This window comes from Niallia tiangongensis, assembly GCF_044704065.1.
Classification (GTDB): Bacteria; Bacillota; Bacilli; order Bacillales; family Cytobacillaceae; genus Niallia; species Niallia tiangongensis.
The window spans coordinates 4,089,826-4,551,198 of sequence record NZ_CP162613.1; the positions used below are offsets into that span (position 1 = coordinate 4,089,826).

Below are 461,373 nucleotides of genomic sequence, written 5' to 3' on the forward strand. Positions count from 1 at the left end.
ATATGTTTATGGTATGTATCAACAGAATCCTTCTCGGTTAAATCAAAGCCTTTTGCAATATTTAGTGCCATTAACGCCACTAAGCCTTGCCCGTTTGGTGGAATTTCCCAAACATCATAACCTTTATAAGAAACAGAAATTGGGTCTACCCATTCTGGATAAAAGCGAGCTAAATCCTCTTTACGAAGATATCCTCCATGCTCCTCCATAAACTGAGTTATTTTGTCTGCCAAATCTCCACGGTAAAAGCTTTCTGCATTCGTTTCTGCAATCGAGCGCAAAGTAGCTGCATGGCCTTCTGAAGACCAAATCTCACCAATTTCTGGTGCTTTTCCCTTTGGTGCAAATGTATCAAACCAAGGCTTATACTCTTCTCCTTGAAAAATCTCTTTAAAACGATTATACGCAAGGTTCCAATACTTTCCTAAAATCGGACTAATTGGATACCCCTCTTCTGCAAGACGAATAGCGGGTGCCAATGTTTCTTTTAATGGTAATTTCCCAAATTTCGCAGAAAGAGCTGCCCAAGCAGATGGAACTCCTGGTACAGTAACTGGGATGACACCATGGGTTGGCATCTTCTCCAAGCCTTTCTCTTTTAATTCATCAATGGAAATAGAGCTTGGTGCAGGACCACTTGCGTTTAATCCATGAAGTTTGTCTTTTACCCATACAAGAGCAAACGCATCTCCACCGATTCCATTAGAAGTGGGTTCTACTACCGTTAATGCCGCTGCTGTAGCAATCGCTGCATCAATGGCATTTCCCCCCTTTTGCAAAATCTCCAGTCCAGCTTGAGCCGCTAAAGGCTGAGAAGTAGCTACCATTCCTTTCTTGGCGAAAACAGTATTGCGCTGAGATGGATAAGGATTATATAAGTAATCTAATTTCATATTAATTCAATTCCTTTCCGACATAATGACAGGCGACAAAATGATTCGGCTCTGCTTCTTTCCACTCTGGTTTCGATTGTTTACATAAGTCAGTTGCAATCGGACAGCGTGTGTGGAATGGACAGCCAGAGGGCGGGTTCGCAGGATTCGGAATCTCCCCCTGTAAGCGAATGCGTTCACCCTTTGCACCAATTTTAGGGCGTGGAATCGAAGATAACAACGCTTTTGTATAAGGATGAAGTGGATTTTCATATAATTTTTCCGAGGAAGCTAGCTCCATCGTATTCCCTAAGTACATAACCAATACTCGATCGCAGAAATAGCGAACTACACCTAAATCATGGGAGATAAATAAATAGGTTAATTGATACTTATCTTTTAAGCCCTTCATTAATTTTAAAACCTGTGCCTGAACCGATACATCTAAAGCAGATACTGCTTCATCACAAATAATAAGGGAAGGATTAAGGGCAATCGCACGAGCAATCCCGATACGCTGACGCTGTCCACCACTAAATTCATGGGGATAGCGATCATAATGTTCTTCCTTTAGCCCTACTTCTTGTAAAAGCTCTATTACTCTTCGCTTTCTTTCTTCTTTTGATAGATTCGTGTGAATAACAAATGCTTCTTCTAATGCATTGCCAATTTTTTGACGAGGATTTAGTGAAGCATAAGGATCCTGGAAAATCATCTGCATATCTTTTTTAATCGCTTTTCTTTCTTTACTGGAAAGCTCCTGTGTATCTTGGCTTTGGAAATACACCTTTCCATCGGTTATTTCCTCTAAACCAAGGACGGTTCGGCCGAGCGTGGATTTTCCACACCCAGATTCACCTACTACTCCAACACTTTCTCCTTCAAAAACTTCTAAACTAACATTCTCGACAGCTTTCACATGACCTTGAACCCTTTGTAACAAACCGCCTTTAATAGGAAAGTACTTTTTAACCCCTTCTAATTTAAGAAGGGATTGTTTCTCGATCGTCTGCATGTATTTCCACCTCCTCCTGCAACCAGCATTTTACGCGATGAGCGGAATGAACCTCATATTCCTTGGGTGATTCTGCTTTGCATCTATCTGTAGCAAATGGACAGCGCGGATGAAAACGACATCCACTGATTTCTTCATTTAAATTAGGCAATGAACCTGGGATTGCTTCCAGTTCAAAGGACGGATCATCAATATTTGGTACAGAATGGAGAAGACCTCTTGTATACGGATGCTGCGGATTCGTAAATATGCTCTCCACATCGCCTTCTTCTACCTTCTCCCCAGCGTACATAACCATTACTCGATCAGCAATTTCAGCTACTACTCCCATATCGTGGGTAACCATAATCACTCCCATGCCGAGCTGGTTCTTTAAATCGTCCATCAAATCTAATATTTGTGCCTGAATCGTTACATCTAAAGCAGTGGTTGGTTCATCTGCAATCAATAATTGTGGACGGCATGATAACGCAATCGCAATCATGACACGTTGTCTCATTCCACCACTTAATTCATGTGGATATTGCTTCATTCTTTTTTCAGGGTATGGAATTCCTACCTGTTTTAAAAGTTCTATTCCTTTAGTATGAGCCTTTTGCTTTGATAATTGTTGATGAAGCATCAGCGGTTCTCTAAGTTGATATCCTATTGTTAAAACTGGATTTAAAGCAGTCATTGGCTCCTGGAAAATCATTGAAATATCTCGTCCTCTAATAGAACGCAGTTGTTCTTTAGAGAGCTTGGATAGATCTGTTCCATTAAAATCAATCGAAGACTCTTTATTAATATAACCATTACTCGGAAGAAGCCCCATGAGAGAAAGGGAGGTAATACTTTTCCCACAACCGGATTCTCCGACAATGCATAATGTTTCTCCCTTATCTAAATCAAAAGAAATTCCTCGTACAGCTGATAGATCTCCATCAGCTGTACGAAAATTTGTCCGTAAGTCTTTTACAGATAATAGCTTCTTTTCCATATTAATCCCTACTCTCTGTAAACTTTATATAGTGACCAAGTTCCTGTTGGATCAATGTCTAATCCTTTAACGGATTTATCGTATGCTAGTGTTACTACTCCATGATTCATAACAATGGCTGGTGCGTCTTTTACAAGAAACTCATTTGCTTCTTTCAGTTTTGCTTTACGCTCATCTTGGTCTACACTTTCACGACTTTCTTCTACTAATTTATCAAACGTTTCATTGCTGTATCTCACCATATTAGAAGAGCCAACATTATCGGAATGGAAATTAGGATATAGTAATTCACTTCCATCAGCTGTTGAGTTAGACCAGCTTAAGAAGTTCATTTCATAGTCGCCATTACGACTTGCATCTAAGAATGCCCCCCACTCCATTGTTTCAATTTTGATTTTGAAGCCTGCCTCTTGTAATTGAGATTGGCTGATTTCTGCCATTTTCATATAGTTCGCTCTGTTTGCCACAAGTAATGTATACTCTTTGTCGCCAAAGCCATTTTTCTCAACTAATTCTTTTGCTTTTTCTAAGTTAAAATCATAGCCAGCATCATTGCTTGCTTCATCATAGCCGAATACTTTTGGTCCGATAATGCTATTACCAGCTACCCCTAAGCCATTAAGTTGTTTAACATAAGCATCTCGATTTAATGCATATGCTACTGCTTGACGGAATTCAAGATTGTTCATCGGTTCCTTTTCCATATTAAATCCGTACCAATAAACAGGTGTACCTTCTTTTTTCTGTACTTCTACATTTTTAAGACCTTCTACACGAGATAATTGCTCGGTTGGAATTCCATCAATAAATTGAACATCTCCTGCTTGTAGCATTGAAATTGCAGTTGTTACTTCAGGTACTACTTTAAAAGTAATTTTGTCTAGTTTTGCCTCACCTTGCCAATAATCTGGATATTTTTCCAATACAACTGATTCACCTGGTGTCCAGCTTACAAATTTAAATGGACCAGTACCGACAGGATTTTTCATTAGATCTCCATTTTGATCAGCTTCTGGACTAACAATAGCAGCATTAGAATGAGAAAGTGCTGCAAGTAATGCACCGTATGCATACTTAGTTTTAATCTCTACTGTATATTCATCTTGTACATTGATCGATTCAATTGGTTCAAGCAGTGAAGCACGTGGGGCTGCAGTTGCTGGATCACGGAATTTATCAAAGGTATACTTTACTGCTTCTGCATTAAAGTCTGTCCCATCTTGGAACTTAATTCCTTCTTTTAACTTGATTATCCATGTTAATTCATCTGGATTTTCATAGGATTCTGCTAAAAGTGGTTCGATTTCCATTGTTTCTGAATTACGTGTAAACAATGTTTCATACACTTGCTCATTGACGGAAGAAGAAACGGAATCATTGGTTAAAATTGGGGATAATCCTACCACATCAGAAGTTGTCGCGTACGTTATTTCCTGTGCTACACTTCCCCCATCTGAGCTTGATCCTCCACTAGAACTATTCGAACAACCTGCTGCAACTAGCAGCAATAATGCCATCATGGCAAAAATAATCTTTTTCATAACTAACTCCCCTTTATCTATTTTATTGTTATTGATTGACTTTCATATTCGGATCGAGTGCATCTCTCAATCCATCTCCTACTACATTAAAAGCAAATACAGTTAGCATAATGGCAATCCCAGGAATAATTGTCATGTGTGGAGATGTCCACATATATGCCTGTCCTTGCGAAATCATTGCTCCCCATTCAGGTGTTGGCGGCTGAGCACCTAATCCTAAATAACTAAGTGAGGCAGTAGATAAAATAGCAGTTGCCATACGCATGGTCGCAAATACAATGATAGGTGCTGTACAGTTTGGCAAAATATGCTTAAACATAATGCGTAAATCGCTTGCTCCTAGTGATTTCATTGCCAAGACATATTCTTGCTTTTTCACGGATAAAACAGAACCTCTGACAATCCTCGCACAAGAAGGAATGGACCAGATACTGATTGCAATCGCCACATTTACTAAACTAGTTCCAAGTACTGCAATAATAAGCATTGCAAGTAAAATACCTGGGAAAGAAAATAATAAATCTACGATTCTCATGATTATTCCATCTAATTTACGGTAATAGCCTGCCAGTAAACCTAATGTAATGCCGCCTACTAATCCAAGAGTCACAGCAATACTACCTACTACAAGAGAAATTCTTGCTCCATAAGCAATTCTGCTCCACATATCACGCCCATAATTATCTGTACCGAGCCAATGCCCTTCAGTGAACATCGGTAATTCCGTTGCCTCTAAGTTTTGGCGAGCAGGATCATAACTAGTTATAAGAGGTGCTGCAATTGCGATTGCCACCTGTAAAAAAATGATGATCAGCCCAATAACTGCTAAGCGATTTCTTATCAATTTTTTCCAAGTAGATAAGAGAAAGGAATCTTTTTTCATCTTCTTGACAACTGATGACACTTGAGGGTTTGTTACAGTTTCCATAGGTTTCCTCCTTTCCTAATTGTCATAGCTAATTCTCGGATCTATAAACACATAAATTATGTCGACGATTAAATTGACTAAAACAAAGAGAGAAGCTACCAATAATACAGAACCCTGAACCATTGGAAAATCTCTTGAAGCAATCGCATCAATCATCAATCTTCCAACTCCGTTTATCGCAAAAACTTGTTCCGTAATAATCGTTCCCCCTAATAATGCTCCAAAGTTAACGCCGATTACGGTAATGACTGGAATCATTGCATTTTTTAATGCGTGGACACCAATAATGGAACTTTCTTTTACCCCTTTTGCTCTTGCTGTTCGTACATAATCAGCTTGAATGACTTCTAGCATCGAAGATCGACTCATCCTTGCAATCATTGCGGCTGATCCTGTTCCTAATGTAATAGCAGGCAGAATTAACTGCTGCATTCCTTCTATCGTCCAAAACGGAGCATCTAATCCTCCGACCGGAAATATTTGCAAATTCACTGCAAAGACTAGGATTAAGATGGAGCCTAGCCAAAAGTTAGGAATCGATATCCCACCTAAAGAAAATACAGTGCTAAATACATCCAGCCATGAATTTTGTTTAAGTGCGGAAATAATACCAGCAACCAACCCAATGACAATTGCTACAATGATACTTGCTATCGCTAAATTCAAAGTATTCGGAAATCTAATAGCGATAGCTTCTGATACGGATTGTTTAGTCTGATAAGAATAACCTAGGTCACCCTGTAAGACATTTTTCAAATAATCCCAATACTGTACGAGAAAAGGTTTGTTCAATCCTAAGCTTTCTTTAATCGCATCGATATCAGAAGAAGATGCTGTTGGTCCTGCTATGATAGATGCTGGATCACCTGGCGCCAAATGCATACTAGCAAAAACCAAGAAAGATATTCCAATTAATAAAAGTACAAGTTGAAATAGTCTTCTAATTATCATCGAAATCAACCGTCTCACCTTCCTCTCTTTGTAAAAATAACCAATTTTAGCTTTCAAAAGTAAATTAAATCTCTTTATTTAATTAACAAACGAAAGCAAATATTTAATATTCATGATTATAAGACAGTTATTGTAAGAATTCTAGTGATTTTTCAAAAAAATTTAACAATTTTATTTATTCTATATTTATAGAATTCTTGTAAACCTTTTCGCTTCTCTAGTATTTAGTTTTTCGAAATAATAATATATTTTTCACAAGAGAAAGCTAATGAAGTGGAAAAGTAAGAATTGGAGAACCAACCTTCTAATTTTCATACAAAAATGGGTATTTTTATACATTTATTAAGTGAAGGGAGGATTACCTTTTAAAAGAAATGCTCTTTTGATTTGGAATAAAGAAGGGAATTACTATTCCAAAAAAACAAAAAATTCCATCATTTGGATTTTGATTTTCTTGAAAAAATTTGTAGAATTTTGCAAAGAAATAACTGGTTATAGGATGATATTTCCTTTTTTTATAATATACTCAACTTTCGCAGACCAAATTAGGCAGGTAAGCGCTGATGTAGCTCGGTAAACCTGCAATCCAATGTGATAGTTGATTTTTGAGTAATTGTTGTGTTTGTTTGTTCGTCTTCTTCAAGACATCTTGAAGAAGCTCGATTAATTGCTGTAATGCGACAGCCCAATCAAGTTCATTCACTTCGTCACACAGGTCGTAAAATAAACCACCTAATGTACGTTCATCTGTGTGGCAACGATTTTGCCACGAGAGAACAATGTATCTAGTAAAGACGATCGTTGTATGGCTGATGAGTAAGTCATACGAGCGTCCTTGAAACTCTTTTTGTAAACGAAGAAGTGACTTCGTCGTTTTAAAAAACACTTCAATATCCCAACGTATGCCGTAAATACGGACAATTTCTTGTTCAGATAGTGTGCAATCGGTGCTTAAAATGGCAAGCCACTCACTCTTCTTATTACGGTTTTGAACGAACACGACTTTAACGGGTACGCCATTTGCCATCGTCGTCGTGATTGAACGAAGTAGCCCTTTCTTTCCTTGAAGTGGCGTCGCAGATCGATAGAGTTGTTTTAAGGAAAGCATTTGTCCATTCACGTTGTAGCGTTGCTTGGCGTTCTTCACCATCCCAATCACATCAAGCCCTTGTTCAACGATAGCTTTAATAAGAGGTTGTTGAGTGAACCATGTGTCCATTAATACGTAAGACGCTTCAATTCCCTTGGATAACGCTCGTTCAATCATCGCCGGAATTTGGTCAGGTGCAGACTGTAACGCTTCTGTACGGCGTTTATAACCAGAACATCGCTTATCAACTTCTTCATTGATTCCGTTAATGGAAGATGTTTTTGAGCTTAGTAAAGAGAAGTCAATTGGCATGAAAGTATGCCCGTCTGACCAGCCTAATGTAAGCATTCGAAATCCTTTATAAAATCGCATTTTCAAAGAAGCATGATCAAAACAACGGGCAAGTAATTCAACATTTTTACTGCGATTACGATCAAACGTAGAGTCGTCAATAATGAGCACTTTTGGACGGTCCTTTGATGTAAGTACACTGACTTTTTGAATGGTAGCCGCACTAAAGTGTAAAAGAAATTTCCTCCAAGCAAACTTGGAGTGATTTAAAAATCGATAGACGGTATCTTTGCCTGGAAAACAATCATTCTTTTTGGATGTGACAAGGGCAAACCAATTTTTTTGATGGAAAATCAGACAAAAAACAAGCTGAAACAAATAGGCACATGAAAACCCAAAGCTTTTTCGAATACCTGCGCGACGCAGGTGTTTTGACACTTGCAATTCAGAGAATACAGCAGAAAGTTCATTTGGTAGTTGCTCACTCAAGTGTTTTTCCTTTATCATGGAGAAGGCACCTCTTCTTTGTGGTAATGGTTTCTAGTCAATTCCACTATACCAAAGAAGCAGGTGCTTTTTCTGTTTAAAAGCACTCGTCAAGTAACATAATTAATAGTTCTTAAAGCTTTGATAGACTTACTCAAATGTCAATTTTCAAGGTGCGAAAGTTGAGTAATATACTATAAAAACTTCTGAATACGTTCTGTACAAAATTCTATTAAAAAATAAAAAAAAATCAAACCGAATTGATTTGATTTTCTTTGTTATGTATCAAATTTTTAAGCCATTTCTACTTTTAAATCTTCTTAGAAGGATATGGCTTTCTACTCGTGTAATGCCTTCTAAGGAATATAGTTCATTGTTTGTGAAGCTTTCTAATGCTTCAAAGTCTTCCACTAGGACGTGCATATGCAAGGTACTTGGCCCTGTCATTTGATAGCAGCTTGCTACCATTGGATTTTCCGCCAATGTTTGCGCTACTTGAATAAGGGAAGCTGGCTCACAGTCAACTTCAAAAAAGGCAGAAACCGTCTTGCCTACTTTTTCGGAATTGATGACAGCACTAAATTTTTCAATGATTCCATTTTCGATTAATTGGCTGACTCTTTCTCGGATTGCCACTCGTGATAAATTTAATTCTTTTCCAATCTCTACATAGGACAGCCTGCCATTTGCTGTCAGCAATTCTAATATCCTTTTATCTGTTTCATCTACTTTCATTTAACCACCACGCATCTTCTGTTTTAAATTATGTCTCATTATAGCCTTTACTTTAGAAATTAGGAAGTATTTTTTAGAATTTTCAAACTTTCTGGTGTGGATTACAAATTTGTTTGGTGAGTTTGTATATTGACTTATTTTGGTTTTAGTAGGAGGTAATGAAAAATACCTAGTTTAGAATTTAATTTGCTGTTTGTTTTCCGAGGCTGCGCCTGCAGGGTCATGTCTTTCTCGGTAATCCCATAATAGGAGTCGAGTGGTCGCCTCTCCAAACTAATGAAATATTGGCTTTCAAATCTCTTAAAAACCTATTTTCATTGAAACATTTTATTTACCTCTATAAACCTAAATTATTCACACTATTTCTTAAATAGGCAAATGACGCCTATGTAATCAGCCTTATCGTTGAAATTACATGCATGAAATAAATGAAAAAAGAATCCATTTCTGATATGGTTAAAGCAACTACGAAATAACCATCAGAAAGGATTCTTATAATGCCTACTTTACTGCAAATAACACTTGAGTTCAATCGGGAAATTAAATTATCCAACGACGGCGGAGAACTTTCGTCCGATACGGGAGAATTCCTCTTTAGAGAATTTGATGAAAAAATGGGTTTCTTTAAAACGTTAGCTCAACATTTAAAGCTGCAAGACACTAGGCGATACTCTATTCATTCAAATGAAAACTTACTTCGTCAAAAGATTTATCAAATCATTGCTGGTTATACGGAAGATGATGCAGCTGACCGATTGACGAAAAATCCTGTGTTTACCCAAATTATTGATACACATGCGTTAGCTTCTCAGCCGAGTTTATCTCGTTTTTTTAGACGTTTTGATAACCAATCGATGGAAGCGTTAAATCAGGCCAACCAAGAGCTTCTTGACAAAGTACATCAATACAGAGATTCAAAGGCGCTTATCTTTGATTTAGATTCTACCCATTCAGATACCTATGGAGACCAAGAAGCTGCAGCTTTCAACACCCATTATGGTACGGTCAGTTTTTTTATCCATTAGTAGCCTTTGATGGCGTAACAGGTGATTTCCTTAAAGCAAAGCTACGACCTGGAAATGTGTATACTTCAAATGGTGTAGTCGATTTTATTGAACCACTCATTGAGCATTACCACGAAAAGTTTCCAGAGACAACACCATTTCTTCGTGGGGATAGTGGATTTGCAGTCCCAGCTTTGTATGAGTTGTGCGAAAAAGAAAGCGTCTATTACGTAATTCGGCCTGAAATCAAATGCGAATTTACAACGAATCGCGGATGAACTCCATCTTTCGACTATCATTTCCGATGTTTCAAAGATGGAAATGTATTACGAAGAAACCATCTATCAAGCAAATTCTTGGTCGAAGCCTAGAAAAGTGATTATCAAGTCAGTACGTCCAGCTGGTGAACTACTGTTTACTCACTCCTTCTTTGTGACAAATTTAGTGGATGCCTTTTCGCCTAAAGCGATCGTTCTTAGTTATCAAAAAAGAGGAACGATGGAGAATTACATCAAAGAGGCTAAGAATGGATTCGGTTTTGATAAAATGAATAGCCATTCCTACCAAGTAAACGAAGTAAAAATGATGTTGAGTTTATTGGCGTATAACTTAACGAATTGGCTACGTACGCTTTGTTTTCCAAAAGAACAAAAGACGATGCAAATGGAAACGATACGGAAACGAATTATTAAAGTTGCCAGTAAATTAGTAAAGTCAGGACGATCCTTATACTTTAAACTCGCTTCCAGTTTCGTATACCAAGAATTCTTTTGGAAAGTACTTCAGCAAGTTCAAAGACTGAAATTAGAGTGAAAATTAGCTAGTAACCAATTTTTTAAACGCTGGATACCAGACCAAGGGAGTAGTCTGCCTAAAAACGGGACATATTCAAGAAATACTTTTAAAATCACATCTGAATGAAATCAAATTACTATGATTTCATTTTAAAGGGTGCGACTTTCATGATTTTGGCTTTAGCTATGTCTTAACTTCGAAGTATCAATAATTCAGGATAAAGTATGTTTATCGTTATTTTTATATTTCACTATATCTTCCTTTCAACTTTTTATGTAGAGTAGAGAACTGAATTCTAGAAGATAGCTGTCGGCTATCTTCTTTACTTTTGTAAAGAAAGTGACGAGGAGGGTATCCCCAGTGCCGTTAACTACTTTCCTTACATGTCGCTCTCCATACCCCGAGGGATTCTTCGGTGCTGTTCTTTCAAGTTCTTCACACCTTCCATGGTTTTCGCCCATCATCACGGGGCTCAACTTCCCTATTATCCTCTATGAGGGTTGTAATTGACGAGACGGCAAGATTCACTTTATGTTACAACCTATTAGTTTGCTAGCACTCTTTAGAAGAGTAACATTGTCACAGGGCTTCAACCTTAGGATTTCTCCACCAGTTGCCTGTCAGCTACTGAGCTTTTTGGCACTTACTCATATTGGACCTTCACCAATTAGCAATTAACGGCTTGCTGGGCACGCTAATGAATAAAACCTGCAGCTTTTCACTGCAGGTTTGTCTATTATTGTGCTTCGATCAATCCGTATTTTCCGTCTTTTCGTTTGTAGACGATGTTGGTGTTGTTTGTTTCAGCGTCTGTGTAGATGAAGAAATTATGGCCTAATAAATCCATTTGTAGGATTGCTTCTTCGCTGTCCATTGGTTTTAGATTAAAGCGTTTTTGGCGGACAATCTCTAGATCCTGCTCTTCTTCCTCAGCGTTTGCTGCGTTTTCGTAAGAACCGAATAGTTCATTTAGATTTCCTTTTTCTCTTTGCTTACGATTTACTTTTGTTTTATGTTTTCTTATTTGTCTTTCTAATTTATCAGAGATTAAATCAATTGCTGCATACATGTCCATATGGTCTTCTTCTGCACGTAACAGCAGCTGAGACATTGGAATCGTAACCTCGACCTTAGAAGTTTTGTCATTATACGTTTTTAAATTTACATTTACTTTTGCATCAGGTGTTTCAGAAAAATATCTTTCTAATTTGGATATTTTCTTTTCGACATACTCTCTAATTGCTGGAGTTACCTCAATGTTTTCTCCTCTAATGTTGAAGTTCATAAGTTACTCCTCCTTTATAATTTCCAGTGCAAGTCTTATTTTCCCCTAATGGTAAATAGAAATATACCAATAAGGAATCATTTTGACTATACTATATATTTCTAGCATCCCTTCTCAAAATCCTGCTAAAACGATAAGAAATTTCGACAAAATTGTGAACTTTTTTTAAAATATAATCTACTTTTTATTATTCCTTGGAAAATATTTCAACAAATTTTTCATGTCAGAAAATGTTTCAAATGAATGAGGAGAGGATATATATACAGCATAATTAAAACCTATAGTTCCATATGAAAACAAAGTGGCCGATTCCCTACTAAAAGAACTAGTTCTTTGAAAAAATCGGATAGGCAAAGGGTAAGCAAAACTAGCATTTTTTCTATCAAAAGTTAATCTTATTATTTTTAAACATCTATACATTTACTTACTCTATTTAAAAACATTTCGACATAATCTATGAGAAGCAGCCTATATTCCTAACAATAGATGGAATTGTGAGTGCCACTTGTCAGCTTTGTGTCGAGATTTATCGAAATTAATCTAAATATTTTTACAATTTGCTGTTTTATATTTGCTACAATGAACACATTAAGAAATTAACTTGGAGGTAAAAGAATGAGTGAAAAGATTTTACAAAATCAGCATGAATTAGAATTAAAAGAATTAGAAGAGGAAGAGTACTTTTATAAGCTATGGGAAGACGATCGTTTATAACCGAAATAGATCTCTACTTATTGATAGAAACGTGAGGAACATTTGCTTTTTAAGAGATGTTCTTAAAATTTGAAAACAACATGGAAAAATAAGTAATATCTTGCTTTCTCTTGAATTTCTAACAAATGAACTTTGACAACGTATACTGGAGGAATCTATTTTGAATAAAAAATGTATTGCAATGCTTTTAGCTGGTGGAAGAGGGACAAGACTAAAAAAACTAACAGAAGAATTAGCGAAACCAGCGGTACCATTTGGAGGAAAATATCGTATCGTTGATTTCACTTTAAGCAATTGCCGTAATTCAGGAATAGATACTGTTGGTGTATTAACACAATACCAGCCGCATGTACTGCAAAATTACATTAAAGACGGGAAAGATTGGGATTTGGACAGCAGAGATGGTGGACTTAGCATCCTCCCTCCATACCAATGTGGTACAGAAGAGCGCTGGTATGATGGTACAGCCCATGCTATCTATCAAAATATATCCTATATCGACCAGTATAACCCGGAATACGTTCTCGTTATTTCTGGTGACCATATTTATAAAATGGATTACAATTTGATGTTACAACAGCATATAAAAACTGGTGCAGATGCAACGATTTCTGTTACGGAGGTTCCTTGGGAGGAAGCAAGCCGCTTCGGCATCATGAATACAGATGCCACTAACAACCGCATTATTGATTTCGAAGAGAAGCCTGCTAACCCGCAGTCTAACCTTGCTTCAATGGGTGTTTATATTTTCAAATGGAAAACGCTTAAAAACTATTTACAAAAAGAAGAAAAAAATGAATTATCATCAAAAGATTTCGGGAAAGATATTATTCCTGCTATGCTTTTAGATAATCGCAAACTACACGCTTATACGTTTAAGGGTTACTGGAAGGACGTAGGGACAATCGACAGCTTCTGGGAAGCAAATATGGATTTATTATCGAAGGAAAGCAATATCTTTCTTAATGACAAAGACTGGACCGTATTTACCCACGAACAGTGCTTTGCCCCATCCTATATTGAATCTTCCGCTACCGTAAATCGCTCCATTATAAGTGAAGGCTGCGAAATTTATGGAACAGTAGAAAACTCCGTCATTTTCAATGATGTCATTATCGGAAAAGGATCAATCGTTAAAGATTCTGTACTCCTTCCTGGAACCGTTATCGGTGAAAATGTGGTAATCGAAAAAAGTGTTACTGCTTGTAAGGTGACTGTTGAAGATCACAGTATCATTGCTCCTGAGGATGCAGATTCGGAGATTGTGTTGATTGGGGAGAGTATTGAGAATAAACATACACGGGTTGGGTTGTCGAGAGTGATTTAACTGGTGGGACAGTGGGGTCAGGTTCCTTGTCCCAGTTCTCAGTGGGACAACGGGGTCAGGTTCCTTGTCCCAGTCTAACTTTAAATGGAAAAGGGAGCAAATATCCACATTATTGGATATTCGCTCCCTTTCTTCTGTTTTCATCTCCTTCTTCTTACTTTGCACGCTGAACAACGCTTTTGGATATGCCAGTAATTCTTGCGATTTGTCTAATTGTTACTCCTTCTATTTCTTTCAGCTTCTTTAAAAATTTATCTCTATCTTTTTTATTCATTTGCTGTAGGGTAGAATTATTTGGTATTCCTAAACTTCTCATTATCTTTAAAACTTCTTCATCGGCAATTTTAACAGAGTTATTCGCCTCTAAACAGTTATCTTCATTAATCTCACAAGAATATGCTTTAAATAATTCTAATGCTTTCTTTTCATCGTGTGAGAAGAGTTGAAGAGCCAGCTCTGTATCAACCAAATTAGGTTTATCAAGATACTCGCTTATGCTAGTCCATTTACAATTCAGAACATTCTTTGATACACCAGCTTTTAGTGGATTTTGATGAATATATCGAAGCACCGTTAAAAAATATCTCACATCTTCAACGTTCTCACTTTTAAATCGACCTTCAAACAAATGGCCGCTTCTTTCATATTTGGTATTATACCAATGGACATAGCTAGAGCTAATTCTCTTCACTACATCTGAAATCGATTCATCCGTTTCCTTGCATAAAAGATGGATATGATTATCCATTAAACAATAACCATATAACTTATACTTACAAATCTCCTTATATCTTTTTAATGTTTTTAAGTATTGGAAATTTGTCTTCGTTATCCTCAAAAATAATTTGTCTATTAATACCTCTTATAATAATGTGATAAATGCCATTAATACTCTTTTTCCTTGGATTTCTTGTCAATAAGCACCACCTCTAATAAATATTTACTTTGGAGAAAATTTAGTTCGTTTTAAAGGAAATGGATTGAGGAAAGATTAAACATATGAAAAGGAAGAATAAACAGAGGAGTTTCTAACTTAAGGAGGAAAAGATAATATAAATGACAATGTGGGACAAGGAACCTGACCCCTTGTCCCACTATTTCCGTTTATCGTAAAACATGCCATCTGTAGAAAGATTTCCACCGTATGGATCATTATATTGATTAATTCTTTTCTTTCTCACTTGTTGCTTTTTTAAGTCTGCTTTTACGTTATCTTGCAGAGAAACTAGCTTTTCCTTGAGGAGTTTCTCTGCAGATATCATTTCTTTTTTATCCACTTCACTAATACTAGGCCATGAGGGAAGCTGATCTAATAGTTTTTGTCTCTTCTCTAGTAAATCATTTACTTCACCAATAATTACTTCTCGATTATCTATCGCTGCATCCTGTATTGTAAGAAGTTCCAGCAATTTTTTCGTACAGTTTTTGTAGTCAATGAACAGACTCATTATACTAATCCATTAGATGGTCCATTATCTTTTTTCGCTAATTTCATAACTTCTTTCCAAGTATCACGAAATTCCATAACGTAACCTTCTACTTCATTTAAAATATTTATATCATTTTTAGTATTTGCTTCAACTAATCTTCTATATATATAATCATACATTTGTAGCATATATTTAGAAATTTCAACATCTAAATTAAGTGTAATCATCAATTCATTAATGATATTCTGTGCTTTACCAAGATTTTCATTTCGTTTTTCAATATTTTTATCCTCAATAGCTCTTTTAGCTAAAGTGATAAATTTCAAACAACCATTATACAGCATGAGAGTCAAATCCCCTGGAGATGACGTATTTACTGCGTTTTGTTTATAGGTTTGATATGGTTGATTAATCGCCATCTATTTATTCACCTCTTATTAATTATGAATTTTGCGCAAAGTAGCTAGATAATTGAGAAGATTGGTTATTTAAATTCTGAATAGCTTTCTCCATTGCGTTATATTGTGCCCAATAACGATCCTCTATTTGCTTTAATCGATATTCAAGTGATTCAATATCATCATCAATTCTTAGCATATCTTTTCCAATAGTATAGTTATATTGGGTTTTAAACGTATTACCCGCTTTTTCTTCAATCTGTTTCATTGTATCCGATACATTAGTTCTTAACCTTCTTGCTAACCCTTGTTGATCAGATGTCGGACCATCTGCCATAAATAATTGGTATACAGCCTCTGGATTATCCTCGATTGCCGCCTTTAATTTGTCTTCATCAATTTCTAACTTGCCTCGTTCTAGGTAGTCTCTCGAAGTAGTAATCCCAATTTCAGCTAATTGATTATATTTTTCAATCGTTTTTGTCGTATCGTTTACTGTTACAGACGCATATAAGGAGTTTCTCATTTTATCTAAACCAGTTGTTAAAATGGAATCTCGTTTAAGTAAACCACTCTTTGCTTTCTCTTCCCACTGTTCGATTTCTTTTTCACTCATAGAAGCTTTCTGTTCATCTGTAAGTGGCTGAAAACCCGAAAAACGTTCAGCAGTTAATTCTGTATTAACAGCACCGATTGTTTCGTTATATTTATCGACAAAAGATTTTATCGTATCAAAAATACTGTTTGTGTCCGTTTGAATATTTACATTCACACTTTCACCCACAGTCGTATTTTTATTTAGGTTGAAGGTAACATCATTCATGGTAAATGTGTTGGATTTTCTAGATGTTTTTAAACCATTGATTGTGAATTCCGCATCTGTACCTGCAGTTTTTACTGATAACTTTAATGCATCAGTAAAAAAGTTCGCATCAGTCCCAGAAAATTCTATTTCATCGCCATTATTTAAATTCCCTGTAGCTGTTCGTTGTGCGACTACTTTATCAGTACCAGTATCATAAAACATACTGACACCAACATTCGAACTATTAATTTTACTAAACATCGTATTCAATGAAGAGGAGCCATCAATTTTAAAACTTTGCTTGTTATTTGTGCCGTCTTCGTTTGTTGTTTGAATATCGAATTCGATGTAACTGTTTTTCTTAAGATTTTCTACAGTTACAGTAGTATTTTCAGCAAGACTTTCGCTAAACGTCATTTTACCCGTAGCAGGATTTACATATACTGTTGGTGTTACTTTGTCTCTATTTGCTTCGTCAGGAGCATCTCCTTCTATTATCTGAACTTTAAATGTTTTATTAGTTCCACCTGTTACAGTAATTTCATCAGGAAATCCAGACAATGAAGTCGCGTTGAGAGTAATTTCATCTCCCTTTCCTATTAAAGTCTGAGAAAAATCTTCCCCTTTCCAGCTAATTCCTGTTTGATCACTAAGTTTACTTTGCTGTGAAAGTAAACTCTTTGTAGGATCAATGGTACTATTACTAATTTTATCAGCACTTTGTATTTTAGCAGCAGTTGCCATCGTAACACCGGATATATTATAAGAAACGGTACCAGCATTCGCATTTGCACTTACCGATACTATGTCCTTATTGGAAGAAACTGCTGTTCTTTTCATCATATTTGCTTGTTTAGAAATGCCCTCAAATATGAAAGTGTCAAACTCTTTTAATTTAGCATTCATCGTCCGATAATTATCACGTTGCCATTCTAAAATTTGCTTTTTTTGATTAAGTTTATTAAGGGGCAAACGCTGCACGGACATTAATGAATCTACAATCGATTGTGTGTCAAGTCCACTGGCAAGTCCAGTAAACTTTATGGAATTTACACTCATATTAACCTCCTAATATTTAAAATTTTTTATCTATAAATATTCCGATAAATTCTGTCATCTTTGCATATATATCTAAAAGTTCTTTGGAAGGAATTTCTCTAATTACTTTTTCCGTATCTTTATCAACGACTTCAATATAGTATCGGTCTGTTTCATCGTGCACCTTAAAACTTATAGAAGTATAATGTGGCTTTAAAAATTCGTTGATGCTTGTTACTAATTCCTCCGCCTTCTCTTTTGGAAGAATATTAGCTGATTGTTCCTCAGAAAACCTATCCAATAATTTTGTATCTCCATTGGAAATATTGCTTATTTCATTGTCCATTCTGGTTGAGTTCACTAAGTTAGATATAGTCGATTGTTGTTGATTCATCTCCAATTTCATCCAATTAACAGCCCCTCTATCAGATCCTTTAATTTTTATATCGGACACTATCCGTATTTATTAATAAAAAGGGGAAATTCGATTATCCTTTTTTTGAAAAATAATCTATTACTTTCTCTACAGCTGTAATTACAGATTGGACATCATCTTCTGTCATTTTTGGAAATAAAGGAAGTGTAAGAGCTTCTTCATAATATGTTTCAGCATTAGGGCAAATGCCTTTCATATAACCGAGACTCTGATAATAAGATAGCGTATGGACTGGTATGTAATGGACATGAACGCCTATATTTTCAGCACGTAACGCTTCAAAAACTTTCTTCCTATCTACACTTAAGTTTTCTAATCGCAATCGAAGCATGTATAAATGCCAGCTAGATTCACCATCTGGATCTTGGAAAGGTACCACTACATTAGGAATGTTATTAAAAGCATTTGTATATTGATTAGAAATTTCTCTACGCCTTTTCACAAAACTATCCAGTCTTTTTAGTTGGGAACAACCTAGGCTTGCCTGAATATCCGTCATTCTGTAGTTCATTCCTAGGTCAATCATTTCATAATACCATGGTCCCTCATCTCCTGTTAGAGTTTCCTTTGTGATGCCATGTGAGCGAAATAATCGAAGTTTTTTTGCATATTCTTCAGAATTGGTTGTAATAATTCCACCTTCTCCTGTTGTTATATGCTTAACAGGGTGAAAACTAAACATCGTCATATCTGCTTGTGAACCAACTTTTTCCCCTTTATATGAGGCACCAATCGAATGCGCACCATCTTCTATAAAAACTAAATTATGCTTTTTACACAACAATTTAATTTCATCCAGATTTGCAGGTTGCCCTGTATAGTCGACAGCAATAACAGCCTTCGTTTTAGATGTAATTAGTTTCTCTATACTTTTGGGATCAATATTATACGTTTTATTATCAATATCTGCAAAAACAGGTTTTCCTCCCATGTAAAGAACACAGTTGGCAGACGCCGCAAATGTCATTGGAGTTGTAATAACTTCATCCCCTTTACCTATACCTGCAGCATAACAAGCTCCATGCAATGCAGCCGTTCCATTTATAAAAGCAACAGCATATTTTGCGCCGACATATTCTGCTATGGCTTGTTCAAATTGATCAATCTTCGGTCCTTGTGTCAAATAAGGACTTTGCAGCGTTTCAACGACTGCCTGAATATCTTCTTCCGTAATCCATTGTTGGCCATATGACAGAAAATTCTTTCTTACTGGTTGATTTCCATATAATGCTAATGTCATTTTTATTTCCTCCTTCGGAAAAAAGCCACCTTAGATCAGGTGACTTTTAATCCATTCTTCCGTTTCTTTTAAACCTTCTTCTAATGTATACTTCGGACTCCAGTTTAATAAATTTTTCGCTTTATCATAATTGCATAAAAGCTTTTGAATCTCACTTTGTGGATGAATATGTTCAATATGATTAATGCGGGCTGAATCTTCAACAATTTTAAGTGCTAGTTCATTAACGGAAACATCTCTCCCTAAACCAGCATTCACAATTTCGCCATTTACAGCATCCGAATACCCTGCTTGTACAACGAATTCCGCACAATCCTCTACATATAATAAATCTCTTGTTTGTGTTCCCTCACCATAAATATGAAGAGTCTCTCCAGCTAATTTTTTCTTCAAAAATATAGCCACAACGCCTCCTTCGCCTCCTGTTTTTTGAAAAGGTCCATATGTATTAAACGGACGGATTACGACAGTTGGCAAACCATAAGCATGATAATAGGACAATACCATATTTTCCGCAGCAATTTTACTTCCTGCATACGGAGATGCTGGTTTAATAGGATGTTGTTCAGTTATCCCTGTTTCATCTGTACATTGATCATATACCATACAGGTACTCATAAATACAACCTTCGTGTTGGTTTTTCTGCACTGTTCCAGTACATAGAAAGTGCCAATAGTGTCATTATTAAAAGTAGTTCTTGGATCATCAATCGAATCCTGAACATTAATAGATGCTCCTAAATGATAACAAATATCAAAGGAAGTTTTCGTAAACAGTTTCGCTAGCAATCCTTCATCTTTAATATCTCCAATAATGAATTCCTCAAGTTCGCCTTTAAATTCCTCAATATTTTCTGCACTGCCATTAGATAAATCATCTAATATCCAGACTTTATGTCCATCTGCAAGCAACTTCTTAGCCACAGCTCTTCCAATAAAGCCTGCTCCACCTGTTAATAGAATATTCTTCAAGTCTAATCCTCCTACTGAATTGCTCTTATACCATGATGGATATCAATACTTTCTACTATTTTCGATGCTCTATTAATCCATGTATGATTTTGATTGGTTTGTTCCAATCCGTTATTCGCTATATTCTGTAATAATTCTTCATTCTCTAAATAACCTTTTATTTTTTCAGATAGCAATGGATCATTATGCTGATAATAGATAATGTCATTGTTATGGGTATACCTTTTACTTACATAGCTATTTTCATCTGTTAAACAGGCTGCTCCCATCATCATACAATCAAAAATTCTTTCATGCGTTCCATTTGGAAAGTTAGGAAAAATATTAAGTGCTATCTTCGTTTCCTTTAATAACTCCTTCATCGTGGTAGCATCTACTGATGAGTATACTTTCGCCTGTATATTTTTCTGATGCAACAAAAAATCCCATCCACTTCCATAAATTGAAATTGGACAATCAAGCAATCCCTCTATAAGCTTTCTTCTTCGATAAAAGCGAGTGTATCGGTCAATTTCGTATAATATTTTTCCAACACTGTTCGAATAAATCGTATCAATCTTTATATCCATTTGTTCTAATGTTTCAAAGAAAGCTGTCTGAAGATTTTTGTTCGTACCATTTAACAATTTTTCCGATGTATCCATCATTACTTTTCGCATACCAGAAGGAAGATGTGTCCACCCATTTAAAACTTGATCTGGATTCACTCCACTTCCTGTAAAGAGTATATCAATTTTTCTTTCAGAAATAGGCTTACGTATTTCATTTGTATGATCTGTACCATGTGGAATAAAGACTTTAGTTGCCACACTTCCCACAAAGTAATTTATATCTTCTAGATGACTCTTATCTACAAAAGAAACAACAAGATTTTTTATCGTAAGTTTTAATCTATCTATATGATATAAAGGATGATCGACAAAAAAGGCAAATAACGGGATATTAATTACATCATAAATGGAATTCTCTCCCGACTTAATATCAGCTCCCCAACCATTCATCCCAAAGAAAAAGGAAACATTACCTGCTTTAATAGTAGTTTCTAATTTAGTAACCCAGTCCTTTTCTAATAAATCAATTATTATTACTTGAAAGCCTAATTTTACAAACGCTAGGCCAATTTCTTCTGACATATTACGCATCGAATTATATTGACTATGACCTAAAAAAATTACAATAGTCTTATTAACTGTTTCCAATCCATCAGCACCTTATTATTTTATTTAAAACAATCCCAGGATAATGGTGTACCCTTTTTAAAAGACTTCTGAAATTTCATCCCTATTGCCTGATCAAAATATTTAGGCGACAATCCTTTACCTGGACGGATAGATCGAACGTTTTCAGTTGTTAGTATCTCTCCTTCTTCTACATCTTTTACGATATAAAGGGAGCGTCTATGTTCTAAGGATGCAGCTTCATCCTTGGTCGTTCCATAAGTAATTTTACCAAGACTTTGCCATGCTCGCTTACTATCTTCCACCAATATTTTCATTTCTGATGGCTCCATTGAAAACGCCGAATCCACTCCGCCATCAGAACGTAATGTAGTAAAATGCTTTTCAATAACGGTAGCTCCTAAAGCAACACTTGCTACAGAGACACCAACACCTAATGTATGGTCTGACAAACCAACCTCACATTGAAAAAGCTCTTTCATATGTGGAATAGTCCTAATATTGGTGTTTTCTGGTGAAGAAGGATAAGTACTAGTACACTTCAATAGTATTAAATCCTCACACCCTGCCTCTCTTGCTGCGCGAACTGCCTCATCAATTTCAGCAATACTAGCCATACCAGTAGAGATAATAACTGGTTTGCCTGTTGATGCTACTTTCTGAATAAGGGGAATGTCCACATTTTCAAAAGACGCAATTTTATATGCAGGAACATTCAATGTTTCTAAGAAATCAACCGCACTTTCGTCAAAAGGAGAACTAAAGGCCAATATTCCTAATTCCTCACATCTCTTAAAGATTTGTTCATGCCATTCCCAGGGAGTATACGCTTCTTTATATAATTTATAGAGCGAACTTCCCTTCCATAAATTATTGTCGTTCTCAATAAAAAATTCGCCTTCATCAATATCCAATGTCATTGTATCTGCTGTGTATGTTTGCAGCTTAATGGCATCGACGCCTGATTCAGCAGCTTTTTCGACAATTTGCAACGCTCTTTCTAATGATTGATTATGATTACCAGACATCTCCGCAATAATAAAGGGAGGATGGTTTTCTCCAATTAATCGGTTTCCAATACTTATCTCTTTCATTTGTACCCTCTTTTATAATTTTATTATAGATTGCTTTCTATGCTGTATTCCCCATAGACTTTGGTTATACTTAGCTTTTACTTAATAAATGCCCATGACCATTTAATCTATATCTTACTGGTTAACATTTTATCATTATTGCCGGGAATCCTACCTAAATTATTCATTTTTCTTAGTAAATTTCATTTCAGTTATGAATAGGACTAATTAACAAATCGATCACTAGCAAAACGGATCATTTTTAATCCTGCTTTTGCTGGAACAAAAGCATAATCGTTAATGTTTATTCCCTTAGACTCTAATAAAAACCAACGGAAACTGTCTAATCCCGCATTTACACTTAGCGTACTAGCTCCGCCAAACCTAGCATTGCACTCTATTATGTGATAATTTTCTTTCGCATCCTTAATAACCTGCAAAACCACATGTCCATATAAGCCCAATTTTTCGACTAATACTTTTGCTAACTCTTCTAGCTGATGATCTTTAATGGTTATTGTTATTTGAGATTCCCCATTTACTACCAAGTCACGGGTTCTACATATGACACCTTTAGCTTTCCCTTTTTTATCCACATATAAATCTACGCTTATTTCTTTACCTTCAATAAACGGTTGATAGATTGGCTCTATTAGTTTTCTAGCATGACTTTGAGCGTCCTCTTGGTTTAATTTTAATCCAATATTTTGCGAGCCTGCACCAAATCTTTCTTTCACTACATAAGAACTCGCGGTAATTTGGTCAATCGACAAGGAAGTTGGAATTCCAGGTAAACCTAAGGACTCTAACTCTGTAGCAAAAGTTAATTTATCTAAAGAAGCAGCGATTCCCTTTTCATCCGATACCATAATAGTAATGCCAGCTTTCGCTAATCGTTCTTTATTTCTGGCAAACCAAAGTAATTCTCCATCACGTGTAGGAATAATATATTTAATAGTATTTTCCTTACAATAGTCTAACAGCCTCTCGACAGTTAAATCGGACAGTAGAGGCATATGCCAGAAATCATCTGTAAAAGATGCTGCAATACTGTTTTCATTAACATCAGCACCTATTATTTTGCTATCCCATCCTAACTTTTGAACAGCTTTCCGAACCGATTCTATTAAAGGAACTTTTTTTGAGGCACTTGTAATTAAAATATTTCCAAATGTTTCAGCCTCTTCTACCTGTTTCTTTGCTTGTTTCTTTTCAAAGTCAATTAATTCAGGAATCATATCTTCTACTTGTTTTTCTGGAATCCATCCAGTATACTTTTGCAGCTTTGTTAAGTCTGCTTGGGATGCTTCAAAAAGAATATCACTTTCTTCTTCCGTATGATTCATATCAGGAAAATGCTGTTTTAAAACAGACACTACTTCTGACACTCTTCGTGCTTTTCCATTACCAAGATTCACTATACCATTTGCATCGCTAACAGCAAGCCTTAAAAGTCCTTCTGCCACTTCTCCTGCATAAATATAATCAAACATGCCTTCTTTACGATATACTTTAATTGGCTCCCTATTTAATAAAGCTCTTATCCATCGCGATATAATATCACGGGAGTTCTTTCCATAAACCCGGTAAATTCGAGCATTGACAGAACTAAAAGAAACCTGTTTGAATCCTTCTAAAAAGCGCAATTCAATTTCATGCATTAATTTAGCCACACCTGTCAGGTTCCGTGGATAGATGGGGTCACTTTCTTTCAATGATGTTGCCACAGTTGCCGGCTGGCTGAATTGATACAGGTCTGGATTATAAATAAGGTAACTTGAAGCAAAAACTACTCTTTTTAGATTAGGATTATCTTTCAAACAATCCATTAAATGATGTCCTAATTTTACATTATGCTGATCATTCTCACTCCAAAATTCATATGTTTCCACAGATCTTTCAAACGTTGCCGCCAAATGAAAAAAATACTCCGGATCAAAAGCTTCCAATTCTTTTTTTGTTATGTAATTTAAATCTCCTTGCCAATATCTAATCTGTTGCGACCATCCTGCTGGCTTGGATTTTAAATCCCCTACCAAAATTTCAGCACCTAACTCGTGAAGCTTAGAAACTAATTCTCTTCCGATAACTCCTGCACCGCCGCTAACAAAAACGCGCTTGCCTTTAAGCATGATTAACACTCCTTAATAAACATCCATGTAGTAATGAATCTACAAATTCATTTTTAATAACAACATGTTCCTTCATTCTTCCCTCATATTCAAATCCATTTGCCTCTAAAATTCCGACATGAAATGGCCGTATATCATACGTCTCTGTGAATAAACGATTAAATTTCAATTGTGTTTTCGCTATTCTTTTTAAAAAGGCTAAGAAATGCTGAAAATCTTTTTCGTAAAGTAGATTGTTTTTTACCCGGCTTGGATCAACTAAGAAGGATACTTCCGCTCGTTTAGCTTCCCAGTCGATATTCGTCAATCCTCCATACCCGATAAATTCTTGTTTATAAAAATAACTAAAAAGCAATTGTTTAGGTTCTTCTTCTTTAAAAAGAGGTATGACTACTTTTTGGTAATACAATATCTGTCCTTCATCTGTTAATGGCTGTTTTTGCCTTAGTACATCCATTTGTTTATTCCTATATTCTTTTATCTTCAACATATCTTCTTGTCTTAGTGGCTCTATATGATAGTTATTCTCCTCTAAAATATTTTCATTTAAACACTTATATTGATACGATTTCTTTACCATGCTGTCCAACCACCATCTACACTTAGATTGTGCCCTGTTACAAACGAAGAAGCATCGGATGCAAGATAAGCAATTGCACCTTTTAATTCTTCTGGCCTTCCTACTCTTCCTAATGGGTTCTTACATGCTAGCTGATTTATAAATTCACCATTCTCCAGTACCTCTGGTTTCGGAAAGGGACCAGGAGAAAGGCAATTAGCCCTTATTCCTTCCTTGCCATAATGGCAAGCTATATATTTAGTAAATTGGATAATAGCTGCTTTGCCAACACCATAGTTAGGCGGATTATTTTGCCCGCTATCCCCATAAATTTCAGGATTTGGAGAAACTACCCCATACATAGACGAAATATTAATAATATTTCCAGATCCTTGTGTGACCATATAGGGCAATATACTATTCGTCAGGCGAAAGGTCTGATTAATCGTTCCATCGATTCCTATCTCCCAATCCTTATCTGACATCGATTCAATCTTCCCTGTTGATCCGTATGAAGCATTATTAATCAGGATATCAACTTTTTCAAATTCCTTCAAAGCTAGTTCGACACAGTTAGTAATAGAGTCTCTACTTGAAATATCTAAATAGACAGGTAGGCAAATAACGCCAAATTGATTCGCTAATTTTTCCGCTAGCCGCTTATTATTTTCTTGGTTTCTACCAGCTAATACTACATTCGCTCCACATTCTGCAAGGCTTTCGGAAATTGCTGATCCCAAATGTCCGCTGGCACCAGATATAAAAGCAACTTTATTTTCCAAGGAGAATAATTCCTGCAACGATTTCAATACTAATCCCTCCATTTTGATGGATTTATTATTTTTTCGGGAATATCTCTAAAGGATATATTCATTTCATCCATAATTGAAGAGGAGAGTTTAGGCAATTCATTCATGCGTATGTTTTCTTTCAATTGTTCCAAAGATTCACATCCAACAATCATTTTATCTACATAAAAATTATCTCGGATAAAGAGAAAAGCTAGCTCACTAATCGTCAATTTCTCCCTTGCCGCAATTTCTTTTAATCTTTTTAAATATGGCAAAGCTTCTATTAATGACGGAAGGAGATCTCTTTCCTCTAAAAATAAAAGTCCTTGTAAGTACACACTTCTAACATGGATTTCTATTTTAGCACTATTTAGGTCTTTAAGAAGCCCATTGTTTATTAAACGAGCATCAAAAACATTCATTGGCACTTGAATGATATCAAAAATCCCTAATTCTAAAACTCTTTTTACATGTTCAGGTGAATAAACGGAGATACCCATTTTATTAACGCGATACTTCGCTTTCAGCCTGTCAATCCATTCACTATCTTCTTTCGTTAATTTGTCCAAAACACTTGCATCATGAAATAACACACCGTATAGCTTTTCTATCCCTAATTTTTTTTGTGATGCTCTAATGGAGTTCTCTATGTCCTCTATATTATTTTCTTGCATGGATGGGATTTTAGTAATAATGTTTAAGGATTCAACCATTTCTTGTTTTAAAAAGGATCCTATTACTTCCTCACTTTGCCCATATCCGGGGGCAGTATCAAATGTTGTAACTCCATTTTCCACAGCATACTTTAAGATTTCTGCTGCTTTTTGCTTATCAGGTTGACCAATTCGGTTTGCAATACCATATGCCTGCCCTAGCTGAACCGTCCCTAAGGCTAATTTCTTTTGCGTGCTATTCATTTATTTCACCTTTTTTTGTTCAATATGTTCATTTATACTCGTTAATCCTTTATTTTCTTCTAAATAATTGAGAATAGCGGGTGTAGATATTATTTTATTTTCTGCAAAATGATTTGCAATAAGAGATAAGAGTTGATAATCCTCTTGTGTATCTAATGTTAATCTTACATCTTTGTCTAATACATACTCGGTGGTCTCCACGTTTACCGATTGAAATAATTCTCTATTTTCATAAGCATAGTAGGTAACATGCTCTCGATGATAATCTTCCATTCCATGGCTGTAGATATAAGATAGTGCTGATGAAGAAATAATTTCAACTCCTAATCCCAATGGAATAGGCTCACTGTATATAGCAATATCGCCTTGCACTCTAGTTGTATGCTCAATAACTGCATCAGCTAGTTCATAATGAAAGAATGGACAGTCGCCTAGTGCCCTTATCACATAGTCAGCTTTATATTGTTTTGCACATTCGAAATATCTAGATAGCACATCTTCTTCCGAACCTTGAAATACCTCAATACCATTTCTATTACACCATTCTACAATTTGGCTATCTGCTTCTTTCTCAGAAGTTGCCACAATCACTTGGTCAATTCCTTTTGCCGCCTGGCATCTTGAAACGGCATAATCTAACACGTTCGTACGTCCAAATGGTAATAACACCTTGCCAGGCAATCTTGTCGAACCCATACGTGCTTGGAGTATAGCGATAACTTTCATGCTTTCACCTGTTTCTTATCTTATTTCCATTAATGAATAAATCTTTTTATCTGCTTCATATCCTTGATCAAGGTTTGTCTGCATATGATCTCCAATTTCTCTTACGATACGGATCGTATGGAGACCTAGTTTTTTTGCCGTAATGAAATCCTTGTTTGGATTATCCCCTATATATACGCAATCTTCCATATTCACTTTTAAACAATCGCTCATCCTTTGAAAAGCGAGGGGATGAGGCTTCCAAAACTCGGATCCACCTAGATCATCTGTAACAATAATGCAGGAGATTTGCTTATCTAATCCTAACGCTCTTAATTTATTCCATTGCATGCTCGAATTTCCGTCTGTAATAATACCAATAGGGATATTAGCTTCCATTAGTCCCTTTAGGCAAAAAACAGCATCCTCATATAAATGTATAGAAGGTTCATGATTTCGATATACGTTTACTAATTGCTTTATGTCAGTTTGGATTCCAAACTTGTTACAAACATGATTAAAGACTTTTCCCCTTCCATAATGTTCCCACGCCTCTATGAATTGGCGCGTTAATTCTTCCACATGTAGAAAAGAATACGTTTTTGCTAGAAAAGATGCAACACTGTAAAATCCTGATTTTACATAATCATGCTCACAATACAAAGTATCATCCAAATCAAATATATAGGCTTTATGATTAAACATTTTATAACTTCCTTTTTACCGTTCTGTTATCACTATTATTATCGGAAAACTTTAGGGTTTATTAAACAAAAAAAGACTTGAATATTCAAGTCTTTTTATTCACAACTTAATTTATCTCTGAATACTTTTAAAGCTTTTGCAACAACGGCATCCATATCATAATATGTGTATTCAGCTAATCTTCCTAGAAAATAAACATTTTCATACAAAGAACCTTCTTTTTTATATTGCTTATATATTAAATGATTTTCTTCTTTGGGTATCGGATAATAAGGTATATTTTGACCTTCTACTTCTTTATCATAGCTAACTGGATACTCACGGACAATGGTTGTATGTGGATGATTTTGCCCAGTTAATTTTTTGAACTCCGTTATTCTTGTAAAATCATAATCATTCGGATAATTTAAAGTACCAACCTTTTGATAACGTTCCTCTTGAATGGTATCAAATTGAAATTGTAAAGATCGATAAGGTAACTCACCATATTTATATTGAAAGAATTCATCAATCTTTCCAGTAAAAATAACTTTCCCAGTATACTCCTTTTCACCGAAATATATCTTCTTTTCTTCCATATTTATATTTATTAATTCTTTATAATCTGTATTTAACATCAATTTGATATTCGGATGACTTAATAAGCTTTCAAATAATTTGGTATAGCCATATTTAGGTACTCCTTGAAAAGGATCTTGAAAGTAACGATCATCCCTTGAAATGTATACAGGCACTCTACCTGTAACATATGGATCAATTTCATCTGGTTTCATTCCCCATTGCTTCATTGTATAGTTTAAAAATACCTTTTCGTAAATATAATTAGCCAAAAATTGAAGATCTTCATCCTGTGTATCTTTTAATTTTAGAATAGGCACCTTTACATTAAAACCGAAGTTTTCTATTAATTTTTTCTCTAACCTTTTCGCCATGTCACTTGGAAATAATTGATCTAGAGAATCTAAATTAAATGGAATAGGAACTTCTTTTCCATCTATTTTCCCTAATACCTTATGGTGATAAAGATACCATTCTGTATGTTCAGACAAATACTCCCATACCTCTTTCAACTTAGTATGAAAGATGTGTGGGCCATATTGATGAACTAATACGCCAGAATGATCATAAGTATCATAGGCATTTCCGCCGATATGGTTTCTCTTTTCAATTACAAGTACCTTTTTATTATTTATTCTTGCTATTCTTTCCGCTATTACAGTTCCTGCAAAACCTGCTCCAATTACAATATAATCAAACAATATTCTCACAACCTCAACTATTCTTCTCTAATCTTTTCAAAATAAGTGGCAATATAAGTGTCAATGGGATGGATAATACTATCGTTACAATAGATGAAAGAAACATCCAAAATCCATGGAAAATAGATTTAAGAATTAACTTCGATTTATTTATTTTTACAATATTTGAAACTAAATTACACATATAAATTTGTTTTGCTTTAATTTTCAAACTAAATAACATGACATTGAAGAAACCAGCTCCTGTTAAATTAGCAACAGGAACAATAACAATATCAAAAGACATACTATCTAATTCATTCCATTTGATACGTGGAGAAAATTTAGCCTTAAAAGGATAAACCATAATGTTATCCAATGTATTATATTTTTCAGCCAACTTAATACCGTGTTCATGTGTTAAAAGTGTTATTTCATGGTCTGGAAATTCTTTTATTATTTCTGGCAGATTATTATCTAGCTGCTGGATTGGAACAGAGCGAATAATCAATAATTTTTTCATCTTAAATCCTTTCTATCGATAAAAAGTAAAGGCTAAATCTAAAGAAGCTCGCATTTTTTGTACTATTTCCTTTTTAATTGGATTCCGTTTATCTTTTATTTGATTAATGCCAAAAATTGCAGATAGAAAAGCTTTCAGGTAAATAGTCGTTGATTGCTCAAGTGAATAATAAATACACTTCTGCAAGAAAAACAACGTTTCTCGAATAGCAATTTCTATTGGGTAGTTTTTCCACATAATCCAAAAGGCATTTCTTGTATAATAAAATGGTGCTCTCCACGAACTACGATTTACTGGTGAATATTTATGATAAGAAACAATATCTGAAAAAGATTGGATTTTATATCCATTATTCCAAATTCGATAAGCAACATCTAACTCATTATGATAGAGAAAGAATTCTTCTGGATAATAGCCAGCTTGTTTAAAAACTGATTTTCTTACACCAGCCCCAGCACCATTAAAGCTCATTATGTAATGATTTCCCTCTATTTTATCTGTAGACCCTACAGTATTTTCTGTTTCATCATATTGATAAAAGTTCCGGACATCAAAAGCTACCACTCCAAGTTCGGAGTCCTCATTGAAGCGGTCTACCATTCGTTGTATGGAATTTTGCTCAGGAAAAGAGTCATCATCAATAATGACGATAAACTCTCCGTTTGCATTTTCAAAACCAATATTATATGCTTCTATTCCTACATTTTTATACATTCTCAGTAGATGAACATGAGGAAAATCTATCTCTAGCATTTTCTGTGTACCATCTGTGGAAGCATTATCGACTACAATAACTTCTAAGGAATCATAATTAATTTCCTGAATTCTAGTTAAGCTTTCTCTCACATCGTCTTTTCTATTCCAAGAGAGCATGACTATTGATACTAGTGGGTTCATTTGTTAACCATACCTTTTAATTGTAACGAATGGTTAACTCTCCAATCTTTGAAGCGCTGTAATAATACTGGTTTATATATGGATTTCATGATTTCTGTATATTTATTATATTCTTTTTCGATTGAATAAATTTCAAATTCGGAAATTACATGTTGATATCGATCAATATATAAATTTGACGACTTCTTCTTATCTATTTCCAATATATGGCTAACCAAAGATATTTGAAATAATGCTAAATCTTCGACATCAATTAATTTTATTTTTGGATATTCCTTTTTTATACTCTTTGCCAGTTTATCCTGAGAATACATATTTACTTCTATATCACAACTAATCGATTTTATTTTTTCTAAAATAGATCTTAAAAGATTCATTTCGCCATTAGATTTAATAATAATCTTGTGCTTATCTTGTAAGTGTGACACAAGTTTATCTTTTCTTAACTCTCTTTCAACAATCCTACCGTTTGGAGCTCTCCCTCTTTTCTTACTAATTGCATCTTCCAAAGCAAATAAAATAGTTCTGCCAATACTAGGCTGTTCATTTAAATTACTCATAAACACAGCTTGACTGATTTCTTTTATTAAATGGTCTGTAAATAATATTAATTTATTATCATCAATAGTTCTTAAGAAAAAGTTTATTCTATTTCTCCAAAAATAGTATATTGCAAACGTATTTACAATTTCACTTGCACCCGCTTTATGCCATACTTTAGATTTAGAATTACAAACTACTTTATATTCTTTTCTTTGTATTCGAAAAAACCATTCAATATCATCCCAATATATAAAACAACTTTCATCCATAACTCCTATGTCTTGAATAACTTTCGTCCTGATCATTGCGAAACAAGCAGGTACATAATCGCATTCACTTATATCCCTTCCATAAACACCTACGTTTTTATTCTCCCTATTAGGCAAAATATCTATATCATATTTCATCCAATCTATGATTGATCCAAATTCAAATACTTTGTTTGGATTTTTTTGCAAATAAATTTCAGCACCAACTGCACCAATCTCTTCATGTTTTTCCATAACTAGATAGGCTTCATTGATAGCTTCTTTATCAATAATTACATCATTATCTAGTAATTGTATATACTTATATCCTCTCTGTAATACATGTTTTATTCCTGTATTAAATCCACCTGAACCTCCCAAATTTCCATCATTTACTATTATATTTACTCGATTTGAATACTCTTCTTCAATTGCTTGAACAGAACCATCCGTTGAGGCGTTATCAACTACATATAAATCATAATCTTGATAGGAAGAGTTGAGTACCGATTCAATACAAAGCAAAACATCATCCTTTTTATTCCAATTACAAATCACAATTGCTATTGCTTTACTCAAAATATTTCTCCTTTTTATTTTATTTTATTTTGCAAAATTTTAGCCCTTTATCTGCTTGTCCCATAATATTAACTTGATACAAGATCTTACTTATAATATATCGATTGTATATATATCTGCGCCTCTAAAATTCTCACTTATCCGTTGCTTTATTTCATCTACAAATACAAATGATGCTATTATTATTGATTGGCATTTAATTTCCTTTGCATCTTCAATAGATATAATTTTAACATCATCTATAACGTCGCCCCATAAAAGTTCATTTTTATCAATAAAAGCAAGCACACTAATATTAAAGAATCTCAAAGACTCAATCAATCTATGACCTACTTCCCCAGCCCCATAAATAATTACCTCTTTTATATTTTGAAAATCTAATTTTTTTGCAACCTCCAAGGTTTCTAATGTATATGGAGGTACATGACTACTTTTTAGCACCGTGTTAACAAATAATTTATTAGGATATTTTAGTGTTACTATTGCCTCTGGCCAAGGTATATGCTTAAATCTTCTACTATTTAGAAATCCTTCAATACCCAATAAGTCTAATTGTTGCAGTAATTCTTCATTATATAAGGTACTTACACGCTTTGACCCATAATTGTCGTCATGATGTAAGTTCATTAAATTGAATGCTTCTTCATGAGTAGGTAAATTATATATCCTTGATATTAATTGCCCTATTTGTTCTCTTTTCTCTAATAATCTTTGTTTTAGATGTTTCTTAGAATATAATAATTCTAAGAAACATTTATTAAATTCTAAAACTCCATTTTGACACATTTTTTTCTTCTTTATTTCATCCATTGGGATACGGTTATTATCAAGAACAGGAACAATTTTCTCATTTTGTGTCTCATAATATAATGTTGAACCAGTTTCATTCATATGCAATTGTTCTATTATACTAGGTTCTCTTAATATTGGCTTTACGTAACTTAAATTATATCCAGCATTTGCAATAAATCCCCTAATGTCAATTCCATTTTGAAGTTTATATTTAACCTCTTCAGAACCCATAGCAATCAGATGTATACTTTGGTGTTTTGTCTTATTTCCCACCAACATAGTCTCTATATTTTCTTGGATTGTACCTCTGAAACCCAAGTCAACTGTTATAAAAGGTTTAGATAAATCAATTTCTTGCTCTAAATATTTACCAAAATTCTCTTTTCTTCTTTGCAAATCAGAAGAAATTTTTGCTGATTCTTTATCTGTTAATAACAGTATTAGCTCTTCTTTTAAGTTTAGTTTATTTTTCTTAATCTTTTCTGTTTCATGCAATTCTATTTCCATATATTCTTTATATTCATCTTCCCAGTTTCCAAGATTAAACTTTTCTAAAAAATCCTTAACAGTAATCCCTCTTCTATTGTTATCAAAGAAACTATCTACATATTCCTTCTCTATATCATAAGTTTTTGGAAAAGTCGTTGCTTCTCTTGAGACAAATAAACAAGAAATATCTACTTTTAACTCTCTTTTAAATGCCGCTTGTTTCAACACTTTTTCTAACAAGATTCCCTCTCTCATAAAAGGTCTAATTTGTTGAATATTTTCTCTCTCTGCTATATCTAGAATCCACTCTGCAAATAAACTTAGAAACGGGCCCAGAACACCCGTTCCTAATTTATACCAAAACTTTTCATTTTCATTGATATCTATTTTTAAATTATTGATAACTTTCCTTAAACTGAAAATTTCCGGTAAAATGTTCCCATACATTATCTTTTCATATTGAAATAAACCATTTCTTATTTTTGAGTTGTAAATATATCCCCTAATTCCCAACTTTTTAGGCTGTTTAACATCAGCGATTTCATTATCTCCAATATGTATCCATTTATCGTATGACAAATATTGTTCTGAGCTGATTATTTTAAATAAAGCTCCTTCGTGTTTAGTTACCAAATATTCTGATGAAACATAAATCTTATTTATTTTTTTTATATCAAAATTATTAAATAAGAGGATGTCCTGTATTTGATTATGTGATAAATACATATCAGATATTAAATAGATTTTTTTATTTTTTTCTACGCAATAATTTACAAAACTATTAATTACAGGATTTACATAACATACCTGCTTTTCCAATTCAATCTCTAATCTTTTTATATCATCTTTAATAAACATATTATCTGGTATTAACTCATATATATCATCAATAGAAACTTCTTCTGCATCTTTAGAATTATTTCGTTTCTTCTTTCGTGCTAGCTGTTCAGATAATATTCGAATCTGTTGAAATTCAAATTCTGTTGTATCCTTCTTAAAATATCCCTTTTCTTTTGATATTTTCCCTAGTTCTATAAATAAATCAGTAGGATCAGATACAGTTCTTAAGAGCAATGTATCGAATATATCAAATGAAACAGCATCAGCATCCTTTAATACATGTTCTAATTTACTTAAACTTTCATCTTTTCTCCATAAATCTTTAATCACTTTTCATCCTTTCTGTAAAAAATAATACATTTTTATTGTATTTGAATCAATTTCATAAATTTAACGCTTAGAGTCTCAAGGTCTCAGAGACACAAAAAAAGGAGTACCTCCCCAAAATGTCGAATTTAGTAAGCACTACACAAACTAATAAGACTGGAGGAAGACTCCCTATGACTATTATACGACAAGGAAGCCTATTTGACCTACAAGAATTATATCATTTAGAACCTACCCAACGGTTTGAAGCTGTTTTTTCTACCATTGACATCGAACCGATCTTCGCTGTGGTAACGAAGAAATCGCGTTTTGGAAGGCCTGTTGGGCTAAACTATGCAGCGATGATTTATTCGCTCATCGCTAGAATTACGGAGCGAATTCCGTTTATTAAGGATTTAGTGAAACGGTTAAAATATGACATGATCTTTCGTCTCGACTGTGGGTTTTTAGTTTCAGACTCTATCCCCTCAGAAGCAGCTTATTCTAGAATGATTACTGTTCTTTGTGAATCCGATGTTCTTGAAAATGTGCAAGGAACACTGCTCCATCAAGCCATTTCAGAGGGCTTTGTGGAGGATGACACGGTTGCCATTGATGCCACTCATGTTCTAGCCAAAGATGCAGCACCTCCAAAGGAAGAACAGCCAAAATCGGAACCGAAAAAACGTGGACGTAAATCAAAAGAAGAGCGTGAACAATGGCTTATCGAAAAAGCAGAACAGGAAGCCAACCTTCCACTTTATGACAAGAAAATAGAAGAACAACTAGATATTCCTCTGGATGAACTTCGAGCTGAAATTCCTCAAGATCCTCAATGGGGAATCAAGAAAAACAGCCAAGGAAAAAATGTTTTTTGGTATGGCTACAAAGCTCATTTAGCTGTAGGGACAAAGAGTCAGTATATCTTTCAATCTCTTCTATCTTCCGCTAATTTAAATGATGGAAAAGCTGCAATCCCTTTATTAAAAGGACTTCACGAACACGTTTTGTTTCCTTCCATGCGTTATCAAACAATGGATGCAGGTTATGATTTTGAAGCGATTTATACCCAAATTCATCGAATGGGGCATCAATCTGTGATTGCTTATAATAAGCGGAATGAACCCGAACCTATTGGATTTGATAAGCACTTCGCCCCTACATGTGTTCGAGAGCATTCTTACCGTTACGATAGCTTTGATCATCAGTATGAAACATTAAAATATACACGTCCAAAAGAGTGTAAAGACTGTCCGTTAGCGAATGATGGTCTTGCCAGAAAGTATACAAAGTAAAAATCACAACCGATCTTAGAAGATATACCGCACCAGCCCGTGGATCAAAAACTTGGAAAACCATCTTTAAACGACGTACAGCGGTTGAGCGAGTAAATGCCTATCTTAAAGGTTATTTCCAGCTCAATAATGTTCGTTATCGTACTGGGAAAAGAGCGAAAGTCCATTTTGATCTCGTAACGCTTGTTTACAATGCTTCCAAGTTAGGAGCAGATAGGATTAACCGTAAGTTAAGTAAGCAACAAGCAGCTTAAAAATTTTATAGGAGATAAAATTCTGTAAGTCTGTGTTTCTTTAAAAGCTCGAATTATGAAATTAACTCATTTATTAAATCATTATCTTTTTAAATAAAATCCTCAATTAATAATGTTTTAATTTTTTTATGATTGGTCTGAATATATGACTTTAACAAATATCTATTATTAGACTGAACTGTCATAATTACAATATCAACAGGTTTCCTATTTAATTCATCTATTCTATAAACTGAATATCCATCTATCTCTGTTATACTGCTTTCCAAATTATTATCGATTAAATAGGAAATATTTAAATTTAATCTTTGCAATCTGTATAAAAGAATATAAGCACTTCGTAATGTTCCAAAAATAGCTACTGATTTATTTTTTAATAGTTTCAAAATAACTTCATCTGGTATTAACTTAACTTCCTCATCTAACAGATGTTTATATTTAAATTCCTCCCAAGCATTCCAGACCTTGTTTCCTTGATAGGAAAAGTGATTACATAGTTCAAAGAATCTTCTAGCAACTAATTTTGAAAAAATATTTATTTCATTAAATTTACTCTCTTCATTTGCAATGATTAATTTCTCAGCCCAATTTCTGATTTCAATAAAGGGTAAATCTGGGTATCGTTCCACACTAGTATAATCACATAATGTAAAATGAATTATTTTTTCAAATTGTGAAGGAACTATCCCCGTATTAACAATCATATTTTCTCTAATTTTATCAACAAATTTTGATTGAGTATTTTGAACTCCCTCTTGAGTCATTTGATTAGTATGTCTACGGTACAAATAAAGCACTTTTTGTATATTAGTGAATCTAATTTCTTTAGGCATCTTGCTGAACCATTCGGAATCTACTGCCGCTTGATAACTTTCATCATGATATAATAATCCTAAACTCTCGATTTTCTTTTTTCTGAACATCGAGGCTGGGGCTTGTTCATTCCAGAAAAGCCTCATACTTTTTATATACTCGTTTTCATCTGAAAACGCCCATTTCTGTAAGTATTTCAATTCAGAAAAATGCTGATAATGACACCCTACTATATCTATATCTTCATGATTATCTAAATAATTCACTTGTTCTTCAAACTTCATCGGCAAGTTAATATCATCTGAATCAGAAATAACTATATATTCCCCTTTTGAAGCTTTATAACCTATATTCCTTGTAGTTGCTACTCCTCGATTCATTTCATTCTTTATTAATATGATTCTTTTATCATTATAGTTTTCGATTAATTCTATGGTATTATCCGTAGATCCATCATCTACAATTATAAGTTCAAAATTTTTAAATGTCTGACTTAATACACTGTCAATTGCTTCAGTAATATATAAAGCACAATTATATGAGGGCATTATAACACTGACCTTTGGAGTATTCATATCACACTTCCTTTTTAATTCACATTAATAAAAGATAAAAAATGGTATCCTAAAAACTTAACTACAAGAATAGAAAACTGAATTAATATAGAATAGTTCTAAATTAATGTGTAAATTGTAGAAATATCCATAATAAAATCTATATTATTTTCAAATCCCATTTCTATAAGTTGCTCGCTTATATCATCAGAAAAATGACTAGCAATAATAATTATCCTATTATTTTCATTCGGTTTATCGACAATAGTGAAAGGTGGTAAAATATGTTTCCCTAAAAACAACTGTTCCCACTTCTTCTCATCATTATCAAGATAAAAAGAAACCTCAAGCTCAAATTTTTCAAGTAAGTTAGTAGTTACTTTTGACTTTTCACCTGTGCCAAAAATAACTATTTCTTTTGAAAGGAAAGAATCTAATTCAGGATACTTTACATATGGAAAAGCACTCTTGTCTAGATAGTAAAAATACTCCTTTTTAAAAGGGTGATTATTTAAATAGTGCCACGGTTTTGAAGCAGTTGTAAAATGAAGAATAGCAGGATTTTTTATTATTTGTTCAAATACTCTTTTGTTATCAAACCCAGCAGTTTTATAATCTAAAGAAAATAACTGTGTTCTTAAATTCCATTTATAATTAATTTGAAACCATTTATCATATAGAAGAAAATTCAATATACTCTGATCATGTGCTATTAATTTTTCTGGATAATTCTTTATATATTCAAATGATTTTCTAGTAATTTGTTCTTTTCTCCATTTATCTAAATTTATAACTAATACACCAGCATTAAAATAAGGTGCACCTTTCGGAATATCAATTTTATCGTAGCCATCATACTCATTAAATTTTATTGCCCCAACAACAAAATCTCCGATGTTTGTATTCCATAATTCCGTAATGTCATTTCGAACAAGAATATCACAGTCTAAATATATAACCTTTTTTATATCCTCAGAAAATAATTCTGGAATCATTAATCTATAATAGGTTGCTTCCGAAATATGACCTTCGAGGTTTGCACCATTAAACTCGTTTCTATTGATTTTTTTAAAAGAAATTACTCCGTTATATTTTTCTACTATTTCAGTAATAAGTTTCTTCTTAGTTTCCTCTATTCCACCATCAATTACAACAATATTTAGTCTAGATGACTCTACATTATTTACTAACAATGAAGTTAAAGCTGCTGCAAAATGCTGACTATACTGATTATCTACCGAAAAGACTAGATTTATTTTATCCATCATTTGATATTTTTCAATCTATTGATCTTTGGAAAGAGATTCACTTCGTAAGAGTATACTTCATTAGGATCTTCACTAAAAGAAAATAACGGCTTATATTTTTCTGGTATATAGATACCACAATAATTATTATCAACAGAATATAAATTACTATGATACTGTTTAGGTAATACATCTAAGATTGCTTCTACAGTAGTCTCTACAATTTTATTCCTGTTTGTTCGGAAATCATGCCAAACAACTAATGTGTCTTCATAACCCGTGAATTCAAAAATTTTCTTCGTATCTATATAAACACCTTGGTATGAATGATCTCCGTCAATAAAAACTAGATCCACTTTCTTTTTGATATTATCGGAATAATTAAAAATAGCAGAGTCTCCTTCAAAGTGAGTAACATTGTTTATATTTTTTGAAAAAAAACGGCTAAAGTTATTCTTATTACAGTATTTATCAAAGACATTAATCAATCTCTCATCATTATCAGGTAATGAGACACTATAGCAGTGCTCCGCAATTTCAGAGATTGCCGATATACTTTCCCCTGTCCAGGTTCCTATCTCTAAATAAACATTTAAGTCTAATCTCAACATCAGTGCTTTTAAAAAAAAGTAATCTAGCAGAGTTGATCCTCCCGACAAAAAGGATAGGTCTTTAATAGTTATAGGTTGATTAATTGATTCAATAAACTTACCCAAATTAACTTTTGGAAATTTATCAGATAATAATCTACTGTTTTTTAAATTAGTGTTTTCCACTACTGGATTAAAAATCCAATAATTTTTAATTCCCATTGCTCTTAACTGTTCACTAATTTGTTTAACATAATAACTTGTAATTATAGTTTGAACATCTTTAAATTCTAATAACTTATCTGGAGAAAAAACAGGCAAAGATTCAAATACTCTTCCCCATTTTGATTTATCATTATCAACAAAACCAATGATTTGGTATTTAGATTTTAAAAAATAGTATGCACTTTGTCCGAGTTGAGAAGCACCAAATAATATTAACTTTTCCATTAAATCCATTCCTTCTTATTTACTATCGTATATTCGTTATAATCAGAATCACCGATTTTGTATTGTTTAAACATTACTATTTCTAAACCATTTAAATGACACAATTCGTATAATTCATTCATTTCAATACTATTATCAATAATTTGAAGCTCTTCTGGTGATTTTATTCTTAAGTAATCAAGAAACACTGGATCTGGAATAGAAATAAAGATCGTGCCATTATCTTTCAAGTGTTTTTTTGCACTTTTAAATAAATTATTATACTTAGAACGAGGTATATGTTCCATAACATCAAAAAGAGTTATTAAATCAAATTTTGCTCCCAAATTAATTTCAGTTATATCTCCTACTCGAAAATCAAGTTTTTCATATTTTTCTTTAGCACTTTGTATCATCTTATCGGATAAATCAATACCTATTACATTAGTAGCCCCTAATTTACTAATATAATCTGTTGTAATCCCATTTCCACAACCTAAATCCAAAACTCCAAAACCCGGTTTCACTAAATAATTTAATCTCTTTTTTATATAATCAAGTCTTTGGTTTCCCATAATATGATACTGATTCACATAGTCTGACATTAAATCATAATATTCTTTAATATCATTATCCTCTTTCTCCGATAAGTTTTTCATCGACTTAGCATTAATTGCTTTTATATTCTTTGAAACAGTATAATTAAAAATTTGAAAATTATAAATTTCCATAACGATTAATTGGTCACTTATTTCATTATGGTAAGTGCTACTAATAATAATCTCATCAAAAGAGAGACTTCTTAATTGATCTGGACTAATAATTTCTATATCATCTATATAAGTTTGATGTAAACTTTGATTATTGTCACAGAAATAAATAACTTCATACTGGCTACTTAATAACTCTTTTGCTATTTGACCTAATTTGGAAGCACCAAAAAGTATCACTTTTTTTTTCATTTCTTTAAACCCCTTTTTATAAATTAACTTAATAATAGATTAAATGGCTTTATTTACTACCTATTTATTAACGGTCTAAACCCATTAGTTGGATAATTGAAATTTTGATACTTCTCAATATTCGCTAGATCAAATGCATTACCATTTTCGCCGACCCACTTATTATTTCTCTTAAATCTTCCTCTAGTAATATACTCTGAATCATGACTAGAAAGACTTTTACTACATACCGTTACTAAGCCATCTATTATATTCCAATTATGCTCACTACTTTTATCACAATTACCTATATATTTTACCCATTCACTATTTATATCTTTTTCATAAGTTCCTCCAGTCACTAATCTTACAGAACCATTAAAGGAAGTTGTTAACAAATTATTATCACTCAAAGAATTAACAAGCTCAGACCATGAAATACTATGTTGCACATTCCGATCAGCAATCAACTTTTTCTTGCCATCTATTTCATCCACCATAATAAAATAAAAATCACCATCCGGATATGCAGAGGCTTCTGGCGGAAGGAATAATCCTGTTTCTTCGCCTAATCCCTCAAATAGCCCTACCTTGTTATATTTAGCAGCATAATGACAGCGAATTCTTTCACCAATTTTTATTGTATTTATATCAGTAACTTCATTAATATGAAATAATCTTCCTGTTCGCTCTATCTCCACCCCAGTAAAATAAAAGTGATTACCTTCAATCACTTTTATAGCCACATGGTGTTCTTTATTTTCCAAATTTGATTCTTGGAAAAGCATTTCATTTATTTTCTTTACATAAAGATTATCGTTATTACTTATGCTAGATGAGAACTTTTTAATATTTCCATCTATTGTTATTTCAATATTTTTTGAACCGAGTTTACCTTTTGATCCAAAAACCTTAAATGTTGTTCCTGTAAACTTAAATTCTATGAGAGAATTCCCTTTAGATACCATTTGTTTCACAGGATAATCAATTGTAGTGCTCGGTGCATAATTTTCCTTTTTCCAATCTCCTTGAAAATGAAAGACACCACAATCACTTGCATAAAACTTATAATCTTGCTGTTTTGCACTTGTTTCAAGTAGTAAATGTACATTATAGATACTTCCAATAATTTGATTGATTATTTGTTTACATTGCATAACATACGGAAGAAATGCATTTATCACTAATTTAGCCTTCTGATAAATATCCCCCGTTTTTCTAATTTCAGTAGCTCTTATAATCAATGCTTGATATTGTGTTCTATTTATAGGAAGAATATATACATTATAAAAATCATTATTAGTTAATTTTTGCATGTTACTATTCAATTGATTAATAGCTTTATCTAGCTTTCTTACTTGCTTTTTCTCAGCTAACTCTTCGATTTCCGAGAAATTTTTTATAACCCTTTCCTGTAATTTCAAATATTGTACTATCGAATCTTCCATTTTGCCTAGCCTATAAAGGTTTTTATCCATTTTATCTTCAGTAACTAATTGTTTCTTATGCCAGTCTTCTGGTACTACTTCTTTCATCAATCTTTCTTGCATAATTGCGCTTAATGACTGATATATAGTTCCATCGATAGCTGCTCCACCATTTGTAGTATTTATTACTTCAATATTTCTATAAGAAGATATATATTGCTCTAAATAAGTCTTCATATTAATAAATCCTTTAGTAGACTTTATTAAGTTGCCATGTACATCTTTTACCATTACAAAGTTTTCATGATTCTCTTCGTTTTTTTCCTTTTCATTCTCAATTTCACTAGAATAACGTTGTTCCCCTTTTAATGCTAAATTTTGCCCAACCAAAAGGACAGGATTGCATTCTAATTCGCAAGCAAGTTGCAATGTAACTGCAGCAATAGTTGGTGCATCGTTAATTTGCTTTAAGTATTGAGCTGAATCTCCCATATAATATGGTGTAACAGTATCTTGAGACGTTATCATATGAAGCTTAGGACCCGGATAATGCTTAAGCGTTTCAAAACCTACACTCGTCCCATAAATCATCGGGACATTAATCACATCATTTTCAAGCATTTTTGTAAATACCGAATAGTTTATGTCTTGAGGATCATATGTACAAACAGCATCGGGAATAATACCATTTGCAATGAGTGCTTTATTGGCTGATCCTACTGCAAAAATAAATGCTGTCTTTTGTTCTTTTATTGCCCTTAAATTTTCGTATTCCTCTTCTAATGAAGGTCCAGCAGAAACAATAATTAGTGGTTTATCCTTGAATACCGATTCAAAGCCACTTAAGATATTGGGGCTAGTTAAGGTAACTGGCAAATTTAGCAAGCTGTTCAACGTCCATCGAGCACTAAATTTATTGTCAATATAATTACTTTCATACTTTGCTGTGACAGCAGCTTTAAAATCTTCCGTAAACTTTTTATACTTTTGTTCAAAAATTCTCTCATAGCTTGGTAATGCTATGAGCATGATTCTCTCTTGCATGTTTCCTGTTATATTTATTAAAAAATCTTTCGCATCATCTTGTTCGGTATCAATATAGACATTTTTCAAACGACTTAAATCCAAAGTATCTAATCTATTTGATTCAAGAAAATGTTTAAATACGTTAGGTGCTGGTTCAAACAGGGAATAATTCATATTAGGATATCTCTTTACTAATGTTTCTACATGATATCCTAGTCCTACACCATAAAATAGAACATGATCATACTTATCCAATTCATCCCTATAACGATCTATTAGAACTTCTGCTTCTTTATTAGGATCGTATTTACTGTGAAGATAGTATGATCGATTTTCCATCGTTACAGATAGTGTAGGTGCATTTTCAATTTTTGATTTTAGAATTTCGATTTTATTTTCATCCGTCTCATTTTTCAAAGCACTTAAGGAACTGTGCAAATAAGGAAACATATTCATGAGGACAGCTAGTTTATCTCCTGTCATATGAGTCCCTCCAATCAATTCTTATATTAAAGTAGATTTTCTTCTAGTATCCATGTTTTTAATATTTCCTTTGGTATCACTGCTTCTTCATGTGGATGCACTTTTTGGTATGTAGGAGTCATTAGGTTAGGATATTCTTCTCCTGTCGCACCGTATGAAGGTCTGATTATATACATGTCATCTGTTTCTAATGCCATTCGTCCTTCATCTTCGGTCATTAATTCCTCGTACATCTTTTCACCAGGACGCAATCCAATCTCTTTAATATCCACTTTATTATTGGAGCTATTTTGGTTCTCCATTTCTTCCACAATGATTTCCACTAAATCTTGCAAGCGTATGACCGGCATTTTCAAAACAAAAACTTCACCGCCGTATGCGATAGCATTCGCTTTTAGCATTAATGATATTGCTTGCGTTGGTGTCATCATATAACGAAGCATCTCTTTATTTGTGACAGTCACATACCCTTTTTCCATAATTTGTTTTTTAAATAATGGGATAACAGATCCTCTCGACCCCATGACATTCCCAAATCGAACGGAACTAAAAATAGTGTTTTTTGGTCCTTTTTGATAATTCGCAGCGGAAATTAGTCGTTCTGCTGTTAGTTTCGTTGCACCGTAAGCATTGGTAGGAGCTATTGCTTTATCTGTACTTGTAAACAAGACTCTTTCCACACCAGCATCTAATGCTGCTTGAATGACATTCTGTGTCCCAATGACATTTGTCTTCACTGCTTCAAATGGATTATATTCACAAGCAGGAACGTGTTTCATAGCAGCCAAATGAAAAACAAAATCAATATCTTCCATTGCCATTAATAATCTCTGCTGATCTCTTACATCACCAATTAAGTATCTAATGTTCGATAGATTCCCCATCTCTTGTTGCAGTTCAAATTGTTTATATTCATCTCTGCTAAATATCCGAACAACTTCCGGTTCACATTTTAGTAACTCCATCATAAGCTGTTTGCCTATTGTTCCTGTTCCGCCAATAATCAAAATCTTTTTATTAAAGTATAGATTATTATCCATTTTATTAACTCTTTTCTATTTATTTATAAATTGAAATGTCTTTTCCGTAATCGATACAATTGCTTCAAATTGTGGAAGAATTTCATAGGAAATAATATCCCCAATTAAGATAAAATCATTACTCTCCATTGCATCTAGCAAGTTTGGCAATTCTACTTCTAAATGATTTGCTATTATCAAAAGATTTTCTTTATACTCATCTAATTCCATATTACACATACTTTTTATCGTACTATACACCCAGTTTAACCCTTCTAATAAATCTTGAAGCATTCCCCATGATTCTTCCGTTGGAGATTGATAAAATTGCTCTGTAAGCTGTTTAATACTAGGAATGGCACGTATACTGTATTCGTTTAGTGAAACTGTTAGGTCGTTAATAAATTCATTAATTGTTTTTGTTACCAATTCTATCTTTTCAATCGTATTGATTTGTTCCATAAGCTTATCTTCAAAATCACTATAAGCATCTTTTCCATTAATAATTAAATGACTAAAAAATAATTTATTGTTTTCTAAGTCCTCGTTAATTTTTTGGATAAGTATATCTATATTTTCGACACTATTTTCATAGATAAGTATTTCATTGGATAAATGCAATTCCATTTAGTAGACCTCCCAAAAGCATATTCTATATACTATATCGGTATTATTGCAAAAAATTGAATAACAAAAAGAAGATAAATACTGGAAGAATATATATAGAGGAATAATCAGAGCAAAAAAATGACTACCGAAAACTCGGTAGTCATTTATCATTATTAACCTAATAATTGTAATACTGATTGTGGACGTTGGTTAGCTTGAGCAAGCATAGATTGAGATGCTTGAGAAAGGATGTTAGACTTCGTCATTTCCATCATTTCTTTCGCCATATCTACGTCACGTACACGAGATTCAGCAGATTGTAGGTTCTCAGCAGAGTTACCTAAGTTACTGATTGTATGCTCTAAACGGTTTTGGAATGCACCAAGCTTAGAACGTTCAGCAGAAACTTGGCTGATTGCCGCATCAATTACAGAGATTGATGCTGTTGCTGTTTTATGTGAACGAATATCTAATGCATATGTTTGTGATGCATCTTTGTTACCAACATCTGTTAGTTTATTTTGGCTACCAGAAGCAAAGATAGCATTTTCTGATTTATTTACTAATTCAGCAGAGATAACTGTTCCATTATCTGTTTTAATGCTTGGTCCTGTAGTACTAGCACCACTAGCATTGAAGAATGTTTCGCTAGAATTTGCTGTAGCAACAGTTTTGAAACTTGATGTACCACTTAGTTTAGCAGCAGTTTTTTCAGTACCTGCTACTCCAAGAGCTTCTGCACGCATATCAAAAATGTCGATAGTGAAGTTTTGAAGTGAGTTAGCACCAATTTGTAGCTTAATACCACCACCACTGAAATTACCAGCAGCAGAAGTATATTTACCATCTGCAGCTCCAGCACCAGAAAGTTCTTGTGAACCATTCAATAATTTCTTTTGGTTGAACTCAGTGTTGTTACCAATACGGTTGATTTCAGAAGTTAATTGGTTTAATTCTTTTTGTAACTCTTGACGGTCTTGATCTGTATTTGTATCGTTTGATGCTTGTGTAGCAAGTTCACGCATACGTTGTAGAATAGAATGAGTTTCGTTTAAAGCACCTTCAGCTGTTTGGATCATTGAGATACCATCTTGAGCATTACGTTGTGCTTGGTTTAAACCGCTGATTTGTCCGCGCATTTTCTCAGAAATTGCTAGACCTGCAGCATCGTCTCCTGCACGGTTAATACGTAGACCAGAAGATAATTTCTCCATAGATTTAGCAGCATTTGCTTGGTTTGTACCCATTTGGCGATAAGTATTCATCGCTGATAAGTTATGATTGATAATCATTGTTAGTTTTCCTCCCTGAATATAAATAGTTCCACATCCATGTGGTTAGCCGGTAATTTCAAAAAGTCGGCCGCCTTCTTGAAATGCCGTTCTATTAAATATATCGTCAAGGAATCATTTATGTTTAGTATATTAACAATAAAACTCTAAATATTTTTGCCTAATTGATTTGTAAGATTTTTTATTATTTCTACCGAAGAATCTCCAGCTTCATTATTTTCATTTTGAATAGCAACATAGACTTCTTTTCTATGTATTTCAATATGTTTTGGCGCTTCGATTCCAATTTTTATTTGTTCTCCTTCGATTGCAAGTACAGTAATTTCAATATTACTTGCTATTTTAATCGATTGATTTACTTTCCGTTTTAGTACAAGCATTATTTAGAACCCTCCTTTTGTTCCTTGAAAAGAAGTAGTTCATGTTTCGTTTTATAATCCGAATCTACTAAGATAACTTGTTTTCCTTTTTTCAACCTATCATTTATAACTATTGGACCTTGGAGATTAGCTGTAACACTTTTCAATTCTTCTTTAATTGTTAATAGAGAAAAGATAACTACTTCATTCGTTTCTTGAATTTTTAATAGTTCTTTTACATCGTCAGAAATTTCTACTGCATATTCTTTAAAATATAAAAATGGATCGATCATTACAAAGGCTAGTATGGGGGTTTCAACAGATTGGAGAACGAAAAAATCAGCTCCCTCTTCTAAAAGCAAAATATAAAATTCTTTCTCCTCTTCAAAACCAGGTAATCCTTGTTCAAAGCGAACAATTTTATCACTATCTATTTCCACATTTCCATGAAATTTTGTATTTATTTCCACTATATAACCACCATTCTACTTTATATTATTGTTCACAACTTAGAGTCAAAAAATTCTATTATTTATTTTATTATAAACGAAATAAGCTATCCAATCGGACAGCTTATCTTAAAAAGTCTAACAATGATTTTTGAATAATTTGTGCCCCCACTTGAAGCGCAGCATTATGCACCATTTGTTGAGTCAAGTATTTTGTTACCGCTTCTTCAAAATCAATATCTTCATTTTCAGAAAGTGTTTTATTTGCAACAACTTCTTGCTGCATTAATCTACTTTCTACCATTTCAGCACGGTTCATTTGTGCTCCTAATTGGGAGCGGGTCGAAACAACACTATTTATATATCCATCAATTGAATCTAATGTTTTTGTAATTTCTTTACCTGTTGCATCTGGATCAGAAATCATTTTCTTTATTGCTTCAATACCACCAAACATATCTAATGAAAAAGCTTCACTAGAAACTACATTAACAGGAATAGATACTCCTTTTGAAACTTCTAATAATACACGATTAGAATTTGTAGAAACGGCAGATGTATTTGAAATAACAATACTGCCACTATCTAATTTTTTTTGGGCGGCAACTGTTTCCCCATCTTTATACGCTAATTCTTCTTGATAGGTATATGTTATTTCACCGGTGCTTGTGTCGATTTCAATGGAAGAACCATTATTATCCTTAAATAGGTTATCAGTACTATCATAGGTATATTTATTTCCTTGATAATTAACTACATATTCAGAAGGATTAATAGATCCATCTGATAAACCCATTTGAAATGCACTAAATTCCATATCTATTTGATTAAGGTTTATAGGAGACGAAGCTGTATTAGTACCATTAAAAATGTATTTTTCTCCCACTTTTGTTTCTGCTAAAGTAACTAACTGTTCTTGTAATGTTGTCATTTCATTAACAATATTTTTTCGTGAGATTGGATCATACGTATCATTTGATGCCTGAACAGTTAATTCTCTTATTTTTTGTAAAATTTGATTCGCACTATCTAGTGTAGTATCAGCATTTTCCATCCAATTATATCCTTCATTTAGGTTTCGCTGATATTGCTCAATTTCTGCTACTTGTGTACGATATCGCATCCCTTTCATGGCAACAACTGGGTCATCTGAAGGCTTTGTGATTTTTTTTCCAGTTGTAATTTGATCAGAAAGTTTTTGTAAATCTGAATAGCTGTTACTAATGTATTTTAAATTATTATTCGTAAGCATAGATTGTGTTACTCTCATTTTCCAATTACACTCCTATTTCTATTTAGTTATTTTTATAGAAATGTTATCTTCCGCCTACACCCATTCCGTTAATAACCTTATCAAGCATCTCATCTACAATCGTAATCATTCTTGCCGCAGAATTATATGCCTGCTGATATTTAATTAAGTCGATCATTTCTTCATCAATGGATACACTGCTTACAGACATTCGTGTTTGCTCGACAGAATCTTTTAATATACCTGAAGTTCGTTCCATACGATTTGCTTCAGATGCTTGTTCCCCTAGTTTTCCAATAATCCCTTGATAAAAGGATTGTACATTTGTCTTATTACCGCCGTAATCTAGAATAGAATCTTTTACTTTAGCAAGATTTAACGCATTTGTTCCATTTCCAGTGGAAGGTTCTGTAGCAGCTGCAATATTTTCTACATCTTCCAAAATTTCTTGAGACAATGCGATACTTGCTGCTGCTCCTTTAGGATTACCAGCTGTTACGCTACTATCTGTAAAAGAAAAGAAATCAATATCTCTTGCTACTCCATCTTGTATTTCATTTAAACTATATCCACTTCGGTGAACTTCATTGAAGGCAATTGCAAAGGTATATACCATTTCATCTAAATCTGCAAACATAGTATTATAAATACCTTTTAATTCTCCCCCTTCCATATATCCGTAGCCTTCGATTACTCCTTTTAGCTTACCTTGAGTATTTAAAGCTTTAAAATCACTTAAAGTATATAGTCCATTTGCAGCATCCGCATCTGAATCTGTAGATAGTCCTTCAAATTTAGTCGGGGCTGTAGGATCATCATTTAGTTTAAAAAATTTAATAGAAGTAACTGGACTATCTAATTCATCCCTGCTATCAAATTGAATATGAATTCCATTTGCTGTTTTTGTTGATGCATCTATTAGTTTAATAGGTTGTCCATTCGAGTCTGTTAATATATCCCCCTCAGGTGTCGCCATATATATATCATATATTCCTTCGGCACTAGCTCGTGCTAATCCTCCACTAGACTTTGTTTCTACTTTAATATTCATCATGGTAGAAAGGGAATCAAGCAGTCTATCTCGTTCATCATATAAATCATTTGGTAAATAACCATTAGGCTCTACTGCACCAATCTGCTTATTCAATTGATTTATTTGTTTTAAAATGCTATTAATATTATCCTCTGTATTTTCTAGTTCATTTCTATTATCTTTTTGGATTGCTTTTAAAGAAGAATACATATAATTAAACGTATCAACTAAAGCGGACCCACGTTCTCTAACCACTCTTCTTGCCCCTTCATTTTCTGGTTCGGTTCCCAAATCCTGCAAGGAATTCCAAAATTGATCCAAACTGTTAGAAATTCCTGTACCAGATAATTCATCCATAACGTTTTCCATTTGGGATAGCATTTGTGCCTTAGAATCCCAATAACCCAATTTACTGGATTCTTTACGATATTGCATATCAACAAAACTATCTCTAATACGCTCAATTTGATCAGCTTTTACACCTGTCCCCAATTGCCCTGGCATCATCGGACTATTCTGTCCTACTGCAGGGTATGCTTCTGTTGGAGCTATGCTCACCCTTTGTCTTGTATAACCTAAAGTATTCGCATTAGCAATATTATGTCCAGTTGTAGCAATAGCTGTTTGTTGAGTGGTTAAAGCGCGCTTAGCAGTTTCTAAGCTATGAAAGGTTGAAACCATTGGTTCTCCTCCTAAATCTTTGATTCAAATATGGAATATCCTTCTTTTTCATAAGGATTTTTCGATTCTGAACGATTGTAATTATATGAGTCTATATCCGGATTTAATAAATCAATCGAAATCTCTATAAATTGTAAGGACTGTTTAATAAGTTGTTGGTTAGTATCATTTTGTGTTCTTATTAAACTCAGGACTTCTTCCAGCTGCTGTTTTATTTCGATTAATACATCTTTCGTTTGATCATCAACCTTATTTATAACATCATTTAATGTTTGCTTTTGTTCACTACCCAAAAAGCCATTACAATTTAATTGCAACTCATGATCTTTTTTTTGAATGGCTTTAATTAGCTTTTGTTCTTTCCCTGTTATTGTTCGTAATTGATCTGTATCCCCTTTTATTAGCACTTCTTTTTTTTCAAAAGAAAGTTTCAACAGATTTTCATGGAAGGAAAGTAAGTCACTTAATGAAGCATTAATCATTTCGATCTGCATGAGAATTTCCTCCTGCCTTCATTTAGGCCTTTTTCCAAAAAGATAAGATTTTTTCTGCCACTTCTTTTGAATCGACTTGATATGTTCCATTACTAATTTGTTTTTTTAGTTCTTGAATTTTTTCCAATCTTACGTCATCTTGAGTACCTTGAAGTTCTAAAGCTGCTTTTGAAATTTCTACTTTATCTTCTTTTCTAATATTTTGTGTAGCTTCATTCTTTTCAATTTGTTTTTTATAAGGGTTCATATTTACTGGATTAAAATTGTTAATTTTCATATTTACACACCTCTACTAAAAATTTAACCTTCCGTTTCATATATTAAAATTTGCTATAATCCTCTTTCAGTTCGTATTCTCTATCTTCTATATCGGTCAAAATTTTTCCTTTTTAAGACCAAAACTTGTTTTTATAAAAATTAGCCTGATATTCCTATTAACAGTCTAACCATCCTACCCATTTTTCATGTTTTATTTAGATGAATTTCCCATTATAATAAAATAGCAACATAGAATCCATAGAATTCATATGTTGCCATAGTCTTATATCCTCATGTTTAGGTATAAATGTTTATTAAAAGACCTTGAATTTCACCAACTGATTGTAAAATATCTAAACCGTTTTTTTCTTTATCCAATAATGTATTGGTTAATTCCAACAACTTTTTATCAACTTCTTTTACTATTTTATAAATTTTCGTTCTTCCTCTGCGGTTAAAGCCACTTTGTTCCTCTATTTTAAGAGCATTGTTTACCGCTTCATCCATAAAGTCTTTTACCATTTTCTTATATTTCCGCAAATCATCTACCGTACGATGTTCAGATAACTTTTTTCCTTGTCCTTCAATTTCTTCAACCATTTTTGATAATTTTTCATAAACAGCTTGTTGACGATTTTTGGAAATAACTTCTTGAAAGGAAATGCTTTCTGTTGGAGAACTATCTTTATTTTTTATTTTATCAGTATTTGTTCTCGACACTCTTTGAACTTCCAAAAGTATACCTCCCTTTTAATGAAATATTTGGTTTGCCAGAGAATATTGGTAATTATATTTATTTTTATTATCTAAAATAGGCATACAATCTATCCATCTATATTATCATAAAATAAAAAGAAAACAGCTAGTCCATCTTTTCCCAGGACTAGCTTGTATTTCATATTACGATTGTAGAAGCTGTAGCACTCCATTTGGTAATTGATTTGCTTGAGCCAACATCGCTTGTGCAGATTGATTCAAGATATTATTTTTTGTAAACTCGGTCATTTCTTGAGCCATATCTGTATCACGGATACGAGATTCTGCAGAAGTTAAGTTTTCATTTGTTACTTGTAGGTTGCTAATGGTGTGCTCTAGACGGTTTTGTGTCGCACCTAATTTTGCACGAGTTGCAGAAATTTGATTGATTGCATTATCGATATTGAAGATAGCAGTACTTGCACTTTCATTAGAAAGTACATTAACCCCATCAATTCCAAGTTTTACTGTACTCAATTGCGGTACATCAATTTGGACATTTTGATTTGTATTTGCACCAATTTGGAAAGTAAGTGCTTTATTCGTTAAGTCAAATTCAGACTCACCAGGTCTTGCATTAGCACCAAATTCTAGTTCTAAGCCACCATGTGTAATTTTACCGTTTCTAGTAGACAACTCTTTTGAATAAGTAATAGGAGTTGTTGAACCATCCTCATTAACTTTAGATACAGAAACTTCCATTTTACTTTCGATTTGAACTTTTGCAGTTCCGGCTTGTGTGATTTTACTTGTATCAACAAGGATACTTTTTCCAGTATCTGTACCAATTGATTTTATAGCCCCATCAGTACCAATCTCTGATGCGAGTTTACCTATTGAAAAACCATTTGGATCAAAAATTTCAATTGTAGCACTTTGAACTCCAGAAGAGTCTACTTGAATATCTGAAGCTACTAAAGAATATTCACCTAATTGTAAATCACTTGCCGTTACATCAAAATTACTCGTTCCCACACTAACTGCTGCAGGATCAAAGTCGAATTCAAAACCAGCAATATTAATTTTTCCATCTGTTGATTCTATATCAGTTTGTGTACCTAAATCAGTGTATGTGCCATCTTCATTTTTCTTTGCAACAGTCATATCCTTATACGTTGCAGTAGTTGGGGGTGTAGCAGCTGGATCTATTACTTCAGTTCTCTCCTCAACCGTTACCTGATATGAACCATTTTCAGTTTTTAAAAGTGGATCTGTTACAATAGGTGCCGCACCGATATTATTTCCACCAGCTTCTAACTTTCCAACAATTCCAATTTCCAAAACACCAGCTTCACTTATGCCAGCACCTGGCTGGTTTAATTTATATGTTAACTCTGGATTTGACTCTATGCCTATTTGATATCTTCCCGTCGCAATAGTTGGATCAACTACCGTTGGAACTTTTTTTATATTGGTTTTTTCACTTTCACCAATTATATATTGTGTGTCAACTGCACTAGAACCATCTAATAGTTTACGAGTATTAAACTCCGTTTTAGCTGCAACACTATCAATCTCTTTTAATAATTGATCAATTTCCAATTGAATCGATTCACGATCAGAGTCTGTATTTGTATCATTTGCAGCTTGAACAGATAATTCACGCATACGTTGAAGCATGGAATGTACTTCGTTCATTGCCCCTTCTGCTACTTGCATTAAAGATACACCGTCTAGTGAGTTTCGTTCTGCCATTGACAAACCTTTAATTTGTGAACGCATTTTTTCAGAAATTGCTAGTCCTGCTGCATCATCAGCTGCACGGTTAATTCTTAAACCAGATGACAATCTTTCTAAGTTTTTGGAAGTATTGAATTGGTTTTGATATAGATTACGATAAGCATTTTGCGCCTGAATATTATGATTAATTTTCATTTTTTATATGCTCCTTTTATTTTAATTACCGTCATACGTCATGATATTTTTTTCGTATGCCAGTGTTTTTTGACGAAGACCAGTATTAATTTGTTGTATTTTTTGTTTCATGCTTACAGTCCAAGCTGAGAGTAATTCTTCGATTATCGATTTAACTTCTTGGATAATAGATATATCTTTTTTTAAATTGGCATCAATAAGTTTTCCTGCTATATAGTTATATAACATGTCTAATTGATCGGCGATAATTCCTGCTTCATAATTAATTCCAGCACCAAGTCTCCAGACAATGTCATTTGCTTTTTTTAATTTTACATTAGCTAGGATATAATCCTTGTTTGCTATATTTTCAATTGCTTCATCTAAGTTATTGAGACATGCTTCATACAATAACGCCGTAATTTCTTGTGGAGATTTTTGATAGATTGCTTCTTCAGAAATAAGGTTAGCCATGATTTTCCCACCCCCAAATGCTCCTGTTTTTTTTATCGGAACATCTCCTAATATCTTTAATATTTTTTATCCATTTCTTCAATTAAAAGAAGGATTTCTGCTATTACCGAATATAATTGGGGAGGTATACTATCCCCTAAATCCATATCTAATAAGTTTGCTACAAGTGAGGAGTCTTCTTGCATATGAATATTATTTTTTTGAGCTAATTCCATTATCTGTTGAGCAACCGCTCCCTTTCCTTGGGCAACAACTGTAGGAGCAGTACTTTTATCATCATATTTTAAAACTGCAGCAACGGAACCATTTCTTTCAAAGCGATTTTTTTGATTATAATATCTTGTCATGCTCATATTTGTAAGTTTACTCCTTTCTCTTGTAAAAAGTTATTAATATTAGCAATTTTTTCATTGTCTGTCTTCTTTATTCTTTCAGAAGAAGGACTTATCAGATGAGTAAATTGGATATTTTGAACTTGATAACCAATCTCCTGTAAACGATCTACAGCAATTTTAGAAAGGGGTGACATTTTCGTTTCAAAGTCTGCAGTATCATTTTTTACTGTGATTGATAGATTCCGATCGGTTGCATTTAATAAAATCCCAACATCCCCCAATTTTTTTGTCTCTAAAAGAAAATACAGATTACAATTCTCCCAATCTACTTGCTCTCCTTTTGATTTTGAATTAATAAACACTTGTATATTCTCGTTTTTCTCTCCTAATAACATTGGCAAATTAAAGAACATACTTTGCAATTGACTAGCTGAATCTTGCTTATTCAGTAATTGCTGACCAGAAATATTGTTTAATGCTTGTTCCGCCTGCCTAATAAGTTTTTCATCCCCTAGATTTTCAGAGCTTAACAATTTCAATAATGTAGACTTTAAATTCTCTTCCTGCTCTTTGTTCGGTACATGTGCTGACACAAGACTGTTTGCCACATCGCTTTCTCGATTTAAACCAAGCGATCGTATTTTTTCATACATATGTCGTGAAGAAGGCTGTTCGCCTTCTAATATATAGTTTCTACCAATATCTTCAGCTTGTTTTACTAAGCTTTTTAATGGAGAAACTTCTTCTAATAACGCACTATTTTTTGCAACATAATGAACAATTTTTTGTTCAGATGGTTTGTATTGAATACTATCAACCATCTTTTTTACCTCTGAAACAATTTCTGTTGCTTTTGCAGTATTTCCATTTGCTAGCTGTTTTTTCGCCTCTGCTAATTGAGAGCTCGCTTGAAGCAATCGCTTTTCTGTACGCATGTCTGCATATAACATTAAATCACTTTTTAAAATGGTTTGATCTAACTTATTGATTGTGCTTTCAATCATTTTGGATACTTGTGGGATACTTGCATCTTTATATTTTTCCATTAATTTTTGAGCATTATCTAAATTTCGATAAATCTCTCTCTTTATATCTCTAAATTCATGTGTTGCCTCTGCTAATTTTTGAGATATTTTTGTTACCATTATATCCTTTGAAGCTATTCCCATAGCTTGCAACTGACTATCCCATCGTTTCTCATCCATCTCTACTTGTTTTTGAGATCCATCTTCTACATAATCTGTATTTTCCTGTTGAATTGCAGTTTCTACTTCCTTTAAAGCATCAGCAATGGATTGTCTAGATGCCATTTCTCTTCCTTTGCTATTTAGCTCTAATGATGTATTAATTGCTTTTTCAATTTTTTCTTTTTTATCTGGACTAAGGTGTTCATTTTTAACAATCTCTGTTTTTAATTCATTTAGTGCTTTTTCTAAAATTGGTTCTTTTTGTATTTGTTTGGTAGCTTTTTTAATGCTATCCATCTGTAATTGTGTTGTTGCGTTCGACTTTGCTATTTCCTTATTATTTTCCACTTGCTTCAATTGACTATTATCTTTGGAAGTTGTTTGGCTATCCATATCTCTGGATTGATTAAGAGCTGTTTTTAAACGCTCTTTTGATGCTCCATTTAGTTGTTCTGCTTGGCTAATAACCTGCTCTAACTGTTTAACATTCTGTGGGCTAATAGTTTTATTATTTGCTACCAATTCTTTTACTTCGTTTAGGACATTGGTTATAGAGGAATTATTTTTAATATTATTTATTAATTGTCCTATTTCTTCTTTTGTTTGTTGAGATGGTAGTAAATCATTATTATTGGTAGATTCACTGGCTTGTTGTAAAACGTGATTTATTTTATTTAAACCAAGCTGTTCTTTTCCCATCATTTTTAAAATACTAGCTTCCTTGATAGCCTGTTCTACTTGTTTTACTACTTCTTGCGGCATTTTCGGGTTGTTGACGATTGTTTCTTTTACCGTTTGGATAGCTTTTTGTAGATTCGGCTCTTGGTTTACTCGGTCTTTTGTTTGCGCTAATTGGTCTTGGACCGCTTTTCCTTGATCCTGAGATGAGACTGGTTTCAACTGCGTTTCTACCGTTTTTTCCGCCTGCGTTATGGCTTGCACTAGTTTCTCTCGGCCTGCACTTTCTTGGCCTAAACGCTGGTTTATCGTCGCTTCTCTTATTGCCTGTTCTACTTGTTTTACTACTTCTTGCGGCATTTTTGGGTTGTTGACGATTGTTTCTTTTACCGTTTGGATAGCTTTTTGTAGATTCGGCTCTTGGTTTACTCGGTCTTTTGTTTGCGCTAATTGGTCTTGGACCGCTTTTCCTTGATCCTGAGATGAGACTGGTTTCAACTGCGTTTCTACCGTTTTTTCCGCCTGCGTTATGGCTTGCACTAGTTTCTCTCGGCCTGCACTTTCTTGGCCTAAACGCTGGTTTATCGTCGCTTCTCTTATTGCCTGTTCTACTTGTTTTACTACTTCTTGCGGCATTTTTGGGTTGTTGACGATTGTTTCTTTTACCGTTTGGATAGCTTTTTGTAGATTCGGCTCTTGGTTTACTCGGTCTTTTGTTTGCGCTAATTGGTCTTGAACCGCTTTTCCTTGATCCTGAGATGGGACTGGTTTCAACTGCGTTTCTACCTTTTTTTCCGCCTGCGTTATGGCTTGCACTAGTTTCTCCCGGCCTGCACTTTCTTGGCCTAAACGCTGGTTTATCGTCGCTTCTCTTATTGCCTGTTCTACTTGTTTTACTACTTCTTGCGGCATTTTTGGGTTGTTGACGATTGTTTCTTTTACCGTTTGGATAGCTTTTTGTAGATTCGGCTCTTGGTTTACTCGGTCTTTTGTTTGTGCTAATTGGTCTTGAACCGCTTTTCCTTGATCCTGAGATGGGACTGGTTTAAACTGCGTTTCTACCTTTTTTTCCGCCTGCGTTATGGCTTGCACTAGTTTCTCCCGGCCTGCACTTTCTTGACCCAATCGCTCGTTTATCGTTGCTTCTCTTATTGCCTGTTCTACTTGTTTTACTACTTCTTGCGGCATTTTCGGGTTGTTGACGATTGTTTCTTTTACCGTTTGGATAGCTTTTTGTAGATTCGGCTCTTGGTTTACTCGGTCTTTTGTTTGCGCTAATTGGTCTTGGACCGCTTTTCCTTGATCCTGAGATGAGACTGGTTTCAACTGCGTTTCTACCGTTTTTTCCGCCTGCGTTATGGCTTGCACTAGTTTCTCTCGGCCTGCACTTTCTTGGCCTAAACGCTGGTTTATCGTCGCTTCTCTTATTGCCTGTTCTACTTGTTTTACTACTTCTTGCGGCATTTTTGGGTTGTTGACGATTGTTTCTTTTACCGTTTGGATAGCTTTTTGTAGATTCGGCTCTTGGTTTACTCGGTCTTTTGTTTGCGCTAATTGGTCTTGAACCGCTTTTCCTTGATCCTGAGATGGGACTGGTTTCAACTGCGTTTCTACCTTTTTTTCCGCCTGCGTTATGGCTTGCACTAGTTTCTCCCGGCCTGCACTTTCTTGGCCTAAACGCTGGTTTATCGTCGCTTCTCTTATTGCCTGTTCTACTTGTTTTACTACTTCTTGCGGCATTTTTGGGTTGTTGACGATTGTTTCTTTTACCGTTTGGATAGCTTTTTGTAGATTCGGCTCTTGGTTTACTCGGTCTTTTGTTTGTGCTAATTGGTCTTGAACCGCTTTTCCTTGATCCTGAGATGGGACTGGTTTAAACTGCGTTTCTACCTTTTTTTCCGCCTGCGTTATGGCTTGCACTAGTTTCTCCCGGCCTGCACTTTCTTGACCCAATCGCTCGTTTATCGTTGCTTCTCTTATTGCCTGTTCTACTTGTTTTACTACTTCTTGCGGCATTTTTGGGTTGTTGACGATTGTTTCTTTTACCGTTTGGATAGCTTTTTGTAGATTCGGCTCTTGGTTTACTCGGTCTTTTGTTTGCGCTAATTGGTCTTGAACCGCTTTTCCTTGATCCTGAGATGGGACTGGTTTCAACTGCGTTTCTACCTTTTTTTCCGCCTGCGTTATGGCTTGTACTAGTTTCTCCCGGCCTGCACTTTCTTGACCCAATCGCTCGTTTATCGTTGCTTCTCTTATTGCCTGTTCTACTTGTTTTACTACTTCTTGCGGCATTCTTGGGTTGTTGACGATTGTTTCTTTTACCGTTTGGATAGCTTTTTGTAGATTCGGCTCTTGGTTTACTCGGTCTTTTGTTTGCGCTAATTGGTCTTGAACCGCTTTTCCTTGATCCTGAGATGGGACTGGTTTCAACTGCGTTTCTACCTTTTTTTCCGCCTGCGTTATGGCTTGTACTAGTTTCTCCCGGCCTGCACTTTCTTGACCCAATCGCTCGTTTATCGTTGCTTCTCTTATTGCCTGTTCTACTTGTTTTACTACTTCTTGCGGCATTCTTGGGTTGTTGACGATTGTTTCTTTTACCGTTTGAATTGCTTTTTGTAGATTCGGCTCTTGGTTTACTCGGTCTTTTGTTTGTGCTAATTGGTCTTGAACCGCTTTTCCTTGATCCTGAGATGGGACTGGTTTCAACTGCGTTTCTACCTTTTTTTCCGCCTGCGTTATGGCTTGCACTAGTTTCTCTCGGCCTGCACTTTCTTGACCCAATCGCTCGTTTATCGTCGCTTCTCTTATTGCCTGTTCTACTTGTTTTACTACTTCTTGCGGCATTTTCGGGTTGTTGATGATTGTTTCTTTTACCGTTTGAATTGCTTTTTGTAGATTCGGCTCTTGGTTTACTTGGTCTTTTGTTTGCGCTAATTGGTCTTGGACCGCTTTTCCTTGATCCTGAGATGGGACTGGTTTAAACTGCGTTTCTACCGTTTTTTCTGCCTGCGTTATGGCTTGTACTAGTTTCTCCCGGCCTGCACTTTCTTGGCCTAAACGCTGGTTTATCGTTGCTTCTCTTATTGCCTGTTCTACTTGTTTTACTACTTCTTGCGGCATTTTCGGATTATTGACGATTGTTTCTTTTACCGTTTGGATAGCTTTTTGTAGATTCGGCTCTTGGTTTACCTGGTCTTTCGTTTGGGCTAATTGGTCTTGGACCGCTTTTCCTTGATCTGTGGGTACGGGCTTTATTTGTTGATTCGTTACTTCTTTTTCCGCCTGCGTTATGGCTTGTACTAGTTTCTCCCGGCCTGCACTTTCTTGGCCCAATCGCTCGTTTATCGTCGCTTCTCTTATTGCCTGTTCTACTTGTTTTACTACTTCTTGCGGCATTTTCGGGTTGTTGACGATTGTTTCTTTTACCGTTTGGATGGCTTTTTGTAGATTCGGCTCTTGGTTTACCTGGTCTTTCGTTTGGGCTAATTGGTCTTGAACCGCTTTTCCTTGCTCTGTGGGTACGGGCTTTATTTGTTGATTCGTTACTTCTTTTTCTGCCTGCGTTATGGCTTGTACTAGTTTCTCTCGGCCTGCACTTTCTTGGCCTAAACGCTGGTTTATCGTCGCTTCTCTTATTGCCTGTTCTACTTGTTTTACTACTTCTTGCGGCATTTTCGGGTTATTGACGATTGTTTCTTTTACCGTTTGGATAGCTTTTTGTAGATTCGGCTCTTGGTTTACTCGGTCTTTTGTTTGCGCTAATTGGTCTTGAACCGCTTTTCCTTGATCCTGAGATGGGACTGGTTTCAACTGCGTTTCTACCTTTTTTTCCGCCTGCGTTATGGCTTGTACTAGGTTCTCCCGGCCTGCACTTTCTTGACCCAATCGCTCGTTTATCGTTGCTTCTCTTATTGCCTGTTCTACTTGTTTTACTACTTCTTGCGGCATTTTTGGGTTATTGACGATTGTTTCTTTTACCGTTTGGATAGCTTTTTGTAGATTCGGCTCTTGGTTTACTCGGTCTTTCGTTTGGGCTAATTGGTCTTGAACCGCTTTTCCTTGCTCTGTGGGTACGGGCTTTATTTGTTGATTCGTTACTTCTTTTTCTGCCTGCGTTATGGCTTGTACTAGTTTCTCCCGGCCTGCACTTTCTTGACCCAATCGCTGGTTTACCGTTGCTTCTCTTATTGCCTGTTCTACTTGTTTTACTACTTCTTGCGGCATTTTTGGGTTGTTGACGATTGTTTCTTTTACCGTTTGGATAGCTTTTTGTAGATTCGGCTCTTGGTTTACTCGGTCTTTTGTTTGGGCTAATTGGTCTTGAACCGCTTTTCCTTGATCCTGAGATGGGACTGGTTTCAACTGCGTTTCTACCTTTTTTTCCGCCTGCGTTATGGCTTGTACTAGTTTCTCCCGGCCAGCACTTTCTTGGCCTAAACGCTGGTTTATCGTCGCTTCTCTTATTGCCTGTTCTACTTGGTTTACTACTTCTTGCGGCATTTTCGGGTTGTTGACGATTGTTTCTTTTACCGTTTGGATAGCTTTTTGTAGATTCGGCTCTTGGTTTACTTGGTCTTTTATTTTATCTATTTCAATAGTAAGTTCTTGTAAATCATCTGTTTTTATGACATTTAACACATCAATTATTCTTGTTTTAGCTATTGTTTGTAGCTTTTCAGTATCTTGTATTGCCTGTGTAATATTTTTTATATTTTCTTTCGATATTTGTGCATTACCATTTAATTTCGAACGTATTAATTCTATTCCTTTTTGGATATCATTCTCCATTTCAAGAATGGAACTAAATTCGCTAATTAATTTATTTGAAATACTTTTTTGGTCTTGGGAAATAACTTCATTTTTTTGATTATAAATTGAAGAATTAATTTCTGTCTCTTTTTTCGATACATTATTTTGAAAATTAGGATCGATTGCATTTGCTATTTTTGAAACAACATTATCCAAGGATTCGCCATTGATTGCTGCATGAATAGACCGTAAATTAGAGTATGATACCTCAAGATTTTTATTTGCAAGTGCACGTAATGAAACCAATTTTTCTTCTATTGTCCCAGTTTCATTTTCAAAAAATGAATTTAATTTGACCAAAGTATCTCTATTAATTGAAGTCTTTTTTCCTACGATAGTTGTAGCCATTCTTAATTCATTTTTATTTTTTTCTGATAGATTCATATCTTCTATCATCTTTTCTGTTGCATTTGAATTTGATGATGAATCAGTACTAGAAGTAGAAATAGTTTTGACCTTAATTCTACTTCCATCTATGTCACTAATTTGCACAGAAACTCTATTTTCTTTTGGAACAGCATCCTCAAATTTAACATTAAAATCTTTCCCTTTAATTTGAATAACTGCTTCGCTTTCTGACATACGAGATTTTATTTGTGCGTTATATGTTTCATTTTTCGAAAGTTCTAATTGCTTTTCATTGGTTGTTACATTGGATAGTTGGGTTTTATTAAATATTTGCATAATAACACTCCCGTTAAATACATTCTTCTTACTATATCGGCCCAATGCTTCCTAACTTTATTTATTCGAAGGAAATGGTAAAAATTAATTAAAAAAGTTTAATAGAATGCCCATTCTATTAAACTTTTTAATTTTCCTACCTTTTATCTAATACACGATAGGCTGATTTATTTCTTTCTTCAATTTCCCTTTTACTTTTTCCCTCTTTTTCAACTAACTTCAAATCATTCTGTATTCCTGTTAAACAAGACTGACAAAGCTTTCCTTCACGAATAATCGTTCCACACTTTGCACATGGATAACCAAGATTAGGAAATTGCACAAGCTTAATTCTACCTTTTTTGATAAATTTATAAATCAACGTTCTCTCTACGCCCGTTGCTTCCACTACTTCATCCATTTGCGCTGTTCGATTCTGCTTTTTCCGAATAAATTGATAAACCTTTTCGAAATCTGCTTCCTCTTGCTTATAGCATTTCAGACACACATCGCGAATATTATTTAACACATAAATATCTCCACATTGTGGACAATTCCCTAGTTCTGCCATCCATGTTTCCTCCTCATCTAGCAATCGTAAAGGAAGTGATGGACTTTGCTCCCGCTTCCTTTAATACTTTCGCCGCATTTCGTAACGTCGAACCTGTAGTATATATATCGTCAACGAGGAGAATATCTTGAGCCATTATGTGCTCTTTCTGTTCTAGTTTAAAAATATTGTCTATCTGCAATCGCTCTTTTCTTGTTTTTTTCGATTGTTTCTCACTATGTAACCGAACAAGACCATTTACATAAGCTATTTTGGCATAGAAAAGAACAGCCTCCACTTGATTAAATCCTCTCTCATACAATCGTTCCTCACTTAATGGAATAGGAACCACCACCTTGTTTTTTGCAAAATCTTTCGGTAAAAAGGAGACAAAGGATGCTGCAATTCGAAAATCCCCTCGGTACTTAAATCGAGCGATTGTTTCTTTCAAAAAATCATTATATAAAAATAACGACTGGTTAGATTCCAAAATTCCTTTCCACTCTGCTGATTCCCCCCATCTTCTGCAATCATGGCATACTCCTCCTTCTACATGAACGGCATCAAGCAAATCAAGGGGACGACCACAAATCTGGCATGTTTCTCCCCTAATTACTTTAAGCTTTTCCTTACATCCCATGCATAAATAACATTCTGGCTCATTTGATAAAAGATATGTCCAGTTAAATTCAGGGGTAACTGGTGCCAAGCAAATCACACAAATCATTATAGAAGCATCCCCCTTTCCCTTGCCTCCTTATTACTTCTCATTATTTGCTTTCGCGCGGAAACCATATTATTTGTTTTTCCATAGTGAAAAAAAGTAATCGTTCCATCAGGAAATTCTTTTTTCCTCCCTACCCTTCCCGCAATTTGCACAAGAGCACTTTCTGTGAAAATTTGATTTTCTGCTCCTAACACAGCAACATCTACATTTGGAAACGTAACACCTCTTTCTAAAATCGTTGTCGTGATAAGCAAGTCCACTTTTTTATCACGCATTTTTTGCACCTTTTCTTTTCTCTCTGGATCTTCTGCATGAACCGTTTCCAAACTGCCTACTATTGATTGCAGAAGCATTTTTACTTTTTCCATATAATGAATTTTCGGGACAAATAAAAGCATTGGCTTATTCAGCAGAATACGGTCCTGAATCCACTTAACAACTGGCGCAGGGAGCTTATCCTTTTTCAATGTCTTTTCCCAATTACCACACCACTGAAAGTTTGGTACAGGCAAGGGAAATTGATGAAAACGCGCCGGAATCGTCACATAGTCAATCTTGTTTTGTCTGCATTTTTCTTGCCAGTTTTTATCGGGCGTTGCCGTTAAGTAGATGAGCGTGGAATGTTCTTTTCTCGCTTTTTGCACAGCATACTGAAGCGATTTGTCGACAGAATAAGGAAAGGCGTCCATCTCATCCAAAATAACAAGATCAAATGCCTGTTGGAAACGAAAGAGCTGGTGGGTCGTGCTTATTGTTAAGGGACTATAATGATGGCGATCTTCACTGCCTCCATAGACAGGAAGAACCTTTATTTTTGGAAAAACCTCTTGTAATCGAGGGGCTAATTCGAGGACAACGTCAGTGCGAGGAGTTGCAATGCAAACACGTTGATTTTTTTGCAATGCTTTTTCGATTCCTTTGAAAAGTATCTCGGTTTTCCCTGCTCCACATACTGCCCAAATTAAGAGTTCGGATTGTTTTTCAATTATGTTTTCCATTTTATCTGATGCCTCTTGCTGTCCAGCTGAAAGTGTTCCGCTCCATTGTAAAGTAATTTCTGAGGTGTCTTGATTTAGCTGCGGCCCACTCCAAGTAATTAACGGGGTGCATTCACTAATTCTTCCCATCATGATGCAGTTTCGACAATATGTGCATTTCTCTTTACATCTTGCACAGGGAAAACTTGCAAACAGCTGCTGATTCTCATTGCCACATCGCTTGCAAATATATTTATTGCGAGCATTTTTATCAATCCCCTTCAGATAGGAACAATATCCATTTTCATAATGTGCTTGGATTTCTTCTTGGGAAAAGGAAAGTTCATAAAGTAGCAATGCCTTGCCTTGAAGTGAAGATTGAAGATGTGGGTTGAATGGATCATTTTCTTTGAGAGGTGGCTTATGGATTTGAGTCAGTGAAATATCTGATATTCGGTAAGAGTGTTTGGGATTAGTTTTAGTGGGGATTAGCAGATTGTCTTTTAAATAAAACCGCATTAGTTTCCTCCTATTTCTGATTTAAAAAGGTTTAAGGATAAATGATGGACAGTCTTTTTACCCGTTCCAGTCACTTTCAGGTTTAATTTTGCTAGTATTCTTGATGATGTGTATATAGATTCTATTTGTAGAAATTCCCTAAGTTGAGAATTGGTAATTTGTTCCCCGAAAAGAAAGTAGTAGTCTTTTAAATTAGGTATCAATAATTGACTTTCCTTGTGTTTACACCCGGTACAATACCAGTGTTGCATATGTTTTTTCATCAAAAATTGATTGCAGCCTTCACATTTTATACCAGTAATAATATCTTTTTTATCAACCTGATATTTATGCAAAATCTCAGTATCTAAAGGAGTATGCTTTCTTTTTAACGATTTGATCAATTTCTTTCATCTGTTGGAAGGAATGTCGTTTTGTAAGAAGCAGTAAGTTTAGGAATTAATTCTGGTAAATATTCTTTATGAATTAAAGTATTTTTAAAGGTTTGAGTTTGAGTCGGAGATAGGCGCAAAATCGACTTGGTATTACTAAACACAACGAGGGGATAAATCGGAATGTCGGGGAATTGATTGACCGCTAACCAGCTCTTAAGTTGTCTCTTAAGCCTATTAACTTGAAGTATAGGATCAGGGAAGGCCTCTTTCTCTTCTCCTTTTATTCGTATCATTTGGTGCAAATCGGTATCAAAGTATAGTTCACCGATTATGTTTTTCACTTCGATGATTAACGCATATTTTGCATGGAGGATTAATACATCAATTTGGAAAAAATGCTTTCCATCTCAAAGCCGTAAATCATGAAGTATAAAGTATTCCTCATCTGGTAAAAAGCTAAGTGGGAAGTCTACAGCTTTCTCTCCTCTGTATCCCGCCAATTTCCATTGATAATCTTGATTAATCAAAGAAATATTAGGATGATTTACTTTAATCCTAGAGAGTAAAGACTCTAATTGAAGCACTCGATATGGATATTCAATTGGTTTTACAATCAATTAATCACTTCCTTTCATTTTTATAACAACATTATTCTAGAACTTAGTTAAAATACCTGCTTATTTTGGAAAATTATTGCGTCTATTTAAGCATTATTTATTTTGTGTTCATCTATGATTAGAATGAAAGTGGTTTTAGTTGCAACTTTCTTTTAGTTGCAACTTTCATTTACTTGCGACTTTCTCACCTTTACTTGCAGCTTCTCCACTTTTACTTGCGGCTCCTTCCCCCTTACTTGCGACTTCCTCTCTTTTACTTGCAACTCTTCACCTTACTTGCAGCTTCTCCACTCTTACTTGCGACTCCTTTCCCCTTACTTGCGACTTTCTCACCTTTACTTGCAACGCTTCACCTTACTTGCAACTTCTCACTTCTACTTGCGACTCTCCCTCTTTTACTTGCAACGCTTCAGCTTACTTGCAACTTCCCCACTTTTACTTGCGACTTTCCCTCCCTTACTTGCAACTTCCCCTCCTTTACTTGCGACTCCCCCTCCCTTCCTTGCGACTCCCCCTCCCTTCCTTGCGACTCCTCTCCACACCCCGATCCACCAACACCAATCGAGTAGGAGGCACGTTACCGTGCCGACCTCTCACACCACCGTACGTACCGTTCGGTATACGGCGGTTCGAAAGTTTATGAAATCACCTTCATTAAGGATTTTAAACCTCGCTCTTGCCAATATTGATTATTTAGGGCAAGATGTAAGATAGGATTGTATGATAGGCGCCAATATCCCTTTCGGGAGTTGGCGTTTCTTCTTGCTTCATCGATGGATATTCCAAGCTTTCTCAGGTTTTTGTATTTCGTTTTGACCTTTTTCCACTCTTTCCATCTACAAGCTCTTAATCTTCTCCTAATATGACTGTCTGTTTCACGGGCATATTTCTTGATGTCCGCAATTTTAAAGTAGTTTCCCCAGCCTTGTATTAGTTGGTTTATTTTCGCGATACGTAATTCCATACTTACTCCCCAGTTTCGGTTCGTTAGTTTCTTTAGTTTTTCTTCAAACCTTTTCTTTCTCTCTTTTGGCACGAATACTCTAGTCTTGCTTCTATTCTGGTAAAAACTTACCCCTAAAAATATCCGTGCTATCGGCTTTCCCACAGCGCTTTTCTCCTCATTCACCTTCAGTTTTAATTTTCTTTCGATGAATTGAGTAATACCTTCTTTTACTCGTTCTCCTGATTTCATACTTTTGACAAAGATGTTGCAGTCATCTGCGTATCTCACGAATTTGTGTCCTCGCTTTTCCAGTTCTTTATCTAGTTCATTAAGCATGATATTGCTTAGTAACGGACTTAGCGGGCCTCCTTGAGGTGTCCCTTCTGTATTCGGTTTAACTAGTCCGTTCTCCATAACTCCTGCTTGAAGATATCTTCTGATTAATTTCAAGGTAGGTTTGTCTGTTATGGTCTTAGCTATTAGAGACATGAGTTTATCATGGTTAACTCGGTCGAAAAATTTCTCTAGGTCTATGTCTACTACGAAGTTGTATCCATCTTCGATAAATTGCCTTGCTTGTTCTATCGCTTGATGAGCACTTTTATTTGGTCTAAATCCGTAACTATAAGGACTAAACTGTCTTTCAAAAATAGGGGTAAGCTTCTGTACAAGGGCTTGTTGGATTACTCTGTCTGTCACTGTAGGGATTCCTAGCTTCCGTTTCCCTCCATTTGGTTTGGGAATATCAACCCTTCTTACTGCTTGCGGTTTATATTTTCCTTCCTTCATAAGTCCGATAATCTTTTGACCTTCTTCTTTCAAGTGAAGGTGAGTAGCTTCTACATCTTTCGCATCGACTCCTGCTGCTCCTTTGTTACTTTTGACCTTCTTGAAAGCTTTATTTAGATTATCTAGTTCTACTATTTTTTCCATTAAACTTATATCTGAATTTGATTTCATATTGTTTCCGTGTTTTGGAGATTGCATAAGGATAACTACACTCTATATGGAACTCACCAGCTTTCCGAGCCTTCTTTCCCATATAGTCATTATGTTGGCTGTTTCCTTGTTTCCTTATAAATAACTCTAACACGGTCTCTCCTTTCGTTCCGTCCTTCTCAAATTCGAAAATTTGATACTATGACTTCTGCTGACTTCTCTTGATTCAGCTATCTATCGCTAGATAGGTTCCTAGTAGGGTTTTCAAGAGATCTCCCGGGGTAAGTTCACTCGCTTTCTCCTCATATATCTGCCACATTTATTCCCATTTCATCTGTGGATATTTTGGACTTTGTTTTGTTTTGCAAACTCATCCTGAAATGGAAACCTCAAATGTGATTCGTGTACCTCAGACCGAGGATTTGTCTAGGGCTTCCTTCAGATTCCGCGTCACCACGGACACCCTTGCCTTCGACTAATGGTTCGCATATCCCAACGCCCATAGTGGACTTTCACCACCAAGCTAGTGAACATGCCCGGCACACAAAAACCCCGATTCTCACCAAGAACCGGGATCACACACAACTCTATTATCTTTTCTTCATCCAGCCAAGCCCCATAGATCCTTCACCTAAGTGTGTTCCAATTACAGCACCAAAGTAGCTTAAAGAGAATTCAATATTTGGGAATTCTTGCTCTAACTCCGCTTTCCATTCTTTTGCTTCTTCTTGCCGATTAGCATGGATAATGACTGCGTAGTAACTGTCGCCATTTGTCGCTTCTCGCAAAAGCTCTACAATGCGCTTCATTGCTCTTTTTTTTGTGCGGATTTTTTCAAATGGGACGATTAGTTTATCTTCGAAATGAAGCAACGGTTTTACTTGAAGGAGGCTACCTATTATTGCTTGGGCGCTTGATAGGCGTCCGCCTCGTTGAAGATTAGACAAATCGTCTACCATAAAGTAAGCATGGCTTGTTTCTTTCAATTCATCTAGAATTGGGATTATTTCTGCTGCTGATTTCCCTTGCTGGACCAACTTTGCTGCTTCAATTGCATAAAAGCCTTGAACCATACAACTCACTTCTGTATCAAAACCAAATACTTCAATTCCTTCCACCATGTCTCCAGCAGAAATTGCGCCTTGGTAAGTACCGCTTATGCCACTTGATAAGTGTATGCTGATTACTTCATCATAAGTTTCGGCTAGCTGTTCAAATAGCTCCACAAACTTTCCAATTGGTGGTTGAGAGGTAGTTGGCAGCTCCTTCGTTTTAATTTCTTCATAAAAATCGGCAGCTGTTAAATCTCTTTCTTCCTCATACACTTCTGTACCGAGAATGACCGTCAACGGAATCATATGTATATCATACTTTTCCCTCATTTCTTGAGGAATATAAGCCGTACTATCTGTAACAATAGCTGTTTTCATCCAATTAATTACCTTCCTTATCTATTCGTTTGTCTATCATTTTAACTAAAAAAGAGTTTATTTGCATTATTAATTAACTCTATTATAATGCACAAAAAGAGGAATTAATATCGAATTTTAAAAGGCAGGGTAAATATAACAATAGATTTCATTTTTGAGAGGAAGGAGGAACTGGAATATTTCTTCTTTTTAGTTCAGCAAGGAGGATCATGATGAACTCTTCCGCTAGCTCTAATTTTACAGCGTCTGTATATGCTTTTAATAGGATTGGATCCGAAATTTTGTTTATTCCATTCATTAGGAATTCTCCTATCAACTAAGGTATTTATACATATTTTATCAAGAATCACTACAAAATATAGGTAAAAACACCTAGTTCCAACAGATTTTTATGACAAATCCCTAACAAATTACTGGATAAACATGGAACAATAAGGAAATTTTCTCCATTTGGTCTCCATATAAAAATAAAAAGGAGCTCCTCAAACCATCTAGTGATTCAGGTAACTCCTTTCTTATTAATGAACTTCTACCCAACCGTTTTTAATAGCAAAAACAACTGCTTGTGTACGGTCATTTACATTCATTTTTTGTAAAATATTACTTACATGGTTTTTAACTGTTTTTTCACTAATAAATAGCGCCTCTCCGATTCCTCTGTTACTTTTTCCATCTGCAAGAAGCTGTAAGACTTCACATTCACGTCTTGTTAATAAATGTAACGGTCTTCTAATTTCCACCACTGGTACATGATGTTCATCAGAATTGGCATTTTCTAATGCTAAACGACGATATTCATTTACTAGATTGTGGGTTACTTTCGGATGTAAATAGGAACCGCCATCTGCTACTACTTTAACAGCTTCAATTAGTGCATCTGCATCCATTTCTTTTAACAGATAACCGCTTGCTCCTGTTTTTAATGCATGGGTTACGTAGTTTTCATCATCATGAATAGATAGAATAATTACCTTTGTTTCAGGAAATTTCTCTAACAATTGTCTTGTTGCCTCTACTCCATTAATAGTAGGCATGTTTATATCCATAATGGTTACGTCTGGTTGGTATTCTTCAATTAGCTGAATGGCTTGTGTACCATCATCCCCTTCAGCTACAATCTCGAAACTCGATTCGAAATCGAGAATTCTTTTTACCCCTTCTCTAAACAATTGGTGATCGTCAATAATAACTATCTTTGTAGTCAACTGCTCCGCCTCCCTTTTTTCTTTAGGCTCTTTTCGAAACAATGTTATTTTTTGCTTATAGATGAAGTCCGTTGATTTCCGCTCCAGCCACTTGCTTTCTACGGGGAGGGATGACGCTCCTCGGCTGAGCCTGTGGGGTTTTCCACTTCCCTCACTTCCCGTAGGAGTCAAGTGTCCTCCACTCCAATCAACTTTTGAATGTTAAACCTCATTTGTGTTAAAACAACAAACTTCACGAAAACAGTCTTTCTTATCATCTAATAGGAACGTTAATCATAATAATCGTTCCAACCCCGAGTTTTGAATCAATGGTTAATTCCCCATCAAGGAGTTGGACTCTTTCTCTCATCCCAATTAAGCCAAAGGATTCTTCCTTCTTCTGATTCTTATCGAATCCTTTTCCATTATCCTTAACTAAGACGATAATTTGATTTCTTCGTAATTCTACTTTTACCGTAATATTAGATGCTTCTGCGTGCTTTAAAGCATTTTGTATGGATTCTTGAACTAACCGAAAAAGTGCAACCTCGTATTTACTAGGAAGTCTTATTTCTTTCCCCATTGTGGCAAACTCAATTTTTGTCGATTCATGATACTCCTCTATTGTTTTCAGATATTTTTTCAACGTTGGAATAAGACCTAGATCATCTAAAGCCATTGGACGAAGATCATAAATAATTCGCCTTACCTCATATAAGGCACTTCGTACCATGGCTTTTAAATTTCTGATTTCTTCAAAAGCATCTGTCGCACCACGTTCTTTATATATTCTTTCCACTAAATCAGAACGCATCATTACATTTGCCATCATTTGTGCAGGACCATCGTGAATCTCCCGAGAAAGTCTCTTTTTCTCTTCTTCCTGAGCACCGATAATTTTCAGTCCAAAATCCTGCTTTTGCTTGGCGTCTTCTATTACTTCGCCAACCTGTTTTAAATCACTAACTAAGTAATTCATTACGACAGAAATTTGCGTCACCAGATGCTCTGCACGCTCAATTGTCTCGTCGAGTCCTAACAACCGGCGCTCCAGATCATCTCTTCGCTCTCGATATTGCTTTTCTAGGTGACGATTCATGCTTAAATCAATTTGCAGCGTATGTGCTCTTTCATAAGCTTCCCGTACTTCCGCCTCTGAGTATTCATTAAAATGCTTACTCACTTCTGATAAACGTTTACGAGCAAATCGAGACTGTATTTCTAGCTTGTCTCCTTTTTCTATCGTATCTAACACGAGTACTTTTATTTCTTTTAATTCTTCGGTAAGGGTTTCATAATCTTGTCGACATTGTTCTCCAATACGAAAAATTTCGTCTTTGCTAGAACCAACGGTCTGAATCATTTGCTCCACAATATAATCTAACGGTTTTGTGTCAAATTTCCTTATTAACATATATAATTCCTCCAAAAAAGCTAAAACCCTTTCAACATCCATTCTTATTTTAGCTTGAAAGTTAATAATATGTATAATTCATCCTAAAATAAATGAAAATCGTTATTTAGACACATATTCCCCCTATTCAAAACCATGTCCCAAGACCTATTAATATCAAGGATTGCTGTGAAAAAGTATGTATAAATTCGCTTATATAATTTTATCCTATTCTAAACAAAAATCAAAGTAAAAGAAAATACATATAAGAAAGAACCTGTAAACAAAAGACTCGTAAGCCTCTCCATGAAGAATAGCCCATACCATATGTAGCGGGTCTTTTCGAGCATGGAGTTTTACTTATTATATCACGCTTGCAAAATCGCTATATTAAGATTTGATTACAAAGAGAACAATAATTGAAGAATAGACAATGTCGAATTATAATGAAATAAGACTAATTATCGAATTTCTTCTTATTTTTCAAAAATAGAGTAATCGATACGCACTTAATAACGAACAAAAAACTATGGCAGACAAAACAATGAACGATCATTAAAGACACAATGAAAGGAGCTCTATATTATGCTTCCTTCCTATCTTACTGTGCCTAGCTACGGAGAATACGAGCTAATTATTCAAAAATCACGTTTCATAGCACATATTGCTCGAACAGAAACAGAAGAAGCTGCACAGGCTTTCATAGGAGAAATGAAGAAAAAACATAAAGACGCAACACATAATTGTTCTGCTTACTTAATTGGAGAGCATGATCAAATTCAAAAGGCAAATGATGACGGAGAACCAAGTGGAACAGCAGGGGTACCAATCCTTGAAGTGCTCAAGAAAAAAGGCCTAAAGGATACTACCGTTGTTGTAACAAGGTATTTTGGAGGTATTAAACTTGGTGCTGGAGGACTAATTCGCGCTTACGGAAAATCGACCTCTGAAGGATTAGCAAGCATCGGTATCATCGAAAGAAAGTTAAAGCAAATACTCAGCGTATCCATCGAGTATCCTTTACTTGGAAAAATGGAAAATGAATTGCGTTCCTCAAACTATCAAATCAAAGACATTCACTATTTAGAGAATGTCGAAATCGAAGTCTTTGTAGATTCCGATGACGTCGAGACCTATAAAGCTTGGATAACAGACTTAACGAATGGACAAGGTATTATTACAGAAAAAGAATCTCTGTATGCAGAGTCATTTATTTGAATTTTTTACTACAATTACAAAAATATACCTCTAATAGAAATAAAGAGTTAATTTACGAAATCGATATTTAACGGTAATATAAGTACTATGCTTTTTTACGTTATTTTTTTTTTACAAAGGAGAAACATATGGCAAAAAATACAAGAGAAACTTATATAAAAGAAACTAGGAATAAGAAACGAAAGAAGATAAAACTTTTTATTTTCGTTCCCTTGCTTGTCATTATTTTAGCAGGCATCGGTTATGGAGCAACCCTCTATTCAAAAGCAAAGTCAGTTGCAGATGATTCTTACGAGCCAATTGATCGTGATTCAAAAAGAGAAGCAAGAGTAGATCCAAATATTGATGATGTTTCTATTCTATTTATTGGAGTAGATGACAGTGAAAAAAGATCAAGTAAATCTGGAACAACTCGTTCTCGTTCCGATGCCTTAATGGTTGCTACTTTAAACGAGAAAGAAAAATCCGTTAAATTACTAAGCATTCCACGTGATTCTTATGTATATATTCCTGAACGCGGCTATAACGATAAAATTACCCATGCTCATTATTTTGGCGGTGTTACTTCTACTTTAGATACTGTAGAAAATTTACTTGAGATTCCGATTGATTATTATGTAAAAATGAATTTTGATGCCTTTATGGATGTGGTTGATGCTTTAGGTGGTATTGATGTCGATGTTCCGGTTACTTTTACAGAACAAAATTCGAAAGATAAAGCAGGTGCCATCCATCTTGAAGAAGGATATCAAGAATTGGACGGAGAAGAAGCACTTGCCCTTGCAAGAACAAGAAAAATTGATAACGACATTGAGCGTGGGAAAAGACAACAGTTAATCATGCAAGCAATCATGCAAAAAGCTATATCAGTTGAAGGAATTACAAAATATTCAAAAGTAATGGAAGCTGTAGGAAGCAATATGACAACCGATCTGTCATTCAGCGATATGCAATCCTTAATTGCCTATGCAACAGCAGACAATGGTTTACAAATTGAGACACTTACATTAGCTGGTTATGACGGCCGAGTTGATGGAAAATATATTTATCAATTAGATGAAACAGCCTTAGCTGAAACAAAATCCATTCTTCAGCAGCATTTAGGTGTAAGCAGCAATCTTTTTTCTGACTCTGACAGTTCAACTGAAACACCAACAGAAACAGATACAACAACAGATTCTTCCACTTTAAACTAATCATATATACCAGACATGCACCTTTTTCCATTCGTGCATGTCTTTTTTTTTTCAAAAATTTTTATTAGTTTCTTCTCTAATTGTTTCATTCTAGACAGACAAAAGTCTTTTCAAAATACCAGTATTAACCCCGAATTAATAGTATAAAAGTATGATAGAATCATACTAATAAAAGAATAATAGTCTTTCTATCCCCTTCCTATAAAAAATGTTCCAAATAATTACCTTTTAAATAGGACAATTAAATAAAGGAGAAACGAGAATGAAAAAAACACTATCATTTTTGTTGTCATTATTATTAGTTATTTCAATCCTACCAGTTTATGAACAGCGTGCATATGCAAGTGCCAGCGAACCACTAGTACATGTTATGCTAAAAAATTATCTAGGGAATAAAACGCAAATTTCTATCACACCATCTGGAACATATAAAACCGAAGATGGAAAAATCACCTTAAATAATACAACTACCTATACCCTTAAGTTAGAACAATCTAAACTTAAATTATATAAAGGAAGTACAACTATTTTGGAATCAGGTTCTTTTACTTTAACACCATCCAATCCTGATGATTATTTAATGATTAATGATAGAAAATACAAAGGATCCTTTGAATTTATTATAGAAACGATAAATGGTTCAAGCTATATCCGCCCGATAAATACGATTGGTATGGAAGAGTACCTTAAAGGGGTCGTACCTAGTGAAATGCCAGCATCTTGGAATATCGAAGCCTTAAAGGCACAAGCGATTGCTGCACGTACCTATTCATGGAATTATGGCGGTAAGACGATTACAGATACAATCAGCCATCAAGTTTATGGCGGACTAAGTGGTTCCCATCCTAACTCTGATAAGGCAGTCGAAACTACAACTGGACAAGTTCTAAAATATAACAATACATTAATCGACGCCGTTTACTCAGCAAGTAATGGAGGTTTAATGGAATCCGCTAAAAATGTGTGGGGCAATGACTTTGCCTATCTAAAAAATGCAACAGATTCCTATGATACAAGCTACACTTGGAGCTTCGATGTCCAAAAAACGCAAATAGATATGGAAGATAAAAATCTGGAAAATCCAGATACATGGTGGAACAATGTTTCGGAAAAGGATAGCGCCATTGTTACTAATCTAAAAACATGGTTAAAGGATAATGGATATAAAGACAAAGATATTAAAATTGTCTCTATCCCTGTTTTAGCTTTTAATAATCCTTCTACAACACAAAGAGTCAGCACGGGCTCAATCTCTATTCAGTTTTATGTGAAAGATAGCAAAGACACAAATGGCAAACTATTATTACAAGAAATAAACCAAACAAATGTTGCTGCATCAAAAGTTAGAGGCATGATTGGTCTGAATTATGTAAAAAGCTATCTTGTGACAAAAAGCGCTTCGAGTACTACTACACATAGTATTGCAGGAAGAGGCTATGGACATGGAGTTGGTCTAAGTCAATATGGGGCTAATAACCGTGCTAATGCAGGACAAAAGTACACAACCATTTTGGCGTTTTATTACCCTGGTACGCAACTAGTAACGGAATATAATGTAGCAATTACAGCTCCAGAAATAAAAGATACGAAAGCTTCTTTTGCGAATTCAAACAATGCGGTTAACTTGTCATTTACCCTTACAAAAGCAGCTAGTACTATCGTCAGAATAAAAGATAATACAGGTATAATCAAAACAACGCTTTTAAATAATGGATTGTTGAACGCTGGCAGCTACACTTACACTGCCAATGCATCAACTTGGGCTGACGGTAATTATATTGCTGAAATCATCGCAACAGACAGTAATAGCAATAAAGCAACAAGCACAGCAACTGTAAAAATTGCCAAACTAGATGCACCATCGATAAGTTCCATTAAAACAACTTTTGATACAAATACAAATACTGTTCAAGCATCCTTCTCTGTTAATCAACCGACAAAAGCGTCAGTGACAATTTCAGATAGTAAAAATAAAGTCGTGAAGACATTAGCAAGCAGCAAATCTTTATCTGCAGGCTCTTCCTCTTTTAATTGGGATGTAGGAAATGTTAACGACGGAACATATACGCTAAATATTAATGCTATTAATAGTATCGGCAAAGAAAAAACAGTTAAACATAGATTCACAATCAAAAAAGTATCTGCACCAACTATTAAAGATGTGAAAACTAGCTATGATGCTGCTGGCAACAAAATAAAAGCGAGCTTTCATGTCAATCAATCAGCAAAAACAACGGTAAAAATCATCGACAGCAAAAATAAAGTGGTGAAGACACTTGCTTCCAATCAATCTCTAAAGGCAGGAACTCATTCCTATACTTGGAGTGTAGGTAACTCAAGTGATGGAAGCTACACTATATCTGTCGAAAGTGTAAATACAAATAATTTAAAGAAAACAGTTAAACAAAAATTCACCTTAAAAAAAGTTTCCGCTCCAACCATTAAAGATGTGAAAACTAGCTATGATACCACTAGCAACAAAATAAAGGTGAGTTTTCATGTCAATCAATCAACAAAAGCTACTGTAAAGATAATGAACAGCAAAAATAAAGTCGTGAAAACACTTGCTTCCAACAAGTCAATAAAGGCAGGGACTCATTCCTACACTTGGAGTGTTGGAAAAACAAGCGATGGCAGCTATAAAGCATATGTTGAAACTGTAAATACGAGTAAATTAAAGAAAACATCTTCTAAAAATTTCCCTTTATATAAAGTGAAAGCAGGAACCGTAAAAGCAACAAAGCTTAATATTAGACAGAAGCCAACCACTTCATCAAAAATAGTCGGATCCGTTCCTAATAAGAAGAAAGTTAAGATTTATGCAAAAAGCGGTTCATGGTATAAAATCAAGTATGGGAAAGTAACAGGCTATGTCTCAGCAAAATATGTGAAGAATGTGAAATAAACTAAATACAGATGTATGAGGCTGGGCCAAAACTAAATAGCCAATCTGAAAAGACGAACAATTTCTAATTTAACTCTTAATTTAAAGGCTACTTTTTCATACTGATTATTTATATATAGTCAAGTGTAAAAACTAATTCGTTCCATTGCGCTACAGACACTCCATTCGCCGGGATGGCACTGAAAAAGTATATGTAATCAAATTTAAGTATGATTAAGTTCATTGAAAGAGACTAATAAGTTTGTTCGGAGAGACGACCGCTCGACTCCTATGGGCGCTGCGAGAAAGTCCAAGACCCTGAAGCGACTCGACGCTCGCACCATGGAAAGCGAAGTTCATTCAGGCTGCGGGCAATAACACCAACTTTACTGAAATAACCTTTTATAAAACTAATAAAAAACCCGAACAACTATACTCTCGTATGGTTGTTCGGGTTTTTCTATGGCTGGAATACTTATGTCCCACCCTCTTTTTAACGATTCTTTTTCTATAACACATACACCTTTCCAAAAAAAGGAATTGGGGTAAATTACAATAAATATATTTAAAATGAAGGATTTCTTAATAAATTTCATTTACTTTGACAATACTAAACATAAAAAAAGAAATACGATATAATGAGGTGTTATAAATGTTAAAAAAGATGCTAACATTCTTAAATGCTGCTATCGAAAAACCATTTTTTACTGATCATGAACCTAGCATTTGGAATGAATTTGAAGATGATTTTTATGAAGAAGAGTTAGATGAGAAGCATAGGCTTTTGTAATAGGATCTAATTTCATTTTAAAGTAGCTTTTTCCATCCTATTATTTCACATACTAAAAAGCCCTTCATAAAGAGGGCTTTTTTTTATCGATTTTTATCAGTCGAATATCTTATATCATTAATAAACTTTAATATCGGCTTATAATTTTTCCCAACCAATCCAATTTTTTCAACAATTAATTCTATGATGAACAAGACTGTTACGATAAGGAGAATGGCTCCCCATACTTTTGCCATGGAAAAAATCACAGCAACAAGTCCAAAAAATGAGGCCATTGCATAGATAATAATAACCGTTTGTCTGTGGGTAAAACCTATATTTAACAAACAATGGTGTAAGTGAGACTTATCTGGTGCCATTAATGGCTGTTTATTCACTAAGCGACGAATAATGGCAAAGAATGTATCAGAAATAGGAACTCCTAAAATAATAACTGGAATAACAAAAGAGATTAACGTTACATTTTTAAATCCTAATAATGACATAACTGCAATGATATAGCCGAGGAATAATGCTCCTGTATCCCCAAGGAAAATCTTTGCCGGATAAAAGTTAAACAATAAAAATCCAAGGGTACTTGCTAACACAATGGAAGAAATCGCAATTACATATCCATTCCCCATAATCATTGCCATACCAGTAATCGTAAATAAAGCAATACAGGAAACCCCTGAGGCAAGACCATCCAATCCATCAATTAAATTAATGGCATTCGTGATGCCCACAATCCAAAGAATTGTTATTGGTATATCCAAAAATCCAAACTCTAATTGTCCACCAAATGGCAAGTTGATAAATTCAACTTGTACGCCACCCCAAACCACTACAATGACCGCAGCAATTGTTTGAGCAACAAACTTAATCTTTGCATTGAGATTATAAATATCATCTAACATTCCCGTTGCAATTATAATAACACTACCAATCAGTATCGGATAATGATAGTCTTGACCTGGATTGATCGCTAATGCACCGATAACAAAACTGATATATATAGCTAAACCGCCCATACGCGGCATGATTTTATGATGTACTTTTCGTTTTTCTGGTTTATCCATTGCTCCAACTTTAAATGCAAGCTTCTTCACTAATGGAGTCAGTAAGATAGAAGCAATAAAACATACCACGAGCATTATATAAATCATGGAGATCCTCCCTAATGCCTTTAATAACGTACATTTTTAGGCATCTGTCTATTCTTGCATATAATCGAAATTTATTATAACACAATCACAACTGGCTTGGCTTAACAAATTACATCCTTATTTTACATTTGTATTACAAATTTTTAATCTTTTCTATAAATAACTTGATTATTATTATATATGACGTGTACTAATTTGGAAAGTTTCATCATAAAGCAAATAAAGTTTTTCTTACTTCCCTACTCCATTAGAAATAAAACCGCTCTAATTATAGAACGGTTCTTTCAAAGTAAAAAAATAGACATGTGCTTCTCGCGTTAGACCTTACCGACAAACGCAGGATCACTTCTTCTTTTTAACCCCGCCTCTTGAAATTCCTTTTTCTCTCTTGGAGTCATTTTTTTATATGCTGCTAAAAATTTCTCATATGCCGGCATTACTTCTTCAATACTTCCGGTCATCTTCACTTCTCCATGTTCTAGCCAGATGCCTTTTTCGCAAAATTGTTTCATCTGTCCAATCGAGTGGCTGACAAAGAACATCGTTTTTCCTCGTTTTTTAAATTCATTCATTTTTTCCAAGCATTTTTCAGCAAATGCTTTATCTCCTACTGACAATGCCTCATCAATAATCAATACATCGGGATCGGTATTAACAGAAATAGCAAAACCAAGACGAGACTTCATACCACTGGAATAAGATTTCACTGGTTGATCTATAAATTTCCCCAGCTCTGAAAACTCGATAATTTCCGGTTCTAGTTCTTTTATTTGTTGTTTAGTAAATCCGAGCATTAAACACTTTAGTTCAATATTCTCTCTCCCAGTTAATTCCCCATTTACCCCAGCAGATACTGCAATAAGCGATGCTTGTCCATCTATTTTCACTTCTCCAGACGTTTGTGGAACAATCCCCGCAATAATATTGGAAAGGGTTGATTTACCAGATCCATTCACACCAACAAATCCAATGACATCCCCTTTTTCCGCTTCAAAACTAACATTTTTCAGGGCGAAAAAAGGTTCTCCATAATTATTTGGCAGAAATATATCTTTTAGTTTCTCCGAATTATTTTTATATAATTTATATCTCTTCGTTAAATTTCTAACTATCACAGACTTTTCCATACGAAGCCTCCATTATAAAAAGTCAATAAAATGTCTTCTGAATTTCACATGCATATATGATCCTACACATAATAGGAGGAGGACCAATCCCCAAAAATAAATTGTGATGGTAGGATGGGCAGTTATAAACCAGCCCTCTCCTAACAGGGCATAACGATAGCCTTCAACTAAATAATAGAAAGGGTTTAATAGCATGACATAATCAAAAAACTTACCAAACGTACCAGAATCACTGAATCTTCCCGCAGGCCATAAGATTGGTGTTATATACAAAAGCACACGCATTAACGATTGCAATAACATCTGAAAATCTCGCACAATAGTAGAGATTGTTGTTGTAATTAGTGATAACGCAAATAAAAATATAATAGCCGCAAATAAAAAATAAGGTATTTGCAAGTAATAGATCGAAATAGGATATCCAATAAATTGAAATATAATCATTATAATTCCCATTAATAATAATTGGGGATATAATAAGGATAATATTACATAAGATGGGATTGCGCTCAAAGGAAAGTTCATTCTTGAGACCATTCGGAGTCTAGAATATATGGATTTAGATCCTTGCGTAATGGCTGGATAAACAAAAAACCAAATTAATATTCCAGAAAGCATCCAAACAAAAAATGGAATATCTCCATGTTGTCCTGGAACTGTATCCCTATCCTGTACAAAGCCAAAAACAAACCAATAGATTGCAATTTGAATAGCTGGGTTGATAAACTCCCAAAGAATCCCTAAATAATTATTTCTATTCGAACTTTTCAACTCATACATGGACAGCCTTTTTATTAAATGAAAGTTATCTATTTGTTCTTTTATTACTTTAAGCATTGAATTCATCATATTGTTTGCCCTTCTATAATTTATCTGTCTCAAATAAGACAAGACAGAATCTCTAATTATTCATTATTTCTTCTATAATTTACTTTAAAAATACTTCATTTACAACTCTGCTTGATGCATGGCCGTCCTCTAAATAACAAAACTTATTATAAAAATCATTAAATTTTTGACTAGACACGCTATCCTTTAATTCATGTACAGATGCGATTACCTCTTCTGTTGTTTTGACTAAAGGCCCAGGTGCTGTTTTCTCAAAATCAAAGTAAAAGCCGCGCAATTTATCACGATAAGATTCAATATCATAAACGAAAAAAATCATCGGACGTTTTAAATTTCCATAATCAAAGAAAACGGAAGAATAATCCGTAATAAGTATTTCAGAGATTAAATACAACTCCCTAATATCTTCATAATTAGAAAAATCATATGCAAACCCTTTATATGGGGAAAGATCAAAGTTTTCTGCCACTAAATAATGCATTCTTAAAATGACAACAAACTCATCTTCCAATTCTTTTCTTAATTTATGTAAATCTAATTCCAAATCAAATTTGTATTTTCCTTTTTTATAAAATTGATCATCTCTCCATGTCGGTGCATATAGTAACACTTTTTTATCCAAAGGAATGGAAAACTTCTCCTTCATCTTATCTATTTCTTCCTTCGAGTGATTTTTATGCAAAATATCATTTCTTGGATATCCCGATTCAATCATTTTTTTATTAAATTGAAATGCACTTTTAAAAATCTCCGAGGAATACGCATTAGGAGAAATTAAATAATCCCAATTTTTCGCTTCATATAAAAAGTTATTTTTATACATTTTAGTATTTGTCTCAGGCATATGCACTTCATCCATATCTGCTGCTAATTTCTTAAGTGGTGTCCCATGCCATGTTTGCAAATACGTTGTATGCTTTGGTTTAGGAATCCAAAGTGGCAATCTGCTATTGCTCACCCAAAAATCTGCCCTTGCCATGATAAACAGCCATTTTATTGAAAATCTAGGTACAACATTTAGATGTTTCCCCTCGAAATTTTTTAAGTATCTAGGATTTACACTCCAATATGTTTTAAACTCTGAATGGTTATTTTGAATGTACTCATAGATTGCTCTCGGATTACAGCTATATTGCTTTCCTAAGTAACTTTCAAAAACAATCGTGTACTTCTTAGCAGGAAAATATCCTACTACCTTAAATAATACTTTATATAGGAATAAAAGCTTGTTCGCATTTTTCCACTTTTTCAATAGCTTGCTAGTACTCTCGTACAATTGTTGTTTATAATAATAAGGCGAAACAGAAATGGATAAATATTTGTTTACTGATTTTGGTCTTACTTTGACTCTTTTTTTTGATTGTGAGATTGTGCATATTTTTTTCTGCTTATATTTTTCCCCATTTGGTGGTAAATAAGCTAATTTATTACTTTTTAAATCTATACGTTTCTCTTCTTCATCACGATAACTAATTTCAATATGAAATGAATAATGAATATTTTTTATACTAGAAATTTCCTTTGTTAAATCAATATTTGTTTCAAACCTTCTATACGAAGAAAAACGATTTTTAGAATTATCCATTGCCTTTTCTTCTAATGAAAAAGGAGTAAGCTGATTATCTATATCGTTTTCCATTATGAGTGCTCCATTTATTTCGGAAGGCTCATTTTTATGCCATTCAGGATAGTCATAATAACCAGTAAAAAAAACAGATCCATCTTTTCTTATGATAGCCTTATCAATCGCTGCAAATAAAAAAGGTTCAGATGCTTTAAACGCAAGCTCTCCCCTTTTTGTTGTATACGGGAAGAATACAAGGTTGTCTTTTCCATAATAGTAGTATAGTAATCCTGTTACCCTTTCACTACTAAGCAACCTTTTTTTGGGATTATCAGCTGACTGAACGTATATTTCCCATTTCACCTTTTGAGAGAACTCCCAGCTGTATGCCTCTATATCAACCACTGTTTCAAACAAGCCAAGTCCATCTAAAGAGGAGATTTGTGCAAGCGAAAAGTGAATACACTGATCTGTATCCTTTGAATAGAAAAGAAGTGACCACTGCTCAACTGAAAGCAAAGTCTCATCGAAATAAAACTGGATATATAACTTATTCTCCTTTATCTCTATCTCCTTTACTTTATGATTACTAACTTCCAATTCACTCATTATGTTTTCTCCCCTTATATTCTATGAAAAGTGATTAACGAATTATTATTTCAATAAAATGGACTTTTTTAATCTAACAAACATTATATCGGTTAGAGGGTGGGATTTCAAACCAAAAAAAAGGAATATAAATAGGATAAAACAGGGTTACCAATTATTTTGGCAACCCTTTACTTGTACTACTCTACTATTATAATCTTTCAACTAATTCTTTTAAGTATACTTTTAAATCATCTTTAATATCTTTTCTTTTTAAAGCCAATTCAATAGTGGTCTGTATAAAACCAAGTTGCTCTCCGACATCATACCGAGTTCCTTCAAACTCATATGCAAAAACTCTCTGAATTTGATTTAATTTTTCGATTGCATCTGTCAGCTGTATTTCTCCACCAGCACCAATCCGTTGTTCTTCCAGAAATCGAAAAATTTCTGGTGTGAAAATGTATCGACCAATAATCGCTAACTTAGACGGTGCCGTTCCTTGTTTTGGTTTCTCAACAAATCTTTTTACTTGATGTCTCCTTCCGTCTCCTTTTATTGGATCAATGATTCCATATCGGTGTGTTTCCGAATCAAGTACGGTTTGAACTCCAATAACAGACGAAAGGATTTTATTGTATTCCTTTATTAATTGACCAAGGCATGGTTCTTCACTGTCTACAATATCATCTCCTAGTAAGACAGCAAATGGCTCATTTCCGATAAAATTCCGAGCACACCAGACAGCATGTCCTAATCCTTTCGGTTCCTTTTGCCTAATATAATGGATTTCTACATTTGAAGATTCTTTCACTTTTTCTAACAAATCAAATTTTTCTTTTGAAATCAAATTTTCCTCTAATTCCAAAGCGTTATCAAAATGATCTTCAATAGCTCTCTTTCCTTTTCCAGTAACAATAATTATATCTTCAATTCCAGATGCAATAGCTTCTTCGACTATATATTGAATTGTTGGTTTATCCACTATAGGAAGCATTTCTTTCGGCATTGCTTTAGTAGCTGGAAGAAATCTTGTTCCAAGACCAGCAGCTGGTATTATCGCCTTTTTTACTTTAACCATATGAATCCTCCCAATAGTTCTCTCTAATAATTTTATTTCATTTTTTATTATTAACTCAACTTTCGCAGACCAAATTAGGCAGGTAAGCGCTGATGTAGCTCGGTAAACCTGCAATCCAATGTGATAGTTGATTTTTGAGTAATTGTTGTGTTTGTTTGTTCGTCTTCTTCAAGACATCTTGAAGAAGCTCGATTAATTGCTGTAATGCGACAGCCCAATCAAGTTCATTCACTTCGTCACACAGGTCGTAAAATAAACCACCTAATGTACGTTCATCTGTGTGGCAACGATTTTGCCACGAGAGAACAATGTATCTAGTAAAGACGATCGTTGTATGGCTGATGAGTAAGTCATACGAGCGTCCTTGAAACTCTTTTTGTAAACGAAGAAGTGACTTCGTCGTTTTAAAAAACACTTCAATATCCCAACGTATGCCGTAAATACGGACAATTTCTTGTTCAGATAGTGTGCAATCGGTGCTTAAAATGGCAAGCCACTCACTCTTCTTATTACGGTTTTGAACGAACACGACTTTAACGGGTACGCCATTTGCCATCGTCGTCGTGATTGAACGAAGTAGCCCTTTCTTTCCTTGAAGTGGCGTCGCAGATCGATAGAGTTGTTTTAAGGAAAGCATTTGTCCATTCACGTTGTAGCGTTGCTTGGCGTTCTTCACCATCCCAATCACATCAAGCCCTTGTTCAACGATAGCTTTAATAAGAGGTTGTTGAGTGAACCATGTGTCCATTAATACGTAAGACGCTTCAATTCCCTTGGATAACGCTCGTTCAATCATCGCCGGAATTTGGTCAGGTGCAGACTGTAACGCTTCTGTACGGCGTTTATAACCAGAACATCGCTTATCAACTTCTTCATTGATTCCGTTAATGGAAGATGTTTTTGAGCTTAGTAAAGAGAAGTCAATTGGCATGAAAGTATGCCCGTCTGACCAGCCTAATGTAAGCATTCGAAATCCTTTATAAAATCGCATTTTCAAAGAAGCATGATCAAAACAACGGGCAAGTAATTCAACATTTTTACTGCGATTACGATCAAACGTAGAGTCGTCAATAATGAGCACTTTTGGACGGTCCTTTGATGTAAGTACACTGACTTTTTGAATGGTAGCCGCACTAAAGTGTAAAAGAAATTTCCTCCAAGCAAACTTGGAGTGATTTAAAAATCGATAGACGGTATCTTTGCCTGGAAAACAATCATTCTTTTTGGATGTGACAAGGGCAAACCATTTTTTTTGATGGAAAATCAGACAAAAAACAAGCTGAAACAAATAGGCACATGAAAACCCAAAGCTTTTTCGAATACCTGCGCGACGCAGGTGTTTTGACACTTGCAATTCAGAGAATACAGCAGAAAGTTCATTTGGTAGTTGCTCACTCAAGTGTTTTTCCTTTATCATGGAGAAGGCACCTCTTCTTTGTGGTAATGGTTTCTAGTCAATTCCACTATACCAAAGAAGCAGGTGCTTTTTCTGTTTAAAAGCACTCGTCAAGTAACATAATTAATAGTTCTTAAAGCTTTGATAGACTTACTCAAATGTCAATTTTCAAGGTGCGAAAGTTGAGTTATTAATAATTAACACAAAACTACATAATTAACTTATAGTAACTATTATACCCAATCAACTTGTTATTTAGAAATAAAAGCCTTAAAATAACAGTATTGTATTGAAATATGTTTCCATGTATTTCATTTCATTTAATTCAGACAATAATATTAAGACAATAGTATTGCTAGCTATATGAAATATAATTTTTATTATTATACATGATATCCTTTTAGGAGGAAAAAAATGAAGAAAGTAATCACATATGGTACCTTTGATTTACTTCATTGGGGCCATGTCAATTTATTAAAGCGTGCTAAAGAATTGGGAGATCATTTAACCGTAGCCATTTCAACAGATGAATTTAATAAACAAAAAAACAAAGAAGCTTATCACAGTTTTGAAAATAGAAAAGCCATTTTAGAATCAATACGCTATGTAGATAAAGTCATTCCAGAAAACAGTTGGGAACAAAAGGTACAGGATGTAATTGACCATGAAATCGATATTTTTGTTATGGGAGACGATTGGAGAGGTCAGTTTGATTTTTTATATGAGTACTGCCAGGTTATATATCTTCCTAGGACAGTCGGAATATCAACGACAAAGATTAAAAAGGACCTATTTAGAGTTAATAATGGTTAGAGAATTTGCTATTAACTTATATCTAGCGTTTTTCTCCTTTTTCTTTAATATTTTTAAATTTTTTCCTGTACAAAAAAAAATTATTTTTTGCATCTCTTTTGTAGAAAATGCAGAGTTTATTTATAGAGAGTTAATGAAAAAAAAACCACATGCACATGTCATATTAGTTAACGATAACAATGCTTGTTTTTCTTATTTTAGTAAGAATAGCAAAAATGGTACAATCCTGTTATTAAAACCCAAGAAATTATTTTCATTCCTTATGTCCATTTATCATCTTGCAACTTCTAAAGTTATTATAATGGATAATTACTTTGGCTTTCTCTCTGCAATTACATTCAGAAAAGAAGTGAAAAAAGTTCAGATATGGCATGCTGCAGGAGCAATAAAAAAATTCGGCTTAAAGGACCCATCTATAAAGCATCGAAGCAATAGAGCAAATCAACGTTTTCAGCTTGTTTACAACCAATTTGACAATATTATAGTAGGTTCAAAAAAAATGGAGTACGTCTTTATGAAGGCATTTGGGGTTACAGCTTCCCAATTTATTTATTCTGGAATCCCAAGAACCGATATTTTTTTCGATGAAGAAAAGAAATGCAAAATTATCAAAAATTTTTCTATAACTTATCCTTCAATTAAAGAGAAAAAAATTATCTTATATGCTCCTACTTTTCGAGATGACCAACTCGATAATTATCAGTTACCTATCGATATTCCTCTAATGAAAGAGAAACTAGGTAAAGATTACTTATTGATTTTAAAATTACATCCAGCGATTAGAAACAACATAGATATAGAAACACATAAAGATTTTGTATTAAACTTATCAAACTATCAAAAAGTTAATGATCTACTATTTATTACAGATTATTTAATCACTGACTACTCTTCTATTCCATTTGAATTCTCTTTTCTACAGAAACCTATGATATTTTTCCCTTATGATTTGGAAGAATACACTAAAAAACGAGGCATGTGGGAACCGTATGAAAGTATGGTACCTGGACCAGTTGTGTTTTCAACAGAAGAGATAGTGAATACTATAATAAGTAACACGTTTAAAGAAAATGAAATCCAAGCATTTCATCAAGATTGGAACACATTTTCTGTCGGTAAATCTAGTTCCAATCTAGCAGATCTTATGATCGAATGGATTGATAAAAAATAGGGTATAGGCATAAAAAGACAGTACCAGAATATTAAACAATAGGTACTGTCTTTTTATGTTTACTTTTTAATTTGTTCCATTTTTAATACTTGTTGAGTGATGCTATTATATAAATCATTATAATACTCTCTTGTCATATGATATGGCGCATTACCAAACATATGTTCAGGATCCCCAAAGTACATTTTTTTAGACATCTCTATAACAGTTATATCAGAGTAGTTTCCTTCTATATGTTTGTAAATACTTAGATATTCCTTGTTATTTTCTAGTACCTCTCTTTGTGTTTCCTCGTCGTAACTAAGTGGATATTTTTCAGGACCAATATATCCATAGGCTTCTACAAACCCGTTAATCAAAATTTTTGTATTAGGAAGTTCCTCCTTAAGAATATGATAGAATTTGTCAAATGATTTATAAAAAAATTCATAGAACCTATTATTTTTATGGACATTATACGTTTTACCGTATTTTTTCTCTTTGAAAAATCTGGTATGTCTAAATCCATTGGGATTATTAGTCAAATAATAATTTTCTGAGCTGTTAAGTTTAACATACCCATATCTAATATCTGCAAAAAAATCGATAATAATAAAATCCGGCTCTGACTCTAGTAATTCCTTAAAATGCTTCTTCTTTATATCTCTTTTTAAAGTGTTCAATCTATGTTTAGAAAGTTCTTTTGATAACTCCATGTCTTCGTCTGTTAATTTTACTTTTTTTGAAACTAGACTTGGTATAGAAGTTTGCCAAACTGTTGAAACAACTTCGTATAAATCCTTATAATCAGGAATAATATTACTATTAAATACATCCCTACTTACACAACTCCCAATAACCGCAATTTTATATGGCATATTTATTCTCCCTAACAGGTATTTTCTATTACTTCATTAAAAAATCAACTAATTTCGAATGATATCTGAATAACCTGTAATATCTTTATTGGTTACAGGTTATTCCATTTTATTATAGCCTGATATGCACGAATTCTTAAATCACACTTTCAAAATTCGAGTTAATTCAAGAGTCTTCTGCGTACGTAATTTTTTAGTTTCATTGCTAATTTATTTATTCTTGAATATTTATTACCTTTACTCCAAAAGTAAGACACCATTTTATTTTTTCGTATTTTTTCATATCTTAATTTCTTCCTTTTACTTTCACCTTCAAATAATACCTTACTACTAACTATTTCATTATAAACTCGTTCACTATTGTGATTATCAATATACTTGAAGTATCTTTCTCTTTGAGACGCGTAAATATCTTTTTCCTTAAAGTTCTGCTGCACATAATCAGTAATTGTATTTATTAAATCATCAGAATTAAATACTCGATCTCCAAATAAACCTTCATTCATATCTATATAACTTCCTGTTAATCGCTCATATTCATCTAGATCAAACTGGAAGAAAATAACTGGTTTTTTCAAATAATACACTTCCCAAGCAACACTAGAATAATCAGTAATTAATAATGATGTTCTCATCAATAATTCGTTAACTTTTTCTTCTCCAAATGAAATAATACGAATATATGGACTTTCAGATGAAAATTTACTGATATATTGTTTGAATTTTGGATGAATAAAAAAATTCAACTTTAAGTTTTTTCTTTCTAGTAAAGAATGTAGCTTATCTGAATTTAAAAAGGCCATATAATTTTCAAAATATGGTGTATTGACAAAGTCATCCTCTGGAACCTCATCTAACCAACCTCGCCAAGTTGGCATTAAAAATATTTCTTTCGGCGTCGTTTGATGGGATTTATCAACCAAATAATCCCATCTAGTAAAGCCTGTAACAATAATTTCTTTAGGATCATACCCTAAACCATTACTAATAATATCTCTCTCATAATCAGATGTAACTACATATAAATTTACTGCACTATCAGAGTCTCTCCTTAAAACATTATCATTCAATTTAAATGCTGTAACTCCGTGTTGAAGAAAAACGAATTTCTTCTTATTTAGGATATCTTTGATTTTACCTTTTTGATGTCTCCATAAATATAAGTGCCCTCTTGTTTCCGAAGCAACAAGTAATTTAGCAGCGCACATATATATCAAATGCTTAATACTCATAAAGTAAATTACTCTATCTTCCATCCCCTTCAAATTAACCCTATCAGCTGCATTCCTTTTAATAACGTAATATATATTCTTATCGTGATGATTTTCGTAACAATATTTAAAGAAATAATAAGAGTTATCCTGTGCAGTTTCTGAATTTTTTTCATATACTAACCAGATATTTTTTTTGTGTAAGAAAGGCTTAGCCAGCTTATATAGCGGATAAGCAATTAACTCATTTATTACATCATTGCTCGATTCGTTACTATCCATTTGTCTATAAGCTAGATAAAAAACATTTTTGGGAGTAATGTATGGATACACGATACTATGATTATCTGTCAAATATCTGTTAGAAAGAATAGAATGATTTACTTTCCTTTGTAATTTCTTTGATGCATTTTCTAATCGTTTAAATACCTTTTCCCCATTTATAGAAAGCGTTAAGAATATCTCATAGTAGAATTGCTTAAGTTCTGTCTTTTCTATATTTAACCAGAAATCTACTTGTATTGTGGAGGCTCCTATTTTTTTCGAAGAAAATTCTATTAAATGTTCTTCAACTTCAATTTTGGACCTTAATTTTAGGACTAATTCGTTCACTTCCATATTCAATTTAAAAGGAACAGAAACAGTAAATCTACCAGTTAAATATTTCCCCTTCAATTTTATTTTTTGTATAAAGGTTTCAATATTATATTTTTCAGGGTAAAAGAATTTTATATCTTTAACTACTATAGATACTTCATCCTTAATGGTTAAATACGAGGCAACAACGAAATTGTCAATCACAGACAAATTTTCAAAATACTTTTGGTATTTGCCTTTCAATTGAGTATCATAATCACCCACTCGACACTCCTCAATACAGTCATCAAAAATTACTTCCGCAAACATATTCCATCTTGAATATTTCTCCGCAAATTCATTTGCAAAAGTGCTAAAGTCTAATTCAACATATTTATCATCTTGAATTTTCTGATTCTCAAAATAATACTTTTGTTTGTCTTTTCTATTTACAAGATAAAATGTTATTTTACCTGGCACCCTATCTGAAAGAAATCCATCACTAATAGTGAAGTTAAATTTATTTTCTTGAATCGATATATTTTTTATATTTAATTTACCTTTAGTTATTTTATTAGGTATTCTTTTTTGATTAATTGCTTCTTCCTTGTCAATAGATAATCCTAGTTTGTTCTCATCATTTAGAAACGGTATAATATCATAGTCTATTCTGTATGATAAACGCTCAAAATATTTTTTATACTTTGGAATAATGGTACCGTTATTTAAAATCAAGTTATTTAATTCTATATATGAATTTCTATGGACTACTGAGTAAATTTCCCATTCACTATTTTTTTTAGAAAAATACTCTAAATCATTTCTAAAGTCGATCTCTATTTGGGAATCATTTATAACTACATCATTTATTTTGTATCTCTCATTTGTAGTTAAGTTTATTGCAAGAAACTCGAGATTATTTTTATTCTCTTCTTCTCCTTTTAATATAGAAAATATTAATTTATTCTCTTTAACCTTTAGATTTTTTATTTCTATTGTATTTTTTATTATAGGCTGTGTTAAAGTATTATAAATATCGCTATTATTCATAGTAATAATCTGTAAATATCCCTCTGGATTAATATATTTAACAGCATACCAATTACTAACTATCTGCTTTAAATTAGAATAATCATTTTTATTCAGTGCCTCTTGTTGTAGAAAATATTCCACTTTAAAATCAGATAACGAAACTTGTAAAGAGATATTCCACTTTATAGATTCTATATTATTACTAATTTCATCTATATTAGATAGCGATACGACAAGTTCACTTTTTTCGTTAAGATTAAAGTCACTTCTTATTTCGTATTCTTTGCAATGAAGTGATATATATATATCCTTAATAGCACCTTCTTTTTGCAGTTTTTCCACTTCAATGAGAATTTTATCGTTTAATTTAATATGTACATTCTCATCTATAATTCTCACATCATTAACCTCAAGCTTGCTGTCCAGTAAGATTATATGCTCATTTCTATCGAATGCGATAAAATTCAATTCATTGTTATCTTTGTTTAAAATTATTTTTCTATTTTCTTCACTATAAACTACCTTAGAGTATAGTATTGTCTCCTTATGCGGTTGTCTAACTCTTAAGCGAACAATATTTTTGTCAAGCTTCCCCTCGAAAACTAATTGATAACTAATATTCTGTTCTAATTGAATACCTAATAAATTCAAATCTACAGATTGAGTATCTGAATGAAAATATTCTACTAAAACTTTATCTTTTCCATCTTTGGTTTCTAGATAAAAGTCATATTCATCATAGTCATCTAAATTTAAATCTTGGAAATAAACAGCTACACACTCTTCTTTAATATCTAATTTTTCATATTTCACAAACCCATCATATATATCGCAATAAGAAAGCCATAGTTTTTTTCTATGCCCAACCAAAATCGAAAGTTCACTTTTAAGTGTAAGATAAGGAATACCAGCCAACTCATCCACAACATTAAATATTGGCTCAAAATATCTTGTTTGTTTATTATTAACTATATAATTATTGGCTGTAAGTTTAAGCTTCTTATCACCGAAAGATAGGTATAAATCCAATATATTATTATTTAATCCATCCATTAAGTAATCGATGTTTATTAATTTAAAAATTGATTTCACGTTAACAATTATTATCTTTTCTTCTATCAATTTATTTCGATTAAATTCAATATCATATATATCTGCTTTTCCCCTTAAAACCACTTTTAGCCCCATGTTATTTTCATAGAGATAATTTGCTATCTCTCTTTCGAACAAAATAGCAATATTATCCCCGTTCCAATTAATATCTTTAAAATATACCTTATTCATATTTTTAATTTTTTCTGATATAATCTCTGTCATTGATTAATCACCTATTAATTTATTTTTTATATTCAATGCTATTTTATATGTCCAAGCGTTTTTCTTAGCTACATCCCAACACAGTCTTAAAAAGTCGGAATTTCTATAGCTTTGCTTCTTTTTCTTTCTCTTGTTAAGAACTTGTTTATGCTTCATTATTTCATCAAAAATACGTTTTGAATTATTGTTATCCGTATAACTTAATAGATTCTTTCTCATTTCAGCATATTTTTCTTCTTCTTGGAAATTATTCATTATATACTTTTGGATGCTGTTTTCTAATTCTTCTAAAGTAAATGCACGATCTCCAAACAACTCATTATCCATATCTATATAACTTCCTTGATATTTAAGATAATTTTCAAGATCAAACTGATAAAAAAGGATTGGCTTTTTTTGAAAATACATATCCCAAGCAACACTAGAATAATCTGTTATGAGTATTTTTGAATTCATTAATAATTCATTTACTTTGATTTCTCCATATTGATTGATTTTTACTCGATTATTAGAACTTTCAAATCGATCAATATACTCTTTAAATTTTGGATGGATGTAAAATTGGAGATACAAATCATTGTTTTCCATCATTTCGAGTAGGGAATTTGAACTCATTAATGATGTATAATTTTTATAATATTCCGTTTCGATAAATTTTTCTTCTGGTATATCATCCATCCATGATCTCCATGTGGGCATTAACATTATATTTCTTTCATTATTTTTTCCCGATTTATCTTTTAGGACATCCCATCTACTTAAACCGGTAACAATTACTTCATCCTTTTGATACCCAAAATTATTTACAATTATCTCCTTTTCTTGTTCGGATGATACAACAAATAAATCTGCAGCATTTCTACTATTTTTTTTATAAATAGAATCCACTCTTTTAAGAGCAATGACCCCATGCTGAAGAAATACATATCTTTTTTGTTCTAAACTGTCTTTTAATCTTCCTCTTAATGCTCTTATGTCATAAGCATGTCCTTTTGCTTCTGATGAGATTAAAAGCTTGGCTGCAAACAAATAGACCATATATTTAAAGCTCATATAATGAATAACTTTGTCATTCATTGCTTTTAGATTGCTATAGTCCGGTGAATCTTGCTTTATAATATAGTAAAGATTCTTTTTCTTACTATTTTCATAACTATATTTGAAGAAATAATATCCGTTATCTTGAGCACCGTCAGAAAACTTTTCAAAGACTAACCAAATATTTTTTTTGTTAAAATACCATTTAAAAAGCACCGAAACAATCCATGCAATTTTTTCTTTCCATTGATTGTTATTTGTTTCATGAAGTTCCTTTTCTTTGTATACTAATGCAATTGTATTAGCTAACGTTAAATAAGGATAAACCCAATTGCCATCGCCATATTCATAGGACTGCCGAGATTTAATTTTCCCTAATCCTTTTTTTATTCTTCCGGAAGGGTTATTGATCCTTGCCAAGAATCTCTCTTCTTTATATACAATCTCTAAAAAGAAATCCCAATAATACTTTTCTAATTTTAAATTAGAAATATCTAATTCAATTGTTAATATTACAGTATTCCCCTTTAACACATTAGATTTAATTGGGAAGCTATACTCAACATTTTCCACCTTACTTCTATACTTTAAAATAAATGACTGAAATAAAAAGTTTCCTTTAGTTTTTGGGCAGTTTATTTTTATTTTAAAGTACAGCCTATTTTTTTCCATGACAAAAGAAGAGATTCTAAACTTTAAGTTAGATTTTTCCGTTGCTAAATAATTGGGTTGAGTAATTACAATAGAAAGACCATTATTAATGGTTATATAGGGTGTTACTACATTTACATCCAATGTAGTAATGGATTGAAAATATCGATTGAATTTTTCATCCAATTTATCAGAAAAACGAAGTCGATACCTTTTTATATGATTATCTTCTACAATCTCTAAATATAAATCCCATCTGGAGATTTGATTATAATATGTATTTATAAATTCTTTAAGTTCAATCGAAACTCGTCCTAAATGATAATCAAGGTACTCATTTGGACACCATTCAAAACCATTTTTTCTTTCAACAAATACTATATTACTTATATTTCCAAACTTTACTTGTGGTACAGTAAAGGAAAGTAACTTTCTACCATCATCAATATGAATATTTTCAATTATCATTGATTCTTTTGATTTACGCGTATTAATCTCTTTTACATCCCTTTCTTATTTAAGAATAATATAATATAGTACTATATACCCGCATTCACCTAACAAAGTAATTAAACGTTTACTTATTTACTCAACTTTCGGACATAGAAAAACTCAATGAACCCTTGATGTAACTTGGCAGGGATTCAAACCAATGTGTTAATTGACCCGTTAAAGTTTCCGTGCTTAAAGAAACAGTACCTTTTGACATTGTTTCGAAAAGTTCTAGTAACTGTTGTAAAGCCGTAAGCATATCCAAATCTTTTACATCTTCGCACATTAAGAAAAAGAGTATTCCGATTGTTTTTGGGTCTTGTTCATTTCTTCTGCTCCATTCAAGCAGAGTATAGCGTGTGAAAACTAAGGTTGTATGGCTGATCATGGAATCATACGATCTACCTTGAAATTCCTTTGCGAGCTTTAACATTGACTTTGTGCATTTAAAGAATGTTTCAATGTCCCAACGCATACCATAAATCCTTACAATTTCTTCATCTGAAAGGGCAGTATACGTGCTTAAAATGGCTAACCATTCACTCTTCTTATTGCGATTTCTAACAAAAACAATTTTGACAGACGTCTGTTTATCCGTTTGAAGGCATACTTGAATAGAGCCCAAGACACCTTTTTTTTGAAGGTTGGGCTTAACTACCTTAAACAACTCATCTAGTTTCAATAGTTTGTCGTTATAAAGGTAGCGTTGCTTCATTTGTTTGACCATGCCAATCACGAATAAGCCTTTTTCTGTAATCGATTCGATTAAAGGCGCATGTGTAAACCAAGTATCCATCAACACATAATCCGCCACTATGCCTTTATCTAAGCAGTTTTGGATAAGAGTAGCGGCCATTTCAGGTTTAGGTTGTATAGCTTCCAGACGACGCTTATATCCAGAAGTTCGCTTATCAATAGTAGAATCTATTTCACAATAACGGTTCTCCTTTTTAGTTGAACTGAGGAGCGCAAAGTCAACTGGTACAAACGAAAATCCGTCAGACCAACCGAGTGTTAACATGGAGAACCCCTTAACAAATTTATGTGTCACATGGTCATGAACACGTGCTAACAGCTCTACTTTTTTACTACGGTTACGTGAAAAAACTGAGTCATCCAAAATAAAAACGGAAATCCTCTTTGATGAAGTTAACCTTTCAAAACGCTGTGTAACTTCAAATGAAAGGGATAATAAAAACTTGCGCCAGTTAAATGTAGGCACCTTTAAGAAGTCATAAATGACATCCTTACCTGGAAGAACGGTTGCTTTTTTACTCAAACAAGCTTGATACCAGGTACGATGTTCAAATACTAAAAGAAACAAAAGTTGAAAAATGGTGAGGCATGAAAATCCAAGTTTTTTGGTAATACCCGCATTCCGTAAATGCCTTCCCACATTTAACTCCGAAAAGCTGTGTTTCATAGCTTGCGAGAGATGGACAAAAGACGAATTTTTCGATAACATAATGGTAGACACCTTTCTTTGTGTAATTGGTTTAGTCACCGTTATTTTACCAAAGAAACAGGTGTCTTTTCTTTTTATCTTCACAAAAGACAAAGAAAAGCAAATGGATATTAAATGGGGTCTACCCTATCAATCGTAAGGCTTTAAAAGTTAAATTCAACTCCGAAAGTTGAGTTATTTAATATATCCTTAGTTAACAGAACATATTATACACTTAATTTCAAGGTTCGACATCGATTATTTTCTATATTTATTCACTGTTATTATAAATTTCTGCAACTTTTCAACAAAATATTCGTCTATATATTTAGTCCCTTCTTCCTAAAGAAATTTATTTAAAATTAATTTCAAAAATTGCAGGGAAGAATATATTTTTATTTTTTTAGAAAACTAATTAATAATAGCTTTAAAGTCATTAAAATTTACTCGTATTTCGGGAAAATAATGATATTAAATCCCCTCTTTTTCTGCTATTCTTTAAATTAGCTTTATCAATTTTTGTCAAGATATGGAGGTTTTACTTTAGTATGAGATCTGATAAACCAAAACGTAAAAAGAATAAATGGTTACGTATAACGGGCCTTGTTTTATTAATTTTAATTATTGCCATTCTAGTGTATGTATTCACTGTATATAAATCCTTAACAAATGCAGTAGATACAATGCATGTCCCAGTTGATCGAGTGACCGAGAAGAGAACTGATCTCTTAGATTTAAATAAAAAAGAACCATTTTCTGTTTTAATGCTGGGAGTAGATGAACGAGAAGGAGACAGAGGTCGCTCCGATACAATGATTGTTCTGACTGTAAACCCGCAAAAAAAATCAGTTAAAATGCTTAGCATCCCAAGAGATACTCGCACAGAAATTGTTGGTCATGGCACAACAGATAAAATTAACCACGCATATGCATTTGGTGGGGTTGCCATGTCAATGGATACGGTTGAAAATTTCTTAGATATACCAATTGATTATTATATGCAAATTAATATGGAAGGCTTTAAAGATATTGTCGATGCAGTTGGTGGAGTGACTGTCAATAATGATTTAGACTTTACTTATAGTGGAGTACATTTCCCAGAAGGTAAAATTACGTTAGATGGAGAAGATGCCCTTAAATTTTCACGAATGAGAAAAGAAGATCCTCGTGGAGACTTTGGTAGACAGCTTCGCCAAAGATTAATTATTCAAGCTGTTATTAAAGAAGGTGCAAGTCTGAATTCTTTAACCAATTTTAATGACATTTTTGACGCTCTTGGTAAAAATGTAAAGACGAATATTACCTTTGATGAAATGGTTGATATTCAAAAGAACTATAAGAATGCTGCAGGTGATATTGAACAGTTCAGCATTGAAGGTTCTGGACAAACCATTAATAAAGTTTGGTATTTAATAGTAAGCGATGCAGAGAAAACAAAAATTCAAAATAAACTTAAAGAGCATTTAGATTTATAAAAAGGTGTTGGGCATATTTGCCCTTCACCTCTATTTTTTTAGTAGATAATATAATTCCAAAATCTTCATTCTTTTTTTCGAAATGTACTAGTTCAAATCACCTAAATTTTTTCTCTTTTAAGGTGCTTGAATTTCAATTATTCTGCTTTCAATAACCTAACTATTACGTTTCCTTTAAATCATAGGCTATTTGTTGAAATGACTCGAAAAGAAGTGTATATTTAGTTTGATTTATGTAAATTATTGATTACAAAAAATATAAAAAGTTAGAAGTATTAAGTACGTAAAAGGAGTATTAAATTATGATATATGCTGAAATACTTGCTGGTGGTAAAGGAACTAGAATGGGAAATGTAAGTATGCCAAAACAATTCCTTCCATTAAATGAGAAACCTATCATTATTCATACAATCGAAAAGTTTTTATTAAATAATCAATTTGAAAAAATTATTATTGCTTCACCGAGAGAATGGATTAATTACACGAATGATATTATTAATAAATATATTGATAATCGTGACCGTTTAGTAGTAATAGAAGGTGGAGAAGATAGAAATGGAACCATTATGAATGGTATTAAATATGTAGAGGATACATTTGGCTTATTCCATGATGATATCATCGTAACCCATGATTCCGTTCGACCTTTTATTACACATCGTATTATAGAGGAAAATATTCAATATGGTCTTGAATTTGGTGCTGTTGATACCGTTATTTCCGCTATTGATACAATTGTCGAATCAGAGGATGGCGAATCTATTTCTAATATCCCTGTTCGTGATTTTATGTACCAAGGACAAACACCACAAACATTTAATATGAAAATGCTGAAAGAGCATTATTATTCCCTGTCTTCCGAGCAAAAGGCGATTCTTTCTGATGCATGTAAAATTTGTGTCTTAAAAGGAGAAAAAGTGAAGCTCGTTACTGGTGAAGTATTTAATATTAAAATTACTACACCATATGATTTAAAAGTAGCCAATGCTATTATTCAGGAGCGAATTAACCATGATTAATCAAGTCTATCGTCTTGTTTCTCCAAGACAATTTGAAGTAACGTACCAAGATTTCTCCTTAAAATCCGATATGATTGTCGTTCGACCAACCCATCTTTCTATATGTAATGCTGATCAGCGTTATTATACTGGGTCACGAGGCAAAGAAGCGATGGCAAAAAAACTGCCAATGGCGCTAATTCATGAAGGAATCGGAAAGGTCGTTTATGATCCTAAAGGTGAATTCGTTAATGGAACAAAAGTAGTAATGGTTCCTAATGACCCTACTGCGGAAGATTCATTTATTGCTGAAAACTACTTACGTTCAAGTAGATTTCGTTCTAGTGGCTACGATGGATTTATGCAAGACTATGTCTTTTTAAAAAGAGATCGTTTAGTCGAAATCCCTGAAGAGATGAATCCGTATGTTGCAGCTTTTACAGAACTTATCACAATTGCTATGCATTCTATCACAAGATTTGAATCAAGATCACATAAACGTCGTAATACGTTTGGTGTATGGGGTGATGGTAATTTAGGATTTATCATGTCATTGATATTAAAGAAAAAATATCCGGAAAGTAAAGTGATTTCGTTTGGAAAAACACAGTATAAATTAGATCGCTTTTCTTTTGTGGATGAAACTTATTTAATTGATAATATTCCAGAGTCAGTAGAAATAGATCATGCCTTTGAATGTGTAGGTGGATTAGGGAGCCAATATGCCATTAACCAGAGCATTGACTTAATCGTACCCGAGGGCTCTATTTCCATACTTGGCGTTTCTGAATATCCAGTGGAAATTAACACAAGAATGATTTTAGAAAAAGGCATAATTCTGATTGGTAGCAGTAGAAGCGGACGTATTGATTTCCAGAATACTGTAGATTTATATAAAGAATACCCAGACATCGTAGATTACTTTTCTACCCTCATTGGAGAAGTCCAAACAGTCACATCAATTCAATCCATTATTGAGGCTTTTGAAAAGGATTTAACATCTTCTTGGGGGAAAACAATTATGGAATGGAAAATATAAAGTGAATGAATTTATTTTAAATAAGTTAGAAAGGTAGATTGATTTGAGAAAAATAAAATTACTACCTACTGTATTAACCAAAGTAATGATCAAAATTGCCTATTTCTTTTTTTCTATCATATTTAAAGTGAATTCGAAAAAAATAACTTTTGCTTCGACACGGTCAAATGAAATAAATGGTAATTTAAAGTACATTTATCAAGAAATAGAAAATAGGAATACAGATTATAAATTAATTAAATCTTTTTTTAAACTGAATAACTCGCTTCTGAGTAAGCTACGTTATTTTTCCCATATAATGAGGGAATGTTATCACTTAGCAACTTCCAAATACTTTATTATTGATGATTATCATTACTTGATTTATCTTATAAAACCTCGTAAAAATACAGAAATCATTCAACTTTGGCATGCTTGCGGAGCATTTAAAAAATTTGGGATGAGTCTAGTTGGAAAACGCTATGGTCCGAGTAAAGACTATATAAAAACGATTAAAATACATTCTAACTATTCAAGAGTGTATGTTAGTTCTTCCGAGGTTATTCCTTACTATTCAGAAGCTTTTAATATGAGTGAAACAAAAATTTTTCCACTAGGTGTTCCTAGAACAGATTATTTTTTTGAACAAAATAGAAAAGATAAAGTACTTGATAAATTTAGAAGTAAATTTGGACCAATTGAAGATAAGCAATTGATTTTATATGCTCCAACCTTTCGAGGAAAGAGCTATCAGCAAGGACCATTTGTTAGCCCGATCAGCTTTAGATTACTTAAAGATCAGCTAGAGAAAGATTCACTAGTGTTAGTACATTTACATCCATACATGTCTTCCAACTTTCAAGTTGATGAAGATTTAAATGATTTTGTCGTTCATATTGCGGATGGCTTTACAATCGAGGAATTACTTTTGATTACAAATGTCCTTATTACTGATTATTCTTCTATTATTTTTGACTATAGTTTATTAAACAAATCTGCAGCATTCTTTGCTCACGATTTAGAAGAGTACATGCTAGAAAGAGATTTTTATTATGACTATGTTTCACTCGTACCAGGACCCATTTTCTCAACTACAGAGAGTCTTGTTAATTGGATAAATTACGGAAACTTTGATGAGGAAAAAATGACTGCCTTTAAAAATAGATTTTTTGATTATTCCGATGGGCAGGCTTCTAAAAGAATTGTTTCCCATCTACTCTCCCCTTCAAAAAGTGGATAATTCCCACCTATAGAATGGAGAGCGAAGAAATTCTATTTACTACCTTGTCAGTAAAATTCCATTCAACTGACAAGGTTTCATTTTATGAAGTTAAGGAGATTTAAGCATGTTAAGAAAGATTGTTCGAAAGTTAAGAAGAAGAAAAGCTTCTTCTGATTCATCCGGATCGATTGTCCGTGATGATTTAGAATTTAGCATTGATAAGCCCGTTCAAATTACGGAAGATCGCATCATCATTCAAAAAGAAAAAATAAGTGAATCCCTTCCTGTGCTTAACGAAATTGCTGGTAAAATAGAAGAACATATTCCACATCGTAAAATAACACAATTAAACTGGAATGGACCAATTATGGAAATCGAAGGCTATTTTTACTTAGAGAACGTTCCGATGACAAATGAAGATTTAGTAAAAAAGCGTTTGATATTATTAAGTACTAGTGGCTTAAAGGTTTCCATTCCTTTACAAGATGTTCTTGTGAAAGACATAAAAACAAAAGATTCAATTGATAATAAATATAGTTGGGCAGGCTTTCGTTCAAAGGTTAACTTTGCAACGATTACTTCCCATAATAGACCACTTCCCGAGGAAGACTATCGACTATTCTTAGAACTAGACGTACATGTACTAGGCGATAAAGTATATAAAAAGTCCTTTCCTTTAGGAAATATTGAACATTTTCTAGATAATGGCTTCCATTCAGCTAAAATGGAGTATTTCACAGCAAAGAAGGAAATGAAGTACAATCTTTTAGCTACATATGATTTACCATTAAAAACATTAAAAATTACATCATCCAAACTAAAGGATTTAGATCCTTCTTTAATGGGATTAGATGCGGATTTAAAGCAACGCGGAATAGTTTATCGCATTGTTTATAAATGGTGTTTCTCTCTAACCTACAAATTTTGCAAGTTATTACCTTTACAAACAAGAAAGATTATTTTTGCATCTGATAGCAGAAGTGAAATGAGCGGAAACTTCCAATTTGTATATGATGAATTACTTAGAAGAGATTTAAATTATGACTACCATCTCCTACTAAAAAAAGGAGTGGATGAAAAAAAGAATTATCGAGAAATATTCAGCTTAGCCTATCATTTGGCAACAGCAAAGTTTATTATTCTTGATGATTTTTACCCAATGATCTATCCGCTGACCATTAGAAAAAATGCAGAATTAATCCAATTATGGCATGCTGTTGGTGCTTTTAAAACGTTTGGCTTTAGCCGCTTAGGCCGACCTGGTGGTCCTTCGCCAAAATCGAAAAACCATCGAAATTATACAAAAGCAATTGTTAGCTCCCAAAATGTTGCCAAGCATTATGCAGAAGGTTTTGGAATTGATTTAGAAAATGTAATTCCAACAGGTATTCCAAGAACAGATGTCTTTTTCGATAAAGCCTATCAAGAAGAAGTAAGAAATAACTTAAATGAAGAATTTCCATTTTTAAAAGGAAAAAAGGTAATTACGTTTGCACCTACTTTCCGTGGAAATGGACAAATGTCTGCCCACTATCCAATGGAAGTATTAAATTTAGAAAAGCTATATAACGAATTGAAGGATGAGTATGTATTTCTATTTAAAATTCATCCATTTGTTAAAAATGAATTTAGTATTCCATATCAATTTAGTGATTTCTTTTATGATTTTTCTTCTTACCGGGAAATCAATGATTTATTATTCATTACGGATATCTTAATTACTGATTATTCATCTGTATGTTTTGAATATGCCCTTTTAAATAAACCGATGATATTCTTTGCATACGATGTAGAAGAGTATGTGCGCACACGTGACTTCTACTATGACTATCATTCCTTTATTCCAGGTCCACTTGCAAAAACAACGGAAAGAATGATTGATATTATTCAAAAAGAAGATTTCAAAATGGAAAAAATCGAGCCTTTCGTGAAATATTTCTTTGATGACATAGATGGTAAATCATCGGAACGTGTAGTTGAACAACTTATCATTAATAATTTTAATGAGTTAAATTAAGTAGAAGCCCCCTTAGCAATTCATGCTAAGAGGGCTCCTTTTTTATCTCCCGACATTTCTCGGGAAATACTTGTCAACATTTGTTGATAATTTTGGTGTTTTCAATGAAATTAAACGCGGTATATATATACTACAAGATAAAAAATAGTAGAAAGGATGATACATATGAAAATAAAAGCTGGAAGCTGGAGATTACTAAGTTCTCAAGATAAGCAATTTATTTTACAAACTGTTTGTACCCTTTCTCAATATAAGGGAAAAGCTCATGCTAATTAAGCCTCATATAATTCAATCGGCAACCCATCTGGATCTGCAAAAAAAGTAAACTTTTTGGCTGTAATTGGATCGATCCGGACTTCTTCCACTGTAATATTATTCGATTGTAAATACTGTACAGTTTCTTCTACGTCATTCACTTCAAATGCAATATGACGTAAGCCAGCTGCCTCAGGATAACTCGGTCTTTTCTTTGGATTTGGAAAGGAAAAAAGTTCAATTTGATAGCTATCATTTACTAAAAGATCAAGCTTATAGGAATCTCTTCCTTCTCGATATACTTCTTTTAATGGTGTAAAGCCTAATAGATTAACATAAAACTGTTTAGAAACTTCGTAATTGCTGCAGATAATAGCGATATGATGAATGCGATTTACCTTAAACATTTATGTACTCCTTTTGTTTAATAGATAACCAAGCTTATGTAGGAAAATAATACCGTATAAACCTTTGCTCTAGAAAAAAGCGAAGAAATTTTATCGATTCCTTCGCCATTTATATTATTTATTATGCCAGTTCCAAGCACTTTGAATAATTGTTTCTAAGCCTCTTTCTGCTTTCCAGCCAAGCTCATGGTAGATTTTATCTGAAGAAGCTACTAATCTTGCCGGATCTCCAGCTCTTCTATCACTAAGAATTACATTTGCTTTTCGGCCAGTTACCTTTTCACACATTTCAATTACTTGCTTAACAGAATAGCCTACACCATTGCCAAGATTATACGTTTCAGCAGATTTCGTTTCCTTTAACAAAGCTTCTAGTGCTGCTATATGGGCATTTGCTAGGTCTGTTACATGAATATAATCTCGGATACATGTTCCATCTTCTGTAGGATAATCTGTCCCAAAGACGGAAATAGACTCTCGCTCTCCTAATAATTGTTGAAGGATAATAGGGATTAAATGTGTTTCTGGATCATGATTTTCCCCAATTTCACCAGATACATGTGCACCCGCTGCATTGAAATAGCGTAAGACAACATAATGAAGTCCATAAGCTGTGTGGAAATCAGCTAAAATCTGTTCTACCATTAGCTTCGATCTGCCATAAGGATTAATTGGCGATGTTTCCGAACTTTCTAGAATAATCTCCTCTTTTGGAATTCCATATGTAGCTGCAGTAGAAGAGAAAATAAAGTTTTTCACATTATGCTTTAACATAACATTTAATAATGTTAATGTATTAGCAACGTTGTTCTCATAATATTTATACGGATCTTGAACAGATTCACCAACTAAACTATATGCCGCAAAATGCATGACTGCCTTAATTGGATAGTTAGAAAAAATCGATTCTAAATCTTCAACATTCCCTAAATCACCTTTCACAAAAACCGCGCGGGAATCAATAGATTCCTCATGACCGGTAGCAAGATTATCTAATACTATTACTTCTTCCTTTTCCACTAATTCTTTTACTAGATGGCTACCAATATAGCCAGCTCCACCAACTACTAAAATCATATAAATAACTCTCCTTTAATCAGCGTATTTATGTATTTATGCTCCCCCCTATTTTATCACATTTTTTGTAAATATTATTTAACAGTATGTTAATATCATTTTTAATGTTCAAAAGAAGAAGCTGCAGCCAATTACAAGTAAAAAGTGTCTGATAAGGAAGAACTTTTCCATACTAGGTACTTTTCATCTTATCTTATCTTTCTTTGCTTATAAATAGAGTAGAAGAAGGAAAAATGACCAACTACATTTCGTTTCCACAGTCTTCTTGGTTCTTTCCCCATTCGATATAGCCATTCTAGGCGAAGGTTGCGAAAGACTTTAGGAGCTCTTGCCACATCTCCAGAGGAGAAATCTATAAAAGCGCCTACAGCAATCGTAATGGTACTCTCTAGCTTCGAACGATGTTCATTAATCCATTGTTCTTGTAGCGGCATTCCAAATCCTACTAAAAGGATATCGGTTTTACTGTTATTAATCTGTTCAATAACCTTCTTTGTGTTCTCTTTCGGAAAATATCCATCCTGATTACCTATAAATAAGATATTCTTATATTTTTTTTGGAGACGATCCTGTGCCTTTTGTGCGACACCTGGTTTGGCACCTAATAGAAACACACGATATCGTTTATCTGTTTCTTCGTTTAAAGATTGAAATAACGCTGGAATAAAATCCGTACCATTTAAATTCTCCTTAAATGAAAATCCAAAAAGCTTCGCTCCTATTTCAATACCAATACCATCATTTAACAATAAATCAGCCTGATTTAACATATCACGATATGCTGCATCCTTTTGCGCAATATTATATCCATGATCATTCAGAAAAAAAATATCGGATAATACTCGTTTCTCTAGTTTTTCTTTTATATGAGTAATAGCTTCTTTTGAGCTTAAAACATTTACCTTTATATTTCCTAACCATTTCTTATCCATCATGTATCCCCTAATGAGAAATTTTTAAAAGCCCCTTTCCATTATATAAAAATTGTCTTCTAGAAACAATTCAAGCTAGTGTTGATTTACTCTCAATCATTACTGTATAAAGTAAAACTACGAACAATAGGGGTTTTATGGGCAGTTTTCTCCCTAAATTTCTCCTTTATTTTCAGTTAGAGATAAGTAATCAATATATGTATGTTGGATTATGTCGAAACATTGTATATAAAAAAGTTGTTATATTTTTCATATTAGTGATAAAATTCTAATTGTACAATTATCTAGATAAAGGCAAACCATCTGAAAGGGTGGGACGCAAAGCTTCAGGTCTAAGGTAGATTTATTTATACTATGATGGCTGGGCCACCTTATATACTATAAGGAGGTTAATTATCATGATTAATTTGTTTCCCACCGAAGTATTGACTAAATGCAATTTGGACAGTGAATGGATAACGCTCATAATGGAGGCAAAAAAACAAGGTTTTACTCAAGATGAAGTTCGTGCCTTGTTAACCATACTAGAAGATAGCGATTGAAAATTATCAGAATATTGCATAATGATAACGTTTTAGAAGCTGGAACAAAACTAAATAGCCAATCTGTAAAGACGAACAATCTCTAATTTTGCTTTTAAATAAAGCTACCTTCTCATACGGGGTATCAAAGTTTTTAAAAATAGTCCATTGCAAAAACTAAGTCGTTCCATTGCGCTACAGACGCTCGATGCGCCGGGGAGGAAGCTGAGCCTCCTGATATGAACGAAACTGTCAAGGTTCCCACTACACCATTCGTTTTTAGGTATTTTAAGGCAACTTTAAGTAAAGAAGCTAATTTTCGAGCTTCTTTTTTTGTATGGGTTTTAGCCAAATTTGGCTAAATAGTCTCCTTCTTTAGCTTACCAACCTAACTTCCTAACTTAGAATTGCGGTCAAGTGCTTTCCTTGACGGTAATTCTAAGTTAGGAGACACTGCTAAAAGCTAAGGAAGGAATAATCCATTAACTGACACCTCCTATAAAGGTTATTTGAATAGATAGTAAGAACACGGCACGAAGGCAAAAATCTAATGACTGCGGTTTAGCATTCTGATATTCGTGGATTTACACATTTTATTTTTCCGTATAAAGGCCTAGCCACTAACTCGCGGCGTGCGTTCACCTATTTCGGCTAGCACAGAGGAGGCACGTGGATTATCCTTCCCGGTATTTTTTTGCCTCCGAGCCCTGTTCTCAAGTATCTAGTATTTTTCTTCCCGTCCTACCTATCCGACTATATTTTTCAAAAACTAACCCTAACTAAAGTTCTATACTTCTTGTACTTCTTGTCCAATTGCCCAAATAAAACCTGCTAATTCTCTTGCTACCGCGACAATCGCTTTATTCTTTTCTTTTCCTTTAGAAACTAATCGAAAGTACTTTTTATGAAGACGGTTCTGCGCTTCCCAAGAAATAGAGTGAATCGTTGGCGGTAAGTGTTCTAAACGCTTTTTTAATTCTCCCCTGACTGCTGGTTGATACAAATAACTCCAGGCGGCTTCTATTAACAATCTGCGGACATGACGATTCCCTGTTTTCGTAATGGCCCCCTGCCGCCTTTTTTCCCCACTTGAGTATTCACTTGGAATTAAACCGACGTATCCCATCAGTCCTTTAGGAGTAGAAAAGCGTCTAAAAAAACCAATTTCTGCGGCAATACTGGTCGCGGTGACAAGGGCACTCCCTCGCAGCCCTTGTAAAGCTTGAACGATAGGCGCATGAACTCCTTCTTGGGCATGCATGTTCATTTCCATTTCATATCTTTTTACTCGTTGTTCTAATTCTTTCAATTGATGATAGTATTCTTGAAAGACTAATCGTAAAGTGGAACTTTCAAACTTCAACGTATTTAACCATTCACGATATTTTTTTGTCCATTTATTAACACCTTTAGGTGGGTGGATATCATTACGCAATAAAAACTTACTTAACCGATGCTTCGCTCTTAGCTCATCCTCCTTGGCATCTTCCCTTGCTCTTACTAAATCTCGAAGTGCTTCATCATCTGGAGTGGGAACATAAATCGAAGATAATTCATTTGCGCGATAGAGCTGGGCGAGACGAATGGAGTCTCTTCGATCTGTTTTAATTCGATCTCCAGGTCTTGTCGGAATTAAAGTAGGGGCAATCACTTCACAATGAACATGTAAGGAAGATAATAACCGATATAAAGGGTATCCAGTGGGACCTGCTTCATAACACATTCTAATAGTTTCAGGTTGTCCAAGTTTTTTTACTAGTTTTCTAATCGCTTCTGGTGTATGAGGAATGACCCCATAGTATCTTGGTTCTTCTCTTCCTTCCTCCGCAATTGCCACTGCAATTTTTTCTTTTGATACGTCTAAACCTACATATTTTGTGGTATTCTTCATAATATAACTAGCTCCTTCCGTAATGTAGCTCTGATTTGGTTTTTGTTTTGGTTCACTAAACAATATTCCCAAATTAACCTACGAATTTACGTGTAAGGGGCTAGTTTCGTTCATTATAACTCGCTGCGCTGCGGGGTCTAAAGCGTCTCTATTTCCCGCAGGAGTCGAGCGTCCTCCGCTCCATTTTACTTCGTTTTTAAAGTTTTTTCTAAAATTTTTTATGAAAAAAACTAATTATTTGGAAGAACTGAGCAGTCTGAATACACGTAGACTCCCTCCTATGGGAGCTGCGAGAAAGTCCGAGACCCCCGCAGGAACGCAGTGAGGGCACTGAAAAAGTCCATGAAATGAGAAAAAGAAGTTAATCCCCTACTATATATAGGTGGGTAACTTCTTCATATTGTATATATATTGATGAAATCCACATTACTTTCTCAGATTAATCACTTTTTCAGTGGCCTAAACGCAGTGACGAGGAGGCTTGGCGCTCGCCCCATGGAAAGCGAAGTGTATTCAGGCTGCGGATAATAACACCATCTTTACGGAAACAGCCTTTTATTAACCAATATAAACCCGAACAATCAAATGGAACTATCGCATGGTTGTTCGGGTTTATCTATGGCTGGAATACTTATGTCCCAGCCTCTGTTTCTTTTTTTGCTGGTTTTTCATTTGAAAATTTATTGGAAACTCCTCTTATAGATAATCTTAGGTAAATGCTTATTTTGCAAAATGAATAGGAATATTAAATATAGTGATGCATTGGAAATTCAAATGAGACCCTTCCTCTGTTACCTTTTCCTCTTACTTGTAACCCGAACGAGCATGGAGAACCTTTCTCTGTTACGTTATCATTCATGCTTACTCCAGCTTCACCCTAAGCGATCAGTTGTTCACAAAAAAAGCGCCTCATTGGGCACTTTCAAAAGGAAGAAATTAATCGGAGTGTGTATTGATTTTTTCTAATAAGGATTGATTGTTTCAAAGAGAATTTTGAAACGGAAAGTTAATTGGTGTGAGTAGTGTATAGGGTGAAAGTCTTAAGATGTTGGGGAAGTACGAGAGATGTTTTCCATGTGAATAATATGTTCTAATTGTTTTATTCTTACATTACATTGTTCTAATTTTTCATTTGTCTTTGCTTGCATTTTTATTAATGTAACCATTAGATCTGGTACATTATTCACGAAGCTTTCCTCCTTTAAGGAATAGTATGTTCTACTTTTTTATTACTTAAAAACCGAACGGATTCTGCTATAACTTCTGTTACATAAATCCTTTTACTATCCTGATTTTCATAGTTTCTTGTATGGATGCGACCAACAATTCCTACTAACGAGCCCTTATGACAATACTGTGCCGTATTCTCTGCTACCTTATTCCAAAACGTACACTGTACAAAATCAGCATCATAATCGCCTGCTTGATTTTTATAGTTTCTATTTACTGCGACAGTAACAGTCACTATAGAGGTTCCCTCTTGTGTGACTCTTAGCTCTGGATCCTTCGTTAGCCTTCCTACTAAAGTAACCTGATTAATCATCCTCTCCCTCCTTTCTGTCTTAAATTAGTTAAATCATACTATTAATGAGGGAGATTGCAAAATGTCGAAATTTCAAGTTTTGTCATAAATCCGCCATAAAATACCCAATTTTCGCCTAGGCCATTTTTAAGAATTTGCACATAAAAGGGCTCAAAATTTCAAATTTTGCATTTTTTCAAAAGCACAAAAAAATCTCCTCTTAAGGTGCGTTATAAGCATCTTAAGAGGAGATTCGATTATTAAAATTAGTTCCTTTTAGTTATTACTCTACGCAATTTAGCTATTACTTATTATATCCATCGATTACAGCGTTCACTTGCTCCATTACGCCTGCCTTCAATGCTTCGAGCTTACTTGTGCTTTCTTCCAAAGAAGAACTATTTACGCTAAAATAGAACTTCGCTTTTGGCTCTGTTCCAGAAGGGCGTAAGCAGAACCATGAACCATCTTCTAGATAATATTTGATTACATTGGACTTTGGTAAATCAATCAATGTTTCTGTTAAGCCTTCATGACGTTGACTTGTTAAATAGTCTTCTACTGAAACAACATTTAAGCCATTAACTTCTTTGATTGGAGCTTTACGGAAAGTGTCCATAATATAAGCAATTTGTTCTGCTCCATCTTTCCCTTTCAATGTTAAGGACTCTAATCCTTCTTGATAGAAGCCGTACTTTTCAAAGATTTCTAGTAAACCTTCGTAAAGCGTTAAGCCTTTTGCTTTATAGTATGCAGCAACTTCTGCAGCAAAAATGGCAGATTGAACAGCATCTTTATCACGAACAAAATCACCAACTAAATAGCCATAGCTTTCTTCATATCCAAAAAGGAATGTATGCTCATGTGTTTGTTCGAATTCTTTAATTTTTTCACCAATAAATTTAAATCCTGTTAATGTATCGATTGTAGGAATTCCATAGGCTTTGGCAACTGTACGGCCAATTTCAGATGTTACAATCGTTTTAATAATCACACCATTTTCAGGAAGAATACCTTTCTCTTTCTTCTCTGATAATAGATATTCAATCATCAATGCACCTAATTGATTTCCAGTAAGAACCGTGTATTCTCCACTTAAATCTTTAACCGCAACTCCTAATCTGTCTGCATCCGGATCTGTTGCTAGAAGAATATCCGCATCGATTTCTTTTCCATAACGAATCGCAATTTCAAAAGCGGCATGCTCTTCTGGATTTGGCGATTTTACTGTTGAAAAGTTTGCATCAGGCAATTCCTGTTCTTTCACGATTGTTACATTTTCAAATCCAAATGCTTCTAATCCTTCACGAACTGGCTTGTTTCCTGTACCATGTAATGGAGTATAAACAATTTTTAAATCTTTTGCTTCTGGCAAACGATTTAATTGGATTGTCTTTAATTGTTCTACATAGGCAACATCCACATCTGCCCCAATATATGTTAATAACCCTTGTTCTAATAATTCTTTTTCTTCTAGAACTTCAATTGTAAGTTCATCTTCTACTGCATTTACATATTTAATAATTGTATCTGCAGCCTCAGGAGGAAGTTGTCCACCATCTTCTCCATATGCCTTAAATCCATTATACTCAGGAGGATTGTGACTTGCGGTAATCACTACTCCAGCAAATGTATTTAGATAGCGTACAGCAAAAGATAATGCTGGTGTAGGACGAAGCTCTTCAAATACATAAGATTTAACTCCAAGCTTACCCACTACTTTCGCAACCTCTAAAGCAAATTCTGGAGACTGATGACGGGAATCATAAGCAACAGCTACCCCGCGTTTCATCGCTTCCTCGCCTTGTTCTACTATGTATTTCCCTAATCCTTCTGCTGCTTTACGAACAGTATAAATATTCATGCGGTTAATACCAGGTCCTAATTCTCCACGCATACCACCAGTACCGAATTCCAAATGCTTATAAAAACTGTCCTCCAGCAACTTATCAGATGTTTGTAAATCTGTTAGTTGTGCTTTTAAGTTAGCTTCTAATCCTGCAAAACTTGTCCACTTTTCTACGATATCTTTATATACCATTGTCGCTGATCTCCCACCTTTAAATTAATGTGACTATCTAACTTAACATTACCTAAAATATGTATATAAGTAAAGATTTTTTAAAAAGCATTATCACGGAACCCTTCCCCCATTTCAGGACTATTCACCTAAATGAAAAAAGGGTTCCAATTAGACTTATCATTGTAATTATTTTCTTCTCCACATTTTCGCAAGAGGACCACTTTCCCCATAAACTGGATCAGCTACAGGGAAAACTGCATTTTCTATCTCCTCCAGTACACCTTTTAAGTCCTCCTCCACGTCTTTTTTCACATTATATGCCTCTCCATTAGGATATGCACCGATCACTTCAAAATCTGGTGAAGCTGATAATTTTTTATGACCTGTTCCAGCTGGAAGCAATAAGATATCTCCATTCTTTACAATAAGCTTCGATCCTCCTTCCCCACCTATTTGTAATAGAGCGGATCCTTTTTTAATACCAAGTACTTCATGTGTATTGCTATGATAATGATGGTATGGAAAAACTCCATTGGTCCAACTATTTTTCCAATTATTAAAATGAAAAACTTTTTCTATATTTTCCTCCTTATTCTCCATTGCCCTTTTATAATGTAATGCAGGCAGATAAGGATGATTAGGTATATATCTATTTTGTTCGAAATAATACATTGTAATATCCGGATTAGCCATGGATGCACACCTCTTTATCTATTGATATTACTGTATACCCGTCATTTTCTTAAATCATTCCTTTAGTTAGCATCACTAAACACCCTTGATTCTTTTGAATTATTACCGCTTTTCTTTCAATTCCGACTTTTGTTTTTCTACTAAAAATAAGGTAATTCACGTCGATACAAATCGAAGTACATTATGTTGCTAGATTCTTATGAATTCCTTATTAAACCATTTCAACTTATGCGTCAACAAAGAAAGGAGAATAAAATGAGAAAATCAATTAAGCATAAATTATTAGCAAGTTTTCTGATTGTTTCTATTTTATTTATGATTCTGTCCTATTATTCTTATAGAAGTACAAAGGAAACTACAGAAACATATGATTATATAATCGAAACAGTTACAGAATTACGCTCTATATCAGAACAAATCAACACAAATGCAGCTAGACAAATTTCCAACGTAAGGGGCTATTTTGTCTATGGAACCTCCGATTACAAAAGCAGGGTAAATGGAGCAAGCAGTAATATCGATACTTTCGTTAACAACGGTATTGAAATCTCTACTGATGCAGAAATAGAAAAGCGATTAAATGAATTAAAGACTTTAAACAAAGAACTTACACATAAGGCAAACGCACTGATGAATAGCAATAACCCTTCTCAAGCTACTTTAGATGAGATAACTACATTATCAGACAGCTTATCTGAACAGGCTGAGACTTTAAATATTCTGCTGACAAATGATATTCTGAATCCAGAAATTGAAAGTGCTCAAACACAATCTGAGCAAAAAATGATGTTAGTTGTGATTTTTAGTGTTTTAGTCACTGCTATTTCTTTAGCTATTGGTTTCCTTCAATCTTCTCTTATTACTAAGCCGATTCAAAATTTAAAAACAAATATGCAGAAAGTTGCTAAGGGGAACTTACATACAGATACATTTCCAATTAAAGCAAAAGATGAAATTTATCAATTAAACGAAGCTTTTGAGCAAATGAAAAACAATTTATCGCTCATGATTTCCAATATGACGGAGAGCTCTAATCTTGTAGCAGCCTCCGCAGAACAATTAAATGCAAGTGCAGAACAATCCAGTAGTGCATCTAGTGCAATCGCATCCTCTATTCAGTCGATTGCCGAGAGCAATGAGCATACGATTGCTAAAATATCTGATAACACACTTGCACTAGATTCGATTCTTGACGGAGTGGAGACAATTAAGAAACGTTCCTTGCATGTGTCTGCATTATCACAAGCTGCTTTTACAAGTGCAGAAAAAGAAACGAAACAAATTCATGATAATTTAAATCAAATGGAGTTCATCTATGACTCTGTTCAACGTTCCAATTCAATAATTGCTGCCTTGGCCGAACGATCAAATGAAATTGGAAAAATGATTGAATTAATAAGCAATATCGCTGACCAAACAAATCTATTAGCGTTAAATGCTGCCATTGAGGCTGCTAGAGCAGGGGAAAATGGCAAAGGATTCGCAGTCGTTGCCGATGAAGTCCGTAAATTAGCGGAACAATCACAAGCTTCTGCACAAGATATTTCACAGTCCTTGCACGGAATTCAACAGGATACATCAGAAGCAGTCACCATGTTGAATGAGACATTGGATCGAGCGAAGATAGGAGTAAACATATCAACAAATACCGTTGAATCCTTCTCCACTATTGTATCAAACACGCAAAAGGTAGCTCCAGAAATAGAAGAGGTTGCCCAAACAGTGGCTATGATTACAACACAAATTAAAGATGTGGTAGAGGTTGCTAACGAGATTGCCCTTCTTTCTAAAGAAAATGGGAGTGGTACAGAAGAGGTTGCTGCTTCTACAGAGGAACAAATGGCATCCATGGAAGAGATTAAAGCTTCCGCTGAATCCTTATCTGGTATGGCCGATGAATTAATGGATATTGTATCGCAGTTTAATCATAAAGAAGATATTTGAAATTAGATGTGAAAGAGAGGCTGGGACAAAACTAAATAGCCATAGATAAACCCGAACAACCATAAGATAGTTCCAAATGATTGTTCGGGTTTATATTGGTTTATAAAAGGCTGTTTCAGTAAAGATGGTGTTATTATCCGCAGCCTGAATACACTTCGCTTTCCATGGGGCGAGCGCCGAGCCGCTTCGTCACTTAAGTTCCTGCAGGGTCTCGGACTTTCTCGCAGCTCCCATAGGAGTCTACGTGTATTCAGGCTGCTCCGTCTTTCCAATTAATTATTTATTTCTATTTCCATAATAGTTTATAGAAAACAATCTTTAAAAATGAATTAGTTTTTATACTGACTATATATAAACTCATAAATAATTAGCATGAAAAAGCAGCCTTTTTTAGAGCTAAATTAAGGATTGTTCTTCTTTACAGGTTGGCTATTTAGTTTTGTCCCAGCCTCTTTTTGTGGGGATTTAGCTTGCTTGGGTTTGGCTCATTTATCTTTCTTTTGGATCATATCCCAATGCTTTTGCTAAGAATATTTATTTTCGAAGCAAAATTTACAAGAATCAGCTTTACAAAAGTCTTTATGAAAACTCTCTTTCCTCCTGGCCTTTTCTTCGCACAAGGGTATAGACAAAATAGATACCAATCAACACTAAAAGGACAAACAAAAGCAGAAATAAATAACGAAACCCTAGCATTACTGCCTCGAATTCTGAGCGCCTTGTATCATTCATCCAATCTGTTATTGTACCATCTAGCCATGTATTCATAAAAGTGATTGCAAGTGCTGTTCCGATAACCATTCCTATATTTCTTAACAGAGCAATGGTACTGCTCATCATTCCTAAAAATTGCAGGGGAACATAAAGCATCATAATGCTGTAATTAGGTGAGGTTAAAATCCCCATTGAAAAACCTAATAGACTAAACAAAATGATTAATGTAGCTAAAGATGTTCCTGGTGATAAAAAACTGAGACCGAGCATTGTCATACATAATAGTCCTAACCCAATTACTACAACCTTTCCCCCGCCAAACTGGTCAGATAGTGATCCACTAATTGGACCTAGCACTGCAAGAAATAATGGATAACACATTAATAAAAACCCTGATTGATCTGCCGAGAATCCTAATACTCCTCGTAAATAAAACGGCATAATGACAGTAGAAGCAAACGCTGCACAATAGCTCGCCATTAAAATCAGTCCACCTGCTTTAACGATTTGGGAAGAAAAAATCGATGGCTGTATAAAGGGATTCTCTTCCTTCTTGCTATGGAAAAAAAAGAATAGAAAACATGCAACACTAACACATGCTATTCCTAATAAATATATCTTATAAACACCCTCCCCTATAGAGTTTAGTACAAAAACAAACGAAACAATCCCTACCCCAAAATAGATACTCCCTTTATAATCAAAACGAGAGTCCTGAAAGCTTTTATCTGCCGGAACAAATTTTTGTGCTAAAAAATAGGCTCCGATGCTTATTGGCACAACGGTCCAAAATAACATATGCCAAGAAAAGGCTTCGATAAAGAACCCACCAACGGAAGGACCTAATAACGCCCCAATTCCAACAGACGTACTGATTATGCCAAGTGCCTTTCCACGATGTTTTTCAGGATAGGCATCTGTTACAATTGCCATATTAACTGCCTGTAACATGGCAGCGCCACTACCTTGGATAACTCTGGCCATAATTAAAATAGGGATACTTGGTGATAGTGCAGAACCACATGCCCCTGCCGCAAAAACAAGATAGCCAAGATTATGTATACGTTTCTTTCCAAACTGATCAGCCAGTTTCCCCATTAACGGTAAAAACAACATTATCGATAAGAGGTAGCCATTGACAATCCATTGTGTAATAGATAGCTTTGCAGAAAAGTCAATCGAAATATCGGTTAAGGCAATATTGACAAAACCCGCAGAAAAATGGGATAAGAATGCACCTGTACATACAGATGTCAATAGAAGTATCGATTGGTACTTTTTGTCCTCAGCTTCCGTTCTATCCCTTGCCCCCAAATAACTTATCTTGTGTTTGGTCATTCGAATCATCCTTTATGGTGTTGAACTCTGCATATATTTTTAATAAAGTGAAACTTCCATCAGTGGGGGTACCTTCATCCCCCATTGATGGTTAGTTGAACCAATCAGACCTATACGGACAGTTGATCTCCCACCTATCCCTCGAATTCTCCTAGTAAGAGGCGAGAGTCTCACTGTCCGTTTAGAGTGGGATAAACGGACATAAATGGGAGAGTGCCGCTTCATTCATTCTCTCCTATAAAAGTTCCATTCCTTTCTAAATCAATCAAAGATTCACTTGCAACGAATTAATTCATTCACTCCCTACTGGTAAAGCTTGAATAGACTGAATTACTTCTTTACTAGTAGCAACTGTACCAAAAAACTGATTGATTGTTTGCAAGGTCATATCGTGTGCCTCTCTTGAGAAAGCTGCTGTACAATCAGATAAGAAAATTACATCATAATCAAGCATAAATCCATCTCTTGCCGTTGATTCCACACATATATTTGTACTAACCCCTGCCATTAAAAGTGTCTCGATCTTCAAGGCTCTAAGTACCGAATCCAATCTTGTATTGATAAATGCACTGTATCGATGTTTTATAACAATAACATCATCTTTATCTGGTTCTAATTGATAAAATTGCGCTCCCCAAGTATCCTTTCTACATAAGTTTGTCTGATTTTTTCCTTTTAATCGTTTAATCCAAGTTTCTGAATCCGTACTATCCTCATGGATTGTCTGGATATATATAATTGGAACATTTACTTCTTTCATAGATGAAATCATATTTTTTAGTTTAGGCATCATTTCTTCCACCATGGAAACATCCAAATCCTGTTGAGCCAAACATCCTTCTTTATGACAATAATCATTCTGAACATCGACAATAAGTAAAGCACTATGTTGTGGATTCCATTCCAACTTCATCTGTTTCATCCTTTCAAGTCAAATTCATTTCTACTCTTTTACCGAATTTCTAGCAATTATCGTTTATTTGGAAAGTGCCTCTACAAACTGCATGTCAATTAACTCATCGTAACTATAGCCATTTGTATAAACGCCTGTTTTTTCTACAACCTCCATTGGTTTCGCAAGTGCTTCTTCCGTTATAAATCCATCCTTACTCCAAAGGCTATCTGCATAAGCTCGATCGAGTGAAGCCTGCAAGCTATCTTCTGAAGTGGAAGGAAACTCCTGTTTTAAAATCTCCAGCGCCAATTCATGATCCTCATCAATCAACTTTAAACCTTTCATAACGGCGCTTACAAAGCTTTTTACCGTCTCTGGATCTTCTTCTATTGTTGATTTCTTAACACTTAAAACAGAATATGGATAATCCCCTAGACTTGCAAAGCAGTAAAATGGTTCCGCCCAGACATCTTTATTTATTCCTTCTGTAATTTGCGGTTCCGCTCCATTTGCGATATCAGCCTGACCAGATTCCACTAAAGAGACGACAGCACTAGCATCTGCTGGTTCTTCTAGTTTGACATCTTTTTCAGGATCTAATCCTACATCCATTAATAACCAGCGAGTTAATAGGTTAGGACTACCGCCAAAACGCCCTGCCGCAATTGTTTTCCCTTTTAAATAGTCAGCAAGGCTCTCTTTACTAGTATCTGTTATTGTTTGTTCTGTATCCGCCATTAAGTACACATTGGCTCGATTTACGACATTTACTACAGAAACAATCGGATCAGAGTTACCTGTGTTTGCCATCTGATTGGATTCTGGACCACCGATATTTCCCCATGCATCGCCACTTACTACAGAAGTAACATGAGCTCCTCCTGTTGCTGTAATGACTTCCACCTCAAGCCCCTCTTCTTCAAAGAAGCCTTCTCGAATCGCTGCGTATAATGGCAAATAACCAATTAAGTGAACTGGTTCTGCAATAACTAGCTTTTTTGTTCCATTTTCAGACTTTTCTTCTCCACTTGTACCTTCTGAAGAGGAACATCCACTTAAAATCATTAAAAGAATCAACAGATAAACTCCAGCTTTAGAGTATACACTTTTTTTCATTTACTTTTCTCTCCCTCTATACATGCTTTTTATTAATCTATAATCGTTACTCCCTTATTCTTCTTCCTCTTAATAAACGTTTTTCTAGCCATACAGTGCCTACATACATAAATACAGATAGAATGGATAAAACAACCACACCTACCCAAACTAAATTGATATTCATAATTTGTCCCGCATACAAAATCATTCGACCGATTCCTTGTCTAGAGCTAATAAATTCACCTACGATTGTTCCAGCTAAAGCTAACGCAATATTAATTTTTAAACTACTGACAATCCATGGCATTGCGGACGGGATAACGACTTTCGCAAAAATATGATATTTTTTGGCACCTAAGGAAAAAAGCATCTTTTCTAAATCTTTATCAACACTTTTCACCCCACTATGTGCCGCAATAGCTGTGACAATAACAGTCATCATAAACGCCAAGACGACCTTAGAACTAAAACCAATTCCAAAAAGAATGACTAGTACAGGGGCCAATGCTAATTTCGGAATAGCGTTAAAAGCAATTAAATAAGGCTCCGCTATTCTCGAATAAAAGTTGGACCACCAGAAAGATAGTCCAAGTAATGAGCCAAAAAAAGTCCCTAAAAGAAATCCTAAAATCGTTGCTCCTGAAGTATAGAGGAGATCACTCCATAATGTCCCTTCCGTAAAAGCAATAAGACCTGTTTCCCATATTATCGTCGGACTGCTCCAGTAATAAGAATCAATGATTTTCCACTTTGCTAACAGTTCCCATAAAACGAAGACAAGAATACCGATTAAAAGCTGCCCAATAAAAGTGATCCGTTTCCTTCTTCTCTCCTTTAGCTCTTCATCCTCAATAAGAATGGAAGATTCTCCCACCTCTTTCACTTTCACCTTATGTGGCAATATGATTTGCTCTGGATTGTCTCGCATATCTATTCCTCCTCCTTTATGTAAATTTATTTTTTTAAGACTGCTTCTTCCTTTAATAAAGCAAATAAATGCTGTTTAAAATCAATGAAAGCTGGCTGTAATAGCGTTTGTTCATTTCGTGGTCTTGATAAATGTACATCTACTTTTTCCTTAATACGTCCAGGTCTCGGCGATAGAACATAAATTTCATCTGACAAATAAATCGCTTCATCTATGTCATGGGTTAAAAAAAGAATCGTTTTCTTAAAATCAGTCCAAATATCGAGCAGCCATGTTTGCATCAGCAACCTAGTCTGTGCATCTAAAGCGCCAAATGGTTCATCAAGCAAAATGATATCTTGATCGTATAGAAGGGTTCGTAATAATGCAGCTCTTTGTCTCATACCCCCAGATAATTCATCTGGGTAATGATATTCAAACCCACCTAATCCATATTTTTGCAGAAGGGGCATTGCTCTTTCTATCGCCACTTTCTTGCTGACTCCCTTGATTTCCAATCCTAATATCACGTTTTGCAAAATACTTCTCCAGGGTAGTAGCAAATCTTTTTGAAGCATATAGCCTACATTTCCATTTTTTCCGACGATATTCTGGCCATCGAGAAGCACTTCACCTGTAGTTGGTTTTATAAGACCCGCAATAATATTAAATAACGTCGATTTTCCACAGCCGCTCGGACCAATTAAACTGATAAATTTTCCTTGTTCGATTTTTAAATTGGCATCCTTTAAGGCCACAACCTCCTTCCCTTCTTTTTTAAAAATTTTATTTGTTTGGCGAACTTCTAGTTTATACATAGTCAAACTCCCTTCTGTCCTTTGAATTGCAACGATAAATACACTTGCATTTTCCAAATAAAAAAACCGTCAGAATTTACCGAACGTGATCGCTCAGTCTAATTCTGACGGTTTTCCTGCTCTCTTAAAAAGAGTTCATTTAACCAGCCAAATAGGATTCAATTTTCTTTTCCAACAAAATAATTGTTCCACTAATTTCTCTCATGGAATCATAATCCTTTAATATTAACTGCACATTAAAGTGCAGTTTTTCTTCTAAATTACGCAAAAGCAGCTCCTTGTATTTATCAATTAATAGACGATCAATGATCTCCGCAAGGTTATCACTTGAACTTTCTATTATTTCCAGTACAGGAATACGCTTATGCTTAGCAATAATAATAATTTTATTATCCATGAAACTAATCTGCTGTTCGGTAAGCCCAACTTTGAAAATCAATTGATTCACAAGATTGTTTTCCCTCATGATGCTTTGCTTCAATTCTCCTAGTGTTCTTGGTAGTTGATCAACTAAAATGATTATCACCCCCAATAGATATAGCAGAATGAATGAACGATTCCTTTGTCTATCGAATGCTCACATCATACAAGCAAAACGTAATCTGTCCACTTTTAAAATAGTGAATATTCTGTTTATTGGATAATATCATATCTTTGTACGACTTTCTTGCTTTTTGTCAGAATTTCTTACTCTATTTTTTAAAAAAATCGATTTCATCTAATTTATTTTCTATGCTCGCTACCTGAATAATTAATTTCCCCTATAAAAAAAACGTATTAAAGCTCTAGTTCTAGGGAAAGAAATTTATACTCTAGGTATTCCTCCAAGCCATATTTTCCACCTTCACGCCCAACTCCAGATTCCTTTATTCCGCCAAATGGAGCTTGTGCTGTTGTTGGTACCGGGTCATTAATCCCGATTATTCCGTATTGTAGTCTTTCGGACATTCTAAAGACACGAGATACATCCTTTGTGTAAAAATATGCTGCTAATCCATAAGAAGTATCATTTGCTAGACGTAATGCTTCCTCTTCTGTATCAAACTCAAAAATTGGCGCTACTGGTCCGAATGTTTCTTCTGTAGCAATTTTCATCTCATGGGTAGCATGTAATAAAATGGTCGGTTCATAGAAATGTCCTTTTTCATAAAGTTCGCCTGCTGGTTTCTTTCCTCCATATACTACTTTTGCGCCTTTTTTAATAGAATCAGAAATATGGTCCTCTGTTTTAGCTATCGCAGCTTCATTAATAAGCGGTCCAATTGTTACTTCTGGCTGTAGCCCATTTCCAACTACTAATTTCTCCATTTTTGTTATCAATATTTCAGAGAAACGTTCTGCCATGCTTTTCTGGACATAAATACGATTTGTGCATATGCATGTCTGCCCTGCATTACGAAACTTACTTGCAATAACTCCTTCTCCTGCTTTTTCTAAATCGGCATCTTCAAAAATGATGAAGGGGGCATGTCCACCTAACTCCATCGATATTTTTTTCATGGTAGCCGCTGCTTTTGCTGCAAGCTCTTTACCAACCTTTGTTGATCCTGTAAAGGTTATTTTTCTTACTTCCTGTCTTTCCATCATCGCATCGCCAATTGGAGCTGCTTCTCCATGGACTAAATTTAACACACCTTTTGGCAGTCCTATTTCATGAAATATCTTCATTACCTCAATCGCTGTTAATGGAGTGGATTCAGCCGGCTTTAAGACAACCGTACATCCAGCAGCAAGAGCCGGCGCAATTTTTCGAGCAAGCATAGCGATTGGAAAATTCCATGGCGTAATGGCACCAACTACACCAACTGGCTGTCTTAGCACAATGATTCGCTTTGTTTCAGAACTGGATGGAATTGTATCCCCATAGACTCGTTTTCCTTCTTCGGCGTACCATTCCAAATAATCAGCAGCTAAGTTCACTTCTCCCTTCGCCTCTGCAATTGGTTTTCCCATCTCAGTCGTAATAATTGTTGCGAGATGATCTATTCTCTCCCTTAACTTTTCCGATACTGTTTTCAAGTAAAAAGCCCGTTCTTTAGCTGTTTTCTTGGACCATGAGGGTAAAGCATTCTTTGCTGCCTCGATTGCCAGATTTCCCTCTTCCTTTCCGCCTCTTGCTATCTGTTCAATGACCTCACCGGTAGCTGGATTATAGACTGGATAGGTTTCTCCTGAGGCTGCATGACACCATTCTCCATTAATGTATTGCATTTCTATTCTCCTTTCTCGTCTGTTTTTCCTTATCATAGCAAATTTTTCACTTAAATCCACTTCATTAGCCTGCTATCTTATTTTAAAAAAACTTCTGATTATATAAAAAATTTACCTCTATAGAAAACGGAGCATCTCATAAAAAGATACTCCGTTTTTTTAATTTACATAGGTGAAACTTCCATCAGTAGTGGTTTTCCCCTCCCCCCACTAATGGATAGTTGAACCAATCGGACCTATACGGACAGTTGATCTCCCAGCTAGCTTCCTCGAATTCTCTTAAGAAAGAGGGAGAGTCTTACTGAAGTTTAAGAGTGGGATAAAAATACCCTACGATACCTAAAATGACAAGCACGATTAATAGTACACCATATTTTCGAAAAAACCTTACTCCTGGATTTGCAGTTTGCTCACGCACATCTTTTAATAACTTTTTCAATGATTGTGAACGGATACTTGTTAATTCTCTTTTCATGTCTTTTTTCTTCCAAATGGAGTTTCGATCTGCTATTAAATAATCCTTTAAAGCATGGCTAAATCTTGGACTTGTCCCAAATTTTTTCAGGGACCATTCAATATAATCAAGCATTTCATCTTCTGAACCGTAAATGGCAATATACGAAAAAACTTGGCGATACTCTACCCCTTCCATTCCTCCAGGAAATAGAAGAAGGAAACGTTCATATGGTTTAAATAGACCATTGTCTTTAATAATCTCCAGTGCCAGATCACTTGCTTTCGCTTTGATTGGCATACTTGCCATACGAAAAACATGCTGGATTTGTTCCAGAGGTAGATAGAAGTATGTATACAGCAGCTCTAGCACTTCAAATTTTTCTTTCTCCCAGCCCTTAATCTCAAAGCTACGTTCCTCTTTATCTAGTAAAAATATTTCTCCAAAATTCTTCACGTCTGCGAGATTTACTTTTTCTAGCTGTAATTGCACCAAAAGCTGTGCCTTTACATCAGGCAGTACCATTCGTTTATACGACTGAAATGGAATGGATCTTTCAAAGTACGTAATTACTTCAAAAACGACAGAAATAGGATGACTACTTTTTTTGACTTCATAAACCAATCTATTTTTCGTCAATTTTAAGAATACCGCATTATGTTCGAAAGAGGCATTAACATTCAATAATTTTTTTATATTAATCAATACATCTGATAAGGAGTGCTGAAAGCTGAATTTATCCTTTAAGTAATCTTCCATAATCTCTGCATAAGAAAAAATATCACTCATATAAGATAAAACTTGCTGATAGGTGTCTGGATATTTTTCCAAAATACCCCATAACGATTGGCAGATGGCTTCTCCTTCATAGTATGCAAGGCTTTTAACTGTAAATTCAACCACATTTACATGCTCTACTACCTTTTGAATTTCCAAAACCAATTTCAAATAGTCCTGTACTATCGAAGCATCCTTCATTATTACTTCTCTATGAAGCAAGTGCGTGAATATGTTTACCAGTTCACCTTTTTCCCGATGATTTTTTTGAAGAAAAGTTAACAGCATTTGTAAAGTGGCTACTTTATCCTTTTCATAAAAATAGTAATCTAGCTTTTCCATATAAAACAACAGAAATAAATCATCATATGTTTGAATAGTTAGTTTCTTTTGCTGATCTAACCCTTGTAAGGCGCGCTCACAGTATATGAAAAATTCGTCAAGCTCTGTGGCAGTTTGAAGTGCCTCATAAGCGAAATGCAGATAATCATGTTCTTCTTCCTTAAAGTTCAACCCATTGCTTTTATGCTGGCTTAAGTCAAAAGTAAATTGATTCTCCACCGATCTGTTCCGAAGACGAATCGATCCTTGTTCCACAAACATAACATGGATATTTTCTATAATCTCCGGTTCGCTATGAAACGTGGTTGCTCCAAACAATTTTCTTGTTTCATAGGGCATATAAAGAAATAGTAATTCCAATAGCCACATGGCATATTTATGTTGCATGTGATGTGGAGCCTGAAACGATATATATACTCTTTTCTTTTCAGCGACTGCAGTAATGCACGCACACAGCAGCTCCTTAAATTTCTTTTCATCCAACTGTAAAACATGAAACAGTTCTTGCTTTTTGGCAAATATATTTTCTTTTTTATAAGCTATATGTTCGATTTCTTCTAGTTCACCCTTTAGATTTTCCATATCTTCCAAGCCATAAAAGTCTTCAATATGAAAGATTTGGGAAGGCTGAAGGATCCATTCTTCTTTTCTATTTGCCGGAATAATATAATTATGTACAAAAAGACGGTTCTTTTGCTTAGAGCTTTCTGCAGGTACAAAATTAGATTTTCCTATAATGAATTCACCTGACTCAGGCTGAATCATTGTAAATAGCGGCGGATAGGCGTCTATTTCTTTATCACCGCTTTTCTTTAATTCACTCGGCATATGATAGGTACTAATGGGATTAAGATATTTTTTTACGAAGCTTTCATCAACGTTAGGCGAAATGACTATTGTATCAGCACCCTCACCGGTAAGAAAAAAACCTTTACTATCCCTAGTTACTATTTGCTGCTGTATCAGGCTTTTTCCCATTATTCTCTCCCCCTTCTTCTCCCTAATAGGCATTTACTGCAAATTTTATCAAAAATCGTATACAAAAACGCTAAAGTAATATCAATTAAAAAACAGCATAATTATCGATTCTAATGGTCCGTTTTCCTAAAAAACATTTCATTCTCCTAATTAGGAGAGTAATTATCCCCTGAATATGGATAAATAAAAAAACAGCTAATACCTGTATTATACAGGCATGCTGTTTTTTTAAAAACCAACTTTGCAAGACTTTTCAAAGAAATATAGAAATTCTTTTCTTCATCTCTCTAAATCCTCGAAATATCCCGTACCCCAAAACAGTCCCAAATGTATTTAAAATCAAATCGTCTATATCACTCCATCTATTTTCCATAAACCACTGCATCATTTCAATCGAGCAAGATAGCCCTGCCCCCGCTAATAGCACAGTTCGAAAGGCATTTCTTTTTGGAAAGGATAATGAATAGAATACTCCAAATGGAATAAACATAACAATATTTCCAATATTATTTATAATAGCAGAAAATACACTACCATCTAGGAAAATCTTCTTTATTATCAAAAAGGGAGTAAAATTATGTCCACCTTTGGCGATACCAGTTCCTAAATACATATTGGGAAACATTGTTAAATAAACGATAGATAATAAAGAAGTGAGAAATAAACCATCAATAACTATTTGTCTTCTACTCATAGAACATCCTACATTTTTTGTTTTTTAATTAGATTATCCATTTATTTGGTGTTTTATTCCAGGATTTTATTTGTGGGGAGATTGTGGGGAGATGTCGGGGCTTCTCTGTTACGTTTCCTTCTGTTTATTCTGGTTGTGTGTGGGCTTAGAGATGGGGGCTCTGTTACTTTGGTTACTGCTTTTTCCGGCTTTCGGGCTTAGAGAGGCGTTCTCTGTTACCTTGGCCACTCCTTTTTCCGGATTTCGGGCTTAGAGATGGGGGCTCTGTTACCTTGGCCACTCCTTTTTCCGGCTTTCGGGCTCAGAGAGGCGTTCTCTGTTACCTTAACACCTTCTTTTGCTGGATTTCGGGCTCAGAGACGCTCTCTCTGTTACCTTAGCCACTCCTTTTTCCGGCTTTCGGGCTTAGAGAGGCGTTCTCTGTTACCTTAACATCTTCTTTTGCTGGATTTCGGGCTCAGAGACGCTCTCTCTGGTACTTTGGCCACTCCTTTTTCCGGCTTTCGGGCTTAGAGAGGCGTTCTCTGTTACCTTAACACCTTCTTTTGCTGGATTTCGGGCTCAGAGAGGCGCTCTCTGTTACCTTAGCCACTCCTTTTTCCGGCTTTCGGGCTCAGAGAGGCGTTCTCTGTTACCTTAGCCACTCCTTTTTCCGGATTTCGGGCTTAGAGAGGCGTTCTCTGTTACCTTAGCCACTCCTTTTTCCGGCTTTCGGGCTTAGAGAGGCGTTCTCTGTTACCTTAACATCTTCTTTTGCTGGATTTCGGGCTCAGAGAGGCGCTCTCTGTTACCTTGGCCACTCCTTTTTCCGGCTTTCGGGCTTAGAGAGGCGTTCTCTGTTACCTTAACACCTTCTTTTGCTGGATTTCGGGCTCAGAGAGGCGCTCTCTGTTACCTTAACACCTTCTTTTGCTGGATTTAGAGCTCAGAGACGCTCTCTCTATTACCTTCCAATCCTCTTTTTTTTAGGGGTCAGACTGTCTCTATTACTTTCCCACTCAAGATTAATAAACTTAATCATTCTTTCAATCATTCTTTCAATCATTATTCAAAATAACTCCAACGATTGTTTCCGATTAGCTTATAATGCTTTTCTAATATTTTTCGGATCCTTTTCTTCGAAGCAATAATTCTACACCAATCATATAATAGGGGTGTTGTTATTTTTTCATTGGGGAAAAGTATCTTAAGTTCTTCTACATTTCGTAATACCACCTTTTCGAATGCTTCTTCATGTCCACATTCTTTGCAAAGTACATTCGTTCCTGCTTCTGCTACTTCGAATGAGTTGCACACTTCGCAGAAAATACCTTTCTGTAATTCTTTATATTCATAGGGTGGTAATTTTGAAAAAGGGGACATGTTGATATGCAATGATGTTAATTTTTCAGCCAGTTGCTTCTGAAACTTATTTAGCTTCGAGGAATGATGGTCCATCCCTTTTAAATATCGCTGGATTTGAGTTGGAAAAATAAATGGTAAAGTAAAGGATGCTTGGTAGAGGGTAAACTCGGGATTAATAAAGACAACAGAGGAGGTAATTGTTTTATTTTCCCATCCATATTTTTGAAGTAATTGTTGAAATAGTGTTTCATTTCTCCTTATTTGATTGATTGGATTACTGATTTCCTTATGATTCATCGTATAGATGCGCTCATCCTGATAATAATAATCCCCTTCATAATTTTTTATTTCAAAAAGGTGAATTCCTTTAGAACTGATAATAGTGGAGTCTATTTGAAAGGTAGTGTTGTTTATTTGAAGTAACAAATCATTGATTATATAACAGTCCTCTAAAAGATTTTCCGTTATTTTATCAAACCTTTTTTCTCCTTCTAAGCCTTTTTGCAAATTAGCTAAATACTGCTTTTCATTCGAACTAAGTTCCAGCCGTAAATTCAAGGATTGTAAAGCGAGGATTTCTGGAGATGCTGTACGAGATTTATAGTGCATACTAATTGTCTCAACCTTTCTTTCTTTTATAGAGGCCATTCCGGAAGAACAGCCTCTCTTTTTTTACTCAACAGAAACAATAATTCTTCCTGTTATTCCGCCTTCCAAAATAGTTGGCAATTCTTCCGGCAGTTGCTTTAAAGATATTTCCTTGAAAACGAACGCAGATAGATTTTCTGGCTTTAAATCATTTGCGATTCTCTCCCAGATTGCTCGTCTTTTCTCCATTGGACAATAAACGGAGTCGATTCCAAGCAGGTTTACTCCCCGCAGGATAAATGGAAATACACTTGTCGGCACAGCTCCTCCACCTGTTAATCCACTTACTGCGACTGATCCGCCATATGTTATTTTACTAATAATAGCAGCCAATGATTCTCCACCGACAGGATCAATTGCTCCAGCCCATAATTGCTTGTCCAATGCTTTTACCTTGCCGTTATATACTTCTTCTCTGCCGATGACACTTGATGCTCCGATGCTTGTTAAATAGTCCTCGGCCTCTTTCTTTCCTGAACTTGCAACGACTTCAAAACCTAATTTAGAAAGCATGGCTACACCGAAGCTACCTACACCACCTGTGGCACCTGTAACCAATACAGGTCCATTTTCTGGTTTCATACCATTATCCAATAAACGTTGCACAGAAAGAGCTGTCGTAAATCCTGCTGTCCCGATAATCATCGCTTCTTTCAGACTTAATCCTGTTGGTAGCGGAACGATCCAATCTGCTGGAATACGGGCATATTCACTATAACCGCCAGAATGAGATACACCAATTTCATAGCTAGTAGCAATGACAGGATCCCCTTCTTTAAAACGGCTATCTTCTGATGAAACGACAATACCTGCCAAATCAATTCCTGGGATATGCGGAAAGGAGCGCACAATTTTGCCATCAGGTGTACTAGCAAGTCCATCTTTATAATTAACTCCAGAATAATGAACCTTTATAACTACCTCACCAGATGATAAATCTTCTAAAAAAACATGCTTTGTTTCTACTGAAAAATTGCCCTCTTTATTATCAACTACGACTGCTTGAAAATTTTTTTCCATCATTATGTCACCTCGTACTCATAGTACCAATTAAAAAATAGCAGGTCAAAGCAAAGAAATTACCCTATTATCATAGTAATAACACAGAATTCTCTAACATACCGAAATTAATTTACGCTCTTAACTAAATAAAGCTTTTGATAAAATGCAATGGCAAAATCAAAAAAGTACATAAGACCAAATCGCTCAGAGGAGAAACCTGTTCGATCATATGTTTTTCCATGGAGACGATATACCATATCAGCTGAGTCTATAAATGGAACCTTTTCATTATGAGTAATGATAATTATTTTCGCTTTACTCTTTTGTATGGATTGAATCAACTCCCTATTTCCTTCTATAAACCTTCCAGAAGGACTTGTGATAATTGCAACAGATTCTTTGTCTAATTCTGCTATATCCTCCATTTGCTCTTGTATATCTGAAAAAGCATGAACAAATTTCCCATACTTTACTAGGCGATATTGGAAGTCTTGAGCCATTGCTTGTGATAATTGGGTTCCAAAAAAGGAAACCTTCTTAGAATGATGGATAATGTCTAAAATTTTTCTCACATTCGCAACATCCATCCCTTTTTCCATCGTCTCAAGCCAATCTACCATTTTTTGATAAAACTGCTTTTGAAGCTCTGCACCAACTTCATTCACTTGTAATCCTTGATCAATATATTCATCCACTGGATTTTCTAGCCTGTCATTTTTAGCAATATCTTTAAATTCTTGAAAAGAGGCATAGCCAATTTTCTTACAGAATCTCGTAATTGCGGCAGGAGATGTGTAGCAGGATTCCGCCAAAATGCTGATATTCATATTAGCAATACGATGTACATCCTTTAATAGAGCTAATGCAATGAAATAATTTGTATCTTTTGTTTTGTAATTATTTATAAAATCTAATAGACGAAAAATAATATCTTTCAATATGTACCACCATAATTCATTTAATTTATTAATCTTTACTTAAATAAGCTAATTTCCTTAAGCTTGATCAAGAAGCGATCCATTCTTTTTCTAAGTAGATTTCTTTCCTCTTTTTTCAGTTTTAAGCCTGTAACTTGTGCAATTTTATCTAGGACTTCCTCTACAGTTAAACCATCTGTATCCACATGTTCTTTAAATAAAGGTCTTTGTAGCTGCTGTAATCGAGCTTCTGCTTGTTTGAATGCCCAGGAATTTTCACCTTCTAATCTGCTTCGCAACCTTTTTTTAATCGTAGCTTTCGATGCCATAAGTGTAACATGCTTAACACTTATTTGATCCTTCCGTAATCGAGAGAGAATTTCGTGAAAGTATTCTTCATTCGTGATTGTCATTGGTACAATAATGATTCCTTCATAATTTATGGCAATTTGTTTTAATAAGGAATAGTTCGTTTCTCTCCACATAGAAAAATCTTGAAAATCGTCCTTTTGTAATGACTTAGGAATATTTTTCATCAATACAAATCCAAAGCTTTCTGGATCAAAAACAAATGCTTTTTCTACTCTTTTCTCTAACTCATAGGCTGTTGTCGTTTTCCCTGAACCAAATGTTCCATTAATCCAAATAATCATAGGATTCCCCCAAACAGAAAATTCTTCTCTTTACTATAGCAAATTTATAAAGCATTCTTTTTATTACTTTCTTCTAAATGATAGATTTTTTTGAAAAGAATACCTACTTTTCGTTTCCCGAAAGTTGTATAATTTTTAGAATAATAGAATTTATTACTATTGGATAATTGTGAGGAGGAAAAAAACAATGCAAATTCAACCAGAGGATATCGTTAGAAGTGGTCCTAATCAATATATTTGTAAAGAAGGAATTCTAAAGGAATTAAGTAGTTTTCTGTCTCCTTTTCAATCTCCTACCATAATAACAGGCTATAAGTCTTTTCAAGCATTTTCACAGTATGTCGATACTATTCCTTTTGATTGGCAAATTATTCAACATGCGGGCTATAGTTCTCAACAAGCAGTGGATCAAATCTCTAAAAGGTGTACAGATACAGATGTAATCGTCGGAATGGGTGGCGGTCTTATTTTAGATACGGCTAAAGCTATTGCAAATCAATTAAATATCGAAGTGGTATTAATTCCAACCGTTGCTGGAACCTGTGCTGCAAGTACTCCGTTAAGCGTGATTTATTCGCCCGTAGGAGTATTTGAAAGAGTAGCTTATCATAGTCGATCTAGTTATTTAACATTAGTCGATCCTTCCTTTTTAATTCATGCACCGATTGATTATTTAAAAAGCGGTATTGGCGATACATTAACAAAGTGGTACGAAGCAGAAGCTATCATTCGCAATGCGAACGATGACAGATCACAATCTTTATTTGTGCAAGCAGCTTTAAGCCAGTCTGTTTTCATCCGCGATATTTTGCTAAAGGAAAGCATTGAAGCAGTTCAAAATAGCGAAGCAGGTATTGTGACACCAAGCTTTACTAAAACGATTGAAGCAGTCATCGCTTTAGCAGGAACAGTAGGTGGATTTGGAGGAAGATATGGCAGAATGTCTGGCGCGCATGCCATTCACAACGGACTAAGCTTTATCGAAGAAACACATACAATTCTTCATGGACAAAAGGTAGCATATGGCATTTTAGTTCAGCTCGCCTTAGAAAATCGCATAGACGAAATCGAAGCATTATTATCCTATTATCAGAAGCTTGGTTTCCCTACCAATTTAGCAGATTTAAATATTGTCGACAATCAAACAGAAGCCTTGCATAAGATTGCTGCACACGCTGTTAATCCAAAAGAATCTCTTCAGCTGATGGGATCGTATTCTGCGGATGAAGTCATAGCAGCAATGAAGGTACTTGAAAGTCTCACTAGCATAAAACAAGTGTAAAGCTTGTAATGGAGATGAATCTAACATCGCATTAAAGCGATGTTGAGCCATCTCCTTTTAGCTCTTTTAATACAGCCATCACATCTAATTCCCCTAGCCCCTTTTCAAGTGCAGTCTGGTAGGTTTTATTTGCAGATGCCCCAATGGCCAGTAATTCCATTGTTTCACTTGCTAAGCGCAAATCCTTCGCCATATGCTTTAGTGCAAATGCTGCTGGAAATTCATTATTTAATATAGACGGTGTTTTCATTTTGGAAATAGCTGTTCCAACCGCACTCTCATTAATAATTGTTAACATGTCTTCCTGCTTGATTCCTTGTTTTTCCGCAAAAAGAACAGATTCAGCAATTCCCTGTACAGTAATCCCCAATAAAAGATTAATTGCTAATTTAGCATTACTGCCAGCTCCAGAATTCCCGAGATAAATAGATAGTTTACTCATCGGTTCAAATACGGATTTAACCTGTTCATACACTTCTTCATCTCCACCAACTAAGACGAGTAGTTTCCCTTCCTTTGCTGGTTGAACACTTCCTGAAACTGGAGCATCAAGATATTTTACCCCATTTTCTAAAGCGGTGTTGTATATTAATTGAGACGTTTGCGGGGAAATAGTACTCATATCAATAAATACTTTTCCTGCTTCTGCATGGGATAAAATCCCGTTTTCAATATAAATGCTTTTCACAGCATTATCGTCAGATACCATAGTAAAAATGACATCACTTTTATCAACTAGTTCTGTTAACGAAGAAGCCTGGTTAGCACCAAGTGCAGCCAGTTCCTCTCCTTTATCAGGTGTGCGATTATAAAATGTTAATTCAAAACCAGCCTTTACTAACTTTAAAGCCATCGGAATTCCCATATTTCCTAATCCAATCCAACCAATTTTCATGCTAATATCCCGTCCTTCCCATCCTATATTCATACACATTTTACCATATTTCATATAAAAATACGTATTTAAAAGGTATATGCTAGGTTAAAATATAATAAAAAGAGGCTTCCCCCCATTTTTACTTTCGGGAACCCTCCTCTCTCAGTTCTTTTTCTCAGATTTTTATAGCCTTCTAAACAATATATTATTCTCTAAATGAATATGATCAAATGTTAAGCTTTCCAATTCTTCCAATTTTAAATAAGTTAATCGATAAGTATTGCATGCATGAACAGGAATTGTATAATCCTCTGTAGCTTGACGGATTTTCTTCAGTATATCGCCTGCCCCTTCATGCTCCTCTTCTAATATACTAATTTCTGCTCTTGCTTCTTCAAGAATTTCTAGTGATTTATTAGAATCATATTCCTTTACCTTAGGAAAAATCCGTTGTTCTTCTCCAAGCAAATGTTGCTCTAATTCATCTTTTAATAAGAAAAATTGGGTATATACTTCTTTCAAATGAGTGTCTCTTTCCCCATGCACACGGTATACTTTACTCACAAATGCAGATAATTCTTCTAGTAAATCTCTTGTTTTTGCATGATAATGGCGAATGATATGGTTCACTAAATCTGTTAATGACATATTCATCCAATCCACTTCTTCCGTTGCTTGCATTTGCTCGTACATGATATTGAGCACTTTTATTAAATCCTTATCTTCAAGCTGTAAGGATTTAATAACTTCGCCTATTGGACGATTCCCTCCACAGCAAAAATCAATTTTATATTCTTTAAATAGCTTACTAGCAGCTGGAAACTTAATAATAATATCGCCTGTTTTTGTATCCTCTGTAAAAATGGTACTCATTTTGACACTCTCCTTTATTAGAATAGCTTCAGTATAGGAGAAAAAAGCAAAGTAAAATAGGATTGAAATCACATATCAATCATTGTTATAATTTATTTAGATATTCACATTGTCAATTGTGAAAAAATACACAAATTCTACTGAGGTGTTTATATGCAACAACATGCGAGTGAGCCCTGTCCAAAACGTGTGCCAATTTTCCATTCTTTATCCGAACTAGAAATTCAAAAAATAACTGCTGTTGTCCATCATAAGCTCTTTAAAAAAGGGGAAAGGATTATAGAAGAAGGGGAAAAATCAACATCTCTCTTTATTATTCATAGTGGAAAAATAAAATTATCTAAATTAACTGTTCATGGGAAAGAACAAATTGTCCATTTATTAACAGTTGGTGATTTCTTTGGAGAACAAAATCTCTTTCATGAGAATACAGTTATGAACTTGAGTGGCTATGCAGTAGAAGATACGAAGATATGCCTATTAAAGAAACAGGAATTTGATCAAATTATGGCAAATAATCCCGATATCTCTTTCAAATTCTTAAAAACAATCACAAAGCGCTTAGCCCATACAGAGGACTTAGCGAGAACGTTAGCGACGAAAGACCCTGAAGTTAGAATTGCCAATATGCTTCTAGAGTTTTGTGAGATTTTCGGGACAGAAAGACAAAATGCTATTTTGATTAATCTTCCTATTACTAGAGAAGAGATTTCCAGCTATGTAGGTCTAACAAGAGAAACAATTAGTCGAAAACTTGCAAAGTTTGCGGATAAAGGAATTCTTACTTTAATTGGAAATAAACAAATTCTTATTAATGATAAAGGAAAGCTTCAAACAACGGGTGATCCCCTCCTCGATTTTTAACCAATCATTTTTCGCGGATCACTCTCTTTTCCTATTATTTAGATGTTATTTCCATAGTATTGAGGAGTCTAAACCAATTACTAACTTATAGAAAAAATGAATCCTCCATTTTTTCTATAAGTTAGTAATGAAAACGCTTAAATATTTTTATCCAATAAAGCTTAAGCTGTATGTCTCCCACGCAATGTCCAAATTTGATGAGCCATCATTAAGGATTTTAAAATCGTTAAGTAAGTCAATGTTATCCAACCACCCATTAAATATGGATTAATCGATTGTTGAACAGTCTCACTCGTTAGAAAATCTCGATAATAGAAGCATACATAACCGATAATTAAAACCGTTATAGTTCCAAGCAGCATTCCTTGGGTTAGCTTACTCCGTGTTTTACCAGCCTCCGCAGCATACTGATTTGCCCATCCATCTTTCTTATTTGAAGATAGCTTTTGCAGCCAGACTTGGCTAAATGTCATTAAATTTACCCATAAATAAATTTCTGGAGCAATTAATAATGCTGCAAAAATGACATCTATTGTCCGATGCATCGGTGTTTTGATGGCAAGAATGGTATTAAGGATGGATGCTAATACAATTGGTGTTAACCATATCCAGGACCAGTGAAATTGATCTGTCGCTAATGCAACACTTAATAAAACGACAAAGAGTACCCGTATTACTAAATCCGAAAATGACTTTAACTGATTTCGCCAAATTTTCCCCTTATGTCGTGTCTGAATACTTAAATCTTTATTTGTGAGCAATTCAACAGTTCCAGAATTCCACTTATTTCGTTGTTCCCTAAAAGTATGGTACGAACGCATTGCATCTACAAAGCAGCGTCCCTTTGGACTTATAAGCGTCTTCCATCCGGATTTCTGCAATTGCCAAGTAAGCAGCATATCTTCTACATCACTATCATTTTGCCAAGGTCCGTCTAATTTATTATGGTTTACTACTTCTTGTAATGCTTCTGGTCGGAATAAGGTTGCTTGACCTCCAAGCACATATGTACTACCACCATGATACTGAAGATCTAACAGCCAGCTTGCCATATCTTGTTTTTGCTGATGTGTCCACCATCTACTGATTGGTCCACCGTACTCACCGCTAGCTATCTTTTCTTCATAATAGACATCGTGTTTGCTTAATAAGCTCTTCTTTTTCGGCATACGCATTGTATATTTAGCCATTACTCCGCCAATGTTGCGACCACTCATCAACCCTTCCCATAGATATTTTAAACAGTTAGGGGCTAAACGACTATCCGCATCCATCCCGAGAATCGCTTTAATACTTTGTTTATATAATTCTTGTGATTCGGTTAACTGTATATGATAGAAATCCATAATATCCCCATATAATAATTTCCATCCACTGTTTAAAGCACCAACCTTACGAAGTTTATTTCCTTCTGTAACAATCACTTTTAGATTTAAACCAAATTCTTCGCCTGCCTTTATTGCTTTTTCTTCGGTACGATCCGTGCAGTTATCTGCAATGACATAAACATCTAGCTCTACTCCTTTTGGAAGCAATTGATCGTTAAGCCCTGCTAAACAATCTCTTATCGATTTTTCTTCATTGTGAGCAGGAATTAATGCTACTATTCTTGGTTTCATATACGATTTCTTTACACCAGGCATGCTAAAAAATGATATACTTCCTTTTTCCTCTTCCACTACTAATGACAATGAATCCACCAACTTTCATTTTCTTCATAATGCCATGTTAGACTTCTTCAGGTTGTCTGGGCCCGCATATAAAATGTTCTTAAAAAAGAACAAGTGAACAAAAATAATTTTATGAATTTGTGCTTTAACCAAACAGTTTTTGTTCTTATTTAAGAACATATTATCATTATAGCTACCTATAAGTCAATTACTCTTCTTAATTTTTTCACTTTTTCGTTTCTTTTATAGAACAAATACCTTTTTGTATCATTAGAAAAAAACTTCAATATAATGAACACCACCAACGTATATATGAACGTTCCTATCTTCGTAGTCACCTTTATTTCCAAAAATAAAAGCTAGCCCATTGCTTAGGCCAGCCTATCAATAATCCCAATATTTCACTTTCAATCCATCTTCTCTTACCATTACTTCCCCAAACTTAATACCGTTTCTAATAAAACGTTTACCCCTTTCTCACAATCCTCCCATGGCGTGAGTTCCTCCTCACAGTGACTTTTCCCCTTTATACTTGGCACAAAAATCATTGCTGTAGGTACCATACTTGCCATAAATTGAGCATCATGCCCCGCACCACTTGCCATTGTCTTGTAGGAGTAGCCTAAGGACTTTACCGACTCCTCTATATGCTCTAAAATCGTTTCATCAAACCAGACGGTATTTCTATCCCATAGTTTTATCGCCGCCATGCTACAATCTTCTAGTTCAACAGAAGTATCTAAATCTTTCAAAACACTTTCCACTTGTTTCATAATAAGTGGATCCTTATGACGTGCCTCGACTGTAAAAATCACTTTATTTGGGATAACAGTATGAATATTAGGATATGTATTCATTCTGCCTATCGTAAAAACTAATTCATTATCTAATTTCCCAAGCTTCTTTCTTATTTCCGCTATCACATCATTAGCAGCAAAAAGTGCATCTTTTCTCATTGACATTGGCGTCGTTCCAGCATGATTCGATTCTCCACTTACATTTATTTCATAACAAACCATTCCAACCACGCATTCTACAATACCAATCGTTAGATTTTCCGCTTCTAAAATAGGACCTTGCTCAATATGCATTTCTAGTAAAGCAGTCGCATTTTTTAACCGATTGCTACTATCTCCATTATAGCCAATCATTTTTAATGCCTGTTCAAAAGTAATCCCATTTTCATCCTGTTTTTGCATCATTAATTCTTTTTCGAATTTTCCTGTTATAACACCCGAAGCCATCATGGAAGGTTCAAACCTTGCTCCTTCCTCATTTGTGAAATTAACAAGCATTAACGGAAGCCTTGGTTTAATGCTATTGTCTACAATCGTTCTAATGACCTCAAGACCAGCCGCAACACCAAATACTCCATCAAATCGGCCACCCTTTTTCACAGAATCCAAATGTGATCCCATTACAATTGGCGGATTCTCTGTTTCCCCCTCCAAAAGGGCATACATATTTCCCATATCATCAATACTTACAGCCATTCCCAGTTTTTCACAGCAGCTGCGAAAATAATTTCTGGCCTCCTCATCTTCTCTTGACAAGGCAAGTCTAGTAACGCCATTATTATCCGTCTGACCAAAGTCAGCAAATTTTTCTAATGAAGCTTTTAACCGGTCTCCATTCACTAATAGTTTTTGTCCCTCCATCTTTTATCCACTCCCTTTTTTAACTATTTGAAATATGCTGCATTTTTAATTGCTCTAGTAAAAGCACAGAAAAGTATTTTCTCCCATCAGCAGTATGGATTCGTAGTGTTCGTTGTTCTACTGAACTATTACTTCTATCCTGTTTTTCTAATTGGACCATCGCACCATTTAAATCTTCTATTATATTTTTTATTCGATACCCGTCCGAAATTAAATAATCTATTTGGTCACGCTCATGTAAGAATTTCTGATAGTCCGACATCTAACTCCTCCTTTTTAAAAAGACGTTCTCGACGCACTTGAACTTGATTCTTTAGACAGTTAAACGTAAAAACTCGTTCGTTACATTTTGCTTCAGACACTTGCTTTCTGCAGGAGTCTTCCGCTTCCTTTCACTGTCGCTATTAAAATATTTTTCTACCGTCCTTACATCCTTGTAACTAAACTCTTTCCACAATCGCATCCTCTATCTCTGTAGCTTCCTCTTCTGCTCCATCAATATACCAGTCATGACTTACGGTGATTCCTAAATACTTTTCATCACAAGGATCCTCTATTTCTGCTTGTGGATATTTTTTGAACCACCAATATTTTGCCAATACATAATAAAGTCCTGAGCCTACAACAAAACCAACGATGGAGGAATAGGAAGAAAGAAGATTTGCAAGCACTCCACCGACAATCCAAGCAATGAATCCAGCAAGATTTATTCCTTTCATATATCGATATTGTCCATCTGGTTCATATAAATCGATGACATTTACCCTTCTTTTTCTTAAAAGATAGTAATCTGCAAACAATATTCCTACAATGGAGGTTAAAATTCCGCCGATAACAAGCAACGCACTGTTTAATACTTCAAATAAGCTCCACGGCTGTGCAATTACACCAATAATTCCTGCAATTACGACTCCCACCCAAAAAGGCATCTTCGGTCCACCAACATTTGAAAAAATAGTGGCTGCGGGAATAACATTAGCAGATGTATTTGTAGACCACTGGGCAAGAACAATCATTAATAATAAGATTCCTAATGCGAAACCACTTGCTGCTTCTTGTAAAGCAACGACAGGATCTGCGTTAGAAACAGCCATATAGGATACTGCACCAATAATAATCATAAATGTATTCACAATCGGCATTACAACAATACTTCCTAATAGCTGTGTTTTATTTCTTTTAAACCAATTTCTTTCTTCTTTCGGCGCTTTAAAAAAACGGGAGAGGGAAGGCATATCAGCAGCTAATGTTGCCCAAAATCCCATATTGCTCATGACAATTACCATAAATGCTGTAAAAGCAGCTCCCCCTGTTACAGGGCTTTCCACCCAAGTCCATACATCCTTTCCATCTGCAATAGCTTTATCGGATAATGCGACATACATCCAACATGAGATTAGAATAATAATAGGTGCTGCCAAATCAGCAAATCGTTCAATTGATTTTATGCCTAAGGAAGTATTTAATAATTGCAATCCAGCAAAGAAAAAGAAGCATAATAGCCAATTATCAAAGCCAAATAATAAATTTAGAATGGCGTTAATGGCAGTCGATCCAAAATACGTATTAATTCCAAACCAGCAGGCGGCAGTAACTCCCCTTACAATAGAAGGAATATGTGTCCCAATCGTTCCAAATGGTGCCCTCATATAAACAGGAAAGGATAGTCCATGCTCCACCCCTATATCTCCAATAATCGTCATTAATATTCCTATTGCTACTGAACCGAGGATAGTTGCTAAGATTACCATTCCTAAAGGAAGGTTTATAATCCCTCCCCCACCAATAGCAAATGCCGCAAGTACAATTGCCATCCCTACCCAAATAACCGCAAAACCAAATGGTCCAATACTTCGTTTCTCGTGACTAATTGGCAATAAATCAGGAGATTTTAAATAATTACTTTTTTGGGACATATAAAACACCTTCCTTTTATTTATTCAGAATATTAAGAATTCTAAAACCACAAATTACTTCGTTGTTAGTGATTTGCTTTTTACAGATAATGCTTCTCCATACTTTGCTCGTTTTAAATACTGACCTTTACCTGCTTTCCCTACAAATACTTTATTTTTAATTACATATTCCCCTCTAGAAAATACCGAAATTGGCTCCCCTATTATCTCCATGCCTTCAAACGGATTATAATCAACGGCCATATGATGTGTTTCAGCGGAGATTATTCTTTCTTCGTCTGGATCAAAAATGACGATATCAGCATCTGCACCAATCGCAATCGTTCCTTTTTTCGGATATAGCCCAAATAACTTGGCAGCACGAGTGGAAGTTATCTCTACAAATTGATTTAAGCTAATTCTTCCTTTTTTCACGCCTTCGGAAAATAAAATACTCATTCTATCTTCAATAATTGGTCCACCATTCGGTATTTTCGAAAAATCGCCTCTCCCTAAATCTTTTTGTCCTTTAAAATCAAACGAGCATTGATCTGATCCTAATATTTGCAGTTGACCAGTTTTCAATGCATTCCATAATACATCTTGATTCCAAGCTTCTCTTAATGGCGGAGACCATACATACTTCGCCCCTTCAAAGTTGGGCTTTTCCAAATACGTTTGATCTAATACCAAATATTGAGGACATGTTTCTCCCCAAATATCTACTCCCTTCTTTCTCGCTTCCTCTAATTGTTTCACTGCTTCTGCACAGGAAACATGGACAACATAAAGCTGTGAATTGGCTAGCTGCGTTAATGTTGCAGCTCTACCTGTTGCCTCTCCTTCTGCTTCTGGTGGTCTTGTTAATGCATGATAAATTGGGTCTGTATTTCCTTCTTCCACTGCCTTTTTGACCAAATAATCAATCACATCCCCATTTTCGGCATGAACCATTACTAATGCGCCTAATTCCTTTGCTGCTATTAACGTCTTAAACAAAGTCTCGTCGTCCGCTTGAAATTGATTCTTGTAAGCCATAAAAACCTTTAAGGAAGTGACGCCTTCCTCCGTTATCATTTCCGGCAATTCCTCGAGCACCTGATCTGTTACTTCTACTATTTGCAAATGAAATCCATAATCAATCACTGCCCTATCTTCAGCTTTGGCATGCCAAGTTTCGATTGCGCTTTTTAAGCTATTTCCTTTCGTGGTTAAACAAAAATCAATAATAGAAGTCGTACCTCCAAACGCAGCAGCCATTGTTCCTGTTTCAAAATCATCTTTCGTCATCGTACCTCCAAATGGCATATCTAAATGAGTATGTGGATCGATGCCTCCTGGAATAACATACATTCCTTTTGCATCAATGATTTCTGCCTGAAGATCTATTATGTTCTGAGCAATTTGTGTAATTACTCCATTTTCAATTGCAATATCTGCATCGTACGTATCAGTTGCCGTTACAATACAACCATTTTTAATTATTTTTTTCATTGCCATTCCTCCATTTACTTTTTTAGGATTTCTGAACATATCTTTTTTCATCTAGAAAAAATTTACTTATCCCGTATTCCTAACGCAGTGGGAAATGCTCCAATTGCTGCTTGTCGTTCATTCCATGTCATCGCTGGCATGGAATGAACGACTTCTATCATTTCAATTGCTCCATCCACCGGGCATACAATGGAACAAAGATTGCATCCTACACAATCCTCTTCCCTTACCTTTAAATAGCTTTTTCCACTACTATCCTTTAGCATATCAATGCATTGATGACTTGTATCTTCACAAGCAATATGACATTTATTGCAATTGATGCAAACGTCATTATTGATTTGTGCAACAATTTGATAATTTAAATCGAGGTCCCCCCAGTCTGAATATTTCGGTACAGATTTCCCTACTAAATCCATAACAGATGTAATCTTTTTATCATCTAAGTAATTATTCAATCCATCTATCATATCTTCTACGATTCGAAAACCATGGTGCATAGCAGCTGTACAGATTTGAACATTTGTTGCCCCCATTAGCATAAATTCCACGGCATTTTGCCAATCAGAGATTCCGCCAATTCCTGAAATAGGAACATTAATTAGGGGATTTCTCGCACATTCTCCTACCATATGCAAAGCGATCGGCTTTACTGCTGGTCCACAATAGCCACCATGGGCACCTTTTCCAGCCACATGGGGAATCGTATCCCAAGTATCAATATCTACTCCTGCTAGACTATTGATTGTATTTATCATACTAATGGAATCTGCTCCTCCATTCACTGCTGCCTCTGCAGTTGCGGTTATATCCGTTATATTAGGGGTTAATTTTACGATAACAGGTGTCTGTGCAACTTCCTTCACCCAATATGTCTGTTTTTCAACTAGCTCCGGAACTTGCCCAGATGCAGATCCCATTCCTCTTTCTGCCATCCCGTGTGGACAGCCAAAATTAAGTTCTAATCCATCAACACCTACAGCCTCTACCTTCTTAACAATTTCATGCCATTTTTCCTGCTTTGGTTCCACCATTAAAGAAGCGACTACCGCATGATTCGGGAATCTTTTCTTTGTTTCATATATTTCTTTTAAATTTACATCTAATGGCCTGTCGGTAATTAATTCGATATTATTAAAACCTGCAACCCTTTGCCCATTAAAGCTTACTGCTGCAAACCTTGAGGATACATTTAAAATCGGATCTCCTAGTGTTTTCCACACAGCACCCCCCCATCCCGCTTCAAAGGCACGTTGCACTTGATAACCAGAATTCGTTGGCGGAGCAGAAGCTAGCCAAAATGGATTTGGTGATTTAATACCTGCTAAATCAACACGCAAGTCTGCCATGCTATTCCTCCTTTGTTATGCGGTTTCCATCTTTTTCGAAAGAAAAGATTGATGAATACGATAGGCACATTCTTTCCCTTGCTGTGCCGCTGATACAACCATTGCCTCTCCTTGCCCTTTTCCAAAGATAACATCACCACATGCAAATACCTTACTATTACTAGTTTGATATGTTGTAGTTTGAATTTGGACAATACCTTGGTCATGTTCTAATCCGAATTGCTCGATTAAATCTATATATCTGGATTGACCAATTGCCTTAATTACAGCATCCACTTCCAATATAAATTCTGAGTTGTCTCTTTTGATAGGTCTTCTTCGACCATCTTCATCTGGTTCTCCAAGCATCATTTTGACACATTCTAAGCCAACAACCTCTCCCTTTTCATTCCCAATAATTTTTTTTGGAGCAGTAAGCCATCTAAATTCAATGCCATCCTGTTTAGCAAATTCGTACTCAAAATCATAAGCGGTCATTTCTGCTTCAGTTCGCCGATATACTATTTTGACATTCTCGGCTCCTAAGCGAATGGAACAAGTAGCAGCATCTATCGCTGTATTTCCAGCGCCAATTACAGCAACCCTTTTTCCAATTAAATCTGTCGATAATGGCTTGGTCTTTGTTTCTTTTACAAACTCAATCGCATCATAAACGCCAGTTAACGCTTCACCTGGAATACCTATATTCGGTACATTCGCCATTCCAATCGCAAGCAATACAGAATCATAGTTTTCAAGAATCTCTTGTACAGAAATATCCTCTCCAACCCTTGTATTCGTTCGGATTTCTACTTCTAAATTTCTAACTTGTTCTACTTCCCAATAAGAAACTTCTTTTGGGAGACGGAAGGAGACAATCCCATATGTATTTAAACCTCCCGCATTACTTTCTGCTTCAAAAATGGTTACATTATATCCGAGTAGCGCCAGTTCTCTTGCTGCTGAAAGTCCTGCTGGACCACCGCCGACAATTGCGATACTTTTATTCGTTTGAAGGACATTTCGCTTAAATAGTACCTGGTTGTTATTCCTCGCCCAATCAGTTGCATATCGCTGAAGGTCTCCAATCATAATTGGTTTTGTTGAATTGTTCAGCACACAAGCTCCCTCACACAATTCTTCTGTTGGACAAACTCTAGAACAACTTGCCCCGACAGGATTTGCTGACATAATAGTCTTCGCAGATCCCTTCAAGTTTCCTGAAGCTATTTTTTTAATAAAGCTAGGAATATCAATACCAGTTGGACAAGCAGTAATACAAGGTGCATCATAACAATATAGACAACGATTTGCTTCTTCTAATGCCTCCTGATTCGAAAGTGCTTTTTCTACTTCAGAGAAATTAGCCAATAACTGTTCATAAGAAAGCATAGCGTTAGATTTTCTCATAATCGACCTCCTTTTAATTGGTTATTAGCGAATAAGAAAACATACGATTCTGTTAGAACGACACAATCCTTATTTAGTATTAAACCAATCACAGCCATAACTGTACTGAACGTGCAAAAGAATTCTGTACCTTGTCGGAGTCCTGATTGTATTACATGAGTTTAAGTAAGTTATGTTGAAGAATAAGTAGAATAGTTGTTATTGATGTTAAAACGACGGAGAAGTTAAGTATGATGATGTTAGTTTTCATAACATTTATAGGATAAGATTTTCCTATTATAATCTGATATCCATATTTAGTAAATGTTTTTTATAGAAAATTAACAATATTCTACCATTTTCTTAAAAAACACTACTAAATATGATAGATTTTCTTTCATAAACAACCCTATTGGTACTTAGATTTTTTATCTAGGAAAGAACCTTCTGAGTCAATTGATTATTTTGTAGCACTTTCATTAAGACAGAAACAATAAAATTTAGATCCTCTTCCGTTGATGATAATGGCGGGCTAAGTGTTAAAATATTATTGTATCCATCAACTGTGTCCCCATTTTTCCCTATAATAAGCCCTTCTTTTTTACATTCTGTAACAATCTTAGCAATAAATTTAGATGAAACTGGCGCCTTGGTATGCTTACCATCGACTAGCTCTATTCCTAAAACTAGTCCTAATCCTCTTATATCCCCCACATTTGGATGGCTATTTAAGCCATTATTTAGTTGGTCTAAAAGATATTTCCCGCTCTGGGCAGATTTCTCTACTAAATTTTCCTCTTCTAATATTTCCAGATTTTTCAATGCAACAGCACAGGAAGATGGATTCCCACCAAATGTATTGATATGACGAAAATGGACATTTTCGTCTGACCCTTTAAACTTCTCAAAAATTTCTTTTTTTACAGCTGTTACAGATAAAGGTAAATAAGCACTAGTTAACCCTTTGGCCATCGTTACGATATCTGGCTTGATATTAAAATGTTGGTGACCAAATTTCTTACCAGTTCTTCCAAACCCACAAATCACTTCATCCAAGATAAGTAAGATGCTATATTTCTGACAAAGCTCTTGTACCTTTTCCATATAAGCATGATGTGGTATTAATACTCCACCACCCGTAATTAATGGCTCCATAATTATCCCTGCGATTGTCTCTTTTTGCTCCCAAATTATTTTTTTCTCCAATTCTTCCATCAACATAAGATGATATGCTTCCACTGACATATTTTCTGGTCTTCGATAGGAATCTGGAGGAGTTATGTGAAGAAATCCACTTGCAAGTGGCTCATATTTATATTTCCGCAATGCCTGTCCCGTTGCCGACAAGGCCCCCATCGAGCTCCCATGATAGGCCCGATGTCTGGAAATAAATTTAAAGCGACCATGCTCTCCATTTTGCTGATGATACTGACGAATTAATTTAAAGGCTACCTCATTCGCATCCGAACCGCTATTTGAATAGAAAATCATATATTCTCCTTCTAACCATTCATTGATTTTCTCTGCAAGCTTTATAGCTGGAATATGGCTTTGCGTTAACGGCATATAGCATAATTCTTTCATTTGTTCATAAGCCGCTTTTGCCAATTCCTCTCTTCCATACCCGATATTGACACACCAAAGTCCAGACATTCCATCTAAATAGCGATTCCCATGATGATCGATAAGCCAAGATCCCTCCCCCTTTACAGCAATCATAGCTGGGTTTTCTTCAACATATGGAGAGATATGATGCCAAACATTACTTTGATCCTTTTCAATTAATGACTCTGTCTTTGTTTTTTCCATGGAACCACTCCTTAAAAACAAGTTAGGCATCCGTACTTTTTGATTGCCGTAAAAGAAAGGACAATTAATTGACGATGCTTGTTAACTAAGATACTATATAATTTACAGATTATTCTTACTATTTTCATTTTACATGGTGTCACATGTTTTAATCTTTTATTTTACATTTAGGAGGGTACTTAAAATGGTTCTTGGCGAATTAACGGTTGAAGGAGCATTAAAACGACATACGTTCCAGCACGCGAAAGTACTGACAGGTGTAAATGGATTAAATAGGGTAATTAAATGGTGTCATATATTAGAAGTGAAGGATATCGATTTATTTATCAATGGAGGAGAATTAATTTTAACTACTGGCATCGGGTTATTAGACTCCGATAATCAAAGAAACTATGTAGATACATTGATAAATAAGCAGACAGCTGGATTATGCATTGAATTAGGCTCTTTCCTACATGAAATTCCTAGTAGCCTTTTATCTTTAGCAGAACAACATAATTATCCAATTATAATTTTTGAGAAAACGGTAAGATTTATTGATATAACCCAAGATCTCCATTCACTGTTGATTAATCGACATCATCAAAATATGTTGGATCTTGACCGCTTGTCTCAGAATTTTAATAAGCTTTCCTTACAACCAAATGGAATATTAAAAATCCTTCAGGAGCTTTCAATTTATTTCCAACGTCCTTGCTTTTTCATTACAAGCAATGAAAAATACTATTACCCTACTAATCAAGGAGAAACAGAAGCCTCCATAAGAGAATTTATAGATAACCATTTGAATGAACCAAAATCATTATCAACATTTTGTGTAAATAATAAATCGTTTAGCATGAATACAGTACAAGTATTCGAACAAGTTTGGGGCTATCTTCTTATAGAAAATAACAAATTTCCATCTACTGAGCTTACTGCCCTTATGTTAGATCGAGCATCTATTGCAATTTCTCATATTCTCCTTCGCAATCGTACGATAGAAGAAAGAAAGCAAAGTGACGAGGCAGAGCTTATCCATTCACTCCTAAATTTAGAAACCTTGGAAAGTAATCAGCTAAAGAATATTTTACCTATGTACTGTTTTTCCCATTCTTTCCGACTGATTTGCTGGCCACTACTAGAAGAAGAGCATGGGATTACTAGAAAAGGAGATGAATTTAAACTTTACCTCTTAACTTTATTACGTCCTTTTTTTAAAAAAATAGGATTTCATCCAATCATCTCCTACCGACATCAAGAATTAATAGTAATGATTTATATGAATCCCCCAAAAATAAAAAAAGTGAATTGGCAACAAATCACTGAAAAATTAACAGAACTTACGGAAGCCTACTTTCCTGCACAAGCTTTTTTTGGTATTAGTTCTATCCACCAAGAACCAATAAAAGCAAAAACTGCCTATGAAGAAGCAAAACAAATCATCCTACTAAAGCAAAAAAAATTAATTAATTGCCATCATTATGAGCAAATCGGAATCTATCATTTAGTACTTCCCTTATTAAAAACGAGCATAATTAAAGAATATATCCACATTCACCTAGGAAAAGTGATGGAGTATGATCGCTTGAATAATAGCGAGCTCCTGAAAACTCTCGCCATCTATTTAGATTGTAGCGGCAATAAAAAGGAAGCTTCCGAGCGATTATTCATCGTGCGCCAGACTCTTTATCACCGCATAGATAAGCTAGAAGGAATACTAGGTGGCAATTTTATGGATTCGTCTAATCGATTAGCAATCGAAGTTGCCATAAAAGCCTTTTACTTAGAAGAGGAAACGATGCACGTTACAGAACAAATAATTGCCGATGTAAAATAATTCGGCTTCTTTGCTTCGATCATTCTTTATTCCATATTGGAGAAATACTTTGCTAGGGAAGATGCAATTTCCTTTGTTCTTTATATAGTAAGGCGAATATTATTAGGTAGATATGCGGATTAATAGTGAAGAAGGGTAAATTCCGCTGATTTCCTTATATTCAATGGGAAAATTCGGCTTTTATGTTTGATATCAACGCCGGTTTCCCCCTTTGCTTTCTATGAATTTCAGCTTTCATTTTTGGCATGAACGCGACTTTCCTCTGCTCCTTCCAATTTTCAGCTTTCATCTTTGGCATGAACGCTGCTTTTCCTTTCTACGAGTTTCGGTTTTCATCTTAAGTATGAACACCACTTCCCCTATACTTCTTCCAAACTTCAGCTTTCATTTTTCACTACAAACACCAGCCTTCCCTCTTTTTCCATTTCCTCATCCTTTCCCCTTCTTCCTATAAAAAAATACCATTATATACCACATAAACTTTTCACCATAAAAATCAATCAAAATAGGGAGCTGCACCGTTACTAGGTTCACCTCCCTTTCTATCTTAATTACACTGAAAAGAACGAATGCGATTAGTATCTGTGCCGTAATAAGACCAGCGATTCATTCGCCAACGATATCCTGCAATGGAATGGCGGCCAACAAAAGTTGGATAGAACCAAAATCCTCGACCATTCTCTAGCCAAACATAAGTAAAACGGAACAGACAAGGTCTCATTGACCCAGAATCAACGGTAAAAGTACTTACATGCGACTGATTTAATTGTGGTGTAAAGGATGGCGGCGGTGTTGGTGGTGGTCCGTGATCTACTCCACCCCCAATATTTGGTCCATCAGGATGACCTTGGTGTCCCCCTGGACCAGCTGGCGGCATTTCACCTCCAGGAAATGATGGCAATACGCCTCCTCCGATTGGTGGTAAATGTGGAACAGCTCCTCCACCAATCGGCGAGATGATAATTCTATTTTGTTGTTGTGGAGAAGCTTGTTGAACATTATAAGGATAATACGGCTGAAAATACATCATTTTTCTCCTTTCTTTTTTGATGTATTAATCTATGCAATTCGCCCAATCAAGGTGCAAGGTTATAGCCTCTTCCTGCTTTTATAGAAAACAAATCAACTATTGCTTTACCTCATAATTTGTTTTCCATTTCTTACGAAAAACCAACCCAGCAAGCCATAATACACCAACTAATCCACCAACCGTTCCAATACTCAAATAAACCCATGGACCTTCAATAAAATGCATAGCTCGATGATGATCCTTTACCAGCCAATAGCAAGAGCCACTTAAAATGAGGCCTACAGGAATAATAACTGGACGATAATCTTTTAATCCCAATAGCTTTTGAACTGCAATGGACGAACAGAGAAACGCCATAATAATTTGAGTTAAAATCGATAAGGCAAAAAACGCAATCATAATCATTTCATAACGATGGATAAACAAACCGATTTCCGCACTTCTTGCCATTTGCATACAGGAAACAATATACTGTGCTGCAACGTCTGCCGTAAGTACTCCTGTTTCCAGAATTGGCCACATGACAATGATCATTCCCCCATAAAAAACGCCTGCTGTTGAAGATTTTATCCACGTCTGCTTGTCCTTTACTAAGGGAAGAATCATACAAACCATCATAGCAGCCATAGCATAATCTGTATTATGATGACGGCTTGCCCATACCGTTTCTTTGAATCCAGATTGAAAAACTGGCTGAAGTTCTCTTATATCAAAATTACTAAGAGATCCAAGCATTAACAAGATATTTAAAGCAATTATAGAGAATACTCCAATCAATGCCATTCTTGCTACCACTTCAATTCCAAAATGAATAGCATAAATACCTATTAAGAAGGCAGCTAAAACAAATAATATAGTGGGAGCCTCCGGCAAGAAATAGTCCTTTAAATGATAAACGAATGTTGCCATAATACTCCCATATGCTCCCACAAAAAATATAAACACAGATATAGCGACAAGTTTCCCGGGAAATTTCCCTAAAATACGGTGAAATTGATCAATTAAATCTCCCTCAGGTATACGTCTCATTACTATAACGATTAGTGTAATTAGAAGAAGTCCCTGAAAAGTGGAGAAGAAAGTTGAAATCCAAATATCTCCTTTCACTTCACGTGCCATTATTCCTTGTGTCATGCCGATGGATTTTGCATAAAGCATATTGATAATTAATGCCATTAGCATCCCATTGGATATCTGCACCTTCATTATTTCCCCTTCCTTTCTTTACCAGATATTGTAGGCTGGAATAATAATGAACCACTTTCTACATTTGCATGAATGTTAAGATTTATCTCTGCATCTGCAAATATATCTGCCCAATCATTTTTCATCTTCTTCCACTCATAAGGGTATTTATTTTGAAATACTTTTCCTAATTCTAATACATCGGATTTATATTCCTTTTGGATTTTCTCAATAGACTCATTGATATCATCATTTAATTTAGCTTCCACAGACTCTTCTACTTGTTTCACAACATCTTTATCACTTATGGAGAACGGACAGCCAGCTTCTACTACTGTAACAGTAGCATCTAGCTTTGCAGTAAAACTAACTTTATCATTTTTATAGGCTGGTTCTACATCAAATTTTTGCTTATTTAACTCGACACTAATCTCACTCTTTGGTTCTTTTGGACAAGCTACAACCACTACTCCCGAATCAATCTTATCTCTAAAAAGAAGAATTCCCTGCAATTCATCCGCTTGTAATATCCCTACTAATTTATCGTTTCTAAACACCCCTGCTCCAGATAACTCAACTTGGTTCACTTTTGCCCCTTCCTCTGGTTTAAGACTATCAATTTTTCTTTCTTCAAGGGTTAGCCTTGCAAGTATTGGCTCTGTAGACTCACTTAAATATGCTGCTAGTAAGTCTTTTATTTCCGTATGGGGTGCAAGCGTTGAAATATTGGTATATCGAAATAATTTACTTAATGCTTCCCCAGGAACTACTTCTAAACTTGTTATCGTAGATGTAATTTCACTTGCTTTATCTGGGGTAAGGGCAACCAATGTTCTCATTCGAAGTTCTGGATTTCTTGTAAAAAAATCAATAATATCTCCAATACCTTCTTTTGCTACCTCTTCATTTATAACAATAATAAAATTATGTGCCCAAAATACTCTTCGCGACGAAATGCCGGTCAAATTTCGAATCGCTGCAAAAATGGTCTCTCCCTCTGCCTCTACATTCCATGACGTTTCTCCTGATTGACCTGTAGGAGCACCAGTCTGTCCCCTGGCATCTCCTGGTCTAGAAACTTGTGCAGTAATCTTTACTGTTCCATCCTTTGACCCCTTATCAATCCCAACCGCCATAACTAAGGCAAGATCATTGATTTCTCTTTTGCCAGCACAAGCAGTTAATAATAAAGAACTAATAACTATTAAGATAAAAAACTTGGCTCGCTTCATTCCTTTCTTTTCTCTCCTTTATTGCCCCCAGTTTTCTTTTTCCATCTTCTCAATCCTGTTATATCGCTATTATCTTGGCTTTGTTTATTTGATTTAGCACCTTGTGATTGTTTTTCTGCCTCTCCTGATTCTGATTGATTATCCTTAGACATCTCTAAAGGCTTCTTCACTTGATTTGGTGGCTTTGGTTTCTGGCGGGCACCTAATTTTATCGTGTCACCATCTGCAAGCTGAGGTCTTTTTTTCATTCCCCACCAAGGAAAGCGAATAAGCGTATCCTTCTGATCATTTGGTTGAAAAGGAGTTGCTGGAGCTAAATATGATTCGCCAAAAGAACGAATACTTAGCGCATGAATTGCCAATAGAGCAAACATAACCGAAAAGCCAAGCAATCCTAGTGTTCCTGAAGCAATTAATAAAGGAAAGCGGATTAACCGTATTGAGTAGGAGGCTGAATAATTTGGTATGGCAAAGGATGATATCCCAGTGACCGCTACTACAATAACCATAAATGGGGAAACAATCCCTGCCTGAACAGCTGCCTGTCCAATAACAAGAGAGCCTACAATACTTACAGCCTGCCCAACTGGTTTTGGCATGCGGAGTCCTGCTTCTCGCATTAATTCAAAGGTTATCTCCATTAATAGAGCCTCCAAAAGGACGGGAAAAGGGACTATTTCTCTCCCAGATGCAATGGTTAATGCTAATGGAGTTGGAATCATCTCTTGATGAAAGCTTACTAGCATGACATAAATGGAAGTAAGCGTGAGACTAATAATAAAGGCAATATAGCGAATGATTCGAAAAAAGCTCCCTGCCATAAATCCCATATAATAGTCATCACTTGCCTGCAAAAATTGCCAAAAATATGTAGGAACTACTAAAACAAATGGCGTATTATCGACAAAGATGGCTACCCGTCCCTCTAACAATGCAGAAGCTACTTTATCTGGTCTTTCTGTGCTCATTACGGTAGTAAATGGGGAAAAAGGAGAATCGGCAATCATTTCCTCTATGTATCCACTTTCCAAAATCCCATCAATTTGAATACTATTTAATCGCTTCTTTACTTCATCTACTAATCCCTTTTTAACTACTCCATTAATATATGCAATATTTACATCCGTTCTAGTGCGTAATCCAATACTCATTGTTTCTAATCTGAGCTCTGGATCACGGATTCTTCTTCTAACCAGTGCAGTATTAGTACGTATATTTTCTGTAAAGCCATCTCTTGAACCACGGACAACCTGTTCTGTTTGCGGCTCATCAACACTTCTTGTGTCCCATCCTTTTGTTTGGATATGAAAAGCTTTGTGACACCCATCTACAAAAAGAATACTGTCTCCAGAAAGGATTGCTATAAGCGCCTTTTCCACTTCTTCAATCATGGAAAAGGAAGTATTCATTAAAACATGTTGTTCAATCAAAGTCTGAAGATCGGAAATCATTAATTGATTTCTTTTGACAAATTCATTTCCTTCATACATCATGGCATCTATTACTTTTTCCACATGCTCTATGCTAGCGAGCCCATCAATATAAAAAAGGACAGAGGAAACTTGTCTATTCCCTAAAAAGAAAATATTCCTTTTGACAAGGTCGACACTATCTCCCAATTCCTTTCTAATTTCCGCTATATTTTTTTCTAATTCCGTTGTGAACCTTTTGTCTTTACTTGTTGTTTCCATATCGTCCACCTTCACTTTTTACTATTATTTTCCATTAATAACCAGAAGAATTCCTATTCGCTTAACAGGAAAAGGTATAAAATGTTTATTTTTCGTATAAACAAGAGACAAGAAGCATATTTAAAGGCGGAGATATTTTGAATTTTTACCATACATGGCTATATAAAAATGTTATAAATACAGAATGGCTTTTGTGGATTATTGTTATTTTTGTTCTAGCATTTAATATATTGTCCCCAATCATCATTTGGTGCCTAATGAATGGACAATCCATCCTTAAATGGAGAAAAGGAAAGAAAAAAACGAAAGACGAGAATGGGTAATACCCTAACATCCTAATTTATTCCATAATGAGATAATATACAAAAGAGCATTCTACTATATCATTCACCTTTATTTACTTATTTATTAAATTTTTTTACCGTTAACCAACATCTATAGTTCTTTAGATACTGGTAGGATGAACTACTTCGTACTAATCTTAAGTATATAATTTAACTAATCGACGAAATGGCAAAATCATTGAAAAATGGTGACGCAAAGCTATAGGGGCTTCAGGGTATAATGGAAGAAGGAATACCTTCCAATCATTCCATGCTCTTGCCAGCCAGCTACCGAATACACCTTCGACGATTCAGATGAAGGGGCCTAGTAAATTGAATCAAGAAAACAATGATGAATTATTAATAAAACAATCATTAATTGTAAAGGAATATAGTGCTCCTATACCTGAAACTCCTGGCAATATAGGAAAAGGTTTATTTTTCGGCATATTCATAAGCATTCCTCTATGGTTTTCTTTTTTTGGTTTGCTCCGAATTTGTTTTTCATTAATTGATAAGTATATCTAACCGATAGGTAAATATTTTACTTATGCAGAATAAGGGCATATAATCATGATTAGAATAGGCATGGAAACCATTAAGAAAGGAGCTTTCATAATGGAAGATTCAAAAGAGAAATTAGAACAAGAGATAACGATAGCAGGAAAGCATTATTCCGAGGAGAAATTTTGGAAAAAACTTGCAAGGTTTGGTAAAAAGGCAGGTTCTTCTGTCGTTTATGCGGTTTTACTATTGTATTATACCTTACAAAAACCAAATGTACCTAAAAAAGTAAAGGCGACTATTATTGGAGCTTTAGGCTATTTTATCCTGCCAATTGATTTAATACCTGATTTTCTAGTTGGGATAGGCTACACAGATGACTTAGGAGCCTTAGGAATCGCATTATTTCAAGTGGCTATGTATATTGACGATGATATCAAAACTAATGCACGAACAAAGCTTACAGAATGGTTTGGTAACAAAGTGGATACAACGGATATAGATAAAAAATTGTAAAAAAAACGCTATTTGAAAAGCATTAAAATAAAGCAAGTGAAGAAAAAGGAGTTGTTTTTCTTCACTTGCTTTTCTAATATATTGATTTCTATCTGAAGCAGCTGGAATACTTCAGCTTTCCGAACGAAGGCACACAACCTAATTAAAGATTTTCAGGATAAACATTGAAGTCATGGCTAAACTATCTGTATCATAAAAATAGGATGGTGTTTCTTTTGTCTTTTATATGGCAGTCAATGATACTTATACTTTGCGGAATTTTACTACTCCGTTTGGCTGGAAGAAAATCAATTTCTCAAATGACACTGGCTCAAACGGTTATAATGATTTCTTTAGGAACCATTATTGTTCAACCGATTGTGGAAAAAAGTACTTTTAAAGCAATTATTAGTGCCGGCATTTTTGTTGTTACTATACTCATTTTAGAGTTCTTACAGCTTAAATCGAATCGATTTGAAAAGTTTATAACAGGTAAATCAAAAGTAGTGATTAATAACGGACAATTAAATATGAAAGAGCTGAAAAAATTAAGATTAACAGTAGATCAATTGGAAATGCGATTAAGAAACCATGGTATCAGTAAAATAGAAGAAATTAAGAATGCAACAATCGAAGCAAATGGACAATTAGGATTCGAATATATGGAGAACGCCAAGCCTCTAACAGTTGGAGAATTTCAAAAAATAATGCATACTTATTTTCCGTATATACAAAATCCTAATTCTACTCAAACCATGAGAAATAACAACAATATTTTTAGCGAAATAAATGAGCAGGATCAAGATAATCCTAAGTGGCTTCAATAGATAAAAAGGGACTCCCAAAAGTCAGTTGCATGACTTTCGGACAGTCCCTTTTTTAATATTATAGAAATAACCCTACGATTGTCGCTGTTAAAGTAGAAGCTAGTGTTGCTGTTAATAACATTTTCAAACCAAATTTTGCAACAATATCAGCTTTTTTCGCATTAATCGCTTGAATCGATCCAGCAATAATTCCAATACTAGAGAAGTTTGCAAAAGATACAAGGAATGTAGATACAATCCCTACTGTTTTCTCTGATAACTCCCCAATCAATGGCTGGAATTGCAGCATTGCTACAAATTCATTTGCTGCTAATTTCGTACCCATTACAGATCCAGCAGTTACGATTTCACTAACAGGTATCCCCATTATCCAAGCAACCGGTGCAAATACATATCCTAATAATCCGGTAAATCCGATGCCGAAAATACTTGTAAAGAAGCCGTCAATTAAAGCAAGTAAACCTACATAAGCAACTAACATAGCGGCAACAATTAAAGCAACGCGTCCACCATCTAAAGCACCTGCTGAGATTGCTCCAAATACAGAGTTTGTATTGGAAACATCTTTAATGTTAATTGTCTCATCTTCATCTTTTGAAATGGGAGCAACTAATGTTGCAATAATTAATGCAGATAATGCATTTAAAATCATAGCAGCCAGTACATATTGTGGAGGAATCATTTCCATATATGCTCCCATAATGGATGCAGATACAGAAGCCATGGCAGATGTACAAACAATGAATAGCTTATTTGCATTCATTGAATCTAAATGTGTTTTGATCGCAATCAGTGATTCAGATTGACCAAAAAAGATAGAGTTAATGCTGTTAAATGTCACTACCTTTGATAACCCAGTAATTTTCGCCAATGCCCCACCAATATATTTAATCGCTAGTGGCAATACTTTTATATGGGTTAATAAAGATAATAAAGTAGAAGTAAAAATAATAAGCATTAGCACATTTATAAAAAACACACTTCCGCCTTCTGGGACTAATCCCCCTGTAACGAAACTAACTCCTTCATTCCCATAGCTAAGCACTTTAGAAACTCCATTGGATGTAGCTTCTACTATTTTTAGTCCTACAGTAGTTTTAAACATTATTAGTGCAACGATAAACTCAAGCACAAATAATACGATAATAGCTTTAAAGTTAATTCCTTTTTTATCATTTGATAATAAAAAGGCAATAGCTATCGTCACGATGATACCTAATATCCCAACTAATATTGTCATAGAAAATTCCTCCTAAATAAGAAGCAATAACAATCCTTTATCGGACACACCAAACTATTTTAATATAGTTAATATGTTTTCAAAAAACATTGTTAATACATTAAAAACGATATACAGCTTTAGATATTACCTTATATTTAGACCATTGTCATCCTTTAATTAAATTACAGGTTAAATTAGTAAAATTTAAACCTTTCAAAAAATTATCTAAATATATTTAATTCCTACGATTCAAAATACTCTTCCGAAAGTCTCAGAAATAAAAAAAGCAATTTTAGACAGTATTCCCTAAAATTGCTTCCTTTTATCCTATTATATAGACTACTTTTTATCCCCTTAATTAGCATTTTCCTTTTCTCGCTTGGCAGCTTCAAATGCTTTATTAACTCTGTGTAAAAGGACACTATCTGAAAGCAAACGGTACCCAGTTGCAGCAAGTGCCTTTGCTCCCTTAATTAGGGCAGCATCCCCAATTGGAGATTTTGCTGCTTCTCTGAATTCATTCGTATGTGCAATCAAATCATCTGGCCCAATTTTAATATGAGGGTGTGCAGTGGGCACTTCATAACTGATATTGCCAGCATCAGTCGAACCTTTTCCACGAGATCTTTTTGTTACAACCGTCTCTCCAACTGCCTCTAATTCCTCTTTTAATACCTCATCTAAAATGGGATTTAAAACAAAATCCTTCACTTCATTCTGGAATCGTTCCACTTTAACAGTTGCACCTGTACTAAGGGCAGCCCCTTCAGCAATTGCACGAACTTTTGTAGCAACCTCTTCTGTTTTCTTCCACGTTTCTGCCCGAATATAGAATCGTGCAGACGCATATTCTGGAATGATATTTGGCGCATCTCCTCCGTTGGTGATAATCCCGTGAATTCGTACATCATCTGGAAGCTGTTGTCTGAGCGCATTGATGCCGACAAACAATTGGATCACCGCATCAAGAGCGTTTATCCCTTTTTCCGGTGAGCCAGAAGCATGTGCCGATTTCCCATAAAAGTGAAAATCAAGTGGATCTACAGCTAGTGTTTCACTAGTCAACGATGTTTGGCCAGAAGGATGAATCATTAAAGCGACATCCACATCCTTTAAATAACCATGTTTCACAAAGCTTCCTTTTGCACTTCCATTTGGACCGCCCTCTTCTGCAGGTGTCCCTAAAACAACGACTCTTCCACCTGTTTCAGAAAGTATTTGGGAAAGGGCAATTCCGGCTGAAACACTCGTTGTTCCAATAATATTATGACCACAAGCATGACCTAAACCAGGAAGCGCATCATACTCAGCAAGGAAGGCTATTGTTGGACCAGATATCCCGCTATCTTTTACCGCATAAAAGGATGTTTCGTGACCAGCAACGGCAATTTCCACTTTAAATCCTGCATTTGTTAGAATATCTACATGCTTTTTGCTTGCGAAAAATTCTTGATTGCCAATTTCAGGGTTTGCGTGAATTAATTGACTCGTATCAATATAAAGTTCTTTATTTACTTGAATGGATTCATGAATAAGATCAAGACCTGATAAAGTGCTGCTCATTTTCTTTTCCTCCTTAAAGTCCTATAAATTGGTTTTGTAACTCATCTTGTGGAATGTCTACCACAATGGAACCACCATTTGTATCTGCTTCAACTGCTTTAATAACATCTGCTTCGTGGTACAGCTCTACAATTTTCTGATATGTTTCATTATTTGCATCCTTCGTGCGTGCTGCAAAGATGTTTACATACGGCAATGTATTTTCATCCTTCGCATCTTCTAAGTAAATTGGATCTTTTACAGGATCAAAACCAGCTTGACCCGCAACACCATTATTAATAACAGATGCCGCTACATCTGGTAATACTCTTGGCGTTTGTTGCGCAACAATTGGCAAGATATCAAGATTTTTCGGATTTTCAATGATCTTAGACGGATCTCCAAATAATCCAAAGTCATCAGCTAATGTAATTAATCCTGCAGATTCTAGTAATTTTAAAGCACGTGCTTGGTTTGATGGATCGTCTGGAATAGCAATTTTATCGCCTTCTTTAATTTCGCTTACATCCTTCACCTTTTCAGAATAAATCCCCATAGGAGCGATAACTGTTGCCCCAATTGGTGTTAAATCCGTTTTGTTTTCTTCATTAAACTGACTTAAAAAAGCAATATGCTGAAACGAATTAATATCGATATCTCCATTTTCTAAAGCTTGATTTGGTAATGTATAGTCAGAAAACTCAACTAGCTCAATTTCGATTCCTTCTGCTTTCGCTTTTTCTTTCAAAATTGGCCAAACCTCTCCATCTGATCCAGTCACTCCTATTTTCACCTTCACTGTTTTATCTGCACTAGATGCACTATCTGACCCACATGCAGCAAGCGCCCAAATTGTTGTTAATAATAGTAAAATAGCAAAATATTTTTTCATCTCTCGTTCTCCTTTTTCAGTAAAAAATGTATAATTTTAACTTAGAAAAGCTGCAACAATCCATTCGTTAAAGCAATAATCCTTTAACGTCTCATTATTTTTCTTGATAATGTATTCCCAATCCATTGGGCAATTTGTACAAGAACGATAAGAATAATAACGGTAACAAGCATGACACTGCCATCAAAGCGCTGGTAACCATATGTCATCGCCACATGTCCCAGTCCTCCACCACCAACAGTTCCAGCCATCGCAGAAAAATCGATTAGGCTGATGGTTACAAAGGTTAAACCTAGAATAAGTGGTCCTAATGCTTCAGGAATTAACACTGTAAAAATGATTTGCAAAGGACTTGCTCCCATCGCTTTAGCGGCTTCAATAACACCAGGATCTATGCTGACTAAATTATTTTCTACTACTCTCGCAATTCCAAAGGAGGCTGCAATGGTCATCGGAAATATCGCTGCCCATGTCCCAATCGTTGTACCAACAATCGCTCTCGTTAACGGACTAATTGCTACGAGAAAGATAATAAATGGAATAGGTCGGATAATATTAATTAGGATATTGAGCAAACGGAAAACTAATTTATTTTCCAAAATATTGCCTTTCCTTGTCACAAAAAGAAGTAAACCAATTGTGATTCCTAAAATAGAGCCTAAGATAAGAGTCATAATTACCATTAAAATCGTTTCTCCTGTTGATTCCACAATACGTGGCCAAAAAGTACTCCAATCGACTTTCATTAAACAAGCACCTCCTCAACGGTTACTAATGATTCTAATTCATGAAGTACGGATAATATATTTTCCTTACTTCCTTCAAAGGATACGAGAAGATTCCCGTAAAACTTTTCTTGTAACTCACGAACAGAACCGTAAACGATATTTACATCCACATTAAACTTTCTTGTTACCTTAGAAAGAACAGGATCACTTGCTATCTCTCCTTTAAAAATCACCCTGTATAATTGTTTGCCGCCCTTATTCCTCCATTCTGCTAACAGGGTATCAGAAGGACGATCCTGCTGTACTGACTGGATAAAGCGTTGTGTTGTAGGATGCTTTGGATTAGTGAATACTTCAAACACAGAGCCATCCTCGATTACTTCTCCATTCTCCATTACTGCCAACTCGATCACATATTTCCTGAATAACATGCATTTCGTGCGTGATTAATAGAATCGTAATACCTAGATCCTTATTTACCTTTTTTAATAGACGCAGTATTTCACCCGTTGTATCAGGATCGAGTGCGGATGTTGCCTCATCACATATTAATATATCTGGAGAAGTAGCAAGGGCACGCGCAATACCGACCCGCTGTTTTTGTCCCCCTGATAATTGTTCAGGATAATCGTCTGCTTTATCAGATAACCCAACGAATTGTAAAAGCTCTGTCACTCTTTCTTTAATTTCTTTATTCGGTAGACCTGCGAGCTTTAATGGATAAGCAACATTTCCAGCTACCGTTCGAGATGTAAAGAGATTAAAGTTTTGAAAAATCATTCCGATTCTTCTGCGAAGCTTACGAATCTCTTTTGGTGATAGGGAAGCAAGATCAACCCCTTGTACTTGTACATTTCCGTATGTTGGCTTTTCTAATAAGTTAACGAGTCGTAATAACGTACTTTTTCCTGCCCCACTAAAACCAATAATGCCAAATATCTCTCCTTGTGCGATGGAGATTGATACATCCTTCACTGCGTTAACTTCACGACTGCCAAGCTTAAAGGTCTTGGCTACTTTCTGAAATTCAATCATTTGCCCTTCAACTCCTATAAAACATAAGTATCTTGTAAAGAAGAAGCAGGCTTTTAGAAGAAACAAAAAGGCCCTGCTTCTTCTTTCCAGAAAGAAAAAGCAGGGCCTTTTTAAGACAAAGAAACTACTCTTTCTCATCTTTCAAATGCTAGATTAGCATTTGCAGGAATTGGCACGGTATTTATAATAAATCCGCTGCCGAGACTTCTCAGGGCCTGTCCCTCCGTCTCTCTGGATAAGAAAAATGTTTTTATTTAATTTTGTAAGATTTGATAACAACTATAAAACTAGATAAATAAATTGTCAACTGTGTTTTTATCGTTTTTTTATTTTTATAAATTTTGTTCCTAAAGAAAAAAATATTCTAATAAAATATTTATCTATTTACAAATTATTAAATCCAGGTTAGAATTTCTGGTTTCATTTTAAATAAAACCCGTTGATTTCCGCTACAGCCAATTGCCTTCCGCGGGGAGGAATGGGAGCCTCCGCTTCAATCAACTCAGAGTTCTCAACTTCAATTTTTTTATAATAAATATCTAAAAATGCTTCACTACTTTAATATTCACTAGCTTCCCATACAAAAAATTATACAAATATAACAAAATACCAAATTTTTATCAAAATTATCGGAATAATATTTTTATAACAAAAGGGAAAGTGCTGTTTTTCCAATCGCACTTTCCCAATTCTCACTATTGTGTTATCTTTGCTTTTTTTGATAGAAATAGCTGAACTATTTCTTCTTGACTATATTTTTGCAGGAGAAGAGAATCGATCATTTCTCGAACTGCGCCGTCTCCTCCATTTGAATCTGCTACAAATGCTACATGATTTTTTACAAAATCTATCGCATTTTGGGGAGCGCATGGCCATCCTACCTTTGTTAAAATAGGAATATCGTTGAGATCATCACCCATATAGCATACTTCCTCAAACCCTATTCCTATTTCATCGATTATCTTCTGAAGTGTTTTTAACTTATCGTGAATTCCTTCAAAAACATAGTCAAATTTCAATTCTTCTGCTCTTTTTCTAACTGCTTTTGACTTCCTGCCTGTTATAATAGCAGTCTTTATCCCTACTTGTTTAGCTAGGCTAATACCCATACCATCCTGAGTATGAAAAGCCTTATACTCCGTTCCGTCTGAACCAATATATAGTCTTCCATCTGTCAGAACCCCATCCACGTCTAATACAATTAACTTAATCGCCATGTATTACTTTATATACCTAACTTCATTAAATCATGGAGATGGAGCATTCCAACTGGTTTATTATGAGGATCCACAATTGGCAGTACGGTAATTTCTTTATCCTCCATTAATTGCAAGGCTTCAGCAGCTAAAGCACCTTTTTCAATTACAATGGACGGAGCAGAGATTAAATTTTCGACATTTTCATTCATGACATCCATCGAGAGTGCAAAGGCTCTGCGGATATCTCCATCTGTAAGGACACCAATTAATTGATCTTTCTCATTAACAATCGAGGCGGCTCCTAGCCCTTGATCCGTCATCGCAAATAAAGCATCCTTCACTTTGTCTCCTTCTTGGACAATGGGGTTTTTCCTCGTATGAAAAATAATATCATCCACCTTTAATAATAATTTTCTTCCTAAAGAACCATTTGGATGATAAAGAGCAAAATCCTCTGGTCTAAACTTTCGTGCTTCTAATAAGGCAATAGCAATGGCATCTCCTAAGGCAAGGGTTACCGTTGTACTTGTTGTTGGTGCTAACCCTAACGGACATGCTTCTTCAAACTCCCCTAAGCATAAAGTAACATCTGCTTTCATTCCTAAAGTAGAAAACACATTTTTAGTAATAGCAATTAGCTTTGCTCCAATCGTTTCAATGGAAGGTAGTAATCGTAGTACTTCATCACTTTCTCCACTATTGGAAATAGCAAGCACAACATCATCTGAAGTCACCATCCCTAAATCTCCATGCAGCCCTTCAGATGGATGCAAATAGCATGATGGTGTTCCTGTGCTGGAGAAAGTCGCCTGTATCTTTCTACCAATAATGCCTGACTTTCCTATCCCCGTAACCACCACCTTCCCTTTACAGGATAAAATTAAATGAATGGCATCTTCTATTGAATCATCCAGTATATCTCTTAAATCCAATATTGCCTGTGCTTCTTTTTCTAATACGGTTGCTAATGTATCTGTATAATCGAATTTCGGCAAATTAATTTCTTGCATATAAATCACTCCCATCCTTACAGATTATTCACCAGTGCATCAATCTCCACTATTGGTTTTAACACTTCCTCTAGCTCGGCTAATTTCACCATATTTGGCCCATCAGACATTGCTTCATCAGGATTCGGATGAACCTCCATAAAAATCGAAGAGATCCCTACTGCAGCAGCAGCTCTCGATAAATATGGAACAAATTCTCTTTTCCCACCAGTTGTTGTTCCATTGCCACCTGGTATTTGAACACTATGTGTTGCATCAAAAACAATTGGTACCCCTAATTCCTGCATCGTTATAAGGGATCGCATATCCACAACTAAATTATTATAGCCAAATGTGGAACCACGTTCTGTTAATAAAATCTGTTCATTTCCGCTCTCCCTTAACTTAGTAACAACATTTTTCATATCCCACGGTGCTAAAAATTGTCCCTTTTTCACATTCACAATCTTTCCTGTTTCTGCTGCGGCAACCAATAAGTCTGTTTGTCTGCATAAAAAAGCAGGAATTTGCAAAATATCCAATACTTCTGCTGCAACGATTGCTTGGGGTCGCTCATGAACATCAGATGTAACTGGAACCTCAAATGTCTCTTTTACCTTAGCTAAGATTTCGAGACCTTTCTCCAAGCCTGGTCCTCGAAAGGAATGAATAGATGAGCGATTTGCTTTGTCATAAGAAGCTTTGAAGATAAAAGGAATGTTTAGCTTTGTTGTTAACTCCTTTAGCTGTTCAGCCGTTTCCATGACAAGTTTCTCATCCTCCATAACACAGGGACCAGCAATTAGAACAAAGGGTTCCTTGCCTCCAAAGGCAATAGTATCGTTTAATATAACTTTATGTGTAATGGTGCATACCTCCTCTATAAATTAATTCCATAAAATTATTCTGATTGATGAGTTTTATTAAGCAAAATGTGGTGGATGAAATGGATTAGGGAAAGGGTCGTTTTCGGAATTTTCTAACTATACACCGTGTAGTTTACATAATATATGAAAGATGATGCTTTGAAAAGGATTTTGTTACATTATCTGACACACTTTTTCATATCCCCCTAAAACACCGTAATTTTTCTGCCAAAAAAAGAGGCTGGGACATAAGTATTCCAGCCATAAATAAACCCGAACAACCATACGATATTTCCATATGATTGTTCGGGTTTATATTGGTTTATAAAGGCTGTTTCAGTAAAGATGGTGTTATTATCCGCATCCTGAATACACTTCGCTTTCCATGGGGCGAGCGCCGAGCCGCTTCGTCGCTCACGCTCCTGCAGGGTCTCGGACTTTCTCGCAGCTCCCATAGGAGCGTCTTCTTGATTCCCAGTTATTTAAAAAAATGGGTAACACCACCTGAAATGAGTCTGAAATAACTTTTAAAAAATTTTTTATTTCTCAAAAAATCTACTACAAACGTTGGTATATCAACTTTTCTGGAGGGAGTCTACGTGTATTCAGGCTACTCCGTCTTTCCAATTAATTAATTTTTTCTATTTCCATAATAGTTTTTACACTGACTATATTTAAAATCATAAATAACTAGCATGAAAAAGTAGCCTTTATTTAAGAGCTAAATTAAGGATTGTTCGTCTTTACAGGTTGGCTATTTTGTTTTGTCCCAGCCTCTTTCTTCTTAAAGCTTTGCTCTAGGATATGTTAAGCTACTGTCTTTTCTCCCATTTGAGTTGTTTTTACACGAGAACCTGGAATAATATTAAACAAAATATTTAAAATAATCGCGGTTATTCCACCTGCCACGATACCACTTTGGAAAAGAATACGGATGCTTTCTGGGAATTTCATAAAAATATCAGGAACGACGGTTACACCAAGTCCCATCCCAATCGAACATGCAAGAATTAATAAATTTCCTTGTTGATTAAAGTCAACCTTACCTAGCATTTTAATACCATAGGATACAACCATTCCAAACATTGCAAGAGAAGCTCCCCCAAGGACTGGAGTTGGAATCAATGTTGTAATAGCTGCGATTTTAGGAATAAAACCTAAAATAATTAAAATCGTACCAGCTGCATAAATGACATTTTTCGTTTTTACACCTGTTAGCTGAACAAGCCCAACATTTTGCGAATACGCAGTGTAAGGGAATGAATTAAAAACCCCGCCAATAACAGATGCCAATCCTTCTGAACGATACCCCTTCGCTAAATCCTTTTCGGATACCTCTTTGTTTGTAATATCCCCGAGTGCTAAATAAACGCCTGTTGATTCAATTAAACTCACAATTGCAACAAGTGTCATCGTAATGATAGAAGTAAGATCAAAGGTTGGAGCCCCGAAATAAAACGGAGTAATTCCATGAAGCCACTTTGCTTCTCCTACCTCTGAAAAATGAACCATCCCCATAAATGATGCAATAATGGTTCCAATAATAATACCTAGTAAGATAGAGATTGTTTTGATAAATCCAGTTGTAAATTTATTAAGTAAAATAATGATTGCTAACACACCAAAAGCAAGAATTAAATTTTTTAGGTTACCAAAATCTGCACTACCTTCTCCTCCAGCCATATCATTAAAAGCTACAGGGATTAAAGTAAGACCTATGATTGTAACAACAGAGCCAGTAACAACTGGTGGAAAGAATTTTACTAGTTTACTGAAAATAGATGAAATAAGAACGACAATAATACCAGAAACAATAATTGCCCCATAAATAGCGGATATTCCATGCTTACTGCCAATTGCAATCATTGGACCAACAGCTGTAAATGTACAACCTAACATAACAGGAAGACCGATTCCAAAGAATTTGTTTTTCCAAACCTGTAACAATGTCGCTATCCCACAAGTTAATAGATCAATTGAAATAAGGTATGCTAATTGTTCTGATGTTAATTTAAGAGCTCCACCAACTATTAAAGGCACGAGCACAGCACCTGCATACATCGCTAGTACATGTTGTAGACCTACAGACCAAGTTTTTGCTGTCATTTTTTCCATTTTAATATCCTCCTGCATATATGCCTTCGTGTATTCGTTGTTCAGCAAATGTAACTTTTCCACCCTTTAAAGATGCAATTCTTGCTAAAGACTCTAATCGATAGCCTTTTGCGATTAACTCTTCTGCTCCTTGCTGGAATGACTTTTCGATCAATATCCCAATCCCACTTACAGTCGCACCAGCTTGCTCGACAATGTTCGCTAAGCCAAGAGCAGCCTGTCCATTAGCCAAAAAGTCATCAATTACTAGAACATGGTCATCTGGATGAATATACTTTTTAGAAACAGTAATTTCATTTGACTCTCGTTTAGTAAAGGAATAAACCGTTGCTGTATACAAATCACTTGTTAATGTCAGGGATTTTCTTTTTCTTGCAAAAATGACGGGAACATCTAATGCTAGACCAGCCATTATAGCTGGTGCGATACCAGATGACTCTATTGTTAAGATTCTAGTAATTCCCGCTTCTTTAAACAATCTAGCAAATTCTAGGCCTATTTCTTTCATAAGATGAGGGTCCATTTGATGATTTATGAATGAATCTACTTTTAATACATGATCACTTAAAACAATACCTTCTTCTCCAATTTTCTTCTTCAGTAAATCCATTAACTAGACTCTCTCCTTTTTTAGAGGACAGTTTCACTATTCTTGTGCTTTTCCTGTCCTTTCTTAATACGCAAAAAAGCACATTCGCTTACTCTATGAGTAAGCGAATGTGCTTTTTCGAGCAAAATAAACTGCTCTACTTATGCCATAGATCAGTATATCTCCATTTTATACGCTTACCCGTAGTCAGATGATTAACGGTCATCTGGTAGAAACTTGCAGGCCATATTCCTGCTATTATACGAGTGTTTATTTTGTTAGATTATTTGACAACATAATGGATTATAACTGATTTTCTTTAAAATGAAAACTAAAATTTTATAAAGGGGAAAAAATTTCCATATATTTTATTATACCATCTAAATAATTACTATTTTTCCGAAAATTTATTGACAATTATAGCTAGCTAAAATATTTTTAGTTGTACATACAAAATACTTTACTTTTAATAGCCTTTAGGATTGGATAAAGTTACCTAAAATCATAATACCAGAATAACAATTTAGGATTATCATAACGATCAGATAACCATCCAGAAAAAGTGGTACCAATCAAATTGAAAATGCCCATAAAAGCAAGTAAGCCAGCTGCCGTAACTTGTGGCATTCCATGGTCATGACCAGCAGATATTAAATGAGTTCCAATTAATCCATTAGTGGAGAAGCCGTAAAAAAAGAAAGTTCCCGCTAAATCCATAAGGACCTTTTTTTTATGCGAACAGCAGAGCTTGAATCGGCGCAAGGAAGGAATTACTTTTTGGCGAAGATGGTTTCGTTAATTCACTTGCTCCATATGCAGGAATGCCTATATCATATGGATGGTTGCGCATCCAAATTGCAACGATAAGCATGACGATTAATAATTTGATTTATCCTTTTCAGCAAGAAGGCTCCATCTGATTTGTGTTACGAGTGTAAGCATAGATATTTTTTGTTTCAAAAAAAGTGTTGGCGAACAGAATACAAACCAACATTGTACCTATTCTTGCTCAATTGACTTAATGTACGCAATGCCAAATATTCATTTCTTGTTCTTAGCTTCAATATTTCTTTTTGTACTCCGAATCATTTCTCAGTTTTTCCTAAATCCCCCACCTCCCTTAAGCTTATTTCATCAAAACGACATACGTTTTCTATTTTCTAGTTTTATTTTTTGAAAAAAATTAAAAAGAAAAGAGAGGATACCCACGACTGAAGTCACGGGTATTCCCTCTTTAAATCATAAATAACTACAATTTATTTGAATAGTCATTTAGCTTTTTAGCCATTTCTAAAATTTGTTCCATAAAGACTGAAGTATGTTGAATCGAGTCTGCTTGTTTTTCACCAATAGCTGCTATTTTTTCAATCGATTCATTGATCGAATTAGTCGTATTTTTAATTTGTTCCATCGTTTGGGCGATAGTCTGTGTAAAGGTGACCGTTTCTTTTGAGAACTTACGAATTTCATTTGCGACTACTTCAAAACCTTTACCCTTCTCCCCAGCTCTTGCTGCTTCAATAGCAGCATTTAATCCTAATAAATTCGTCTGATCGGCCACTTTTTTTATAATCGAAACTACTTCACTCGTTTTCCTAATATTTTCTTCTGCAACACTTGATTGTTCTAAAAGGATCTTTGAAAAATCAACTAAGGAATGAGACCCATCCGCAATATTGTTTTATCACTGTTGTCGCACTCCAATCTTTATAAATCACTTCAATATATTACCATAAAAGCACCCTGTTTTCACAAAGTTTAACTTGTATTTCTCATTCTTGCGTATTGGTATATATAGTAATAGGCTATAATGATTTTAGTTCTCTGCTTATTATTTACAAAAAAGAGTATTAAAACCAAACTATATGTCGTGATTAAAAGCGAAGAGTTCAAACTTTATTTTTCGTTTTCAAAGCCCTACATCCTTTTCATCGGCCTTCGATACGCCAAAGACTCAGCTCTATTCCCCAATCTCTCTCTGTATACCTACAATAATGATCCTTAAGCCGAGCATAAAATTCTCTTTATTTTTTAATCCACTATCAGGATTTTTAAAATGATGATGAATATACGGCGCCTCTTCTTTTGAGATATCAGAAACGGAAGTAATAAATTTTTGTCTAATTGCTTCCGCACCCATTTCATCCAATAGCTTCTGCTGTTTTTGTTCATCCAGCCCATAGGAGGTTACATACGTATTGATATAAGTTACGGTAAAAAAGATTTTATCTTCTGGAAAATTTGCTCGATGAAAAATTTCTAACATTTTATCAATTAAAAGCAACCTTTCCCTAGTAACAGGTAATGTATAGGAAATGATAGCAGAAATATTTTATCACCAGAAGCTCGTGCACATATTCCAGCAGATATTTTAAAGCAAATAACACAAGCTCTATCAGACTCTATCAGTAGTACATTCTTATGGACATTTGTCCCACTAGCAATTTCTTTTATCTTTATTCTTTATATGAGCAATGAAAAAATTACAGATTAAAAATTGCACCAGCAAGGTGATTAACAATGTTATGAAACATTATTTTTGTAATACAGGAGCGTTTAGAAAATGGACATACGAGGGCTTACGGAATTAGTGGTTTTGCTAAAATCATGCAAGAATATATAGACATAAAACCTGATTTTGTGATCTTCAATATTCAACTTCTGAATATGACGGATTTCATTGGCACCGAATGATTCGAAGCCATTCAAACTTCCCAAGTATCTTCTTATCGTCTCGTTGAATCTAATAGTAAACTTCAAAAAAAACATTAAATCCATGATTTTCCCTTAAGAATAAATGCATTTAATGTAGGTTGCAAAAAGGAATCAAACAAAAAATGTCTGATTCCTTTTTCATTAGTTCGCTTCCTGGCTCCAGCCAAAAAGTTCATTATCATGTTGTTCCGATTCTAAAGCAGCATGATGAATGGCTCTAAAATCAATTGGCTGATCTGTTTTCTCGGTAATCACCTTAATATATTCACCAATCTTCACCTTATTGCTTTGAGAAACTTGGCCAAATGGAATTTCTGCCGATCTACCATAGTAAACATCAGCTGTTTTATTCGATAATTTTACTTTCTTACTATTAATTAAATAACGTGAATTAGGAACCGTATAAACTGTCTCCCAATCACTTTCTGTCTCAAATTTAATTTTTGATAGATGCTCTCCCGCAACCGAAATAAGAATAACATCTGGTTGTAAGTATTCAATAAGCTCATGCCATAATTTCACGCCACTAGCTTGAAGGTCTTTCTTTGCTTCTTTGCTTAAACTATCCCAAGTCGGATTCGTTGCAAGCGGTGAGCAAATATCTGTATGCAATGCCGTATTTTCTCTATTACCATAAAAGCTCGCATTTATTCCATTCAAAATCGGTTCAAAAGAAGGCTCATACCATGCTTTATATGGGTCTTTTTCAAAATACTGGTCAAGTGCAGTAATATATTGTTGATTGAATTGATAGTGATGGTCTCGTTTCATCGATTGAAACCTTTGGAAAGGGTCAGGGTCAGGGAAATCGCGCCTAGACGGATTTAGACCTACAGTAATGATGCGGATAGGGGATTCAAAATACTTCTTACTATTACCAAAATACATAACTGGCATCGAAGGCTTTACAAGATACGGCCTCTCTTTCTTACTTTCATGCATTTCCCAATACTTTTTAATTAATTCGGTTTGTACTGCCTGTTGAATAACAATAAAAATCATCCTTTCAATTTAGTAAAAAAATATAGCAAGTCCACAAAAAAGTGGAATTCCTTCTTCTCTATTATATATTATCTTTTGTCTATTGGTAAAGAATACGTCGCGTTTTATAAAAAATCTTTTTATAAGATGCGGATAACTAAATATAACTATTAGAAAGGAAAACGAAATACTTTCTAATAGCTATCTACTTTTTCTCTAAGTTTATTGTTACTTACTGCCTACCTTGGAAAACCTTTTGAAGACTTTCTCCTTTTTTGTTGTAATCATTTCGATAAACATTGCCATTAAATGTTCTTTTGTAATGGATGGTGAACTTGCATTTTTTTGGCTATTTTCTAATGGATAATATCGCTCCCATCGCTCTACCATTTCCTCTAGACTACATCCACTTAATGGTTGCACAGGAGGTTGAAGCTGAATTTCTGCCAGCCTTTGATCTAATGGAATAATCGATGGTGTATTTGTATCTTTATAAATATGCTCTAATTTATTCATATTAAGAAAATCAATAAAGTGATCAAAATTCTTAGCTTGTACCTTTGTAGGTGCTTGGAAATCACTTTTCTCTATTATTCCAGACAAGGTTGTCTGGCTCGTTATTTTATTAGCCATTATTTTTGTTAGTTGGTGATACTCAGCCAATTCCCTCATCCGAGCATCCTTTGGAATGATTAAACTTGGGGTTCCAGCAATCGTTGCTGCAATATTCCCATGCAGCCTTGCACCAAAACTCAAATCAGCATCTTTCATAAAGTCCAACCATGTAGGTACATTTAAGAAAAATCGGACTCTATTGTTCATATATACTGGATCTGACATTTTAATTGGATATTTTTTGCTTACTTCTGCTATGGATGGTGCTCCTAAATACGTTAATTTCAACTCTTTTAACCATTGTGGAACAAAATAATGATTGGGATACTCTTCCATCCCTCTAGCAATAAAATCTAGTACCTTCTTTTGGGAACGGCGAGAAGAGTTAACGCAGATTTTTGACTCTTTCGTTATGTGTGTGTTTCTTATATGTAATTCTCTTCCAAATGTATACATGGAAGGACAGCCAATTACTACATGGTCAATGCCTTCACGAAAACCTAAACGGGTTAGATATTTTGCTGTAATTTCTCCACGGACGCCAATAATAGATGATTTCTTTAAAACGGCTTGAACAAAATTTTTCACATCTTTATCGAACGGAAAGCCTTCATTTAGCTTTGGTTCAAAAGGAGCTCTTAATCCAACACCAATTACAATAACTGGAATTTCCAACTTATTGATTAACTTCGTATACCGTCTAAGTGATGGAATAAATTCATTACGAAAAGCATCTGCTAAAGGGATAACATAGCAATCATAATTTTCGTTTATTTCATCTGCTCTCTCAGGGCCATATGTATAATAATCTGGTGTAATTATAGTATCTTCAGTCATCAAAGTCCGAAACACACTGAATTGATAGATTAGGTTTCCGATATTCCCACCAAAGGTATTATCAATCATCATTTTTGCAGCATCAAATGGTTCTAAGGGTGACATACCAGCTCTAATTAATATTTTTTTCATATTCGCTTCTTCCCCACCACATTTTTTTTCGTACCTTCGTCCTGTTTAGCCTGTGTTTATAAGACACGCATTTTTATATTTTTGACACGATAGAATGCTTTTAAACCTAGCGTTTAAAGTGAATCCTTATTTAAATAAGCACCACAATGTTTAACTTGGGTGCTTTATCTTTTTTTACTTGAGTATTTTCTTAAAGATTGTTGCTTCGATTGTATTAACTAATTATTAAAAGGATGTACTTTAAATGAAGAGCATTATCCTAATGTATTTCATTAAACGGCATCAACCTTTACGGAAAAAAGGCTTTAGCTAAATACATTTGCAGCTTTCAATACTAGTTTGACAGACTTTCGATTTAATTGTCCTTCTAGCTTTTTAATCTTATTGTCTTTTTCTTTTACTTTCTTTTTCAATGCACTAATTTGTGGAGATTCTCCCGAATAGAAATTCTCCCATCTAGTAACCGTTTCTTCAATACTACAAGCACTAATTGGTACTTCTAATGGAAGTAATGAAACGTTAGACAATCTTTCTTCCAATGGTATTCGAGCTGGGTGATTCGTTTCTTTATAAATATGATCGATTTTATTTTTATTCAGGAAATTAATATAGTTATCAAAATTCTCAGCTTGACGTTTTGTCGACTGTTGGAAATCTACTTTTTCAATCAAGTCAGATAAACTTGTTTTTTCATTAATTTCATTTGCCATCACATGTGTTAGCTGATGATATTCTGCCAACTCCCTCATCCGAGCATCCTTTGGAATAATGATGCTTGGTGTTCCAGAAATAGTTGCAGTAATATTTCCATGTAATCTCGCTCCAAAGCTTAAATCGGCTTGACCAATAAAATCAAACCAAGTTGGAGCATTCAATGGATAGCGAACTCTATTATTTGCATATGCTGCGTCAGAAATCTTAACTGGATAATTGTTGCTGTCTGGCGCTATTGCTGGTGCACCTAAATGTACTAGTCTTAATTCTTTAAGCCATTGTGGAATAAAATAATGATTTGGATATTCCTGCATGCCTCTCGTAATAAAGTCAAGGACATTTTTGGGAGATAATCGAGAAGAATTCACACAAACCATAGAATCTTTCGTAATATTCGTTTCTCTAACATTCAATTCTCTGCCAAACGTATACATAGAAGGGCATCCAATTACAGTATGGTCTACTCCTTCCTTAAAGCCCAAACCAGTCAAATACTTGGAGGTAATCTCACCTCGTAATCCAACTATATTTGATTTTTCTAATACTGCCTTAATAAACTCTTTTACATCTTCATCAAAAGGAAACCCCTCATTTAATTTTGGTTCAAATGGAGCACGAAGTCCAACACCAATAACATAAACTGGAATCTTTAATTTTTTTATTAATTGTGTGTACTTTCGTAACATCGGAACAAATTCTTTCCGAAATGCATCTGCCAATGGAATGACATAACAGTCATATTTTTCATTAATTTCATCCGCTCTGGATAGTTCATAATCATAGTAATCTGGCGTAATAATTGTGTCCTCTGTCATTAATGTACGGAAAACACTATATTGATATATTAGGTTTCCTACATTCCCGCCTATCGAATTATTGTTTAGTATGTAAGATGCATCAAAAATATCCAGTGGTGACATGCCTGCTCTAATCAATATATTCTTCATTTAACTAACCCTTTCTATAAAACAAAATTAAAAACATAATTTCTTCCTTTTACTACTAACCTACTTGATAAATACCTAGTAACATCATTAGCACTTTTGATTTTTTTATACAGTTGTACACCTAATATATTCAATCGTTAGTATGCAAATGATAAATCTTAAAAATTCTTCTTAATCTGTAGGATAAAAAAAGAAACTTAATTTTTTCTTAACTATCAAAAAAGTATCGGTTCCAATCATTAAATAGTTGCCCATCTCCCCTTTCCCCCTATTTATTAAAACTAAACATTAAAAATGGGCAGCTCAAAAAAGGATCTGATTGCAAAAGATACAGCTTATCATCTAAGTGTACAGTTTTTCCTGTTGCACTAGATAAAAAAAGTATCTTCTAGTATCAGACCCTTAATACAAAACGTTTCTCTATTTCAAATCGGAAAATTCTCTCGCAATTCTTTCGATTGCTTCTTTAATAATTGACCTTGGAGATGGGATGCAGATTCGTTGATAAGTAATTCCCTCTTCTCCAAACATACTGCCATCCTCCAGTAAAACATTTGCTCGATGATAAATACGTTCGTGTACTTCTTCCGGCGTAATTCCATAACCTCCGAAATCCATCCACATAATATAGGTTCCTTCTGGAATTGTTACTTTGACCTTTGGCATATGTTCATCTATGTATGCCTTCACCCATTCCATTGTTCCGTCAATGTATTCCTTTAGTTCCTCGAGCCATTCTTCTCCTTCCTTATATACTGCAATAAGTGCCGAAATCGTGAAAGGAGATGCTAATTGATGGCCCATTGTCTTTTTAAATTTATTACGTAGCTTTACATTCGGAATAATTAAATTTGTACAGTGAAGTCCTGCTACATTAAATGTTTTATTGATAGCCGTACAAGTAATCAAATGGTCATTATTTTCTGCAACCATCGCAATTGGAGTGAATTTCTGGTTACATCGTATTAAATCGCCATGGATTTCGTCTGCGATAATTAACACATTATGTTTTACACAAATCTCATATATACGAGTAAGTTCTGCAACTGTAAAAATACGGCCAGTTGGATTATGGGGATTGCAAAGTATAAATAGCTTCGTTGATTCTTCTTTTGCTTTTTCTTCAAAATCAGCAAAATCTATCGTATAGTAACCTTCTTCGTCTTTAAGTAATGCATTATTTCTTACTACTCTTCCATTCTCTTCAATTGCTGAGGTGAATGGCGGATAAACCGGACGTTGAATAATTACCCCATCGCCAGCTTCTGTAAAAGCGCGAACAGCCATATTAATCGCATGAACCGTTCCTGGACTATAGACAATAGAGTCTCTCTCTATATTCCAATCATGTCTTTTTTTGAACCAGTACTGAATTGCTTCATAATATTCGTCTGGAAAAACGGAATAGCCATATATGCGATTATCAACCGTTTTATGTAATGCATCAACTAATGCTTGTGGTACAGGTAAATCCATATCTGCTGTAAATAGCGGAATAGTCTCCTCATCATAACGCTCTGTTAATCCCATCTCCTTAATCATCTTTCCACCATCCCATTTAACGGAATATGTATTTCGTCGATTTACTACTTCATCGAAATTGTTAATCACAATATCCACCATCCATTTCCTATTATTGTAGTCATTATAACACGGAGAATTGCTACAATCCCTCCACCTGCTTCATCAAAACCGTTAATATTTCTAAATGGTCACCATTAAAATAAAATACTGTACAGAAAAGAGATGATTCCTCTTTTCTGTACAGTATAGATAATGCATTAATTAAGCTTTTCTTCTTCTTTGAATAATAAATAAACTTATACCAGCAACTATTATAATTGTTCCTGCTAAAATCCAATTATAAGTGGAAGTTGCCGTATTTGGTAGATTACTACCGGAATGGCTATTTGTGTTTCCAGTAGTTTTTGTTCCATTTGAATTGCCGTTATTTACTGTTCCGCCTGTAGAATCGGATGGACCATCAGTATCTTTATCTGAGTCACCATTGTTCGATCCGTCATTATCATCTTTGTCTGTACCAGGTTCTTCATTCACAATGATAATTCTTTCTACAGATGTTTTATTTCCAGAAGAGTCAGCGACAGTATAAGTCAGTGTATATGCTCCAACTTTATTTGTATCGACTTTTCCAGAAACGGTTACTTTATCTGTTAAATCGCCATCTGCATTGTCTCTTGCTTTGTAACCAGGCTCTTCATATTTCTCTCCCTTTGTTAGAGTGATTGAATGACTGCCCTTTAAGGTTAACTTTGGTGCCGTTTTATCAACGACTTTAACAGTGCGTTTAGCAGTTGATTCATTTCCGGCAGCATCTGTCACTGTATACGTAATTGTATAAGTTCCCACTTCAAAGCGAAGTGTTCCAGATACTACTACTTGATCGGTAATATTGCCATCTAACGTATCAGTAGCGGTAAATCCAGGCTCTAAATAGGCTTGACCTAAATCTAATGTTATCGTGTCTTCACCAGAAAGCTTAATTACTGGTGCTATAGTATCTTGAACCGTAACCGTACGAGTCGCTATTGCTTCATTACCACTAGAGTCGATTACATGATATTTTAATTCGTATTCTCCTACTTTTGTTACATCTACGCTTCCATATACCGCAACAGCTTCAGTAAGATTTCCATCTACAATATCCGTAGCAGTATAGCCTGGTTCTACATATTCTGTCCCGCCTTCAATGACGATTTTTTCTCCACCCTTTAAAGCTAGGTCTGGTGCAGTTGTATCCATTACCTTTACTAGGCGAGTAACAGAATAGCTGTTATCACTGGAATCCGTAGCTGTATAGGTTAGAGTATATTCACCTGGTTTCAATGTATCTACTTCGCCAGCAACCTCTACTTTATCTGTAATATCTCCATCGACATTATCGATTGCAGTATAGCCTGGTTCTGTGTATTCATCTCCAGCTTCTACTTCTACCGTACCATCTGTTAATGAAATATAAGGCTTTTCTTCATCGACGACATGAATTTTCCTTTGAACTTCTACTGTATTTCCAGCTGCATCACTTACAGTGTAAGTTAATACATATTCTCCTGGTTTCGTTTCATCAAGTGATTCTAGACCTTTTACTTCAACAGAAGATGTTAAATCGCCATCGACATTATCCGTTGCAGTATAGCCTGGTTCTACATATTCAGTACCAGCTTGAATGACTAATGGATTATCGCCATCTAAAGTGATGGCAGGTACATCTGTATCAACATTAAATTCGTTAGAAGTCCACTTAATAGCATTTCCTAATACATCTTCCCCGCGAACATGTAGATAGTATGTTCCACTGTGTCCTTCTAGTGTTAATGTATCTCCATTTTTAAATGGTTTCCATGCATCGATCTCCGTTACCGCTTTTTTCATCCCTTTAGCAGTTACAGATTCTACAGAATCTAACTCATTCGATTCAGACCATAAGTATTCTAGCGTATCTTCCTTCGCGTCTGGAATATTCACTGTTACAGAAACATGATTAATTGGCTCTGTTGAACCATTATTTTCTCCAACATCTGGAATTGGTGCTTCATTATCTACATTAAATGTATCTGTTTTAGAGACGATTACCTCGTCTGCTGTTGCTACGGTGACTTCTAGCGTATATTCACCAGATTCTAATTTTTCCGGAAGGGTAAGCTGGAAGTTTAACTCTTTCTCTTCTAAATCAGAGACATATTTTTGTTCCGCAGAAACAACAGTATCTTGCTTATTATTTACTACTTTTGCTGTGACAGTAATATCTTGATCTAATGCTTCATCGTCACTGATGACAGATAAATCAAGAGTATTATAGCCTTCATTACTTGAATAAGTATGATTCAATCCACTAACTTCTACTTTTGGATTATGATCATCATAAGATAATTGAATCTGTGCTAAACTATTGTCCTCTGCTTGTGAAAGTACACTAATATTTAACCCATATTTCGGCACATTACGTCCAGAGTAAATTTGACCTGGATTAGAATAATCCTTGTAATCATTAAAGGTCGGAACTGCTGGCTGAGAAGGTAATGTAATACTTGTATTATCAACAGCTAAATAGTCAATAAACATTTTATCCGTTGGGTTTAAAGAAAATGCTGCATCTTGGATTTGGTATCTAGTAGAAGCTACTTCTCCATCAGACCATGCTGCAGTTGCTTGATGTGCATCTACCACTCCTAAAAATCCATCACCTGGATGATCTCCTACCCAGTTATTGTCATATAGATTGTCCACATACCAAACAACCATTCCTGGATCCAGTGTTAATACAGAGTTACCGCGAGTTATTCTACCTAACGCTGTATCCGCTGCTGCCCAGTTTCTCCATTCTACTAAATAATAATGCTCTGACTCTTTTAAACCATCACTTTTTGCAAATCCTTCAAGTGTGAATGGGGATTCATCTGATTCTGCGTCATCTACAATAACTTCTTCTCCATCAATAGTAACAACTAGATCATCTACATATAAACCTGACATTGCAACATAACTATCTGTCCAGTAATTTATTTTCAGTTTAATTTCTTTCCCTGCATATGCAGATAAATCAAATGAAGCATTGACCCATCCATTCGATGTTCCAGTAATACCATGTCCTGGATTTTGTCCATATCCTTCTGGATCCTGATCGGTTGTAATATTACCTGGAATTGCCTTCCATCCTGAACCGTCGTCTACTTGTACAGAAGCGTAATCCCAATTTTCTTCAATATCATAATTAGCATTAAAAGTTAATGCAGCTTCTGTACCTTTCGTTAAATCAACGGTTGTAACGAGATCATTATTTAAATCATTCCCACTTCCACTATGATACTCGTATTCTCCACTAGTTGGCGTGTTAATAACTGTTTTCTTATTAGGAAGAGATACTCTTACGGCATCTGCGTTTGTCCCTTTCATACTTGCTTGATCGATATTCAGTGTTTTCGTCCCATCCATAATATCGTCTAGGCTATATTCTACTGGTTTGAACCAGTTAGAATTTGGCCATTTATTTTGCAAGTACTCTTTATCGTATGGACTAAATCCAGTAGGCTCTGTACCGCCAATGATACCTGCCCAGCTTCCAGAAGCCATTATCGTCCAGTAATCTGTAGGCGCACCTACACCACCAGCTGTATAATTCGTATCATACTCATCAGGTAAACCTAAGTCATGTCCAAATTCATGGGCGAAAACGCCTGTTGCACCATCTTCAGGCTGAACCGTATAGTCATATGCTGTTAACCCTCCACCCCAGTAAGGGACTTCTGCCAGACCTTCTGTACCTGGTATAACAGTAGGGCTTGCTAAACTCCAGCTATGTGACCAAATAGCATCAGCACCAATAGCGCCACCACCAGCTTCTTCTCCCGTCCCCGCATGTACAATCATCAAATGATCAATGATGCCATCTGGTTCCCGGTAATTCCCATCTCCGTCTACATCATAAAGATCTTCTTGGTCAAATTGTGACAAATCAATATTAGGATCTTTTGATGCAGCTTCTAACGCTTCTTGTACTAAATCTCTTGGGCGAATGTCACTTCCATCTGCTGTAGGATAGTTTCCTCCATAATAAGCAGCTGGGTGTTTTGCAGTGTACCAATCAGAGACTACTCCATCAATTGTATAACTTCCCCCTGACTGTTCTTCATAAAATGCTTTCATGGAAATGAAATCTTCGCCATTTCCACCTTTATAAGTTGAGTCTCCGAATACCATTTGTTCATAATGCTCTTTTGTATAGTCATCGTATAAGAGAACTGGATTATCCTCTTGTGTGATACTGCTATGTAGATAATCTGGAAAATCAATAAGTAATACTAATACTTCGTCTGTAATTACTTCTCCATCCCAATTTTCCTCTACAATCGAGTCTGGTGATGTCTTTTTTGCTGCAATTTTTTCTTTTTTCGACTCTTTCGGAGTCCCTGCAGCCACAGGCTCTAGTCCTGCCTTCTTTTGAATACCAGTCCGTACTTCTTTCGGATCATCAACCAATGCCTCCGCTTTATCTGCACGCTTCTTTAAATAGGATAATAATTTCTTCTGTTGTTCTTCTTTCGAGGCATTTTTGCTAATGATTCCTTGTTCCATTAAAGCTGCAAGTACCTTCTCTTCATTTACCATGCCAATATCAAATGGACCACTTGCATGTTTACTCATAAAAGGTAATGCAGAATCATCTTGAGTATGTAATACAGGGTTGGACTTTGCTGCCACATTTTCAACATTTCCAAATAATGGAGCAAAAGAAGTAAAAACTAAACTAGCGGATAATACTGAAGTTCCCATCACTTTCTTCCAATTTACCATTTCAAATCCCCCAATTTTTTTTATGACAGTTTTTCATGTTCCCCCCTTGTAATCTGCCACTTTATATTATAATTGATATACATATAGGAATATTCTGAGATGTCTGAATACTACTATAGCAAAAACGATAGGGAAAAAGAATGTTTTTTTAACAATTATTTTAAAATTCTTATTTTTTCTCATTTTTTCTTATCATCTATTACAATATTATTATAATAATATTGATATTGTGTAATACTAGATTAATGACAATTTAGGAATATTCAGCAAGTGCTTTTCTACCTATATTTATTATAAAAACAAAACGATAAATATGAAAAGGAGCTTTAATAATGTGCTATAAAAAGGGACTTATTTTATTTATCATCCTACTATTGACTGCCTGCTCGGATGATAAAACAACGGAATCTCAAGATGAATCTTCCCCCGAACAAACAGAATTATCTAATGAATTGCAAACACCTGAATCAGAGAAAGGCGACAAAGATATGGCTGCTACTGTTCCTACAAAAGATGATTTCGACTTTCAAGATGAGGATAAGAATGTTTTAAGCAAGATGGAAGCTTCTATTTCTTATACACAAGAAGAAGATAGCCTGAATTTTGTTTTTCAAGTAACAAATAATGCCAAGCATCCTTTTACTTTTCATTTTGATACAATGCAACAATATGCCTACACTATTCGCAAAGCAGACGGAGAACTAGTAAAGGTGCTAAAAACTTCAAGCTATAAACAGCTTCCTTCTACTGTTTTCGTGAAGCCTGGTGGGAGTGCTATGTATGAGTTTTCAGTAGAAAAGTTGCCAACTGGCTCTTACACCATCACTTTCGTATTTCTCGCCAAAGAATTGGGGTTGAAGAAGTCTTTCGATTTTTCTATAGAGTAATCATTAAATCATTAGGACCATGATACTTCACTAATGGCTTTGGCAAGGTTGTGATTTTTCAACATACTTGATACGCACAAATCTTCCATCCCGATTATGTCGTGGTTTTTGACAATATCAGTGGAGATTTTGTGCAAGTAATCCTTTCTTGCGTTTGCCATTTTCTCGTGAATGCAGGCAACTTTTCGTTTGACTTTATACCAGTTTGAGCCACCAACGGTTCGTCTGCTCATGATTCGTTGAAATGCAGCTAACTTTTCTTCCAATGTGCGAAAGAATTTAGGGTTAGAGAAAGTTGTACCATCTGAAAGAATAGCAAAATTTTTCAGCCCAACATCTACTCCAATAGCGGAATTTATTTTAGGTAACTCTATCACTTCCACTTCTGCCCCGATGGAAAGGAAGTACTTTCCTGACGGATTACGTCTAATGGTAGCACTCCGTATCTTGCCTTCAACTTCACGACTTTTGGCAAAGCGAACAAGACCAAGTTTAGGCAGCTTCATATAATTACCTTCAACAGCGATATTTCCGTTTGTATGCTTTGTCGTGTAGGATTGCACTGGATTCTTCTTCGATTTAAAGCGTGGATACTTATTTTGTTTTTTGTAGTATCGTTCAAAAGAATCAGCCAAGTTTTCAACCGATTTCTGCAAAGCAATACTATCCACTTCTTTCAGAAAAGAATAGTGTTTCTTTAATTCTGGAATTGCCTTTACTGTTTCATATTTGTTCAACCATTTTCCTTTCCAATTATTCGTTGGAAGCTGAATATTTTGAACCATTTCTGCAACAATATACCAATAAGCGTCTTTGTCTTTCTGCTTACCTAGAAAGAAATGGAATGTGAACCTCACACAACCAATCGTTTTATTGATGAGTTCCATTTGTTTTTTATTGGGACAGATACGAAACTTATATGCTTTATTAACGACCATCGCGCTCACTCCTCTAACACGAATATATGTTCTTGTTTTATTATAAGAGGATGTGTTTTGGCTATCGCAACCGACATTCATCTCCCCCTTATCGTTGGGCTACAGCCCTGCACACAATGGAAGAGGGAGTCTTCTGTCGGAAAATGATAAAATCATCGGCATATCCCATTCATACGCTTCTTTAATCTGAATGTTATGTAAGCTCAATTGAGTATGTATTAAAGTAACAACATCTTCAATAATCATTCGAATATCTTTAAATAAGAAAACATCAGCTGTAGGCTTAGCTAGAAAAAGCAATTCTCCAAAAATGCTATTAATTCTTTCAATCTCTGATAAAACAATCTCAAAATACTTATGTTGGGGATTTTCGGATTTAGCAAGCTGAATAAATCCTTTAATAGAAGTTAGTGGATTTCTAATTTCATGAGCAATCCCTGCAGACATTTCTCCCAAAATCGCTAGTTTTTCCGACTTTTGCAGTAAATTCATTGTCTCCTCTTTACTAACTGTAACGTCTTTTCCAATCGACAATACTGCTTTTTCCCCATTAAACTTAACCGCTAAACAGGATGCTTCATAGAAAAAAATACTTCCATCCATCCGTTTCATTTTATATTCCATATGGGAGAGAGGCTTCTTTTTTTCCATCGCATCTTTACTCTCGTTCTCCAGCGCTCCATATAATCCGCCTATACAAAATCTCCAAAGGATTTATTGATTAAGTCTTCTCTACTCGATACTGCCATCATTCTTATAGCTGAATGATTGAATAAATCAATTTATTGTCAGATTGCGATTGGATAAAAATGGATTCAGGCAAGGAATCCATAAGGAGTCGATAGCTTTCTTCACTATCCCTTGCTTTCTTTTCATAGTATTTGGATAGATCATACCTCCAGCCAACAATCCCTGCTAATATCGTAAATAGGAAAAAATCAATAGTAAAAAACGGATCATGATTAATTACTAATTGGTAAGTAGTAAATAATACAGAGATTAATACTAACTTATTTGTCTATTACCATTCCAAAGCAGCATGGTTATTGCCCCTTAATATATAATTCCCAAAAGTTCGTTGTAATGAACACCTTTTCTCCTATAAATAACATGTTTATTCCTTAACTTGAAGAGCATTTCAAGAATAGAATAATAATAGATTACTTATTTTATTATTTCCAATCGTCAAGTATAATTTTATGAAAGGAAACTTTTTATAGGGAGGTATAAAATGGGAGAGTTTTTTAAAATTATAGCTGAGATTGTCAATATTTTTCACGATATTATCATGGAAGTTGCCTCTATTCTTGGCTGGCAAGCTACAGACAAAGATTTACATTTATGGATTATCGGCATCATCGGAATTATTTCATTCTTTATTGTGCAATTTATCTTTAAACGCTTAGCAGCCTGGAGCATCAAGAGTATTTCTTTTATCTATACATTTACGCTTATCCTAGTATTAGTATTTGCTATTGAAATTCAGCAGGGGATTACTGGACGGGGGAATATGGAGTTTGCAGATGCTGTTGCAGGTATTAATGGTTTTCTCCTTTTTTTCGGAATATATCTAGTAATCACCTTATCTTTTAAGGGACTTAAAAAGTTCCTTCATAAAAGAACCAATCAATCAGACAGCAATAACAGTCCTACAGAAGAAAATAATGAAAATCTTCCATCTCGTCAATCCCGTTATCATAAATAATGAGGCTGGGACATAAGTATTCCAGCCATAGATAAACCCGAACAACTATACGGTAGTTCCATATGATTGTTCGGGTTTATATTGGTTTATAAAAGGCTGTTTCAGTAAAGATGGTGTTATTATCCGCAGCCTGAATACACTTCGCTTTCCATGGGGCGAGCGCCGAGCCGCTTCACAGCTCACGCTCCTGCAGGGTCTCGGACTTTCTCGTAGCTCCCTTAGGGAGTCTACGTGTATTCAGGGTGCTCCGTCTTTCCAATTAATTAATTTTTTCTATTTCCATAATAGTTTAGAGAAAAACAATCTTTAAAAACGAATTAGTTTTTACACTGACTATATTTAAAATCATAAATAACTAGCATGAAAAAGGAGCCTTTATTTAAGGGCTAAATTAAGGATTGTTCGTCTTTACAGGTTGGCTATTTTGTTTTGTCCCAGCCTATTTTTCACGCCACATAGTTAGGAAAAAAGGAAGGATGCCTATGGATCACATCAACGCTTCTCGTAAAGAACTGTCAAAGCTTAATTACTATCTTCTCCTTATTATCATTTTTGGCGGGTTCCTTATTTTCGGATTATCAGAGAATGTCAAAGGACCTGCCATTCCAATCATTCAGGCAGATTTCCTTTTAAGTGAGTCACAAATTGGATTTTTGCTTGCAATTAATTCACTCGGATATTTAATTGCCTGTACATTTACCGCTGCCCTAGCTAATAAAATTGGTATTAAATGGACCGGTATTGTTGCTTTTGCATCTATGGCAGTCTCTGGAATATGTCTTTATCTCTCTGAAAAATATTTTACCCTTTCTTCCTCCTATTTCCTTTTATATATTGGAAACGGGATGCTTGAAATCGGTCTCGGGATAATGGCTGCTCGTATTTTTACAAAAAACACTGGATTTATGATGAATCTTGCTCACTTTTTCTATGGATTAAGCTCTATGGTGGCACCACTCATTGCATCTTGGATGATGAAATGGACAATCGCAGGAGAGGAATTAGGCTGGCGAGGAATGTATTTTATTGTATTACTATTTGCCCTTTTGCCTATCATTCCTTCTTTCTTCGGCAAATTTCCAGTGGAAGAAAGAAGCGATGCTGAGAATGTATCTTATCGATTTTTACTCCGCGATCCAGTTGCTTGGCTCATTGTAATGATTCTCTCCTTTGGCGTAGTGTCTGAACTAGCTGTAGGAGGCTGGTTAGTTAACTTTTTAATTAAAGCGTATTCCTGGAATGTAGAAACAGCTTCTAGTATGTTATCAATGTTTTTCTTATTTTTTATGCTTTCCAGACTATTTCTTGGCCCGTTAACAGATAAAATCGGCTACACACTTTCCATCATGATATTTGCTGGTTTCTCGGGTATTTGCAGTTTTGCTGGCATTATCATTGGAGAAAAAGGGGCCATTCTTTTTGCGATTGCAGGAATTGGCATCGCCCCCATTTATCCGACTGTCATGGCATTACTTGCAAAAAGATATCCAAAGGGAACTGGTACTGCCATTACCTTTACAGTTACATTGATGGGAATTGCAAGTGTACTCGGAAATCTGCTCATTGGCGTCATTATAGATGGGATAAATCGTTTGTTTAATACGAGTAATGGTGTCATTGGACAACAGGCAGGCTATGGATTTATTGCATTATTATCCATACTTTGCTCCATTTGCTGTGTCATCTTATACTACTATTTACGTAAGAAGAAGGAGATTATTTAATGGTTGTTTGATGCACATTTAATCTTCAGAATAATTGATTTTATCGCAATCGTTGTCATGGCGAGTAACATAAACACAACGCAACACCCGATGTAAAAAAGAATGTCTGGAGAATACCCTGATTGATAAAAGAAATAAATAGATACAACTATTAACACTGTAAGAAATATTTCAAAGAGAAAAGCTGTAATCATAAAAGCTAAATAAGGATAAATGATTCCTTTATGGTCTACAAAAGTCAAAGTAATGCCATCCCAAAAAATATCTGCTAATCTAACAATGCTCAATATTGTCCCTCTCCTTCTGAATTTTCTATATATACTAAACTATGATTTCTGCTTTAAAAACATGCCTTATCTTAAAAAGGACAGTCCCTCAGCTTCATTTACGAAAGTTGAGGGACTGTCCTTAATTTGTCACACTTACTTGAATAGACCGTCTTTAAATTGCCGATAATCTATGTTACTTTTATCACATACTAATTTTTAGAAGGAGACTGTACAATGGCATACAAAGATTTACATGATTTTGTCGCCGCTTTAGAGCAAGAAAAAGAGCTAAAACGGATACAAGTCGAAGTAGATTCAGAACTAGAGATAACCGAAATCACCGATCGAATCTCCAAACAAAACGGTCCTGCTCTATTATTCGAACAAGTTAAGGGATCAAATTTCCCACTCCTAATAAACGCGATGGGTTCTTATAAAAGAATGAATATGGCGCTTGAAGTAGACGACTTAGACGTCATTGGAAATCAAATTGGTGAATTTATAGACATGACGACCTACTTAGGACTTATGAATAAGTTCAAAGCACTTCCAAAGCTAAGTCGACTAGTCAATGTTTTTCCTTTAAAAGTTCCTAAAGGTGCTTGTCAGGATGTGGTAGAGATGGACCCTGATCTAAACACTTTACCAATTTTAAAATGTTGGCCGAATGATGGAGGGAAATTCATTACACTTCCACTCATCATGACGAAAGATCCTGAAACTGGTCAACAAAATACGGGGATGTATCGCATGCAGGTCTATGATAAAAATACGACTGGCATGCATTGGCATTTACATAAAGATGGAAGAGAAATATATGAGAAGTATAAAAAACTCGGCGGAAAAATGCCTGTTTCCGTTGCTTTAGGCTGTGATCCAGCAATAACCTATGCTGCAACCGCTCCACTTCCTAAGATGATTGATGAGATGATGTTTGCAGGATTTTTGCGGAAACGCCCTGTAACACTCGTAAAAAGTAAAACAAATGATATTTATGTTCCAACAAATGCAGAATTCATTTTAGAAGGCTATGTAGATGTAAATGAAGAACTTCGCCTCGAGGGTCCTTTTGGTGATCATACTGGCTATTATTCATTAGCAGACTTTTATCCGACCTTTCATGTAAAATGCATCACACATAAAAAAGATGCCATCTATCCAACTACTATTGTAGGGAAACCACCGATGGAAGATTGCTATTTAGGTAAAGCAACAGAACGAATTTTCCTTCCACTTATAAAAATGCAATATCCTGAAATTGTTGACTATAACTTTCCTCTCGAAGGAGTGTTTCATAACTGTGTAATTGTTTCGATTAAAAAACGCTTTCCTGGTCATGCCAAGAAAATCATGAATTCATTATGGGGTATTGGCCAAATGATGTATACAAAAATGATTATTGTAGTAGATGAAAACATTGATCCACATGATCTCTCTACAGTTGCCTGGAAGGTCTTCAATAATATTGATGCCAAACGTGACCTAGTCATAAGTGAAGGACCACTTGATGCATTAGATCATGCTTCCAACATGTCCCATTTAGGCTATCGGCTTGGTATCGATGCAACAAAGAAATGGTCTAGCGAAGGACATACAAGAGAGTGGCCGGATGATATTGAAATGACTAGTGAAATGAAAGAGTTTGTATCAAGGAGATGGAAAGAATATGGTCTTGACTAATGTCTTATATAAAGTGAAACAATATGGCACCTTAGTTATGTTCCAGCATACGATTTTTTCGCTTTCCTTTGGCCTGGTATCCATGACACTTGCTGCCAAACTTACAGCAACTAGCTTTTTGTCACCTTGGAAAATTTGTTTAATCCTGATTTCTCTATTAAGTGCACGGACAGGAGCAAATGCGATTAATAGAGTAATAGATGCAGAGATTGATGCTAAGAACCCACGAACAGCATATAGACAGCTTCCACAGGGGCTTTTAACAAAGAAAGAAGTCATCCTCTTTTCTTTGTTTTGTTTTATCGTAATGGTCATATCGGCTTTTTATATCAATCCATTATGTGCCTTACTGTCACCAGGCGCACTCATCTTTCTGGTCGCCTATTCTTATACGAAAAGATTTACCTTTCTATGCCATCTCTTTCTTGGAGTCACCTGTGCCATTGCGCCGATGGGGGCTTGGATTGCGGTAACAGGAGATTTAGGTGGATTTACACCAGCATTTTTGGCTTTTATAGATATGATTAAATCCTTTTTATTTGGAAATTTCCATCAAGTAGGACCATTTTTTCAAGATATGATTCATTCTTTTATTTCAGCCTTTACAATCGATAATACCATATTCGTCCCACTCCTCCTATCTGCAATTAATGCATGCTGGGTGGCTGGATTTGATATTATATACGGCTCACAGGATATTGAATTTGATCGTGCCAATGGTATTCATTCGATTCCGGCAAAATTCGGTCTTAAAAATGGACTACATATTTCTACCTGCCTCCATTTCGTTGCTGTTTTGTTTTTATATCTTGTTGGCTTGATTACCGTAAGTTTTGGATGGATTTATTTTATTGGTGTATTTATCATCACAGTCCTTTTAATAATTGAACACATTATTGTAAAACCGACAAATCTGAACCATGCAAAAATTGCTTCTTACAGTATTAATGAAGTAGTTAGCATTGTATTTATTCTTTTTCCTATCGCTGACATATATTTGTGATATTAATCACAATGTAAATAGAACTCTTTTGAAAGAAGGATTAAAATGAAGACTTTTATTATTGGCCTCACTGGAGCTAGCGGCAGTATCTACGGTTTACGTCTTATCGAAGAGCTTGCAAAACGGGATTATTTAGTTCACGTTATTGCAACAGATACGGCTAAACAAGTCATTCCTTTTGAAACAGATATCCATCTAGAAGCTTTTTTAGAAGATTTACAACAAAAGGGGTATCGGGTTGTTCTTGAAGACGCAGCTAATTTTTTCTCAAGCGTTGCTAGTGGTTCCTATCAAACTGACGGAATGATTATAGCACCATGTTCCATGGGCACGCTTGCTGAGATTGCACATGGTATTTCCGACAATCTTCTTGATCGCGCAGCAGATGTTTGTTTAAAGGAAAGGCGTCCACTTATTCTTTTAGCAAGGGAAACACCAGTAAACCTCATTAACTTAGAAAATATGCTGACATTGACAAAAGCGGGCGCAACCATATTTCCAGCTTCGCCTGGATTTTATAGTAAGCCAACTACGCTTAACGACATTATTGATTTTATGGTTGGTAAAATACTAGATTCCTTACAGATTGAAAATACATTATTCAAGAAATGGAGCTAATAAAATGAAATTCGCAAAAAAATATTTACTCATCCCCTTTATGCTAATGATTCTTTTGACCGTAACGGCTTGTTCAGAGACTACTGAAACTGCCAAAAATAGTTCCAATAAAATCACGTTTGGCTTAATTGGCTCGATTGACGCCATTCCAATGATTATCGCTGAAGATCAGGGCTACTTTCAAAAACATAATGTGGAGGTAGAATTACAGTCATTTAAAAGTGCTAAAGATAGAGATGCTGCATTCCAAGGTGGAAATTTAGACGGCATTATCAGCGATTTAATTGCCATTGGTTTATATAACGAAGCAGGCTTCGATGTAAAAATCACCGGCTCAACAACTGGGAGCTTCGTATTTCTTTCCAATCCAAGCATTACTGATATCCATGATTTAAAAGGGAAAAATGTCATTGTTTCCAAAAATACTTCGATTGAATACACATTAGATAAAGCATTGGAATCAGTAGGATTAACTGCAGATGATATAACAAAAGAAGAGGTTCCTTCCATCCCCACTAGACTCGAGTTGCTGAATAATAACCAAGCAGATGCAGCTGTTCTTCCTGAACCTTTTGTCACCATGGGATTACATGCAGGTCTTAACGCATTAACATCCACAGATGCACTACATCTTGATCCTTTTATTACTGCATTTACACAAGAATCGATTGAGAAGAAAGGTCCCGAAATTATTGCCTTTTATGAAGCTTATGATGAGGCAGTTGATTATTTAAATACGCATGCAATTGATGAATACATGGATATTGTTATTGAAAAAATTGGTTACCCTGAGGAGCTAAAAGAGCAAATTAAGCTGCCAGAATTCAGAAAAAATAGCCTTGCGAAAGAAGAAGATATTGCCTCTGCTTTTGACTGGTTAAAAAGCAAAAAGCTATTAACAAAAGAGTTAAAGCCGGTAGATGTGTTATCCAATATAGCAACTAAGTAAATTTCGCATAAACCAATTTTAGGGGGAAACTCCCCCTATTTTTTATAAAAGGAGTTTATTATGTTAGAAATAAAAAATGTAGATGTCTTCTATGACAAAAATCAATCTGAAGTCTTAATAGACATTAATTTGCAAATCAAAACGGGTGAAATTTACGCTATTATTGGTCCTTCAGGCTGTGGTAAATCGACGTTGCTAAAGGCCATTTCTGGTTTAACTCCATATAGTAAAGGAGAGATTTTACTAAACAAGAAAAAGATTTCAGCTAAGCATCATACAATCGGGCTTATTCCACAAAACTATGGACTGTTGACTTGGAAAACGGTTTTCGACAACATCCTTCTCCCATTAAACATAAAAGGTCGTCAAATTGACAAAACCACCTTAACCAACATTGATGAGATAATGGAAAAACTCGAAATTAGGTTGCTTAAAGATCAATTTCCAAATAAATTAAGTGGTGGACAAAAGCAACGCGTTGCAATAGCTCGAGCTTTCGTTTTACAGCCTGATATTCTATTAATGGACGAACCATTCTCTGCATTGGATGCGTTAACGAGGGAAAATATTCAAGAGCTATTTTTAAAGATATGGAAAGAACAAAACATCACCACCCTTCTCATTACCCATAGTGTAGAAGAGGCCATTTATTTGGGGACTAAAATTGTGATTATGTCTCCTTCTCCAGGAAGGATAATCACAATTTTAGATAATCCTGTTCACAAGATAGAGAATAAACGAACATCTTTGGAGCATTTACAAATAGCAACTAACATTCGAAATATCATGACAAAGGAATGGAAAAAATGAAAATCATTGATAAATGGAAAGATTTCTTATTCGGTTTTATTTCCATCATTCTTCTTTGGTATGCTGCTTCTCTCATTATCAACAAGCCTATATTGCCATCACCTATAAAAGTACTTGCTAATCTCCAGTCTCTAGCATCGCAGGAAATTTATATTCATTTAGGCTATAGCCTTGTCCGAATTTTTGCCGGAATAGCAATTTCTGTAATCATCGGACTATTACTTGGTGTATTGATGGGACAATCGAAAAAATGGAATAAGTTATTAAATCCAATAATTTATTTTACTTACCCTATTCCCAAGATTTCCTTACTGCCTGCAGTTATGTTAATTTTTGGTTTAAAAGAATCATCGAAAATTATCATGATCGTTTTAATCATCGTTTTCCAAATAATTATAGCCGTTCGCGATAGCGTTAAGGATATACCAAAAGAAACCTACTATATTCTTCGGTGTCTAGGTGCCAGTAAATGGAGAGAATTTAAAGAAATCACTCTCCCGGCTGCGCTCTCCTCCATTCTGAGTTCCATTCGCATTGCTTTAGGAACAGCTATCTCCATCCTATTTTTCACAGAAATTTATGGAACGGAATATGGAATGGGATATTATATTATGGACGCTTGGATGCGCATTAATTATCTAGATATGTATAGTGGAATTATCGTCTTGAGTTTATTAGGTTTTATCCTTTTTGTACTTATCGATTTAATAGAAGATACTTTTTTAAGGTGGAGAAATAACGAGTAATTGATTGGAATCCTTCGGTGAAATAGAGTGAAAACCTAACATGAATAGGTCTTTCACTCCATTTTTAAACTTTATTATTTTTCTTATTGGCAGTGTTATTATTTATTGTTGATTTTCTTGTAGGTATGTGAATTCATAGGCGGAGATATTCCGATTAACTGCTCTAAAAAAGACAAAATCCAAAGATTTGGATACTATAAGCGGAAAAACCTCCTTTATTTTTAAGGAATTAGGAATATTTTGGCAATTTAAACGAAATTCTACCGTTTATCTTTTAAACATAGTAAAATTAACATTCAGTTATAACAGTGCCTTCTTATTAAAAGGCTGTTTTCTAAAAGATTGTTGTTTTTTCTATAGGAATAAAATTAGTTGAAAAAATGGAGCAGCCGGAATACACGTAGACTCCTGTGGGATTAGCGAGACAGCCTGAGACCCTGCAGGCGGAAGCAGACCGCGGCTTTAGCGCGAGCCCCACGGAAAGCGAAGTGTATTCCGGCTGCGGGGAATAGCAACAAACTTTACGAAAAACAGCCTATTAAAAAAAGCTGCTTGCTCGAAATCTTTGAAGAAACTCTATCGTTCTTTCGTGTTTTGGGTGCAAGAATATTTGGTTTGGTGTACCTTGTTCCACAATTACTCCATCAGCCATAAATATAATGCGGTCGGCGATTTGGCGAGCAAACTCCATTTCATGTGTAATAAGAAGCATCGCCATATCCTCTTCTTTTGCAATCTCCCGAATAACCTGCAATACTTCTCCAACTAATTCTGGATCAAGTGCAGCCGTTACTTCATCAAAAAGCATAATTTTTGGTTTCATAACAAGGGCTCTTGCTATCGCTACACGTTGTTGCTGACCACCAGATAAATTAGCAGGATAAGCCTCTAGCTTATTTTCTAGACCTACCTTTGTTAACATCTCAATTGCTCGATCTCGCGCTTCCTTTTTTTCTCTTCTTAATACACAAATTTGCGCTTCCATCACATTTTGCAATATAGTCATATGTGGAAATAAATTATATTGTTGAAAAACCATACCAATATCACCACGCATTTTCCGAAAATGCTTTTCAGAAGCTGGTATTAGCTTTCCATCTATTTCTTCATGCCACAAATGCTCCCCGTTAATTTTTATTGTTCCTGAGGTAGGTTTCTCTAAGGTCATTAGCATCCTAGCAAGAGTTGTTTTTCCTGATCCACTCGGACCAATAATCGCTACTTTTTCTCCTGGCTGTACTTGAAGATCAACACCACGTAATATTTCCACATCTCCAAAACTTTTACATATATTATGATACTCTACGAGAGACTTTTCTGTTAATTTATCACTTTCGATATTTCTTTCTGTGGAAACCATGGATAATACACTTGACATCATTCATCCTCCTTTTAAAAATAGCGCTAGCGCCCTGCACTAATTATTTTTATAAAATAGTTCCCTATCTCTAGACAACGACTTTCCCAAATTTCCGACTAATTTTTTGCTCGGCATAACGAACAGCTAACGAAGCTGGATAACTCAACAATAAAAAAAGAATCCCTACTAATGTAAATGCTTCTAAATAGCGAAAAGAGGAAGAACCTATGAGTTTAGCCGCTTGCATCATTTCTACTAATGTAATAGCCGATAACAACGGTGTTTCTTTGAACATTACGATAAAATAATTTCCAAACATTGGTATAACAGGTGCTATAGCTTGAGGAAGAATAATTTTTTTCCACATATCTAATTTGGTAAAATTAAGCGCAATTCCTGCCTCCCACTGCCCTTTTTCTATAGATTCAATTCCAGAACGATATACTTCAGACAAATACGTACTATAATGCAGGCCTAACCCAATGACACCGCAAACGAATGGCGATAATGATACACCTATTTCTGGTAAGACATAGAAAAGAAAAAATAGTTGTACAAGCAATGGCGTATTTCGAATAAATTCAATCAAACAAGATACGAGTAGGGCAAGAGGCTTAAAAGAAGATCTACACCCTAAAACCCAGATTAATCCTACTATAGCTGCTATGATAAACCCGATAATTGTTGCTGCTATCGTTACCCACATGGCATTTATTATTTTTGGAATTATTGAAAACGTAAATCCCCAATCCCAGATCATCTTTTACACCTTCCCTATCGTATATTTTCGTTCCAGCCATTTCATGAATCTAGTTAAAGGAAAAGCGATTATAAAATAAAATAGTAAAAGCAAGGTAAAAATTTTAGTTGTCTGCATAGTGGAAGTAATTAGGGTCATTGCTTGAAAGGTTAAATCCGATAGAGTTACAAGTGAAACTAATGCTGTTCCTTTTAATAATTCAATTAGGAGATTTCCGAATGTTGGTATCATCATACGGATTGCTTGTGGAAGTATAACAATCTGATATTTTTGCTTTACTGTCATATTTAAAGCAATTGCTGCTTCCAATTGTTGTTTTGGTACTGCTTGAATCGAACTTCTTACTACTTCTGCTCCATACGCACCATAATTCAACCCTAACGCCAATACTCCGGCAGTCATTGCACTTAACTCAACTCCGAGAAGTGGAAGAGCGAAATATAACCAAAATAATTGAACTAATAGAGAGGTTCCCCGAAAGATTTCAATATAAATATTGGCAATATACCGAATCAATCGGTAGTTAGCTAGTTTCATAAATCCTATAATAAAAGATAATACTCCAGCAAGTATGGCAGAATAAATCAATACTTGTATCGTAATTCCTGCACCACTCATCAATGATTTTATTAGATCCATCGTGGTATACATACGCATATCCTCCTCTCTTTGCTAACTGTAGACGTATGACTCGTTATTAATCTTAAATCCATTATTCTTGAGACAACGATTCAGCTGTAGCATCTCCAGGTAATTCTTGTTCCGTAAACCCAAATTCACTAATGATTTCTAAAAGTTCTCCAGATTCTTTCATCTTTTCTAGTTCTTCATTAAAAGCTTCTCGAAAATCATCATCGTCTTGTCTGAAAACTGTTGCTCCGTATCCTCTAACATTTTTCCCATCAATAACTGGTTGTTCAAAATCCATCACTCTCTCTATACTGCTATCATTAGCAGTATCTAAAACTGCCTGCAAAGAAGGACCTGTCATTCCAATTACATCTACTCTTCCAGATTTCAAAGCGGAAACAGCACTTGGATTATCTGGTACGATAACAATCTGGTCTTCACTTATTCCCATTTTGGATAAGTAATCAAATTGTATCGCGCCCGTCATTACTGCAATTTTTACGTCTTTATTCTCCTTGATATCTTCATAACTGTTAATTTGGAGAGGATTCCCACTTTTTACAGCTATCGCTTCCCCTATGCTATATTCTGGGTTGGCGAAATCCACTTCTTTACTTCTTTCAGGTGTGATATACATACCTGCTGTAATTAAATCAAAACGGTTCGCCTTCAACCCAGGGATTAGTGAACCAAACTCTGTTAATACTCCTTCCATTTCTTCAATACCAAGTCTGTTTAAAATGATTCTTGCCACTTCCACTGCTTCTCCCGTTAATTCTCCATCTGGAGTGGTGTAAGCATAAGGAACTTCATTTGCAAACCCAACCGTAATTTTCCCCGATTCCTTTACTTTTTCAAACGTTGTCTGATCCTTTTCCCCACTAGATGTAGAAGAACAAGCTGATAAAACGATAATAAAAATAATTCCGCATAAGCTCATCATCCATTTTTTCATCATCATACCTCCGTTTTATTAGGATAGTCCCAAGATTATGGTTTGTGTAAGAATGGCAACTCCTATTGATAGGCAACTTTCATCTATGTCAAAAATCGAAGTATGAAGTTCTCTCTTTATTCCATCATCCATACCGCAGCCTAGAAAAAACATGGCGCCTTTCACAGCCTGAGTCATATGAGAGAAGTCCTCCCCACCTAATCCAAACGGCTGATCCATAATGGTTATTTCAGGATATAGAATTTGTACACTTTTCCTTATTTGTTCATTCACTATCGCATTATTATACAGGGCAGGCTCTCCCTTATTGGCTTTAAAGGTATAGTTTCCGCCAAGTACTTCAACAACAGATATTGCTCTTTCAAGCTTCTTCATTAGGTCATCCCTTACGATCGGGCTATAGCTTCGTAAAGTTCCTTGAAAATAAACTTCCGATGGGATAATATTACTAGCTGATCCTGCTTTTACTTCACCAATACTGATTACTGCTGGATCAAGAGGAGAAATCTGTCTTGCTACAATCCCATGTATGGATTGCAGTACAGGGCCAAGCATCCATATCGGATCTGTACCTAAGTGTGGGTAAGCCCCATGTCCTCCTGTTCCTTGAATAGTTGCCTCAAATACATCAACATTCGCCATACTATAGCCATCATGAATAAGAACATTCCCTACCTGTTGCTCCGGACTCATATGAAGTGCAAGTACCATATCGACGCCTTCTAGCACACCTGCTTCCACTAAATATTGTGCACCTGTTTTCCCCCTTTCATCTGCAGCCTCTTCTGCTGGCTGGAAAATAAATGTAACAGTTCCTGTCCATTCCTTCTGTTTCATCAATTTTCCCACGAGCTTTGCCACACCTAAAATAATGCTTGTATGGGCGTCGTGTCCACATGCATGCATCACTCCATCGTTTTTTGAACGATAGGAGTGACAACCTTCTTCCTTAATGGGAAGAGCATCCATATCTGCTCTTACTGCAATATGCGGCCCTTCCCCATTCGTTAATATTCCTACTACAGCTGTCTCAATCGAGTCTATTTCTTTTATTTCCATTCCTGGAATGAGGGAGAGCTTTTCCATCACTATTTCCTTCGTTTGATATTCTTTGAAGCTCAATTCGGGAGATTGGTGAATTTGTCTACGGACGGCAATAAGTTCATCCATAAGTATTTCTGACTCCCGCTTAATCCAACCGTGCATTCCATTCACCTCTCTCTTATAAACTAGGTGCTGCTTGTGATTCTTTTAAACTAGCAAAAGCGTTCTCTAAGTCATCAATAAGATCCTCTAAATCCTCTATACCAGCAGATATTCGAACTAATCCATCTGGAATTCCCATTGCAGCTCTTTCTTCTGCCGAACATTCCACATGACTAGTTGTTCTTGCTGGACCATATGTTGTTTCGACTGCTCCCAAGTTTGCTGCTCGATTGGCATATTTTAGCTTGGGCAATAGCACTTTAACTGCCTCCATACCACCTTCTAATGAAAAACTAAGCATTCCACCATAGCCTTTCATCTGTTCCTTTGCAATATCATGATGAATATGATCCTCTAATCCTGGATAAAAAACTTGATCTACTAATTCTTGTTTTACCAAATATTCAGCTAATCCTTGAGCATTTTTTGTTTGTTGCTCCACTCTTAATTTCAACGTCTTCATTCCTCTTAGTAATAAATAGGCTGCCCATGGATCTAGTGTAGCCCCATTTATTTCACGATAATGATAGATTTTTTCTACTAATTCTTTTGCGCCACAGACCACTCCACCTAAAGCATCTGCATGCCCTCCAAGAAACTTTGTTGCACTGTGTAGAACTAAGTCTGCCCCAAGCTCTAGTGGATTTTGATTAATTGGTGTTGCAAAGGTATTATCTACTACAACCAATGCCCCTACTTCTTTTCCAACTGCAGCCATTCGACGAATATCTGTAATCTTAACCGTTGGATTGGTTGGCGTTTCTAAGTATAGAATCTTACATCCTTTTTGAACTTCTAATTCAATGGCATCATGATCACCTGTCGCACATAAGGCAACCTCTATATTCATATTTGGTAAAAATTCAGTGAAGATTTTATTTGTTCCTCCATACGTATCTTTAATAGAAACAATGCGATCTCCTGGTCTTAAAAAAGTATATAGCGTATTACTTATAGCAGCCATACCTGTTGAAAAACTGGTTGCTGCTTCTGCTCCTTCCAATATTTTCACTTTATCTTCAAAAGCTTGCACAGTAGGATTAGTATTACGTCCATAAATATGTCCCTGTTTTTTTCCAACTGCAACATCATACCATTCATCCATATCATCATAGTTATAGGCAACACTTACTACTACCGGCACTTGTGTTGCTCCATGAACAAGTACTTCCTTTTCACCAGCCCAAACTGCTTTAGTGCCAATATTTACTTCTCTTTCTTTTGTCATATTTTCCGCGCCTCCTCTGAAGTTTGATTCTATTAATTAAACACTTTTATCCTTTAGTAGGTTATAAGCATAATAAGCACAAATGGTATCCTGTACTCCAGTACCGGTTAAATCACAAATCGTAACCTGTTCCTCATTCACTCTTCCATTTTTTTGCAATGAAGTGATTTCCCCAAGTTCTATAACCCCATCCATGTCTAGCTCATCTCTCACATGATGCAATTCTCCTAAACGAAAGGATTGTTCCTTCACATCACAAACCACTACATCCACTTTTTGAAAAATAAGCGGATCGATTTCTTGCTTATGTTCAGCATCTGACCCCATCGCAGTAATATGCAATCCCGGGTGCAGCCATTCTGCTCGTATGAGTGGGACTGTTGATGGAGTGGTCGTAACAACTACATCACTTTTACGAACTACCTCTTCCACACTTTCTGCCATTATTATCTTTACAGGGAGCTTACTTTCCATTTCTTCTTTATAACGTTCCACATTCTCTCTATTTCTTCCATAAACTAGAAGTGTTTTGAAGGGTCTTACTAAATACAAAGCTTCCATTTGCACTCTTGCTTGCATGCCTGTTCCGATAACACCTGCTACTTCAACCTGTTCCTTAGCTAAATGCTTTGCAGCTACTGCACCAGCAGCTGCTGTTCGAACTTCAGTTAAATAGCCGTTATCTAATAAAAGTGCTTCTGTTAATCCTGTCTTTGCGCTTAATAAGACCATCATCCCACTTAAACTTGGAAGACCTAGAATATGATTTTGAAAAAAACCTGAAGAGATTTTAATTGCAAAAGAATCCATACCTTGAACGTAAGCTGTTTTCACATCCACTTCCCCGTCATATGTAGGAAAGTCCATCCGTAAAATAGGTGGAAGATTTATTTCCTTTCTTGCAAGTTTTGTAAAACCACCTTCTATTTGTACAATGATTTCCCTATTAATAGAAATGTATTTTCTTATTTCTTGCTCTTCAAATACAAACATAAAATGCACCCTTTAATAGATCTTCAATTCTGGTTTTATAAATAATTCTCTTGGAAAATCAGCGAATACTTCACAACCTGTTTCTGTTACTCTAAAGGCTTCACTTACTTCAATTCCATATTGATCAAGCCAAATTCCTGGTATCAAATGAAATGTCATATTTGGCTGAAGAATCGTTTGATCTCCCTGACGAAGACTTGCTGTATGCTCACCCCAATCAGGTGGATAGTTAAGTCCCATGGAATATCCAATCCGAGATTCCTTCTCAAACCCACTTTTAGCAATCGTTTGGCGCCAAACACTCTCTACTTCTTCACAAGTAATTCCAGGTTTAATAGCATCTAATGTCGCATTTAAACCTTCTACGACAACATCCGCTAAATATTTCACCTTTGGATTAGGTTCTCCAATAAAGACTGTTCTAGCTAAAGGAGAATGATAACGACGATAACATCCAGCAAGTTCCAAGATAACTGGATCTCCTGCTTTATATAGCTCATCTGTCCATGTTAAATGTGGCGTAGATGTTTTCTCTCCAGAAGGTAACAAAGGGACAATTGCTGGATAGTCTCCTCCGAACTGATCTGTTCCAGAAATTTGTGCATGATAAATTTCTGCAACGACATCACATTCTCTAACTCCCTCTTGAATGGAATCGATTCCTTTTTGCATTGCCTTTTCAACAATACGAGCGGCATTTTTCATATAAGCAATTTCTTTATCAGATTTAATAATGCGTACACGATTTACTAGATTGGTTGCATCTACAAATTTGGATTGAGGAAGGCCGGTTTGAAGTTGACTATAGCATTTCGCCGTAAAATAATAGGTATCCATTTCCACACCTATTGTCCGCTTGCTTTGCCCAATTTCTTTTAAAATATTGCTTACAAAATCCATGGGATGCTTACTCACTGATTGAACATAATCATCGGTATATGGAATAATATGATTTTCATCAATCCATGCAGTCACCTTTGCTCCGTTCGCATCCTGCCCTCTTCCAATCCAAAACGGCTGATCTTCATCTACTATAACAATTAACACTTGATGTACATAAAAGGACCAACCATCATAGCCTGATAAATAATTGATATTGGCTGGATCTGTAACAATTAATATTTCTATTCCTAAATCCATCATTTTGCTTTTTGTTTTCTGTAGTCTTGTTTGATATTCACCTAATTCAAAATGCAACATGTTAAAACTCCTCTCTAACGTACGCTTTTATTTACATATAAGGTTATCTTTCTTAACATAAAGTCTACTATCAACCCTCAAAAGAAAACTATTGTTCAATTTGTAAGAAATTTCAGTATATTTTTCATACACTTTTTACAATGGAATTTTTAGTGATAAAAAGATATTTTTAAATAAAAGGAATTTTCTGAAAAAATATAGAAGTTTCTATAAAAATGTGTCATACTATATCACAACATGTTTATATGAAACTTTCTCTTAGGAGGAAGAAAGATGATAATAAATAAAGATAGAAATCAATCTGCAGCTATTACATTACAAGATGTATGGAAAGCAAAAAAGCGTATAAGCCAGCTGCTTTCGAGAACACCATTATATTATTCACCGGTTTTATCCGAACAAACAAATAATCACATTTATCTTAAATATGAACATTTACATGAAAGTGGAGCCTTTAAGCTTCGAGGTGCTATCAATTCTCTGCTTTCATTAACTACAGAACAAAAAAGTAAGGGGGTTGCAACCTTTTCAACTGGTAATCACGGCTTAGCCCTTGCCTTAACTGCCAAAAAACTAGGAATTCCAGCAACTATTTGTGTATCTAATAGGGTACCAGAAGCAAAATTGAATCGGATTCGATCATTAGGGGCTTCCTTGGAAATTTACGGAAAAAGTCAAGATGAAGCAGAAAGTAGATGTTATCAGCTACAAGAGGAGCAGCAACTAACGGTAATTCCTCCATTTGATCATCTAGACGTAATTGCCGGTCAGGGAACAATTGGACTAGAACTATTAGAGGATTTACCGACTATTGATTGCGTCATTGGTGGGCTATCTGGAGGCGGACTCATGTCTGGAATCGGTTTAGTTATGAAAGAAACAAATCCTTCTATTAACGTGTATGGTGTTTCGATGGAAAAAGGTGCTGTTATGCATGCAAGCTTAACAGCAGGACATCCTGTTAATCTTCCAGAACATCATACTTTAGCAGATAGCTTACTAGGTGGTTTAGGCGAAAATAATCAATATACTTTTCCCCTTATAAAAAAATACCTTGATTACTCAGCTCTTATTCCTGAAAGTAGTATCGCTAAAGGGATGGCTTATCTTTACAAGCACCATCATATAGTTGTAGAAGGAGCAGCAGCTATTGGAGTTGGCGCCATCCTTGACGATCATCTTACTTTTGAAAATAAAAACATTGTAGTCATTATTTCAGGCTGTAATGTCAGTTTAGCTGACCATGCACAGGCAATTCAACCGTACTTAACTACTCTTTAAAGTCATTTCGAGGTGATCAGCTTGCTTTATACGATTAAAGATATTTTAAGCGAACCAGTCTTACAGGGAGCAGTGCTTCTTTCTGGAAAAAACAAAATAAATTCACTTTCCATTGAATCGGTTTCTGTCATTGAAATGCCTGTAGAAGACTTTGTTCGAGAAAAAGAACTAGTGTTAACAACTGCAATGGGCTGCGGAAGCAGCAACTCCCTCTTTTTATCATTTGTAGAGGAAATTTATAAATCAGGAGCCGTAGCACTTGCCATTGCTGTTGGACGTCATGTTCAAGAAATACCACCAGAAGTAATTGCATTCGGCAAAGAGAAAGATTTTCCTATTATTCATTTACCATGGGAATTACGCTTTTCCGATATTACTAAAATGATTTACCGACAAATAAATTTTTCGCAAGAAGAAGCAATTCGTATAAATGATGATATACAAAAACAACTCCTCCAATTATTCTTAAACAACCAGCCACTAGAAGAAGCATTACAATTGTTGAGTAACCACTTTGATACAGCTATCTTGCTATTCTATGGTAAGAATTTGATTTTGCCTGTAGTATCCAATCCTGTTACCCCAGCGAGCAAGATATGGAAAATTATTGAAAGTCAATCCATAACCAATCCTACTACTATTCATAAAGGCAACCAATATAAGTTCCAAATATTCCCGATTTTAACAATCACTAAGCAACCCTGCTATTTAGTATTAGAAATCCAAAATACGTGTGCACTTCAACCATGGTCCTTTATCCAACAACATGCTACCAATCTTCAACTATGGTTTCAAAAACAAGCAGCACTTCTTTCCAATCGAAAAAAAGAAAAAGAACAATTTGTCCAGTTACTCATTAACGGGAGTTGGGAAAACAAAGAGCAACTGCTCGAAAAAGGAATTTCCTTGCAATACGAATTGGATATTCCATATGTATGTATACTTGGTCAGCCGGAAAAAGTAGACGAAAATGGGGAAAAATTAATAATTACTCTCTACGACATTAGTTCTGATATTGCCAAAAAGCTAAACAGAAAAATTATCCACGCTTTTGTACAAGGGAGATTCATTTTATTTGTGGAAGTAGTCAATAGCAATCCAAACATATCTGCCAATGAATTTTTAGATCATATTGATTTTTATATCCAAAATGGAACGCTTCCTTTATTTTCGTGGGGAATTGGCGAAAATCACGCAGGTCTCTACACCTTTCATGAAGGATACAAAGATAGTATGACAGCACTAGAAATAGGCAGAAATTACAAAGGACCTGGTACGCGAAGCACCTATGCTAATACAGGAATATTACGTGTCCTCTCTGTGTTAAACGACAATCCTACAGTAACAGAAATGATGCATACTATTATGGGGAAAGTAGCTAGCTATGATTCAGACAAAGGCCTTGATTTATTGCATACACTTGCTGTTTACTTAAAGAAACACTCGAACGTAAGTCAAACAGCAAGAGAACTTTCGCTTCACCGACAGTCACTGCTTTATCGCTTAAAAAAAATCGAAACCTTAACTGGCCGATCTTTAAATGACGCCGATGACCTATTTCTTCTTCAACTATGTTTGCAACTATGGACCCTTCGCTTTAATCAATGGGGGGGAGACTGATAAGCTTGACATGATGAAATGAAAAAATAACATAGATAAAAGGATTACGTACTCTCCCTTTTCAGAAGAAAGTTAAGTAATCCTTTTGTTTTAAAGTTACTATTCTTCCTAACCTTATTCCCATTTCATCTCTCTTCTATATATATCCCTACTCTTATACCCAGACGCTAGAATGACCTTCATCTCCTCTTTCCTTTTTACTCTAGTGCCTTCTTGCTTTGCACTATATACATACCGCGCCCAGTCCTTCCGATACCCAGGTGTTAGGGATTGGTAAAAAGCTAATAGCTCCGGCGAATCTGTTAAATCATTTTCAACATCCGGGATCTTTTCAATGTAATCATCTACCCGCTGACTTGCTTTTGAGGAAACTGTTTCTTCCTTGTTTTTTTCTTCCTCCTTTAAACCAATCACAGTAAAAATATCCATCCAATCCAACCATTCGCGCAAATTTTATCTTACTTTTCCCAACATACCCTTCTGAATCTGTATCTAATCCTTTAAATAATTCATCACGGTGAATATAAGTGGGGTAAACTTTATTACCTTTCTTCGGATATCTAAAAAGACATACCTCTTCTTATTTAAAGATTCGTTTTTGAATAATCTTATCGACCATTTCTCGCATCTCATCCATATCTAGTACAAATGCGAATATAGCATCGTATTTGTTTTGAAACTCGGTATCATACTCTTCCAATCCTATTATGGTGTTCTTAAATAAATAAGAAGGAGGATAAAGAATGTCAAAAACAATTGTCGACAAATTACTTATTATTCACCACTATCTAAGCTTACTTTCAAATGACCAATTGCAAAAATAATAGCCGCAATTCCTAACCAAATAGAATGCCCCCATATAGCTATTGCAAAAAAAATACAGCAAGGCAAAAGTGCTAATGGGATAGGCATAAACAGAAAAGACTTTGTAAGAAACCTGTAGTCTCGGTCATTCCTTACATACCTTATCCAAAGAAGATAATACAAGAGGAGACAAAGAAAGGATAGAATCAACCAAACATCTATGAATTTTACTGGATTAGTAGTGATAGATAATAGAAATAGACAGCCTATTTGTCCTATCCTTTCCAAAAAAATAAAGATAAATGGCGTACTTCTCGTTTTAGAAGGTATATTTTTTGGTGAAAAAAAGATAATAAACAGGATATTCGGTAGAAGTAGTCCAATAGCAAGAACAAAACCAATAGGAGACAAAGAAAAAGACATATATAAACCTCCTTTTTAGTGGGAACATTTTGATTTTATTATCCTTGTTTTTCTTCTCCCACACAACGGAAAAAGGAACAAATCTTTTTCTCTAAGCGGCTTTCTTGCTTATAGTTACAGAAAATCATAAAATAATAAAAGTAACTGAAGAAGATCATTATCTTGAAAGGAGTTGCTTATAATGGCACAAGCTTTAAAAGGAAAAGTTGCATTCATTACTGGAGCAGGAAGAGGAATTGGGAAAGCTGTAGCGATTGCATTAGCAAATGAAGGAGTAAATGTGGGCTTACTTGCTCGTACAGAAGAAGCGCTAAAAGAAGTAGTTAATGAGGTTGAAGCACTTGGTGTCAAAGCTGCATATGCGTCTGTTGACGTATCTTCTTTAGAAGAGGTAGAACAAGCCATTTCTACCTTAACTACCAAGCTTGGAAAAGCAGATATTTTAATTAATAATGCTGGTATTGGTAAATTCGAGTCTCTTTTAGAAATGAGTCCAAATGAGTGGAAAAAAATCATCGATGTAAACCTAATGGGTCCATACTATGTAACGCGCGCAGTTCTGCCACAATTAATTGAAAAAAATGGTGGAGACATTATCAATATTTCGTCTACAAATGGTTTAAATGGTGCTGCAACATCTAGTGCTTATAGTGCTTCTAAATTCGGTCTAATTGGAATGACAGAATCATTGGCACAAGAGGTACGCAGAAACAATATTCGCGTTACTTCCTTAACACCAAGCACCGTTGCGACAGAGCTAGCTGTTCAAACAGATTTGATTAAAGGCAGTGCAGAGAAGTACATGCAGCCAGAAGACATCGCTGAGCTTATTGTTTCTCAATTAAAATTACATCCAAGAATCTATGTAAAAACAGCTACTGTAATAGGAACAAATCCTTTCTAACAGTTCTAAGTCAACCTATAAGTTCTTAACTGTGAACAAAGTAAATGGGAATGAGGCTGGGACAAAAATAAATAGCCAACCTGTAAAGACGAACAATCTCTAATATAGCTATGTAAATATAGGCTACTTTTCACAGTTGCTATTTATGATTATAAATATAGTCATGTGTAAAAAACAATTCGTTCCATTGCGTTTTTAAAGGTATTTCCTAAAAAATTATGTTTTTCCAATTAAAAAAGCCCGAACAATTATACGAACATTCCGTTGGCATCTTCGTATAATTGTTCGGGTTTATCCTAAGTTGGAATACTTATGTCCCACTCTTACCTTTTACTAGCATAATTATCTGAAATTAATAAAATGTTGTAATTTTTTCAACTGGCAATCTGCTTGTATTAAACGCTGGTGCCGCTGCTTTTCCGATTGCAATTAGGGTAATAGGAAATTGATTTTCTGGTAACTCAAAACGTTTTGCAAATGCTACTTTATCAAATCCTCCCATTGTAACTGTATCATATCCGCGCTCTTTTGCTAATAATAGAATTTGCATCGATATTAATCCTGCATCATAGCTTGCAATTTGCGCTAATGTTTGTTTTGGTAGATTTGGATATAAACTTTGCGTATTATTAATCGTTCTATCTGCAATCGACTGATCCATATATCCAAGGGAAACATTTTTTTTATAGATTTCCTCTACATTTTTGTAAGCCTCTGTATCTCCTAAAACAGCAATAATAGCAGAAGAATCCTCAATTTGCGCCTGATTGTTGCCAATTGCTCGTAATTCTTTTTTGATTTCTTGATCTTGGATAACAATAAATCTCCAAGACTGCAAATTGCTAGAAGATGGTGCACTCGTTGCTAATTCTAGGATTTCTTCTAATTCCTTTTTGTCTATTTTGTAAGCAACATCATAAACTCTAACCGATTTACGATCTTTCATAACTCGTTCTAAGTGTGACATATTTTTCCTCCAATTAAATCTAAATTCATTGTATACAAGAACTAACTTATCATTAGTAAGTAACAATTGTCAAAGATGATGATTTAATTTTCCTATTTGAGGAGGATTAACAATTGGTTCGTTTCCCACTGATTTAAGGTTCCCTTGATTTTTATTAACAAATTAAAAATTCTTGCATACAGATAAAATTAGATTCTATACTGTCCACCAAAGGGAAGATTTATTGCTTATATCACATACTACACCAAAAAAATTTTTGAATAATTTAATTATTTCGTTAAGTTGGTCAATCACAATGATAATAAGGGATACAGACACTTACAAAAATATTCATCTGCTTTTTCCGACAGTAATATTGACCAATATTATTTGACAGAAGCAACATTTTTCGAGATAATCGAAACCATAAATTTTTGGGAGGGGTTGCGTGAATATTATTGAAAAGTTAATCGCAAGTGGAAATACGGTACTTTGGGGGTATGTATTGATAGCCGTCCTGCTCGGACTTGGAATTTACTTCACCATTGGATCGAAATTTGCACAAATCAGGTATGTAAAAGAAATGTTTCGCTTACTGAAAGTGAAAGAGAAGCCACCTGAACACACGGAGAAAAAACAAATTTCTTCTCTACAAGCATTTTTCGTAGGGGCAGGTACTCGAATTGGTACAGGCAATCTTGCAGGAGTGGCCATTGCCTTAGCAATTGGAGGACCTGGAGCAGTATTTTGGATGTGGATGGTAGCTATTCTCGGCAGTGCAAGCTCATTTGTGGAAAATACTTTGGCACAAATCTATAAAGCAAAAGACAATGGCCGCTTCAAAGGTGGTCCTGCCTACTATATGAAAAAGCAGCTGAATAAAAAGTGGATGAGTGCCCTCTTTGCTGTCATGATGATTCTTTCATATGGTACTACCTTTAATGCAGTACAGAGTAATACGATTGCTGTTGCATTAGAAAACTCATTTGGCATTAGTCCCATTATCGCTGGAATTGCCTTAGTCATTCTTACTAGTTTAGTTGTTTTTGGCGGTATTAAACGTATTGCTGATATTTCATCTCTTATCGTTCCCTTTATGGCCTTAGGCTATATTCTCCTTGCATTCTTTGTAGTAATCACCAATATTACAGAGATTCCTCATGTTTTAGCATTAATTTTTAAAAGTGCCTTCGGTATGGAACAAGTAGTTGGCGGCGGAATTGCTGCGGCTATTATGAATGGAGTTAAAAGAGGTCTATTCTCCAATGGAGCTGGGATTGGAGGAGATCCTATTGCTGCCGCGACTGCATCAGTATCTCATCCAGCAAAACAAGGATTTATTCAGGCCCTCGGTGTATTCTTTGATACTTTGCTCGTTTGTTCTGCTACTGCCTTTATCATCCTAACATCTGAAGCATATGGTTCTGGCTTAACAGGTATTGAGCTATCACAAGCAGCGATGGCAGAGCACTTTGGCACATGGGGTGGATTATTCTTAGGTGTTGCAATATTCCTATTCGCCTTCACTTCCATCATCGGATGCTATTACTACGGCGAAGCAAACTTACCGTTTATTAGTAAAAGTAAAACTTTCTTAAATTTTTATCGAGTATTAGCACTTGGAATGGTAATGTTTGGCGCAGTAGCTAATCTACAAATCGTATGGGATCTAGCTGACTTTACGATGGCAATAATGGCACTTGTTAACTTAGCTGCTATCGCCATTCTCGGGCCAATTGCCTTTAAAGCACTCGATCATTATATGAAGCAACGAAAGCTAGGAAAAGAACCTGTTTTCTACCGAAATGATATCAAGGGGCTTAAAGGAGTAGAAGCTTGGCCATTAAGGAAGAAAAAGGCGATTAAAGAGGTTGTTTAGAAGCGGGTTAATTGATTAATGGATAATTAGTCTGGGCTGTCAATATTGGCAGCCCGGTGTTTGTTTTGAAAATTGGGGAGGATTAGCATATATTGGGTTTTCGAGCATATATTTGATTTTTGGAGCATACCTGCTTCCCTTTGGATCATATATCTGATTTTTGGAGCATATCTGCTTTCCTTTGGATCATATATCTGATTTTTGGAGCATATATTTGATTTTTCAAGCATATCGCCTTCAGTTCCAAATCATATCTTCATTCTTTTAGTGGTTACATCTACAAGTTTTTTCATTTCTACATATATTGCACCTCTGTAGTATTGTATTTCTAATGGAAATGGATTTTGGAGGATAAATGCTTTATCCTTTGTCATTCCTTTTTCTCTCTTTGTCCCGATATACTGGGCACGAAATACTTTTTCCAATATATCTAATTGTTTTATTAGCTGCTGCTTTTCGGGTAGTGATATTGCACCTACTTTATGCCAGTCTTTTAAAATAGCGATTATATTCGTTAAATAGGAATAGGCTTCCTTCATATCCTCTATTCTTTTTGTATCCGCATAGATTATTTTTTTGTAGTTTCTTCTATTATATATTGTGTACTTTATATTTTTCGTTGCTGATTGAAAATCCTTCTGCGTATTCTCTATTGCTTGAAGCAGATTCTTTTTCAATCTATCTATTTCTCCAGCTTTTTCTTTTCCTAAATCAGATTCTATCCAAGCTGAAATATGAAGTAATAAATCAGAGTATTTTTCCGTAAGCGTTTCGTAATTTCTTACTACCTTTTTCAGAGAATTCGGTGGAAAAATAAATAATTGAAATACGATAGCGATTATCGATCCGATTAACGTGCCTGTAATCCGATCCAATACATAATCATCAGCATTTTTTTCTAAGGCAAAGACTAGTAAAATGGATAACGCAACTTGATGGAGAATAACGGCATTTAATTGGAAGGTCATAGCAATCCCTGTTCCTACCAGAAGTAATATTCCCAACATCCAGCTAGTCATTGGAACGTATTGTAGGATAAAAGTTGTCATTAGCACACCAAGGATGGTTCCCACTACTCTGCGGAAAGAAAATTGGACTGACTGATTTAGCGATGGCTGTAAGCATAAAATAAGCGATAGCGGTGCTAAATAAGAATGGCTTAAGCCTAGAAGTTTAGATACTTGGTAAGCGATGGCAGATCCAATTGCTATTTTTATGACTAAGATTGCCTGTTCATTCCATCTATTTGTGTTCATACTAAGTCCTCACTATAACTGATTTTTACTACTTTAGTATAAGCTTCCTCCTATTAAAACATGCAATAGGCAGACCTTAAAGTTGTTATAACACTTTAGAGTCTGCCTAGAAAATTTAGATTTCCACTAAAAACGTCTTAATTTCATATGGCTTTAGTTCAAATGCTAGCTTTGCATTTTCCTGTTTATCGCCAATTGGTTGCTCCATAAGATTGCATTCTTGCCAAGATTGAATGAGGGCATCTGATGTTAGCTCTACCTTGCCTCTTTTCCCCATAAATTCATGTAAACGAACAATGATTTTATTTTCATCCTCTGCTTTTTTGACCGCATCAATTAGACAATGATTGGACGCTACCTTGAATAAAGAGAAATCATTGGTTTTTAACTTTCCTTCCAATCCTTTTAACGGCTGATTCAAATCCCATGCTTCTTGGACGGTTTTACCTTCTCTCCAGTCGCCTTCATGGGGCAAAATGGAATAAGTAAAAGTATGAGCTCCTTGGTCCTGTAGATAATCTGGATAGGTTCCAGATTTAATTAAGGAAAGACGCATCGTTGAATCTTTAATGTCATAGCCATATTTACAATCGTTTAAAAGACTAATTCCATAGCCATGTTCTGATAAATCAGCCCATTGATGTCCAACTGTTTCAAACTTTGCATAATCCCAGCTTGTATTCCAATGAGTCGGTCTTTGCACATTTCCAAATTGAATATCATAGGTTGCTTGAGTTGTGCGAATCTCAACTGGAAATGCTACTTTTAATAACTGATGCTGTTCATGCCAATCAACCTCTGTCTTAAAGTCAATTCTCGGGTTATCTGAATAAAGAATAAGCTCCTGCACTATTTTAGAATGATGATACGTCCATGCAAACCGTACTACTGCACGTAAGGCATTATTTTCTACAATTTCAATATTTTCAAGGGCTGAAATCTCTTGATGCTTTTCTTGATAGAAAATATCGATATCCCAAGCTTCCCATCTCAAAGGTTTGTCTTCAAATACTTGAAGTACATTTCCTGCTTGCTTTTCTTTTAAGACCTCTCTTTGTGCTTTTTTATCAAAAATACGGATTAATTGCCCTTTATCATTCCAGATAATTTTATAAAAAGGTGTTTCAATTCCAGATTCATTCATCACAAAGGAGGATTGTTTATCCTGTTCTCCATTATTAGCTGATATAAAGGAGAGATTAGCTAATCCATGGGATGGGACGTCTTCCATTTGTACAAGCCATTTCCCATTCACTTTTTCAGCTTGAAGTACTTTTTCCTTTTCTGATACCCATTGTCCCTCTTCCAATCCCTGCTTAACTGGAATTTCTATTATTCCAGAACGTGTCCAAGAGGAATCATTGATCACTGTATATTGGAAGGCATTCTTATCTACTAAGCTGTTTGAAACTTTACCTTGGGCTTCATATGCCAGTGCTTCTGCTTCTTCATATTCTAGAACACTATCCTCATATACTTCCCGAATGGATGAGCCAGGAATGATATCATGGAATTGATTTCGTAATAAAATCGTCCAGCCTTTATGAAGAGCTTCCTGTGGATAAGAAGACCAATCCTCAGCAAATACACTTGCTAAAACACTTAGTAACTCTGTTTCCCGATACAATAATTCCTTTTTTCGATTACTTCTTTTATTATAGGCTTGGCTTGTATAAGTTCCTCGGTGAAATTCTAAATAAAGCTCTCCGTCCCATGTATGGACATACTCCTCTGTGCTATTCACTTTTTCATGAAGTGCTTCAAAATAATCGCCTGCTTTTGTTGATTTCACAGCAGGAAGACCAGGAATTCGATCAAATCTTCTCCGCATTTCCAGCATGTCTCGGTTTACTCCGCCCCCACCATCTCCATAGCCATAGGACATCAGTAAATCCTGCGTAATATTTTTGTCTTTATAGTTATCCCAGGCACCTTGAACGACATCTGCCTGCATTTCTCCATTATAATCATAAGCCCATCCCCTACTGTTCGGATAGGGAGTTGTAACAAAATGAGTTAAAATTTCCGTCCCATCGATGCCTCGCCATTGAAATGTATCATGTGGCATCCGATTATACTGATTCCAGCTAATCTTTGTCGTCATAAAAGTCTCAATACCTGATTGCTTCAATATCTGCGGCAATGACCAGCTATAGCCAAAGACATCGGGCAACCATAGATACTTGCTCGTCACACCAAACTCTTCTTTTAAAAACCTTGTTCCGTGTAATAATTGACGGACGAAGGATTCCCCAGATGGCAAATTACAGTCAGGCTCGAGCCACATCCCTCCTTCTGGCTCCCATCTGCCTTCTGCCACTCTTTCCTTCAATTGAGCATAAATTTCTGGATAGTCCTCTTTGATATAGGCATAAAGCTGTGGCTGTGATTGCATAAATAAGTATTCTGGATATTTCTCCATTAAGCGCAATACTGTTGAGAAAGAGCGCGCTGCTTTTTCTCGTGTATGCTTCAATCGCCATAACCATGCAAGATCAATATGCGTGTGGCCAATGGCATGTATCGTTACAGCAGATTGCTTTTCCATTTTATCCAATGCATTATTCAAATAGTTATTTGCTATGCTGATAGATTCATAGAATACAGCAGAACCTGGATCCACCCAGTCTATTTCAATAAAAGCATGATTTAATGCCGTAAGAAGAGCTTGGTATTCCGGACGGTTTTTATCTAAAATATGTATCGTTTGGATTATTGCGTTTGCCGTATAATATAAATCATCCGTTGCTTCATCAAGCCATCCAATCTTGGCAGTCTTGATCTTATGTTCTTGAACTTGTGGAACTCCGCCTCCTTCTAGGCCGGACCATAGGCGAAAAACCAAGCTTACATTTGTTCCACAATGCGTTTCCTTCAGAAAAACTTCTCGATGGTTAGCATCTACCCCTTGATACGTCTCCTGATTCACATATAACAATGATTCAAATCCTGAATTTGTCCCTCCATCCGTTATTCCAAAGTCAAAATATCCTAGTACTTGTCTATCCTTCCAGCTTGCAGGAATCACAACTTCTGTCTTTAACCAAGCATACTGATCCCTTCCTGCCCAATTAGCTCCCACGTTAATGGTTGTCCATTTTCCATCTTCGGGTGGTCTTGCACCAATTTCTCCTTCTTCATCTAATTGCATATGAAAGGATTCTAAGAAAATGGAATCTCGATAACGATATTTTTCTAGTTCCTTTATTCTTGCCTCTAATTTTTTCTCTGTCCAGAACATAAAATACCTCCTTGTAAGATAATTTCTAAAATTCCGACTATCCTCATTATCTTATAATAAGAGGGATAGTCAACCTGTAAATTTAAAGGAATAGCATTTTAAATAAACGAATGACAAGCACATAAAGCGTCTTAATCTATCTAATTAATCTGTTCAACAAACTCACATCTCCACTTACAATATGATACTATTAGAATATTAAGAGAATTATATAAATGGAATAGCAGGAGGGGGCTTTATGCAGCAGACTAGTCATCCAATAAACGAATGGTTAAACACACCTACAGCTATGAAAAATGGAGCCCATATACTCTACATGTATAATGAATTGGAAAAATACATAGAAACTGCTTATGAGTATATTTATAAGGGGCTAATGAACGATTCCATTGTGGTATTTATGGAATCAGAAGAAATCATTACTACTATAAAAAATCGTTTGCAGCATAGCGATTTACAAGACTATCATAATAAAGAGAATAATTTTATCTATATAAACGCTAAAGACTTTTACGTAATAAATAGTGAACTGGATGCTGAAAAGCTAACTATTTTATTACACCCTTATTTAAAGAAAGGTGCTTCCATTCGCACTTGGGGAAATGTGCCTTTGCCTAGCAATGAAGCAATGCTAGAGAATATTAGACAATATGAATGTGATTGTGATCATTTTATTTCGAGTGAAAAAGTGATTTCCGTATGTACATATAATGCCTTAATTACCCCGTCCTACGTTCAAAATGAATTATTAAAGACACATACCCACATAATGACGGATGATACATACAGCAATTCTCCATTTTACAATCAAATGAATCATAAAGTTTTATCTGAAAGGGAGCTAGAAAAACTTCATCGAATTGAACAACACTATCAATGCCTTTTAGAAATGAATAACCAGTTGGCTATTGAAAATAAGTTAGTGAAGTTAAAGAACGATACAATCAAACAAAGTGAGCAAAAATTGCTGACCATTATAAATGAGTTACCCATTCCCATTATTATCAGAAAAAAGAAGGAAATTCTTTTTTACAATAATGAAGCCAAACAAATGCTACTCAATTCCAATCAAGTTAGTCTACTCAAATCCTTTTTGAAAGAGAACGAAAATAAGTTTGTTAATCGACAAGTATTAGACCAATTATTTATATTAAATAACCCTAAACGATACTATTTAGTTTATTCCATTGATTTAATCTATGGAGAAGGGACAGCAAAATTACATCCATTTGTAGATATTACCCAGCAAAAAGATAACGAAAAATTAATGATTCGTTCGGAGAAAAAGACAATTGCCGGAGAGCTTGCAGCTAGTATTGCTCACGAATTACGAAACCCCCTAACAGCTGTTAAAGGTTTTTTTCATATTTTAAAAAATACAAACGAGAAAAAAGACTTATATTTTACCGTAATCGATGATGAACTTTCGCGAATAGAGCAAATTGCAAGTGAGCTTCTAACATTAGCGAAGCCCCATTCTGATAATCGAAAAAACTACAATCTTATTCAGCTTGTGGAAGAAGTGAAACTATTACTTACTTCCCAAACAAATATGAACAATATTGAAATCATTATTGAGAAAAATAAAGATAAAATGATCATAAATTGTGATAAGAACAAAATAAAGCAAGTCTTTATCAATCTTATTAAAAATGCAATCGATGCCATGAATAATGGTGGAGAGATATTTATTAGAATCAATGAAACGAAAGATTATATACAAATAGAAATAGTTGACCAAGGAAAAGGAATTTCAAAAGAGGTATTAAATAAAATCGGGGAACCCTTTTATACAACCAAAGCAAAAGGAACGGGTATTGGTCTTATGATTAGCTTTCAAATAATTGAAAGTCATCAAGGAACCATTCGTGTAACTAGCGAAGTTGATGTTGGCACAACATTTACCATTTCTCTACCAAAAACATTTTACTAAGTAATTATTAATCATTCTAAATGCACCCTAGAAAATGGATGAAACTATTTTTCTAGGGTTTTTTATCCTTAATTCATTTGTAAGGTCCTATTCAAACGATTGTTATTGTGACTTGCTTAAACAAACTTGATTTCTATTGCCTCAATTCGTTTACTCTGTCCTGTCGTACCTGCTTCCTCTCCATTTCTTTTCCACTCTGTCCAGCCGTCGTATTCCACATGAACTCTGTATTGAACATTTAAACCTGTGACTTTTAACCGAATAGCTTCCATGCGCAATCCCAAACCGATTGTTCCAATTACTTCACCATTTCCTCTTAACGTTGTCCAGCCTTTCCCTTGTACATGTCCTTGCATTTCTAATTCAGCATTTGGATTTTTCAATCTAACGGTTAACGCTTCTAGTCTTTTCGATTCTCCAGTGGTTCCAGCTGTTTGACCATCTCTTTTCCATCCTTGCCAGCCGATGCCTTGTATATGTGCATCATACATAATGGATGGGGCAGACGAAGCAGTGGTAGTAGTGGCAGGTTTTTGAGTTGGTTGAGTCGTTTTCACTTTAAGATTAAATGCTTTTGCAATACCTGTTACATGTCCACGGGCAATAGCGTCTAACACATCATTTCTTTTAATCAAATCAGCATCCGCCTTCGTATCAACAAAGAGATTTTCCGTTAGCACAGCGTTCATATTACTCTCTCTTAACACATGGAAATTTGCTGATTTAGCCCCACGATCAAAGACACCAAAAACTTTTAGTTCATTCATTACCGCTGTATGGATAGCTGCTTGGATTTTCCCAGTATTGCTGGTTGCAGACAAAGTATTATAACGGTAATCCTCGTAGCCAGAACCTCCTCCAGCATTAATATGAACGGATAGAAAGAAGTCTGCTCCCCACGCATTTGCTGCATTCGTACGTTGCGTTAATGATAAAGTGGTATCACTAGTGCGACTCATTCTTACACTAACGTTTTCATAACTTTTTAATATTGCTTCTATTTTTTTAGCAATAGTTAATGTTAATGCTTTTTCTTGTAACCCATTACCTACTGCTCCTGTATCCGTCCCACCATGTCCTGCATCGATAAAGATTTTCACCATTCTTCTTCACTCCCTATTTTGGTGTATGATTTATTTTATGAAAAACACTTTCATCCGTTCCTAGGACGATAGATAGGATCTTTACAACTTGCCGTTAAGCAATTCTAAAGGTAAAAAAGGCCGAAAAAAAAGGACACTCTATTAATACGAGAATCCCCTGCTTATTTACTATATTCTACGTTCAAATTTGTTTATACCTATCAAGTAGACTATGAAACAAGGAAGCCATCCCCATCTCTGCCTCCAACCTCCATCACTTTTACATCTGGTCGCCCGATGGAGAAATAATTAACACCTGCCGTTCTTGCCTCCTCAAGTGGAAAACAATTACGCCCATCAAAAACAAACGGTTCTTTCATCTTCTCCTTAAAGAGGGTTAAATCAATCGCCTTAATTTCCTCCCATTCGGTAAAAATGAAGCAAATATCTGCCCCTTCCAGTGCTTTATCTGGTATTTTTTCGTAAACTACTTCAGTAGGGAAGAGTTTTTCAAAGTTCTCTGCTCCAACTGGATCATATACATGTACCCTTGCTCCTTCATTTAATAATAAACGCACATTGGGAATAGAAGGAGCTTCTCGTAAATCATCTGTTCCAGGCTTAAAAGTAAGTCCTAGCACAGCCACTTTCAGCCCATGGAATGATGAAAATTCATTTCGCGCTTTTGAAATCAGCTTGAATTTTTGCTTTTCATTTACCTCTATCGCTGCCTTCACCGTACGTAAAACATAGCCTTCCTCTTCAGCGAGCCAATGTAAAGCTTTTGTATCCTTTGGAAAACAAGAACCACCGTATCCAATACCAGGATTCAAGAATTTTTTTCCAATACGTCCATCATAGCTCATCCCGCTTGTAACATCCTCAATATTTGCTCCAACTGCCTCACATAAATTGGCAATATCATTGACGAAAGAAATCTTTAGAGCAAGGAAATCATTCGATGCATATTTAACCATTTCAGCACTGCGACGATTCATCGTTAAAATTGGTTGTTTAAACGGTTCATAAATAGAAGTTAATATGTCTTTTGCCCGCTCACTCTCTACCCCAATTACTATCCGAGAGGCATGTAATGTATCTTTAATCGCACTTCCCTGTGCAAGAAATTCTGGATTAGACGCAACCTCAACAGCAACTTTATGTTTTAAATGATTTTTAATATAGGTTTCCACACGGTCATTTGTTCCAATTGGAACCGTTGATTTAATGACAATTAAACAATCACGAGTTATACTTTCGGCAATTTGCTTTGCAACTTGAAATACATAATTTAAATTAGCTGACCCATCTTCATTCTCTGGCGTTCCCACTCCAATGAAAATAACATCTGATTGAGCATATGCCTGTTCATAATCTGTCGTAAATGCTAATTTCCCGGCATTTGAATTTTTTTTTATTAATCCATCTAATTCCGGCTCATAAATCGGCGAAATCCCTAAGTTTAGAAGAACGATTTTCTCTTGGGACTGATCCACACACGTAACTTGGTGACCAACTTCGGCGAAACAAACGCCTGTCACTAACCCAACATATCCTGTACCTGCCACTGTGATATTCATTCTAACAATCTCCTTATGTAAAAGATTAGAGACCAAACTTGCTCTATATTAAACAATAAAAGGACAATTCTAATCGTAATATCTTTAGTATACAGCTTTACTATTCATTCACTTTTAATCTTTTTTATATTTTTGGTAAAGTAATGTAAATTTTTCACCTATCATCAAAAGTAACTTATGTTAAAATACATCTAATATGAAAGATTTGGAGGGAATCTATTGGTTAGTACCTTAATTTTTATATCCTTCTTCCTTTCTGCTATCCTATCTATTCTTACTTTTACAAAAACAAAAAATAAATGGGTAGCATTATTGGTTGCTTTTTGTTGGAATTCAGTCTTTTTAGTGGGATCTACGTGGATTTTTTATTTATTTAATGAAGAAGCTAAATTATTCGGTCTGGGACATACTTCTTTCTTTGTACTACCATTATTAATTCCGATTATTTCTTGGTTTGACTATTTTATCATCGAGGTAATTAGAAAATAAAAATCCAGAAAATATAAGGCTAATTTTCTGGATTTTTATTTCTAAAAGACATACTACGATAATAAAACCAATTTTAATCAACAAGTCCTACTTTTTTAAATTCTACTACTTTACTTTGGAAATCTCCCATAAGGGTATGATTCAAATAGAAACCATACTCCATTAACTCTTCTCCAGTTAAATGTTGATTTTCTACTTCATAAATAGCATTTGGTTCAAGACCAACAAGTTTTACTTTTTTATATGGCTTATTCGCGTTAGCTAATATTTCAAAGAAAAATAGTACTCCACTTTCTTTTGAGGATGTGATAAGCATCCATGCAGCATAGTTCGTTTCATAAGGACTTAATAATCGATAAAAATCACCAAATTGAATAAGGGCACGATTGTTTTTGTACCAATTAATAGACTCTTGAATTTGCTCAATATCCTTACTAGTTTCTTTTTCTAAATCAATCATTAAGCCAAAGTTAGCAGCCATAGCAACTGCGGCTCTTGTTTTCACATCTGTCACGCGGCCAACTTGATGATTAGGGACTGCTGATAAATGAGCACATGCCATTATTGGTGGGAAAATCAAGCTCGTTCCATGCTGAATTTTCAATCGCTCAATAGCATCTGTATTGTCACTTGTCCAACTCTGAGGCATATAGTATACCATTCCTGGATCAAATCTTCCTCCACCACCAGAGCAGTTTTCGAAGAGAATATTTGGGTAACGTGATGTCAATTTTTCTAGTAGTTCATATAATCCTAAGATATAACGATGCATCGTCTCCATTTGCTGATCAGGACTGCGGTGAATGGATCCCGTTTCAGTCATATTGCGGTTCATATCCCATTTAATATAGTCAATAGGAACATGATCTAGAATGTCTACCAATTGATTATAGATATTATCCCTAACTTCTTCCTTGCTAAAGTCAAGAATAAGTTGATTACGTCCTTGTGAAAGTGGATAATTTTCAACTTGAATGTGCCAATCTGGATGCTTCCTAAACAAATCACTGTCTTCTGAAATCATTTCCGGCTCAAACCAAAGTCCAAATTTCAATCCAGTATCTTTCACCTGTTTAGCTAAATGCTGTAGTCCATTTGGTAACTTTTTATTATCAACAATCCAATCACCTAATGAAGTTGTGTCTGAATTTCTATCTTTAAACCAGCCATCATCAAGTACAAAGAGTTCTACTCCTAATTCTTTTGCCTTGTTGGTGAAATCCAGTAACTTTTTCTCGTTAAAGTCAAAATAGGTAGACTCCCAGTTATTTATTAGGATTGGTCTTTCCTTCAATTGAAATTTCCCTCTCGCTAACCTTTGCATATAGAGCTTATGAAAAGTTTGCGACATTCCATTTAGACCATTATTGGAGTATACACATACAACTTCAGGTGTTTGGAAAACTTCATCCGGTTCTAATTTCCAAGTGAAATTATAAGTATTTATTCCTACTAAAACTCGTGTTTGTTCAAAGTAATCTACTTCTGTCTTTATAACAAAATTCCCACTATAGACAAAATGGAAACCATATACTTCACCATTAAATTCATTTGTATTAGGACGTAATAACGCAATAAATGGTTGCTGCGCAACACTACTTGCTCCCCGTTTACTATCCAACGTATGAATCCCCATCGTTAACCTATCTCTTTTTATCTGTTTTTCATTGGCCCATGATCCTGGTAGTTGTAATAAATCAAAATCTGCATCTTGAAAATCAATACAACTACTTAATGCCTTATTTAAATAAATCGTCTGTTCTCCTATATTCTTATATTGCACTGACTTAGTAATGACTGATCGATCCTTATAAATCGTGTAAGATAATATTGCTTTTATTTTTCTAGAAGAATCAATCATTGTAATTTCAAGTGTATCCGCCTCAGAATCTTCTACAGTATAAGTAGCGGGTAAACCCTCTAATTTCTTTTTGACTGAATAAACACTATGACTTTCATATTTAAATCCAACCGCTTTTGTCCCATCTGGAAAAGTAATTTCACAAATTGATTCACGATAGTCACCCGTGTCATATCCCGGAAATTCTTGCGGAGTATTATCTAAGGAAAAATCGCGATTCGGCCATCCTTTTGGATTTGGTGAAAAAGAGGATCGATCCTTCAATGGATAAGGATTCTCCTGAAGAAAACTATTTATTCTTTTCCCAAAATACACATGTACTAAAAACTCATTATTAAATAACTCCATAATATAACTGATAGAATCATTATAGAGATGAAATTGTTTCTTTTCTGCATTATAAATGATAGGCATTTTTTCCTCCTCCTTATTCTTTTGATCCTGTGGAAGCAATTCCTTGTATAAATTGTTTTTGGAAAATAAAATACAAAATAAGCATTGGAACAGTTGCAATGATAGATCCTGCCATTAATTGTGGATAATTAGTTGTAAATTGCCCCTGCAAAAGTGCCAAACCAGATGATAATGGCATTTTATCTGGTGACATATTGATTATTAATGGCCACATCAAATCCTTCCATGCAAATAAGGCTGTGAATATGGCAACAGAAATCATTGGTACTTTTGCTAAAGGAAGCATGACTTTAATAAACATTTTCCCATAATTACATCCATCTAAAATCGCTGCTTCTTCTATCTCTTCTGGTACACTCATAAAAAATTGCCTCATTAAAAAAGTTCCAAATGTACTGGCAATCCCAGGGATGATAAGAGCAGTTACCGTATTTGTTAATCCTAACTTAGACATTAACAAGTATTGGGGAAGAATAAAAATTTGACTGGGCACCATCATCGGCAAAAGAACAATCAAAAACAGTAAATTCATTCCTCTTATTTTAATTCTCGCAAAAGCATATCCCGCCATGGCACTGAATAAAACAGAAAATACTACACGAACAATAATCATAATCCCTGTATTTATAAAAAAGCTCCCAAATGGCAACGCATTCCAAACATCCGTATAGTTTGTCAATTTCCAGCTATTCGGAAAAATGGTAGGGGGAAATTGCAGTGATTCAGATAGAGTCATAAAGGAAGTTAGAATACTCCATATGAAAGGAAAAATCATAAACACTGAACCTACTATTAATGAAATGTAGATAAAAATACGGCCATCCTTTATTCGACTTTGCTTTTTGGGATTTTTATTTAACACTGATGATGCTGTCTTCTCAGCTCGTCCCTTTACTATTTCCATGCCTTAACCTCCTTTATCAGCTTTTTTATTTATAGTGAACCCATTTTTTCTGAAGCTTCATTTGTATTGCAGTTCCTATAAATATCAGAATTAGAAGAATGACGGCTATAGCAGCTCCATATCCTTTATTATTAGCTTCAAATGTCTGACGATAAAATAGGTACACAATGGATTCAGCAGATTTTAATGCAGGGTTTGTTTTGTCAACCATCATAAAGATTAAGTCAAAAATTTGTAAAGCACCTAAAAAAGAGGTAGTAATTACAAAAAATAATGTTGGAGACAACATTGGTATGGTAATATGAAAAAATTTACGAATAGGACCAGAGCCATCCATTTCCGCAGCTTCATAATAGATTTGTGGTATATCTTGAAGACCGCCTAAAAGGATAATCATATTGTAGCCAAGGGTTGACCAAATCCCCACAATCATAATGGAAAGCAATACAAAATTATCATCTCCTATCCAGTTTGGTCCATCTATCCCAAAAATAGATAGGATATAATTAAAAAGCCCAAATTCAGAATTATATAACCATCTCCATACCATAGCTACAGCCGCAGGTGCAGAAACAACTGGGATAAAGAAGAGCAATCTAAAACCAGATTTAAATCTAATATTTGTGTTAAGAAAAACAGCTGTCACTAATGATAAAGCGGTTCCAATCGGCACAGTTATAATAGTATATAGAAAAGTGTTCCATATCGATTGAAGAAGCTCCGTATCTGTTAAAGCTTTTTGATAGTTTGCAAGTCCAACCCAACGTGGGATCCCTAACCCTCTAATACTATTAAAACTCAAATATATCGTTTGAATCATTGGCCAAACATTCATAATTAAAACATAGATTAACGTAGGGGCAACTAGAATTGTTCCCCAAATTATTTTTTGGCGTCTAATGCTAGAAAATGTATTCATTAAGCCCACCTTTCTTAAGTCGAGATATTCCAGATATTCTCACTAGAATTAGAAATATCTCGACTTATCATTAAAGATTTAAATACTCATCAATCTCTGTTTGGATTTTCTTAGCCATCTCTTTACATCCTTCTTCTACATCTAGAGACAAAGAAAATATTTGATTCATATAATCTTGTTCCGTTTCAACCCAACCTGCACGAGACTCTGTGTACATGGAAGAATTTCCATATTTCTCTGCATCTACAAATACTTGAGCATTAATGTTGGGAAATGTATCTACCCATGGTTTTTGAGTATTTTCTAACGCAGGGATTGCTGCACCAGACTCTGCCTGAATTAAGTTTGCCTCCTCTGAGCCTAAAAACTCCAAGAATTTCCATGCTTCATCTGGATATTTCGTATTGGCCGCTATTGCATAACCCATACCACTTGCTACAGATCCTCGAGTTTCATTCATCGGCATTGGAGCTACGTCAACATCAAGATTATCAATTGAAAGATATTCATTCGCCATCCAGGAACCTGCTGTAATCATTGCAGCTCTCCCCGATTCAAAGTATTGATCTGCAGTTGTATTAGCAAAATCTGCAGTTGTTGGAGAGATACCTTTTTCTATAAAGGAAACTCCAAATTTAATTGCTTCAACAGTTTTTGGCTCATCAAACATTGTTTGCTTTCCATCTTTTGAAATGAAATCTGAGCCATTTTGCCAGACGAGATTATACCAAAAATTTTGTCCATCCGAAGGTGCAAGCATTCCATATATTCCTTTTTCTTTATTAGTTAATTTTTCTGCTGTCGTCATCCAAGTATCCCAAGTCCAAGTTTCATCTGGATAACTTATATTTGCATCATCAAAAATTTTCTTATTGTACCACAATCCAATTGTGCTAAAATCTTTTGGTAATGCATATTGTTTATCGTTGAGAAAAAAGTCCCCAACCACATATTCTGGATATTTATCTAATTCAACTGTGCTATCTTTTATTTGGTCTGTTAAATCAAGTAAAGCTCCACCTTCCACAAAGGTATATACTTGATCTGGATGCATCCAAAAGATATCAGCCATTCCTCCTCCAGTTGCGGCCGCTTGTAATTTAGTCCAATATTGATCCCATGGAGTTACTTCAACCTGTACCTTAATATCAGGATTGTCTTTCGTAAATGCATCAGCCATTTTCTCCATGCCCTCTTTTTGATTACTATCCCAAATTTGAAATTTTAGTACTGCAGTACCATTTGTTCCTTTTTCACTATTTCCACACGCACTCAATATTCCAGTAACCACTAGGCTCAAGCATAATAACCCCAATAATCGTACTATCTTTTTCATTATTTTTTCCCTCTCTCATTCAATATTTATACACATCCAAAGGTGTATATAGTTTGAGAAAAAAATCGGTCTCCTTGCTTTAATACAATGTTGCCAAAGTGAGGTTGATTGTTAATTGCATCTGGCAAATGTTGACACTCTAAAGCGATACCACCATGTTTTTGAATACCAGATTTATATATAAGTGAATCTTTTTCTGAAAAATGATTGCCTGTATAAATAACAACAGCTGGACAATCAGTATATATTTTCAAAAACCTACCACTTTTTGGTTCCATTAATTCTATTTGTTCTCTTGAATCTTTTTCTAATAAAAAAGGATGGTTTAATCCATTTTGTTCTTTTATACTACAATTTTTATCCCTTAGAATTTCTTCTAAAATTTTTCCATCCTTCAAATTATATATTGTTCCAAACGATGGAGTAATTGTACCAATTGGAATACTATCTTTAGTTATTGGAAGATAATAATCACTATTAACCTTTAGGATATGATGGTTTATAGTTTCACCTACCTTTCCGCTTAAATTAAAGTAGGTATGGTTTGTTGGATTAAATAAAGTATCCTTATTTGTCAAAGCTTCATATTGAATAATTAATTGATTGTTATCCTTTAGAATATATGAGACCTTTACTTTTATTTCTCCAGGATAGCCTTGTTCCCCATCCTCTACTTTTAAATAAAAGGATACCGATTTATCCTGACCCTTTTTTCCTACCTTCGTGCACCATACTTGATTATCGAATCCTAAATTTCCACCATGTAGATGGTGTTCCTTTTCATTTTTACTAAGATATAAATTTTCTCCATTAGGTAACACACATCTTCCGTTAGAAATTCTCCCGGCTACTCTCCCCACCGTAGCACCAAGAAAAGTTCTTTCCGCCAAATACTGTTCCATTTTAGGCAAAGTTAATACTATATTTGAGAGATTTCCATGCTTATCCTTTGTATATATTTCTTTGATCATTGCACCGTAATTACAAAGCGCTACTCTCGTTCCTAAAGCATTTTCTAAAATGATGACTTTTAATTCTTCCATTCCTCGAAATTTTCACCTTTCGAACTTATTCTCATTTTGAAAGTTCAGTTTTTTGTGTTTTCTCTTTAATTAGCTCTAAATGTTGAATTGCTCCCTGATAATCAGGTACAACCTGTAACACTTTATTAAACATATCTCTTGATGCCTCATATTCTTCTAGCCCTAAATAACCTAACCCTAATAAATAATTACAATAAACCCGATTTTTTGCTGACAGATTTTCTTTAAAAACAACAGTTGCTGGCAAAGAAACCGCAAAATAATCATATTCTACTTCATCATAATAATGAGTTTGACCATAAGACAATAATTGATGAAAACATTTCTTCGCTTGGGGGACCTCTCCCAATTTTTCATGTGCAAAACCTTTATATAAAATAGCCTCTGGCGGCTGATCATTGTAATACATGATACTTTCTGGCTGTGTGGTCCCTTTTGTCGCCCGGCGATAATGAATATTAGCCTGTTCTAATTGACCTTTACTTTCGTATATTTGCCCGAGATAATATTGAGATATATTATCATGATAGTTTGGTAATTTACCCTCTCCTAGATTATATGGTCTCTCTAGTGAACGATTTACATATGCAAGCGCTTCCTTAGAATTATCAATCATGCACCTTCTTGCCAATTGAATAAGACTATATACATATTGTGTCGAAACCTTTCCTTCCCCACCTTCCCATGGATGGAACTGACGGTTCATGATACAGTTAAGAGCTTCATCATATTTCCCGATATTATTTAGGAGTTTAATATATTCAACAAATAAATCATCTCTAACCGAAGTAGTGTCTATATTTTCTTCTAAAACACTTAAACGCTCTTCTACACTAAACCCTTTTTTCGCTTTCAATAAATCAAGTTCTAACAATAGCCGTGCATCACTTGAGTCTATTTGAAAGGCTTTTTCCATCATTGGTAATGCTAATTCTGATTGCTCATTTTGATTAAAATAAGCAAAGGATAAATTTCTGTATAAGATTGCAAAATCATCTCTTTTTTCCAGACTTCTTTCCCATAACTGCATTGCCTCCGTATAGCATTTTTTATCATACATTAAATTCCCAAGATAATAGCAAGCAAAGGATGATTCTTCCGGAAATACTTCAATTATTCTTTCTAAAATTATTTTTTCAATAAGTTTACTTGGAAAACAGTAGTCTGAATTACTGTTTTCTCCTCGAATAACTTCTTCCTTTGCTTCTTTTTTCTTCTCTAAAAGTAAATAAATATAGGCTGAATAATAATGTAGTAAAGGCGATTCTTTAGGACAATGTTTCAATATATTCAATGCTTCATGGTAACAGCCAATCCTTATATAATCTCCTACAATTTCTAAATAGTTATTTATGCTTGCGCGCATTGCCTTTAACCATTCAGCATAATTATTTGTTGCCAAACTTTTTTCATACAACAGACCTAAATCCATTCTGTCAATATTCAAACCAACTTCAAGGAGTTGCTGTGTGTTTTCTCCTTTTTTCCTAATTAAGACTATTTCTAAATGCCTTGCCTTCATATTATGCATGTTTCTAGTTAGAGCTTTATCAATAAAGCTTGTTGCCTGCTTTAAATTACCTCTACTAGTTTCAATACAGGCTAGTTGGAAAAAACTAGCTCCTTGTGTATCGTCATTCCAAGTTGATTTATAAAATGCTTCATAACTTTTATTAACTTCTCCTTGCATGAGCAAAGACAATCCTAAGTTAAACAATGGCTCTCCATAATATGGATTGGGAGATTTCCAAGTTTGTTTTTCAACTGCCTTCCGAAAACGTTTTTCACTATCATTAAAGCGACCTTGTCTGTACAAGTACATACCGTATCCATTATTTAATCTGATATCAGATTCATCTCTACGCAGACCTTCTACATAATAGTCTTCTGCATTTAAAGTTGCATGTCTGTACTGCTCAATATGAGTAGCAGCTAAGAATAAATCTTCCGTTGATTTCAGTTCTTTTGGCGAAGGTAACTCTTCAGCAGGTTCCGGTAATTCATGAATTGACTCCGTTAATCCTTGAAAAACAACAATTTCCTGTCCTTCTTCATCAAAAAGAGCAAGTTTCACTCGTTCATTAATTGCAGGAATATGCAAATCTAGTAATTTTTTATAATAGTTATTGGGTGCTAATTGGATAGAATCAGTAAAAACAATTTCATCATCTACTAACAAATGAACAGTTGCAGCATTCATTTCCTCGGTGCTGTAACATGCTATTTCAATTTTATCGCCTTTTTTTTCAATGTTTATCGCAGCTCTCTTCGTTGCATTTTTTACTCTACCAATTCCTTTATATGGCATAAAATACTGAGTAAACGTTTTTTCTTCATATGGCTTTAACCAAGTAAAATCTGGCTGATTATCTGTAAATACTCCTGTCATTAGCTCAATATATGGTCCATCTTCATCTGTCAGATTTCTATCCCAGGCCTGCCCAAAATCACTGTTCCCCCAAGTCCATTGTTTTTTTCCAGGAGAAACATGATGATCTGCAACATGTAAAAGTCCCGCTTGCTTTTGCTCATCATAATTTCCTATAAAGTTAAAGTCAGAATGGTGAGCCATGTAAGAGGTTGGCACCTCTATATTTTTATATCTAGAAATATCAATGCCTTCAGAGTAATCATACTTATAGTAAGTACCAGTTGCTATAGGAAAACTTGAGACTGCTCTTTTCCCATGATCCATTACTGCATGAACATCAGGTGGAAAAACGGAAAATGTATGGTCATTTACTGGAACAGCAGGATTTGCCCACCACAAAAACGTTTGAGGAATATCCGTACGATTATACAATTTACCGGAAATCTCAATATAGGCCTTATTAGGATATAAGGTAAATCCAGCCATTCCTTTTGTACCGTACATTTGATCAATTTCACTGATATATACTGTTTTACTACCATCTTTATTTTCTACTAATGTATATTCTGTGGGCATATAAGTGGAAGGTCTATGATGCTGTGGCCAATTAAATTCTATCCCACCAGATATCCAGGGTCCTACTAAACCAACTAATGCTGGTTTAATTACATGATTATAATAGACAAAATCATAATCATTCGTCTTATCATAAGCCCTATGAATACGCCCCCCTAATTCTGGAAGAAGCATTATCTTTAAATAATCATTTTCTAAAAATACTGCATTATATTCTACATTTTCCTTTTCATCTGCGATTTTTTCTGTTATTGGTAATGGATACACTTTACCACTGCTTCCCTGATAAACTCGTTTTTCAAAAAACAATGGATTTTTATCTGCCTTTGCGGTTTTATATGTAGGAATGATTACTTTTTCCTCCCACATCTTTACTATTCTAGAGCTCATTGCTACTCTCCTTTCCTATTTCATACTTGAATATTAACCGCTTTCATATTTTTTTAGAATTGATTTTTTTATTTTTTCATGGACTATATTACTTTTTTATGAAAAAATTACTCTAATAAGAACTTGTAAAATAATAAAGAATGACCAATTCTGTAACTTTTCAGGAGGAAATGCGATGGAAATTAGAAAAAGAGAGGGTTTTCTAGGGGAAAGACATGTTATTCTTCCAACCCATACTTATAAAGAGGTAGTTACTTCTTTACCTGTCAAAACAACATACATTACCAAAATAGGTTTTTTCCCAAAAGCAAAGTACCATTATGCAGAAAGAGCTCTTGGATCTGAAGAAAATATTCTACTCATTTGTCTAGATGGAAATGGTACGATAGAGATCGATAACTCATTGTCAATCCATTTAAATTCTGGTGAAGCATTTTGTATTCCAGCAAAAAAAAATCATCGATATTTTGCAGATAAAAAAAATCCATGGTCAATCATGTGGTTTCACTTTCACACCGAATGTGGAGAATTATATAATTTGGAGACACTACAAAAAGTCCATATTGACTCCATTGAAAGGTTAGTTCGTATACAAAATAATTTTGCAGAACTGCTTGATCTTTCAGAAAAAGAAACTTCTTTCTCTAATCTACTATGTAGTTCAAATTATATTTTATTAATTTTGACCGATGTTTATTTAACTAGAGAGGAACCTATCGATAAGCAAAATAAATTACTTCAGCAATGCATAGATTATATTCATCAAAATTATGATAAAAATATTAGTTTAGATGAGCTCGCCAATATAGTCGAGATTTCTCCTAGCCACTTAAGTGCCATATTTAAAAAATATACACAAAAATCACCTATCGATTATCTCATCCAGCATCGCATTGAAATGGCTTGTATGTACTTAAAATTAACTGAACTGAAACTATATGAAATCGCACATAAAGTTGGCTATCAAGATTCGTTTTACTTTTCTCGTCTTTTCAAAAAAAACACGGGAAATTCCCCCAAAAAATATAAAGATCAAATGAAGAAAGTAGGGATGAATAACCTTATTAAAAAGTAAATGCATTAATGAAAAGTACACGAACTAATTTACACCAACCCATCAAACATATTTTTTATTACTTATATCTAGAGGTAACTATTTATGAATCCCCCAAAAAATATTTTACAATATAGAGGAAGATTATAATTTAAGTTCATAGATTTTTATTGACAACTATATCAAACTATTTTACTCTTCCTCTTATTAGAAAGATTAAAATTCAGAAAAAAAACTTACGCGGAATAAATAACACCAACCATGTTTATGAGTTATAATAGACTTATAAATTATTTAAGTTGGTGTTTATTTATGCGTACAAAAAATCGGTTAAATCCAGTTGAATCTATTTACTATACTCCTGAGATTACACATTGCCCTAAATGTGAAGGCAAATTAACATACTGTCATCCTGTATGGCGGAAAACCATCTCTACTCTTAAAGGTGAATTTAAAGTAATCAATCTAGGTTACAGATGCGAAAATAACTCCTGTGATAATCATATCGTTTATCGCTCTGCAGAGGCTGAACAACTCAGTATGAAACATATTACATATGGAATGGATGTCATTGCTCATATTGGTCATTTACGCTTTAAAGAACATAAAACACGATTAGAAATTACCGACATACTAACGGAGAAGCAGATTAAAATCTCTGAAAGACAGGTTCAAAAACTCTATGAACGCTACGCGTTACTACTTAGGTCATCTGTCGAAGAGAACACGAAAGAAATTTTAGAGAAAGTCGTAGAAGAAAGTGACGGATTAATCCTTTCTATTGATGGCGTTCAACCTGAAAAAGGAAACGAAACACTTTATGTAATCCGTGAGGTACTAAGTGGAACTGTCCTAGCTGCACACAATCTAAAGAGTAGTGCATCTCAAGAATTGGTTGGGATTATTCAACCCATCATTAATTGGGGTTACCCAATTCAAGGGTTTATTAGTGATGGGCAACAGTCAATCCGTTTAGCGATTGAGAAAGTCGCACCAAACATTCCATATCAGTATTGTCAGTTCCATTACTTTAAGGATATTGCCAAACCATTAGTGGAAAAGGACCGAAAGTTAAAGACAAATATTAAAAAGAAGCTAAGGGGAATTCGAGATATCGAGAGAAAAATAGAAGAATCCCCTTCAGAAAGCTTAGAAGATGAAATCGCAAGTGATTATGTGGCAGCCATTCGCTCCGTATTACTGGAAGATGGTAAGCCCCCGTTTGAATTACCTGGTACTCGAGTCTATGAACGAACAAAATCAATCAAAGACTCGATTGAAAAATGCCTGGATAAAAAAGGGGACTCTTTTACTTGAAAAGCTATTCAGAATAGTCAGTAATGTTGATAACTTTAACTCAGATTATCAACTTGTGAAACGTTGGGACCTGCGTTTTAAACGGATTGCCACTATTATGGAGCCATCTGAAAATAAAACAAGTTCTTGGGTCGAAAATAGACTAAAACAGTATCTAGATCATATTAAAAAAGAGCTTAATCGGGAAGAGGATCATGCGTTTGTGGATAATCTTTTAAGATATAGTAATGGCTTTTGGAAAGGACTTTTTACTATATACGATTTCCCTCTCTTACCTAGGACGAACAATGATTTAGAACTATTCTTTAGACGTACAAAAGTAAGGCATAGGCGAATAACTGGTAGTCGAACTTGGAATCGTTATATTGTTCGTCATGGTGAAAACATTGTTTTTGTTGAAGGTGTTACAGATGAACGAGACGGTTTGAATAAGATAAGGAAAGCTGACTATTCTACCTATAAGAACGAAGCTAATAAGTGGAATAACCGGATACTTGAACACACAAAACAGAGAAGGTTTAAAAAGGACCCAAATGCATATTTACTCAATATTGAGAGCAAATGGAACGAGCACAACTAACCTATTGTGTTAGTTGTGCCGTCTAAGAAAAAAAATAGGCCTTCCATAAGGAAGAACCAATTGTAATTTTATTCTAGTAATCTAATCATCCTTAAACTTTTGCTAACGTAATTCTAAACATTGTACCTTGCCCTTTTTTGCTGACAACAGATATTTCTCCCTTCATATCTCTAATAATCCGATATACCAGGGTTAGGCCAATCCCCGTTCCCTTATCTTTCGTGGAATAATACGGTGTTCCTAATTGTTTCACCTGTTTACTCGTCATTCCTATTCCATTATCTTCAATTTCAATATAAATTTTTTCTCCTAAAGCATATGCGCGGACAGCTAATATACCATTCCCATTCATGGCTTCGACACTATTTTTCATCATATTAATCATCGCCTGCTTAAATTCATTCCTTTTCCCTTTACAATGCAGATTATTAGGGATCACAGCATCAATTATAATATTATGATTATTTGTATAAGAAGTCATTATCTCCATAACGCCTCTCAATTCAGCTGTAATATCCAAATGGTTTTCTTCTTCTTTTGATACTGGTTTTGCCATTGATAAATAATCACTGATAATTGTTTCTGTACGTCCTAATTCCTCTAACGATATTTCAATGTATTTCCTTTGTTTTTCAGACAAATTATGGTCGTCATATATTAGTTGCAGAAATCCTTTAACAGATGTCATCGGGTTTCTTACCTCATGTGCAACAGATGCAGCCAATTGGCTTACTACATTTATTCGTTCAGCCATTTGAATTTTATTCTGATTAAGGATTTTCTCTTCATTATATTGAACCATGCTGATTACGATAAATAATGCTCCCCAAGTAGTAAACGTATAAACCAATATGAAAGGAAGCTGAGTTATTCGATCTGTTATGAAAACATATAAAACTCGCGTAAAAGCACACAGCCAATAAACCCCCATTATGATTTTCCATTTCTTTTTAAATGTAAGAGTTACCAATTTATTTTTTAATATCAGGATAATTGCAGCTGCAATCGTGTAATTTAGAATATTTATGTAAAAGGCATTCCCTATCAAAAAATATTTATCCCCAATCAAAATTACGGTTAAAAGGATATTCGTGCTTAATTCACCATAGACAAACGCTAATAAAATGGGCACCACTTTAAGATCATAATAAAACCCCTCCCCCATCTCAATCGGATGCACCATCGTGAGAACAAGCATCATAAAAAGGATAAAAGAAAAATTTGAAATTAATTTTTTTCGCTGTGAAATTTCTTCTTTACTAACTAATAGATACCAAACGATTGGTAAGATAATCACTAACAAATGATAAGATAATTGTTCGATGGTAGGAAAAGCTAACAATTGTAGTAACCAGCCCTTCTAAGTAGTTTTACCTACTTAATTATTCGAGCTTTTCCGCTAAACTCCTTTTAAAATACCAAGTTATTCCTCGACAAATTCCGAGTATACTTATTTTCCCAGAAAAAAACATCTATTCATGATTATAATTGGATAATAGAACGAAAGATATTTATTCGATTTAACATAGATAAGAAATTCTCCTTCAAAATAAATATCAAAAAACATGAAGGGAGACAGAAAGATATGTTTAGAATTGGAAGTATTTTCATTCCGGTTACGGACTTAGAGAAAGCAAGCAAATGGTATGAAAAAAAGCTTGGCGTAAAGAAAATTGATAGGTGGGAAGATGGGGTCGGATTTTGTTTTCCAAGTGGTTCCACTCAGCTTGCATTAATTCAAGTTGATAACCGGCAATCCGCTGAATTTATACTAAAAGATAAAGAAAAAAACCCCTACTTTAATTTTATTGTTGATGATATTGGAGAGGCATATGAGTATTTGAATACTAACGGAAAAAAACGACAGAAATAAAAGATTTGGGTGGGATGAAATACTTTGATTTCTTTGATTTAGATGGAAATCCATTTAGTGTGGTGGATGAACCAATTGATTCGCCTTTCCATAGTGTAAATATTCAAAAATTACAAAATAAAACTTTTTAGTCAATTTTGTAGAAAGCGAAAGAGGTTGGGACATAAGTATTCCAATTAGTAATAAACACGAATGTCTAAAGAAGGTTTCAATAAAGTCTGTTGCTATTACCCGCAGTCAGAATACACTTCGCTTTCCATGGGGCGAGCGCCAAGCCTCCTCGTCGCTAGCTCCTGCGGGGTCTCGGACTTTCTCGCAGCTCCCATAAGAATCTACGTGTATTCAGACTGCTCAGTTCTTCCATATAATTAAATTTTTCTATTAAAAATTTTTTTAGAAAAGACTCAAAAAAACGACTTAGTTTTTACATGTGACTATATTTAAAAACATAAATAACCATCAGGAGAAAGTAGCTTTATTTAAGAGCTAAATTAGAGATAGTTCGTCTTTACAGATTGGCTATTTAGTTTTTTCCCAGCCTCTTAGTCTTCTGTTTTATCACTTTGGTCTTTATTCCGTTTATTTCCTTTACCGTTATCACCGCTAATACTAGATTGATTTCCCTTTGGTGAGTTTTGATTTTTGCTGCCACTGTTATATTTCTTCGTCATTTTTTCACGCTCCTTTCTTTTTCCCTCTAAATAGGTTTTCCAGATGGAGCTATGAATAATATGGTAAAAAACAACAAATTCATTCGTTACTTGAATCTAGATGTTAGGAAATGACAAACCCCATCTTCATCACAAGTTAACTCTGTTATTTCTGCTGCTATTTCTTTAATGTGATCTGGTGCATTTTGCATAGCAACTGGCATAGAAACGAATTGAAGCATTTGGATGTCGTTATCACTATCTCCAATTCCCATTGTCTCTTCCGCTGATAGATTAAATTTCTCTAACATTTGCTTAATCCCAGTGGCTTTGTTTACATTCGCAACCATTACCTCTACATTATGACCAGAGGAAGTAGATGCAGTAAAGTCGACTTCTTTTCTTAATTCTTCCAATACCTGTTTCCATTGATTAATATGTTCTTTCGTTCGAGCAAAGAAATAAAACTTCGAAAATTCGCTTCCCTCTATTGTATCCTTCCAAGCAATTTTTCCTTTGATTGCTTCTTTTCGAGAAAGCCATTCATTGATTCCAACACTTTCTGGCTTCGGTTCCCTGATTTCATGCATAACATACTCCTTATCCTGATTTAATGTCATGCGAGAAGCACCATATGGGAAAAGCTCATAATATACTTTATGCTCTCTTGCCTTTTCAATAATTGTTTCAACTAATTCTAAAGGTAGGGTATGCTGAAAAATAGGCTCTTTCCCTATATATCCAGCCATGCCGTTGGATGTAACATATCCATCCACTTCAAACCCTTCTGGCACGACAGATGTAATTTCGTCAAAGGACCTTCCTGTTGCTATAAAAACGAAGAAGCCCTCCTTTCGTAAATCATCAATAATCTCTTTCGTCTTCAGACTTACCTGATTCTGATGATTTAAAATAGTTCCATCCATATCTAGAAAAATAGCCTTAGGCTTTTGTAACAAAATAAATCCCCCTTTATTAAATCTCACTCGCAAGTATACACCTCGTTACATTTTTGCTCAAATGCATCGATTGAGCAAGATTAGTCAATTGCTATAAAATCTATTTCGAGACTCTAGAAATTTTGCTAAAAAAAGAGGGTGGGACATAAGTATTCCAGCCATAGAAAAGCCCGAACAACTTTGCGGAATTTCCGTATGGTTGTTCGGGTTATTATTAGTTTTATAAAAGATTATTTCAGTAAAGTTGGTGTTATTACCCGCAGGCGTGCTGAACTGACCCGGCGCATAGAGTGTCCGGAGCGCAATGGAACGAATTGGCTTTCACACTTGACTATATTTAAAATCATAAATAACTAGTATGAAAAAGCAGATCTAAATTAGACATTGTTCGTCTTTACAGATTGTCTATTTAGTTTTGTCCCAGCCTCTTATTGCACCTCTTCATTCTTATTAATCCTAAATTTCAACAGTAATTTAGTAAACCAGAATGCTACAAACACAATCACTAAATCCAAAAGGAATAAATGAAAAGCATTCACCCCTCTATGAAAGGTTACTACTCCAATTGCTTTTTCAATATTAGCAAGAACAAAAGCATTTAGCGCACTTAACAATATTGTTAGTATATAAAAGTTTTTCTGGTGATTTGTAGCATATTGATATACTAATATATACCCTACTGGAAGAAAGGAACCTGTAATATTTAACGCATTAGGAACAATCGGAAATAGAAAGTATGTATGTGTTAAAAAATTCCCTCTACTAAGAGTAAGATCTATGTATGCCCATAGTAAATGAACAGTATAGCCAAAGAACAATATTTCAAATAATCTTCTTCTATCAATAGCAATAAACAGAATGATTAATGGGAAAATTAATGAAATAACAATGAGCCAAAATTGCCATGTCGTATAATCCGAAAATTTATCCCAATAAGAAATGTATAAAGAATGCACTATGTCATTCTGTTCATTAATTTTTTCCCAAAATTCTTTATAGTTCACTTCATTCATCTCCTACTTAAAGTTTCCATTATAAGAGGAGGTTAGTAAACATCTTCCATAATAAGGTTGAAAAAGTTGTTTACTTCACTAACCAACAAATTATAATGTTCCTCCTTAAATAGTTTGTACAATATATCGATAAATACTCATAAATAATGGAATTGCTTATGTATAACTTGCAAGTTGGGCTTAAAAAGCAAATAACCAAGTGTTTAGTACACTTGGCTTTTCGAAAAAAATACCTTTACAGTTCAGATTTAAGCTTTTTTATATATGGAGGAATTACATTTTCACGGCTGCAATTGTGGCAATAGTATTGCTTTACCATGTCATCACATAAGTACGTTTTTAGCACAAACGCTGGAATACGTTGAGGCAATCCACAATGCTGGCAGAAAAATACGTACTCAACCTTTTTCTTCATGGACCTCACTCCATTCATTCAGTTTCCACGCTTACTTGATTCCATTGCTGCTAATACTTTTAAACAATTCCTTTTCATTTTTTATTTACTTCCATTATACTCCTAAAATGAATGCAGCACATGATTAATAGTACATAATTTTATACATCTTTCATCTATACTAGGATAACTTTACTTGATTTTCTTCCCATTCTCTTGAGACTCCCATTCTTCTCTTAAAATCCCCATGCGAATAGAATCATAGTATACTCCATTATAATAGCGGCACTTTCTCATTCGCCCTTCCATCGTCATCCCAAGCTTTTTGCCAACCTTAATCATTCGCTCATTGCCTGACCATGTCGTATACCCGACCCGAACTAGTGGCATTTTGTTAAACAAATGGTCGATCCAAAGCTTTATCACTCTTGTTCCATATCCACCGCTCCAATAATTTGGATCATAAATAACAATCCCCATCTCTAGCCATTTGGATGGCTCGTGTTCCCAATAATAGCCGACGGTGCCAATCAGTTCTCCTTGCACATCAATGGCCCAGTAATCATCTCTCTCTAGGTAGCGTGCCTTTTTTGTCAAGAACTCTTCGTAACTTATCGCTTTATGGGCATAATACGGAGCATCCCATTTTTTCCATTCAGGTGAATCCTCTTTGAATGCCAGTGTCCAAAGACGATAGAGATCCTCCTCATTAATTGGTCTTACTATCAGTTCTTTATCTTGATACACTGTTCGGCTCCTCTCTCTTCATTAAATACATGGGACTGTTCAAAACCTGCCAGCTCATGATGATTACTTAGTTGGTGGCTTTATTTTCCGAGGTTGTCTATTAGTTGCTTTCAAAACCAATAATAAACCTTTTCAGGGATCTCAGGCGGTTCTTTTGATTCCGTTTAAAAGGTCATCAAAAGAATCGCCCCTTTGTACCCTTACGTTTTATTAAAACGGTCCCTAGATACCCAACAAGTAACCCTAATAATACTCCAATTCCATCAATAATAATGGCGTCTTGCCAATGACCTGTTCTACCTGGTACAAAGCTTTGATGCCATTCATCTGAGAGTGCATAAAGGAGTGCAAGGGCACCGCTTAATACATACACCCATCTTCGTTCTAAGCTTGTATGCATGAGTGTTACAAAAAGAAGAAGGCTTAATAGACAATAGCCGATAACATGTCCTGCTTTACGAAATAGAAATTCTATAAATCCATAGGGATCTGCATCGGAGGAAACAAGCTGTCCATCGTACTCGAATTGGATTGATGGTAAAGGGACATTAGTAAGATCCACTTTATCTCGCAAGAATGGCTTAATATCTTGTTCCTGATATGGCATATGTGAGAAGAAGAAGATAATTAACATAGAAGCAATACAAATAAACACTAATAGATAAAATCTTTTTTTACGGGAAATTTTCAAGGGCAATTTACATTCATTCCTTTTTATTTAATCGATTTTCAACAATTTATTTTATTAAAAAATTGTAAAATTTAGTGAAATGATAAGATGTATTTTCCATTATACAATTATTCTTATAATAAAGCGTAGCCTTTTTTGCCTTCATTCCTAATTTAATACCAATGAATAATTAAATAAACAAAATATTCCCTCTTTTAATACATTTATTGTATAATCAAACTAATCGTTTCGAATAACGAAATAGTTTGTTAGAGAAGGAGAATGAAAATGAATAAAGAGATGGCAAAGACGCTTTACCGTTCAGAAGTTCCTTTAGAACATACTTGGGACCTACGCGATTTATTTGAAACTGAAGAGGGATGGAAACAAGAAATAGTATCTATTGAAAAGGATATTCCTACTGTCACTCAATATAAAGGTAAGTTTCATCAGAATGCTACAATTTTATTGGAATGCTTAAAAGCGAGAGATACACTAAATGAAAGATTGTCGAGAGCCATTACCTATGCAAATCTTAATCAATCTACAGATGGATCAAATCCTGTTTACCAAGAGAACGATGCTATTGTTTCTTCACTCTATGCAAAAGTCAGTTCTAGCCTATCCTTTATTGATTCTGAAATCTTAACGCTATCAAACGATAAAATAAATACATACATGAGAGATGAAGAAGAACTGCAGGTTTTCTCCAAAACACTAAATGACCTAATGGAAGCAAAACCACATATGTTAACACCAGAAACAGAAGAAGTATTAGCAGCCTTTGGTGAAATCCATAGTTCTCCTTACATGATTTATCAAAGAAGTAAAACATCCGATATGGAATTTTCCTCTTTTGTAACAGATAACGGGACGGAATTTCCGTTAACATTCAATTCCTTTGAAAAGTACGAAGAATCCTCTGATAAAGAGCTTAGAAGAAAAGCATACAACTCTTTTACTGAAGGGCTAAGTCGCTACAAAAATACGTATGCAGCTACCTATGGAACAGAAGTGAAAAAACAAGTAATCGAATCTCGTCTACGTAACTATGAATCTGTAACCGATATGCTTTTACAAGAACAGCAAGTAACAAAAGAAATGTATCATAACCAGCTGGATACCATTCTCACAGAATTAGCACCACATATGCAGAGATATGCGAGATTAAAGGAACGTGTTTTAGGTTTAGATAAAATCCATTATTGTGACCTAAAGGCTCCACTTGATACAACCTATGATCCTGAAATTACATATGAAGAAGCATCTAAGCTTATTTTAGAGGCACTTGATGTGATGGGACCGGAGTATATGGAGATAATGGAAAAAGGCTTAAAGGATCGTTGGGTAGATTTAGCTGATAATCATGGAAAACGGTCAGGTGCCTTCTGCTCGAGTCCGTATGGAGCACATCCTTATATTTTAATGACATGGCATAATTCTATGCGAAATACATTTACATTAGCACACGAGCTTGGACATGCAGGACATTTCGCTCTTGCAGGAAAAAATCAAATTATCTCCAATACTCGACCGTCCCGTTACTTTGTCGAGGCACCATCTACTATGAATGAAATGCTCTTGAGCAAGCATATTATAAAAAAATCTACTAATGCGCAAATAAGAAGATGGGTAATCCTTCAATCTTTAGGGACGTATTATCATAATTTCGTTACCCATATCCTAGAGGGTGCATTACAAAGAAGAATCTATGACCTAGCAGAACAAGGAACGCCAATCACAGCTAAAGTTTTATGTGAGCAAAACATCGCAGTCTTAAAGTCATTCTGGGGAGATAGCATAGAAATAGACGAAGGTGCCGGGCTAACGTGGATGCGCCAACCACATTATTATATGGGACTTTATCCATATACTTACTCTGCAGGACTAACAGCATCAACTGCTGTCTCTCAAATGATTGAAGAGGAAGGAAAGCCCGCAGTGGATCGATGGCTAACCGTTCTAAAAGCTGGCGGCACATTAAAACCATTTGAACTAATGAAACTAGCAAATGTCGACATGTCTACACCAGAACCAATCCAAAAAGCAGTAGCTTACGTTGGAAGCTTAATCGATGAACTAGAGGCAAGTTATTAAAAAAAAGACTAATTAGAAAAAGAAAGGAAGGGGCAATAATAACTCCCCTCCCCAACTTTTTCAATTTTTATAGCTTTTCCCCATTGGATTTAATAACTTCCTTGTACCAATAAAAGGAGTCCTTTTTCGAACGATTCATCGATCCGTTTCCTTCATTATCCCGATCAACATAAATCATACCGTAACGTTTCTTCATCTCACCAGTTGTAAAGGAGACAATGTCAATAATTCCCCATGGAGTATATCCAATCAAACCAACTCCATCATACGTTACTGCTTTTTCTAAAGCTTCAATATGAGCCTTCAAGTACTCGATTCTTTCTCGATCATGAATGGATCCATCCGCTTCCACCGTATCGATTGCTCCAAAGCCATTTTCTACAATAAACAATGGAATTTGATAGCGATCATACAAACGATTTAGTACATAACGAAGACCTGTCGGATCAATCGACCAGCCCCAATCACTGGCTTTGATATACGGATTTTCGACCGCATTCGGTAATCCTCCGTTTATAATATCCCCCGCATTATTATTTGTCACATCACTCTTCACAGTTGTAGACATATAGTAACTAAAACCTAAATAATCCACTGTCCCATTTTTTAAAATTTCTTCATCACCAGGCTCGAAAGTAATAGAATAGCCTTCTCGTTCAAATTCCTTTAAAGCGTATTTAGGATAGAATCCACGGACTTGTATATCTGGGAAGAAATAGCGTTGTCTCATCTCTTCTTCCGCTAACATAACATCCTCTGGATTAGAAGAATACGGATAGATCGGAATATGAGATACCATTGCACCAATTTGAAAATCTGGATTTATTTTTTTCCCAATAGACACAGCTAACGCACTTGCAACTAGCTCATGATGTGCGGTTTGATACATTACCTCTTTTGCATTCTCCCCTTCTTTTACTGTTACTCCTGAATTTGTCCATAAGAATAACGGGCCAGAGACATCCATCTGATTATTAATTTCATTAAATGTCATCCAATATTTCACTTTATCTTTGTAGCGGCGGAAGCATACTTCTGCAAATCGCACAAAGCAATCCACTACCTTTCTATTTCTGAAACCACCATATTCTCTAGCAAGATGTAGCGGCATTTCAAAATGAGATAGGGTAATAACTGGTTGAATTCCATACTTTAATAATTCATCGAATACTTTATCATAAAACTGTAAGCCTTCTTCGTTTGGTTCTAATTCATCCCCTTTTGGAAATATTCTGCTCCATCCAATCGAGGTTCGTAAGCACTTTAAGCCCATTTCTGCGAATAAAGCAATATCTTCCTTGTATCGGTGATAAAAATCAATAGCTTCATGGTTCGGATAAAATTGTGCTTCTTCAATGGTGTCTGTTATTTTTCTTGGCACACCATGAGCACCTGCTGTCATAACATCTACAACACTTGGGCCTTTTCCTCCCTTGTTCCATCCCCCTTCAAATTGATGGGCAGCTAAAGCACCACCCCATAGGAAATCCTTTGGCATTTTACTCATCGCTTCTTCCTCCTTCTAATTTATCATGCATTATTCGTATGTTTGTTACTCTTCTGTATCACATTTTCAAACACCATATCTCAACACTATAATTGTATCGGTATAATATTATAAATACAATATAATATTTTTATACCCTGTTAATTATAATGAGTTTTTATAACAGTTATGCTATAATCCAGCTATAAAGTTAAAGATAATTGAGGTATGTAAATGTTAAAATACCAGCAAATCGCAGAAGAAATGGAAAGATATATTGAAGACCATGGACTTAAACAAGGAAGCAAGCTACCCGTCATCGAGGCATTAATGAAGCAATATGGGGTCAGTAAAAGCACGATTATAAAAACATTGGAGCTTTTAGAAAAAAAAGGCATTATTTTTCAGGTCAGGGGCAGCGGTATATTTGTAAGAAGACAAAACCGAAAAGGGTATATCAGCTTACTTTCAAATCAAGGATTTAAAAAGGATTTAGAAGATTATGTGCTAACTTCAAAGATAATTGAGTTAGAAGTAAGAAAACCAACAGAAGAAGTCTCTATTAATTTAAATATGGATCTTAATGAGGATGTATATTATGTAAAAAGAATTCGCTATATAAACGGACAAACCCTTTGCTTAGAGGAATCTTGGTATAATAAATCGATTATTACCTATCTAAATAAGGAAATCGTTTCTGAATCAATTTTCCATTACATCACAGAGGGATTGGGATTAAAGGTTGGCTTTTCGGATGTATATTTACAAGTAGATAAGTTAAATGAGGAAGAAGCAGCTTTTTTAGGATTAGAAAAAGATGCTCCTAAATTATTAGTAGAAAGCATCTTTCATTTAACAAATGGACAGCCATTTGACTTTTCAAAAGTCACTTATAACTACCAGCAATCCCAGTTTTTTATTCAGGCAAATAGCCATTTCTTTTAATTTAAACTACTAAAAGAGGAGTCACATTAAAAGGAGACCACTGAAAAACTACTACTTAACGATTATTGAAGGTGGAAGACTGTTAAAATTAGAGGTTTGCGTTTGTTTTCCGAGGCGTCCGCTCGCTTTCCATGGGGCGAGCGCCGAGCCGCTTCGTCGCTTCGTCGCTTTGCTCCTGCAGGGTCTCGGACTTTCTCGCAGCTCCCATAGGAGTCGAGCGGTCGCCTCTCCAAACTAACATATTATTCGCTTTCAAACACCTAAATCCTAATTGGATTTGGATAACTATACTTTTTCAGTGCCCTCCATTAAAAGTGCTCCTCTTTTTATTTCTAAAATGAAAAAGAGTGTTCTTCTTTAAACTTTAAATCGAGAGACTAATTGCTGAAGTTCCTCTGACATTTTAGATAAGGCAATGCTTGAGCTTGTTATTTCTTGGAAGGAAGCGGTTTGCTCTTCTGTTGCTGCAGCAACACTCTCTGTTCTTTCTAACGTTTCACGAGAAGTATGAGCAATTTCCCCAACAGACTCTTGTACCTCTTGAACTTCTGCCGTAATTTCTTGTGTTGTTTCAGCCATCTTTTTAATATGATCAGCGATGGATTCTACACGATCTAGAATTTCCTTTATATGTTCATTTGTAGTATCAGATAATTTCGTTCCAGTATTTACATTTTCTTTTACTAACGACATATTTTTTTCCGTAGCATTAGAATGATCATGAATAGAGCTAATAAGTGTATGAATTTGACTAACTGAAGTACCTGTCATTTCTGATAGTTTTCGGACTTCTTCTGCAACAATTGCAAAGCCTTTTCCATGTTCTCCTGCTCTTGCTGCTTCAATCGATGCATTTAATGCTAGTAAATTCGTTTGATTTGATATATCTTGAATGCTTGCTAGTACCTGATTGATTTCATTTGTACTTAATACAAGGGACTTTAACCCATCGCCTGCCAAATCAACAGATGCATGAATTGCCTCCATCTGTGTTTGCATTTCTGCCAACGCCAACTCCCCATCCTTTGCTTTTTCTTTAATAAGTAGGGACTCATTGGCAACTTCACTAGCGGTATGTGCTACATGCTTAATATTATCCAAGGAATTATTAACCTCTATTAAACTGTTTTGAGTAAGTCTATCTTGCTTATTCCCATTCTCAGCAATTGTTTGAACAGCATCTGCTACCTGCTCTGCAGCTACGGTTGATTGTTCCATACTAGAAGCTAATTCATCAGATGCAAGTGCCACATTTTTAGAAGTTTTCCCTACACTTCCTATCATCAACTGAAGCGATCCAACAAATGTGTTAAACGAATTTGCTAAATGACCGAATTCATTTTTCCCATTTACGTGCACTCTTTGTGTTAAGTCACCTTCACCAGATGCGATATTTTGCAATTGACTATTTATTTTGTTTAATGGACCCAAAATAGACTTTAGTAAAATAAAACCTAAAACGATACTTAAACTAGTTGCAATAATAATAATAACGATCAATATCATTTTTGTTATTTCACTATTTTTTTGATTTTGTTCTTCAAGTAGAATGACATCTTGATTGATGTGTTCTACTAATTCATTCACAGCTGGATCTAGTACTTCTTTTCTCAATGTACGTAAATCCTCAAAATGTAGCTTTTCTGCTGAAGCTTTATCCTCCCTATAAACCGTGGACACTTGATTACTTGTCGTTAAATACGATTGAAGACTAGAGTTAAAAGCCTTGATACCTTCTTCATATACACGATAATTCGATAGATTTTCCATTGTTTTCAAAGTCTCATTTAACTCCGATTTTTTGCTATTGATTCCATCGATATATTCATTATTCCCTGTAAGAAGAAAGCCTCTTTCATCATTAGAAATTCCAGCAATACGATATTGCAAATGCGTAACAAGACGCTGCATCTCTTTTGCATTCGTAAGCTCTTTACTATTTGTTATTAAAGCTTGCAGGCTAGTATTGGTATATATGCCTATTCCTAACATAGATATAATTAAGATGAAGAAAATTAGTGCTAATTGATATTTTATTTTCATTTTATCCCCCTGAGTTTTACTTGCCTTTCACAAAGCTATTTTGTTTATCATTTTTATTTCTTAGCTATGTACCTACTATATATCGGAGACATTTATTATTTATATAGTTTGTATACGATACCAATTTTCTTAAATAATTATTTTTTATAAAAGGTGTTCCAATACTTTTCTGAACATACAAAAATAGACAACTTCTGTATAAAGTTGCCTTTTTAGAAAATCAATTAATCGATCTATTTTTTTTAAATGACTATATTATTTCAACACCTGAATTTTTCCATTATTCGTTTTTAATTTTACCAGATTCTCTCCATTCCCAATCACTGTGCTTCCTTTATATTTATCCAAAATGTTAATGCTACCGTTATCGACTCGGACATCAAAAGTTACATTTGTCGGCTCATTTTCTGTTTCAATTTCGATTCTCCCATTATTCGTTTCTAATTGAATGGGTTGATCTAAAGTAGCTGTTTTCATGAATATTCTTCCATTATTTGACTTCCCTTTAATAGTACCACTCACATGCTCAAGTGATACTCTCCCATTATCAGATTTGACTTCTACATTTTGTGATTGGACGTTTTTCATTTCGATTCTGCCGTTATTACTTTCTGCTTTAACCTTGTCAATATTTAGATCTGCCAGATGGACCTTACCGTTATCATTGTTAATAGTCATTATTTGATACTGCTTCTCAGGCAAAGTAACCCTTATTGTAAGGGAATTATTAAAATCAAGATGAAGAAACCCAAACTGTCTTTCTTCCCATTTTACAACGAGCGTCTCTCCTTCTACCTTAGCAGTGAAATTTGTCATCGTTTCCTTAGAGCCTCTTCCAAACACCTCTACTTTTGTTACTGTATCTGTCGTTGGTATAATTTCGACCCCTGCATTATTTGACTCTAATTCTATTGTAGTAATATTACTTTCTTCGAACACTTTTTCTTCCGCGATATCTATTCCATTATCTCGAAATGTAAGCAAACTGCCTATCGCACCGATTACAATTAGAACAATTCCAATAATCACAAATTTTTTCAAGTTAATCATTCTTTAAGCCACCCTTCACCAATTTAGCATTGAAGTTTAAGTATCTGACGAATCCTTTCATGGAAAGTTTAGTAATATAGAACATACCTATCACAATAAAAATTCCCAATCCTACAAGTAAAATCGACATAAACAATTGGAAAAACGCAAATCCATTTGGCTGTACCATGCTATCCACAACTACAAGTACTGGAGAAAGGATAAAAGAAGCTCCGACAATCCAGCCAGAAACAATAAGTGCTGTTAATGCAATAAACGGACCAAGAACGATAACAATATTAAAAAATCCTAAACCGATCACTGCCCATATAGCTCGAAAAATATTTCCTGTTGAAATCGTATTTTCTACTTTTTCAAGATGATAGGAGGCTAATAATTCCTTTGCAATTTGCTGTGGTGATCCTAAAGAATGAGCAATTTCTTCCTCCATTTTCCCCTCTTCGATTCCCATAAAAAAATGCTCTTCATAATCATTCATAATATCCTTTTGCTCCTCGGACGGAAGCTTTTGTAATCCAGCCTGTAACTGTTTTAAAAATTGTTCTTTAGTCATTATTCACACCTTCTTTTATTAATTGATTTACACCTGTGGAGAATTCATTCCACTCAGCAATAAGTTCGTAAAGATAGGTTCTTCCTTTGTCTGTTAACTTATAATATTTACGTGAAGGACCTTCTGTTGATTCTTGTAAGTAGGTTGTAAAGTACTCTTCCTTTGTTAACCTTCTTAGAAGCGGGTAAACTGAACCTTCTGAAATTTCAATCTGATTTGATATCTTTTGAACAAGCTCGTAGCCATAGCGATCTTTTTTGTCCAAAAGTACAAGCACACATAACTCTAATACGCCTTTTTTAAACTGTACATTCACCTTTTCCACCTACCTATATTCATCGATTAGTACCTTATATAAAATAGTACTAAAAAAAAACAATACTTCATGTTTATAATATATCATCAAGTATTATTCATTGCAAGGTACTGATTAAAAAATATATTTATTTTTCTAAGAGACTGATTATAGGAATGTTAATAATCATTGGATATTAGGGAATAAAACGAAAGCCAAAATATTAATAGCAAGTACTTTTGAGACATCTTCATATTTACCACCTATCTCAAATTCACCGATAATCAATTTTGAAGTATAATATAGGCTTCTTTTAGGGAAAAATCCTTGTTTTCTTAATGTTTATCAATTTTCGACCGTGGGTTAAATCAATACGAAAAGAGACTTAAGTAAAGCAGCCAAGATCACAAGAGAGGGACTGCTGCAAAAGCAATCCCTCCTTCCAATTACAATGTCTGCAGCACTTTTTCTAAGGATGATACGAAGTCATCGATGTCTTCTTTCGTTATAACTAGTGGTGGCTGAAGAGCTAATACATCTCTGTTTAGACCGTTTTTTCCAATTAAAAATCCAACTTCTTTTATCTTTTCTAAAATTTCATCTGTTCGTTCTGCGGATGTAATCATTGGATCTAGTGACTGAATTTGTACTCCTATCATTAGTCCAGTCCCCCTTATTTCTTGAATGAATGGAGAATCTATTTGTCGTAACTTTCTTTTTAAATAATCACCTAATACATTTGCCTGTTCTACTAAGCGATTATTTTCTATATATTGAAGAACATTTAAAGCTGTTTGTGCTGCCACTGGATTACCACCAAAAGTGGAAGCTGACGGTTTTGTAAATGCATTTGCAATTTCATCTCGGGTAGAGAAAGTAGATATGGGAATCCCATTTCCTAAAGCCTTCGCAGTCACGATTATATCAGGGACAATCCCATAATGTTCTACCGCAAACATTTTCCCCGTTCTTCCATAGCCGGTCTGTACTTCATCAATTATAAGAAGCACTTGATAGGCATCCAGCAATGCTTGCACTTTTTGTAAATAATCTTCTGGATACATAACAATGCCACCATTTCCTTGAATAGGCTCCAGAATCATAGCAGCAATGTTTTCTCCATGTTCTTTTAAAATTAATTCCAATTGTGCTAGCGATTGAGCCATCGCGTCATCTTGACTTACCTCCATAGAGTATGGACGATCGATAAAATAGATATGCTCTTTCACTAATTGATCGTCTAAACGCCACATGGGAATTCCAGTCACACTCAAGGTTAGATGCGTTCTTCCATGAAGACCTCCCTGCAATGCAATAAATCCTTGTTTTTTCGTAAACATTCTTGCCAATGCCATGGCACCTTCGTTCGCTTCTGAGCCTGTTACACAAAAGAATGTTCTTGTTATATCTCCCGGTAAAATTAGAGCGAGTTTTTCTGCAAGTTCAACCATCGGCTGTGTTAAATAAAGCGTTGTCGTATGCTGCAAATCATTTAATTGTTCGATTGTTTTCTTTGTAATTTCTGGATTAGAATGTCCACAGTTCATTACAGAGACTCCTGCATAAAAATCCGTATACCTTTTATTCTGCTGATCAAATAGATACTGCATGTATCCTTTTACAATCTGAGGCGGATTTTTGTAAAAATGGCCCGTTGCCGGGAAAAAATATTCTGCTCTTTTAGTGAGTATAGATGCTGGTCCACTAAAACTCATCGTAATCACTCCTTCCTAATATTTTCAATGCAATCTCTTTCGCAAATCTATTTATTCAATAGAGGAATTTGCTTTGGACTCTTGTAAGTTAAACACCCAGCAGTATACCCCGCTCTTACAGATGACATAGAAGCAAATAGTTCCTTACTTCTTGCAGGGAAAGCAAGAGCTTCTTGATACACTTTTATAATATACTTTAGTTCTTCTGTTGTATAAGTCTGTCCTTCAATCCGACAGCGTAACTTTTCCCCAAAGCGAAGTTCACCTAAAATGGGAAGTAAACAAAATTCCTTCGATGTGTACAAATGATTTTTGCGATTTTGATCCATATAAACAGGATTTTCTCCTTTATCTGTAGATAGAGTTAGAATTTGATTATCCACATAAAGATTATCTTCTTTTTCCTCACTAGAGAAAGCAACCACATTATTATATAAATTATGATTTAAGTACATTACTCTTAATGGTCCATGTACAATTAGTTCAACATGCTTATACGCACTACTTATAAAACTCGCTAACTGATCTGATTTCATTTCAATAGAGGCTGTATATGCACTCGCCCCAAGTCTTTCGTAAAATTCCATTGCTTTTGCATTAAAAATGTTTATATTATAATCTGTAATAATCTTATACTTTGTTCCGTATTTTGAAATTGCGCCTAAATTGGAAACCAACAACCCATCAAAGTATGTACCATGCATATCTAGATATTGATCGATGATATCAAATTGTAATTCATCCATCATTTGTGGCAAGTCCAAATATAGTTCTGTCGCATTTTTCATGCCTACTAATTGCTTTAACTGCTCTGTAGTTAACGGTGTATCTGGCAATAAAACCTCACTTGGTAAGTAGATTCGTTCTACACCAAGTTCTATACATGCTTTTGCCTGCTCCAAATTATTTACCTTCACAGATAACTTTTGTGAAGGATACGCTTCGGTGTTATAGTGACTAAGCTCATCCTCCATTTTGCTAATCGTTCGTTCTATTAGTTTAGGCTCTTCTGTAGGAGTAGAAAAAACTTTTCCTGTTGAATAAAATTTACCCGTCCCTTCATAACGGGTATTAATAAAATCTAATCCTGGTTCTGAAAATGCATACGCCGTTGTAAAATCACGTTTTCTATTTTTGTATAATTCTTCCGCTCCTTCTTTGCGCTGGAATGCTAGTGGATTCTCCAAATAACGGTCGATTGCGTCCCCATATGCATTTACTAAGTCAACAATAAAGTCTGTTTCCCTCATTCTTCCTTCTATTTTAAAGGAAGTAACACATGCATCTATCAGTTCAGGTATATGCTCATACATATACATATCTTTAGCGGCTAGTGGAAATCCTGTGTTGTAAACAAATCCATCTTTTTTCATCCGGTATGACCATCTACATGGCTTAAAACATCTACCACAGTTCGAACTATTCCCCCATATAAACGAACTATAATAACAATTAGAGCCATTGACTGTACACATATCACCATGAATGAAATATTCTGTTTCTATATTCAATTGGTTTTGAATTAACTTTGCCGTTTTTAAATCCATTTCTCTTGGTAAAACAACTCTTGAAACACCAAATCCCTGCAATGCTTTTACAAATTCCAGGTTATGTGCATTCATCATGACAGAAGAGTGAAGTTCAAATTGATTGAACTTTCGCTCTTGGCAGATTTGGAGAATTCCTAAATCTTGCACAATAATTCCGTCAACCGAAATACTATTTAGAAAATCTAAATATTCAACTGCTTCATTTATTTCCTCATTGCTAACTAAATTATTCACTGTCACATATAGCTTCTTTCCTTTTTCACGAGAAATGTTCAAAGCTTCACAAATTTGTTCGTTAGAAAAATTATATCCCTTCCTAATCATTCTCATATTTAGTTTTGGCCCGCCAATATAAATGGCATCGCAATTTGACTGTACAACTTCCTTAAAGATATCCATTGTACCAGAAGGAGCTAAAAGCTCGATCTTTTTTCCATTAAAAAATCTGGTCATATCTTCATCTCCGGTTCATTTAAGGGTTAAAAACTTGGGGTGATTAAGAAAAAAATCTATTTGGTACCATTCGCCTCCATTCCATTAAACTACATGCTATTCCCTATTATAATGAATGAATTTTTGACAAACTACGAATGTCATAAAATGCTCATATTTAATTAACAGATAGTTCACATTTTGTCTATATTAAGAGAAATTATATTTCTAAGGTTTGTTATGAATCAAACTTCCAACAACATTATAGCTCCTCTAAGAATTCCCGTCTTTATATTCTTTTTGGAATCTCATTCCTATTTTTAGGAATTATCCCCTCAAAAAGGGAAGGCAAAAATAGTGAATAATATTACAGATACGGCTCAAGAAAAGCAACTTTCTCGGGTTTATTTTTATTTACATGCAGATTCTAGGAGCCATCACCATATACGTGATGAATTCAAAGTGAATAATAAAGCTAATGAGCGAAAAATAAAGAGGCTGGGATATAAGCATTTCAACTAACAATAACCGCGAACACTTAGGTAATTAATTTGCATAAATGTTCGTGTTTATCATTTGGGGAAATGGTTTAAAAACGAAGTAAAATGGAGCGGAGGACGCTCGACTCCTGCGGGAAATAGAGACGCTTTAGACCCCGCAGCGCAGCGAGGAGGCTCAGCTTCCTCCCCGGCGCATCGAGCGTCTGTAGCGCAATGGAACCAATTAGTTTACTATATTTTCAAATATAAATAACCAGTATGAAAAAATGTTCGTCTATAGAGATTATTCATTTAGTTTTGTCTCAACCTCCATTTATTCTTCAGTAAAAATATTTCTTAAAAAGTTTTTAAAATAAGTAAGTTATTACCAACAAAATCGATCCAACAATGAAGCAGTAATAAGCAAAATATTTTAAATTACCCTTTTCCATAATCCCCATTAGCCATTTTACAGAGAAATAGGTAAAGAATAGCGAGCTGATAAAAGCAACAAAATACGGCAATGCCAACGTTTTTATATCAGGACTATTAATCATATCCGTTACTCCAAGAATAGCACCTCCAAGACTTACAGGGATGTAAAGCATAAAAGAAAAACGCAATGCTGTACTTTGTTTCATTCCCAATCCAATCGCTGCTATAACAGTAGATCCAGATCGGCTAATACCTGGTATAAGAGCAATCATTTGAGCACACCCAACAATAATGGCATCTTTCACGGATAAATCACCATCTCTTTTTACACCCTGCATATTTCTAATAATCCATAAAGCGATACCTGTAATTAATAACGTAATGGAAATAGTATAAAAAGAGGTAAAATAATCAGCAATATAATCCCCAAAAAGTACGCCAACAACACCGGCTGGAATTGTTCCAATAATTACATAAAGGGAGAATCGAAAATCAGCTCTATAGCTTTCCTTTCGAGTTTTTATATACAATAAACTATGCATTATTAATTGCTCTATATCCTTTCGGTAAATGAAAACAATCGCAATTAAAGAAGCTGTATTTGTAATAATCTCAAACGATAATCCTCTCTGCTCAATTCCAAGTAGCCTTTGTGCGATAATCAAATGACCACTTGAAGAAATCGGGATAGGCTCAGCTATACCTTGGATTGCTCCTAAAATAAAATACTTCACAATTAACAGAAAATCATGTAATTCCACTATTCAACCTCCAACACGTCTAGTATTTTCCTAGTATACGAGAAAACGAGATAGAAATACAGGGACCACTTGCTACTATTTTCATATTCTATTAAAATGTATCCGTTTTAAAACCTACTATATTAGAAAAAGCAAGGAAGCATCAAAAAATCGCTTCCTTGCTTCTTAAGCCATTTCATTATCCATTGCTTCACTATAATGACAAGCAACCCATCTTCCTTGCTTTACCTCTCTCCACTCTGGTACTTCCTTGCACTTTTCTGTAGCAATCGGACAACGAGTCCGAAATCTACAGCCTGTTGGGGGAGTGATTGCACTGGGAAGATCACTATTCAAAACAATACGTTCTCTACGTCGTTCTACTTTCGGATTCGGTATCGGGATAGCTGATAATAATGCCTTTGTATATGGATGCAATGGTTCACTATATAACTCCTCTGCTGGAGCAAGTTCCACTAATCCGCCTAAATACATCACACCAATTCGGTCACTAATATATTTCACCATCGATAAATCATGGGCAATAAACAAGTAGGTTAACCCTTTTTCCTTTTGAAGCTTTTTCAATAAATTAACTACCTGAGCTTGAATGGATACATCCAAGGCTGAAATAGGTTCATCTAAAATCAAAAATTCTGGATCTACTGCTAAGGCACGAGCAATTCCAATTCTTTGCCGTTGACCGCCTGAAAATTCATGGGGATATCTGCTTGCATGTTCTTTTTGAAGGCCCACCAATTCCAGTAAGTCCTTCACCTTTTCGGTCCTTTCCTCTTTCGTTTGATACAATTGATGGATATCCATTCCCTCTGCAATAATATCTTCCACGGTTTTCCGTGAATCAAGAGATGCATATGGATCCTGGAACACCATCTGCATTTTCCGATGTATCTCCTTTTTTTCGTCCTTCTTTACATTTCCATTAATTTTCTTTTTATTAAAAACGACATCTCCGTATGTCGCATCATATAACTTTAATATGGTTCTGCCAGTCGTTGATTTTCCACACCCGGATTCACCGACAAGCCCGAGTGTCTCTCCTTTCATAATGTGGAAACTAACATCATCAACCGCTTTTAATGTTAGATTTTTATCTAACGGAAAATACTTTTTAAGATTTTTCACTTCCATAATTGGCTCACTAGATAGATATCGATTCACCTTCTTATCTTCTATCTCCGGTGATTTCTGGACTAAAGAAATACCTTTTTCATTCACACTTACTGGAGGAGTAATCTTAGGAGCTTTTTCGTGAAGCAGCCAGCTTGCTGCATAATGGGTATCAGTAATTTGATACATTGGTGGTTCTAATTGATAATCAATAGCCATCGCATATTCATTTCTTGCAGCAAATGGATCACCCTTCGGAGGATTCATTAAGTTAGGTGGTGATCCTGGAATAGAGATTAATTCCCCTTTCGTATCTAAGTTCGGCATAGAACTTAACAGTCCCCAATTATAAGGATGCCTTGGATCATAAAATATTTCATCAACCGTTCCTTTTTCGACAATTTTCCCAGCATACATAATAGCAACAGAGTCTGCAATATTGGCAACAACTCCTAAATCATGTGTAATCAAAATGATAGCAGTCCCTGTTTTCGTCTGTATATCTTTTAATAAATCGAGAATTTGTGCTTGAATAGTCACATCTAGTGCAGTTGTCGGCTCATCTGCAATTAAGATTTTCGGATTACATGCTAAAGCCAATGCAATCATTATCCGTTGTCGCATGCCTCCAGAAAATTGATGAGGGTATTGATTATATCTTAGTTCCGCATTTGGAATTCCGACTAACTCAAATAATTCTAATGCTATTTTCTTCGCTTCTTTATTCGCTATTTTCCGATGCTTTCTTACACTTTCTACTACTTGCAATCCAACCTTCATCGTTGGATTAAGAGCAGTCATTGGATCCTGAAAAATCATCGAAATTTCGGAGCCACGAATATTTTGCATCTTTCTTTCAGATAGGGAAACTAAATCTTGCCCATTAAATAGAATCTCCCCTTTGCTAATATTCGAGATTCCTTCTGGTAACAATTTCATTATCGCTCTAGAGGTTACCGATTTTCCTGAGCCAGATTCTCCTACAATTGCGAGTGTTTCTCCTTTCTTTAGAGAAAAATCAACTCCTCTTATCGCTTGAACTGTCCCGGCATATGTTTTAAAGGAAATGTGCAAATCCTTCACTTCTAAAATTGTCTCCATTTTCTATGCCTCCCCAAAAAGTCTATCATTCTATCATTATGTATAGCTGCTCTGAACTACTTTCTCAATTTGGGATCAAAAGCATCTCTTAATCCATCTGCTAATAGGTTAAAGCTCACCATTAATCCTGTGATGATGATAGCTGGATAAATCAATAAGTAAAATTGATTTCGCATGGAGTGGAAACCATCGTTTATCAAAACTCCAAGGGAAGCTGCCGGTTCTTGTAATCCGAGTCCAATAAAACTTAAAAATGCTTCCGTAAAAATAGCGCTTGGAATGGTAAACATCATATTAATAATAATTAAGCCAATCGTATTAGGAATCATGTGATTGACAATAATCCGTTTATTTCCTGCCCCTAAAGAACGCGCTGCAAGAACGAATTCTTGATTTTTATATTTTAAAATCTGTGCTCTTACAATCCTAGCCATATTAACCCAACCTGTAATAACCATTGCAACCGTGATGGTAAAAATCCCTGGCTTCATCATCATGATTAATAGGATGACAATAACCAAGTGGGGAATGCCCATAAGAATTTCAATAACTCGCTGCATCATGCTGTCAACTTTCCCACCGATTAATGCAGAAATCGAACCAAAGGTTACCCCAATTGCTAAGTCAAGGACACTAGCTAAAAGGGCAATATATAAAGATATTCTTGTCCCTTCCCAAATTCTTGTCCATTGATCTCTTCCAAACTTATCGGTACCGAGCCAATGTTCTCCGTTAGGAGGTTGATAGGTTTTATCATAATCCGTTTGATAATAGGTATAGCCGTTCAGATAAGGACCAAAAATCGCAAGCAAAAGAATTAATAATAAAACAACTAAGCTAGCAATAGCCGCCTTGTTCTTTTTTATGCGGATCCATGCATCTTTCATAAAAGAAAAAGAGTGCTGTGATATTTGTTCTAGCTCCTCCTGTTTCCTTCCAACTACTTTGAACAGTTCGTCGGGTAACTGATCAATTTTACGATTTGGTTCTGCCATTTATCTTCACCCCTTTAATCCGCTAATTCGAATTCTTGGATCAATTACACTATATAAAAGATCGATAACAAGCATTGTTAGAATAAAAAAGGCACTGTAAAATAGTGTTACTCCCATAATCGTTGTATAATCATTAAACTTAATCGAATCCACAAAGAGACTACCAATGCCAGGAATACTAAAAATATTTTCAATGACTAATGATCCAGTTAAAATACTAACCGCAACTGGTCCTAGAATTGTGATTACGGGAATCATCGCATTTCGCACAGCATGCTTGATAATAACCGCCCATTGACTAAGCCCTTTTGATTTAGCTGTTAGAATATAATCCTGCTGTAAAACATCTAGCATTTCTGTTCGCGTAAATCGGGAAACAAGCGCGATAATCATTAATGATAATGCTATCGATGGGAGGATTGAACTATCATATCCTTCCCAAAACGCTACAGGGAATAGGCCCCATTTTAAAGCCACTACATATTGTAATAGGGCAGCAAAAACAAAGTTCGGAACAGATACACCAATTACTGCTATGAACATCGTGACATAATCCCAAACCGTATTATGTTTTAATGCTGCAATCATACCTAGAATTAACCCAATAGATAGTCCCAGTATGATAGCCTGGACACCAAGAAATGCAGAAGGAATAATACGACTGGATAAAAGCTCATTAACAGACTGCCCTTTATAATAATAGGAAATGCCCAAGTCACCTTTGACAAGATTCACTAAATATTTTCCATATTGCACATAAACAGGCTTATCTAATTCATATTTTGCTAGAAATTCCATTCTGGCTTCATCTGTGAGACTCGATAATTTTTCTTCATTAAAAGGCGAGCCAGGCAACAGCTTCATCAGGAAAAAAGTAATCGTTGCAATAATCCATAACGTAATGATGATATTTAAGATTTTTATGCCAATAAATTTCCCCATCAAAACACCTCTTTCCATGAAAAGACACTTATTATCTTCTAAAGAAGATCATGCTTACTAAACTTTTCTATCTTTTGGAACGCTCTAATAGATTAGGAGGGAAAAAATATCCCTCCTATCTCCATGTTTATTTTTCAATTGTTACATACTTTAATTCTAATGAACCACCAGGGGGCAATTCTAACCCTTTAACTTTAGGATTGATCATAAAGGCTCTGCCATCAAAGTAAAGTGGGCCAACAATTCCTTTATCAATCAGAATTTTTTCTGCCTCGACAAATAAGTCAATTCGTTTATCTACATCTGTTTCCGTTTGAGCAGCTAGCACCAATTCTTGATACTTGCTATCTTCAAAATAGCCACGGGATGCGGATGGTGGCTGTCCAAGCCATTCATAAATGAAAGTCATCGGATCATTATAATCTGCTCCCCATCTATTTACTGCAATCATGAAATCTCCGTCACGCATTGCTTCCAGTCTTCCACTAAACGGCTTCGTTACGATAGATACATCCACACCTAGATTCTTCTTAAATTCACTTTGTAAAAATGTTGCCGTATCTTTAGAAACAGAATCGTCTGATGCCAACAGTTCGATAGGCGGTAATTCCCCACTCTCTTTTATTCCTTCTTCAAGTAATTCTTTCGCTTTAGCTGGATCTGGTGTAAACACATCACCTGCTATTTCGCGATAAGTGGAGGAGCTGTTTCCGCTAATACCAGCTGGAACAACCCCAGTGCCTGGTAGTGAACCATTATTTAAAATTGTGTCTGTTAAAATTTTCGGATCAAATGCTAATTGAAACGCTTGTCTAATTTTCTCATTATCAAATGGTTTTTCTTGTAAATTAACTTGCGTAAAATAAGTACGGAACATCGTTTCTGTTCCATAGCCTTCTTTGTCTTTATAACTATTTACATCTGAAGATTGTAAATAAACTTTATCCAGTTTCCCAGAATCATATAAGTTTAGAGCGGTACTTGCTTCTTTAATAACATCTAAATTTACTTTGTCTACTGCGACATTATCTTTGTCCCAATATTCTTTATTTTTTTCTAATGAAACGCCTTTTCCTTGATCATATGAGGTTAATACATAGGGGCCATTATAAAGGATGCTGTCTGCTGTTAGTGCATATTTGTCATATCCAACTTCGTCCACAAACTTTTGATTTAGTGGGAAATAGGTAACGAATGCAGTTAAATCAAGAAAGAATGGTGTAGGCTGATTTAATGTAACTATGAGTGTTTTATCATCTGGTGCATCTACTGCAACAGCTGATTCATCTGCTTCCCCAGCATTATATTCTGTTGCTCCCTTTACAAATTGAGCAATAATAAAAGCATATTCACTTGCTGTATCTGGATCTAAAGTCTTTAACCAAGCATATTTGAAATCTGCTGCGGTTACTGGTTCTCCATTGCTCCATTTAATTCCTTCTCTTAAATGGAAGGTATAGGTTAATGCATCCTCTGATATATCTACACTTTCAGCCATAGCCGGTTGAGGTTTGTTATCCTTATCAAGTCGATAAAGTCCTTCGAGTACATTATTTAAGATGGTAAAAGATGTTCCATCCGTTGATTTCGTTTGATTTAAATCTGGTATATCTGATTCTAACGCCAGATTCAATGAACTAACTTCTTCCTTGCTAGATTTTTCTCCTTCACTTGAACTAAAACCAGCACAACCACTAAGCAATAGTGCTAACATTACAATTGCTGATACATTTAACATCCACCATTTTCGCATTGTTTTCCCCCTTATTATGTATAGCTTGTACACGACAAAAAATGTTATATTTTCTGACGAAAACAAGGTCAAAAAATTGATGAAAGTCATTCGATGTCACTTCTTATAACATAAAATTATTATACTTCCCCTTATTAAGGAGGTCAATTACTATTTTAAATATTTAGAAAAATCAAAACACGATAATAATCTTCCGTAAATCAATAGACTTATAAAGCAAAAAAAGTATAAGGTCTCCCCTATACTTATCCTTAATATAGATCCCTTTAACAAATGGCAAAATTTTATCCAAAACAAAAAGGCGATGTGCCAATCGCCTTTTTGTTTTAATATAAATTTTTAGCCACTGTGAGATAAAAGAATCTGTCAACAACCCACGACTGAAGTCACGAAGGTTCTCGGCTAAAGCCTAAAATTGCCTGTAGGATACAACCACTGTATGAAAATATAAGGAGGCATTAGTAGTTTTTTCTCTTGATGCTCTGATACAAAATCAGCTATAGCAATCGTAGATTCCACTCCACCATGCAGGGATAGGAAATAATTTAATTTTTTCATTACCTTAATTAAAGTATCCAATGTCTCTTTATCTTTTCTTAAAAGTTTATAGGAAATCCCTAAATTAGACTTTATGCCAAGCTGCTTTTGATGGACTGCAACCTCTTGAAATTGCTTGCTCTCGATGTGGTCTAGTTGAACAAAAATTTCATTATCTGCATCTAACTTGTAAACGCCATTATTAGGTATTCCTGTAACAACATCTTGATTCAATTTAATAATTAAGGGAGAAACAGCTTGGATAAATTCTGGTTCAAACTTGTCAAACACCTCAAACAAAATCTGTGCAAGCGTATTTTTGTGAAAAAGAGAATCCCTTGTTTTCCCTATATTTTTATGATGTTTTTCAATGGAACACGCGACAATATGGGAAGTTGATGGCTGTAAATAATCTCGATTCATTTGATCTTGATAGGTTACAAATATCCGTTGCATTAACTGATTATTCATCTCCACCATTAATCTGTTACTCCGTTTCTTGGTTCCCAATACTAAGTGCCCCAGGTTGTAATTCATGTCCAGCCAACGCACTACCAATATTTACTCCCAATGTTAAAGTAACCAGAACAGTTACGACTACGATCATTTTTTTCATTTAAAAAAACACTCCTTTTCTTTAATCTTTTTGTTAAGGAAATTTTATCCCAAATAGCTTATTTATAAAAACAAGTAAAATTCTACTATTTTTTCTATCATTTAATAAGGTTTTTTCACCTGAAATTTTACTACTTTTCTACTAATTCACTTTACTCCTCATATTCTAAAGCTTTCATTAAATAATCAGCTGCTTTCTTATATGCTTTCTTGTCATAATAGTGATTACCAAGCTCTTGTGTAATTCTTTTAATCAGAATTCCTTGGTTTAGTTCAATTGCAGAATCTAGCATTTTCTGCATACCCTTTTCATATAAACTTTCATTACCTTGCAATTTCTTAACCGATAGTCTTAATAAACATAACAAAATATAATCATGCTTAAGCTGAAATTTTTCTGTTATCACAATAGCCTTTTCCAAGTATTTATCCACTAAGATCCAATCCTTCTGCTCTATATAGATCTCTACCAGCCTTCTCAAAGGATGAACAATTTGTAATTCAAACGAAAGACTTTCCAATATTTTAATACTATTTAAATAATATTTGATTGCAGAAGGATATTCCTTTTTCCTCTCATAAACTCTTCCGATATTATGTTGTATCATGCCTGTATAGCTGGCTAATTTTTCATGTTCCTCATCTTCCAAAATAGTACGCTCTGCTTTTTTTAAACATTCCATTGAATTATCTAAATCATTATTTAGTTGATACTGAACACCCAATGTAATTAATGCAGTAATGATATATTCTTTTTCCTCATATTTTTCAAATATCTCATATGCTTTATTAGAATAATACATACTAATTTCTTGATTTGCGTGAGTTCTTTGCTTTATCAAACTAAGATTATAATAAAGCTTTGCAGCATCCAGACTATCCCTTTCTTTTAATAAATGATCTGCCTTCGTATAATAATGAACCGAATAATTAAAATCCTGAAGATAGTAAAAGAAGTTTCCACACGCCAGAAAATAATAAAAGTATTCATCCTCTAACCCCTCACACATTTCTCCTGAAATAAATCTTTTGGATAGGCTATAAATACTTCTTGCCTGCTCTATTTCACCTTTTGTCGTATAGTACCGCAACAGTACACCATAAAGGTGAAGGTTTACTTTCGTAGAGTTCAATTCCAGTGTTTGAATATGTAAATAAGAGATTTCATCTTCTGATATTTCGCCTTTATGTTTGTAGTTATCTACAATTCTCAGCGTTTTTTCATCTCTATTCGGGCTGCTTAACTCTGTTAAATCATAGCCAAGTCTTTTCGATACTTTACGTAGAAACTCCTCTGAAGGATTAATTTGTCCATTTTCAATCCTACTCAAATAAGTAATCGAACAGATTCCTTCCGTAAGCTCTTTTTGCGTTAACTGTTTATGTATTCGCAGTTGTCTTATTCTTTCACCTACCATTTGACCCCTCCTCTCCTAAAATCTATCTCTATTTTTGCTATTACAATTATTATATCGCGCTTATGCCATTTAACTAAAATATATATTGGAATTTTCTGCACTTTCGCAAAAAAAAAAAAAAAATCATACATCAACTTCGAAATAAGCAAAAGAAACTTGTCCTGTCCAAGAAAAACAGTTCAAGTTTCTTTAATAGGTGCTATTCTACCAACTTTTTAATATTATTCATAATAAATCCACTCTTTGGCAATGTTGGCATCTTACTTAAATTATATTGTAAATCTTGATTCGGTACGTCATATTCCATTTTTGTTGAAAGAGCTCGTAAAACTTCTTTCATCAATTCGACAGTAACCCCTTCTCCAGGGCAACGGTGTCCTTTTGCTGGGTCTCCTCCACCTTGTGGAATAAAATCAAATAATCCGCCTTTCCAATTTTCAAATCGGCCAGGATTAAATTGATTTGGATTTTCCCATAGACGATTATCATGATTAGTCCCATATATATCCAATAACACAAGTGTCCCTTTTTGGAAGGAATGACCGCTCCAAGTAAAGTTATTTCGTACACGGGCACCAAGAAATGGTCCAAAGGGATAATATCGACGTACTTCATGGATAAACATTTCTATATAATGATTATCAGCATAACGAAGTTTTTCTTTTTCTTCCACATACTGATGCATAGCTAATGCAGCAAACGTAATAAAAGTAGAAATAGCTACAATTGGTCTTAACACATTAATTAATTCGATAGCTGCCATTTGCGTATCAAGCTGTGTTCCATCCATTTTTTTATAAAAAGCCATTTCATGTAGAGCAGTTCCTTGCTCCGTTTCCACCTTTCCATTGCGTACATTTTCCATCAAATCCCTTATCCATCGTTCTGCTCGATTACGAGCCATTCTTCCTTTCCAATGCTCGGGACCAATTGTTCCAAAAGCATAAACCATTGCGATAAAATCGTCCCCACGTTCTGTCACTTCTGTTTCTGTAAGCGGAACTCCTGCCCACTGACAAGCTACTTTACATAAAAGATGCTTCATTTCATCAAATAAAACAACTTGATCAGCATTTTCCCACTGTTTCATAACATCAGCAAGATATTCTGTTGTAAGAGCAGCTAGTTTTTGTTGATGAGCAGGTGTCAATAATGACATAAAGAGCAGCTTTCTGTGAAGATGTTTTTCACCATCCAAGCTTTGAATCGCATTTTTCCCAAACAATGATTGTTGCACACGCATTGGAGCAGCACCTTTACGTTGAAACTTCTCCGTGTCATAAAAGACCTTCACAGCTTCTTCTCCTCTTATACAAATAACTTGTTGCCCCAATAAACGCACCTTAAAAATATCCGTTTTATACTTATCCATTCTTTTATTAATAAATAAATATCCTTCTTTTAGTAGAGTGACAGTTTTATCTATTCCTTTTTCTGAAGGTATTTTTGATTTTGTTGACATTTCTGACTCTCCTTTTAACCTGAACGGTTATCAATTAAAAAAACAACAGCAGGTATCCTCCCGTTATTTTTTTGCATTTTTCATTGCTTTTAAGACAATTGTTCCTATACTGATAGCAGTTAGAGTAGTAAAAATAGGATGTTCTCTCATTTTTACGTATATACTACGAGAGGCATGCAAATTTCTCACATGTAAACCATACCCTGAACGAAACAGATACTTACCATTCTTACGAGGATTAAAAAATTTATTTTTATATTGGGTTCGAGGATTTCTTATTTCCATTAGCCTTATTTCATTCATGCCATGTAAATGAAGAACCCTTTTATCATATTCGCTTTCTTCTTTATTCACTATTAAACCTCCTAAAGATGTATCAGAATACAACTAGTATTTGGTAAATAACGAAGAATAATCATAGGAAAAGAAAAATACCATTCGCATTATCTATACAGTCATTTGATTTTATGGAAAATGTTTATTTCAAAGAAGATTAAAATAAGAAGGGGGAGAAGAAAAATGAATGGCTAAATCTAAAAATTTTCCATTCATTTTTTTCCATTTGAAGTTTGCTAACTAGCCAATAGCCTTTGTTAAAGTGCCACGACCTTTCCAAATATGCACAATAAACGCAAGCATAGGAAAAGCAATCGCAAAGAGTAAAGCAGTTTCCGGACTAAATTGATAATAGCTATAGCTTCCAATCCAAGAGCCAAAAGCACCTCCTAAGAAGAAGATTGTCATATACAAACCATTCAATCGATTCCTGATGGATGGGTTTAAGCTATAAATAACCTTTTGACCTAATAGCATATTTCCTGCTACCCCGATATCTAGAACGATACCAGAAAAAACGATGAGCGTAATACTTATAAAAGAGTGATCTCGGACAAAAAATAGGAGAACGATAGAAAGAATAACTAGCCCCATTGATACATTTGTCATAATATAAATATATCCTTTATCCGCTAACTTCCCAATATAAGGAGTCAATAACGCCCCCGCTATAGCAACAAATCCAATAAGCGCAATTTCATTATTCGTGAAATGCAAGGACTCAGATCTTAATAGTATCGGCATAACTGTCCAATACAGACTGAAAGTAGCAAATATGCATGCATGATAAAATGCTCTTTGCTGTAAAGGAGGTGTATCTAACAGTACTCTGACCATAGAACGCAATAAACCAGGATAGGTTATACCAAGGTTAGACTCTACTTCAAAGTCTGGTAAAAATTTTAATAATAAGAGCAAAATAGAAACTAAGAGTAGGAAAGAAAATAGATAGACCATTCTCCATCCTAGCCACTCTGTAATAGCAATAGAAAATGGACGCGCAATCATAATTCCGATTAAAAGCCCACTCATTACTTTTCCGATATAATTTCCAGCTTCTTCTTTCTGTACAATTTTCATCGTTAACGGAACAAGCATTTGAGCTGCACTTGCACCGATTCCAATAATGGTAACAATAAACAAAAAGAGATAGCCATTTGTTGATAATAAAGCGCCAATTAATGAAAGGATGGTCAGTCCTAATAGAAAGACGATTATTCGCTTACTTTTGTATAAATCTGCCATCGGCACTAAAAAAAATAAACCAGCGCCATATCCTATTTGCGTTAAAGTTGTTAAAAGTCCAGAAAAATTAGAAGAAATCTGTAAATCTGCGGAAATAAATTGGATAATTGGCTGGGCATAATAAATATTAGCGACAACTGCTCCACAGCTAATCGCTAAAAGAAAGATGAGAAAATTTGTTTTTTTATTCATTTACCTTAATTCCTTCCATCAAGCTAGATGTTATATAATATAATTATTTAAAAAGGAAATGTCTAGAATAACAACTTGACTATTTTCATTCTATGCTCAGATTTATGACGCATTATATTATATAATTAAATTGGGATCTTCCCTTCCTTTAAGAATAGAATCACCAAAGAAGCTTCACAAGCGCATACCCTATAAAGGATAATAATACAGAACCAATCAGACCAGCTATAAACGGCTTTATACCAAGTTTTTTAAACGTCTTTCCCTCTACTTGAAGCCCCAATCCAGCCATGGCCATCCCAATAAAAAGATACGCTAGATCGATCAAAGCTGCAGTGATTGCTTTAGGAACAATACCAAGCGTATTTATTCCACTCATAATAAGAAACCCAAGAATGAACCAAGGAAAAATAGTAAATAATACTTTCTTCGATTTATTTCCATCTTCTTTATCAGAGAAAAGGAGACCGATAATAATTGCTACTGGCACTAATAATGCAACGCGTGTTAACTTTACAATAACCGCCATATCCACCGTGCCATCTCCGCCAATCGAGGCTGCAGCGATAACATGAGCCACCTCATGAAGGGTACTCCCTGCAAAAATTCCATATTCCTTTGAAGTCAAAGGCAAAACGGAATAAAGGACCGTATAGATTAGTGTAAAAATTGTACCTAAAATAGCTACAGTAGCAGCTGCAACAGCTGTTTCCTCCTCTTTCGCTTTTAAGGGAACTGCAATCGCAGCTACAGCCGCCGCCCCACAAATGGCGGTTCCACAGGCAGTTAATATCCCTATTTTTTTCTCGACTTTAAAAAATTGAGTCAAACCATATACAGAAAATAGAGTAAAAACGATTACTACAATTGCAATAATAATAATATTCATCCCAGCATGATATATATCGAAAAGATTAAGGCGCATTCCCAAAAGAATGATTCCCAGCCGCAATAATCGTTTATTCGAAAATGCTATCCCTTTTTCGAATTTCACCTTTAATCCAAATAATGCCCGCCAAGCCATTCCTATCAATATCGCAAGCACTAATGGCCCCATAATAGATAGGATTGGTAATGCCTCCGCTAAATATTTTGCAAAAACAGCAATTACCAAGGTGATTCCAACCCCCATTATCCATCCATAGCGTTTTGCATGTGTCTTATCGTTCGTCTCCATATGGACCCTTCCTTCTAAATTAGTTCCTTCCTCCTTACCTTATAAGGTTTTTTATCATTAGTAAAATATATATTAGTGATGATAATTATTAGAAATACTAATAATTAATCGAAAGAAAAGACCTGCTAGTTGGATTACAAATAAGCAGGTCTTCTGTTACGAAGATTTATTTGCAATTGCTTTATATCACTTTTTGGTGGTAGACCAAAAAGTTTGCTGTATTCTCTACTAAACTGAGATGGACTTTCATAGCCAACCTGAAAAGCTGCTTCAGCAGCTTCTAATCCTTCAGACAGCAATAACCTACGCGCTTCCTGCAACCGAATCATTTTTTGAAACTGCAAAGGAGACATTCCTGTAATTAATTTAAAATAATGATGGAAAGAAGAAAGGCTCATATTTGCAAATTTGGCTAATTCCTCTACCCGAAGTGGTTTATCATATCCATGATTAATCACTTGGATAACCTCTTTTATGGTTTGAGAATGACTTCCTAAGATGGCGTATTGCTTCATATGGTCTCCATCCTCATTTTGCATAATTCGGTATAAAATTTCTTTTTGATAGAGTGGTGCAAGAACAGAAATATCTTTTGGTGAGTCGAGCAGCTTCAGTAATCTACTTAAGGCCTCTGTCATATCTGGGGTAGCTTTATTTACTAGCATTGCCCTTTTAGGCGGGAGAGAGTCTCCTTCCTTTTGATTGGTGACTGCTTCTAAAATCTGTTCTGTCGTGAACCCAAGCCTTATACAATAATATGGATTTTCTTCCGTAGCCTCTGTAATTTTCCCTCTAATAGGCAAATGAACAGATGTGATAAGATACTGACTGGAATCATAACGAAATATTTCCTCACCAAGCATGACTATTTTTGCCCCTTGCACAATGAAACAAACAGATGGCTCTATAATAGAATGCAATGGCTCTGTTAAGGTAGAAGCTCGAATAATACTTAAATGGTCAATCTTCGTTTCATGTGTGCCATCGATTTTAATATGCTTTTCTATTATTTGTATTAATTCTCTTTGTAGATTCCTCATAAAACCCTCCTCGATTTTTTTCATTCATTTTACATCTTATTTGGAGAATTAGGCAAAGATTAAACATGAATCTTCTATCCTACTTGTTTCATGCTTATTTATAATAAAATCACATCATCCTAAAGGATGAAAGAAATAACTACTGGAGGAATCATATGAATCACTTAAAAGACAAAGTTGCCATTATTACTGGTGCATCTAGAGGAATAGGTAGCAGCATTGCAGAAGAACTTGCTCAATTAGGGGCTAAGGTGATTATCAACTATGCAAATAGTGCTGAGAAGGCACAGGAAGTTGTTGCAACAATCGTGAAAAACGGTGGAGAAGCAGTAGCAGTTCAAGCAGATGTCAGCAAAATCAAAGAAGTAGAACGCTTATTTACAGAAAGTCTTCATCGTTTTGGAAAAATAGACATATTAGTTAATAACGCAGGCATTATGCATACACTCCCTTTAAGGGATGTTACAGAAGAACAATTTGATCTCCATTTCTCCATCAATGTGAAAGGAACTTATTTTGCATGCCAGCAGGCTCTTAAATATATGGAACAAAACGGAAAAATCGTTAATTTCTCTACTTCTGTAGCTGGGATGATGTTCCCGGGGTATAGCCTGTATGCTGCAACAAAAGGGGCTGTTGAACAGATTACAAGACAGCTATCAAAGGAATTTGGTCCAAAAAATATTACGATAAATACCGTTTCACCTGGCCCTACAAACACAGAGCTGTTTATGTATGGCAAAAGTACTGAACAATTAGAAAATCTAAAAAGGCTCAATGCATTTGGCCGTTTTGGAGAAACAGATGATATTGCCAAAGTTGTTGCCTTCCTTGTAAGCGACGACGCTCGCTGGATTACTGGACAGACAATTCGTGTAAATGGTGGCATGGTTTAAATTGAAGAAAAACGATTGAAAGCATTGGATTAGCACTTGAAATTGCTAATCCTTGTTCTTCCAATCGTTTTATTTGCGATATAATGGTTATTTTCATTAATGAGATGGATGATCTACTTTCACACGTTTAATAAAGAAAGCTAGAACAAGACCAATTATAGCCACGATAATCGCAAAGCTAAATGATTTTTGTACCCCTGCTGTAAAGGCAAGCAATGGAGTTAATGGATTGGTCATATCCGCTGCATCACTTAAATAATTGCTTGAACCTGTAGTTAATAAAGAAATCGCAATCGCCGTTCCTATCGCACCGCCAACTTGTTGCAATGTATTCATAATCGCTGTTCCATGTGGATACAATTCTGGCGGCAATTGGTTTAGACCATTTGTTTGCGCTGGCATCATTACCATAGATACACCGATCATCAATACAATCAGAAGCCCAATAATTAAACCTGATGATGTATCAATATCAATGGTTGAGAATCCAAATAATGCAACAGTTGCTAGCGCAAGGCCCGGAATAACTAACCATTTAGGTCCAAACTTATCAAAAAGACTACCCATAATAGGAGATAGGAGTCCATTTATTAATCCACCAGGAAGAAGAAGCAATCCTGCTGTAAATGTGCTTAATGCGAGAACGTTTTGTAAATACAGTGGTAATAGGATCATAGACGAAAGCATTACCATCATAATAATCATAAGAAGTAATAATCCTAATACAAACATCGGGTATTTAAAAGTACTTAAATTCATCATTGGCTGTTTCATTTTCACTTGACGAATAGAGAAAATGATTAATGCAATAAGCCCTATTCCGATAGAAAGAATCACTACTGGGCTTCCCCAGCCTCCTCCTTCTCCAGCATTACTGAACCCATAAACAATTCCACCGAATCCAATTGTCGATAGAATAATCGATAGGATATCTATCTTAGGCTTCGTTGGTGTTGTTACATTTTGCATAGATACAGTACCAAAAATAAGTGCAACAATTAATAATGGGAGGGATACCCAGAAAATCCAATGCCATGTAAGGGAGCGAAGGATTAAACCAGAAATAGTTGGTCCTACTGCCGGAGCAAAACTAATTACTAGTCCCATCATTCCCATTACTTTTCCACGCTTATGCGGCGGGATTAATACTAGAATCGTGTTAAACATTAGTGGTAATAATAGCGCTGTTCCAACAGCCTGAACAATACGGGCAATCATTAATATAGTGAATGTCGGTGCGATCGCCCCTATTATTGTCCCAGAAATAGAAAAGATAAGGGAAGTTATAAATAACTGTCTTGTTGTAAACCATTGTAAAATAAGTCCAGATACAGGAACTAATATACCTAGCGTTAATAAAAATCCTGTTGTTAACCATTGTACGGTAGTTTCCTTAATACCAAAATCTGTAATAATTGTATTTAATGCCATATTCAGTGCCGTTTCACTAAATAATCCAACAAAGCCCGCAATTAAAAAAGATGCGATAATAGGAACTGTCTTAAACTCACTTTTTCCCATTGTTTCGCCTTTAGCGGGAATATCCATTGTCATATTCCTTTTCCTCCTTTAATATCCATAGAAATTACTGTTTTAACAGCACTGCTATTTGATTCGAAATGCATCGAAGCGGGTTACTACTCTTATTCGTTAGAGCAAGCATGCATCCACCTTCTATCATTGCATTTAACGTAATTCCCAACTCTTTTGCCAGCTCTTTTTCAAAGCCAAAATCCTCTAATCGATTCGTATAAAGCGCCTGCCAATCTGTAAATGTAGCATCGCATGCCAAGCGCAGCGTTTCATGTGTTAACGCTGTTTCAGAAGCAATCAGACTAATTTGCAAGCCTTCAAGTGCACTACATCCCATTTGATCAAATTCATTTGCGATAGAATTCACATGTTGTTGAAAAGCAGACACAGGTGTATCACCACCATATAAGTCCTCTTTCATTTTTTCCACTACTAGCTCTCTCATTCGATTGATTGCTTCTAAAGCAATTTCTTCCTTCCCATTCGGAAAATGATAGTACAAGGAGCCTTTCGGAGCACCACTCTCATCAATAATTTGATTGAGCCCAGTAGCATGGAATCCTTGCAGCTGAAATAATTTAGTTGCAGTCTCTAGAATCGCTTCTCTTTTATTGTTGCCCTTCTTCATTAGAATCATCTCTTTTTTAAAATTATAACAACTGGTCTACATAATATTAATGAGATAAATAAGAAGTGTCAAGAAATTACTATGTGATTTTTTCTATTTTTTATTCTTACAAATGTGGAATCTTTACTTATTCTTTAAAGAAATCGTTTTCATTTTAAACATTGGGAAAATACCTTATAAATAATACAAACAAATTCTTAGAAAGTATTCTCACACTTTGATATACTCTTTCGTGAATTGGTTATCTTAAAGAAGTACTGGGTAATTAGAGAAGGGATATTGAAAGGAGAAAATATGATGCGTAATAAAGAAGAATTAAAACAAGAAATTCTAGCTGCTTATAACTTTCGTCATGCTACAAAGGAGTTTGATCCAACGAAGAAAATTCCAGAGGATGACATGCATTTTATATTAGAAACAGGCCGTCTTTCCCCAAGCTCATTCGGTACAGAGCTTTGGAAATTTCTTGTGATTGAGAAACCGGAATTACTAGATAAAATCAAACAATCCTCTTGGGGTGCTTATACAAAAATCCCGGCAGCAAGCCATTTTGTAATTTTATTAGCACGTACAAAAATAGATACTGTATATGATTCTGCTTATTTAAAAGAGCAGTTTACGAATGTCTCTAAACTGCCTGCCGAAATCATTCCAAAAATGATCGAACGCATAGAAGAATTCCAAAAAGACGATTTCCATTTAGATAACGATCGTGCATTATTCGACTGGGCTTCTAAACAGACATATATTGCTCTGGGAAATATGATGACGGCAGCTGCTCAAATCGGCATCGATTCCTGTCCAATTGAAGGGTTTAATATCGAAAAAATGAATCAGCTTTTAGATGCAGAAGGACTTTTAGAAGATGGTCATTTGGGGATTTCTGTAATGGTAGCATTTGGATATCGCGCGAAAGAACCTTATCCGAAAACACGGAAGGCATTTGATGATGTGGTGAAGTGGGTTTAGGGGGTTTGTTTTAATATATTTGTTTAAAAAACCCACTTTATTGATCTAAATCTCCCAATAAAGTGGGGAAAACCTCTAAAATAATGGCTGTTTTCGTAAAGTTTGTTGCTACTACCCCAAATAATTAAATCACATATTTTGGAATCCTGCCTTTTAAAGCTAATAACAGATTTTCTGCAGCTAAGTCCGCCATCTTCAATCGTGTTTGAATGCTAGCACTACCAATATGAGGAGTAGCAACAACATTAGGTAATGTTAATAATGGATGATCTACCGAAATAGGCTCATTCATAAAAACATCTAAGCCTGCTGCCCATAGCTCTCCTTTTCTTAATGCATAATATAAAGCATCTTCATCTACGATTCCTCCTCGGGCTGTGTTGATTAAAATTGCACTTTTTTTCATTAAAGAAAGCTCTTTTTCACTGATAAGTCCTCTTGTTTCTGAAGAATAAGGGGTCATAATACAGATAAAATCAGAATTCCTTAATAAAGAATTCAAATCCTGATATTGCATTTCTATTTCTTCTTCTAATTTTTGCTTACGATTCCGGTTAAAATAGATAATATTCATATTAAAGCCTTTGGCGCGCCTTGCCAAAGCTTCTCCAATTCTTCCCATACCAATTATTCCTATCGTCGCCCCATAAATATCCTGTCCTGTTAGTTGCATAGGGGACCATGTTTTCCACTTTCCCTTTCTCAAATAGGCAGAAGCCTCAACTACTCTTCTTGCCGTAGCCATAAGTAACGAAAAGGTTAAATCTGCCGTAGTTTCAGTTAAAACGTCTGGTGTGTTTGTTACAAGAATGTTTTTTGCTTTTGCAGCGTTCACATCTATATTATTATAGCCAACAGCCATATTACTGATGATTTTTAACTTTTTTGCCTTCTCAATCATTGTTTTATCAATTGTTTCCGTTAATAAACAGAACAACCCATCAGCTTCTTCTATCTCCTGTTCCAACACAGATTTAGGTACAGCTATATCTTGTTCTCCCCACATTCTCACCGTACACTCTTCTGCTATTTTATTGACAATTTCATCCGGAATTTTTCTTGTAATATAGACAGTTGGTTTCATTTACTCCTCCTATTTAAATAGTGGTATCCTTCATACCCATTAATACGAGATAAAAGGGAAAGCACAGTTATATTAATAACCGTGCTGCTGAAAATCTTTATTAATTTTTTCTTTCTTAGTATTCAATGTATATCGCTTTAAGAACTGTGAAAAATTCTATATTAGAGCTTCCAATAGAAAAAGCTCCACTTCCAGATTTCTTTACCCCACCAAAAGGCATATGGGCAGCACTTGCTGTTCCATGATTAATATGAAGCATTCCTGCTTCCATCTCATCTGCCAGATTATAGGCATCGTTTAAACGATTAGTGAAAATAGATGCAGCGAGTCCATATTCCACATTATTAGCTACCTCCAATGCCTCTTTTTCATCTTTCACTTCCTGTATACATAATACTGGTCCAAATATTTCTTCCTTGGCTATTCGCATTTCTGGCATAACCAAATCTATGACTGTAGGAGTTAAATAAGCACCTTTTGAATATTTTTCTCCTTTTAAAATTTCTCCGCCGTGGCGAATTCTGGCACCTTCCTCTAGACCGATTTGGATATAGTTAAACACCGTATCAAGATGTCCTTTATTTACAAGTGGCCCCGTCGATACATCTTGTTCCCACGCAGGTCCTAATTTGATTTTCCTTGTTTCCTGCAAAATTGCTTCTGTCAGTTCTTCTTTTTTCTCTTTTACAACAATTACTCTACTTATTGACGTACAACGCTGACCGCTACACGCAAAAGCTGCTGAAACAATTTGTTTAGCTACAACCTTCACATCTTGATAGTCTAGTACAACTGCTGGATTTTTCCCACCTAGTTCTAATTGAGTCTTAGCTAATCGTCCAGCTGCCACTTTGTTAATTTGGATGCCCAAATCAGTTGATCCAGTAAAACTAATCCCTTTTACTAAGGGATGGTGAACAAGTGGATTGCCGACTTTGGAACCACTTCCTACAACAAGATTTACTACACCGCTTGGAACTCCAGCTTCTTTAAAAAGTTCCATTAACCGAACTGATGTCCATGGTGTAACAGATGCAGGCTTATAAACGACTGAACATCCATATGCAAGAGCAGGTGCAATTTTTCTGACTGGTGTAACGATTGGAAAGTTCCAAGGTGCAATAGCGGCGATTACACCTATTGGCTTACGAATAGTTGAACTCCATACATTGGCTCTTTCTCCTGGTAAGGTACTTCCTTCTATTCGAAAGGCCTCTCCTGCACAAAAGCGAGCCTCTTTTGCGGCGCGCATTACCTCGCCTTTCGATTCAGCTAACGGTTTTCCCTGTTCTGCTGACAGCATAAATGCTAATTCTTCCAAATTCGTTTCCAACAATTCAGCAAATCGATATAATATAGCGCCTCGATCAGGTCCTGGTACTTGTGACCATTCTTTAAAGGCTTGATGTGCCGCTTCTACCGCCTTGTTCACATCCTCTTCTTCTGAAGATTGAAAAGAGGACAACAATTGGCTATTATCTGCGGCATTATAAATAGAAATTACTTCACCGCTACTACTCTCTATCCATTCTCCATTTATAAAATTCCCATATACTTTAGGTTTATTTGCCCGTAACCACTCAAACATTTCTGTTGATGCTACTACAGTCATCCATATCCCCCCTTATAAATTCAACACTTTTTCATTTACTTCTGTTCTCATAAGAGCCCGGCAAATATTTTCCAAATCTTCTTTTGTAGGTTTTACTGGATTTACTGGAACATTGCCAGAAAGCATTGCTTCCTCCACAATAAATTCTAGATGTTCTTCTTCTACTCCATAATCAGACAATGTTTGTGTGATGCCAATATCATTATTCAATCTTCGAATAGCTTTAACAGCACATTCTGCTGCTTCACGTTCGGTCAAACCTTCCGTATTTTCACCAAATATCCTTGCAATTTCAGCAAATTTTCTAGTATTGCCAATAATATTAAACTCCATTACCTCTGGTAAAAGTATCGCATTTACAACCCCATGAGGAATCTTAAAAAATGCACCAAGCGGAATAGCAAGAGCATGCGCTAACCCTAGACGAGTAGTATTAAATGCCATAGCCGCAACCGTACTAGCTAACAGCATATTATGACGCGCCTCTATATTTTCCCCTTGTACAACAGCAATTCGTAGATTTTCAGCTATCAGCCTCATTGCTTGAATTGATAAAGCTTCTGAGATTGGCTGCGTCGCTTTGTTTACATAAGACTCTAAAGCATGTGTTAAAGCATCCATACCAGTTGCAGCTGTCATATTTGGAGGTAAAGTAACGGTTAATTCAGGATCACAAACTGCCAGTGCAGGACAATTATACATGCTACCAACACTAAGCTTTGCTTTTGCGGCTGTATCGGATAAGACGGAAAATCTTGTCATTTCACTTCCAGTCCCTGCAGTAGTTGGGACAGCAATGACAGGTGCACCTGGATGAGGGACTAAGTCGATGCCAACATAATCTCGTATATTCCCTGAATTCTTTAGCATAAGCCCAATAGCTTTTGCAATATCCAGGGCACTTCCTCCACCTACTCCTACTACAATATCTGAGCCTTTAATCTTAGCAAGTTCGATCCCTTTATCTACTGATTCAATAGAAGCTTCCACCCCTACCTCTGTAAAGGTAGTATAAGGAATAAACGCACTCTCTAAAGGTTCTTCTAAACGTTTTATAATTCCCGCATGTAACACTCCTGGATCTCCAACAATTAATACATTCGTTCCACCAAGCTCTCTTACGAATTGGCTCAGTTTTTGGATGGTTCCAGGACCAAATTCAATTGCAGTTGGTACCTCATATCGAAAGTTTTTTAATGTTAACATTCATTCATTTCCTCCCTTTCTTCTATTTCACAAATGACAGCATCTAATAGATTAATAGAGTATCTTTTTCCTATTTGATCTAACTCACTTACTACCTTTTTAGGTAGTTCAATTCCATGTTGCTTTCTTTCTTCTACTTTTCTAAACTCCAACTCCCCAGGTATAAGAATTTCATCTACACCTTCCGATTTTGGTTCCGCTTTCAATTCTTTTATATAACAATCCATCCGGTTTTTAAAAACTTCTATTGGCATAAATCTTTCAATATCAAGAGCAATAAATAGATGACCAACATTTTGAGGTTGCTCCCAATTTTCATACATATTATAGACGTATTTCCCAAATCCTGCTCCAGTTAATACCCCAGAAAGAATATCAATAAACATTGAAATTGCATACCCTTTGGGACCTCCTAAGGGTAAAACAGCTCCTTCAAGCGCTTCTTCTGGATCAGTCGTGGAACGACCTTTTTTATCAATCGCCCAACCTATTGGAATTTCTATTCCCTTTTGCGCTGCAACGATAATTTTCCCTCTTGCTACAACACTTGTTGCCATATCTAGTAAAAATGGTGTCTCTTTTCCCGCTGGAACACCAACCGCTAGAGGGTTCGTTCCAATAAATGGTCTTTTCCCACCAGTTGGAGGCATTGTTTGAGAAGCGTTAGACATAACAAGTAAAATCATATTCTTCTCCATTGCCTTTAATGCATAGTAAGCACCGGTGCCAAAATGATTTGATCCCTTTACACCAACGATAGCAGCACCTCTATCCTTAGCTTTTTCTAAAGCTATTTCAACTGCCTTCGTACCAACAACTGCGCCTAAATTATTGTTACCATTTAGTAAAGCCGTCGCAAAATCTTGAGATTCTATTTCTGGTACAGCTAACGGATCTATCATTTTTTTTTCAATTCTTTCCAGATAGATGGCAGTACGAACAACGCCATGAGAATCGACTCCACGTAAATCTGCCATAATAAGAGATTCAGCTACAATATCAGCATTCTCTTTCGAAACACCTGCTTTAACAAATATTTTGGAACAAAATGACTGCAGTTTTTCCCAATCAAATTTTTTGGGATATACCATTTACCTCACAGCCTTTCTCACAAAGTGTTTCATCTACCCAACTTCTATCTATTGTCCCATTATCAATTGACTCTAAAATATCCTTTTCTCGGATTTCCTGCGCTTTCACCTTTTGCAAAATTTCCTCTGCAAAATCATATGGTACTACAGCAATACCATCCTCATCACCTACCATAAGATCCCCTGGCTGAACAACCATTCCATCTACTACGATTGGTACATTAATCTCCCCGGGGCCGTCTTTATATGGTCCACGATGCGTTACCCCTTTGGCGTAAACTGGAAAATCATGACACTGAAAGGCCCCTAAATCTCGTATTGCACCATCTATAATAAATCCAGCAAGACCTTTTTTTCGTGCTAATTGCATCATGATTTCTCCTGCTATTGCATTTGTTGTATCTCCTCCCGCGTCGACAACTATTACATCTCCTCGTTCAGCCAAATCAATTGCTTTATGCACAAGTAAATTATCACCTGGTCTTGTTCTTACAGTTATAGCTGTGCCGACAAGTTTTCCTTCTTTATGGTATGGACGCAGGCTGCTTCCAATCGCATGCACCCTATTTTGATTATCACTTATATGTGGTGTGACAACATGTTGAAATTCTTCTATTAAACGTCTCTCTACTCTTTTTTGAATCGGTAAAATGCGAAATCCTATATTTGTCATTATGATTCCTCCTTTTTTATCCCTCCACAAGATTCGCGGACAATTAACAATGGTTCCAATGTAATAATTTCTGGTGTTGGAATCTCCCCTTTATCTATATTTATAAGCTCAATAAGTCGCTTTGCAGCAATCCCTCCCATTTCATACGCTGGTTGTTTTACTGTAGTCAATGGTGGATTTAGATGTTCAGACCAAACCGTTTCATCATAACCTATCAAAGCGATATCCTCGGGAATAGTAAGATTCATTTTTTTAATTGCCTCTAACACTTCTAAAGTCATCAAATTATTCGTTGAAAAAATAGCATCTGGACGCTTTGCTACTGCCAACATACTTTGGACTGCTTTTCTTGCTTCACCCTTTCTATCAGGGATGATCTTAATAAGCGAATTGTCTATTTCCAACCCATTGTCTCTCATTGCCTTTTGATAGCCCTCTAATCTTTCAAATCTCGGACTTATTCCTTCTGTTTCATATAGAATTATAGCTATTTTTCTCCTACCAATAGCTAAAAGATGATTAATAGCCATTTCTGCGCCTTTTATGTTGTTTGATGTAATCGTATTTACATTTAATCCGCTAATTTTTCTATTAATTGCCACGAAAGGGTAATCCTTCATTACAAATTTTTTATATAAGTCGAAATTTTTCAATGTAGGATTCACAAGCATTCCATCAAGCTGACGGATATCAAAAGCACGAAAATGCTCTTTTTCTAATTCTGCTTTATCTTTCGAATTAAAAATCATCAAGTTATATCCTAAGGATTGACAAGTATCCTCTACACCGTCTAGTACTTTCGTCCAAAATGGATTCTGTAGGTTCGACAATACGATTCCTATTACATTGGTTTTTGTCAATTTTAGACTTCTTGCTAATGCATTAGGTCGATAATCTAATTCTTCAATCACCTTTAATACTCTATTTATTGTTTCATCCGTATTTCTTTCATAATTTCCATTAATTATTCTTGATACAGTTGCTTTTGAAACATTTGCCTTTTTTGCGACATCATTGATTGTAACTTTCATATAAACTACCTCTTCAGTCAGAATGATAATTCTAGTCTACCATCTGCCTCCATATTTTTCCTACCCTTTAATACCTCCAGCTGTAATACCCTCTATTAAGTATTTCTGAAAGAAGATAAAGACAATAAACAATGGAATTAAAGAAAGCGTCGACATTGCAAATAGAGCTCCCCATGAACTTTCTCCCATTGCATCTACAAACATTCTTAGACCAACTGCAACGGTATAATATTTAATATCACTTAAATAAAGAAGCTGGGTAAAGAAGTCATTCCATGTCCAAATGAAGGTAAAAATCATCGTGGTGATTAGTGCTGGCAAGGAGAGCGGTAGTATTAAACTCCAATAGATTCTCATTAAACCACAGCCATCCATCTTTGCAGATTCTTCTAATTCCTTAGGGATAGTCCGCATAAATTGAACCATAAGAAAAATAAAAAAACCATCAGTCGCTAGAAATTTGGGTAGTGTTAAAGGTAAGAATGTGTTGATCCATTCCAACTTATTAAACATGATATATTGTGGAATAACAGTAACATGAAATGGTAGCATGAGAGTGATTAACATGATAGCAAAAAAGACTTTTTTAAAGGCGAAGTCAAGTCGTGCAAAGGCATACGCAGCCATGGAACAAGATACTATATTCCCGATAATAGCTAATATGCAAATGAAAGCAGAGTTTAAAAAGAACCTTCCAAAACTATACCCGGATAACCCAGACCAGCCTTGAATATAATTATCCAATCTAAATTGTTCCGGCCAAAAATTAGTTCCAGTAAAAATATCCGTATTTTCTTTAAAAGAACTACTTACCATCCAAATCAATGGATAAAGCATTAATATTCCAATTAGGATTATAACTAAGTGGACAAATAGTCTAGATATCCTTCTTTTGGATTGATTTCTTGCCTTTTGCTGCGTAACCTTCCATTCAGTAAATGGTTTACTTGTTTCCATGCGTTCACCCCTATTCTTGATAGAATACCCATTTTTTTGACGTTGCAAATATAATGGCAGTTATCAAAGCGATAGCAACCAGCAAGACCCAAGCCATAGCTGAAGCATACCCCATTTGAAAAAGCGAAAAGGCTTTCTGATATAAATAAAGTGTATAAAACAAGGTAGAATCTAGTGGTCCTCCTTTACCACCGCTGACAATATAAGCAGGTGTAAATGCTTGGAAAGCGTGAATAAGCTGCATAATTAAGTTAAATAAAATGATTGGTGTTAAAAAAGGAAACGTAATCCGGAAGAATTGCTTCACTTTGCTTGCACCATCTATCTTTGCTGCCTCATAAAGCTCCATAGGAACTTGCTTTAAGCCAGCAAGAAAGATTAGCATTGGTGCACCAAATTGCCAGACAGCTAAAATAACAAGAGTATATAAAGCCGTATCTGGAGAAGAAATCCAATTTGCTCCCTCTATTCCAAAATACTCCAGCACTCTATTGATTAATCCATCTCCTCCAAATAATTGACGCCAAAGTAAAGCAACCGCCACACTTCCTCCAAAAAGAGAAGGGATATAATAAGCAGCCCGATAAAAACGAAGTCCTCTTAAACCTCTATTTAAAACGAGTGCTACTCCTAGGGCAAATAACAATTGCAGAGGAACACTTAATAGGACATAAGTTAAGGTAACTTTTACACTTGCTAAATATTTTGTGTCCTCTAGCATGTTTTGATAGTTTTCTAGACCAATCCATTTAGGAGAGGTAAACATATCGTAATTCGTAAAGGAAAAATAAAGGGATGTGACCATAGGTATGAGACTTAATCCAATTAAACCTATTAGCCATGGTGTAAGGAAAAAGTATCCAACAGCATTTCTTTTCCAAGCCTTTCTTAAATAGTTCATATTTCAACTCCTCCCTTGATTACTTACAGGAGATGGCTTATAACATCAACCTTACTAGTGATAGCTGCAAGATAATTTATACATTCATCTCAGATGTAGAATAAGAATAGGGCTGCATCCTAAAAGACATCTCCTAATGGATTATCAGTATATTATCTAGTTATTTAAAATACCCTCTGCTTGCTTCATAAAATTATCCGCTGCTTCTTCCACTGATATTTTGCCAAATGAAATTGCAGTTGCATTGTCCGCAAATGCCTGTTCTACTTCATTGACACCAAGAGGAGCATAAGGAGCTGGGTGTGCGTCTTGCAATGCTTCTTGGATAAACTCAACTGATTTTGTTTGAGCTGGCTCTAGTAAAGGTTTTACATACTCCGCCATTTTTGTAGAACCAGGAGAGCCTTGTTCCACTTTAAACAATTCAAGTGATTTTTCTTCATTTATAAAGAAATTGATAAATTGAGCTGCTTCTTTTGGATGCTTTGATTTTTCTGTAATGCTTAAGTAAGCTCCTTCGATATATTCACCTGCTTCTCCATCCTTCATTCCTGGCATTCTAGCTAATTCTAATTCGCCGTCTTCAAATTGTTGTTGATAGAGATAAAGTTGATTTGCTGGTATTTGATATAGCGCTGTTTTACCTGTAACAAATAGATTTTGCTCTAATGGTGCATTTTCATATTCAGTCCCTGTCTCAGCATCTGGAATTTCTCCATTTTTACGGAAACCATCCCACATATTCCACCACTTGAGGAGTACTTCTTTATCAAAACCGAGCTTTCCATCTTCAGTAAATAGATCCTGCCCATTTTGTCTAGCAAAATAACGGAAGTTTGGTTGCAGCTGCCCACCACTCATATCAGCTGTTCCCCACATCCCCTTATCTTTTAATTGAGCGAGTGTATTCTCAAAGTCCTCCCAAGTCCAATTCGATTTAGGATACGGAACGCCTAATTTATCAAATAGAGCTGGATTATAAGCATACCCTGACATCGTGACACCTTGTGCAACCATATAAAGCTTTCCATCTACCTTGCCACTCTCAACAACAGATTCTGGAAAATCTTTTTGATTAATGGTATCGGATTGAACAAATTCATTTAAATCTAGCAAAGCATTTCTTCGAGCATAATCCGATACGTAAAATTGATGCATACTAATTACGTCTGGTGCGTTACCTCCTGCTATTTGTGTTGCAAGGCGCTCCCAATAATCAGCCCAGCCGCCGAACTCTCTTTTCACCTTGATATTTGGGTATTCCTCTTCAAATCGATCAACAATAGCATTATATACTTCGTTCCTTTTCGTATCTCCCCACCATGAAAAACGGATTTCAACTTTTTTATCCCCGCTTTCTGAGGAAGTCTCATCACTGCTGCACCCTACTACCCCAAGTAAAAGAAACATAGAAACCATTGTTATCCAAAGTCTTCTCCACTTTTTCATTTAGATATCCCCTTTATCAGTTTCTTTGTTTGACAATGTGAAATTATAAAAAATAACTATAATCACCATAATGATAAGGCTTACATTCGAAAGAACAAGAATTAATCTAGTTAACTTAATATCTCTTTGCTAATCGCTGAAAAATCAAGTTCTCCATCTTCTTTAGCTGCTTGTTTATATCTCTCTAAAACAAATGAAACCAGGGGAAGCAACTTATCCGTGCTTTCCTCCACAGCTATTTGAATATCCTTTTTCATCAACTCTAACTTGAAACCTGGTTCAAAATCTCTTTTAGCAAGCGTGTCTATTTTATTCAATAGCATCCATGAAGCACCAGAGCTTTTTCCGACCACTTGTTTCAATATATCTTTATCTATTTCAAGTTTCTCAGCCAGAGCTACTGCCTCTGCAGATGCAAGCATATGGATACCAGCTAGCATTTGATTAATAGCTTTAATGGCCTTGCCCGCTCCAATTTTCCCCACTAAATATATATTTTCAGCCATAGCTTCTAATACTGGATGACACTTTTCTAATAATGCTTTATCTCCTCCAACCATAATGGTTAATGTACCATTTTCAGCCCCAATAGTTCCTCCACTTACAGGTGCATCTAGTACCCCTACACCTTTATTTTGATACGCTGAGTTGATTTTTTTCATCATTTCAGGAGATCCTGATGTCATTTCCACAAGAACCTTATCTGTTGTTAACTGATTAAGCACCTCTGATGATAACAACACCGACTCCATTTCTTGATCAGCAGGAAGAATACTAATTAGTAATTCACTTCTAGAAACAATATCCGCTAGAGAAGTTTCTTCCTTCGCCCCTGCCTTTATCAATTCTTCAATCGGTTCCCTGTTATGATGTGCCTTAATATATAATTCAAAGCCATTCTTCAAAAGGTTTTTTGCCATTGGCAGCCCCATAGCTCCAAGTCCAATAAAACCTATTTTTTTAAATTCCATGTTTTATTTTTCCTCCTCTAAAATATAATACTTTGTTATTTATGCTCTCAATTAAAATAAAAGGATTACTATAAAACACTATTAAAAATTTAATACTTGTTAATCGAAACAATCATTACTTGCATTAATTATATTTCAAGAAGATAAAAACAGGGATAATAGTAGATTTATAATACTATTCTATTAGCCCTGTTTTTCTATTACTTTGAATATATTTTTATCCTATTAGATTACTGTATGGTCTAATTCCCATCCTAATCTTTCATAAAGATTTCTTCGACCTGTTTTATCCCCTTTTAATTCTTGGTGAGCATACTTCGCTACCTCGTATGCAAGATGTCTTGGCACTACCACGACTCCATCTCCGTCTGCCACAACAACATCTCCTGGATAGATTGCTACACCACCAATTGCAACTGGTACATCCTTTTGATCAAAACGAATTCTCGCCTGATCCATACCTTGGGAAACGAATTTAGACCATACCGGAATCTTTTGTAAAATGACTTCATCTGTATCTCTGATTCCTCCACCATTTGTCAGATAACCAACACACCCTTTTGCTTTATGATCAAGGGTATTATTAGACCCAAGTAACCCGACATCTATACCGCTTACATCAAGAACAACAAAATCGCCTTCTTCAATATCATGTCCCCATGGATCGTTGCACACTTCGCTATAGTACCACTTAACCCATTCTGTATATTCATCACCAGTTACCCTAGGATAGGGACCCTCAAATGGCATATAGCGTGCTGTTCTAGCAATCCCCACTACCTTTGTGCGGAATAAAGGCTTAACGCTATGATCTACTGTTCCATAACCATGCATTCCTACCCAGTCCATACCATCACGAACATCTGTTACACGAAGATCTTTGTATAATTCAAGTATTTCTTTTCTATCATCGTCCTTTGTTGTATTTAACGTTGCATTTTGTAAGTTTTCAGCCATTTAAAATCTCCCCTTTATTTGAAATAATTTTAAGCAAAAAAATCTTCCACCACCAACATGCAAATACAGGTTTCTCAGGATCAAAAATAAAATTATACCCTCCCTTGCTCATTATGTAAGCGTTTAAAATCTTTTGGATAAAAAAGAAAAATTTCTTTTCTTTTTCAGTAGTAAAACATTTAGGAAACCGTTTTCCTATACCAATAAACTAACATCTATTTAATCTATGGTCAATCCTAAATCATTCATAAAATTTCGACATTTTCAAACATTTGTCGATTTTTGACTATATTAATAACATGATAAAAATTGCAAGGAATATTAAAAAACTCTGGTAAGATTTTTACAACAGATGATGTTGCAAAATCTTTGATATCACAGGGACTAGCAATATGCGAAACTTCCACTAATCCTAAGTTGGTAGTAATCATACCCGCCGCTACAATATAATAGATATCTTGATAGGTACAGCCATTTCGCTGGAATATCTCTTCGATTCCATAAGAAAGTTTATTTTTCAATATACCGACTGAACCGTTAACGGCTGTGTTCTTTACTCCTACATTCTTCTTAACCACATCATTTATCTGATTATTTTTGTTATCTATTAAATAAATTCTTGAATTCGTCATGCCAGTATCTATCGTTATAATCTTCATTGTATTCACCACTTTACTCTAAGGAGTAGCTGTTGTTGCGTTTTGATAGGCTTGGACAACATTCACTAGATGGTACTGAAAAAGTATAGGTATTCAAATTTAAGGATGATTAAGGTCTTTGAAAGCGAATAATAAGTTGGTTTAGAGAGGGGACCGCTCGACTCCTATGGGAGCTGCGAGAAAGTCCAAGACCCCGCGAACGCAGTGACGAGGAGGCTTGGAGCTCGCCCCATGGAAAGCGAGTTGTCGCCTCGGAAAACAATTCCCCCTCTAAGTTTAAAAGGTGCTTACTACTAATCATTAATAGCTAACAGTTTTTCAGTGCCCTCCATTCACTAGTTGCTTTGCTCGTCTTTCTATTTCTGCAAAATTTAAATCTTGAATCAATTTATCATTCACCAAAGTAGATCCAATCCCTAAAGCAAAACTACCTGCTTTCAAAAAATCAGGAGCATTTCCCTCAGTTATCCCTCCAATTGGGATAACCTCTACTTGAGGCAAAAGTCCTTTTATTTCCTTAATATACTTTGATTCGCCATTTAAATAGAGGCTACATTTAGAGTTGGAGATAGTAAAAAAGGCATGAATATTAGCTTCCATCGTTTCATGATCATTTCACTCTCATCTTCGCTTTTTTAACTTTCTTTTTTACAAAGTCATCTTCTTTTGCAACTATCCCCTCTAATCACAGTTGTTCCTTATTAAGGAACAATGTTCTATTATATAAGCAAATTGATATAAAGAAATATGGGATACTTATATCCCATTTCTGTTAAACGCTCTTGGGAAATGCGAGTTGTTGGCTCAGTAGCACTAATTCCTGCTATTACTTTTTTTCTCGTAACTATAGATTTGTGCGGCTGCACATCAGACACCCAGTTCGTGTTCTTCATCGTCAATCGCATCCCCAACTTCATACGCCTTCTCAAGTGCATTTTTTATTGTTCTTTTGCTACTAGTGTAAACTAGTAGCAATTATTCCCTATTACGACTCATAATTAAGAATAAATCACAGCTATTATCGCTAAATCCATATATTTCCGAATGAAAATACAATAAGAATAGAACCGTTTTTTTTACAATTTAAAGTACTTTTCCATACTAGATTTATAGAACATTTCATTGCTTAACAAAGGCATAAATGCCATTCATTCATGCAATTCCACCCCCTCTATGACATTCGCCTCTTCTTCATTCAATTGTTCCAACCATTCAAAATCTGCATAGCAATCAGTTGATACTTCAGAAGGACTTGTTATGTAAATCCCCATGGTACAGCCAACAAATCCACCTGCCACCTCTGTGCTTAAAATATGTGCATCTACATTCTGTGCTACAACTACATCCTCCCCACCCTCTTGAGAATAATAGAAATGTAGGTTCTGACAATCTCCTTTTATGTTTAGGGTTAAAATACTTGAATTAATTGATATCCTTCCCTCTAGCTTATCTTCCCCATTATAATTCGTAATCACCCTAAGCTCTTTTTTCCCTTCAAATAAACCAGATACAAATCGAGTCGAGTAGCGATCATTTTGGAGAATTACTAATCCAGCTTCCTCGCCATTCTCTTTAGGGTTAAAGTCTAACTTAGTGGAAAGAGTGTACCACATCGATTGTTGTCTGACACCGATATAGGAAGGAGAGGCATGCTCTTTAATTGTATAAGGGGAGGCATACATTCTGAGCCAACCCTCTCTATCCAAATGAGAGTACTTAGCCATATCTGGATTTCTCAAGAATAATAGTCGTTTATCCCATGGTTGTTCAAACTGAATTTTTGAGTTTCCCTTTTCAACAGGGTATAACGAAAGCTTATGCTCTTGGACTTCCTCTAATCGTCCTACTCCAGGATTAACCACTGGCCAGTCACTCTCCCACACTACTTCCGCTAAAAATGTTTCTCTTCCTAAATTGCTATACCCTTCAAAAATACGACTAGCAAGACATGTCATATACCACTGACCATCTGGTGTCTCAACCAAGTCCCCATGTCCCACATTACATACTGGATAGTCACGACCTAAATGTCTATGTGTAAGAATGGGATTACAAGGATTTCCTATGTAAGGACCGTCAATTTTATTACTTCTAGCAATCGTCACACAATGCTCAAAGCTAGTGCCTCCCTCTGCAATCATTAGATAATAATAGCCATTCCTTTTATAAAGATGAGGACCTTCTGGCCAAATAACATTATTCATTGCTCCCTTCCAAATCTTCGTACTAACACCAATCAATTTCATGGATGAAAGATCTAATTCCTGTAGCCATACTTCCCAATCCCCATTATAACGTGGACCATTAGGATTTGGTCTTGTGCCAACATAATAACATTTACCATCCGTATCAAAAAATAGACTTGGGTCTATTCCTTCTGCTCCCTCTAAATAATATGGATCAGACCATGGACCGCTAGGATCGGTAGCTGTCACAATAAAATTTCCATACTTCGGTACATTTGTTGTAATCATGTAAAAAACACCATTATGGTATCTGATACTTGGTGCGTAAATTCCTTGGGAATGTGTAGCTCCAGCAAGTGGAAGCTGTGATTCTCGTTCTAAAACATTCCCAATAAGTTCCCAATTCACAAGATCCTTACTATGATAAATTGGCACTCCAGGAAAATAGGAGAATGTTGAAGTAACTAAATAATAATCCACTCCTACCACACAAATTGAAGGATCTGGGGAAAAGCCCTTTACTATTGGATTTTGAAATGTTTGCACTAGAAATCATCCCTTCTTATTTATCATAAAACCGAACTTATAAAACGTTTTCACCAGTAAATTCGATAGAAGTAAATAAAATCCTCTTTTTTAATAAAAGCAAGGGAATGTACTATAATGGCTAATAGTCTGATTGTTCACTAAAGTGAATTCCAAAAACTAAAAAGGACAGTTTAGCTCCCTTTTCAAGCTAGCTAAACTGTCCTCACTAAATACTTTGTCTCAAATTTTCAACAACATTATTTAACCAAATACACCCTCGCCTCATATGGTAGAAGAATCATTTCTCCCTCTTCTTCTTTATCTGAGTCTTGATAATTACTTATTAACATTTCACAGGAATCAAAGGTTACTTCTTGTAATACATTTGTCTCTATCTCTTTCTCACTAAAGTTACAAATGACAACAAGTGTTTCCCCATTTAAAGAACGTTTATAAGCAAAAATTTCCGGATGATTTTCTAATAATAAATCATAGTTGCCATAGACGATCACTTCATGTTCTTTTCTTAACTCAATAAGCTTGCGATAATAATGATAGATGGAATTCGGATCTGCAATTGCGCCTTTGACATTTACCTTTTTATAATTAGTGTTTACCTTTATCCAAGGTGTACCTGTTGTAAATCCTGCATTTTCCGTATGATCCCACTGCATCGGAGTACGGGAATTATCTCGGCCTTTTGCATAAATACTTTCCATGATTTTTCCAACAGACAATCCTTCTTCCAATTGTTCTTGATAAAATTGATGAATTTCAATGTCCCGATAATCCTCTATGGAATCAAATTGTACATTGGTCATGCCGATTTCTTCTCCTTGATAAATATATGGAGTTCCTTTCATCATATGTAGCAAAGTTGCCAACATTTTAGCAGATTCTACTCGTAATGGACCGTCATTTCCAAAACGAGAAACGATTCGAGGCTGATCATGGTTATTGAAATACAAACTATTCCAGCCTTTATCTTCTAGAGCTTTTTGCCATTTCGTAAGATTTTTCTTTAAATCTAGCAAATCCAAAGGTTTTAAATCCCATTTTCCATTTGGACCATTATCCAATCCCATATGCTCAAATTGGAAAACCATATTCAGTTCTTTCTTTTCTTCTTGTGTATATATTTCAGCTAATTCTGGTGTAACCCCAGGCATTTCTCCTACTGTCATGACATCATAATTGGAAAGAACCATTTTATTCATTTCTTGTAAATACTCGTGAATTCTTGGTCCATTTCGATAATATTTACTTCCTGATGCATATTTTTTCCATGGTTTTGGTTCTCCATCCGGCATCTCTTCTGGCTTGGAAATAAAGTTAATAACATCCATTCGAAACCCATCGATTCCTTTATCTAACCACCATTGCATCATTTCATAAATTTCATTACGAAGAGTCGGATTTTCCCAATTTAAATCTGGCTGCTTTTTAGAGAAAAGATGTAAATAGTATTCATCGGTTTGTTCATCATACTGCCATGCAGAACCACCAAAATTGGAATACCAGTTATTTGGCTCTTTTCCATCTTTGCCTTTTCGCCAAATATAATAGTCTCTATATGGATTTTCTTTCGATTTCTTTGCTTCGACAAACCATTTATGTTCATCTGAACTATGATTTACCACTAAATCCATGATCAATTTCATATCACGGCGATGAATTTCTTTAAGAAGCTCGTCCCAGTCTCCCATTGTTCCAAATTCACGCATAATCGCTTGATAATCACTGATATCATAACCATTATCATCATTCGGTGACTCATAAACAGGCGAAAGCCAAATAACATCTACCCCTAGATTTTTTAAATAATCTAGTTTAGAAATAATCCCTTGTAAATCGCCAATTCCATCCCCATTGCTGTCCATAAAGCTCCGTGGGTATATTTGATAAACAACACTTTCTTTCCACCATTTTTTATGCATCAATAGCATCTCCTTTATGTATTACGTTTCTATTCGCCCATAAAGGGAACTTCCATTAGTGTGGTTTTCCTTCATCCCTCACTGATGGTTAGCTTTACGGACAGTTGATTTCCCACCTATCTTCCTCGAATTCTCTTAAAACTTGCAGTTGTGAGTCGTACTGATTTTTAAGCGTGGGGATAAAATAAAAACAGAAGATACCAATAAAAATCATTTGATATCTTCTGTTATCTAAGTTCTTTCTACTTCTTACTGTACTTTACGTACTTTACCAAATAATAGCGTTAAAAGGAAAGGTACGAATATAACAATAGCCATTCCAATGAAGAATGATCCCCAATTTTGCGGAAAAATAGATAGGAATGCTGGCAATCCACCTACTCCTATTGAAGGTGCTTTAACTGCTTGGATAGAAATAAAGGCACCTGCAATTGCAGATCCAACGATTGCTGAAATAAAAGCAAAACGGAATCGTAGGTTTACACCAAATAATGCAGGCTCTGTAACACCAAGATACGCTGACACAGCTGATGTTATAGATAAACTCTTTAATTTTTCATCTTTCACGATAAATAACATGGCAAGTGCTGCTGAACCTTGAGCAATATTGGATAAAGCAACCATTGGCCATAGGAAAGTTCCACCAGTGCTTCCGATTAACTGTAAATCTACTGCTAAGAAAGTATGATGCATTCCAGTAATAACAAGTGGTGCATACAATCCCCCATAAATTAATCCACCTAATATTGGCGCAAAATCAAAGATAGCTATAACGCCATCTGTAATCAAATTCCCAATAAAGAATGTAATTGGTCCGATTGCAATGAATGATACAAATCCAGTTATTAATAAGGCTACTGGCGCCACAAATAGCATTTGGAAAGAATCCGGAATTCTATTTCTTAAGAAAATTTCTAATTTAGCTAATACAAAAGATGCAATTAGGACTGGTAAAACTTGTCCTTGATAACCAACTTTCTCTACCTCTAAACCGAAAATATTCCATGTTGGAACTTCTTCTGCTGCTCCATATCCCCATGCATTTAATAAATCTGGGTGAACGAGCATTAATCCAAGAACAATCCCTAATAGAGGACTGCCGCCAAATCGCGTCATCGCAGACCAACCAATTAAACCAGGTAAAAAAGTAAACGCTGTATTGGCAATCAAATTGATAATACTAGCAAAATCTGCCCATTGTGGATATGCTTGTACAACTGACTGATCAAAAAAGATACCTTCTCCGGTTAATACATTGTTAATACCCATTAGTAAACCAGCTGTTACAATCGCAGGCAAAATGGGAATAAAGATATCAGCTAGCATTTTCACTGCTCGCTGTAATGGATTTAAATTTTGTTCAGAAGCTTTTTTTACATCGTCCTTTGTCCCTTCACTTGCTCCTGTTTGATTAATTAATTCTTTATATACTTTTTCGACAGTACCTGGACCAATTACTACTTGGAATTGACCATTTGTCGAAAAGGAGCCTTTAACCAAATCAATCGATTCTAACTTCTCTTTATTTACTTTGCCTTCATCTGCTAATGCAAATCTTAATCTTGTCACACAATGTGTGGCAGCAGAAATATTTTCTTTGCCGCCTATTGATTCTATTATGTCGCTGACTTGCTGTTTATCCACGCTCATGCTTTGCGTCCCCCTACTCTATAAATGAAGATAAATTCTATTTTCAAAATATTAAAAGCGTTTTCAGATTAATTTTTCGAATCTTGTATATACAAGATACTTTTTAATGATATAGATGTATATACAAGTTGTCAATAGAAAAGTTTATACGTTTACAATTGAATTTTTTCCTTTTTGTTAGAAATTCATTCCCTTTTTTTAGGAATACATTCAGTCTATTAAACAATAAGAAGGACATGTTTCTCTCAGAAATCCTTTGTATATTGGGGCAGCAAAATCAAATCCAACTTATCATCCTCTACATACTGCCTTATCCTTTATTAATGAATAATCTCGCTTGCTTTTGCCTTTTCCGTCATTTTTTTTGTTCCATTTTCCAATGTTTTTTTTAAAAGAGTGCAATGATGAAAGCAATCGCACTAAAAACAGGAAGCATACTAAATGAAAATAGTACTGTTTCCTTTACCATCCCACCTACTGTTTCTCTTAAAAGATTGATGGCATGTGTAAATGGTAGGAAGGGATTAATGGTCTGAAAAAAAGGTGGTGCAACTTGAATAGGAAATGTACCACCAGAACCAGATAACTGCAAGACAAGAAAAATAATCGCTAATCCCTTGGCAAGATTGCCAAAAACAGAAACCAATGTATAAACAATTGTCATAAATACAAAGCTGATAAACATACTGAACAACACAAACGCAACTGGATCCGCTACGTATGCCTTTAAGATACATATATCTCCTAGTGTAACAATCAGACTTTGACATATTCCAATTGTTACAAAGGTAAGCAATCTTCCAAAGTATATTTGGTTCGGAGTGTAGATTCCTTCTGGATCTCGAACATCCACTCGTAATAAGGAAATGAGCAATAATGCACCACCCCATAAACTTAGGGTTGTATAAAAAGGCGAATTCGCTGACCCATAATTAGGAATGGGAAACAAGGAATTTTCATTTAATACAATTGGATCCGAAATAAAATCACTTTCTTGTTTTATATCATTTTTCAACAAAGAGATAATCTCACCTAAATCATATTCGTCTTCAAAAGTCCGAATAGAATCCGCCGTTTTATTCAATGTTTCTTCTAATTTTGGCAATTCATTTTCTACCATATTTGCCGCTTTATGAACAGCATCTTCTACCCTAGATAACTCAGTCTTAATAAATGCAGCAACTTTAGAAATATCTTGTTCAGCCGCAGGAAGGTCATTGCGAACAAAGCCTGCTGCTGCATGAATCTTCTCTTTTATACTCGGAAAAGAAGCTTTATAAAATTTAGCAGCGTCATTAATGCCAGCTAAAACTTTATCCATATTTTCCTGTATTAAATTTGTCGCTTCATGAATCTCTTGTTCTATTGTAGGTAAATTAGATTTAAGCTTTGTTAATTCTTCCTGAGCAAAGGTAAGTGATTCTTCTGTATTTTTTATTATTTCTTCTAGCTTTGGGATATTCTTTTGTGTACTTTCTAAATCATTCATACTATATTGCGCAGAATCTTTTATCTCCTCTAAAGTACGATTAATAGCTGGTGCTGTTTGCTTATCATACTGATTCATTAGAGTGGTGCTAAGCTCTATTGCTTCTTGTGACAATGCAAATAATGTGGTTGCTTTTTCCATATCCTCTTCCTCAATTGTTTGAAGCTCCTCTTTTTCTTGCTGAAAATTTTTTTGTAATGCCTGTAAGTCTCTTATTTCTGTTAAAAAAGCTTCTTCTTCATTTGGGGTCGCACTGTTTAAAGTAGTAAATAATGCAATCGAGCGTGTTAAACTATCGATGCTTGTTTGCACTTGTGTTTGCAAAGCCAATGCATTTGTCCTTATTATCTCTTCTGTAAGATTTCCTGTTGGAACTAATGCAGCAAATTGATGGACAGCATCAGCCGTTTTTTGATAAAGAAGAAGATTTTGCTTATACACAGGGCCAACAGCATCGAGCGCTTGCCCATTTGCATCGATAAACCCTGGCAGTACATCTGCAATTTGCTCCCCATTATTTATCCCTTGTTCTATTTGCTCTAATGATCCACTTGCTGTTTCAAGAAATGATTGCATATTTTCTACATTAGATAATGCGCTTGTTACCATTTCACTAATATCAGAAAAATGGGCATCTAGCTCCATCACTCCATCCGCTAGTTTTTGCATCTCAGGCGCTTTTTCTTGTAGTAGAAGAATGCCTTCCCCTACCTTTTATAGTTCTGGAAGCTTTCCCTCTAATAATAGGATATTTTTACCACCTTCATTAATTTCCGGAAAAGCCGCTTCTAATGTTAAGATTTTTTATGCTTGTTTATTGATATCAGGCAATTTACTTTCAAGTATTATCACTTTTTTTCCTAATTCATTGATTTTAGGAACTTCTTTTTCTAATCCAAAAATTTTCTCTTCTATATTTCTAATCGTCGGCAGTTCTTCTTCCAGCTTAATTCCAGCGTTATTAAAAACACTCAAAACAGCCTCACTTACCGTATGAATAAAGTTTTCTTTCACTTGTTGCACAATTGTAGAGGCACCAGTTGAAGTCATCTTCTGTGCAATTGCGTTTAGCGTTTAGCGTTTAGCTTTTCGTTTACACTATAGTCAATTTCTGGCTTTACTTGTTTGTCTGCTAAAATCGTTGCAATTTTAGCAGAAAAATCATGTGGTATGTACAGACTTGCATAATATTCTCCTTTCCTCACCCCCTTCTTCGCTTTTTCTTTCCTTACAAATTCCCAGCCAAGCTTATCATTTTCCTTTAAGCTCGCAACAATTTCACCACCAATATTGACGAAAGAATCGCGAATAACGGCTCCATCATCTTCACTTGTGACAGCAATTTTTATCCCACTCGTATTGGAATATGGATCCCACGAAGTCGCCAAATTAAACCACGCATAAAGAGATGGCAACACCATTAAAGCGACTATTAAAAGTGCAGCAACAGGCGCTTTAAAAATTCGAATCCAATCATTTCGATAAATAGTAAATGCATTCTTCCAAAAACCAGACCACCTTTGTTAAAACTCAAGCTAAGCTTATTGTATGGAAATGAATAAAAAACCATTCATATTGGAGTTGAGGAACGATTCGAGACATTTGAAAAACCGCTCCTTCATGATTATCTGGTGCCCGGCTGTTAAACGCGGCGACTACACGACTCACTGGAACATGCGTCGAGCCATTTTGTCTCTATGTTTTTGGTTTCTGCTGGGACTTGTCGCCGCTCCAATCCAACCATATTATTCGGTTTCAAAGCCTATAGCCAATATACTTTTTCAGTGGCTCCGAACAGTTCTTCTGCATCCCTAAAAAGGAAGTGAAATTATCATCCGTTTGCTTATAATTGTTATTTTTTTCAACTCCTGTAATTTATATAGATTTCCATTTTAAATAATGATATATTTCTTTTTGGCATAAGGAGGAATATCATATATGAAAAAACTAAAATTATTATTGCCAGTATTTATCTTACTTCTATCTACTGTGTTCGTATCACCAGCATCTGCTGCTAATCAGCTACAGGTACACTTTATTGATGTAGGACAAGGAGATAGTATTTACATTAAGACTCCAAAGGGAGACGATATTATCATCGATGGTGGGAATAGAGATGGAAGTGATGTTGTATCCTACCTGAAGAAACAGGGAGTAAAAGATATTGAGGTAATGATTGCCACACATCCTGATGCTGATCACATGGGTGGATTAGACGAAGTATTGAAGGCATTTAAGGTGAAATCCGTCTATGCTCCAAGAGTAAGCCATACTACTCAAGTTTATAAAGATTTCTTAAGCTCCGTAAAAAAAGAAGGCTTAACCATAAAGACTGCTGAAAAAGGAGTTTCCATCCCTTTAAAAGGTGTTTCAGCCAAATTTGTCGGACCTGTAAAATCCTATAATAAAAGTGATTTAAATGATTGGAGTGCTGTTTTACGCCTTGTCTATGGAAAAAAATCATTTCTGTTGACAGGAGATGCGGAGACAAAGGCAGAAACAGACATGATAAAATCCAAACAAACGTTAAAAGCGGATGTCCTTAAAGTGGGACATCATGGTGCAAAAACATCAACAAGTTCTGCATTTTTAAATGTAGTAAAACCAACTTACGCTGTAATCTCTGTAGGGAAGAATAACTACGGTCATCCTACTTCTGAAACAATCAAAAGATTGAATAACAGTAAAGCAAAAATATTCAGAACTGACGAACAAGGTACGATTATCGCAACTTCAGATGGGAAAACAATTAGTTTTAATAAAAAAACAACTAGCACAAGTACAACGAAGAAACCTGCTGCTACCTATAAATTAACGGCAAAATTAGATAATACGAAACCAAAGCAAAACAGCACGATCCATTTAACTGTAAAAGGAATCCCAAAAGGATCTTATAAAGCAGTATTCCGCTATAAAAGCACAACAACTACTTATAAAGGAACAATTGGCAAAGCACTGCCTGTAAAAATAAGTCGTGCTGCTAAAGGCTATAAAGTAGTCGTAGACATTTCCGCAGGCTATAATGGAAAGACATATAAAACCCAAACTTCATTTACACCGAAATAAGGAGAGAGTCATGAAAGGGATTATTGATCGTTTCGAAGGAGATTTTGCCGTTATCGAAATCAATGGGAAAACACAAGATTTCCCCAAAAGGATTCTGCCCAAAAAGGCTGCAGTCGGAGATGTAGTAGAAATCACCGGCAACAATGTAAAAATACTAAAAACAGAGACAGATAAACTTCGCAAAGAAATCGAAGACCTCATGAACGATGTTTGGGAAGATTGATAGCAAGGCGGTTCTTTTGCATCCATTTTTGGAAGCAGGAGAATCGTCTTTTTCTATTAAAAATACTATCTATCTCATGGCTTCATTTAAATAATGATAATATAATAAATTCGAACAATTCTTTCAATAGAAGTAAAATGAAGGAGTCCTATTACAGTGGAAAAAATAAAAAAAGTAACCATTCCTTATGACAGTCGTATCATCGTGATTTCCGATATACATGGAGAAATCAACCTATTAAAAAAGCTCCTAAATAAAGTGAATTATCATCGTGACGATTACTTAATTATTAATGGAGATATGTGTGAAAAAGGAACTAGTAGTAAAGAAGTAATTCGTTATATTATGGACCTTTCTAGTAATCAACCAAATGTCCAGGTAACAGAGGGAAACTGCGATGCGTTGATAGAGGAGCTTTTGAATGAGAATCCTGCTCTTTTAAAATACCTTGCTAGACAAAAATATTCTCTGGTAAATGAGTGGTTGGGAGAACTAGATTTTGTTATGAAAGAGCATACAACGGTTCAAGAAATAAAACAGCTAGTAATGAAACATTTTAGGAATGAAATCGATTGGCTAATAAATCTGCCCACCGCAATTGAAACTGAACAATATATCTTTGTTCATGCAGGCTTAGAGGATATTGAGAATTGGCAAGAAACAGATCGAGAACTCGCCATTTCTATCCCTTCTTTTTTAGAAAAGAACCATCAAGCAAATAAATACGTTGTTGTTGGACATTGGCCAGTAGTAAACTATTCAACAGAGCATCCTTCTGATAATCCAATCATTGATGAGGACAAAAAAATAATAGCAATTGACGGTGGAAATATGGTGAAACCAACTGGACAGCTAAATGCATTAATGATAGAAGGAGATACACTTTCTTATACATATGTAGACCATTTCCCTACTAGGAAAGTACGGCAAGACTTTTATGCCGACACTACCAAGTCTGGTGCTATTAATTATCCCTATTACTTTATTCAGCCACTAGCAAAAAACAAATACTTTACACAATGTAAGCAATTAGAGACAAATCGCGTCATTTTTGTAAAAAACGAATTCATTCACCCACTTAACGATGGAAAATACCAAGTAAAAACCGACGTATCCTGCGCCCAACTTACCGTACATAAAGGAGAGCAAGTATCCATTATTGATGACAGCTGCGCAGGATATACATTGATTAAAAAAGATGGCATGTTAGGATGGATAGCAAAAGAAAGTATATAAGGGACGGATCTTCCGCTTCCCTTTTTTTATTTTGAATCGCAGTAGATTTTTGGATACCCCAATGCATTTGAAGGAAAAGACTTTTTAGGGAATATTCCATTTTAGATAATTGAATACGCTATCAATTAATGGTATAGTTTAATTATAACAAAAGACTATACAATAAGGGCGGAATTCATTTATGCTTGCGATTAGAGAACTACCTATTGAAGCAATCACTATTTATCCATCTAATAGTTTTGACGGAATAGAGATTTTATTTCGCGCCAACAATCATACCTTTCAATTTCTAATTGGTAATTCCAAGAATCATTTTCCTATAAATGTAAAGCATGTATTTAAGGAAAAGGCTATCTGTCCATTTTGCCAGAAAAAAATTTTAGCCGTACCATTAGGCCAACAACTTTGCTTAGAATTCCAGAAAAACTTGCCTGCCCTTTTGCAATATTTTCAAGAAGAATATCCGGATGCTTTTTGACGGACACATAGGGACGATTCTACTGATTCCATTTTTTTAAACAGCAGAATCGTCCTTGTTACAAATTTCTGAATATTACAAATATATTTATTTTTGAATACGTTTTCATTATTAAACCACTGGGAATCATCACCATTTTTCATTTTAGCTAAATGCCTATTCTTCCTTGCAAGCTTTTTCGATTGTTGTTAAGGTAAATAAATGTATCAGATACAAGAATACGAAAGACAGCTGTCAACACTTATGTATTCAAAACTTATAAATTGTAAGGGAGAGATTTGGTGCAGGTAGAAGTATTTATTTCTTTAGGAATTTATTTAGTAGGTATGTTGTTAATTGGATATTACTCGTATAAAAAAACATCCGATTTAAATGATTATATGTTAGGAGGGCGTGGTCTTGGGCCGGCTGTTACTGCATTGTCTGCAGGCGCTTCTGATATGAGTGGTTGGATGTTAATGGGATTGCCAGGTGCGATGTATGCTTCTGGAATTTCAAGCTTATGGTTAGCAATCGGATTAACAATTGGTGCTTATTTAAACTATATAATCATTGCCCCACGTCTTCGCACTTATACAGAAGTGGCGAACGATTCTATTACCATTCCAGATTTTTTAGAAAATCGCTTTAATGATTATTCGAAAATACTCCGTTCTGTTTCAGCGCTCGTTATTTTAATCTTTTTCACTCTTTATACATCATCAGGTCTTGTGGCTGGTGGCCGATTGTTTGAAAGCTCTTTTAATACCGACTATAAAGTAGGCTTATTTATAACAGCTGGGGTCGTTGTTGCCTATACTTTATTCGGCGGATTTTTAGCAGTTAGCATGACCGATTTTATTCAAGGTGTCATCATGTTTATTGCGCTCATATTAGTTCCTGTTGTTGCTTTTACAGATATAGGTGGCGTACAGGACACCTTTCAAGAAATTAGAAATGTAGACCCTTCCCTTTTAGACTTTTTTAAAGGAACCTCTTTTTTAGGGATAATATCATTATTAGCATGGGGATTAGGTTACTTTGGGCAACCACATATCATTGTTCGATTTATGGCTATAGGTAGTATTAAACAACTAAAAACAGCACGTCGAATCGGTATGGGATGGATGATTGTTTCTATCATTGGTGCCATGTTGACTGGACTTATCGGGATTGCCTATTACTCTATTCAAGGGCAGGAGTTAGCTGATCCTGAAACAGTTTTCATTGCTTTTTCTACTATTCTATTTCACCCATTTATTACTGGATTTTTATTAGCTGCTATTCTAGCTGCTATTATGAGTACTATTTCTTCTCAGTTACTTGTAACCGCTAGTTCGTTAACAGAAGATTTCTATAAGACATTCTTCCGTCGAGATGCTAGCGACAAAGAGCTTGTCCTTATTGGACGAATTACTGTTTTGATTGTAGCATTGATTGGAATCTCTCTTTCTATCAATCCAAGTGACACGATTTTAGGACTTGTTGGTTACGCATGGGCAGGCTTCGGTTCAGCATTTGGTCCTGTTATCTTGTTAAGCTTACATTGGAAAAGGATGACAAAGTGGGGAGCTTTAGCAGGAATGCTTGTGGGAGCAGTAACAGTTCTCATCTGGGCAAATATTCCGGTCTTACAAGAAACCCTTTACGAAATGATTCCTGGCTTCCTATTAAGCACCATTGCTGTCATACTAGTCAGCTTAGCAACAGAAAAGCCATCAACAGAAATAGAAGAACAATATCATCAGATGGAAGATGTGATGAAAAAGTAAGCATAGAATGGTTCTCTTGCTTTTCTTCTAGCAAGAGAACCGTATGCTTTTACTGTAAAAACATACTTCTTTTAACATACAATCTTGTATTGAGAGGCGATAGCTCGACTCCAATAAGTAGGGAGAAAAATTCCAAGAATCCCCTAGTGGATTGGTGCTCTTGCCTGAATAAGCAGTTGTTTCATAAAACCAATGCATCAACCTTAATTTAACAATCTACTTGTATTAATCATCATTTAGCAAGCACTATTCCATTATCCTCATCCCACTATTCTTTTCTATTAAGACCTCAGAGGGACGGTTCTTCCGCTTCCCTTTTTTAATTTTGACACTTGATAGGTTTTCGGAAAATCAGCAAATCTCCATCGTCATAATTGAATGCGTTATCAGTCAATGGTATAGTTTAATTAAAAATAAGTGACTACACAATAAAAATTTAAGGATGGAATTCATTTATGCTTGTGTTTAAAAGAACTCCCTATTGAGGTCATTACTATTTATCCATCTAAGAGCTTTGGCGGAATCGAAATTTTTTTATTTCGTATCAATAATCATAATCATCAATTTCTAATTGGTAATTCCAAAATCCTCTTCCGATAAATGTAAAACATGTGTTTAAGGAAAAGGCAGTCTGTCCATTTTGCAAGAAAAAATACTAGCCTTACCATTAGGCCAACAGTTTTGTTTAGAATTTCAGAAACTTACCTTTTCTTTTGTAATATTTCAAGGAAGATTATCCAGATGCTTTTTAAAGGAAACATGAGGGACAGATTGAAACTACTGAAATATTAGTTTATTACCCTGTTTCTTGCTTTCAAATACAAAAATCTATTTAAATAGGAATAACTGTACTTTTTAAGTAGCTTCGAACATCCTTCGCTTTCAAAAAACAGAAGAACTCGCCTAATTGTGTTTTATACTTCCATGATTACACTATATAATAATAAGTATAGTTATTCTTTCTTTTCAAAAGGTAGGTGAACCAATTAATATGTATGAATTAACACCAAAACAGGCGCAAAAAATTGTAAATAAAATGATGAAGGATATTCCTTATAATATTAATATTATGGATAAAACAGGCATTATCATTGGAAGTGGAAATAAAAAGAGGATTGGCACGCTCCATCACGGTGCTGTTGCTGCCATCAAACAAAAAAAAATCGTTCCTATCGAACAGGATGAAGAATTCGTTAAGAAAGGAATTAATCTGCCTATTGAATGGAATAATGATATTTTAGGCGTAGTTGGTATTAGCGGTGAGATCAAGGAAACGAGCCCTTTCGGAAAACTAGTTAAATCAACCGTCCTGTTATTAATCGAACAAAGCATCGCATCAGAAAAAGAAAATATGAGAAAGAATGTAAAGCATGATTTTTTCAACTTATTAATAGATCCTACTACCATTTATACAAAAGACATAACAGACCAGGCATTATTCTATGATGTTCACCTAAATAAGCCCAGCCAATTGGTGTATATCGAATTTCCCAAAAACGTTGATGAGACAATAGTCAACAACTATCCTTTCTTTCAACCATATCAAAATACGCTATGCGTGGTTGTCCAAGAGCCAAACAACATAAAAGAACTACAAGAGCAGTTAGCTAAGTATCAAGACGTCTTCCTTTCCATAAGTAAAATAAATGATAAGATTGCTGATGGGTTTCTTCAAACAAAATTAGCTTTAAAAGTATTAAAGGGATTATTTTTTCATCAGAAAGTTATTTTTTATGCTGATTGTGAATTTATTGCCGATCTATCCTATTCTTTGAGAAAAATAAAAAAAACAGCCCTTCAATCAGATTTGCTTGAAACAAACGATGAACTTATTAAGACCCTCCAGGCTTATCTTAACTGCAATATGAACATGAATGAAACAGCCAACCAACTTACTGTGCATAGAAATACATTAAACTATAGATTAAATAGAATTCACAAAATTACAGGAAAAGATCCTAAGAATATATTGGATCTTTTAGAACTAATCTTTATGTTAATTAATCGTATTAAGTGAAGAAGCTGCTCCCAAGTCAAAGGAACAGCTTCTACCAAAAGCTTGCATGATTAATTTTTCTTCTTTCTTAGCTATTTTAATAGTCTGGCAATGTTTTCAGCGGTTCGTGCAACATTTGCTTTTCCCTGAGACAGCAAAGTGTCAATGGAAGCTGCTCCAGGGACGATTCCAAAAATAGCGTCAAAGCCTTCTTCATACAAAACTTCTACGTCCTGACCAATATAACCTGCCAGTGCGATCACTTTAATATCATTGTTCACATTTTTAGCAGCTTGAGAAACTCCATATGGTGCTTTACCAAACTTTGTTTGAAAGTCAATGCCGCCTTCTCCTGTAAAACAATAATCTGCAGCTTTCAACTTTTCTTTTAAATTTGTATATTCGATTACAATCTCTATACCTTTCTTCATTGTTGAATTAGTGAAAGCAAGTAAACCTGCTCCAAGACCACCTGCCGCCCCCGCACCAGGCGTGTCTACTATATCCATTCCAAGATGCTCTTTTACCTTTTTAGCATAGTGACGTAAGTTTCTATCTAAGATCTCAATCATCTCTGGAGTAGCACCCTTTTGCGGACCAAAGACAACCGATGCTCCATTTTCTCCACATAAAGGGTTCGTTACATCTGATGCAACCAAAATATTCACATTTTTCAAGTGTGGAATAACATTGGAATCATCGATTGTAACTAGTTCATTTAAATACCCACCACCAAATAACAGTTCATTTCCATCTTCATCAAGAAATTTATAGCCAAGCGCTGCGGCCATTCCTGTGCCACCATCATTAGTTGCGCTTCCGCCAATTCCCATTATAATGTCAGTAATTCCTTGCTCTATACATTCCCTTATTAATTCACCTGTCCCATAAGTGGTTGTAATAAGAGGATTCTTGGTTTCCTTAGTAACATGATGGATTCCGCTAGCAGATGCCATTTCAATAACGGCCGTCTTTCCGTCTCCTAAAATACCATATTGAGCTAAAACCGCTGTTTGAAGAGGTCCTGTAACTTCCTTCGTAACTAGTGTTCCGCCTGTTGCATCTACTAAAGATTGAACAGTACCCTCACCACCATCTGCCATTGGTACATGAATACATTCTGCATCAGGGATTGCTCTTTTTATCCCTATTTCCATTGCAATGCAAACTTCCTTGGCTGTCATACTTTCTTTAAATGAATCAGGAGCTAATAAAAATGTTTTCCCCATTGCTTCCACCTCGTTTTATAAGATAAATCCGTATAGGATTATTGCTACAATAGTCATGGTTAAGCCAACAATACTTTCATACCCTACCACTTTCATTCTGTCTGCCATACTCATATTCATAGCATTACGGGTAACATGAAAATAAGTTCCATGTGGTAAGTGGTCGATTACAGTAGCACCAGTATGTGTCATCACTGCAGCAGCTATAGGTGCAACTCCCGTATTCAATATTGCTTCTGAAAATGAACCAGTTGCCAAAATAACCCCTGTTGAAGTAGATGCTGTTGCCGCTGCCATTAAAGTTCCTGCAATTGGAGCAAGGAATGTACCAGAAATGCCAGAGGACTCTACCAATGCAACTACTTGTGTAGGCAAGTCTGAAGCAGTAATCAATCCACCAATAGCACCTGCACCAATAATAATTAAAATGGTTGGAGTCATTCTATTTAAGCCAGCTGTACAATAATCTAAAAGCTTATCTTTTTTACCTAATGCTAGCGTTCCGACGACTGCAGCAAAAGGCAAAATAAACAAGGAGTCAATATTCAGCTTCGTAAGAACATCTATTCCAAGCATTGATCCTATTGGACTAATCATCAAAAGAACAATAGCAATAATTGGCGTTATTAAAGCCTTAGATAAAGCCGGAAGATTGGAAACGTTCGCTTTTTCTAGCTCCTCGGCCTCCTCATCTGTCACTTTAGTTCCTTTATACTTGATTAGAGATGCAAGAATTACTGTTACAACAACACCAAAAATAGCTGGAATCAGTCCTCCAATCATCACCTGGTTAACATTAAGCTCAAATCCACCTGCCGCGGCAATTGTATTGGGATTCGGAGAGATAATATTTCCTGCTTTCCCACCTCCAGACAGCGCAACTAAGACCGCAATTTTAGAATAGCCCATTTTGTTTGCTACAGATAGTGCGATTGGCGCAACAATCAGTACCGCTACTGGAATAAATACACCTACTGCTGTAATAATCATAGTAGCTAATGCTAAAGATAGCATTGCTTTCGTTCCACCGAGCTTATCTACAATAAACTTGGCAATTGTTTCTGCTGCCCCAGATTCCATCATAACACCCGCAAAAACACCTGCAGCAATAATGCGGATAACCGTTCCTTGTACACTTTGTGTCCCTGATACTAAAATAGTAATTGTCTCTGTAAAATTAGCACCACCAATAAATGCTCCAACGATTGCTCCTAAAATAAGTGAGTAGGTTGGGGCTAATTTAAACAAAATTAAAATAATTGCCAACGCCAAACCACACAAGGCTCCAATCCAACTAATATCTAACCCAGCTGTCATAAATACTCCTCCTAATCTATTAATCTTTACAATAACGGCCTATTACATCCGAATCTCCCAATCAAAATTCCCTTTAAAAATATCATCCTGTATTCCACTCTTGTTTCTCTAATGCTTACAAATTGTTGTATACCCCTTATAAACCATTTGCAATTAGACCGATTGAATACGATTTCATTTTATTCCATTGAAAGCCCTTTAACAATTGATAAACCAACCAATAATCCTTGTTCATTTGCACAAAGGCTCAGTTAATAACCGATAAAACCAGCTCCTTAACCAATGTTATAAAAATATCTATTTTCTTTTATTTCTTATAAAGAAGACTTCCTTCAGTTGAGATTTTACAAATCGTTAAGAATAGGATAAATCAACAAGTAGTGCTTAAAAAATCACTTTACTCCCCCTATAGTAGGCAAATTAATTTCATACTACCTACAGTTTCTATTCTCTCGTTTAATCTAAAATAATGTTAAAAAATCTTACCACACACTAGAAAAATAAAAGATAATGTAATAAAGTTATCACTAGTGTCGCACTAAAATAATTCAACACAAATTTTAAAACTGAATTTTCTGCAACTTAATTTTTCCATAAAAAAATCCTTTATAATGGTTGGGAGGTAGTAACCTATCCAAATCCACAATAAAGGACATACGCATGGATAAGTTTACACGAAAAACATCATTTGAACAATGGTTTTCACCGCTTAATCAGAAATTATTAGAAGAACAGGTGAAAACACATCAATTAAACTACTATACAAAGAAGCTTTATATGGCTTCCTTTTTTAAATTACTTTTGTATGCGCAGCTCCATGAAACCGAGAGTTTACGGGCTTTGAGTGACGCTGTATTTTCAGACGATTTGCAATGTGCTACAGGGTTGAACTCGATTAGCTTCTCCCAATTAGGAAGACGAATCAATACAATTCCAACTGAGTTCTTTCAAACGATTTTTTTAGATTTGGTCGCCCAAATCCACAAGAAAACAGATTTTGAAAAACGAAGAAAGATTTCGACACCACTGAAAATCATTGATTCGAGTACACTCCCACTTAATTTAACCAATCATACGTGGGCAGAGTTTCGAAAGACAAAATCGGGTGTAAAGCTTCACTTACGCCTCGTGTTCATGGAAAAGGGTTTCTCTTATCCAGATAAAGGAGTGCTTACGAATGCCATCGAACACGATCGAGGTCAGCTAGAAATATTCATTGACGACAAAGAATGCATGTACGTATTCGACCGTGGTTATTTAGACTACGAACGTTTTGATCGCATGACGGATGATGGCTATTTCTTTGTCACAAGACTTCGCAAAAATGCCGTAGTACGAGTACTTGAATCATTTACACTGCCTACACATTCCACGGTTTTATCGGATGATATGGTGGTGATTGGTACAACTCAAAACCGTTCAGAAAACGTGTTTCGTCGACTGAAATTACTTGATACAAAAGGCAAAGAGCTAACGTTACTAACGAATCGATTTGATTTAAGTGCAGACGAAATCGCAGAAATCTATAAATCACGTTGGGCGATTGAACTCTTTTTCAAATGGATGAAACAACATTTGAATATCAAAAAGTTCTATGGTCATAGTGAGCAAGCTGTACACAATCAAGTGTATATAGCGATGATTGTGTATTGTTTGAACGTATTGGCCCAGTTGAACTCGAATAGCGACCGAAGTTATTTACAAATTAGTCGCTATTTAAAAGCAGCTCTCTGGAAATCCGCAAACATTTGGTTACGCAAAATCAAAGGAAAGTGCGTGCCATAAGGGCTGTAACAGTCGTTGTTGGATAAGTCACAGGTTATAGTAAAAAAATGGATGTTTACTACCTTAGTTTTGGTGTTTTCATTTTTTCTTAAAAATATGGATAATTCAAAACTGAAAATTCAGAACTTATTTATGCGACACTAGTGTAAAGTTATGAATATATGAAATTTTACTAATATTAAAACTGATACTAAGAACTCTCCTCTGTTCCTGCTAGTAAGCTCTATAGGGAATCAAAAGAACCGTCCCCCCCCCGATCCCTCAAAAACTAAAAAAGTTCGCTTTTCACTCTATTTTCTCAACACGAAAAGACAAATTAATATTTTTATCGTCAAAATCCGCACATTTTATTGAAATACTCAAAAATAATATGTATAATAACCAATATCAATAGTTTGGCAGGTGATTTATCATCGATGCAAATGAAATGAAGAAATTTTTATCTCATGTGTACAATAAGATTTCTAAGGAATTATTTGGTGCTGGTACAACATTACTGAAGGTGACAATCGATCATAATGTTATCACACTTCATGCGAAGCACCCTCGTGCATCACGCTCTGCTGCTCTGGAAGGAGAAGTACCGAGCCTTAAACAAGAGGTTGACTTTCATCTGTCCTTACTTTTTAAGAAAAAGCTTAAAGAACAACTAGAAGAAACGACAAATTGGAATATCGAAGCGATTCTTAGGGATTATGATTCTTTCACACAGCTTGCTTTTACAAACATTGTATTATCTAAAAATTAAACTTGGATTTCTTCTTGGATTTATCTAAGCAGAACGCCGATATATACAAAAGATAAGTTTAATCTTTGTTTACAAAGAAAAGACAATCTTAAGTAGAAGGATAATTCTATTTAAGCTTGTCTTTTTTTTATTAGGCCATTTTCTAAAAGATTGTTGTTTTCTCAATAGGAAAAAAGAATTAGTTGGAAACAATTAGCAGCCGGAATACACGTAGACTCCTGTGGGATTAGCGAGACAGTCTTAAGACCCTGCAGGAGCGTAGCGACGAAGCGGCTAAAGCGCGAGCCCCACGGAAAGCGAAGTGTATTCCGGCTGCGGGCGATAGCAACAAACTTTAGAAAATAGCCTTTTATTATTATCAACGCTAGCAAGAAAGATAGTCATTAAACCATTAACAAACAAAATCATTTGGAGGGTTCAAAAATGAAAATGAAAAAATTAGTTAGTGCAGTTACAGCTTCATCCTTCTTACTATTAGCCGCTTGTAGTTCAGATGACACAGCAAACAGCAGCAAAGAAACAAAAGAAAAATTAGTTGTCTCCACTTGGGGATTTAATGAAGATTTCTTCCGCAACGAAATATATGCACCATTCGAAAAAGAAAATAATGTAGAAATCGTTTTAGATACTGGCAATAATGCAGATCGATTAAATAAAGTAAGACAAGGAAATTCAGATGTAGATGTCATTTTCCTATCTGACTATTATGCACAACAAGGAATTGAAGATAATTTATTTGAAACAATTGATCGTAGTAAGCTTTCTAATCTAGACAATATTTATGAAGCAGCCAAAGCTCCACTAGGCGAAGAATATGGTCCAGCCTACACTATTGCTCAATTCGGAATTGCTTACAATCCTGATGAAGTAGCAAATCCAATTACTTCTTGGAAAGACCTATGGAGTGAGGATTTAAAAGGAAAAATAACGATTCCTAGCATCACATCCACAACAGGTCCAATGATAGTGGATACAGCTTCCTTAGTTAGTGGTGAAGAAACATTTAATGAAAACAAAGCCTTTGAACAATTAAAAGCTTTAATGCCAAGTGTTGTGAAAGAATATGGACAAACATCTGAATTTGTAAATATGTTTGCTCAAGGTGAAATCGCTGCAGGTCCAATAATGGAAATGTATTTTGCAGATTTACAGGAAGCAGTGCCTAATGCTGAATTTGTTACACCAGCTGAAGGCGGATATGCTGTTATGAATACAATGAACGTAGTAAAAGATACAGATCAAAAAGAACTTTCCGAAAAATTCATCAACTATATTTTAGGAAAAGAAGCACAAGAAAAATCAGCAAAGAACAAAGTAGATTCACCGGTTAATACACAAGTTGAATTAACAGAAGAAGAAGCAGAAGGATTAACATATGGAGAAGATGTTATCGCAAGCTTACACACATTAGATATGAAATTTATCAACGACAACCTAAAAAGTTGGATCGATCGCTGGAATCGTGAGCTAGTTCAATAATAGAAAAGAGGGTCATCATGAAAGAGAAGCTAATATTGGATGTAGACACTGGCATTGATGATGCAATTGGTATTCTACTAGCCGTAAAGAGCAACGCATTTGATATTTTAGGGATTACAACCGTTAACGGCAATGTCTCCCTAGACCAAGCAACGACAAACACATGCAAAATACTAGATTTAGTAAAAGCAGATCATATCCCTGTTATCAAAGGTGCTGCCACTCCCCTACTTCGGGAGCCCTTCTTCGAACACCGCATTCACGGAGAAGATGGTTTAGGCGGAGCACTAAAGGAGGCAGCTATCACTCATCCTGTGAGTGATGGCTTTGCCCCTGATTTTTTGATTAATTCTATTCTTAGCTTTTCCGGCGAAGTAACATTAGTGCTTACTGGACCATTAACAAATTTAGCATTAGCAGTTAAAAAATGTCCGCAAATTACGAAGCACGTAAAAGAAGTTATTTTCATGGGGGGAGTAGTAAAAGGACCAGGCAATGTTACCCCAACTGCTGAATTTAACAGCTATGTGGATCCAGAAGCAGCCAAAATTGTTTTACACGCAGGCTTTCCTTCTATAACGCAAGTTGGTTTAGATGTAACAAGAAAAGCATTATTGACGAAAGATCATCTTGAATACATTAAAGATGACACATTAAGAGAATATATTAGTCAAAGTACAAACGATTATCAACAGAAATATTTTGACCGTTATGGAATCCATGCTTGTGCGATGCATGATCCACTAGCTGTTGGAATTGCAATAAACAAAAGAATCGTGGAAACTCAAAAGTATTTCGTCGATATTGAAACAAAAAGCGAGTTATGTGATGGTCAGCTCATTTGTGACTTTCAAAGTCGCCTAAAGAAAAAAGTAAATTTACAAGTTTCCTTAAAAGTGGATGATCATGCCTTCTTTCAGATGTTTATAGACATTTTAAATGGTCGCTTTGAGGAAAGGGAGTGACGTCTTGAAAAAACGATATTTATACTTACTCTTACTACCAGGTGTATTATTTTTAACGATATTTTTAGTGATTCCAATTCTTTCGATGATTGGTACAACCTTTCACGACGAAGGTACCTTTAGTTTACAAGGATATATCGATTTCTTTAAGGATAAATATTTTATCGATATCCTTCTTACTACTTTGCGGGTAAGTCTACTAACTACCTTTATCTGTATTTTAATTGGCTTTCCAGTTTCCTATTATATTGCAAAGCTTCCTAGCAAAAGAAAAGCCATACTCTTGTTGTTTACGATTTTTCCATTGCTGACAAGCCCTGTCGTCCGCTCGTTTAGCTGGATGATTATCATTGGAAAAAATGGTGTGCTAAATAAAACGTTATTGAGCCTAGGTCTTATTCAAGAGCCTTTAAATATTTTATATACACCAAACGCAATTATTATCGGACTTGTTCACCTCTTTCTTCCATTAATTATCGTAACACTCGTTGGTGTAATGGAGAATATCGACAATGATTTATTACGCGCATCGGAAAGTCTAGGTGCTTCAAAGATTGCGACCTTTATGAAAATCATTGTGCCATTATGTGTTCCAGGTCTTGTAATTGGGAGTATTTTAGTGTTTGTAGGAAGCTTTACCGCGTATACAACACCAGCCTTACTAGGTGGCAAGCAACGAGTGATTTCCACTTTTCTTTATCAAAATGCAATCACACTAAATGATTGGAAGCTTGCCTCTATTGTGGCAACGATTATGATTGTTGTTACCTTTATCATTATTGCCATCATGAACGGTGTTGCAAAAAAACTAAATCCAAAGGGGTAAACGTGTATGCAAGAGAAACATAGAGGATTGGCCCTCTTTACGATCCTCGTTTTTATTTTTTTACTTGGGCCACTTGTAATAATATCGATTACCTCTTTTGAGAGTGGAAGCATTCTGAAATTCCCTCCAGAAGAGTATTCCTTTAGATGGTATGAAAATATTTTTAAGGTGGAGATGTTTTTAAGCACCTTTAAGACATCCATTATCGTATCTATAGCAGGAAACATTCTAGCATTATTGCTTGGCGTCCCAGCAGCTTATGCGCTTAGCCGCTTCCACTTTGCTGGCAAGGGCATTATCAATGCTATCTTTGTATCTCCGATTCTTATTCCAGGAATTGTTCTAGGTTTTTCCTTTTTACGCTATATTGTTGTGACCTACAACCTTCCTATTTATTTATCCCTATTTATCGGTCATACGGTCATCATGCTGCCATTTATTATTCGCGTCATTTCTTCTAGTCTGGCAAACTTTGATTTTTCTATAGAAGAAGCAGCACTCAGCCTTGGTGCGACTCGAATTGGGACATTCTTTAGCGTAGTATTGCCAAATATTAAGTCAGGCATTATTGCAGCAGTCATGATTGCCTTTTTAGAGTCCTTCAATAATGTGGATATTTCTGTCTATATGACCGGACCTGGTGTAAGTACGTTCCCTATTCAAATGCTGCTATATGTAGAAAATTATTTTGATCCTACTGTTGCAGCCATCTCTGTTCTATTAATGTTCCTTACTGCCATCTTTATGTTTGCAGTCGAAAGATTAATGGGCCTGTCTTATTTCACGAAAAGATAATGGAGGATAAAAATGGCTTTATTTACTTTAGAAAATGTATCTGTCGCTTATGAGAAGAAAAATATATTAGAAGATTTTAATTTAAGCATCGAAAAAGGGAAGCTTGTTTCCTTATTAGGTCCCAGTGGCTGCGGAAAAACAACGACCCTTCGCTTAATTGCTGGATTTTTAGAAGCTAGTAATGGGAAATTTATTTTCCAAGATAAAGATTATACGAAGGTTCCTGTGAACAAACGGAACTTCGGCTTTGTTTTTCAAAACTATGCACTATTCCCCCATCTTTCTATTTTTGACAATATTGCCTATGGCTTGCGCTTACGTAAAATTGGAAAAAAAGAAATCGAGAAACGCGTCCTTAATATGCTGGAAATCGTTAATCTAAGAGGATTCGAACAACGGTTTCCTGGAGAGCTATCTGGCGGACAAAGACAACGCGTGGCAATTGCGAGAGCTTTAGTTATCGAACCAGACATTCTATTATTTGATGAACCATTAAGTAATCTAGATGCGAATCTAAGAGTCAATATGAGAGTGGAGATACGCAGAATTCAGCAGGAACTAGGAATTACGACCGTTTACGTATCCCATGATCAAGAGGAATGCTTCTCTATTTCAGATCAAGTTGCGATTATGAATAAAGGGGTAATTGAACAATTAAGCGATCCTGCGACCATTTATAAGTATCCAGAAACGAAATTCGTCGCTGACTTTATTGGCTTTAAAAACTTTATTGCTTTTGATAAACGAACAGATCACAAGGATCATATTGAACTTGAAAAAGCTGGATTGGTATTTACGATAGATCGTCATGAACATATGAAAAATCCAAATAAAATGATTGGTGCGGTCCGTCCCGATGATTTCATAATGGAGCCAAGTACAACAGCTATTCCTACAAATGGGATGACTGGAACAATCAAAATCACAACATTCCTCGGCAGGAGCTATCAATATGTTGTTCAAACCGCGCTAGGTGACTTTACGATCAATAAAGAAATGGTTCAGCCATTTAAAAATGGACAAGAAGTAACGGTAATTATTCCAAAGAATCAAATGGTCCTTGTGGAATAGAGGAGGGTTTTTATGCCAGTAGATACACTTGTTTTAAATGGAACGGTGTTTAACAGTTATTTTAAACAATTTAGAAAAGAAAATATCGCTATGAAAGATGGAAAATTCTTTTATATCGGGAAAAAAGGCAAAGAATTTTTCCAAGCAAGCGAGATTGTTGATGCTGCTGGAAAATTTATTGTACCAGGCTTAATTGATATTCACTTGCATATCGAAAGTACGATGGTAAGTCCTGCGACTTTTTCCTATGCGTTAATCAAAAATGGGGTAACGACGATTGTTCCAGAACCACATGAAATGGCCAATGTGTTTGGCATTGATGGTGTAAAAGAAATGATAAAGGCAAGCAAAGCTGAAGTGGTCGATATGTTTTATGGCATCCCAAGCTCCGTTCCTGCAACTTCCATGGAAACAACGGGAGGCGCAATTGAAATAAAAGATATTGAAGAATTAATGCAGACAGAATCGATTAAATGCTTAGGCGAAATCATGAATTACTATGATGTTCTTACAAAACCTGATTGCAAAACCAATCAAATCCTCGCTTACGTTCGTAAGCACTATCCTGAACTAATCATCGAAGGACATGTGCCAAAGCTATTGGATGATGAGCTACAAGGAATCGCATTTGCTGGTGTTGGCTCCGATCATACGCACCAAACAGTCGAAGGAATGAAAGAAAGAATCGCAATCGGCATGTTTTTAGAAATCCAAGAGAAATCAATGACACCAGAAGTAATCGATTATCTCATTGAAAATCCAGTAAAAGAGCATTTTTGTTTTGTGACGGACGATGTGATGGCAGATTCTCTTCAAAGAAAAGGTCATTTAAATGTATTGCTAAAGAAGGCTATTTCAATGGGAATGTCTTACGAAGATGCGATTTATGCATGTACTTATACCCCTGCTCAGAGGATGAGAATGTATGACAGAGGAGCTATCGCACCAAGTAAAATAGCTGATTTTGTGATAGTTAGTAATTTGGATGAATTTTCAATTGATGCCGTTTATAAAAATGGTGTAAAGGTCTTTGATCATGAGCTACCATATGTACAGGACGCTGTTTCTAAACAATTCCCTGCATCCTTCTATGAAAGTGTGAAGCTATCTCCATTACATGCAGAAGACTTCGAGGTTCAAATGGACACGGTAAAAACGAATGTGACCGTTCGCACCATTCATGTACAAAACGGCTCAACTTTTACAGAAGAAAGACAAGACACACTACCTGTCAATGCTGGCAGATTACAATGGATAGATAGCTCTTATTGTTTAGTGAAAACCTTTGAGCGTTATGGAAAAAATGAAAATAAAGCACATGGACTAATCGGTGGAGACATCCTAAAACGAGGTGCTGTCGCAACTACCTACTCCCATGATAACCATAACCTGTTAGTCGTTGGGAAAAATAAAGAGGACATGCAGCTCGCTGCAAATGAAGTCATCAAAAACCAAGGTGGCATCTGCTGTGTCTATAACGGAGAAATCCATTCGATGGTACCATTACCGGTCGGCGGCATCCTCTCTGAAGAACCTTTAGAAGTGATTGCAGAGCAAGTTGAAGAATTAACACTCGCGTTAAAATCACTAGGCTACGAACATTACAATGTAATCATGTCCCTTAGCACCCTTTCACTTCCAGTAAGCCCAGCCTTAAAGATTACAGACTTTGGGCTCATTGCAGTAAATGAAGGAAAAGTTGTTTCGTTTGAGGTTTGAGAAAAAGCGAGAGAGACGATTCTAGCATTAAAGACTCCTGTGTTTTATCACTTTCAAAGTAAATCTATTAACTTTTGATTGCTTTGAACCTGTTAGATTTAGCAATCGCAAGGATACTGAAATTAGTTATAAGAACGCCCTATATATACTAAAAAACGAGGACAGCGCTTAAAAAGGGACGATGTCCTCGTTTCTTTTATAAAATAAAAATTACATGCCTCACCTATAAAACTATTAAAATCGTTACTTACGACTAAAGCTGTTTTTTCACCCAAACCTTCACTTCGCCTTTGTCACGATTCCCCCACATAAAATAGGGAATAGCAGTCAATGTGACTTCTTCTAAATAGGGTCTCTTAAACGAATATAAGTCAGCTGAATAATCTTGTAGACGTGAACCAGTCAATTGCATGACTAGGCTCTGTATCAGGAAGCTGGTCATTTAAAGCTTTCCATTGATAAGGGATAACGCTTTTCGTTACTACATCTTGATAGTGCTTCCAAAAGGATCCAGTCATCTTTACATTTTGCATGATCAATTCTCCTATTCATTATTTGTTAGTTTCTAATAATAATGAAGCTCTATTTATATTATTCATATTTAAGAATTCGTTTTCAATATAAAGCAAACAAGTTCTATTATTTCTCCACCTACTTACATGATATGTCCACCTTGTGCAGAGATATTACTTTCTAAGGCTATATATCCTAATTACATGTCCCCCTTCCCTCAACCTCCAATAAATTGCTATAATGGAAATAAAGTTAAATATTGCTTAAATTATATATGTATTGGTGATGATTTTATGAACAGAATACTATGGGCTACTTTTGTTTTTATTGTGTTATTTTCAGGATTGGCAATAATTAGTACATTAGAAGTGTTAAATCAACCAGCTATCAATGGGATTTTTTCGATACTGCTTTCGATTTTTATTATTTTTCTATTAGATAGCTTCTTACATCTACTCTCTAATAGAGAAACTAGATGGAAAAAAAAGCATTATAAAAGCCTTTTAGAATGGATGGATGATGGAGGAATAGGTGACAAAAGGCTAGAGCAAAGCCTTTTTAAGGACCTCAAGCCAAAATTCAATCTAGTCGATAATCTTGAGCTTATCCAAGAGACATTTACAAAAATCGATAAGGAAAAAAGAGAGCTACTACTAGCATACTTCAAGGCACAAAGAAACTCGGTCACTCTTAACACTACATTTATGGCACTATTTTCTACTATATTTAGTGGAATCCTTTTATACCTCATTCAAAATCCGGGACTATTTAACACAGAAGTAAAGGTAAATGAAGCATTCGATTTTATTGTAAAGTTATTTACTTGGTTATTCTTCTTTATTATTGTGATGTATCATCTTGTAAAAATGAATAAGGGAACATCCACCAAAAATGAACTATATATTGAAATATTAGAAAAAATAAAGGAAAGATACTAATCTTAAATAGAAATATAACTGCTTCATTTTTTGAAAGGGGAAATATGGATACTATCACACATACTTTATTCGGTGTCGGAATTTATCAAAGTGTTAATAAGGAAAAAAGGAGTAAGAAAGAGAAATATGCCCTTCTCCTTACTTCAATAGGAGCCAGTCAAATTCCTGATATTGACGTTATATCACAGCTTTGGGATACTACTGGGCAATATCAGATGTGGCATAGAGGAATTACGCACTCTATTTTTCTAGCTCCAATTTGGGCACTATTCTTTTACATCATCAATCGTTTTATTTTTAAAATAAAAGGAATCCAATCGTACTTTATCGCACTGCTTGCGGTATTTATCCACAATACTAGTGATTTGTTTAATGCGTGGGGAACAGGTTACCTCGAGCCTTTTTCAACTGTTCGATTAACCTTTGGAACTGTTCCAATTGTTGATTTAGTTATCTGGTTTATCTTTTTACTAGCCTTTGTCACATCTAAGATTTATCCAAAAGTAAAGACACATCTAATATTCCGAATTGGTTGGGTGTTAATTGTGCTTCATATCGCTATTCAATCTGTACAAGGCTCAATTTTATACAAAAATTATTACGAGGATTATCAGGAGCTTGCACTTTCCGCTAGCTTTATTCCTTGGCATTTTACCATCATTGGCAAAAATGACGATACAGTAGATATCATCAATGATTCTCTTCTATCAAAAGCTGAATTTGTAGAGCGAATTACCTCTAGCAGTAAAGCTGACCTCGATTTGTTATTTGCAGAAAATCCTGCTGCAGCTACTCTTTATAAATGGTCCCCCTTTGTTGTAGTGGTAGATGATAATAATAGAATCGGCATATACGATCCACGATTTTACCGCAATGGTGAATCTTTTTTAGGGGAGTATTTGGATAAGTAGTGTTTTTTATTTTCTCTGACATTGTATTCCTATTAAAAGAGCCTCTAGATAGAATGGACTTTTCAGCACAAAATTGACTTCATATACTTTCTTGACTATAAAAAAAGACCATTCAGTGATAGAATTTCTGAATTCCTCACTGATTGGTTCTTTTTTTACAATTATCATGCTCCTATTAAAAATGAAGCAAATACATTTCTAATCCTTTATAAGCGGGAATATAATGTCCATTGTCAACAACCCACGACTGAAGTCACGAGGGTTCTCGGCTAAAGCCTAAAGAGGTCATATGCTTCTTCTAAATCTATTAAATAATCGCTCACTTCAGCCATCTATTTTTATTTTATACTCTAACATTGTTTCATAATCTGCAGCTACTGTAGTAATTTTCATCACTTGTGTAGCTGTTAATTCCCTTGGCTGCTTTTCATCAATTAAAATATTATTGACGTATACAAGAACTGCTGGATCAACATCTATCTTAGTTAGAATTTTGCTTGTTTCCTTTTTAACTGTATACATTTTTGTATTGGGATCAAAATCTGGTTCTAGAATACCTCTGCTAATCTTCAATCCTTTCATCCTAGCCTCATTAGAATAAGCTAACGAATTACGTAGCGTTATGCCAAATAATCGGCAGCTCTCTTCCCCCTTAGGTGCCATAAAGGTTAGCTTGATTTTATCCTCTTTCCACTTATTCTCTATTATAAGCTTTTCGGATAGTAATCCCTTTTCTGGAACGTCTGGGACGGTAATCATTCGTTCCCCTTCATTTTCATCATTCATTCTTAAAATAATGGACTTACCTGCATCTTCCGCTATGAACTTTAATTCTAAAAAGATTTCAGAAATATTTTCGTCGACATTGAATAAATAGCTAAATTTACCATTTCTTTCAGCGACCCGATATCGATGTCCCCACCAACTGCTTACCGTTGATTTTTCTTTTTCTAAGTGTTTGGCATATTCGGAGTTATTATCGTCAAAATTATATAACTGATCCATAATGAGACTATTTTCACGTTCCCGTTCTTTTTGCTTTTTGATGACAGACTGGGCAGATTCAGAATCTTTTTCTTGCAACTGAAAATAGATCCCATATCTTTCTCCATGCATTTGATAATAGGGGGAAAAGATTAACTCTTCTTCAATATCTTTCACCTTAAAGGCAATTATTTTATTCGCCATTTTTACTTCTTCTAGTCTTAAGGATAAATTGCTTTTCCATTCATCTATTGGCATTCTTGTCGTTAATGTTGTGACTGCTAATGGATCCTTTGTTGCGACACGAACTAATACTCCATTCGGCATATCTTCCCAAATTTTATCTTTCCCAAGATGAGCGCTTAAAACATACGGCCCATAATTCAAGGAAATATAATCTTTGTTATCATTTGTACTAATAAGTTTTATACGATAATGAAGGGTAAACTCGATATGAGCCTCTTCCTCTACAATTATTTCCCAAAAACCATTTGTCGCCTGAATCGTCTGCCCTATGCCATTTATAGTGAATTTTTGATATTCCGAGACCCATTCGGGCTGCCGTAAACGTAGATTAATGGGCTCAAACGTAGTTACTTCTTGCCTAATAAAATGAAGGGATACTTGACCTGTCGACCGATTTACCTGTTGTATTAGTTTCACATTAGCATTGGGAATACTTACTTCATTTGTAAAATACAGATTCACGAAAACCGTATTATCCTTAATAAAATAGAATGTATCAGACAACTTCGAAAAACTCTCTATCCCTGTTCCTATACAGCACCAGAACTCATCGAATGGGCGATTATAAACTTTATTGTATCCAGCTCCCATTGGTTGAAAATACATCATCATGCCATTGTCTGGATTCTGCGAGGCAAGAATCGCATTGATATAAGTCTTCTCATAATAGTCAAGATACTTCTTATTACCGGTAACTTTAAAAAGCTCCCGTGATAGCTTCAACATATTATGCGTATTACACGTCTCACACGTGCAATCCCCATTTCGGAACTCTGCATCATGAAATAACATATTCGCTTCATGGAAATGTTCGCTCTGACTATTTCCTCCAGTACTATATATATGGTACTTAATAACAATATCCCAAAAGTTTTCTGCAGCTTTCAAGTACATAGGTAGATTTTCTACCTCCTCATGTAAGAGAAGGCCAGACGATTCAACATCTTGTAACGTTGTATATCTTTTTAGTGCACCAATAAACTTCGGAATCATCGTGTTTGCATGTTTCCCTGCTAGCACATCTTTATCATCAGCTAATTCCTTAAATAACTGAACTTCGTCAAAATAACCTGCAGCAATCAAATGCTCTTTTCTTTTCGTAAGGGAGAATAATTGATATAAACCGTCATTCATCCCACCGTATTCAATGGTTAACATTTTTTCCTTATTTGGCATTCTTAACATGCGTTGATAAACATAATCCCCAAACGCACTAGCAGTTTCTAAAGCCGTTCTTGCCAGGTCAGGAGAAGTAGATTGCAATGCTTCATATGCAGCTGTTAGACCAGCTAAAATTTTATGCAAATTGTACCAAGGGACAAGTACATTTTCTTTTTCCTTGGGATCTACAGGGAATCCTTCCACTTCATCTAATGCTATCTCTCTAAATGCGGAAACATAGCCATAACTATTGGGATGTTTTTTTCCGTATTCGATTTGAGCACTACTTAGCCCTTCTATGGCAATCAATAATTTATTACGTAATTTCTTTCTAACCTCTTCCTCTTTTACCGTTCCTAGTGCCAGTGAAAGAGAAGAAATATAGTGACCAAAGAAATGTCCGCGAAAATTCATTTTGTCACTTCTTTCCCACCCTTGGTACCCCTCTTCTGTCATTGGATCTAGCTCTGCGACTTTATAGATTTCATAAAGAAATCGCTCTGGTTCAAGCGATAGTAAGTAATTAACACAGTTATCTTGCGCTCTTCGTAATTCTTCATCCTTAATAATTATCTGTTCCGTTGGAATCGCTCGCATGTATATCATCCCCTTATATTCTATCGAGAGTAGTAGTTAAAAAACCAGGTATCAACTAAATTAATATATTGCCAAAATGGGGACAAAGTTTTTTATCCTAATCCCCTTTTGTCTACAAACTGAGGCTTCTGTCCGTTTCTTACTTTCTAATTAAAATTGCTCCATGAGCGTTTACTACTTGTTCATCCAATCGAATATCTTTTTTCCCCCATAAATCTCGAACTTCTCTATTCATTCCAACAAATCTATCAGATAGCTCCCTTGGGATCTCCAGGTTAGACTCCCCTACATTAAAGAAGGAAATGTACTCATCTTTTTCACTACGACCTTCCCAAATGATCCAATTATCATCACGATAAACTTGACGACGATAGGTTAGTGTTTGATACATATCTAGTACTTCTTCATTTGTAAATAAGCTTAAAGTAAAATCATCAATATCTGGCAATGTTCCTCCATACATTAATGGGGATTGGAAAATGGTCCATAAACTCATTAACAAATACTGTTCGTCCTTTGTGAACCTTGTCCAGCTATCTCCCCCGCCTCCATCAACTGCACGAATCCCAATATGTCCCAACGGTAACATATCACAATCTGGCCAATTTCCTGGGCGAACATAGGACACCCACTCTGCTGCTCGATCGAACATACGATATAAAGCATCCCAGTGATCCCAAAAATCATCCGTTAATCTCCACATATTAGCGTGATCCTGCAAAAACATTCCATTTTTCAATTGTGCAGGACCAGGTGATAAAGAAAGAACAATCGGTCGCTTTGTTTTATCAATTGCTTTACGAATCGCCGCGATTTCTTTTTTATGAGCATCATCGTATAATCTTGAATAGGCAATATCATCCACTTTAATGAAATCCACACCCCAAGAAGCATAAAGCTCCATTAAAGAGTCATAATAAAGCTGTCCTTCTGGCAAATCAACGTTAACCCCATACATATCCGAGTTCCAAGGACAAATATTGTTCATGGCAATATCTCTAGCTCGTTTATCCGTCCCCTTAATAGCTGTATTTTGATGAACAGCCTGCCGAGGAATTCCACGCATGATATGAATTCCAAATTTCAATCCTAGTTGATGAATATATTCCCCCAAAGCCTTAAAGCCTTGCCCCTGCTTAGAAGAAGGAAATCGATTCGCTGCAGTAATTAACCTTGAATATTCGTCCATATTTAACGGAAAAAATTGATTATACCTAGTCGATTTAGCTTTTGGCTCTGCCCATTGGATATCAATTACGATGTACTCCCAACCATATGGCTTAAGATGCTTACTCATAAATAAAGCATGGTCTCTCACTTCCTCTTCTCTAACCGAAGCACCATAACAATCCCAGCTATTCCAGCCCATAGGCGGAGTCTTAGCAAAATCTAAAAATGTCATATGTTTTTCACCCCAAAATATATTGATAACGATTTCATTAAAAATGATACAATATTTTAAGAAAGAAGATTTAACCTATTCTTTAAACAAATAAAAAAGGAAAGATATTGTCGTATATTTTATTTGAAAAGGTGATCATATGAGTATTTATGGAAAAGATTATCGTTACGCACAGCTAACCGCATTTTATGCTCTTAATCTATCAAATTTTAGTATGGGCACACATCAGCACTCTTCCTGCGAAATCATGTATGTAACTACTGGAAGTTGTGAAATAACTGTCAACAATCAAAAACTTTTATTAAAAGAAAAAGAGTTTATTTTCCTTGATTCCTTTATTCCTCATACATTACTGGTAAATCAACAATGTACCTTACTAAATATTGAGTTCTTAGTCGGAACGGATATTAATGACTTTGATTTAGAGCCACTAAAAAATGCTTCTGAATCCTATCAAGAAATTTCGTCAATAAAGCCTGTGTTTATTGTTTCGAACGATTCTCGAAGCTTAGGCTATGCTATTAAAGACTTAATTAATTTAATGACCACTGCTCATTCAAATACATCATCTGAATTCACTTTTTTAACGAATATTCTCTTTCAAAGAATGATACTGGAACTATTTCACGCACTTGCTACGGAAAAAAGTGCGAAAGGAATGCACTATATAAATAAAGCAATAGCATTTATTCAACATAATTTAGAAGACGACCTCAGCGTTCCTAAAATCGCTGGAGAAGTGGGTATTAATAAGTCTTATCTCCACAAACTTTTTAAGGATTATACGAGCTATTCTATAGGTGAATTTATATCTAAAAAAAGACTTGAACGCGCCTGCTTCTTACTAATAAACTCAAATAAAAGCATAACGGAAATCGCCTTTCAAACAGGTTTTAATAGCAGACAGTATTTCAGTAATACTTTTGAGAAGAATTTTTCTATGTCTCCTAGAAATTACAGAAAGCTTCATGGACAGCCTCTTGAGAGTTCAACCATTAATGGTCAATTAAGATTAGATAATAATAACTGGTTATTATCTGAAATGAAATAAAACACCACTCCTCTAACTTATAAAAAATTAAATTAAATCAAAGCAAAAAGTCCAAGTACCCTATATTGGTGGTTGGACTTTTTTAAAATAAACTGATTATCCTAACAATGAAAAATGACAGATAATAGAGATGCGAACAGCCTATAATCCACTACCCTGATACTAGTAACATAAAAGCGATTGCTAATAGATTAAGAACTATTAATGATAAAAAAGCTTTAAGTAATGCCATCTAAAAACAAAAAGCAAGGGAGAAAAATGTTCTATTATCCCACTTGCTTTTATTCGTTTTTTTATCAATAAAAAATATTGTTTATGTCTTTCTGAAAAAACGATCCTTTTTAATTCGTTCTCTGAACTACTTCACTAAGCTTTCCACAACATCTTCAATAATTTGTGTATTAGCAATTGGTCCAGAATATAGCCAGCTTGTATCTGGGCCGTATCCGTAAATGTTTCCGTTTTTCACCGCTGGGATATTGGACCATAGGGAGTCTTTTAGTACTTCAGCCCCTTCTCCATCACTGTTGATTAAGAATAAATGATCTGCATCTAGTTGTGCTAGCTTTTCTAATGAAATGGCAGACCAGTTTCCTGTTGCTGTTGCTGAAATTTCTTTTACTACTTCTGGTACTTTTAAGCCTAAATCTCCATATAGCACAGCACCGCTTGAAACATTTTCTCCTACAATAAATAATTGATTGGATACAAGCCAAATTGCTGCAGCTGATTCGTCCTTAATGGATTCTTGAATTTTTGCTTTTGCCTCTTCTGCTTTTTGGTTATAGTCTGCTAATACTTTTTCTGCTTCTTCTTTTTTATCTAAAACTTCACCAATTGTTTGTAGTCTTGTACGCCAGTCATTATTATTTTCCTTTGAAACAACATATGTTGGTGCAATTTTGGCATATTGATCATATTTTGCACCCTCTACTTCTGTAGCCGATGACATTAATACTAGATCAGGAGTAAAGCTAGATACTGCTTCGTATGGCAATGTAGAATCAATAGTTGGAATATCCTTTAAATCTTCTTGAAGGTAATCTTGCACTCCTTTTCCTTCTTGAATCGACCATTGTGCTACAGGAGTCACCCCTAATGCTATTAAATCATCTTCTAAGTAAGAACCAATAATACTTTTCAGCTCTGCCGGAACTTTCACTTCATTTCCGATTGCATCTGTTAATGTACGTTCCGTTGCTTCATTAGACCCAACGTTTTCTTTATTGTTATCTTCTTTACTATTATTATTTCCACATGCTGCTAGAACAGTGAAAACCAGTAGTAAACAAATAAATAATATCGATTTCATTTTGCGATTTTTCATTATGTATCCTCCTAATAGGTTATAAACAGATTATAAATGATAACGATTATCACTTTCAATATAAATATCGATTTTCAATTAATTTTATAGTAAAATGAATTGAAAAGTTTACCGTATCTATTATTATTCGACAATTTACATATTATTATTATCTCTATTTTATTTAATCGGAAAGTAGGTTCTTCATGAGTAAAAGCCATTCTTTAGGAAGTGACAACGGTACAATATTCAGACCCAAAGCTGCAACCTTGGTTCTCATAATCGGCATCCTTCTACTTTTAATTTCTATTTGCTTGTCGATTATTTTAGGCGTAGCAGACATTAATCTATCAACCGTTATACAGGGTATTTTTCATTTTGATAGTACTTCAACCGCTCATCAAATCGTTTATCGTTTACGTTTACCGAGAGCACTTGCTGCTACTTTTATTGGGGCAAGTCTTGCTGTTTCCGGAGCGATTATGCAAGGGATGACGAGAAATGCACTCGCTTCTCCTTCTATAATGGGCGTTACATCTGGTGCCATGTTTACAGTATCTATCGCATTTGCGTTTATGCCTATTGTTTCCAATACAATCATTATGCTATTTGCCTTTATTGGAGCAGGGTTAGGGGCAGCCCTAGTCTTTTTAATCGGTGCCCTTTCGAAAAGAGGTTTAACACCTATGAAATTGGCTCTAGCTGGTACTGCAATCAGCGCATTTCTTGGTTCGATTTCTACAGGAATTGCTCTTCGTTTTGATGTAGCAAAGGATATTAGTTTTTGGTATGCAGGAGGAGTCGCTGGAGTTCAATGGATTAATGTACAATTGCTTATTCCAGTAGCAATTGTAGGGTTAACCTTAGCTTTTTTCATTAGCAGATCCATCACCATTTTAAGCTTAGGCGAGGACGTTGCTGCTGGTTTAGGGCAGAAGGTCGGTATTGTAAAGCTATTAGGCACCATTGTAGTTTTGCTTTTAACAGGTGCTGCCGTTGCAGTCGGCGGAACCATCGGCTTTGTTGGACTTGTTGTCCCTCATATCGTTCGTTTTATCGTAGGATCGGATTATCGATTAATCATTCCTTGCTCTGCGGTCGCAGGTGCTCTTCTATTAGTGCTGTCAGATGTAGTCGCACGATTGGTTCACCCTCCTTTTGAAACACCTTTAGGGGCAATTACTGCAATAATTGGAGTTCCTTTCTTTCTTTATTTAGCACGTCGAGAAGGGAGAGGTCTCTAATGTCTTCTTCAAAATTAAGTAATACTAAATTATTTATCGTTAGTACGATTCTAATTGTGGCGATTGTTTTTGTTTTCTTTCTTAGTCTAAATATGGGGACGATAAAAATTAGCCCGATTGAGATTATAGAGGCCTTTACAGGCAAAGGCTCCACTCAAAACTTTAATATTTTATATAATTTTAGGCTGCCCCGATCTGTAATCGCGATTTTAATTGGAATCGGAATGGCTATTGCTGGGGCAATTTTACAAGGGGTATCAAGAAATAGTTTAGCGGACCCAGGGATTATTGGTATTAATTCTGGAGCTGGTTTTGCCGTTATTCTTTATATCTTCTTTATTCAAGGAAGTGCTTTGCAAGCAGGATCATTATCTGTTTATATTATGCCATTTTTTGCCCTTGCTGGAGCCTTAGTTGCCGCTGCATTAATTTATGTTATCGCTTGGAAGGATGGGGTTACACCTGTTCGTTTAGTATTGGTTGGTATAGGAATTAATGCTGCATTTGGTGCCTTGATTATTATTTTTCAATTAATGATGGATCCTCGCGATTTTACTCAAGCGACTATTTGGCTATCGGGGAGTATATGGAGCGCTAGTTGGAGCTATGTTCTTGCTCTTTTACCATGGATACTTATTCTTGTTCCTATCGCTATGATGAAATTTCAATCCATCAATTTACTACAGCTAGGAGATAATCTCGCCAAAGGACTTGGTGTATCCATTGAAAAAGAACGAGGAATGCTTTTACTTATTGCAGTAGGACTTTCAGGCGCATGTGTTTCTGTTGGTGGAGGAATCTCCTTTTTAGGACTCCTTGCCCCACATTTAGCAAGAATGCTAGTTGGCCCAAAACACCAACGTCTCCTACCAGTCGCAGCATTAATAGGTGCCCTTCTCTTATTAACATCAGATATAATCGCCAAAAGCCTAATGGTTGGCTCAGAAATACCTGTCGGACTTGTTCTGTCCTGCATAGGAGCACCTTATTTTATCTATCTTCTTATTAAGGAATAATGGGTAGCAGAAAGACGGTTCTAATGAGGACAATACTCTTTTATACTTTTCATAATTTAAATTTACCTTCTATAGTTTGGTGCAAATACTGAGTGAAATTTACAATTACATGTTGTAATTGCTAAACTATCTTTGTCCTTCATGGGATATGCCTCCTTCCTTGGTGAGATATTGTGGTCGGGAAATCCACTTTATCCTACCATGGAAGGAGGCTTTTTTTGATCCACGCTTAAAGCTTTACGGAACACCCCAAGCAATTTCATCAAAATGTTTAAACGCAAAAAAATACACACCTTCCAAATTCCGCACAGGAGGGGGACGCAGAGGGACGGTTACTGTGAGGACTATTTATCCAAATTTTTTGTAATTGTAAATAGTTGGTGTCACATGATTTCCTCGCTACAGAAGGAGACGTATGACGAAGTTAGGGATTGATAAATGAGTTAGTTGAACATCGGTCCTCAGTAGAACCGTCCCTCTTTGGACATCCTATCCAATTACCTAATCAAAAGCGCATGAACTTTGCGGATTTTTAATTTTGAAATACCTGCAGACTTATTGGTTCCTTTAAAATAGCTTAGGTAGGATTCACCAAATATTTCGATGCGGTCGATTTTATTTAGGTTTATCAGAAAGGAGCGATGGGTACGGTAAAAATACCATGGCAACCGGTCAACAAAGGATTGGAGGGATTCGGTTGTTTCATATTTATTCTTGACTGTATGAATAATTGTTTTTCTTGCTATTATTTCTATGAATAATATATCTTCCATTCGTAGATATACAAAACCATTGTTTAATTTAATCAAGATTCTATTATCCGTTTCATTCTGTAAATTCATAGAATGAAACTCTTTTGCTTTATATAAGCAGGAAATTAATCTCGAAAAGTCAATTGGTCTTGGTAAATAACCAACTGCCGAGTAATTAAATGCTTCTATTGCTAGGTTCTTATCCCCTCCGATTAGGATTAGTTGAAAAGCGGGAAGATACTCTTTATATTCGCTGTTAAAAAGAGTGGAATGGATGGATGGCAAGTCATAGTCAACAATAACTACATTCGGTTGTTTTAAAAAAATCAATTCTACTAAATCTTCACCAGTTTTTGCTTCACCTATGAATTCAAAATTAGAATGTATAGCAATAGATTCCCTTATAGAAAAAATTATATCGGAATCCTTATCAGCTACCGCTATCGTTAGCGTTTCCATTCTCTCTCCTTTCTATAAAAGAATGCTTCCCATTCATCTTGTACTTAATGTATAGTTAAGGAGTCACTAATTGGGCAAAGCATATATTACATAAATCTTTATTCTGTTTTACCAGCAACATGATTTCTGTCTAATCCCCCTCACTTTTTTACTTGTAAATCCTCTAAGTGGACTATAACTCATTTTGTAACACTTCCAATGATGATAGCATAAATTGCTTGTTATCTCCCCTATATAATATCGTCTTTTTCCATCTCCTAAAATAGCTAATTTATAGTCGGATAATTCACCTATTTTATTTCCAAATCAATATATTAAACAAGAATTTCTGGTTTTCCCAACAAAAAACCTTGTCCAAAAGGAACCCTCAACGCCTTTGTCATCGCTAGATCTGTTTCTTCTTCAATTCCTTCTAAAATAATTTTCATCTCTTCATCTGCAATATCTAATAAATGATTAACGAATTTCTGCTTTTCCGGTGAAAATGCTAAATTATTTGAAAAATAACGATCTACTTTAATAATGTCGGGAGAAATCTCCATGATACTTTGAAAATTTGCTACTCCCTTTCCAAAATCATCTATAGCTATTTGAAACTGATTAGCCTTTAGAATCGAGAGTCTTTCCTTAAATAATGGCATATTCCATAACGCACTTTCTAAAATAGTTTCATTTAATTCAAAGACTATCTTTCCTTTCATCGTTGGAAAATTCCTTATTAAAGTTGAAACAAACATTTTAAAACCTTTATGTAAAATGGTAGATGGAAAAACATTTACAAATAGTGGCTTTTTGCTTCTTGGTGAAAGAGATTGGAAGTTTTCAATTGTACTATTGATTAGAAAGGTATCTAATTCATATAAATAATTTTCTTCTCTCGCCTCTTCAAAAAATGTTTCAATCGATATTTCTTGATCATTTGCAATTCGAAATAATGATTCATATCCAATTATTTTCCACTCTTTGATATTCCAGATCGGTTGATACACATGATAATAATTCTTATCCTTTAATGCTGTTATTTCATCCACTTAGGTTTCCTCCAAAATAGTGCAAAAGTCATGATTATTTCCATTTCTCTATCCTACATGTAAATTTACCGAATTTGTCATTAATTGTCTATTTGGAAAGTAGCATTTTAGACACAAATAGAGCCTTTTTGGAAACCAATAAGTACTTTTTAAACAAGATAACAAACATTTTAAACCTTCTACAAAATACACTATGTTTCGACATAAACGTCACTGTTTTGTCGTACCGTATATAGATTCAATTCCGATTTTATAGGTAAAAGGAATTATATTTTTAATAAATCGGACATTCTTTTTTTTACTTCATTAATTTTTAGCTTTGATATCTTCGCACCTCTCTCTACTCCATTAAAAAAAGCGATAAAAGTTTCTTTGCAAGAACGAACCTCGACCACTTTTTCTAAGTTAATAATGTAGGAACGATGAGATAGCAAAAAGGTATCATTTAATTGATTTAGCAAATCACCGATGTTTTCCTGTGTTTCAAACACTTTATCCGTTGTGTATATATAACATTTCTTTTCTATCTTCTCAATAAAAAGGATATCCTCCTTTTTTATGTAATGTATCCCTTTACTATATTTAACTGGTAAATTATTAAAAGAAACCAGTTCCTTATTCTCAATTTTCCAAGCTATCATTCGCTTGGCTTTTTCAATGGCTTTATATAAGCGGAATTTCTCTATTGGTTTTACAAGATAATCAGTTGCTTCTAATTCAAATGCAGGAAATGCAAATTCTTCGGACTCAGCAAGAAAAATAAAGTGAACATCCAAGTTTTGTACACTACATTGTTTCATCACTTCGAGTCCATTTAATAATGGTAGATTTATTTCCGTTATAACTAAATCTGGCTGCCACTGCAAAAGCTTATCAACTAACTCCATGCCATTACCACACTCATCAATGATTTCGATTTGTTTATAAGCCTTTAGATAATAACGAATACATGCTTTCATTTGGTTGTCTCCATCCGCTATAATCGTCCTTATTGACATAATTACTCCCTTCATTTGATGTAGCATTTTACTAGCAGCAATGCTACATCAAATGAGATGAGCATCCTTCTTCTTTCATATATTTACTTTTGTGAATAGTAAAGCTATTATTAATATAACGCAATCATTTAATTTAGTTAAGTAACTGAACTATTTTACCACCTTCCTTTGCTTTGAACCAGCTAAATGCTATTTCTGCAAACTTATCTCCATGAAAAAAGAGGTCATGATGCATAGTGAGCCCTTTCTCATTAAAAAATCTTATCACCACTTCATTGCTGTTCCAATCCTTTTATAAAGGTAGAAATTAAATAATAAAAGCTTTTGTCAATATCGATCGGCATGCCAAACCCTTTGTGATTTTCGATGGAAGCAAAGCCATGAAGAATACTTCTTAAGCCGCGAATAGCGTGAATCATATCTTCTTTGCTTAGATTATACGGTTCTAATATTTCTGTTATCAAGTCAATTATTTGATTAGCAACGGTGGTAATGTCTTTTTCTTTTTTGGAAGCGGATTCGATGGTTAGTGCATATAATCCCGGCTGCTCTCTAGCATATGTTAAGTAAGCAACGCTTAGAGGATGAATCGCTTCCTCTTTTTTTGCATCCGTAATGGCCTGTTTTAATAACCGATATAAATCTTCTAGGGCCCGTAATGTTAGAAGGTTCATAATATCAGAAAGCCCATTAATATGATTATAGAGAGAAGGCGGTTTGACACCAAGTCGTTTCGCTAAGTTCGCCATCGTTACTTCCTTTAATCCTTCAGTATTAGCTATTTCGATTGCTGTTGTAATTATTTCCTTATTCGTTATGCCTGCTCTTGGTGACATCGGTTTCTCCTTTCTTTTTAGAATAATGATTTGATTGCAGCTTGAGGAATTTCAAGTAAGTCCCCATGTCCAGTTGCGAGAAGACTAATATTTAATGGAAGAATTTTCTTCGCACTGTTTACAGCCTCAGCTTTATTCCAAGTCGCCATTCCTGGAAATGGAAAGAACAGTCTAAATTGGCCACTTATTGCAAGGCCCCCTCTAGTATGAAAAGCATCCCCTGCTATTAAGCTATTATCACGCTTGTCGATAAAACCGAAGCTCCCCGGTGTATGCCCTGGTAAAGAAATACATAGTAGCGAACCTATCTGATCACCATCTTTAATAAGAACATCTGGTTTTGTTCTGATATTTTTCGGTAAGCCTCCTTTTAATACAAACGGTTCCTCTTCCTTGTCAATGGAATGGTCGCCAGCCAATATGCGAGCATCACGTGCTGATATATAAACTTTTGCATCCGATAGTTTCTCTTTTAAAGCATCTAATGATCCAATATGGTCTCCGTGTGCATGGGTTAAAATAATTTTTGTTATCGGTTTTTTCTGTTTTTCCGCAAACTCGAGGATTTTTTTATAACTAAAGGGCAAAGCAGTATCAACTAATGTTAGTTCTTCCCCCTCTTCAATGAGATAGCAGTTCACTGGGAAAATCATTGGCAAAAAAGTTAATTGATATAAAAAATTGCGATGAATAATTCTCAATAGATAAACCTCCTCACAAAAACTAATAGCATTAGTTTTTATTTTAACTAATGCTATTAGTTTTTTGCAAGTTTCTATTAATAAATAAAAAGAACAAGACCCAAATGAGTCTCATTCTATAATTAAATATCATCCAATAGGCAATTCAACATTTAAATTCTTCGTTTTTTTCCGCATCGTACACATTTATTGGAGTAATAACTAAATTTATGGCGTCTTTTTAGAAAACAAATAATAGCACCAAATTTCATTTTCCCATCCCCATTCCAATAATCTGGTAATCCAGCCATCTTAGCTGTTGCCTTAGATCTGTGACTTTGCGTCCCACCTTTTCAGGAAAGTTTGCCTTTAAACTAACTATTTTTATTATTGGTACTATTTTACTATAAAAATATGGACGAAGAAAGAAAATAGCTTCAACAAATTCGATATATTTTTCTATGATTATATACTTGGATGCATTATATTCCACGTTGAAACATTCAATTAGAAGCATAGTTTAGTCATTCGCTTAGATGAAAAATTGTATCTTAATTACTGTACTTAATTGTAAAAAAGCCATTATTCTTATAGAATAACGACTTCTCCTAATCCTCCTACCTAATATCCTAGCTGCTTATTGACTACATTTAATAATGGTTTTCCTTCTGAATATAATTGTAAATTCTGCAAAAACATCGCAAATACTCTTTCTGTATGTCTAGCAGACTTGTAAGCTATATGAGGAGTAATCACGACATTATCGAGTAGCCAAAATGGGTGTTCCTCAGGTAATGGCTCTATATCAAAGACATCTAAGGCTACTCCTCCTATTTTCCCCTCCTCTAGAACCTCTATTAAATCCTTTTCTACAATAGCATTTCCTCTTCCAATATTTATCAAATGGCTATTTTTCTTCATCTTTTTTAATCGTGTCTTATCCATAAAATGAACGGTTTCTTCTGTAGAAGGCAATGCAAGAACGACAAAATCTGAGCAAGCGATTACTTGATCTACTTCTGAAAGGTCAACAACCGAGTCTGCTGGACAATCTTCTCTTCTTTTTCCATTAGTAGTCCTGCGGCAGCCAATTACTTTCATTCCTAAACTTTTACATCTCTTGGCTACTTGATATCCTATTTCTCCATATCCAATGATTCCAACGGTTGATGTATCTAAATCAATGACAGATACATCTGTCCATAATTGCTTTGCCTGGTTTTTGTACTGTTTGGGAAGTCCTCTTGCAAAGGAAGTAATCAGTGCGATTGTATGCTCTGCAATTGGAATAGATGTAGCTCCTTTTGAGTTGGTTATCACGATATCACTATTTTTTATCTGGTCGTTTAACATCGCATCTATTCCAACACTAACGGAATGAATCCATTTAATATTAGGTGCATACTTTAAAATTTCTAAATCATCCTTAAGTCCAACCGTAAACAAAACATCACATTCCTGTAATTCCTTTGTTGGAATTGGTTGTTCTCCTTTAAAATTCCAAGGTTCTATTATTACCTGGGAAATTTCTTTATATTTCGACAAAAAATCATTTGGAACATTTCGTCTAAAATAAACCTTGGGCTGCTTTTTTTTAACCATTATTTTTTCCATTTTCACACCCCGTTTAATACTTCGATGCTTTTTTTGCATTGGTAATACGACTCTGCGATTCTCTTTACTCCTTTTTGGATATCCTCTTCATTTGTAAAAGTAAAGCTTAATCGGATATGATTTGTTTCTGCACGATCTACATAAAAGAATTTACTTTCAATAAAACTGACCCCTCTTGAAAGTGCAGCACTTGCAAATTCGCTTGTATTTACTTCTTTAGGAAAGCTTAGCCAAAGAAAGAAGCCGCCTTCTGGCTCTGTAAATGCCACTTCTTCCCCAAAACATTCCTTTACAGCGTTAATCATTGCATCTTTTCTAGCACAATATAAATCATTTATTCTTTTCATATGGTATTCAAATTTAACATCAGCTAAGAAATGAGAAATAATTTCTTGAACAAAAACACTTGTTGATCCATCCGATTTTAACATTTTCATTCGCTGAATAATGACTTCATCATCGGCTAAAGCCCAGCCCATTCTAATTCCTGGTGCAATTGTTTTAGAAAAGGTACTTAAATAGATAACCCTTTTCGGTCCAAAGGAATAAATAGAGGGCAGCTTCTCTCCAGAAAAACTAAGCTCTACATAAGCATCATCTTCCAATATATAAAAATTATATTCATAGGCAAGTTCAGCAAGCTTCTTTCTTCTTTCTATCGATAAACAAACGCCAGTAGGATTATGATAATTTGGCATCACATAAATAAACTTGGGAATCGGTGCATTATCCTTAACTGCTTCTTTCAATTTACGTTCGAGCTCGTCTGTCATTAAACCATTTTGATCCATGGGTATAGAGGAAATCTTTACTTCAGCTAGGGAGAACTGTCTAATTGCCCCAAAAAAAGTCGGCGCCTCCACCCAAACATGATCACCAGGGTCTGTTAATGTTCTCGTTGCTAAGTCGATAGCTTGCATAGAACCAGCCGTAACAAGAATATTTTGTGTTTCTACTATGATAGATACATGTTTCGATCTTTGCTGGATCCAATTTACAACATGATCTGGACCTGCTCCTCCCGAGTATTGCAAAGCCCTTGGTCCATCTAATTGTAATGCCGACACAGCTGAATCAGACAATAGTGAAATATCAAATGATTCTTTTGCAGGATGACCAAAGGCAAATGGAATTAAATCGGGATGCTTTTTCGCATTAGCTGCAGATAATAAAGGTAATTCTGGAAACCTCTTTGATATTGGATATTCTTTTACTAATTCCATACATTTCCCCCATCTATAATTATTTTCTGTTGTCTTGCATTCAGGCTGCTCATTATTTCTAATGAACGCATTATTGAAAACACCAAGCTTAAGCGTACGAAAGGAACATCAAATCTACCGCTTGCTTGGTACAACAGAGTCAATTAATCGATGAAACTCGATGGAAAGCTTGCGGCTATACGCTCCTACCTCTCCAGTCCCAACCTTTCTGCCATCTATTTCAATAACTGGACAAACTTCTTGACCTGTATTGGTAATAAATACTTCATCCATTCCATATAACGCTTCTAATGTCATCGGTGATTCTTCTAACTCTAACGAAACCTTTTCTAATAAACGAATGACAACCTGTCTTGTTATCCCATTTAAGATCAAATGATTGGCTGGATGTGTATAACAAACACCATCCTTTATGCCAAAAATATTACTACTGCTACATTCCGTCACCATTCCACCTCTAACAAAAACGGCTTCTTGAGCTCCTGCTTCCACTGCTTTTTGTTTTGCAAGTACATTTCCTAGTAAATTAAGGCTTTTAATATCCACTCGTTGCCACCGAATATCTTCTGTCGTGATTACATGAATTCCAGCTAACTCTTCTTTTTTTTCTTCTTTGCCTTCTTTTGTATAAGCTACTAATACAGAAGAAACCCCTTCAGGAAAATGATGAATTCGCGCGGCTACCCCTCTTGTAACTTGAATATAGACATAACCCTCTCTTAAATTCTCAATAGATATTAATTGCTGAATCTGCTTGGTTAACTCTTCTTTATTCATCGAAATAGCAATCCTTAGCTCCCGAGCACTCCGAAAAAGCCTTTCCAGATGAGCTTCCCACTCAAATAGGACTCCTTCAAATACCTTTACCATTTCATAGATTCCATCACCGAATTGATAGCCTCGATCTTCAATATCAATGGAAAAAGAACTTCTCGGAATAATCCCTTCATTAACCAAAATATTCAATTTATTCACCTCGTATTATTTTAATGTAAATGGCAAGCTACTTGATGATTAGTTCCTAAATCCTTTACTGTCGGTTCTACATGCATACATTTCTCCATTTTAAATGGGCATCTTGTATGAAAATGGCAGCCGCTTGGCGGATTAAGGGGTGTAGGCAATTCCCCATCCAATACAATCCTTTCTATTCTATTTTTCTCATCAATAACTGGTTTTGCAGATAACAAAGCTTGCGTATAGGGATGAGCCGGACGTGAAAATAAATCAGCAGTATTTGCAATCTCCACTATTTTTCCTAAATACATCACCCCTACTCGATCTGAGACATGTTTTACTACACTAAGATCATGAGAGATAAATAGATAAGTAAGGGAAAATTGCTTTTGTAACTCTTTAAAGAGATTAATAACTTGGGCTTGAACAGATACATCTAATGCGGATACTGGTTCATCACAAATAATAAACTTAGGATTAAGCGCTAATGCCTTTGCGATCCCAATTCTTTGTCTTTGTCCTCCTGAAAATTCATGGGGGTATCTTTTTTTCATTTGAGGGGACAAACCAACCTTTTCCATTAAATACTCCACTTTCGTTCTTCTTTCTTCGCGACTACCAACTTTATGAATAGATAAGGGCTCTGCAATAATTTCTTCTACCGTCATTCTTGGATGTAAGGATGCAAAGGGATCTTGAAAGACAATTTGCATATCCTTTTTTATATTCTTCAATTCTTGCTTTGAATAGGCAACAATATCCTTTCCCTCAAAAAAAACATTTCCCTCCGTTGGTTCAATTAGCCGCAATAAAGATCGACCTGTTGTACTTTTCCCACATCCTGATTCTCCAACTAATGCCAATGTCTCTCCTTTATACACTTTAAAATTAACATCATCTACCGCCTTAACGACCTTTTGTTCTTTTCTTGTTAATTTTTGAAGAATATCTCTTTTCACTGGGAAATACTTTTTAAGCGATTTTATTTCCAACAACACTTCTTTTTCGGCAACATGCTCCATTATGATGCAACCCCTTCTGCGATTTCCTTATATCTCCAACAACTGACTTTTCGATTATCTTCTATTTCAGTAAGCGGTGGTTGTTGCATCTGACATTTTTGCTCAGCAAAAGGACAACGGTCTTGAAAAATGCAGCCTTGTATCTCCTCATCCGCCATTGGAACTCTTCCAGGAATGGAATATAATTCGTCCATTTTCTCTTCAATGGAAGTAACAGACTGCAATAATCCTTGTGTATAGGGATGAAATGCTTTTTCAAACAACTGGTCTTTACTTGCTTCCTCCATCACTCGTCCCGCATACATTACAATAACTTTTTGACAGTTATTAGCGACAACTCCTAAATCATGTGTAATTAAGATCATCGCCATATCTAGTTTTTCCGTTAGATCAGCAAGTAAATCTAAGATTTGTGCTTGTATCGTTACATCTAAAGCCGTTGTTGGTTCATCTGCAATTAATAGGCGTGGCTGACAAGAAATAGCCATCGCAATCATCACTCTTTGCCGCATTCCTCCTGAAAGCTCATGTGGATAAGATTTCATCCGTAGCTCCGGGGATGGAATTCCTACTAATTTCAACATTTCAATCGCCTTTTCTATTCTCTCCTTTTTGCTTAGGCGATAATGGGCAGCTAATTGCTCCATTATTTGCGTTCCAATTGTTAATAAAGGATTAAGTGCTGTCATCGGTTCTTGAAAAATCATCGATATTTCTTTTCCGCGAATACTTTTCCATTCAGTGTTTGTAGATGTTAACAGATTTTTTCCTTCCCAAACTATTTTTCCCTCCGTAGCTAGAAGACCTTTGTTTTTAAGAAGTCCCATTATAGCTAAGGAAGTCATGCTTTTTCCACAGCCCGATTCCCCTACGATGCCAAGTGTCTCTCCTTTTTCTAAGGAAAAGTCTACTTGTTTTAAAACATGGACCATGTCACCGTTCTTGTTATATCCTACTTTCAAATCTTGAACATCTAGTATCATCCCCAATTGCAGTACCCTCCTTTATCATTAGGTTAGATTATCGCGAATTTTTCATTCTTGGATCAAAATAGTCTCTAAATACATCTCCTACTAAATTTATGCCTAATATGACAATAAACATCACTGCACCTGGAATAAATAAATACCAAGGAGCATTAAACATATAATCCTTGCCTTGATTGACCATAGATCCCCAACTAGGATCAGGTGGCTGTACCCCTAAACCAAGAAAACTTAAAGATGATTCTGCGAGTATGGTAGATGCCATACCCAATGTTGCGATTACAGCAATATGTCCATAACAGTTAGGTAAAATATAACGAAATAAGATGCGCAAGACACTTGCACCTAAAGCGTGACCACCTTCCACAAATTCCTGCTCCTTTAAGGATAAAGTTTGTGATCGTACCAATCGGCATATTTCAGGCCAACTTACAATTCCTAACGCAAGGATTAAGTTAAATACCCCTGGTCCTAATGCAGCCATAATCGCAATGGCAAATAAGAGTCCAGGAAAACTAAACATAATATTGGTAATCGCCATAATTACCTTATCTGTTTTTCCTGAAAAATAGCCAGACAACAAGCCTAGTAAAGTTCCAATCGAAATAGAAATAAGCTGAACAACGATGGCAATAATTAGCGATTTTTGCCCACCATATAAAACCCGTGTAAATAGATCTCTTCCTAAATGGTCTGTTCCAAACCAATGAGTCGCAGAAGGTTTTTGTAATGTCTGTGTTAAATCATTGGTATTTGGATTATAAGAAGAAATAAATGGTACAAATATTGTGCCTAATACAATAACAAGCATTATTCCAATTCCAATATAGGAAAAAGAAAATTTCACGCTTCTTTTCTTTTTCTTAATAGGTATGCTTCTATCAGCACTGATTGTGGGCGAATTGACGGTCTCCATTTATTATTCACTCCATCCTTTTTAAGACTCCACCTTGATTCTTGGATCGATTAATCTACATCCAATATCAGTGAGTAAATTCACTAGTAAAAAAACAGTAGCAACAAAAACAACACAGCCTTGCACAATTGGTAAATCACGCTGCAATATCGCATCAATCATCAATCGCCCAACCCCTGGCAACCCGTAAATTGTTTCTGTAATAACTGCTCCAGATAATAACAATCCCATTTGAACCCCAATTATCGTTAAAATAGGTGGCATTGCATTTTTTAATGCATGTAAAATAATAATTCTGCCTGAGGAGATTCCCTTTGAAATAGCCGTTGTCATATAATCCATACGTAAAATATCGATCATTGCCGATCTAGTAATTCTCGCAATTACACCACTTACAGCAAGAGCTAGGGTTAGAGATGGCAATAGTAAATACCGTATATCCCCCGCCACATAACCCGTTGCCGGAAGCAGCCTAAATTTAACTGCAAACAGATACATGAGAATTAATCCTAGAAAAAACGAAGGCAAGGAAACGCCAGATACGGAAAAGGAACTTACTAAAGAATCAATCCAAGAGCCTCTTTTTAAAGCTCCAATAGTTCCAGCGGTAATTCCTATTACGATAGCAATGAATAATCCAAGAACGGTGATTTGCAAGGTTACTGGAATTCTTTCAATAAGCAGTTCCGTTACAGAACTTCTAGATTGATAGGAAGTGCCAAAATCACCTTGGACTACACCTTGAAGAAAATGTAAATATTGGAGAGGCAGGGGATCATTAAGTCCCCACTGCTCTCTTATTTGCTTTATAACATTCTCATCTAACGCCCCGCTTCTCGCATCCATTAATTGAGCTACTGGGTCACCTGGAATAATATTCATCAAAATAAATACAATTAAGGTAATTGCAATCCATATTGGGATGGCTTCCAAAAGCCGTCTTATCATGTAATTTAGCATTGTCCACCTCTCGTCTTTTATTTTGGCTGTTTTCTTATAATTTGTTGCTATTAACTTAGAACTTTTTCCTATTGGAAAATCAATAATCATATAGAATACAGCCTTTATTTTAGACTTTCATCAATCCAAACCTTTGTTAAGTCTTGATAGTCAATATCTGTCGGCATTTCCTGCAGTCCCTTTACCCAAGGCTGATGAACAATTACTGCCTTGTTATAGTTAAAGAACCACCAAGGTGCATCTTTTACAATCATTTCTTCCGCTTCCTGAGCTAGTGCAATCATTTCTGATTCATCTGTTGTCTGTGACGCCTTATCTAGCAATTCATCTACCTTTTCATTGGTATAATGACTTGTATTTCCAGATGCACCAGCATTTTTACTATGGAAATAGCGAGATAAAAACTCTACTGGATGTGTCATTCCACCATTTGAAGACATCGCCGTCTCAAAATCTCCATTATTTAATCGGTCTGTCATTGCAGCAAAATCAACTTGCTCTGTCTTAACCGTAATTCCAACTTCTTCTAAATATCCACTCAACGCCTCTACTGCTGGCAAGCCGAATGCGGGGTGAGAGGTAGTAAGAATGTTTAGTGTAAATCCATCACCATACCCAGCTTCTTCTAATAAAGCCTTTGCTTTTTCTGGATCATATTGATAGGTAGTTACTTTTTCGTTATAGCCTTGAATCGACGAAGGGAGTACTCCAACTGCCGGGTAAGCCTTCCCTTGGATTACAGTTTGTATAATTGTATCCCGATCAATTGCGTAATTTATCGCTTGTCTAACACGGACATCTTGCCATGGACCATCTTTTTCGAGGTTAAACTTCAAATTTCTTGTAAATAATTCTGGTACTTCTACTATCAAATCACCATACGTCGGATCATTTTTATATCTTGCATATTGAGCATCTCCCAGTACCATCATATCCAATTGTCTTGAAGCGAATGAATTGTCTCTAGCTGTTTGGTCTTCCATAATTTTATAGACAACTTTGTCTAAATTAGGTGCACCTGCAAAGTAATCCGCATTTTTTTCTAATACAATTTCGCTTCCACGTACCCAGCTAGAAAATTTAAAGGGACCTGCCCCAACGGGTTCTTCGCCAAATTTATCTCCTTTTTCTTCCACTACCTCTTTAGGAACAGCAGCTGTAAATGGTAAAGATAAGACGGAAAGGAAAGTATTGTCAGGATTATCTAAACTAATTTCTATATGTGTATCATCAATCACTTTGATACCCGTTACTTCACTGGCATCCCCACTCATAAAATCCTTTGATCCTGTAATTGCTTGCAAATTTCCTGCATTAGGAGAAGCATTTTTAGGATTCATTACTCTCTCCATCGAATACTTAAAATCTTCGGCGGTTACCACTCTTCCATTATGAAAGGTAACATCAGGGTTAAGGGTAAAAGAATAAGTTAAACCATCTGAACTAATTTCCCATTCCGACGCATTTCCTGCTTTGAATTCCCCAGCTACCGCGTCATAACGAACAAGTGGTTCAAAGATATTCCAAGTTACCATGGATGTCGCAGTTCCATGAGACCTGGCCATTGGATCCAAGTTTTGTGGATCCCCATAAATAGCAGCCCTCACTAACGTACCACCTGAAGTTGGCTCATTACTACTTGTCGAATCATTTTCAGATGAACTTGCTGGATTGCTTTCCTCACTACATGCACTTAAAAATAAGACCATCAAAATACTAAAAATAAGAAACCTAAAATTATTCCTTTTCATCCTCATTTCTCCTTATGTATTAGTTTTTTTACTGCTTAAATCTTTTTCTCTCTATTACATAAATGGAATAATCTAGTTGTATTTTGTCAGGAAATATCACATTACACTTTGTGCACAGTTATTTTATTGTTATTTTTGTCATATTTCCTAACAAATTATCTGAATATTAAAATTATTATATAGTGATACTTTAATATGGTAAAGTTGAGCACCTCTATCACTTTCTTTATTTTCTAAATTTTCAATCATTACATTTATTCTTCTATAATGATAATCTGACATATTTATCGACATATCGCTCACCAGAAATCAGCAAATTCTTTATTATTACCATTTAAACTTAAGATAAGAATATTAAAACAACCAAGTCTCTATATTTTTCGATAATAAATATTTTTAATGATTAAATTTTATTCTGTTAGCCTATTCAATCCGTTTTCTTTGCTTTGAAAATATAAATCATACGAATTTGTTACATTTTTTTGTACATAATAGTTCTGAAAATCACATCATCTAAAGCATAATAATTGAAATAAGCTCTAGCTGGTGGTACCTTGTTAAACAAACGAGATAATTTTTTCAATGAAAGAAGGCTTGGTTATGAAGGATTTATTTACTCCTTTCTCTTATAAAGGATTAGAATTAAAAAACCGTGTGGTAATGCCTCCAATGTGTCAATATTCAGTGGGGAAAAAAGACGGAATCGCAACAGATTGGCACTATGTTCATTATGTAAGTCGTGCAATCGGTGGTGCTGGATTAATCATTATTGAAATGACAGATGTAGAACCTGATGGTCGCATTACAGATAATGATTTAGGTTTATGGTCTGACGAGCATATTGCTCCATTGAAACGAATTGTTGATGCTTGTCATCAATACGGTGCAAAAGTGGGTATCCAAATCGCTCATGCTGGCAGAAAGGCAGAGGATGCACCACAGCCAGTCTCTTCATCAGCTATTCCATTTGATGATAAATCAAAAACACCGAAAGAATTAACTACAGAAGAAGTAAAAGGAATGGTGGAAAAATTCCGCCAAGCTACTGCTCGTGCAATCAAAGCTGGTTTTGATACAATCGAGTTGCATGGTGCTCATGGTTACTTAATTCACCAGTTCCAATCTGCCTACACAAACAAACGTGAGGATGAATATGGCAAAGATTTAACGAAGTTCGGTGTGGAAATCATTAAAGCAGTTAAAGAAGAAATGCCAGCTGATATGCCATTAATCATGCGCGTTTCTGGTAAAGAATACGTTGAAGGTGGATATGATATTGAAGACAGTGTTGTATTTTCTAAAAAATATGAAGAAGCTGGCGTAGATATTTTCCATGTCAGCGCAGGTGGAGAAGGTCCAATCGCTGCAGCAGGACGACCTGGAACACATGTTGCTTATCAAGTACCTTTAGCTCGTGCATTTAAGCAAGAGTTAAACGTACCAGTTATCGCTGTTGGAAGATTAGATTCACCAGAATTAGCAAACTCTGTCATTGGCAATGATGATGCAGATCTTGTTGCAGTAGGAAGAGGCATGCTTCGCAATCCATATTGGACAATCGAAGCTGCTACACAGCTACGTAAGGAAACAGAAATGCCTAAACAATATGGTGTTGCGTTTCCTAAGAGATAATATAATTTTGAAAAGAGGTTGGGACATAAAGATTCCAGCCATAGACCCGAACAATCATATGAGAGTGATTGTTCGGTTTTTTCATTAGTTTATAAAAGGCTTTTTTAGTAAAGTTGGTGTTATTATCCGCAGCCTGAATACACTTCGCTTTCGAAAACATTGGGGCAATTCTACTGCTTCCTTTTCTAAAAAAACACTCGCACACATATTCCATTTAATGGTATAATTTACACAAAGGAGATGCTTGCTAATGATAGAGCTTGTTCTTGGTCTTTTAAGTGTGATTGGTGACATTTGTACAGCAATTGCAACTTCTGCTATGGAGAAACTAGAAGGCAAGTAATAGCAAATGATTTTCTTAGAAAAAGAGGCTTGTTACTTAAACAGCCTCTTTTTTGGTTTGTATTTAAATGAAATTATAGGTCGATTCTTCTGCTCACATGCCTGTTTTATACTTTTTTTCACTAGAAGATGTATTTTTCGTGTCATGCTTCGCTTTTTCTTCCCTTAATTCTTCTTTGAGATCTTCCATGGGGATTGGATCAACCATTTGTTCACTTTCAAATTTATCAAATAAACTTTCATTTTCTGTTTCGTATTGCTCTGGATTATCCATATATGTGTTATTATTCGTAACAGTTTCTCTTTTATTTTCTGCCATTATTAATCACCTCCCTATTATTGAATACCCGATTTTCAATTAAAGTACTCAGAGGGACGATTCGAAGGCACTGAAAAACTACTAGCAATTGCTTATTAATAGTAGCCATTTTCTAAACTTTGCTGTTGCATTTGTTCTCCGAGGCGTCAACATGACTTACTGGGTCGTGCTGACGCCTTTTCAAAAACCAATAAATAATTCACTTTTCAAAGCCCTGCTTCCTAAATGAATTTCGACAAACTACTTTTTCAGTAATCTGGAACTATTCTCTAGTTTCCTTTTACTAGCACATAACAAAAAGGGAAGCAGGAGAATCCCCCTACTTCACCAGATTCAACGCAGTTTCTGCTGTATTTTTATCAATTTGTGATTGTTGCTCTGTGTCATATGGCTGGTAATAGCCTTTATTAATCATATAAGTAGAGATTTGTTCATGAAGTGTAATGGTTTCTTCCAATTGTTGTTTTAATATATTTCTTACTTCTGGAGTCGCCGTTTCTGTAATTGCTAATGCATAGCTTTTTATACCGGACTTTGCGGCAATTAGCAAGTCTGTTGCTATCACTTGATCGGATAATGGAGCCATTCCTGTTATTTTTTCAATAAATCCATTCAATATTATAAACCTCCTTTAAGAAAGATAATTTTTCAATGCTTCGATATGTTTGGATGATATTTCTACATCTTGCTGCATAATTGTTTTTAATTCTTCATCTGATACTAGTAATTGCATGATTGAAGCTTTTGTTACACATAAGCTTTTAAACGTTATTAGTTCATGAAGCTCCAGTGCTTCATGAGTACCTAGATTTCCCTCCATCTAAAAACACCCACTTTCTATAATTAACAGCATTCTCTTTATTCATGTAAGGAGCGTTCTGCATATTCCAAATCCTTTTGTAACTGTTGAGGAACATTGTAAGCATCATATATGCCTCTATCCTGTAAAAACCCATAAATTTGTTCATGCTGATCGATCGCATTTCTTAATTCTTGTTTCAGAAAAGTCCGTATTTCTGATGTGGTCGACTCTGTTAATGCAGCAGCTAAATCTTTAACAGCTGCTTTCGTTTCAAATAGCATATCGGTTGCGATGACATGATCGGAAAAACTTAATTCCTTCTCATTCATTTGGGAATCCTCCTAATTATTGAATGATTTGTGTAGACGCTTTACTTAAAAGATTCTTCATTTGATTTAAAGAAGTCGTTCCTAGTTCAACACTTTTTTCAATCAATTGTTTTAACTCTTCATTCTCTACCTTTTCTAATCTTGCTTTTGATTGAGCAAGGCATGCCCCTTTAAAATTAATCAATTCACGCATATCTGTCACTTCATGAACCCCAAAATCTTGGCTTTTCATCCTTACACCTCCATTCTTTCCCATGATTATTGTTCTTTATTAGATAAAAATTTATCCCAATAACGATAACTTTTATAAGAATGTATTAATAGAACCTTCGAATCTTCTACTTATATTTATTAAACATATCCCATTAATTTCTTTTTTAATTAAAATTAATATCAAGTTATAATTATTATAAAAGCAGGCTGAATAATGGCTAAACAAGCACTTATTATAAACAAAAAAGAAAAGCGAAATATAAAGTACAAGAATAGAATATACAAGATGCGAAAAATGCGGCAGACCACACTCTGTTTACCGCAAATTTAAATTATGCAGAATTTGCTTAAGAGAATTAGCCTACAAAGGCCAAATTCCAGGTTTAATAAAAGCAAGCTGGTAAGGAAATCAGAGGAAGTCCTAACAGTGAGAGTTCTATTGGTTTCTTCCTCTCTATATATTATAAAAGTCCGCAATAGAAGCGTCCTAGGTCACTGAAAAACTGCTAGCTATTGATGATTGATAGTAACCACTTTTTTAAACTTAGATGTGGAAAAACCAACCTATTATTTCGCTTTCAAAGAACTAAATCCTCATTTAACTTAGTTAACTATACTTTTTCAGTGGCCTCGAACCGTAATTCTCCCTAAAAGAATCTCTATTATCCCGAGTAGAAAAAAGAATGTCTGCATCCAATTTATCCAGCCAATCCAATATACTTGTGCTGAAATCCAAATAATCATTGCAGTCCCTAGTATAATGGTTACAATTCCTGATAAAGCATGCCTTTTGAAAGATAAAATGGCACCAAAGAAACTACCGATCCCATTGATTAAAAATAAAATAATTCCTGGAATCAAAAAATTTTGAAACGGAGATTCCTCCAAAAGCTTAACAGTCATTCCTAAAGTACTGCCATCCGGCTTGAAAACAAGTCCTATCCCGGCAGCAACGGCTCCCATTCCAATGAATAATAGTAATGCACCTATCCAATAATAAATTCCGTTTCTTCTATTCTTCATCTTCCACATCTCTTTCTTTTTAAAATAGATTCAGTACATATGAAGGAAAAGCCTCTTCCCTTTATTTTACTAACAAGTGATAAAAACAAATTTGTATAATATGTGAATAAAGTTCAGGAAGTAAAAGTTTGGAAAAAGAGCCAGTAGAACCGTCCCTCTGAAATCCCCAAAACCTAAATAATCCCATTTCTTCCTATTACATTTAGGTTTAATCAATGTCAAAACGTCTATATAAAAGAAAAAAGGAGGCGTTTATAGTTATGGTTAAAAATGAAGATTTAAAAAACAAAACGGTGGATCGTGATTTTAAAATAACAGAAAAGCAGAAAGAGAAGCAGCAGGAAAAGAAAAAAGAGGATAAAAAAGAAAAATAAATAAAAAGGGTACTGGCTCCATTGGAGATTCAGTACCCTTTTCATTTAAATACAACTTATTAATCAATCTAGGTTCTTAAACTTACTTCCCCTCTACTACTTCTCTTAATATTTCATAAGAGCGTTTCTGCTTTTCAGCGTCAAAAATATAAGAAACGGCCATAATTTCATCCACATTAAATCGTTCTTGAAATGCTGTAAGCTGTTTGCGAACAGAATCTTTACTTCCTAAAAGAGTCACACTGGACATCGATTTTGCCATTTCTTCTTCCTGTGGGTTCCAAATTCCATCTAAGCTTTCCACTGGTGGCTGAAGGGGCATTTGTGTACCACGCACTACATTAAGGAAAAATTGATGAGTGGATGTCTGTAAAACCGCAGCCTCTTGATCCGTTTCAGCTGCAATTAAATTCAAGCAAACCATCATATATGGTTTATCCAAATATTTTGAAGGCTTGAAACGCTCACGATAAATCTTAATAGCATCTGCCATATATCTTGGTGCAAAGTGAGAAGCAAAAACATAAGGTAATCCCAAGCTCGCCGCTAAGTAAGCAGAATCTGTGGAGGAACCAAGAATGTAAATTGGTACATTCGTTCCAACGCCTGGATGCGCTTTTACATATCCTTGTTCTTCTTCTGGTCCGAAATACGTAAGCAGTGCATTAACATCCTCTGGAAATGTATAAACAGAATCCTTTTGAGATCGTCTTAACGCACTCGCAGTCAGCATATCGGTTCCAGGTGCTCTGCCAAGGCCTAAATCAACACGATTTGGATAAATCGTTGCCATTGTTCCAAATTGTTCTGCAACAACTAATGGAGAATGGTTAGGTAGCATCACTCCGCCAGATCCTACACTAATGCTATTAGTATGTTCAAGCGTATGCTTTATTAAAATTGCCGTCGCCGAACTAACAAGTGTAGAAGTATTATGATGCTCAGCAATCCAATATCGTTTATATCCCATTTTCTCGGTTGCTTGAGCTAAATCAATCATTGATTCAATTGCTTCTTTTGACGTTTGTCCCTCGCGAATTGGAGCAAGGTTTAGTACAGATACAGGTATATTTAAATTTGCCATTATGCAAGATCCTTTCTTGTTTGATTCATCTTTATCATATCAATTGATATCATGGAAACAAACTTATCTGCTTGAAGAGAGGCAGAAGAAAATTCATCCTAACATTATTCGATTCAAGTCTGTGGAGACAGGATAAATACGGATACACTATTAGCCATTACATATAAGATTCCCCTTTGCATTTCTTCCAATACCAACTCCGTTCAATGTAAACAACAAGAAAAGGAAGCAAAAGAACTGCTCCCCTCTGCTTCCCTTTATAACGTATACTGTTTCTCAAAATAATTTTGATATTCTCCGCTGATAATCTGCTCCCACCATTCTTTGTTGTCCAAATACCATTGGATGGTTTGGGCAATTCCAGATTCAAATGTATAGGTCGGTTTCCAGCCAAGTGCTTCCAGTTTGGTTGGATCAATCGCATAGCGCTTGTCATGACCTAGGCGATCCGTTACGAATTCGATTAAGTCCTCTGACTTTTCTAGTGTGCTAATGATTGTTTTTACTACTTCTAGATTTGTACGCTCATTATGACCGCCAACATTGTATACTTCGCCATTTGCGCCTTCATGAAGCACTAAATCAATTGCCGCACAATGATCTAATACGTGTAACCAGTCACGAATGTTTTTACCGTCTCCATAAACAGGAATCTTTTGCTCATTTAACACGCGAGAAATCGTTAATGGAATTAACTTCTCTGGGAAATGATAAGGTCCATAGTTATTGGAACAACGTGTAATATTGATTGGCAAGCCAAATGTCTCATGGTAAGCGCGAACCAGCATATCAGAAGATGCTTTACTTGCACTGTATGGGCTATTTGGCTGTAATGGCGTATCTTCTGTGAAGAAAGTTGTTGGATCGAAATCTAGCTCTCCATACACTTCATCTGTCGATACATGAACAAATTTCGTTACACCGATTGCCTTTGCTGCATCTAACAATACTTGCGTACCAAGCACGTTTGTCACCACAAAGATTTCCGGGTCTGTAATCGAACGGTCCACATGGCTTTCTGCTGCAAAATGAGTCACATAATCAAACTTTTCTTTTTCAAAAAGTGCGAAGATTGCGTCTCGATCTGCAATATCTGCCTTTACGAAATGATAATTATCCTTCTTTTCAATTTCCTTATGCTTCGTTAAATCACCTGCATATGTTAATAAATCTAAGTTATAAATATCGTAATCTGGATATTTATTGACCATATATTGCACAAAGTTTCCGCCGATAAAGCCTGCGCCACCTGTTACTAACACTTTCTTTCTTGCCACCTTAGTTCACCTCTTCTTGTAATTCCGCGATATATCGCTTTAATGCATCCTGCCAAGCGGGAAGACGGGTAAATCCATTCTCCTCTAGCTTGTCCTTTGACATGCGGGAGTTCTTTGGTCGAACTGCTTTAGTCGGATATTCTTCGGTTGTAATACTATTTACCTTCACGGCTTTTCCCGCTACTTCAAATATTTCCTTCGCGAAGTCTGCCCATGTAGTAAATCCTTCATTTGAAGCATGATACACGCCGTACTTCTCTGTTTCTACCATATCTAACAAAAGCTTCGCTAAATCAAAGGTGTACGTAGGGGAACCATATTGATCCCCTACCACATTTAATTCGTCTCTTGTTTCTGCCAAACGAAGCATCGTTTTAATAAAATTATTGCCATTAATGCCAAATACCCAGGAAATACGGACAATAAAATACTTATCCAACAAAGATTGAACGGCTTTTTCTCCTTCATACTTTGTCACACCATAGTAGCCAACTGGTTTCGCTGCATCTTCTTCTGTGAAAGGCTCTGTACCTGTGCCTTCAAACACATAATCTGTACTAATATAAGTAAACTTAGCATCCACACTTTTAGCCGCAGCTGCCAAATAGTTTGTCCCATTCACATTGACATCAAAGCAAGTTTCTTTATCGTCCTCTGCATTATCCACCGCCGTGTAGGCAGCACAATGAATAACCGCGTCCGGCTTCACCGTATGTATATAGTTTTGCACTTGTTCTTCCTGCGTAATGTCCAGTTCCTTGTGACCGACACCAATCATTTCAAACCCACGTTTTTTTCCTTCTAAAACAACATCATGGCCTAATTGTCCAGAATAGCCTGTCACTAAAATCTTCATTTATTCTCACCAAAAGTAAAATTGTGTTCAGCGTCTTTTAGCAATGGCGCTTTTTCATCTTTTTCGGAAAGAACAGGCGTTATATCTAGTGGCCATTCAATGCCAATAGCAGGATCATTCCACAGAATGCCTCGATCACAAGCAGGAGCATATAGGTTGTCCACCTTATATTGCACTTCCACATCGTCCGTAATCGTCATAAATCCGTGCGCAAACCCTTGTGGGATTAATAGCTGCATTTTATTTTCAGCAGAAAGCTCGATCCCAAACCATTTGCCAAATGTTGGACTATTTTCCCGAATATCTACTGCCACATCATATATAGCCCCTTTTGTACAACGGACTAATTTTGTTTGTGCCTTTGGATTTAATTGATAATGCAAGCCGCGAAGCGTTCCTTTTGTTGCCGAAAAGGATTGATTATCCTGTACAAATGGAATATCGATGCCTGCTTTTTGAAAGCTCTCTTCCTTATAGGTTTCCATAAACCAACCGCGATGGTCTCCGAATACCTTTGGTTCGACTACTTTTAGCCCTTGTATAAATGTTTCTGTAATTTGCATTCTAAAGCACCTCAAATCTGCTTAATATTTAATATCGCCTTTTGCCACTTTTAATAAATATTGGCCATAACCTGTTTTCGAATAAAGATTTCCTTGTTCGATCAGGGAATCATTCGTAATCCATCCATTAATATAGCCAATTTCTTCTGGTGCAGCAATTTTTATTCCTTGGTGATCTTCAATGGTCCGAACAAAATTGGACGCTTCTAATAAACTTTGATGTGTCCCTGTATCCAACCACGTAAAGCCTCTGCCAAGTAGCTCTACTTCTAATTCTTCTAATTTCAAGTACGCTTCATTAATCGACGTAATCTCTAGCTCCCCACGATGAGAAGGTTCCACATTTTTCGCAATCTCTACGACCCGATTATCATAGAAATATAATCCCGTTATCGCATAATTAGACTTGGGCACTTCCGGTTTTTCTTCTACACTTAAGACTTTTCCATCTGCATTAAATTCTACTACTCCAAAACGCTCTGGATCCTGTACATGGTAGCCAAATACCGTTGCCCCGCTCTCTTTTTGAGCAGCACGCTGCAGAAGTTTTCTCATTCCGCTTCCATAATAGATATTGTCCCCTAAAATCATCGCAACAGAATCATCCCCGATGAATTCTTCGCCAATAATAAAAGCCTGAGCTAATCCTTCTGGCTTCGGTTGTACTTTATATTGTAAGGTAATGCCGAATTGAGAACCATCACCAAGTAATGCTTCAAATCGAGGCGTATCCTCTGGTGTAGAAATAATTAAAATGTCTTTAATTCCCGCTAACATTAAGCTGGAAAGTGGATAATAAATCATCGGTTTATCATTAATAGGTAAAAGCTGTTTACTTGTCACTAAAGTAAGTGGATAGAGCCTTGTTCCACTTCCGCCAGCTAGTATAATTCCTTTCATTTAAGAAATTCTCCTTTTCTTTAAGCATGCAATTTATTTTACCCTAAATAAATGACAACTTATATAAATGTAATCAAAATATAATGTTTAAGTAGTAAATTGGGTCTTGCTGTCTGTTAAGAGTGGGCTAAAAGTTGAAATACTATATATAAAAAATTAGCAATAATGATAGAAAAAGTCAAAAATCTTACTAGATTTTTAATTACTTTTCTAAATTAAATAGACAGGTTTGCTTACCTTTAGGAAAGTACTTGCAGCTAGATATTTAGATTCCTCTAGTAGCGTATAATAGAAGCTTTTAAGGATTCTTCGAAAGGCGAAGTTTATCTTTCTATTACAAGGGATATAAATGGTAGAAATTACAAAGAATTAGTATTATACTATTCCATGAATTATATTGTTAGCAATAATGACAAGTACCTATAAATATTGTAAGGAAGAAGAAACCTACTAATAGGGAAAAGTATGATATGATAAAACGTATTGATTTTAGGAAACTGGTTATTTGGAGGGTACATAATTGAAAGTAACTATAGCTATTCCAATTTATAATGCCGCTAGACATTTAAATGTTACATTGGATTCATTAATGAACCAAACAATGGATTCCAGCGATTTTGAAATTATTTGTGTAAATGATCGCTCAACAGATAGAAGTATAGAAGTTATTAATGAATATAAAAAGAAAATGAGTAATTTAATCCTGATTGACCGGGAGGAAAATTCAGGCGGACCAATGATTCCTCGAAATGATGCGATTGAAGCAGCAAGAGGAGAGTATATTTTATTTTTAGATAATGATGATTTTCTCGGTGAAGAAACATTAGAAAGATTTTACCGTGCAGCAACAGAACATAAATCAGACGTGATTTATGGAAAATATGTAGGCGTAAATGGTCGTAGCGTACCTCAATCTATGTTTAAAAAAGGAAATAAATACCATGCAGATATTATAGAAGATAATTTGGTCTATAGTCTGGCTCCTCATAAGATGTTCGATTTACAGTTTGTAAAGGAGAATGGCTTTCGATTCCATCCTAAGGCAGTAGTCGGAGAAGATCAATTATTTGTAATGCAATGCTATATTAATGCAAAAGTAATCACGGTATTATCAGACTATGATTACTATTATGTAGTTGCAAGAGGAGATGAAAATTTAAGCTTAAAATACTTCCCTGCAAATGAGTTCTTCTTTTCCTTTAATAGAATTATGGAGTTCCTTGAAAACAGTAGCTTGAACGCCCTTTATAAAAGAGAGCTAAAAATCGCCTTTTTAAACCGCTTCTTATCTGCAAGTAGACTAAATGGCCATTTACTTTCTGGATTGCTAAATAAGGAACAAAAGATAGATTGGTTAAATGAGACCAAATTATTTATTGAAAACCATGTAGAGGATGACATTATTTCCTCTATAAATGCTAAATTTCAGTATTTATTAACCGTAGCGAAGGAAAATAATGTAGATAAATTATTAACCCTTCATGACCAAATTAACAAAGTAACATCAAATGATGTGACTAAAGTAGAAAATGGTTTCATCTATGCAAGATTACGTAAAATCACCAAAGAAGTCGCGTATGATGAAGAGCATGTTGTAAACCAATTTAATACATCTGATGTGTATATTAATGAAATGGAATTTGATGATAAGACATTCACAATCAATGGTCAAATGACACAGAGCCTGTTAGTTAATCAAGATGTGAAATATGAACTTCGCATGGTCCACAGACCTACAGGATTAGAAGTACATCATAAAAATCAATCTCCAGGTATGCAGAATAAATTTACCTTTGTGGTAGATTATCAAGAAATACTTTTCGACGAAGAGCTTGTAGGCATTTGGGACTTTTTCGTAGAAGCATCTATTAATGGATATGTGAAAAGAAGAAGACTCGGATCATCACGAGCAGAGTATCTTAAAGAACATGATATTATTACTTCCTTACAATCATTCGGAAAAGTATACTCTATTCAACCATTTTATACAAATCCTCATAACAATATTTCCTTGGAAGTGGCACTCGAAGATATAAAATAAGGAGAAAGGGAGTATAGTGATGAAAAAAGTAAAAACATTAGAAAATGTGACAACATATGCTCGTCCTTCTGTTAATGCAATAAAAGTAAACCACTATGAAAAAGCAGGGGTAGAGTTAACAGTTTGGCCAAGCATTAAAGGTTGGTTTGAATTACGCCCAGTAGATTTTGATGGCATAATGAATACAGAATTCATTCAAAAAAAAGATATAACTAAAAAATAAATCAAAGAGGCGGGGACATAATTATTCCAGTTATCAATAAATAAGAACGATTATACGAAAACGACATATAATCGTTCTTATTATTTATTTTTAAAAAGAAGATTTCAATAAATTCTGTTGTTATTACCCCACAGCCTGAATATACTTCGCTTTCCATGGGGCTAGCGGTGAGCTTCCTCCCCGCGGAAGGGAGTGTCCGTAGAACAATGGAACAAATTGGTTTTTGCACATGACTATATTTAAGCCATAAATAACCAGTATGAGAAAGTAACCTTTATCTAATAAGAGCTAAATTAAAGATTGTTCGTCTTCACAGATTATCTAATTAGTTTTGTCCCAGCCCCTTTGATTACTAGATAAACTCATTCTAAAAATTACTTACTTTAAATGTTTTTAACTAAAAGAAATTTGATTTCCTCCTTTTGCTTTCGCCTTATATAATTCTTGATCTGCTTTATTAAATAACTCATCCGTATTAGAAGGACTGGCAGGATTATATAAAGAAATTCCAATACTTGTTGAAATCTGTAACTCTATTTCATGTAACTGCATTATTTCATTCACTGTTGCGAGAATTCTATTTGATATATCAATAACATCCTCTACTTTACTTATTTCCGGCAAAACAACCGTGAATTCGTCTCCACCAACTCTTGATAAAGTATCCCTTTTGCGTAGGGAGCTTTCTACTCGTTTTGCGAATATCTTGATTACTTCATCTCCAACATCATGTCCAAGTGTATCATTGATTTGTTTAAATTTATCACAATCCAACACCATTAATGCAGTAAACTTTCCTGTTCGATCTGATGTATAGAACGCTTGTTGCAGACGATCAAGGAATAGTCTGCGATTCGGAAGACCGGTTAGATAATCTGAATAGGCAAGCTTAGATAATGTTTTCTCCTTTCTTCGTATCTCCGTATATCCCCTGATATAGCAACGATTTTCATATCCAGCCCTTTCGCTAAAAAAATCATGGATTTAACAATCATTTCATCTTTTTTGGATACAGAAATGTTACTAATAAAAGAGCGATCCAATTTTATCGTATCAATTGGATATTGTTTTAAATAAGTCAAAGAAGAATATCCCGTACCAAAATCATCTAATGCAATTCGAATACCAATTTCTTTTAATTGCTGAATAGCCAATTTAACAACCTCTTCGTACTGGATTAAAGTTGTTTCTGTTATTTCAAATTCAGTTAACGAAGGATCTGTTTTTGTTTCTTTTAATATGTTAATAACAGTTGGGATAAAATCATACTTTAATAATCTTTGTGCAGATATATTAATCGATATTGTAACAATAGGCAAATTTAATTTTCCAAACCGAAATCTTGATAAAACCCTCTCGAAAAACCCAATCTCCAATAGGAAAAATTAAGCCATTTTCTTCAGCAATGGGAATAAATTCTCTTGGGGAAACAAGGCCCCACTCAGCATTTATCCATCGTATAAGCGCTTCAGCACTTACCATTTTTCCCGTTAGTGGATTTACCCTCGGCTGAAAATGGAGAAAGAATTCCTGTCTTTCCATTGCTTTATATAAATCTCTTTCTAGCTGAAACTGCTTAAAGGAAGGGATATTAATATACTCGCTTTGCTCCAACATAATACTGTGACCAATAGGAGTTATCCATAGAATAGGCAGCGATTCCTTTTGAACTTGTGGCAGAAATAAATTGATTATCGCCCATGTAAAATCCGACGTGGGAAATCGTGCCTGGTGAATTGACCGCAAAGAAAACTAAGTCGCCTGGCTGCAAGTTAGTCCTTTGAATGGCTGTGCCTGTATTATACATACCTGCAGAAGTATTGCGAGCCATAGAGACACCATGCTGGTTAAACATATAGGACACAAACCCAGAACAGTCGAACCCATTTGGAGTTGTGCCTCCCCATATATATGGAACTCCAAGATAGTTATTGGTGTCACTTATAAGCGCTTTTTTTACAATGGCATGGTTGATAGCCTTCGTTGTTGCTTCATCTGCATTTCCTGTTACAGGCAAAAGATAATCCCTTTGGAAATTTTGAATGGCATCTTTGGCAGCCACACTCGCATTACCAGTTGTTGCTGGTACTGCATAGTAACCAAGTGTTTGTAAATTTTTCTGTACGGTTGATAAATTTGTACTTGGAATAGTTGTATCCGCTGCTTGTCCATTCGGAATGGTCAATACCTGCCCAACTCGGATTATGTCACTAGTAAGCTTATTGGACTCTTTAATTTGGTTTACAGTTACATTGTATTTTTTTGCGATTAAAGATAAATAATCCCCATTTACTACTGTATACGTTTGGCTTACAACACTGCCAGCAGTTGAATTTGTTACTGAAACGGTTAAAACCTGGCCAACATTAATGGTATTAGAAGATAATCCATTCATACTCTTAAGATTATCTACACTTGTACCATATCGGGTGGCAATTGCAAAGAGCGTATCTCCTGAAACAACGGTGTATTTGCCCGTTTCGTTTGTTGAAGCGGAAGGGGTTGAGTTAGAATTGCTCGTAGTACCTGTATCTGCATTAATTAGTTTCGGAATAATTAGGATTTGCCCAAGCATTGTTCCATCACTGGTTAAGTTATTTGCTTCTTTTATTGCATCAACACTCACATTGTATTTTTTTGCTAAAACGGTTAAATAGTCTCCAGTTCCGACTTTGTGAAATGCTTGAGGAATAATAAGCTTTTGATTAAGATTGAGTGAATCTGATGATAATTGATTTGCTTGTTTTACTTGATCCACGGAGGAATTATACCTTTGGGAGATATTCCAAAGTGTATCGCCTGATTTAACTACATAATAAACAGTGCTTGAAGTTTGTGTTTGAACAGTTGTGGGACTTAATTCTGCTGCTTGTGCAGATGTTGGCGAATCCATCATAAAAGGAATGGCAGTTACCGCAATGCCCCCAACCACCACTTTTATCATGTTGACCTTGAGATTTGGGTAGCGCTCATGCAGCATTTTCTTTGCAGCTGCTAAAATAGAAGTCTTTTCCTTATTAATCGTTCCCAGTTCCTCCCCAAACTCTGATAAATAATTGTCTGCATAAATAATTAATGTATATTCATCACTTTGGTCAGCCCTCTTCAGCTCATACCTTTGAAATGCTTCCATATGATTTCTCTCCTTTTGTATTAGGAGGACTAGAGACCATTAGCCTACAGAGGACGGTTCTATCGCTTCTGTTTCTAAATAATTCTAGAAAGCATTAGAACCATCCCTCTGCACCCAAAGCATCCTTATCCCCTTATTTTATAAAGAGCTCCGACTTTGTTTTCGTTGTGGTAAGTACCTTTACATCTATTTGAGAAGTGGTACTTTTCATTTTGTATGGAACCGAAAATGTTTGCCAGTTATCGGTAAGTTCTATTGGCATTTTTTTCTCATTGATAAAGGTTCCTCTGGCATTGGTTTCTTGTATTATTATTAGATAGTTTCCATTCCCCTTTAAATTTATGCTAGGTTGAATTTGGAGAGAAGAAAATTCCCCAGGCAATGTATAGATAAACCCTTCTTCTTTTTTCTCGCCTTTCGTCTTTACTACGTATTCCTCTTGATTAACCTTCTCTACCGTAGCATTTACCCCGAAATACTTTTGAACTTCTTCTCTTGCCATAAACGGAGTAGGAAAGGAGAAAAGAAATAGAAGAAAAGGGATAAAAAGTAATCGTTTTTTCATGTAAATCACCTCTATTTAGATTTTGTGACGCTATCCAATTTAGCAAGTGTAACAGGACCAGCGATTCCATCAGCTGTCAGCTTATATTTTTTTTGAAAAGCAATCACAGCTTTCTTTGTGGACGCGTCATATTTGCCGAGTGCCTTCCCTTTATAGATTTTTGTTTTAATTAATTTATTCTGCATATCCTTAACAGCTGTTCCTTGAGAGCCTTGTTTTAGGGTAGGATATTTTTTCACGGCTCCTGTAGTCGCTTTAGTAGCAGCAGCGACACTATCCAATTTTGATAATGTGGCAGTACCTGCAATCCCATCCGCTTTTAGCTTATATTTTTTTTGAAAAGCAATGACCGCTTTCTTCGTAGCAGTATTGTAAACACCATTAACTTTTCCTGTATATAATTTCGTTTTCTTCAGCTTATTTTGCATATCCGTAACTGCTACCCCTTTGGAGCCAGATTTTAGAGTCGGATATTTTGTTTGTTTGGCGGGCGCTGCAGCTTTTGCAGTCGTCGTACTTTTTGCAGCAGTCGTCGATGTCGTGGTCGTTATCTTAGCTGGAGGAACAACTACAACTGATTCGGCAGGCTTTGTCGTCGTTTCTGTTGCCGGTTTGGTTACTTCATTTGTAGTAGCTGCCACATTAAGAGATGGACTTTGTGTATTTTTCGGCGTAGAAGAAACGTTTAATACTTGTCCGACAAAAATAGTATCGCTCGCTAGATTATTTAATTGTTTTAATTGATCGACCGTCAAATTATTAGAAGTAGCTATTTTCCATAACGAATCCCCAGACTGAACCGTGTATGTGGTGGTTGCCTGAGTAGTGGGTAATTGCTGCGGCTGTTCAACAGCCTGAGCATTATCTGACATCCAGGCACGGTATTTTTGCCAGATGGAGGTGCTTTCCTGCCCTAAACTCCAACTGCCAGATCCTTTTAAATTGTATTTATGGATCAACTCAAATTTTGCAGCAATCGAATCGCTGTTTTCATACCAAATTCTATAGGTGCCTGGTGTTAGTGTTTTTCCTGCAATCGTTGTAACCGGATCCCCTTGTTTAATCGTAATCGTCGCTTTCGGGGACTTAGTCGCTTCATCAAATACTACTGTTCCTCCATATCTCGATAACAGCTCATCTACACGGACATTAGAAATCCCCGTCCCTCCAGTTGCTTCTCCCTCTTTCCAATAGCGTCCGTAAAAGGGAATCCCCAATACGATTTTATCTGGAGAAATGCCTTGTTTTAATGCGTATTGAATGGACTTTTCCACCCAGCCATAGCTAGCAACTGGACCTTCAGCGCTTCCTTCATAGCTTTCGTCATAGGCCATCACCATTAGATAGCTTGAATACTTCGCTAATTCTTTATAATCGTAGGTGCCATGCCATCCCTTCGTCCATCCATTCGGATTCGCAGCCACCGCCACCGATACTTCTTTATCGGAAGGCAATTTTTCTCTAAGAAGCCTCACTAAATCCGTGTATGCATCGCGATCAATTTCCGTTGTATTTTCGATATCTACCTGAATACCATCTAAATTATTTTTAATAATAAAATCAGCAATTTGTGTTGTTAATTTCTCTCGATTATTTAATGCCGCACGTCCAACATTTCGATCCCAATGATTACTTAAAAAAGGAACGACTTTCATCCCCCGATTATGCATTTCCTTTACAAAGATAGGATCATATTGCGTCGTTAATTTCAACGAGCCATCCGCGTTTATATCAAAATAACTGGGAGAAACTAAGCTTAAATTCCCCTGTGTTTTATCAATTTGCGAAATATACGATTTGGTATTGCCAAAATAAAGATAGGACATATTAAAGGTCACTTCATGGGCTTCTGCCTTTTGAAAAGGAAAGCTTGTCAAAATAACCGTCCCAACAGCCAAAACAATCGTCGCTTTTTTGATCTTAGGAAATTCCTTTTTTATAAACTGTTTGGTTGCATTAATCAAAGTTTTCCCATTCTCCTTCGTCGAGTGAAAAAATTCACTTCCAAACTCTGTGTCATACGAAGGCTGTTCGTTCCCCTTCATCCGCAAAATAAGGGTATACTCCCCATTTACTTCTTTTATATCTACTTTCTCAAAATTGCTCAGGTCCATTTTTTCACCCCCTGCAATTAGTATGGATTCAGAGGGACCGTTCTACTGCCGACATGTCGATGCCAATTCATGGAAAACAAAGCAAGAGAACCGTCTAATATATTGCTTGTAATTCCCATATGTAATTTTGTCTAAAGTAGAAAAAATAAAAGGGTAAAAACTTTATAATAAAAAGGAGCAAATAATGATGAAAGTTAAAAATATATTTTCTATCCTTGCTTGTATGCCTTTTCTAGTGCTTGCTGGATGTAATAATAATGATCGAGAAGCAATGGATTGGGAAACAAACCATCGTTATAATGAGGATACTATTTCTAGCTTAACGACAAATGTAAATAGTAATAAATATCCACATACACAGCCGATAAAGGTCCAAGATGCAAAATATGAATTCCGTACAATTGTAGGAACTTACGAGCCAAATGCAACAAATAGACAAATCCCAAAAGCTACACCAAGACAAGCAACACCAAACCAACAAACGAATCAAGGGGCTCAGCCTGCACCACAGACTCCCCCTTCTACTAATGCAGACAATAAGAAGGAACCAAGTAACTTTGTTGCATCTGTTATTGACTTAACGAATGCGGAAAGAAAAAAACAAGGTCTTCCAGCTTTACAAGCATATCCTGATTTAAACAATGTTGCTGATATGAAAGCGAAGGATATGAATGACAAAGGATATTTTTCTCATACAAGTCCAACCTATGGCTCTCCCTTTGACATGATGAGAGACTTCGGAATCACTTATCAATCCGCTGGTGAAAACATTGCCCAAGGACAGCGTTCTCCTGAAGAAGTAGTAAAAGCTTGGATGAACAGCGAAGGACATCGCGCAAATATCCTAAATGATAAGTACACACATATTGGGGTAGGATTTGATGAAGGCGGTTATGAATGGGTACAGATGTTTGTTAAAAAATAAGAAAGAGGGGCGATTTATTTATCGCTCCCTCTTTTTTCCTTTATTTATATACTGGAATTTCTAAATGCAGGATGTATGGACGTAAGTCGTAAACTTCAGACATTACTTTGACCTGTTTATAGGCCCATCCTATATCTGTTGCATATTGGTGACCAGCGAATGATCTGTTGTTCATTAATTCTGGATTCCAGCGCATTTTATAAATGGTATTTTGGACAATATTATAACTATTTTTTCCGCCGATATAGCCATTTTCAATAAAGGCTGCTCCACCTAAAATCGCTTTATATGGCGTGTCCCAGCCATTATTATAGGCAGCTTCCGCTCCACACTCTTCTGGACAGTTATCATAGGCACCGATACCATACATGTTATATACTTTTTTCCCTTTATACTCTATCCCTTTTGCAAGAGTAGATTTACCATTACCAGTTTCTAATAGTGTATGAGCCATTAAATAGACTTCATTGATTCCATATTTTTTCCCTGCATCAACGAACGCTTGTCCCTGTCCTTCTAATATTCCTTTTCCTTTTAGGTATTGGTTTAGAATACTCACAGGAACTTCACTCGATTTGGTTAAATCCAGGAACTGGAATCTTTGGACTTTATCACTAGAGAAGTTAGTTGGATCGAGATAATATATTACATCTGAAGAAGTAGCATTGCGCCAAGTATTATAGCTTACTTCTACCCATTCGCTTTTCGCTTCCTCTTTTAAAACCGTTACTAACGTTCCTTTTTTCACAGAACCATAAATATGGCCTGTCGTACTTGCCTTAGATCTAATATTCAGTGTAGTTGCTGTTACTCTACCTACCCTAGACTCAAGTTTTACAAGCGAACTATGGACAAATAATTCTTTTTCTTTATATTCGATTTTGTACCATTTATCACTGCCGGCCGTTTCATCGCCAACAACATTGTTGTCTAAAACAAGAATCGATGTTCCAGACTTCACCTTTGTGGCAACATTATTATCCTCTTTGTCATCTTTTAGTTCTGGAGAAGTTCTAAGCTGCACATCATTTTTAGTGATTTTTCCATTATCCATCATTTGAAGATATTCGCTGCTTGCATATGCTTTTTCATTGCGATATTTATCTGTCTGCGGCGAAGTGTTCATTTGCATCGATAACGCATTATTGAAAGAGATATTATAGTACGTTTTTGTCGTATAGACGTTTGTTCTATAAGAGTTGTTCTCGCTAACAGCCTCACCCTTACCTTTTTCAACAAGCCTTATTTCTATCGCTTCTACTCGCTTTAATAGTCCTTCTGTTCCTGCTTTCATTCCATTCTTGGCCCATCCTAACCAACCATATGACTGAACATGAACACGATAATAGATATCGTAATACTCAGCAATTTCACCTGAAAGATTGATCTTAACGGCTTCTAACGGTTTAGAATAACCTTCTATTCCAGAAACTTCTTTATTCGTTACACTTCTTAACCAATTTCCGCCTTGCATTTTAGACGCATAAACAAGCTTTCCACTATAAGGAGAGTTTTCAATATTTATTTTAATTGCTTCGACAGGTTTAGACTGACCTTGTGTTCCACTTACAGCACCATTTTTTACTGTTTTTGTCCAACCGATGGACTGAACATAAGAGGCATAGGCAATATTCGGCTTTGTTAAAAATGGTTTAGAAGTTGAACCAGGTGCTTTTTTCCCCTTTTCCACTACAACCACATTAACGGCCTCGATTTGTTTCGCTAAGCCTTCTGTTCCTGCTGATTGGCCATTTTTCGCCCAACCTAGCCAACCATTACCATTCGCATAAACACGATAATAGACATCGTAATGATTAGCCATTTCTCCCGTTAAGTTAATTTGGATCGCTTCGATTCGTTTTCCTTCACCAGCTTTCCCGCTGACAGCTCCATTCGAAGCATTTTGCCAACCGTAGCCTTGAACATTTGCCTTATAGGAAATATCACCTGAATATGGTTTATTCTTTAGGGCAACCTTTATCGCTTCCAATCTTTTTCCTGATGAACCAGACGTTGCTCCATCTTCTACCGTCTTTGTCCAGGCATTACTATGATAAGTAGCGTAGGCAACCTTTAAATCTGTTACAAATGGTTTAGCTGTAGATCCAGGTGCTTTCTTTCCTTTTTCGACAAGCTTAATCTGAATAGACTCCACTCGCTTAGAAAGTCCTTCTGTTCCTGCTGACTTGCCATTTTTCGCCCAATCTAGCCATCCGTAAGTTTGGGAATGGACACGATAATAGATGTCATAATGATTAGCCATTTCTCCCGTTAAGTTAATTTGGATCGCTTCAACACGTTTACTTTTCCCCGTAGTTCCGCTAACTTTTCCATTCGATACGGAATCCATCCAACCGTAACTTTGAACATGTGTTTTATACGTAATTCCACCGGAGTAAGGAGTATTGTTTAATGAAATTTTTATGGCTTCTACTCGCTTACTTTTTCCAGTTGTACCAGCTGATACTCCATTTTTCACCGTTTTCATCCAGCCATAACTTTGAACATGTGTCGAATAGGAAACGGATAGATTTGTCACAAATGGCTTTTCTGTAGATCCAGGAGCTGTTTGTCCCTTTTTCACTAAGACTATTTCCATGGCTTCTACTCGTTTAGAAAGTCCTTCTGTTCCAGCAGATTGACCATTTTTTGCCCAGCCTAACCAACCATAAGTTTGCGAATGAACTCGGTAATACACATCATAGTGCTTCGCCATTTCTCCCGTTAAGTTGATTTGAATAGCTTCTACCCGTTTTGACTTACCAGTTGTTCCACTAATTTTTCCATTTGAAACAGAGTCAAGCCAGCCATAACTTTGAACATGTGTTTTATACGTAACGCCACCAGAAAAAGGGGCATTTTTCAAGTCTATCTTTACAGCCTCTACGCGTTTACTTTTGCCTGTAGTGCCAGATAACTTTCCGTCTTTCACACTATCCATCCAGCCATAGCTTTGAACATGTGTCGAATAGCTTATTGTTGGATTTCCCGCGGCATTAACATTAGTTACATTTATGGAATATCCCAAAACTAGTAAAATAGCCACAAAAAAGTAAAATAGTCCTCTTTTTTTATTCATAGATTCTATATCATTTCCCCCCATAAACTATACCAGGACATAAAACGACACCATTTGTCCTAATATCATTCTATTTTTATACTACTATTCTATCATATTCGACATATTGATTTTAATAGTTTTTAAAAATAGGTAAAATGTAGGAGGTCAAATGGAAGTTTGTGGAGTAGTTTCAGAGGATTTTAGACAAATGAAAAAGCACAACTAGCAATGTGTTTGCTAATTGTGCCAAAACTGCTTGATTTTTATTTCATTTCAACATCTCCGCGCTCCATCTAAATCGTATCCAAAAATGATTGCACAAATGGAATAGCTGCTCCAATTGGAACGCCTTTTGCAGGTGAACGACTTATATGAATGAAGTGCTCGCTGCTTGGGAAGGCAGATTTTTCGTTAGTTTTTTCATGAAGAATACGGATGTCTTCTTCTATTAAGTAGGAGGAAATATGCCCTCCGATAATAAACTCTCTGTTTAGGACAAGATGCAAATTATTCATGGAAAATGCTAATTGGTCTAAAAAAGTATTCCATCTTTCCACAAAAGAAACTATCCCAGATCGCACATTTTCGAAAAAAGTATCTAATGTCTCTCCAGTTTCTAACAAAGCATTAACAGAACTGTATGTTTCCATGCATCCTTTCTTTCCGCAATAACACAAAGGACCATCAGGATTTATCGTCATATGCTCCACTGTTCCACTATGCCCTTCTTTTCCCATATATATTTGATTATTGATGATGATTGCACCACCAAGATGTGTGCCAATTGATAGGTAGACAGCGTCTCCTATATCATTTCTTACCCATAATTCTGTTGTTGCTGCACATTTAGCATCATGTAAAAACAAACAAGGGTACGGGAGATATTGGGAAAATACATCTACATCTAATCCAGTAGAAATTAAGATTTTTCCATACGTAATTTTTTTCCCGTCATTGGATGTTAGTCCCTGAACGGCGAAGCCAACTCCAAGAACCTGATCCTCCGTAATATCGAGAGACGCAATAAACGCCTGAATCGCATCGCTCACTTCCTTATAATAACTTCCTTCATTCGAATATTTCATGGAGAGCTTCTCTTCTTGAAAGGCTTGTCCAAGTAAATCTATCGCTAAAATTTGAACAGTGCTCACCTGAATTTCCACCCCGATACTGATATAGGCTTGCGGAGAAATCGCATAGGCTGTAGCCCTTCTGCCAACAGAAGATTCAAACTGCCCATTCTTCTCTATCAGTTGCTCCTTTTCCAAACGCACTAGATTCTGTGTAACAGTTGGCAAACTTAAATGGAGTTGATTCGCAATCTCTTGTTTAGAAAGCTTCCCATTTTGATAAAGAAGATGATAAATCGATGAGTAATTTCCTTTTTTTATATCTTGAAATGTAATGTTATTATCCATGAAAAAAACCCCATTTTATAAAGAAAATTTATAAAACTCCTTACTTAAATTCTCCTTTAATATATCACAAAACCTATCTTTATCCTATCTTTGTCAAAAATAGGTTGACATTTTTAAATTTTATTCTTATTGACTATTTAAAGAAAACGTTTTATTATATAAATGTATTTTATAAAATGATTTTACAAAATAACTTAATGAAAAGGAATGATAAATATGGGCATTATTGAAAAAATGAGATTAGATGGTAAGAAAATCTTTGTTACTGGCGGCGCTAGAGGGATTGGAAAAAGTGTTGCAACGGCTTTTGCTGAAGCTGGCGCTGATATTGCAATCGTTGATTTAGATATAGAAGAAGCAACAAAAACAGCAAAAGAATTGGAAGAAAACAACGGGATTAAGTCCATTGCAATTAAAGCAGATGTAACGAACCCTGAAGATGTAAACGCTATGATGGATACGGTATTAGAAGCTTTTGGCCGTTTAGACGTTGCTTTTTGTAATGCTGGAATCTGTTTGAATGTCCCAGCTGAAGAAATGACTTTTGATCAATGGAAAAAAGTCATTGATATTAATTTGACAGGTGTATTCCTAACAGCGCAAGCAGCAGGAAAAGTTATGCTAAAACAAGGCGGCGGTTCGATTATTAATACAGCATCTATGTCAGGGCATATTGTAAACGTTCCCCAACCACAATGTTCTTATAACGCTTCAAAAGCTGGCGTGATTCAACTAACAAAATCACTAGCAGTCGAGTGGGCATCAAGAAATGTACGTGTTAATTGCATTAGTCCAGGATATATCGGTACAGAGCTGACGCTAAATTCACCAAGCTTACAACCTTTAATTAAACAGTGGAATGAGATGGCACCGCTTAACCGTATGGGGAAACCAGAGGAGCTTCAATCCATTTGTGTTTATCTAGCAGGAGACACTAGCAGCTTTACAACAGGATCAGACTTTGTAATAGATGGTGCTTTCACTGCGATTTAATAGACTCATAGATTTCGATAGGAGGAACAATTTATGAATTACTTACTCGGTACAGATATCGGAACATCTGGAACAAAAACGATATTAATGGATACAGATGGAAACTTGATTGCTCAAGATTTACAGGAATACGATGTTTTAACTCCAAAGCCTTTATGGGCAGAACAGTGGCCAGATGTATGGCTTGAAGCAACAAAAGCATCTATTAAAAACACGGTGCAAAAAGCTGGAATTCCGTCTGAAGAAATACGTGGCATCGCGATCAGTGGTTTATACGGAGGTTCCGGTATTCCATTGGACGAAAACATGGAGCCTGTTAGACCTTGTATGATTTGGATGGATCGAAGAGCAGAAGCAGAATCAAACTGGGTACTTGAGCATATTGGAAAAGAAAAGCTTCTTGAAATTACCCATAATGGCGCAGACCCTTATTATGGATACACAAAAATTCTCTGGATGAAAAACAATGAACCAGAGAACTGGCAAAAAACCAAACTATTTCTCCCACCAAATGATTATGTGATTTTCAAACTAACCGGAGAAGTTGCAATTGATTATTCTTCTGCAGGGAATATCGGCGGAATCTTTGATATGAATAATAGAACATGGTCAAAAGAAATGATGGATGCGATGGGAATCCCCGCTTCATTAATGCCGGAAAAAATTGTGGAATCAACCGATATTATTGGCGGATTGACGAAAGAAGCGGCGGCGGAGCTAGGACTTTCAGAAGGAATGCCAGTTATCGCTAGTGGAATTGACTGTGGAGCAGCCAATATCGGACTCGGTGTATTGGAATCTGGTATTTATGCAGCAGCAATTGGAACCTCCATGTGCGCGGCACTCATTTCTGATAAACCACTCAAAGGAAAAGACTTAATTGTTTGGCCATATTTATATGATGCGAAAAGGCTTTCTTATTATTTTGCTGGTGGAGCTACTGCTGGTGCGATTGTGAAATGGTTCCGTCAAACAATGTGTCAGTATGAATTGGAAGTCGAAAAAGCTGGCGGAAAGAACGCTTATGATGTTTTAAATGAGCAAGCAGCTAATATTCCCGTCGGAAGTGATGGCTTGATTGTCCTTCCATATTTTATGGGTGAAAGAAGTCCAATTTGGGATTCAGACGCAAAAGGAACGATTGTCGGACTATCTTTAGCACATACAAAAGCTCACATCTATCGCGCATTTCTTGAAGCAGTTGCCTTTTCTTTACGTGATGCAATTGAAGCAACTGGTGAAGAACTTGGAGAATATATCTTGCTTGCAGGCGGTGTGACCAAATCTAAATTGTGGCGCCAAATTTTTGCAGATGTTACAGGCTATGCCGTTGTCTGTCCGATTCATGATGTAGAAGCCAATATGGGCGATGTAATGCTTGCTGGAATTGGAACTGGCCTTCTCTCTTATGAAGAGGTAAAGAAATGGCAGGTTCTAGATGAGAAGATTATGCCAAATAAAGAGAATCACCAAAAATATAATGAATTTTACCATGTCTATAAATCTATTTATAAACATTTAAAGACAGATATGAAAACGTTGACAATAATATCTGCATTGTAATTTACGAACAGAGTTTTTTTACGAATAGGATGGTGATTGGAATGGACAAATGGAAAAAAAGGATTGGATACGGAGCCGGGGACTTCGCATGCAATCTCGTATTTAGTACAATGGCATCTTACCTTCTGTTTTTCTATACAGATGTCTTTGGCATCACTGCAGCGGTTGCTGGGACTTTAATGCTCGTAACAAAGATTATCGATGCGTTTGCTGACACAGGCATGGGATTATTAGTAGATAGAACGAATACTAGATGGGGACAAGGAAGACCTTATTTCCTCATTGGAGCTATTCCTTTTGCCGTCTTTACGATTCTGACTTTTATGGTACCGGACTTCAGTATGGGAGGAAAAATTGTATGGGCTTATGTAACGTATTGTTTATTAAACATTGCTTATACAGTAGTAAATATTCCTTTAAATACAATTGTACCAAGATTAACTTCCGATAATCATGAACGAAACTGGCTAGTCTCAACAAGAATGATTTGTGCTTTAATTGGAACCGCTTTAGTTATGACAATTACGAATCCCCTTGTTAATTTTTTCGGAAAGGGAGATACACAAAAAGGCTATCTCATTACAATGACTATTTACGGGGTTGCAGCAGTAATTGTGTTTGTCTTTACGTTTATGAATACAAAAGAAGTTGTACCACCAACTGTAGAACGTGGAAAATCTACTTTTAAAGAGGATTTAAAAGGATTAACTGGCCAAGCATTAATCTTCTTTATCTTAAATTTTCTCTATTTCGCCCTTTTTGTAATAAGAAATACTACCGTTATCTATTATTTCACATACAATCTTGGGCGGACAGATTGGCTCACGTTTGTAGGACTTTTCGGCATTCTCTCTGGTCTGCCAATGCTGCTTCTTCTACCTTGGCTTCAAAAGAAATTACCGAAAAAGAACGTATTGCTATTAAGCACAGTGATCTACATTGTTGGTGATTTAATCATCTATTTCGGAAAAACATCTCCTGTCTTACTGATTACTGGTTTGGCAATTACCGGACTTGGAATTTACGGGATCTTTGGAACCACTTTTGCAATCCAACCAGATATTATCGATTATTCGGAGTATAAAAACAACAAGAGTATCGCTGGGATGATTGCTGCCTTTCAAGGTTTCTCAGTAAAAATAAGTCTAGGACTTGGCAGTGCACTTGTCGGAGTTTTTCTTCAAATGGGTGGCTATGTTCCAAATGCCACACAAACTCCCAAAGCTTTATCGTATATTGAAATAAGCTTCATCTGGGTGCCGCTAGCCATTTGTTTACTGATTGGAATAACCCTGTTGTTCTACAAACTAGATAATCAGCGAGCATCAATGGATATAGAGCTGAACCGCAGACGAAGCCTAGTAAATAAAGATATTGTCAATCTTTAAGGAAAGCAGAGGGACGATTTTTATGAGGACATTTCCCCCTCATAAAAATCGTCCCTCTCCCCTCACACTAAATCTGGCAATATTTCTTTTATTTCTTTTTCCGCCTTTCTTAAACTACCTAACCAACTTTCTACAAACTTCACTCCATCAATTAATTCAACCTTTAATTCTTTTGCATACTCGTACGCAGCAGGTGTAAAGCTACCTGTTGTAATAACATACCCTCCTACAGCTCCTCTTTTCACCATATTTGAATGAATCAACGCAATCGGATCAAAAGGTAAATCTCCCTGGCAGCATTTTACTTGTCCTAGGAATAACCCTTTTTCTGTTTCATGCTCAAAGTCCACGCCAAAGTCACCTGTTGGAGGGGTAACCCAGGTCGATCCACCTCTTGTTTTTTCCATGATTTCAGCAGCAAATGTTTCAAACTGGATAGGATCCTGTTTTAAAAAAATGGATGAATAGTTGGAAATACTATCTTCTTCCTCTTTACAAAATCGCAAATAAAGTCCCATTGCCAGCGTCTTTTTTAACTCATTACTTGATTCGATATGATTTGCCAAAAGCGAAGTTTGATATTGATCTTCCTTTTTAGTCCAGAAATACTTTATAAAAGCCATCGTTAAAAGAATTGCTACAATAATCTCCATATAGAACATTTTCACCACTCCTTGCATTATTAAAGGGTAGGCAGTAATGATTCTTTTTATACAGAGATTAGCCATTCTATACAAATTAGGAAATCATCTTATGTATTATTTCGTTTCCATTTTACCTCCCTTTAATAACATATCAATATGGGGGATATTGTCTTCTAAATACACTTCTGAGATTGGTTTAAAACCAAAGGACTGGTAAAACTTTCGCAAATAGTTCTGAGCCTGTATTTTTATTACCTCTTCATTTAATTCCTTTTTAAGATAATCAATCCCTCGACTCACAAGCTCTTCCGCCAGGCCTTGTCCTCTCCATTCCTTCTTCACTAAAATTCTTCCTAATGAAGCTTCTGAATAAGAAACCCCTGGAGGTAAAATTCTTAAATAAGCAACAAGCTCTCCCTCTTTTTCAGCAAATAAATGATACGATTCATGATCCTTTCCATCCACCTCTAAATACGGACAATTTTGTTCCACTACAAAAACAGCCGTTCTTTCTTTCAAAAGCGTATATAGTTCCATATTCGTTAACTCATTAAAATTCTTTATATGCCATTTCATTACTATCACCTACCATTAATTATTTGTCTGTATCAATGTCTGCAGTGCGACGGTTCACTGTTTCCCTTAACTCCTCCACTATCGCCTCTACCTCATTTCTTAATCCATTCTCCTTTTTCTCTTGTATCTCTTCATGATACTGATATTTTAGCATTTCTTCCCACTCAATTGTTTTGCCTAGTCCATGCTTGCGAATATAGTTAATCGTATTTTCGTCTTCCTTCATTCCTTCTCTATTCAAAATCAACAACGGGACATTATAGACAACTGCCTCGCTTATAGTTCCCCATCCTGCTTTTGTAATAACTAAATCACTAGCCGCGATATATGCTTGAGATTCCGTTTCCTCTTTTGGAATGGAGAATACATTGTCCCTATCTACCTCAACATTCGAAGACACAATAAACACACAGTTCTCACTTTCCCATAAAGGAAGCGATTCGAATTCTATACCGTCTATCTTCATCCCCAGTCCAAAAAAGATAACGGTCTTCTTCTTAGTCGGATTAACCCAATCAAGTACACTCTCCATTTTTCCCGCCTGTACTTTTCGTGCAAAAAAGGGAAATAATCGCTTTTCACAAGGCCAATTGCTTTCCTGATTTCCAGCTAGTAGAAAAAAACAGGACATTTTCGCATAGGAATTTTTCCAAATCTCTAACCTTTTTTGGTCCAATAAGCTTTCATATGCTGTGTACCAGGTAAAGTTAGAAATACCTATCGCAGGAATTCCTACTCTATCAGCAGCTTCCAACGGTAGTGGAGAAATATCAGAGACTACCAAATCTACTTTCATTTGTTGGAAAAATTGAACCTCTAATTGAATCTTCCTTTCCCAATTCTCCACAAACCGATCAAATTCTTTCGCTAGCTTATTCTTATCTGGCTCTAGGCTTCCCTCTTTTAAAAAATAGCCAACATCTGTAGCAATCTTTCGAAAGGTAACTTGATTATACAGAAGTGAGTTCTGCAAAAACTCCATCGCAAAAGAATGACATATAATGACTCGATAGGAAGGTTCTCTCTCTAAAAGTTCACGGATAATCGCAATCGAGCGAGCCGCATGTCCATATCCATAGTCAGAGATATAATAGGCGATTGTTTTCATTTGGGTACTCCTTTAAGGGTGATTCTTTTGCTACCCTATTTATTTATCTTTCATTTTAAGCTTTTCTCTAGTTGCATATAAAGTTTTATCGTTATATTTATCTATTCAGACAGGACCTCAAAAAAATGATTGCTATTATTATTTTTACCTTTCACTCCTTAAAAGAAGAGAACTTACAGAGAAAAAGAAACTAACATGATTCAAACTCTCCTACCTTCCCAATAGATTTCTAAATATAACCATCCTATAATGAGAGTATTACAAAGAAAATTGGAGTGATAATCATGTTGACAATTGGTTACATCGGTAATGGAAAAAGCACCAATCGCTATCATTTGCCCTTTGTTTTGCAGCGGGAAAATATAAAGGTTAAAACCATTTACAGAAGAAATCCTTCTCATGACACTTGGAAGAAACAGGATCAAATCTATTATTCTTCAAATTTAAATGAATTACTGACTGATCCCGAAATACAATTGATTGTCGTTTGTACTACTCATTCCTCTCATTATGAATATACCAAAATGGCACTTGAGTACAACAAGCATGTTTTAGTAGAAAAACCATTTATGATGACAGCAGAGGAAACGGAAGAAATATACGCTTTAGCTAAAGCAAAAGGACTTATTGTACAATGCTACCAAAATCGGCGCTTTGATTCTGATTTCTTAACGACACAAAAAGTTATGGAAAGTGGAAAACTAGGCGAGCTTTTGGAAGTAGAAATGCATTATGACTATTTCCGACCTGAAATACCAGAATCAAACGATGAATTCCAATACTATAATAGCTTTTTATATGGACATGGCTGCCATACTATTGACCAAGCAATCTCTTACTTTGGCAAACCGAAAAAAATTCATTATGATGTGAGGCAGCTTCTTGGCAGCGGCAGAATGAATGATTATTTTGATTTAGATTTATATTACGATACGTTAAAAGTCTCTATTAAATCGAGCTATTTCCGATTAAAAGAACGTCCTAGCTTTGTTGCTTATGGAAAAAAGGGTGTTTTTGTCAAACATTCAAAAGACCGACAAGAAGAACATTTAAAGCTTTTTTATATGCCTGATCAACCTGATTTCGGCATTGACCTTCCTGAACATTATGGAACATTAACGTATTTAGATGAAAACGGGCAATACCGTGAAGAAAAAGTAGTTTCCGAGCAAGGCGACTATGGCAGAGTGTATGATCAATTATATGAAGTAATAATAAACGGGGCAGACAAACAAGTAAAAGATGAAGAAACATTACTCCAAATGCGCATTCTTGAAAAAGGAATGAAAGAATGTAAGTAAACAGAGGGACGGTTCCTCATATGTTAAGCACGAGAACCGTCACTCCGTTTTCCCTTATTTCTTCACAGCGACTGGATTTTCGTATACTATTTCTCCATTGATTACGGTTTGTTTGATGGGGATGTCTTTGATGTGGTCTGGGATTGTATTTAGAATAGATCCCTCTAGGATGACAAAGTCTGCTAGTTTGCCTGGCTCGATGCTTCCTTTAATCTCTTCTTCAAAGGATGCGTAGGCTCCGTTTATAGTAAAAATTCGAATGGCATCTTCTAGAGAACTGCATTCTTTTTCTCCTATAACCGTTCCATTTTTTGTTTTACGAGTAACGATTTCTTGTATCCCTAATAGTGGTTCGAAGTCTGTAATGGGGCTATCAGATCCAGCTGCCACCTTTACTCCATGTTCTAGGTAGGATTGTGATGGAAACATCCACTCTGCCTTTGAACCAATATACTTTACATATTCATCCCCAAAATCATAAAAGAAAGCTGGATTTATGACAATGACGGCATTCAACTTCTTTATTCGTTCCACCAGTTCTGGATTACATACAGAGGCATGTTCAATGCGATGGCGGTGATTTTCTCGAGGGAATTCGTTCACCACATGCTCAATGCAGCTTACCATCATTTCTACTGCTCCATCGCCAATCGCATGGGCAGTAATTTGACAGCCGGCATTGTGGGGGCGTTCCATTATGGCATTGACATCTTCTTGGCTTTTATACAAAATGCCTTTATTAGTTGGATCTGTTACATATCCCTCACTCATAGCTGCAGTTTGTCCTGTAATACTTCCATCTAAAAACAATTTACTAGGACCGATTTTAAACCTTTCATTGCCTAAACCTGTTAAAATGCTTGCATCTAATGTCTTATCAATAGCATCTGAAGAGTTATCAAAAGATACAATGGACGCATATATTCGTAATTTAAAATCTGCGTCTTTCGCTACTTTTTGCAAATAAAGGAGATGGTCACTTCCTTTTCCTCCCATATCATGAACACTTGTGATACCTGATTGCATATAGTCTTTCGCTGCCAAATGTAAGCCAGAAAATACTTCTTGTTCTGTATAAACATCTTGATCGATAACCAACATACGGGCTGCTTCCTTTAAAACGCCTGTTACTACTCCATCTACTCTTTCGATTTCGCCCCCTTCTGGATTAGGAGATTCGGCAGTGATTCCACCAAGTTCCAATGCTTTACTATTCGCAGCAATCACATGCCCACATGACCGTTGAATATAGATAGGATGCACAGTGGAGACAGAATCCAACTCTTTTCGATTGGGCATACGATTTTCTGCCACATTATTATCGTTATACGCCCAGCCTCTTACCCAGCCTCCCTCAGGTGTTAGCTCTGCCTTAGCCTTAAGCAATTCCAACACCTCATCAATCGACTTACATGGTTTTAGGTTTGTTGACACCTTTGTCAGTCCAAAATTAAGAAGGTGTAGGTGTGCATCAATAAATCCAGGTAATAAAGAATTTCCACCAAGATCTATGACATTTGTTTCTACTCCAATCCAGGTTTTTATTTCTTCATTAGTCCCAACAGCAACAATCTTATTGTCCACCACCGCTACCGCTTCATGAACGGAAAACACATCATCCACCGTAATAATTTCACCATTTGTATATACTAAAGAAGCTTTCATATTTCCTCCTCCTTTACCCACTAATCTTAGGAAGAATAGCAGAATAAGCTTCCTCTAACGATGTACGAATAATCGAGATTGCTTCATCTATTTCCGATTTTTTCACGATAGTTGGAGGAATAAAGCGAATGACATTCTTATCCACCCCACAGACTAACAGCAATAACCCTTTATCTAATGCCTTTTCTTGAAGGATACCAGCTATTTTTTTATCAGGCTCTCCCTTTTCATCAAAAAACTCCATGCCAATCATTAACCCTTTTCCGCGGATATCTACTATTCTTGTAAATTCTGTGCGCAGTGCATCTAATTTTTCCATAAAGTAATCTCCCATTAGAGCAGCATTTCCGATTAATCCTCCTTCTAGCAGGTCAATTACTGCTAAAGCGGCTGCACAGGATACAGGATTCCCTCCGTAAGTCCCACCATGAGACCCTTCTTCCCATTGATCCATTATTTCTTTTTTCGCAATCATTGCACTTAGTGGAAATCCATTAGCGATACCTTTTGCAGCTGCCATAATGTCAGGCTTTATGCCGTAATGCTCCCATGCAAACATCTTTCCAGTCCGCCCAAATCCTGTTTGCACTTCATCAAAAATAAGCATAATTCCATGTTTGTCACAAATTGCGCGAATTTCTTCGATAAATTCCACCGGCGGAACAATATAGCCCCCTTCCCCTTGGATAGGCTCTAATATGATCGCGGCAACTTGATCTGGAGCAATTAAATAGGCAAAGATATCCTCCAAGCTCTTCAAACAACGTTTTACTTCATCCGCTTCTGATAAACCGGAACGTAACGCATAAGGGTATTCCGCATAATAGACACTTGGCAATAAGCCTTCATAGTTTTTTCGGTAATGAGAACTAGAGGCTGTTATACTAGTTGCACCCATTGTTCTTCCGTGAAAGCTTCGTTTAAAGGAAATAATCCCTGGTCGCTGTGTGACCCGTTTCGCTAGTTTTATCACACCTTCAACTGCCTCTGCTCCACTATTGGAAAAATAAACTTTATAATCTCCTCCCATTAATGCCACTAATTTCTCCGCTAATTCCACATAAGAGGGATAGTAGACAATGTTATGGCAGCCATGTACTAAAGAATCAATTTGTTTTTTTGCCATATCATTTACATAAGGATGATTATGACCGACATTCGTGACACCAATGCCACTACCAAAGTCTAAATACTTCTTCCCGTTTTCATCATATAAATGCATACCTTCTGCCTTCACAATCCCTAATTCAGTAATTCTTTTCCCTACTGGTGGAATGACAGATAGTGCTCTTTCATATAAAGACCTTGATTCCATGAGGCAAAACTCCTTATTTTAATTTTCAAAACTGGTACTACCGGTTGGATTCCCTTACTATAAATCACTAATTCCCCCCCTGCAATCAATCGGTTATATAATCTGACACATTTTTGTAACTTTCAGATATATAACGAATAAAAAATAAACCAATAACGTCTACTGGTTTATTTCATCACACTATTCACTTGTTCTCCTTCGTTTTCTTACAGTTGAATATCTACCTTAACTATATTTAGATGTTGCTTACTGCTCTCGTGTTAGATAGTGCATTCTACCATAATAAATAACCCTTTATAATAATACTTTATTTCCTTAATCTGTAATCCAGCGTTTTTAATTATTTCAATCGTATTTCTATTTAAATGACAGCCATCACAAATTTTTTTCCATAATGGTGTTAAAAGATCCTGTGTCTTCGCTAGTCCCGCATTCTCCATTTTCACATGTTCAAAAAAGTAAAAGGTTGCATTTGGCTTACTTACGCGAATTATTTCTTTCAATGCCGCTTCAGGGTTAGGAATCGTACAAAAAACAAGAGTAGAAACTACATAATCAAACGTTTGATTAGGAAAAAGAAGCTGTTCTGCCTTTTGTTCGTGACAAAAAATTGGAACAGATGCCTTCTCTAATTGTTTTCTTGATTTCTTTATCATAGAAGGATTCGGTTCAATCGCATCTACTCGCTCTAAATTTCGATAGAACGGGAAATTTATCCCCGAACCAGAGCCGATTTCCAACACTCTTCCCTTCACTTTGCTGAGCAGTTCTTTTCTTATCGTGTAAAATCTCCCTTTTTCTAATGGCTTCATTCCAAAATCATATACATATGGAAACAAATTCCCCATGCTACTGCCTCCTTCGTTACTTTATTATACCTTAAAAGGAAAACACACAGAGGGACGGTTCTTATTATGTAATAGTACTCATTAGAACCGTTCCTCTGTGTTCAATATTCCTTTAATTTCAAGTAATAAGAATGAAGTGGATGTTTATTCGCATATCTGGATATTTTGTAGTTTTTTAATTCTGTATGTTCTACTAAATTATACTCTATAAGTGTATATAATAAGCGCTCAGCAGGAATTCTATTACGTAGTTGCATGGTACTGATAGAATCAAAATTCGCAATAAACCAAGGGATAAATTGTTGGATTTCCTTTGAATTCACTTGTTTGTTTTTTCCATTATATTCTATTACTCTTTGAATAATTGCGAGCGTATGCGGATCAATTGCTTTATTCGATAAAGTATCTCCTATATAGGAGTGAAAAAGATTTTCCAGAAAAGAATTTACTCTCTTATTAACAACCAACTCCTCTGAAAATACGACTGCTGCTTTCATAGGATTCTTTTGGATAAACTGGAATTTCGTAAAATCACTAGGATGGATGAATTGCGCTAAAAGAATCAGAAAGTTATAAACAAAGAAAAGATAGCCTATTTCAATTGTAATAGGGTGAAACAATAATAATATTCCTACTAAAACCGACAATAAATTAGCAAATATTCCACCGAAGGATATATAGAAAAAATCTTTTTGAAAGAAGCGGTTAAACACTTCTTTAGAAGTGATTACTTCATTAAAGTTCAGCATAACAAATCCGCCGGAAAACAGTTGAATTGGCCGCAATCTAATATTTCGAAAAGTATTATTATATGTTTCCATACAACCTGCTTTAAAAATTCTAAATGGGTATCCAAATTTATGAGCTAATAAAAGATGTCCCAATTCATGAAATAAAACAGAAAAGATATAAATAATCAAACATTTGACCAGAAAAGATCCAATTGAAAAATTCACCTTTCCAAAAACAGAGTGGAGCAATATAAAGTAGCCTATCGATCCAATTATAATCATTGTCATCATCAAAAGAACAATTAGAATATTCCACCAGAAAGAATATTCAACTGTTTTATCCCACACATATTCAGAAGAACTCGACATATTTTCACATTTATCTATGAGTTACCCATCTCCTTTATTCTGTGTAAAAAAACCTTTAACTTTTAAAACTTAACATTTTTAAGATCCAATCAAAGTATGTTTCTTTTTCATAAACAATTCTTGCTTCCACTGGCATTGATTTTATTGCTTTGATTACTGTTCCATCGCTTGCAGATACCTTCTGTTTTTCTAATATTATTAAACATTTATAAAATATAGCATTCCCATTTTCTGTTTGTTGGGTAATAGTTCCTGAATCAATAGACTTCAATTCCCCTTGTAAAGTTCCATATTTTTGAATATTAACACCTTCCATAGAAACTTTCACTTCATCCTCTAGTTGAACCCTTGAAATATCTTGGGCTGGAATATAAGCTTCTACTTGCAAATCCTGTTCTAAATTCTTTGAAACTTCCGCAATAACCTGATTACGTTGAATCGCCATCCCTGTTTTTACTGGCACTACATAATGAACAATTCCATCATTTTTAGCTTTTATAAATAAAGAAGATTCTTGTCCATTTTGAACACTCATTTGGCTTTCTAATTCTACTAACTTCGTTTCAATCTGACTTCTTGCAGCTCCAATTTCACTAATAAATTGATTGTAGAGTTGCTTAGCTTGGGAAACTGGTTGCTTATTTTGATTCTCTAATTGTTCTATTTCTGTATCAAGATTTTCTAATTCACTCTTCTTAGCTTCCATTTCTGCCTGTAGTTGCTCTTTTTTTGCGATACTCTCTTCTTCACTTTCAATAGAATTCAACTCTTTAGTAAGTTTCTGTATTTCTTCTTCTATTTCCTCTATTTCTTTTTCATTTTTTCCAGGTACTTCTTCATCTGCATTTTCAGTAGAATTTTCATTTGTCACAGCTACTTCTTCGTCTAAATTTTCAGTAGAACTTTCATTCATTTCTGCTAACGATTGCTGCTTTTTATTTATGCTATCTTGTAACTGCTCTCTCAGCTTACTATTTGTTGAAATTTTTTCTTCAATAGTGCTGATATTGCTTTTAAGATTCTGTATTTCTTCTTTTACTGAGTCTATATTCGCTTCTTTTTCATTAAGCTGTTTATCAATATTCGATTGATCAAATGAATCACTTCTCAATTGCAATAAATAATATTCTACTTTTCCATAGTATTCCTGCTCTGATCCTTCATTGTTCATCAGGTTTTTTTGTTCTTTCAAGGATTCTACATAACGATCCATTATTTTAAGTTTTGCATTAAGCTCTTCCAGTTGTTCCGCAAACGCTGATGATTGCAATCCCTCTTGCCCATTAGAAATAATAAAGAGAACATCCCCAGTCTTTACGTTTTGCCCTTCCTCCACATTTATATGCACTATTTCCCCATCGAGCTGAGAAGAAATAAGCTGGTTATCATTAGTCGTGATAACACCTGGAGCTTTGACAATATACGGCTTAGCAATTGCTTTAGAAATACATACTGTAAGAACCAAAATAATTGCCAAGAAAAAAATAAAAAAACTTAAAAATGCTGGAGGTCTTTGATCAAAAAATATCCTCGAATTTTTTAATTCATTTTGATTATAAATTTTCATTTTTTATCACTGGCCTAAAAATATCAATTATTGTATGTTCAGGTTCATTTGCGATGTATATATTATATATACTTCCATCTGTTTCTAAATCATTTTCATATAAATATAAATCTAACTTAGTATGTGCGAAATTTAAATGATCAGCTTTTCCTTCAAATCGAATATATATGCAATTATCACAGGTATGCAAATGATTTGTTTTAAATCTTTCTTTATGTAAATGATAATCATGAGCCTGTAGCATCACATCATAATCAAAAGTAATACTTCCATCTTCATGAATATTTGTACCATGTGACTTTGTGATGAGAGGTCCATAGGTTTGAATATTTAATACTTTTATGTAGTTTAAGAACTTTTGGATTTCGGAATCTAAATGATCCATCTGAATATTTCGCAATTCTTTAATAATAACGTTCTTCAATACTAATCTTTTATTTTCTTTCACTTCCAGTTTTCCCATCAATATGCCTCCTTATCATTTAGTATCTTATTCCTTTAACATTTTGGAATCAAAAATATTCGATACTCCCAGAAATATCCCTAAAACAGATCCTAATTGCAAATTACTAAAAGAATAAATTTCAGATAATAAAAAGCTTATAATTCCACATAAGAAGAAAACAAACGAAAATATTGCTTTTTCCTTTCCAGAATCATTGATTTTTTCATGCAACTTTTCCATCCATGGAAGCTTTTTATGTAAGGCAATAATTATAATCCGTATAAACAGGTAAATTGGTATAGCAATAAGCAATATTACGAATAAATCAAAAATGAAATCCATATTTTCCGCTCACTTTCCTAACAGAATTTTAAATAATGCAGGCACTTTTCTACTACTATTTTTTATAAAATTAGTAGTAGATGTGCCCACAATGTATACTTAATAAATTGAAAACTAAGTATTGTTTTTTTATTACTTATGGTACAAAAGGATACTAGTTTAACCGTTATCCTAGTATTTCTAGCAAGCCAAAATTAAACCCTCTAAATAGATGGTATTACTTCCACTTGCCTTTCTTTTTACCAAGGACATAAATCCCTGCAACAGTACCCGCAAAAGCAACAGCAATTCCTGCAGCCAGCCATGGATTATACCAGCACCATAATATAGCTGAATCAATAGCTCCTGCTAACCATCCTGCTGCACTGTTCATTACTGCTCCAACTGCACTTTTAGAAACAGCACTTTTAGCAAGTGCAGCAACTCCTGCAGTTATAAAGCCTAGTGCAAATGATTTAGCCTTCCCCCAATCTACTCCTCCATCCAAATATTCCATTTCTTCTTGCTCTAAATCTACATATTGCTTTGGTAAAACTAGTTCCATAGTGAATTCCTCCTTTTCATTTTTTCTATGGATTTATATAAAGTACCAAATGGCACAGTATATCATGCAATAAACTTTCAAACAGACTTTGCTTACTCATAAACCATTTGTTCGTTTTCTAGAGTTGGAATGATAGTAGGTGTTTCATTACTCATTTGGTGAGCAGCCATTTTTGCATATTTTCCATTAAGCTCCATAAGCTCTTTATGTGTACCTCTTTCTACTATTCGACCATCTTCAACATAGTAAATGATGTCACAGTGAATGATTGTTGAGAGCCGATGGGCAATTATAATGGTAGTTTTCTTATTTTTTTGATTAAAAATAATATTCTGAATTTTATTCTCACTAAAGGAATCTAGGTTAGATGTTGCCTCATCAAAGATAAAAATATCTGGGTTCGTGATAATCGATCTTGCAATAGCAATTCGTTGCTTTTCTCCCCCAGAGAAGTTACTTCCCCCTTCTTCTACAAAGGTACCATAACGATTTTGAAGCTTTTCTATAAATTCATTTGCCCCAGATTTTTTGCAAGCTAAAACCATTTCCTCATATGTAGCTTTTGGATTTCCAACTCTTAAATTTTCAATAATAGTCCCTGAGAATAATTCTATATTTTGAGGAATATATGCAATCCGAGATCTTAAATAATGATAGTTAATATCTTGAATATCATATCCTGAAATAGATATTTTCCCTTCCTGTGGAGACATAAATTTTAATAGCATGCGAGAAATTGTACTTTTCCCAGCACCACTTTCGCCAACGAAAGCAACTTTTGCACCCTGTGGAATGGTTAAATTCAAATTTTCAATAATAGGTGGTCTAGATCCATAGGCAAATGTAACATTTTTAAAGGATATATCCCCATTCATCTCTACTTCTGAGATTAAATCCTTTTTACTATCTTCACGTTCAATGGTCATTAATTCGCTCAATCGCTTCATTGCAATCTGGGCTTCCTGAAAAGTTAATTGTAAAGATACAAGACTTTGAATTGGTTCAGTAAAGTATTGACTTAAAGTCTGAAAAACGAGTAAATCTCCAATACTCATATTTCCATTAATAATGCTGATAGCTCCAATTCCCATGAATATCAAATTACCAAGAGAATTAACAAACATTGAAATAATCCCTTGAATATTCGTAAGTACTCCCTCTCGATAATCTATCTTAAGAACGGATACAAATTTATTTTCTAATCTATTAATTTGTGCCTTTTCATCCCCTTGTGACTTAATCGTTTCAATATTCTTCATTGATTCAATCAATTGGGAATTTAGCATCGCTCCCGCTTCCATTTGCTCTTGATTTAACTTTTTATAAGGTTTTTTAAAGAAATAAATTAATACTATATTTATAGCAACCATTATTAGCAAAATAGCGAATAATTTATTATTCAAATTCCACAGAACAATGCCAGTAACACCGGCAAGAAGAATATCCATCACTAACGAGATGGAAACTGTTGTAAAAATGTCCTTAATAGTCATCGCATCTTGAAATCTAGTAATTATATCTCCAACTTTTCGTGTAGCAAAAAACTGATAGGGTAAATGAATAATATGATTATAGTAACCTAATAAAACAGGTATATCGACTTTCCTTGATAAGTACAACAGGATATGCTGTCTAAAAGCAGTTAAAAGATTTTGCACTAATGTAACTACACCAAAAATAACCAGAAAGATATATAAGCTATTTTTTAATTGAAAGGGAATTATCTCATCCATCAAAATTTTTGTGAATAGACTAGAAAGAATTCCAATAACACTTAATAATAAAGAAGATAGAATAATGGTAAATAATAGACGCTTCTGCGGTACGATCAAAGCAAGAAATAAATCTAATAACCCTTTATTTTTATATGATATTTTTTCAAATTCACTAGTCGGTATCATTAATATAAGTACACCCGAAAATGACTTTTCAAATTCATCTAAGTCCATTTTTTTTAGCCCCTCATTTGGATCAGCAATGAGAAGTCGGTCATTTTTTAAAACTTTATGTATTACTACAAAATGATTTAGTCCTTCCATCAAATTCATATGTGCTATGGCAGGGAGCGTAATATCATCTGTTATGTCCTTTGCCGTTGTCCTGATGGCCCTTACATTAAAATTCAATTTCTCAAATCCATCTACTATTCCTTTTACACTTGTCCCATATGCATCTGTACCAATGATCTCCCTTAATTTCATGATAGACATTTCACTCTTGTATTCTAGTAAAATGGTCGACATAACAGCTGCAGCACAATCTGAAGCGTCATGTTGCATGGTACATGGGTATTTACGAAAAAATCTCAAATGGCTCCTCCTTATCTGATATTGGAGTTAGTTACTACCAATATTCATCAAGTAAAGATTATGATGATATCTATCATCTATCAAAAAAATGAAGCTTTTTTGTAGAAAAATAATGTTTTGTGTAACAGAAAATAATCTATCCCTATTTAAATATAGTGTATTTATACATTTAATGTTTCTTAATGCTCCAAAATAATCCAAATGTTAATATTATTATAACTCGAATCTAGTAGAAAAAAATAAGTCTTTTTGATTATTTTTCCAATTAATTAGCAGTACTTTTTTTCCTATTTATTGGAATTTAAGGAAATTCCCTATTTAAGCTTACTTTATCGACAACATTTGTAAAAACATACAATATGTTTCAACATCCTCATTGTTCTATCCTTGGTTCCAAACCATTCTTTATACTATACTAGAAATAAATCGACATACTTATTGAGGTGAATACATTGAAAATTGGTCTAATTGGATTGGGAGATATTGCGAAAAAAGCTTACTTGCCTGTACTGTCTGAAAAGGAAGAGATTGAACTTGTTCTGTGTACAAGAAATGAGGATACACTAAACAAACTATCTAAGAAATATCGAATAGAGGAAACGGTTCGAACGGTTGATGAACTAATTAGCAAAAAAATTGATGCAGCATTTATCAGTACAGCTACAGAAGCTCATTTTGAAATAGCAGAAAAGTTGTTGGCAAATGGTATACATATATACATTGATAAGCCTATTTCATTGGATTATCAGGAAACAAAGAGAATTGTAAACCTCGCCAAACAAACTGGCAAAATAGCAATGGTTGGATTCAACAGAAGATTTATCCCAAAAGTGAAGGAATTACGGGAACTTGGGAAAGGAAATCTCATTCTTATGCAAAAAAATCGCTATGCTGCACCAGACTATATAAGAAGATTTGTTGTAGAGGATTTTATTCACGTCATAGATACGCTTAGATTTTTAATGGATACGGAAGTAAAAGATGTAAAGGTAGAGTGCCTGAAAGAAGGAGAAACGCTTAATAGCTTAATAATCCAACTTATTGGAGAAGGCTGTATTGCCATCGGAATAATGAACCGAAATGGCGGCGTAACCGAAGAAATCATTGAATATTCCACAGGAAAAAATAAATATGTCGTAAACAGCCTTGTGGAGACAACCCACTTCCATAACAAGGAAATCCACATTTCTAAATTTGGAGACTGGGAACCGACATTATATAAACGTGGATTTTATCAAATCATTGATCATTTTATCGATTGCATCCAAAACAATAAAGTCCCTGACCCATCAATTGACGACTCAGTGAAAACACATGAGATTTGTGAAATGATAGTTAGGGAAGCAGAGAGTCAGTTCTAGTACTCCCCCTTTTCAACTATAATTAATAATCTATTGGGGATGGCTTTATTCTCAGAATAATTCCCCAAAGGAAGCTCTTGATATAAAAACGAAAGAGCGATAGACCCAAGATGAATAGGTTTTTCGCTCTTTCTTGTTTTAAATATTGTCCATTCTATTGATATCCCCTTGGAATCCATTTCATAACATTAAGAACATCAGTAGAACCTGTTCCTATGCTTCTCTTCTTACCCTTCTCAAGTAAACAATCACTATTCCTACTACTAATAATACTATTCCTACCAGCATAATTGTATAATTTGCTGTGGCTGTATTTGGTAGCTGGGTCATTGGGTTATCTTTGTTTGGTTCTGATGTGGACGGAGTTGGTGTTTCTTTTCCAACATCATTTCCATTATCGTCATCTGGTGTTGATGTTATCGGTTCTTCATTTCCTCCATCATTTCCTGTATTGTCATCTGGTGCTGGTGTTGTCAGTTCTTCCCCTGCCCCACCATCTCCATCAGGATTCGGTGGTATTGTTGGTTCTTCACTTCCATCACCGTCTCCATCTTCGTCACCTGGGTTTGTCGGTTCTTCTGGTGCTGGCTGACCTTTTGTGAAAGACCAAATATCTGAAATAGCTGTTCCAGTATACTTATCGGACGCGACTACATACCAATCATATGCTTGTCCTTCTTCAAGGTTCTTCCAAACGACTTCAGCAATATCACCGCTTGTTACGTTTTCTTGCTTACCGATTTCTTCTTTCGTATAAACATTTACCGCAAAGTAATCAGTCGCAACTTGTTTTTCTTGAACAGATAAATCAAAATCAATCACTAATTCATCCTTCAATGGATATTCTTCTGGATCATAGAAATTATAATCATCTAAATACGGTGAATACGTATTAACAATGATTCGATTATTTGTTTGATCAAAGTGAAGCAGCTTCATATAGCCTTGTCCGCCTTCTGGACCACCTTGGTAGTCTCCAAGCATTTGATAGACTTTTCGGTCTGCTATTCCATCTTGATCATCATCAATCTCGCTAATTAACGTCTCTGAATCATGGTAGTGACCACATAATACAAGGAATACATTTTCATTTTTCTCTACTACTTTTTGAAAAATTTCTTCTCCGATTGGGCTTCGGTTTCCTGAAACCAATAGATATTCATGGAAATTGAGAATGGCTTTTCGATCAGGATATTGTTTTAGCACACTGTTAATCCATTCCATATCCTCATCATTTACGCCCCAGCCCATGTATATCATGATGAAATCATTTCCACCTGCAGAAATTAAGTCATAATGACCACGATTATCTTTATACGACTCCCCATAATAAGGCTGGTCTTTATAACGAGCCTCTCCAAACCATTTCGAAAACGCAGAGTAGTCATTGGATAATTGATCCACATCATGATTTCCTGCTAATACCCCATATGGAATATTGTTATCCTCTAATGTGCGCATATATTCATCCGCATAAATCCATTGCTGTTCATCATCAAATTCGTCTACCACATCACCTGTATGCAGAACATATTTGATTTTCATCTCTTCTTGTTTTTCCGCAATCCATTCTGTTTGTCGTTTATAAATATATGGATAGCTTTCTGCATAGTATTGCGTATCCGACATCCACACAAATGTAAAATCATAATCATCTGGAGAGCTTGGAATTTCATCTTGAATTAACACATTGATTTTATTAGCTTCATCTGCATACTCATTTACCTGTACATCAGCCTTTAAGGCAAAATCTTCTGCACCAGCAATTTTATACGTTAGTAGTTTCCATTTATTCTCATTCATACTCCAGGCATACATGGAAACCTTTCTTCCTTCTAATGATTTCCCGTTCCACACTAACTCCACTCGATCTTCTTCATCAATTGAAGGATCTAATTCCACTTCAAATCGATGGTAAGGGAATTGAGTACTAGAATCAGTTGTTAAGTACTTTCCATCTAGGGTAGAAATCGCTGAAGCATCCTCAGCAGTTAATGCTTTTTCTCCAGCTGGTACAAGCTCAACTGGTGGTTCTGTATCACTTGCATTTTCAAATGATTGAACATTACTATCTTTTGCCTCATATTTATAGCCTTTATAATAGCGAACATCCATCGAATCCTCTGTTGGATCGGTTACCCTTACCTTTAATGCTGGATCCCCGTCTACTGGAGTAGCCGAATTATCAGCTGGCGCGATTAATTCTGGCTTATTTGGATTTTCATTCGTAACAGAGAATGAAGTAACAGTCTCCGCTTTATTACCAGCCTTATCTACTGCAATGACCTTTAATTCATGGGCACCTGGAGCAAGCTTAGAAGAAGCAGTATCGAATGGAACACTTATTGTTTCCTTATCTAATGTTACATCTAATGACTCGACTCCTGCTAATGCATCTTCTGCACTTGCTTCAATCGTAAAGGCTCCCTTATATTCTTTTCCTGACTCAATATTTGTCTCAATTACCGGTGCTGTATTATCCACCTGAACAACAGCAGTCACTACCTCCTCTTTATCCGTGGCTTTAATATTGTACGCTCCATCTGAGACAGTTGTTGTATCCCAGACATACGTTTTTGCTTTCATTTGGTCTGCTGTTAATGTAAAAGTAAAATCTTCGAACGGGCGATAGGTTCCATCATCTCCCATATCAAATACTTGAGAAGCATTCGCTTTTTGCGGATCTCTAATTACCGTGCCATCCGCTAAAATAAGACGTACATTTCTTAAATTATAGTCATCTCGATTTTCTTCACTTTCTTCTAATTGGAATGGAGATGCCTTATTTCCTGAACGAACAGTAATAACATTTTCCCCAATGGATAGTTTATTTGGATCAATTGGAATCGTAAAGGTTTTCCAATCTGAATTATTATCCTTATCCAATAGATGAATAATTTCATCTCCCATTGTGATCGCATTTTTGAAATACATATTTAATCCGCTAATATCAACAGCAAGATAGGCTTGTGATTCCAAAGAGCTATACGTTTCTTCCGTTACTTCTTTTCCATCGATCGAAAGTTCTACATCATCTGCAGTTGCTTCCTTCGAAACTGCTTTTAAAATAACATTTCCAGATAAAATATCATTATCCTGAACATTTAAATGGATTGGTTCATTGTTTACATCATTTTTAATGGTAATGACATATTTCTCTGAAGTCACTTCATTTTGTCCGTCTGTAGCGACAAAATAATATTCGATGCTTTCTTTTGCAATAAAGTTCGCTGCATACAAGACAGCTGTATAGTATTCCATATCACTAGGATCAACCGTTAATAATACCTTTTCATAGTCCGTTTGATCATTTGTTCGATAATAAAGAACAACAGATTTAATGCTCTTATCATCCGTTGCTTTTGCACGAATCGTTAAGTCATCCATTTGATGGATTTCTTCCACATTCGTAGCATTTGTTAAGGTTGGGGCAACGAGATCCTCTTCTACATGAACAGGCTGATTTGGAACTTGATTAGCCTCTACCATTCCTGGTGTTCCTAGTTTTGTTTTTGTGCTAATTTTTACGGATTGTGTGGAACCATCCTCTGGGAATTTATAAAGAATCCCCATATTCATTGCCGTATCTAATGGAGTCGCCTCATCATTATAATAAGCAACATTTATCTCTTCTTTTGTATTCGTAGCGATCACTAAGCCACGCATACTGCCATTTGCCATTCCATCACTTTTAATTCGCACAATCTCTTTATTTTCAACGAGATTTGTTCCGTAATTGGCATTAAAATCAGCAACGGTTTTATCGCCATTTTGACCATTAATAATCCAGAATACCAGTGTCTTTTGCGGTTCGATTACCACATCAGCTGGAATAGAAGGCCAAACAACATCGGTTGCGGGATCGGCATTATAGCGATATTGAATTTTATAATCCTTAAAGTTTATCGCTCGATCGGTATTATTGTAGATTTCAATATACTCATATCCATCGGCTGTTCCAACATTAGCACTGTCAGGCACTACCTCTGTAACGAGTAATTTAGGAACCTTAGTAAAGTCAATGTTCGATTGTTCCACAGAAATAGTGAATGCTTCTGTTTGACTTTCATTGATTCCATCACTAGCTACAAGATAATAAGTGATTTCTCCATCTATATCAGCAGCTGGAAGGGTTGTCGAGTATTTCCCATTTGCATCCTTATTCAACGCTAATGTTTTAAAGCTCTCGTCTGCTGATTTTTTATAAAATACAGTAACAATTGGATTTGCTACCTCGTTATCCGTCACAGTTGCTTCAACCGGAACTGCTGTAAAAGCTTTTGCTGTTTTAATTGGATCATGGGAAATAACCGGTGGCTCCGTATCCTTTGGCACATCAGGCAATTCCACTACATTTGTTGGGACCTGATCTGCTTCTATGCTTCCAGGAGTAGGATCAGCTAACACCTTGTACTTCTCCATTTCCGTTCCTTCTTGAGGAAATTGATAATGAATGACTTTGCCATCATTGTCATTTTCAGAACCTAAATAACTTGCTGAAATCATAACATTTCCTTGGGCATCCTTTATTTCAAGGGCGCGATTTCCGCCATTAGCGAATCCTGGGAATGCCTTATCCGTAAACATTATTAATTCGTTGCTTGTAAGGCTTGTTCCATATTCTTTATTAAAATCCTCTACCGTTTTATTCCCATTATTAAACCAAAATACTAACTTTTCTTTTGATTGAATCTCTGTAGCTGGCAATTGGAATAAGATTGGCTCTCTTGAATTGTCTGTATACACATAGTAAAAAGAATAGGTTGCTAGATTTAAGGCTTGATTCGAATTATTATATAGCTCAAAGTACTCATAATAATCCGTTCCTCCTCCAATTGAATTAGGAGAAAGCTCTGTAATTAAGAGCGGACGATCACTATATGTATCCTGCTCTGGTTTTGTCTCTTCTTCTTTTTCTAATTCAATCGTATATGTTGCTGTTTTTGCTATATGGATACCATCGCTTGCTTCCAAATAGTATACAATCGTACCTTGTACTTCTTCCTTTGGTACGCTAGCCGTGAATTTTTGAGGATTCACTGAATCTTGTTTCATCTCTATTGCTTTAAATGCTGTGTCTGATTCTACTTGATAATAAAGTGTAGCGGTTGGATTTTTCTGATCATCCGCTATTGTTGCTTCAATAGCAATCGCTTCTCCCGCTTTCGTTGTTGTCAGTGCTTCATGCGTAATGATTGGTGCTTCTGTATCTTCTGTCTTCGGACTTACCTGAAGCGGCTCTGCTGGTACTTGTCCCTCTCCTAATACGCCTGGTGTTGGGGATGCTTTAACCTGCTGCTTCTCCATTTCGGTTCCTTCCGTCGGGAAAGCATAATGCACATCTAAGCCTGTATTATCTGTTTCATTTGGTAAATATGTTGCAGATACTACTTCTTGACCTTCGAGATTTTTGACGATAATTCCACGATTCCCGCCATTTGCAAAACCGGGAAAATCTCCTTTAAAGGAAATTACTTGTTGTTCTGTTAAAGATGTGCTGAAATGGTTGTTGAAATCCTCTAGTAAAAGATCTTTCGTATTAAACCAAAGGATAATGGATTCTTGAGGTGCAATCTTTGCTGCTGGAATAGACATTATTTTATCTGGTGTACTACCACCAATATAATGGTAATAAAAATAATAGCTATTTAAGTCGATCGGTTGATTGGTATTATTATAGAGTTCGATAAATTCAAAGTTATTCGTTCCTTTTGAATCAGGTGCTAACTCTGTAATAAGTAGGGGTGGTAGCTTTGTATAATCAACGCCTTCTTGTTGATCTTCCATTTGCTGTTGTTCATTTTCTACTGGAGCTTCTTGGGCTGGTTCCGTTTTTTCATTTTCTAAAGGTTGATTTTCCTCCTTTATAACTGGTTCTTCCTTTTGTTCAGAAACGGTAGGTAATTCTTCTTGTTCAGAAGCAGTAGATGGCTGTTCTTCGAAACTAGTATTTCCCGCTTCATTCGTTACTTCCTTCTCTTGTTCGACTGTGGTGTCAGTTGCTTCTAAACTGCTGTCCTCTTCCGTTTGTGTATTCTCCTCTGCCTTTCCTCCAGTTGGTTCTGCTGCATAAGTCGTTAAACCTGGCAAAGCTGGAAAATAAGTAGTAAAGAAAAATACCCCCATAACAAAGATGACAAAAGCCCTCCTTGTTATCCTCTTTTTTAAAGACACAAGACCATTCCTCCCTTAAGCTGATTTTCATACTCACTAGAATCATAGAATTCTTGTTTTAAGGAATATTTAAGCCACTATTAATAAACATGAAGTTTTGTTAAGTAGGTGTAAAGGAAGAACTTTCCCAGATCACTGAAAAAGTATAGTTATCGACATCCAATTAGGAATTTAGAGATTTGAAAGGAGATTCAGAAAGCGAATACGAAACTCTTTTTATGCACCATACTTAGGATAAAAGTTATGTTTTACTACGTTTTTTCCAATTAATGATAGATAAATGATAAAATAATATTCGGTAAGAAAACTAGATGCTTAAGTGTCTTTGATTGTTAGGAAGGATGTCTGAAGTGAATAAACCATATACAAATGTAGACTTTAAGAAATTTCTTAAGGAAAAAGAACTAAAGAATGTTAAAGTAAAGGATTTAGAAGAAATTATTGAAAAAGAAGGAATAGAAGTATTGGAGCTTGCTTGTTTTAATGAAATCTATCATTTAGTCTCCAAAAGAGAAGCAAACAAAACATTGAAAACTTTAAGCTGGGTAATAGGAGCTTTGGCGTTGGTTACAACGGTAAGCGCAATGGTAGGCATCTTCGGTTAATGGAGGTGCTTTTTTTATCGGAAAGCCATCGGAGAACAACAAATGCTAGACCAAATTATTCCCTTTCCTCCCCTAAAAATAGCCTTCAGTTAATGAATTAACTAAAAAATTTTCAACATTTTACTTCATCTGTCGTAGTATATATGGTAAAGTATAATTACTACGACAGACATAGTACGATAAGTGAAGTATTAGAAAGGAGTGATTTTTTGATTAGCAGTGATGTCATACGAGGATATAATGACACCATCATTCTTTTTTTATTATTGGAAAAGGATTCTTATGGTTATGAAATCTCCAAAGATATAAGAACACTAACAAATGAAAAATACATTATTAAAGAAACAACCCTTTACTCTGCCTTTAACCGATTAATTAAGAATAACTATATTAACTCCTATTACAAAGAAGGCGAATATGGAAAAAGAAGGACTTACTACACCATTACTGCAGAAGGAAAAAAGTATTATCAGGAAAAATGCCAAGAATGGGCCGTTACACAAGAAGTGATTAACCTATTTATTAAGGAGGGATATAATGAATAGCATCATCAATTATTTAGACAATGTCTTTGCTAACTTGCCGAAAACAGCTGAAATGGAAAAACTAAAACAAGAAATGCTTTCAAACATGGAGGATAAATATTATGAATTAAAGGAAGCAGGCAAAACGGAAAATGAAGCAATTGGGATTGTAATATCGGAATTTGGTAATATTGATGAACTATTAAATGAATTAGGCATTCCATTAAACGAAACGAAATCACCAGAACGTCAACTCTCAGAAGAAGAAGTAAATCGTTTTTTCCAGCAAACAGCAAAAGCGATGAACTTGATTGGGATTGGTGTGTTCCTTTGCATACTTGGTGCTTCCCTATTAGTTCTTTTCACGGAGTTATATGACAAAGGTTTTCTGAACGAAGTCACAGAAAATACCGCAGCATTAATCGGTGTAGCTCAATTGCTTTTATTTATAGCAATCGCCGTTAGTTTATTTATTTATAGTGGTCAGCTATTAGAGAAATACAAGTTTATCGAAAAAAAGGGAACTTTCTCCCTTCCCCTTCATTTGGTTAAAAAACTAGAGATGGAAAAAGAAGCCTATCAACCAATCTTTTTTCGTTCGATTATCATTGGTGTTTCCCTTTGCATTTTATCACCCGTTGTTTTATTAGTGACCATTGCACTAAATGAATCAGCAACAACTTATGGTGTTTGTGTTCTATTACTTCTTATCGCAATAGCTACTTACCTGTTTATTGTAAGTGGCGCAAAAAAGGATGCGTACGAAAAACTATTAAGGGAAGAATCGTATTCCATCGAAAAAAAGCAGGAAGAGAAAGTAATCGGCGCCTTCGCAGCAATCCTCTGGCCGCTTGCCACTGCTATATTCTTATTCACTGGATTCGTGTACGAAAATTGGCATATAAATTGGATCATATTCCCGATAGCAGGTCTACTAATGGCCATGTTTAGCGGAGCCTATACTATTATGAAAAAAGAAAATTAAAGGGAAACATAGGGACAGTTCTGGTATGGACTTGTCCTCCAAGCACCGTCCCTATGTGTCAATTATTTTGCGTTTTCATCGGGTTGATGAATGCCGAATATATTTCCTTCCGAATCTGTATAGTAGCCCTGCCATGCCATACCAGGAAGTGCGTGCTTTGGATGTGCGACTATTCCTCCATTTTGAAGAATTTTTGCTTCAATGGAATCATAGTCTACTACACCCATTGTACAAGCATACCCATTCACAGCTTGGGTGTTTTCTGGGAGAGGAACTGGACGTTTTATTAAAGCACCATTAATTCCCATCTCATTTTCATCGCCAGTAACAGCCCCAAAATAAGGCATCCCGGCATAGTCACTCCAATCTTCAAATTTCCAATCAAAAACCTCTCCATAAAACTTTTTAGCTCTTTCCATGTTATCAACGTGAATTTCAAAATGAATTGGTCTCCCCATTTATTTGACCTCCTATTTTTAATGAATCTTCTGATTATTTCTCTTAAAAACCAAGAACTCCTTCACCATTATTGTAAATATTATATTTATTTATACATGACACGAATGGAATGGTACTTCCCTAACATCTTATAATGATTTTACAAATAAATACATTAAATGGAGGAACGAACACATATTAAGAATAACAGAGATTATAACGGAGGTTTGTCGTCTATGTATTCCCATCCATTACTCGGACTCATTCTATTCTTTCATGCCGTGCTTATACCTAGTAATTTTTTTAGTATAATCAAAATTCAACCTTCCCAACAACATGTTAAGGAACAAGACTTCCTATGGAAATCTCCTAGTTTACCTGTGATCGACACAGAAGAATTCAATAAAGTTATGGATGAATTAGATAAGGAAGTTTACATAGAGCCAAAGGATGCCATCGTTAATCAGTATGGCAGTATCGTTCCAGAGCAAGTTGGCTATCGCTTGCATCGTGAGAAATTTATCAGACAAATGTATGCGCATTATTTTAATGATACTTCCAGTAAACAAGAGCTTCCCCTTCAAGTAATTTATCCTAAAGTAGATAGTGAATTATTAGATAGTATTCGAAGAAAAAAAATAGGTAGATATGTAACATCCTTTAACAGTAATAACATAGAACGAAGCATGAATATTTTGCTGGCTACAGAGGCGATTAATAATAACGTTATTTTTCCAAAAGAACAATTTTCTTTTAATCAGATTGTAGGGAAAAGAACCGTAGAAAAGGGATATTTACAAGCGCCAGTCATCATAAATGGAAAATTTTCCGAAGATATTGGCGGTGGAATTTGCCAAGTATCCTCTACTCTTTTTAATGCGGTAGACAATGCTGGATTAAAGATTATCCAACGGTATTCACACAGTAGAAGAATTCCCTACGTCCCTCCTAAACGAGATGCAACTGTTAGTTGGGATGGACCTGATTTCGTTTTTGAAAATAACTACCAAAGGCCAGTACTCATCCGTGCTAAAATGCTAGGCAATCATTTACTCATTGAACTATATTCTGCTGAAACGATTTCTTATCAGCCTAGAAATGTTCCATACCTCTAAAGGAGCATTGATTATTTAGTAGTCACTCTCTTAACATAGGGCCTGAATTCCGCCACCACAATCCCTTCTTTAGTGGTGATATAGATTCCTTAATGATTGCAATGGAAGCAAATGCAGTGCAAAGTCCTCATAAGAATTTAGAAGTCAAACTAACTATCCAAGAGGAGGATATAGTAGGGGTGTATTGTCATATAAAGCAGCATCCAGAGGATTTAGGCGGTGCAGTAGTGCATATCTTTCGCTTCCAAAATGACCAGATTGCTGAATTGTGGGATATAAGCCAGCATGTACCAAAGGATTCACCCAATAAAAATGGAATGTTCTAAAGAAAAAAGAGGGACGGTTCTCGTGAGTTCAATAGCCTCACAAAAATCGTCCCCCTGATTCCTCTTACAAGTATTCTTTTTTAATTTCTAAGTTACTTCGAACCGTGTCGATAGGTCGAACTAGCTGCTCGATCTTTTCTCTGTTGGATTCAAAGAATGGTGGTAAGGATAATTTTTCGCCAAGCGTTTCGTATGGCTCATCCCCCATGAAGCCAGGGCCATCTGTTGCTAATTCAAATAGGATTTGCGGTGCTACATTAGAGTATAGAGAACCGAAATAGTATCGTTCTACAAATCCAGAGTTTGGCAATTTAAAACTACTCAAACGTTCTTGCCATTGTTCTAATTCTTCACGATCCTCCACGCGGAAAGCAGCATGGTGAACTGTTCCAAATCCTTGTCGTGCCTGTGGAAGAATGTTATTAAATTCCACTATGACTTGTGCACCATTTCCCCCTTCTCCCATTTCAAATAGATGGAAGGATCCCTCCTGTACAGCTTCCTTCATCAAGAATACCTTCTCTAATACTTCCTTCAAATAATCAAAATAAGCAGTTCGTACAAATATTGGTCCTAGCCCAGTGATTGCAAATTCCAATGGAACTGGTCCTTTTTGCCATGGTGTGCCTGCTACAACCCCTTCATTCTGTTCATCTGAAATCAGTTGATATTGCTGATCATCAAAATCCACGAAAGACAATGTCTTTTTGCCAAACTGTTCTTGAATCCCTTTATGCTTCACCTCATACTTATCAAAGCGTTTCACCCAATATTCAAGAGCAGCATCAGTCGGCACACGGAATGATGTTTTCGAAATTTCGTTTGTACCATGCACACCTTTTGGAATACCTGGGAAATCAAAAAATGTCATATCTGTACCAGGGCTCCCTACATCATCCGTAAAGTATAGGTGATAGGTTTGAATATCATCTTGATTGACCGTTTTCTTTACTAATCGAAGTCCTAAAATGTATGTGAAAAACGCATAGATTTTTTCTGCACTGCTTGTGATTGCCGTAATATGATGAAGTCCTTTTAGTTCATTCATTCGCTTTTCCCCCCCGAATATTATCTCGAAATTGAGATATTTACATAAAAAATATTTTAATTAAGATATCTTTAATTCGAAATAATCTTATCATCTAATAGAATTTTCGTCAATAGAAAAGAAAAACAGCCAATTATAATAACCTTTCTATTCTTCTATTTTCCCCGTCAACTATTCTAATTGCCAACCCATACTCTCCCTAACTTACATTCTTTGCTCCTTCTATCTCCACATTTCCTTTTTATCAAAATATTTTATTAATCCAAAGAATCCTCTTATCGTAAATAAAGTGAAGTTTACGCTTGCAAAAGTATGTAGTGGTGACCATTTCTTCCATTTGAATAATTTGCTGTTTTTCTCAAAGTACCATTGACCAAAGCTCATTGGAACGCTAAACACAAGACTTTTCAATAGTTTCTTTCCTAAGCGGTCTCGCTCCGTCATTTTTACCCAAAGCACACTTAATAAAGGAAAAAACAATACATCATAAATGATATTTGTATTAAAGATCTTCGGAAAAGGTCGAACTGGATAGGCAATCTTATTCGTCCCCACAACATAAGCATCTACTAAAGTTGCAAGCACACCTTTTGCGAAAAATATTAAGAAATTCTCCCTTCTCTTGCCTCTAAACAAAAATGGAATAGTAGCCATACAACCAGCTGTTAATACGCGCAATAATATTTTCTCCATAGATAGTCTCCTGCTTTCAACATTAAGATTCCCTTTTAAATTTCCCACTTTGCCATAAAATATTCGGAGAAAATAACATTACCAAGAATTATGCATGCCTTTCTTTTCCATCTAAGAAACTAATAATATCATCTTAGCTCTCCTTCCAACACATATCACATACAATAAGTTCCATTTTTGATATTGTTCTAAAAAGCCTTTTATTTTAACTATTTAAAATACAGAACCAATAAGCATTTGTGACATTTATGTGCATTTTTTCACAAACAATTGACAAAGCAGCTTTATATATACTATTGTGTTTGTGTAATAAACTAACTAACTGATACACTTTGATACAAATTATTAACCCATTGATGAGGAGGGATTATACAAAAAATGGATATCAACAATGTTTAAAGATTAGAATCCTTTTGGTCCCTTCATTAAATTCAATAATTAGAAAAAATTATTGGTGAGAAGTGTATGCAGAAATTAAGTATTACCCTTCCCTCTTCAGAAGTCCTTTCTTCTTTTGAGACAAAAAATAAAAAATAAAGGATGATTCTAAATGGTTGATTACAATTCAAATCATTATTTACAAAAAGTAGATGCTTGGTGGCGAGCAGCTGATTTTATCTCTGTCGGACAATTGTATTTAAAAGATAATCCATTACTACAAAGACCAATAGAAGCAAACGATGTAAAAGTACATCCAATTGGTCACTGGGGAACCATTTCTGGTCAAAACTTCATCTACGCTCATTTAAATCGTGTCATTAACAAATATGATTTAAATATGTTCTATATTGAAGGACCTGGACATGGCGGTCAAGTAATGGTTTCTAATTCTTATTTAGATGGAAGCTATACAGAGATTTATCCAGATATCACTCAAGATGTAAATGGTCTGAAAAAATTATACAAACAATTCTCATTTCCTGGTGGTATCGCTAGTCATGCTGCACCAGAAACTCCTGGTTCTATTCATGAAGGTGGAGAATTAGGTTATTCGCTTTCTCATGCAACAGGAGCTATATTAGATAACCCAGATATCATTGCCGCAACAGTTATTGGTGATGGAGAAGCAGAAACTGGTCCACTTGCTGCAAGTTGGTTTTCAAATTCCTTCATTAACCCGGTGACAGACGGTGCAGTATTGCCGATTCTTTATCTAAATGGTGCAAAGATCTCAAATCCTACTATTCTTAGTCGGAAGTCAAATGATGAATTATCGAAATACTTCGAAGGTTTAGGCTGGGAGCCATTCTTTGTAGAAGGCGAGGAGCCGGAAAAAGTTCACCCAATCATGGCAGCGAAATTAGATGAAGCAGTTGAAAAGATTAGAGCAATCCAGGAAAAAGCTCGTGCTGGTTCTGCCGAAGAGGCAACCATGCCTACTTGGCCAGTCCTTATCGTTCGTACTCCAAAAGGCTGGACTGGACCGAAAACATGGGATGGCGAACCAATCGAAGGAAGCTTCCGCGCTCACCAGGTTCCAATCCCTGTAGATTCCCATCATATGGAGCATATTGATGCATTAGTTGATTGGATGAATTCCTACAAGCCACAAGAATTATTTACACCTGATGGTCAATTAGTGGATGACTTAAAAGGAATGGCACCAAAAGGGAACAAACGGATGGCAATGAATCCTATTACAAATGGTGGACTAAATCCTCATCCGCTAGATTTACCGGAATGGAGAGAACACGCAATCGACACATCTACTCCAGGTGCAGTGATTGCTCAAGATATGATTGTTTTTGGTGGATTTGCTCGTGACATTATTAAAAATAACCCAGAAAATTTCCGTATTTTTGGTCCAGATGAAACGAAGTCAAACCGTTTAAATAAAGTATTTGAAGTAACAAAGCGTCAGTGGATGGAAAAAGCAGAGTTTCCACGAGATGAGTGGCTATCTCCAGTTGGTCGGGTAATTGATAGTCAATTGTCTGAGCACCAAGCAGAAGGTTTCCTAGAAGGCTATGTCTTGACTGGTCGCCATGGATTTTTCGCAAGTTACGAAGCCTTCTTCCGTGTTGTTGATTCCATGATAACTCAACACTTCAAATGGCTACGCAAAGCGAAGGAACAAACTTGGCGGAAAGAATATCCAGCATTAAACTTAATTGCAACTTCAACGGTATTTCAACAGGACCATAACGGGTATACACACCAAGATCCCGGTATGTTGACACATCTTGCTGAGAAAAAACCAGAGTTTATTCGTGAATATTTGCCTGCTGATGCCAATACATTGATGGCCGCCATGGAAAAAGCGCTTCAAGAAAAAAATGTTATTAACTTAATCGTTTCTTCTAAACATCCACGTCCTCAATTTTATTCAGCAGATGAGGCAACGGAATTAGTGAACAAGGGTGTGAAAGTAATTGATTGGGCTTCAACAGCTGCGGATGAAAAACCGGATGTAGTCATTGCCGCTGCAGGTACAGAGCCAAACCTAGAGGCATTGGCAGCAATTACGATTCTAAACAAAGCCTTCCCATCACTGAAAATACGTTTCGTAAATGTTGTTGATCTTTTGAAATTACGCCACCCATCTGACGACCCGCGTGGTCTGAGTGATGAAGAATTCGATAACATTTTTACAACAGATAATCCAGTAGTATTTGCCTTCCACGGGTATGAAGGATTAGTTCGTGATATCTTCTTCAAGCGTCATAATCATAACTTGCTTGTTCACGGCTATCGTGAAAATGGAGATATTACAACACCGTTTGATATGCGCGTTCTAAACGAAATGGACCGCTATCACCTTGCTAAAGATGTTGCGGAACAAGTTTATAGGGAAGATGCAAAAGAATTCATTACAAAAATGAAGGACATTATTGAACTCCACCATCACTATATTCGTGAAAACGGAGTGGATATACCAGAAGTGACTAATTGGAAATGGGAACCTTTAACAAAAGCTCCTACTGAAAAAGAAGTATTGGCTTAATGCAAAAAGGGACGGTTTTTGTGAGTCCAATCCGAATCACAAGAACCGTCTCTCTGCTTCCTTATCTTTAGCTCTCTTTACGGATATGCCTTCACCAGAATCGACCTTCCCTATTTCAACAACTGCTTGGCTAATTTCCGTTCTTCTTTATCCTTTGTAGTGGCGGTTATCATTTTAAGGCTTCGTTGTATTTCTGGTTGGTGTCTAAAGGTTGGTGACCATTCTGTCAATACACTTAATGCATGCAAGCGTAAGTTTTCATTTACTGATTCGAGTGCTGCTTGAATTATTGGTACTCCTATGCCTTCAAATTCGTGTAAATCTTGTATGATGCATTCGAGACAGTTCTGTTCTTCTATTGATAAGCTTGATAAAGAAAACTGCGATTGTGCAAAGGCACAGAGATCCTTAATAGGCTGTAGCTCTCTTGTATCCATTATGGCCAAAAATAACATACTGTTTGTTGGTTCCTTCTTTAGCCATTCAAATAATAGAGCAGTGATGTCCAATTGATAGAAGCGTGCAATCTCAATCGATCGGAAATCAATTTCCTCACTCTGTTGTAAAGCCTCCATTGCAAGCTTTGACCATTTAGGATTATTTATATAGGGCTGAACCGCTTCTTGAAGAGCTGTACGTTCATGCTGTTTCCATTGCTCGTTTAATCGGTCCTCCCAAATTTCTTCATCCTCATTTAGAAATTCACTAATTTTGATAATCGGATAGAAATCCTCAAAAGTTTCACAATGAGTTTGTGCATGGTGAAGGAAACGAGACAATACAGCACCAGCATAAGGATAGTGATCAATGCCGTCTGGATTTGATTCATCTAATAATCCCTCAATAATCATAGCTGCTCCAGTATATAGTTCCTTCGAAATACTATTTTCATAGAGCGCCACATCAAGCTCTCCCTTTGTAGCACAACGAAGGGCGATAAAATCAGTAAATCTTCTATTTTCACAGCCTTTTGTTAGCAGCCAATATTTCATTTCTGGCGTTTTGGCTTCCACTAGCTCAATTGCTGTCATTTTCCCCAACCCTTGAACAGACTGAACTAGTTTCCATATTTGGTCATTTACTCCCTTCCCTCCACTTCTTATTGCGAAAATGGCATATGGCGTAAATTCATCGTGTAAGCCAATTGTATATAAAAGCTCTTGATGTTCCTCGCAACTAGTAAAGCCGAGTACTAGAATTGCGAATTTGACAACATCTCTATGTGCAGCATGCTCAAGAAGCCATAATGCCTCTTGCTGTAGCACATGCTCATCAAATTCAAGGTGTCCTAATTCCTGAATGATCTCCTCTCGATAGATGACAATATGATCAAAAATAATTTGGTCGTATGTCGCTTTTCTTGCTTTTACAGTAGGGTTTTTCAACTGCTCTTTAAAAAATTTCATAAGCTTGCTCACAAAAAATGGTGTCTTTGGTTCATTGATAATCAAGTCAAAAAGGCCAGGATCTAACCTCGGCTTATCTGTACCAAAAAAGTAGTCATCATCTGGCAAATGTCCATCTACTATTCTAGTATTTTCTTGAACCTGCTTTTGTATAAAAGGAACGATTTTGTCTTTATGCTCCCATGGCAGAAATTCAAGCTTTTCTGATTCATTCATAATAGTCTCGTTATCGATTTTAATGATACAGTTGAGACTTATATAGCCACCAATTTTGACAGAGACTTTATGCGTTTTTCCATTCTCCAACGTAAGAATCCCTGATAGACTTGTGTAAGGAAGAAGATGCGAAAAAATAGATAACCGTTTATTGGAAGCAACTGTTACTCCATCAATGAGAAGATATTCCTCTTTCATTTGATTTACGACTTCAATACAATACCCTTTATACTCAACGGTCCAAGCCTTATGAACCTCTTTTTCAATATCCTTTTTCAAGTTTTGCATATCATGTTTTAATCCATCTCTAAACCCCATGCTGACCTCCCTTTTCTTCATATGTTAAAAATGGATAGTATAGTATATTTATCCATTTTCTACTATTTATATCCTTCATTCTATTAAATACTATCTTTCTCTTATAGGAAAGAACTTTTAAGTAAAATAAGTAAAAAGAGGCTGGGACATAAACATTTCAGCTAGCAATAAACATGAACGATTATGCGGTCATTCCGCATAATCGTTCATGTTTTTACTTTAGAAAAAGGTTTAAAAATGAAGTGAAATGGAGCGGAGGACGCTCGACTCCTGCGGGAAATAGAGACGCTTTAGACCCCGCAGTGCAGCGAGGAGGCTTAGCTTCCTCCCCTGCGCATCGTGCATCCGTAGCGCAATGGAACGACTTAGTTTTTACACCTGACTATATTTAAAAACATAGATAACCATCTTGAGAAAGTAGCTTTATTTAAGAGCTAAATTAGAGATTGTTCGTCTTTAAAGATTAGTTATTTAGTTTTGTACCAGCCTCCTCTGCTTCCCCTTTTAAATCTTTAACAGTTTCTCCTTCTATTAATTGCGGTTGATAGTAGTTTTCGTTTTGCAATTCTTTTTTCCCTTGGATTTTTTTAATGATCCAATCGGCTGCATCGTGTCCCATTTGTTCTTGAGGATGTGTTAATGTGGTGAGCTTGATGTTTGCATTTTTGGCAATATAAGAATTATCCTGACCTATAATAGATAATTTTTCTGGAATCGAAATAGTAAGTTCTCTGCATACATTTACAACCTCTAACGCAACCTCATCGTTATAGCATACAATGGCAGTCATACCTTCTGAATTTTCATTTAGGAATGCCTTCAAGTTTATATTTAAATCCAACTTCGTCTCTGTAGTAAAAGAAAAAACATGCTCTGCCTGAAATCGCAGTTTGGCATCTCCCAAGGCTTTTATATATCCTTTCATACGAAACTTCCCTTGTAAATCATCCATTTTTGCAATAAGCCCTATTTTGGTGTGTCCTTTTGAAATTAATTCATTTGTAGCGAGATAGCTAGACTGCACGTCATCAAGACAAAAGAAAGGAACCTCTAACTCCTCATAATAGGCATTAACCATAATGAATGGAACGTCCTGTTCTTTAAATGATAAGTAGTATGCAATATTGGGATTGTATAGGTTGCTTTTCGTAGGTTCAACAATTAATCCATCTACACCAAAGGACAGCATCATTTCTAATGCTTTCTTTTCTTGTTCCACATCATTATTCGTACTTGCTAAGAGTAACGAATAATCTTCTACATTTAATCTCCCTTCAATGCCACGAATAATCGAAGGAAAAATGTAATCAGAAATATAGGTTGTAATGACACCAATTGTTTTATTATTGGACTTTCCGCTCGCTTTCGACTGATATTGATTACTAACATAAGTACCAGATCCTTTTTCGCTTCTAAGATATCCATCATTCGCCAATTCTAGAATCGCCTTTCGAACAGTATGACGGCTAACTTGGTACTTTTCTTGCAGGATCGATTCAGTAGGAATTTGTTCTCCTACACGATAGTCCCCTGAAAGAATTTTACTTTTTATGTCATCAATGATGATCTGATACTTTAATTTCATTTAACGCACTTCCTTCAATGTTGTTTGCCATTCAAATTTGATAATTACGATATTTGTATGGTCATATTCTAGCATATGTAGGAATAAAATAAAATAACACATAACTAGCCAGACAAATTGCATACAAATAGGAATACCTTCTATTTTTATTGTTTTTTCTATTGGATGCTTTCGTAGAATTTGTCGCTACGCATAGAAACCTTTCGTTTTTAAGCGAAAAATCGAATCATCAATATGATTCCTTTATTATTTGTATGTACATTTATTTTTATAATTGACAAAAGTACGTACATATATTAAGGTGAATATGTACTAATTAAACAAATGAGATCTCCATTCGATTACAATTGATGAAATCGCTATCAAGGAGGGAATATATGAAAACCAATCAAACAAATACAAAACAAGCGATTGTTGATGGATCAACGTCACTTGGAATTGAATTCGGTTCCACCCGAATTAAAGCAGTATTAATTGATCATAACTTTGAAACCATCGCATCAGGAAGCTACGAGTGGGAAAATCTATTAGAAGATGGATTTTGGACGTACAACCTAGTGGATATCATCACTGGTCTCCAAACAGCTTATAGTGAAATGAAGCAAGAGGTTGAACGTAACTATGGTGTCACCATAAGAACAGTTGGTTCTATTGGATTTTCTGCAATGATGCATGGATATATGGCCTTTGATAATACTGGCGAACTACTTGTTCCCTTTCGGACATGGCGCAATACAACAACTAGCGTCGCCGCAAAAAAATTAACAGATACCTTTCAATTCAATATTCCGGAACGCTGGAGCATCGCCCATCTTTACCAAGCAATATTGAATGATGAACAGCATATCCCGCGAATCGAGCATATTACCACTTTAGCTGGCTATATCCACTGGCTATTGACTGGCAAAAAAGCACTTGGCATTGGGGATGCTTCAGGAATGTTTCCAATAGATGAAGCCACACAGGATTACAACCAAGCAATGATTGAGCAGTTTGAAGCGCTAATTGCTCCGAAAGAATTTCCTTGGAAGCTGAAGGATATTCTTCCTAAAGTTGCAACCGCAGGGGAACAAGCAGGTGTATTAACAGAAGTAGGAGCGAAAATTCTTGATCGCTCTCGTAACTTACAGCCAGGGATTCCACTATGCCCCCCTGAAGGTGATGCTGGCACAGGGATGGTCGCAACCAATAGTGTGCGAAAACGTACTGGAAACGTTTCAGTCGGCACTTCTGTTTTTGCGATGATTGTTCTAGAAAAAGAGCTTTCAAAGGTTTATCCAGAAATCGACTTAGTAACAACACCCGATGGCAGCCCAGTCGCAATGGTTCATGCAAACAACTGTACAAGTGATCTAAATGCATGGATGCGATTATTCCGTGAATCTCTAGAGGCAATGGGCCAAAAGGTTGATATGAATAAATTATTTGAAGCTTTATTGAGTACTGCTTTGGAAGCGGATCCAGATGGCGGCGGCTTGCTAAGCTATGGATATTACTCAGGTGAAAATATTACCGGATTAGAAAGCGGACGCCCCCTCTTTGTCCGATCACCAGAAAGTACATTTAATTTAGCTAACTTCATGCGCACACATCTCTTCTCTGCTTTTGGTGCGTTGAAAATCGGAATGGACATTTTAACCAAACAAGAAGATGTGGCAATCGATAGCATTTTAGGTCACGGTGGTTTATTCAAAACCCCTGTTGTCGGTCAAAAAATTGTTGCCGCTGCCATGAATACTCCCGTTTCCGTAATGGCAACTGCCGGAGAAGGAGGAGCGTGGGGAATTGCGATTCTTGCTTCTTACATGGTGAACAAGGACGAAAATGATAGTTTAGAAGACTTCCTCGACAAACAAGTATTTAAAGAGGGTGATAAGCAAGAAATATATCCGGATCGCTTTGATGTAGAAGGATTTGAAGCATTTATTACCCGCTATAAAAAAGGGTTAGCTATTGAGAAGGCTGCCGTCGAAAATTTGATTCACGAGTAAGGAAATGGAGGGGATAACATGTTAGAACAGCTAAAAGAAGAAGTATTTAATGCAAATTTAGATTTGCCTAAGCAAGGGCTTGTGAAATATACATGGGGTAACGCTAGTGCCATTGATCGTGAAAGTGGTTTATTCGTTATCAAGCCTAGTGGCATTGACTATGAAACAATGAAACCAAGCGATATGGTTGTTATTGATTTAGATGGAAATGTAGTAGAGGGAGATTTCAGACCTTCATCCGATACAGCTACTCATGCAGTACTTTATAAGCATTATCAAGAAATCGGTGGCATTGTGCATACTCATTCTACTTGGGCAACAATATGGGCTCAAGCCGGGCTTGACCTCCCAGCAATGGGTACCACTCATGCAGACACCTTTTATGGCTCCATCCCATGCGCTCGCTATTTAACCCAAGAAGAAATCGATCGTGGCTACGAAGCGGAAACTGGCAACGTAATCATCGAAACCTTTGAAGAGCGCGGATTAGATATTTTAGCTATTCCTGGAGTATTGCTGCATGGACATGGTCCCTTCACATGGGGAAAAGACGTTCATTCCGCTGTCATGAATAGCGTCGTGTTAGATGAGGTTGCAAAAATGAATTTATTTACCCGAGAATTAAATCGTTTTTCAGAAGAATTGCCTCAGCGCATCTTAGATAAACACTATTTACGCAAACATGGAAAAAATGCCTATTACGGTCAAAAGTAATATCTTAAACTACTAAACTATAACTGGAAAAGAGGAAAATAGAATGTCAACGAATAAAGTATTCTGGTTTGTTGTAGGTTCACAGCATCTATATGGAGAAGAAGCGTTAGGAGAAGTTAAAGCAAATGCCCAAAGAATGACTGATGCTTTAAATGAAAGCGGAGTTTTGCCTTACCCACTTGTTCTACAGGATTTAGCGGTTAGTGCAGATAAAATCACAAGCATCATGAAAGAAGTCAATTACCAAGATGAAGTTGCTGGTGTCATCACTTGGATGCATACTTTTTCTCCCGCGAAAATGTGGATTCGCGGAACAAAGCTATTACAAAAACCATTACTTCACTTAGCAACACAATACAATGAAAGTATCCCTTGGGCAACCATTGATATGGACTTTATGAATCTAAATCAAGCAGCTCATGGTGACCGTGAATATGGTTTTATCAATGCTCGTTTGAACAAACAAAATAAAGTGGTTGTAGGCTACTGGCAGCGTGCACTCGTACAGCAGCAAATAGCTGATTGGATGGATGTAGCAGTAGCTTATAATGAAAGCTTCAAAATTAAGGTTGCTCGTTTTGGGGATAACATGCGTAATGTTGGTGTTACAGATGGAGATAAGATTGAAGCTCAAATACAATTCGGATGGACAGTGGACTATTTTGCCATCGGTGATCTTGTTCAATACGTGAACGCTGTTACAGAAGAAGAGATTAATGATTTATTTGCCGAATATGAAACACTTTATGAATTTGATTATGGCACATACAGTAAGGAAGATTGGGAAGCTAGTGTAAAAGTCCAAGCAAGCTATGAAATTGCGATTAAGCGTTTCCTTGATGAGGGCGGATACAATGCTTTCACTACGAACTTTGAAGATTTATATGGCATGAAACAACTTCCAGGTCTTGCCGTTCAACGTTTGATGGCACAAGGATATGGATTTGCTGGTGAAGGAGATTGGAAGACAGCTGCTCTTGATCGTTTATTAAAAGTAATGAGTCATAACCAATCAACAGGATTTATGGAAGATTACACATACGAATTAGCAGAGGGACAAGAAGCCGTTCTTCAATCCCACATGCTTGAGGTAGACCCAACGTTAGCAAGCAACAAACCAAAAATTATCGTATCTCCATTAGGTATTGGTAATCGAGAAGACCCAGCTCGTTTAGTTTTTGACGGAAAAGCAGGAGACGGAGTAGTTGTTTCCATGGCAGACTTCGGTACCCATTTCAAACTTTTAATTAATGAAGTTACTGCATTTGAGCCAAACATACCAGCTCCAAATCTACCAGTAGCTCGTGTACTATGGGACATTAAACCAAATTTCCAAGACGGTGTAAAAGCTTGGATTGAAAATGGTGGCGGTCATCATACCGTTGTTTCTTTAAATTTGACCACTGATCAAATTATTTCTTATGCAAAGCTAGTTGATTTGGATTACGTTGTCATTAAATAATGGGACATTGGGACAGGCCACTTGTCCCACTTTTCCGAAAAAAGCAATGGAGTTCAAACTCGCATTGCTTTTTTAAGCTTATCGACTAACAGATTCCGTAATATCCTCTAATTGTTCTCCATTGGAAGCAATGACGTTTTTAAACCAATTAAAACTTTTCTTTTTATATCTTTTTAAATCTCTTAAATCTTGTTCTTCACGATTGACAAAAATAAAGCCGTATCGTTTCTTCATCTCGCCTTGTGAACTAAGAAGATCGGTGGAGCCCCATGTTAGGTAGCCAAAAACCTCTACGCCATCTTCCATTGCGAGCTTCATTTGTTCAATATGTTCTTTTAAATAGTTGATTCGATAATCGTCTACAACCGTCTGATTCTCATCCAATTCTTCTTGCACACCAATGCCATTCTCTGTAATAAAGATAGGCAAACGGTAGCGTGCATACATATCCTTTAAAGCAACTCGAAGTCCGATTGAATCAATAGACCATCCCCACTCATTTGCTTCTAAGTGCGGATTAGGCGTGATGCCAGGAATTAGTTCATCTGATTGCTCTACGCTTTTGACCGTCTGGCTTTGATAATAGCTGATACTCAAATAATCTACTGTATTTTCTTTTAATAGCTCAGCATCCCCTTCTTCAAAAACAGTCATAATCCCTTTCTTTTGAAGATCACTTGTTACATATGTCGGATATTCTCCATTTGCGAAAACATCACAATAGAAATCGATTAACAGCTCTTTCGCCTTTACGTTTGCCAGTACATCAGCAGGCTTGCAAGAAATCGGATAGGTCGTCATATACGTAATCATTCCTGCCATTTTTCCATCTGGAATAATTTCATGCAGTGCTTTGACTGCCTTAGCATGGGCAATAAAGGAATGATGAACAGCTTGATAGCTTAAAGCCTCCCTATTCTCATCTCTTACCTTTACTCCTAGAAGCTGCGGCTGTGTCAGGAATAGATTTTGCTCATTGAATGTTAACCAGTACTTAACTTTATTACGGTATCGCCCAAAAACAGTCCGCACATATTTTTCAAATAAATCAACCACTTTTCGAGAAGCAAAACCGTTATATTTTTCCGCCAATGCTAGTGGAATATCAAAATGGTATAACGTAATGACAGGCTGTATCCCATTTGCTAAAAATTCATCAAAGAGGTCATCGTAAAATTGCAGGCCTTCTTCGTTTGGCTCCCCTTCTCCATCTGGAAAAATTCTTGCCCAAGAAATGCTTGTTCGATATGCGTTAAAGCCTAGCTCCTTAAATAGGGCGATATCTTCTTTATAACGATGATAAAAATCGACTGCTACTTTCCAATCAGAAAACCCTTCTGGAATAGGTCTTGCATCCACAATAGAAGATCCTTTTCCCCCTTGATCCCAAGCTCCTTCTGTTTGAAAAGAAGTAACAGCCCCACCCCATAAAAATCCTTCAGGAATAATATTATCTACTTTTTTGTCATCGTATTTCCTCCTCCTGATTGGTTACTTTATATATGCCTGCTCTAGTAATTCCACTCTTTGATAAAGATTGATAAACTCTTCCGCTAACTCTTTTACGGTAATAGCATTCATTAAATGATCCTCGGCATGAACCATTTAGAGAGGTACTTCCGTTTTTTCTCCCCTAATTTCCCCTTGAATTAACTCGGTTTGAATATGATGGGCTTGGACTAATTCATCCTTCGCCTTTTGATGACATTCTTTGGCTTTTTCAAATTTATTTTGTTTTGCAAACGCAAGATCTTCCATTGCATAGCTTCTGCCATTCCCACTATGAAGAATCAACGTAAAATCTGTTGTTCAGAATTTATCCTCCGTCATCATTATCCATATGTTATATATAGATATATTCATGAAAAATTCCTCCTTAGATTATCTAATTATTCTCCTATGAAGATTTAGAAAGAAAACGTTTAGCAATTTCTCTTGATGCTTTTATTCTATAATAAAAACGTTTTCATTTCTATGCATTCTATTTCCGTTGCCAAACGGAAATCATTAAAGGGAAACAGAGGAACGGTTCTCTTTCAAGAAAAAGCCTAAACTTCTTCAGACACGTCGAAAGATAATAAAGACTTTTCCCCTCTACATTTTAACTAATTAGTTCTAGAAGACAGTTAATTTCCTCCGTTGAACCAGCATAAAGATGGGCGTGGTTATTGGATCTTACGGTGTAATAAACATTGTGCAATTTACCAGCATAGCCGTATTTTAATAGGTTTGAGTATTGGTTCGGACTTAGCTGCACATCCATGGTAATGCTATTTGAATAATAGAATCCTGTTTGATCGAAAGATGGCTCCTGAATTGGATTTCCTTGTTCGTTCTTAACAAAACCATCGTTATCCGAAAGCGTTTTATTGTTAGTTTGCATTTCATTTATCTCTCCTTCTTTCTTTTATAGCTTTATCTTACTCTAGTTGTATGTAAAACGCTTAACATTGCTTACTATTTCACATATTTTTCATAATCTCCATACAAAAAGAATGGAAAAAGAACCCCTTTGACAACTAGCATGGTTGTTTTTATAATTAATGACGAATGAAATAATAAAACCTTATTTTTAGGACGTGGATTTTTCTAGAGGTAACTCTATTTTCGCCACACAATTGTCAGCAGACAGTTGTGTGGCTTTTTTACGTTCACTGGGAGGAGAAATCAATTTGAAAAAATGGCATTATGCTTTCATCGTTTTTTTAGGGGGCTGCTGTTATGGAATTCTATCGACCTTTGTTAAACTTGCCTACACAGCTGGATTTTCGGCGGCAGAGGTAACAGGAGCACAATATTTATTTGGAACCTTAATTACTTGGGGACTTGTTTTGTTTACGAAAACATATAAAGCTACACGCGTGCCAGCTATCAAACTACTATTATCTGGCATCCCCTTTGGTTTAACGGGAATCTTTTATTATCAAGCATTACAGACGATAAATGCATCATTCGCAATTATTTTACTGTTCCAGTTTGTATGGATTGGTACACTTTTTGAAATGATCATTTATAAGAAAAAGCCTACAAAAGAGAAGGTACTATCGATAATTATTCTTCTGTTCGGCTCTATACTTGCAGGAGGCGTTTCTTTAGAAGGCGGGATGAACATTTCCTGGCAAGGTGCTGGATGGGGATTACTATCTGCCTTCACATTTGCTACTTTCATTTTCCTTAGCGGATCCGTTGGGAAAAATACTCCAGCCTTACTTAAGAGTGGTCTTCTTTCCATAGGTGGTTTATTCGTTGTTTTTCTAGTGTTTCCACCTGTGTATTTAGTTGATTTACCTACTTTAGTAGGGGTGGCACCATATGGATTACTCCTCGGACTTTTCGGGGCAGTTCTACCGCCTCTTCTCTATTCGATTGGAATGCCAAAGGTTGGGCCAGGACTTGGCACCATTTTAACAGCATCTGAGCTTCCGGTAGCTATCTCCATGTCCGCGCTAGTTTTGGGAGAACCTGTTGGCCCATTACAATGGACTGGTGTTGTTCTTATATTAGGGGGGATCGCGTTTAGCAACGTTCAGCTTTCAAAAGCTAAAATGATCGTGGAATATTAATAAAGAATATCGAGGGACGGTTCCTGTGAGTCAAATGAACTCACAAGAATCGTCCCTTTTCCTTCCTTAAAAATTGATGCGTATAGCCTTCTTTATGAAAAGCCAACCATCCTAAATTATTATTCGTATCAATCATCGAACCATTTGGTAAAACTTCATGGGCGATTATTTCCTTCCATAAATAAGGAGTAGTTGCTTCCTTTTCATGAATGACATAATCATGTCCGCAATACCGGGACAGCCTCTGCTCCTTTGCTAGACTTTGTCTAAACTGGAGAATGCTTTTTAAAGCAAATCCCGATAATCCATTAAAAGACTGATTTTTTATGGGGCTGCTTGTGATTTGATGTAGGCTTCGGTTTTTTTCTTGCTGAAAATAGACCTCTGCTTGAATGGACGAGGCCATATGAGCATCTCCAGATAAGATAATACACTCACTTGGATTCCATGCTGCTATTTGTTGATGAAAAAAGGAAAAGCCCCTTCCGTTGAATTTCCACCATTCCAAATCTAAGCTTCGCTGCAGAGACGGCATGATATTAGTAAGAGGCATGATATAATTTTTCAAAAAAGATTCAATCAAACAGACGCCGTATAATGGGGTAGCAGAGATAATTACTAACGGCGTATGAGATTGCCAGCCGCTCGCAAATAATAAATCCGATAAATGCTTCCATTCTTTCTTGCGGATTAAATTTGGTCCATTTGTCCGCTGTTTAAGTACATTTCCGACAACATAGGTTCGTTCTGCTGGATAGGCACGTTGGGTTCTTGTATCTAATACGAGGCTTCGGGGATTGGTTGGTGCAACATAGCTCCAAGCACGAAAGGATAATAGTGTGTGAAGCCACTCTTCATATGCTGGTGTATTCATCTTTAGTCTTTTCGTATAATTACCTATTTTAGAGAAGAAAGATTGTGGAAAAGCAGCCGGATCATTGCCCCAGCCTTGAAAAGCCCAATAGGCAGTTAATGCATTGGCAATAACATGATTTCCGAGCGGTGAACTAGCCACTTTTTCCTGCCATTCCTTTGTCATATTCCAGTCATCTGTTACATCATGATCATCAAATATCATATAGATAGGAATATTGGCCAATAAACGGCGTACATTTGGCAGGCTTTGTTGGAACAGTTCCGTTTCCTTTTGCTGCTCGGAGTATTCTTTTTTTAATGTGCTTATTTTTCTTTCGTCCTCTTTTTCCTTCTCTTCCTCTACATCCATATAAATCTGATTATCTTTTAAATAGTCATCAAAATCCTTTAGATACTCCTTCCTCCTTGCCAGCTCCCAAATTTCCGGATTCCAACTCATGACGTACATAGCTGCATACTCTCCAAGTGTCAAAAGGTGATTTGCAGCTTTTCGCGAAGTAAATTGGCAGTATTTTTTGATGATTTCTTGTCTCCCATTTATTTGGTTGATGGCTGTTTGGAGGGCTTTGTTTTTAAGGCCCTTGCATAATTCCCTTAATGGTTCTTCCTTCCCTATTAGCCGCTTACCCAATAAGGATAAAAAGGGAGCAACTGGCGCTGGGACGTCATCTGCATAAATTTGATCGCCTGTTAGAAAAAGAGCACTTGGTCTTTTCTCCAAATGAAAATAGGACTCATGTAGTTTTTCATCCCCCAAACATAGCGCATCCGCTCCAATTCCATGCAGCTTGCGACAGGAGCCATATAATATATTTCGTTCATCTGTTTCTGGAATAAAAAAAGTGGGATAGTGTAAGTTTCCGTAGCAAATAGAGGCTGGGTTATTTGGGGACAATAATTCAAAATCACTTAAATCATAGGAATTTTTACCTTTTTTAAATTCAATATTGTATCCTAACAAGGTTTGAGTGGGAAAGCTTTCGGATTGTGGCTGTACTTTGATTAAATAGATATATAAATGTTTTCCTAACCTAACTATTTGTGTATCAGATTGGATTGCAATTGGCTGATAATCATATTCTTCCGTCTCTTGATTTCGTTGAATCGCATAAAGCTTGGCGCTTAATTGATATTTTTCACTTAAAGCGACCCAAAGATAGGCTGAAGTTTCCTCTACTCTGCGCACCATTGGCCCAGACAAAATTAACGGCAGATTCATCGTTACCACCATCCATTTCTGTTCTCTTACAGCCTATTCGGAAAAAGGAGGGGATATGTTTTTAGAATGGTGGGACATGGGGTCAGGTTCCTTGTCCCACTTTGGTGCCTGGCAGCTGATTGAAGTATCCATCGTCCTTTGTTATGATGGGGGGAGTAACCTTATTTCAATAATAATGGAGGAAAATTCCGTGAACGATAAGCAGACAAATGAGCAAGAAGGAAAAAAGAAAATTAGCCTACAAGAAGCAATGAAGCAACAGTTAGCAAATAAAACGCAACAAGGACAAGGCGGAAAAGCAAACTTGAGCGGCAATCAAAAAACGAAGAAAATGAAAAGCCAACTGACGAAAAAGCCAAATAATCAAAGAAAACGCACAGGTGTGTAATGAACGGTCAAAATAGAAAAGACATCGCCCCAGGCATTCACGTTGAAATTGTTCTAAAGCAAGACCAAAGAACAGGGAAGCGAACAGCAGGCATTGTAAAAGATATTTTAACAAAGTCACCCTCTCATCCTCATGGAATTAAAGTTCGCCTAGAAGATGGACAGGTTGGAAGGGTGCAGTTGATTAAAGAATGAGCAGAAAAAAGGACAATCACGTTATAAGATTTTTATAACGTGATTGTCCCTTTTTTCTTTTTTAAGGTTGGGACAAGGGACCTGACCCCTTGTCCCATTTACTAAATTTCTCTAACAATCTCTTTTCTGTTAGGAGCAAGCGGTGGTTGTTCTAACCATTTATTTTGTACCATAATATTAAACCATTTCTTTGTTACCATAAGATTTTTTAGAATAGTACTCTCGTATGCGGTTACAAGATCTGTACGCATAGCTGATGCTAATCCTCCCCCATTATAGTTTTGTGCTGCTTGAAACAAGAATCCGATATGATACATCATTAATTTATCGGAAAAAGGAGAGTCCGTTGAAGTTGTCACTTCTGTTTCCCAAGATTTAGGAACTGGTAAGTTATCTGATTGCATTATTTTTGAAAATGTTTTTATTTGACCATCAGCCGTGTTCTCGGAATCCGTTAAGAACTTTCTTACTTCTTTTGTTTGAGCGACCTGACTAAATGCGATAGAAAGGGTTTTTGACATAATGCTTTTTTTTAGGTTGAATGAAATACTAATGATTTCTGTTGCTGATAACGTTCTCCCTTTTCCAAAAAATCCATCTGTGAAATCTTTACTAGAAATAAATTCAGGGTTTTTTGCTGGATAAAATAAAGGGTCTCTTTGAAAACTCCCCTTCTCCAGCAATAACTCAATTGTTTGATGGTACATCTTTTTTGCATCGTTATCACAGGAATCGTAAAATTCCCGTAGATCTTTTCTAACAGAAACAGTTAATGCAGTACTATGGCCTAACAAACCATGCAATGTCATGATATGTAAATAATTCAGGCAAAATATATCGGTGAACAATCTCTGTTTCCCTTTAAAGAGATCCGTTTCTGTAAATCCTATTGGAACCGGAAACCCCTCGTTCTCCATAAAAGCTACTATTTGTTTCTTTTGTTTCCCAAACGTCTTGATAGCATCCACAAAAATAGCTTTAATGGACTCATCCTCAACAATGGAATGCATATACCTATTTACAATATCCACTGCTGTTCCATTTATATACTCGCCCCAAAGAGTTCCTATTTCAGAAGATGTGAGTTTTAATTTAGCATCATCCATATTATCACCTCTTGGATATTATTGCCCAATGTAGTAAATAATATGAATATCTATGAAAAAATAAAAGAGTTATTACAAAGGGAGGACGCAGTAGAGCACCACCGTCCCTCTGCACTCTTTTTAATTAATCGATCAACTCAACCGAGTAATATCGTTCAGCTGGTTCATCTGTACTCTTCACAAAAAAATTTATATTCCCCGAGATCATAATAAAGGTAATATCCACTACGAACTTCGCTATAATCCTGACTAGTTGGTTCTCCTAAGGATCCGGTAATTTCTTCCTCCGTTAGGAAAATGGGAAGGTATAGGAGTTTATCGGAGAATCTGAATACTCTTCATAATCATAAGGAACTCCAAACCTAGCTTGATAATCATCATAGTAGATGAGATAGCCTCCTTCCGTTGCTACTCTCCAGTCAGGCTGGCCAATTTTATTTTCTATAATGGGGTTGTTTATCATGGTTTCATCATGGCGGATGGAAGCTTCGTTATGACGGAGGATATACAACCACCCTCCAAACTCGCCCACATCTTGAATACCATATGGAGCAATACATAGAGCAAATTCCTAATATTACATCCAAATACCAAGCAAATGTTAAAAAATTTCTATATCAAACAGAGGAGCAAAAGGTTAATGGAGTTGAAATACAATTACCAAACAAATGCAGCGAGTAACTCTATGTTGATCTTGTTGTGGACACTAGTGGTGCAGCCAGCTTAACATCCACTTGGCTAGATAAAGCAGGAATAGCGATTCCCCAGGAAATGGTTTAACGTATGTAAGTCAAAAATTTAAGCTTCCCGAAAATCCAAAGCGAGACTGGAAAATTAAATTAATCTATCCTAATCCTCCCCAAGAAAAAAATGGGCGGTACTATTTCAAAGGTAGAAGGTGATCAATATATTGTTACGATGATTGGCTATCTTAACACTATTTCTGTAAAAGATACGATAAAAAAGGAGGATGGATTTTTAGAGCTTGCAAAAACGTTGCCTAAACTAGATATCTATCATGAACTACTAAATGCAACACCTTTAAATAAGCCCTCCATTTACCAGGTTCCACAGATTAAGTGGAAACGAATAGACAAGGTAAAAGCCTTTCCAAATGGCCTTTTATTAATGAGGGCTACCATTTGCAGAATTGATCCTGTCTTTGGTCAAGGTATGAGTATTGCTGTATTGGAAGCACTAGCTTTGCAGAAAATACTTCAAGAGCAGAAGGGTTCCTTGCAACAAACCATTACTGTTTTCCACAAAAAGGTCGCAAAGATTATTGCCCCGATTTGGAAGATGGTGATTACAGAGGATTTCCGCTATCCAGATATCACAGGAAAGAAACCAATAGAGTTAAAGATTCAGCAATGGTATGCTAAGCAAATTTATCTGTTGTCTATAGAAAAACGGGATGTTTATGATCATTTCATAAAAGTCATGAATTTGGTAGAACCCATTAGCTTTTTAATGAAGCCACGGATTTTAGGTAGTGTATTAAGGCGCATATTTGTGAAGTAGGCAGCAAGGCGACCGCTCCTCGGTGGAGTGCACAATCCTCGCGACTTATGTTCCTGAAAGGGCACGGACTTTCTCCTAGCTCCCACAAGAGTCGAGCGGACGTCTTTATTACATATTTATATATTTTATTGAGCACCAATAGAAAAATAATCCAACTTTTAGCGTTTCCTTGCTTGCTTAGCAGCTTCTTCTCTTTCCGGCCTATAAGTATTTACAATAAAATGATAAATATTGAATTTCTTATTGTTTTCTGGATTCTTATGAGATGAGACTATCATATTTCCTTTACTTAGGATATCAAAATTACAACTCACGGTTTGAAACAACTTCTCTTCATTTAACTCTATACAAAAGTTTTGCACTATTTCCTTTCTGCTTTCCAACACCGTTTGCAGCTTAGTCTTCTTATTAAATACTATCGTGAATCCAAACAGAACATTTTCATTCATATAACCAATTAATTGTTTTAACTGCCTAGTATAGTTCCCCCACTCTTTATTTTCTCCTATGGCAATTGCTCTAGATTCTACATCTAGTGAATAAATATAAAAGTCTAACTCACCACTATTATTTAATGCCAATCCTCCTGGTTGCTCTCTTGCTACAGCTATTTCATCTTTCGCTAATGCAAGACGTAAAAAGTTCGCGAAATCATCGCTTAATTGTGTTCATTTAGATTTAGTAACCTACGAGTATCAAGCTCCATTTGATCTATACTATAACAAATTAATTCAATAATATATTCTTCTAATTCCCTACTATTATCATTAACAGTATCGTTCTCTTTCCTATATCTTTTTCGTATATCAACTGGCATTAAATCTAAATACTCATCAAGATCTACGCCCAGACTAATCAAGGAATGGGGAGAAGTAAAAAATAACTGACTAAATAAATCAATATTTAGAAAATCAAAATCATCAAATATAATTTCTGAATAATACTTTAAATCTCTTAAATCTAATAAAATACTTAAATCATCTTCTGTAACAGGTTTTAAATCAAATATATCTATATATGGATAATTTTCATCATATGACCATTCAATAAGTTTGTATAAAGCATTTTTATGTAACGAGGTCAGTTGATGCTGATAATAATCTCTAGAATAATCATGCAATTCATATAAAATACGCTTGCATTTTTCACTGTCTTCTCTAACCAAATGAGTAGGAAAAACGGATGGTAATACTACATCAAAATCATTTATCCCTTCCGCCAAATCAAAAAAAAACTAATAATATCATGTAGAACTTCATTGATTTTTCTTCTAAATGCTTCCGAAATATCATGTGGAATATCAATCATTCCTATCCCCCTTTTAGAATGGATATTTTCAAATCTATAAATTAAACTAGCAAATCAGCAACTTTAAAAATTAAATACGGGAGAGTATGTCCATTTGTCTTTTTTAGAATCTTAAAATCATAATATTCATAGAAACTAATTGCATTATCGGTTGCCTCTAATCCAATAAACATACAGCCGGATTTTTCTGCTACTTGCCTGACATTTTCAAATACATATCCTATTAAATATGCACTATATTTTTGTTCGCGATATCTTCTTCCTTGATATTCTCTATCCATAGCAAATTGATGCAGACGAATTGCAGGGTATACATCATTCCCCATAGATTGGTATATGATACTCCCCTTGAACTTAAAGCTTTTCTTTTGACCATTACTGATTGCAATTTCCTCATTATATAAAGAAAAGAACCCAATTACTTTATTTTTGTCTTCATTCAAAAGTAAGTAGGTTCTAACTAGTTGATTATTATGATGTAATAAGGCTTCCTCTTTTAAAAACAAATCATTTTTTTCATGGTCCTTACGAAGCTCTCCCTGACCAGAGTCATATTCATTTAATATACAAGAGAAATTTTCAATAAGCACTCTATCCACGTCTGTTATTGCCAGTAAATGCATGATTCCCATCCCTTTTTCTTTTTAAATGATTTTTCTGTAATCTTTGTCTACCTGAGGATTTTAAGACTGGCATATAAGAGGAATGTCCTAAACGTGAGCTTCTCCACACTTTGATTTCTTCTAGCATTTCATCTCTTCTAGAGTGTAACTCATTTTTTTGAGCTAAGTTCATGGCAGCTTTTGCTCTACTTATTCCCTCAGTTGATCTATTTTTACCTAATGCCCAATTGAAGAATTTTTGCCTTTCTGCATCTTTGGTGAATTTAATGACCATTGGCTTTCTCTTCAAATTCATATTTTGCACCTCCAAAGGCTTATTATATACTTATTTTACCATTGTAGTGTAGAATTTCAAAATACTGATTAAAAGAAACAAAGGGACTATTCTATTATTTCCTCCACATATAAAAAGGAATAAGAGATCCTACGATTCCTATGCTTCCCAATCCTTCTTATTAAATAATAAAACCTTACCTACCGTAACGACATTGCTATCTCCAACTACGCGAATTTTCAACCCAGTAGTAAGGATATTACGTCCGGCTTCTACTTTTCCTGGATTACTGTAGTCTGCACTGTCAGCAAAGAGTGGGGTTATCTTTTAATGTTGTGCCATTAATAACAGAATAACCTAATAACATTTTTCTTGATTTGTCTAAGCTAAAGGCTGCATCGTTTAATTGATAACCCATCACTCCAGTAATTTGTTATACTGGTCAGCATCTACTACCCCTAAATAACCATCTGCAGGATGAATTCCTATCCAGTTTATCCCCAAATGCTTCATCTAGGTACCAAACAACAAGACCTGGATCGTAGAGCACCACGATATTTTACTATGCACTATGTCGATTTTCTATCAGGGTAGCTTGCTTTAAGTGTGTCATTAATTTGGATAGCTGTGCATAATAGTAAACGTCTTTACCTTCACTTACTAGATTACGCGATAATACTGTCCGCTGATTTACATATTGATAAAAAATTATTGGCTGTGTATGTGGCTTGAGGTAAATCATTTTGCTCAATGAATTTGTTCACTGCTTGAAGTGTTGTCATTGCCCATATATTTACTTCTTTTCGCTTGTTCGGGATGAGTCTTAATTGGTATTGATCTTTTGCTAAATTCAGTAATTCTAACTCTATCCATCTTTTTTGTAGCTCCTTCTGAAAGCTAATAAATAATCCGCCATATAAAGAAAGCACAATATGCTTATACTTTTTTCTGAATATTCCAAATACTTTTGAAATACTTGGGTAAAATTATCCCAGCTATCATTTACCGCAGACATAGATGCATTAATTTTCTCCTCATCCTTATCAAAAGCTTTCATTATCCCCCGAGCCGCAAGCGAACCAGGTAGGCCAGCAATGAATGATCCTGCTAGAGAGGCGCCAACTCTTGCTAGTCGCTTACCGCTAGCATTCTCCTATATGGACTTTAATAAATCAAAATGCTTCTTAACTTGTTTCGCATAGCTCCCCAGCTCTTCCATTAGTCTATCGATGTTTATAAGCACACCATGTGATAAATAATTAAATACAGAATGATCGAACTTATAGGTTTGAAAAAATTCCCCATATTCCCCTTGGGTAAAATGAAATATGGCTTGATTATATCTATTTTGTAAATAATCATATTTCAAGGCAGCATTAAGATCTTTTGCAACTTCGCGAACATCTGTTAATTGAAAGAAGTTTTGGATACATTGCTGATACTCTTCTGTTGTATTCAATATTTTCTAATCTATCGTATATATATAATTCAAGGTTTTTAAATCTCTTTGATAGTTTACGATCAATTTTTTCCATAATAGTATTAGCCTCTACCTCAGCGAATGCTTCTATTTCTTCTATGACATCTTCTAACAAATACTTTCTCATTTGCTTTATATTCCACTTCATTTGTTGTTCTGGTTGGTCAAATATTTTTTTCAGTTGATTTCTCATATTAAAAAATACCTAATAGGTCCATAAACCCTGCGAATTCATCTATTATATCAGTAGTAGTCATAGTCAAATCTACTGATTCCACAAAAGAAACACTATCAGCAAAATCATAGATAGATGGATCAATAGTAAAACCTTCTCCAATTGGATTTTCTTGAATGGAAAAAGCCTCACCATTAGTAAATTGATAGTTCATTTCTCCAAAAATCCCCTGACTGCTTTGAGCAAAAATTTCACCATTACTATTTTGAAACATTTCTCCTCCATTCAGAGTGTTAACATGAACGATATCTCCGCTTTCATAATCAACCACTGTTCCCGTTACGCCTTCTCTTACATGAGCAATTGGATTTCCTGCTCCATCTACAATAGTCCCTGTCCCCTCCGTAACTCCTGGATTAAAAGAAGAAATCGGTGTCCCACTAGGATCCCGTACATCATATCCCCCTTGAAAATTACGTAATACTTAGTCGTTTCTAAGATTATCAGACACTTCATTTATATTTTAATAAAGCCCATTCATTAAAAACTCTGCAGACATTAACACACCGTCCTTATATTATTAGGTGTATTTTACCATATTAAATACATATATCTAAAAAAAATTAGGTTTCAATTTATATATTGCTATTTTATAATTCTCAATCGTTGCTATCAGCACACTTCATTTTTATTCAATATAATCATTCAATGATATGTAAAATGGTGTTTAAACGAAAAAAGTGGGACAAGGTACCTGTCCCCTTGTCCCTTCCCTTGTCCCTTTATATAGTCAAAAACCTCTTTACATCTTCTAATGATACATCAGCAAAATTTCCTTGTTTAATAATACTTCCTTTTTCCATAACCATGAAACTATCTGCAACTTTGGAGGCAAATTCTAAATTTTGCTCCACAATGAAAATAGAAATTCCTTTTTCTTCATTAATTCTTCTTAAAATCTGAGCAATTTCTGAGACTATATTTGGTTGAATACCTTCAGAAGGTTCATCAAGAAATAAAATCTTAGGTTTAGACATTAAAGCACGTGCTATCGCTAATTGTTGCTGCTGTCCTCCCGATAATACTCCCCCTTTTCTATCAAGGTGCTCGACAAGAGACGGAAAATATCGGAGTACTTCTTCTGTTAACTTTTCCCCTTCACTTGGATAATGCGCCATACAGCCTAAATGTAAGTTTTCCTTAACTGTCAGCATGGGAATTATCTCACGCCCTTGAGGTACATATGCTAATCCAAGTCTGGATCGCTTATATGTTTTCATTTTTGTAATTGGTGCATCTTCAAATGAGATTTTCCCGTCATTCGGAAGCAAAATACCAAGGATACTTTTTAGCAGCGTTGTTTTACCCACACCGTTTCTTCCCATTAAACAAACTTTATCTCCTTGGCTAATAGATAAAGAAACACCATTGATAATTTGGCTTTTATTATAGGAAACCTTAACATCTTCGATACTAAGCATGGGTCTCCTCCTTTAAATACACTTCCTGCACTTTTTTATTTCTTTCTACTTGAGCTAAACTTCCTTCTGCTAAATGCTGTCCTTGATGAAGTACCGTAACCTTTTTGGCAATTTGTCGGACAAAGGCCATGTCGTGCTCAACAACAATAACAGAGCGTCCTTTAAAAATAGATTGAACGAGTTCACCTGTTTTAAAAGTTTCCTCTGCCGTCATTCCAGTTGTTGGCTCATCTAGAATAACTAACTCCGGATCTTGTGCAAGTAGCATTCCCATTTCCAACCATTGTTTTTGTCCGTGAGATAGAACCGCCGCATCATCATACCTTCGTTCATATAAACCAATTTGATAAAGAATTTCTTCTAATTGATTTTTCATTTCCTTCTTTTTTCTAAAGAGAAGGGATGAAAAAACCCCATTGGAACCTTTATATGCAATTTCAAGATTTTCTGTCACCGTCAGATTTTCAAACAAGTTGGGACCTTGAAACTTCCTCCCAATTCCCATGCTTGATATATCTGACGGTGACATTCTAGTAATTTTTTTACCATTAAACAGAATTTCCCCTTTAGTAGGTTTTGTCTTTCCCGTTACTAAATCCATAAATGTAGTTTTACCTGCTCCATTTGGACCTAAGATAACACGTAATTCTCCTTTTTCTAGCGTAAAATCGAGGTCAGTTAGTGCCTTAAATCCATTGAAATCAACAGATAAGCCTTTTGTTTCTAATGCATACATCCGATTCACCACCCTTCTACCTAAATTAAGAATGTTTTATTTCCGTTTGTTTAATCGACTTTTCATCCTGCCTTACACCATGTTCTCTTTTTTTTATGTTTTCTAGCCACTTACTAAACGCCCCATAAACACCGTCAGGCAAAAAGAGCACAACCAAAACCATAACAATTCCAACAATCAGCTGCCATATGTCTGGATATTGTTCAGATAAGGTATTGGAAACAAAGTTAATACCTAGTGCACCTATTACCGCACCCATTAATTTCCCTCTACCACCAATAGCAATCCAGAGAATAACGGAAGTGGAAAGCGCGACCCCAACATCGCTTGGACCAACATAACCATTAATGGATACATACAACATTCCAGCTAAGCCCGATAAAAATCCAGATATAGTATAAATAAATATCTTAAAATATTCAGGTTTATAGCTTAAGAAACGAAGTCTTCCTTCATTTTCGCGAACAGCTGTAACCACTTTTCCAAAGTGAGAAGTTGTTATCCATTTACTGAATAAATATACTGCAATGGCAATGGCTAATATCACATAATAAAATGTCGATAAGGATAGGGGCTCCCCCAATATCGGGAACATTGGCAATCCCATCAACCCATTAAATCCTCCAGTGTATGCTTGAAGATTATTCACTAATAATTCAAACAATGTAGCTAATACCAGTGTAATTAATGAAAAATAAACACCTGTTATTCGACTCTTAAAGATAAAAAAACCCAAAACAGCTGCTAGTAAGGCAGGAATAATTAATCCTAATAAAAATGCTAGTGGAATACTTTTTAAAGGTGTCATAAATGCTGGTATTTCCTCAATATTAAATCGAGTCATAAAAGTCGGAACACCTCTTTGAAATGTATAGGATATCGCAAGTAGATAGCCACCTAATCCAAAGAAAACAGCATGCCCAATACTTAATAACCCTGTATAGCCCCATACTAGATCAAGTGCTATAGCAAAAATGACAAAGACAATAAATTTACCCATAATTCCTACTTGAAATGCATTCGAGAATATTGGATAAATGGCTAGAAATAAAACGAGAGGCAAACCGATTATTTTTTCTGCGTTAAGCAATCGAGTCATCTTCTTATCTCCTTTCCCTTTTTAATAGTCCTTCTGGTTTATAACGGATAACGATAATGATTAATGAAAAAACGATTATATTAGCTACTATTTCTGTACTAAAAGTAGAAATGATTTGATCTGCTTCTCCAACCACAAATGAACCAAGAGCAGTTCCAGTAATCGAGCCAACACCGCCAAGCACAACTACCATAAATGCATCCATTAAATATCCAGCCCCCATTGTTGGGGATACTGTATAAATTGGGGCTAAAATAGCACCAGCAATACCAGCCAAACCACTACCAAAAGCAAAGGTTAGTGAATCAATCCTGGAGGTATTAATCCCTAAAACTTCACTCATTTGTCTGTTTTGAGAAACTGTTCTTAACTGTGTACCGAAATCCGTTTTGAACATAAGCAGTACAGTTAATACTATTAAGACAATCGCAAAAACAATAATGAATAGACGATAATAAGGGACTACAACATTGCCTATTTCCATGGAACCAGAAATAGGATTAGAAATAGATTTACCACCTGTTCCGAAAGTAATCTTCACCAGCTGTTGAAGTACAATAGAAATTCCAACGGTTGCTAGCAACGTTTCTAATGGCCTTCCATATAAATGTTTGATAACTAGTTTTTCCATAATCAAACCAATAATGGCAGAAACGATAAAGGAAACAATAATAGCAATAAAAAATGGCAAATCAGACACGGTAGTTACTATATAGGTAGTATAAGCACCAATCATCACTAACTCCCCATGTGCCATATTTATAATATTCATTACCCCACAGGTTATGGCAAATCCTAATGCCGCAATAATTAAAACGGAAGTTACACTAAGTCCATCTACTAATGGTTGTGCCAAGCCCATCTTCTTTCCTCCTCCTATAACAGGAGTAGATAAACTAGATTCCACTCCTGACTTTTTCATCTTAAATCAAGCTAAATTTATTTCTTCCAAGGTTCATCATGATCTGGGAACAGTAATTTGGACCAAGGTTCTGGCTGAATGGATGTATCTGATGTCTGAAGAATTTCAAATTCACCTTGTTCATCTAATTTTGCAATTCTTGCATATAGCCATGTATGGTTGTTCTCGTCTACCTTAACTTTACCTTCAGGTGCCAGGAACTCTTGACCAATCAAATTGGCTAGCAATTCATCAGTATTATATGGATCATCGATTTTTTCTAATGTCTGAGCTAACAAATATACGGAAAAATAAGCTGATTCCATTGAAGTAGTAATTGGTTGGTCTTCCCCATATTTTTCGTGAAATGCTTTCACAAATGAAGCATTTTCTGGAGTATCAATATTTTCAAAATAAGCTAAAGAAGAGATATTACCTTTAGCAGCCTCAGAAGATATCGCTGCTACTTCCGTTTCTGATGTAGTAGGTGATGCAATCGGCATTTCAGTTGAATTCATACCATAATCAGCATATTGACTATAAAAGGCAGGAACGCTATCTGCTACTAATGTAGAAAAAACATAATCTGGTTTAGCCTTACGAATATTGTTTAAGACAGTGGAAAATTCACTCTCTCCCATTGCTACATACTCTTCACCAACCACTTCTCCTCCAGATAACTCTAATAGTTTTTTCACCTGGTTATTCGTTTCCACAGGATAGACGTAATCATTACCAATTAAGTAAACCTTTTTCCCCACATTTTCTGTTAACCAAGGAATAAATGCCTGAAGCTGTTGGTTAGGAACAGCACCAGTATAAAGGATATTTTTCGAATACTCCTCTCCTTCATATGGACCAGGATAGATTAATAGAGAATTGTTTTGTTCGACAATTGGAAGCATTGCTTGACGACTTGCTGATGTTAAACCTCCTATGATTGCCGCTACATTATCCTCCAAAATTAACTTTTTGGCTTTGGTTGCTGCTTGAGCTGGATCAGAAACATAGTCTTCTTGAATAGGTACTAAGTCTTTTCCATTCACGCCACCATTTTGATTAATTTCTTCAATTGCTAATATAGCTGCATCTGCCATACTTTTTTCTGTAATGGCTGTTCCACCACTAAGAGAAAATAGAACACCTATCTTAATTCCATCCTTTGTGTCTACAGATGCACTTTTACCACATGCTCCCAATAAAACAAGCATAAGAATCAACGCTATACTCATGTATAATTTGCTGTTCCGCAACAAATGAATCTCCCCTTATTTTTCACATTTTTTGCTGAGATTGAATATTATTGGATATCTCTATTTAACTAGTTGTCTATCAAGGTCTGGTTTTCTACCATTCATTGGATTTGTCTTTTCATAGGCAAATGCCATATTAAGAATCTCTTGTTCTTTAAAAGCAGGACCCATAATTTGGAATGATACTGGCATTCCTTCATTAAACCCACAAGGAACAGATATAGAAGGAAGGCCAACTAAATCAACTGGGGCAGTTAGTCTAATGGATGAATCTGTTAAACCGTTCTCGATACCATTAATGTTCACCGTTTCTTCTCCAATATTAGGCAACACCATTGGCAATGTAGGTGCAATTAAAACATCAGCTTTTTTATATACCTGGGCAAAATCTTCAGCCATTAACTTACGAATTTGTTGGGCTTGTATATAATCAGTTGCTGATGCAGTATTAGCAAGCTGCAAAGAAAATTTAATTTCTTTACCAAAATCCTGGGGTCTATTTAACAGATTTTGTTTATGAATAGCAGCAGACTCAGCCATAAACGTCATAAATTCTGCATATTCTGAATACTTCAAAGAAGGCATCTTAACGATTTCAATTTTGGCTCCCATTTCTTCCAAAAGTTTGATACTTTTTCGAACTAGGCTTTCTACACCACTATCAATATTATGAAAAAAGAAGTCTTCTTCAATTGCTATGATTTTCCCTCTAATGTTACCAGTTAAATATTCTGTATACTTAACCATCGGCACTTTTACGGAAGTTGCATCATTTTCGTCATAGCCAACTATGTTTTCCAACATAATTGCTGCATCTTCCACTGTTTTTGTTAATGGACCAACATGATCAAGTGACCAAGATAACGGAAATACACCATATTTACTAACTAACCCATGTGTCGGTTTAAGACCAACTGTTCCACATGCAGCCGCTGGAATTCTAATCGACCCCGCTGTATCAGTTCCCAATGTTGCAATCGTCAAATCAGCCGCTATCGCTGCACCCGATCCACCACTTGAACCACCTGGAATACGGTCAAGATTCCAAGGATTATGACATGCACCAAAATGCTCATTATTAGTTGTACCTCCATAGGCATATTCGTGCATGTTTAATTTTCCAGTGAACACAGCACCAGCATTTTTCAATTTCGTTACAACGGTAGCATCGTATTCTGGGACAAAATCTTTATGGATTTTGGAACCCATTGTCACATTCTCATTTTCAAAATAGAAAATATCTTTTAATGCAAGCGGAATCCCGTGTAAGCTCCCCTTATAAACTCCTTCATGAATTTCTTTCTCTGCTTGTTTTGCTACCTCAAGCGCCTGCTGATCATTACGTGATATATAGGAATTTATCAATTTATCGTATTTATCCGTTCTTTCGATTACTGATTTAGTAACTTCTACTGGTGATATCTCCCCGCTTTTAATCAAATTGGATAGTTCCGCAATCGTCTTTTTCGCTAATTCTTCCCTCATTTTCATTACCCCCTGTTCGCTTTCTGCGTTAATACAATATCTTGTGTATTATCTATAGCCTGATCTGCGTCCTTCTTTAAACTTTGAATAAACTCCCACTGTGTCTGAAGTGCAGCACCTTCTTCAGTAGTAACATCAATCCCTTGATCTTTTAATAATTTGGCTACATTTATTTCTAGCATGGTTAATCCCCCCCCTTAGCATTTTGAAATTAAAAAATAGCAACCACCAACATAACATCATCTGTTATATAACCTTACATGAAGTTATTATTGATACTATCACATGATTGTTCTATGATAGATATAGAAATTTTTTATATAGTGTTAATTTTCTGATTATTAAACCGCTTTCTGCCTTAGATTATCAAGACCTCATTAAACATATTAAATTTATTAAAGAGGAGTGGTTATAAATGGATTTAGAGGGATTATATTCATTTTTAGTCGTTGCAAAGGAAAAGAGTATTTCAAAAGCTTCTCAATCTCTTCATGTGACTCAACCTACTCTTAGTACAAGGATCCGAAAACTGGAGGAGGGACTTGGCTTTTCTTTAGTAGATAGAAACTGGAAAGGTATTCAATTAACAAGAGAAGGGAATTATTTTTTGCCTTATGCCTCTAGGCTATTTCGGGATTTAAGCGATGTTTCAACAGTCTTGACATACAACGAACAGCACGAACCAAGAGTTTCCTTTAGTGAAGTAACAAATGTAGGTTGCCTGATTATCGGGATTGATTCATGGCTAGCACCAAGTTTCTCGAAACAGATTTTGAATCAAATAAAAATAAATGATGGCATGAAATACAAAATTATCACCCGACCAACATCTACATTAGTGGAATTACTAGATTATAACGCAATAGATTTAGCTGTTATCTATAATGAAAAATTGGATATTACTCAAGAAAGCACTCCATTAATGGAGGATGAAATGGTACTTCTGTTTCACAATAAACATACGATAAAAAACGACTTCAGCAATCTTTCTGTTCTTAAGGACAAACCATTTCTGCTTTTTGATAACCCTATCCTTGTTTACCATAGCAATTTTACTAGTCAGGTAATAAAAGAATTTAATATTGAACATTTCCAGATCATTGATGATATTAATGTTATGATAAATACCATCGTAGCTGATTTAGCCTATACAATCGTGCCTAAGTCTAGCATTCATCATTTCATTGAATTATTTAATTTAGGGATTATTCCGATTGGCTTCATCCTAATGGGTAGAAAAGTATCTAATATCAACATTCAAATCGTATACCATGCAAAAAAACTTTCTGATCTGGGTTTTGAAGATTTCGCTAACTCCCTTTTTAATTCTATTGTGCAAGACTATAAACTTATTTAAAAAGGGACAAGGGGTCTGACCCCTTGTCCCAACTAATTTATCCCTCACGTATTATTAACATTCATTGCAGACTGATTGTATTTTTTCAATAGCTTTGCAAATGTCTCACATTCTTCTTCTGACCAAACATTAGTAACTTCTGCAACTCTGTTCTTTCTAAACTGTTTTTCTTTTTTAAATTCTTCTAATCCTATATCGGTTATCTGGAGCGTATAGGCTCTGCCATCTGTTTCATCTGGAATTCGGAACAAGTAGCCTTTCTGTTCCAGTGCTGCTGCCTGCCTACTTACTGTGGATACATCTAGTTGAAATTCAGTTGCTAGTGCTTTAACACCAGCAGGTCCTGTTGTCACTATTTCATGTAGTAGCAGATAAGCAGATCGATCAAGATTGCCATTTTTTTTATGGGAAGACGTATGTGTAACGCGTCGTATCAGAATGGATAATTCAACCTCAAGTTCTTCCAACGATTCTTCATACATAGATATACTACCTCACCGTTTCAATATTTCTATAAAAATATGATAGCACACTTGATTAAAGATTTGTAATGGACAGGGAGAGCTGCATTTCTGAAAAGAGAATTGACGTTTTAAAATATAGTTGTATAATACAATCATATAGTTTCCTTATACAACTACTTTCAAAAATAAAGGGGGAAAGAAAAATGCTAGCCTATGATATTATGGTAAGCCAAGTATATAAAGTGAAGGAAAGCGACACCGTCCGTTCTGTAATCGAAAAATTTATCGATTACAAAATTAGCGGTCTTCCAATAGTCAATGATCGAAATGAAATTGTTGGTTTCATCAGTGATGGCGATGTGTTGCGCTATATTGGTAAACATGATGATCATATTATCGATAGTATTTATTATGCTGTGGTGATTAAAGGCGATGATGAAGATTTTGACCAAAGATTACAAAGTCTATTGCATTTGAATGTAATGAAAATCGCTAAGAAAAAGGTTGTAAAAGTAGCTTGGGACGAAAAAATGGAAAATATTGCGGCGTTATTAGGTAAAAAGCAAATTAAAAAGGTGCCTGTTGAAAAAAACGGAATATTAGTAGGCATTATTAGCCGCGGCGATGTAATAAGGAATTCTTTCAAGGAATTAATCTAATACATTTTGAAACAAAGGGAATATAGAAAAAGGGGAGAAATATAAATGCCATCTTCACAATCTGTATCAGCAGATTCAACAAAAAACAATTCAAATACGAGGACTGAAGCTAGCCTGTTAAAACAGCCTAAAGCAGTATGGGCTGTATTTTTTGCTGGGATTATCGCCTTTATGGGTCTCGGTCTCGTTGATCCAATCCTTCCTGCGATTGCAGAGAAGCTTGATGCATCACAAAGCCAAGTAACACTGCTCTTCACTAGCTATAATGCGGTTATGGCTGTGGCGATGCTCGTTACTGGGATGATTTCATCAAGACTTGGAATTAAGTGGACACTTATCTTGGGTATTGTAATCATTGCTATTTTCTCTTGCCTAGGCGGACTATCAAATGGGATTTGGACGCTTGTCGGACTTCGCGGGGGGTGGGGTCTTGGTAATGCACTGTTTGTAGCAACTGCGCTCGCCGCGATTGTGTCTCTATCAAACAGCGGTACTGCTAAAGCAATTATTCTTTATGAAGCAGCTATTGGACTTGGAATCTCTGTTGGTCCTCTTCTTGGCGGCTGGTTAGGCGCTATGTCCTGGAGAGGACCTTTCCTAGGGGTCGCTACTTTAATGGTCATTGCCTTTTTCGGTATTTTAATCTTAATGCCAAAAGCTACTTCACAGAATACAACAAAGCCGAAAACATCCTTGGCAGATCCGTTTAGAGCATTAAAACATCGTTCCTTGCTTATTTTCGGAATAGCTGCTGCATTATATAATTTTGGATTTTTCACGTTGTTAGCCTATGCTCCATTTGTAATGGGCTTAGATGAACATGGATTAGGCTTTGTATTCCTAGGCTGGGGAATTTTATTAGCTGTTACTTCTGTCTTTATGGCTCCAAAATTACAGGAACGCTTTGGAACAGTTAAATCTATGTGTGCCATGCTAACATTGTTTGCCGTAGCGCTAATTGCGATGGGGATATGGACCTCAACACAGTGGGTCATCATCGCAGCTGTTATTGCAGCTGGTGCTTTATTAGGCAATAACAATACACTGATTACAACTGCCGTCATGAATTCTGCTCCAGTTGAACGCTCAACCGCTTCAGCAGCATACAGTTTCCTACGCTTCCTAGGTGGTGCCATCGCTCCTTATACAGCTGGGAAATTAGCGGAAATTTTCAATCCATCTGTACCATTCCTAGTAGGAGCTGGATTTGTGCTAGTTTCTGTATTGTTTATCTGGTTTAATAGTAAGCATGTAAGTCATGTAGATGAATTAGGTTCTGGACATTAACACTAAATAGTTAGTGAATATTCGAAGATGGAATCATTCTAAATAATGAGGCTGGGACAAAACTAAATAACTAGTCTTTAAAGACGAACAATCTTTAATTTAGCTCTTAAATATAGCTACTTTCTCATGATGGTTATCTATGTTTTTTAATATAGTTAAGTGTAAAAACTAAGTCGTTCCATTGCGCTACAGACACACGATGCGCAGGGGAGGAAGCTGAGCCTCCTCACTGCGCTGCGGGGTCTAAAGCGTCTCTATTTCCCGCAGGAGTCGAGCGTCCTCCGCTCCATTTCACTTCGTTTTTTAACCTTATTCTAAAAAACAAACACGAACTATAGTGTAATTTAATTACATTATAGTTCGTGTTTGTTGTTAGTTGAAATGCTTATGTCCCAGCCTCATTAATTAAAAGCTATTTAGCAACCTTTGCTGAACTATCATTCACAGATTTTTTAATGCCTCTCGTCTACTAAGTGGCTTTAAATCGTTGAAAGAAACAAAATCTCTCACAGCTAAGGGGTTCGTTTTTGCATATTCTCGCAGCACCCATCCTATTGCTTTTTGCACAAAAAATTCTTCACTATCAGCCCTCGTAAGAATATATGGAAACAAGCGTTTTTCATCCGTTCTATTCTTATAGTAAAGTTGATATAGCAACGCTGATCTTTGTAACCAAAAATCCTCATCTAAAATCCATTGATCTGCGTATTGAGAAATTAGTTCTGGATAGGCTGTAAACAGATAACCCATTATATGAGGAGATAGCACATCCACAGTATCCCACCATGATTTTTTAACTAATAAAGAACTTAACCAAGGCATATCATCGGGGGTAAGTTCTTTTTTTACTTTTTCCAGTGTATCGAGAGCTGCTTTTTGATACTCTCTTTCTGAGCGTTCCCACAATATAAAAATGATATCTTTTAGGTTTTCTTTTGTCGGGACACCAAATTCACGAAAGAACTGTTTCGTTAGTTTTCGGCGTATTGGTGTTCGGATCCCTAAAAAGTCAAATTGGTTCCGCAAATAATTCTCCGACCATTCCGCATAATCCCTATCCATATGTTGGGTATATAGTTTAACAAGTTCTTCTACATAATTATTTGTTACGTCCATCACTTAGCACCTTATTTGGAATTTTTATATTTTAAGCTGTTCTTCTATTTCTTCTCCTCTTGCACCAAGGTATAGGACCTTTTTTTCTGGTATGAGCACACGATAGCTGACAATTCCTGCTTCAGCAATCTCTTGCAAGAAGGTTAAGAAAGGAAGTGAGATGTTAGCAACTGCCGCAAGTACTTTATTTCTATTAAAATTATCTGAAACTACCAAGTTTACTTGGGAATCTGTTTTAAATTCCTTGTATACTCCTTTATAGGTGGCTTGCCCTGTTGCAACTTCGATTTCGTATTCATTAATCCCTCTTTGGGACAATTCATCTAAGAATGGAGAAAAATCTATTACACCACTACTTCTTCTGCTAATAATTTCTTGAAACTCACTTTCTGTTATTTTGTCATTCATACATATTCCCTCCAATTATGATTTTAGTCCCTTCACTCTGCATCATCATTTTAACCTTGAACATACTTCTTATTCTTGTAAAAATGGGACATTATTAGTATCAAAATGAAAAAAATCACTCGGTATGGAGGCTGTATGCTTTCGAAATTCTTTTATAAAGTGTGATTGGTCAGTATATCCAGCTTCAAAAGCTATATCTACCAATTTATTTGTTGTATTCGCCAAATTTAGGGCATATTGAAATTGTACAATTTGTGAGAATGTCTTAGGGGCAATACCGATTCTCTCCGTAAATTTTCGTCCAAATTGCTTTCTGCTAAGAACTACCTCTTGGGCTAATTCATTCATTCGCATGGTGCCATGTTTCGATATTATTTGATTTATAACCCATGAAATCCAAGGGTCTGTCTCCATTTCTTTAAATTCTTTCCATAACATTTCTTCTACAAGCGCTAAAAAGTGATATGGGCTTTCTTCTTGTATATTCAAGATTCTATCCCATTCTGATGCTTTCATGCAAAAGTCCATTAAACCAATACTAGTTCCTGTCACTTCTTTAGGATGAATCTTTTTCCACTGAAAAAGAGCTTCTGGCTTAAAAAAAACTAATACAGAAGAAATATTCTCTGTTGCCTGAAAAGTTTTTGGAGCAGAAATAATACCTGTCATTCCAGCACTTTCCAGTTTCTGCATTTGATTACCATTCCATACATTAACTTGACCTTGATTTTGAATACCCATTACATGAATAATATCAGGATAAACTATATAAGGTTCGCTTGACCCCTTACCTTGCCATATTATTTTTTCTACAAATGGAGCTAATCTCTTTGGACGAATAACGATCATTGGAGTTCTGCCTTTCTTCTGTTTATAAATATTAAGCATTTCTTGGAGATTGTACTATTATTCAAACAATACTTAGTATAATTGACAAGGAGTTACTTCCATAGCATTACGGGAAGGAATTCCGCCTTTTATATTATCATAAGCCCCTGATGTAAATGTTGGATGTATCTTTCAGTAGCAGTTTTTTAATAATTTCTAGTATTTCATATTGATTTCTAATGGTAATATAACCGTTAAATAACTTTTGAAATAGGCTCCCCCTCTCTTTTTTTCCATAACAATATATTACATCTTACCTAACCAACAAATCGTTAAATCCCTTATCAGATGCGGCAAGGTTTCAAACGAGTAAGGTTTATATACCCTTTCCGTCCATCGATGGGCATCCATTCCGTATACACCGATATTAACAGCTGGTACATTTAATTCTCTTATTCGATCGACAGGTACTGGGTAAATACTTTTCCATTCTGGGAAATTATGAATAAGGGATTCTATTTCTTCTTCTGTGTCATGAAGGGATAAATAGCTGCTATCTGATAGATAGGGGAAAAATCTTTTGATAGCAAATTGTTCGGCTGAACCAGCTCTCCATTTTTCTACCATTCCCTCCATAACATCCATTACGCGTTTATCCCCTTCACTTTCTCCTATCAAATAATTATGAGGACAATAAGGTGGTGCAAAAAAGATAATAATACAAGGAACACCAGTAACATCCTGCTTCCTTAGGGAATCTACTATTTGAAAGCAAACCTCCCTCGGGTCTTCCTCTTTATGGGCAGCTGTGATTTTTTCCGATATTCCCTCCACATCGACTCCCTGCTTTCGGAGCTTCTTGCAATACTCTTCAAACGTATAAACTTCCATTTCCCAATTCGGCATATCATCAGGAAATTGATTGCGGATGGAATATATTTGGTACTGTTTCTGATAATAAGCTTCCGTCGTTTTTGCTGCCTTATCCGCAATCTCCTTTAATTTCCCGACGACTTCTTTTGGGTTAGCCTCTAATACCATTAGATTAAAATAAATATGGCTTGTTACCGCTGTTTGAACATTATAAAAATCTTTCGTATCGCGATGATATAAAACAGACGGAGGTGTCATCAGCTCTCCTTCTACCTGTTCGATCAATTCCATATTATTATTGATAAGGCGATTTAATTCAGAGGTTACGAGCGTTGGATCTAGACCATCTAGCGTTCTTCCAACATGCGTTTCTCTACCATAAACGTAAAAGCAAGGAAGAAGCTTGCCAACTGCTCCAGTGTAAATATATTTCCGCTTATCTCCTGGATAAAGAGAAGTTATGTAATCCGTATTGATCGCTACAATATAATCCAGCTGTTCCTCTTTACGAAGTCGAAGCAGCTCATCTACAGCCGTAATTACTCCTGTATGCTGATTTTCTTCTACGGGATTGACCATAAAGATAATTTCTCCATCCCACATATCGCGGTGCCCACTCAGATAAAGAACATTCGCTAAATGCACTGCAATGCCACTCTTCATATCAAGCGCTCCGCGACCAAACATCCAATCACCTGAATGCGCTTGTTCTTGAATCTCTTTATTCCCATCCCAGCTTTTGAAAAATTCTAGCAAGCGCTCTGGTTCGTTTGCCAATTCTTGAATTTTCCCATAATCATCTGTTCCTACTGTATCCAAATGCGCATGATAGATAACAGTCTTTTTGGATGCACCATTGCCTTTTATCCTTGCAAAAACATTCTTTCTGCCAATTCCATCATTAGGCAAAGGCTGTGTCCATACCATTTCAGGACTGTCTTTAAAATAAGGAAAACTACGAAGAATTTCCTCTATCTTATTGGCAATCTCTACCTCTCCCTTTGTTCCATTGATGCTTAGTATGTTTACGAGGGAAGTAGTTAGTAAATTTACTTGATTGTATGTAGATAGGTTTTCTAGTTTTTTGAACATTTTACCTCTCCCTTTTCACCATGTGGTTATTTCTGCAAGCTACTGTATACGTAAAACAATATAGAATTAATAGGATTTTATCTTTGATAGTGTTAAATAATCTCACAGTTTTTTTACTAAGGGTGACTTTCAATCTGTTCCACTTAATTCAGAAACTTTATTCTTAATTTCTATTTCCTCCATAATTCGCCACTGAATGGAAGCCTGGAAGTGATACAAATCATCTTGAAAAGCGGAAAAAGAGAAAAGACATTCCACCTGATTGGGAACTTAAAGATTATAATAAGTTGATTATGAATAGAATGAATGGTACAGAGAATGATATCCATCTTTATCACCTGAAAACGTTTGAACAAGAATACTTTGTTTTTAATGATGATAATTGGATAATCATTATAGGAGCAGATAATGTAATAGAAACTGCCTTTTTAAGCAAGAACATAAAAAATTATCTAAGTCCAGATAAGAGATATAAATATTTAGGTAAAGTAAAGAAGGTATTGGAATGAGTAAGTATATGCAGGATGTTCTTAATTACGGGGATGATGTTTATGACTTTGAAAGTAGCCCATTTGAAAGTCTAAGGATGTTGCAAGATAGAAGTGATATTCAGAAAGTGTTTCATCAATTAAGTTTAGAAGAGCAGCAGTTGCTGGCTGAATATGATGCTCTCTTATTTAAAAACGTTCATAAAATGTACCGACACATTAAGAAAGCGTATGATTTTAACTTATCCAATCAACCCTTTAGTGAATGGTGGTGACATCTAGATAAAATAGTAAAAGGAAATCTTCAAATTGTACTATCATCTGAAACAGGTGGAAAAGTTATGTAACGTTTATAATATGACGCAAAATAAGTATAGGAACTATGTACTGCACCCCAAAAATTAGAGTGAAATCTAATTTTTGAGGTCATAACAAAGCGGCTCGGCAGTTGCCTCGTAAATCGAATGCAAAACCTTAACTTTAACAGCCGCTACCATCAACAATCATTAATTAGTTTTTCAGTGCCTCGAACCGTCTCTCTGCTTCCCTCCTTCCTATAAGCTTAGATTTTGTTTTTGTAATTGGTCTTTTTCAAAGGCTTTAAAGAATGGGTAATAGATTGCTACGCCTATTGCGAAGTTAACCATTACTAGTACGATGGCTTTCCAGTCACCTGTTGCTAGGAATCCTCCAATGAATGGTGGAGTTGCCCATGGTAGTTCAATGAAGACTCTTGCAACTAGCCCAATCTGCATGGATAAGTATGTTACAGCAGATGAGACTGCAGCTGATAATACAAATGGTATGAGGAAGAATGGATTCATAACAATTGGAACACCAAAGATAATTGGTTCTACAATTGTAAATATTGCTGCTGGTGTTGCTGCAATTGCGAGCACTTTCACTGTTTTTACTTTAGAGAAATACATCCAGAATAATAATCCCCATGCAGCTGATGGCCAAATTGCCATACGCTCTGTGTACGTGGTCCAAATATAAGGCAATTCATAACGGGAAACCCCATCCGCTAAGGCGGCAGCATTCTCCGCTACCCATTGTAATCTTAAAGGAGCGAAGATTGTGTCTACCATAGCAGTTCCGTGCATTCCCACCGTCCAAAGGAGCATCTCCGCAAATACTCTAGCTACAAAAACAAAGATATTATCTACTCCAGCGAATAATGGTGTTAAGACAGCAGCCATAAAGTTAACTAAATCAAAACCTAATACTGTACGTACTAACCAAGTAAGAATAAATACGATAGCATATGGAATCAAGGAAGAAAACGCATTGCCTACTGCCGGAGGAACGCCATCAGGCATTTTAATAACAATATTATTTTTTATACATAATTCCATGATTTTTACAGATAGTAATGCAACAATAATAGCAGTAAATAAACCTTGTGCACTAAATGGCTGCACTGTAATGGTACCTTCTGTTATCTCTCCAATCGTCATAAGAAGAAATGCGCCAAGACCTAATAATGCTGCAGACAACAAATCCATTTTTTTAATTTTGGCATAGGATACAGCAATGGCAACAGCAACATATAAGGCTAAGAAATTCATCGTTAAGTTATAAAGCATTAAAAACTTAGGTGTTAAGTCGGAAAATGTTGGAATTATGGCATTTTCCGTAAAGGATCCTGGCAACCCTAACATACCAATTAAAAGAAAGATACTGCCGATAATAATAATTGGAATAGATGCCACTAAACCATCTTTAATTGCCGTAACAATAGGTATTTCACCAAACCTTGCAAGAGGAGCCGCTATTTTATTCATAATAAAATCATTTAACTTTTCACCAAACCCCTTTGTCTCTTGATCTGCCATTTTTTATTCCCCCATCCTTATCTATTTTGTTCTTTTTGAGCTTTATGATAGTCCCCATCCACTATATATAGAACGCTTTCATTGCGCTTTTAAACAATAAGCATTAACCCTTAAATGAGCAAAAAGTTAACGCTTTATTGTACTATCCGTTACAAATCATTCCTGATCAGCCGGAAATATGATCTCTGCTGACTTTCTGGCCTTTTCATATACACTCATAACCGAATAGGAATGTTCTAGCAGCTTATAACATTTATCAAAGGCTTTATTATCAAAAATCTCTTTGAACATCAAAAGTTCATAATATAAAAGGTTATTAGTAGTTTGACTATTTAGCGTAATCTCTTTATCTTTCAAATACAAGGACACTTTTTGGCAACCATTGGCGCCATTTTCTACATGCAGGTATCCATTCTCCCCTTGGATAAGGACAAAATTCATACTTCTTGTATCTTTTGCCCCTACACATTCCGCAATAAAATCAGCATATTGCATCACCACTATTCCTGATGTATCAATTCCATTCGGATGTTTATTTGCTGTATAGGTAACGGATTCTGGTATACCAAATAAATTTATAACGAAGTGCAGATTATAAATGTTAATATCCGCTAAAGCCCCTCCTGCAAAAAGCGGGTTAAAGACATTTGGTGTTGCCCCTTTTAACAGTGCATCATATCTACTCGAGTATTGACTGTAATTACATTGAACGAGCTTTAGTTGACCTAATTGGTTTATATGTTTTTTAATCAGTTGATAGTTAGGTAAATGAATCGTTGTTATCCCCTCGAACAACATTAGCCCTTTATCACTAGCCAGTTTTGTTAAAATTTCTGTTTCCCGTACTGTAGATGTAAATGGTTTCTCACAAATAACATGCTTTCCATTTAACAATGCTTGATAGGACTGTTCAAAATGAAGGCTGTTCGGTGAAGCCACATAAATGAAATCAATGCTAGGATCTGTGTATAGCTTTTCTAAATCCGTATAAATATTAGCTATCTGGTATTTCTCCGCTAATGGCTTTGCTGTTTCTTCTTTTCTCGAATACATAGCCACACATCTTGCATCCTCTATCTCTCTTAGAGCTGATAAAAATACATCTACGATAAAACCTGTTCCAATCGTTCCTATTTTCATTTTGATTCCTCCACTAATAACGACTAACTAATTTGCTTCTTTTGCTATCGCATGTCCATCTTCTAACACTTTCAGTACCGTTAATATTTCATCATCTTTTACAGGCTTTTCCCCATTGTTCTTAATCGCTTGATATAATTTTTCATAGAGAATACCGTAATCAGTATATTCAGAAGGTACCTTTTCGTTATGTTCCACTCCATTTTCATCTACATATGCAAGTGTTCCCCAGTTACTTTCAGATTCGGGCTCAAAAACTACGCGTGTTGGGCCATTCGGATTCTTTTTCTGATGGCCGCTACTGTATTTAATAAAGCTTCCTTTATCACCATGTACAGTAAACTTTGGATGCTCTAGTTTAACACTTAAACTACATTTTACCGTTGCTTTTATTCTTCCAAAATAAAAATCTATATCGATATAATCGTCTGACTCCCCAGGGTAATAGATACTTCTTACATCATAATAAATGTCATCTGGTTTCCCGTACAAAGAAACAATTTGGTCAATGGTATGAACAGCTAACATATATAACATCCCAAATCCTCCCTTTTTAATGCCTCGAGGATTAAAATAGTCATAATGGGATTGAATTTCAACAATATTTCCTAATTTGCCACTATCAAGCACCTTTTTCAAAGTAAGAAAATCTCCGTCAAATCTTCTGTTTTGATTTGCCATGGCGATAAGCCCTTTAGATTTAGCCAATTCAAACACTTTAACTGCCTCTTTAATGGTTGGAGCAAAAGGCTTTTCCACAAGTACATGCTTGTTATTTTCCAATGCTTTTGTGGCATATTCAACATGACTGTCAGCATGTGTACAAATCACTACTAACTCCACTTCACTATCTTGTAAAATCTCCTTTAAATTTGTCGTAAATTGAATAGCCGGATACCAACTCTCATGCTCTATCCCTTCACGAACGCGATCTTCCTCCCGACGGTAAATATACTTAACCTGAATATTTTCTCTTCTTTCCAAATACGGTAAATGATAATTCAAAACAGCATTTCCATAACCAATTATGGCAATATTCATCATAAAAAATCTCTCCTTTACTCCTGCAATTGACCTCATCATAGCATGGTAATTATTCATTAGATATAGGTGTAAAGGACAATGGTAAACGCTTTCTTAATTAAGGAAACAAACAAGTCCAATTATGAAATTGAATTTCACAATTGGACATTATTGGGACTTATTGATAGAAACTAATTAAATGGTTACCTTCTATTCTTCTATTGTACCTATATACAAAACATCAAAAATATATTGAGTGGTGACGATATTAAAGATTTTGGTGAGATGAAGGTTTTCATTGTTATAGTAACTTTGAATATTTTTATCAGCCAGCTTCACTAATTCATTCTCTTCATTACCTGAAATGGCAATCACCTTTCTATTAAACTGTTTAATGGTTTTCGCAATATCTATAATAGCTTTATTCGTTCCTGTATGGGAAATGACAAAAGAGACCGTTTTTTTATTATTTTTGACATTATTCAACAAATGATAGTTTACACTATTATATGCTATCGCATGTATACCTATTTCACTCCATTTCCCACATACTTGTTGTGCGATATAATAATTCGCATCTACTCCATAGATTTCAACACGATGAGCTTCCTTCAGCCAGCCGATAATCTCGATTAAATCGTCTATCCTAAATTTCTTTCGAGTTTGAAGCAAAGCTTCCTCATAAATAAATGGAATGGCATCGACTTTATCTAAAAACTCCTTATTATTTCTGTCATTCCTATGAATCAACTGATCTTTCAATTGAGAATCCTTATATTCTAACGCAAACTGCAATTGAAAATCCGGAAATCCCTTTGTGCCAATTTTTTTACATAACCTCACGATGGTTGATGAGCTAGTAAACGTTAATTTTCCCAATTCATTTGCGGTAACCCGAAAAATAGTTTCCGGATTCTGAAGTATATAATTCACTATGTGGCGTTCCTGATTAGTTAAGTCTTTCATATACTTCATCTTGTTAATTAACATATATCCATTCTCCTTTAATTAACGTAATATTAGGGATTAGTTCTATATGCAAATATATATGATCAAATCAACATTTTATTATCTTTCTTCATTGTAACCGAAGTGATTTAAGGAAATCTATAGAAATAACTCCAATAAAAACAAGCAAAAAATGCCTAGCCCCTTTCTTGGACTAAGCATTTCTTTCCTATGATGATTATTGATCTTTCTTCATATGTTAATCCGCTTATACATCTCAATCATTTCTTCTACTAATGTAGAGATTGTTTCCGCACTCATTAGCTGATCTTCCGCATGCATAAAAATTAGAGAGAAAGGTACCTTATCTCCACTTGCTTCTCTTTGAATAAGCATCGAATGAATTTTATGCCCTTCTGTAAAATATGTTTTCGAATCATCCAATTTTTGTTTAGCTAACTCAAAGTTACCCTCTCTTGCAGCAAACAGCCCTTCCATTACTAGACTTTTTGCCATTCCTACATTACTAATAATCGAAAAACTTATTTCATATTCTTCTGGTGTTTGATCTTGCATTTGTATCCCTCCTTTGTTTATATTAGTTCATCAATTCTAATGCGGATTCTAACACTTTTTCCCCGTTCATCGTTCCATAATGTTGCATATTAATAGAATCAAGAGGAATATTCGTACCTTCTAATTTTTCTTCGAATTGTTTTTGCTTAAACTTCACTTGTGGTCCAAGTAAAACTACACCTACATCTTTTTTCTCCAGTATATCTTCAAATTCCGAGGCAGAAATAGCAAAAATATCCGCATCTAATCCTTTATCTTCAGCTGCCTTTTGCATTTTGGTTACTAATAAACTAGTACTCATCCCTGCTGCGCAAACTAACATAATTGATTTCATATGAAAATCCCCCTTATTGTTGTTAGATATCTTATATATTTATAATATAATGTAAACGCTTAATTTTTAAACGATACTTTTTCCAATATGTAGAGGAATTAATTGCATTTTATTTTTTACAACCGGAAAAGAATAATCCCGCAATTCACCTAAAAAATCCTTTAATTAACTAATTTAACAACCTTATAATCTCTTCTACTTGATCACAATTAATCAGTTGTTGAACCAGTTCCTGATCTTCCATTATTGCAATAAGCTTCCGATACATTTTATCTAATTCACCTTTTTTAGTAGCACTGATATTAAGTAAACAAACAAGTTGCACCATTTGGTTATTACTCCAAGCAATTGGTCGCTTTAAAATACAAATAGTCCAAAAGGTTTCATTTGTAACTGGAATGGATGGATGTGGTATTGCTACCAAATTACCAAAGCTGGTTGGTGCCGAGTTCTCTCTTTCCAATACCAATTCTTCATACCCCTCTGTAACAAGGTTCTGCTTATACAAATTATCACACAAGAAATGAATAACATCCTCTCTTGTATGTAAGTCTTGTTTTAAAAAAATTCTCCTTGAATCAAGATAGTTATCATTCATTTCTGTTGCTACAGATAAATGCTTCCTAATTTCTCTGATATCTGAATCTTCTAAAAATGTACTTACGAGTTGAACTGGAATGCCTTCTTCTTTAATTGGAACTGTAGAAATGATGAAATCAATTGACGATAAATCATAAGCTTCTAATCGATAATAATTAATCGTATCGACTATTTCTAGTGCTTGTTCAAATATATTTTCTAAACGGTAATAAAGTAATTTTGCACTTCCTACTCCTGAAGCACAAACAAGTATAATTCTTTTCACCTTTTTATCCTTACTTTTCATTCTTTCAAGAGCTACACCGATATGTAAGGCTAAGTAGGCCATCTCATGTTCCCCTATATCCATTGCTAAATATTCTTTCATACACTTACTTGCTATCACAGCACCTTCAAATGCCAATGGATATTTAAATTTGATATCCTGTAACAACGGATTACGGATATTCATCTTATATCGAAGACGATTCATGGCAGGTCTTAGGTGGAGAATCATCGCTTGAATAAATTCATGATCATGATAAAAATCCCAATTCATTTCTTTTTTCAATCTATATAACATACAACTCATTATACTTTCTACTTCATCCAATTTGCTGTATGCAGTCAAACTCTCTTTATGGATTAATTTTGTCCCAACTAAATGAATAACAATATAATTAATTTCTGTATCAGGAAATATTAAGCCAGTGCTTACTTCTACCTCACGCACAATTTCCTTTGCAACGATTTTTTCAAATGAAAACTCTTCTAATAAGTTTCCTTCTATATAATCAATTAGAAAGCCCTGTTCTATTCGTTTACAAGCAATGGTAATATGTGTCGCAAGATTTTCTAAAGAAATATCGGATATCTCTATTTTATAATGATTGACTTTTCCGATAATAATGGAGTGAATTTTCTTATACACTTCCACTTTAAATATAGGCAGTTGATCTCTATTTGAGTCTAAGCCTGTCTGCTGATTATGAATATAATTAGCTAAACATAAACGTTTCCTATATTCATCACCATGAATATATAATCCATAGTGCGGACGATTAAGAAGCTCTAAATGATAGTATTCGAGAATTTTCCGCACCTCTTTCAAGTCATTTTGGATAGTTGATTTTGATACAAACATCTTCTCTTCAAAAACTTCTAATTTGATATAGCCATTATCTAATAGAAATTGTTTTAATAGGTACATAACTCTATTATTTTGTACAGTAAAATCAGTATATAATGGACCATTTCCATCATCTATCAGCACGTTAAATTCTCGATTAAACAACTCTTCATCCTTAATCTGTATTTGATACCCTTTCCCACGTATCAAGTTTAACTCAAACCCCAATGAACTACTTTCTCTTTGAACATCTTTTAATTCTTTTCGAATTGTTCGATCACTTACTCCTAGCTGTTTTGCAATCCATCTCGCCGTGACTGGTTTAGCAGATTTCACCAGGAAAAATATAATATTTTTTTGTCGCTGAGTAAGCATACTTCTCACCTCATTCAACCTAATCCATTGAAGATTATTTAGTCTATAAAAATTGTAGGAAAAATTCATGTAACCATATCGATAAAATGTTTCCTTATCTTCAAATAAACGCTTTCAATTTACTATATTATAAAAAAGGTAGTCAGATAGTAAATTAGCATTAATAGAATTTTCTCAGACTACTACCTAATTTTATCATAGTCAAAATCACTTTGATTTTACACCTAATTTTTTTCAAAAAGAACCGGAGTTTATTGCATGGAAAAACCAATATGAAGGAATAGGAGAATGGAAAATCACTTTTGGATAAAGTAATTTTTTAAAGGCAGTAAGTTCCTTAAGTAAGTATAGGAATGATGCCCGAACTACTCTCAGTAAACAATAAATCGGACTAGCATCAAAAAAAAGAATTCTTTTTCAATCATCAATTATGCCAATACTTCTTCACATACACTTTCTTCCAAGGTTGTAGTAAAACTAGGGCACCCTACAATAAGATAAATTACCACAACTGTTAAAGTGAGTGTAGCTATTAAAAGAATGTTCCACATCTTACATTGTATAAAAGACAGCATGATTAAATTAAATACTCGACATTCTCTTACTAATCAACCCCAAAATATTCTTTTAACAAAGAAAGCCGACTTCAAGTAGTTGTTTTTGTAACGACTCTTGAGTCAGCCTCTGCTTTCTATGTCTTTTGATTATCTTTAAACTAATAAGGATGCCCGAAACCCTACATGAGTAGTTATTAAGCGGCTCGACGCTCGCCCCATGGAAGAAAGCGATTGGACGCCTTAGAAAACAAATGCTACATCTCCATTTATATAATGGCTACTATCAGTAATCAGTAAATTGCTGTTTTTCAGTGTTCTCGAACCTTCCCACCGTTTCCCTTATTGCATCGAAACCCAAACACTCTTCACTTCCGTATAGTTATTCAATGCATAGGATCCCATTTCTCGCCCGATTCCAGATTGTTTGTAGCCGCCGAATGGGGATGCTGCGTCGAATGTGTTGTAGCAGTTGACCCAAACAGTTCCGGCACGTAGTTTGCTAGCGATATAGTGGGCGTTTGCAATATCTCTCGTCCACACGCCTGCTGCTAATCCGTACTCACTATTGTTTGCCCGATTGATTAATTCATCTAAATCATCATACGGCATGGCGGAAATAACTGGTCCAAAGATTTCCTCCTTGGCAATGGTCATTTCATCGCGAACATCGGCGAATATGGTCGGAGAAACGAAGTAGCCTTCCTCACGTGGATTGAAGCCACCAGCTACTATCTGTGCCCCTTCCTTCAGCCCTCGCTCAATATATCCAAGAACACGCTGCTGCTGTTCAGCAGAAACGAGCGGTCCAATTTCTGTATCGGCGTGGATACCCGCACCTTGTTTAATGTTTTTAGCTTGTGCCGCCATATCAGCGACGACATGATCAAAATGCTTCTTCTGGATGAATACACGTGAGCCTGCACAGCATACCTGTCCCTGATTGAACATAACACCATTCAGTGCACCTGGAATTGCTTTTGTTAAATCTGCATCAGGAAGGATAATGTTCGGTGATTTTCCACCAAGCTCAAGTGTTACTCTCTTCAATGTTTTCGAAGCATTAGACATAATCATTTTTCCAACTTCTGTGGAACCAGTAAAAGCAATTTTATCTACTAACGGATGATCAACTAGTGGTTGCCCCGCCGTTTCTCCAAATCCAGGAACAATATTTACAACTCCCTCTGGGAACCCAGCTTCCTGCATTAGTTCTGCTAAATAAAGGGCGGATAATGGTGTTTGTTCAGCTGGCTTCAACACAACCGTACATCCAGTTGCAAGGGCCGCTCCTAGCTTCCACATCGCCATAAGAAGGGGGAAATTCCAAGGAATAATTTGCCCAACTACACCGACCGCCTCATGACGTGTATAGTTAAAGTATGGACCACTAACAGGGATTGTCTGTCCAACAATCTTCGTACTCCACCCAGCATAATAGCGCATATGCTCAATTGCCAAAGGAATATCCGCATTCGTCGTTTCTCGAATTGGTTTTCCGTTATCTAACGTTTCTAATTGGGCCAGTTCTTCGCTATTCTCCTCCATCAAATCAGCCAATATGTACATAAGACGACTACGCTCAGAAGCACTCATTTTTGACCATGGACCCTCATCAAACGCTTTTCGCGCTGCTTTCACTGCCAAATCAATATCTTCCGCACCCGCTTCATAGACACTTGCTAAAACCTCACCAGTTGCTGGATTATAGCTATCGAACGTTTTTTGCGATTTACTCTCAACAAACTCCCCATTAATAAATAACTTTTTCTTGCCGCTCAGGAACTTTTCAACCTTTTCTTTTAAAACTACAGTCTGTTGGTTCATCGAATTCCTCCTTAAAAAGTAGATAGTTTAACGGTTAGCACTTTCCGAGAAAACGCTTACAAAAACAATGTTAACACTGTGAAAATAGAGATACAACAAATAAAAGAAGAAAAATTTCGGGAGAATTTGACATTACGACGGCATGTGACAGGCAGCGACAACTTTAAAGGGAAGGTTCTTGTGAGTTGGATGACCTCGCAAGAACCTTCCCTCTGCTGATTTAATAATACGTTTTGGTGCCTGCTACCTAATATGCATATTTCCATTATGAATAGGAAAAATTAAGAAAAATAATTCAAAAAGGAGGAAGAAGCTTGAACAACACTGCTGAACATTCAATTGGGCTATCTAATGCACTTCTCATGATGCTACTTAGTTCTGGTCTCTATAACCACGTTATCTTAACTCCAATTCTATTAAAAGCTAGCGGAAGAGATGCTTGGATCGGCGTTCTAATTGCTTCCCTAATTATTCCTCTTTTAATTCTAATCATCTCTTTTGTATCAAAGTGTACAGCTAGTATGTCAATTCCCTTATGGTTAACGCAGAATTTTGGAAAAGGATTAAATTATGTTTTTATTATCCCTATTGCAGGCTGTTTATTTATTATGAACTGTGTGACATTTAAAGATACCATTTCTTGGTCTATTGCAAGTTATTTACCTTATACTCCCCCTTTGGCTTTAGCTATTTTTTTGGCGATATTGTGCTTTTCTAGTTGTATGTTGGGGATTAGAAATATTGCATTTACTGCTGGTATAATTGCTCCAATAGTCATGATTTTAGGAATTGGTATTGCAATTACGAACGGTCCGAAAAAACATTATACCTATATATTTCCAGCATTAGAAAATGGAATGGGTCCTGTATGGCATAGTGCTTTTTTAACGCTTGGTGGAATAATGGAAATCTTTCTTGTTTTGTTGTTTCAACAACATCTTAAGAAAAAGGTGAATTTCCTATATTTAGCCATTCAAAGTTTGTTCTTAATAGGCATTACCCTTGGACCACTTTTGGCTGCTATTTCTGTGTTTGGTCCTGAATCGGCATCGAATCAAGGATATCCTGCATTTGAACTTTGGAGAATTGCTACTATTGGCAAGTATATATCACATATTGATTTTTTTGCTATATTTCAATGGTTAGCAGGATCGTTTATCAGAATTGCTCTTCTAGGTTTCATCACAATGGATTTATTTAGAATGAAATCCAAAAAGGCTAAAGCTTATTTCTTGGCAGTCCTTTATATTACTTTAATCATGTTCTCTTCGTTACCAATAGATGAAACTCTTTTTTCACAGTTCATTATAAAATATTATAGTTTTTTGATAGTAATTGTCTTTGGAGGGGCACTAATCATGTTTTCTATGTTTTCTATTTTTTCTATTTACAAAAGAAAGATAGAGGGATAAATAATGAAAGTTATACAGGCTTTTAACTTCAGTGAATTATTTAAAGGATGTAGTGATGTAAAAATAAAAAAACATTCCTTTGGTGATTCGAAAGCTGAACATGAACTCAAAATGATATATTGCGAAATGTTGGTAGATGGAAAAGATATCAATCAAATTATTTTACCTGCATTAGAACTAATGGCAAATAAACATGTATCTTTATCAGCTCCACTTAGGGATAGCAATTTACTAAATATCTCACAATTAAATTTAGATTTTGATTCTAAATTAGTGGATGAAGTATTTGATGGAAAAATATTGCTCTACTTAGAAAAGGAAAACAGTCTTTTTAGTTTAGATATGGCCACTTTCCCGAATCGGAACCCTGAAGAATCTAGTTTGGAAGTCACAACTATTGGTGCTAGAGATTCGTTTACGGAAGATCTTCATACAAATGTGGCCTTGATTCGGAAAAGATTAAGAACAAATTCATTGTTATATGAGGAATTTGTAATTGGAAAGCGCTCAAGAACAAAGGTAGGACTGCTTTTTTTTAAGGATTTAACAAAAACAGAAATAGTAAATAAGGTGCGAAAAAGAATAGATAACATTGATAAAGAGGCACCGACTCAAGCGATGCTAAAAGAGGCCATTTCTGATCGTACATTGAACCTGTTCCCAGTCACAGATACAACGCAACGCCCCGATTTAACTGTGACCAATTTGTTAAATAGTCGTTTTGTACTATTAATGGATGGATATCCAAGTGCAATAGTGGGACCAGTTGGATTAATGGAGGTACTAAAATCTGCGGAAGATGCTTATTTTCCATTCTATATAGTAGCGCTCCAAAGGGTACTCCGCCTTATTGCTCTAGGGATTTCCTTATTAATCCCAGGAGCTTGGATTGCTGCTACATCATTTCATCCGGAACAATTACCTGCTCCACTATTAGCAACCATATCTATGGGTAGGTTCGGTATACCTTATTCATCTGCCTTTGAAACCTTTCTAATGCAAGTAATGTTTGAGCTATTTCGAGAAGCAGGACTTAGACTACCTAAAGCGGTTGGACAAACCGTTGCCGTAGTTGGAGGAATTATGATAGGTGACGCTGCAATAAGAGCAGGCCTTACATCGCCAAGCATTCTCGTAGTTACAGCAGTATCCGCTGTTGCCAGTTTCACTTTGGTTAACCCATCGCTAACAAACTCTGTGACTCTTATGAAGTTTATTATCATGATTTTTTCATCTATATTCGGCTTTTTTGGTTTTTTCCTCTCTTTCTTTGGTATCTGTATTTATATCACAAATTTAAAATCATTTGGTGTCCCTTATTTGGAACCTCTTGCACCAATAAATCACCGTGAAATAATTGCAGCAATGCTTGCTAAACCAACTAAATTTGATGATGAAAAACCGAGTATTATAACAAAATCTAAAGCAATGAAAAAGAAGGGGGAAAGGGGTGAAAACTAGATTAGTTTATTTTTCATTAATATGTTTAACCATTTTCCTAACAGGCTGTTGGGATCAAAAAATAATACAAGATGTTTATTATGTGGGAACAATTGGAGTGGATTATAAGGATAATAAGTTTGAAACCTACCTACAATTACTTGATTTTTCTACAGTTGCAAAGACAGAACAAGGGAAACCAACGGAAAAGGCACCCATTTGGATTGTTACTGGCTCTGGTTCAACCTTGTTCGACGCGATAAGAGAGGCTAAGGAAGCTTCGCAACAACCCATTGTTTTTAGTCATGTCAGTAGCTATATTTTAACAGAAGCAGCTTTAAGTAATCATTTTAACGATACATTAGATTTAATACGTAGATATCCTGATTTCAGGCTAAGTGGATGGATATTTGGAACAAAGGATGACTTATTGGGAATTTTAAATGCCGCACCTGTCCTTAATAACTCGCCATTGACGCTTATAGAGCACACACCTCAAGGCATTACAAAACAATTTAATAGAATCCCGCCTTTGATGGCACTAGATTTTATGAGAGAATATCGTGATAAAGCACGCACTGTTGTGCTTCCTAATTTATCATTAGGACAATCATGGTATAGTGGGGGTAAACCTAATCCGTTACCATTTATAGATGGAGCTTTTTTGTTTCAAAATAAGAAATATCAAGATTGGTTTTCAGATGAATCACTCATTGGATATAGATGGATAGTGCCAAATACTAAACGTTCCCTATTAAAAGTAACCAATTCAGAAAAAAACACCACATTAGAAGTCGCTATTTGGAAGGTAAAGCCCAAAATTATTATGAATATGAAACAGGGTTCTCCTGAATTTGATATTCATATTGAAGGAAAAGCAACCATTTTAAATAGTTTGGCGAAAAAGAAAAATTATAAAAGGCTTATTCAAAACGAAATTAAAAATGAAATTCAATCAACCTTTAATAATGGGATTGAAAATGGTATAGATATTTTACAATTAGAAAACACAATATAACGACAGAACAATCAAATCTGGAAAAAAACGTTAAAGGGAAAGCAAGATTTAATTCAGAAAGATATGCTGAAACATATAACAGTAGATATAACAATTGATAGTACAGGTAAAATAGATTTGTAGGAAACATAGGGACGGTGATTCTCCTGCTTCCTCCTTCTCGGGAACCCATAAACCACATAAAAGGGAAACAGGAGAAGCCCCCCTCTTCAACATTCAGAAACGTGTTCCTCATAACAAGTTAGGTATAGAAATTCGTTGTACAGCTAGTATTGGCTGTATTTCTTCACTTACTTTCTTCCAGGCAGATCAATGTGATATAGTATCCTTATCCAATAATCTATTAAGGGATATGATGAAAATGGGAAGAAAAACGAAAACGAAAGAAGAACGTCGCCTAGAAATTATTCAAACTGCTAAGCAATTATTTGAAGAAAAGGGATATGAAGCTACTCAAATTAGTGACATTACCAATCAGATGGGAGTAGCACATGGACTTGTCTATCATTATGTAAAGTCAAAATCAGAATTGCTAGATGCTGTTGTAGAAGAGTGGGCAAAAGAAATAGTTGCCAATTTATACGAGCTAATGAAAGATAGTTCAAGAAGTGCTATGGATCGGTTAGAAAAGATGTTTCTTTTTATTAATGATATGTTAGCAAGTGACTCTAGTATCATAAATATTGTACATCAGTCTGAACAGGAAGAAATTCATAAAAGAATTAGCAAAGCTGGCATCGAAATGATCCTTCCAGTATTTTCTGAGCTACAAACGTACCTAATGAAAGAATGGTCGCATCGTTGCCGATGGCGTCAATGAATACAAGTGAAGCAGTTACTATTATTTTAAAAGGAATAAAGAATAATCACTAATGTCGCTCTAAAATAATTCAACACAAATTTTAAAACTGAATTTTCTGCAACTGGGACAAGGAACCTGACCCCTTGTCCCATTCAAAGATGAAACATAGGAAAGGATAGTCACCTATGTTTCTCTAACACCAAAAAGGAGGATATCTTAAAGTGAATTTCTTAATTGCCGGCGGAACTGGATTAGTGGGCCAAGCACTGATCAATCAATTAGTAAAAGACAACCATACTGTCTACTGCTTGACACGTAATTACTCAAAACAGAATGATACACCAAATATTCATTACATTCCTTGGCTCAACAACGAACTTCCTGCATATCCTTTTCCAAGCATAGACATTGTTGTAAACTTAGCAGGATATTCTCTTAACAGCGGGAGATGGACAAAACAGCGAAAACAAGTAATTTTATCCAGCAGACTTCAGACAACAACAGAATTACTAGCTATAATTAATCGTCTTCCTACTATGCCTTCACTCCTTCTAAATGCAAGTGCAGTAGGAATTTACGGTACTTCAGAGTCTATGTGTTTTAATGAAAGCAGTCCTTTAGGAGACGATTTCTTAGCGAATACCGTTAAAGACTGGGAAGCATGTGCTCATAACGCAAAAAACTATTCTATTCGTACAGTTTTTTGCCGATTTGGCTTAGTTTTATCGAATAAAGGCGGAGCACTTCCAAAATTAGTCCTTCCCTATCGCTATTTCCTAGGAGGAAGATTGGGAACAGGAAATCAGTGGGTTTCTTGGATTCATATAGAAGATGTTGTAGAGGGACTTCTTTATATCGCAAATCACCCTACAATCGAAGGGCCTGTAAATTTCACCTCGCCACATCCAGTAAAAATGAGTGAATTAGGCCGCAAGATTAGTAGCCATTTAAAACGTCCCAATTGGTTCACTGTTCCCGACTGCCTATTAAAAATCGTACTAGGAGAAATGAGTATATTAATTACGAAAGGACAACATGTTAGACCCACTGTTCTTTTAGAAAATGGCTATACGTTTAAACATACTGAAATAGGAGAAGTAATTAAAAATTTATACTAGAAACCGAGAAGGATATCTTATGAGGTAGATGGATGGAGTCGAACCAACCATTTGAAGTCACAATAACTGCCCTCAGCATCATTGTCCTTCTCAGAAATACACAATGGAATCATAGTCTTTTTGTCGTGCTGACACCAGAAGAAGAACCTGGGACAAGGAACCTGACCCCTTGTCCCCCTTAGCTCATCGTCAATTAAAAAACTTGTTCATTAATTTCCCAAAAATCCCTCTTGCATTGCTATCTTCTACCATATTTAAACCTTCACTATAAAATTTATAGTTATTCTTCCCTGCATTTTTTGCGTGGTACATAGCAATGTCCGCATTTTTAACTAATATTTCTTTATCTTCTCCACCTTCAGGGTATAGACATATCCCTATACTTAATGAAATATTGATCATATTACTATCTGCAAGTTGGTAAGGTTGAGCTACAATAGACAGAATGCGCTTAGCTATATCCTCTACTTCGCTTTTACTAGTCTCTTCAATAATTACAATAAATTCATCCCCTCCAATCCGAGAAATAACATCTTCTTCCCTTAAACAGCTAGTTAATCTGGAGACAACCTCTTTTAATAATTGATCCCCCATATCATGACCATATGTGTCATTAACCTGTTTAAAGTCATCAAGATCAATAAACATCAAACTCAGATTGTGCTCATGACGTTTAGATCTGGATATAGCTTTTTGCAAGTGGCTTTCCAACATTTTTCTATTAGGTAACTCTGTTAGGTCGTCAAAGTAGGCTAAATGCCTGAGTTCCCTTTCTAATTCCTTTCCTTTGGTTATATCAATTATCTGCCCGTAGATTTTGCTAATAGATCCACGCGTATCTTTAACAGGTATCCCTTTACATAGCACATAGATAATGGAATTGTTATTAGAAGAAATTAGCCTATAAGAAAGAGTTACAGAATTCCCTAAAAACAAGTTTTTTTCAGCCTCTTTTACTTTGTTAAGATCATCTGGATAAATGTATTCAGGAAAAAAAAGGCGTGACTTATTCAAATCTGATTTAGAGACCCCTAATAATTCCTCAACACTTTTAGAAATATAAGTTACGCTACCATTATCATATATAAATAAAACTGTACCTTTAAATGAATCGAAAACATATGTAAACTCTTCCATTTCTTTTCGAATCTTATCATTATCGTTAACTGTTGTTCTCCATTGCTGCTCTACTCTTTCTTGTTCTTTCACTAATTTAACTTGGTATTTATTATTTACAAATGATAAAACAAGAATAAATATACAAATGATCAACCCAACAACATCGAGACTTTCGGAATTAACCAAATTGTTTATGATTCCTATAAAAGAAAACATCAAAATTATCATAGGAAATTTTTTTTTGAAGTGCATATTGCTTCCTCCAGTTTTATATCTACTGTTTTAGCAAAGAATTTGAAACAATTACTTTTATTATCTAATCAAATGAGTTACTTCCGTAGAAATCGTTATAACTCCAATTATTCTCTCTCTATTCATTAGTGGTTTCCCAAAAAAATCATAGACATTTCCTCCATCTGATAAAGGGAACTCTATCAATTCTCTAATACAATCTCTTGAACTAATTACTTCTCGTTTTAAATTTCTTAATCTTCTTAATCCCTCATTTTCAGCTATTTCTTTGTCTGTTCTTCCGATCATATTAATTGCATCAAAATTTGGATGGGGATTAAATATCCATGTGTACCTTAAGTCCAAATTACAGTGAGCAATCATGATAGGGGATTTTTCTAATGACATTTGAAAAGGATCATCAAAATCTTCCGCAAAAAATAGCGCAGGACTAAAGCTAAGGACAGACGATATTTTTTTTGCAACTGATAAACTCGGTTGCCTTAGGCCACTTTCTATATGAGCATAATAGCCTCTATCTATAAAACACCTAGAAGCTACCTGCAATTGAGTTAACCCACTATATTTTCTAATGTTTATTAACCAATCTCTTTTCATATCATCACCATACTATAACTTTAGAACTATTTAATCGACAAATAAAGTGGCTATATGACACATTTCCCATTGACTGAATAGTGTTATTATCATACTAAGCACTACTTTACAAATATTTAACAAACACCCAATACTTTAGTAACGGAGTGATTTTATGGATAAACGAGATATAAGTAACTTCACCAATTATTATTATCATCTATATCAGCCTATTTTCTGTGTCCATAATTGGTCATTATTTGGTTATGAAATACTGTTACGCCATCCTAACTTTTCTTCTGCATCAACATTATTTAAATGGGCAAAGAAAGAGAAAAAAAGTATTGATATTGATTTCTTATCTATTGAAAAAGCCATAAGAATGATGGTGATGAAGCCTAAACAATCATCTTTGATATTCATTAATGTCTACCCACGAACACTATTAGACGCTAGATGGCCAATTTTCATAAAAAATTTAGTCAAAAATTTAAATTTGGATACGGACAAAATTGTCTTTGAACTAAATGAAGAATACTCCTATTTGGGAACTAATGAAATGTGCAAATTAAAAATGACGATAAAACACTTACGGCAGCTAAAATTCAAAGTTGCCTTAGATGATGTAGGTAGAAATCCCACATCTCTGCAAAAAATCGATTTTCTCGATAGCGATTTTATAAAACTGGATAAATCGCTATCCAAAAATTTGGCTAATTCTTCAGAAAAACAATATGTAGTAGAATCAGTCATTAAATTTAAAAAAGATAAAAAGATTATTTTAGAAGGCGTTGAAGAGCCAACTGACTTGGCAATGGCAAAGTTAATCGGTATTGATATGGTACAAGGATACTTACTTGGAAAGCCAGATATGCATAGATATGATATTTTAAAAATTGAAGATTTTTTCAAAAGAGAGCAATTCTAGACAGTCTCTGAAAAAGGAAATAGTAATATATAGTTATTTTCAGAACTTTCAATCAGGTTTAACGAAAGAAAAATAAGGGTATTCTATTTTATGCGTAGAGAAATCTCTAACATAAAACAAGTGAAGAAACGATTCGTTTTCTTCACTTGTTTTATGTTTCTTACTTTTGCTTAAAAGCTGTCAAATCACTATTATTATTCAATATTCTTTGCGATGCCTCTATTCAAATGCACGACTAAATCTTTAACACCACTGCAAAGAACATTTGGGAACAGCCAAATGCCTTTCATGACAAAACACTCATAATTCTTCAATCACAGCACATACATAGATTGTACCCGTTTCTTCACGATCTACGCTCTTTCAAATAAAATGGGCAATATTGCAAGAGGTTTTCGTCAAACAAGATGGCATTAGAAATCTTACCATGCATCTGCATCAGCGTAAGAAACCATTAGCATAAATTAACATTGAATTATCTATGTATATTTGGTCTAATAATTATTGCCTCATAATATTATTAGCTAAGATAGATGAGGAGGAGAAAAGTTGAAAAAAGAATGGCTTATAAGCATTCGAAAAGCAAAAAATATGACTCAAGAACAAGTTGCTTCCTTTGCTTTTATAGATAGGTCTTATTATTCACAAATTGAAAGTGGAAAAAGAAATCCAAGTATAGGTGTAGCATATTCCATTGCTTTGGTTTTAGAATTTGATCCACTTTATTTTTTCCAACATGAAAACATCCCACTATACAATGAATCATTTAGTCAAATATCAGATTTTTTTATTAGTGCGAAAAAAGGGTTCGTACTCTATTCATATGAAAATCACACAAAATATTTGGAACACGCAATTATGTTCCTAGTAACTTCCATCACTAAAGGGAAGGATTGTCTAGTTATTGATAACTCTCAAAACCTACTTAGTTTAGAGTCAAAATTAAGTAACTTAAATCAATCTGCAAACAGTGATTTTTTTAAGAATATACATTTTTACGATAGTAATAACGAAATTGACATGAAATTTATACTCGATAGAATTATTAGTAATCCTAAAATAATGTCCCTATGGATAAACCACAATCCACCATATAATGTAGATTCGTTCATTGATCAAGAGGATCTAGAAGCATTTAATACAAGCGATATCTTGTTTGTTAAGTCCTACAATGGTGATGAAATTTCTGCAAAATGGCATCTTAAAATGATGCGAATGTTCAAATACCTAATGACTGATAATGAGATTGTTCACTCTCCTTTAAATCGTTCAGGTAATCAATCCGTGTATCCTAGTTTATATAAATTTTAATCTAAGAGTGGTGTTTTTTTTGGCAGATAATATTCAACTGAATAATCATATTAATATTAAAAATACTTCACATATATTTTATCTTTATGATGATATTCAAAAATATAAATATAACTTAATATCCTATATTAAAACTGGAGTATCTCTAAAACACCAGCTAATTATTATTGAGAATCCAGTTATATATAAGGAAATAATTCACTTACTGACGAAAGAAGAACAAAAACTTGTTCATTATATTGATAATTTTACTTTTTACCAATACTACGAAGGTTTTCAAATAGATAGAATAGCAAACCACTTTACTAGTTTAATTGAACCTCTCGTTTCACAAAATGTAAATATTCGAACATGGGCGCAAGTAATATGGAAGAAGGAGTTTCTTATTGATTCCCTTGTATCATTTGAAGAGAAAGCAGATTGTTGTGTAAATGAACTAGGAATAATGTCTGTTTGCGCCTACTCTTCTTCCCAGCTAAATGCAAAAATACAAACAGCTTTTATGAAGAAACAAAATATTTTATGACAGATGAAGAATTTGTGGAATCAACACTATATCAGGATAAGAGGAACACAGAGGGGCAGCTCTTGTAAGTCTAAAAGACTAGCCCCCCCGACTTCCTTTCGTTAATAATAAGAAAATTCAGAAATTAAAACTTAAATTAAAACTTATCCTTCTCCATCTCTTTCCTACCGTTTATTAAAAAAGCATATTGCTCTATTTTTTCTCTATCATCCATTGATTTTCTTACTTTCCATGATTTCATGATTTGCTTCTCTAGAATATATGGGGATACTTCCATGAATACTTTTTCTCCATTTTTAAAGAGGATAACGCTTTTATATTTCTTTTTATGTTTTACTGGGTGTATGTGATCAATATGCTCGGTGAAGATCCATTGACAGTGAAATTGCCTAGGAGCATGGGTGGGAAATGCATAAATATTTCTTGGGGGGTTAATTGGCATTGGCAGTTTTTTCTGCATTCCTAGTTTATATGTAATGGAACGACGCCGTCCATCAAAATCAGATCCTCCAATTAATAGATTTTCTTTTATAATTTCTAAAGGCGTTTGTTTAACATACACGGTACGATCTATTTCTTTTACAACCGCGTCATATTCTATTGCTTCTATTGGCATGATTATCATGGTACTTTCATGCGCAATATATTTATTTAAAATGATTCCTTCCTTCATCCTACACACTCCTTCTTTCACTCTCTATTATTCTATTTCCTCCATTGTTTCTTTAATTAGCACGGCATCCAGTTGTAAATCAAGTACTTCACAAATCTTGTATAACGTACTTACTTTCGGTTCTTTTTTTCCTCTTTCAATTTGACCAAGATGATCATGATTTAAGCCTGTCTCATTAGCAAGCTCATATTGGGTGAACTTTTTTTGTAACCTCCTTTCTTTCAATAACTTATAATCAATACAACTTTTTTTGCCACTTGCTTTCAAACACAACACCTCCTTTAGAACTATTATGAAGGAGACTTGTTGGTTGCGGTACTTCCTTTAGGAAGGATTTTGTTAACATTTTGTTACTTTTTTAGAAATTTGAGGACTAGCTCTTCTTTTTACCTCTAGCTAGAGAGGCGAAGGGAAGTGGAAGAACCGTTCCGAGACCACTGAAAAACTGCTACTTAAAATGATTGTTAGTGGTAGCTGGCTTTTAATAGGGTATTTGTGTTGGTTTTCAAAGACCTAAATCCTTATTGAATTTGGATAACTATACTTTTTCAGTGGCCTAGAGCCGTTCCCCAGCTTCCTTTATGTGTTCAACATCTTCTTTAACTTCTCCTTCGCTCCTTTCCTCCACCATTTAACTGCCGAAGGGGAAACTTGTTCCTTCTTCGCTATTTCTTTCATGGTCAACTGATAAACAAAAGTAGCGATCACCCACTTTGTTTCTCCCTCAGTTAATGCATAACAAAGTCCTTTTATATAATCCTCTTCTTCTCGATATAAAGTAGGACTTTCCATCATAGCCCAAAATTCTTCACTTGGATAAGCACTTCTTTCTGCATCTCTTGTCCGGCGCTTCAATTCATCAAGAAATCTCCCCTGCATATGCCGATACAAATGATTACTATATTTGCCCTTTTCCTCATTAAAGGTAGTCATTGTTTCCCAGATGCTTATTAATCCAATTTGAAAAAACTCTTGCTTATCTTTATAAATCGCCAACTTTTTCATCATATGGTGGATCATCGGCGTAAACTCCTCGACTAATTGATCATACGTTTTTCCTTCCATCATCGGTTCCTTTTAGAAAAGCACTTTTCTTGGTTATTCCTAGGTACCATTACTTTACAAAAAGAAAAGAAGTTCTTCGATTTAAGAAAAAGAAAGTTACTCTGCATAAAAGAGAATAAATCGTCAAAAATAGTGTCTAACTTACCGTTTGAGTGGTGCTTACTTAAGAAATAGTAATAATTTTTGAATAGGGTCTACGTTAAAAGAGGCAGAGTTACACTAGCTAAATAGTAGCTTTGAATACCTGAGACCAGCATAAAATATGCTATAATTTGTAGGGGAAAAGAAAGATAGAGGTGACATTCATGGCAATACATGTTGTATTATATCAGCCAGAGATTCCGGCTAATACTGCCAATATTGCACGTACTTGTGCAGGAACAGATACAGCCTTGCATTTAATTCGACCACTTGGCTTTTCAACTGATGAAAAGATGATCAAACAAGCAGGTTTAGATTTCTGGGAGACTGTAAAGATCACATATTATGACTCATTGGATGACTTTTTTGTAAAAAACCAAGGTGAGTTTTACTATATTGAAACATTTGCTGAAAAAACGTATACAGCGCATGATTTCACGGATCAATCAAAGGATTATTATTTCATATTTGGAAAAGAAACAACAGGATTGCCAAAGGATTTACTCGAAACACATAAAGATCACTTTTTACGAATCCCAATGACGGAACATATTCGTTCCCTAAACCTTTCAAATACAGCTGCTATATTGGTGTTTGAAGCATTGCGTCAGCAGGGGTATCCTAATTTAACTTGAACTACTTGGCAGTCAACAACCCATGACTGAAGTCACGAGATGAATCGGCTAAAGCCTAAAGCACCGGGATTCCGTGAGATAGGATTAGAAATAGCCTTTAAGATTATGCTAATTTATTCTCATCGGAATCTCCAAAGCCCCCTAACCAGAGCTTGTCTGAAAGCTCCGATTTTATGGTTACCTTTTCTTAAGCTATTTGCTGCGCATTTCAGGTCAGCATTCACTAAAATAGACATAGAGGTTTTGTAGAGTCCTCGAATCGCTCGTTTCCTTGAAAAAAACGGGCTTTTTTTCTTGGGAATTTTTATTATATACAGGAAGTTCATCCTTTTACCTAGAAAACTAGCTTTTGTTGTATAGCCTTCCTCTTGGATGATGAGTTCGATGTTGTGTCTTTTGCACATATTCTCCTCCTTTTCCAAGTTTTCCAACCCGTTAAGGTTATCCCACCAAAACGAACGTACGTTCTCTATTTTAGAAAGAAATCAAAAAGAAAAGTGATTCATCCTCTTTCTGTCACGACACTTTTTACATCTATTTGGATATGAAAGACCTTTTGTTTTATAGAACTGCTGCTCTCCTATTGTAAATGTAAATCGATTTCCACATACCCAGCATTTTAAAAGTAGATCATGTGGCTCTATCCCCTTTAGTGCTTCCTTGATAGATTCTGTTCTTTCCTTTGCTACTGAATAATCAATCGGTTCGTTACTCTTTAATACATTTATCGTTGCTCGAATCTCTTCTCTTACCTTTTTATAATCAACTTTCTCCCATAATTCTAAATAAGGGATAAATGATTGATCACCAGATTCTTTCACTTTCTCCAGTAGCAAGAGAATCATTTCTCTATTCCGATCCTTTAAATAGCTCATATCAGGATCTTGCTTCCCCTGCTTGATCCATTCCTTCCATTCATTTAACAGTTCATCAGTATATTGATCAGACTCTATGTGCCAACCCCGTTCTGTAAAAATAATCATAGGAAGTTTACCGAAATACTCCATTTCCAGAAAGTCATGATCCATCATCCAATCAATTTTCCCCCTAATGTCATCTAGTTTCTCTGACTTAAAAAAACCATAGACAGGACACCTATCCAGCTCCAATTGTAATATTTTCTTCTCTCGAGACCCCTTTAGGATTTTCGAAAGAAGTGTTCTTCCTCCATTGGCAATAATAGTATCAGCCGCTCTTAATATGACCTTTATTTCTTCTTCAGATAATCGATTCGTCTTAGCATTCATCAAAATGGTAAGTCCTCCTCATCAACCCAGTAATCAGAAAAAATCAGTTTTTCTTTCTTTTTAACGTTTCTTGTTAATCCTTCCATAGAAACTTGTTTGTCTGTTAGATTCTTATCAAACTTCTCCTCATACAGATCACGAATCCATACTTTTACTGGTGCTTTCCATCGCTGATTAGGAGCAGGGATATTTTTTATTAAACTCTTGGGTGTCAGCCCCAACTCCTTCGCCATTTGTATGTCTATATTATTTAAACTGCACAGTTTTTTTGCTCTTTTCAAGCTTGTTCATTCTTCTTTGCAGCCATCAGCCTATCCTCCTCATTGCTATTCTATGGTTTCTGGATATTCCGTTAGTGTCCTTCATTCCAGCCTGTGATTTGTTACAAAATTTCTGTCACCATCCCCAACTATTTCCCACAACACTTCTTAAACTTTTTCCCACTTCCGCAAGGACAAAGGTCGTTTCTGCCAATCTTTTCGCGAGTTTGGAAGCTTATGATTTCTCCTTTTTGATTGGGTAAGGGCTGTAATTCCTGCTTGTCCTGTCTTGATAGCTCCACTGGTGTATATCCCTTTAAATACCATTCCCTAGTATTATTTATAAGAAGTACCATGACATCCATCAGTCTTCGCACAGCTTCTAAGCTTTCGAATGACAGTTCCGTTTGTAAATATTGAAGAATTTGACTGGGGTGTTTGCCTAATTTCACCTGCATTATACAGTCCTCACCAATCTCTATCGCCTCTGGTTTTGGCATCTGATGCTCTTGTGTAAATAAAGAAACAAGTTGAGAGTAACCTTTTGGATGCTCTACAAAGTTCGTCTCGCCTGCTTCAAGGAGCTGTTTCTTCGAGAAAGGATAGTAGGCAATATTCTTTCTTGATGCCTGCTCTTCTAAAATCTCTAAAGGATCTAACACTTCCCAAAAAGAATAGCCATAACTGTCAATCTGAATTTCTTGGTAATATTCCATTGCATCAAAAATAACACGATTAAAGGCAAGGTAATTTGGATGAATAGGCGCATATTTCCCAACTAATTCTACGAACTTTTCATGCGGTACGGTTCCATAATAATAGAGTAATCCGCGGGTTATCTTAATCCATTCCGTATTTCGCTTAACATCATTAAGAACCGCTTTATCTTGAACAATCTCCACTAAAGAAGGTATTAATTCCATAGGAATCATTACAAATGGATTCCCATTTCGGATATCAGTAAACATAAAACCAGTTTTATGGAAATATTCTATCTCCTCTATTTCTACATGCTTTGCACTAATGATTCCATTATTTTCAATGATACTTTTTATTAAAACTATTCGTCGCTCATCGAACTCTCTGATAATCGTTCTTAGAATAATAGGAATTGCCTCGGACAAATATTGAATCAACTCCGCTTTTTTTAAGGAACTTATATTTTTTATTTGTAATTTTTTCCGAATCTCTTGAAGATCTGCCATTTTTAATGCAGATAAGGCTTCTTTCAATGAAGCCACTCCCATGATTTTATCCTTTTGGTTCTTACTTTTATCTACTTTCATTCTATACCCCTTTCATCCACTTCCGCCTATGACAACTGCTTATATATTCTTCACTAATAATATTTTTCATTGTACCACGGCTCTACGACAATTTATAACCTCGATATGTGGATAGCACAAAAACAGTTGTCCTAAAGTTATTATACCAAAACTTAAATTGGATATTGATTTGATTCTTTCCCTCTCGCATGTAAAAATTGAAAATACTGCTCGATTATCGGCTCAGGAAAATAAGCAAGCATTTGTTCTGAATTTACAAAACTTCCTTCCTTAGCCTCTGTATAGTCAAAATAACTGCTCCAGGGATACTCGTCCAAGCTTCTCACCATACCAGCTCGGATTGGATTGGATTGGATTGGATTTAGATGAATGTACCGATTTACCTCTAATTCATATTTACTCGAAGTAATCAATTCAGATCCATAACGACTTTCAAAGAAATGTCCTGTAAAATCGTATTTCTTATGGAAATAGATTGCTTAGTTAACATGGGGAATGCTGAAGGATTTTTATTTGGAGATGAATATGATTCCTCATCAGACAATACGTTTGCAGAATAAAAGGCTTTTTCGCCATTACCTCAGCCAACAATCGCAGATACTCTTCTCGATCTTCCTTATCCCCAAATAAAGAAGTCCAGCGAATACCTCGACTCGTAATATGGAAACTAGCACCAGGATACCAAATACGTTTTTTCCTAGGCAACCAACTACCTCCTTCGTTTATCAAATTAAGATTGCATACTATTAAGTATAAAATCGGAAAGAATTTACCAAATAGAGGATAACCATGCTCATCTCAATAGATGAAAACTTTAAATACAAAATTCTGCCTAACTAGCGAAATCCCTGCATGTTCTGACAAATCAAAGAGGCTGGGACAAAACTAAATAGCCAATCTGTAAAGACGAACAATCTCTAATTTAGCTCTTAAATAAAGCTACTTTCTCCTGATGGTTATCTATGTTTTTAAATATAGTCACATGTAAAAACTAAGTCGTTTTTTTAAGTCTTATCTAAAAAATTTTTTAATAGAAAATTTTTTTATATGGAAGAACTGAGCAGTCTGAATACACGTAGACTCCTATGGGAGCTGCGAGAAAGTCCGAGACCCTGCAGGAACTTAAGTGACGAAGCGGCTTGGCGCTCGCCCCATGGAAAGCGAAGTGTATTCAGACTGCGGGTAATAGCAACAGACTTTTTTGAAACCTTCTTTCTAAAACGAAAAAACACGAACAATAATGAATCTACATCGCATAGATATTCGTGTTTATTACTAATTGAAATGCTTATATCCCAGCCTCTTTGATTTAGGCTCTATTATAACGGAATGTTGATTTTATTGTGTTTAAAAAATAAACGGTATAATTCCGCTTAAATTGCAAAATACTCCTATTTCCTTAAAAATAAAGGAGTTTTTTCCGTCTATAGTATCCAAATCCTTGGATTTTGTCTTTTTTTGAGCAGTTAACCGGAATATCTCCGCTTATATCTGCTACATAAGCTTATTCTATATACATTAACCGGAAATTCTCCGCCTATGGATTCTCCTATCTACAAGAAAATCAACAATGAATAATAACAGAGCCTTGATTTAAAAATTCAACTTGCGCACATAGTAAAACTCAATGAATCCTTGATAAACAAGGTAGAGCTTGAAACCATTGTGTTTATTGATTTATTATAGCTTTCGTGCTCAAAGAAACCTTGTCTTTTGACAGTGTTTGAACGTTTCGATTCCATAAATTCAGACGATTTCTTCCTCACAATTTTCAGTTGCTATTTCAGTTTATCCCATTCACACAATCTAACTCACTATCAATCATCGACAAATTTCGAGGCGTCCCTGTGACCAAGAATTGGTGCCTACACCTGATCCTTAATCCTATACTCATTCTGTTCAGATTCTTTCGCTTCATATAAGGCTTCATCGGCGTATTTAATCAGTTGTTTTTTATTAGCAGAATGATCTGGGTAAACAGCAATTCCAATCCCTGCTCCCATCTTGATTTCGAATTCATTATAATAAAACGGCTCATCAAACGAATTTATTATGCGGATAGCAATTTTTTCTGCCACGTCTATCGAATGAAGTTCAGGTAAAATAATCCCCAATTCATCACCGCCTAATCGTGCGACAGTATCCGTTTTTCTTACGCATTGTTGTAGACGTTTTCCCATTTCTACTATTACAGCGTCCCCTGCATCATGTCCAAACGTATCGTTTATCTGTTTAAACTTCCGCCCGTCCAACATCATTACTACAACCTTCTTTTTAGAACGATTCGCCTGATGAATGGCCATTTCTAATCTATCATCAAAGGTTCTCCGATTTGGCAAACCAGATAAATAGTCATAAAACGCCATTTTCGACAATTCATCCCTAATTTTTTTTCGTTCTGTAATGTCCCGAGAAATCGATACAAATTTCTTAATTTCTCCTTCTTCCATTACTGGAGTAGTTGTAACCTCCAGCCAGATCCAATGTCCATCCTTATGAAGCACACGAATTTCAACTGGGGACGGACTCTTCCCTTTAAGAATATTTTCAAATCCCTTCTCTAATCTAGATATATCATCCGGATGAATATACGATGTAAATCGTTTTCCAACATATTCCGAAGAGGTGTAGCCTAGAATTTGTTTATTGGAAGGTGAAACATATTCCACAATTCCTAAAGGATTAATCAATTTGATAATATCAAAGGCGTTTTCTGTTATTAATCGATATTTTTCTTCGCTTTCTTGTAATTTTCTTTCAGACTTCATACGATCTGTTATATCTTTATAGAAAACCGTCGCACCTATCACTTTTCCTTGATCATCTTTTACAGGTGTATAGGTAGACAGAAAATCTAAAATTTCCCCACTTTTCGTCACCCGTTTTGTTTCATGGGAAGCAATAAATTCACCATTCCCAATCTTCCGAATAACCTCGTCTGCTTTTTCAATGTAGCCTGATGGAACGATTACATACTTCTTGCCCACAATTTCTTTTTCCAGATATCCAAACATTTTTTCAAATGCTGGATTCACCTTCTGAATCTCTCCAAAAGTATTTATAAAATATACAGGGTCAACTGTATATTTCCAAAACACATTTAATTCTTCAATGGTTTTTACGAGAGCCTCTTGTGCAAACTTAATTTCTGTAACATCTTTTGCAATTCCGTATACACCTGTAACTTGATTATCCACAATAATAGGGATACTCATGACTAAAAGTTCAACTCGATGATCATTTTTATGTTGCAATGCCACTTCATAACTTACTGCTTTCTTTTCCGTTATTGCCTTGTTAAAGTGATATAAGGTTTTTTCGACATCTTCAGGTACCATCATTGGTATAAAAGACTTTCCTAAAAACTCATCCTTTGAATAACCCGAAATTTTTTCAACTCCAGCATTTCCACTCGTGAAATTCCCATTTACATCATAGGTGAAAATTGCATCGGGGTGTTGCTCAAACAAAGATTTATACTTTTGCTCATTTTCTTTCAATAAATGCTCTAATTTTTTGCTTTCAGTAATATCCTTTGCAATACCATAAACCCCAACAATTTCACCATCAACTGTAATAGGTACATTTTTCACATTTAGGAGCATCTTTTGACCGTTACTTTTATGAATCCAAGTCTCATATTCTTCTTTTCTTCCATTTAATGTATTTTTAAAATAAATTGATGCTGCCTCAACAAACTCTTCAACAATCAGTGGTAAAAATGATTTACCGAGAAGTTCAGACTCCTTAAAGCCTGTTAGTTCCGTAAACACCTTATTTAAGTTGATAAAATCCCCTTGTAAATCAAGTTCAAATACAGCATCCCCATTATTTTCCACAAGTGAAATCAACCTTTTTTGGTTTCTCTCCAATTCTCTTTTCGTCTCTTTAAGTTCTCTCTCCTTCTGCATTCTTTCTGTTATATCCCTTACAATGGCCAAAACGTACTTGCACTGTCCATCTACTGTAAAAATTGGACTAAGTGTTGTTTCTCCAACAAATTCTCCATTATCCGTTTCGATCATTTCTATAAAGTTTAAAGGATGCTTAGTGGATAGTACCTGCCTGTATTTTGCTATCAGTATTTTAGTTCGATCTAGTGGTAAAGCCTCCTCAATACGACTACCTATAATATTCTCTTTCATATTAAGTATCCTCAATGCTGTTTGATTTACATAAACATAGCGAAAGGAATCCTCTTCCACTTCCATGAAAAAAATTAAATCTATAATCGAATCAAATATTCCAGTAAACGCAAAAATATCCTGCCCTATTTTTTCTAAAAAGCGTTTCATTATATCTGGCTCTCCTTTTGATAAATTGAATGTACTTGATTACATTGCAATTATAATCTACTCAAATTGAAATAGGGATACTATTTTTTTAAAAATAGTCCAATCAAAATCCCACAAAAATACGACTTGAATTTAGTTTCTTTTCTAATTTATAGAAGGAAAGAATAGGTATTTATTTTCCAAAATGTTGATATCAGACTATACATTGACACAATAATACAATGATATTATGCTATTATAGGTAATTTGCACCGTAGTAAACCTATTTAAATTATAATACAAAAAACTTACTATTATTTAGTAAGATAAGTTGAGGGATTACACTTGCATAAAAACATTTCCATATACATTTGGGTTTATTGTATTTTCATATTATTAATTTCACTATATCTTGAAATTGTTTCTTTTGGTCCTCCGGAGTTATTCTGGGTCTTAAATCTGATCTCTGTAGCGCTTTTATCTTATCATTACGGAATAAGAAAAGGTGTTGTCGCACTTATTGTTTTGGTATTCATTCATGTTGGAGGATTTTCTCTGAAGTTCACTTATCTTAACAGAGAGGATTTATTCTTTTTTGTGACAATAAACTTACTAGGTATAGCCACTGCCATATCTTTTCTTTATATCGTTTCGAACTTGAAATCCAAAGAAAAAAATATTCGAGAAATTTTTAATAATAATGACATTACTTTTTGGTCCAGAGATATGAAAACAGGTTTAGCCGTAGTTTCAGAAGGATATGCAAAAATTTATGGTCTAACAAGGCATGATTTTGATAAAGAACCTGATTTTTGGATCACTTCCGTCCATCATGAAGATAAAACTATTTTGTTAAATGCAATCAAAGAACAGCAATTAGGAAAAAAAACGAAAGTGGTTTATCGTATCAAACATGCAAACGGTGAAATAAGATGGTTAGAGGATCGTGCTACACCAATTATGAACAAGAATGGACAAATAACTAGAGTTGATAGAGTTACTTTTGATGTTACCACTCAAAAAATTACAGAAGAAAAAATGCACCAAATGGCCTATACAGATGCTTTAACAGGACTACCGAATCGAAATTCGTTTCATAACTATGTGAATAAAGCGATTAGTAATGCCTCCCAAAATAATATAACTACTGCCGTAATTTTTATTGATTTTGTTGACTTTAAACGAGTAAATGACACACTTGGCCATAGTGGTGGAGATGCTGTATTAAAACAAATCGCCACAAGGTTACAGAGAATTATTTCTAATGACCAAATTATATCAAGACAAAGTGGAGATGAATTTCTAGTACTTGTTGACAATACAAATGAGAAAGAAGTGGAAGAAATCGCCAAAAAAATCATACATGGTATGAAACAATCCTTTACAGTAACGGAAAACGAGATTTTTTCATCACCAAGTTTGGGCATTAGTTTTTTCTGTGAAGGAGACACAGCTGAGGCATTAATCGATAGAGCCAATTTTGCGTTATTTCTAGCGAAACAACGGGGAAGAAATAATTATCAGTTCTACAATGATGAACTTAATCAAAAAATGAAGCGGAAGATGATGTTAGAGGTCCGATTGCACAAAGCAATTGAACAAGAAGAGTTTCAAGTATACTTTCAGCCACAGGTTCAGTTAGAAAATGGCAGTATTTCAGGTGCAGAAGCTCTTCTGCGCTGGGAATGTGATTTAGGCAAAATAAGTCCTGAAGAGTTTATTCCAATTACTGAAGAGACAGGACTAATCATTCAGATAGGAGAATGGGTATTACGAAAAACTTGTCATCACATAAAATGGTTTACTCAAAATGGTTTATCGCCATTTCCTGTCTCAGTGAATCTATCAACAAAACAACTTATGCATCCTCACTTCATTGACCTTTTAAAGAGAATTATTGATGAAGAACACGTAGATCCAAAACTGTTGACGCTAGAAATTACCGAAAGGGCGTTTCTCGACTACGAGGATGCAAAAGATGTTATCGCTGAATTGAGAAAAACGGGAGTAGGTCTTTCATTGGATGACTTTGGAGTAGGTTATTCATCCTTAAGCATGATTAAAAATATTGAAATTGACGAACTTAAAATAGATAAACTTTTTTTGAACGATGCCCTAGAAAGTAAAAGAGTCCGTGCATTATTAGATACGATTATTCAAATCGGAAAAAATTTAGACGCTAAAATTGTAGTAGAAGGTATTGAAACAGCAGAGCAACATGAAATACTAGCGAAACAAGGTGTACAGGGACAAGGATACTTTTACAGTCCCCCATTACCTGCTGCAGAATTTGAAATATGGTGTCATTCATTTACAAAAAATAATGGGTATCAGGTACTATAAAATGACAAAGAGGATATATATAATCTTCTGTGGAAGGACAACATAAGAGCAATTTATTGATCTGCTTCTTCATTGTTATCTTTTGGGAGTTCTTATATTTTCCTCTTTATTCTGGGACAAGTAACTTGTCCCAGTTAGCCTGACACTATAATGGATATAATCTTATTCATTATACTCTCTCTCACTTCCCCCCCCTCTTCTTCCCCACCAAACACTCCTCCTGTGTTCTACATAAACTTATAACTTCCCAAATAGTCTCTTCTGTTAGATGTTGCTCTTCTCTTAAATCAGATATAGTACGGGCAATACGCTATATCTTGAATTGAACACGATTACTCCATTTCTTCTTCATTGCCATTTGTCTGATTAGTTGAGTTATTATTTCTGATAGGATATTGATATTCCATAAGGTTAAGGTCTCATAAGTAATTCTGCCATTATATATTTTATTTTACTTCCCTATCGCTTATATTGGATTTCTCGTGCCAAAATAAGCTTCTTCTAATTTCCTTTGATGTCACTTTTATTTTTCGCATTTTCCAGTGCTACGGATTAAAGTGTTAGTGCTATGTCAAATCGGTCTCGTATAAGTCCAGATAGACGATTTTGATAGGATTAATTTGTTTTGGTGGTGCCTGACCCTTGATTGCAACATTTTATTTTATTCAAGAAATGTTTCCATGATTATCACCTCCTTTCCTAAACGGAAAAAAGTGCAACAACCAACCATCTTCACAATATTCAGTTGCTATTTCAGTTTATCCCATTCACACAATCTAATTTTCTATCAATCTTCGACAAATTTCGAGGCGTCCCTGTGACCATACCTAAATTTGTAAATTCCCTAATACTTCGTTATTCTTGTACTGTGTATTTTCCTTAAAATGACTTGAAAGAAGGCGTTATTTACATGCATGACTTAGATTTGCATTATGTATTTGAGCTTAGTCTAATCTTAGTGATGATTGCAGCTGGAATTACTGCTATTGCCAAAAAGGTAAAGCAGCCTTATCCAATTGCCTTAGTATTAGTTGGAGCCATTATTGGGTTAAGTAATATTCCTATATTGGATCCAGTAAAGACATTTATAACCGAAGGAGAAATCTTTAACTTTGTCATTATCACTTTGTTTTTGCCAGCTTTATTAGGGGAAGCTTCGCTAAAGCTGTCTTACGCTCACCTGATAGAAAATAAGAAGCCAATACTTTTACTTGCTTTTGGAGGCACCTTATTGTCTTTTATCATTGTTGGATTTTCTTCTCTATGGCTTCTAGGCTTTACAATACCTGCAGCATTTGTGTTTGCTGCTTTAATGAGCGCAACCGATCCAGTTAGTGTTTTATCAATCTTTAAAACAGTCGGTGTCAAAAAAAGACTGTCCATTGTCGTGGAAGGAGAAAGTCTGTTTAACGATGGACTAGCCGTTGTCCTTTTTAATATATCTGCTTTCTACTTATTAGATTATCTAGATTTAGGAATAGCAGGATTAGGTAATGGAATATGGCAGTTTGTGAAGGTTATTACCCTTGGTTTAATTGTTGGGGGAGCGCTTGGCTATGGTTTTTCCAAGCTAACACAATACTTCGATGATTATCCACTCGAAATTATTTTTAGTATTATCTTATTTTATAGCTCTTTTTTACTAGCAGAAAGCATTCACGCATCTGGTGTAATTGCTGTCGTTGTAGCTGCCATTATTTTTGGAAACTATGGGGCAAAAATTGGTATGAGTCCCACAACCAAGCTAAATATTAATAACTTTTGGGATGTTGCTGCCTTGCTAGCAAATTCACTTGTTTTTTTAATGGTTGGACTAGAAATCACCAATATTGATCTTGAAGATAAATGGGAATTAATCCTTTTCGCGATTCTTATTGTACTAATTGGCAGAAGCCTAGCTGTATACATAAGTCTTGCTTTTATGAAGAACTTTCCAACCCCTTGGAAGCACGTAATTAATTGGGGCGGATTAAAAGGCTCCCTCTCTATTGCACTTGTCTTAAGCCTACCTAGAGATTTCGAGGGACGAGAAGATATCTTATTAGTGGCTTTTAGTATTGTTCTTTTCTCTTTATTAGTGCAAGGACTTTCCATTAAACCATTCTTATCCTTATTAGGCGTCAATAAAAAAGAGGAAGGCTATAAAGAATATGAAGTATTAATTTCCAAGAACTTTCGTTTAAAGGCTTCCATCCAAGAGCTAACCGAAAGTAAACATAATGCTATCATTACAGGTACTGTACTTAAAGAAAGAATGGAACAACTTTCAAAAGAACAAAAGGAATTAGAGCTAGAAATGGAGAAATTCTATCAGAAAACT

392 protein-coding genes, 9 pseudogenes and 5 riboswitches (2 of these 406 cut by a window edge) are annotated in these 461,373 nt (G+C 35.4%); of the genes and pseudogenes, 103 read left to right on the top strand and 298 right to left on the bottom strand.

Features of this window, described 5'->3' with window-relative positions; all coding sequences use genetic code 11:
- From AB3U99_RS19545 to AB3U99_RS19580, 8 genes are all read right to left on the bottom strand, one after another.
- Positions 1–893, bottom strand: partial view of a gamma-glutamyltransferase family protein gene (locus AB3U99_RS19545; protein WP_400243339.1) — the 5' portion only. 718 nt of this gene lie to the left of the window's left edge; the window shows 893 of its 1,611 coding nt (coding positions 1–893); it begins with the start codon at positions 891–893; its stop codon lies off the left edge, out of view.
- Position 894: 1 nt separating this feature from the next.
- Positions 895–1,887 (bottom strand): ABC transporter ATP-binding protein, encoded by a 993-nt coding sequence (locus AB3U99_RS19550; RefSeq protein WP_400243340.1) that lies wholly within the window; start codon positions 1,885–1,887, stop codon positions 895–897.
- Positions 1,856–2,866 carry an ABC transporter ATP-binding protein gene (locus AB3U99_RS19555; RefSeq protein ID WP_400243342.1) on the bottom strand — a complete coding sequence of 337 codons (1,011 nt, stop codon included), beginning with the start codon at positions 2,864–2,866 and terminating at the stop codon, positions 1,856–1,858. The genes AB3U99_RS19550 and AB3U99_RS19555 overlap by 32 nt, the downstream gene beginning before the upstream one ends.
- Before the next feature lie 8 nt (positions 2,867–2,874).
- Positions 2,875–4,407, bottom strand: a complete 1,533-nt coding sequence (locus tag AB3U99_RS19560) for a glutathione ABC transporter substrate-binding protein (RefSeq protein WP_400243344.1) — start codon at positions 4,405–4,407, stop codon at positions 2,875–2,877.
- 28 nt (positions 4,408–4,435) lie between these two features.
- Positions 4,436–5,290: an ABC transporter permease gene (locus AB3U99_RS19565; RefSeq protein ID WP_400248125.1), complete on the bottom strand. Its 855-nt coding sequence runs from the start codon at positions 5,288–5,290 to the stop codon at positions 4,436–4,438.
- A 60-nt stretch (positions 5,291–5,350) separates the two neighbouring features.
- The gene (gene nikB, locus AB3U99_RS19570) at positions 5,351–6,295 is read right to left on the bottom strand and encodes a nickel ABC transporter permease (protein WP_400243346.1); all 945 of its coding nucleotides are present in this window, start codon (positions 6,293–6,295) and stop codon (positions 5,351–5,353) included.
- Positions 6,296–6,812: 517 nt separating this feature from the next.
- Positions 6,813–8,174, bottom strand: coding sequence for a transposase (locus AB3U99_RS19575; protein WP_400242778.1), 1,362 nt, complete (start codon positions 8,172–8,174; stop codon positions 6,813–6,815).
- A 264-nt stretch (positions 8,175–8,438) separates the two neighbouring features.
- Positions 8,439–8,888, bottom strand: coding sequence for an Lrp/AsnC family transcriptional regulator (locus tag AB3U99_RS19580; protein ID WP_400243347.1), 450 nt, complete (start codon positions 8,886–8,888; stop codon positions 8,439–8,441).
- Between the two features lie 497 nt (positions 8,889–9,385).
- Here AB3U99_RS19580 and AB3U99_RS19585 point away from each other — a divergent pair.
- Positions 9,386–10,705, top strand: a pseudogene (locus AB3U99_RS19585) (IS1380 family transposase).
- Between the two features lie 718 nt (positions 10,706–11,423).
- Here the strand turns inward: AB3U99_RS19585 and hpf are convergent.
- Positions 11,424–11,972, bottom strand: coding sequence for a ribosome hibernation-promoting factor, HPF/YfiA family (hpf, locus tag AB3U99_RS19590; RefSeq protein ID WP_400243349.1), 549 nt, complete (start codon positions 11,970–11,972; stop codon positions 11,424–11,426).
- A gap of 871 nt (positions 11,973–12,843) precedes the next feature.
- Here hpf and AB3U99_RS19595 point away from each other — a divergent pair.
- Positions 12,844–14,013: a glucose-1-phosphate adenylyltransferase gene (locus AB3U99_RS19595; protein ID WP_400248127.1), complete on the top strand. Its 1,170-nt coding sequence runs from the start codon at positions 12,844–12,846 to the stop codon at positions 14,011–14,013.
- 154 nt (positions 14,014–14,167) lie between these two features.
- Here AB3U99_RS19595 and AB3U99_RS19600 read toward each other — a convergent pair whose 3' ends face one another.
- From AB3U99_RS19600 to AB3U99_RS19695, 20 genes are all read right to left on the bottom strand, one after another.
- Positions 14,168–14,851, bottom strand: coding sequence for a transposase (locus AB3U99_RS19600; protein WP_400243350.1), 684 nt, complete (start codon positions 14,849–14,851; stop codon positions 14,168–14,170).
- A 256-nt stretch (positions 14,852–15,107) separates the two neighbouring features.
- Positions 15,108–15,461: a hypothetical protein gene (locus AB3U99_RS19605; RefSeq protein WP_400243352.1), complete on the bottom strand. Its 354-nt coding sequence runs from the start codon at positions 15,459–15,461 to the stop codon at positions 15,108–15,110.
- Positions 15,461–15,862, bottom strand: a complete 402-nt coding sequence (fliS, locus tag AB3U99_RS19610) for a flagellar export chaperone FliS (RefSeq protein WP_400243353.1) — start codon at positions 15,860–15,862, stop codon at positions 15,461–15,463. Before fliS (AB3U99_RS19610) ends, AB3U99_RS19605 begins: the two co-directional genes overlap by 1 nt.
- Positions 15,863–15,884: 22 nt before the next feature.
- Positions 15,885–17,705, bottom strand: coding sequence for a flagellar filament capping protein FliD (gene fliD, locus AB3U99_RS19615; RefSeq protein WP_400243355.1), 1,821 nt, complete (start codon positions 17,703–17,705; stop codon positions 15,885–15,887).
- A gap of 16 nt (positions 17,706–17,721) precedes the next feature.
- The gene (locus AB3U99_RS19620; RefSeq protein WP_400243357.1) at positions 17,722–18,090 is read right to left on the bottom strand and encodes a flagellar protein FlaG; all 369 of its coding nucleotides are present in this window, start codon (positions 18,088–18,090) and stop codon (positions 17,722–17,724) included.
- An 82-nt stretch (positions 18,091–18,172) separates the two neighbouring features.
- Positions 18,173–19,360 (bottom strand): UDP-4-amino-4,6-dideoxy-N-acetyl-beta-L-altrosamine transaminase, encoded by a 1,188-nt coding sequence (gene pseC / locus AB3U99_RS19625; protein WP_400243358.1) that lies wholly within the window; start codon positions 19,358–19,360, stop codon positions 18,173–18,175.
- A gap of 30 nt (positions 19,361–19,390) precedes the next feature.
- Positions 19,391–20,332, bottom strand: coding sequence for a GDP-mannose 4,6-dehydratase (locus AB3U99_RS19630; RefSeq protein WP_400243360.1), 942 nt, complete (start codon positions 20,330–20,332; stop codon positions 19,391–19,393).
- Between the two features lie 11 nt (positions 20,333–20,343).
- Complete coding sequence (locus tag AB3U99_RS19635) at positions 20,344–21,531, bottom strand: glycosyltransferase family protein (protein WP_400243362.1); 1,188 nt, start codon at positions 21,529–21,531, stop codon at positions 20,344–20,346.
- 20 nt (positions 21,532–21,551) lie between these two features.
- A complete protein-coding gene (gene pseI / locus AB3U99_RS19640; protein WP_400243364.1) occupies positions 21,552–22,604 on the bottom strand; it encodes a pseudaminic acid synthase in 1,053 nt (350 codons plus the stop codon).
- A gap of 203 nt (positions 22,605–22,807) precedes the next feature.
- A complete protein-coding gene (locus AB3U99_RS19645) occupies positions 22,808–24,715 on the bottom strand; it encodes an NAD-dependent epimerase/dehydratase family protein (protein ID WP_400243366.1) in 1,908 nt (635 codons plus the stop codon).
- Entirely contained in the window at positions 24,708–25,295 is a 588-nt protein-coding gene (locus tag AB3U99_RS19650) for a GNAT family N-acetyltransferase (RefSeq protein WP_400243367.1), read from the bottom strand. The genes AB3U99_RS19645 and AB3U99_RS19650 overlap by 8 nt, the downstream gene beginning before the upstream one ends.
- Positions 25,289–26,083: an SDR family oxidoreductase gene (locus AB3U99_RS19655; protein WP_400243369.1), complete on the bottom strand. Its 795-nt coding sequence runs from the start codon at positions 26,081–26,083 to the stop codon at positions 25,289–25,291. Before AB3U99_RS19655 ends, AB3U99_RS19650 begins: the two co-directional genes overlap by 7 nt.
- A 2-nt stretch (positions 26,084–26,085) precedes the next feature.
- The gene (locus tag AB3U99_RS19660) at positions 26,086–26,982 is read right to left on the bottom strand and encodes an aldo/keto reductase (RefSeq protein WP_400243371.1); all 897 of its coding nucleotides are present in this window, start codon (positions 26,980–26,982) and stop codon (positions 26,086–26,088) included.
- Positions 26,983–27,708 carry a cytidylyltransferase domain-containing protein gene (locus AB3U99_RS19665; RefSeq protein ID WP_400243372.1) on the bottom strand — a complete coding sequence of 242 codons (726 nt, stop codon included), beginning with the start codon at positions 27,706–27,708 and terminating at the stop codon, positions 26,983–26,985. It lies immediately after the preceding gene.
- 15 nt (positions 27,709–27,723) lie between these two features.
- A complete protein-coding gene (locus AB3U99_RS19670; RefSeq protein ID WP_400243374.1) occupies positions 27,724–28,392 on the bottom strand; it encodes an HAD family hydrolase in 669 nt (222 codons plus the stop codon).
- 95 nt (positions 28,393–28,487) lie between these two features.
- Positions 28,488–29,660 carry a UDP-galactopyranose mutase gene (gene glf, locus AB3U99_RS19675; protein ID WP_400243375.1) on the bottom strand — a complete coding sequence of 391 codons (1,173 nt, stop codon included), beginning with the start codon at positions 29,658–29,660 and terminating at the stop codon, positions 28,488–28,490.
- A gap of 4 nt (positions 29,661–29,664) precedes the next feature.
- Complete coding sequence (locus tag AB3U99_RS19680; RefSeq protein WP_400243377.1) at positions 29,665–30,153, bottom strand: hypothetical protein; 489 nt, start codon at positions 30,151–30,153, stop codon at positions 29,665–29,667.
- Between the two features lie 12 nt (positions 30,154–30,165).
- On the bottom strand, positions 30,166–31,050 hold the full coding sequence (locus AB3U99_RS19685) for a glycosyltransferase family 2 protein (protein WP_400243379.1): 885 nt from the start codon (positions 31,048–31,050) through the stop codon (positions 30,166–30,168).
- A complete protein-coding gene (locus AB3U99_RS19690; RefSeq protein ID WP_400243381.1) occupies positions 31,047–32,420 on the bottom strand; it encodes a glycosyltransferase family 2 protein in 1,374 nt (457 codons plus the stop codon). The genes AB3U99_RS19685 and AB3U99_RS19690 overlap by 4 nt, the downstream gene beginning before the upstream one ends.
- A gap of 90 nt (positions 32,421–32,510) precedes the next feature.
- Positions 32,511–34,871 (bottom strand): hypothetical protein, encoded by a 2,361-nt coding sequence (locus tag AB3U99_RS19695; RefSeq protein ID WP_400243383.1) that lies wholly within the window; start codon positions 34,869–34,871, stop codon positions 32,511–32,513.
- Between the two features lie 170 nt (positions 34,872–35,041).
- Here AB3U99_RS19695 and AB3U99_RS19700 point away from each other — a divergent pair.
- Positions 35,042–36,396, top strand: a pseudogene (locus AB3U99_RS19700) (IS1182 family transposase).
- An 89-nt stretch (positions 36,397–36,485) separates the two neighbouring features.
- Here AB3U99_RS19700 and AB3U99_RS19705 read toward each other — a convergent pair.
- The 30 genes from AB3U99_RS19705 to AB3U99_RS19850 form a co-directional block, all read right to left on the bottom strand.
- On the bottom strand, positions 36,486–37,784 hold the full coding sequence (locus AB3U99_RS19705) for a glycosyltransferase family 2 protein (RefSeq protein WP_400243385.1): 1,299 nt from the start codon (positions 37,782–37,784) through the stop codon (positions 36,486–36,488).
- Between the two features lie 98 nt (positions 37,785–37,882).
- Entirely contained in the window at positions 37,883–39,031 is a 1,149-nt protein-coding gene (locus AB3U99_RS19710) for a glycosyltransferase family 8 protein (protein WP_400243387.1), read from the bottom strand.
- A complete protein-coding gene (locus AB3U99_RS19715) occupies positions 39,028–40,050 on the bottom strand; it encodes a class I SAM-dependent methyltransferase (RefSeq protein ID WP_400243389.1) in 1,023 nt (340 codons plus the stop codon). Before AB3U99_RS19715 ends, AB3U99_RS19710 begins: the two co-directional genes overlap by 4 nt.
- The gene (locus AB3U99_RS19720; protein ID WP_400243391.1) at positions 40,050–40,991 is read right to left on the bottom strand and encodes a methyltransferase domain-containing protein; all 942 of its coding nucleotides are present in this window, start codon (positions 40,989–40,991) and stop codon (positions 40,050–40,052) included. The genes AB3U99_RS19715 and AB3U99_RS19720 overlap by 1 nt, the downstream gene beginning before the upstream one ends.
- Before the next feature lie 56 nt (positions 40,992–41,047).
- Positions 41,048–43,906 carry a 6-hydroxymethylpterin diphosphokinase MptE-like protein gene (locus AB3U99_RS19725; RefSeq protein ID WP_400243392.1) on the bottom strand — a complete coding sequence of 953 codons (2,859 nt, stop codon included), beginning with the start codon at positions 43,904–43,906 and terminating at the stop codon, positions 41,048–41,050.
- A gap of 26 nt (positions 43,907–43,932) precedes the next feature.
- On the bottom strand, positions 43,933–44,946 hold the full coding sequence (locus AB3U99_RS19730; RefSeq protein ID WP_400243394.1) for an SDR family NAD(P)-dependent oxidoreductase: 1,014 nt from the start codon (positions 44,944–44,946) through the stop codon (positions 43,933–43,935).
- A 15-nt stretch (positions 44,947–44,961) separates the two neighbouring features.
- A complete protein-coding gene (locus AB3U99_RS19735) occupies positions 44,962–45,552 on the bottom strand; it encodes a hypothetical protein (protein ID WP_400243396.1) in 591 nt (196 codons plus the stop codon).
- 155 nt (positions 45,553–45,707) lie between these two features.
- Positions 45,708–46,826 carry a flagellin gene (locus AB3U99_RS19740; protein ID WP_400243397.1) on the bottom strand — a complete coding sequence of 373 codons (1,119 nt, stop codon included), beginning with the start codon at positions 46,824–46,826 and terminating at the stop codon, positions 45,708–45,710.
- 146 nt (positions 46,827–46,972) lie between these two features.
- Positions 46,973–47,206, bottom strand: coding sequence for a carbon storage regulator CsrA (gene csrA, locus AB3U99_RS19745; RefSeq protein ID WP_400243399.1), 234 nt, complete (start codon positions 47,204–47,206; stop codon positions 46,973–46,975).
- Positions 47,206–47,655 carry a flagellar assembly protein FliW gene (fliW, locus tag AB3U99_RS19750; protein WP_400243401.1) on the bottom strand — a complete coding sequence of 150 codons (450 nt, stop codon included), beginning with the start codon at positions 47,653–47,655 and terminating at the stop codon, positions 47,206–47,208. The genes csrA and fliW overlap by 1 nt, the downstream gene beginning before the upstream one ends.
- A 103-nt stretch (positions 47,656–47,758) precedes the next feature.
- The gene (gene flgL, locus AB3U99_RS19755) at positions 47,759–48,904 is read right to left on the bottom strand and encodes a flagellar hook-associated protein FlgL (protein WP_400243403.1); all 1,146 of its coding nucleotides are present in this window, start codon (positions 48,902–48,904) and stop codon (positions 47,759–47,761) included.
- Positions 48,905–48,950: 46 nt separating this feature from the next.
- Positions 48,951–50,600 carry a flagellar hook-associated protein FlgK gene (gene flgK / locus AB3U99_RS19760; protein ID WP_400243405.1) on the bottom strand — a complete coding sequence of 550 codons (1,650 nt, stop codon included), beginning with the start codon at positions 50,598–50,600 and terminating at the stop codon, positions 48,951–48,953.
- 11 nt (positions 50,601–50,611) lie between these two features.
- On the bottom strand, positions 50,612–51,094 hold the full coding sequence (locus tag AB3U99_RS19765; RefSeq protein WP_400243407.1) for a flagellar protein FlgN: 483 nt from the start codon (positions 51,092–51,094) through the stop codon (positions 50,612–50,614).
- A gap of 22 nt (positions 51,095–51,116) precedes the next feature.
- Positions 51,117–51,371 (bottom strand): flagellar biosynthesis anti-sigma factor FlgM, encoded by a 255-nt coding sequence (gene flgM / locus AB3U99_RS19770; protein WP_400243409.1) that lies wholly within the window; start codon positions 51,369–51,371, stop codon positions 51,117–51,119.
- A gap of 278 nt (positions 51,372–51,649) precedes the next feature.
- Positions 51,650–52,087, bottom strand: coding sequence for a YaaR family protein (locus AB3U99_RS19775; protein WP_400243411.1), 438 nt, complete (start codon positions 52,085–52,087; stop codon positions 51,650–51,652).
- Between the two features lie 165 nt (positions 52,088–52,252).
- Positions 52,253–53,983, bottom strand: a complete 1,731-nt coding sequence (locus AB3U99_RS19780) for a flagellin (RefSeq protein WP_400243413.1) — start codon at positions 53,981–53,983, stop codon at positions 52,253–52,255.
- Positions 53,984–54,004: 21 nt separating this feature from the next.
- On the bottom strand, positions 54,005–54,436 hold the full coding sequence (gene fliS / locus AB3U99_RS19785; RefSeq protein ID WP_400243415.1) for a flagellar export chaperone FliS: 432 nt from the start codon (positions 54,434–54,436) through the stop codon (positions 54,005–54,007).
- Positions 54,437–54,492: 56 nt separating this feature from the next.
- Positions 54,493–54,789, bottom strand: a complete 297-nt coding sequence (locus tag AB3U99_RS19790; protein ID WP_400243416.1) for an EscU/YscU/HrcU family type III secretion system export apparatus switch protein — start codon at positions 54,787–54,789, stop codon at positions 54,493–54,495.
- Positions 54,786–62,129, bottom strand: a complete 7,344-nt coding sequence (locus tag AB3U99_RS19795; RefSeq protein ID WP_400243417.1) for a hypothetical protein — start codon at positions 62,127–62,129, stop codon at positions 54,786–54,788. The genes AB3U99_RS19790 and AB3U99_RS19795 overlap by 4 nt, the downstream gene beginning before the upstream one ends.
- A 136-nt stretch (positions 62,130–62,265) precedes the next feature.
- Complete coding sequence (locus AB3U99_RS19800; RefSeq protein WP_400243419.1) at positions 62,266–62,679, bottom strand: TIGR03826 family flagellar region protein; 414 nt, start codon at positions 62,677–62,679, stop codon at positions 62,266–62,268.
- A 13-nt stretch (positions 62,680–62,692) separates the two neighbouring features.
- Positions 62,693–63,385, bottom strand: a complete 693-nt coding sequence (locus tag AB3U99_RS19805; protein WP_400243421.1) for a ComF family protein — start codon at positions 63,383–63,385, stop codon at positions 62,693–62,695.
- Positions 63,385–64,881, bottom strand: coding sequence for a DEAD/DEAH box helicase (locus AB3U99_RS19810; RefSeq protein WP_400243423.1), 1,497 nt, complete (start codon positions 64,879–64,881; stop codon positions 63,385–63,387). The genes AB3U99_RS19805 and AB3U99_RS19810 overlap by 1 nt, the downstream gene beginning before the upstream one ends.
- Positions 64,881–65,264 (bottom strand): hypothetical protein, encoded by a 384-nt coding sequence (locus tag AB3U99_RS19815; RefSeq protein WP_400243424.1) that lies wholly within the window; start codon positions 65,262–65,264, stop codon positions 64,881–64,883. Before AB3U99_RS19815 ends, AB3U99_RS19810 begins: the two co-directional genes overlap by 1 nt.
- Positions 65,261–65,641: a nuclease-related domain-containing protein gene (locus tag AB3U99_RS19820; RefSeq protein ID WP_400248128.1), complete on the bottom strand. Its 381-nt coding sequence runs from the start codon at positions 65,639–65,641 to the stop codon at positions 65,261–65,263. The genes AB3U99_RS19815 and AB3U99_RS19820 overlap by 4 nt, the downstream gene beginning before the upstream one ends.
- Before the next feature lie 21 nt (positions 65,642–65,662).
- Entirely contained in the window at positions 65,663–65,872 is a 210-nt protein-coding gene (locus tag AB3U99_RS19825) for a hypothetical protein (protein ID WP_400243426.1), read from the bottom strand.
- Between the two features lie 637 nt (positions 65,873–66,509).
- On the bottom strand, positions 66,510–67,805 hold the full coding sequence (ltrA, locus tag AB3U99_RS19830) for a group II intron reverse transcriptase/maturase (RefSeq protein ID WP_400243428.1): 1,296 nt from the start codon (positions 67,803–67,805) through the stop codon (positions 66,510–66,512).
- A 542-nt stretch (positions 67,806–68,347) separates the two neighbouring features.
- The gene (locus AB3U99_RS19835; protein WP_400243429.1) at positions 68,348–69,187 is read right to left on the bottom strand and encodes a DegV family protein; all 840 of its coding nucleotides are present in this window, start codon (positions 69,185–69,187) and stop codon (positions 68,348–68,350) included.
- 148 nt (positions 69,188–69,335) lie between these two features.
- Entirely contained in the window at positions 69,336–69,485 is a 150-nt protein-coding gene (gene sda, locus AB3U99_RS19840) for a sporulation histidine kinase inhibitor Sda (RefSeq protein WP_400243431.1), read from the bottom strand.
- Between the two features lie 220 nt (positions 69,486–69,705).
- Complete coding sequence (locus AB3U99_RS19845) at positions 69,706–70,392, bottom strand: response regulator (protein WP_400243432.1); 687 nt, start codon at positions 70,390–70,392, stop codon at positions 69,706–69,708.
- Between the two features lie 253 nt (positions 70,393–70,645).
- A complete protein-coding gene (locus AB3U99_RS19850; RefSeq protein ID WP_400243433.1) occupies positions 70,646–71,785 on the bottom strand; it encodes a sensor histidine kinase in 1,140 nt (379 codons plus the stop codon).
- Positions 71,786–72,349: 564 nt separating this feature from the next.
- On the opposite strand from AB3U99_RS19850, the gene AB3U99_RS19855 reads away from it, so the two are divergent.
- The 4 genes from AB3U99_RS19855 to AB3U99_RS19870 all read left to right on the top strand — a co-directional run bounded on the left by AB3U99_RS19855 (position 72,350) and on the right by AB3U99_RS19870 (position 77,852).
- Positions 72,350–72,982, top strand: a complete 633-nt coding sequence (locus AB3U99_RS19855) for a YigZ family protein (RefSeq protein ID WP_400243434.1) — start codon at positions 72,350–72,352, stop codon at positions 72,980–72,982.
- 128 nt (positions 72,983–73,110) lie between these two features.
- Entirely contained in the window at positions 73,111–74,178 is a 1,068-nt protein-coding gene (locus AB3U99_RS19860; protein WP_400243435.1) for an LCP family protein, read from the top strand.
- A 262-nt stretch (positions 74,179–74,440) separates the two neighbouring features.
- Positions 74,441–77,083 (top strand): SpoIID/LytB domain-containing protein, encoded by a 2,643-nt coding sequence (locus AB3U99_RS19865; protein ID WP_400243436.1) that lies wholly within the window; start codon positions 74,441–74,443, stop codon positions 77,081–77,083.
- Positions 77,084–77,714: 631 nt separating this feature from the next.
- A complete protein-coding gene (locus AB3U99_RS19870) occupies positions 77,715–77,852 on the top strand; it encodes a hypothetical protein (protein ID WP_400243437.1) in 138 nt (45 codons plus the stop codon).
- An 83-nt stretch (positions 77,853–77,935) separates the two neighbouring features.
- On the opposite strand, the gene AB3U99_RS19875 is transcribed toward AB3U99_RS19870, so the two are convergent.
- The 6 genes from AB3U99_RS19875 to AB3U99_RS19900 all read right to left on the bottom strand — a co-directional run bounded on the left by AB3U99_RS19875 (position 77,936) and on the right by AB3U99_RS19900 (position 85,623).
- Entirely contained in the window at positions 77,936–78,997 is a 1,062-nt protein-coding gene (locus AB3U99_RS19875) for a glycosyltransferase family 4 protein (RefSeq protein WP_400243439.1), read from the bottom strand.
- Positions 78,998–79,314: 317 nt separating this feature from the next.
- Positions 79,315–80,124 carry a teichoic acids export ABC transporter ATP-binding subunit TagH gene (tagH, locus tag AB3U99_RS19880; protein WP_400243440.1) on the bottom strand — a complete coding sequence of 270 codons (810 nt, stop codon included), beginning with the start codon at positions 80,122–80,124 and terminating at the stop codon, positions 79,315–79,317.
- 12 nt (positions 80,125–80,136) lie between these two features.
- Complete coding sequence (locus AB3U99_RS19885; protein ID WP_400248129.1) at positions 80,137–80,970, bottom strand: ABC transporter permease; 834 nt, start codon at positions 80,968–80,970, stop codon at positions 80,137–80,139.
- An 82-nt stretch (positions 80,971–81,052) separates the two neighbouring features.
- Entirely contained in the window at positions 81,053–83,146 is a 2,094-nt protein-coding gene (locus AB3U99_RS19890) for a CDP-glycerol glycerophosphotransferase family protein (protein ID WP_400243442.1), read from the bottom strand.
- A 190-nt stretch (positions 83,147–83,336) separates the two neighbouring features.
- Positions 83,337–84,206, bottom strand: a complete 870-nt coding sequence (gene galU, locus AB3U99_RS19895) for a UTP--glucose-1-phosphate uridylyltransferase GalU (RefSeq protein ID WP_400243444.1) — start codon at positions 84,204–84,206, stop codon at positions 83,337–83,339.
- Positions 84,207–84,261: 55 nt separating this feature from the next.
- A complete protein-coding gene (locus AB3U99_RS19900; protein WP_400243446.1) occupies positions 84,262–85,623 on the bottom strand; it encodes a transposase in 1,362 nt (453 codons plus the stop codon).
- Between the two features lie 393 nt (positions 85,624–86,016).
- On the opposite strand from AB3U99_RS19900, the gene tagD reads away from it, so the two are divergent.
- Complete coding sequence (tagD, locus tag AB3U99_RS19905) at positions 86,017–86,415, top strand: glycerol-3-phosphate cytidylyltransferase (RefSeq protein ID WP_400243447.1); 399 nt, start codon at positions 86,017–86,019, stop codon at positions 86,413–86,415.
- Positions 86,408–87,586 carry a CDP-glycerol glycerophosphotransferase family protein gene (locus tag AB3U99_RS19910; protein ID WP_400243449.1) on the top strand — a complete coding sequence of 393 codons (1,179 nt, stop codon included), beginning with the start codon at positions 86,408–86,410 and terminating at the stop codon, positions 87,584–87,586. Before tagD ends, AB3U99_RS19910 begins: the two co-directional genes overlap by 8 nt.
- Positions 87,587–87,645: 59 nt before the next feature.
- Here AB3U99_RS19910 and AB3U99_RS19915 read toward each other — a convergent pair whose 3' ends face one another.
- The 4 genes from AB3U99_RS19915 to AB3U99_RS19930 form a co-directional block, all read right to left on the bottom strand.
- Positions 87,646–88,443: a DUF6270 domain-containing protein gene (locus AB3U99_RS19915; protein WP_400243450.1), complete on the bottom strand. Its 798-nt coding sequence runs from the start codon at positions 88,441–88,443 to the stop codon at positions 87,646–87,648.
- A 161-nt stretch (positions 88,444–88,604) separates the two neighbouring features.
- Positions 88,605–92,579: a CDP-glycerol glycerophosphotransferase family protein gene (locus AB3U99_RS19920; RefSeq protein ID WP_400243451.1), complete on the bottom strand. Its 3,975-nt coding sequence runs from the start codon at positions 92,577–92,579 to the stop codon at positions 88,605–88,607.
- Positions 92,580–92,582: 3 nt separating this feature from the next.
- Positions 92,583–94,736 (bottom strand): CDP-glycerol glycerophosphotransferase family protein, encoded by a 2,154-nt coding sequence (locus tag AB3U99_RS19925; protein ID WP_400243452.1) that lies wholly within the window; start codon positions 94,734–94,736, stop codon positions 92,583–92,585.
- Positions 94,737–94,857: 121 nt separating this feature from the next.
- Positions 94,858–96,225: a transposase gene (locus AB3U99_RS19930; RefSeq protein WP_400243454.1), complete on the bottom strand. Its 1,368-nt coding sequence runs from the start codon at positions 96,223–96,225 to the stop codon at positions 94,858–94,860.
- Between the two features lie 527 nt (positions 96,226–96,752).
- Here AB3U99_RS19930 and AB3U99_RS19935 point away from each other — a divergent pair.
- The 5 genes from AB3U99_RS19935 to AB3U99_RS19955 all read left to right on the top strand — a co-directional run bounded on the left by AB3U99_RS19935 (position 96,753) and on the right by AB3U99_RS19955 (position 102,934).
- Positions 96,753–97,679, top strand: a complete 927-nt coding sequence (locus AB3U99_RS19935) for a LytR family transcriptional regulator (RefSeq protein WP_400243455.1) — start codon at positions 96,753–96,755, stop codon at positions 97,677–97,679.
- A gap of 302 nt (positions 97,680–97,981) precedes the next feature.
- The gene (locus AB3U99_RS19940; protein WP_400243457.1) at positions 97,982–98,698 is read left to right on the top strand and encodes a 2-C-methyl-D-erythritol 4-phosphate cytidylyltransferase; all 717 of its coding nucleotides are present in this window, start codon (positions 97,982–97,984) and stop codon (positions 98,696–98,698) included.
- Positions 98,691–99,716, top strand: coding sequence for a ribitol-5-phosphate dehydrogenase (locus AB3U99_RS19945; protein WP_400243458.1), 1,026 nt, complete (start codon positions 98,691–98,693; stop codon positions 99,714–99,716). The genes AB3U99_RS19940 and AB3U99_RS19945 overlap by 8 nt, the downstream gene beginning before the upstream one ends.
- 43 nt (positions 99,717–99,759) lie before the next feature.
- Positions 99,760–100,935 carry a CDP-glycerol glycerophosphotransferase family protein gene (locus AB3U99_RS19950; RefSeq protein ID WP_400243460.1) on the top strand — a complete coding sequence of 392 codons (1,176 nt, stop codon included), beginning with the start codon at positions 99,760–99,762 and terminating at the stop codon, positions 100,933–100,935.
- Positions 100,936–101,041: 106 nt separating this feature from the next.
- Complete coding sequence (locus tag AB3U99_RS19955; protein WP_400243462.1) at positions 101,042–102,934, top strand: CDP-glycerol glycerophosphotransferase family protein; 1,893 nt, start codon at positions 101,042–101,044, stop codon at positions 102,932–102,934.
- 272 nt (positions 102,935–103,206) lie between these two features.
- Here AB3U99_RS19955 and AB3U99_RS19960 read toward each other — a convergent pair whose 3' ends face one another.
- From AB3U99_RS19960 to AB3U99_RS19970, 3 genes are all read right to left on the bottom strand, one after another.
- On the bottom strand, positions 103,207–103,596 hold the full coding sequence (locus tag AB3U99_RS19960; protein ID WP_400243463.1) for a VOC family protein: 390 nt from the start codon (positions 103,594–103,596) through the stop codon (positions 103,207–103,209).
- 114 nt (positions 103,597–103,710) lie between these two features.
- Positions 103,711–104,673: a UDP-glucose 4-epimerase GalE gene (gene galE / locus AB3U99_RS19965; RefSeq protein ID WP_400243465.1), complete on the bottom strand. Its 963-nt coding sequence runs from the start codon at positions 104,671–104,673 to the stop codon at positions 103,711–103,713.
- A gap of 188 nt (positions 104,674–104,861) precedes the next feature.
- A complete protein-coding gene (locus AB3U99_RS19970; RefSeq protein ID WP_400243467.1) occupies positions 104,862–105,605 on the bottom strand; it encodes a WecB/TagA/CpsF family glycosyltransferase in 744 nt (247 codons plus the stop codon).
- A 283-nt stretch (positions 105,606–105,888) separates the two neighbouring features.
- Positions 105,889–105,979, top strand: a riboswitch (cyclic di-GMP riboswitch).
- Between the two features lie 24 nt (positions 105,980–106,003).
- Here AB3U99_RS19970 and AB3U99_RS19975 point away from each other — a divergent pair.
- Positions 106,004–106,147 (top strand): anti-repressor SinI family protein, encoded by a 144-nt coding sequence (locus AB3U99_RS19975; RefSeq protein WP_400243468.1) that lies wholly within the window; start codon positions 106,004–106,006, stop codon positions 106,145–106,147.
- 766 nt (positions 106,148–106,913) lie between these two features.
- Here the strand turns inward: AB3U99_RS19975 and AB3U99_RS19980 are convergent.
- The 5 genes from AB3U99_RS19980 to AB3U99_RS20000 all read right to left on the bottom strand — a co-directional run bounded on the left by AB3U99_RS19980 (position 106,914) and on the right by AB3U99_RS20000 (position 112,255).
- Positions 106,914–108,017: an IS110 family transposase gene (locus tag AB3U99_RS19980; protein ID WP_400243469.1), complete on the bottom strand. Its 1,104-nt coding sequence runs from the start codon at positions 108,015–108,017 to the stop codon at positions 106,914–106,916.
- Between the two features lie 1,040 nt (positions 108,018–109,057).
- The gene (locus AB3U99_RS19985; RefSeq protein WP_400243470.1) at positions 109,058–109,204 is read right to left on the bottom strand and encodes a hypothetical protein; all 147 of its coding nucleotides are present in this window, start codon (positions 109,202–109,204) and stop codon (positions 109,058–109,060) included.
- A 14-nt stretch (positions 109,205–109,218) separates the two neighbouring features.
- Positions 109,219–109,560: a single-stranded DNA-binding protein gene (locus AB3U99_RS19990; protein ID WP_400243471.1), complete on the bottom strand. Its 342-nt coding sequence runs from the start codon at positions 109,558–109,560 to the stop codon at positions 109,219–109,221.
- Positions 109,561–109,843: 283 nt separating this feature from the next.
- Positions 109,844–111,580, bottom strand: coding sequence for a phospho-sugar mutase (locus tag AB3U99_RS19995; protein ID WP_400243473.1), 1,737 nt, complete (start codon positions 111,578–111,580; stop codon positions 109,844–109,846).
- A gap of 168 nt (positions 111,581–111,748) precedes the next feature.
- Positions 111,749–112,255 carry a hypothetical protein gene (locus tag AB3U99_RS20000; protein WP_400243474.1) on the bottom strand — a complete coding sequence of 169 codons (507 nt, stop codon included), beginning with the start codon at positions 112,253–112,255 and terminating at the stop codon, positions 111,749–111,751.
- Between the two features lie 255 nt (positions 112,256–112,510).
- Between AB3U99_RS20000 and AB3U99_RS20005 the strand changes: the two genes are divergently transcribed.
- Positions 112,511–114,199 (top strand): methyl-accepting chemotaxis protein, encoded by a 1,689-nt coding sequence (locus AB3U99_RS20005; RefSeq protein ID WP_400243475.1) that lies wholly within the window; start codon positions 112,511–112,513, stop codon positions 114,197–114,199.
- 579 nt (positions 114,200–114,778) lie between these two features.
- Here AB3U99_RS20005 and AB3U99_RS20010 read toward each other — a convergent pair.
- The 13 genes from AB3U99_RS20010 to AB3U99_RS20070 all read right to left on the bottom strand — a co-directional run bounded on the left by AB3U99_RS20010 (position 114,779) and on the right by AB3U99_RS20070 (position 129,989).
- Positions 114,779–116,251 carry an MFS transporter gene (locus AB3U99_RS20010; protein ID WP_400243476.1) on the bottom strand — a complete coding sequence of 491 codons (1,473 nt, stop codon included), beginning with the start codon at positions 116,249–116,251 and terminating at the stop codon, positions 114,779–114,781.
- A 292-nt stretch (positions 116,252–116,543) separates the two neighbouring features.
- Entirely contained in the window at positions 116,544–117,164 is a 621-nt protein-coding gene (locus AB3U99_RS20015; protein WP_400243477.1) for a cysteine hydrolase family protein, read from the bottom strand.
- Between the two features lie 63 nt (positions 117,165–117,227).
- Complete coding sequence (locus tag AB3U99_RS20020; protein ID WP_400243479.1) at positions 117,228–118,262, bottom strand: ABC transporter substrate-binding protein; 1,035 nt, start codon at positions 118,260–118,262, stop codon at positions 117,228–117,230.
- 46 nt (positions 118,263–118,308) lie between these two features.
- Positions 118,309–119,172 carry an ABC transporter permease gene (locus AB3U99_RS20025; RefSeq protein WP_400243480.1) on the bottom strand — a complete coding sequence of 288 codons (864 nt, stop codon included), beginning with the start codon at positions 119,170–119,172 and terminating at the stop codon, positions 118,309–118,311.
- A gap of 26 nt (positions 119,173–119,198) precedes the next feature.
- A complete protein-coding gene (locus AB3U99_RS20030; RefSeq protein ID WP_400243481.1) occupies positions 119,199–119,969 on the bottom strand; it encodes an ABC transporter ATP-binding protein in 771 nt (256 codons plus the stop codon).
- Positions 119,970–120,108: 139 nt separating this feature from the next.
- Positions 120,109–120,450, bottom strand: a complete 342-nt coding sequence (locus AB3U99_RS20035) for a DUF2294 domain-containing protein (RefSeq protein WP_400243482.1) — start codon at positions 120,448–120,450, stop codon at positions 120,109–120,111.
- A 296-nt stretch (positions 120,451–120,746) separates the two neighbouring features.
- On the bottom strand, positions 120,747–122,180 hold the full coding sequence (locus AB3U99_RS20040) for an NAD-dependent succinate-semialdehyde dehydrogenase (protein ID WP_400243483.1): 1,434 nt from the start codon (positions 122,178–122,180) through the stop codon (positions 120,747–120,749).
- A 298-nt stretch (positions 122,181–122,478) separates the two neighbouring features.
- Positions 122,479–124,731: a hypothetical protein gene (locus tag AB3U99_RS20045; protein WP_400243485.1), complete on the bottom strand. Its 2,253-nt coding sequence runs from the start codon at positions 124,729–124,731 to the stop codon at positions 122,479–122,481.
- 253 nt (positions 124,732–124,984) lie between these two features.
- Complete coding sequence (locus AB3U99_RS20050; protein WP_400243486.1) at positions 124,985–125,425, bottom strand: VanZ family protein; 441 nt, start codon at positions 125,423–125,425, stop codon at positions 124,985–124,987.
- A 1,044-nt stretch (positions 125,426–126,469) separates the two neighbouring features.
- A complete protein-coding gene (locus AB3U99_RS20055; protein WP_400243487.1) occupies positions 126,470–127,417 on the bottom strand; it encodes a nuclease-related domain-containing protein in 948 nt (315 codons plus the stop codon).
- Between the two features lie 24 nt (positions 127,418–127,441).
- Positions 127,442–128,437: an acryloyl-CoA reductase gene (locus AB3U99_RS20060; RefSeq protein ID WP_400248130.1), complete on the bottom strand. Its 996-nt coding sequence runs from the start codon at positions 128,435–128,437 to the stop codon at positions 127,442–127,444.
- A 107-nt stretch (positions 128,438–128,544) separates the two neighbouring features.
- On the bottom strand, positions 128,545–129,357 hold the full coding sequence (locus AB3U99_RS20065; protein ID WP_400243489.1) for a MurR/RpiR family transcriptional regulator: 813 nt from the start codon (positions 129,355–129,357) through the stop codon (positions 128,545–128,547).
- Between the two features lie 35 nt (positions 129,358–129,392).
- Positions 129,393–129,989, bottom strand: coding sequence for an AAA family ATPase (locus AB3U99_RS20070; protein ID WP_400243491.1), 597 nt, complete (start codon positions 129,987–129,989; stop codon positions 129,393–129,395).
- Between the two features lie 193 nt (positions 129,990–130,182).
- Here AB3U99_RS20070 and AB3U99_RS20075 point away from each other — a divergent pair, with 193 nt between their 5' ends.
- The gene (locus AB3U99_RS20075) at positions 130,183–131,271 is read left to right on the top strand and encodes an iron-containing alcohol dehydrogenase family protein (RefSeq protein WP_400248131.1); all 1,089 of its coding nucleotides are present in this window, start codon (positions 130,183–130,185) and stop codon (positions 131,269–131,271) included.
- 31 nt (positions 131,272–131,302) lie between these two features.
- Here the strand turns inward: AB3U99_RS20075 and AB3U99_RS20080 are convergent, their stop codons facing one another.
- Both AB3U99_RS20080 and ric read right to left on the bottom strand, forming a co-directional pair.
- The gene (locus AB3U99_RS20080; protein ID WP_400243492.1) at positions 131,303–132,166 is read right to left on the bottom strand and encodes an NAD(P)-dependent oxidoreductase; all 864 of its coding nucleotides are present in this window, start codon (positions 132,164–132,166) and stop codon (positions 131,303–131,305) included.
- A 165-nt stretch (positions 132,167–132,331) separates the two neighbouring features.
- Positions 132,332–133,021, bottom strand: coding sequence for an iron-sulfur cluster repair di-iron protein (ric, locus tag AB3U99_RS20085; protein ID WP_400243494.1), 690 nt, complete (start codon positions 133,019–133,021; stop codon positions 132,332–132,334).
- A gap of 153 nt (positions 133,022–133,174) precedes the next feature.
- On the opposite strand from ric, the gene AB3U99_RS20090 reads away from it, so the two are divergent.
- Positions 133,175–133,885, top strand: coding sequence for a Crp/Fnr family transcriptional regulator (locus AB3U99_RS20090; protein ID WP_400243495.1), 711 nt, complete (start codon positions 133,175–133,177; stop codon positions 133,883–133,885).
- Between the two features lie 161 nt (positions 133,886–134,046).
- On the opposite strand, the gene AB3U99_RS20095 is transcribed toward AB3U99_RS20090, so the two are convergent.
- The 8 genes from AB3U99_RS20095 to AB3U99_RS20130 all read right to left on the bottom strand — a co-directional run bounded on the left by AB3U99_RS20095 (position 134,047) and on the right by AB3U99_RS20130 (position 145,128).
- Positions 134,047–135,528 (bottom strand): glycosyltransferase family 2 protein, encoded by a 1,482-nt coding sequence (locus AB3U99_RS20095; protein ID WP_400248132.1) that lies wholly within the window; start codon positions 135,526–135,528, stop codon positions 134,047–134,049.
- 455 nt (positions 135,529–135,983) lie between these two features.
- On the bottom strand, positions 135,984–137,213 hold the full coding sequence (locus AB3U99_RS20100) for a Zn-dependent hydrolase (RefSeq protein ID WP_400243496.1): 1,230 nt from the start codon (positions 137,211–137,213) through the stop codon (positions 135,984–135,986).
- A 19-nt stretch (positions 137,214–137,232) separates the two neighbouring features.
- Positions 137,233–137,475: a hypothetical protein gene (locus tag AB3U99_RS20105; protein ID WP_400243497.1), complete on the bottom strand. Its 243-nt coding sequence runs from the start codon at positions 137,473–137,475 to the stop codon at positions 137,233–137,235.
- Positions 137,476–137,653: 178 nt separating this feature from the next.
- A complete protein-coding gene (locus tag AB3U99_RS20110) occupies positions 137,654–139,129 on the bottom strand; it encodes an NCS1 family transporter (RefSeq protein ID WP_400243499.1) in 1,476 nt (491 codons plus the stop codon).
- A gap of 54 nt (positions 139,130–139,183) precedes the next feature.
- Positions 139,184–140,602, bottom strand: a complete 1,419-nt coding sequence (gene hydA, locus AB3U99_RS20115; RefSeq protein ID WP_400243500.1) for a dihydropyrimidinase — start codon at positions 140,600–140,602, stop codon at positions 139,184–139,186.
- Positions 140,603–140,664: 62 nt separating this feature from the next.
- Positions 140,665–141,951, bottom strand: coding sequence for an NAD-dependent dihydropyrimidine dehydrogenase subunit PreA (gene preA / locus AB3U99_RS20120; RefSeq protein ID WP_400243501.1), 1,287 nt, complete (start codon positions 141,949–141,951; stop codon positions 140,665–140,667).
- Positions 141,952–141,966: 15 nt separating this feature from the next.
- Positions 141,967–143,340: an NAD(P)-dependent oxidoreductase gene (locus tag AB3U99_RS20125; protein WP_400243502.1), complete on the bottom strand. Its 1,374-nt coding sequence runs from the start codon at positions 143,338–143,340 to the stop codon at positions 141,967–141,969.
- A gap of 411 nt (positions 143,341–143,751) precedes the next feature.
- Entirely contained in the window at positions 143,752–145,128 is a 1,377-nt protein-coding gene (locus AB3U99_RS20130) for an aspartate aminotransferase family protein (protein ID WP_400243503.1), read from the bottom strand.
- Between the two features lie 184 nt (positions 145,129–145,312).
- Here AB3U99_RS20130 and AB3U99_RS20135 point away from each other — a divergent pair, with 184 nt between their 5' ends.
- A complete protein-coding gene (locus AB3U99_RS20135; protein WP_400243504.1) occupies positions 145,313–146,947 on the top strand; it encodes a PucR family transcriptional regulator in 1,635 nt (544 codons plus the stop codon).
- Between the two features lie 547 nt (positions 146,948–147,494).
- Here AB3U99_RS20135 and AB3U99_RS20140 read toward each other — a convergent pair.
- The 4 genes from AB3U99_RS20140 to AB3U99_RS20155 form a co-directional block, all read right to left on the bottom strand.
- Complete coding sequence (locus AB3U99_RS20140; RefSeq protein ID WP_400243505.1) at positions 147,495–147,974, bottom strand: hypothetical protein; 480 nt, start codon at positions 147,972–147,974, stop codon at positions 147,495–147,497.
- 99 nt (positions 147,975–148,073) lie between these two features.
- Complete coding sequence (locus tag AB3U99_RS20145) at positions 148,074–149,183, bottom strand: GerAB/ArcD/ProY family transporter (RefSeq protein WP_400243506.1); 1,110 nt, start codon at positions 149,181–149,183, stop codon at positions 148,074–148,076.
- Positions 149,183–150,394, bottom strand: a complete 1,212-nt coding sequence (locus tag AB3U99_RS20150) for a Ger(x)C family spore germination protein (RefSeq protein WP_400243507.1) — start codon at positions 150,392–150,394, stop codon at positions 149,183–149,185. The genes AB3U99_RS20145 and AB3U99_RS20150 overlap by 1 nt, the downstream gene beginning before the upstream one ends.
- Positions 150,391–152,085: a spore germination protein gene (locus AB3U99_RS20155; RefSeq protein WP_400243509.1), complete on the bottom strand. Its 1,695-nt coding sequence runs from the start codon at positions 152,083–152,085 to the stop codon at positions 150,391–150,393. The genes AB3U99_RS20150 and AB3U99_RS20155 overlap by 4 nt, the downstream gene beginning before the upstream one ends.
- A gap of 502 nt (positions 152,086–152,587) precedes the next feature.
- A riboswitch (cyclic di-GMP riboswitch) is annotated at positions 152,588–152,704 on the top strand.
- Positions 152,705–152,741: 37 nt separating this feature from the next.
- On the opposite strand from AB3U99_RS20155, the gene AB3U99_RS20160 reads away from it, so the two are divergent.
- The 3 genes from AB3U99_RS20160 to AB3U99_RS20170 all read left to right on the top strand — a co-directional run bounded on the left by AB3U99_RS20160 (position 152,742) and on the right by AB3U99_RS20170 (position 154,234).
- On the top strand, positions 152,742–152,936 hold the full coding sequence (locus AB3U99_RS20160; RefSeq protein WP_400243511.1) for a hypothetical protein: 195 nt from the start codon (positions 152,742–152,744) through the stop codon (positions 152,934–152,936).
- 90 nt (positions 152,937–153,026) lie between these two features.
- On the top strand, positions 153,027–153,428 hold the full coding sequence (locus AB3U99_RS20165; RefSeq protein WP_400243512.1) for a YkvA family protein: 402 nt from the start codon (positions 153,027–153,029) through the stop codon (positions 153,426–153,428).
- Positions 153,429–153,643: 215 nt separating this feature from the next.
- On the top strand, positions 153,644–154,234 hold the full coding sequence (locus AB3U99_RS20170) for a DUF421 domain-containing protein (protein ID WP_400243514.1): 591 nt from the start codon (positions 153,644–153,646) through the stop codon (positions 154,232–154,234).
- Between the two features lie 58 nt (positions 154,235–154,292).
- On the opposite strand, the gene AB3U99_RS20175 is transcribed toward AB3U99_RS20170, so the two are convergent.
- From AB3U99_RS20175 to AB3U99_RS20265, 19 genes and pseudogenes are all read right to left on the bottom strand, one after another.
- A complete protein-coding gene (locus tag AB3U99_RS20175; protein WP_400243516.1) occupies positions 154,293–155,474 on the bottom strand; it encodes a NupC/NupG family nucleoside CNT transporter in 1,182 nt (393 codons plus the stop codon).
- A gap of 336 nt (positions 155,475–155,810) precedes the next feature.
- Entirely contained in the window at positions 155,811–157,019 is a 1,209-nt protein-coding gene (locus AB3U99_RS20180; protein ID WP_400243518.1) for a M20 family metallopeptidase, read from the bottom strand.
- 13 nt (positions 157,020–157,032) lie between these two features.
- Positions 157,033–157,890, bottom strand: coding sequence for a MetQ/NlpA family ABC transporter substrate-binding protein (locus AB3U99_RS20185; protein WP_400243519.1), 858 nt, complete (start codon positions 157,888–157,890; stop codon positions 157,033–157,035).
- Positions 157,891–157,973: 83 nt separating this feature from the next.
- Entirely contained in the window at positions 157,974–158,636 is a 663-nt protein-coding gene (locus AB3U99_RS20190; protein ID WP_400243521.1) for a methionine ABC transporter permease, read from the bottom strand.
- Positions 158,636–159,653 (bottom strand): annotated as a pseudogene (locus AB3U99_RS20195) (methionine ABC transporter ATP-binding protein). The gene AB3U99_RS20190 and the pseudogene AB3U99_RS20195 overlap by 1 nt, the downstream one beginning before the upstream one ends.
- A gap of 131 nt (positions 159,654–159,784) precedes the next feature.
- Positions 159,785–159,895, bottom strand: a riboswitch (SAM riboswitch).
- Between the two features lie 453 nt (positions 159,896–160,348).
- Entirely contained in the window at positions 160,349–160,870 is a 522-nt protein-coding gene (locus AB3U99_RS20200; RefSeq protein ID WP_400243523.1) for a KdsC family phosphatase, read from the bottom strand.
- A gap of 8 nt (positions 160,871–160,878) precedes the next feature.
- Positions 160,879–161,862, bottom strand: a complete 984-nt coding sequence (locus tag AB3U99_RS20205; RefSeq protein WP_400243524.1) for an SIS domain-containing protein — start codon at positions 161,860–161,862, stop codon at positions 160,879–160,881.
- A 17-nt stretch (positions 161,863–161,879) separates the two neighbouring features.
- On the bottom strand, positions 161,880–162,707 hold the full coding sequence (gene kdsA / locus AB3U99_RS20210; protein ID WP_400248133.1) for a 3-deoxy-8-phosphooctulonate synthase: 828 nt from the start codon (positions 162,705–162,707) through the stop codon (positions 161,880–161,882).
- Positions 162,708–162,913: 206 nt separating this feature from the next.
- Entirely contained in the window at positions 162,914–163,162 is a 249-nt protein-coding gene (locus tag AB3U99_RS20215) for a hypothetical protein (protein WP_400243525.1), read from the bottom strand.
- Positions 163,163–163,514: 352 nt separating this feature from the next.
- Positions 163,515–164,822 carry a nucleobase:cation symporter-2 family protein gene (locus AB3U99_RS20220; RefSeq protein WP_400243527.1) on the bottom strand — a complete coding sequence of 436 codons (1,308 nt, stop codon included), beginning with the start codon at positions 164,820–164,822 and terminating at the stop codon, positions 163,515–163,517.
- A 1-nt stretch (position 164,823) separates the two neighbouring features.
- The gene (locus tag AB3U99_RS20225; RefSeq protein ID WP_400243529.1) at positions 164,824–165,432 is read right to left on the bottom strand and encodes a xanthine phosphoribosyltransferase; all 609 of its coding nucleotides are present in this window, start codon (positions 165,430–165,432) and stop codon (positions 164,824–164,826) included.
- A gap of 163 nt (positions 165,433–165,595) precedes the next feature.
- Positions 165,596–165,697: riboswitch (purine riboswitch) on the bottom strand.
- A 206-nt stretch (positions 165,698–165,903) separates the two neighbouring features.
- Complete coding sequence (locus AB3U99_RS20230) at positions 165,904–166,128, bottom strand: hypothetical protein (RefSeq protein ID WP_400243531.1); 225 nt, start codon at positions 166,126–166,128, stop codon at positions 165,904–165,906.
- A gap of 532 nt (positions 166,129–166,660) precedes the next feature.
- A pseudogene (locus tag AB3U99_RS20235) lies at positions 166,661–166,981 on the bottom strand (methyl-accepting chemotaxis protein); the annotation flags it as partial.
- Between the two features lie 390 nt (positions 166,982–167,371).
- Positions 167,372–167,740 carry a TetR/AcrR family transcriptional regulator C-terminal domain-containing protein gene (locus AB3U99_RS20240; RefSeq protein ID WP_400248135.1) on the bottom strand — a complete coding sequence of 123 codons (369 nt, stop codon included), beginning with the start codon at positions 167,738–167,740 and terminating at the stop codon, positions 167,372–167,374.
- Positions 167,741–168,267: 527 nt separating this feature from the next.
- Entirely contained in the window at positions 168,268–169,128 is an 861-nt protein-coding gene (locus AB3U99_RS20245; RefSeq protein WP_400243532.1) for a hypothetical protein, read from the bottom strand.
- A 207-nt stretch (positions 169,129–169,335) separates the two neighbouring features.
- Positions 169,336–170,691 (bottom strand): polysaccharide pyruvyl transferase family protein, encoded by a 1,356-nt coding sequence (locus AB3U99_RS20250; RefSeq protein WP_400243533.1) that lies wholly within the window; start codon positions 170,689–170,691, stop codon positions 169,336–169,338.
- A gap of 305 nt (positions 170,692–170,996) precedes the next feature.
- Positions 170,997–172,352 carry a polysaccharide pyruvyl transferase family protein gene (locus tag AB3U99_RS20255; protein ID WP_400243534.1) on the bottom strand — a complete coding sequence of 452 codons (1,356 nt, stop codon included), beginning with the start codon at positions 172,350–172,352 and terminating at the stop codon, positions 170,997–170,999.
- Between the two features lie 420 nt (positions 172,353–172,772).
- The gene (locus AB3U99_RS20260; RefSeq protein WP_400243535.1) at positions 172,773–173,963 is read right to left on the bottom strand and encodes a MalY/PatB family protein; all 1,191 of its coding nucleotides are present in this window, start codon (positions 173,961–173,963) and stop codon (positions 172,773–172,775) included.
- 174 nt (positions 173,964–174,137) lie between these two features.
- On the bottom strand, positions 174,138–178,664 hold the full coding sequence (locus AB3U99_RS20265) for an immune inhibitor A domain-containing protein (protein ID WP_400243536.1): 4,527 nt from the start codon (positions 178,662–178,664) through the stop codon (positions 174,138–174,140).
- Positions 178,665–178,996: 332 nt separating this feature from the next.
- Here AB3U99_RS20265 and AB3U99_RS20270 point away from each other — a divergent pair, with 332 nt between their 5' ends.
- Entirely contained in the window at positions 178,997–179,551 is a 555-nt protein-coding gene (locus tag AB3U99_RS20270; protein WP_400243537.1) for a BsuPI-related putative proteinase inhibitor, read from the top strand.
- Between the two features lie 14 nt (positions 179,552–179,565).
- On the opposite strand, the pseudogene AB3U99_RS20275 reads toward AB3U99_RS20270, so the two are convergent.
- Both AB3U99_RS20275 and AB3U99_RS20280 read right to left on the bottom strand, forming a co-directional pair.
- Positions 179,566–180,489, bottom strand: a pseudogene (locus tag AB3U99_RS20275) (RNA-guided endonuclease TnpB family protein); the annotation flags it as partial.
- 99 nt (positions 180,490–180,588) lie between these two features.
- Positions 180,589–181,140, bottom strand: coding sequence for a histidine kinase dimerization/phospho-acceptor domain-containing protein (locus AB3U99_RS20280; RefSeq protein WP_400243538.1), 552 nt, complete (start codon positions 181,138–181,140; stop codon positions 180,589–180,591).
- 580 nt (positions 181,141–181,720) lie between these two features.
- On the opposite strand from AB3U99_RS20280, the gene AB3U99_RS20285 reads away from it, so the two are divergent.
- On the top strand, positions 181,721–182,194 hold the full coding sequence (locus tag AB3U99_RS20285; protein WP_400243540.1) for a hypothetical protein: 474 nt from the start codon (positions 181,721–181,723) through the stop codon (positions 182,192–182,194).
- A 482-nt stretch (positions 182,195–182,676) separates the two neighbouring features.
- Positions 182,677–183,918: an MFS transporter gene (locus AB3U99_RS20290; protein WP_400243542.1), complete on the top strand. Its 1,242-nt coding sequence runs from the start codon at positions 182,677–182,679 to the stop codon at positions 183,916–183,918.
- On the opposite strand, the gene AB3U99_RS20295 is transcribed toward AB3U99_RS20290, so the two are convergent.
- Positions 183,915–184,205, bottom strand: coding sequence for a hypothetical protein (locus AB3U99_RS20295; protein ID WP_400243543.1), 291 nt, complete (start codon positions 184,203–184,205; stop codon positions 183,915–183,917). The genes AB3U99_RS20290 and AB3U99_RS20295 overlap by 4 nt on opposite strands.
- A 216-nt stretch (positions 184,206–184,421) precedes the next feature.
- Here AB3U99_RS20295 and AB3U99_RS20300 point away from each other — a divergent pair, with 216 nt between their 5' ends.
- Genes AB3U99_RS20300 through AB3U99_RS20325 form a run of 6 tightly spaced genes read left to right on the top strand, consistent with a single transcriptional unit; the run spans position 184,422 to position 189,993 of the window.
- Positions 184,422–185,867, top strand: a complete 1,446-nt coding sequence (locus AB3U99_RS20300) for a menaquinone biosynthesis decarboxylase (RefSeq protein WP_400243544.1) — start codon at positions 184,422–184,424, stop codon at positions 185,865–185,867.
- Positions 185,854–186,870: a UbiA family prenyltransferase gene (locus AB3U99_RS20305; RefSeq protein WP_400243545.1), complete on the top strand. Its 1,017-nt coding sequence runs from the start codon at positions 185,854–185,856 to the stop codon at positions 186,868–186,870. Before AB3U99_RS20300 ends, AB3U99_RS20305 begins: the two co-directional genes overlap by 14 nt.
- 45 nt (positions 186,871–186,915) lie before the next feature.
- Positions 186,916–187,488, top strand: coding sequence for a UbiX family flavin prenyltransferase (locus AB3U99_RS20310; protein ID WP_400243547.1), 573 nt, complete (start codon positions 186,916–186,918; stop codon positions 187,486–187,488).
- A 4-nt stretch (positions 187,489–187,492) separates the two neighbouring features.
- The gene (locus AB3U99_RS20315) at positions 187,493–188,437 is read left to right on the top strand and encodes an ABC transporter substrate-binding protein (RefSeq protein ID WP_400243549.1); all 945 of its coding nucleotides are present in this window, start codon (positions 187,493–187,495) and stop codon (positions 188,435–188,437) included.
- Between the two features lie 60 nt (positions 188,438–188,497).
- Positions 188,498–189,247, top strand: a complete 750-nt coding sequence (locus AB3U99_RS20320) for an ABC transporter ATP-binding protein (protein WP_400243551.1) — start codon at positions 188,498–188,500, stop codon at positions 189,245–189,247.
- The gene (locus AB3U99_RS20325; protein ID WP_400243553.1) at positions 189,244–189,993 is read left to right on the top strand and encodes an ABC transporter permease; all 750 of its coding nucleotides are present in this window, start codon (positions 189,244–189,246) and stop codon (positions 189,991–189,993) included. The genes AB3U99_RS20320 and AB3U99_RS20325 overlap by 4 nt, the downstream gene beginning before the upstream one ends.
- A 538-nt stretch (positions 189,994–190,531) precedes the next feature.
- Here AB3U99_RS20325 and ehuA read toward each other — a convergent pair.
- The 8 genes from ehuA to AB3U99_RS20365 form a co-directional block, all read right to left on the bottom strand.
- Positions 190,532–191,371 (bottom strand): ectoine/hydroxyectoine ABC transporter ATP-binding protein EhuA, encoded by an 840-nt coding sequence (gene ehuA / locus AB3U99_RS20330; protein WP_400243555.1) that lies wholly within the window; start codon positions 191,369–191,371, stop codon positions 190,532–190,534.
- Positions 191,372–191,441: 70 nt separating this feature from the next.
- Positions 191,442–192,113: an ectoine/hydroxyectoine ABC transporter permease subunit EhuD gene (ehuD, locus tag AB3U99_RS20335; protein WP_400243557.1), complete on the bottom strand. Its 672-nt coding sequence runs from the start codon at positions 192,111–192,113 to the stop codon at positions 191,442–191,444.
- Between the two features lie 3 nt (positions 192,114–192,116).
- A complete protein-coding gene (gene ehuC / locus AB3U99_RS20340; protein ID WP_400243558.1) occupies positions 192,117–192,764 on the bottom strand; it encodes an ectoine/hydroxyectoine ABC transporter permease subunit EhuC in 648 nt (215 codons plus the stop codon).
- Between the two features lie 61 nt (positions 192,765–192,825).
- Entirely contained in the window at positions 192,826–193,698 is an 873-nt protein-coding gene (gene ehuB / locus AB3U99_RS20345; protein WP_400243559.1) for an ectoine/hydroxyectoine ABC transporter substrate-binding protein EhuB, read from the bottom strand.
- An 18-nt stretch (positions 193,699–193,716) separates the two neighbouring features.
- Positions 193,717–194,904, bottom strand: coding sequence for a M20 family metallopeptidase (locus AB3U99_RS20350; RefSeq protein ID WP_400243560.1), 1,188 nt, complete (start codon positions 194,902–194,904; stop codon positions 193,717–193,719).
- A gap of 16 nt (positions 194,905–194,920) precedes the next feature.
- Positions 194,921–196,132 (bottom strand): cystathionine gamma-synthase family protein, encoded by a 1,212-nt coding sequence (locus AB3U99_RS20355; RefSeq protein WP_400243561.1) that lies wholly within the window; start codon positions 196,130–196,132, stop codon positions 194,921–194,923.
- Between the two features lie 36 nt (positions 196,133–196,168).
- Positions 196,169–197,125, bottom strand: coding sequence for a cyclodeaminase (locus tag AB3U99_RS20360; RefSeq protein ID WP_400243563.1), 957 nt, complete (start codon positions 197,123–197,125; stop codon positions 196,169–196,171).
- A gap of 12 nt (positions 197,126–197,137) precedes the next feature.
- Entirely contained in the window at positions 197,138–198,325 is a 1,188-nt protein-coding gene (locus AB3U99_RS20365; protein ID WP_400243564.1) for a M24 family metallopeptidase, read from the bottom strand.
- Between the two features lie 273 nt (positions 198,326–198,598).
- Between AB3U99_RS20365 and eutB the strand changes: the two genes are divergently transcribed.
- Together eutB and AB3U99_RS20375 are read left to right on the top strand one after the other, a co-directional pair.
- Positions 198,599–199,606 carry a hydroxyectoine utilization dehydratase EutB gene (gene eutB, locus AB3U99_RS20370; RefSeq protein WP_400243565.1) on the top strand — a complete coding sequence of 336 codons (1,008 nt, stop codon included), beginning with the start codon at positions 198,599–198,601 and terminating at the stop codon, positions 199,604–199,606.
- Between the two features lie 21 nt (positions 199,607–199,627).
- Entirely contained in the window at positions 199,628–201,226 is a 1,599-nt protein-coding gene (locus AB3U99_RS20375; RefSeq protein ID WP_400243566.1) for a PucR family transcriptional regulator, read from the top strand.
- 114 nt (positions 201,227–201,340) lie between these two features.
- Here AB3U99_RS20375 and AB3U99_RS20380 read toward each other — a convergent pair whose 3' ends face one another.
- The 3 genes from AB3U99_RS20380 to AB3U99_RS20390 form a co-directional block, all read right to left on the bottom strand.
- A complete protein-coding gene (locus AB3U99_RS20380) occupies positions 201,341–201,655 on the bottom strand; it encodes a YdeI/OmpD-associated family protein (protein ID WP_400243567.1) in 315 nt (104 codons plus the stop codon).
- A gap of 151 nt (positions 201,656–201,806) precedes the next feature.
- The gene (locus tag AB3U99_RS20385; protein WP_400243568.1) at positions 201,807–201,992 is read right to left on the bottom strand and encodes a hypothetical protein; all 186 of its coding nucleotides are present in this window, start codon (positions 201,990–201,992) and stop codon (positions 201,807–201,809) included.
- An 8-nt stretch (positions 201,993–202,000) separates the two neighbouring features.
- Positions 202,001–202,453, bottom strand: coding sequence for a hypothetical protein (locus tag AB3U99_RS20390; protein WP_400243569.1), 453 nt, complete (start codon positions 202,451–202,453; stop codon positions 202,001–202,003).
- Between the two features lie 181 nt (positions 202,454–202,634).
- On the opposite strand from AB3U99_RS20390, the gene AB3U99_RS20395 reads away from it, so the two are divergent.
- On the top strand, positions 202,635–203,357 hold the full coding sequence (locus tag AB3U99_RS20395) for a 3-ketoacyl-ACP reductase (RefSeq protein WP_400243571.1): 723 nt from the start codon (positions 202,635–202,637) through the stop codon (positions 203,355–203,357).
- Between the two features lie 352 nt (positions 203,358–203,709).
- On the opposite strand, the gene AB3U99_RS20400 is transcribed toward AB3U99_RS20395, so the two are convergent.
- Positions 203,710–204,324 carry a nitroreductase family protein gene (locus tag AB3U99_RS20400; RefSeq protein WP_400243572.1) on the bottom strand — a complete coding sequence of 205 codons (615 nt, stop codon included), beginning with the start codon at positions 204,322–204,324 and terminating at the stop codon, positions 203,710–203,712.
- Positions 204,325–204,751: 427 nt separating this feature from the next.
- Here AB3U99_RS20400 and AB3U99_RS20405 point away from each other — a divergent pair, with 427 nt between their 5' ends.
- Positions 204,752–206,182, top strand: coding sequence for an alanine/glycine:cation symporter family protein (locus AB3U99_RS20405; RefSeq protein ID WP_400243573.1), 1,431 nt, complete (start codon positions 204,752–204,754; stop codon positions 206,180–206,182).
- A 248-nt stretch (positions 206,183–206,430) separates the two neighbouring features.
- On the opposite strand, the gene AB3U99_RS20410 is transcribed toward AB3U99_RS20405, so the two are convergent.
- Together AB3U99_RS20410 and AB3U99_RS20415 are read right to left on the bottom strand one after the other, a co-directional pair.
- The gene (locus AB3U99_RS20410; RefSeq protein ID WP_400243574.1) at positions 206,431–207,438 is read right to left on the bottom strand and encodes an aromatic acid exporter family protein; all 1,008 of its coding nucleotides are present in this window, start codon (positions 207,436–207,438) and stop codon (positions 206,431–206,433) included.
- A gap of 115 nt (positions 207,439–207,553) precedes the next feature.
- A complete protein-coding gene (locus AB3U99_RS20415) occupies positions 207,554–210,679 on the bottom strand; it encodes an alpha-mannosidase (RefSeq protein WP_400243575.1) in 3,126 nt (1,041 codons plus the stop codon).
- Between the two features lie 238 nt (positions 210,680–210,917).
- Between AB3U99_RS20415 and AB3U99_RS20420 the strand changes: the two genes are divergently transcribed.
- Complete coding sequence (locus AB3U99_RS20420) at positions 210,918–212,612, top strand: ATP-binding protein (RefSeq protein ID WP_400243576.1); 1,695 nt, start codon at positions 210,918–210,920, stop codon at positions 212,610–212,612.
- A 116-nt stretch (positions 212,613–212,728) separates the two neighbouring features.
- On the opposite strand, the gene AB3U99_RS20425 is transcribed toward AB3U99_RS20420, so the two are convergent.
- Both AB3U99_RS20425 and AB3U99_RS20430 read right to left on the bottom strand, forming a co-directional pair.
- A complete protein-coding gene (locus tag AB3U99_RS20425; RefSeq protein WP_400243577.1) occupies positions 212,729–213,715 on the bottom strand; it encodes an N-acetylmuramoyl-L-alanine amidase in 987 nt (328 codons plus the stop codon).
- Between the two features lie 209 nt (positions 213,716–213,924).
- Positions 213,925–215,274 carry a UDP-glucose dehydrogenase family protein gene (locus tag AB3U99_RS20430; RefSeq protein ID WP_400243579.1) on the bottom strand — a complete coding sequence of 450 codons (1,350 nt, stop codon included), beginning with the start codon at positions 215,272–215,274 and terminating at the stop codon, positions 213,925–213,927.
- A 219-nt stretch (positions 215,275–215,493) separates the two neighbouring features.
- Here AB3U99_RS20430 and AB3U99_RS20435 point away from each other — a divergent pair, with 219 nt between their 5' ends.
- Complete coding sequence (locus AB3U99_RS20435; RefSeq protein ID WP_400243581.1) at positions 215,494–215,763, top strand: hypothetical protein; 270 nt, start codon at positions 215,494–215,496, stop codon at positions 215,761–215,763.
- Positions 215,764–215,836: 73 nt separating this feature from the next.
- On the opposite strand, the gene AB3U99_RS20440 is transcribed toward AB3U99_RS20435, so the two are convergent.
- The 6 genes from AB3U99_RS20440 to AB3U99_RS20465 all read right to left on the bottom strand — a co-directional run bounded on the left by AB3U99_RS20440 (position 215,837) and on the right by AB3U99_RS20465 (position 225,577).
- Positions 215,837–218,038: an alpha-galactosidase gene (locus tag AB3U99_RS20440; protein ID WP_400243582.1), complete on the bottom strand. Its 2,202-nt coding sequence runs from the start codon at positions 218,036–218,038 to the stop codon at positions 215,837–215,839.
- Positions 218,039–218,051: 13 nt separating this feature from the next.
- Positions 218,052–218,942, bottom strand: a complete 891-nt coding sequence (locus tag AB3U99_RS20445) for a carbohydrate ABC transporter permease (RefSeq protein WP_400243584.1) — start codon at positions 218,940–218,942, stop codon at positions 218,052–218,054.
- Between the two features lie 25 nt (positions 218,943–218,967).
- Positions 218,968–219,861 carry a carbohydrate ABC transporter permease gene (locus tag AB3U99_RS20450; RefSeq protein ID WP_400243585.1) on the bottom strand — a complete coding sequence of 298 codons (894 nt, stop codon included), beginning with the start codon at positions 219,859–219,861 and terminating at the stop codon, positions 218,968–218,970.
- Between the two features lie 70 nt (positions 219,862–219,931).
- Positions 219,932–221,197 (bottom strand): ABC transporter substrate-binding protein, encoded by a 1,266-nt coding sequence (locus AB3U99_RS20455; RefSeq protein ID WP_400243586.1) that lies wholly within the window; start codon positions 221,195–221,197, stop codon positions 219,932–219,934.
- 26 nt (positions 221,198–221,223) lie between these two features.
- Positions 221,224–222,240, bottom strand: a complete 1,017-nt coding sequence (locus AB3U99_RS20460) for an aldose epimerase family protein (RefSeq protein ID WP_400243588.1) — start codon at positions 222,238–222,240, stop codon at positions 221,224–221,226.
- Positions 222,241–222,271: 31 nt separating this feature from the next.
- Entirely contained in the window at positions 222,272–225,577 is a 3,306-nt protein-coding gene (locus AB3U99_RS20465) for a DUF5107 domain-containing protein (RefSeq protein WP_400243589.1), read from the bottom strand.
- 175 nt (positions 225,578–225,752) lie between these two features.
- On the opposite strand from AB3U99_RS20465, the gene AB3U99_RS20470 reads away from it, so the two are divergent.
- From AB3U99_RS20470 to AB3U99_RS20480, 3 genes are all read left to right on the top strand, one after another.
- A complete protein-coding gene (locus AB3U99_RS20470; RefSeq protein WP_400243590.1) occupies positions 225,753–226,652 on the top strand; it encodes an AraC family transcriptional regulator in 900 nt (299 codons plus the stop codon).
- Between the two features lie 291 nt (positions 226,653–226,943).
- The gene (locus AB3U99_RS20475) at positions 226,944–227,948 is read left to right on the top strand and encodes a transposase (RefSeq protein ID WP_400242607.1); all 1,005 of its coding nucleotides are present in this window, start codon (positions 226,944–226,946) and stop codon (positions 227,946–227,948) included.
- Entirely contained in the window at positions 227,878–228,528 is a 651-nt protein-coding gene (locus AB3U99_RS20480; RefSeq protein ID WP_400242608.1) for a hypothetical protein, read from the top strand. The genes AB3U99_RS20475 and AB3U99_RS20480 overlap by 71 nt, the downstream gene beginning before the upstream one ends.
- Before the next feature lie 91 nt (positions 228,529–228,619).
- On the opposite strand, the gene AB3U99_RS20485 is transcribed toward AB3U99_RS20480, so the two are convergent.
- Positions 228,620–229,870 (bottom strand): ATP-binding protein, encoded by a 1,251-nt coding sequence (locus AB3U99_RS20485; RefSeq protein ID WP_400243591.1) that lies wholly within the window; start codon positions 229,868–229,870, stop codon positions 228,620–228,622.
- 243 nt (positions 229,871–230,113) lie between these two features.
- On the opposite strand from AB3U99_RS20485, the gene AB3U99_RS20490 reads away from it, so the two are divergent.
- The gene (locus tag AB3U99_RS20490; RefSeq protein WP_400243592.1) at positions 230,114–230,401 is read left to right on the top strand and encodes a VOC family protein; all 288 of its coding nucleotides are present in this window, start codon (positions 230,114–230,116) and stop codon (positions 230,399–230,401) included.
- Positions 230,402–230,943: 542 nt separating this feature from the next.
- On the opposite strand, the gene AB3U99_RS20495 is transcribed toward AB3U99_RS20490, so the two are convergent.
- The 5 genes from AB3U99_RS20495 to AB3U99_RS20515 all read right to left on the bottom strand — a co-directional run bounded on the left by AB3U99_RS20495 (position 230,944) and on the right by AB3U99_RS20515 (position 234,861).
- Complete coding sequence (locus tag AB3U99_RS20495) at positions 230,944–231,072, bottom strand: hypothetical protein (protein WP_400243593.1); 129 nt, start codon at positions 231,070–231,072, stop codon at positions 230,944–230,946.
- A gap of 86 nt (positions 231,073–231,158) precedes the next feature.
- Positions 231,159–232,010 carry a Cof-type HAD-IIB family hydrolase gene (locus tag AB3U99_RS20500; protein WP_400243594.1) on the bottom strand — a complete coding sequence of 284 codons (852 nt, stop codon included), beginning with the start codon at positions 232,008–232,010 and terminating at the stop codon, positions 231,159–231,161.
- Positions 232,011–232,438: 428 nt separating this feature from the next.
- Complete coding sequence (locus tag AB3U99_RS20505; RefSeq protein ID WP_400243595.1) at positions 232,439–233,014, bottom strand: hypothetical protein; 576 nt, start codon at positions 233,012–233,014, stop codon at positions 232,439–232,441.
- Between the two features lie 595 nt (positions 233,015–233,609).
- Positions 233,610–234,164, bottom strand: a complete 555-nt coding sequence (locus AB3U99_RS20510; protein WP_400243596.1) for a GNAT family N-acetyltransferase — start codon at positions 234,162–234,164, stop codon at positions 233,610–233,612.
- Positions 234,165–234,339: 175 nt separating this feature from the next.
- On the bottom strand, positions 234,340–234,861 hold the full coding sequence (locus tag AB3U99_RS20515; protein WP_400243597.1) for a VanZ family protein: 522 nt from the start codon (positions 234,859–234,861) through the stop codon (positions 234,340–234,342).
- A gap of 261 nt (positions 234,862–235,122) precedes the next feature.
- Between AB3U99_RS20515 and pepF the strand changes: the two genes are divergently transcribed.
- Positions 235,123–236,931, top strand: coding sequence for an oligoendopeptidase F (gene pepF / locus AB3U99_RS20520; RefSeq protein ID WP_400243599.1), 1,809 nt, complete (start codon positions 235,123–235,125; stop codon positions 236,929–236,931).
- 67 nt (positions 236,932–236,998) lie between these two features.
- On the opposite strand, the gene bglA is transcribed toward pepF, so the two are convergent.
- Complete coding sequence (gene bglA / locus AB3U99_RS20525) at positions 236,999–238,438, bottom strand: 6-phospho-beta-glucosidase BglA (RefSeq protein ID WP_400243600.1); 1,440 nt, start codon at positions 238,436–238,438, stop codon at positions 236,999–237,001.
- Positions 238,439–238,651: 213 nt separating this feature from the next.
- On the opposite strand from bglA, the gene AB3U99_RS20530 reads away from it, so the two are divergent.
- The gene (locus AB3U99_RS20530) at positions 238,652–239,362 is read left to right on the top strand and encodes a GntR family transcriptional regulator (protein WP_400243601.1); all 711 of its coding nucleotides are present in this window, start codon (positions 238,652–238,654) and stop codon (positions 239,360–239,362) included.
- A 357-nt stretch (positions 239,363–239,719) separates the two neighbouring features.
- On the opposite strand, the gene AB3U99_RS20535 is transcribed toward AB3U99_RS20530, so the two are convergent.
- From AB3U99_RS20535 to AB3U99_RS20630, 20 genes and pseudogenes are all read right to left on the bottom strand, one after another.
- On the bottom strand, positions 239,720–241,405 hold the full coding sequence (locus tag AB3U99_RS20535) for a methyl-accepting chemotaxis protein (RefSeq protein ID WP_400243603.1): 1,686 nt from the start codon (positions 241,403–241,405) through the stop codon (positions 239,720–239,722).
- Positions 241,406–241,660: 255 nt separating this feature from the next.
- Positions 241,661–242,455 (bottom strand): DUF4097 family beta strand repeat-containing protein, encoded by a 795-nt coding sequence (locus AB3U99_RS20540; RefSeq protein WP_400243604.1) that lies wholly within the window; start codon positions 242,453–242,455, stop codon positions 241,661–241,663.
- On the bottom strand, positions 242,448–243,008 hold the full coding sequence (locus AB3U99_RS20545) for an HAAS signaling domain-containing protein (RefSeq protein ID WP_400243605.1): 561 nt from the start codon (positions 243,006–243,008) through the stop codon (positions 242,448–242,450). Before AB3U99_RS20545 ends, AB3U99_RS20540 begins: the two co-directional genes overlap by 8 nt.
- A complete protein-coding gene (locus tag AB3U99_RS20550) occupies positions 243,001–243,324 on the bottom strand; it encodes a PadR family transcriptional regulator (RefSeq protein ID WP_254415754.1) in 324 nt (107 codons plus the stop codon). The genes AB3U99_RS20545 and AB3U99_RS20550 overlap by 8 nt, the downstream gene beginning before the upstream one ends.
- 165 nt (positions 243,325–243,489) lie before the next feature.
- Positions 243,490–243,627 (bottom strand): annotated as a pseudogene (locus tag AB3U99_RS20555) (PD-(D/E)XK nuclease family transposase); the annotation flags it as partial.
- 122 nt (positions 243,628–243,749) lie between these two features.
- The gene (locus AB3U99_RS20560) at positions 243,750–245,018 is read right to left on the bottom strand and encodes an aspartate aminotransferase family protein (RefSeq protein WP_400243606.1); all 1,269 of its coding nucleotides are present in this window, start codon (positions 245,016–245,018) and stop codon (positions 243,750–243,752) included.
- Between the two features lie 47 nt (positions 245,019–245,065).
- Positions 245,066–247,021 carry a U32 family peptidase gene (locus tag AB3U99_RS20565; protein WP_400243607.1) on the bottom strand — a complete coding sequence of 652 codons (1,956 nt, stop codon included), beginning with the start codon at positions 247,019–247,021 and terminating at the stop codon, positions 245,066–245,068.
- 826 nt (positions 247,022–247,847) lie between these two features.
- On the bottom strand, positions 247,848–248,675 hold the full coding sequence (locus AB3U99_RS20570; protein WP_400243608.1) for an undecaprenyl-diphosphate phosphatase: 828 nt from the start codon (positions 248,673–248,675) through the stop codon (positions 247,848–247,850).
- A 165-nt stretch (positions 248,676–248,840) separates the two neighbouring features.
- Positions 248,841–250,886, bottom strand: coding sequence for a dipeptide ABC transporter ATP-binding protein (locus AB3U99_RS20575; RefSeq protein ID WP_400243609.1), 2,046 nt, complete (start codon positions 250,884–250,886; stop codon positions 248,841–248,843).
- A gap of 56 nt (positions 250,887–250,942) precedes the next feature.
- Positions 250,943–251,881, bottom strand: a complete 939-nt coding sequence (locus AB3U99_RS20580) for an ABC transporter permease (RefSeq protein WP_400243610.1) — start codon at positions 251,879–251,881, stop codon at positions 250,943–250,945.
- A 6-nt stretch (positions 251,882–251,887) separates the two neighbouring features.
- Positions 251,888–252,823 carry an ABC transporter permease gene (locus AB3U99_RS20585; protein ID WP_400243611.1) on the bottom strand — a complete coding sequence of 312 codons (936 nt, stop codon included), beginning with the start codon at positions 252,821–252,823 and terminating at the stop codon, positions 251,888–251,890.
- A 127-nt stretch (positions 252,824–252,950) separates the two neighbouring features.
- Entirely contained in the window at positions 252,951–254,576 is a 1,626-nt protein-coding gene (locus tag AB3U99_RS20590) for a peptide ABC transporter substrate-binding protein (RefSeq protein ID WP_400243612.1), read from the bottom strand.
- 402 nt (positions 254,577–254,978) lie between these two features.
- A complete protein-coding gene (locus AB3U99_RS20595) occupies positions 254,979–255,593 on the bottom strand; it encodes a hypothetical protein (protein ID WP_400243613.1) in 615 nt (204 codons plus the stop codon).
- A gap of 7 nt (positions 255,594–255,600) precedes the next feature.
- On the bottom strand, positions 255,601–255,729 hold the full coding sequence (locus AB3U99_RS20600) for a hypothetical protein (RefSeq protein WP_400243614.1): 129 nt from the start codon (positions 255,727–255,729) through the stop codon (positions 255,601–255,603).
- 151 nt (positions 255,730–255,880) lie between these two features.
- On the bottom strand, positions 255,881–257,146 hold the full coding sequence (locus AB3U99_RS20605) for a helix-turn-helix domain-containing protein (protein ID WP_400243615.1): 1,266 nt from the start codon (positions 257,144–257,146) through the stop codon (positions 255,881–255,883).
- Positions 257,147–257,345: 199 nt separating this feature from the next.
- Positions 257,346–258,608 (bottom strand): cytochrome P450, encoded by a 1,263-nt coding sequence (locus AB3U99_RS20610; protein ID WP_400243616.1) that lies wholly within the window; start codon positions 258,606–258,608, stop codon positions 257,346–257,348.
- Positions 258,609–258,671: 63 nt separating this feature from the next.
- Positions 258,672–258,962, bottom strand: a complete 291-nt coding sequence (locus tag AB3U99_RS20615; RefSeq protein ID WP_400243617.1) for a hypothetical protein — start codon at positions 258,960–258,962, stop codon at positions 258,672–258,674.
- 222 nt (positions 258,963–259,184) lie between these two features.
- Positions 259,185–260,381 (bottom strand): MFS transporter, encoded by a 1,197-nt coding sequence (locus AB3U99_RS20620; protein WP_400243619.1) that lies wholly within the window; start codon positions 260,379–260,381, stop codon positions 259,185–259,187.
- Positions 260,382–260,541: 160 nt separating this feature from the next.
- Positions 260,542–261,558 (bottom strand): YeiH family protein, encoded by a 1,017-nt coding sequence (locus AB3U99_RS20625; protein WP_400243621.1) that lies wholly within the window; start codon positions 261,556–261,558, stop codon positions 260,542–260,544.
- Between the two features lie 134 nt (positions 261,559–261,692).
- The gene (locus AB3U99_RS20630) at positions 261,693–262,598 is read right to left on the bottom strand and encodes an AraC family transcriptional regulator N-terminal domain-containing protein (RefSeq protein ID WP_400243622.1); all 906 of its coding nucleotides are present in this window, start codon (positions 262,596–262,598) and stop codon (positions 261,693–261,695) included.
- A 155-nt stretch (positions 262,599–262,753) separates the two neighbouring features.
- Here AB3U99_RS20630 and AB3U99_RS20635 point away from each other — a divergent pair, with 155 nt between their 5' ends.
- Positions 262,754–263,494, top strand: coding sequence for an SDR family oxidoreductase (locus AB3U99_RS20635; RefSeq protein WP_400243623.1), 741 nt, complete (start codon positions 262,754–262,756; stop codon positions 263,492–263,494).
- Between the two features lie 96 nt (positions 263,495–263,590).
- Here the strand turns inward: AB3U99_RS20635 and AB3U99_RS20640 are convergent, their stop codons facing one another.
- The gene (locus AB3U99_RS20640) at positions 263,591–265,042 is read right to left on the bottom strand and encodes a DHA2 family efflux MFS transporter permease subunit (RefSeq protein WP_400248136.1); all 1,452 of its coding nucleotides are present in this window, start codon (positions 265,040–265,042) and stop codon (positions 263,591–263,593) included.
- 37 nt (positions 265,043–265,079) lie between these two features.
- Positions 265,080–265,655, bottom strand: coding sequence for a TetR/AcrR family transcriptional regulator (locus AB3U99_RS20645; protein WP_400243624.1), 576 nt, complete (start codon positions 265,653–265,655; stop codon positions 265,080–265,082).
- A 297-nt stretch (positions 265,656–265,952) separates the two neighbouring features.
- On the opposite strand from AB3U99_RS20645, the gene AB3U99_RS20650 reads away from it, so the two are divergent.
- Positions 265,953–266,624 (top strand): NAD(P)H-dependent oxidoreductase, encoded by a 672-nt coding sequence (locus AB3U99_RS20650; RefSeq protein WP_400243625.1) that lies wholly within the window; start codon positions 265,953–265,955, stop codon positions 266,622–266,624.
- Between the two features lie 124 nt (positions 266,625–266,748).
- Here AB3U99_RS20650 and AB3U99_RS20655 read toward each other — a convergent pair whose 3' ends face one another.
- From AB3U99_RS20655 to AB3U99_RS20750, 20 genes are all read right to left on the bottom strand, one after another.
- A complete protein-coding gene (locus AB3U99_RS20655; RefSeq protein ID WP_400243626.1) occupies positions 266,749–267,708 on the bottom strand; it encodes a 2-hydroxyacid dehydrogenase in 960 nt (319 codons plus the stop codon).
- A gap of 115 nt (positions 267,709–267,823) precedes the next feature.
- On the bottom strand, positions 267,824–269,320 hold the full coding sequence (locus tag AB3U99_RS20660; RefSeq protein ID WP_400243627.1) for an aldehyde dehydrogenase family protein: 1,497 nt from the start codon (positions 269,318–269,320) through the stop codon (positions 267,824–267,826).
- A 12-nt stretch (positions 269,321–269,332) separates the two neighbouring features.
- The gene (locus tag AB3U99_RS20665; protein ID WP_400243628.1) at positions 269,333–270,526 is read right to left on the bottom strand and encodes an iron-containing alcohol dehydrogenase; all 1,194 of its coding nucleotides are present in this window, start codon (positions 270,524–270,526) and stop codon (positions 269,333–269,335) included.
- Positions 270,520–271,617 (bottom strand): Ldh family oxidoreductase, encoded by a 1,098-nt coding sequence (locus tag AB3U99_RS20670; RefSeq protein WP_400243630.1) that lies wholly within the window; start codon positions 271,615–271,617, stop codon positions 270,520–270,522. Before AB3U99_RS20670 ends, AB3U99_RS20665 begins: the two co-directional genes overlap by 7 nt.
- Positions 271,595–272,290: an RraA family protein gene (locus AB3U99_RS20675; RefSeq protein ID WP_400243631.1), complete on the bottom strand. Its 696-nt coding sequence runs from the start codon at positions 272,288–272,290 to the stop codon at positions 271,595–271,597. Before AB3U99_RS20675 ends, AB3U99_RS20670 begins: the two co-directional genes overlap by 23 nt.
- Positions 272,290–273,321 (bottom strand): LacI family DNA-binding transcriptional regulator, encoded by a 1,032-nt coding sequence (locus tag AB3U99_RS20680; RefSeq protein ID WP_400243633.1) that lies wholly within the window; start codon positions 273,319–273,321, stop codon positions 272,290–272,292. Before AB3U99_RS20680 ends, AB3U99_RS20675 begins: the two co-directional genes overlap by 1 nt.
- A gap of 60 nt (positions 273,322–273,381) precedes the next feature.
- On the bottom strand, positions 273,382–274,278 hold the full coding sequence (locus tag AB3U99_RS20685) for a carbohydrate ABC transporter permease (RefSeq protein ID WP_400243635.1): 897 nt from the start codon (positions 274,276–274,278) through the stop codon (positions 273,382–273,384).
- Positions 274,279–274,288: 10 nt separating this feature from the next.
- Positions 274,289–275,179, bottom strand: a complete 891-nt coding sequence (locus tag AB3U99_RS20690; RefSeq protein ID WP_400243637.1) for a carbohydrate ABC transporter permease — start codon at positions 275,177–275,179, stop codon at positions 274,289–274,291.
- Between the two features lie 156 nt (positions 275,180–275,335).
- Positions 275,336–276,628: an ABC transporter substrate-binding protein gene (locus AB3U99_RS20695; protein WP_400243638.1), complete on the bottom strand. Its 1,293-nt coding sequence runs from the start codon at positions 276,626–276,628 to the stop codon at positions 275,336–275,338.
- 110 nt (positions 276,629–276,738) lie between these two features.
- A complete protein-coding gene (locus AB3U99_RS20700; RefSeq protein ID WP_400243639.1) occupies positions 276,739–277,599 on the bottom strand; it encodes an NAD(P)-dependent oxidoreductase in 861 nt (286 codons plus the stop codon).
- A 225-nt stretch (positions 277,600–277,824) separates the two neighbouring features.
- Positions 277,825–278,556, bottom strand: coding sequence for an RraA family protein (locus AB3U99_RS20705; RefSeq protein ID WP_400243640.1), 732 nt, complete (start codon positions 278,554–278,556; stop codon positions 277,825–277,827).
- Positions 278,557–278,801: 245 nt separating this feature from the next.
- The gene (locus AB3U99_RS20710; RefSeq protein WP_400243641.1) at positions 278,802–279,215 is read right to left on the bottom strand and encodes a 2-dehydro-3-deoxygalactonokinase; all 414 of its coding nucleotides are present in this window, start codon (positions 279,213–279,215) and stop codon (positions 278,802–278,804) included.
- A 318-nt stretch (positions 279,216–279,533) separates the two neighbouring features.
- On the bottom strand, positions 279,534–279,815 hold the full coding sequence (locus AB3U99_RS20715; protein WP_400243643.1) for a hypothetical protein: 282 nt from the start codon (positions 279,813–279,815) through the stop codon (positions 279,534–279,536).
- A 119-nt stretch (positions 279,816–279,934) separates the two neighbouring features.
- Positions 279,935–280,108: a hypothetical protein gene (locus AB3U99_RS20720; protein ID WP_400243645.1), complete on the bottom strand. Its 174-nt coding sequence runs from the start codon at positions 280,106–280,108 to the stop codon at positions 279,935–279,937.
- 255 nt (positions 280,109–280,363) lie between these two features.
- Positions 280,364–281,947, bottom strand: a complete 1,584-nt coding sequence (locus AB3U99_RS20725; RefSeq protein WP_400243646.1) for a glycoside hydrolase family 43 protein — start codon at positions 281,945–281,947, stop codon at positions 280,364–280,366.
- A 239-nt stretch (positions 281,948–282,186) separates the two neighbouring features.
- Positions 282,187–283,866, bottom strand: a complete 1,680-nt coding sequence (locus tag AB3U99_RS20730) for an alpha-glucosidase (RefSeq protein WP_400243647.1) — start codon at positions 283,864–283,866, stop codon at positions 282,187–282,189.
- Between the two features lie 249 nt (positions 283,867–284,115).
- Positions 284,116–285,516, bottom strand: coding sequence for a PTS system trehalose-specific EIIBC component (treP, locus tag AB3U99_RS20735; protein ID WP_400243648.1), 1,401 nt, complete (start codon positions 285,514–285,516; stop codon positions 284,116–284,118).
- A gap of 388 nt (positions 285,517–285,904) precedes the next feature.
- Entirely contained in the window at positions 285,905–287,674 is a 1,770-nt protein-coding gene (locus AB3U99_RS20740) for a YhgE/Pip family protein (RefSeq protein WP_400243649.1), read from the bottom strand.
- A gap of 135 nt (positions 287,675–287,809) precedes the next feature.
- Complete coding sequence (locus tag AB3U99_RS20745) at positions 287,810–288,028, bottom strand: hypothetical protein (RefSeq protein ID WP_400243650.1); 219 nt, start codon at positions 288,026–288,028, stop codon at positions 287,810–287,812.
- A gap of 44 nt (positions 288,029–288,072) precedes the next feature.
- A complete protein-coding gene (locus tag AB3U99_RS20750) occupies positions 288,073–288,492 on the bottom strand; it encodes a YhgE/Pip domain-containing protein (protein ID WP_400248138.1) in 420 nt (139 codons plus the stop codon).
- Between the two features lie 451 nt (positions 288,493–288,943).
- On the opposite strand from AB3U99_RS20750, the pseudogene AB3U99_RS20755 reads away from it, so the two are divergent.
- From AB3U99_RS20755 to AB3U99_RS20780, 6 genes and pseudogenes are all read left to right on the top strand, one after another.
- Positions 288,944–289,768: pseudogene (locus AB3U99_RS20755) on the top strand (ComEC/Rec2 family competence protein); the annotation flags it as partial.
- A 313-nt stretch (positions 289,769–290,081) separates the two neighbouring features.
- Positions 290,082–290,294 carry a DUF3006 domain-containing protein gene (locus AB3U99_RS20760; RefSeq protein WP_400243651.1) on the top strand — a complete coding sequence of 71 codons (213 nt, stop codon included), beginning with the start codon at positions 290,082–290,084 and terminating at the stop codon, positions 290,292–290,294.
- Positions 290,295–290,450: 156 nt separating this feature from the next.
- Entirely contained in the window at positions 290,451–291,530 is a 1,080-nt protein-coding gene (locus tag AB3U99_RS20765; protein ID WP_400243653.1) for a metallophosphoesterase, read from the top strand.
- Positions 291,531–291,711: 181 nt separating this feature from the next.
- Positions 291,712–292,008 (top strand): hypothetical protein, encoded by a 297-nt coding sequence (locus tag AB3U99_RS20770; RefSeq protein WP_400243654.1) that lies wholly within the window; start codon positions 291,712–291,714, stop codon positions 292,006–292,008.
- Positions 292,009–292,289: 281 nt separating this feature from the next.
- On the top strand, positions 292,290–293,759 hold the full coding sequence (putP, locus tag AB3U99_RS20775; RefSeq protein ID WP_400243655.1) for a sodium/proline symporter PutP: 1,470 nt from the start codon (positions 292,290–292,292) through the stop codon (positions 293,757–293,759).
- 991 nt (positions 293,760–294,750) lie between these two features.
- On the top strand, positions 294,751–295,776 hold the full coding sequence (locus AB3U99_RS20780) for a CdaR family transcriptional regulator (RefSeq protein ID WP_400243656.1): 1,026 nt from the start codon (positions 294,751–294,753) through the stop codon (positions 295,774–295,776).
- A 71-nt stretch (positions 295,777–295,847) separates the two neighbouring features.
- Here the strand turns inward: AB3U99_RS20780 and AB3U99_RS20785 are convergent, their stop codons facing one another.
- A complete protein-coding gene (locus AB3U99_RS20785; RefSeq protein ID WP_400243657.1) occupies positions 295,848–296,984 on the bottom strand; it encodes a glycerate kinase in 1,137 nt (378 codons plus the stop codon).
- A gap of 15 nt (positions 296,985–296,999) precedes the next feature.
- Positions 297,000–298,301, bottom strand: a complete 1,302-nt coding sequence (locus AB3U99_RS20790; protein WP_400243658.1) for a GntP family permease — start codon at positions 298,299–298,301, stop codon at positions 297,000–297,002.
- A 660-nt stretch (positions 298,302–298,961) separates the two neighbouring features.
- On the opposite strand from AB3U99_RS20790, the gene AB3U99_RS20795 reads away from it, so the two are divergent.
- The 8 genes from AB3U99_RS20795 to AB3U99_RS20830 all read left to right on the top strand — a co-directional run bounded on the left by AB3U99_RS20795 (position 298,962) and on the right by AB3U99_RS20830 (position 307,689).
- Positions 298,962–300,086 (top strand): IS4 family transposase, encoded by a 1,125-nt coding sequence (locus AB3U99_RS20795; RefSeq protein ID WP_400243659.1) that lies wholly within the window; start codon positions 298,962–298,964, stop codon positions 300,084–300,086.
- 427 nt (positions 300,087–300,513) lie between these two features.
- The gene (locus AB3U99_RS20800; RefSeq protein WP_400243660.1) at positions 300,514–300,834 is read left to right on the top strand and encodes a DUF2294 domain-containing protein; all 321 of its coding nucleotides are present in this window, start codon (positions 300,514–300,516) and stop codon (positions 300,832–300,834) included.
- A 429-nt stretch (positions 300,835–301,263) separates the two neighbouring features.
- Positions 301,264–302,313 carry an ABC transporter substrate-binding protein gene (locus AB3U99_RS20805; protein WP_400248139.1) on the top strand — a complete coding sequence of 350 codons (1,050 nt, stop codon included), beginning with the start codon at positions 301,264–301,266 and terminating at the stop codon, positions 302,311–302,313.
- 17 nt (positions 302,314–302,330) lie between these two features.
- Positions 302,331–303,278: a nucleoside hydrolase gene (locus AB3U99_RS20810; protein ID WP_400243661.1), complete on the top strand. Its 948-nt coding sequence runs from the start codon at positions 302,331–302,333 to the stop codon at positions 303,276–303,278.
- A gap of 4 nt (positions 303,279–303,282) precedes the next feature.
- The gene (locus AB3U99_RS20815; RefSeq protein WP_400243662.1) at positions 303,283–304,104 is read left to right on the top strand and encodes an ABC transporter permease; all 822 of its coding nucleotides are present in this window, start codon (positions 303,283–303,285) and stop codon (positions 304,102–304,104) included.
- Between the two features lie 6 nt (positions 304,105–304,110).
- Positions 304,111–304,899: an ABC transporter permease gene (locus tag AB3U99_RS20820; protein WP_031540039.1), complete on the top strand. Its 789-nt coding sequence runs from the start codon at positions 304,111–304,113 to the stop codon at positions 304,897–304,899.
- Positions 304,900–304,911: 12 nt separating this feature from the next.
- Entirely contained in the window at positions 304,912–305,970 is a 1,059-nt protein-coding gene (locus AB3U99_RS20825) for an ABC transporter ATP-binding protein (RefSeq protein WP_400243663.1), read from the top strand.
- Positions 305,971–305,982: 12 nt separating this feature from the next.
- The gene (locus tag AB3U99_RS20830; protein WP_400243664.1) at positions 305,983–307,689 is read left to right on the top strand and encodes an adenine deaminase C-terminal domain-containing protein; all 1,707 of its coding nucleotides are present in this window, start codon (positions 305,983–305,985) and stop codon (positions 307,687–307,689) included.
- Between the two features lie 253 nt (positions 307,690–307,942).
- On the opposite strand, the gene AB3U99_RS20835 is transcribed toward AB3U99_RS20830, so the two are convergent.
- Both AB3U99_RS20835 and AB3U99_RS20840 read right to left on the bottom strand, forming a co-directional pair.
- A complete protein-coding gene (locus tag AB3U99_RS20835) occupies positions 307,943–308,131 on the bottom strand; it encodes a hypothetical protein (RefSeq protein WP_400243665.1) in 189 nt (62 codons plus the stop codon).
- On the bottom strand, positions 308,061–308,222 hold the full coding sequence (locus tag AB3U99_RS20840) for a hypothetical protein (RefSeq protein ID WP_400248179.1): 162 nt from the start codon (positions 308,220–308,222) through the stop codon (positions 308,061–308,063). The genes AB3U99_RS20835 and AB3U99_RS20840 overlap by 71 nt, the downstream gene beginning before the upstream one ends.
- Positions 308,223–308,495: 273 nt before the next feature.
- On the opposite strand from AB3U99_RS20840, the gene AB3U99_RS20845 reads away from it, so the two are divergent.
- Both AB3U99_RS20845 and AB3U99_RS20850 read left to right on the top strand, forming a co-directional pair.
- The gene (locus AB3U99_RS20845; protein WP_400243666.1) at positions 308,496–309,140 is read left to right on the top strand and encodes a hypothetical protein; all 645 of its coding nucleotides are present in this window, start codon (positions 308,496–308,498) and stop codon (positions 309,138–309,140) included.
- 44 nt (positions 309,141–309,184) lie between these two features.
- The gene (locus tag AB3U99_RS20850; RefSeq protein ID WP_400243667.1) at positions 309,185–310,051 is read left to right on the top strand and encodes a metal-dependent hydrolase; all 867 of its coding nucleotides are present in this window, start codon (positions 309,185–309,187) and stop codon (positions 310,049–310,051) included.
- Positions 310,052–310,375: 324 nt separating this feature from the next.
- Here AB3U99_RS20850 and AB3U99_RS20855 read toward each other — a convergent pair whose 3' ends face one another.
- Together AB3U99_RS20855 and AB3U99_RS20860 are read right to left on the bottom strand one after the other, a co-directional pair.
- Positions 310,376–313,039, bottom strand: coding sequence for a beta-L-arabinofuranosidase domain-containing protein (locus AB3U99_RS20855; RefSeq protein WP_400243668.1), 2,664 nt, complete (start codon positions 313,037–313,039; stop codon positions 310,376–310,378).
- A gap of 139 nt (positions 313,040–313,178) precedes the next feature.
- Positions 313,179–314,441 (bottom strand): glycoside hydrolase family 27 protein, encoded by a 1,263-nt coding sequence (locus AB3U99_RS20860; protein ID WP_400243669.1) that lies wholly within the window; start codon positions 314,439–314,441, stop codon positions 313,179–313,181.
- Between the two features lie 139 nt (positions 314,442–314,580).
- Here AB3U99_RS20860 and AB3U99_RS20865 point away from each other — a divergent pair, with 139 nt between their 5' ends.
- Positions 314,581–315,492: an AraC family transcriptional regulator gene (locus AB3U99_RS20865; protein WP_400243670.1), complete on the top strand. Its 912-nt coding sequence runs from the start codon at positions 314,581–314,583 to the stop codon at positions 315,490–315,492.
- 358 nt (positions 315,493–315,850) lie between these two features.
- On the opposite strand, the gene AB3U99_RS20870 is transcribed toward AB3U99_RS20865, so the two are convergent.
- Positions 315,851–316,819: an iron-hydroxamate ABC transporter substrate-binding protein gene (locus tag AB3U99_RS20870; protein WP_400243671.1), complete on the bottom strand. Its 969-nt coding sequence runs from the start codon at positions 316,817–316,819 to the stop codon at positions 315,851–315,853.
- Between the two features lie 185 nt (positions 316,820–317,004).
- Here AB3U99_RS20870 and AB3U99_RS20875 point away from each other — a divergent pair, with 185 nt between their 5' ends.
- A complete protein-coding gene (locus tag AB3U99_RS20875; RefSeq protein WP_400243672.1) occupies positions 317,005–318,042 on the top strand; it encodes a FecCD family ABC transporter permease in 1,038 nt (345 codons plus the stop codon).
- Positions 318,042–319,058: a FecCD family ABC transporter permease gene (locus AB3U99_RS20880; RefSeq protein ID WP_400243673.1), complete on the top strand. Its 1,017-nt coding sequence runs from the start codon at positions 318,042–318,044 to the stop codon at positions 319,056–319,058. The genes AB3U99_RS20875 and AB3U99_RS20880 overlap by 1 nt, the downstream gene beginning before the upstream one ends.
- Positions 319,059–319,555: 497 nt before the next feature.
- Here the strand turns inward: AB3U99_RS20880 and AB3U99_RS20885 are convergent, their stop codons facing one another.
- From AB3U99_RS20885 to AB3U99_RS20945, 13 genes are all read right to left on the bottom strand, one after another.
- Positions 319,556–320,269, bottom strand: a complete 714-nt coding sequence (locus tag AB3U99_RS20885; protein WP_400243674.1) for a LytR/AlgR family response regulator transcription factor — start codon at positions 320,267–320,269, stop codon at positions 319,556–319,558.
- Positions 320,270–320,583: 314 nt separating this feature from the next.
- Entirely contained in the window at positions 320,584–321,300 is a 717-nt protein-coding gene (locus AB3U99_RS20890) for an EAL domain-containing protein (protein WP_400243675.1), read from the bottom strand.
- A 266-nt stretch (positions 321,301–321,566) separates the two neighbouring features.
- Positions 321,567–322,325 (bottom strand): LytR/AlgR family response regulator transcription factor, encoded by a 759-nt coding sequence (locus AB3U99_RS20895; RefSeq protein WP_400243676.1) that lies wholly within the window; start codon positions 322,323–322,325, stop codon positions 321,567–321,569.
- A gap of 245 nt (positions 322,326–322,570) precedes the next feature.
- A complete protein-coding gene (locus AB3U99_RS20900) occupies positions 322,571–323,134 on the bottom strand; it encodes a TetR/AcrR family transcriptional regulator (protein ID WP_400243677.1) in 564 nt (187 codons plus the stop codon).
- Positions 323,135–323,151: 17 nt separating this feature from the next.
- Positions 323,152–323,835, bottom strand: a complete 684-nt coding sequence (locus AB3U99_RS20905) for an MBL fold metallo-hydrolase (protein ID WP_400243678.1) — start codon at positions 323,833–323,835, stop codon at positions 323,152–323,154.
- A gap of 273 nt (positions 323,836–324,108) precedes the next feature.
- A riboswitch (cyclic di-GMP riboswitch) is annotated at positions 324,109–324,192 on the bottom strand.
- 243 nt (positions 324,193–324,435) lie between these two features.
- Positions 324,436–325,428, bottom strand: a complete 993-nt coding sequence (locus tag AB3U99_RS20910) for a D-2-hydroxyacid dehydrogenase (protein WP_400243679.1) — start codon at positions 325,426–325,428, stop codon at positions 324,436–324,438.
- Positions 325,429–325,430: 2 nt separating this feature from the next.
- On the bottom strand, positions 325,431–326,651 hold the full coding sequence (locus AB3U99_RS20915) for a PLP-dependent aminotransferase family protein (protein WP_400243680.1): 1,221 nt from the start codon (positions 326,649–326,651) through the stop codon (positions 325,431–325,433).
- A gap of 114 nt (positions 326,652–326,765) precedes the next feature.
- On the bottom strand, positions 326,766–327,617 hold the full coding sequence (dat, locus tag AB3U99_RS20920) for a D-amino-acid transaminase (RefSeq protein WP_400243682.1): 852 nt from the start codon (positions 327,615–327,617) through the stop codon (positions 326,766–326,768).
- A gap of 20 nt (positions 327,618–327,637) precedes the next feature.
- Complete coding sequence (locus AB3U99_RS20925) at positions 327,638–328,630, bottom strand: ABC transporter ATP-binding protein (RefSeq protein WP_400243683.1); 993 nt, start codon at positions 328,628–328,630, stop codon at positions 327,638–327,640.
- Positions 328,630–329,613, bottom strand: a complete 984-nt coding sequence (locus tag AB3U99_RS20930) for an ABC transporter ATP-binding protein (protein WP_400248140.1) — start codon at positions 329,611–329,613, stop codon at positions 328,630–328,632. Before AB3U99_RS20930 ends, AB3U99_RS20925 begins: the two co-directional genes overlap by 1 nt.
- Positions 329,614–329,650: 37 nt before the next feature.
- On the bottom strand, positions 329,651–330,532 hold the full coding sequence (locus AB3U99_RS20935) for an ABC transporter permease (RefSeq protein WP_400243684.1): 882 nt from the start codon (positions 330,530–330,532) through the stop codon (positions 329,651–329,653).
- Between the two features lie 21 nt (positions 330,533–330,553).
- Complete coding sequence (locus AB3U99_RS20940; protein WP_400243685.1) at positions 330,554–331,492, bottom strand: ABC transporter permease; 939 nt, start codon at positions 331,490–331,492, stop codon at positions 330,554–330,556.
- 104 nt (positions 331,493–331,596) lie between these two features.
- Complete coding sequence (locus AB3U99_RS20945; RefSeq protein WP_400243686.1) at positions 331,597–333,243, bottom strand: ABC transporter substrate-binding protein; 1,647 nt, start codon at positions 333,241–333,243, stop codon at positions 331,597–331,599.
- A gap of 600 nt (positions 333,244–333,843) precedes the next feature.
- On the opposite strand from AB3U99_RS20945, the gene AB3U99_RS20950 reads away from it, so the two are divergent.
- A complete protein-coding gene (locus AB3U99_RS20950; RefSeq protein ID WP_400243687.1) occupies positions 333,844–334,875 on the top strand; it encodes an NADH:flavin oxidoreductase/NADH oxidase in 1,032 nt (343 codons plus the stop codon).
- Between the two features lie 436 nt (positions 334,876–335,311).
- Here the strand turns inward: AB3U99_RS20950 and AB3U99_RS20955 are convergent, their stop codons facing one another.
- The 5 genes from AB3U99_RS20955 to AB3U99_RS20975 form a co-directional block, all read right to left on the bottom strand.
- Positions 335,312–335,536: a hypothetical protein gene (locus AB3U99_RS20955; protein WP_400243688.1), complete on the bottom strand. Its 225-nt coding sequence runs from the start codon at positions 335,534–335,536 to the stop codon at positions 335,312–335,314.
- Positions 335,537–335,855: 319 nt separating this feature from the next.
- On the bottom strand, positions 335,856–336,152 hold the full coding sequence (locus tag AB3U99_RS20960) for a spore coat protein (RefSeq protein ID WP_400243689.1): 297 nt from the start codon (positions 336,150–336,152) through the stop codon (positions 335,856–335,858).
- Between the two features lie 15 nt (positions 336,153–336,167).
- Positions 336,168–336,356, bottom strand: coding sequence for a hypothetical protein (locus tag AB3U99_RS20965; RefSeq protein WP_400243690.1), 189 nt, complete (start codon positions 336,354–336,356; stop codon positions 336,168–336,170).
- Positions 336,357–336,394: 38 nt separating this feature from the next.
- Positions 336,395–336,667, bottom strand: coding sequence for a spore coat protein (locus AB3U99_RS20970; RefSeq protein WP_400243691.1), 273 nt, complete (start codon positions 336,665–336,667; stop codon positions 336,395–336,397).
- Between the two features lie 16 nt (positions 336,668–336,683).
- Positions 336,684–336,899, bottom strand: coding sequence for a hypothetical protein (locus AB3U99_RS20975; protein WP_400243692.1), 216 nt, complete (start codon positions 336,897–336,899; stop codon positions 336,684–336,686).
- 195 nt (positions 336,900–337,094) lie between these two features.
- Between AB3U99_RS20975 and AB3U99_RS20980 the strand changes: the two are divergent.
- Positions 337,095–337,284, top strand: a pseudogene (locus AB3U99_RS20980) (type Z 30S ribosomal protein S14).
- Between the two features lie 217 nt (positions 337,285–337,501).
- Here AB3U99_RS20980 and AB3U99_RS20985 read toward each other — a convergent pair.
- The 6 genes from AB3U99_RS20985 to rfbA form a co-directional block, all read right to left on the bottom strand.
- Positions 337,502–337,903, bottom strand: a complete 402-nt coding sequence (locus tag AB3U99_RS20985; RefSeq protein WP_400243693.1) for a hypothetical protein — start codon at positions 337,901–337,903, stop codon at positions 337,502–337,504.
- A 456-nt stretch (positions 337,904–338,359) separates the two neighbouring features.
- Positions 338,360–339,361: an LLM class flavin-dependent oxidoreductase gene (locus AB3U99_RS20990; RefSeq protein WP_400243694.1), complete on the bottom strand. Its 1,002-nt coding sequence runs from the start codon at positions 339,359–339,361 to the stop codon at positions 338,360–338,362.
- 257 nt (positions 339,362–339,618) lie between these two features.
- The gene (gene rfbB, locus AB3U99_RS20995) at positions 339,619–340,638 is read right to left on the bottom strand and encodes a dTDP-glucose 4,6-dehydratase (RefSeq protein WP_400243695.1); all 1,020 of its coding nucleotides are present in this window, start codon (positions 340,636–340,638) and stop codon (positions 339,619–339,621) included.
- Between the two features lies 1 nt (position 340,639).
- Positions 340,640–341,494, bottom strand: coding sequence for a dTDP-4-dehydrorhamnose reductase (gene rfbD, locus AB3U99_RS21000; RefSeq protein WP_400243696.1), 855 nt, complete (start codon positions 341,492–341,494; stop codon positions 340,640–340,642).
- Positions 341,491–342,057, bottom strand: coding sequence for a dTDP-4-dehydrorhamnose 3,5-epimerase (gene rfbC, locus AB3U99_RS21005; protein ID WP_400243697.1), 567 nt, complete (start codon positions 342,055–342,057; stop codon positions 341,491–341,493). The genes rfbD and rfbC overlap by 4 nt, the downstream gene beginning before the upstream one ends.
- A gap of 21 nt (positions 342,058–342,078) precedes the next feature.
- Complete coding sequence (gene rfbA / locus AB3U99_RS21010) at positions 342,079–342,957, bottom strand: glucose-1-phosphate thymidylyltransferase RfbA (RefSeq protein WP_400243698.1); 879 nt, start codon at positions 342,955–342,957, stop codon at positions 342,079–342,081.
- 520 nt (positions 342,958–343,477) lie between these two features.
- On the opposite strand from rfbA, the gene AB3U99_RS21015 reads away from it, so the two are divergent.
- Positions 343,478–344,998 (top strand): glycosyltransferase, encoded by a 1,521-nt coding sequence (locus AB3U99_RS21015; protein WP_400243699.1) that lies wholly within the window; start codon positions 343,478–343,480, stop codon positions 344,996–344,998.
- A gap of 19 nt (positions 344,999–345,017) precedes the next feature.
- Positions 345,018–345,221, top strand: a complete 204-nt coding sequence (locus AB3U99_RS21020; protein ID WP_400243700.1) for a hypothetical protein — start codon at positions 345,018–345,020, stop codon at positions 345,219–345,221.
- A gap of 393 nt (positions 345,222–345,614) precedes the next feature.
- Here the strand turns inward: AB3U99_RS21020 and AB3U99_RS21025 are convergent, their stop codons facing one another.
- The 6 genes from AB3U99_RS21025 to AB3U99_RS21050 form a co-directional block, all read right to left on the bottom strand.
- The gene (locus AB3U99_RS21025; protein ID WP_400248141.1) at positions 345,615–346,205 is read right to left on the bottom strand and encodes a diguanylate cyclase domain-containing protein; all 591 of its coding nucleotides are present in this window, start codon (positions 346,203–346,205) and stop codon (positions 345,615–345,617) included.
- Positions 346,088–346,540, bottom strand: a complete 453-nt coding sequence (locus tag AB3U99_RS21030) for an EAL domain-containing protein (protein WP_400243701.1) — start codon at positions 346,538–346,540, stop codon at positions 346,088–346,090. Before AB3U99_RS21030 ends, AB3U99_RS21025 begins: the two co-directional genes overlap by 118 nt.
- Positions 346,515–346,838, bottom strand: a complete 324-nt coding sequence (locus AB3U99_RS21035) for an EAL domain-containing protein (protein ID WP_400243702.1) — start codon at positions 346,836–346,838, stop codon at positions 346,515–346,517. The genes AB3U99_RS21030 and AB3U99_RS21035 overlap by 26 nt, the downstream gene beginning before the upstream one ends.
- Positions 346,813–348,354 (bottom strand): LysM peptidoglycan-binding domain-containing protein, encoded by a 1,542-nt coding sequence (locus AB3U99_RS21040; protein ID WP_400243703.1) that lies wholly within the window; start codon positions 348,352–348,354, stop codon positions 346,813–346,815. Before AB3U99_RS21040 ends, AB3U99_RS21035 begins: the two co-directional genes overlap by 26 nt.
- Positions 348,355–348,487: 133 nt before the next feature.
- A complete protein-coding gene (locus tag AB3U99_RS21045) occupies positions 348,488–348,919 on the bottom strand; it encodes a hypothetical protein (RefSeq protein ID WP_400243704.1) in 432 nt (143 codons plus the stop codon).
- Between the two features lie 11 nt (positions 348,920–348,930).
- The gene (locus tag AB3U99_RS21050; RefSeq protein ID WP_400243706.1) at positions 348,931–351,033 is read right to left on the bottom strand and encodes a glycosyl hydrolase family 18 protein; all 2,103 of its coding nucleotides are present in this window, start codon (positions 351,031–351,033) and stop codon (positions 348,931–348,933) included.
- Between the two features lie 184 nt (positions 351,034–351,217).
- Between AB3U99_RS21050 and AB3U99_RS21055 the strand changes: the two genes are divergently transcribed.
- Positions 351,218–351,958 (top strand): CAP domain-containing protein, encoded by a 741-nt coding sequence (locus tag AB3U99_RS21055; RefSeq protein ID WP_400243707.1) that lies wholly within the window; start codon positions 351,218–351,220, stop codon positions 351,956–351,958.
- A 40-nt stretch (positions 351,959–351,998) separates the two neighbouring features.
- On the opposite strand, the gene AB3U99_RS21060 is transcribed toward AB3U99_RS21055, so the two are convergent.
- Both AB3U99_RS21060 and AB3U99_RS21065 read right to left on the bottom strand, forming a co-directional pair.
- Positions 351,999–355,037: a glucosaminidase domain-containing protein gene (locus AB3U99_RS21060; protein ID WP_400243708.1), complete on the bottom strand. Its 3,039-nt coding sequence runs from the start codon at positions 355,035–355,037 to the stop codon at positions 351,999–352,001.
- A gap of 275 nt (positions 355,038–355,312) precedes the next feature.
- Positions 355,313–356,437: an ROK family transcriptional regulator gene (locus AB3U99_RS21065; RefSeq protein ID WP_400243709.1), complete on the bottom strand. Its 1,125-nt coding sequence runs from the start codon at positions 356,435–356,437 to the stop codon at positions 355,313–355,315.
- A 216-nt stretch (positions 356,438–356,653) separates the two neighbouring features.
- Between AB3U99_RS21065 and AB3U99_RS21070 the strand changes: the two genes are divergently transcribed.
- Genes AB3U99_RS21070 through AB3U99_RS21080 form a run of 3 tightly spaced genes read left to right on the top strand, consistent with a single transcriptional unit; the run spans position 356,654 to position 360,381 of the window.
- On the top strand, positions 356,654–357,430 hold the full coding sequence (locus AB3U99_RS21070) for an SDR family oxidoreductase (protein WP_400243710.1): 777 nt from the start codon (positions 356,654–356,656) through the stop codon (positions 357,428–357,430).
- A gap of 33 nt (positions 357,431–357,463) precedes the next feature.
- Positions 357,464–358,993, top strand: coding sequence for an FGGY-family carbohydrate kinase (locus AB3U99_RS21075; RefSeq protein WP_400243711.1), 1,530 nt, complete (start codon positions 357,464–357,466; stop codon positions 358,991–358,993).
- 41 nt (positions 358,994–359,034) lie between these two features.
- Positions 359,035–360,381 (top strand): glycoside-pentoside-hexuronide (GPH):cation symporter, encoded by a 1,347-nt coding sequence (locus AB3U99_RS21080; RefSeq protein ID WP_400243712.1) that lies wholly within the window; start codon positions 359,035–359,037, stop codon positions 360,379–360,381.
- Positions 360,382–360,443: 62 nt separating this feature from the next.
- Here AB3U99_RS21080 and AB3U99_RS21085 read toward each other — a convergent pair whose 3' ends face one another.
- From AB3U99_RS21085 to AB3U99_RS21095, 3 genes are all read right to left on the bottom strand, one after another.
- Complete coding sequence (locus tag AB3U99_RS21085; RefSeq protein WP_400243713.1) at positions 360,444–361,043, bottom strand: restriction endonuclease; 600 nt, start codon at positions 361,041–361,043, stop codon at positions 360,444–360,446.
- Between the two features lie 96 nt (positions 361,044–361,139).
- Positions 361,140–361,601, bottom strand: a complete 462-nt coding sequence (locus tag AB3U99_RS21090) for a GNAT family N-acetyltransferase (RefSeq protein WP_400243714.1) — start codon at positions 361,599–361,601, stop codon at positions 361,140–361,142.
- Positions 361,602–361,620: 19 nt separating this feature from the next.
- Positions 361,621–362,709, bottom strand: a complete 1,089-nt coding sequence (locus AB3U99_RS21095; RefSeq protein ID WP_400243715.1) for a glycosyltransferase family protein — start codon at positions 362,707–362,709, stop codon at positions 361,621–361,623.
- 284 nt (positions 362,710–362,993) lie between these two features.
- Between AB3U99_RS21095 and AB3U99_RS21100 the strand changes: the two genes are divergently transcribed.
- Complete coding sequence (locus AB3U99_RS21100) at positions 362,994–364,010, top strand: Gfo/Idh/MocA family oxidoreductase (protein WP_400243716.1); 1,017 nt, start codon at positions 362,994–362,996, stop codon at positions 364,008–364,010.
- 54 nt (positions 364,011–364,064) lie between these two features.
- On the opposite strand, the gene AB3U99_RS21105 is transcribed toward AB3U99_RS21100, so the two are convergent.
- From AB3U99_RS21105 to AB3U99_RS21145, 9 genes are all read right to left on the bottom strand, one after another.
- Complete coding sequence (locus AB3U99_RS21105) at positions 364,065–365,675, bottom strand: amidohydrolase (RefSeq protein WP_400243717.1); 1,611 nt, start codon at positions 365,673–365,675, stop codon at positions 364,065–364,067.
- A 13-nt stretch (positions 365,676–365,688) separates the two neighbouring features.
- The gene (locus AB3U99_RS21110; protein ID WP_400243718.1) at positions 365,689–366,990 is read right to left on the bottom strand and encodes an aspartate aminotransferase family protein; all 1,302 of its coding nucleotides are present in this window, start codon (positions 366,988–366,990) and stop codon (positions 365,689–365,691) included.
- Between the two features lie 260 nt (positions 366,991–367,250).
- Positions 367,251–367,838: a class I SAM-dependent methyltransferase gene (locus AB3U99_RS21115; protein WP_400243719.1), complete on the bottom strand. Its 588-nt coding sequence runs from the start codon at positions 367,836–367,838 to the stop codon at positions 367,251–367,253.
- Positions 367,839–367,939: 101 nt separating this feature from the next.
- On the bottom strand, positions 367,940–368,938 hold the full coding sequence (locus AB3U99_RS21120; protein WP_400243720.1) for a site-2 protease family protein: 999 nt from the start codon (positions 368,936–368,938) through the stop codon (positions 367,940–367,942).
- Positions 368,939–368,993: 55 nt separating this feature from the next.
- Positions 368,994–370,505 carry an HlyD family efflux transporter periplasmic adaptor subunit gene (locus tag AB3U99_RS21125; protein ID WP_400243721.1) on the bottom strand — a complete coding sequence of 504 codons (1,512 nt, stop codon included), beginning with the start codon at positions 370,503–370,505 and terminating at the stop codon, positions 368,994–368,996.
- Positions 370,492–370,968 (bottom strand): AraC family transcriptional regulator, encoded by a 477-nt coding sequence (locus AB3U99_RS21130; protein ID WP_400243722.1) that lies wholly within the window; start codon positions 370,966–370,968, stop codon positions 370,492–370,494. The genes AB3U99_RS21125 and AB3U99_RS21130 overlap by 14 nt, the downstream gene beginning before the upstream one ends.
- Positions 370,969–370,995: 27 nt before the next feature.
- Positions 370,996–371,292: a hypothetical protein gene (locus AB3U99_RS21135; protein ID WP_101729481.1), complete on the bottom strand. Its 297-nt coding sequence runs from the start codon at positions 371,290–371,292 to the stop codon at positions 370,996–370,998.
- Between the two features lie 217 nt (positions 371,293–371,509).
- Positions 371,510–371,836: a hypothetical protein gene (locus AB3U99_RS21140; protein WP_400243723.1), complete on the bottom strand. Its 327-nt coding sequence runs from the start codon at positions 371,834–371,836 to the stop codon at positions 371,510–371,512.
- A gap of 92 nt (positions 371,837–371,928) precedes the next feature.
- Positions 371,929–374,145, bottom strand: a complete 2,217-nt coding sequence (locus tag AB3U99_RS21145; protein WP_016203488.1) for a peptidase domain-containing ABC transporter — start codon at positions 374,143–374,145, stop codon at positions 371,929–371,931.
- A gap of 452 nt (positions 374,146–374,597) precedes the next feature.
- On the opposite strand from AB3U99_RS21145, the gene AB3U99_RS21150 reads away from it, so the two are divergent.
- The gene (locus AB3U99_RS21150; RefSeq protein ID WP_400243724.1) at positions 374,598–375,506 is read left to right on the top strand and encodes a Gfo/Idh/MocA family protein; all 909 of its coding nucleotides are present in this window, start codon (positions 374,598–374,600) and stop codon (positions 375,504–375,506) included.
- A gap of 213 nt (positions 375,507–375,719) precedes the next feature.
- Here AB3U99_RS21150 and AB3U99_RS21155 read toward each other — a convergent pair whose 3' ends face one another.
- Positions 375,720–381,680 carry a lamin tail domain-containing protein gene (locus AB3U99_RS21155; protein ID WP_400243725.1) on the bottom strand — a complete coding sequence of 1,987 codons (5,961 nt, stop codon included), beginning with the start codon at positions 381,678–381,680 and terminating at the stop codon, positions 375,720–375,722.
- Positions 381,681–382,030: 350 nt separating this feature from the next.
- Between AB3U99_RS21155 and AB3U99_RS21160 the strand changes: the two genes are divergently transcribed.
- The 3 genes from AB3U99_RS21160 to AB3U99_RS21170 all read left to right on the top strand — a co-directional run bounded on the left by AB3U99_RS21160 (position 382,031) and on the right by AB3U99_RS21170 (position 383,794).
- On the top strand, positions 382,031–382,285 hold the full coding sequence (locus tag AB3U99_RS21160) for a hypothetical protein (RefSeq protein ID WP_400243726.1): 255 nt from the start codon (positions 382,031–382,033) through the stop codon (positions 382,283–382,285).
- Between the two features lie 209 nt (positions 382,286–382,494).
- Entirely contained in the window at positions 382,495–382,830 is a 336-nt protein-coding gene (locus tag AB3U99_RS21165) for a PadR family transcriptional regulator (RefSeq protein ID WP_400243727.1), read from the top strand.
- Positions 382,823–383,794 carry a permease prefix domain 1-containing protein gene (locus tag AB3U99_RS21170; RefSeq protein ID WP_400243728.1) on the top strand — a complete coding sequence of 324 codons (972 nt, stop codon included), beginning with the start codon at positions 382,823–382,825 and terminating at the stop codon, positions 383,792–383,794. The genes AB3U99_RS21165 and AB3U99_RS21170 overlap by 8 nt, the downstream gene beginning before the upstream one ends.
- A 62-nt stretch (positions 383,795–383,856) precedes the next feature.
- On the opposite strand, the gene AB3U99_RS21175 is transcribed toward AB3U99_RS21170, so the two are convergent.
- Positions 383,857–384,252, bottom strand: a complete 396-nt coding sequence (locus AB3U99_RS21175) for a VOC family protein (protein ID WP_400243729.1) — start codon at positions 384,250–384,252, stop codon at positions 383,857–383,859.
- Between the two features lie 216 nt (positions 384,253–384,468).
- Here AB3U99_RS21175 and AB3U99_RS21180 point away from each other — a divergent pair, with 216 nt between their 5' ends.
- Together AB3U99_RS21180 and AB3U99_RS21185 are read left to right on the top strand one after the other, a co-directional pair.
- Complete coding sequence (locus tag AB3U99_RS21180) at positions 384,469–385,347, top strand: VanW family protein (RefSeq protein WP_400243730.1); 879 nt, start codon at positions 384,469–384,471, stop codon at positions 385,345–385,347.
- Between the two features lie 92 nt (positions 385,348–385,439).
- On the top strand, positions 385,440–385,673 hold the full coding sequence (locus tag AB3U99_RS21185; RefSeq protein ID WP_400243731.1) for a hypothetical protein: 234 nt from the start codon (positions 385,440–385,442) through the stop codon (positions 385,671–385,673).
- Between the two features lie 64 nt (positions 385,674–385,737).
- Here AB3U99_RS21185 and AB3U99_RS21190 read toward each other — a convergent pair whose 3' ends face one another.
- Both AB3U99_RS21190 and AB3U99_RS21195 read right to left on the bottom strand, forming a co-directional pair.
- Positions 385,738–386,721 carry a ring-cleaving dioxygenase gene (locus AB3U99_RS21190; RefSeq protein ID WP_400243732.1) on the bottom strand — a complete coding sequence of 328 codons (984 nt, stop codon included), beginning with the start codon at positions 386,719–386,721 and terminating at the stop codon, positions 385,738–385,740.
- A gap of 222 nt (positions 386,722–386,943) precedes the next feature.
- Complete coding sequence (locus tag AB3U99_RS21195) at positions 386,944–387,414, bottom strand: CBO0543 family protein (RefSeq protein ID WP_400243733.1); 471 nt, start codon at positions 387,412–387,414, stop codon at positions 386,944–386,946.
- Positions 387,415–387,964: 550 nt separating this feature from the next.
- Between AB3U99_RS21195 and AB3U99_RS21200 the strand changes: the two genes are divergently transcribed.
- Entirely contained in the window at positions 387,965–390,358 is a 2,394-nt protein-coding gene (locus tag AB3U99_RS21200; RefSeq protein ID WP_400243734.1) for a phosphoketolase, read from the top strand.
- 110 nt (positions 390,359–390,468) lie between these two features.
- Here the strand turns inward: AB3U99_RS21200 and AB3U99_RS21205 are convergent, their stop codons facing one another.
- Positions 390,469–392,298, bottom strand: a complete 1,830-nt coding sequence (locus AB3U99_RS21205; RefSeq protein ID WP_400243735.1) for a hypothetical protein — start codon at positions 392,296–392,298, stop codon at positions 390,469–390,471.
- 463 nt (positions 392,299–392,761) lie between these two features.
- Positions 392,762–393,883 carry a substrate-binding domain-containing protein gene (locus tag AB3U99_RS21210; RefSeq protein ID WP_400243736.1) on the bottom strand — a complete coding sequence of 374 codons (1,122 nt, stop codon included), beginning with the start codon at positions 393,881–393,883 and terminating at the stop codon, positions 392,762–392,764.
- Between the two features lie 377 nt (positions 393,884–394,260).
- Between AB3U99_RS21210 and AB3U99_RS21215 the strand changes: the two genes are divergently transcribed.
- From AB3U99_RS21215 to araA, 3 genes are read left to right on the top strand one after another with little or no spacing between them, the layout of a single operon-like run.
- Positions 394,261–395,874: a xylulokinase gene (locus tag AB3U99_RS21215; RefSeq protein ID WP_400243737.1), complete on the top strand. Its 1,614-nt coding sequence runs from the start codon at positions 394,261–394,263 to the stop codon at positions 395,872–395,874.
- An 18-nt stretch (positions 395,875–395,892) separates the two neighbouring features.
- A complete protein-coding gene (locus AB3U99_RS21220) occupies positions 395,893–396,588 on the top strand; it encodes an L-ribulose-5-phosphate 4-epimerase (RefSeq protein WP_400243738.1) in 696 nt (231 codons plus the stop codon).
- A 43-nt stretch (positions 396,589–396,631) separates the two neighbouring features.
- On the top strand, positions 396,632–398,050 hold the full coding sequence (araA, locus tag AB3U99_RS21225; RefSeq protein WP_400243739.1) for an L-arabinose isomerase: 1,419 nt from the start codon (positions 396,632–396,634) through the stop codon (positions 398,048–398,050).
- A gap of 78 nt (positions 398,051–398,128) precedes the next feature.
- Here the strand turns inward: araA and AB3U99_RS21230 are convergent, their stop codons facing one another.
- From AB3U99_RS21230 to AB3U99_RS21240, 3 genes and pseudogenes are all read right to left on the bottom strand, one after another.
- Entirely contained in the window at positions 398,129–399,538 is a 1,410-nt protein-coding gene (locus tag AB3U99_RS21230; RefSeq protein ID WP_400248142.1) for a glycoside hydrolase family 1 protein, read from the bottom strand.
- A 3-nt stretch (positions 399,539–399,541) separates the two neighbouring features.
- Positions 399,542–399,844, bottom strand: a pseudogene (locus AB3U99_RS21235) (PTS lactose/cellobiose transporter subunit IIA).
- 307 nt (positions 399,845–400,151) lie between these two features.
- A complete protein-coding gene (locus AB3U99_RS21240; RefSeq protein ID WP_400243740.1) occupies positions 400,152–400,433 on the bottom strand; it encodes a hypothetical protein in 282 nt (93 codons plus the stop codon).
- Positions 400,434–400,722: 289 nt separating this feature from the next.
- Here AB3U99_RS21240 and AB3U99_RS21245 point away from each other — a divergent pair, with 289 nt between their 5' ends.
- Positions 400,723–401,613, top strand: coding sequence for an EamA family transporter (locus AB3U99_RS21245; RefSeq protein WP_400243741.1), 891 nt, complete (start codon positions 400,723–400,725; stop codon positions 401,611–401,613).
- Between the two features lie 40 nt (positions 401,614–401,653).
- On the opposite strand, the gene AB3U99_RS21250 is transcribed toward AB3U99_RS21245, so the two are convergent.
- On the bottom strand, positions 401,654–403,708 hold the full coding sequence (locus tag AB3U99_RS21250) for a hypothetical protein (RefSeq protein WP_400243742.1): 2,055 nt from the start codon (positions 403,706–403,708) through the stop codon (positions 401,654–401,656).
- Positions 403,709–403,883: 175 nt separating this feature from the next.
- Here AB3U99_RS21250 and AB3U99_RS21255 point away from each other — a divergent pair, with 175 nt between their 5' ends.
- On the top strand, positions 403,884–404,096 hold the full coding sequence (locus tag AB3U99_RS21255; protein ID WP_400248143.1) for a hypothetical protein: 213 nt from the start codon (positions 403,884–403,886) through the stop codon (positions 404,094–404,096).
- Positions 404,096–404,290: a YwbE family protein gene (locus AB3U99_RS21260; RefSeq protein ID WP_400243744.1), complete on the top strand. Its 195-nt coding sequence runs from the start codon at positions 404,096–404,098 to the stop codon at positions 404,288–404,290. Before AB3U99_RS21255 ends, AB3U99_RS21260 begins: the two co-directional genes overlap by 1 nt.
- A 101-nt stretch (positions 404,291–404,391) precedes the next feature.
- Here AB3U99_RS21260 and AB3U99_RS21265 read toward each other — a convergent pair whose 3' ends face one another.
- Both AB3U99_RS21265 and AB3U99_RS21270 read right to left on the bottom strand, forming a co-directional pair.
- Positions 404,392–405,396, bottom strand: coding sequence for a DUF3231 family protein (locus AB3U99_RS21265; protein WP_400243745.1), 1,005 nt, complete (start codon positions 405,394–405,396; stop codon positions 404,392–404,394).
- 289 nt (positions 405,397–405,685) lie between these two features.
- Positions 405,686–405,907, bottom strand: coding sequence for a hypothetical protein (locus tag AB3U99_RS21270; protein WP_400243746.1), 222 nt, complete (start codon positions 405,905–405,907; stop codon positions 405,686–405,688).
- 359 nt (positions 405,908–406,266) lie between these two features.
- On the opposite strand from AB3U99_RS21270, the gene AB3U99_RS21275 reads away from it, so the two are divergent.
- A complete protein-coding gene (locus tag AB3U99_RS21275) occupies positions 406,267–406,917 on the top strand; it encodes a hypothetical protein (RefSeq protein ID WP_400243747.1) in 651 nt (216 codons plus the stop codon).
- A gap of 158 nt (positions 406,918–407,075) precedes the next feature.
- On the opposite strand, the gene AB3U99_RS21280 is transcribed toward AB3U99_RS21275, so the two are convergent.
- From AB3U99_RS21280 to AB3U99_RS21345, 14 genes are all read right to left on the bottom strand, one after another.
- Positions 407,076–407,498: a hypothetical protein gene (locus AB3U99_RS21280; protein ID WP_400243748.1), complete on the bottom strand. Its 423-nt coding sequence runs from the start codon at positions 407,496–407,498 to the stop codon at positions 407,076–407,078.
- Positions 407,499–407,575: 77 nt separating this feature from the next.
- Positions 407,576–408,139 carry a hypothetical protein gene (locus AB3U99_RS21285; RefSeq protein ID WP_400243749.1) on the bottom strand — a complete coding sequence of 188 codons (564 nt, stop codon included), beginning with the start codon at positions 408,137–408,139 and terminating at the stop codon, positions 407,576–407,578.
- 127 nt (positions 408,140–408,266) lie between these two features.
- Positions 408,267–408,848 carry a hypothetical protein gene (locus AB3U99_RS21290; protein ID WP_400243750.1) on the bottom strand — a complete coding sequence of 194 codons (582 nt, stop codon included), beginning with the start codon at positions 408,846–408,848 and terminating at the stop codon, positions 408,267–408,269.
- Positions 408,817–409,143: a hypothetical protein gene (locus AB3U99_RS21295; RefSeq protein WP_400243751.1), complete on the bottom strand. Its 327-nt coding sequence runs from the start codon at positions 409,141–409,143 to the stop codon at positions 408,817–408,819. The genes AB3U99_RS21290 and AB3U99_RS21295 overlap by 32 nt, the downstream gene beginning before the upstream one ends.
- Before the next feature lie 644 nt (positions 409,144–409,787).
- On the bottom strand, positions 409,788–410,051 hold the full coding sequence (locus AB3U99_RS21300) for a hypothetical protein (protein WP_400243752.1): 264 nt from the start codon (positions 410,049–410,051) through the stop codon (positions 409,788–409,790).
- Positions 410,052–410,275: 224 nt separating this feature from the next.
- Positions 410,276–410,581, bottom strand: coding sequence for a hypothetical protein (locus AB3U99_RS21305; protein ID WP_400243753.1), 306 nt, complete (start codon positions 410,579–410,581; stop codon positions 410,276–410,278).
- A 215-nt stretch (positions 410,582–410,796) separates the two neighbouring features.
- Positions 410,797–411,051, bottom strand: a complete 255-nt coding sequence (locus tag AB3U99_RS21310; RefSeq protein WP_400243754.1) for a hypothetical protein — start codon at positions 411,049–411,051, stop codon at positions 410,797–410,799.
- A 508-nt stretch (positions 411,052–411,559) separates the two neighbouring features.
- The gene (urtE, locus tag AB3U99_RS21315; protein ID WP_400243755.1) at positions 411,560–412,258 is read right to left on the bottom strand and encodes an urea ABC transporter ATP-binding subunit UrtE; all 699 of its coding nucleotides are present in this window, start codon (positions 412,256–412,258) and stop codon (positions 411,560–411,562) included.
- The gene (gene urtD, locus AB3U99_RS21320; protein ID WP_400243756.1) at positions 412,251–412,994 is read right to left on the bottom strand and encodes an urea ABC transporter ATP-binding protein UrtD; all 744 of its coding nucleotides are present in this window, start codon (positions 412,992–412,994) and stop codon (positions 412,251–412,253) included. The genes urtE and urtD overlap by 8 nt, the downstream gene beginning before the upstream one ends.
- 25 nt (positions 412,995–413,019) lie before the next feature.
- Positions 413,020–414,093, bottom strand: coding sequence for an urea ABC transporter permease subunit UrtC (gene urtC / locus AB3U99_RS21325; RefSeq protein ID WP_400243757.1), 1,074 nt, complete (start codon positions 414,091–414,093; stop codon positions 413,020–413,022).
- A gap of 4 nt (positions 414,094–414,097) precedes the next feature.
- Entirely contained in the window at positions 414,098–414,955 is an 858-nt protein-coding gene (gene urtB / locus AB3U99_RS21330; RefSeq protein ID WP_400243758.1) for an urea ABC transporter permease subunit UrtB, read from the bottom strand.
- 77 nt (positions 414,956–415,032) lie between these two features.
- On the bottom strand, positions 415,033–416,247 hold the full coding sequence (locus tag AB3U99_RS21335) for a transporter substrate-binding domain-containing protein (protein WP_400243759.1): 1,215 nt from the start codon (positions 416,245–416,247) through the stop codon (positions 415,033–415,035).
- Between the two features lie 60 nt (positions 416,248–416,307).
- Entirely contained in the window at positions 416,308–417,732 is a 1,425-nt protein-coding gene (locus AB3U99_RS21340) for an amidase (RefSeq protein WP_400243760.1), read from the bottom strand.
- 5 nt (positions 417,733–417,737) lie between these two features.
- The gene (locus tag AB3U99_RS21345; RefSeq protein ID WP_400243761.1) at positions 417,738–417,914 is read right to left on the bottom strand and encodes a hypothetical protein; all 177 of its coding nucleotides are present in this window, start codon (positions 417,912–417,914) and stop codon (positions 417,738–417,740) included.
- A 233-nt stretch (positions 417,915–418,147) separates the two neighbouring features.
- Between AB3U99_RS21345 and AB3U99_RS21350 the strand changes: the two genes are divergently transcribed.
- The gene (locus tag AB3U99_RS21350; RefSeq protein ID WP_400243762.1) at positions 418,148–419,089 is read left to right on the top strand and encodes a LysR family transcriptional regulator; all 942 of its coding nucleotides are present in this window, start codon (positions 418,148–418,150) and stop codon (positions 419,087–419,089) included.
- A gap of 44 nt (positions 419,090–419,133) precedes the next feature.
- Here the strand turns inward: AB3U99_RS21350 and AB3U99_RS21355 are convergent, their stop codons facing one another.
- Positions 419,134–419,571: a MarR family winged helix-turn-helix transcriptional regulator gene (locus AB3U99_RS21355; protein ID WP_400243763.1), complete on the bottom strand. Its 438-nt coding sequence runs from the start codon at positions 419,569–419,571 to the stop codon at positions 419,134–419,136.
- A gap of 185 nt (positions 419,572–419,756) precedes the next feature.
- Between AB3U99_RS21355 and AB3U99_RS21360 the strand changes: the two genes are divergently transcribed.
- Both AB3U99_RS21360 and AB3U99_RS21365 read left to right on the top strand, forming a co-directional pair.
- Positions 419,757–420,212, top strand: a complete 456-nt coding sequence (locus tag AB3U99_RS21360) for a CBS domain-containing protein (protein WP_400243764.1) — start codon at positions 419,757–419,759, stop codon at positions 420,210–420,212.
- A gap of 45 nt (positions 420,213–420,257) precedes the next feature.
- On the top strand, positions 420,258–421,499 hold the full coding sequence (locus AB3U99_RS21365) for an MFS transporter (RefSeq protein WP_400243765.1): 1,242 nt from the start codon (positions 420,258–420,260) through the stop codon (positions 421,497–421,499).
- Between the two features lie 441 nt (positions 421,500–421,940).
- On the opposite strand, the gene AB3U99_RS21370 is transcribed toward AB3U99_RS21365, so the two are convergent.
- The 4 genes from AB3U99_RS21370 to AB3U99_RS21385 form a co-directional block, all read right to left on the bottom strand.
- A complete protein-coding gene (locus AB3U99_RS21370) occupies positions 421,941–422,615 on the bottom strand; it encodes a DNA alkylation repair protein (protein ID WP_400243766.1) in 675 nt (224 codons plus the stop codon).
- 24 nt (positions 422,616–422,639) lie between these two features.
- On the bottom strand, positions 422,640–423,023 hold the full coding sequence (locus AB3U99_RS21375; RefSeq protein ID WP_400243767.1) for a DUF1398 family protein: 384 nt from the start codon (positions 423,021–423,023) through the stop codon (positions 422,640–422,642).
- Positions 423,024–423,092: 69 nt separating this feature from the next.
- Complete coding sequence (locus AB3U99_RS21380) at positions 423,093–423,872, bottom strand: helix-turn-helix domain-containing protein (RefSeq protein WP_400243768.1); 780 nt, start codon at positions 423,870–423,872, stop codon at positions 423,093–423,095.
- A 285-nt stretch (positions 423,873–424,157) separates the two neighbouring features.
- On the bottom strand, positions 424,158–425,816 hold the full coding sequence (locus AB3U99_RS21385; protein WP_400243769.1) for a M20/M25/M40 family metallo-hydrolase: 1,659 nt from the start codon (positions 425,814–425,816) through the stop codon (positions 424,158–424,160).
- A 293-nt stretch (positions 425,817–426,109) separates the two neighbouring features.
- On the opposite strand from AB3U99_RS21385, the gene AB3U99_RS21390 reads away from it, so the two are divergent.
- Both AB3U99_RS21390 and AB3U99_RS21395 read left to right on the top strand, forming a co-directional pair.
- Positions 426,110–426,325: a hypothetical protein gene (locus AB3U99_RS21390; RefSeq protein WP_400243770.1), complete on the top strand. Its 216-nt coding sequence runs from the start codon at positions 426,110–426,112 to the stop codon at positions 426,323–426,325.
- Positions 426,322–426,579, top strand: a complete 258-nt coding sequence (locus AB3U99_RS21395; RefSeq protein WP_400243771.1) for a hypothetical protein — start codon at positions 426,322–426,324, stop codon at positions 426,577–426,579. The genes AB3U99_RS21390 and AB3U99_RS21395 overlap by 4 nt, the downstream gene beginning before the upstream one ends.
- 279 nt (positions 426,580–426,858) lie before the next feature.
- Here AB3U99_RS21395 and AB3U99_RS21400 read toward each other — a convergent pair whose 3' ends face one another.
- The 8 genes from AB3U99_RS21400 to AB3U99_RS21435 all read right to left on the bottom strand — a co-directional run bounded on the left by AB3U99_RS21400 (position 426,859) and on the right by AB3U99_RS21435 (position 436,627).
- On the bottom strand, positions 426,859–428,142 hold the full coding sequence (locus AB3U99_RS21400; protein WP_400243772.1) for a PTS sugar transporter subunit IIC: 1,284 nt from the start codon (positions 428,140–428,142) through the stop codon (positions 426,859–426,861).
- A 156-nt stretch (positions 428,143–428,298) separates the two neighbouring features.
- The gene (locus AB3U99_RS21405; protein ID WP_400243773.1) at positions 428,299–429,282 is read right to left on the bottom strand and encodes a Gfo/Idh/MocA family protein; all 984 of its coding nucleotides are present in this window, start codon (positions 429,280–429,282) and stop codon (positions 428,299–428,301) included.
- 27 nt (positions 429,283–429,309) lie between these two features.
- On the bottom strand, positions 429,310–430,326 hold the full coding sequence (locus AB3U99_RS21410; protein WP_400243774.1) for a Gfo/Idh/MocA family oxidoreductase: 1,017 nt from the start codon (positions 430,324–430,326) through the stop codon (positions 429,310–429,312).
- A 189-nt stretch (positions 430,327–430,515) separates the two neighbouring features.
- Positions 430,516–431,295 carry a MurR/RpiR family transcriptional regulator gene (locus AB3U99_RS21415; RefSeq protein ID WP_400243775.1) on the bottom strand — a complete coding sequence of 260 codons (780 nt, stop codon included), beginning with the start codon at positions 431,293–431,295 and terminating at the stop codon, positions 430,516–430,518.
- 210 nt (positions 431,296–431,505) lie between these two features.
- A complete protein-coding gene (locus tag AB3U99_RS21420) occupies positions 431,506–431,829 on the bottom strand; it encodes a PTS lactose/cellobiose transporter subunit IIA (RefSeq protein ID WP_400243776.1) in 324 nt (107 codons plus the stop codon).
- Between the two features lie 22 nt (positions 431,830–431,851).
- On the bottom strand, positions 431,852–432,163 hold the full coding sequence (locus AB3U99_RS21425; protein ID WP_400243777.1) for a PTS sugar transporter subunit IIB: 312 nt from the start codon (positions 432,161–432,163) through the stop codon (positions 431,852–431,854).
- A gap of 169 nt (positions 432,164–432,332) precedes the next feature.
- The gene (locus tag AB3U99_RS21430) at positions 432,333–434,246 is read right to left on the bottom strand and encodes a BglG family transcription antiterminator (protein WP_400243778.1); all 1,914 of its coding nucleotides are present in this window, start codon (positions 434,244–434,246) and stop codon (positions 432,333–432,335) included.
- A gap of 896 nt (positions 434,247–435,142) precedes the next feature.
- A complete protein-coding gene (locus AB3U99_RS21435; protein ID WP_400243779.1) occupies positions 435,143–436,627 on the bottom strand; it encodes an aldehyde dehydrogenase family protein in 1,485 nt (494 codons plus the stop codon).
- 314 nt (positions 436,628–436,941) lie between these two features.
- On the opposite strand from AB3U99_RS21435, the gene AB3U99_RS21440 reads away from it, so the two are divergent.
- The 5 genes from AB3U99_RS21440 (at position 436,942) to AB3U99_RS21460 (ending at position 442,417) form a co-directional block, all read left to right on the top strand.
- Positions 436,942–438,039 carry an endospore germination permease gene (locus tag AB3U99_RS21440; protein ID WP_400243780.1) on the top strand — a complete coding sequence of 366 codons (1,098 nt, stop codon included), beginning with the start codon at positions 436,942–436,944 and terminating at the stop codon, positions 438,037–438,039.
- A gap of 3 nt (positions 438,040–438,042) precedes the next feature.
- Positions 438,043–439,500: a spore germination protein gene (locus AB3U99_RS21445; protein WP_400243781.1), complete on the top strand. Its 1,458-nt coding sequence runs from the start codon at positions 438,043–438,045 to the stop codon at positions 439,498–439,500.
- Positions 439,490–440,497 carry a Ger(x)C family spore germination protein gene (locus tag AB3U99_RS21450; RefSeq protein ID WP_400243782.1) on the top strand — a complete coding sequence of 336 codons (1,008 nt, stop codon included), beginning with the start codon at positions 439,490–439,492 and terminating at the stop codon, positions 440,495–440,497. Before AB3U99_RS21445 ends, AB3U99_RS21450 begins: the two co-directional genes overlap by 11 nt.
- A 361-nt stretch (positions 440,498–440,858) precedes the next feature.
- Entirely contained in the window at positions 440,859–441,317 is a 459-nt protein-coding gene (locus AB3U99_RS21455) for a TetR/AcrR family transcriptional regulator (RefSeq protein ID WP_400243783.1), read from the top strand.
- A gap of 203 nt (positions 441,318–441,520) precedes the next feature.
- Positions 441,521–442,417, top strand: a complete 897-nt coding sequence (locus AB3U99_RS21460) for a TIGR01777 family oxidoreductase (protein WP_400243784.1) — start codon at positions 441,521–441,523, stop codon at positions 442,415–442,417.
- A gap of 189 nt (positions 442,418–442,606) precedes the next feature.
- Here AB3U99_RS21460 and AB3U99_RS21465 read toward each other — a convergent pair whose 3' ends face one another.
- Together AB3U99_RS21465 and AB3U99_RS21470 are read right to left on the bottom strand one after the other, a co-directional pair.
- The gene (locus tag AB3U99_RS21465; RefSeq protein WP_400243785.1) at positions 442,607–443,788 is read right to left on the bottom strand and encodes a diguanylate cyclase domain-containing protein; all 1,182 of its coding nucleotides are present in this window, start codon (positions 443,786–443,788) and stop codon (positions 442,607–442,609) included.
- A 60-nt stretch (positions 443,789–443,848) separates the two neighbouring features.
- Positions 443,849–444,385, bottom strand: coding sequence for a helix-turn-helix domain-containing protein (locus tag AB3U99_RS21470; protein ID WP_400243786.1), 537 nt, complete (start codon positions 444,383–444,385; stop codon positions 443,849–443,851).
- 154 nt (positions 444,386–444,539) lie between these two features.
- On the opposite strand from AB3U99_RS21470, the gene AB3U99_RS21475 reads away from it, so the two are divergent.
- The 3 genes from AB3U99_RS21475 to AB3U99_RS21485 all read left to right on the top strand — a co-directional run bounded on the left by AB3U99_RS21475 (position 444,540) and on the right by AB3U99_RS21485 (position 447,129).
- Positions 444,540–445,292, top strand: a complete 753-nt coding sequence (locus AB3U99_RS21475; RefSeq protein WP_400243787.1) for an EAL domain-containing protein — start codon at positions 444,540–444,542, stop codon at positions 445,290–445,292.
- A 549-nt stretch (positions 445,293–445,841) separates the two neighbouring features.
- On the top strand, positions 445,842–446,603 hold the full coding sequence (locus AB3U99_RS21480; RefSeq protein WP_400243788.1) for a helix-turn-helix transcriptional regulator: 762 nt from the start codon (positions 445,842–445,844) through the stop codon (positions 446,601–446,603).
- Between the two features lie 19 nt (positions 446,604–446,622).
- Complete coding sequence (locus AB3U99_RS21485) at positions 446,623–447,129, top strand: MEDS domain-containing protein (RefSeq protein ID WP_400243789.1); 507 nt, start codon at positions 446,623–446,625, stop codon at positions 447,127–447,129.
- 136 nt (positions 447,130–447,265) lie between these two features.
- On the opposite strand, the gene AB3U99_RS21490 is transcribed toward AB3U99_RS21485, so the two are convergent.
- The 3 genes from AB3U99_RS21490 to AB3U99_RS21500 form a co-directional block, all read right to left on the bottom strand.
- Entirely contained in the window at positions 447,266–447,802 is a 537-nt protein-coding gene (locus tag AB3U99_RS21490) for a competence protein ComK (protein ID WP_400243790.1), read from the bottom strand.
- Between the two features lie 27 nt (positions 447,803–447,829).
- Entirely contained in the window at positions 447,830–448,069 is a 240-nt protein-coding gene (locus AB3U99_RS21495; RefSeq protein ID WP_400243791.1) for a helix-turn-helix domain-containing protein, read from the bottom strand.
- A gap of 312 nt (positions 448,070–448,381) precedes the next feature.
- Positions 448,382–448,870, bottom strand: a complete 489-nt coding sequence (locus tag AB3U99_RS21500) for a sigma-70 family RNA polymerase sigma factor (RefSeq protein ID WP_400243792.1) — start codon at positions 448,868–448,870, stop codon at positions 448,382–448,384.
- A gap of 302 nt (positions 448,871–449,172) precedes the next feature.
- Here AB3U99_RS21500 and AB3U99_RS21505 point away from each other — a divergent pair, with 302 nt between their 5' ends.
- Positions 449,173–449,643: a tRNA (cytidine(34)-2'-O)-methyltransferase gene (locus AB3U99_RS21505; RefSeq protein WP_400243793.1), complete on the top strand. Its 471-nt coding sequence runs from the start codon at positions 449,173–449,175 to the stop codon at positions 449,641–449,643.
- Between the two features lie 485 nt (positions 449,644–450,128).
- On the opposite strand, the gene AB3U99_RS21510 is transcribed toward AB3U99_RS21505, so the two are convergent.
- The 6 genes from AB3U99_RS21510 to AB3U99_RS21535 form a co-directional block, all read right to left on the bottom strand.
- A complete protein-coding gene (locus AB3U99_RS21510; protein ID WP_400248144.1) occupies positions 450,129–450,890 on the bottom strand; it encodes an RQC-minor-1 family DNA-binding protein in 762 nt (253 codons plus the stop codon).
- On the bottom strand, positions 450,890–451,171 hold the full coding sequence (locus AB3U99_RS21515; protein ID WP_400243794.1) for a hypothetical protein: 282 nt from the start codon (positions 451,169–451,171) through the stop codon (positions 450,890–450,892). Before AB3U99_RS21515 ends, AB3U99_RS21510 begins: the two co-directional genes overlap by 1 nt.
- 128 nt (positions 451,172–451,299) lie before the next feature.
- Positions 451,300–452,436, bottom strand: coding sequence for an SEC-C metal-binding domain-containing protein (locus AB3U99_RS21520; protein WP_400243795.1), 1,137 nt, complete (start codon positions 452,434–452,436; stop codon positions 451,300–451,302).
- Between the two features lie 152 nt (positions 452,437–452,588).
- Positions 452,589–452,849: a hypothetical protein gene (locus AB3U99_RS21525; protein WP_400243796.1), complete on the bottom strand. Its 261-nt coding sequence runs from the start codon at positions 452,847–452,849 to the stop codon at positions 452,589–452,591.
- A gap of 70 nt (positions 452,850–452,919) precedes the next feature.
- Positions 452,920–453,141: a transposase gene (locus tag AB3U99_RS21530; RefSeq protein WP_400243797.1), complete on the bottom strand. Its 222-nt coding sequence runs from the start codon at positions 453,139–453,141 to the stop codon at positions 452,920–452,922.
- A gap of 1,160 nt (positions 453,142–454,301) precedes the next feature.
- Positions 454,302–456,731 (bottom strand): PAS domain S-box protein, encoded by a 2,430-nt coding sequence (locus AB3U99_RS21535; RefSeq protein WP_400243798.1) that lies wholly within the window; start codon positions 456,729–456,731, stop codon positions 454,302–454,304.
- 576 nt (positions 456,732–457,307) lie between these two features.
- Here AB3U99_RS21535 and AB3U99_RS21540 point away from each other — a divergent pair.
- On the top strand, positions 457,308–459,053 hold the full coding sequence (locus AB3U99_RS21540) for an EAL domain-containing protein (RefSeq protein WP_400243799.1): 1,746 nt from the start codon (positions 457,308–457,310) through the stop codon (positions 459,051–459,053).
- A 910-nt stretch (positions 459,054–459,963) separates the two neighbouring features.
- On the top strand, positions 459,964–461,373 hold the 5' portion of the coding sequence (locus tag AB3U99_RS21545; protein ID WP_400243800.1) for a cation:proton antiporter. Its footprint extends 168 nt past the window's final position; the window shows 1,410 of its 1,578 coding nt (coding positions 1–1,410); the start codon lies at positions 459,964–459,966; its stop codon lies beyond the right edge, outside the window.

Excerpts from the sequence above, each read along its gene's own strand:
- AB3U99_RS20925 (WP_400243683.1), bottom strand. The coding sequence starts at position 328,630 with ATGGAGCATGTTGCCGAAAAAGAAGTGTTGTTGGAAATAAAATCGCTT.
- AB3U99_RS21455 (WP_400243783.1), top strand. The coding sequence starts at position 440,859 with ATGGGAAGAAAAACGAAAACGAAAGAAGAACGTCGCCTAGAAATTATT.
- rfbD (WP_400243696.1), bottom strand. The coding sequence starts at position 341,494 with ATGAAGATTTTAGTGACAGGCTATTCTGGACAATTAGGCCATGATGTT.
- AB3U99_RS20080 (WP_400243492.1), bottom strand. The coding sequence starts at position 132,166 with ATGAAAATTGGTTGGATTGGATTAGGAAATATGGGAATTCCGATGGCT.
- AB3U99_RS19850 (WP_400243433.1), bottom strand. The coding sequence starts at position 71,785 with ATGTTAATAAGGAAATTTGACACAAAACCGTTAGATTATATTGTGGAG.
- AB3U99_RS20460 (WP_400243588.1), bottom strand. The coding sequence starts at position 222,240 with ATGGAAGAATTAAAAGTCATCATTTTAGAAAATGCTTTAGGAACGAGA.
- AB3U99_RS20625 (WP_400243621.1), bottom strand. The coding sequence starts at position 261,558 with ATGGAGACGAACGATAAGACACATGCAAAACGCTATGGATGGATAATG.
- AB3U99_RS20455 (WP_400243586.1), bottom strand. The coding sequence starts at position 221,197 with ATGAAAAAGATAGTACGATTATTGGGGTTATTATGCTTGAGCCTAGTG.
- AB3U99_RS19860 (WP_400243435.1), top strand. The coding sequence starts at position 73,111 with ATGGCAAAAAATACAAGAGAAACTTATATAAAAGAAACTAGGAATAAG.
- AB3U99_RS20475 (WP_400242607.1), top strand. The coding sequence starts at position 226,944 with ATGCGTACAAAAAATCGGTTAAATCCAGTTGAATCTATTTACTATACT.
- AB3U99_RS21250 (WP_400243742.1), bottom strand. The coding sequence starts at position 403,708 with ATGAATCTGCCGTTAATTTTGTCTGGGCCAATGGTGCGCAGAGTAGAG.
- AB3U99_RS21380 (WP_400243768.1), bottom strand. The coding sequence starts at position 423,872 with ATGATCGTTATTCGTCCAAAGAGATTAGCTCCATTTGTAGAAAAAATA.
- AB3U99_RS20420 (WP_400243576.1), top strand. The coding sequence starts at position 210,918 with ATGCAGCAGACTAGTCATCCAATAAACGAATGGTTAAACACACCTACA.
- AB3U99_RS21255 (WP_400248143.1), top strand. The coding sequence starts at position 403,884 with ATGGAGGAAAATTCCGTGAACGATAAGCAGACAAATGAGCAAGAAGGA.
- AB3U99_RS20560 (WP_400243606.1), bottom strand. The coding sequence starts at position 245,018 with ATGAGTTTTAGTGGACCAGCATCTATACTCACTAAAAGAGCAGAATAT.
- AB3U99_RS21420 (WP_400243776.1), bottom strand. The coding sequence starts at position 431,829 with ATGCAAGATCAAACACCAGAAGAATATGAAATAAGTTTTTCGATTATT.
- AB3U99_RS20110 (WP_400243499.1), bottom strand. The coding sequence starts at position 139,129 with ATGTCCCAAAAAAGTAATTATTTAAAATCTCCTGATTTATTGCCAATT.
- AB3U99_RS21190 (WP_400243732.1), bottom strand. The coding sequence starts at position 386,721 with ATGAATGAACTAAAAGGACTTCATCATATTACGGCAATCACAAGCAGT.
- AB3U99_RS20465 (WP_400243589.1), bottom strand. The coding sequence starts at position 225,577 with ATGAGCTCTAGAATAGTAAAGATGTGGGAGGAAAAAGTAATCATTCCT.
- AB3U99_RS19800 (WP_400243419.1), bottom strand. The coding sequence starts at position 62,679 with ATGGCAGAACTAGGGAATTGTCCACAATGTGGAGATATTTATGTGTTA.
- AB3U99_RS20645 (WP_400243624.1), bottom strand. The coding sequence starts at position 265,655 with ATGAAGAAGGGCAACAATAAAAGAGAAGCGATTCTAGAGACTGCAACT.
- AB3U99_RS20320 (WP_400243551.1), top strand. The coding sequence starts at position 188,498 with ATGTTAGAAATAAAAAATGTAGATGTCTTCTATGACAAAAATCAATCT.
- AB3U99_RS20185 (WP_400243519.1), bottom strand. The coding sequence starts at position 157,890 with ATGAAAAAATATTTTGCTATTTTACTATTATTAACAACAATTTGGGCG.
- AB3U99_RS21445 (WP_400243781.1), top strand. The coding sequence starts at position 438,043 with ATGAAAGTTATACAGGCTTTTAACTTCAGTGAATTATTTAAAGGATGT.
- AB3U99_RS20900 (WP_400243677.1), bottom strand. The coding sequence starts at position 323,134 with ATGTCACCAAGAGCAGGCATAACGAATAAGGAAATAATTACAACAGCA.
- AB3U99_RS20490 (WP_400243592.1), top strand. The coding sequence starts at position 230,114 with ATGTTTAGAATTGGAAGTATTTTCATTCCGGTTACGGACTTAGAGAAA.
- csrA (WP_400243399.1), bottom strand. The coding sequence starts at position 47,206 with ATGCTTGTACTAAAACGGAAAGTAAATCAATCGATTAAAATAGCAAGT.
- AB3U99_RS20020 (WP_400243479.1), bottom strand. The coding sequence starts at position 118,262 with ATGAAAAAAAGTGTATACTCTAAAGCTGGAGTTTATCTGTTGATTCTT.
- pepF (WP_400243599.1), top strand. The coding sequence starts at position 235,123 with ATGAATAAAGAGATGGCAAAGACGCTTTACCGTTCAGAAGTTCCTTTA.
- AB3U99_RS20495 (WP_400243593.1), bottom strand. The coding sequence starts at position 231,072 with ATGACGAAGAAATATAACAGTGGCAGCAAAAATCAAAACTCACCAAAG.
- AB3U99_RS20710 (WP_400243641.1), bottom strand. The coding sequence starts at position 279,215 with ATGAAGATTATAACGATAGATACTGGCATGACGAATTCAAGAATTTAT.
- AB3U99_RS21240 (WP_400243740.1), bottom strand. The coding sequence starts at position 400,433 with ATGCAAACTAACAATAAAACGCTTTCGGATAACGATGGTTTTGTTAAG.
- AB3U99_RS20940 (WP_400243685.1), bottom strand. The coding sequence starts at position 331,492 with ATGCTAAATTACATGATAAGACGGCTTTTGGAAGCCATCCCAATATGG.
- AB3U99_RS19900 (WP_400243446.1), bottom strand. The coding sequence starts at position 85,623 with ATGATAAAGGAAAAACACTTGAGTGAGCAACTACCAAATGAACTTTCT.
- AB3U99_RS21065 (WP_400243709.1), bottom strand. The coding sequence starts at position 356,437 with ATGGATAATAACATTACATTTCAAGATATAAAAAAAGGAAATTACTCA.
- AB3U99_RS20230 (WP_400243531.1), bottom strand. The coding sequence starts at position 166,128 with ATGGATTTAGCGGGAACTTTCTTTTTTTACGGCTTCTCCACTAATGGA.
- AB3U99_RS19915 (WP_400243450.1), bottom strand. The coding sequence starts at position 88,443 with ATGCCATATAAAATTGCGGTTATTGGGAGTTGTGTAAGTAGGGATGTA.
- AB3U99_RS19620 (WP_400243357.1), bottom strand. The coding sequence starts at position 18,090 with ATGAAATTGGAGATGAATCAACAACAATCGACTATATCTAACTTAGTG.
- AB3U99_RS20830 (WP_400243664.1), top strand. The coding sequence starts at position 305,983 with ATGCCAGTAGATACACTTGTTTTAAATGGAACGGTGTTTAACAGTTAT.
- AB3U99_RS20045 (WP_400243485.1), bottom strand. The coding sequence starts at position 124,731 with ATGGGAAAAAGCCTGATACAGCAGCAAATAGTAACTAGGGATAGTAAA.
- AB3U99_RS20690 (WP_400243637.1), bottom strand. The coding sequence starts at position 275,179 with ATGAACTATTTAAGAAAGGCTTGGAAAAGAAATGCTGTTGGATACTTT.
- AB3U99_RS19910 (WP_400243449.1), top strand. The coding sequence starts at position 86,408 with ATGGTTAGAGAATTTGCTATTAACTTATATCTAGCGTTTTTCTCCTTT.
- AB3U99_RS19780 (WP_400243413.1), bottom strand. The coding sequence starts at position 53,983 with ATGAAAATTAATCATAATATTCAGGCGCAAAATGCTTATCGTAATCTA.
- AB3U99_RS20600 (WP_400243614.1), bottom strand. The coding sequence starts at position 255,729 with ATGAAAAAAATGATCGTAGTCGTAACTGTTCTGGTTACTTTAACATTG.
- AB3U99_RS20930 (WP_400248140.1), bottom strand. The coding sequence starts at position 329,613 with ATGATACTAGATGTTCAAGATTTGAAAGTAGGATATAACAAGAACGGT.
- AB3U99_RS20200 (WP_400243523.1), bottom strand. The coding sequence starts at position 160,870 with ATGGCGATTAAGTTAATTGTATTAGACGTGGATGGGGTTCTGACAGAT.
- AB3U99_RS19575 (WP_400242778.1), bottom strand. The coding sequence starts at position 8,174 with ATGATAAAGGAAAAACACTTGAGTGAGCAACTACCAAATGAACTTTCT.
- pseI (WP_400243364.1), bottom strand. The coding sequence starts at position 22,604 with ATGAAAGAGATAAGTATTGGAAACCGATTAATTGGAGAAAACCATCCT.
- ehuC (WP_400243558.1), bottom strand. The coding sequence starts at position 192,764 with ATGTATACCACGATGGATCTAATAAAATCATTGATGAGTGGTGCAGGA.
- AB3U99_RS20895 (WP_400243676.1), bottom strand. The coding sequence starts at position 322,325 with ATGCTACATCAAATGAAGGGAGTAATTATGTCAATAAGGACGATTATA.
- AB3U99_RS21125 (WP_400243721.1), bottom strand. The coding sequence starts at position 370,505 with ATGAAAATTTATAATCAAAATGAATTAAAAAATTCGAGGATATTTTTT.
- AB3U99_RS20005 (WP_400243475.1), top strand. The coding sequence starts at position 112,511 with ATGAGAAAATCAATTAAGCATAAATTATTAGCAAGTTTTCTGATTGTT.
- AB3U99_RS19875 (WP_400243439.1), bottom strand. The coding sequence starts at position 78,997 with ATGATTTATATAATGCTCGTGGTATGTTTTATTGCTTCTATCTTACTG.
- ltrA (WP_400243428.1), bottom strand. The coding sequence starts at position 67,805 with ATGCAATCTCCAAAACACGGAAACAATATGAAATCAAATTCAGATATA.
- AB3U99_RS19710 (WP_400243387.1), bottom strand. The coding sequence starts at position 39,031 with ATGATGGATAAAATAAATCTAGTCTTTTCGGTAGATAATCAGTATAGT.
- AB3U99_RS21265 (WP_400243745.1), bottom strand. The coding sequence starts at position 405,396 with ATGGATGATGCTAAATTAAAACTCACATCTTCTGAAATAGGAACTCTT.
- hpf (WP_400243349.1), bottom strand. The coding sequence starts at position 11,972 with ATGAACTTCAACATTAGAGGAGAAAACATTGAGGTAACTCCAGCAATT.
- AB3U99_RS20685 (WP_400243635.1), bottom strand. The coding sequence starts at position 274,278 with ATGGAAACAAGTAAACCATTTACTGAATGGAAGGTTACGCAGCAAAAG.
- AB3U99_RS20655 (WP_400243626.1), bottom strand. The coding sequence starts at position 267,708 with ATGAAACCAACTGTCTATATTACAAGAAAAATTCCGGATGAAATTGTC.
- AB3U99_RS20870 (WP_400243671.1), bottom strand. The coding sequence starts at position 316,819 with ATGAAAAATCGCAAAATGAAATCGATATTATTTATTTGTTTACTACTG.
- AB3U99_RS20700 (WP_400243639.1), bottom strand. The coding sequence starts at position 277,599 with ATGGAATTTAAAAAAATAGGTTTTATTGGACTTGGAGCTATGGGGCTG.
- tagH (WP_400243440.1), bottom strand. The coding sequence starts at position 80,124 with ATGGAAAAGTCTGTGATAGTTAGAAATTTAACGAAGAGATATAAATTA.
- AB3U99_RS20190 (WP_400243521.1), bottom strand. The coding sequence starts at position 158,636 with ATGAAAGTCGATTGGAGTACTTTTTGGCCACGTATTGTGGAATCAACA.
- AB3U99_RS20395 (WP_400243571.1), top strand. The coding sequence starts at position 202,635 with ATGGCACAAGCTTTAAAAGGAAAAGTTGCATTCATTACTGGAGCAGGA.
- AB3U99_RS20760 (WP_400243651.1), top strand. The coding sequence starts at position 290,082 with ATGAAAGGGATTATTGATCGTTTCGAAGGAGATTTTGCCGTTATCGAA.
- AB3U99_RS21535 (WP_400243798.1), bottom strand. The coding sequence starts at position 456,731 with ATGAAACGCTTTTTAGAAAAAATAGGGCAGGATATTTTTGCGTTTACT.
- AB3U99_RS20285 (WP_400243540.1), top strand. The coding sequence starts at position 181,721 with ATGGGAGAGTTTTTTAAAATTATAGCTGAGATTGTCAATATTTTTCAC.
- urtE (WP_400243755.1), bottom strand. The coding sequence starts at position 412,258 with ATGCTTAGTATCGAAGATGTTAAGGTTTCCTATAATAAAAGCCAAATT.
- AB3U99_RS20715 (WP_400243643.1), bottom strand. The coding sequence starts at position 279,815 with ATGGAAGCTAATATTCATGCCTTTTTTACTATCTCCAACTCTAAATGT.
- AB3U99_RS20795 (WP_400243659.1), top strand. The coding sequence starts at position 298,962 with ATGGATAAGTTTACACGAAAAACATCATTTGAACAATGGTTTTCACCG.
- AB3U99_RS21385 (WP_400243769.1), bottom strand. The coding sequence starts at position 425,816 with ATGTTCAAAAAACTAGAAAACCTATCTACATACAATCAAGTAAATTTA.
- fliS (WP_400243415.1), bottom strand. The coding sequence starts at position 54,436 with ATGGCTAACCTTATTTCTGAAGAAGCAATCTATCAAAAATCTCCACAA.
- AB3U99_RS19890 (WP_400243442.1), bottom strand. The coding sequence starts at position 83,146 with ATGAGTGAATTGGAAGTTAGTAATCATAAAGTAAAGGAGATAGAGATA.
- AB3U99_RS20095 (WP_400248132.1), bottom strand. The coding sequence starts at position 135,528 with ATGCCTGGTGTAAAGAAATCGTATATGAAACCAAGAATAGTAGCATTA.
- AB3U99_RS20400 (WP_400243572.1), bottom strand. The coding sequence starts at position 204,324 with ATGTCACACTTAGAACGAGTTATGAAAGATCGTAAATCGGTTAGAGTT.
- AB3U99_RS21490 (WP_400243790.1), bottom strand. The coding sequence starts at position 447,802 with ATGAAGGAAGGAATCATTTTAAATAAATATATTGCGCATGAAAGTACC.
- fliS (WP_400243353.1), bottom strand. The coding sequence starts at position 15,862 with ATGGCGATTAATCAACCATATCAAACCTATAAACAAAACGCAGTAAAT.
- AB3U99_RS19720 (WP_400243391.1), bottom strand. The coding sequence starts at position 40,991 with ATGAAAAAAAAAGTGATACTTTTTGGTGCTTCCAAATTAGGTCAAATA.
- AB3U99_RS21055 (WP_400243707.1), top strand. The coding sequence starts at position 351,218 with ATGATGAAAGTTAAAAATATATTTTCTATCCTTGCTTGTATGCCTTTT.
- AB3U99_RS20245 (WP_400243532.1), bottom strand. The coding sequence starts at position 169,128 with ATGATTTTTATTGTTATTCAACAGGCAGTACAAACCGAATTAATTAAA.
- AB3U99_RS21425 (WP_400243777.1), bottom strand. The coding sequence starts at position 432,163 with ATGAAATCAATTATGTTAGTTTGCGCAGCAGGGATGAGTACTAGTTTA.
- AB3U99_RS20640 (WP_400248136.1), bottom strand. The coding sequence starts at position 265,042 with ATGGATATTCCCGCTAAAGGCGAAACAATGGGAAAAAGTGAGTTTAAG.
- AB3U99_RS20910 (WP_400243679.1), bottom strand. The coding sequence starts at position 325,428 with ATGGAAAAAATAATGGTTAAAAAAAAGCAGCCCAAGGTTTATTTTAGA.
- AB3U99_RS21470 (WP_400243786.1), bottom strand. The coding sequence starts at position 444,385 with ATGAAAAGAGATTGGTTAATAAACATTAGAAAATATAGTGGGTTAACT.
- AB3U99_RS20665 (WP_400243628.1), bottom strand. The coding sequence starts at position 270,526 with ATGTTAACATTAAAAAACTTTCGATATGAGGTACCAACTGCAATTGAA.
- AB3U99_RS19705 (WP_400243385.1), bottom strand. The coding sequence starts at position 37,784 with ATGAATACTCCAAAGGTCAGTGTTATAATGCCCTCATATAATTGTGCT.
- AB3U99_RS19990 (WP_400243471.1), bottom strand. The coding sequence starts at position 109,560 with ATGATTAATCAGGTTACTTTAGTAGGAAGGCTAACGAAGGATCCAGAG.
- AB3U99_RS19970 (WP_400243467.1), bottom strand. The coding sequence starts at position 105,605 with ATGGATAAGAAATGGTTAGGAAATATAAAGGTAAATGTTTTAAGCTCA.
- AB3U99_RS20000 (WP_400243474.1), bottom strand. The coding sequence starts at position 112,255 with ATGGCTAATCCGGATATTACAATGTATTATTTCGAACAAAATAGATAT.
- AB3U99_RS20105 (WP_400243497.1), bottom strand. The coding sequence starts at position 137,475 with ATGTCGGACTATCAGAAATTCTTACATGAGCGTGACCAAATAGATTAT.
- preA (WP_400243501.1), bottom strand. The coding sequence starts at position 141,951 with ATGGCAGACTTGCGTGTTGATTTAGCAGGTATTAAATCACCAAATCCA.
- AB3U99_RS21050 (WP_400243706.1), bottom strand. The coding sequence starts at position 351,033 with ATGGACCTGAGCAATTTTGAGAAAGTAGATATAAAAGAAGTAAATGGG.
- AB3U99_RS21035 (WP_400243702.1), bottom strand. The coding sequence starts at position 346,838 with ATGTTGGAGCAAAGCGAGTATATTAATATCCCTTCCTTTAAGCAGTTT.
- AB3U99_RS19795 (WP_400243417.1), bottom strand. The coding sequence starts at position 62,129 with ATGCAAATATTTAATAAAACCCAACTATCCAATGTAACAACCAATGAA.
- AB3U99_RS20125 (WP_400243502.1), bottom strand. The coding sequence starts at position 143,340 with ATGAGAAAATCTAACGCTATGCTTTCTTATGAACAGTTATTGGCTAAT.
- AB3U99_RS20730 (WP_400243647.1), bottom strand. The coding sequence starts at position 283,866 with ATGCATAAAAAATGGTGGAAAGAAAGTGTTGTTTATCAAATATACCCA.
- AB3U99_RS21180 (WP_400243730.1), top strand. The coding sequence starts at position 384,469 with ATGTATTCCCATCCATTACTCGGACTCATTCTATTCTTTCATGCCGTG.
- AB3U99_RS19650 (WP_400243367.1), bottom strand. The coding sequence starts at position 25,295 with ATGGTAAAGAAATCGTATCAATATAAGTGTTTAAATGAAAATATTTTA.
- AB3U99_RS20635 (WP_400243623.1), top strand. The coding sequence starts at position 262,754 with ATGAATCACTTAAAAGACAAAGTTGCCATTATTACTGGTGCATCTAGA.
- AB3U99_RS20355 (WP_400243561.1), bottom strand. The coding sequence starts at position 196,132 with ATGACAAAAGAAAGAGAAGTAAATATTGGCACTAAAGCAGTTTGGGCT.
- AB3U99_RS21465 (WP_400243785.1), bottom strand. The coding sequence starts at position 443,788 with ATGCACTTCAAAAAAAAATTTCCTATGATAATTTTGATGTTTTCTTTT.
- AB3U99_RS20585 (WP_400243611.1), bottom strand. The coding sequence starts at position 252,823 with ATGGGGAAATTTATTGGCATAAAAATCTTAAATATCATCATTACGTTA.
- AB3U99_RS21075 (WP_400243711.1), top strand. The coding sequence starts at position 357,464 with ATGAATTACTTACTCGGTACAGATATCGGAACATCTGGAACAAAAACG.
- AB3U99_RS19735 (WP_400243396.1), bottom strand. The coding sequence starts at position 45,552 with ATGGAATTGCATTTATCCAATGAAATACTTATCTATGAAAATAGTGTC.
- AB3U99_RS21100 (WP_400243716.1), top strand. The coding sequence starts at position 362,994 with ATGTTGACAATTGGTTACATCGGTAATGGAAAAAGCACCAATCGCTAT.
- AB3U99_RS20315 (WP_400243549.1), top strand. The coding sequence starts at position 187,493 with ATGAAATTCGCAAAAAAATATTTACTCATCCCCTTTATGCTAATGATT.
- AB3U99_RS19930 (WP_400243454.1), bottom strand. The coding sequence starts at position 96,225 with ATGTTATCGAAAAATTCGTCTTTTGTCCATCTCTCGCAAGCTATGAAA.
- AB3U99_RS19680 (WP_400243377.1), bottom strand. The coding sequence starts at position 30,153 with ATGAAAAAATTATTGATTATTCGCTCTGTTCCAATCCAGCAGCTAGAT.
- AB3U99_RS20325 (WP_400243553.1), top strand. The coding sequence starts at position 189,244 with ATGAAAATCATTGATAAATGGAAAGATTTCTTATTCGGTTTTATTTCC.
- sda (WP_400243431.1), bottom strand. The coding sequence starts at position 69,485 with ATGAATGGAATAAACAAAATTTCGGATCCAATCCTATTAAAAGCATAT.
- AB3U99_RS19920 (WP_400243451.1), bottom strand. The coding sequence starts at position 92,579 with ATGACAGAGATTATATCAGAAAAAATTAAAAATATGAATAAGGTATAT.
- AB3U99_RS20365 (WP_400243564.1), bottom strand. The coding sequence starts at position 198,325 with ATGTTGCATTTTGAATTAGGTGAATATCAAACAAGACTACAGAAAACA.
- AB3U99_RS21210 (WP_400243736.1), bottom strand. The coding sequence starts at position 393,883 with ATGAAATTAAAGTATCAGATCATCATTGATGACATAAAAAGTAAAATT.
- AB3U99_RS20040 (WP_400243483.1), bottom strand. The coding sequence starts at position 122,180 with ATGCAATACATTAATGGAGAATGGTGTCATGCAGCCTCAGGAGAAACC.
- AB3U99_RS20175 (WP_400243516.1), bottom strand. The coding sequence starts at position 155,474 with ATGACAATATTAGTTGGGATATTAGGTATCATCGTGACGATAGCTATT.
- AB3U99_RS20790 (WP_400243658.1), bottom strand. The coding sequence starts at position 298,301 with ATGACAGCTGGGTTAGATATTAGTTGGATTGGAGCCTTGTGTGGTTTG.
- AB3U99_RS19870 (WP_400243437.1), top strand. The coding sequence starts at position 77,715 with ATGTTAAAAAAGATGCTAACATTCTTAAATGCTGCTATCGAAAAACCA.
- bglA (WP_400243600.1), bottom strand. The coding sequence starts at position 238,438 with ATGAGTAAAATGCCAAAGGATTTCCTATGGGGTGGTGCTTTAGCTGCC.
- AB3U99_RS20305 (WP_400243545.1), top strand. The coding sequence starts at position 185,854 with ATGGTCTTGACTAATGTCTTATATAAAGTGAAACAATATGGCACCTTA.
- AB3U99_RS19835 (WP_400243429.1), bottom strand. The coding sequence starts at position 69,187 with ATGAAAACAGCTATTGTTACAGATAGTACGGCTTATATTCCTCAAGAA.
- AB3U99_RS19885 (WP_400248129.1), bottom strand. The coding sequence starts at position 80,970 with ATGAATTCAATGCTTAAAGTAATAAAAGAACAAATAGATAACTTTCAT.
- AB3U99_RS20965 (WP_400243690.1), bottom strand. The coding sequence starts at position 336,356 with ATGGAGGGAAATCTAGGTACTCATGAAGCACTGGAGCTTCATGAACTA.
- AB3U99_RS21060 (WP_400243708.1), bottom strand. The coding sequence starts at position 355,037 with ATGAATAAAAAAAGAGGACTATTTTACTTTTTTGTGGCTATTTTACTA.
- AB3U99_RS21140 (WP_400243723.1), bottom strand. The coding sequence starts at position 371,836 with ATGGAACTAGTTTTACCAAAGCAATATGTAGATTTAGAGCAAGAAGAA.
- AB3U99_RS20670 (WP_400243630.1), bottom strand. The coding sequence starts at position 271,617 with ATGGTATATCCCAAAAAATTTGATTGGGAAAAACTGCAGTCATTTTGT.
- AB3U99_RS21115 (WP_400243719.1), bottom strand. The coding sequence starts at position 367,838 with ATGGGGAATTTGTTTCCATATGTATATGATTTTGGAATGAAGCCATTA.
- AB3U99_RS20535 (WP_400243603.1), bottom strand. The coding sequence starts at position 241,405 with ATGAAAATAAAATATCAATTAGCACTAATTTTCTTCATCTTAATTATA.
- treP (WP_400243648.1), bottom strand. The coding sequence starts at position 285,516 with ATGAGCGTGGATAAACAGCAAGTCAGCGACATAATAGAATCAATAGGC.
- AB3U99_RS20740 (WP_400243649.1), bottom strand. The coding sequence starts at position 287,674 with ATGCAAAAACTAGCGGATGGAGTGATGGAGCTAGATGCCCATTTTTCT.
- AB3U99_RS20090 (WP_400243495.1), top strand. The coding sequence starts at position 133,175 with ATGCAACAACATGCGAGTGAGCCCTGTCCAAAACGTGTGCCAATTTTC.
- AB3U99_RS20130 (WP_400243503.1), bottom strand. The coding sequence starts at position 145,128 with ATGGAAAAAACAAAGACAGAGTCATTAATTGAAAAGGATCAAAGTAAT.
- AB3U99_RS21090 (WP_400243714.1), bottom strand. The coding sequence starts at position 361,601 with ATGAAATGGCATATAAAGAATTTTAATGAGTTAACGAATATGGAACTA.
- AB3U99_RS21430 (WP_400243778.1), bottom strand. The coding sequence starts at position 434,246 with ATGCTTACTCAGCGACAAAAAAATATTATATTTTTCCTGGTGAAATCT.
- AB3U99_RS20450 (WP_400243585.1), bottom strand. The coding sequence starts at position 219,861 with ATGAATACATTTTCTAGCATTAGACGCCAAAAAATAATTTGGGGAACA.
- AB3U99_RS20310 (WP_400243547.1), top strand. The coding sequence starts at position 186,916 with ATGAAGACTTTTATTATTGGCCTCACTGGAGCTAGCGGCAGTATCTAC.
- AB3U99_RS19975 (WP_400243468.1), top strand. The coding sequence starts at position 106,004 with ATGATTAATTTGTTTCCCACCGAAGTATTGACTAAATGCAATTTGGAC.
- ehuB (WP_400243559.1), bottom strand. The coding sequence starts at position 193,698 with ATGAAAAAATGGATGATGAGCTTATGCGGAATTATTTTTATTATCGTT.
- AB3U99_RS20575 (WP_400243609.1), bottom strand. The coding sequence starts at position 250,886 with ATGGAGACAATTTTAGAAGTGAAGGATTTGCACATTTCCTTTAAAACA.
- rfbC (WP_400243697.1), bottom strand. The coding sequence starts at position 342,057 with ATGCAAATTACAGAAACATTTATACAAGGGCTAAAAGTAGTCGAACCA.
- AB3U99_RS19765 (WP_400243407.1), bottom strand. The coding sequence starts at position 51,094 with ATGCAGATCGAAATGATTAATGCTTCATTAAGTGACTTACTTTCCTTC.
- AB3U99_RS21395 (WP_400243771.1), top strand. The coding sequence starts at position 426,322 with ATGAGTAAGTATATGCAGGATGTTCTTAATTACGGGGATGATGTTTAT.
- AB3U99_RS20415 (WP_400243575.1), bottom strand. The coding sequence starts at position 210,679 with ATGTTCTGGACAGAGAAAAAATTAGAGGCAAGAATAAAGGAACTAGAA.
- AB3U99_RS19995 (WP_400243473.1), bottom strand. The coding sequence starts at position 111,580 with ATGGTATATAAAGATATCGTAGAAAAGTGGACAAGTTTTGCAGGATTA.
- AB3U99_RS19580 (WP_400243347.1), bottom strand. The coding sequence starts at position 8,888 with ATGAAAGTAGATGAAACAGATAAAAGGATATTAGAATTGCTGACAGCA.
- AB3U99_RS20135 (WP_400243504.1), top strand. The coding sequence starts at position 145,313 with ATGGTTCTTGGCGAATTAACGGTTGAAGGAGCATTAAAACGACATACG.
- AB3U99_RS19865 (WP_400243436.1), top strand. The coding sequence starts at position 74,441 with ATGAAAAAAACACTATCATTTTTGTTGTCATTATTATTAGTTATTTCA.
- AB3U99_RS21110 (WP_400243718.1), bottom strand. The coding sequence starts at position 366,990 with ATGGAATCAAGGTCTTTATATGAAAGAGCACTATCTGTCATTCCACCA.
- AB3U99_RS21120 (WP_400243720.1), bottom strand. The coding sequence starts at position 368,938 with ATGTCGAGTTCTTCTGAATATGTGTGGGATAAAACAGTTGAATATTCT.
- pseC (WP_400243358.1), bottom strand. The coding sequence starts at position 19,360 with ATGACATTAGCATTATATGGAAATCAACCAGTAAGAAAGAATTTTCTG.
- AB3U99_RS21475 (WP_400243787.1), top strand. The coding sequence starts at position 444,540 with ATGGATAAACGAGATATAAGTAACTTCACCAATTATTATTATCATCTA.
- AB3U99_RS19945 (WP_400243458.1), top strand. The coding sequence starts at position 98,691 with ATGATTAATCAAGTCTATCGTCTTGTTTCTCCAAGACAATTTGAAGTA.
- AB3U99_RS20865 (WP_400243670.1), top strand. The coding sequence starts at position 314,581 with ATGAGTATTTATGGAAAAGATTATCGTTACGCACAGCTAACCGCATTT.
- AB3U99_RS20990 (WP_400243694.1), bottom strand. The coding sequence starts at position 339,361 with ATGGCAAATTTAAATATACCTGTATCTGTACTAAACCTTGCTCCAATT.
- AB3U99_RS20605 (WP_400243615.1), bottom strand. The coding sequence starts at position 257,146 with ATGGTAGGTGAAAGAATAAGACAACTGCGAATACATAAACAGTTAACG.
- AB3U99_RS20885 (WP_400243674.1), bottom strand. The coding sequence starts at position 320,269 with ATGGAAACGCTAACGATAGCGGTAGCTGATAAGGATTCCGATATAATT.
- AB3U99_RS20705 (WP_400243640.1), bottom strand. The coding sequence starts at position 278,556 with ATGGCTGAAAACTTACAAAATGCAACGTTAAATACAACAAAGGACGAT.
- AB3U99_RS19790 (WP_400243416.1), bottom strand. The coding sequence starts at position 54,789 with ATGAGCATGACAAGATATTATAATCAAAAAAATCGCTTTGAAAGAAAT.
- AB3U99_RS21340 (WP_400243760.1), bottom strand. The coding sequence starts at position 417,732 with ATGAGGGAAGAATTAGCGAAAAAGACGATTGCGGAACTATCCAATTTG.
- AB3U99_RS19685 (WP_400243379.1), bottom strand. The coding sequence starts at position 31,050 with ATGAACCCACTAGTATCAATAGTCATGCTCTCTTGGAATAGAAAAGAC.
- AB3U99_RS21350 (WP_400243762.1), top strand. The coding sequence starts at position 418,148 with ATGGATTTAGAGGGATTATATTCATTTTTAGTCGTTGCAAAGGAAAAG.
- AB3U99_RS19960 (WP_400243463.1), bottom strand. The coding sequence starts at position 103,596 with ATGTTTAAGGTAAATCGCATTCATCATATCGCTATTATCTGCAGCAAT.
- AB3U99_RS20055 (WP_400243487.1), bottom strand. The coding sequence starts at position 127,417 with ATGGCCTCTATAAAAGAAAGAAAGGTTGAGACAATTAGTATGCACTAT.
- AB3U99_RS20680 (WP_400243633.1), bottom strand. The coding sequence starts at position 273,321 with ATGAAAGTTACAATCAATGATGTCGCAAAAAAGGCAAATGTTTCAAAA.
- AB3U99_RS19715 (WP_400243389.1), bottom strand. The coding sequence starts at position 40,050 with ATGGAAAAGTTAATATTATTTGGTGCTTCTCAACTCGGACAAAGTGCA.
- AB3U99_RS19565 (WP_400248125.1), bottom strand. The coding sequence starts at position 5,290 with ATGAAAAAAGATTCCTTTCTCTTATCTACTTGGAAAAAATTGATAAGA.
- AB3U99_RS19725 (WP_400243392.1), bottom strand. The coding sequence starts at position 43,906 with ATGACAGGAGATAAACTAGCTGTCCTCATGAATATGTTTCCTTATTTG.
- AB3U99_RS19560 (WP_400243344.1), bottom strand. The coding sequence starts at position 4,407 with ATGAAAAAGATTATTTTTGCCATGATGGCATTATTGCTGCTAGTTGCA.
- AB3U99_RS20630 (WP_400243622.1), bottom strand. The coding sequence starts at position 262,598 with ATGAGGAATCTACAAAGAGAATTAATACAAATAATAGAAAAGCATATT.
- AB3U99_RS20350 (WP_400243560.1), bottom strand. The coding sequence starts at position 194,904 with ATGCACGGTTGGATTAAGCGGGAGTCAGAAATACTTATGGATGAACTT.
- AB3U99_RS20220 (WP_400243527.1), bottom strand. The coding sequence starts at position 164,822 with ATGGAAAAAATGACAGCAAAAACTTGGTCTGTAGGTCTACAACATGTA.
- AB3U99_RS19645 (WP_400243366.1), bottom strand. The coding sequence starts at position 24,715 with ATGCTTAAAGGCAAGCGCGTTTTTGTTAGCGGCGGTGCAGGAGTTATC.
- AB3U99_RS20155 (WP_400243509.1), bottom strand. The coding sequence starts at position 152,085 with ATGGAAACAACAAGTAAAGACAAAAGGTTCACAACGGAATTAGAAAAA.
- AB3U99_RS20565 (WP_400243607.1), bottom strand. The coding sequence starts at position 247,021 with ATGACCAGATTTTTTAATGGAAAAAAGATCGAGCTTTTAGCTCCTTCT.
- AB3U99_RS20845 (WP_400243666.1), top strand. The coding sequence starts at position 308,496 with ATGAACAGAATACTATGGGCTACTTTTGTTTTTATTGTGTTATTTTCA.
- AB3U99_RS21085 (WP_400243713.1), bottom strand. The coding sequence starts at position 361,043 with ATGTTCTATATGGAGATTATTGTAGCAATTCTTTTAACGATGGCTTTT.
- AB3U99_RS20720 (WP_400243645.1), bottom strand. The coding sequence starts at position 280,108 with ATGAAGAACACGAACTGGGTGTCTGATGTGCAGCCGCACAAATCTATA.
- AB3U99_RS20855 (WP_400243668.1), bottom strand. The coding sequence starts at position 313,039 with ATGCGAGCGATTCCAACGGAACAGATAATTATTAAGGATGAAGAATTA.
- AB3U99_RS20255 (WP_400243534.1), bottom strand. The coding sequence starts at position 172,352 with ATGAAGAATATATTGATTAGAGCAGGCATGTCACCACTGGATATTTTT.
- AB3U99_RS20840 (WP_400248179.1), bottom strand. The coding sequence starts at position 308,222 with ATGCAAAATGTAAAGATGACTGGATCCTTTTGGAAGCACTATCAAGAT.
- AB3U99_RS20225 (WP_400243529.1), bottom strand. The coding sequence starts at position 165,432 with ATGGATTTACTGAAGAAGAAAATTGGAGAAGAAGGTATTGTTTTAAGT.
- AB3U99_RS20695 (WP_400243638.1), bottom strand. The coding sequence starts at position 276,628 with ATGAAAAAGTGGAGAAGACTTTGGATAACAATGGTTTCTATGTTTCTT.
- AB3U99_RS19670 (WP_400243374.1), bottom strand. The coding sequence starts at position 28,392 with ATGTTTAATCATAAAGCCTATATATTTGATTTGGATGATACTTTGTAT.
- AB3U99_RS19605 (WP_400243352.1), bottom strand. The coding sequence starts at position 15,461 with ATGAGTCTGTTCATTGACTACAAAAACTGTACGAAAAAATTGCTGGAA.
- AB3U99_RS21290 (WP_400243750.1), bottom strand. The coding sequence starts at position 408,848 with ATGCATTTACTGGCAATAACAGACGTGGATAGAGTGCTTATTGAAAAT.
- AB3U99_RS21520 (WP_400243795.1), bottom strand. The coding sequence starts at position 452,436 with ATGAAAGTAGATAAAAGTAAGAACCAAAAGGATAAAATCATGGGAGTG.
- AB3U99_RS19665 (WP_400243372.1), bottom strand. The coding sequence starts at position 27,708 with ATGAAAGTTATCGCTATACTCCAAGCACGTATGGGTTCGACAAGATTG.
- AB3U99_RS20805 (WP_400248139.1), top strand. The coding sequence starts at position 301,264 with ATGAAAAAATTAGTTAGTGCAGTTACAGCTTCATCCTTCTTACTATTA.
- AB3U99_RS20545 (WP_400243605.1), bottom strand. The coding sequence starts at position 243,008 with ATGACTAAAGAACAATTTTTAAAACAGTTACAGGCTGGATTACAAAAG.
- AB3U99_RS20950 (WP_400243687.1), top strand. The coding sequence starts at position 333,844 with ATGAAGGATTTATTTACTCCTTTCTCTTATAAAGGATTAGAATTAAAA.
- AB3U99_RS21040 (WP_400243703.1), bottom strand. The coding sequence starts at position 348,354 with ATGGAAGCATTTCAAAGGTATGAGCTGAAGAGGGCTGACCAAAGTGAT.
- AB3U99_RS21080 (WP_400243712.1), top strand. The coding sequence starts at position 359,035 with ATGGACAAATGGAAAAAAAGGATTGGATACGGAGCCGGGGACTTCGCA.
- AB3U99_RS20215 (WP_400243525.1), bottom strand. The coding sequence starts at position 163,162 with ATGGGAGCTGCGAGAAAGTCCGAGACCCTGCAGGAGCGTGAGCGACGA.
- urtB (WP_400243758.1), bottom strand. The coding sequence starts at position 414,955 with ATGGGCTTGGCACAACCATTAGTAGATGGACTTAGTGTAACTTCCGTT.
- AB3U99_RS20360 (WP_400243563.1), bottom strand. The coding sequence starts at position 197,125 with ATGTTTGTATTTGAAGAGCAAGAAATAAGAAAATACATTTCTATTAAT.
- AB3U99_RS20785 (WP_400243657.1), bottom strand. The coding sequence starts at position 296,984 with ATGGGGAAAACATTTTTATTAGCTCCTGATTCATTTAAAGAAAGTATG.
- AB3U99_RS20875 (WP_400243672.1), top strand. The coding sequence starts at position 317,005 with ATGAGTAAAAGCCATTCTTTAGGAAGTGACAACGGTACAATATTCAGA.
- AB3U99_RS20205 (WP_400243524.1), bottom strand. The coding sequence starts at position 161,862 with ATGCAAGAAATTAATTTGCCGAAATTCGATTATACAGATACATTAGCA.
- galE (WP_400243465.1), bottom strand. The coding sequence starts at position 104,673 with ATGATTTTAGTAGTTGGTGGAGCTGGCTATATTGGTAGCCATCTAGTA.
- AB3U99_RS21355 (WP_400243763.1), bottom strand. The coding sequence starts at position 419,571 with ATGTATGAAGAATCGTTGGAAGAACTTGAGGTTGAATTATCCATTCTG.
- AB3U99_RS20675 (WP_400243631.1), bottom strand. The coding sequence starts at position 272,290 with ATGACAAATATAGGATTTCGCATTTTACCGATTCAAAAAAGAGTAGAG.
- AB3U99_RS20010 (WP_400243476.1), bottom strand. The coding sequence starts at position 116,251 with ATGACCAAACACAAGATAAGTTATTTGGGGGCAAGGGATAGAACGGAA.
- AB3U99_RS20945 (WP_400243686.1), bottom strand. The coding sequence starts at position 333,243 with ATGAAAAGGAATAATTTTAGGTTTCTTATTTTTAGTATTTTGATGGTC.
- AB3U99_RS20290 (WP_400243542.1), top strand. The coding sequence starts at position 182,677 with ATGGATCACATCAACGCTTCTCGTAAAGAACTGTCAAAGCTTAATTAC.
- AB3U99_RS20050 (WP_400243486.1), bottom strand. The coding sequence starts at position 125,425 with ATGAGTAGAAGACAAATAGTTATTGATGGTTTATTTCTCACTTCTTTA.
- flgM (WP_400243409.1), bottom strand. The coding sequence starts at position 51,371 with ATGAAAATTAACAATTTTAATCCAGTAAATATGAACCCTTATAAAAAA.
- AB3U99_RS20595 (WP_400243613.1), bottom strand. The coding sequence starts at position 255,593 with ATGGTGGAGATGAATAATCAGTTAATGCAACGGATATTTGTAACCTAT.
- AB3U99_RS19935 (WP_400243455.1), top strand. The coding sequence starts at position 96,753 with ATGAGATCTGATAAACCAAAACGTAAAAAGAATAAATGGTTACGTATA.
- AB3U99_RS19660 (WP_400243371.1), bottom strand. The coding sequence starts at position 26,982 with ATGAATAGCACGCAAAAGAAATTAGCCTTAGGGACGGTTCAGCTAGGG.
- AB3U99_RS20970 (WP_400243691.1), bottom strand. The coding sequence starts at position 336,667 with ATGAATGAGAAGGAATTAAGTTTTTCCGATCATGTCATCGCAACCGAT.
- AB3U99_RS21510 (WP_400248144.1), bottom strand. The coding sequence starts at position 450,890 with ATGAATGCTAAGACGAATCGATTATCTGAAGAAGAAATAAAGGTCATA.
- AB3U99_RS20880 (WP_400243673.1), top strand. The coding sequence starts at position 318,042 with ATGTCTTCTTCAAAATTAAGTAATACTAAATTATTTATCGTTAGTACG.
- AB3U99_RS21400 (WP_400243772.1), bottom strand. The coding sequence starts at position 428,142 with ATGGCAGATCAAGAGACAAAGGGGTTTGGTGAAAAGTTAAATGATTTT.
- AB3U99_RS21130 (WP_400243722.1), bottom strand. The coding sequence starts at position 370,968 with ATGGGAAAACTGGAAGTGAAAGAAAATAAAAGATTAGTATTGAAGAAC.
- AB3U99_RS20430 (WP_400243579.1), bottom strand. The coding sequence starts at position 215,274 with ATGAATATCACAGTGGCAGGTACAGGATATGTTGGGTTAGTGACAGGC.
- AB3U99_RS20180 (WP_400243518.1), bottom strand. The coding sequence starts at position 157,019 with ATGAGCAGCACTTTATCAGGTCTTGATCTTATTCATGAATCCATTCAA.
- AB3U99_RS20425 (WP_400243577.1), bottom strand. The coding sequence starts at position 213,715 with ATGGTGAAAATCTTTATCGATGCAGGACATGGTGGGACGGATACAGGA.
- AB3U99_RS20540 (WP_400243604.1), bottom strand. The coding sequence starts at position 242,455 with ATGATTAACTTGAAAAAATTTGTGATTATTGGAATTGTTCTAATTGTA.
- AB3U99_RS21435 (WP_400243779.1), bottom strand. The coding sequence starts at position 436,627 with ATGAACCAACAGACTGTAGTTTTAAAAGAAAAGGTTGAAAAGTTCCTG.
- fliD (WP_400243355.1), bottom strand. The coding sequence starts at position 17,705 with ATGAGTGTAAATTCCATAAAGTTTACTGGACTTGCCAGTGGACTTGAC.
- galU (WP_400243444.1), bottom strand. The coding sequence starts at position 84,206 with ATGGTTAAAGTAAAAAAGGCGATAATACCAGCTGCTGGTCTTGGAACA.
- AB3U99_RS20985 (WP_400243693.1), bottom strand. The coding sequence starts at position 337,903 with ATGAAGAATAGAAGAAACGGAATTTATTATTGGATAGGTGCATTACTA.
- AB3U99_RS19855 (WP_400243434.1), top strand. The coding sequence starts at position 72,350 with ATGCTTCCTTCCTATCTTACTGTGCCTAGCTACGGAGAATACGAGCTA.
- AB3U99_RS20250 (WP_400243533.1), bottom strand. The coding sequence starts at position 170,691 with ATGAAAAAAATATTAATTAGAGCTGGTATGTCACCCTTAGAACCATTT.
- AB3U99_RS19925 (WP_400243452.1), bottom strand. The coding sequence starts at position 94,736 with ATGATAATTGAAAATATTCATATTGATGATGGTAGAAAGTTACTTTCC.
- AB3U99_RS20030 (WP_400243481.1), bottom strand. The coding sequence starts at position 119,969 with ATGTATAAACTAGAAGTTCGCCAAACAAATAAAATTTTTAAAAAAGAA.
- AB3U99_RS20915 (WP_400243680.1), bottom strand. The coding sequence starts at position 326,651 with ATGGAATTAGTAAAAGAATATCCAATATCAAAGAGGTTTCCAGAATTA.
- AB3U99_RS21260 (WP_400243744.1), top strand. The coding sequence starts at position 404,096 with ATGAACGGTCAAAATAGAAAAGACATCGCCCCAGGCATTCACGTTGAA.
- AB3U99_RS21365 (WP_400243765.1), top strand. The coding sequence starts at position 420,258 with ATGCCATCTTCACAATCTGTATCAGCAGATTCAACAAAAAACAATTCA.
- AB3U99_RS20650 (WP_400243625.1), top strand. The coding sequence starts at position 265,953 with ATGCGTAATAAAGAAGAATTAAAACAAGAAATTCTAGCTGCTTATAAC.
- AB3U99_RS20660 (WP_400243627.1), bottom strand. The coding sequence starts at position 269,320 with ATGACTGTAGTAGCATCAACAGAAATGTTTGAGTGGTTACGGGCAAAT.
- AB3U99_RS20265 (WP_400243536.1), bottom strand. The coding sequence starts at position 178,664 with ATGGTAAATTGGAAGAAAGTGATGGGAACTTCAGTATTATCCGCTAGT.
- AB3U99_RS19550 (WP_400243340.1), bottom strand. The coding sequence starts at position 1,887 with ATGCAGACGATCGAGAAACAATCCCTTCTTAAATTAGAAGGGGTTAAA.
- ehuD (WP_400243557.1), bottom strand. The coding sequence starts at position 192,113 with ATGATCTGGGATTGGGGATTTACGTTTTCAATAATTCCAAAAATAATA.
- AB3U99_RS19730 (WP_400243394.1), bottom strand. The coding sequence starts at position 44,946 with ATGGATAATAATCTATACTTTAATAAAAAGATTTTGATTATTGGCGGA.
- AB3U99_RS20780 (WP_400243656.1), top strand. The coding sequence starts at position 294,751 with ATGTATGAATTAACACCAAAACAGGCGCAAAAAATTGTAAATAAAATG.
- urtC (WP_400243757.1), bottom strand. The coding sequence starts at position 414,093 with ATGACTCGATTGCTTAACGCAGAAAAAATAATCGGTTTGCCTCTCGTT.
- AB3U99_RS21175 (WP_400243729.1), bottom strand. The coding sequence starts at position 384,252 with ATGGGGAGACCAATTCATTTTGAAATTCACGTTGATAACATGGAAAGA.
- AB3U99_RS21205 (WP_400243735.1), bottom strand. The coding sequence starts at position 392,298 with ATGGGGTTTAGAGATGGATTAAAACATGATATGCAAAACTTGAAAAAG.
- AB3U99_RS21410 (WP_400243774.1), bottom strand. The coding sequence starts at position 430,326 with ATGATGAATATTGCCATAATTGGTTATGGAAATGCTGTTTTGAATTAT.
- AB3U99_RS21220 (WP_400243738.1), top strand. The coding sequence starts at position 395,893 with ATGTTAGAACAGCTAAAAGAAGAAGTATTTAATGCAAATTTAGATTTG.
- AB3U99_RS21345 (WP_400243761.1), bottom strand. The coding sequence starts at position 417,914 with ATGCTAGAAATAAATGTAGCCAAATTATTAAAAGATCAAGGGATTGAT.
- AB3U99_RS21360 (WP_400243764.1), top strand. The coding sequence starts at position 419,757 with ATGCTAGCCTATGATATTATGGTAAGCCAAGTATATAAAGTGAAGGAA.
- AB3U99_RS20975 (WP_400243692.1), bottom strand. The coding sequence starts at position 336,899 with ATGAAAAGCCAAGATTTTGGGGTTCATGAAGTGACAGATATGCGTGAA.
- AB3U99_RS20390 (WP_400243569.1), bottom strand. The coding sequence starts at position 202,453 with ATGTCTTTTTCTTTGTCTCCTATTGGTTTTGTTCTTGCTATTGGACTA.
- AB3U99_RS21185 (WP_400243731.1), top strand. The coding sequence starts at position 385,440 with ATGATTGCAATGGAAGCAAATGCAGTGCAAAGTCCTCATAAGAATTTA.
- AB3U99_RS20770 (WP_400243654.1), top strand. The coding sequence starts at position 291,712 with ATGCTTGCGATTAGAGAACTACCTATTGAAGCAATCACTATTTATCCA.
- AB3U99_RS20810 (WP_400243661.1), top strand. The coding sequence starts at position 302,331 with ATGAAAGAGAAGCTAATATTGGATGTAGACACTGGCATTGATGATGCA.
- AB3U99_RS21200 (WP_400243734.1), top strand. The coding sequence starts at position 387,965 with ATGGTTGATTACAATTCAAATCATTATTTACAAAAAGTAGATGCTTGG.
- AB3U99_RS20470 (WP_400243590.1), top strand. The coding sequence starts at position 225,753 with ATGGAAATTAGAAAAAGAGAGGGTTTTCTAGGGGAAAGACATGTTATT.
- araA (WP_400243739.1), top strand. The coding sequence starts at position 396,632 with ATGTCAACGAATAAAGTATTCTGGTTTGTTGTAGGTTCACAGCATCTA.
- AB3U99_RS20620 (WP_400243619.1), bottom strand. The coding sequence starts at position 260,381 with ATGAATAAAAAAACAAATTTTCTCATCTTTCTTTTAGCGATTAGCTGT.
- AB3U99_RS21275 (WP_400243747.1), top strand. The coding sequence starts at position 406,267 with ATGGGCGGTACTATTTCAAAGGTAGAAGGTGATCAATATATTGTTACG.
- AB3U99_RS19555 (WP_400243342.1), bottom strand. The coding sequence starts at position 2,866 with ATGGAAAAGAAGCTATTATCTGTAAAAGACTTACGGACAAATTTTCGT.
- ehuA (WP_400243555.1), bottom strand. The coding sequence starts at position 191,371 with ATGTCAAGTGTATTATCCATGGTTTCCACAGAAAGAAATATCGAAAGT.
- urtD (WP_400243756.1), bottom strand. The coding sequence starts at position 412,994 with ATGTATGCATTAGAAACAAAAGGCTTATCTGTTGATTTCAATGGATTT.
- rfbA (WP_400243698.1), bottom strand. The coding sequence starts at position 342,957 with ATGAAAGGAATTATACTAGCTGGCGGAAGTGGAACAAGGCTCTATCCA.
- AB3U99_RS19740 (WP_400243397.1), bottom strand. The coding sequence starts at position 46,826 with ATGATTATCAATCATAACTTATCAGCGATGAATACTTATCGCCAAATG.
- AB3U99_RS21375 (WP_400243767.1), bottom strand. The coding sequence starts at position 423,023 with ATGAATGACAAAATAACAGAAAGTGAGTTTCAAGAAATTATTAGCAGA.
- AB3U99_RS20025 (WP_400243480.1), bottom strand. The coding sequence starts at position 119,172 with ATGCGAGACAATCCAGAGCAAATCATATTGCCACATAAGGTGAAAGTG.
- AB3U99_RS21170 (WP_400243728.1), top strand. The coding sequence starts at position 382,823 with ATGAATAGCATCATCAATTATTTAGACAATGTCTTTGCTAACTTGCCG.
- AB3U99_RS20820 (WP_031540039.1), top strand. The coding sequence starts at position 304,111 with ATGCAAGAGAAACATAGAGGATTGGCCCTCTTTACGATCCTCGTTTTT.
- AB3U99_RS21070 (WP_400243710.1), top strand. The coding sequence starts at position 356,654 with ATGGGCATTATTGAAAAAATGAGATTAGATGGTAAGAAAATCTTTGTT.
- AB3U99_RS20100 (WP_400243496.1), bottom strand. The coding sequence starts at position 137,213 with ATGGAGGGACAAAAACTATTAGTGAATGGAGACCGGTTAAAAGCTTCA.
- AB3U99_RS19805 (WP_400243421.1), bottom strand. The coding sequence starts at position 63,385 with ATGATTTGTGTGATTTGCTTGGCACCAGTTACCCCTGAATTTAACTGG.
- AB3U99_RS20835 (WP_400243665.1), bottom strand. The coding sequence starts at position 308,131 with ATGACCAGCTTCCTGATACAGAGCCTAGTCATGCAATTGACTGGTTCA.
- AB3U99_RS20860 (WP_400243669.1), bottom strand. The coding sequence starts at position 314,441 with ATGACATTTTTAGATTTTGCTAAGACTCCGCCTATGGGCTGGAATAGC.
- AB3U99_RS21415 (WP_400243775.1), bottom strand. The coding sequence starts at position 431,295 with ATGTTAATTAACAAGATGAAGTATATGAAAGACTTAACTAATCAGGAA.
- AB3U99_RS20825 (WP_400243663.1), top strand. The coding sequence starts at position 304,912 with ATGGCTTTATTTACTTTAGAAAATGTATCTGTCGCTTATGAGAAGAAA.
- AB3U99_RS20140 (WP_400243505.1), bottom strand. The coding sequence starts at position 147,974 with ATGTATTTTCAGCCGTATTATCCTTATAATGTTCAACAAGCTTCTCCA.
- AB3U99_RS20580 (WP_400243610.1), bottom strand. The coding sequence starts at position 251,881 with ATGGCAGAACCAAATCGTAAAATTGATCAGTTACCCGACGAACTGTTC.
- AB3U99_RS20150 (WP_400243507.1), bottom strand. The coding sequence starts at position 150,394 with ATGAAGCGAGCCAAGTTTTTTATCTTAATAGTTATTAGTTCTTTATTA.
- AB3U99_RS21405 (WP_400243773.1), bottom strand. The coding sequence starts at position 429,282 with ATGAAAATAGGAACGATTGGAACAGGTTTTATCGTAGATGTATTTTTA.
- AB3U99_RS21135 (WP_101729481.1), bottom strand. The coding sequence starts at position 371,292 with ATGGATTTCATTTTTGATTTATTCGTAATATTGCTTATTGCTATACCA.
- AB3U99_RS20380 (WP_400243567.1), bottom strand. The coding sequence starts at position 201,655 with ATGGATATTTTTACTGTGATTGGTTTAAAGGAGGAAGAAAAAAACAAG.
- AB3U99_RS20165 (WP_400243512.1), top strand. The coding sequence starts at position 153,027 with ATGGAAGATTCAAAAGAGAAATTAGAACAAGAGATAACGATAGCAGGA.
- AB3U99_RS21215 (WP_400243737.1), top strand. The coding sequence starts at position 394,261 with ATGAAAACCAATCAAACAAATACAAAACAAGCGATTGTTGATGGATCA.
- AB3U99_RS20440 (WP_400243582.1), bottom strand. The coding sequence starts at position 218,038 with ATGCCTATCATTTATAATGCAGAAAAGAAACAATTTCATCTCTATAAT.
- AB3U99_RS20530 (WP_400243601.1), top strand. The coding sequence starts at position 238,652 with ATGTTAAAATACCAGCAAATCGCAGAAGAAATGGAAAGATATATTGAA.
- AB3U99_RS21195 (WP_400243733.1), bottom strand. The coding sequence starts at position 387,414 with ATGGAGAAAATATTATTGCGCGTATTAACAGCTGGTTGTATGGCTACT.
- AB3U99_RS19810 (WP_400243423.1), bottom strand. The coding sequence starts at position 64,881 with ATGCGGTTTTATTTAAAAGACAATCTGCTAATCCCCACTAAAACTAAT.
- flgK (WP_400243405.1), bottom strand. The coding sequence starts at position 50,600 with ATGGTTTCAACCTTTCATAGCTTAGAAACTGCTAAGCGCGCTTTAACC.
- AB3U99_RS20955 (WP_400243688.1), bottom strand. The coding sequence starts at position 335,536 with ATGGCAGAAAATAAAAGAGAAACTGTTACGAATAATAACACATATATG.
- AB3U99_RS20480 (WP_400242608.1), top strand. The coding sequence starts at position 227,878 with ATGAACGAACAAAATCAATCAAAGACTCGATTGAAAAATGCCTGGATA.
- AB3U99_RS20445 (WP_400243584.1), bottom strand. The coding sequence starts at position 218,942 with ATGGAAATAGTAAAGGGACGAGCTGAGAAGACAGCATCATCAGTGTTA.
- AB3U99_RS20300 (WP_400243544.1), top strand. The coding sequence starts at position 184,422 with ATGGCATACAAAGATTTACATGATTTTGTCGCCGCTTTAGAGCAAGAA.
- AB3U99_RS21310 (WP_400243754.1), bottom strand. The coding sequence starts at position 411,051 with ATGTTTCAAAATAGTAATGGTGAAATTTTTGCTCAAAGCAGTCAGGGG.
- AB3U99_RS20015 (WP_400243477.1), bottom strand. The coding sequence starts at position 117,164 with ATGAAGTTGGAATGGAATCCACAACATAGTGCTTTACTTATTGTCGAT.
- AB3U99_RS20850 (WP_400243667.1), top strand. The coding sequence starts at position 309,185 with ATGGATACTATCACACATACTTTATTCGGTGTCGGAATTTATCAAAGT.
- AB3U99_RS21045 (WP_400243704.1), bottom strand. The coding sequence starts at position 348,919 with ATGAAAAAACGATTACTTTTTATCCCTTTTCTTCTATTTCTTTTCTCC.
- AB3U99_RS19940 (WP_400243457.1), top strand. The coding sequence starts at position 97,982 with ATGATATATGCTGAAATACTTGCTGGTGGTAAAGGAACTAGAATGGGA.
- hydA (WP_400243500.1), bottom strand. The coding sequence starts at position 140,602 with ATGAAAAAAATAATTAAAAATGGTTGTATTGTAACGGCAACTGATACG.
- AB3U99_RS21095 (WP_400243715.1), bottom strand. The coding sequence starts at position 362,709 with ATGAAAACAATCGCCTATTATATCTCTGACTATGGATATGGACATGCG.
- AB3U99_RS20590 (WP_400243612.1), bottom strand. The coding sequence starts at position 254,576 with ATGCGAAAATGGTGGATGTTAAATGTATCAGCAATTGTAATGTTAGCA.
- AB3U99_RS21505 (WP_400243793.1), top strand. The coding sequence starts at position 449,173 with ATGGCAATACATGTTGTATTATATCAGCCAGAGATTCCGGCTAATACT.
- flgL (WP_400243403.1), bottom strand. The coding sequence starts at position 48,904 with ATGAGAGTAACACAATCTATGCTTACGAATAATAATTTAAAATACATT.
- AB3U99_RS21295 (WP_400243751.1), bottom strand. The coding sequence starts at position 409,143 with ATGAATTTGAAGAGAAAGCCAATGGTCATTAAATTCACCAAAGATGCA.
- AB3U99_RS21390 (WP_400243770.1), top strand. The coding sequence starts at position 426,110 with ATGAATAGAATGAATGGTACAGAGAATGATATCCATCTTTATCACCTG.
- AB3U99_RS20060 (WP_400248130.1), bottom strand. The coding sequence starts at position 128,437 with ATGGAAAAAAATTTTCAAGCAGTCGTAGTTGATAATAAAGAGGGCAAT.
- AB3U99_RS20280 (WP_400243538.1), bottom strand. The coding sequence starts at position 181,140 with ATGGAAAAAAAGAAGCCTCTCTCCCATATGGAATATAAAATGAAACGG.
- AB3U99_RS19955 (WP_400243462.1), top strand. The coding sequence starts at position 101,042 with ATGTTAAGAAAGATTGTTCGAAAGTTAAGAAGAAGAAAAGCTTCTTCT.
- AB3U99_RS20145 (WP_400243506.1), bottom strand. The coding sequence starts at position 149,183 with ATGAAGGTGCAGATATCCAATGGGATGCTAATGGCATTAATTATCAAT.
- eutB (WP_400243565.1), top strand. The coding sequence starts at position 198,599 with ATGATAATAAATAAAGATAGAAATCAATCTGCAGCTATTACATTACAA.
- AB3U99_RS20070 (WP_400243491.1), bottom strand. The coding sequence starts at position 129,989 with ATGATTATTTGGATTAATGGAACATTTGGTTCAGGGAAAACGACAACA.
- AB3U99_RS21500 (WP_400243792.1), bottom strand. The coding sequence starts at position 448,870 with ATGATGGAAGGAAAAACGTATGATCAATTAGTCGAGGAGTTTACGCCG.
- AB3U99_RS21020 (WP_400243700.1), top strand. The coding sequence starts at position 345,018 with ATGAAAAAAGTAAAAACATTAGAAAATGTGACAACATATGCTCGTCCT.
- AB3U99_RS21370 (WP_400243766.1), bottom strand. The coding sequence starts at position 422,615 with ATGGACGTAACAAATAATTATGTAGAAGAACTTGTTAAACTATATACC.
- AB3U99_RS19980 (WP_400243469.1), bottom strand. The coding sequence starts at position 108,017 with ATGAAGAATACCACAAAATATGTAGGTTTAGACGTATCAAAAGAAAAA.
- AB3U99_RS20935 (WP_400243684.1), bottom strand. The coding sequence starts at position 330,532 with ATGGAGACCGTCAATTCGCCCACAATCAGTGCTGATAGAAGCATACCT.
- AB3U99_RS21105 (WP_400243717.1), bottom strand. The coding sequence starts at position 365,675 with ATGAAAGCTTCTTTAGTATATACAAATGGTGAAATTATTACGGTGGAT.
- AB3U99_RS20610 (WP_400243616.1), bottom strand. The coding sequence starts at position 258,608 with ATGTCAACAAAATCAAAAATACCTTCAGAAAAAGGAATAGATAAAACT.
- AB3U99_RS20410 (WP_400243574.1), bottom strand. The coding sequence starts at position 207,438 with ATGAACACAAATAGATGGAATGAACAGGCAATCTTAGTCATAAAAATA.
- AB3U99_RS20800 (WP_400243660.1), top strand. The coding sequence starts at position 300,514 with ATGAAGAAATTTTTATCTCATGTGTACAATAAGATTTCTAAGGAATTA.
- AB3U99_RS20270 (WP_400243537.1), top strand. The coding sequence starts at position 178,997 with ATGTGCTATAAAAAGGGACTTATTTTATTTATCATCCTACTATTGACT.
- ric (WP_400243494.1), bottom strand. The coding sequence starts at position 133,021 with ATGAGTACCATTTTTACAGAGGATACAAAAACAGGCGATATTATTATT.
- tagD (WP_400243447.1), top strand. The coding sequence starts at position 86,017 with ATGAAGAAAGTAATCACATATGGTACCTTTGATTTACTTCATTGGGGC.